This window comes from Flavobacterium adiutor, from assembly GCF_048282555.1.
Lineage (GTDB): Bacteria > Bacteroidota > Bacteroidia > Flavobacteriales > Flavobacteriaceae > Flavobacterium.
Genome location: NZ_CP182487.1, coordinates 4,262,700 through 4,724,072, shown reverse-complemented (window position 1 = coordinate 4,724,072; position 461,373 = coordinate 4,262,700). Strand labels below are relative to the sequence as shown.

392 protein-coding genes, 6 tRNA genes, 3 pseudogenes and 3 riboswitches (1 of these 404 cut by a window edge) are annotated in these 461,373 nt (G+C 34.0%); of the genes and pseudogenes, 221 read left to right on the top strand and 180 right to left on the bottom strand.

The features are described 5' to 3' along the window. Window positions 1–22: 22 nt before the first annotated feature. Complete coding sequence (pckA, locus tag ACNC7R_RS20000; protein WP_417942781.1) at window positions 23–1,627, bottom strand: phosphoenolpyruvate carboxykinase (ATP); 1,605 nt, start codon at window positions 1,625–1,627, stop codon at window positions 23–25. A gap of 191 nt (window positions 1,628–1,818) precedes the next feature. Continuing rightward, window positions 1,819–2,205 carry a DUF423 domain-containing protein gene (locus ACNC7R_RS19995; RefSeq protein ID WP_417942780.1) on the bottom strand — a complete coding sequence of 129 codons (387 nt, stop codon included), beginning with the start codon at window positions 2,203–2,205 and terminating at the stop codon, window positions 1,819–1,821. Window positions 2,206–2,380: 175 nt separating this feature from the next. On the opposite strand from ACNC7R_RS19995, the gene ACNC7R_RS19990 reads away from it, so the two are divergent. After that, on the top strand, window positions 2,381–3,745 hold the full coding sequence (locus ACNC7R_RS19990) for a saccharopine dehydrogenase family protein (RefSeq protein WP_417942779.1): 1,365 nt from the start codon (window positions 2,381–2,383) through the stop codon (window positions 3,743–3,745). 101 nt (window positions 3,746–3,846) lie between these two features. Here the strand turns inward: ACNC7R_RS19990 and ACNC7R_RS19985 are convergent, their stop codons facing one another. From ACNC7R_RS19985 to ACNC7R_RS19970, 4 genes are all read right to left on the bottom strand, one after another. After that, a complete protein-coding gene (locus ACNC7R_RS19985) occupies window positions 3,847–5,262 on the bottom strand; it encodes an N-acetylmuramoyl-L-alanine amidase (RefSeq protein WP_417942778.1) in 1,416 nt (471 codons plus the stop codon). Continuing rightward, window positions 5,259–5,630 carry a BlaI/MecI/CopY family transcriptional regulator gene (locus ACNC7R_RS19980; protein WP_110305859.1) on the bottom strand — a complete coding sequence of 124 codons (372 nt, stop codon included), beginning with the start codon at window positions 5,628–5,630 and terminating at the stop codon, window positions 5,259–5,261. Before ACNC7R_RS19980 ends, ACNC7R_RS19985 begins: the two co-directional genes overlap by 4 nt. A gap of 48 nt (window positions 5,631–5,678) precedes the next feature. Beyond that, entirely contained in the window at window positions 5,679–6,098 is a 420-nt protein-coding gene (locus ACNC7R_RS19975) for a hypothetical protein (RefSeq protein WP_417942777.1), read from the bottom strand. A gap of 313 nt (window positions 6,099–6,411) precedes the next feature. Then, window positions 6,412–7,800 carry a dipeptidase gene (locus tag ACNC7R_RS19970; protein ID WP_417942776.1) on the bottom strand — a complete coding sequence of 463 codons (1,389 nt, stop codon included), beginning with the start codon at window positions 7,798–7,800 and terminating at the stop codon, window positions 6,412–6,414. Between the two features lie 110 nt (window positions 7,801–7,910). Between ACNC7R_RS19970 and ACNC7R_RS19965 the strand changes: the two genes are divergently transcribed. Further along, window positions 7,911–7,992, top strand: a tRNA-Leu gene (locus tag ACNC7R_RS19965). A gap of 99 nt (window positions 7,993–8,091) precedes the next feature. On the opposite strand, the gene ACNC7R_RS19960 is transcribed toward ACNC7R_RS19965, so the two are convergent. Next, on the bottom strand, window positions 8,092–8,865 hold the full coding sequence (locus ACNC7R_RS19960) for an ISL3 family transposase (protein WP_417943202.1): 774 nt from the start codon (window positions 8,863–8,865) through the stop codon (window positions 8,092–8,094). A gap of 190 nt (window positions 8,866–9,055) precedes the next feature. Continuing rightward, entirely contained in the window at window positions 9,056–9,421 is a 366-nt protein-coding gene (locus ACNC7R_RS19955) for a transposase (protein ID WP_417939511.1), read from the bottom strand. A 159-nt stretch (window positions 9,422–9,580) separates the two neighbouring features. Between ACNC7R_RS19955 and ACNC7R_RS19950 the strand changes: the two genes are divergently transcribed. Next, window positions 9,581–10,582: a lysozyme inhibitor LprI family protein gene (locus ACNC7R_RS19950; protein ID WP_417942775.1), complete on the top strand. Its 1,002-nt coding sequence runs from the start codon at window positions 9,581–9,583 to the stop codon at window positions 10,580–10,582. Between the two features lie 161 nt (window positions 10,583–10,743). Here ACNC7R_RS19950 and ACNC7R_RS19945 read toward each other — a convergent pair whose 3' ends face one another. After that, window positions 10,744–10,977, bottom strand: coding sequence for a hypothetical protein (locus tag ACNC7R_RS19945; protein ID WP_417942774.1), 234 nt, complete (start codon window positions 10,975–10,977; stop codon window positions 10,744–10,746). A gap of 82 nt (window positions 10,978–11,059) precedes the next feature. Here ACNC7R_RS19945 and ACNC7R_RS19940 point away from each other — a divergent pair, with 82 nt between their 5' ends. After that, the gene (locus tag ACNC7R_RS19940) at window positions 11,060–11,290 is read left to right on the top strand and encodes a helix-turn-helix domain-containing protein (RefSeq protein ID WP_417942773.1); all 231 of its coding nucleotides are present in this window, start codon (window positions 11,060–11,062) and stop codon (window positions 11,288–11,290) included. Window positions 11,291–11,306: 16 nt separating this feature from the next. Next, on the top strand, window positions 11,307–11,729 hold the full coding sequence (locus ACNC7R_RS19935) for a hypothetical protein (RefSeq protein WP_417942772.1): 423 nt from the start codon (window positions 11,307–11,309) through the stop codon (window positions 11,727–11,729). Between the two features lie 208 nt (window positions 11,730–11,937). On the opposite strand, the gene ACNC7R_RS19930 is transcribed toward ACNC7R_RS19935, so the two are convergent. Continuing rightward, window positions 11,938–12,010, bottom strand: a tRNA-Phe gene (locus ACNC7R_RS19930). A 143-nt stretch (window positions 12,011–12,153) separates the two neighbouring features. On the opposite strand from ACNC7R_RS19930, the gene ACNC7R_RS19925 reads away from it, so the two are divergent. The 6 genes from ACNC7R_RS19925 (at window position 12,154) to ACNC7R_RS19900 (ending at window position 19,097) form a co-directional block, all read left to right on the top strand. Beyond that, a complete protein-coding gene (locus ACNC7R_RS19925) occupies window positions 12,154–12,888 on the top strand; it encodes a type III pantothenate kinase (RefSeq protein WP_417942771.1) in 735 nt (244 codons plus the stop codon). Next, entirely contained in the window at window positions 12,881–14,107 is a 1,227-nt protein-coding gene (locus tag ACNC7R_RS19920; RefSeq protein WP_417942770.1) for a hypothetical protein, read from the top strand. The genes ACNC7R_RS19925 and ACNC7R_RS19920 overlap by 8 nt, the downstream gene beginning before the upstream one ends. Before the next feature lie 51 nt (window positions 14,108–14,158). Further along, window positions 14,159–14,716: an LPS export ABC transporter periplasmic protein LptC gene (lptC, locus tag ACNC7R_RS19915; protein WP_417942769.1), complete on the top strand. Its 558-nt coding sequence runs from the start codon at window positions 14,159–14,161 to the stop codon at window positions 14,714–14,716. Window positions 14,717–14,924: 208 nt separating this feature from the next. Further along, window positions 14,925–16,184 (top strand): hemolysin family protein, encoded by a 1,260-nt coding sequence (locus ACNC7R_RS19910; protein ID WP_417942768.1) that lies wholly within the window; start codon window positions 14,925–14,927, stop codon window positions 16,182–16,184. A gap of 108 nt (window positions 16,185–16,292) precedes the next feature. Further along, the gene (locus ACNC7R_RS19905; RefSeq protein WP_417942767.1) at window positions 16,293–18,392 is read left to right on the top strand and encodes a peptidylprolyl isomerase; all 2,100 of its coding nucleotides are present in this window, start codon (window positions 16,293–16,295) and stop codon (window positions 18,390–18,392) included. 297 nt (window positions 18,393–18,689) lie between these two features. Further along, window positions 18,690–19,097 (top strand): hypothetical protein, encoded by a 408-nt coding sequence (locus ACNC7R_RS19900; protein ID WP_417942766.1) that lies wholly within the window; start codon window positions 18,690–18,692, stop codon window positions 19,095–19,097. A 15-nt stretch (window positions 19,098–19,112) separates the two neighbouring features. Here ACNC7R_RS19900 and ACNC7R_RS19895 read toward each other — a convergent pair whose 3' ends face one another. Beyond that, window positions 19,113–20,027 carry a GYDIA family GHMP kinase gene (locus tag ACNC7R_RS19895; protein WP_417942765.1) on the bottom strand — a complete coding sequence of 305 codons (915 nt, stop codon included), beginning with the start codon at window positions 20,025–20,027 and terminating at the stop codon, window positions 19,113–19,115. Between the two features lie 116 nt (window positions 20,028–20,143). Continuing rightward, entirely contained in the window at window positions 20,144–21,442 is a 1,299-nt protein-coding gene (locus tag ACNC7R_RS19890; RefSeq protein ID WP_417942764.1) for a hydroxymethylglutaryl-CoA reductase, degradative, read from the bottom strand. Window positions 21,443–21,622: 180 nt separating this feature from the next. Here ACNC7R_RS19890 and ACNC7R_RS19885 point away from each other — a divergent pair, with 180 nt between their 5' ends. The 6 genes from ACNC7R_RS19885 to ACNC7R_RS19860 all read left to right on the top strand — a co-directional run bounded on the left by ACNC7R_RS19885 (window position 21,623) and on the right by ACNC7R_RS19860 (window position 28,909). Continuing rightward, window positions 21,623–23,794: a S9 family peptidase gene (locus tag ACNC7R_RS19885; RefSeq protein ID WP_417942763.1), complete on the top strand. Its 2,172-nt coding sequence runs from the start codon at window positions 21,623–21,625 to the stop codon at window positions 23,792–23,794. A 37-nt stretch (window positions 23,795–23,831) separates the two neighbouring features. Next, complete coding sequence (locus ACNC7R_RS19880) at window positions 23,832–25,508, top strand: peptide MFS transporter (protein ID WP_417942762.1); 1,677 nt, start codon at window positions 23,832–23,834, stop codon at window positions 25,506–25,508. A 1-nt stretch (window position 25,509) separates the two neighbouring features. Then, a complete protein-coding gene (locus tag ACNC7R_RS19875; RefSeq protein ID WP_417943201.1) occupies window positions 25,510–26,994 on the top strand; it encodes a peptide MFS transporter in 1,485 nt (494 codons plus the stop codon). Window positions 26,995–27,043: 49 nt separating this feature from the next. After that, a complete protein-coding gene (locus tag ACNC7R_RS19870; RefSeq protein WP_417942761.1) occupies window positions 27,044–27,511 on the top strand; it encodes a thioredoxin family protein in 468 nt (155 codons plus the stop codon). 236 nt (window positions 27,512–27,747) lie between these two features. Next, window positions 27,748–28,197, top strand: a complete 450-nt coding sequence (locus tag ACNC7R_RS19865) for a thioredoxin family protein (protein WP_417942760.1) — start codon at window positions 27,748–27,750, stop codon at window positions 28,195–28,197. A 262-nt stretch (window positions 28,198–28,459) separates the two neighbouring features. Then, entirely contained in the window at window positions 28,460–28,909 is a 450-nt protein-coding gene (locus ACNC7R_RS19860; protein ID WP_417942759.1) for a thioredoxin family protein, read from the top strand. A gap of 9 nt (window positions 28,910–28,918) precedes the next feature. On the opposite strand, the gene ACNC7R_RS19855 is transcribed toward ACNC7R_RS19860, so the two are convergent. From ACNC7R_RS19855 to surE, 5 genes are read right to left on the bottom strand one after another with little or no spacing between them, the layout of a single operon-like run. After that, window positions 28,919–30,952, bottom strand: coding sequence for a ComEC/Rec2 family competence protein (locus ACNC7R_RS19855; RefSeq protein WP_417942758.1), 2,034 nt, complete (start codon window positions 30,950–30,952; stop codon window positions 28,919–28,921). Window positions 30,953–30,994: 42 nt separating this feature from the next. Further along, entirely contained in the window at window positions 30,995–31,480 is a 486-nt protein-coding gene (locus ACNC7R_RS19850; RefSeq protein WP_417942757.1) for a C40 family peptidase, read from the bottom strand. Between the two features lie 11 nt (window positions 31,481–31,491). Next, window positions 31,492–32,610, bottom strand: a complete 1,119-nt coding sequence (gene lpxB / locus ACNC7R_RS19845; protein ID WP_417942756.1) for a lipid-A-disaccharide synthase — start codon at window positions 32,608–32,610, stop codon at window positions 31,492–31,494. Between the two features lie 44 nt (window positions 32,611–32,654). Beyond that, window positions 32,655–32,927, bottom strand: a complete 273-nt coding sequence (locus ACNC7R_RS19840; protein WP_417942755.1) for a hypothetical protein — start codon at window positions 32,925–32,927, stop codon at window positions 32,655–32,657. Further along, entirely contained in the window at window positions 32,920–33,699 is a 780-nt protein-coding gene (surE, locus tag ACNC7R_RS19835; protein WP_417942754.1) for a 5'/3'-nucleotidase SurE, read from the bottom strand. The genes ACNC7R_RS19840 and surE overlap by 8 nt, the downstream gene beginning before the upstream one ends. A gap of 183 nt (window positions 33,700–33,882) precedes the next feature. On the opposite strand from surE, the gene ACNC7R_RS19830 reads away from it, so the two are divergent. Further along, window positions 33,883–36,069: a carboxy terminal-processing peptidase gene (locus ACNC7R_RS19830; protein ID WP_417942753.1), complete on the top strand. Its 2,187-nt coding sequence runs from the start codon at window positions 33,883–33,885 to the stop codon at window positions 36,067–36,069. Window positions 36,070–36,146: 77 nt separating this feature from the next. Then, the gene (locus ACNC7R_RS19825) at window positions 36,147–36,920 is read left to right on the top strand and encodes a DNA/RNA non-specific endonuclease (protein WP_417942752.1); all 774 of its coding nucleotides are present in this window, start codon (window positions 36,147–36,149) and stop codon (window positions 36,918–36,920) included. Here the strand turns inward: ACNC7R_RS19825 and rpe are convergent. From rpe to ACNC7R_RS19790, 7 genes are all read right to left on the bottom strand, one after another. After that, window positions 36,897–37,559 (bottom strand): ribulose-phosphate 3-epimerase, encoded by a 663-nt coding sequence (gene rpe / locus ACNC7R_RS19820; protein WP_417942751.1) that lies wholly within the window; start codon window positions 37,557–37,559, stop codon window positions 36,897–36,899. The genes ACNC7R_RS19825 and rpe overlap by 24 nt on opposite strands. 198 nt (window positions 37,560–37,757) lie before the next feature. After that, window positions 37,758–38,621, bottom strand: a complete 864-nt coding sequence (locus tag ACNC7R_RS19815; protein ID WP_007804760.1) for a sigma-70 family RNA polymerase sigma factor — start codon at window positions 38,619–38,621, stop codon at window positions 37,758–37,760. A gap of 211 nt (window positions 38,622–38,832) precedes the next feature. Further along, window positions 38,833–40,632 (bottom strand): hypothetical protein, encoded by a 1,800-nt coding sequence (locus ACNC7R_RS19810; RefSeq protein ID WP_417942750.1) that lies wholly within the window; start codon window positions 40,630–40,632, stop codon window positions 38,833–38,835. A gap of 13 nt (window positions 40,633–40,645) precedes the next feature. Further along, the gene (locus ACNC7R_RS19805; RefSeq protein ID WP_417942749.1) at window positions 40,646–41,872 is read right to left on the bottom strand and encodes a DUF4249 domain-containing protein; all 1,227 of its coding nucleotides are present in this window, start codon (window positions 41,870–41,872) and stop codon (window positions 40,646–40,648) included. Between the two features lie 3 nt (window positions 41,873–41,875). Next, window positions 41,876–44,659, bottom strand: coding sequence for a TonB-dependent receptor (locus ACNC7R_RS19800; RefSeq protein ID WP_417942748.1), 2,784 nt, complete (start codon window positions 44,657–44,659; stop codon window positions 41,876–41,878). Then, window positions 44,660–45,427 (bottom strand): hypothetical protein, encoded by a 768-nt coding sequence (locus ACNC7R_RS19795; protein WP_417942747.1) that lies wholly within the window; start codon window positions 45,425–45,427, stop codon window positions 44,660–44,662. A gap of 103 nt (window positions 45,428–45,530) precedes the next feature. Beyond that, window positions 45,531–46,493 carry a hypothetical protein gene (locus ACNC7R_RS19790; RefSeq protein ID WP_417942746.1) on the bottom strand — a complete coding sequence of 321 codons (963 nt, stop codon included), beginning with the start codon at window positions 46,491–46,493 and terminating at the stop codon, window positions 45,531–45,533. Window positions 46,494–46,599: 106 nt separating this feature from the next. Between ACNC7R_RS19790 and ACNC7R_RS19785 the strand changes: the two genes are divergently transcribed. Beyond that, on the top strand, window positions 46,600–47,667 hold the full coding sequence (locus ACNC7R_RS19785) for a fatty acid desaturase family protein (RefSeq protein WP_417942745.1): 1,068 nt from the start codon (window positions 46,600–46,602) through the stop codon (window positions 47,665–47,667). A 46-nt stretch (window positions 47,668–47,713) separates the two neighbouring features. Continuing rightward, window positions 47,714–48,553 carry a hypothetical protein gene (locus ACNC7R_RS19780; RefSeq protein WP_417942744.1) on the top strand — a complete coding sequence of 280 codons (840 nt, stop codon included), beginning with the start codon at window positions 47,714–47,716 and terminating at the stop codon, window positions 48,551–48,553. Between the two features lie 85 nt (window positions 48,554–48,638). On the opposite strand, the gene ACNC7R_RS19775 is transcribed toward ACNC7R_RS19780, so the two are convergent. The 5 genes from ACNC7R_RS19775 to ACNC7R_RS19755 form a co-directional block, all read right to left on the bottom strand. Next, on the bottom strand, window positions 48,639–50,774 hold the full coding sequence (locus tag ACNC7R_RS19775) for a polyribonucleotide nucleotidyltransferase (protein ID WP_417942743.1): 2,136 nt from the start codon (window positions 50,772–50,774) through the stop codon (window positions 48,639–48,641). A 175-nt stretch (window positions 50,775–50,949) separates the two neighbouring features. Beyond that, window positions 50,950–51,216 carry a 30S ribosomal protein S15 gene (rpsO, locus tag ACNC7R_RS19770; RefSeq protein ID WP_008466503.1) on the bottom strand — a complete coding sequence of 89 codons (267 nt, stop codon included), beginning with the start codon at window positions 51,214–51,216 and terminating at the stop codon, window positions 50,950–50,952. A gap of 104 nt (window positions 51,217–51,320) precedes the next feature. Then, window positions 51,321–52,292, bottom strand: coding sequence for an energy transducer TonB (locus ACNC7R_RS19765; RefSeq protein ID WP_417942742.1), 972 nt, complete (start codon window positions 52,290–52,292; stop codon window positions 51,321–51,323). Window positions 52,293–52,438: 146 nt separating this feature from the next. Continuing rightward, window positions 52,439–53,140 carry a hypothetical protein gene (locus ACNC7R_RS19760; RefSeq protein ID WP_417942741.1) on the bottom strand — a complete coding sequence of 234 codons (702 nt, stop codon included), beginning with the start codon at window positions 53,138–53,140 and terminating at the stop codon, window positions 52,439–52,441. Window positions 53,141–53,175: 35 nt separating this feature from the next. Continuing rightward, window positions 53,176–53,631 carry a GAF domain-containing protein gene (locus ACNC7R_RS19755; protein ID WP_417943200.1) on the bottom strand — a complete coding sequence of 152 codons (456 nt, stop codon included), beginning with the start codon at window positions 53,629–53,631 and terminating at the stop codon, window positions 53,176–53,178. A gap of 71 nt (window positions 53,632–53,702) precedes the next feature. Here ACNC7R_RS19755 and xrtF point away from each other — a divergent pair, with 71 nt between their 5' ends. The 6 genes from xrtF (at window position 53,703) to ACNC7R_RS19725 (ending at window position 58,434) form a co-directional block, all read left to right on the top strand. After that, a complete protein-coding gene (gene xrtF, locus ACNC7R_RS19750; protein ID WP_417942740.1) occupies window positions 53,703–54,239 on the top strand; it encodes an exosortase family protein XrtF in 537 nt (178 codons plus the stop codon). Beyond that, entirely contained in the window at window positions 54,229–54,675 is a 447-nt protein-coding gene (locus ACNC7R_RS19745; protein WP_417942739.1) for an exosortase F system-associated membrane protein, read from the top strand. The genes xrtF and ACNC7R_RS19745 overlap by 11 nt, the downstream gene beginning before the upstream one ends. A gap of 46 nt (window positions 54,676–54,721) precedes the next feature. Then, window positions 54,722–55,114, top strand: coding sequence for an HYC_CC_PP family protein (locus ACNC7R_RS19740; RefSeq protein WP_417942738.1), 393 nt, complete (start codon window positions 54,722–54,724; stop codon window positions 55,112–55,114). 113 nt (window positions 55,115–55,227) lie between these two features. Next, window positions 55,228–57,234, top strand: coding sequence for a TonB-dependent receptor plug domain-containing protein (locus ACNC7R_RS19735; protein WP_417942737.1), 2,007 nt, complete (start codon window positions 55,228–55,230; stop codon window positions 57,232–57,234). A 46-nt stretch (window positions 57,235–57,280) separates the two neighbouring features. After that, window positions 57,281–57,622 (top strand): heavy-metal-associated domain-containing protein, encoded by a 342-nt coding sequence (locus ACNC7R_RS19730; protein WP_417942736.1) that lies wholly within the window; start codon window positions 57,281–57,283, stop codon window positions 57,620–57,622. Between the two features lie 131 nt (window positions 57,623–57,753). After that, the gene (locus ACNC7R_RS19725) at window positions 57,754–58,434 is read left to right on the top strand and encodes a DedA family protein (protein ID WP_417942735.1); all 681 of its coding nucleotides are present in this window, start codon (window positions 57,754–57,756) and stop codon (window positions 58,432–58,434) included. 19 nt (window positions 58,435–58,453) lie between these two features. Here the strand turns inward: ACNC7R_RS19725 and ACNC7R_RS19720 are convergent, their stop codons facing one another. After that, window positions 58,454–59,041, bottom strand: coding sequence for a hypothetical protein (locus tag ACNC7R_RS19720; protein WP_417942734.1), 588 nt, complete (start codon window positions 59,039–59,041; stop codon window positions 58,454–58,456). Between the two features lie 279 nt (window positions 59,042–59,320). Continuing rightward, window positions 59,321–59,821, bottom strand: coding sequence for a DUF456 domain-containing protein (locus tag ACNC7R_RS19715; RefSeq protein ID WP_417942733.1), 501 nt, complete (start codon window positions 59,819–59,821; stop codon window positions 59,321–59,323). A 170-nt stretch (window positions 59,822–59,991) separates the two neighbouring features. Here ACNC7R_RS19715 and ACNC7R_RS19710 point away from each other — a divergent pair, with 170 nt between their 5' ends. Then, window positions 59,992–60,477, top strand: coding sequence for a hypothetical protein (locus tag ACNC7R_RS19710; RefSeq protein WP_417942732.1), 486 nt, complete (start codon window positions 59,992–59,994; stop codon window positions 60,475–60,477). 133 nt (window positions 60,478–60,610) lie between these two features. Here ACNC7R_RS19710 and ACNC7R_RS19705 read toward each other — a convergent pair whose 3' ends face one another. Next, entirely contained in the window at window positions 60,611–61,714 is a 1,104-nt protein-coding gene (locus tag ACNC7R_RS19705; RefSeq protein WP_417942731.1) for a glycosyltransferase family 2 protein, read from the bottom strand. Continuing rightward, window positions 61,711–62,655, bottom strand: a complete 945-nt coding sequence (locus ACNC7R_RS19700) for a hypothetical protein (protein ID WP_417943199.1) — start codon at window positions 62,653–62,655, stop codon at window positions 61,711–61,713. The genes ACNC7R_RS19705 and ACNC7R_RS19700 overlap by 4 nt, the downstream gene beginning before the upstream one ends. A 121-nt stretch (window positions 62,656–62,776) precedes the next feature. Here ACNC7R_RS19700 and ruvC point away from each other — a divergent pair, with 121 nt between their 5' ends. Continuing rightward, the gene (gene ruvC, locus ACNC7R_RS19695) at window positions 62,777–63,331 is read left to right on the top strand and encodes a crossover junction endodeoxyribonuclease RuvC (protein ID WP_417942730.1); all 555 of its coding nucleotides are present in this window, start codon (window positions 62,777–62,779) and stop codon (window positions 63,329–63,331) included. A gap of 42 nt (window positions 63,332–63,373) precedes the next feature. On the opposite strand, the gene ACNC7R_RS19690 is transcribed toward ruvC, so the two are convergent. Further along, complete coding sequence (locus tag ACNC7R_RS19690; RefSeq protein WP_417942729.1) at window positions 63,374–63,934, bottom strand: hypothetical protein; 561 nt, start codon at window positions 63,932–63,934, stop codon at window positions 63,374–63,376. Between the two features lie 79 nt (window positions 63,935–64,013). On the opposite strand from ACNC7R_RS19690, the gene hemW reads away from it, so the two are divergent. From hemW to ACNC7R_RS19660, 6 genes are all read left to right on the top strand, one after another. Next, window positions 64,014–65,150 carry a radical SAM family heme chaperone HemW gene (hemW, locus tag ACNC7R_RS19685; protein WP_417942728.1) on the top strand — a complete coding sequence of 379 codons (1,137 nt, stop codon included), beginning with the start codon at window positions 64,014–64,016 and terminating at the stop codon, window positions 65,148–65,150. A 38-nt stretch (window positions 65,151–65,188) separates the two neighbouring features. Further along, window positions 65,189–65,944: a cyclase family protein gene (locus ACNC7R_RS19680; protein WP_417942727.1), complete on the top strand. Its 756-nt coding sequence runs from the start codon at window positions 65,189–65,191 to the stop codon at window positions 65,942–65,944. Between the two features lie 174 nt (window positions 65,945–66,118). Next, window positions 66,119–66,517 (top strand): GNAT family N-acetyltransferase, encoded by a 399-nt coding sequence (locus ACNC7R_RS19675; protein WP_417942726.1) that lies wholly within the window; start codon window positions 66,119–66,121, stop codon window positions 66,515–66,517. Beyond that, on the top strand, window positions 66,517–66,882 hold the full coding sequence (locus ACNC7R_RS19670) for a DUF4260 domain-containing protein (RefSeq protein ID WP_417942725.1): 366 nt from the start codon (window positions 66,517–66,519) through the stop codon (window positions 66,880–66,882). The genes ACNC7R_RS19675 and ACNC7R_RS19670 overlap by 1 nt, the downstream gene beginning before the upstream one ends. Before the next feature lie 153 nt (window positions 66,883–67,035). Continuing rightward, entirely contained in the window at window positions 67,036–67,404 is a 369-nt protein-coding gene (locus ACNC7R_RS19665) for an MmcQ/YjbR family DNA-binding protein (protein ID WP_417942724.1), read from the top strand. A 104-nt stretch (window positions 67,405–67,508) separates the two neighbouring features. Then, window positions 67,509–68,207 (top strand): PH domain-containing protein, encoded by a 699-nt coding sequence (locus tag ACNC7R_RS19660; protein ID WP_417942723.1) that lies wholly within the window; start codon window positions 67,509–67,511, stop codon window positions 68,205–68,207. Window positions 68,208–68,260: 53 nt separating this feature from the next. Here the strand turns inward: ACNC7R_RS19660 and rodA are convergent, their stop codons facing one another. The 6 genes from rodA to purH form a co-directional block, all read right to left on the bottom strand. Then, a complete protein-coding gene (gene rodA, locus ACNC7R_RS19655; protein ID WP_417942722.1) occupies window positions 68,261–69,496 on the bottom strand; it encodes a rod shape-determining protein RodA in 1,236 nt (411 codons plus the stop codon). 17 nt (window positions 69,497–69,513) lie between these two features. Further along, window positions 69,514–71,493 (bottom strand): penicillin-binding protein 2, encoded by a 1,980-nt coding sequence (gene mrdA, locus ACNC7R_RS19650; RefSeq protein WP_417942721.1) that lies wholly within the window; start codon window positions 71,491–71,493, stop codon window positions 69,514–69,516. Beyond that, window positions 71,490–71,996: a rod shape-determining protein MreD gene (locus ACNC7R_RS19645; protein WP_417942720.1), complete on the bottom strand. Its 507-nt coding sequence runs from the start codon at window positions 71,994–71,996 to the stop codon at window positions 71,490–71,492. The genes mrdA and ACNC7R_RS19645 overlap by 4 nt, the downstream gene beginning before the upstream one ends. Next, entirely contained in the window at window positions 71,989–72,819 is an 831-nt protein-coding gene (gene mreC, locus ACNC7R_RS19640) for a rod shape-determining protein MreC (protein WP_417942719.1), read from the bottom strand. The genes ACNC7R_RS19645 and mreC overlap by 8 nt, the downstream gene beginning before the upstream one ends. A gap of 91 nt (window positions 72,820–72,910) precedes the next feature. Continuing rightward, the gene (locus ACNC7R_RS19635; protein ID WP_008466528.1) at window positions 72,911–73,939 is read right to left on the bottom strand and encodes a rod shape-determining protein; all 1,029 of its coding nucleotides are present in this window, start codon (window positions 73,937–73,939) and stop codon (window positions 72,911–72,913) included. 56 nt (window positions 73,940–73,995) lie between these two features. Next, window positions 73,996–75,522: a bifunctional phosphoribosylaminoimidazolecarboxamide formyltransferase/IMP cyclohydrolase gene (purH, locus tag ACNC7R_RS19630; protein ID WP_417942718.1), complete on the bottom strand. Its 1,527-nt coding sequence runs from the start codon at window positions 75,520–75,522 to the stop codon at window positions 73,996–73,998. A 165-nt stretch (window positions 75,523–75,687) separates the two neighbouring features. Between purH and ACNC7R_RS19625 the strand changes: the two genes are divergently transcribed. Continuing rightward, window positions 75,688–76,935: an ABC transporter permease gene (locus tag ACNC7R_RS19625; protein WP_417942717.1), complete on the top strand. Its 1,248-nt coding sequence runs from the start codon at window positions 75,688–75,690 to the stop codon at window positions 76,933–76,935. Between the two features lie 281 nt (window positions 76,936–77,216). Here the strand turns inward: ACNC7R_RS19625 and ACNC7R_RS19620 are convergent, their stop codons facing one another. The 4 genes from ACNC7R_RS19620 to ACNC7R_RS19605 form a co-directional block, all read right to left on the bottom strand. Beyond that, the gene (locus tag ACNC7R_RS19620) at window positions 77,217–77,810 is read right to left on the bottom strand and encodes a hypothetical protein (RefSeq protein WP_417942716.1); all 594 of its coding nucleotides are present in this window, start codon (window positions 77,808–77,810) and stop codon (window positions 77,217–77,219) included. A gap of 84 nt (window positions 77,811–77,894) precedes the next feature. Then, complete coding sequence (gene accD, locus ACNC7R_RS19615; protein ID WP_417942715.1) at window positions 77,895–78,752, bottom strand: acetyl-CoA carboxylase, carboxyltransferase subunit beta; 858 nt, start codon at window positions 78,750–78,752, stop codon at window positions 77,895–77,897. An 82-nt stretch (window positions 78,753–78,834) separates the two neighbouring features. Next, a complete protein-coding gene (fbaA, locus tag ACNC7R_RS19610; RefSeq protein ID WP_073412962.1) occupies window positions 78,835–79,902 on the bottom strand; it encodes a class II fructose-bisphosphate aldolase in 1,068 nt (355 codons plus the stop codon). A 59-nt stretch (window positions 79,903–79,961) separates the two neighbouring features. Next, window positions 79,962–82,535 carry a BamA/TamA family outer membrane protein gene (locus ACNC7R_RS19605; RefSeq protein WP_417942714.1) on the bottom strand — a complete coding sequence of 858 codons (2,574 nt, stop codon included), beginning with the start codon at window positions 82,533–82,535 and terminating at the stop codon, window positions 79,962–79,964. A gap of 39 nt (window positions 82,536–82,574) precedes the next feature. Between ACNC7R_RS19605 and ACNC7R_RS19600 the strand changes: the two genes are divergently transcribed. Continuing rightward, on the top strand, window positions 82,575–83,303 hold the full coding sequence (locus tag ACNC7R_RS19600; RefSeq protein WP_417942713.1) for a TrmH family RNA methyltransferase: 729 nt from the start codon (window positions 82,575–82,577) through the stop codon (window positions 83,301–83,303). Window positions 83,304–83,312: 9 nt separating this feature from the next. On the opposite strand, the gene ACNC7R_RS19595 is transcribed toward ACNC7R_RS19600, so the two are convergent. From ACNC7R_RS19595 to ACNC7R_RS19580, 4 genes are all read right to left on the bottom strand, one after another. Then, window positions 83,313–84,020, bottom strand: a complete 708-nt coding sequence (locus tag ACNC7R_RS19595; RefSeq protein ID WP_417942712.1) for a porin family protein — start codon at window positions 84,018–84,020, stop codon at window positions 83,313–83,315. A 1-nt stretch (window position 84,021) separates the two neighbouring features. Continuing rightward, a complete protein-coding gene (gene ubiE, locus ACNC7R_RS19590; protein ID WP_417942711.1) occupies window positions 84,022–84,753 on the bottom strand; it encodes a bifunctional demethylmenaquinone methyltransferase/2-methoxy-6-polyprenyl-1,4-benzoquinol methylase UbiE in 732 nt (243 codons plus the stop codon). Window positions 84,754–85,302: 549 nt separating this feature from the next. Next, complete coding sequence (locus ACNC7R_RS19585; protein ID WP_417942710.1) at window positions 85,303–85,785, bottom strand: dihydrofolate reductase; 483 nt, start codon at window positions 85,783–85,785, stop codon at window positions 85,303–85,305. A 19-nt stretch (window positions 85,786–85,804) separates the two neighbouring features. After that, the gene (locus tag ACNC7R_RS19580) at window positions 85,805–86,143 is read right to left on the bottom strand and encodes a 2TM domain-containing protein (protein ID WP_417942709.1); all 339 of its coding nucleotides are present in this window, start codon (window positions 86,141–86,143) and stop codon (window positions 85,805–85,807) included. A 240-nt stretch (window positions 86,144–86,383) separates the two neighbouring features. On the opposite strand from ACNC7R_RS19580, the gene ACNC7R_RS19575 reads away from it, so the two are divergent. Next, complete coding sequence (locus ACNC7R_RS19575; RefSeq protein ID WP_417942708.1) at window positions 86,384–86,680, top strand: isoamylase early set domain-containing protein; 297 nt, start codon at window positions 86,384–86,386, stop codon at window positions 86,678–86,680. 34 nt (window positions 86,681–86,714) lie between these two features. Here the strand turns inward: ACNC7R_RS19575 and ACNC7R_RS19570 are convergent, their stop codons facing one another. The 4 genes from ACNC7R_RS19570 to ACNC7R_RS19555 all read right to left on the bottom strand — a co-directional run bounded on the left by ACNC7R_RS19570 (window position 86,715) and on the right by ACNC7R_RS19555 (window position 90,190). After that, the gene (locus ACNC7R_RS19570) at window positions 86,715–87,566 is read right to left on the bottom strand and encodes a thymidylate synthase (protein ID WP_417942707.1); all 852 of its coding nucleotides are present in this window, start codon (window positions 87,564–87,566) and stop codon (window positions 86,715–86,717) included. Between the two features lie 55 nt (window positions 87,567–87,621). Continuing rightward, window positions 87,622–88,245, bottom strand: a complete 624-nt coding sequence (locus tag ACNC7R_RS19565; protein WP_417942706.1) for a bifunctional nuclease domain-containing protein — start codon at window positions 88,243–88,245, stop codon at window positions 87,622–87,624. A 163-nt stretch (window positions 88,246–88,408) separates the two neighbouring features. Further along, window positions 88,409–89,377, bottom strand: a complete 969-nt coding sequence (locus tag ACNC7R_RS19560; RefSeq protein WP_417942705.1) for an electron transfer flavoprotein subunit alpha/FixB family protein — start codon at window positions 89,375–89,377, stop codon at window positions 88,409–88,411. 66 nt (window positions 89,378–89,443) lie between these two features. After that, window positions 89,444–90,190 (bottom strand): electron transfer flavoprotein subunit beta/FixA family protein, encoded by a 747-nt coding sequence (locus tag ACNC7R_RS19555; RefSeq protein WP_417942704.1) that lies wholly within the window; start codon window positions 90,188–90,190, stop codon window positions 89,444–89,446. A gap of 482 nt (window positions 90,191–90,672) precedes the next feature. Between ACNC7R_RS19555 and ACNC7R_RS19550 the strand changes: the two genes are divergently transcribed. The 6 genes from ACNC7R_RS19550 (at window position 90,673) to ACNC7R_RS19525 (ending at window position 98,259) form a co-directional block, all read left to right on the top strand. Continuing rightward, window positions 90,673–91,650, top strand: coding sequence for a pyruvate dehydrogenase complex E1 component subunit beta (locus ACNC7R_RS19550; RefSeq protein ID WP_417942703.1), 978 nt, complete (start codon window positions 90,673–90,675; stop codon window positions 91,648–91,650). A gap of 69 nt (window positions 91,651–91,719) precedes the next feature. Then, the gene (locus tag ACNC7R_RS19545) at window positions 91,720–94,221 is read left to right on the top strand and encodes a DUF5686 family protein (RefSeq protein ID WP_417942702.1); all 2,502 of its coding nucleotides are present in this window, start codon (window positions 91,720–91,722) and stop codon (window positions 94,219–94,221) included. Between the two features lie 256 nt (window positions 94,222–94,477). After that, on the top strand, window positions 94,478–94,627 hold the full coding sequence (locus ACNC7R_RS19540) for a hypothetical protein (RefSeq protein WP_417942701.1): 150 nt from the start codon (window positions 94,478–94,480) through the stop codon (window positions 94,625–94,627). A 54-nt stretch (window positions 94,628–94,681) separates the two neighbouring features. After that, the gene (locus tag ACNC7R_RS19535) at window positions 94,682–94,909 is read left to right on the top strand and encodes a hypothetical protein (protein ID WP_417942700.1); all 228 of its coding nucleotides are present in this window, start codon (window positions 94,682–94,684) and stop codon (window positions 94,907–94,909) included. Between the two features lie 210 nt (window positions 94,910–95,119). Next, a complete protein-coding gene (locus ACNC7R_RS19530) occupies window positions 95,120–95,650 on the top strand; it encodes an inorganic diphosphatase (RefSeq protein ID WP_417942699.1) in 531 nt (176 codons plus the stop codon). A 104-nt stretch (window positions 95,651–95,754) separates the two neighbouring features. Beyond that, window positions 95,755–98,259 (top strand): sodium-translocating pyrophosphatase, encoded by a 2,505-nt coding sequence (locus tag ACNC7R_RS19525; protein ID WP_417942698.1) that lies wholly within the window; start codon window positions 95,755–95,757, stop codon window positions 98,257–98,259. A gap of 60 nt (window positions 98,260–98,319) precedes the next feature. Here the strand turns inward: ACNC7R_RS19525 and bglX are convergent, their stop codons facing one another. The 5 genes from bglX to ACNC7R_RS19500 form a co-directional block, all read right to left on the bottom strand. Further along, window positions 98,320–100,548 carry a beta-glucosidase BglX gene (bglX, locus tag ACNC7R_RS19520; protein ID WP_417942697.1) on the bottom strand — a complete coding sequence of 743 codons (2,229 nt, stop codon included), beginning with the start codon at window positions 100,546–100,548 and terminating at the stop codon, window positions 98,320–98,322. Between the two features lie 112 nt (window positions 100,549–100,660). Further along, complete coding sequence (locus ACNC7R_RS19515; protein WP_417942696.1) at window positions 100,661–101,500, bottom strand: endonuclease/exonuclease/phosphatase family protein; 840 nt, start codon at window positions 101,498–101,500, stop codon at window positions 100,661–100,663. A 97-nt stretch (window positions 101,501–101,597) separates the two neighbouring features. Then, complete coding sequence (locus tag ACNC7R_RS19510; protein ID WP_417942695.1) at window positions 101,598–103,064, bottom strand: glycoside hydrolase family 30 protein; 1,467 nt, start codon at window positions 103,062–103,064, stop codon at window positions 101,598–101,600. Window positions 103,065–103,338: 274 nt separating this feature from the next. Further along, window positions 103,339–104,886, bottom strand: a complete 1,548-nt coding sequence (locus ACNC7R_RS19505) for a RagB/SusD family nutrient uptake outer membrane protein (RefSeq protein WP_417942694.1) — start codon at window positions 104,884–104,886, stop codon at window positions 103,339–103,341. Between the two features lie 27 nt (window positions 104,887–104,913). Then, window positions 104,914–108,000 (bottom strand): SusC/RagA family TonB-linked outer membrane protein, encoded by a 3,087-nt coding sequence (locus ACNC7R_RS19500; RefSeq protein WP_417942693.1) that lies wholly within the window; start codon window positions 107,998–108,000, stop codon window positions 104,914–104,916. Between the two features lie 333 nt (window positions 108,001–108,333). Here ACNC7R_RS19500 and ACNC7R_RS19495 point away from each other — a divergent pair, with 333 nt between their 5' ends. Continuing rightward, on the top strand, window positions 108,334–111,207 hold the full coding sequence (locus ACNC7R_RS19495; protein ID WP_417942692.1) for a triple tyrosine motif-containing protein: 2,874 nt from the start codon (window positions 108,334–108,336) through the stop codon (window positions 111,205–111,207). Window positions 111,208–111,290: 83 nt separating this feature from the next. Here the strand turns inward: ACNC7R_RS19495 and ACNC7R_RS19490 are convergent, their stop codons facing one another. Next, a complete protein-coding gene (locus tag ACNC7R_RS19490) occupies window positions 111,291–111,905 on the bottom strand; it encodes a deoxynucleoside kinase (protein ID WP_379680361.1) in 615 nt (204 codons plus the stop codon). Continuing rightward, window positions 111,905–112,714 (bottom strand): hypothetical protein, encoded by an 810-nt coding sequence (locus ACNC7R_RS19485; RefSeq protein ID WP_417942691.1) that lies wholly within the window; start codon window positions 112,712–112,714, stop codon window positions 111,905–111,907. Before ACNC7R_RS19485 ends, ACNC7R_RS19490 begins: the two co-directional genes overlap by 1 nt. Window positions 112,715–112,936: 222 nt before the next feature. Between ACNC7R_RS19485 and ACNC7R_RS19480 the strand changes: the two genes are divergently transcribed. Next, on the top strand, window positions 112,937–113,830 hold the full coding sequence (locus ACNC7R_RS19480) for a GLPGLI family protein (protein WP_417942690.1): 894 nt from the start codon (window positions 112,937–112,939) through the stop codon (window positions 113,828–113,830). Between the two features lie 43 nt (window positions 113,831–113,873). After that, window positions 113,874–116,561 (top strand): carboxypeptidase-like regulatory domain-containing protein, encoded by a 2,688-nt coding sequence (locus ACNC7R_RS19475; protein ID WP_417942689.1) that lies wholly within the window; start codon window positions 113,874–113,876, stop codon window positions 116,559–116,561. A gap of 204 nt (window positions 116,562–116,765) precedes the next feature. On the opposite strand, the gene metK is transcribed toward ACNC7R_RS19475, so the two are convergent. Beyond that, complete coding sequence (gene metK, locus ACNC7R_RS19470) at window positions 116,766–118,016, bottom strand: methionine adenosyltransferase (RefSeq protein ID WP_417942688.1); 1,251 nt, start codon at window positions 118,014–118,016, stop codon at window positions 116,766–116,768. Window positions 118,017–118,686: 670 nt separating this feature from the next. On the opposite strand from metK, the gene ACNC7R_RS19465 reads away from it, so the two are divergent. The 10 genes from ACNC7R_RS19465 to ACNC7R_RS19420 all read left to right on the top strand — a co-directional run bounded on the left by ACNC7R_RS19465 (window position 118,687) and on the right by ACNC7R_RS19420 (window position 128,171). After that, on the top strand, window positions 118,687–118,857 hold the full coding sequence (locus ACNC7R_RS19465; protein ID WP_417942687.1) for a hypothetical protein: 171 nt from the start codon (window positions 118,687–118,689) through the stop codon (window positions 118,855–118,857). A gap of 79 nt (window positions 118,858–118,936) precedes the next feature. Next, entirely contained in the window at window positions 118,937–120,241 is a 1,305-nt protein-coding gene (locus ACNC7R_RS19460; protein WP_417942686.1) for an O-acetylhomoserine aminocarboxypropyltransferase/cysteine synthase family protein, read from the top strand. A 686-nt stretch (window positions 120,242–120,927) separates the two neighbouring features. After that, a complete protein-coding gene (locus ACNC7R_RS19455; RefSeq protein ID WP_417942685.1) occupies window positions 120,928–121,128 on the top strand; it encodes a hypothetical protein in 201 nt (66 codons plus the stop codon). A gap of 187 nt (window positions 121,129–121,315) precedes the next feature. After that, window positions 121,316–121,423, top strand: a riboswitch (SAM riboswitch). 74 nt (window positions 121,424–121,497) lie between these two features. After that, entirely contained in the window at window positions 121,498–122,460 is a 963-nt protein-coding gene (locus ACNC7R_RS19450) for an alpha/beta fold hydrolase (RefSeq protein WP_417942684.1), read from the top strand. A 21-nt stretch (window positions 122,461–122,481) separates the two neighbouring features. Further along, window positions 122,482–124,893, top strand: coding sequence for a bifunctional aspartate kinase/homoserine dehydrogenase I (gene thrA, locus ACNC7R_RS19445; protein ID WP_417942683.1), 2,412 nt, complete (start codon window positions 122,482–122,484; stop codon window positions 124,891–124,893). Between the two features lie 12 nt (window positions 124,894–124,905). After that, on the top strand, window positions 124,906–125,208 hold the full coding sequence (locus tag ACNC7R_RS19440) for a DUF1330 domain-containing protein (RefSeq protein WP_417942682.1): 303 nt from the start codon (window positions 124,906–124,908) through the stop codon (window positions 125,206–125,208). A 17-nt stretch (window positions 125,209–125,225) separates the two neighbouring features. Further along, complete coding sequence (locus ACNC7R_RS19435) at window positions 125,226–125,657, top strand: OsmC family protein (RefSeq protein ID WP_417942681.1); 432 nt, start codon at window positions 125,226–125,228, stop codon at window positions 125,655–125,657. A gap of 139 nt (window positions 125,658–125,796) precedes the next feature. Beyond that, window positions 125,797–126,969 carry a trans-sulfuration enzyme family protein gene (locus tag ACNC7R_RS19430; protein ID WP_417942680.1) on the top strand — a complete coding sequence of 391 codons (1,173 nt, stop codon included), beginning with the start codon at window positions 125,797–125,799 and terminating at the stop codon, window positions 126,967–126,969. A gap of 153 nt (window positions 126,970–127,122) precedes the next feature. Then, on the top strand, window positions 127,123–127,623 hold the full coding sequence (locus tag ACNC7R_RS19425; RefSeq protein WP_417942679.1) for an RDD family protein: 501 nt from the start codon (window positions 127,123–127,125) through the stop codon (window positions 127,621–127,623). A gap of 137 nt (window positions 127,624–127,760) precedes the next feature. Next, complete coding sequence (locus ACNC7R_RS19420; protein ID WP_417942678.1) at window positions 127,761–128,171, top strand: RrF2 family transcriptional regulator; 411 nt, start codon at window positions 127,761–127,763, stop codon at window positions 128,169–128,171. 75 nt (window positions 128,172–128,246) lie between these two features. On the opposite strand, the gene ACNC7R_RS19415 is transcribed toward ACNC7R_RS19420, so the two are convergent. Beyond that, window positions 128,247–129,029 carry a sulfite exporter TauE/SafE family protein gene (locus ACNC7R_RS19415; protein ID WP_417942677.1) on the bottom strand — a complete coding sequence of 261 codons (783 nt, stop codon included), beginning with the start codon at window positions 129,027–129,029 and terminating at the stop codon, window positions 128,247–128,249. Window positions 129,030–129,398: 369 nt separating this feature from the next. Between ACNC7R_RS19415 and ACNC7R_RS19410 the strand changes: the two genes are divergently transcribed. The 20 genes from ACNC7R_RS19410 (at window position 129,399) to ACNC7R_RS19315 (ending at window position 156,135) form a co-directional block, all read left to right on the top strand. Further along, window positions 129,399–130,109 carry a phosphoadenylyl-sulfate reductase gene (locus ACNC7R_RS19410; protein ID WP_417942676.1) on the top strand — a complete coding sequence of 237 codons (711 nt, stop codon included), beginning with the start codon at window positions 129,399–129,401 and terminating at the stop codon, window positions 130,107–130,109. A gap of 246 nt (window positions 130,110–130,355) precedes the next feature. Next, window positions 130,356–131,255 (top strand): sulfate adenylyltransferase subunit CysD, encoded by a 900-nt coding sequence (gene cysD, locus ACNC7R_RS19405; RefSeq protein WP_417942675.1) that lies wholly within the window; start codon window positions 130,356–130,358, stop codon window positions 131,253–131,255. Between the two features lie 143 nt (window positions 131,256–131,398). Further along, window positions 131,399–132,643, top strand: coding sequence for a sulfate adenylyltransferase subunit 1 (locus ACNC7R_RS19400; protein ID WP_417942674.1), 1,245 nt, complete (start codon window positions 131,399–131,401; stop codon window positions 132,641–132,643). Window positions 132,644–132,725: 82 nt separating this feature from the next. After that, entirely contained in the window at window positions 132,726–134,816 is a 2,091-nt protein-coding gene (locus ACNC7R_RS19395) for a HEPN domain-containing protein (RefSeq protein ID WP_417942673.1), read from the top strand. Then, entirely contained in the window at window positions 134,809–135,582 is a 774-nt protein-coding gene (gene cobA, locus ACNC7R_RS19390) for a uroporphyrinogen-III C-methyltransferase (RefSeq protein ID WP_417942672.1), read from the top strand. Before ACNC7R_RS19395 ends, cobA begins: the two co-directional genes overlap by 8 nt. A gap of 147 nt (window positions 135,583–135,729) precedes the next feature. Further along, a complete protein-coding gene (locus ACNC7R_RS19385; protein WP_417942671.1) occupies window positions 135,730–136,311 on the top strand; it encodes a precorrin-2 dehydrogenase/sirohydrochlorin ferrochelatase family protein in 582 nt (193 codons plus the stop codon). Between the two features lie 96 nt (window positions 136,312–136,407). After that, window positions 136,408–137,460 (top strand): NAD(P)/FAD-dependent oxidoreductase, encoded by a 1,053-nt coding sequence (locus ACNC7R_RS19380; protein WP_417942670.1) that lies wholly within the window; start codon window positions 136,408–136,410, stop codon window positions 137,458–137,460. A gap of 229 nt (window positions 137,461–137,689) precedes the next feature. Then, entirely contained in the window at window positions 137,690–137,818 is a 129-nt protein-coding gene (locus tag ACNC7R_RS19375) for a hypothetical protein (RefSeq protein WP_262494090.1), read from the top strand. 205 nt (window positions 137,819–138,023) lie between these two features. After that, window positions 138,024–138,137: riboswitch (SAM riboswitch) on the top strand. Between the two features lie 313 nt (window positions 138,138–138,450). Then, window positions 138,451–139,449, top strand: a complete 999-nt coding sequence (locus ACNC7R_RS19370; RefSeq protein WP_417942669.1) for a homocysteine S-methyltransferase family protein — start codon at window positions 138,451–138,453, stop codon at window positions 139,447–139,449. Window positions 139,450–139,556: 107 nt separating this feature from the next. Further along, window positions 139,557–140,330 (top strand): hypothetical protein, encoded by a 774-nt coding sequence (locus tag ACNC7R_RS19365; RefSeq protein ID WP_417942668.1) that lies wholly within the window; start codon window positions 139,557–139,559, stop codon window positions 140,328–140,330. 186 nt (window positions 140,331–140,516) lie between these two features. Next, window positions 140,517–141,518 carry a PDDEXK nuclease domain-containing protein gene (locus ACNC7R_RS19360; RefSeq protein WP_417942667.1) on the top strand — a complete coding sequence of 334 codons (1,002 nt, stop codon included), beginning with the start codon at window positions 140,517–140,519 and terminating at the stop codon, window positions 141,516–141,518. Window positions 141,519–141,747: 229 nt separating this feature from the next. Further along, complete coding sequence (locus ACNC7R_RS19355) at window positions 141,748–144,849, top strand: vitamin B12 dependent-methionine synthase activation domain-containing protein (RefSeq protein ID WP_417942666.1); 3,102 nt, start codon at window positions 141,748–141,750, stop codon at window positions 144,847–144,849. A 114-nt stretch (window positions 144,850–144,963) separates the two neighbouring features. Beyond that, a complete protein-coding gene (gene metF / locus ACNC7R_RS19350; RefSeq protein WP_417942665.1) occupies window positions 144,964–145,920 on the top strand; it encodes a methylenetetrahydrofolate reductase [NAD(P)H] in 957 nt (318 codons plus the stop codon). Window positions 145,921–146,119: 199 nt separating this feature from the next. Beyond that, window positions 146,120–146,773, top strand: coding sequence for a class I SAM-dependent methyltransferase (locus ACNC7R_RS19345; RefSeq protein WP_417942664.1), 654 nt, complete (start codon window positions 146,120–146,122; stop codon window positions 146,771–146,773). Window positions 146,774–146,971: 198 nt separating this feature from the next. Next, window positions 146,972–150,040, top strand: coding sequence for a T9SS type B sorting domain-containing protein (locus ACNC7R_RS19340; RefSeq protein ID WP_417942663.1), 3,069 nt, complete (start codon window positions 146,972–146,974; stop codon window positions 150,038–150,040). Window positions 150,041–150,117: 77 nt separating this feature from the next. Further along, a complete protein-coding gene (locus tag ACNC7R_RS19335; RefSeq protein WP_417943198.1) occupies window positions 150,118–150,372 on the top strand; it encodes a pyridoxal-dependent decarboxylase in 255 nt (84 codons plus the stop codon). Window positions 150,373–150,585: 213 nt separating this feature from the next. After that, on the top strand, window positions 150,586–150,948 hold the full coding sequence (locus tag ACNC7R_RS19330; protein WP_417942662.1) for a hypothetical protein: 363 nt from the start codon (window positions 150,586–150,588) through the stop codon (window positions 150,946–150,948). 296 nt (window positions 150,949–151,244) lie between these two features. Continuing rightward, the gene (locus ACNC7R_RS19325; protein WP_417942661.1) at window positions 151,245–153,608 is read left to right on the top strand and encodes a TonB-dependent receptor; all 2,364 of its coding nucleotides are present in this window, start codon (window positions 151,245–151,247) and stop codon (window positions 153,606–153,608) included. A gap of 24 nt (window positions 153,609–153,632) precedes the next feature. Beyond that, the gene (locus ACNC7R_RS19320; protein WP_417942660.1) at window positions 153,633–154,859 is read left to right on the top strand and encodes a DUF4374 domain-containing protein; all 1,227 of its coding nucleotides are present in this window, start codon (window positions 153,633–153,635) and stop codon (window positions 154,857–154,859) included. Between the two features lie 169 nt (window positions 154,860–155,028). After that, window positions 155,029–156,135 carry a PepSY-associated TM helix domain-containing protein gene (locus ACNC7R_RS19315; RefSeq protein ID WP_417942659.1) on the top strand — a complete coding sequence of 369 codons (1,107 nt, stop codon included), beginning with the start codon at window positions 155,029–155,031 and terminating at the stop codon, window positions 156,133–156,135. A 159-nt stretch (window positions 156,136–156,294) separates the two neighbouring features. Here ACNC7R_RS19315 and ACNC7R_RS19310 read toward each other — a convergent pair whose 3' ends face one another. After that, a complete protein-coding gene (locus tag ACNC7R_RS19310; RefSeq protein ID WP_417942658.1) occupies window positions 156,295–158,418 on the bottom strand; it encodes a TonB-dependent receptor domain-containing protein in 2,124 nt (707 codons plus the stop codon). A gap of 407 nt (window positions 158,419–158,825) precedes the next feature. On the opposite strand from ACNC7R_RS19310, the gene ACNC7R_RS19305 reads away from it, so the two are divergent. After that, complete coding sequence (locus ACNC7R_RS19305; RefSeq protein WP_417942657.1) at window positions 158,826–159,680, top strand: alpha/beta hydrolase; 855 nt, start codon at window positions 158,826–158,828, stop codon at window positions 159,678–159,680. Between the two features lie 113 nt (window positions 159,681–159,793). On the opposite strand, the gene ACNC7R_RS19300 is transcribed toward ACNC7R_RS19305, so the two are convergent. Both ACNC7R_RS19300 and gldA read right to left on the bottom strand, forming a co-directional pair. Continuing rightward, entirely contained in the window at window positions 159,794–162,238 is a 2,445-nt protein-coding gene (locus ACNC7R_RS19300) for a TonB-dependent siderophore receptor (protein WP_417942656.1), read from the bottom strand. Window positions 162,239–162,494: 256 nt separating this feature from the next. After that, entirely contained in the window at window positions 162,495–163,391 is an 897-nt protein-coding gene (gene gldA / locus ACNC7R_RS19295) for a gliding motility-associated ABC transporter ATP-binding subunit GldA (RefSeq protein WP_417942655.1), read from the bottom strand. Window positions 163,392–164,790: 1,399 nt separating this feature from the next. Here gldA and ACNC7R_RS19290 point away from each other — a divergent pair. The 3 genes from ACNC7R_RS19290 (at window position 164,791) to ACNC7R_RS19280 (ending at window position 173,222) form a co-directional block, all read left to right on the top strand. Next, entirely contained in the window at window positions 164,791–169,173 is a 4,383-nt protein-coding gene (locus ACNC7R_RS19290) for a DUF5977 domain-containing protein (protein ID WP_417942654.1), read from the top strand. Between the two features lie 99 nt (window positions 169,174–169,272). Then, window positions 169,273–172,779 carry a DUF6443 domain-containing protein gene (locus ACNC7R_RS19285; RefSeq protein WP_417942653.1) on the top strand — a complete coding sequence of 1,169 codons (3,507 nt, stop codon included), beginning with the start codon at window positions 169,273–169,275 and terminating at the stop codon, window positions 172,777–172,779. A gap of 8 nt (window positions 172,780–172,787) precedes the next feature. Continuing rightward, window positions 172,788–173,222, top strand: coding sequence for a DUF5958 family protein (locus tag ACNC7R_RS19280; protein ID WP_417942652.1), 435 nt, complete (start codon window positions 172,788–172,790; stop codon window positions 173,220–173,222). Window positions 173,223–173,550: 328 nt separating this feature from the next. On the opposite strand, the gene ACNC7R_RS19275 is transcribed toward ACNC7R_RS19280, so the two are convergent. Together ACNC7R_RS19275 and metE are read right to left on the bottom strand one after the other, a co-directional pair. Further along, complete coding sequence (locus ACNC7R_RS19275; protein WP_417942651.1) at window positions 173,551–173,895, bottom strand: helix-turn-helix domain-containing protein; 345 nt, start codon at window positions 173,893–173,895, stop codon at window positions 173,551–173,553. 110 nt (window positions 173,896–174,005) lie between these two features. Beyond that, entirely contained in the window at window positions 174,006–176,330 is a 2,325-nt protein-coding gene (gene metE / locus ACNC7R_RS19270; protein WP_417942650.1) for a 5-methyltetrahydropteroyltriglutamate--homocysteine S-methyltransferase, read from the bottom strand. Window positions 176,331–176,487: 157 nt separating this feature from the next. Here metE and ACNC7R_RS19265 point away from each other — a divergent pair, with 157 nt between their 5' ends. Further along, window positions 176,488–176,949 carry an Lrp/AsnC family transcriptional regulator gene (locus tag ACNC7R_RS19265; protein WP_417942649.1) on the top strand — a complete coding sequence of 154 codons (462 nt, stop codon included), beginning with the start codon at window positions 176,488–176,490 and terminating at the stop codon, window positions 176,947–176,949. Window positions 176,950–177,028: 79 nt separating this feature from the next. Then, entirely contained in the window at window positions 177,029–178,375 is a 1,347-nt protein-coding gene (locus ACNC7R_RS19260; protein ID WP_417942648.1) for a deoxyguanosinetriphosphate triphosphohydrolase, read from the top strand. A gap of 5 nt (window positions 178,376–178,380) precedes the next feature. Here ACNC7R_RS19260 and ACNC7R_RS19255 read toward each other — a convergent pair whose 3' ends face one another. From ACNC7R_RS19255 to ACNC7R_RS19240, 4 genes are read right to left on the bottom strand one after another with little or no spacing between them, the layout of a single operon-like run. Further along, on the bottom strand, window positions 178,381–179,379 hold the full coding sequence (locus ACNC7R_RS19255; protein WP_417942647.1) for a DUF3078 domain-containing protein: 999 nt from the start codon (window positions 179,377–179,379) through the stop codon (window positions 178,381–178,383). 45 nt (window positions 179,380–179,424) lie between these two features. Next, entirely contained in the window at window positions 179,425–181,206 is a 1,782-nt protein-coding gene (locus tag ACNC7R_RS19250; RefSeq protein WP_417942646.1) for a 1-deoxy-D-xylulose-5-phosphate synthase, read from the bottom strand. 54 nt (window positions 181,207–181,260) lie between these two features. Beyond that, window positions 181,261–181,971, bottom strand: coding sequence for a hypothetical protein (locus ACNC7R_RS19245; RefSeq protein ID WP_417942645.1), 711 nt, complete (start codon window positions 181,969–181,971; stop codon window positions 181,261–181,263). A gap of 2 nt (window positions 181,972–181,973) precedes the next feature. Next, window positions 181,974–182,786 (bottom strand): energy transducer TonB, encoded by an 813-nt coding sequence (locus ACNC7R_RS19240; protein ID WP_417942644.1) that lies wholly within the window; start codon window positions 182,784–182,786, stop codon window positions 181,974–181,976. A 60-nt stretch (window positions 182,787–182,846) separates the two neighbouring features. On the opposite strand from ACNC7R_RS19240, the gene ACNC7R_RS19235 reads away from it, so the two are divergent. The 4 genes from ACNC7R_RS19235 (at window position 182,847) to pbpC (ending at window position 192,495) form a co-directional block, all read left to right on the top strand. After that, a complete protein-coding gene (locus tag ACNC7R_RS19235; RefSeq protein WP_417942643.1) occupies window positions 182,847–183,290 on the top strand; it encodes a nucleoside deaminase in 444 nt (147 codons plus the stop codon). 275 nt (window positions 183,291–183,565) lie between these two features. Then, window positions 183,566–189,247, top strand: coding sequence for an alpha-2-macroglobulin family protein (locus ACNC7R_RS19230; protein WP_417942642.1), 5,682 nt, complete (start codon window positions 183,566–183,568; stop codon window positions 189,245–189,247). A 129-nt stretch (window positions 189,248–189,376) separates the two neighbouring features. Further along, window positions 189,377–189,967, top strand: a complete 591-nt coding sequence (locus tag ACNC7R_RS19225) for a transposase (RefSeq protein ID WP_417942641.1) — start codon at window positions 189,377–189,379, stop codon at window positions 189,965–189,967. Between the two features lie 152 nt (window positions 189,968–190,119). Further along, on the top strand, window positions 190,120–192,495 hold the full coding sequence (pbpC, locus tag ACNC7R_RS19220) for a penicillin-binding protein 1C (protein WP_417942640.1): 2,376 nt from the start codon (window positions 190,120–190,122) through the stop codon (window positions 192,493–192,495). Between the two features lie 207 nt (window positions 192,496–192,702). On the opposite strand, the gene ACNC7R_RS19215 is transcribed toward pbpC, so the two are convergent. Then, a complete protein-coding gene (locus ACNC7R_RS19215; protein ID WP_417942639.1) occupies window positions 192,703–194,247 on the bottom strand; it encodes an Rne/Rng family ribonuclease in 1,545 nt (514 codons plus the stop codon). Between the two features lie 386 nt (window positions 194,248–194,633). Further along, the gene (locus ACNC7R_RS19210) at window positions 194,634–194,942 is read right to left on the bottom strand and encodes an HU family DNA-binding protein (RefSeq protein WP_269237889.1); all 309 of its coding nucleotides are present in this window, start codon (window positions 194,940–194,942) and stop codon (window positions 194,634–194,636) included. A 123-nt stretch (window positions 194,943–195,065) separates the two neighbouring features. Between ACNC7R_RS19210 and mutY the strand changes: the two genes are divergently transcribed. From mutY to gldD, 4 genes are read left to right on the top strand one after another with little or no spacing between them, the layout of a single operon-like run. Further along, window positions 195,066–196,112, top strand: a complete 1,047-nt coding sequence (gene mutY, locus ACNC7R_RS19205; RefSeq protein ID WP_417942638.1) for an A/G-specific adenine glycosylase — start codon at window positions 195,066–195,068, stop codon at window positions 196,110–196,112. Between the two features lie 35 nt (window positions 196,113–196,147). Beyond that, on the top strand, window positions 196,148–196,585 hold the full coding sequence (locus ACNC7R_RS19200) for a single-stranded DNA-binding protein (protein ID WP_025539175.1): 438 nt from the start codon (window positions 196,148–196,150) through the stop codon (window positions 196,583–196,585). A gap of 23 nt (window positions 196,586–196,608) precedes the next feature. Then, window positions 196,609–197,901 (top strand): gliding motility-associated protein GldE, encoded by a 1,293-nt coding sequence (locus ACNC7R_RS19195; protein ID WP_417942637.1) that lies wholly within the window; start codon window positions 196,609–196,611, stop codon window positions 197,899–197,901. 1 nt (window position 197,902) lies between these two features. Further along, window positions 197,903–198,463, top strand: a complete 561-nt coding sequence (gene gldD, locus ACNC7R_RS19190; RefSeq protein ID WP_223679423.1) for a gliding motility lipoprotein GldD — start codon at window positions 197,903–197,905, stop codon at window positions 198,461–198,463. Between the two features lie 461 nt (window positions 198,464–198,924). Here gldD and ACNC7R_RS19185 read toward each other — a convergent pair whose 3' ends face one another. After that, window positions 198,925–199,305, bottom strand: coding sequence for a heavy-metal-associated domain-containing protein (locus ACNC7R_RS19185; RefSeq protein ID WP_417942636.1), 381 nt, complete (start codon window positions 199,303–199,305; stop codon window positions 198,925–198,927). A gap of 101 nt (window positions 199,306–199,406) precedes the next feature. On the opposite strand from ACNC7R_RS19185, the gene ACNC7R_RS19180 reads away from it, so the two are divergent. After that, the gene (locus tag ACNC7R_RS19180; RefSeq protein WP_417942635.1) at window positions 199,407–200,273 is read left to right on the top strand and encodes a DMT family transporter; all 867 of its coding nucleotides are present in this window, start codon (window positions 199,407–199,409) and stop codon (window positions 200,271–200,273) included. 242 nt (window positions 200,274–200,515) lie between these two features. Here the strand turns inward: ACNC7R_RS19180 and ACNC7R_RS19175 are convergent, their stop codons facing one another. Both ACNC7R_RS19175 and ACNC7R_RS19170 read right to left on the bottom strand, forming a co-directional pair. Continuing rightward, a complete protein-coding gene (locus ACNC7R_RS19175; protein ID WP_417942634.1) occupies window positions 200,516–202,564 on the bottom strand; it encodes an insulinase family protein in 2,049 nt (682 codons plus the stop codon). A 9-nt stretch (window positions 202,565–202,573) separates the two neighbouring features. Beyond that, complete coding sequence (locus ACNC7R_RS19170; protein WP_417942633.1) at window positions 202,574–203,896, bottom strand: M16 family metallopeptidase; 1,323 nt, start codon at window positions 203,894–203,896, stop codon at window positions 202,574–202,576. Between the two features lie 276 nt (window positions 203,897–204,172). Here ACNC7R_RS19170 and rplU point away from each other — a divergent pair, with 276 nt between their 5' ends. Beyond that, window positions 204,173–204,616, top strand: coding sequence for a 50S ribosomal protein L21 (rplU, locus tag ACNC7R_RS19165; RefSeq protein WP_417942632.1), 444 nt, complete (start codon window positions 204,173–204,175; stop codon window positions 204,614–204,616). A gap of 24 nt (window positions 204,617–204,640) precedes the next feature. Next, complete coding sequence (gene rpmA, locus ACNC7R_RS19160; RefSeq protein ID WP_025539465.1) at window positions 204,641–204,901, top strand: 50S ribosomal protein L27; 261 nt, start codon at window positions 204,641–204,643, stop codon at window positions 204,899–204,901. Window positions 204,902–205,164: 263 nt separating this feature from the next. On the opposite strand, the gene ACNC7R_RS19155 is transcribed toward rpmA, so the two are convergent. Beyond that, window positions 205,165–207,924 carry an AsmA-like C-terminal region-containing protein gene (locus ACNC7R_RS19155; protein ID WP_417942631.1) on the bottom strand — a complete coding sequence of 920 codons (2,760 nt, stop codon included), beginning with the start codon at window positions 207,922–207,924 and terminating at the stop codon, window positions 205,165–205,167. A gap of 44 nt (window positions 207,925–207,968) precedes the next feature. Further along, window positions 207,969–208,550, bottom strand: a complete 582-nt coding sequence (locus tag ACNC7R_RS19150; RefSeq protein ID WP_417942630.1) for a tRNA-(ms[2]io[6]A)-hydroxylase — start codon at window positions 208,548–208,550, stop codon at window positions 207,969–207,971. 111 nt (window positions 208,551–208,661) lie between these two features. Between ACNC7R_RS19150 and ACNC7R_RS19145 the strand changes: the two genes are divergently transcribed. The 4 genes from ACNC7R_RS19145 (at window position 208,662) to ACNC7R_RS19130 (ending at window position 212,495) form a co-directional block, all read left to right on the top strand. Next, a complete protein-coding gene (locus ACNC7R_RS19145) occupies window positions 208,662–209,909 on the top strand; it encodes a glycosyltransferase (RefSeq protein ID WP_417942629.1) in 1,248 nt (415 codons plus the stop codon). A gap of 164 nt (window positions 209,910–210,073) precedes the next feature. Continuing rightward, window positions 210,074–211,192, top strand: coding sequence for a hypothetical protein (locus ACNC7R_RS19140; RefSeq protein ID WP_417942628.1), 1,119 nt, complete (start codon window positions 210,074–210,076; stop codon window positions 211,190–211,192). Window positions 211,193–211,254: 62 nt separating this feature from the next. Further along, the gene (locus ACNC7R_RS19135) at window positions 211,255–211,824 is read left to right on the top strand and encodes a hypothetical protein (protein ID WP_417942627.1); all 570 of its coding nucleotides are present in this window, start codon (window positions 211,255–211,257) and stop codon (window positions 211,822–211,824) included. Window positions 211,825–211,835: 11 nt separating this feature from the next. Further along, on the top strand, window positions 211,836–212,495 hold the full coding sequence (locus tag ACNC7R_RS19130; RefSeq protein ID WP_417942626.1) for a fibrobacter succinogenes major paralogous domain-containing protein: 660 nt from the start codon (window positions 211,836–211,838) through the stop codon (window positions 212,493–212,495). Window positions 212,496–212,559: 64 nt separating this feature from the next. On the opposite strand, the gene ACNC7R_RS19125 is transcribed toward ACNC7R_RS19130, so the two are convergent. From ACNC7R_RS19125 to porU, 8 genes are all read right to left on the bottom strand, one after another. Beyond that, a complete protein-coding gene (locus ACNC7R_RS19125) occupies window positions 212,560–213,438 on the bottom strand; it encodes a helix-turn-helix domain-containing protein (RefSeq protein ID WP_417942625.1) in 879 nt (292 codons plus the stop codon). 91 nt (window positions 213,439–213,529) lie between these two features. Beyond that, window positions 213,530–214,060, bottom strand: coding sequence for a carboxymuconolactone decarboxylase family protein (locus ACNC7R_RS19120; protein WP_417942624.1), 531 nt, complete (start codon window positions 214,058–214,060; stop codon window positions 213,530–213,532). A 604-nt stretch (window positions 214,061–214,664) separates the two neighbouring features. Further along, entirely contained in the window at window positions 214,665–216,512 is a 1,848-nt protein-coding gene (locus tag ACNC7R_RS19115; RefSeq protein ID WP_417942623.1) for a leukotriene A4 hydrolase C-terminal domain-containing protein, read from the bottom strand. 94 nt (window positions 216,513–216,606) lie between these two features. Next, window positions 216,607–218,247 (bottom strand): 2-oxo acid dehydrogenase subunit E2, encoded by a 1,641-nt coding sequence (locus ACNC7R_RS19110; RefSeq protein ID WP_417942622.1) that lies wholly within the window; start codon window positions 218,245–218,247, stop codon window positions 216,607–216,609. A 6-nt stretch (window positions 218,248–218,253) separates the two neighbouring features. Next, window positions 218,254–219,252 carry a pyruvate dehydrogenase (acetyl-transferring) E1 component subunit alpha gene (pdhA, locus tag ACNC7R_RS19105; RefSeq protein WP_417942621.1) on the bottom strand — a complete coding sequence of 333 codons (999 nt, stop codon included), beginning with the start codon at window positions 219,250–219,252 and terminating at the stop codon, window positions 218,254–218,256. A 159-nt stretch (window positions 219,253–219,411) separates the two neighbouring features. Next, complete coding sequence (gene cdd, locus ACNC7R_RS19100; RefSeq protein ID WP_417942620.1) at window positions 219,412–219,894, bottom strand: cytidine deaminase; 483 nt, start codon at window positions 219,892–219,894, stop codon at window positions 219,412–219,414. Window positions 219,895–219,966: 72 nt separating this feature from the next. Next, window positions 219,967–221,160, bottom strand: coding sequence for a type IX secretion system outer membrane channel protein PorV (porV, locus tag ACNC7R_RS19095; protein ID WP_417942619.1), 1,194 nt, complete (start codon window positions 221,158–221,160; stop codon window positions 219,967–219,969). A 49-nt stretch (window positions 221,161–221,209) separates the two neighbouring features. Continuing rightward, complete coding sequence (porU, locus tag ACNC7R_RS19090) at window positions 221,210–225,046, bottom strand: type IX secretion system sortase PorU (protein ID WP_417942618.1); 3,837 nt, start codon at window positions 225,044–225,046, stop codon at window positions 221,210–221,212. Window positions 225,047–225,259: 213 nt separating this feature from the next. Between porU and gldJ the strand changes: the two genes are divergently transcribed. Then, entirely contained in the window at window positions 225,260–226,948 is a 1,689-nt protein-coding gene (gene gldJ / locus ACNC7R_RS19085; protein WP_417943197.1) for a gliding motility lipoprotein GldJ, read from the top strand. Window positions 226,949–227,047: 99 nt separating this feature from the next. Then, window positions 227,048–228,334 carry a UDP-N-acetylmuramoyl-tripeptide--D-alanyl-D-alanine ligase gene (locus ACNC7R_RS19080; RefSeq protein WP_417942617.1) on the top strand — a complete coding sequence of 429 codons (1,287 nt, stop codon included), beginning with the start codon at window positions 227,048–227,050 and terminating at the stop codon, window positions 228,332–228,334. A gap of 388 nt (window positions 228,335–228,722) precedes the next feature. On the opposite strand, the gene ACNC7R_RS19075 is transcribed toward ACNC7R_RS19080, so the two are convergent. The 7 genes and pseudogenes from ACNC7R_RS19075 to ahcY all read right to left on the bottom strand — a co-directional run bounded on the left by ACNC7R_RS19075 (window position 228,723) and on the right by ahcY (window position 234,897). After that, on the bottom strand, window positions 228,723–229,331 hold the full coding sequence (locus ACNC7R_RS19075) for an alpha-ketoglutarate-dependent dioxygenase AlkB family protein (protein ID WP_417942616.1): 609 nt from the start codon (window positions 229,329–229,331) through the stop codon (window positions 228,723–228,725). Next, window positions 229,318–229,562: pseudogene (locus ACNC7R_RS19070) on the bottom strand (Ada metal-binding domain-containing protein). Before ACNC7R_RS19070 ends, ACNC7R_RS19075 begins: the two are co-directional and overlap by 14 nt. Window positions 229,563–229,779: 217 nt before the next feature. Further along, window positions 229,780–230,624 (bottom strand): annotated as a pseudogene (locus ACNC7R_RS19065) (bifunctional helix-turn-helix domain-containing protein/methylated-DNA--[protein]-cysteine S-methyltransferase). A gap of 111 nt (window positions 230,625–230,735) precedes the next feature. Then, window positions 230,736–231,088, bottom strand: a pseudogene (locus ACNC7R_RS19060) (DMT family transporter). Window positions 231,089–231,130: 42 nt separating this feature from the next. After that, on the bottom strand, window positions 231,131–232,078 hold the full coding sequence (locus tag ACNC7R_RS19055; RefSeq protein WP_417942615.1) for a hypothetical protein: 948 nt from the start codon (window positions 232,076–232,078) through the stop codon (window positions 231,131–231,133). A 145-nt stretch (window positions 232,079–232,223) separates the two neighbouring features. Beyond that, window positions 232,224–233,306: a hypothetical protein gene (locus tag ACNC7R_RS19050; protein WP_417942614.1), complete on the bottom strand. Its 1,083-nt coding sequence runs from the start codon at window positions 233,304–233,306 to the stop codon at window positions 232,224–232,226. A 274-nt stretch (window positions 233,307–233,580) separates the two neighbouring features. Then, the gene (gene ahcY / locus ACNC7R_RS19045; protein ID WP_417942613.1) at window positions 233,581–234,897 is read right to left on the bottom strand and encodes an adenosylhomocysteinase; all 1,317 of its coding nucleotides are present in this window, start codon (window positions 234,895–234,897) and stop codon (window positions 233,581–233,583) included. Between the two features lie 289 nt (window positions 234,898–235,186). Between ahcY and ACNC7R_RS19040 the strand changes: the two genes are divergently transcribed. Next, the gene (locus ACNC7R_RS19040; protein WP_417942612.1) at window positions 235,187–235,837 is read left to right on the top strand and encodes a 4'-phosphopantetheinyl transferase family protein; all 651 of its coding nucleotides are present in this window, start codon (window positions 235,187–235,189) and stop codon (window positions 235,835–235,837) included. A gap of 87 nt (window positions 235,838–235,924) precedes the next feature. Here ACNC7R_RS19040 and ACNC7R_RS19035 read toward each other — a convergent pair whose 3' ends face one another. The 3 genes from ACNC7R_RS19035 to ACNC7R_RS19025 form a co-directional block, all read right to left on the bottom strand. Beyond that, on the bottom strand, window positions 235,925–236,323 hold the full coding sequence (locus ACNC7R_RS19035; RefSeq protein WP_417942611.1) for a group III truncated hemoglobin: 399 nt from the start codon (window positions 236,321–236,323) through the stop codon (window positions 235,925–235,927). After that, entirely contained in the window at window positions 236,320–236,607 is a 288-nt protein-coding gene (locus ACNC7R_RS19030; RefSeq protein ID WP_417942610.1) for a hypothetical protein, read from the bottom strand. Before ACNC7R_RS19030 ends, ACNC7R_RS19035 begins: the two co-directional genes overlap by 4 nt. Window positions 236,608–236,688: 81 nt before the next feature. Continuing rightward, window positions 236,689–237,285 carry a Crp/Fnr family transcriptional regulator gene (locus ACNC7R_RS19025; RefSeq protein ID WP_417943196.1) on the bottom strand — a complete coding sequence of 199 codons (597 nt, stop codon included), beginning with the start codon at window positions 237,283–237,285 and terminating at the stop codon, window positions 236,689–236,691. 94 nt (window positions 237,286–237,379) lie between these two features. Between ACNC7R_RS19025 and ACNC7R_RS19020 the strand changes: the two genes are divergently transcribed. The 5 genes from ACNC7R_RS19020 (at window position 237,380) to ACNC7R_RS19000 (ending at window position 243,806) form a co-directional block, all read left to right on the top strand. Further along, window positions 237,380–238,135, top strand: coding sequence for a geranylgeranylglyceryl/heptaprenylglyceryl phosphate synthase (locus ACNC7R_RS19020; protein WP_417943195.1), 756 nt, complete (start codon window positions 237,380–237,382; stop codon window positions 238,133–238,135). Then, window positions 238,128–238,751 carry a nicotinamide riboside transporter PnuC gene (pnuC, locus tag ACNC7R_RS19015; protein ID WP_417942609.1) on the top strand — a complete coding sequence of 208 codons (624 nt, stop codon included), beginning with the start codon at window positions 238,128–238,130 and terminating at the stop codon, window positions 238,749–238,751. Before ACNC7R_RS19020 ends, pnuC begins: the two co-directional genes overlap by 8 nt. Beyond that, complete coding sequence (locus ACNC7R_RS19010; RefSeq protein WP_417942608.1) at window positions 238,712–240,829, top strand: DUF4301 family protein; 2,118 nt, start codon at window positions 238,712–238,714, stop codon at window positions 240,827–240,829. The genes pnuC and ACNC7R_RS19010 overlap by 40 nt, the downstream gene beginning before the upstream one ends. After that, on the top strand, window positions 240,829–241,233 hold the full coding sequence (gene arfB, locus ACNC7R_RS19005; RefSeq protein WP_417942607.1) for an alternative ribosome rescue aminoacyl-tRNA hydrolase ArfB: 405 nt from the start codon (window positions 240,829–240,831) through the stop codon (window positions 241,231–241,233). Before ACNC7R_RS19010 ends, arfB begins: the two co-directional genes overlap by 1 nt. Before the next feature lie 350 nt (window positions 241,234–241,583). Beyond that, the gene (locus ACNC7R_RS19000) at window positions 241,584–243,806 is read left to right on the top strand and encodes a TonB-dependent receptor (protein WP_417942606.1); all 2,223 of its coding nucleotides are present in this window, start codon (window positions 241,584–241,586) and stop codon (window positions 243,804–243,806) included. Window positions 243,807–243,856: 50 nt separating this feature from the next. Here the strand turns inward: ACNC7R_RS19000 and ACNC7R_RS18995 are convergent, their stop codons facing one another. Beyond that, a complete protein-coding gene (locus ACNC7R_RS18995) occupies window positions 243,857–244,279 on the bottom strand; it encodes a hypothetical protein (RefSeq protein ID WP_417942605.1) in 423 nt (140 codons plus the stop codon). A gap of 156 nt (window positions 244,280–244,435) precedes the next feature. Between ACNC7R_RS18995 and greA the strand changes: the two genes are divergently transcribed. Continuing rightward, on the top strand, window positions 244,436–244,912 hold the full coding sequence (gene greA / locus ACNC7R_RS18990; protein ID WP_132990808.1) for a transcription elongation factor GreA: 477 nt from the start codon (window positions 244,436–244,438) through the stop codon (window positions 244,910–244,912). 10 nt (window positions 244,913–244,922) lie between these two features. After that, window positions 244,923–245,312: an HIT family protein gene (locus ACNC7R_RS18985; protein WP_417942604.1), complete on the top strand. Its 390-nt coding sequence runs from the start codon at window positions 244,923–244,925 to the stop codon at window positions 245,310–245,312. 43 nt (window positions 245,313–245,355) lie between these two features. On the opposite strand, the gene ACNC7R_RS18980 is transcribed toward ACNC7R_RS18985, so the two are convergent. Beyond that, the gene (locus ACNC7R_RS18980; RefSeq protein ID WP_417942603.1) at window positions 245,356–246,507 is read right to left on the bottom strand and encodes a sensor histidine kinase; all 1,152 of its coding nucleotides are present in this window, start codon (window positions 246,505–246,507) and stop codon (window positions 245,356–245,358) included. Between the two features lie 160 nt (window positions 246,508–246,667). On the opposite strand from ACNC7R_RS18980, the gene ACNC7R_RS18975 reads away from it, so the two are divergent. The 4 genes from ACNC7R_RS18975 to ACNC7R_RS18960 all read left to right on the top strand — a co-directional run bounded on the left by ACNC7R_RS18975 (window position 246,668) and on the right by ACNC7R_RS18960 (window position 249,508). Then, window positions 246,668–247,543, top strand: a complete 876-nt coding sequence (locus tag ACNC7R_RS18975) for a flavin reductase family protein (RefSeq protein ID WP_417942602.1) — start codon at window positions 246,668–246,670, stop codon at window positions 247,541–247,543. A 32-nt stretch (window positions 247,544–247,575) separates the two neighbouring features. Then, window positions 247,576–247,947, top strand: coding sequence for a DUF3127 domain-containing protein (locus ACNC7R_RS18970; RefSeq protein ID WP_417942601.1), 372 nt, complete (start codon window positions 247,576–247,578; stop codon window positions 247,945–247,947). 127 nt (window positions 247,948–248,074) lie between these two features. After that, window positions 248,075–248,713 carry a leucyl/phenylalanyl-tRNA--protein transferase gene (aat, locus tag ACNC7R_RS18965; protein WP_417942600.1) on the top strand — a complete coding sequence of 213 codons (639 nt, stop codon included), beginning with the start codon at window positions 248,075–248,077 and terminating at the stop codon, window positions 248,711–248,713. Beyond that, on the top strand, window positions 248,714–249,508 hold the full coding sequence (locus ACNC7R_RS18960; RefSeq protein ID WP_417942599.1) for an MOSC domain-containing protein: 795 nt from the start codon (window positions 248,714–248,716) through the stop codon (window positions 249,506–249,508). It begins immediately after the preceding gene. Here the strand turns inward: ACNC7R_RS18960 and ACNC7R_RS18955 are convergent. The 15 genes from ACNC7R_RS18955 to ACNC7R_RS18885 all read right to left on the bottom strand — a co-directional run bounded on the left by ACNC7R_RS18955 (window position 249,505) and on the right by ACNC7R_RS18885 (window position 264,683). After that, window positions 249,505–250,215, bottom strand: coding sequence for a HesA/MoeB/ThiF family protein (locus tag ACNC7R_RS18955; protein ID WP_417942598.1), 711 nt, complete (start codon window positions 250,213–250,215; stop codon window positions 249,505–249,507). The genes ACNC7R_RS18960 and ACNC7R_RS18955 overlap by 4 nt on opposite strands. Before the next feature lie 60 nt (window positions 250,216–250,275). Continuing rightward, the gene (gene thiH / locus ACNC7R_RS18950; RefSeq protein WP_417942597.1) at window positions 250,276–251,412 is read right to left on the bottom strand and encodes a 2-iminoacetate synthase ThiH; all 1,137 of its coding nucleotides are present in this window, start codon (window positions 251,410–251,412) and stop codon (window positions 250,276–250,278) included. A gap of 78 nt (window positions 251,413–251,490) precedes the next feature. Next, window positions 251,491–251,868 carry a GxxExxY protein gene (locus ACNC7R_RS18945; RefSeq protein ID WP_417942595.1) on the bottom strand — a complete coding sequence of 126 codons (378 nt, stop codon included), beginning with the start codon at window positions 251,866–251,868 and terminating at the stop codon, window positions 251,491–251,493. A gap of 155 nt (window positions 251,869–252,023) precedes the next feature. Continuing rightward, window positions 252,024–252,800 carry a thiazole synthase gene (locus ACNC7R_RS18940; RefSeq protein WP_417942594.1) on the bottom strand — a complete coding sequence of 259 codons (777 nt, stop codon included), beginning with the start codon at window positions 252,798–252,800 and terminating at the stop codon, window positions 252,024–252,026. Beyond that, the gene (locus tag ACNC7R_RS18935) at window positions 252,781–253,419 is read right to left on the bottom strand and encodes a thiamine phosphate synthase (RefSeq protein WP_417942593.1); all 639 of its coding nucleotides are present in this window, start codon (window positions 253,417–253,419) and stop codon (window positions 252,781–252,783) included. Before ACNC7R_RS18935 ends, ACNC7R_RS18940 begins: the two co-directional genes overlap by 20 nt. Further along, window positions 253,412–254,167: a hydroxymethylpyrimidine/phosphomethylpyrimidine kinase gene (locus ACNC7R_RS18930; protein WP_417942592.1), complete on the bottom strand. Its 756-nt coding sequence runs from the start codon at window positions 254,165–254,167 to the stop codon at window positions 253,412–253,414. The genes ACNC7R_RS18935 and ACNC7R_RS18930 overlap by 8 nt, the downstream gene beginning before the upstream one ends. Next, window positions 254,140–254,739, bottom strand: a complete 600-nt coding sequence (locus ACNC7R_RS18925; protein ID WP_417942591.1) for a thiamine phosphate synthase — start codon at window positions 254,737–254,739, stop codon at window positions 254,140–254,142. Before ACNC7R_RS18925 ends, ACNC7R_RS18930 begins: the two co-directional genes overlap by 28 nt. Before the next feature lie 83 nt (window positions 254,740–254,822). Further along, the gene (gene thiC / locus ACNC7R_RS18920; RefSeq protein ID WP_417942590.1) at window positions 254,823–256,646 is read right to left on the bottom strand and encodes a phosphomethylpyrimidine synthase ThiC; all 1,824 of its coding nucleotides are present in this window, start codon (window positions 256,644–256,646) and stop codon (window positions 254,823–254,825) included. A 107-nt stretch (window positions 256,647–256,753) separates the two neighbouring features. Next, a complete protein-coding gene (gene thiS, locus ACNC7R_RS18915) occupies window positions 256,754–256,960 on the bottom strand; it encodes a sulfur carrier protein ThiS (RefSeq protein WP_417942589.1) in 207 nt (68 codons plus the stop codon). Window positions 256,961–257,028: 68 nt separating this feature from the next. Next, a riboswitch (TPP riboswitch) is annotated at window positions 257,029–257,124 on the bottom strand. Window positions 257,125–257,211: 87 nt separating this feature from the next. Beyond that, window positions 257,212–257,775 carry a DNA-3-methyladenine glycosylase I gene (locus ACNC7R_RS18910; RefSeq protein WP_417942588.1) on the bottom strand — a complete coding sequence of 188 codons (564 nt, stop codon included), beginning with the start codon at window positions 257,773–257,775 and terminating at the stop codon, window positions 257,212–257,214. A 2-nt stretch (window positions 257,776–257,777) separates the two neighbouring features. Next, complete coding sequence (locus ACNC7R_RS18905) at window positions 257,778–258,425, bottom strand: queuosine precursor transporter (protein WP_417942587.1); 648 nt, start codon at window positions 258,423–258,425, stop codon at window positions 257,778–257,780. A 130-nt stretch (window positions 258,426–258,555) separates the two neighbouring features. Then, window positions 258,556–259,479: a carbohydrate kinase family protein gene (locus ACNC7R_RS18900; RefSeq protein ID WP_417942586.1), complete on the bottom strand. Its 924-nt coding sequence runs from the start codon at window positions 259,477–259,479 to the stop codon at window positions 258,556–258,558. Window position 259,480: 1 nt separating this feature from the next. Next, window positions 259,481–260,659 (bottom strand): glycoside hydrolase 100 family protein, encoded by a 1,179-nt coding sequence (locus tag ACNC7R_RS18895; RefSeq protein WP_417942585.1) that lies wholly within the window; start codon window positions 260,657–260,659, stop codon window positions 259,481–259,483. 4 nt (window positions 260,660–260,663) lie between these two features. Further along, window positions 260,664–261,965 carry an MFS transporter gene (locus ACNC7R_RS18890; protein WP_417942584.1) on the bottom strand — a complete coding sequence of 434 codons (1,302 nt, stop codon included), beginning with the start codon at window positions 261,963–261,965 and terminating at the stop codon, window positions 260,664–260,666. Window positions 261,966–262,058: 93 nt separating this feature from the next. Next, window positions 262,059–264,683, bottom strand: a complete 2,625-nt coding sequence (locus ACNC7R_RS18885; protein WP_417942583.1) for a TonB-dependent receptor domain-containing protein — start codon at window positions 264,681–264,683, stop codon at window positions 262,059–262,061. A gap of 155 nt (window positions 264,684–264,838) precedes the next feature. On the opposite strand from ACNC7R_RS18885, the gene ACNC7R_RS18880 reads away from it, so the two are divergent. Together ACNC7R_RS18880 and ACNC7R_RS18875 are read left to right on the top strand one after the other, a co-directional pair. After that, window positions 264,839–265,867, top strand: a complete 1,029-nt coding sequence (locus tag ACNC7R_RS18880) for a LacI family DNA-binding transcriptional regulator (RefSeq protein ID WP_417942582.1) — start codon at window positions 264,839–264,841, stop codon at window positions 265,865–265,867. Window positions 265,868–266,050: 183 nt separating this feature from the next. Beyond that, window positions 266,051–268,168: a M3 family metallopeptidase gene (locus tag ACNC7R_RS18875; protein ID WP_417942581.1), complete on the top strand. Its 2,118-nt coding sequence runs from the start codon at window positions 266,051–266,053 to the stop codon at window positions 268,166–268,168. Window positions 268,169–268,237: 69 nt separating this feature from the next. Here ACNC7R_RS18875 and tsf read toward each other — a convergent pair whose 3' ends face one another. The 4 genes from tsf to rplM all read right to left on the bottom strand — a co-directional run bounded on the left by tsf (window position 268,238) and on the right by rplM (window position 271,130). After that, window positions 268,238–269,200, bottom strand: a complete 963-nt coding sequence (tsf, locus tag ACNC7R_RS18870) for a translation elongation factor Ts (RefSeq protein ID WP_417942580.1) — start codon at window positions 269,198–269,200, stop codon at window positions 268,238–268,240. A 141-nt stretch (window positions 269,201–269,341) separates the two neighbouring features. Further along, window positions 269,342–270,112 (bottom strand): 30S ribosomal protein S2, encoded by a 771-nt coding sequence (gene rpsB / locus ACNC7R_RS18865; protein WP_417942579.1) that lies wholly within the window; start codon window positions 270,110–270,112, stop codon window positions 269,342–269,344. A 176-nt stretch (window positions 270,113–270,288) separates the two neighbouring features. After that, window positions 270,289–270,675 (bottom strand): 30S ribosomal protein S9, encoded by a 387-nt coding sequence (rpsI, locus tag ACNC7R_RS18860; protein ID WP_008466792.1) that lies wholly within the window; start codon window positions 270,673–270,675, stop codon window positions 270,289–270,291. Continuing rightward, a complete protein-coding gene (rplM, locus tag ACNC7R_RS18855) occupies window positions 270,675–271,130 on the bottom strand; it encodes a 50S ribosomal protein L13 (RefSeq protein ID WP_132990829.1) in 456 nt (151 codons plus the stop codon). The genes rpsI and rplM overlap by 1 nt, the downstream gene beginning before the upstream one ends. A gap of 308 nt (window positions 271,131–271,438) precedes the next feature. Here rplM and ACNC7R_RS18850 point away from each other — a divergent pair, with 308 nt between their 5' ends. After that, the gene (locus ACNC7R_RS18850; protein ID WP_417942578.1) at window positions 271,439–272,467 is read left to right on the top strand and encodes a LacI family DNA-binding transcriptional regulator; all 1,029 of its coding nucleotides are present in this window, start codon (window positions 271,439–271,441) and stop codon (window positions 272,465–272,467) included. Window positions 272,468–272,519: 52 nt separating this feature from the next. Here the strand turns inward: ACNC7R_RS18850 and ACNC7R_RS18845 are convergent, their stop codons facing one another. After that, window positions 272,520–273,344, bottom strand: coding sequence for a universal stress protein (locus ACNC7R_RS18845; protein WP_417942577.1), 825 nt, complete (start codon window positions 273,342–273,344; stop codon window positions 272,520–272,522). Between the two features lie 174 nt (window positions 273,345–273,518). Here ACNC7R_RS18845 and rimP point away from each other — a divergent pair, with 174 nt between their 5' ends. From rimP to infB, 3 genes are read left to right on the top strand one after another with little or no spacing between them, the layout of a single operon-like run. Then, window positions 273,519–273,983: a ribosome assembly cofactor RimP gene (gene rimP, locus ACNC7R_RS18840; RefSeq protein WP_417942576.1), complete on the top strand. Its 465-nt coding sequence runs from the start codon at window positions 273,519–273,521 to the stop codon at window positions 273,981–273,983. A gap of 14 nt (window positions 273,984–273,997) precedes the next feature. Beyond that, window positions 273,998–275,251, top strand: a complete 1,254-nt coding sequence (gene nusA, locus ACNC7R_RS18835) for a transcription termination factor NusA (protein ID WP_417942575.1) — start codon at window positions 273,998–274,000, stop codon at window positions 275,249–275,251. A 50-nt stretch (window positions 275,252–275,301) separates the two neighbouring features. Next, window positions 275,302–278,160 (top strand): translation initiation factor IF-2, encoded by a 2,859-nt coding sequence (gene infB / locus ACNC7R_RS18830; protein WP_417942574.1) that lies wholly within the window; start codon window positions 275,302–275,304, stop codon window positions 278,158–278,160. Window positions 278,161–278,366: 206 nt separating this feature from the next. Here infB and ACNC7R_RS18825 read toward each other — a convergent pair whose 3' ends face one another. Further along, window positions 278,367–278,756 carry an SPOR domain-containing protein gene (locus ACNC7R_RS18825; RefSeq protein ID WP_417942573.1) on the bottom strand — a complete coding sequence of 130 codons (390 nt, stop codon included), beginning with the start codon at window positions 278,754–278,756 and terminating at the stop codon, window positions 278,367–278,369. 219 nt (window positions 278,757–278,975) lie between these two features. Here ACNC7R_RS18825 and ACNC7R_RS18820 point away from each other — a divergent pair, with 219 nt between their 5' ends. The 10 genes from ACNC7R_RS18820 to ACNC7R_RS18775 all read left to right on the top strand — a co-directional run bounded on the left by ACNC7R_RS18820 (window position 278,976) and on the right by ACNC7R_RS18775 (window position 292,671). Continuing rightward, complete coding sequence (locus tag ACNC7R_RS18820) at window positions 278,976–280,313, top strand: c-type cytochrome (protein ID WP_417942572.1); 1,338 nt, start codon at window positions 278,976–278,978, stop codon at window positions 280,311–280,313. 32 nt (window positions 280,314–280,345) lie between these two features. Beyond that, window positions 280,346–283,396: a TAT-variant-translocated molybdopterin oxidoreductase gene (locus ACNC7R_RS18815; protein WP_417942571.1), complete on the top strand. Its 3,051-nt coding sequence runs from the start codon at window positions 280,346–280,348 to the stop codon at window positions 283,394–283,396. A 34-nt stretch (window positions 283,397–283,430) separates the two neighbouring features. Beyond that, window positions 283,431–284,834 (top strand): NrfD/PsrC family molybdoenzyme membrane anchor subunit, encoded by a 1,404-nt coding sequence (gene nrfD, locus ACNC7R_RS18810; RefSeq protein WP_417942570.1) that lies wholly within the window; start codon window positions 283,431–283,433, stop codon window positions 284,832–284,834. After that, complete coding sequence (locus ACNC7R_RS18805) at window positions 284,827–285,351, top strand: DUF3341 domain-containing protein (RefSeq protein ID WP_417942569.1); 525 nt, start codon at window positions 284,827–284,829, stop codon at window positions 285,349–285,351. Before nrfD ends, ACNC7R_RS18805 begins: the two co-directional genes overlap by 8 nt. Before the next feature lie 8 nt (window positions 285,352–285,359). Beyond that, window positions 285,360–285,905: a cytochrome c gene (locus tag ACNC7R_RS18800; protein ID WP_417942568.1), complete on the top strand. Its 546-nt coding sequence runs from the start codon at window positions 285,360–285,362 to the stop codon at window positions 285,903–285,905. A 27-nt stretch (window positions 285,906–285,932) separates the two neighbouring features. Next, a complete protein-coding gene (locus ACNC7R_RS18795; protein ID WP_417942567.1) occupies window positions 285,933–287,456 on the top strand; it encodes a quinol:cytochrome C oxidoreductase in 1,524 nt (507 codons plus the stop codon). 19 nt (window positions 287,457–287,475) lie between these two features. Then, a complete protein-coding gene (locus ACNC7R_RS18790; RefSeq protein WP_417942566.1) occupies window positions 287,476–288,666 on the top strand; it encodes a cytochrome c oxidase subunit II in 1,191 nt (396 codons plus the stop codon). Window positions 288,667–288,696: 30 nt separating this feature from the next. Next, a complete protein-coding gene (locus ACNC7R_RS18785; RefSeq protein WP_417942565.1) occupies window positions 288,697–290,499 on the top strand; it encodes a cytochrome c oxidase subunit I in 1,803 nt (600 codons plus the stop codon). Between the two features lie 107 nt (window positions 290,500–290,606). Then, window positions 290,607–291,629, top strand: a complete 1,023-nt coding sequence (gene ruvB, locus ACNC7R_RS18780) for a Holliday junction branch migration DNA helicase RuvB (protein WP_417942564.1) — start codon at window positions 290,607–290,609, stop codon at window positions 291,627–291,629. Between the two features lie 10 nt (window positions 291,630–291,639). Further along, window positions 291,640–292,671, top strand: a complete 1,032-nt coding sequence (locus ACNC7R_RS18775) for a cytochrome P450 (protein ID WP_417942563.1) — start codon at window positions 291,640–291,642, stop codon at window positions 292,669–292,671. A gap of 45 nt (window positions 292,672–292,716) precedes the next feature. On the opposite strand, the gene ACNC7R_RS18770 is transcribed toward ACNC7R_RS18775, so the two are convergent. Both ACNC7R_RS18770 and ACNC7R_RS18765 read right to left on the bottom strand, forming a co-directional pair. Further along, entirely contained in the window at window positions 292,717–293,568 is an 852-nt protein-coding gene (locus ACNC7R_RS18770; protein ID WP_417939276.1) for an IS3 family transposase, read from the bottom strand. 14 nt (window positions 293,569–293,582) lie between these two features. Then, a complete protein-coding gene (locus ACNC7R_RS18765; protein WP_417939275.1) occupies window positions 293,583–294,011 on the bottom strand; it encodes a transposase in 429 nt (142 codons plus the stop codon). A gap of 13 nt (window positions 294,012–294,024) precedes the next feature. Here ACNC7R_RS18765 and ACNC7R_RS18760 point away from each other — a divergent pair, with 13 nt between their 5' ends. The 18 genes from ACNC7R_RS18760 (at window position 294,025) to ACNC7R_RS18675 (ending at window position 315,410) form a co-directional block, all read left to right on the top strand. Next, window positions 294,025–294,375, top strand: coding sequence for a cytochrome P450 (locus ACNC7R_RS18760; RefSeq protein WP_417942562.1), 351 nt, complete (start codon window positions 294,025–294,027; stop codon window positions 294,373–294,375). Beyond that, the gene (gene queG / locus ACNC7R_RS18755) at window positions 294,372–295,298 is read left to right on the top strand and encodes a tRNA epoxyqueuosine(34) reductase QueG (RefSeq protein WP_417942561.1); all 927 of its coding nucleotides are present in this window, start codon (window positions 294,372–294,374) and stop codon (window positions 295,296–295,298) included. Before ACNC7R_RS18760 ends, queG begins: the two co-directional genes overlap by 4 nt. A gap of 254 nt (window positions 295,299–295,552) precedes the next feature. Next, the gene (locus ACNC7R_RS18750; RefSeq protein WP_417942560.1) at window positions 295,553–295,978 is read left to right on the top strand and encodes a CBS domain-containing protein; all 426 of its coding nucleotides are present in this window, start codon (window positions 295,553–295,555) and stop codon (window positions 295,976–295,978) included. Between the two features lie 154 nt (window positions 295,979–296,132). Beyond that, the gene (locus tag ACNC7R_RS18745) at window positions 296,133–298,415 is read left to right on the top strand and encodes an NADP-dependent malic enzyme (protein WP_417942559.1); all 2,283 of its coding nucleotides are present in this window, start codon (window positions 296,133–296,135) and stop codon (window positions 298,413–298,415) included. 72 nt (window positions 298,416–298,487) lie between these two features. Next, window positions 298,488–299,069: a Holliday junction branch migration protein RuvA gene (gene ruvA, locus ACNC7R_RS18740; RefSeq protein ID WP_417942558.1), complete on the top strand. Its 582-nt coding sequence runs from the start codon at window positions 298,488–298,490 to the stop codon at window positions 299,067–299,069. Between the two features lie 25 nt (window positions 299,070–299,094). Next, a complete protein-coding gene (sprA, locus tag ACNC7R_RS18735; protein WP_417942557.1) occupies window positions 299,095–306,342 on the top strand; it encodes a cell surface protein SprA in 7,248 nt (2,415 codons plus the stop codon). An 84-nt stretch (window positions 306,343–306,426) separates the two neighbouring features. After that, entirely contained in the window at window positions 306,427–306,807 is a 381-nt protein-coding gene (gene gcvH / locus ACNC7R_RS18730) for a glycine cleavage system protein GcvH (protein WP_223679618.1), read from the top strand. Then, the gene (locus ACNC7R_RS18725) at window positions 306,800–307,183 is read left to right on the top strand and encodes a VanZ family protein (protein ID WP_417942556.1); all 384 of its coding nucleotides are present in this window, start codon (window positions 306,800–306,802) and stop codon (window positions 307,181–307,183) included. The genes gcvH and ACNC7R_RS18725 overlap by 8 nt, the downstream gene beginning before the upstream one ends. A gap of 75 nt (window positions 307,184–307,258) precedes the next feature. Beyond that, the gene (deoC, locus tag ACNC7R_RS18720; protein WP_417942555.1) at window positions 307,259–308,002 is read left to right on the top strand and encodes a deoxyribose-phosphate aldolase; all 744 of its coding nucleotides are present in this window, start codon (window positions 307,259–307,261) and stop codon (window positions 308,000–308,002) included. Then, window positions 308,002–310,143: an energy transducer TonB gene (locus ACNC7R_RS18715; protein ID WP_417942554.1), complete on the top strand. Its 2,142-nt coding sequence runs from the start codon at window positions 308,002–308,004 to the stop codon at window positions 310,141–310,143. The genes deoC and ACNC7R_RS18715 overlap by 1 nt, the downstream gene beginning before the upstream one ends. Window positions 310,144–310,297: 154 nt before the next feature. Then, complete coding sequence (cyoE, locus tag ACNC7R_RS18710) at window positions 310,298–311,200, top strand: heme o synthase (RefSeq protein ID WP_417942553.1); 903 nt, start codon at window positions 310,298–310,300, stop codon at window positions 311,198–311,200. A gap of 2 nt (window positions 311,201–311,202) precedes the next feature. Then, the gene (locus tag ACNC7R_RS18705) at window positions 311,203–311,790 is read left to right on the top strand and encodes a cytochrome c oxidase subunit 3 (protein WP_417942552.1); all 588 of its coding nucleotides are present in this window, start codon (window positions 311,203–311,205) and stop codon (window positions 311,788–311,790) included. Window positions 311,791–311,832: 42 nt separating this feature from the next. After that, window positions 311,833–312,819, top strand: coding sequence for a cytochrome c oxidase subunit 3 (locus ACNC7R_RS18700; RefSeq protein ID WP_417942551.1), 987 nt, complete (start codon window positions 311,833–311,835; stop codon window positions 312,817–312,819). Between the two features lie 18 nt (window positions 312,820–312,837). Next, on the top strand, window positions 312,838–313,188 hold the full coding sequence (locus ACNC7R_RS18695; RefSeq protein WP_417942550.1) for a cytochrome C oxidase subunit IV family protein: 351 nt from the start codon (window positions 312,838–312,840) through the stop codon (window positions 313,186–313,188). Between the two features lie 78 nt (window positions 313,189–313,266). Beyond that, window positions 313,267–313,908 carry a hypothetical protein gene (locus ACNC7R_RS18690; protein ID WP_417942549.1) on the top strand — a complete coding sequence of 214 codons (642 nt, stop codon included), beginning with the start codon at window positions 313,267–313,269 and terminating at the stop codon, window positions 313,906–313,908. Between the two features lie 12 nt (window positions 313,909–313,920). Continuing rightward, a complete protein-coding gene (locus tag ACNC7R_RS18685) occupies window positions 313,921–314,610 on the top strand; it encodes an SCO family protein (protein ID WP_417942548.1) in 690 nt (229 codons plus the stop codon). A gap of 1 nt (window position 314,611) precedes the next feature. Then, window positions 314,612–315,154, top strand: a complete 543-nt coding sequence (locus ACNC7R_RS18680; protein WP_417942547.1) for a DUF420 domain-containing protein — start codon at window positions 314,612–314,614, stop codon at window positions 315,152–315,154. After that, a complete protein-coding gene (locus tag ACNC7R_RS18675; RefSeq protein WP_417942546.1) occupies window positions 315,144–315,410 on the top strand; it encodes a hypothetical protein in 267 nt (88 codons plus the stop codon). The genes ACNC7R_RS18680 and ACNC7R_RS18675 overlap by 11 nt, the downstream gene beginning before the upstream one ends. Window positions 315,411–315,423: 13 nt before the next feature. On the opposite strand, the gene ACNC7R_RS18670 is transcribed toward ACNC7R_RS18675, so the two are convergent. Continuing rightward, the gene (locus ACNC7R_RS18670) at window positions 315,424–316,830 is read right to left on the bottom strand and encodes a DUF4403 family protein (protein ID WP_417942545.1); all 1,407 of its coding nucleotides are present in this window, start codon (window positions 316,828–316,830) and stop codon (window positions 315,424–315,426) included. 174 nt (window positions 316,831–317,004) lie between these two features. On the opposite strand from ACNC7R_RS18670, the gene ACNC7R_RS18665 reads away from it, so the two are divergent. The 7 genes from ACNC7R_RS18665 to tsaB all read left to right on the top strand — a co-directional run bounded on the left by ACNC7R_RS18665 (window position 317,005) and on the right by tsaB (window position 324,830). After that, the gene (locus ACNC7R_RS18665; RefSeq protein WP_417942544.1) at window positions 317,005–317,706 is read left to right on the top strand and encodes an ABC transporter ATP-binding protein; all 702 of its coding nucleotides are present in this window, start codon (window positions 317,005–317,007) and stop codon (window positions 317,704–317,706) included. After that, window positions 317,699–318,943 (top strand): ABC transporter permease, encoded by a 1,245-nt coding sequence (locus tag ACNC7R_RS18660; protein ID WP_417942543.1) that lies wholly within the window; start codon window positions 317,699–317,701, stop codon window positions 318,941–318,943. The genes ACNC7R_RS18665 and ACNC7R_RS18660 overlap by 8 nt, the downstream gene beginning before the upstream one ends. A gap of 2 nt (window positions 318,944–318,945) precedes the next feature. Then, window positions 318,946–320,211: an ABC transporter permease gene (locus tag ACNC7R_RS18655; protein ID WP_417942542.1), complete on the top strand. Its 1,266-nt coding sequence runs from the start codon at window positions 318,946–318,948 to the stop codon at window positions 320,209–320,211. Window positions 320,212–320,250: 39 nt separating this feature from the next. Continuing rightward, window positions 320,251–321,372 (top strand): efflux RND transporter periplasmic adaptor subunit, encoded by a 1,122-nt coding sequence (locus tag ACNC7R_RS18650; protein WP_417942541.1) that lies wholly within the window; start codon window positions 320,251–320,253, stop codon window positions 321,370–321,372. Between the two features lie 78 nt (window positions 321,373–321,450). Next, window positions 321,451–322,830: a TolC family protein gene (locus ACNC7R_RS18645; RefSeq protein WP_417942540.1), complete on the top strand. Its 1,380-nt coding sequence runs from the start codon at window positions 321,451–321,453 to the stop codon at window positions 322,828–322,830. A gap of 5 nt (window positions 322,831–322,835) precedes the next feature. Continuing rightward, window positions 322,836–324,125 carry an efflux RND transporter periplasmic adaptor subunit gene (locus ACNC7R_RS18640; RefSeq protein WP_417942539.1) on the top strand — a complete coding sequence of 430 codons (1,290 nt, stop codon included), beginning with the start codon at window positions 322,836–322,838 and terminating at the stop codon, window positions 324,123–324,125. Window positions 324,126–324,158: 33 nt separating this feature from the next. Next, window positions 324,159–324,830, top strand: a complete 672-nt coding sequence (gene tsaB, locus ACNC7R_RS18635) for a tRNA (adenosine(37)-N6)-threonylcarbamoyltransferase complex dimerization subunit type 1 TsaB (RefSeq protein ID WP_417942538.1) — start codon at window positions 324,159–324,161, stop codon at window positions 324,828–324,830. Between the two features lie 4 nt (window positions 324,831–324,834). Here the strand turns inward: tsaB and ACNC7R_RS18630 are convergent, their stop codons facing one another. After that, the gene (locus ACNC7R_RS18630; protein WP_417942537.1) at window positions 324,835–325,647 is read right to left on the bottom strand and encodes a mechanosensitive ion channel family protein; all 813 of its coding nucleotides are present in this window, start codon (window positions 325,645–325,647) and stop codon (window positions 324,835–324,837) included. A 355-nt stretch (window positions 325,648–326,002) separates the two neighbouring features. Continuing rightward, window positions 326,003–326,902 carry a NifU family protein gene (locus ACNC7R_RS18625; RefSeq protein ID WP_417942535.1) on the bottom strand — a complete coding sequence of 300 codons (900 nt, stop codon included), beginning with the start codon at window positions 326,900–326,902 and terminating at the stop codon, window positions 326,003–326,005. Between the two features lie 122 nt (window positions 326,903–327,024). Between ACNC7R_RS18625 and ACNC7R_RS18620 the strand changes: the two genes are divergently transcribed. Both ACNC7R_RS18620 and ACNC7R_RS18615 read left to right on the top strand, forming a co-directional pair. Then, window positions 327,025–328,026: a type IX secretion system membrane protein PorP/SprF gene (locus ACNC7R_RS18620; protein WP_417942534.1), complete on the top strand. Its 1,002-nt coding sequence runs from the start codon at window positions 327,025–327,027 to the stop codon at window positions 328,024–328,026. A gap of 13 nt (window positions 328,027–328,039) precedes the next feature. Beyond that, entirely contained in the window at window positions 328,040–328,552 is a 513-nt protein-coding gene (locus tag ACNC7R_RS18615) for a gamma carbonic anhydrase family protein (RefSeq protein ID WP_417942533.1), read from the top strand. Window positions 328,553–328,639: 87 nt separating this feature from the next. On the opposite strand, the gene ACNC7R_RS18610 is transcribed toward ACNC7R_RS18615, so the two are convergent. From ACNC7R_RS18610 to ACNC7R_RS18590, 5 genes are all read right to left on the bottom strand, one after another. Further along, window positions 328,640–329,353, bottom strand: coding sequence for a LytR/AlgR family response regulator transcription factor (locus ACNC7R_RS18610; protein WP_417942532.1), 714 nt, complete (start codon window positions 329,351–329,353; stop codon window positions 328,640–328,642). 117 nt (window positions 329,354–329,470) lie between these two features. Further along, window positions 329,471–330,580: a sensor histidine kinase gene (locus tag ACNC7R_RS18605; protein WP_417942531.1), complete on the bottom strand. Its 1,110-nt coding sequence runs from the start codon at window positions 330,578–330,580 to the stop codon at window positions 329,471–329,473. Next, entirely contained in the window at window positions 330,581–330,922 is a 342-nt protein-coding gene (locus ACNC7R_RS18600; protein ID WP_417942530.1) for a DUF4907 domain-containing protein, read from the bottom strand. Continuing rightward, a complete protein-coding gene (locus tag ACNC7R_RS18595; RefSeq protein WP_417942529.1) occupies window positions 330,906–331,913 on the bottom strand; it encodes a Kelch repeat-containing protein in 1,008 nt (335 codons plus the stop codon). The genes ACNC7R_RS18600 and ACNC7R_RS18595 overlap by 17 nt, the downstream gene beginning before the upstream one ends. Window positions 331,914–331,927: 14 nt before the next feature. Next, complete coding sequence (locus tag ACNC7R_RS18590) at window positions 331,928–332,719, bottom strand: DUF6268 family outer membrane beta-barrel protein (RefSeq protein ID WP_417942528.1); 792 nt, start codon at window positions 332,717–332,719, stop codon at window positions 331,928–331,930. Between the two features lie 283 nt (window positions 332,720–333,002). Here ACNC7R_RS18590 and ACNC7R_RS18585 point away from each other — a divergent pair, with 283 nt between their 5' ends. After that, window positions 333,003–334,322, top strand: coding sequence for a DUF4270 family protein (locus tag ACNC7R_RS18585; protein ID WP_417942527.1), 1,320 nt, complete (start codon window positions 333,003–333,005; stop codon window positions 334,320–334,322). Next, the gene (locus ACNC7R_RS18580) at window positions 334,323–335,558 is read left to right on the top strand and encodes an OmpP1/FadL family transporter (RefSeq protein WP_417942526.1); all 1,236 of its coding nucleotides are present in this window, start codon (window positions 334,323–334,325) and stop codon (window positions 335,556–335,558) included. A gap of 4 nt (window positions 335,559–335,562) precedes the next feature. On the opposite strand, the gene murI is transcribed toward ACNC7R_RS18580, so the two are convergent. The 9 genes from murI to ACNC7R_RS18535 all read right to left on the bottom strand — a co-directional run bounded on the left by murI (window position 335,563) and on the right by ACNC7R_RS18535 (window position 345,035). Beyond that, window positions 335,563–336,339 (bottom strand): glutamate racemase, encoded by a 777-nt coding sequence (gene murI, locus ACNC7R_RS18575; RefSeq protein WP_417942525.1) that lies wholly within the window; start codon window positions 336,337–336,339, stop codon window positions 335,563–335,565. A 180-nt stretch (window positions 336,340–336,519) separates the two neighbouring features. Beyond that, window positions 336,520–337,305 (bottom strand): IS982 family transposase, encoded by a 786-nt coding sequence (locus tag ACNC7R_RS18570; protein ID WP_417943144.1) that lies wholly within the window; start codon window positions 337,303–337,305, stop codon window positions 336,520–336,522. Window positions 337,306–337,598: 293 nt separating this feature from the next. After that, window positions 337,599–338,102 (bottom strand): OmpH family outer membrane protein, encoded by a 504-nt coding sequence (locus ACNC7R_RS18565; RefSeq protein ID WP_223683104.1) that lies wholly within the window; start codon window positions 338,100–338,102, stop codon window positions 337,599–337,601. 13 nt (window positions 338,103–338,115) lie between these two features. Continuing rightward, window positions 338,116–339,111: an OmpH family outer membrane protein gene (locus tag ACNC7R_RS18560; RefSeq protein WP_417942524.1), complete on the bottom strand. Its 996-nt coding sequence runs from the start codon at window positions 339,109–339,111 to the stop codon at window positions 338,116–338,118. A gap of 42 nt (window positions 339,112–339,153) precedes the next feature. Continuing rightward, the gene (gene bamA, locus ACNC7R_RS18555; RefSeq protein WP_417942523.1) at window positions 339,154–341,871 is read right to left on the bottom strand and encodes an outer membrane protein assembly factor BamA; all 2,718 of its coding nucleotides are present in this window, start codon (window positions 341,869–341,871) and stop codon (window positions 339,154–339,156) included. Further along, a complete protein-coding gene (locus ACNC7R_RS18550) occupies window positions 341,804–342,544 on the bottom strand; it encodes an isoprenyl transferase (protein WP_417943194.1) in 741 nt (246 codons plus the stop codon). Before ACNC7R_RS18550 ends, bamA begins: the two co-directional genes overlap by 68 nt. A 1-nt stretch (window position 342,545) precedes the next feature. After that, the gene (locus ACNC7R_RS18545; protein ID WP_417942522.1) at window positions 342,546–343,229 is read right to left on the bottom strand and encodes a DUF6089 family protein; all 684 of its coding nucleotides are present in this window, start codon (window positions 343,227–343,229) and stop codon (window positions 342,546–342,548) included. Window positions 343,230–343,401: 172 nt separating this feature from the next. Beyond that, window positions 343,402–344,289, bottom strand: a complete 888-nt coding sequence (locus ACNC7R_RS18540) for an NAD kinase (protein ID WP_417942521.1) — start codon at window positions 344,287–344,289, stop codon at window positions 343,402–343,404. Window positions 344,290–344,375: 86 nt separating this feature from the next. Beyond that, the gene (locus ACNC7R_RS18535; RefSeq protein WP_417942520.1) at window positions 344,376–345,035 is read right to left on the bottom strand and encodes a CBS domain-containing protein; all 660 of its coding nucleotides are present in this window, start codon (window positions 345,033–345,035) and stop codon (window positions 344,376–344,378) included. A 115-nt stretch (window positions 345,036–345,150) separates the two neighbouring features. Here ACNC7R_RS18535 and ACNC7R_RS18530 point away from each other — a divergent pair, with 115 nt between their 5' ends. The 3 genes from ACNC7R_RS18530 to ACNC7R_RS18520 all read left to right on the top strand — a co-directional run bounded on the left by ACNC7R_RS18530 (window position 345,151) and on the right by ACNC7R_RS18520 (window position 349,077). Next, the gene (locus ACNC7R_RS18530; RefSeq protein ID WP_417942519.1) at window positions 345,151–345,864 is read left to right on the top strand and encodes a pyridoxine 5'-phosphate synthase; all 714 of its coding nucleotides are present in this window, start codon (window positions 345,151–345,153) and stop codon (window positions 345,862–345,864) included. Between the two features lie 78 nt (window positions 345,865–345,942). Continuing rightward, window positions 345,943–348,219 (top strand): TonB-dependent receptor plug domain-containing protein, encoded by a 2,277-nt coding sequence (locus ACNC7R_RS18525; RefSeq protein WP_417942518.1) that lies wholly within the window; start codon window positions 345,943–345,945, stop codon window positions 348,217–348,219. A 3-nt stretch (window positions 348,220–348,222) separates the two neighbouring features. Beyond that, on the top strand, window positions 348,223–349,077 hold the full coding sequence (locus tag ACNC7R_RS18520; protein ID WP_417942517.1) for a DUF4249 domain-containing protein: 855 nt from the start codon (window positions 348,223–348,225) through the stop codon (window positions 349,075–349,077). 45 nt (window positions 349,078–349,122) lie between these two features. Here ACNC7R_RS18520 and ACNC7R_RS18515 read toward each other — a convergent pair whose 3' ends face one another. Next, window positions 349,123–350,490: a hypothetical protein gene (locus tag ACNC7R_RS18515; protein ID WP_417942516.1), complete on the bottom strand. Its 1,368-nt coding sequence runs from the start codon at window positions 350,488–350,490 to the stop codon at window positions 349,123–349,125. A gap of 187 nt (window positions 350,491–350,677) precedes the next feature. Here ACNC7R_RS18515 and ACNC7R_RS18510 point away from each other — a divergent pair, with 187 nt between their 5' ends. The 8 genes from ACNC7R_RS18510 (at window position 350,678) to ACNC7R_RS18475 (ending at window position 357,639) form a co-directional block, all read left to right on the top strand. Next, window positions 350,678–351,442: an alpha/beta fold hydrolase gene (locus tag ACNC7R_RS18510; protein WP_417942515.1), complete on the top strand. Its 765-nt coding sequence runs from the start codon at window positions 350,678–350,680 to the stop codon at window positions 351,440–351,442. 29 nt (window positions 351,443–351,471) lie between these two features. After that, window positions 351,472–352,014 (top strand): hypothetical protein, encoded by a 543-nt coding sequence (locus ACNC7R_RS18505; protein ID WP_417942514.1) that lies wholly within the window; start codon window positions 351,472–351,474, stop codon window positions 352,012–352,014. A gap of 63 nt (window positions 352,015–352,077) precedes the next feature. Further along, complete coding sequence (locus tag ACNC7R_RS18500; protein WP_417942513.1) at window positions 352,078–352,425, top strand: phage holin family protein; 348 nt, start codon at window positions 352,078–352,080, stop codon at window positions 352,423–352,425. 110 nt (window positions 352,426–352,535) lie between these two features. Beyond that, window positions 352,536–353,861: a trigger factor gene (locus tag ACNC7R_RS18495; RefSeq protein WP_417942512.1), complete on the top strand. Its 1,326-nt coding sequence runs from the start codon at window positions 352,536–352,538 to the stop codon at window positions 353,859–353,861. 314 nt (window positions 353,862–354,175) lie between these two features. Further along, the gene (clpP, locus tag ACNC7R_RS18490; protein WP_417942511.1) at window positions 354,176–354,850 is read left to right on the top strand and encodes an ATP-dependent Clp endopeptidase proteolytic subunit ClpP; all 675 of its coding nucleotides are present in this window, start codon (window positions 354,176–354,178) and stop codon (window positions 354,848–354,850) included. A gap of 179 nt (window positions 354,851–355,029) precedes the next feature. After that, the gene (gene clpX, locus ACNC7R_RS18485; RefSeq protein ID WP_417942510.1) at window positions 355,030–356,262 is read left to right on the top strand and encodes an ATP-dependent Clp protease ATP-binding subunit ClpX; all 1,233 of its coding nucleotides are present in this window, start codon (window positions 355,030–355,032) and stop codon (window positions 356,260–356,262) included. 134 nt (window positions 356,263–356,396) lie between these two features. Further along, complete coding sequence (locus ACNC7R_RS18480) at window positions 356,397–356,996, top strand: hypothetical protein (RefSeq protein ID WP_417942509.1); 600 nt, start codon at window positions 356,397–356,399, stop codon at window positions 356,994–356,996. Then, window positions 356,947–357,639 carry a murein L,D-transpeptidase catalytic domain-containing protein gene (locus ACNC7R_RS18475; protein WP_417942508.1) on the top strand — a complete coding sequence of 231 codons (693 nt, stop codon included), beginning with the start codon at window positions 356,947–356,949 and terminating at the stop codon, window positions 357,637–357,639. The genes ACNC7R_RS18480 and ACNC7R_RS18475 overlap by 50 nt, the downstream gene beginning before the upstream one ends. Window positions 357,640–357,774: 135 nt before the next feature. Here the strand turns inward: ACNC7R_RS18475 and ACNC7R_RS18470 are convergent, their stop codons facing one another. After that, a complete protein-coding gene (locus ACNC7R_RS18470; RefSeq protein WP_417942507.1) occupies window positions 357,775–358,740 on the bottom strand; it encodes a GlxA family transcriptional regulator in 966 nt (321 codons plus the stop codon). Between the two features lie 159 nt (window positions 358,741–358,899). On the opposite strand from ACNC7R_RS18470, the gene ACNC7R_RS18465 reads away from it, so the two are divergent. The 5 genes from ACNC7R_RS18465 (at window position 358,900) to serB (ending at window position 362,134) form a co-directional block, all read left to right on the top strand. Beyond that, on the top strand, window positions 358,900–359,304 hold the full coding sequence (locus tag ACNC7R_RS18465) for an SRPBCC family protein (protein WP_417942505.1): 405 nt from the start codon (window positions 358,900–358,902) through the stop codon (window positions 359,302–359,304). Between the two features lie 114 nt (window positions 359,305–359,418). Further along, window positions 359,419–359,826: a VOC family protein gene (locus ACNC7R_RS18460; RefSeq protein WP_417942504.1), complete on the top strand. Its 408-nt coding sequence runs from the start codon at window positions 359,419–359,421 to the stop codon at window positions 359,824–359,826. 2 nt (window positions 359,827–359,828) lie between these two features. Continuing rightward, window positions 359,829–360,266, top strand: coding sequence for an SRPBCC domain-containing protein (locus ACNC7R_RS18455; RefSeq protein WP_417942503.1), 438 nt, complete (start codon window positions 359,829–359,831; stop codon window positions 360,264–360,266). A 45-nt stretch (window positions 360,267–360,311) separates the two neighbouring features. Further along, window positions 360,312–360,758, top strand: coding sequence for a VOC family protein (locus ACNC7R_RS18450; protein ID WP_417942502.1), 447 nt, complete (start codon window positions 360,312–360,314; stop codon window positions 360,756–360,758). 146 nt (window positions 360,759–360,904) lie between these two features. Beyond that, a complete protein-coding gene (gene serB, locus ACNC7R_RS18445) occupies window positions 360,905–362,134 on the top strand; it encodes a phosphoserine phosphatase SerB (protein ID WP_417942501.1) in 1,230 nt (409 codons plus the stop codon). A 261-nt stretch (window positions 362,135–362,395) separates the two neighbouring features. Here serB and ACNC7R_RS18440 read toward each other — a convergent pair whose 3' ends face one another. Beyond that, on the bottom strand, window positions 362,396–362,818 hold the full coding sequence (locus tag ACNC7R_RS18440) for a hypothetical protein (protein WP_417942500.1): 423 nt from the start codon (window positions 362,816–362,818) through the stop codon (window positions 362,396–362,398). A gap of 46 nt (window positions 362,819–362,864) precedes the next feature. Then, window positions 362,865–364,373: a GH3 auxin-responsive promoter family protein gene (locus ACNC7R_RS18435; protein WP_417942499.1), complete on the bottom strand. Its 1,509-nt coding sequence runs from the start codon at window positions 364,371–364,373 to the stop codon at window positions 362,865–362,867. Window positions 364,374–364,610: 237 nt separating this feature from the next. Here ACNC7R_RS18435 and ACNC7R_RS18430 point away from each other — a divergent pair, with 237 nt between their 5' ends. Further along, complete coding sequence (locus ACNC7R_RS18430; RefSeq protein ID WP_417942498.1) at window positions 364,611–365,405, top strand: DUF2797 domain-containing protein; 795 nt, start codon at window positions 364,611–364,613, stop codon at window positions 365,403–365,405. A gap of 243 nt (window positions 365,406–365,648) precedes the next feature. Next, on the top strand, window positions 365,649–366,728 hold the full coding sequence (locus tag ACNC7R_RS18425; protein ID WP_417942497.1) for a glycosyltransferase family 9 protein: 1,080 nt from the start codon (window positions 365,649–365,651) through the stop codon (window positions 366,726–366,728). A 49-nt stretch (window positions 366,729–366,777) separates the two neighbouring features. On the opposite strand, the gene ACNC7R_RS18420 is transcribed toward ACNC7R_RS18425, so the two are convergent. The 3 genes from ACNC7R_RS18420 to sppA all read right to left on the bottom strand — a co-directional run bounded on the left by ACNC7R_RS18420 (window position 366,778) and on the right by sppA (window position 372,278). Further along, entirely contained in the window at window positions 366,778–369,405 is a 2,628-nt protein-coding gene (locus ACNC7R_RS18420) for an AsmA-like C-terminal region-containing protein (RefSeq protein WP_417942496.1), read from the bottom strand. Between the two features lie 158 nt (window positions 369,406–369,563). Beyond that, window positions 369,564–370,511 (bottom strand): alpha/beta hydrolase, encoded by a 948-nt coding sequence (locus ACNC7R_RS18415; protein ID WP_417942495.1) that lies wholly within the window; start codon window positions 370,509–370,511, stop codon window positions 369,564–369,566. Between the two features lie 9 nt (window positions 370,512–370,520). Then, window positions 370,521–372,278 (bottom strand): signal peptide peptidase SppA, encoded by a 1,758-nt coding sequence (gene sppA, locus ACNC7R_RS18410; protein WP_417942494.1) that lies wholly within the window; start codon window positions 372,276–372,278, stop codon window positions 370,521–370,523. A 137-nt stretch (window positions 372,279–372,415) separates the two neighbouring features. Between sppA and folK the strand changes: the two genes are divergently transcribed. Beyond that, window positions 372,416–373,549 (top strand): 2-amino-4-hydroxy-6-hydroxymethyldihydropteridine diphosphokinase, encoded by a 1,134-nt coding sequence (gene folK / locus ACNC7R_RS18405; protein WP_417942493.1) that lies wholly within the window; start codon window positions 372,416–372,418, stop codon window positions 373,547–373,549. A 5-nt stretch (window positions 373,550–373,554) separates the two neighbouring features. On the opposite strand, the gene ACNC7R_RS18400 is transcribed toward folK, so the two are convergent. Then, complete coding sequence (locus tag ACNC7R_RS18400) at window positions 373,555–374,091, bottom strand: RNA methyltransferase (protein ID WP_417942492.1); 537 nt, start codon at window positions 374,089–374,091, stop codon at window positions 373,555–373,557. 77 nt (window positions 374,092–374,168) lie between these two features. Then, a complete protein-coding gene (locus ACNC7R_RS18395) occupies window positions 374,169–374,600 on the bottom strand; it encodes a DUF1573 domain-containing protein (protein ID WP_417942491.1) in 432 nt (143 codons plus the stop codon). A 158-nt stretch (window positions 374,601–374,758) separates the two neighbouring features. Here ACNC7R_RS18395 and mutS point away from each other — a divergent pair, with 158 nt between their 5' ends. From mutS to ACNC7R_RS18375, 4 genes are all read left to right on the top strand, one after another. After that, window positions 374,759–377,365 (top strand): DNA mismatch repair protein MutS, encoded by a 2,607-nt coding sequence (gene mutS, locus ACNC7R_RS18390; protein WP_417942490.1) that lies wholly within the window; start codon window positions 374,759–374,761, stop codon window positions 377,363–377,365. A 144-nt stretch (window positions 377,366–377,509) separates the two neighbouring features. Then, a tRNA-Gly gene (locus tag ACNC7R_RS18385) sits at window positions 377,510–377,582 on the top strand. Window positions 377,583–377,661: 79 nt separating this feature from the next. Continuing rightward, window positions 377,662–377,747 (top strand) — tRNA-Leu (locus ACNC7R_RS18380). Window positions 377,748–377,851: 104 nt separating this feature from the next. Next, window positions 377,852–378,244 (top strand): DUF1508 domain-containing protein, encoded by a 393-nt coding sequence (locus tag ACNC7R_RS18375; protein ID WP_417942489.1) that lies wholly within the window; start codon window positions 377,852–377,854, stop codon window positions 378,242–378,244. Between the two features lie 45 nt (window positions 378,245–378,289). Here ACNC7R_RS18375 and ACNC7R_RS18370 read toward each other — a convergent pair whose 3' ends face one another. Together ACNC7R_RS18370 and ACNC7R_RS18365 are read right to left on the bottom strand one after the other, a co-directional pair. Next, a complete protein-coding gene (locus tag ACNC7R_RS18370) occupies window positions 378,290–379,141 on the bottom strand; it encodes an IS3 family transposase (protein WP_417939276.1) in 852 nt (283 codons plus the stop codon). 14 nt (window positions 379,142–379,155) lie between these two features. Next, the gene (locus ACNC7R_RS18365) at window positions 379,156–379,584 is read right to left on the bottom strand and encodes a transposase (protein ID WP_417939275.1); all 429 of its coding nucleotides are present in this window, start codon (window positions 379,582–379,584) and stop codon (window positions 379,156–379,158) included. An 81-nt stretch (window positions 379,585–379,665) separates the two neighbouring features. Between ACNC7R_RS18365 and ACNC7R_RS18360 the strand changes: the two genes are divergently transcribed. Both ACNC7R_RS18360 and ACNC7R_RS18355 read left to right on the top strand, forming a co-directional pair. Beyond that, window positions 379,666–380,031, top strand: coding sequence for a transposase (locus tag ACNC7R_RS18360; protein WP_417939511.1), 366 nt, complete (start codon window positions 379,666–379,668; stop codon window positions 380,029–380,031). Continuing rightward, entirely contained in the window at window positions 380,012–380,995 is a 984-nt protein-coding gene (locus tag ACNC7R_RS18355; RefSeq protein ID WP_417943128.1) for an ISL3 family transposase, read from the top strand. The genes ACNC7R_RS18360 and ACNC7R_RS18355 overlap by 20 nt, the downstream gene beginning before the upstream one ends. 197 nt (window positions 380,996–381,192) lie before the next feature. Here the strand turns inward: ACNC7R_RS18355 and ACNC7R_RS18350 are convergent, their stop codons facing one another. Together ACNC7R_RS18350 and ACNC7R_RS18345 are read right to left on the bottom strand one after the other, a co-directional pair. Further along, entirely contained in the window at window positions 381,193–381,408 is a 216-nt protein-coding gene (locus ACNC7R_RS18350) for a hypothetical protein (RefSeq protein ID WP_417942488.1), read from the bottom strand. Window positions 381,409–381,728: 320 nt separating this feature from the next. Beyond that, window positions 381,729–382,958: a 3-deoxy-D-manno-octulosonic acid transferase gene (locus ACNC7R_RS18345; protein ID WP_417942487.1), complete on the bottom strand. Its 1,230-nt coding sequence runs from the start codon at window positions 382,956–382,958 to the stop codon at window positions 381,729–381,731. Between the two features lie 133 nt (window positions 382,959–383,091). On the opposite strand from ACNC7R_RS18345, the gene ACNC7R_RS18340 reads away from it, so the two are divergent. Continuing rightward, window positions 383,092–384,225 carry a DegT/DnrJ/EryC1/StrS family aminotransferase gene (locus ACNC7R_RS18340; RefSeq protein WP_417942486.1) on the top strand — a complete coding sequence of 378 codons (1,134 nt, stop codon included), beginning with the start codon at window positions 383,092–383,094 and terminating at the stop codon, window positions 384,223–384,225. 68 nt (window positions 384,226–384,293) lie between these two features. On the opposite strand, the gene ACNC7R_RS18335 is transcribed toward ACNC7R_RS18340, so the two are convergent. Next, window positions 384,294–385,064 (bottom strand): META domain-containing protein, encoded by a 771-nt coding sequence (locus ACNC7R_RS18335; RefSeq protein WP_417942485.1) that lies wholly within the window; start codon window positions 385,062–385,064, stop codon window positions 384,294–384,296. A 262-nt stretch (window positions 385,065–385,326) separates the two neighbouring features. Between ACNC7R_RS18335 and nirB the strand changes: the two genes are divergently transcribed. The 7 genes from nirB to ACNC7R_RS18300 all read left to right on the top strand — a co-directional run bounded on the left by nirB (window position 385,327) and on the right by ACNC7R_RS18300 (window position 393,470). Next, window positions 385,327–387,837 (top strand): nitrite reductase large subunit NirB, encoded by a 2,511-nt coding sequence (gene nirB, locus ACNC7R_RS18330; RefSeq protein ID WP_417942484.1) that lies wholly within the window; start codon window positions 385,327–385,329, stop codon window positions 387,835–387,837. A 127-nt stretch (window positions 387,838–387,964) separates the two neighbouring features. Beyond that, window positions 387,965–388,342: a nitrite reductase small subunit NirD gene (nirD, locus tag ACNC7R_RS18325; RefSeq protein ID WP_417942483.1), complete on the top strand. Its 378-nt coding sequence runs from the start codon at window positions 387,965–387,967 to the stop codon at window positions 388,340–388,342. A 35-nt stretch (window positions 388,343–388,377) separates the two neighbouring features. After that, on the top strand, window positions 388,378–388,962 hold the full coding sequence (locus tag ACNC7R_RS18320) for a DUF4202 domain-containing protein (protein WP_417942482.1): 585 nt from the start codon (window positions 388,378–388,380) through the stop codon (window positions 388,960–388,962). Window positions 388,963–389,026: 64 nt separating this feature from the next. Continuing rightward, window positions 389,027–390,847 carry an ATP-binding protein gene (locus tag ACNC7R_RS18315; protein ID WP_417942481.1) on the top strand — a complete coding sequence of 607 codons (1,821 nt, stop codon included), beginning with the start codon at window positions 389,027–389,029 and terminating at the stop codon, window positions 390,845–390,847. A gap of 564 nt (window positions 390,848–391,411) precedes the next feature. After that, the gene (gene purT / locus ACNC7R_RS18310; protein WP_417942480.1) at window positions 391,412–392,572 is read left to right on the top strand and encodes a formate-dependent phosphoribosylglycinamide formyltransferase; all 1,161 of its coding nucleotides are present in this window, start codon (window positions 391,412–391,414) and stop codon (window positions 392,570–392,572) included. Window positions 392,573–392,574: 2 nt separating this feature from the next. Continuing rightward, window positions 392,575–392,895 carry a DUF6370 family protein gene (locus ACNC7R_RS18305; protein WP_417942479.1) on the top strand — a complete coding sequence of 107 codons (321 nt, stop codon included), beginning with the start codon at window positions 392,575–392,577 and terminating at the stop codon, window positions 392,893–392,895. After that, window positions 392,895–393,470, top strand: a complete 576-nt coding sequence (locus ACNC7R_RS18300; protein ID WP_417942477.1) for a Crp/Fnr family transcriptional regulator — start codon at window positions 392,895–392,897, stop codon at window positions 393,468–393,470. Before ACNC7R_RS18305 ends, ACNC7R_RS18300 begins: the two co-directional genes overlap by 1 nt. A 146-nt stretch (window positions 393,471–393,616) precedes the next feature. Here the strand turns inward: ACNC7R_RS18300 and ACNC7R_RS18295 are convergent, their stop codons facing one another. Further along, entirely contained in the window at window positions 393,617–395,758 is a 2,142-nt protein-coding gene (locus ACNC7R_RS18295) for a LamG-like jellyroll fold domain-containing protein (protein WP_417942475.1), read from the bottom strand. Window positions 395,759–395,772: 14 nt separating this feature from the next. Here ACNC7R_RS18295 and ACNC7R_RS18290 point away from each other — a divergent pair, with 14 nt between their 5' ends. The 5 genes from ACNC7R_RS18290 to ACNC7R_RS18270 all read left to right on the top strand — a co-directional run bounded on the left by ACNC7R_RS18290 (window position 395,773) and on the right by ACNC7R_RS18270 (window position 400,681). Next, window positions 395,773–397,896 carry a tetratricopeptide repeat-containing sensor histidine kinase gene (locus ACNC7R_RS18290; RefSeq protein ID WP_417942473.1) on the top strand — a complete coding sequence of 708 codons (2,124 nt, stop codon included), beginning with the start codon at window positions 395,773–395,775 and terminating at the stop codon, window positions 397,894–397,896. Next, window positions 397,893–398,513, top strand: coding sequence for a response regulator (locus ACNC7R_RS18285; protein WP_417942471.1), 621 nt, complete (start codon window positions 397,893–397,895; stop codon window positions 398,511–398,513). The genes ACNC7R_RS18290 and ACNC7R_RS18285 overlap by 4 nt, the downstream gene beginning before the upstream one ends. Window positions 398,514–398,525: 12 nt before the next feature. Then, window positions 398,526–398,885, top strand: coding sequence for a hypothetical protein (locus tag ACNC7R_RS18280; RefSeq protein WP_417942469.1), 360 nt, complete (start codon window positions 398,526–398,528; stop codon window positions 398,883–398,885). Window positions 398,886–399,179: 294 nt separating this feature from the next. After that, the gene (locus ACNC7R_RS18275; RefSeq protein ID WP_417942467.1) at window positions 399,180–399,896 is read left to right on the top strand and encodes a pirin family protein; all 717 of its coding nucleotides are present in this window, start codon (window positions 399,180–399,182) and stop codon (window positions 399,894–399,896) included. A 251-nt stretch (window positions 399,897–400,147) separates the two neighbouring features. Continuing rightward, window positions 400,148–400,681: a YceI family protein gene (locus ACNC7R_RS18270; RefSeq protein WP_417942465.1), complete on the top strand. Its 534-nt coding sequence runs from the start codon at window positions 400,148–400,150 to the stop codon at window positions 400,679–400,681. A gap of 76 nt (window positions 400,682–400,757) precedes the next feature. Here ACNC7R_RS18270 and fabD read toward each other — a convergent pair whose 3' ends face one another. Both fabD and ACNC7R_RS18260 read right to left on the bottom strand, forming a co-directional pair. Then, the gene (fabD, locus tag ACNC7R_RS18265; RefSeq protein ID WP_417942463.1) at window positions 400,758–401,633 is read right to left on the bottom strand and encodes an ACP S-malonyltransferase; all 876 of its coding nucleotides are present in this window, start codon (window positions 401,631–401,633) and stop codon (window positions 400,758–400,760) included. 71 nt (window positions 401,634–401,704) lie between these two features. After that, on the bottom strand, window positions 401,705–402,067 hold the full coding sequence (locus ACNC7R_RS18260) for a DUF983 domain-containing protein (protein WP_417942461.1): 363 nt from the start codon (window positions 402,065–402,067) through the stop codon (window positions 401,705–401,707). Window positions 402,068–402,164: 97 nt separating this feature from the next. Here ACNC7R_RS18260 and ACNC7R_RS18255 point away from each other — a divergent pair, with 97 nt between their 5' ends. Beyond that, window positions 402,165–403,028: an AraC family transcriptional regulator gene (locus ACNC7R_RS18255; RefSeq protein WP_417942459.1), complete on the top strand. Its 864-nt coding sequence runs from the start codon at window positions 402,165–402,167 to the stop codon at window positions 403,026–403,028. Between the two features lie 124 nt (window positions 403,029–403,152). Here the strand turns inward: ACNC7R_RS18255 and ACNC7R_RS18250 are convergent, their stop codons facing one another. Both ACNC7R_RS18250 and ACNC7R_RS18245 read right to left on the bottom strand, forming a co-directional pair. After that, the gene (locus ACNC7R_RS18250) at window positions 403,153–404,586 is read right to left on the bottom strand and encodes a rubredoxin (RefSeq protein ID WP_417942458.1); all 1,434 of its coding nucleotides are present in this window, start codon (window positions 404,584–404,586) and stop codon (window positions 403,153–403,155) included. 92 nt (window positions 404,587–404,678) lie between these two features. After that, the gene (locus ACNC7R_RS18245) at window positions 404,679–408,197 is read right to left on the bottom strand and encodes a molybdopterin-dependent oxidoreductase (protein WP_417942457.1); all 3,519 of its coding nucleotides are present in this window, start codon (window positions 408,195–408,197) and stop codon (window positions 404,679–404,681) included. 341 nt (window positions 408,198–408,538) lie between these two features. Between ACNC7R_RS18245 and ACNC7R_RS18240 the strand changes: the two genes are divergently transcribed. The 5 genes from ACNC7R_RS18240 to ACNC7R_RS18220 all read left to right on the top strand — a co-directional run bounded on the left by ACNC7R_RS18240 (window position 408,539) and on the right by ACNC7R_RS18220 (window position 414,388). Then, complete coding sequence (locus ACNC7R_RS18240) at window positions 408,539–409,246, top strand: Crp/Fnr family transcriptional regulator (RefSeq protein WP_417942456.1); 708 nt, start codon at window positions 408,539–408,541, stop codon at window positions 409,244–409,246. A gap of 378 nt (window positions 409,247–409,624) precedes the next feature. Then, entirely contained in the window at window positions 409,625–411,076 is a 1,452-nt protein-coding gene (locus ACNC7R_RS18235; protein ID WP_417942455.1) for an alginate export family protein, read from the top strand. A gap of 27 nt (window positions 411,077–411,103) precedes the next feature. Next, complete coding sequence (locus ACNC7R_RS18230; protein WP_417942453.1) at window positions 411,104–412,318, top strand: CmpA/NrtA family ABC transporter substrate-binding protein; 1,215 nt, start codon at window positions 411,104–411,106, stop codon at window positions 412,316–412,318. A gap of 144 nt (window positions 412,319–412,462) precedes the next feature. Continuing rightward, on the top strand, window positions 412,463–413,350 hold the full coding sequence (gene ntrB / locus ACNC7R_RS18225; protein ID WP_417942451.1) for a nitrate ABC transporter permease: 888 nt from the start codon (window positions 412,463–412,465) through the stop codon (window positions 413,348–413,350). A 231-nt stretch (window positions 413,351–413,581) separates the two neighbouring features. Beyond that, window positions 413,582–414,388: an ABC transporter ATP-binding protein gene (locus ACNC7R_RS18220; RefSeq protein WP_417942449.1), complete on the top strand. Its 807-nt coding sequence runs from the start codon at window positions 413,582–413,584 to the stop codon at window positions 414,386–414,388. A 68-nt stretch (window positions 414,389–414,456) separates the two neighbouring features. Here ACNC7R_RS18220 and ACNC7R_RS18215 read toward each other — a convergent pair whose 3' ends face one another. From ACNC7R_RS18215 to ACNC7R_RS18180, 8 genes are all read right to left on the bottom strand, one after another. Continuing rightward, the gene (locus ACNC7R_RS18215; RefSeq protein ID WP_417942447.1) at window positions 414,457–415,227 is read right to left on the bottom strand and encodes an alpha/beta hydrolase; all 771 of its coding nucleotides are present in this window, start codon (window positions 415,225–415,227) and stop codon (window positions 414,457–414,459) included. Between the two features lie 544 nt (window positions 415,228–415,771). Next, window positions 415,772–416,827 (bottom strand): hypothetical protein, encoded by a 1,056-nt coding sequence (locus tag ACNC7R_RS18210; RefSeq protein WP_417942446.1) that lies wholly within the window; start codon window positions 416,825–416,827, stop codon window positions 415,772–415,774. A gap of 263 nt (window positions 416,828–417,090) precedes the next feature. Next, complete coding sequence (locus ACNC7R_RS18205) at window positions 417,091–417,456, bottom strand: hypothetical protein (RefSeq protein WP_417942444.1); 366 nt, start codon at window positions 417,454–417,456, stop codon at window positions 417,091–417,093. Between the two features lie 358 nt (window positions 417,457–417,814). Then, window positions 417,815–419,293 (bottom strand): MFS transporter, encoded by a 1,479-nt coding sequence (locus ACNC7R_RS18200; protein ID WP_417943193.1) that lies wholly within the window; start codon window positions 419,291–419,293, stop codon window positions 417,815–417,817. Between the two features lie 99 nt (window positions 419,294–419,392). Next, window positions 419,393–420,052, bottom strand: a complete 660-nt coding sequence (locus tag ACNC7R_RS18195) for a response regulator (protein ID WP_417942443.1) — start codon at window positions 420,050–420,052, stop codon at window positions 419,393–419,395. A 156-nt stretch (window positions 420,053–420,208) separates the two neighbouring features. After that, entirely contained in the window at window positions 420,209–422,077 is a 1,869-nt protein-coding gene (locus ACNC7R_RS18190) for a peptidase U32 family protein (RefSeq protein ID WP_417942442.1), read from the bottom strand. Between the two features lie 128 nt (window positions 422,078–422,205). Next, complete coding sequence (locus tag ACNC7R_RS18185) at window positions 422,206–422,634, bottom strand: hypothetical protein (RefSeq protein WP_417942441.1); 429 nt, start codon at window positions 422,632–422,634, stop codon at window positions 422,206–422,208. Window positions 422,635–422,749: 115 nt separating this feature from the next. Then, entirely contained in the window at window positions 422,750–423,205 is a 456-nt protein-coding gene (locus ACNC7R_RS18180) for a ferritin-like domain-containing protein (protein ID WP_417942440.1), read from the bottom strand. A gap of 200 nt (window positions 423,206–423,405) precedes the next feature. Between ACNC7R_RS18180 and ACNC7R_RS18175 the strand changes: the two genes are divergently transcribed. After that, the gene (locus tag ACNC7R_RS18175; RefSeq protein WP_417942439.1) at window positions 423,406–424,458 is read left to right on the top strand and encodes a serine hydrolase domain-containing protein; all 1,053 of its coding nucleotides are present in this window, start codon (window positions 423,406–423,408) and stop codon (window positions 424,456–424,458) included. 56 nt (window positions 424,459–424,514) lie between these two features. On the opposite strand, the gene ACNC7R_RS18170 is transcribed toward ACNC7R_RS18175, so the two are convergent. Both ACNC7R_RS18170 and ACNC7R_RS18165 read right to left on the bottom strand, forming a co-directional pair. Beyond that, window positions 424,515–425,705 (bottom strand): pyridoxal phosphate-dependent aminotransferase, encoded by a 1,191-nt coding sequence (locus ACNC7R_RS18170; RefSeq protein ID WP_417942438.1) that lies wholly within the window; start codon window positions 425,703–425,705, stop codon window positions 424,515–424,517. A 68-nt stretch (window positions 425,706–425,773) separates the two neighbouring features. Continuing rightward, a complete protein-coding gene (locus ACNC7R_RS18165) occupies window positions 425,774–426,871 on the bottom strand; it encodes a fatty acid desaturase family protein (RefSeq protein WP_417942436.1) in 1,098 nt (365 codons plus the stop codon). A gap of 107 nt (window positions 426,872–426,978) precedes the next feature. Between ACNC7R_RS18165 and rsmG the strand changes: the two genes are divergently transcribed. Then, window positions 426,979–427,608 carry a 16S rRNA (guanine(527)-N(7))-methyltransferase RsmG gene (rsmG, locus tag ACNC7R_RS18160; protein WP_417942435.1) on the top strand — a complete coding sequence of 210 codons (630 nt, stop codon included), beginning with the start codon at window positions 426,979–426,981 and terminating at the stop codon, window positions 427,606–427,608. Between the two features lie 146 nt (window positions 427,609–427,754). Then, on the top strand, window positions 427,755–429,170 hold the full coding sequence (locus ACNC7R_RS18155; RefSeq protein ID WP_417942434.1) for an alkaline phosphatase: 1,416 nt from the start codon (window positions 427,755–427,757) through the stop codon (window positions 429,168–429,170). 114 nt (window positions 429,171–429,284) lie between these two features. Here the strand turns inward: ACNC7R_RS18155 and pruA are convergent, their stop codons facing one another. Continuing rightward, window positions 429,285–430,913 (bottom strand): L-glutamate gamma-semialdehyde dehydrogenase, encoded by a 1,629-nt coding sequence (gene pruA, locus ACNC7R_RS18150; RefSeq protein WP_417942433.1) that lies wholly within the window; start codon window positions 430,911–430,913, stop codon window positions 429,285–429,287. A 177-nt stretch (window positions 430,914–431,090) separates the two neighbouring features. Between pruA and ACNC7R_RS18145 the strand changes: the two genes are divergently transcribed. From ACNC7R_RS18145 to pdeM, 5 genes are all read left to right on the top strand, one after another. Further along, the gene (locus ACNC7R_RS18145) at window positions 431,091–432,155 is read left to right on the top strand and encodes a ligase-associated DNA damage response exonuclease (protein WP_417942431.1); all 1,065 of its coding nucleotides are present in this window, start codon (window positions 431,091–431,093) and stop codon (window positions 432,153–432,155) included. Beyond that, window positions 432,156–433,757 (top strand): ATP-dependent DNA ligase, encoded by a 1,602-nt coding sequence (locus ACNC7R_RS18140; RefSeq protein WP_417942430.1) that lies wholly within the window; start codon window positions 432,156–432,158, stop codon window positions 433,755–433,757. It begins immediately after the preceding gene. 161 nt (window positions 433,758–433,918) lie between these two features. Then, window positions 433,919–436,378: a ligase-associated DNA damage response DEXH box helicase gene (locus ACNC7R_RS18135; RefSeq protein WP_417942429.1), complete on the top strand. Its 2,460-nt coding sequence runs from the start codon at window positions 433,919–433,921 to the stop codon at window positions 436,376–436,378. Window positions 436,379–436,579: 201 nt separating this feature from the next. Further along, a complete protein-coding gene (locus ACNC7R_RS18130) occupies window positions 436,580–437,638 on the top strand; it encodes an alpha/beta hydrolase (protein WP_417942428.1) in 1,059 nt (352 codons plus the stop codon). 80 nt (window positions 437,639–437,718) lie between these two features. Continuing rightward, window positions 437,719–438,354 carry a ligase-associated DNA damage response endonuclease PdeM gene (pdeM, locus tag ACNC7R_RS18125; protein WP_417942426.1) on the top strand — a complete coding sequence of 212 codons (636 nt, stop codon included), beginning with the start codon at window positions 437,719–437,721 and terminating at the stop codon, window positions 438,352–438,354. Here the strand turns inward: pdeM and apaG are convergent. The 7 genes from apaG to map all read right to left on the bottom strand — a co-directional run bounded on the left by apaG (window position 438,351) and on the right by map (window position 446,687). Beyond that, window positions 438,351–438,737, bottom strand: coding sequence for a Co2+/Mg2+ efflux protein ApaG (gene apaG / locus ACNC7R_RS18120; protein ID WP_294922684.1), 387 nt, complete (start codon window positions 438,735–438,737; stop codon window positions 438,351–438,353). The two genes, pdeM and apaG, sit on opposite strands and share 4 nt — an antisense overlap. Before the next feature lie 82 nt (window positions 438,738–438,819). Continuing rightward, window positions 438,820–440,073, bottom strand: coding sequence for a DUF5103 domain-containing protein (locus ACNC7R_RS18115; protein WP_417942425.1), 1,254 nt, complete (start codon window positions 440,071–440,073; stop codon window positions 438,820–438,822). 74 nt (window positions 440,074–440,147) lie between these two features. Further along, window positions 440,148–443,048, bottom strand: coding sequence for a DEAD/DEAH box helicase (locus tag ACNC7R_RS18110; RefSeq protein ID WP_417942424.1), 2,901 nt, complete (start codon window positions 443,046–443,048; stop codon window positions 440,148–440,150). A gap of 122 nt (window positions 443,049–443,170) precedes the next feature. Next, window positions 443,171–443,944, bottom strand: a complete 774-nt coding sequence (locus tag ACNC7R_RS18105) for a class I SAM-dependent methyltransferase (RefSeq protein ID WP_417942423.1) — start codon at window positions 443,942–443,944, stop codon at window positions 443,171–443,173. Further along, window positions 443,944–444,462 carry a hypothetical protein gene (locus ACNC7R_RS18100; protein WP_417942422.1) on the bottom strand — a complete coding sequence of 173 codons (519 nt, stop codon included), beginning with the start codon at window positions 444,460–444,462 and terminating at the stop codon, window positions 443,944–443,946. Before ACNC7R_RS18100 ends, ACNC7R_RS18105 begins: the two co-directional genes overlap by 1 nt. Next, window positions 444,452–445,747: an AAA family ATPase gene (locus ACNC7R_RS18095; protein ID WP_417942421.1), complete on the bottom strand. Its 1,296-nt coding sequence runs from the start codon at window positions 445,745–445,747 to the stop codon at window positions 444,452–444,454. Before ACNC7R_RS18095 ends, ACNC7R_RS18100 begins: the two co-directional genes overlap by 11 nt. A gap of 121 nt (window positions 445,748–445,868) precedes the next feature. Then, window positions 445,869–446,687 (bottom strand): type I methionyl aminopeptidase, encoded by an 819-nt coding sequence (map, locus tag ACNC7R_RS18090; protein ID WP_417942420.1) that lies wholly within the window; start codon window positions 446,685–446,687, stop codon window positions 445,869–445,871. Between the two features lie 188 nt (window positions 446,688–446,875). On the opposite strand from map, the gene ACNC7R_RS18085 reads away from it, so the two are divergent. Further along, window positions 446,876–448,129, top strand: a complete 1,254-nt coding sequence (locus ACNC7R_RS18085; protein WP_417942419.1) for a DUF445 domain-containing protein — start codon at window positions 446,876–446,878, stop codon at window positions 448,127–448,129. A gap of 66 nt (window positions 448,130–448,195) precedes the next feature. Here ACNC7R_RS18085 and gpmI read toward each other — a convergent pair whose 3' ends face one another. Next, on the bottom strand, window positions 448,196–449,713 hold the full coding sequence (gene gpmI, locus ACNC7R_RS18080; RefSeq protein ID WP_417942418.1) for a 2,3-bisphosphoglycerate-independent phosphoglycerate mutase: 1,518 nt from the start codon (window positions 449,711–449,713) through the stop codon (window positions 448,196–448,198). A gap of 451 nt (window positions 449,714–450,164) precedes the next feature. Here gpmI and ACNC7R_RS18075 point away from each other — a divergent pair, with 451 nt between their 5' ends. Next, complete coding sequence (locus tag ACNC7R_RS18075; RefSeq protein WP_417942417.1) at window positions 450,165–450,890, top strand: murein L,D-transpeptidase catalytic domain family protein; 726 nt, start codon at window positions 450,165–450,167, stop codon at window positions 450,888–450,890. Here ACNC7R_RS18075 and ACNC7R_RS18070 read toward each other — a convergent pair. Continuing rightward, a complete protein-coding gene (locus tag ACNC7R_RS18070) occupies window positions 450,879–452,459 on the bottom strand; it encodes a L,D-transpeptidase family protein (protein WP_417942415.1) in 1,581 nt (526 codons plus the stop codon). The two genes, ACNC7R_RS18075 and ACNC7R_RS18070, sit on opposite strands and share 12 nt — an antisense overlap. A 1-nt stretch (window position 452,460) precedes the next feature. Next, a complete protein-coding gene (locus ACNC7R_RS18065; protein WP_417942414.1) occupies window positions 452,461–452,898 on the bottom strand; it encodes a GNAT family N-acetyltransferase in 438 nt (145 codons plus the stop codon). Window positions 452,899–453,034: 136 nt separating this feature from the next. Between ACNC7R_RS18065 and ACNC7R_RS18060 the strand changes: the two genes are divergently transcribed. Beyond that, window positions 453,035–453,107 (top strand) — tRNA-Gly (locus ACNC7R_RS18060). Window positions 453,108–453,200: 93 nt separating this feature from the next. Then, window positions 453,201–453,273, top strand: a tRNA-Gly gene (locus ACNC7R_RS18055). 47 nt (window positions 453,274–453,320) lie between these two features. Here the strand turns inward: ACNC7R_RS18055 and pepE are convergent. Further along, window positions 453,321–454,028 (bottom strand): dipeptidase PepE, encoded by a 708-nt coding sequence (gene pepE, locus ACNC7R_RS18050; protein ID WP_417942413.1) that lies wholly within the window; start codon window positions 454,026–454,028, stop codon window positions 453,321–453,323. Window positions 454,029–454,187: 159 nt separating this feature from the next. On the opposite strand from pepE, the gene ACNC7R_RS18045 reads away from it, so the two are divergent. The 8 genes from ACNC7R_RS18045 to ACNC7R_RS18010 all read left to right on the top strand — a co-directional run bounded on the left by ACNC7R_RS18045 (window position 454,188) and on the right by ACNC7R_RS18010 (window position 460,332). Continuing rightward, a complete protein-coding gene (locus ACNC7R_RS18045; RefSeq protein WP_417942412.1) occupies window positions 454,188–454,955 on the top strand; it encodes a hypothetical protein in 768 nt (255 codons plus the stop codon). Then, window positions 454,942–455,667 carry a carboxypeptidase-like regulatory domain-containing protein gene (locus tag ACNC7R_RS18040; protein WP_417942411.1) on the top strand — a complete coding sequence of 242 codons (726 nt, stop codon included), beginning with the start codon at window positions 454,942–454,944 and terminating at the stop codon, window positions 455,665–455,667. The genes ACNC7R_RS18045 and ACNC7R_RS18040 overlap by 14 nt, the downstream gene beginning before the upstream one ends. Continuing rightward, complete coding sequence (locus tag ACNC7R_RS18035; protein ID WP_417942410.1) at window positions 455,657–456,412, top strand: hypothetical protein; 756 nt, start codon at window positions 455,657–455,659, stop codon at window positions 456,410–456,412. The genes ACNC7R_RS18040 and ACNC7R_RS18035 overlap by 11 nt, the downstream gene beginning before the upstream one ends. Continuing rightward, window positions 456,409–456,918, top strand: coding sequence for a DUF6702 family protein (locus ACNC7R_RS18030; RefSeq protein ID WP_417942409.1), 510 nt, complete (start codon window positions 456,409–456,411; stop codon window positions 456,916–456,918). Before ACNC7R_RS18035 ends, ACNC7R_RS18030 begins: the two co-directional genes overlap by 4 nt. Then, window positions 456,911–457,042, top strand: a complete 132-nt coding sequence (locus tag ACNC7R_RS18025) for a hypothetical protein (protein ID WP_417942408.1) — start codon at window positions 456,911–456,913, stop codon at window positions 457,040–457,042. The genes ACNC7R_RS18030 and ACNC7R_RS18025 overlap by 8 nt, the downstream gene beginning before the upstream one ends. 29 nt (window positions 457,043–457,071) lie before the next feature. After that, window positions 457,072–459,315: a M1 family metallopeptidase gene (locus ACNC7R_RS18020; protein ID WP_417942407.1), complete on the top strand. Its 2,244-nt coding sequence runs from the start codon at window positions 457,072–457,074 to the stop codon at window positions 459,313–459,315. Window positions 459,316–459,419: 104 nt separating this feature from the next. Then, entirely contained in the window at window positions 459,420–459,767 is a 348-nt protein-coding gene (locus ACNC7R_RS18015) for a Sec-independent protein translocase subunit TatA/TatB (protein ID WP_417942406.1), read from the top strand. Window position 459,768: 1 nt separating this feature from the next. Further along, window positions 459,769–460,332: a phosphatase PAP2 family protein gene (locus ACNC7R_RS18010; RefSeq protein ID WP_417942405.1), complete on the top strand. Its 564-nt coding sequence runs from the start codon at window positions 459,769–459,771 to the stop codon at window positions 460,330–460,332. A gap of 104 nt (window positions 460,333–460,436) precedes the next feature. Here the strand turns inward: ACNC7R_RS18010 and ACNC7R_RS18005 are convergent, their stop codons facing one another. Together ACNC7R_RS18005 and ACNC7R_RS18000 are read right to left on the bottom strand one after the other, a co-directional pair. Beyond that, entirely contained in the window at window positions 460,437–461,159 is a 723-nt protein-coding gene (locus tag ACNC7R_RS18005) for a phytanoyl-CoA dioxygenase family protein (RefSeq protein ID WP_417942404.1), read from the bottom strand. Window positions 461,160–461,322: 163 nt separating this feature from the next. Beyond that, window positions 461,323–461,373 carry the 3' portion of an O-methyltransferase gene (locus ACNC7R_RS18000; RefSeq protein WP_417942403.1) on the bottom strand. 591 nt of this gene lie beyond the right edge of the window, so only the last 51 of its 642 coding nucleotides appear in the window; its start codon lies off the right edge, out of view; the stop codon is at window positions 461,323–461,325.

Here is a 461,373-nt window from a genome sequence, read left to right as displayed (position 1 = left end):
TAGTTTGAATCAATAATTCCTTTTATTCTGTAATCGGTGCACCTGCTAAGATTTCAGCATTTGCAAATTCTTCAAATTTGGCAAAATTAGCTTTGAATTTCAGAGCCAATTCTAATGCTTTTTTATCGTATAAATCTTTATCTTCCCAGGTATTTCTAGGGTTTAAAATTTCATTTGGTACATTTGGACAAGACTGTGGTTTTGCAATTCCAAAAACCGAATGATTTTCATAGTCTACATTATCCAGTTCTCCGTTTAATGCAGCCGTAATCATAGCGCGGGTATATTTTAATTTCATGCGACTTCCGGTTCCGTAAGCTCCTCCCGTCCATCCTGTGTTGATTAGCCAGACTTTTACATCAGCATCTTTCATTTTTTTGCTTAGCATTTCAGCATATTTTGTTGGATGCAAAGGCATAAATGGTGCTCCAAAACAAGCAGAAAAGTTTGGCTGAGGTTCTGTTACGCCAGCTTCAGTTCCGGCCACTTTTGCCGTATAACCAGAAATAAAATGATAGGCTGCCTGCCCTGGAGTCAGTTTTGAGATTGGGGGCAAAATTCCGAAAGAATCTGCTGTTAAGAAAAAAATATTTTTAGGATTATGTCCTATAGAACCCGGCTGAATATTGTCGATATGTGTTATCGGATAACTTACACGGGTATTTTGTGTAATGGTAACATCTTCATAATCAACTTCATTGGTGCCTGCTTTAAAAACGACATTTTCTAAAAGCGCCCCTTTTTTGATAGCTCTGAAAATATCCGGTTCATTTTCTTCAGATAAGTTGATTACTTTGGCATAACAGCCCCCTTCAAAATTAAAAACGGTGTTTTCACTTGTCCACCCATGTTCGTCGTCACCGATTAATTTACGTTCTGGATCAGCTGATAAAGTAGTTTTTCCGGTTCCGGATAAGCCGAAGAAAATCGCAGTATCGCCAGCGTCACCCACATTCGCACTGCAGTGCATTGGTAATGTATTTTTGAAAACGGGTAAAATGAAATTCAAGGCAGAGAATATCCCTTTTTTCATTTCTCCGGTATAACCTGTTCCGCCAATTAAGGCTACTTTTTTAGTAAAATCCAAAATAGCAAAATTAGACTGGCGTGTTCCGTCTACAGCCGGATCTGCCATAAAACCTGGAGCACAGATTACCGTCCATTCTGGAGTGAAATTCGCTAATTCACTTTCTTCTGGTCGCAGAAACATATTGTAGCAAAACAAATTCGACCAGGCAGTTTCAGTAACAACGCGGACATTTAATCTGTAATTCACATCAGAACAAACGTATGAATCGCGTACAAAAACTTCTTTATCTGATAAAAATTGTGTTACCTTATTATATAGTTTTTCGAAAGCTTCCGGTGAAAACGGAATATTTACATTTCCCCACCAAACTTTTTCTTCTGTTATACTGTCTTTTACAATAAAACGGTCTTGTGGAGAACGTCCGGTAAATTCACCAGTGTTAATCGCCAATGCTCCTGTAGAACTCTCAATACCTTGTCCGGCCTCAATAGTCAGAGCATGTAACTCTTCCGGAGATAGTTGATAGTGAACATTTGCATTTTTGATTCCTAAATTGTTTAGCGAAATCGATTTCGTGGAAAGTGTATTCGTCTCCATAAATTTTGAATTGTTGTAGTTATATTGTTTATTCTTAAATATCAATTTTAAGATATGAATAACTTAAGTAGGTGTTACATTATTTGTAGTTAACTATTTAAAATACAAAATATTCACACCAATAAAGTTATGTGTTATATATACAACAAAATTAATCATTATAATTCAGATAGAATTTTTTTAATCCAATTTTATGATTTTTTCCTAAAAAAAGTAACTAAAAGAACCAACCAGGCGAAGATTAATAGGAATCCGCCAATTGGAGTTACGAATCCTATAATTTTGAAGTCAATAGTGGTAACGTTTTTTGTAGTCAGTAAAAAAATGGAACCTGAGAATAAAATTACACCTGCCAGAACTAAATTATAGATCACTTTTAGCTTTTTTAAAGGCAATTCTGTACGTGACGCCACAAAAAATAAAAAGAAAGCATGATACATTTGATAACGAACACCGGTTTCAAAACTGGTTAATTGTTCCGGAGTTAATATTGCCTTTAAGGCATGTGCACCAAAAGCACCTAAAATAATGGCTAACATTCCGAAAATAGCACCTGTAATAATTATTTTTCTTTCCATTTTAATGTGTTTTTAATATCACAAAAATACTCTTAATTCAACCAAACAAAAAACATTTCAAATACACTTTTCAAAAAAAACTGGTTTACTTTGTTGTTTATGTATTAAAAATTTAACCTAGTATCAATTGTTATTTTTATAACAATTCAGTATGTTTGTGTTATATATGTAAATTATGAGACATATTCTAATCATCGGAGCCGGAAGATCCGCATCGTCTTTGATACGGTATTTGCTTTCAAAGTCGGAAAGTGAAAATCTACATATTGTGGTAGCCGATTTATCTTTGGCTTTGGCCGAAAAAAAAATCAACAATCATCCGAATGCAACCCCGATTGCCCTGAATATTTTTGATAAAGAAGAAAGAAAAACAGCCATAGAAAAAGCATCTATTGTCATTTCGATGCTTCCTGCCTATTTACATATTGAAATTGCAAAAGACTGCCTGCAATTCAAAAAACATCTCGTTACCGCTTCCTACATCAGCGATGCCATGATGGAACTTGATGAAGAAGCCCGAAAAAACAATTTGATTTTCATGAATGAAATTGGCCTCGATCCCGGAATAGATCATATGAGTGCAATGAAAGTTATTGATGAAATCAGAGCAAAAGGCGGCAAAATGCTGCTTTTTGAATCCTTTTGTGGCGGTTTGGTAGCTCCTGAGTCAGATAACAATTTATGGAATTACAAATTTACCTGGGCACCCAGAAATGTTGTATTGGCAGGTCAGGGTGGTGCAGCAAAATTTATTCAGGAAGGTACTTATAAATACATTCCCTATGGAAGTTTATTTCGCAGAACTGAATTTCTTGAAGTCGAAGGTTACGGAAAATTTGAGGCCTATTCGAACCGTGATTCGCTTAAATATCGCTCTATTTATGGTTTGGATGATATTCTGACGTTATACAGAGGAACGATTAGAAGGGTCGGTTTCTCGAAAGCATGGAATATGTTTGTGCAACTGGGCATGACAGACGACAGTTATATCATGGAAGATTCTGAAAACATGAGTTACCGTCAGTTTACCAATTCTTTTTTACCTTATCATCCAACGGACTCAGTTGAAATAAAAATGCGCCTGATTTTAAAAATAGATCAGGATGATATTATGTGGGACAAGCTTTTGGAGCTGGATTTATTTAATCCTGACAAAAAAGTGAACCTGCCTAATGCAACTCCGGCCCAGATTCTCGAAAAAATACTAATGGACAGCTGGACACTGCAACCAGATGATAAAGATATGATTGTGATGTACCATAAATTTGGCTATGAACTCAACAGTGAGAAAAGACAAATCGACTCAAAAATGGTTTGCATTGGCGAAGATCAGACGTATACTGCAATGGCAAAAACTGTCGGTCTTCCGGTGGCTATTGCGACTTTGTTGATTTTGAATGGAAAAATTACGACCCCGGGAGTACAGCTTCCGATCAGTAAGGAAGTGTATCTGCCTATTTTAGAAGAATTAGAAAGTTATGGTGTTGTTTTTTACGAACAAAATATGCCTTATTTTGGATATAATCCGGACTTATTTTAACGGATTTATTTTTAGTTTTTGAATTTTAAAATCCGCTTCTAAATTTTAAAAGCGGATTTTTTTATGAATTAATATGCTAACAGAATAGTGTTGGCAGACATTTACATTTTTATGAATTCAACTATTTTATTTGCAATTTCATTTTGTCCATTTTCGCTAATCAGATACGTTCTGTTATTCTCATTTGTTAGATAGCCAATTTCTACTAGTAAAGCAGGACATTTTGAATTTTTGAGTACAAAATAATTTGCATCTTTAACCTCTCCTTTAGCAAGTTTTTCATTTGAGATTTTATCAACTAAATCTTTAGCACTTTCTTTCGATTTTTCATAAAAAACATTTTGTTTTGAAACAAAAGCATTTACCCCGTTTTCATTTAAATCTTGTGAACTATTTACATGTAAAGAAATTACTAAATCCGGCTTTATTTTGTTTATTTCAGATACTCTTTCACTTAATTCAATAAAGCTGTCGTCTTTTCTGAGCAAAATAATTTCAATTTCATCTTTGCCATTCAGCAAGCTTATTTTATTCGCAATATTTTCTACAATTTTCTTTTCTTGCTCAGCACCAATTTGCGCTCCAATATCTTTTCCTCCATGGCCGGCATCAATAACTATAGTTTTTTTGTTGCTCAGGGGTAAAGGTTTGAAAGCAAATAATAAAAAGATTGTTAATAGCCCTAAAGCAGCCAAAGACTGTATTATTAATGTCTTTGTTTTCGAAGTGGTTTTTGTCATCATGGTAAGTCGTTTTTTTGTTGATAAAAAGTTTAAATTACTAGTCAAATAGATGGGTTGTGAGATATTTAATTTGTTGAGTAAAAGGTTTTGATATAAATAGATATTATTATGTGCCGATATCACATTTTCATCTGCCAAAAACTCATGATTAAGCTGAATGGCTTTTTTGTAAAAAATAAAAACAGGGTTGAACCAAAATAATGTTTTCAGAATTTCTATAAAAATTACATCAAGCGTATGTTTTTGCTTTACATGGGCGATTTCGTGCGTAAATAATTCTTGTTCTATAAGCCCATTTTCAAAATCATTATGATTTAAATAAATAGAATCCCAAAAAGAATAAGGTAAAGTTTTTTCTGAGAGTAAAACTATCCTTGTGTTTTGATGCACAATGATTTTAGATATTTTAGCCTTTGACGTGATTGTATAAATATTTTGAATAAACCGATAGCTTAGAATTAAAGTAATTCCGATATAAGTTATCCATAAAAGAAAAAGCCAATAATTGATCTGATCTTCTTTGTTTATATTGATATCTTCTGCTTCAATCGGAAAAGTAGCTGCAGCTGTTTTCGGAAATGTAATTTTATTGTACACAATAGGAATATCCTGTTGAATTTCGAAAGATAAAAAAGGTACAACCATTGAAAACACCAGACTGACCAGTAAAAAATACCTGTTGAAGCGGAACATTTTTTCTTTTTCCAGCAATAAGTGGTATGCTAGCAATAGGATGCAAAGACTAATAGTCGATTTAATTAAAAAGGTTGTCATTTTTTCTTTTTTTGAATTTGACTATCGATTATTTTTTTGAGTTCTTCCAGTTCCGAAGCTGACAAATTGGTTTCGGTGGTAAAGAAAGAAGCAAATTGCGAAGCCGAATTATTAAAGAAATTACTAATAAGGCCTTTTACATGTTTGGAGAAATAATCTGTTTTTTTGACTAACGGATAATATTCCCTTGAGTTTCCGAATTCGTTGTAAGCTACAAACTTCTTGTCAATCATACGTTTTAAAAGTGTGGCAACGGTGGTTGTGGCAGGTTTTGGCTCCGGGTAAGCTTCAAGTAAATCTTTCATAAAAGCTTTTTCAAGCTTCCAGAGATGCTCCATTAATTGTTCTTCTGAATTTGATAATTGCATATTTTTTTAGGTTCTAAGTTGCTAAGATTCTGAGTTTCTAAGTTTTTATTATAAGTTTTGTTCTGAAACTAAATTCCCTTTATTGTATTTTCTGATATCGGTTAACTTTCCTTTATCCGAATAGAATTTCCATTTTCCAAAATAAAACCAGTGTGTTTCGACTGAATCAATTTCGACGCTGGTTTTTCCTTTTGATTGCAGTTTTCCGTTTTGATGATAATATTTTACAGTGCAGATTCCGTTTTTGTATTTTTCGGTTTTATAGATTTTTCCGTTGATGTAGGATTTCCATTTTTTTACCGGCTGGTCGTCTTTGTAATATTCGTACGATTTATAATGAGTACTGTCTTCAGAATATTCTTCAATCCATACTCCCTGCTTTTTCTTTTCAATCTTTTGATTAATTAAATGAGGCTTACAGCCAAGAAGTAATGCACCACACAAGAATATTACAAAAAGGTTCTTCATAGCTTTTGTTCTACATTTATAGATTTGTTTCTACAAATGTAGAATAAAATTTTAAATATGAAAGAAAAAAGTTTCAATATTTAAATAAAACTATAATTTTCAATACTTTGGGATTGCGTTAGGGATAGCAGCGGCATCCTTTTTATTTTTCCTTTAAAAATAAAAAGATATAGCGGATAGCCCGGCCGTAGGTAACGCCCGAATCAATAGCAATAGCAAATTTCAATGGCAAATTTCAATAGGAATATCAACTTGAAAACTCAAAAAAAAATCCGCTCATTACTGAACGGATTTTGAATTTTTATAAAAAGAATTATTTCGAAAGCTCTACAAAATATTTGTAAAACAACGGAATAGTCTCAATTCCTTTCAGGTAATTAAAGATTCCGAAATGTTCGTTTGGCGAGTGAATTGCATCACTGTCGAGACCGAAGCCCATTAGAATAGTTTTGCTTTTCAGTTCTTTTTCGAACAATGACACAATTGGAATACTGCCGCCGGAACGAACCGGAATGGCCGGAACTCCAAATGTTTCGGTATAAGCCTTGTTGGCCGCCTGATATCCGATGCTGTCAATTGGCGTAACATATCCCTGACCTCCGTGGTGTGGCGTCACTTTTACGGTAACTCCCGCCGGAGCAATATTGGTGAAATGTTTTGTAAACAGTTCTGTAATCTCATGCCAATCCTGATTCGGAACCAGACGCATCGAGATTTTAGCAAAAGCTTTGCTGGCAATAACCGTTTTGGCGCCTTCACCCTGATAACCGCCCCAGATTCCGTTTACGTCTAATGTCGGGCGGATGGAGTTGCGTTCGTTGGTGACATACCCTTTTTCGCCATAAACATCAGCAATGTTCAACGCGTTTTTATATTTTTCTAAGCTAAAAGGCGCTTTGGCCATTTCGGCTCTTTCTTCTGCAGATAATTCCTGTACTTTGTCGTAGAATCCCGGAATCGTAATATGATTGTCTTCGTCGTGAAGAGAAGCGATCATTTTTGCCAGAATATTAATTGGATTCGCTACAGCCCCGCCGTATAAACCGGAGTGCAGGTCGCGATTTGGTCCTGTAACTTCAACTTCTACATAGCTCAAACCTCGTAAGCCTGTCGTTATAGATGGCTGTTGGTTCGAAATCATTCCGGTGTCTGAAATCAGGATGACATCGTTTTTCAGTTTTTCCTGATTGCGTTCTACAAACCAGGCTAAACTTGCAGAGCCTACTTCTTCTTCGCCTTCGATCATGAATTTTACGTTACAAGGCAGTGTATTGCTCTGTACCATATATTCAAGCGCTTTTACGTGCATGTACATCTGACCTTTGTCGTCGCAGGCACCACGGGCGAAAATAGCGCCTTCGGGATGAATATCGGTTGTTTTGATAACGGGTTCGAAAGGGGGAGAGGTCCATAATTCCATTGGATCCGGTGGCTGAACATCATAATGGCCGTATACTAAAACGGTAGGTAAATTAGGGTCGATTATTTTCTCTCCATAAATAATTGGATAACCGGGAGTGTCGCAAGTTTCGACAAAATCGCAGCCTGCTTTTGATAAACTTACTTTTACAGCTTCGGCCGTGTCAATAACATCTTGAGAGTATGCGGTGTCGGCACTTACCGACGGAATTTTTAATAATTCGATCAATTCATTGATAAACCGATCTTTATGTTGTTGAACGTAGGACTTAATGTTTTCCATTTAAATTATTTTTATAGAAAACCAAATATACAAAAAAGAGAATTAATAATTTTTTTCAAATTTTTCTTTGAATATTCGAAAGTATGCTTATCTTTGCACCCACAAACACCGCGGATATGGTGAAATTGGTAGACATGCCAGACTTAGGATCTGGTGCCGCAAGGCGTGTAGGTTCGAGTCCTATTATCCGCACTAAAAAAAGCTTCTGAAGATATTCAGGAGCTTTTTTGTTTTTACTGAAGTTTCTCTATTTAGATTGGATCAAAGCAAAAACCTGTGGGGATGCAAAAATTAAGCATAAATATTAGTTAGCCTAAAAAGGAAGTATTCTATATTTCTAACACCTCTAAATTTTGATCTAAATGCTTTTATTTTAGCATTGAATGATTCTGCAGAAGCATTAGTACTTCTGTTATCAAAATAATTTAAGATGGTTTGATAATGATTCATAATTGTACGAGAGATTGTACCGAAAGACTTAAATCCAGATTGATCTACTTTTTCATGCCATCTGGCTAATTTTGCAAAACCAATGATTTTATCGGTTGTATTCTCAAAGATGCCACGGAGCTCTTGAGTTAGATTGTATCCTTTTTGAATATCAGGATATAACTCAAATAGTAAGGCAGCACGTTCTATTTGATTTTGAGTCCATTTCGATTTGGATTTATACAAGAAATAGCGACTCCTCGCTAGTAATTGCTTAAGGGTATCCCCATTTGAAAGTGTTTTAGATTCGAAATTTACTTTTGACTTTTTGGCTTTTTCAATAGCATCATTTTCTTGATCAATGGCTTGCCAACGATATTTAATCCTGATTTCCTGCAGGGCTTCTGCAGCTAGCTTTTGAACATGGAATCGGTCTGTAACTCGAGTAGCATTAGCAAAACACTTTTTAGCTATCAATCCCATATTCCCGGCCATATCCTGAGTAATTTCCTTGACTAGATTCCGCTGTTTAAGAGGAATTTTTTCAATAACACCAATAACTGTTTCTGCTTTAGTTCCTGCAATCATAGCCACTATAGTTCCTTTTCTACCTTTACCGGATTTGTTGGTTAAAATAGTATAGAGTTCGCCATTTGAAAGTGAGGTTTCGTCTATTGATAAACGCTTTCCAATATTTTGTGGAAAAAGAAGCCATTTTTTAGCATGTGATATTTGATCCCAAACTTTGAAATCACTTAGAAAATCTTTGTATTGACATTGCAGGTTTCTACCAGAAACTCCATAGAAAGAGGCAATGGTATTACAATCATTTGGACTGGAATCTATTGATCTCTTTTAAAAAAGACGCAAACTCCTGGGTTACACGAGTTCCGTCTGCTACTAAATTCCAATCTCTAAAAACGATCTTTCGAGTATCTTCATTAAGCCATCTTCTGCGAGTGATGTGAAGATATACTTGGTGTCCACGGATAGGAAAATCCTGAACCGTTATCTCTTCGAAGAATCCTTTTGAGCTTAATTTTGATTCCCTGTATTCTTTAGGTATCGAATTAATCTCTTTTAAATACAGATGGAGTGTTTCATCTTTCTTTTTATAAGAAGTAAGTTCGAAGTAGTCTACTATTATCTCAGGTAATAACAACTTAAGGATATCGATAAAAGAATCTTGCATTGGGGGATAGATTGAACATACAAATATCTAGATTTTAATATTTCCCCACAACAATATGTTATGATCCTCCTCTATTTATAAAATTCTTCCATACATTTGATAAACTACAAATTTGCTTACTCTAAAAATTTTAAAAGCAAAACGAAAAATTCAGTCTAAATGAAGCGAAATTTAATAAATGAGATATTAGCAGTAAAATACCGTTCAGAGTTTAATTCAAGACATGATTATAGCAGTCGACTTAATGATATTGAATATGCATTTAATGAAAATTTAAATTATAATGGTGATTTCAATAGAGAACTTTTAAAATATATCCCTATTGCAACAGTCGCCTGCTTTGAAGCTTTTTTTCGTTCAGTTTATAAGGAATTAATAGATTTTGGAAAACCTTTTAGTGAAAATGCAATTAAATTTAACCAATCAAAAAATGTAAAATTTGATTTTGAAATTATTAACGCTATACAAACTAAAATCGTTACAGTTGGAGAATTTATTTCCCACATATTACCATGTAATAATTTTGATGATATTAACGCTAATCTTTCTACTTTAGCAGGAGTTGACTTTCTTGAGCAAATAAAAAAATTTAATCAAGAAAGTATTTATGAAAATATTAATGAGACCTCAAAAGAATTCATTGAAAATAGTAACCAAATTATATTTGACATTAAAAGAACCTTTGAACTTAGACATATTTTTTGCCATGAATTTGCAACTAATTTAAAACTGGATCAAGATGAAATTTTTAGATGTTATAATAGCTGTAAAATTTTTCTTGACCAAATAAATAATTTTATATGGCATTTACTTTATCCAAATGCTCCGCAAACTCAAAGTGAAATGAACAGTCAAGCTATGGACGATTTTGAAAAGTCCGAAAATAATTTGTCAGAATTAATTTCAACGATTAAAAAAGCAAAAACTGATAATTCAGATTTTGACATTAATGTTGTGCTCTTTGATAAAAGCGTAGAACAATGGAAAAATTATAGAAAATCAAAAGCAGATTTAGATTCATCTTTTGTAGAAGGAGGTTCTATGTATCCATTATTATACAATAGCAGTCTAACAGAAACAACAAAGGAAAAAATAGAAAGTTTAAAAAAGGAATTCGAAATTGATTTAAAAAAATATAGTTTGGCACAAAAACTTCAGTAAAGCTTTTTGTCTTTTGGCTTTCGCCGAAAACCAAATAATAAACCCAATATTGTCATTCCGAGGGACGAGGAATCTTCACACGCTGAGTACGCACTGTTGTCGAGTTTCTTGCGGAGATTCCTCGTTCCTCGGAATGACAAACTAGACGAAAACAACTTTCTTCACTCAACATCCAAATAAGGATCTAATGCTTCTGCTAATCTATTCATACAGTAAAAACTTTTTTCAAGATTGCTAATTTCAGCTTGTACGGTTTCTGATTCCCTTAATGCACTTAAAGCCAATATATAATTTATTTGCCGTATTGTTTTTGCCATATCTTTAGGGTTAATGTTGTTTGTGAAAAAATCTATTAGTCTGGTTTCAGTTTCTTTTGAAAGACTTTCTGTAATCATTGTCTTATTTTTTATTCAAATATAAAAATTTTAGACACAAATTTGTGGCTTATTAAAAAATAATTGTTATGACTTTTGAAATATGAATATTTCAGAAGATACTTTTATTGTGAATCTTGGTATTCACGTTAGACAACTGCGTGAAAAAAAAGGTTTATCACAACAAGCTTTAGCTGATGATTGTGATATTCCAAGAAATCAAATTGGAAGAATTGAAAGAGCTGAAATAAATACAGGTATAAAAACTCTTATACGAATAGCAAATGCTTTAGATATTGATCTTAAAGAATTACTTGATTTTCCTTTAAAATAAAACCTATATTAAAAAAATGCTGCTATCTAAAGAAAGGAAAATAGAAATGTTCGTTTTTATATTACTAAGCATAATTCTCTTAAGTACTTTTATAAACTTCAGGAGTCTTCATGCGAAGTTTTACAACAAAACCGGAGAAAACATAGATTCATTGGTAGTAGCAGGTACTTTAATCGGTCACTTGAAAAATAATAGTTCAACCGAATATATTGATTTTAAAGATTTTCTTTTTGATGGCAGTGAACCATACGAACAAATTAGTGGAATTATAAATAATAAAAAAGTAAATCAGCTCAATTGGAGTTGGTGTGGCACAGAAAGCAGTAGACTATCTAAAGGATCATATATTTTTGATTTAAGGAAAAAAATCGATGAGAAAGGCGATACCTGTTTGTACTTAGTAAAACATAATAAAAAAATCTTCTGGGAAGAAAATTAAATCAAAAACCATAAAAACACTTCCAGCTAAAAGCAGTCGCAGCGTCTTTGTTTTAAGAGGATTTAAAAAAAATCAGGCAGATTATTTCTAAAAGTTTTGAGAGGTTGATTTATGCTCAAATTTATCACTCAGCAGGTTTGGGATTAATCCGGAATCAATAGGAAATTAAATAAAAACAAAAAACCCGAATATTGCTATTCGGGTTTTGTGGTACCTCCAGGGATCGAACCAGGGACACATGGATTTTCAGTCCATTGCTCTACCATCTGAGCTAAGGTACCGTGCTTATTAATTCACTTTGTTTCAGTTTTCGTGTGTTTCTGTGAACGTGTTTGCGGGTGCAAAGATAGAATCATTTTTCGTTTATCCAAAACATTTTTTTAAAAAAATCAATTCGTACCTTCGCCGTGGTAAATAAATAAATATGGTTTTAACAGTTGATATTGGCAATACCCGAATTAAAGCTGCTGTCTTTGAGGGGAGTACTGTTTTGGAAAAATTTGTTTTTGAGAAAAATGAACTCGAAAAAAAAATTAAAAAAATTTTAAAAAAATTTCAAAACTGCTCTGATTTAGTCGTTGCATCCGTCGGAAATATCGAAAGGCAATCTTTTTTGGCTTTAGAAAAAGAACTTAACATTCATTTTTTGACCCATGAGGATGTTTTTCCTTTTGTAAATAAATATGCAACCCCAAAAACGTTAGGAATAGACAGGATGGTTTTGGCTGCTGGAGCCACTTTACAATTCCCCAAACAAAACAGATTAGTTATTGATGCCGGAACATGTATTACCTACGATTTTATCGACGAATTTGATCATTATAGGGGAGGGGCTATTTCTCCAGGATTACGATTGCGTTATGAAGCATTGCATAATTATACTGCCAGACTGCCTTTACTGTCTTTAGAAGCTCCGGAATCTTATATAGGTAATACTACTTCACAGGCGATACACTCAGGTGTTGTGAATGGTTTCGTCTATGAGATTGACGGTTTTATCGATGAATATCGGGTTAATTTTCCAAATTTTATAATAATTTTAACGGGAGGTGATACAGAATTTTTGGCTAAACGATTAAAAAATACCATATTTGCCAATTCAAATTTCTTACTTGAGAGTTTGAACCAAACATTTCAATATAAAATCAACAATGATTAAAAAAATTATACTAAGCGCTTGTTTGCTTATTACGTTCGTTTCATTTGCTCAGCAAGGTACCGCTTCACCTTATTCATTTTACGGAATTGGGGATATGAAATTTAAAGGGACTTTAGAAAACAGGTCAATGGGAGGTGTTTCGGTTGAGCAGGACAGTATTCATTTAAACGTTGAAAATCCAGCTAGTTATGCCAGCCTTATACAAACTACTTTTACTGTGGGTGGAACTTACGGGTCTTCTAAATTAAAAACGAACAATGCACTAGCCAGTACTACAAGATCGACTTTTGATTATTTACTTTTAGGGATACCAATGGGGAAATTAGGTGTTGGATTTGGATTGATTCCTGTTTCATCAGTTGGATATAAAATTAGGAATGACCAGTCTGATAACATCAATGGTAAAAGCAGTCAATATGAAGGCAAAGGTGGTTTGAATAAAGTTTTTTTAGCGCTAGCTTATAAAATAAAGCCAAACTGGAGTATAGGTGCCGATATGCAATATAATTTTGGTAAAATTGAAACTACTGGTATTAAGGCTATTACAGGTGTTGAAAGTGCGACAAGAGAAATTAATACTTCAACATTGTCCGGGGCTAATTTCAATATCGGTACGATGTATCAGACTAAGATTTATAAAAAAATGGAGTTATTTACCAGTTTGGCCTATACATTTGGAAGCAATTTAAATTCTGACACCGAAAGAACGATTCAGGTAGATGGAGATGAACCAATAGTAACAGATACGCCTGATAGTGTTTTAAAAATGCCAAATAAAGTAACTATAGGTGCGGGAATTGGAGAAGCAAGAAAATGGTTGATAGGGAGTTCGTTAGCTTTTCAGGGTGCTGGCGATTTTAAAAATTCTTACAATACAACTGATAATATACGTTATGAAAAATATACAAAATATGCCATTGGAGGGTATTATCTTCCAAATTATGCCTCATTTACAAATTATTTTAGCAGGATAACGTACAGAGCAGGTTTTAAATACGAAAAAATGGGTCTTGTAGTTAATGATGAATCCATAAAAGATGTTGGGGTTTCATTAGGTGTAGGTTTTCCTATCACAGGAAGTTTTTCAAGTATTAATTTTGGAGTTGAATATGGAAAAAAAGGAACAGTTTCTGCAAATTTAGTTCAGGAGAACTATATAAATTTCAGCCTTAGTTTCTCTTTCAATGATAAATGGTTCGTGAAAAATAAATTCAACTAATGTTTAAATTTATGTTTTTATAAGCTCGATACAATTTACTACATTTGGCGAATGAATTTACCAAAAAGAGATATTATTATAACCGTTGTCACAGTTTTTACTGTGACACTGTTTTTTGGGTGCGAAAGTAATTTTAAAGAAGTCCAGAAAATTAATTATTCAGAGTTTTTCCCGGCGACGGACGCTGATACAATCAATATAAAATATACAGATTCAGGGCGTATTACAGGTGTTCTCAAAAGCCGTAAGATGCTGGATTATGCAAGCGTTGATTTTCCTTTTACTGAATTTCCTAAAGGAATTGATGTTACATTATATGATAAAAGGCAAAAACGAACTTTTATTTTAGCCAATTATGCTGTTTCATATAAACAGACAGGCATAATTGATTTGCAGGGGAAAGTGAAAATTACTTCTGAGGCCGGACAGGTACTTGAAACTGAGCAATTGTACTTCGATCAGAAAAACGAATGGTTTTATACCGAAAGAAAATTTAAACTGACAGATGCAAAAGGAGTTTCCTATGGTCAGGGAATCGATTTTAGCAAGGATTTTAAAGTCATAAATTCACAGAGGGTAAGCGGGGAAATTGAAGCTAACGAAGAATAAAATATAAATTATGAATTACCTAAAATATACTCAATACGTTTATTTGTTAATTGCAGTTGCTTTTATTTATGACGGCATTACTAAATTTAGTGATCCTGAGGGGACTTACTGGCTTAGTTTTTTAATTGCTGGTGTCAGCGTGTTTATGTTTTTCTTCAGAAGAAAATTTTCTAAGAAATTCGATGATCATTATAAAAGAAAGTAGAAAATGGAAATTAGTATTATAATACTATGTTTAATACTATCAGCCTTTTTTTCGGGAATGGAAATAGCTTTTGTTTCCTCTAATAAGATTTACCTTGAGATAGAAAAAAAACAGGATAATTTTATTTCCCGAATATTAACGAAACTTACCGAAAAGCCATCGAAGTTTATTGCGGCAATGCTTATTGGCAACAATGTAGCGTTGGTTGTTTATGGTTTTTTTACCGCAGATTTGATTCTGAAATGCATTGCAAGTTCAGGATATCAGTTTTCTGATTATACCAATTTGTTTCTTCTTACTTTAATAGCTACGTTTATTATTCTAATTACCGCCGAATTTTTTCCGAAGGTCTTTTTTCAGATTTATGCTAATTCCTTAATCCGGGTTTTTGCTGTACCCGCTTATATTTTTTACCGGTTATTCTATTATGTCTCCACTTTTTTTATCTGGATATCAGATTTAATTCTAAGAAAATTTTTTAAGACAGAAGGCGATCAGGTACAACTGTATTTTAGTAAAACGGAACTTGGTAATTATATAACCGAACAGATGAATGCTGTTGAAGACAATGAAGAAGTAGATTCTGAAATTCAGATTTTTCAAAACGCATTAGAATTTTCAGGTTTAAAGGCACGTGATATAATGACTCCCCGTACAGAAATTGTGGACATTGATTTATTTGACAGTGTTTCTGATCTGAAGGCATTATTTATAGAAACAGGTTATTCGAAGATTATTGTAAGTCAAAATTCTCTTGATGATATTGTAGGTTATGTGCATTCTTTTGATTTGTTTAAGAAACCAAAATCAATAAAATCAGTTTTAATGGCAGTTGAGTTTGTGCCTGGAACAATTTTGATCAAAGATGCCTTAAGTCTGCTTATCAAAAAAAGAAAAAATGTTGCTGTTGTTTTAGATGAATACGGAGGTACTTCAGGTATTATTACCATTGAAGATATTGTAGAGGAACTTTTTGGCGAAATTGAAGACGAACATGATTTAGATGAAGAATTAATAGAAGAGGAATTAGGGGATGGACAATATCTTTTTTCAGCAAGGTTTGATGTCGCTTATCTAAATGAAACATACAAATTAGAAATTCCCGAAAGTGATTCATATGGGACTTTAGGAGGGTTTATTGTAGATTTTACTAAGGATATTCCTGAAAAAGGCGAAAAAATCAGGATAGGGAACTATTTCTTTGTGATAGAAGAATGTTCGAACAAGAAAATCGAATTGGTAAAAATGACTGTAAAAGAATAATTATTTTAAGAATTTTAAAAAAAAGTCGAAAATAAAACACTAGTTGTATTGTTATTAACCAGATAATTGTATTTTCGCAAACTGAATATAAAATTAACGATAATAAAAATGGCAGTTTTAGCAAAAATTAGACAGCGTTCCGCATTATTGATAGGAGTTATTGCACTTGCATTATTTGCATTTATAATACAGGATCTTTTCAATAGCGGTACTTTTAGTCAAAGTTCAAAAGATGTTGGAAGCATCGATGGAAAGGATATTTCATTTGAAGACTTTAGAGTTAAAGTTAGTAATGTTGAAAAAAGCGGACAAGGGATTACTTCTACTGAAGCTGCAAACAGAGTATGGGATCAGGAAGTTTCAATTGCTTTATTGTCAGCTCAATTTGATAAATTAGGATTGCGAGTAGGAGAAAAACACCTTTTGGAAGTTTTAAAATCGGATCCTAATATTGGTAAAAACCCAATGTTCCTTAATGCTGCAGGTATGTTTGATATTACTAAATTCAAAGATTACTTCAAAGCCAATCCTGAAGCTGCTCAGTTCATTACTGAAAAAGAAAAAGATGCTGCCTTAAATGCGAAATTTCAAATCTATAATACGCTTGTAAAAGCAGGTCTTTATACTACTGCAAACGAAGGAAAGCTCAAATATGAAATGGAAGCAAATAAAGTGGATTTTTCATATGCTGCAGTGTTGTATTCTTCTATTAAAGATAGTGAAGTAAAAATTTCTGACTCAGAGATTGTGGATTACATGAAGAAAAACGAGAAAAAATTTAAAGCAGATGCAACTCGTGAAATTCAATATGTATTAGTAGAAGACAAACCTTCTAAAGAAGATGAAGCTGAAATTAAAGCTAAAATTACATCTTTATTAAACGGAAGAATAGAATATAATGCTAAAACTGGTAAAAATGATACATTACCTGGATTTAGAAATGCTAAAAATATTGCTGAATTTGTAAACGCTAATTCAGACGTGCCTTATGATTCTACGTATGTTGCTAAAAACTCTTTACCTGCAGTTGATGCTGATAAATTATTCAGTTTAGCCCCGGGTCAGATTTACGGGCCATATGTTTTTGGAAAATACTATGCTATTTCTAAATCTTTAGGATTTAAACCAGGTGTTAATGCAAAAGCAAGTCATATCTTAATTGGATATGAAGGATCTCAGACTCCAAACCAAAAAGAAAAAAGAACAAAAGAAGAAGCTAAAGCTAAAGCTGAAGATATTTTAAAACAAGTTCAGGCTAATCCTGATAGTTTTATGATGCTTGCTTTTACAAGCTCTGATGATTCATCTGCTCAGCAAGGTGGAGATTTAGGATATTTTGGTCCAAACCAAATGGTAAAACCATTTAATGATTTTGTATTCAGTAACGGAATTGGAAAAGTTGGTTTGGTAGAAACTCCTTTCGGATTTCACGTTATCAAAATTACAGATAAACAAGACGGAATTCGTTTAGCTACAATTGCTCAGAAAATTCAGCCTTCTGAAGCAACATCTGATAAAGTATTTACACTGGCAACTAAATTTGAAATGGATGCTGCCGATAAAGATTTTAATGCTACTGCTAAACAATTAGGGTTAAAAGTTGAAGCTCCTGTAACAGCTAAAGCTATGGATGAATCTTTTGGACCTTTGGGGAATCAGCGTGCTATTATAAGATGGGCATTTGATAAAGAAACAAAAGAAGGTGATATAAAACGTTTTGAAATAGCAAATGTTGGTCACGTAATTGCACAATACAAAAGCGAAAACAAATCAGGTTTAGTATCTGTTACACTGGCAAGACCTTATGTAGAGCCAATTCTTAAAAACAAGAAAAAAGCAGAAATCTTAAAAGCTAAAATGACAGGTTCAACCATTGAAGCTATCGCTAAGGCTGCAGGTGTAAAAGTACAACAAGCAACAAATGTTACGTTAGATAATCCGGTATTGCCTGGAGGTGTTGGGCAGGAACCTAAAGTGGTAGGTAATGCATTTGCATTAACCGCTAATAAAGTATCTGCTCCAATTGAAGGAAATACTGGTGTATATGTTGTGAAAAATATCAAAACAATTAAAGCACCGGCTTTACAAAATCATGCAGAGTATGTATCAAAGTTAAAAGCTCAAAGTGCATCAGACGCAAGCAGAATTTTACCAGCTTTGAAAAATAATGCTAAAATAGAAGACAACAGATTGCAGTTTAATTACTAACAGGACGAGAAGACAATACAATAATAAACCCGAAACGTTTTAATACATTTCGGGTTTTTCTTTGTGTTTTATTTTCTTTGTAAGATTTTATTTCGGTATTTGAAATGTATTTTCTTATATTACATAGGGGTAATAGAAATATGATTTAAAAAATTTGGGATATTCAAATTATTGCATTTAATTTGTCAGAATTTTTGTTTTAACAAAAGTAAATTACGATAAATATGATAGATAATTACATTAATAATCAGCCATTTATTTTTTTGTATGTTTAAGTTTTTTAGAAAAAAAGCTAAAGTGTATTCCAAAATTGAAAATCATATTTTTGGAATCATAACGGAACTTTTAAAAGTTAGCAGTACTGATATAAATGTTGATGAATTAGGAGGTAAATATTACCTGAGCAATGAAGAACAACATTTTAAAGTTACTATTCTAAGTAACGATTATGTTATCAGACTCACCAATACGCGGGATTCTGTAGCTGAAAAATACGACAAAGTTTTTGTAGAAGATGTTTTAAGAGCTGTAAAGGAAGAAAAGCACCGCAGAATGGAGCTGGTATATGACTCTATTACCAACAGCATAGAAAAAATGGCTGAACGTTTACACAACACTCTCATTGAATCTAATGAACAGGAGAGTCAAAAAGTACGCCAGCTTAAAACAAAAATCACTAAAGAAAACAATAAAAAGGCAAATTAGTAATACAAGCTTATATTACAATATCATCTCATCATAAGTAAGGATAGTTTCATAACCTTTATCCTTAAAATAAGTTTTGGGATTTTCTTTAGAAATGACCATCACAAAATCGCCGCCCCAGGCACCAAGACTTTTAACTACTCCATTAAAATCGGGAAAAGTTTTTTCTTTTATAGTCTGTACTTTCAGGATATTACTCAAATGTATTTCGTGATTTTCTAATGCAAGAGCAAATTCTTTTACAGTTTTTGCTTCAATAACTGCATTTGTAATTTTGTTATTGTCGATTATTTTTTTGGCTAAATGATTGTTTTTATTATTGTAGTAAGCATTAATCGCTCTTTTACTGCTTTGTTTTTTATTTAGATAAATAAAATAGATGTTTTGTGCAAAATCAGGATAAAAGTTTATCGGTTCTACAACAGGGGAGTTATTTTCTAAATGGTAAATAATAGGTGTATCATTTTGTGCACAGGCGATATCGTAACCACTGCCTCCAAAACTATTTTTAAGCAAGGTAAAAGCATCAATTTGAGTCCACTGCGCAATATTATTTAATAAAGTAGAAGATGTACCGAGTCCCCAGTTTTTAGGAAATGTAAGTTCTGTAGTCACTTTGTAGCCTTCAGCAGTATCAATGAATGTGGGATTTAAAAGATAAGCTTCGTGTAAAATAGTAATCAGCGTTGTTTTTACGGATTCAGTTTCTGTTTTTACATTGTTAATTATTTCAGCGAAAGAAATAGTGTCTTCAAACCAGATTTTTCCGTCGGCATTGTGGCTTTTCCATTCGATTTTTTTGTCTGAACTATTTTCTATGACCAGATTTTGGCCAAATTTTGTAGGTAATGCCAAAGCTTTAGCCCCGTCAAGAACTAAATACTCTCCTGTAATTAAAAGTTTTCCGTTACTGTAAAAGGTTGTTTTCATTCGTTGTTTTTTAGCCCCGATGGCAACGATATCCTTTTGTGGTGGTGTTCACCACAAAAGATTTAGTGGACAGCGGGAATAGCTTCATCCATTTATTATGCCTCTGGATAACAATATTATTTTCGTAAGTTTTCAATAAATTGAACTACAGCACTATGAGATATGGCCGTTTTTTTAAAATGGGCTTTAATTAAATGCCGCTCTTCTTCACTGGCTTCAAATTGGTTGATGATGTTATTAAGGTGCATTTTCATATGACCTTCCTGAATACCGGTTGTAGTGAGAGAACGTAAAGCTGCAAAATTTTGTGCTAAACCTGCTACGGCAACGATCTCCATTAATTCTTTGGAGGAAGGCTTCTGCAAAATCTCTAAACACAATTTTACTAAAGGATGTAATGAAGTTAATCCACCTACTGTTCCTAAAGCTAAAGGTATTTCGAGCCAGAAAGTAAAAATTCCGTTTTCTATTTTGGCGTGAGATAAACTTGAATATTGTCCATTTTTTGAAGCGTAAGCATGGACAGCAGCTTCAACTGCCCTGAAATCATTTCCTGTTGCCAGTACCACAGCATCGACACCATTCATAATGCCTTTATTATGCGTTACGGCTCTGAACGGTTCTGCTTCGGCGATTTGCACAGCCTGAACAAAACGTTCTGCAAAATCCTGGGGATTCTCGATATGTTTTTCTGTTAAATCTTCTACCGGACAGGAAACCTCTGCTCTCACAATGCAATTTGGAACATAGTTAGACAAAATGCTCATAATAACCTGAACTTCCAGGCCTGCATTTTGAGCTTGTTCTTTTAGAGTTGTGGCAAATTGTTCCAGACAGGAGTTGATAAAATTTGCGCCCATACTGTCTTTTGTTTCAAAAGTGGCGTGTAGCTGAAAATAATTCTCAAGTAAATTTCTTTTGTCTTTTAATTGGATATCCAGAATTCCCCCGCCACGCTGCTGCATATTTTTAGTAATGCTTTGGGTGTCAGAAAAGAATTTTGGCTTTATTTGGTTAAATAAATCTTCTAATTTTTCAGCATCTCCACTGAAAGTGAAATGCACCTGTCCTATTTTTTCAGTATCGATTACTGTTGCTTTAAAACCGCCACGTGTTGCCCAGTATTTAGCAGATTTTGATGCCGCCGCCACAACAGAACTTTCTTCAATTGCCATTGGAATTGTCTTGTATTTGCCGTTAATCAGGAAATTTGGAGCAACTCCAAGCGGAATGTATAAATTAGTAATGGTGTTTTCTATAAATTCATCATGCAGCTGTTGTAGCTTTTCATCTGAATTCCAGTAATTTCTTATTATATTTTGTGCCTCTTCAGGATTTGAAAAAAATTCTTTTGCAATCCAGTTCATTTTTTCTTTTTTGGATAATTTAGAAAATCCGGCAACAGCGTTATTCATTCTCAGTATATTAAGTAGTATATAGTAGCAAAGATACCATTTTAAGACTTTTATTTGAAATGTTTTTTTAAATGTAAAATGACTTCAGGTTTTATTTTTTTAACATTTAACAATTAAAATGTGTATTATGTTCGTTTTTTTTACTAAAATTGGGCTCTTTTTATATTAAAATACTACTAGATGAATTCAGGTAAAATTACTGTAATGCTTTTATTTTTAGTTGCTGCTGCTTTTGGACAACAAAAAATAACTGTAGAAAATATTTATAGTGGAGCTTTTCGGGCCAAGGGAATGGACGAATTACAGTCTTTAAAAAAATCAGATCAATATACGGTTTTAAATGTTGATCAGGCGAGCAGAAGTATGCAGATTGATTTATATGATTTTGCCACTCTTAAAAAAGTATCCAATTTAATAGATACAAAAAATTATACTGAACTTGCAGATGGGATCGATAGCTATACTTTCGATGCTTCTGAAAAAAAGATTTTAATTGCTTGTAATTCTAATCAGATTTTCCGCCATTCTTTTACAGCAGATTATTATTTATATGACATTACCTCTAAATCTTTAACTAAGCTTTTTGATTTTCAGGTTCAGGAACCCACTTTTTCGCCTGATGGAACCAAAATTGCGTATGCCAAAGAAAATAATCTTTATGTGTATGACGTAGCTTCAAAAAAATCGACTGCAATCACAACTGATGGAAAGAAAAATACAATTATAAATGGTATTACGGATTGGGTTTATGAAGAAGAATTTGCTTTTGTCCGGGCATTTGACTGGAGCAAAGACAGCAAAAAAGTAGCTTATATCCGTTTTGATGAGAGCCAGGTTCCGGAATTTTCGATGTCTATGTTTCATAAAGATTTATATCCGACAATCGAAACGTTTAAGTATCCTAAAGCAGGAGAAAAAAATTCTGAAGTTTCCCTCCATATTTTTGATATAGACGGGAATAGCACTAAAAAAGTTGATTTAGCAAAGTATAATGATTTTTACATCGCAAGGCTGCAATGGACAAATGATAACAATGTTTTATCAGCTCAGGTTTTAAACCGACACCAGGATAATCTTGATTTGCTGTTTATTGATGGGGCCACAGCTGTAGCAAAAGTGGTTCTGAATGAAAAAGACAAGGCTTATGTTGATGTTACAGATAATTTGACATTCTTAAAAGATAATAGTTTTATCTGGACCAGCGAAAAAGACGGATTCAATCATATTTATTTATATGATAAAACCGGAAAACTTAAAAATCAGGTTACAAAAGGAAACTGGGAAGTGACTTCATATTACGGTTTCGACGAAAAAACAAAAACGATTTTCTACCAGTCTACAGAAAATGGTTCTATCAACAGAGCCGTTTACCGTATTTCATTAGACGGAAAAAACAAAACACCTTTGGCTGCTAAAGTTGGAACAAGTGCAGCGACTTTTAGTCCAAATTTCCAATACTTCATTACGACTTTCTCTAGTAATTTACAGCCTACAACTTATACTTTAAATGAAGCGAAAACCGGGAAAGAAATTCAGGTAATAGAAGACAATAAGGCTCTTGCTGCCAAATTAGAGGCTTATAATTTGCCAAAAAAAGAATTCTTTGTTTTAAAAACAGCTAAAGGCAATGAGTTAAATGCCTGGATTCTAAAACCAAAAGATTTTGATCCTTCTAAAAAATACCCTGTTTTTATGTACCAATATTCAGGTCCTGGTTCTCAGCAGGTCAATAATGACTGGAATAATACGGATGATTATTGGTTTCTATCTCTTACGCAGCAAGGTTACATAGTGGCTTGTGTTGACGGAAGAGGAACAGGTTTTAAAGGGGCAGATTTTAAAAAAGTAACTCAGTTACAATTAGGTAAATATGAGGTTGAAGATCAAATCGATGCCGCAAAAGTAATTGGTGCTTATCCATATGTAGATGCTTCAAGAATTGGGATTTTCGGATGGAGTTATGGTGGGTTTATGGCTTCAAACTGTATTTTTCAGGGAGCTGATGTTTTTAAGATGGCAATTGCGGTTGCTCCGGTTACCAACTGGCGTTTTTATGACAGCGTTTATACAGAAAGATATATGCAGACCCCGCAGGAAAATGCAAGCGGATATGACAATAATTCTCCAATCAACCACGTAAATAAATTAAAAGGGAAATTTCTTCTGATTCACGGTTCAGGCGATGATAACGTTCATGTGCAGAATTCAATGCAAATGATGGAAGCATTAATTCAGGCTAACAAGCAATTCGACTCTCAGATATATCCGGACAAAAATCACGGGATTTATGGTGGGAAAACCAGAATTCAGCTTTACAATAAAATGACTAATTTTATTAAAGAAAATTTATAATCTAAAATCTAATAACTTAATTTTTATACTGAATAATATGGAAGAAACTAAAGTAAAAACCGGGCATCCAAAAGGGCTATGGGTATTGTTTGGAACGGAGATGTGGGAGCGGTTCAATTTTTATGGAATGCGTGCTTTACTGACTTTATTTCTTGTGAATTCATTGTTGATGAAAGAAGAAGAGGCGTCTTTAATTTATGGAGGCTTCCTTGGACTTTGTTATTTAACTCCAATGCTGGGAGGTTTTGTTGCAGATCGTTATTTAGGAAACAGAAATTGTATTTTATTAGGAGGATTGCTTATGGCAATTGGACAAATGTTATTGTTTACCAGCGGAAGTGTTTTTGCATCAAATTTAGAATTAGCGAAAATCATCATGTACTCTGCTTTAGGCGTTATTGTTTTTGGTAACGGCTTTTTCAAACCAAACATTTCCAGTATGGTTGGCAGTCTTTATCCAAAACAGGAAAAAACAAAACTGGATACGGCTTTTACTATTTTCTACATGGGAATTAACATTGGAGCCTTTTTAGGACAATCTATCTGTCCAATTTTGGGTGATGTAAAAGATGCTGGCGGAGTTAGGGACATTCATGCTTTCAGATGGGGATTCCTGGCCGCTTCTGTTGCAATGTTGCTAGGTACTTTACTTTTTTACTTCTTAAAAAATAAATATGTAGTTTCTCCTGAAGGAAAACCTTTAGGAGGATTACCTTCTAAAAATGATGCTTCTGATTTTGAAGAAGGTGAAGCTCAACAAGCTAATTTCTCTTCTAAGGCTTTATCTATTGCGGGAGTCGCTTTTCTTCTTTTAGGTTTGTTCTTTCATTATGTAGTTGGTCAAAATCTTATTTATACTTTGATTTATTCAAGCGGTTTGTCATTGGCCGGATTAATTGTTTCTGATTCTTCATTGACGAAAATAGAGAGAGACAGAATTATCGTAATTTATATAGTGTCATTTTTTATCATTTTCTTTTGGGCGGCATTCGAGCAGGCTGGATCTTCATTGACATTTATTGCAGATAATCAGACCGATAGAAATTTCTTTGGTTATCATATGCCGGCATCGATGGTGCAAATTTTTAACGGATTATTCGTTGTACTATTAGCAGTTCCGTTTAGTGTATTATGGGATACTTTAAGAGCAAAAGGAAAAGAACCAATTTCTCCGGTTAAATTAGCAATTGGATTAGTAGTGATTTCTGTGAGTTTCCTTATGATTGCAACTCAGGTTTCTTATATCGGAACTTCGGGTTTATTATTGGTTAAATGGTTGATTCTGTTATATTTCTTAAACACATGTGCCGAGTTGTGTTTGTCTCCAATTGGTTTGTCATTAGTAGGCAAATTGTCGCCAAAACGTTTCGCATCCTTACTATATGGTGTGTTTTTCTTGTCTAATGCTTCGGGTTATGCCTTAGGAGGTACTTTAGGTTCTATTTTGCCTGCTACAGGTGATAAATTTGAAAAGGCAAAAGAGCTGGGAATTGATCTTCAAGGAATTTTGGATAAAAAAGTTGTCCCAACTGCTGAGCAATTATCTCTTTTAGAAAAACATCAAATTAGTGCGCATAATCATTTTTTTGCAGGATTCGAAATCCATAATTTATATGAGTTTTTTATGGTATTTGTAGTTCTTACGGGTATTGCGGCGATTGTATTGTTTGCGCTAACTCCTTTATTGAAAAAAATGATGCATGGTGTTAGATAAGATGGAAAGTAAAATCACTTTAGAGGAAATTCAAAATTTTAAAGGCAAGTACCCAAAGCAATTGTGGTACTTGTTTTTTGTTGAAATGTGGGAACGTTTCTGCTTCTACGGAATGCGAGGTGTTCTGACTATTTTCATGGTAGATCAGCTTTTTTTGAAAGAAGATCATGCTAATTTGCAATATGGTGCTATTCAGGCTTTTGTTTATGCTTTTACTTTTATAGGAGGAATTTTTGCCGATAAAATTTTAGGCTTCAAAAAATCATTATTATTTGGAGCGATAGTAATGATTCTTGGAAATCTTTTGATTGCCATAGCGCCACATGATATGTTTTATTACGGAATTGCTTTTTCTATTATAGGAACAGGATTTTTTAAACCAAATGTTTCTTCTATGGTGGGGGAACTGTATAAAGAAGAAGACGGAAGAAGAGATGCCGGTTACGGAATGTTTTATGCAGGGATAAATGTTGGTGGTCTTTTTGGAGGTGCTTTATGTGTTTATCTTGGGAAATATTATTCCTGGGAATTGTGTTTTCTTTCGGCTGCAATTGTAATGTTTTTAGGACTGATTACTTTTTTGGTTACTAAAAAATATCTGGGTCCCATAGGTGATTCTCCTTTGCTGGAAATGGAAGCAGGGAAAAGAAAAATACGTGAATTTTCAGTTTATCTACTTTCACTTTTAAGTATTCCACTTATTTATATAATGGTAAAGAATACAGATTATACCGACTATTTTATGTATACGATTGGAATAGTTGCTCTTTTGTATTTTACCTATGAATTAATAAAACTGGGGGATATAAAGCTTCAGAAAAAGTTATTTGCGGCATTTTTATTTGTCTTTTTTTACCTTTTATTCAACGCCATTTATGAGCAAAGCGGCGGTTCTTTATCACTTTTTGCTAAAGATAATTTAAATAATAAATTGTTGTTTTTTTCCATTGATCCTAATATTGTAAACAATAGTTCCAATACCTTTTTTGTAGTTGTATTAAGTCCGTTGATTGGTCTATTGTGGATATGGATGGGGAGAAGAAAAATTGAACCGAACACATTGATTAAATTTGGAATTGGCTTTTTGTTTTTAGCTGCTTCGTTTTATATTTTTTATCTTACTAAGTTTTTTGCAGATTCTAATGGAATTGCCTCATTGAATGTTTTTACATTTGCTTATTTAGTAACAACTATAGGGGAGCTGTGTTTAGGGCCGATCGGAATGTCAATTATAACTAAATTATCTCCCAAAAGATTATTTGGTATGATGATGGGTTTATGGTTTTTGGCAGCAGCATTTGGACAGTTGTTTGCGGGTAAATTAGGGGCGGAAATATCTAAATCGAATACGGGTGATACTTTGCTTTCTAAGCTGCAATCGTATACTGAGGGATATTATCAACTGGCAATCTATTCGCTAATAGCAGGAGTTGTTCTAATTGCAATTTCACCATTCATAAAAAAATTAATGCAGGAAGTAAAATAGGTATTTAGCAATGCTATTTTGTTTAAATTTGAAAAAAAATTAAAACCAAATGAGAAAAATATTTATACTGGCTTTTTTTATAATAGGTTCTTTTGCTTTACAAGCTCAGGACTTAAATTGGCATACAGATGTGAGGGAAGCAATAGCAATCAGCAATAAAGAGAAAAAACCTTTGATGATGTTTTTTACGGGAAGCGACTGGTGTGGCTGGTGTATTCGTTTGCAAAATGAAGTGCTGAAAACGCCAGAATTTCAAAAATGGGCTAAAGAAAATGTAATTTTGGTTGAATTAGATTATCCTAAAAGAACAGCTCAGACTCCTGAAATTAAGAATCAAAACGCCGAATTACAACAAGCATTTGGAATACAGGGTTTTCCAACTGTTTATTTTACAAATGCAGAAAGCAAAGACGGCAAAGTGAATTTCAAAGGGCTTGGTAATACAGGTTATGTTGCCGGTGGTCCAGCAGCATGGCTTGCAGTTGCTGACGGAATAATTAAATCTCAAAAAATGTAAAAAAACACATTTTTAAAATAGCATGAATCCTCTCACATAAATATGATGTGAGAGGATTTTTTTGTTTGGTAGGAAAATATTTCTGTTTTGTTTGAGCTGTTTTGGGTTCTATTTGATTTTCTTAAAATATTGCACTTAAAAAAACATATTAAATAATTTTAATGCTAAAAAATCTTGTAGAATTAAAATATAATGTTAATTTCGTTTTGCTAACAAACCAAATCTTTTATACTATGATGAAAAAAATACTCCTGCTAATTTTATTTTTAGGATCCCTAACTTTTCAAGCTCAAAATGTAGTTTGGAATACGAGTATGGATGCCGCAATAGCTGCAAGCAATGAAGAAAATAAGCCAATGCTGATCTTTTTCACTTCTTCGAGTGCTCCAAATAATCTTCAGAACGAAGTTTTTAAAACACCTGATTTTGCAGTCTGGTCTAGAGATAATGTAATTTTAGTTAAATTGGATTTATCTGACATGAATGCATCAGATCTTGATAAAGAGCAAAATGTTAAACTTAAAAATGCATTCGGTGTTGAGGATTTGCCAGAAGTTTGTTTTGCAAACGCATCAATTAGAAAAAGTAAGACAACATTTCAGGCGCTTGGCAAAATTGGATATAAGCCCGGAGGTGCAAAAGCATGGATTTCTGAATCGGAGGCAATTTTACATCCGAGTGAATAAGAACCTAAATTAAATTTTTTACTTTATTTATAACCCTTTTTAGCCATTGCTGAAGAGGGTTTTTTATATAAAAAGAAGTTAGAAACGGTTCAATATTTGAAATTTTAAGCATCAAAAATTTAATTTAATTTAAAATTTTACTAATAAATAATTAATTTCATTTTAATACATTTTGTCTGTGATATTTGTTTAAAAATGGGGCTTTTGATGTTTATTTTTATGTTAATTTAGTTCATTAATTACAATCGATAACCAATTTAATATGAGCCGAAAATTACTTATTCCATTATTTTTTTTGATTGGCATTTCAATGAAATCACAGGGATTAGAGTGGAAAACCAACATTACAGATGCTATAATTTTAAGCAATGAAGTAAAAAAACCAATACTTATTTTCTTTACAGCAACAGATGCACCTGAAGATTTACAAAATGAAGTTTTTAAAACTGAAGATTTTGAAAAATGGTCTCGCAAAAATGTTGTTTTACTAAAACTTGACTTTTCTGAAACAGATGAATCAACCGAAGAAAGAGATCAGAATATTAAATTAAAAAAAGCTTTTGGAGTTCAAAATCTTCCCGAAGTTTATCTTGCAAAGGCTTTTGTGAGAAATGATGAAAGAGCTTTTAATATATTAGGCAAACTTCCTTATAATTTCGGTGGAGTAGAAGGTTGGATAAATGATTCCAATTTAGTATTGAATAGGCAATAATTTAATTACTTAGTTTAATTTGTAAAATCCTTTTTCGCTAATAGAGTGAAAAGGGATTTTTTGTTTTAAGCAGGTCGTTTTCCAAATCTTTTGAATGGAATAGGAATTTGATGCATCAGCAATAATTATCCCTGGATGTAAATTTTTTAAAACCCTTTCCAGATTAATTTTGGGAGATTGGATCAATAGCAAGATATCAGGATTTATCATTTTTGGATAGACAGTTGTGCTGTCAATGATGTAAATTTTTTGGTGGTTGAGATATAAAGTGTTTTGAATTTTTGAAGTCTTTTTTAACTGACAAAAATTAGCCGTCAAATACGAGTTTAAAATCATATTTTGTGCTGAATCTTTTAAAGGATTGTACCCAAATATGGTAACCTCTTTTCCGTTTCTTTTGGAAATAATTGTTTTTTTCTTCACGTTGAAAACAATGATTTCCTTTTGACTTTGTATTTCTTTTTTGGTGAAAATAAAAGAAAGTTGCAGGATGATTATCGCATTCAAAACACCTGTAAATTTTAAAAAGCTGGGTCTTTTTATCCAAATGATGCTAAGAATTATACATAAATAAAACGCCAGCAGATAGTGACTGTTAAAGCTTATGTCTCTGATTACAAAGGAATCAAAGGAGGCAACAATATGAATAACTTTATTTAAGAGGTAAATACTTTTTTCTAAAACTTGAATCAGAAATTGTGGAACGGTATTAAGAACGGCTAAAATCATCACCAATATCCCAACAATCATCACGAGAGATAAAATCGGAATAATAACAATATTGGTCACAAAAAACAATCCGGGAAACTGGTGAAAATAGTATAAGCAGAGTGGTAAAGTGCCAATTTGCGCAGCAAAGGAAACGGTCAAAACATTCCAGATGTTCATTGCAATTTTGTTTTTAGGCTTCCATATATTTTTTAGTTCTGGCTGGAGCCAAATAATAAAAAAAAGTGCCAGATAGCTTAATTGGAAGCCTACATCAAATAAAAAATAGGGCTCAAAAAGTAATATTAAAAAAAGGGAAACTAATAAAGTATGATAAGTATTGTTGCCTCTTCGAAGATGATTGCCAATCGCAAGAAATGAAAACATGACTACCGAACGCAGTACAGAAGGCGATAAACCTGAAATTAGTGCAAAGGTAAACAGAGACGTCAGAATGGCAAGTAGTTTTATAAAAGAACCTTTTCGTGTATTTCCAATAGGTTTTAGAACAAAACCAATAATGAGCATAATAAAGCCGACATGGAGTCCTGAAACCGAAAGGATGTGCGTAGCACCAGAAAATTGATAATCCTGAATAATATCAGAAGCTATTTCTTGTCTTTGTCCCAAAATGAGAGCTAAGGCAACATTCATTTCAGTAGGGGCAAAATGTTGTTTGTTAAGGTTGTTTACAATCCTTGAATGTAATTTTGCGGTGTAATACCAAATGTCTTTTTTTATTGTTTTGTTAATTCTTATTTCTGATTTAGTTGCAAAAACCTGCGCATAGATTTGTTTATCTTTTAGATATCTGGCATAGTCAAACTGGTTCGGATTTTTGGGGCTGCTATTTTGCTGTAATGTGGTTTTTAAGCGAATTGTGTTGCCAATTACAAGCAGGTTAGGTAAGCTGTCTTTTTGGATATTTACAATAATTCTTCCCGTGTAATTTTGATTTTCAATTCGGTTAATGATTGCTATGTATCTGTCATTGTAGTCATTGCTTTTTAGTTTCTCACGCAGGCAAAAAGTTATTTGTTGTGGTTCTTCGAAAACCTTTTTACAATTTGTATAATTTGTTTTTTGTAGAGATTCCGTATGAAATAACAAAGTGAGGCAGCCAATGAAAAACGCTACTAAATAGGTATTCAGGCTAAAAAAGAGGATAAGTTTCTTTTTCTTTAGTGATAAAAAGTAAGAAGTTATAAGAGAGAGTAAAGCTAAAAAAACAGTGAAACTTATACAAAGTAAACCAGGCTGCAAATAATAACCGGCTAAAATTCCAGTTATAAAGAAAATCGTGATTTTACTCAAAGGGTAATTTAATACTTTCATAATGTAAAAGTATTAAAAAATGTAAGAATTATCCTTTTTTATTTAAAATTCTTCAAGTATTCTGTTGATCTGAACAAATGAAGTTTTATAATAATTCTCTTTTGTTGACGAAATAATTACTCCTTTGGAAGTAGAGGAATGGACAAATTTTATTTCATCGCGGCTTACTTCTGTTATAAGTCCAACATGATTAATCTGCTTACTTTTGTTGGTTTTAAAGAAAATTAAATCTCCTTTTTTGGCTTCGTCGAATTTTATTACTCTTCCAATTTTCGATTGTTCGTAAGAGCTTCTGGGAAGTTCAATATTTTCTGTTTTGAAAGTAGAAAAGACTAAACCTGAGCAATCAAAACCAGCTTTTGTCGTGCCTGCAGGTTTATAACCTACTCCAATATTATTAGTTGCTGTTTCAATTAATTTGTTTACTACATATTTTGTGTCTTTTTTAGACTCTTTATTTGAAATGGAACCTGTTTTACATGATATCAACAAAATAGGGAACAGTATTAGTAAAAATGCCTTTTTCAAGATGAAATTTTTTATTGTTTTTTTAAATCAGCAACAATAAGACGGGCTGTTTTTTTACTGGCTCCAATTCCTCCAAGTTTTTGTTCTAAAAGATCATATTTTTTTAATACTTTCTGGCGATAATCCGTAACTAATAATTTTTGTAACTCTTCTTTGATTCTTTTTGTATTGCATTCATTTTGAATTAATTCGGTTACGACTTCTTCATTCATAATCAAATTAACCAGGGAAATATATTTTAAAGTAATGATTCTTTTTGCAATTTGATAAGACACCCAACTTCCTTTATAGCAAACTACTTCAGGAACTTTAAAAAGTGCAGTTTCTAAAGTTGCAGTTCCTGAAGTGACTAAAGCCGCTACTGAAGAGCGTAACAAATCATACGTTTTATTCGAAATGAATTTGATGTTTTTATTTGCAATAAATTGCTGGTAGAATTCAAAATCCTGACTGGGAGCTCCGGCAATTACAAATTGATAATCTTTGAAATCATCAACAACGCTTAACATTACGCCGAGCATTTTTGTGATTTCCTGTTTTCGGCTACCAGGTAAGACCGCAATAATTGGCTTATCACTTAATTGATTTTCTTTTCTAAAAATAACTTCATCAAAAAAGGGTTGATTATGAATAGCATCAATTAAAGGATGCCCGACAAATTCTACCGGAAAACCATGTTTGTCTTCGTAAAAGCTTTTCTCGAAAGGTAAAATTACGAACATTTTATCTACATCATTTTTTATTGCTGTAATCCGGCTTTCCTTCCATGCCCAGATTTGAGGTGAAATGTAATAATGTGTTTTATAATGCAGTGCTTTTGCCCATTTGGCAATTCGCATATTAAATCCTGGATAATCAATAAAAATGATAACGTCAGGCTGAAATTCTGAAATATCTCTTTTGCAGAATTTAATATTATTTAATATCGTTTTTAAATTAAAAACGACTTCGACAAAACCCATGAAAGCCAGTTCACGATAGTGTTTTACTAAAGTTCCGCCTGTTTTTTGCATTAAATCCCCTCCCCAAAATCTAATTTCAGCTTTAGGATCTTCTTCATATAAGGCTTTCATTAAATTAGAACCATGTAAATCACCAGATGCTTCGCCTGCAATAATGTAGTATTTCATACTTTTTAGTATTTTTTAAAAGAATGTAATACAAAGATAGTAACTTAAATTAGTAAAGTTAAGAATGTCAAAATAATCACTGCAAAGATGACGCCACCTGCCATAGGTTCTTTATCCTTTTTTAACAAAATGGCAAAAACGACAAGATCTAAAGTGGTACCTAATGTAATTACTTTTCCTAGATAACCATTGTTTTTAATGGTTTTGACTCCATATAGAATATCAAATTCTGTAAAAAAAGTAATGAACAAACAAGTTCCAACTAAAGAAGTGAAAATTCCGATAATAAAGCCAAAGAGTACGTCTTTTTTATTCATTTAAATTCCATGTATTTAGTTGTTGAATCGCATGATGGGCAGTCAAATCAAACTGAACTGGTACTACTGAAACATACCCGTTTTCTAATGCCCATTCATCTGTGTCATCTCCTTTATCCTGATTTATAAATTCGCCTGAAAGCCAGTAATAGTCTTTTCCAAAAGGAGTTTGTCGCTTATCAAATTTTTCCACCCACATTGCTTTTGCCTGTCTGCAGACTTTAATGCCTTTGATTTCTTTTTCTTTCAGTTTTGGGAAATTAACATTTAAAATAACACCTTGTGGCAATTTTTTTTCAAGTGTTTCTATAGCTATTTTTTTTACAAATGTTTTAATTGGTTCAAAATCGGCATCCCAATTATAATCCAGTAAAGAAAAACCTATAGCCGGGATTCCTTCAATTCCTGCTTCAACAGCAGCACTCATGGTTCCGGAATAAATTACATTTATAGAAGAATTTGAACCATGATTGATACCCGATACACATAAGTCAGGTTTCATTTTCAAAATTTCATTTACGGCTAATTTAACGCAATCTACAGGTGTTCCTGAACAGCTATATTCTGTGATTTGATCGTTTTCTTTAGAAATTTTGTTAAGATATAAAGTATTGTTTATAGTAATAGCGTGACCAGTTGCGCTTTGAGGCTTGTCGGGAGCAACAACAATTACCTCTCCAATGGTTTTCATAATTTCTATTAAACTCCTTATGCCTGGAGCGGTAATGCCATCATCGTTGGTCACTAATATTAAAGGCCTTTTAATTTTCATAAATAAAGATTTAAAACAAATGTAGCCACAGATTTTCATAGAATAACAACAAATAAATCAAAATTTGTCAACTAAATTATCAATGTTTTTAGTGATTAAAAGATTTTTATATCTTTAACAAAAAATTATAGAGGGATTGGCTTTATTGGCTTGAATTTTACTATAACTTAGAGAAAAAAATTGATGAATGCTATTATTAAATTTATGAAACGAAATTATAAAATCCTTATAGCCGTATTATGCTTGTCTGCAACTTTGTTTGCATTCAAAGTAAATGCAGATAAAACCATAGATCCGGATCCTAATAAAGACAAAATGCTTTTGGAGTTATTGGCCTTTGTTATAGAAAAAGGGCATTATAATCCGCCTCCAATAGATGATGAATTTTCAAAAGGAATCTTCAAAGATTATATTGATGCGCTGGACCCTTCAAAAAGGTTTTTTCTGCAGTCTGATATCGATGAATTCAGACAATACGAACTTATGCTGGATGATCAGTTCCTTAATAAGGATTTGACATTTTTTAATCTTACTTATGCAAGGTTAATGAAACGTATGGAAGAGAGCAAAAAAAGATATAAAATTCTTTTGGCTCAGCCATTTAATTATAATATTGACGAAACTTTTAACGCAGATTATGAAAAAATTCCATATGCAAAGAATACAGCAGAAATAAATGAAAGATGGAGAAAACAAATTAAATTATCGACACTTTCATCCCTTGTTACAAAGCAAAAATTAGAGGAAGATAAAAAGAAAACAGATCCGGCTTATACCGTAAAATCTTTTGAGGCTTTAGAGAAAGAAACACGTGAAAGTTCTTTAAAATCTTTGGATGAGTCTTTTGGGAACATAAAAGATTTGGACAAAGGCGACTGGTTTTCGGTTTACATCAATTCAATTATGACTCGTTTTGATCCTCATACAAGTTACTTTGCACCAGAAGAGAAAGATCGTTTTGATGTAAATATTAGTGGAAAATTAGAAGGAATCGGAGCTCGACTGACTAAGAAAAACGATTTCACCCAAATTGATGAATTGATTTCCGGAGGTCCGGCCTGGAAAGGCAAGGAGCTGGAAGCCGGTGATTTGATCCTGAAAGTAGGACAAGGAAAGGAAGAACCTGTGGATGTAGTGGGTATGCGTCTTGATGATGTTGTGAAAAAAATCAAAGGGCATAAAGGGACAGAAGTAAGACTTACTGTTAAAAAGGTAGATGGAAGTATTAAAGTCATTTCAATCATCAGGGATGTAGTTGAAATAGAAGAAACATACGCTAAGTCAAGTGTTGTTGAAAAAAATGGTTTGAAATATGGTGTAATTTATTTGCCTAAATTTTATATCGATTTTGAAAACAAAGACGGTCGCGATGCGGGTAAAGATATTGCACTTGAAGTTGAAAGGCTTAAAAAAGAAAATATTAGTGGAATCGTGCTTGATGTGCGTGATGATGGTGGTGGATCACTTTCGACTGTAGTTGATATCGCCGGACTTTTTATCGAAGAAGGGCCAATTGTTCAGGTAAAATCAGCAGGAAAGAAAAAAGAGGTTTTATACGATAAAGATAAAAAAATAGAGTGGGATGGTCCATTGGTGATAATGGTAAACAGTTTTTCTGCCTCAGCATCTGAAATATTGGCGGCAGCAATTCAGGATTATAAACGAGGTGTAATCATTGGTAGCAAACAAACTTATGGTAAAGGTACGGTTCAAACTGTTATCGATTTGAATCAGTTTGTTCGTAATAGTGATTTTGGTGATTTCGGAGCCTTGAAAGCAACTGCTCAGAAGTTTTATAGAATCAATGGAGGTTCAACTCAGCTGGAAGGTGTAAAAAGCGATGTTGTCATGCCGGATCGTTATGCTTATTTGAAAATGGGTGAACGCGATATGGATAATGCAATGCCTTGGGATAAAATAGATCCTGCAAACTATAATATTTGGAATTCAAACGAAAACTTTAATCAGGCGATATCCAATAGCAAACTTAGAATTGCTCAAAATCCTCAGTTTAAATTAATAGAGGATAATGCTAAATGGATTGATGTTAAAAACAAAGAAAACACATACAGCTTAAATATAAAAAACTTCAAAGCCACACAGGAACAAGTCGAAAGCGAGGGCAAAAAATATAAACCAATTGCTGATTATAAAAACAATCTTGTTTTTAAATCATTGCCTTATGAAAATCTTGATATGGCTAAAGATCCTTCTTTAAAAGAAAAAAGAGAGGCATGGCATAAGGCTTTGTCAAAAGACATATATGTTGAGGAGGCGCTAAATGTATTAGACGATCTACAGCCTAAAGACAATGTTAATAAACAAACCAATTCCTCTAAATTAAAAAAAGACAAAGTGGTTAAGTCTTAATAGTAATTAAACTTACATAAAAGTTAAAGCTCCATATTTTTTAATTTATGGAGCTTTTTTTTGAAAACATAACCTACATGAAAAGAATACTCGTTTTATTTTTAATTACGTTTTTTGCAATTTCTTGTAAAAAAGATGAAAATAAAGTATTGATGGCTCAAAATATATTTGTTGATTACAAACAAAATATTTCGCAATCAGCTTATACTGTTGATTATCTTCCAACTTCTACGACAAAACAGATTGTAAAACATGATTATTATACGTTGTCATACAGTGAGAAATTTGAACAGGCAGAATGGGTGGCATATGAATTAAAAAAAGAGTATTTAAGAGATAATGATTTTAAAAGGCCTTATTTTATTGAAGACCCAAAGGTAACTACCAGATCGGCAGACTGGAGAAATTACAAAAAATCAGGATATGACAAAGGGCATTTGTGCCCCGCAGGCGATATGGAGTTTGATAAAAAAGCTTATGATGATACCTTTTATACGTCGAATATTTCACCTCAAAATCATGATTTTAATAGCGGAATCTGGAATCGTTTAGAAAATAAAGTTCGCTATTGGGCCGGAAAATATAATGCTATTTATGTAGTTACTGGAGGTGTTCTTAGGGATTCGGATAAAAAAATAGGAACAGAAAAAGTTTCTGTTCCTAAATATTTTTATAAAATTGTTTTGGCTAAAACAGGAAAGGAACACAAAGCAATTGCTTTTTTGATTCCGAATGAAAAAAGCCAAAAGGGAATTTATGAGTTTGTAGTTCCTGTTGAGACTTTAGAAGAGATGACTGGAATTGATTTCTTTCCTAATCTGAAAAAATTAAAAAGCAGTAAGGATTTTTAAGTCGGCTATAGTTGCTATTGGATTTTCTGCTTTAAAAACAAAACTTCCGGCAACTAAAACATCTGCACCCGCATCTACTAGTTGTTTTGCATTTTTGTTGGTTACGCCTCCATCAATTTCGATAAGTGTTGAAGCGTTTTTGCGTGTAATTAAATCTTTGAGTTTTTTAACCTTATTATAAGTGTTTTCAATAAAAGATTGTCCGCCAAAGCCAGGATTTACGCTCATAATACAAACTAAGTCAATGTCATTTATTACATCTTCTAATAAATCTATATTTGTATGTGGATTAATAGCAACGCCAGCTTTCATTCCTTCGGCTTTGATAGCTTGTAAGGTTCTGTGTAAGTGGTTGCATGCTTCGTAATGTACGGTTAAATTATTGGCTCCCAGATCTGCAAAAGTTTTGATGTAACGGTCAGGATCGACTATCATTAGGTGTACATCGATTGTTTTGCTTGCATGTTTTGTGATTGCTTCTAGAACAGGCATTCCAAAAGAGATATTCGGAACAAAAACTCCATCCATAATATCAATATGAAACCAGTCAGCTTGGCTATTATTAATCATTTCTATATCACGTTGTAAATTTGCAAAATCAGCTGCCAGAACAGAAGGAGCAATAAGAGTTTTTTTCATTTTTGTTAGTTGTGATGTGTTATTTTTTGCAAAGGTAATTATAAAAAATAAAAAACTCCGGTAATCAGCCGGAGTTTCAATCATCAATCAAAAAACGAACAGTCAATCAAACTGTTGTTTGCGTTACAAAGGTTTCATGTTTCATGTTTCAAGTTCTGTAAAGCAACCTGAAACTTTTAAACCTGAAACAAATATTGTTTATCCTAAATAAGTTTTGAGGATTTTACTTCTGGAAGTGTGTTTTAATCTACGGATTGCTTTTTCTTTAATCTGACGAACACGCTCACGTGTTAAGTCGAAAGTTTCTCCAATTTCTTCTAAGGTCATTGGGTGTTGATCGCCAAGACCAAAATACAAACGAACTACATCAGCTTCTCTTGGAGTCAGTGTCTCTAATGAGCGTTCAATTTCTGTACGAAGAGATTCATGAATTAATTCTCTGTCAGGGTTTGGAGATTCTCCTGAGCGTAATACATCATAAAGGTTAGAATCTTCTCCTTCAACAAGAGGTGCATCCATTGATAAGTGACGTCCAGAGTTTTTCATAGACTCTTTTACGTCATTTACAGTCATGTCTAGTTCTTTTGCAATTTCCTCAGCAGAAGGCGGGCGCTCGTTAGATTGCTCTAATAGGGCATACATTTTATTGATTTTATTGATAGAACCAATTTTGTTTAATGGTAAACGAACGATACGTGATTGTTCTGCCAAAGCCTGAAGAATAGATTGACGAATCCACCAAACTGCATAAGAGATAAATTTAAAACCACGGGTCTCATCAAAACGCTGAGCCGCTTTAATCAATCCTAAGTTTCCTTCGTTAATTAAATCAGGAAGTGTTAATCCTTGATTTTGATATTGTTTGGCCACAGATACTACGAAACGCAGGTTGGCTTTTGTAAGTTTTTCTAAAGCTCTTTGATCACCAGCTTTTATTCTTTGTGCTAATTCTACCTCTTCATCAGCGGTAATTAGGTCAACTTTTCCAATTTCTTGTAGATATTTGTCTAACGATGCAGTTTCACGATTGGTTACCTGCTTGGTGATTTTAAGTTGTCTCATGTTGTTGTCTCCCTATTTTTTTAAAGTGTACAAGTTATTATACGTAAGGAGTATCACGAAAGTTACAAAAAAAGACTTAAATTTTTTATTGATTGATTAATTTGAATTGATTTTGATAATTAAAAAAAGTAATTATTTGAATATTTTGCGGTTATCGATTTTTTGGTTACATGAAATACGAACTTTATAGATAGTAGAGTAAACTAAATAGTTATTTGACAGTAATGTTTTTAGAAACATAAACAGGATGTCCACTATCGGTAAAACCTTGCAGAACAATTTCAAAGTTACCTTTCAGATCTGATGTGTAAAAAGAGACGATGTCTTCTTTTTTATCTAAAGAGATATTAGGTTCCCACAATAATTGGTATCTGTAGTCTGGAATTCTTTTTAAGTTGTTTCCGGCTTTATAATCCGGTTTGTAGTATTTCTTTTTAGGATTTGGTCGCTGAATCTCTATTGTCTTCAGGTGTTTTTTAGCATAAGTGATAGCAAAATCACTGTTTTTGGTTTCAAAACTAATCATTCCTCCATATAGATTAGGGCCATAAACATAAGGTTCGTTAATTAGGCTTATCTTGTCCATATTTCCCATGTTGTAATCAAATAAATAGCTCGGATCCTGTATTAACAGTCCGTCAACAAGTACTAATGGAGGGCCATATATTTCTAAATCTTTATGGTCATTTCGAACACGTAATTTATATTTACCGTCTTCCCTGCGATAATAAAGTTCTGTAATAATTTCGACGATATTTTCCTTTAAGGTTGGAAATCGTGTATAATCATCAAGAAGATAGACTTTTTCAATAGTTTTGAAAAACGGATTTATTACATCTTCAGTTACAATACTGTCTTTTTTTATTTGGTAATAAGTATTCTCTATTTGACTCGCAATTGATCTTTGTTCTATATCTTTTTTAAGATCCGATGATAGATTAAGTTTTGCTGTAAATTGTAATCCTGAAGTATCAAATTTCGGAAATGGATCAAAGGCAATGGTATAATCTTCATTTTTATCATCTATAATCTGAACTATCGCATTTGAAAAATTTGGAAATTGATCCAGTAAAAATACAAATTTACCTTCAGCATTTGTTTTAACTATTTTTAAAACAAACTCTTTCCCAGGCAAGGATAGTGAAATGGATTTGTCGTTTACAGGAAGATTATTTTTAGATATAATTGTTCCGGTAATTAATTCTGATCTTAATTCTGGAATGTAATTAAAAGTATTTACCTTATAATTTGTGTAATTGTTAACTGATTTTTGTACAAACTCCTGAGGGGTTGATTGCTTTAAAGTGGGAATCCTGTCAACTTTTCGGATTGAAATAGAATAATTGCCTTTTTGAATTGTTTCTGTTAGCGATTTTATCTTTATAGTAGCTTTATCTCTAGTGTAATAACTTTCTTTGTCAAATTCAAAATCCACTCTTTTTTCATTGTTTAAATTTCCGGATACAGAGTTTTGAAACGTTGTGATAATGCTTTTTGAATTTGTGTCAAAAGTGATGTTTTCATTGGATTCCTGAGCATGAAACGGATTTATGATAAAAATATCTATTTCATTCACTTGTGGTTTAGGATTATTAAGCATCCACTTTGTGTAAGCTATTACCTTATAGTTGCCTGTTTTTAGAGTTGTAGGTATAAAATATTCTCCAGATCCAATTCCTTTTTCAAGATAAACTTTAGTTTGTTGAAGCGAATTTTTACTATTATCGATGAGTTCAATATAGGCTATTTTACTAATTAAGCTTGGTGTGTTATTCAGAGGGTTTAAGCAAAACAATTTGTAATACAATGTTTCTCCTGTTAGGAAAGTAGTCGTATTTGAATTCAGGTAAATAGTTTCCTGCGTTAATGTATTTATATTTTGATTTTTTCCCTGAAAATTATTGTTTTGCGCAGAAACTAATAGATTTCCCAACAGCAAAAGAATTATGATATGAAGATTTTTAATTCTATCCAGGACTAAGGTTTGATTATGTGCGAAAAAAAGTTTCATATTTTTTTAAAGATTAATCTACCCAAAAAGGAGGAACGATATTAGACGAAAAAGTGGTGCAGTCTCCACATGGAGGATTTACCATATAAAAAAGGGACAGATAATTCCATGAAAATAAAACTTTTGATCTTGTACGGATTAAAGAACGTAATATAGCTCCTTTACACGGCGGATCACCATCGCAATTATCAAACTCTTGTATGTCACAATCAGTTTCATAATAAGGAGGAAGAGGGTCATTAGGAAACAAATCGGCATAATTAAAATAAATTCTTTCGGAAGAAACAGAGGAGACTTCAAAAAATCCAATAACTTTTTCAGAAGGATTCTCTACAGATTTTATATTTCCATAAATGAATCCAGGCTGTTTTGGAGTAAGTATATTTCCTGTTGTTGACAAATCATTTAAAGTTCTATAAAAAGTATAGGCTGCCAAATTTTGAACATATTGTTTTACAAAAATGCTGTAGCGATGCGATATGATATAATTTTGGTTGCTTATAAAACGCACCGGATAATGAACACGGTCTTCACTTAGGGTACTGGTTGTATTTAAAATAATTTTATCAGATTTTTTAGTTGAAAAACAAGTTTGGCTTTCATAATTCCTAGGGACTACTACGATTGTTTCTTTAGCCGGAGAACCAGGAAAATCTTCAGCCGGATTAGGAGGAATTGCAGGTGTTGAGACTACAATAGCATTGTTGGGATTCCATTTTGGGGCTATAATTTTATAGGTTTCAACATACTCATATCGGTAATATTTTGATGTGTTAGAAGGGTCATAACTATTTACATTTATTTGGACTCCTTTTTGACCTTCAACAGTTGCGACTGTTGCAGTTAGATTATCAATTTTAGTTTCGGTGGTTAAGATTTGATGGTCGGATATATAATTTTTTCCTTCTTTGGTTCTTATTTTTAATTGATACTTCCTTCCTGGCTCTGCTTTGAATTGAGTTATAGAGGCATAAACCGTATCTTTTTCTTCAAATTGATATTCATTTCCTTGGTCATCAGTAATGTATACATTCGCTCCGTTTTCAAATTTAGGGCCAGTTTCTTCAAGCTGATAAACCTGGGATACTCTTATAGTCTGGTTTTTTAATTCATTCGTAATTGTTCCCTCCACGACAAGAGCACTTTCAAAATCATTATTCTGGAAAACGTATTGTTCTGTACAACTTGTTAAGGCAAATACTAAAAGAAAAAAAGGGAATATTTTTTTTAAATATTTCATAATTTAAAACTTGAAATTATAGGTAATACTAGGAATTGGAATAGCGAATATTGAAGTTTTGTAGGCTTTTATTTGTCCTTTATCTGTTACAAAAAACACAGAATACGGATTATTTCTTCCTAAAACATTATATACCGAAATGTTCCAGAAACTATGTGCTAATTTTTTTATTTTATGATTTCCTTCAATATTAATACCGATATCTAATCTGTAATAATCTGGGATCCTGAATTTATTACGGTCGCTATAAACTGTGTATTGCCCATTTCCGTAATCATAAGTTCCAATAGGGTACGTTATGGGGCGACCTGTCTGATAGATAAAATTGCTTGAAAAGCTATAACGTTTAGTAAACCTGTAGTTTAAAACTGCACTAAAATCATGAGGTTTATCAAAATTTGAAGCAAAATACTTTCCGTCATTCACTTTTTCTTCATTAAACTGACTATTTAATTTTATTAATGACCTTGAATAAGTATATCCTATCCATCCATTGAGCCTTCCTTCCGCTTTTTTTAGTAATATTTCTACGCCGTAAGCTTTACCTTCTCCTTGTAGAAGTTCAGTTTCAATGTTTTCGTTGAGTAGTAAGTCGGCTCCAACTTTATAATCTAAAATGTTTTTAGACTTTTTATAATAGCCTTCTAAGCTAAGTTCTAATTCATCATTTTTTAAATTTTTATAAAAACCTAAAGAAAATTGTTGTGCACTTTCCGGTTTAACATTTAAATCTGAAAGCTTCCAGATATCTGTAGGGGATTGGGTTGTGTTGTTGGATAATAAATGAATGTATTGGTATGTTTTGTCATAACTTGCACGAATAGAGAGATCCTCGGTTAAAAAATATCTTGCTGCAATTCTGGGTTCTAATCCTCCATAACGTTTAATTACTTCATTACTTCCATAGTTTTTTGTTTCAATAACTGTAGCGTCGCTTATAGGAAGATTTTGTTTATAAATTCTTTGAGTAGATTTTCCTAATGCTGCAAATGATGAATAGCGCAAGCCAAAATCAAATAAAATTTTATCACTAATTTTAAAATTATCACCAGCATATAAAGCGGATTCCAGCCCTCTTTCTGTTTCTACATTGACTGGAATTAATGAAGATTGAGAGGTTTTAGGATTTAAATATCCCGGATCAATACTATAAAGTTTACTTGAGATACCGTAACTAAATTTATGTTTTTCATTATAGAAATAAGTCATTTTTGTGGCTAATTGTGTCTCGTTAATTTTGTAGCCAAAATCAAATGAGTTTGTTCCCTGAGGTTGATAATCAATATTAAATTTGTACTCACTGTTAGTTAAAATTAGAGATCCCTTATTTTTTTCATTAAACTTATGATTCCATTTTAATGTTGCCAGTCTATTGCTGTATTTGTATAATGAATCCGATGAAACACTAAATTTGTCTTTACTATAATATAATGTAGATTCAATATCATTATTTATGTTTATTTTATGATTGTATCTAACAATTAAATCGTAAAAAGAGGCTTGGCTTTTTTTTAATTTTTCATCATCCAAACTTTTTAAAATCCAGTTAGAGTAACTACCTCTACCTCCTATAATGAGGCTTGATTTTCCTTTGATTACAGGAGTAGAAATCATTAAATTGCTTGTTGCGGGGCCTATTCCTCCTTCTCCTTCAAACTTGTCAAAATTTCCGGTTTTCGTAGAAACATCAAAAACAGATGACAGCCTGCCTCCAAATTCAGCAGGGATACTTCCTTTGTAAATGTCAACTTTTTTTGTTGTATAAGGATTTAACGCAGTAAAAAATCCAAAAAAATGAGCCGGATTATATAAAACAGCATGATCCAGTAAAAATAAATTCTGATCTTCTTTGCCGCCTCTTACGTTATATCCGGAAGAACCTTCTCCAGCTGTTTTTATTCCCGGTAGCGTTAGGGCAACTTTTAGAATATCTCTTTCTCCCATGACCAAAGGCACGTTTTTAATTCCTTCAGTATCAATTGTTGTAACTCCTGTTATTGCAGCTTTTGCGGTTTTATTTTTATTTGTTTTCACTAAAACTTCATCCAGTTGGTTCACATTGTCCAATAAGTTGAAATTAAGTGAGCCATCATTATAAACCATAATTCTTTTGGAAATTTTATCATATGAAAAAGTTTCTGTCTCAACTATGTTCATTCCGGGAGGAACCTGTAATTTATAATATCCGTTTTTATCTGTTGTAGCTGTAAATTCAGTACCTCGGATTTTAACTAATATGTTAGAAAGTGCTTCTTTATTTTTACCCCCTTTTATATAGCCAGAAAGAGTATAAGTTTTCTTTTTTGGGCTTTTTGCTTCCTTGCCAATGAGTATAATATCTCTACTATTTTTATAAGGATTTTTTGAGTTCTCTCTTTTTAACGAATCAAATTGCTGATAAAAAACAGGGGCAGTTATTTCTCCATTCTCATCTTTTTCTAAAGGTATCCCAAAATAATTATCGGGTAACTCGTCGTAAATTATACTGTTGTTGCTTAATATAATTTTGTTTTCAGAGATGTAAAAGTTAAAACTGGTATTTTGTAAGACTTTTTCAAGAATAGAAGCTATTCGAACTTCTTTAAATTGTACCGTGATGGATATGCTGTCATTTTCCAGCCATTTTTCATCAAAATAAAATTTAAAATAAGAAGTTTGTTCTATGTTTTGGATAACAGCCCGAAGATTAGCATTTTTTAATTCAACAGAAACTTTGTCACTAATGATCTGAGAATATGTAAGGTGTTGAAAGATAAATAGAATTAATAATAGAGTAATTTTTTTCATTTAATTAGAACTTTTTCTTAAAAGACCATTGATTTGTTTTACCAGATTTTCCATAAATTGCTTTTTATCTAAATGTTCTAACTTTCGGTTTGTTTTATAAAAGTCATTTATTTCTTTTTTAATGGAAGGGAAAATGGTCTTTATATCCTTTTGAGATTGAACGTTGTAAAAAAAGTTTTTGTATTTTAGGACAAAATCATTATTGTATATGTACTTATAATAAACTATATCAGCCTGCAATACTTTTATTTTTTCTTTTCGGTGTTTTGTATACAGAGAAACGCTATTCTCTGCAAAATCCTCTTCGTATATTCCTTGAATAATTTTAGGGAATTTGACTGACTCAGATTTTAAATTGACGAATTTTTTATTTTTGATAGTAAAGAAATCAACCTTATCTTTAATAATTGTTATAGGAAAATTATTTGTTTCGCCATTTTGTTTATATATCACCTGATCATCATGTATATCATATTTTATATTAACATGGGTATAAATTTCGCCTTCAAAACTTATATCTCCAAGACTAAATTCATCAATATAATACCTGTTGTTTTTTGGCATTAGACGAAAAGGTTCACTATGTACAATACCATTGTTAATATTGAGGTTGTCTTTGCCAACCGCATTATCGAAATAATCGTACAATGATAAATTCTCGTTATTTTGGCTTTGTGTGTAATAAATATTTAAAAATAGACTGATTAGCAGTAGGTAAATCGTTGTTTTTTGATTTTTTTTCAATGAGATTGTTATTTTTGTTTGCATTAAGTTGGGTTTCAAAAATATGAAAAATTGTTATAAAAAAAACTTAAAGCTGGTAAAATGTAATAAAATTATTTTTAAATTACGTTAAAGTATAGCTTTCTGTTTAAAAAAATAAATCCACCTGAGAGTTTATCTTTTCTATATAATAATCTACCTTTCTGTTTGCACGGTTAAAAAAAATGTTCTGTTCTTTAATTCCAGATTGTCCCAAGGGTTTTGAATTGATAATTTGCTGTTTAAAAAACTGATGCACATTTTTGCAGCTTTCCTCATTATCAGTAATAAAATAACCTAATAATGTATAAGGAACAAACATGGTAAGTTTTTCTTCAGTTTCAATGAGCATATTGTTGTTTAACAAAATAAGCTCATTGTAATAAATTGTAAAATTGTTAGTTGGATTATTGCATTTTTCCTGTATCAGATTTATAATTCTTTTCAAATCTTTGCATAATGCATTTGCACTGTTTAGATTTAACAGACCAGCTTCATGAAAATATAAAATCTGCTGCAAGCTACTGTTTATAGTAGTGTCGTTCCAAATTTCATTGACATAGGTCGTTTCGTAAGCTTTTTTTAATTTCTGCATAAATTCAGAAAAAGATTCTTCTACTACGAAATTTTCAAATGAAACTTTTTTTTGGCTGTTGCTTAAAAGATTAAGCCATACAAAAGCTTTGAACTTTGAAAGAATAGTTCCTTCCATAAAATAAAATAGTGGAATGTCCTTAGCGGAATAAAACAAAGTTGTGCCGGTGTTTTTTGTCAATATTTCGATTTGTTCTGCCGATGATTTGAAATATTCCAGCATGTCTTTCATTGTTGTAATCTCAATTGTTTTTTCGACAATAACCTTCTCTTTTTTTGAGAATAAACTATCTAATGAAATATTAAAATGATTAGCAAGTTTGATGGTTTCATCAATAGAAAATTTACTTTTTTGTGAAATTCTTCTATGCGATGCATCATAGCTGATTTCCAGAATAGCAGCGATTTCGTCTATTAAGGATTCAGACTTAGAAACTTTACTTCTAATTGCTTTTAAAAAAGATTCCTGATGTTTCATAATTTGCGATAATCACAAATATAGAAAATACTTTTATTAGTTTTTGCAAATTCAGATGTGATAATTGCAATAGGTTTGCTGTGTAATTTTAAAATAATCTATAATTATGAAAGCTAAATATTTCAATAAATCGGCAGATGAAAAACTATTTTTTCTTGCTTTAAAAGAAAAAGTTAATGATAAACTCAAAGGTAAAACGGTTTCATATGGAGATGCAAGATTTTGGTTTAAAGGTTTATTTTGGACTCTAATTTGCTACTCGTCTTATTCGTTGTTATTCTTGAATATTGATAAAACTATTTTTTGGCTTTTATATGTGGTTTTTCAATTGTCAGGATTATTGATCGGATTTAGTTTTGGACATGATGCGTCTCACGATACGGCATTCAGAAATAAAAAAGCAAATTCAGTTTTACACTTTTTTAGTTTTCTTACAGTGGGAATTGATCCTTTACTTTGGGGATTAAGACATATTCGGTCACATCATTTGTATGCAAATGTTGAAGGGAGTGATATTGATATAGATAAAAATCCATTTTTGAGGCTCAGTCCAACGCATCCTTGGAAACCAAAGCATAAATATCAGGCATATTATGCGCCATTTGTTTATATGTTTACTTTGCTGCATTCTGTTTTTATGAGTGACTGGATGTATTTGTTTTCAAATGAATACGACTGGATGAAAAGAGGTATTTTTAAGATTGAATTATATTTTAGGTTTCTACTCTATAAAGTTTTTTATTTTTCTCTAGTCTTAGTATTCCCATTGTTATATGCAGACTTTTCGTGGGCTTTTATTGTGCTAACGTATCTTACGGCGAGTGCTTTTACATCTTTGATTTTTATAATTATGCTTGTTGGGACGCATTTTTTTGATGGTGCTGATTATCCCCAGCCTGAAGGAGAGTTTTTAGAACATACTTGGGCTGTTCATCAGCTTCATACAAGCTGTGATTGGGATGCAGATAAAAGCTGGGCAAGGTTTTTAAGCGGTGGTTCAAATTGTCATGCGGCACATCATCTCTTTCCTAATATCTGCCACACGAACTATAGTGAGATAAATAAAATTATTGAAGAAACAACAAAAGAATTCAAACAACCTTATTATCATAAGACTTTATTTGAAATGATGTTTTCACATTTTAAGCATTTACACAAAATGGGCAAGCGTTAATTTTATAATAAGAAAAGGTTTTAACGTTTAATTAAAATAAAAAATCATGAAAATATTAAATAAAAAAGGAGTTTTAAAACCAGGAAGATGTCAATATACCTTAATTATAATAATGTTCAGTGTATTGAGTTTTGGACAGCATAATTTTTTAAAAGTGACAGATAATCCTACACCGGTAAACAATATTGCTGCAGATTCTTCGGTAATATTACATGGAAAAGAAATAAAGCTGGATTATTTCAGATGGAAATCTGATAATAATTTAAGAAATGATAGTATTAAAATTTTCAGCTTGTCGCCAATTTCTAAAAGAGTTAATAAAGTAAATGGTTTTGCTCTGGGGGCTGGTCATTTTGAAAATCAAAATATTACACTCCAGGTAATTAATGGGTTAAATATTGAAGCCAGTCCTGTATCGTTAGCTCTCATTTCTTTTTCTATTAATGTTCCTTTTGAGTCTTTGTTTGTTGGAATCAACGATAACGTTATCAGTAATGTAGCTTTTTTTGATGATAAAATAGAAACCTATATAAAGATGAATGGCTTAAATGTGAGTTCGGGTGGTTTTATGGGAGGGGCAGAATTGAGAGGAGTTAATATTTCGATATTTTCGGGAATGAATGTAATGAATGGATTTTCTGTTGGAGGAATATTAAATGCTAAAAATTTCAACGGGTTAAGTATTTCAGGTTTAGCTAATTTATCTGATTTTGGGAATGGTATTCAGATTGGGATTTCGAATGTTTCACGAAGACATAATGGAATTCAGATTGGCCTGTTTAATAACTCTAAAGAATTGAGAGGAATGCAATTTGGGTTTTGGAATACAAACGGAAAACGCAGGCTTCCTATTTTTAACTGGCAGTTCAGGAAAAGAAGCATTTAGCAATTGATCGAATCGAAAAACCCCAAATTCATTTATCTGAATTTGGGGTTTTCTATAAATAAACCTTTAGTAAACTAAGATCTGATTACTCTTTTTTCTCTTCACGCGGAGGTCTTGGAACAAGTGCTTTTTTAGATACTTTTTCTTTTTTGGTTTTAGGATCAACTCCCAAGTATTTCACTTGGAAAACATCTCCCATTTTAACTACGTCTGCAACGTTTTCTGTACGCTCCCAGGCTAGTTCAGATACGTGAAGCAATACTTCGTTTCCTGGCGCATCAGTGTATTCAACAACAGCCCCAAAATCTAACATTTTAATCACTTTTACTTCATAAGCTTCTCCTATTTGAGGTTTGAAAGTCAAAGCGTCAATTTTAGCCAATACAGTTTTGATTCCTTCCGGATCAGTTCCTAAAATTTCAACAATACCTTGTTCGTCAACTTCATTAATTACGATGGTAGTTCCGGTAGCTTTTTGTAATTCCTGAATAACTTTTCCACCAGGTCCAATTAATGCTCCAATAAAGTTTCCAGGAATAGTTCTGGTAATGATTTTTGGTGCGTGTGCTTTTACTTCAGTTCTTGGTGCAGCAATTGTTTCCGTTATTTTTCCTAAAATATGCAAACGTCCTTCACGAGCCTGAGCTAAAGCTTGCTCCATGATGTCATAACGTAAGCCATCAATTTTGATGTCCATTTGACAGGCTGTAATACCGTCAGCGGTTCCGGTTACTTTAAAGTCCATATCTCCTAAGTGATCTTCGTCTCCTAAAATATCAGACAATACAGCAAATTTCTCGCCGTCAGTAATTAGTCCCATTGCAATTCCGGAAACTGGTTTTGTCATCTGAACTCCGGCATCTAATAATGCCATTGTTCCGGCACAAACTGTTGCCATAGAAGAAGAACCGTTAGATTCTAAAACCTCAGAAACAACACGGATTGTATAAGGACAATCTACAGGAATCATGTTTTTTAATGCTCTTTGAGCTAAGTTACCGTGACCAACTTCTCTTCTTGAAGTTCCTCTTAGTGGTTTTGCTTCACCAGTAGAGAAAGGAGGGAAGTTATAGTGAAGGTAGAATTTCTCTTCACCTTGTTCTGATGGAGAATCAATTTGGTTAGCTTCTCTTGAAGTTCCAAGAGTTACTGTTGCCAAAGCCTGAGTTTCACCACGAGTAAATAAAGCAGATCCGTGAACTCTTGGCAAGTAATCAACTTCACACCAGATTGGTCTGATATCTGTAGTTTTTCTTCCGTCTAAACGAACTCCTAATTCTAAAACTACGTTGCGAACAGCTTCTTTGTTTGTTTTGTAAAAATATTTAGCAACCAAATCACCATCAGCAGCTAATTCTTCTTCAGTAAACAAAGCTTTTACTTCTTCTTTTACTTCAGCAAATGCGGCGCCTCTTTCGTGTTTAGCTGAACCTACTTTTGCAATAGCATAAATTTTATCGTATGCCGCTTCTCTTACTTTTTTGTAAATTTCTTCGTTTTCTTTCTCACCTTCGTAAGTACGGATTTCTTTTTTGCCAAAAGCTTCCTGTAAACGGTATTGAGCCTGAATTTGAACTTTGATAGCTTCGTGAGCAAATTTAATAGCTTCGATCATTTCAGCTTCTGAAATTTCTTTCATCTCACCTTCAACCATGGCAACAGAATCCATAGAAGCTCCGATCATCATGTCGATATCAGATTTCTCTAATTCTTCTCTGCTTGGATTAATTACTAATTTCCCGTCAATGCGCGCAACACGAACTTCAGAAATTAAGTTGTAAAATGGAATATCTGAAACTGCTAACGCTGCAGAAGCAGCTAAACCTGCTAAGGCATCTGGCATAACTTCTTCGTCATGAGACATTAATTGAATCATAACTTGTGTTTCAGCATGGTAATCGTCTGGGAAAAGCGGACGTAAAACACGGTCTACTAGTCTCATGGTTAATACTTCGCTGTCGCTTGGGCGTGCTTCTCTTTTAAAGAAACCTCCTGGAAAACGACCTGCTGCTGCAAATTTTTCGCGGTAATCTACCGTTAATGGTAAAAAATCAACGCCTGGGTTGCTGGTGCGAGCTGAAACTGCTGTTGCAAGTATCATAGTGTCGCCCATTCTAACTACTACAGAACCATCAGCTTGTTTTGCTAAACGTCCTGTCTCGATTGTGATGCTTCTGCCATCACCTAAATCGATCTTTTCTACAAATAATTGTGGAATCATAATTTTTCCTAATTGATTATACAATGGGTTTTAGTTGTGTTGTAGTTGTTGTGTGTAGTTGTTGTTGTCTAAAACCCAATGAAAAACCAAACTTTTTTTCTTATGCAAAGCCCTGTCAGACTTCTTTTTTGTAAAAACAAAAAGAGGCACTCTCGCACCTCTTTCCTTATATTGATTATTTTCTGATATTCAATACTTTAATGATCTCACGATATCTGTTGATATCTTTCTTTTTCAAGTAATCCAACAAAGCTCTTCTTTTACCTACTAATAGTACAAGAGAACGCTCAGTGTTATAATCGTGACGATTTTTTTTCAAGTGTTCAGTTAAGTGTGAAATTCTGTAAGTGAACAATGCAATCTGACCTTCTGCGCTTCCAGTGTTTGTTGCACCACCGTGTTGTGCAAAAATCTCTTCTTTCTTTTCTTTAGTTAAATACATTCCAATATTATTTAATGATTTTTATGTATGTCGTACATCTTTTGTAAGACGGGTGCAAAAATAAATAATAATTATGAATTATGAATTATAAATTATGAATTATTTTAATTTGCAGATTGAATAGTAATGGGCAGTGAGTATAAACATTTCATTTTTTGTCCTCTTTGTTCTCCCGGGTTGAAACCATCATAATTAGTTAAAATTCGTAAAGCTTCCTCCCCAGTGCCGTAACCGATATCTTTAATAATTCTCGGCTCTGTTACTTTTCCCTCTTTGTCAACTACAAATGTAACATAGATTTTTCCTTTAGTACCCTGAGGCATATTGGGTAGTTTATAGTTTTTTCCAACATACTGATAAAAACTTGACATACCGCCTTTTGGTGTCGGTCTGATTTCAGTTTCGGTGTATTTGTAAGACATATTGTATTTGTCCCAGCTTTCGCCAGAAATTAATTTTCCTTCATTATATTTTTCTTTATAAGTAAGTCTCGGACTTGCGGACGAACCTTCCCAATTTCCATCTTTAAATCCGTTTTTTACAGATCCTTTTGAAGATTGATTTTCGTCTGTATCTTCGAAAAATCCGTTTCCATTTGTTACTTTTTGCGCACCATTTTTATCCCAAAATTCATTTATTTTAAAATGTGTTGTGCGTTTTTTGTTATCTTCAATATATTCGCCTTCAAGTTTTTTGTTCCCATTTTCGTACCATTCAGTACTTCTGCCATTGGTTCGCCCTTTCATGTAATTTGTGACTGTTTTTTTTGTCCCATTTTTATAATAATAGGTTACTTCACCTTCTTTCGGGGTTCCGATATAAGTTGTTGAAATTCCTTGCATTCGTAAAGATCCTGAGCGATAATATTCCTGAACAATGTAATTTTCTTTTTTTAATTTAGCATCTTTCACGACTCTGACATACATATAATCTTTTGATTTGGTTTCTGAGCTGGTTGAGTCTAAATAAATAAAACTATCGTCCGGAGAAAGTACTAATTCATTGTTTTGTGGAACTTGCGAAAAAACAATCTTCGGAATAACAAGAAATAACAAAGAAAACAAAATCGATTTCATAAATTTTCGGTTGTTTAAAAAAACGAATGTAATATTTTTAATACAATTCAACAACTTGTTTGCTACATAATTGAGAAAGTTATTTTGATTGATTTTGAAGCTGTTTTTTTACTTTATTCAAAACGATCTTCATAAGACACGAAAAGTTATTTGATTGATTTAGAAGCTGTTTTTTTACTGAATTGCTTTTCAGCTAAAGAGGAATAGGAAAGTTTGATGTTATTTTCATCTACACTTACTCCTGAAATTAAAATTCCTTTATCATAATCTTCAGTAAATGTAATTTTACGTTCGGCATCACTTCCCTGCCAGATGCCTTGCTTTAAACCATTTTTAATAGTTCCTTTTTCTGTTATAAAATTATCTGTATCTTCATACTCACCATTTCCATCTACTACGGTTTGTTCTTTATTTGCATTCCAAAAATTTAGAATTAAAGTTTGAACAGTTTTTGTTTTAAGATTCCAAATATTCTGTTTTTCAGATTTTTTGCTTTGGTTTTCGTACCAGTTTATTTCTTTACCTTCTTTATGGTCTTCTTTGAAATTTATAACAGATTCCTTTGTGCCGCTTTTGTAATAATAGATAAATTCTCCGTCTTTTTTAAGGACATCTCTGTCTAAAGTGGTGCCTGTCATTTTTTTTCTTCCGTTTTTATAGAAATCAGTAACAACATAGCGGACGCTTTTTTGGGAATAGTTTGTAATGACGCGTGTGTAACTATAGTTTTCAGGTGTAGCTTCTCGATATAATGAGTCAAGAAAAATTTTTTTCGAGACCATGTTAATTTGTGCAAATAGAGTAGCTGAAATTAAAAAAAGGGATAATATGAAAAGGCTTTTTTTCATTCAGTTCTATTTTATTTGTAATAAAAATAAGACTTCTAAAATAATCTGGCAACTTCCTGATTTACAAATTCTAAAAATCGTTCGTCAGCTTCTGTAAAAGGGTCTATTACGTGACTGTCAATATCAATTTGTCCAATATTTATCCCGTTTACAAATAAAGGTACAACAATTTCTGATTTTACAGTAAAACTGCAGGCGATATAATTATCCTGAGCCTTAACATCCGGAACAACAAAATTGGCATTACTTTCAGCGACCTGACCACAAATTCCTTTACCGAAAGGAATTACTGTATGATCTGTTTCTGCACCTACATAAGGTCCTAAATGTAACGTTTTGTTGTCGTGATTGGCAAAATAAAAGCCAACCCAATTATAATAGTCTATACTTTCATTTAATAACTGACAGACTGAAAGTAATTTTTCGTCTCTGGTTGTGTTTTCCTGAGCGACAATAGCTGAAATTTTTGGCTGTAATTCCTGAAATAGCATGATGTGATAATTTTCTACAAAAGTATTTAAAGCTGAACTCAAAAAATATATAAATTTGAAAAAAAAATCTTTTGAAAAAATATTTAGTACAATTTAAACCGTTCCTTATTTTCATAGGTACTTTTTTTGCTGCTTATATTTTACTTACCCTAATTTATAAAAGCTATCTGAACGGTTTTGAATCAGATAATATTGACGGAATTACTGCTGTTGTTGGCTCTAATGTCTATTGGTTAATGCATGTTTTTAATTGCGATGTGCTGATTCAGAAAAGTTTATCAGGAGCTTATTTAGAGGTTTGGTACAATAAAGTTTATGTTATTCGAATTGTAGAAGGGTGTAATGCAGTAAGTGTAATGATTTTGTTTGTTTCATTTGTGCTCGCTTTTTCCGGAAAACTTAAAGTGACTGTATTGTTTATCTTGTCAGGAACTCTTTTTATTTATGTTTTGAATGTGATCAGAATTGCGTTATTGGCTGTTTTGTTATTTCGTTATCCTGAAAAAGTGCATCTCTTGCACGGCGTTATTTTTCCGTTGACTATCTATGGATTTGTTTTTGTTTTATGGGTTTTCTGGGTAAACAAATTTTCAAAATATGCTAAATAAACTTTCCGAAAATAAATTCAAAATCATAATTACGATTGTGGTCGTTTTGTGCCTGGGAATTGTCAGGACTTTCGAAAATAAATTGTTCTACGATCCTTTTTTGGTTTATTTTGAGTCTGATTTTAAGGGATTGCCATTTCCTCAGGTTAACAATATTAAGCTTTTTGCAGGACTTTTGCTGCGTTATACATTAAATACTGTTTTGTCATTAGTACTTATTTATACTTTATTCAGGGATATTGAAATCTTCAAGTTTAGTGTGTTTTTATACGTGTTTTTTTTAGTACCTCTTTTGGTAACTTTTTTTATCATACTTGAATTTTTTCCCAATGCAAACTGGCTGCTTTTTTATGTAAGAAGATTTATCATTCAGCCAATTTTTGTACTGTTGTTTGTTCCTGCTTTTTATTATCAGCAGCAAAATCTTAAAAAATAACATTTTATTTAGCTTTTTATCCGGACTTTTTAAATAATTTTGCAACATGAATTTAAAGAAATGCACAGGAGTATTTTTAGCGTTCCTATTGTTGGTTTCCAACATTGGGTTTGCTTTTGATGTGCATTATTGCGGAGGAAAAATTGCTTCGGTTTCATTAAGTACTACAGTTTCTCCAGAAAAAAAATGTTGCGGTTCTAAAGAAAAAAAAACTTCCTGTTGTAAAGACAAGGTGGTTAAATTTGAAAAAAAATCAGATGATGCTACTTTTAAGGTTTTCTTTTTTCAGATTGCTTTTCCGGCAGTAATTCACGAATTTAAACCGCTTGCCTTTTTATCAGTTCCAAATTTTAAAAGCAAAGAGATCATTTCGTATTATGCTGATGCGAATGCTCCGCCTTTATATCAACTCTATCATCAATATATTTTTTACGCCTGATTTTAATGTTTAATGGCAAGCCATATTTGGTTTGTACTATACTGTTTTGCTCTTTCTTTTTGCTATAAGAAAGAGATTTAATACAGTTTCATATTAACATTAAAATCTTTTTTATGCAAAAAAATATCGTGCTTTTTATGATGGTTTTGCTTTCCGTTTCTGTGTTTTCACAGGAAGATTTAGAGGAAGTAAAAGTTACCAAAAAGCAAAAATCACTTAAAAAATCCTATACGGTTACTGCTAATACAACCGTGATTACGAGCAAGGAATTGCTTAAAGCAGCCTGCTGCAACCTGGCAGAAAGTTTTGAAACAAATCCATCAATCGATGTCAATTTTTCTGATGCTTTAACAGGTACAAAACAAATAAAAATGCTGGGTTTAACGAGCCCGTATTTAATGATTACTGAAGAAAATATTCCTTCGGTTCGCGGCGCTTCGCAGGCTTATGGATTGTCTTTTACACCCGGAACCTGGATTGAAAGCGTCCAGATTACTAAAGGTGCCGGAAGTGTAATTAACGGATACGAAAGTATTTCGGGGCAAATCAATACGGAACTTTTAAAACCCTTAAATGACATTCCGTTTTTTCTGAATGCTTATGGCTCTACTGATGCCCGTTTTGAACTGAATACCCATTTCAATAAAAAAATATCTGACAAATGGGCAACAAGTTTATTCCTCCACGGAAATACGCGTGTAGCAAAAAATGACATGAACGATGACGGATTTCTCGATAATCCATTAGGTAAACAAATCAATCTTTTGAACCGTTATCAATATTATGATCCGGAAAGTGGCTTAGTAAGTTTTATCAATTTCAGGTATATGAATGATAAAAAACAAACTGGTGAGATAGATTTTGATAAAGATACCGATCGCGGAACAATGAATCACTGGGGTTCAGAAATCAATACAGAACGTTTTGATGTTTCTACAAAAATTGGTTACGTTTTTAAAGATATGCCTTATCAAAGCATTGGTTTCCAAAATGCTTTTAACAGTCATAAACAAGATTCCTATTTTGGTTTAAATCAATATGATATTAAACAGAATAGTTTTTATTCAAATTTGATTTTCAATTCGATAATCAGCAACACAATGAATAAGTTTACAGCTGGTTTGAATTTTGCCTACGATCAATATCAGGAATTTGTAAATGCAACCGATTATAGCCGAATTGATAATTCAGTTGGTGCTTTTTTTGAATACACTTATGATAATACCGATAATTTTAGTTTGATTTTGGGCGGAAGGGTCGATAATCATAACCGTTTAGGTTTTTTTGTAACGCCTCGTCTGCATGTGCGATACAATCCATGGAAAAATGGAGTACTTCGTTTTTCTGCCGGAAGAGGAAAACGATCTGCTAATATTTTTGCAGAGAATCAGCAGCTTTTTGCAAGTTCCAGAGCCTTTTCAATTTTGGATAATAATGGAAAAATTTATGGTTTAAATCCTGAAATTGCATGGAATTATGGTGTGAGTTTTTCTCAGAAATTCAAGCTTTTCAATAAAAATGCTGAAGTGGGTTTTGATATTTACAGAACCGATTTTCAAAATCAGGCAGTAGTCGATTTGATGCAGAGCCCACAGGAAGTTTTGTTTTATAATTTAAAAGGAAATTCATTCGCAAATAGTGTACAGCTAGAGTTTAATTATGAGTTGATTCATAATCTGAATTTAAGAACGGCCTATAAATACTATGATATTCAAACAGATTATTTAAGAGGAGCTTTCCAGAGACCATTGCAGGCAAAACATCGTTTTCTAGGGAATCTTGAATATGAAACGCAGTTAAATGTTGATAAACAATGGAAATTTGATTACACCTTTAACTGGTCTGGAAAACAACAGTTACCCTACACGGCATCAAATCCTGAAGCTGACCGATTTTCAGAATTTTCACCTTCTTATGCTGTCATGAATGTTCAGGTTACCAGAGTTTTTTCTCCTGTTTTTGAAGTATATGCAGGAGGGGAGAATATTGGTAATTACAAACAGCAAAAGGCAATTTTGGGTGCAGAAGATCCCTTTGGTGCGAACTTTGATGCTTCAATTGCATATGCACCAATTTTTGGGCAGATGTATTATGCAGGCTTACGATTTAAAATAAAATAAATACAATTATCAATTTCAAAAATCAACAACAATAAATATTTATAAAATGAAAAATTTAATTTTAATAGCAATAGTAACTTTTTTAGGGTTTTCGGCTCAGGCACAAACTAAAAAAAATAAAAATTTAAAATACACTACAGAGGTAAATGGCAATTGTGAACAATGTAAAAAACGTATTGAAAAAGCAGCGTTTGGTGTTCCGGGTGTAAAAACAGCTAATTGGGATATTAGTTCACACCAGCTGACAGTAATTTTAAATGAAGAAAAATCATCAACAGCTGATTTAAATAAAGCTGTTGCTAAGGTTGGTCATGATACCAAAGAAGTAAAAGCAACTCAGCAGGATTATGATAATTTGCATAGTTGCTGTAAGTATGAAAGAGAATAATCAGAAGCCCGGGTATTTAAAAAAGCCCGGGCTTTTTTAATAGTTAATTTATCTTTAAAATACCGCATTTTATTGTGGTTAAATTAAATTATTGTTACTTTCACCAACTAATAAATGTAACCAAACCTGATATGAATAATTTCGACTGGACTCAATTAATAAACCCTGAATTTTACATCACATTAAGTATTGGTGGTTTTCAGATTGGTTTATTTATTGTTTTATTTATCGTTTTTGCTGAAACAGGACTTTTTGCTGGCTTTTTTCTGCCAGGAGACAGCTTATTGTTTTTAGGGGGAATCTATAGTCGTGAATTGATAGAGAATATGGTCTATATTTCTAATGATTTTGTAAACGTCTTTTTATTAGCATTTATGGTAGCTATAATGGGAGTTTTAGGAAATATGACTGGATATTGGTTTGGCGCCAAAAGCGGCTATTATTTATTCAAAAAAGAAGATACTTTTTGGTTTAAAAAGAAATACCTCTTACAATCGAAGGACTTCTTCGAAAAGTATGGAGGTAAAGCTATTATTTATGCAAGATTTCTGCCTATTTTCAGAACATTTGCGCCTATTATTGCAGGTATAGTCTCTATGGATAAAAAGAAATTTATGTTTTATAATATCTTAAGTTCTTTTCTATGGTCTTTTATATTGATTTTCGCAGGCCATTACTTATATGGTGTGTTTTTAAAACAAGGAATCGATCTTAAACATCATATCGAATATATCATTATAATCATTGTAATTATTTCTACATTTCCTGTTTTATTGAAACTTTTAAAGAAAAGACCAATTGAGAAAATCTAATTTATAAATGGATTAAAAATTAGATGTTTCCAAAAAAATTAAAAATTGATCTTGCAAAACGCGAATTATTTTTTTCTTCTACTGTTTCGTAACATGAAAAGCCTAAAATAATTTTAATTCCAGGAGGTATGCTGTTTAGGATATCTCTTTTCTGTTCATCCAGAAGCAGTTTTAGACTTGAGGTTACTTCGGTATTATACTGTAAATAAGAAAGTATAAGCAATGTAGAAAAATTTAAAACTTCACGTGCTGTTTCACTTTTGATACCAACTTCATTGGAAATCATTTCGGTAATTCTGGCTTTTTTGCTGCTGAAAATCTTTTCTAAGAAGAAATTTCCTTTTGATTTATAATTTTCATCTACAGACAAAATTCGGGAAGAGGTAAAATCAATTTCTTTATAAAATGTTGAATCTGGTAAAAGCTCAGTCATTTCCACTAAAGCTTTCTCGTCAACATTGTTATAACAGCCCATTAGAACAGTTCCCAATGAAACATCGATTGCCTTAATTAATAAGGCATCATTTTCGAAATAGAATTTGTTCAGTTTTGAGATGACATTAGACGAAATAAAACGACGTAGCTCAATTTGTAGATTTGGGGTCATAATTGTTACGGGATTAGTTAATAATTACTGTCAATAAACCGATTAAATGTGGTATTTTGTCGATTATAGTGATAAAAATATAAAATAAATTAACATATCCAAAAAATAAGTTAAATATTTTGTTTTTACCTTTTGTGTAATTTGATTAACAAATTATGGTATTATCAGCAAATACCATGCTTAGTGCCAAAACCCGGAAGTAATTATTTTTAAAAAAAAAGAGTTTTTGTTTGAATGACTTTTAAAAAATAAGAAAATACTTAAGTGTTGATTGTGTAATTAAAACAATAAACTTCTGTTTTGCCAAACTATAGTAAGAAATAGTCCCAGATAAATCACACACACTAAAAAATTGATAAAACCGGAGGCTAAAAAACCAATTAGTGAGCCAGTTGCAGCCTTAAATGCTCTTTTATGATCTTTAGAATCGTATAGCATTTCCCCTATAAATGCTCCTGCAAATGGACCTATAATTACACCAAACGGAATTGGAGCTAGAATGCCAACAATAAGGCCAATATTGGTTCCCCAGATGCCGTATGAACTGCCACCAAAACGCTTAGTTCCCTTAGCTGGAATGATATAATCTAAAATCGTGATGATAATCATGATGATGAAAGTAATTCCTAAAACCCAGTAATTGTTTTCAACAGCTTTGGTTAAATAGAGCAATAACAAGCCAACCCAACAGCTTGAAAGTCCGGGTAAAACGGGCAAAAAACTTCCCATGATTCCTATAATCATGCAAATAAAACCAAGTAAAACGAATACTAAATCCATACTAAAAACCGTTTTAAATTTTAATTGTAAATTTATGTCATCTATTGAATCATCATTTATAAAGTAATGAAAAAATAGTTCATAATTTCTCTTTGAAGAATATTTACAATACAAAGTTTACCAAAAAATAATCGTATTTTTACAATATTAGTCAAATCAACATCAAAATCTTGAAACGTTTTTTTCTTTTTTTTGTTTTCATGTCTTTAAATTCTTGTCAATATTTTGAGAAGCAGATACCTTCTGAAAAAGAATTGCTTCAAAAAGAATTAAAATCAATCAACTGGAAAGAAGTTGATGAATATCCTTCTATGCCAGACTGCGAGAAAATCAACGATAAAAGTCAGAGACAGAAATGTTTTTTTGAAATCATGTCGCAGCTTATTCAGGAAAAATTAGATATTGACACACTCTCCATTTTGTATCCTGAATTAGATACTATAGAAGTAAAAGTAACTGTCTTTCCTAACGCTACCATGAAGTTTGAGCCACAATTTCCTAAGGATTCGGTGAATTATGATACGATAAAAATCGATAGTATCCTGCGTGCACGATTGATAGATTTTCCAAAAGTAAATCCAGCCATAAAACGAGGAATTCCGGTAAAAACACAATTTATTTTACCTGTCATTCTTAAGGAGAAAGAAAAAAAATAAAATCAGTAGTGTTATTTAGAAGCTGTTCCTGTCCGCTGTATTTCTGCTGACAAAAACTACGGTAAAAAGCCTTGTTTTTCTAAAGCGGGAGATGTCGCTTCCATCAGGCTAGATATTAAGATTCAAACGGAAATTATATTTTAAACCAACGCTCTTTCCATTCATAAGAGCCAAACAAACTGTATAAAGCAACCGCACAGCTAAAAAACGGGTACAATAAACTGCTCAGTAAAAAACTTTTAATATTGGCTTTTGTCAAAAAGCGATTGGTAACAGAAAGCAAAACAAAATCTGTCACAAACTTGACAAAAGCAAACAAAACAAAAACTGGATATGACCAGATTTCCAAAAAGAGGAATAAAAAGCCAATGACAAAACTCAAATTTCCAAAGAAAACAATCAATCCCAATGTCTTCCCAAACAGACTTTGATACGAACTTGTTTTTCCTGCCCAGCGTACTCTTTGATAAAATAAGGTTTTCCAGCTTTCAGTGGGTTTGGTTGTTATAATAGCTTCTTGAGCTTTTAAATAATGAATTTCTTGTGGAAACTTCTGAATTGCTTTTTGCAATAAAAAAACATCATCTCCGCTGGCGATTTTATTGTTTCCTTCAAATCCGTTAAGTTTTTCAAACAATGATTTCCTGTAGGCAAAGTTTGCGCCATTACACATAAAAGCCCAATTGAGTCCAAAACTTCCAATTGTAGCCCCTTGCAGACTAGTTAAGTCTAATTGCTGGAAATGATCTAAAAATGAGTTTTTGCAATCATACGTAACTGCTCCCGCCATCATAGAAACTTTATTTTCCTGAATATAATTGTCGAATCTCAAAAGCCAGTTTTCAGGAACGATACAATCGGCATCAGTTGTAATGACCCAATTGGTTTTTACATGCTGCATTGCGGTTGTGATGGCATCTTTCTTAGGAGATTTTGACATACGAATAGAATCAATTGTAGACATCTTAAACCTGAAGCCTGAAGCCTGAAACTTTTCTTCTGAAGAATCATCAACCAAAATCACTTCAAATAAATCAAGTGGGTAATTTAAATTAGAAACGCTTTCTAAAAGGATCGGTAAATTTTCTGCTTCATTGCGAAACGGAACTATAATAGTAAAACCTGTTTTAGGTTCTAAATCTGATTTTTTACAATTTTTGACTTTGAAAAAACCATAAATCAGCAAGCCGATTGTTAGGACATAAATTTTTAATATGACGAACAATAGCAAACTCATCCAGCAGTTTTTGTTTTAAAATTTAATACATAATAACTTCCCAAAACAATCGGAAGAACTACATTTAAAAACCACATTAAAGTGCTGATGAAAACCACAATCCATTCGTTTACGCCTAGAATACCGAAGAAATAAATCGCAACGCTGCCTTTTACCGCAAAATCCAAAAACTGAAATGTGGGTAATGAAGAAGCCAAAAAATAGACTGAAGTAATGGCTGCCATTAAGGTTAAATAAGGTAGATGAACTTCAAAAGCGAGAAACAAAAAATAATATTGGTGCGAAAAAACCAAATAACGGCAAATGCCTAAAAAGATATTTTTTTGATGAACTGGTTTTGGGATTTCATTGATTTTATGAATCAGTTTTTCAATTGAATATCCTTTTACTTTTATCTTTTTTATTGAAAATAACAGAAGCAGAATCAGTACAAATCCACCAAATAAAATCAATACTGTTTTTGTGGTCATGACAGCGTACAATGCATTGAAGTACAACAAACCAAAAATGCCAAAAATAATCGTCAGAATCATCTGGATTCCGTTACAGATTAAGTTCAGAAAAACTACTTTTTTAGCTTCCGTTTTAGTGTAATACAAAGCTTTTCCTGCGTATTCCCCAACTCCGTTTGGCGTGAAAATCCCGGCGGTTAAAGCGGCGAGAACCTGTTTTGTTGCTTCACCTAAAGATATCGGATAAATCACTTGGGCTAAATTCTGCCATTTTAAAATTTCAAAAAAGCGATTCAGCACGCTCAACAGCAAGATAAATCCAATTCCTAAAACCGACTGGTTTTTTCGGAACAATGTAATGAACTTTTGCCAGTCCAGCTTATCATTGTTCGCCAGCTGATTGTAAATAAAATAAAATGCACCGCCAACAATCAAAAGTTTGGCCAGAAGAACAAGGAATTGTTTAGCTTTGTGAGGAATTGAAATCATGCCGCAAAAGTAGTCAATTTGAGAATGAGATAATGTGGCAATTAGTAAATTAGAAAATGATTTATTCAAGATTCAGGTAACTTGAAACTTGAAATAAAATAAACTTGAAACAAAACTTCTGTTGACAAAAGAACGCATCATATTAGGTATTGACCCCGGAACCACGATTATGGGTTTTGGACTGATTAAGGTAACCAATAAAAAAATGGAATTTCTGCAATTGAATGAATTGCAGCTTTCCAAATACGATAATCATTACCAAAAACTAAAAATAATCTTCGAAAGAACCATCGAATTAATCGAGACCCATCTTCCTGATGAAATTGCAATTGAAGCTCCTTTTTTTGGCAAGAATGTACAGTCGATGTTAAAACTTGGTCGCGCACAGGGTGTTGCCATGGCAGCCGGACTTTCAAGAGGTATTCCGATTACCGAATATGAACCTAAAAAAATAAAAATGGCGATTACCGGAAACGGAAACGCCAGCAAAGAGCAGGTTGCCAAAATGCTGCAACAGCTTTTAGGGTTGAAAGAATTACCGAAAAATCTTGATTCAACAGACGGTTTGGCAGCAGCCGTTTGCCATCATTTCAATTCAGGAAAAGTAGTGGCCGGAAAAAGTTATTCGGGCTGGGATGCTTTTGTGAAACAGAATGAGGATAAGATAAGAAAATAGCCAGATTATTTTAATCAATCTGGCTATGTGTAATTATAAATATTATTTTACATCTTCATACTGATAATCAAATGTACCATCTGTAATAGTATAATTAGTGTCTTTTTGATCAGTGTAAGTTGAGGAAGTCGTGAAATTAAACTTCCCTTTTACAATTTTCTTTTGTGAGTTAACTTCAGTTATAGTAATGGAACCTTCTTTTGTGTACTCGAATTCATCTGTTTCATTGTCTGTTAAGTCAATTGCATGAGTAGTTGGATTGTCTTCATCTGTAGTAACTTTGTAAGTTCCAATTTTAATATCTGTTCTTTTTAACCAAATATTGATTTCCGGGTTGCCTAAAATACCTCCTTGTCTTCCTTGAAGCATCACAAAATCTGCTTTAGGATAATAAGACCAGATGTTTGTTGAAGAATACAAGTTAGTCCCGAAAGGATTGTTTGCTTTAAATGACTTTCCGTTAATTGTAGCAGTCATAGCAAATTGAGGTTGAGTACTAGTATTAGGGTTAGAATTTTGTTCATTATTTTCTGAACTATCATCAGAAGAACAAGAAAACAATAAAAGCGGTAAAATAAGAAGCAAATGGGTAATTTTTTTCATAATATAATTTATAGATTTGACCAAAACTAATAAATATCTGGCACTTTATTAAGAATATTCAGTTTGTTAAATAATTTTTATGTCTGGAGTTTATATTCATATACCATTTTGCAAACAGGCTTGCCACTATTGCGACTTTCATTTTTCAACTTCAATGAAAAAGAAAGACGATATGGTTATGGCATTAGCTAAAGAAATTGCCATGCGAAAAAATGAGTTTGAAGATGAGATTGTAGAAACGATATATTTTGGTGGAGGAACACCTTCAGTTTTAAGTAATGAAGAAATCAACTTTTTGATTTCTGAAGTTTACAAGAATTATAAAGTTGTTGAAAATCCTGAAATCACTCTAGAAGCCAATCCGGATGATTTGTCTTCAGAACGGATTTTAGAATTATCTAAAAGTCCGATAAACCGCTTAAGCATCGGAATTCAGTCTTTTTACGAAGAAGATTTAAAAATGATGAACCGCGCTCATAATTCGGCGGAAGCCAAAAAATGTCTGGAAGAAGCAACAAAATATTTCGATAATATTTCACTCGATTTAATTTACGGAATTCCGGGTATGAGCGACGAAATGTGGAAACAGAATATTCAGACGGCTCTGGATTTTGGCATTCCGCATATCTCGAGTTATGCTTTGACAGTTGAGCCGAAAACAGCTTTGAGTAAATTAATTCAAACCGGGAAGATTGCTGAACCAGAGGATGAAGCCGCTTCAAATCATTTTATGATTTTGGTTGAAATGCTTCAAAAAAACGGTTTCATTCATTACGAATTATCGAATTTTGGGAAAGAAAATTATTTCTCAAAAAATAATTCTGCTTACTGGCTCGGGAAAAAATATATCGGAATCGGACCTTCTGCACATAGTTATGATGGAGAAAAAAGAGGCTGGAATATTGCCAATAATTCGCTTTACCTAAAATCAATTCAGGAAAATAAACTTCCCATAGAAACTGAAATTCTGACTACTTCAGATCGTTATAATGAATATATTATGACAGGATTACGAACGATTTGGGGTGTTTCTCTAGAAAGAATTAAAAATGAGTTTGGATTGGAATATCTAAATTATCTTCAAAAAGAATCTCAAAAGTTCTTAGATGATGATTTACTTTCAATAGAAAATGACATACTGAAACCAACATCAAAAGGAAAATTTCTAACGGATGGAATCGCGAGTGATTTGTTTTATTTAAATTTGGATGAATAAAAATTTAATGCAGATAAAATTCGTATAATAGTTTGTGTATGCTAGCAGTAATTGACAATCAATATCAAATAGACTTATCAAAACCCATTGATATCTCGATTCCATTAACTAATACAGAAGAAAACCCAATTGCCTGGTATATTGAAAAACCTTCAATTGAGCCTGTGGTTTTTGGAGACTGGATCGGCAAAGTTTCGGAAGGAAAATCATCGACTAATTTCAATAATATTTTCTTCAATCCGCATGGACATGGTACACATACTGAATGTTTAGGCCATATTACAAATGATTTTTACAGTATAAACCAGTCTTTAAAAGAGTTTTTCTTTTTTGCCAGACTAATCACCATCAAACCTGAAAAAATTGGGGAAGATTTTGTGATTACAAAAGAGCAGATTTCGGTTTCACTCCATACTACAAAACCAGAAGCAATTATCATTAGGACAGTTCCAAATTCAAAAGACAAAAAATCAAGGAAATATTCGAATACAAATCCGCCCTATTTGTCTGAAGAGGCCGCAATATTTATCCGCGAAAGCGAAATTCAGCATTTGTTGATTGATTTGCCCAGCGTTGACCGCGAGCATGATGAGGGTAAGTTGCTGGCACATAAGGCTTTTTGGAATGTAAAAGACATTGTAAATTTAAATTCTGATGCGAGATTAAACGCAACTATTACAGAAATGATTTATGTTCCAGACGAAATTAAAGATGGGAATTATATTCTAAATCTTCAAATTGCGTCGTTTGAAAATGATGCAAGTCCTTCGAAGCCTATTTTATATCGGATTTAAAAAAGTCAGCCACAAATTTCGTAAATTTTTGCAATTTTTTTGTCTTGCCAATTCCGATAGAGCTATCGGGCTAAAATGATTTTCACAGATTTAATAATTTCTAATTTGTAATACGTAGAATAAAAAATAATTCGTGAAAATTTGTGTAATTTGTGGCTAAAAAAACAAACTCTAATGATTATCGTTTCTACAGATAAAACAAAACTTGACGTTCCATTTATCCAAAACTTTTTGAAAGATATTTACTGGGCAGCCGGCAGGACTATTCAGGAAGTGCAGACTACAATAGATGCTTCGGTTTGTTTTGGGATTTATTTGGATGATAAACAAATTGGTTTTGCAAGAGTAATTACAGATTATGTTGTTTTTGGCTATGTGATGGATGTTTTTATTACGGAAGAACATCGTGGAAAAGGATATTCATCGATTTTAATTCAGCATATGATCAATGAACCATTGCTGAAAGATATTAAAATCTGGCGTCTGGCAACCACAGATGCGCATTTTTTATACGAAAAATTTGGATTTACTAAACTGAGTCATCCTGAAAAAATGATGGAAAAAATACTATGATGAATACAATTATTAAACTCGAAGAAACGGCTTTATTTATTTTCGGAATCTATTTGTTCAGTCTTTTAAGTTTTGAATGGTGGTGGTTTTTGGCTTTAATTTTAGCTCCTGATTTATCGATGCTGGGATATTTATTTGGAAATAAAAGCGGAGCGTTTTTTTATAATGTGTTTCATCATAAAGGAATTGCCGTTTTATTTTATATTTTAGGATCGTATTTTAAAATTGAAGTTCTGCAATTAGCAGGAGTTATTTTGCTGTCACATTCTGCAATGGATCGCATTTTTGGTTATGGCCTTAAATATGGAAAAGGTTTTAAATACACTCATTTGGGTGAAATTGGTAAGAGCCTGTTTAAAATTTAAATATTTAGATTTTTATGAGATTATTTTTCGATAGATGAGGCAAATTTTGAAAGAATAATAGACTTGTTTTTGAGTAAATTTAACGAAATATAACGGAAAATAAGCCGTAAAAAGCAATTAGATAAAATCTAAACAGGCTCTAAATAAATAATGATGAATTTAGAAACATTTTATGAATATTGTCTTTCGAAAAAAGGTGTCACCGAGCATTTCCCTTTTGATGAAGATACTTTAGTATTTAAAGTTGGTGGAAAAATGTTTGCTTTGTCGTCTTTGTCACAATGGGAAAAAAACGAACCTTCAGTAAATTTAAAATGTGATCCGGAGCGTGCTCAGGAGCTTAGGGCAGAATATGATGAAATAAAACCAGGATTTCATATGAGCAAAGTACATTGGAATACGATTGTATTAAACGGAAGTTTACCGGGACATTTTGTTAAGGAACTCATAGATCATTCATATGAATTGGTTTTCAAAAGTTTGACAAAGAAAATTCAGAATGAAATTATCGACCCGAGGTGAAATTTTTACCGAACAGGTGGAGCGATTAGAAAATTAGGCATTACATTTGTAAGGGATGTCAAACATAACACTCAATTAATTTGCAACTTAGTAGTTTATAGCATATGAAAGAACAATTTAAAAAATTTCTGAACGAAGAGCAAGATCCTAAAGCGATTGAAAAAATTACTTCAAAACTCAATGATTTATTGATGAAAGGAGAAGAAGTAGGATATATAGCAGTTCAAAAAAAGCCTGCAATTACTGTTTTTCCGGATAGCATTGTATTAACAAATAAAAGAATTATTATTTGTAAACCTAAAAATCTGGGTCTTTCAATGGATTTTACAGATTACACCTGGGATGATGTTGCGGGAGCTTTTGTAAAAGAAAATATTCTGGGATCAGAATTCTCTTTTAATACTAATACTGATTTGTCAATTTCGATTGATTATATTCCAAAAATCCAGGCCAGAAAAATATATACATATGCAAAAGAACAATTGGATTTGCTTAAAAATCCTGTGACAATATCAGCTCCTGCTTCAGAAACCATTCAGGCGGAAGAGATTGGGGATATAGTTGAAGAGGTAGAAACAGAAGAAGTAACTAATTTTGCAGAAATCTTACCGGCAGCTCCGTCTTATACGGAAACTTTCGAGCCAATTCAACAAACTCAGTCAAGCGGAGAACGTAAATTAAGTGAATTATCTAAAGAAGAACTTTTTGATAAATTACAGAATTATAAAAAACTGCTGGATAATGGCCTAATTCTCCAGGGTGAATATGACTCTTATAAAAAAGAAATTTTAAGTTATATGTAATAAAAAATCCGAAGCTTTAAACTTCGGATTTTTTTATTCTTATAGTTTTTTGATTACCATTCATTGACTTTATTAGCATCCATTTTTAAGAATATAAAAAGTAAAATGGTGAATCCCCATAAACCAGATCCTCCATAAGAAAAGAATGGCAGAGGAACCCCAATCGTTGGAAATATGCCGACTACCATGGCAATGTTCACAAAAAAGTGAATGAATAAAATTCCGGCTACACAATAGCCGTAAACCCTGCTAAATTTTGTTTTTTGTCTTTCGGCTAAATAAATAATTCTTAAAAGCAACCCGGCAAATAATGCAATAACAATAAAGGAACCAAGAAACCCCCATTCTTCACCCACAGTTGTAAATATATAATCCGTATGCTGTTCCGGTACAAAACCACCTTTTGTCTGCGTTCCTTCTAAAAAGCCTTTTCCCATCCAGCCTCCAGATCCGATTGCAATTTCAGATTGGTTAGTATTGTATCCGATACCTTTCATATCGACCGTTTTTCCTAGCAATATATTGAAACGGTCTCTGTGATGTTGTTTAAAAACATGATCGAAAACATAATCAACTGAAAACACAAACGCTGAAATAATGGCCAGAAGTATACTGCTTAAAATGATATTACGGTCAACAGCTCTTCCTTTAAAATGTATAATAGCCAATACTGCGAATGCAATTAAAATAACGACATAAGGCTCTAAAACGAGTGTTAATACAAATAGAAGGATGGTTATAAAACCTGTCCATACGTACCAGGCAGGAAGACCTTCCCGATGTAAAACAATAATGAAGATACTATAAATTAAAGCACTCCCGGGATCAGGTTGCGGTAAAATCAAAATAACAGGCAGGAATATTATGGCAAGTGCCTGAATTTGACGATTCGTTTCCTTAAGGTTAATTTGTGTGTCGCTTAGATATTTGGCTAAGGCCAATGAAGTAGCCGCTTTCGCAAATTCTGATGGCTGAAGTGTAAAGCTTCCGATAGCATACCAGCATCTTTGTCCCGCAATTGTTTTTCCGAAGAGAAACAATCCGGTCAATGATAATAATGCTACTCCAAAGATGATACTGGCATATTTTTCATAGAATTTACCATCAACAAATAGAACAATAAAAATTAGAGGAATAGTACAGCCAATAAATATTAACTGCTTTTCATAAGTTCCTTCTGTAGAAGATAAGGAAGATGAATATATGTTTAACCATCCCAGAATCACCAGAATAGTGTAAATGATAACGCTTATCCAGTCAATATTTTTTTTTACACTTTGATTTTTCATTTTAAATGAAGCCCTTATTAATTTCGTTTGATGGAATCAGCTTTGGTTTTCGGAATTATTCTTTTGCTTTTTGCAATGGAGTCTTTTCGTTTAATTTCTAATTTAGCAACATTTGCAATAGAATCCTTTATGCGCATTTCTTTTTTAACACTTTCCGAAAGTCCGCCTAATTTTGCATATTCGCTTTGAAGACTTTTGTTTAAAACCCTGACTTCTAAATCTGTTCTGGAAATTTTCTTTTTTAAATATTTCTCTATCATTAAACTCGCAATAGGTCCGGCAATCGAAGCTCCAAAACCTCCATTTTCAATCATAATGGCAATCGCAATTTTTGGATTGTCTTTTGGCGCAAATGCAACAAATATAGAGTGGTCTTCAAGCTGAACTCTTTTACCGTCAATCTTCGCAAAATTTTCTGCTGTACCTGTTTTTCCACAGATGTCAATTCCTTCGACTTTTAATCTGCTTGCTGTTCCCATATTATAAACGTCAAATAAGCCGCTTATAATTGGAGGGAAATATTTTTTGTCAATCGATGTTGTGTGCCTTGTTGTAAATTTTGAATCTATGCTTTTGCCTTCAATCTTTTTTATGATGTGAGGAGTGTAATAATAGCCCTGATTCGCAATTGTAGCCATCATATTTGCCAACTGAATTGGTGTCATTACGACTTCTCCCTGACCAATTGCATTTGAAACAATGGCAGTACTTCTCCAGCCCCCATTAGGATACATTCGTTTGTAGGTTTTAGAAGTTGGAATTTTCCCTCTCTTACCAGTTGGTAAATCGTAACCCATAAACTCACCTAACCCAAAAGTTTTAAGGTGATTACTCCATACATCTACAGCAGCAGCAGGTTTTGTATACTTATTGATAGTCCTCATGTAAGCTGTTGCAAAATAACTGTTACAAGATTGGTAAATAGCCCTGTGTAACTGCAATTGTCCTCCACTACAGTGACATCTCATAAAACGCCCTCTCGCATAACTGAAACCATGGTGACAGGAAACAGAAAAGTTTTCGTCAATCACGCCTTCCTGTAATGCTACCAGCCCTGTTAAAATTTTAAAAGGAGAACCTGGGGGGTATTCAGCTAAAAGTGCTCTGTTGTAAAGAGGGTTTGCAATAGAGTCATTATACAGCAGAGTAAAGTTTTTAGAACGCTGTCTTCCAACTAAGATTGCCGGATCATATGAGGGTGCGGTTACAAGTGCTAAAATTTCACCTGAGCTAGGTTCAAGAGCAACTATACCACCTCTTTTATTGATCATCAATTCTTCACCGTATTTTTGAAGTGCAGCATCAATAGTTAAATTAATATCTTCTCCCTGAACAGCGATAGTGTCATATTTTCCGTTTTTATAAGAACCAATTTCTCTATTGTATTTGTCTTTTTGGATATATTTTACCCCTTTTATACCTCTCAGGATTTCCTCATAGCTTTCTTCAACGCCTTGTTTTCCAATTAAATCACCACTATTGTAATAAGGATTTTTTGCAATTTGTCTTTCGTTTACCTGTGTGATAAAACCAAAAATATTAGCGCCACAATCAACTTCATAATCACGAAGAGAACGTTTTTGAAAATAGAAGCCTTCATATTTTCTTATTTTCTCCTGAAAAGCTGCAAATTCTGTCTTGTTAAGCTGTGATAAAAAAACAGAAGGTAATCTTGGGCTATAAACCTTTGCTTTGGCTATTCTTTTCTCGTATTCTTCCTTTGTAATATTTAATAGTTCGCAGAATTCAGTGATATTGAGATCATCTTTAATATCCCTTGGGATCACCATGATATCATAAGAGGACTGATTTGCTACAAGCAGTTTTCCGTATCTGTCATAAATATATCCGCGTTCAGGGTAGTCATATTTTATTTTGATAGCATTATTTTCTGATTTCAATTTGAACGAATCATCAATAATCTGCAAATAAAATATCCTGATTAATAGCAAAGATGCTGCAATAATAATTAAAGTGGGCAGCAGGACTTTTCTCATCGTTTATTTGGCTTAATAAGATAAATGATTATGATAGAAATGAGTATTGTAAAAACGGAACTAAATAAAGTTCGGAGCAAAATATCCCAAATGAATTTAAATTGAAAAGCTTCCAGGATAAATAAAACTATGTGATGCAATAAAACGGAAACCAAAATAAATGAAAAACGCTCGGGGGTTAGGGATTCGTTTAGCTTTATAGTTTGATATTCATAACTTAATCCGAAAGAGAATTTAAAAATATAGGGTCTGTAATAAGCTAAAATGACACAGGCTGCTGCATGAATACCTCCTGAATTACAAAACATATCCATTGTAATACCCAATAAAAAACTCGAAATTATTAAACCGGATCGATTGCTGTTTACAGGATATAAAATAATATATAAAATATACGGGTAAGGACTTATGTACCCTAAGAAATTCATGTTGTTAAAAATAACAATCTGAATTGCAAGTAACATAATAAATCGAAAAATATTGACTAACAGTGCGCTATTCATCTTTTTCCTTGTTTTTGTTTTCTAAATTAATTAGTTCTTCCCTTCCCTTACTTTTAATAATATAAACATGTCCTAAATTAGTCATGTCATTAAATAACTTAACATTGATAGTATAGAAAGTAGTTTTTTTATCGGTGTAAATTTTATCAACTGTTCCGATGTTAATGTTTTCAGGAAAAATAACTGATTGCCCTCCTGTTACTATAGTATCTCCTTTTCTAACTGAAGCAAGCCTTGGAACATCTGTTAACTGAACAAACCCCGTGCTTTTTCCATTCCAGGTAAGTGAGCCAAAGTGATTTGATTTTTTAATTTTGGCATTAATCTGCGATTTCATATTAAGGATACTTATCACGGTAGAATAATTAGGAGAAGTGTTGTCTATGATCCCAATGATTCCTAAGCTATTTATCACACCCATATCTTGTTTAACACCTTCCTTTGATCCTGAATTCAAAGTGAGATAGTTTTCGTGTGTATTATACGAGTTATGAATTACTTTTGAGACAATGATGTCAGCTGGCTTTACACCTTTAATACTGTCGATCATTGGTGCTTTTGTTGTGTCTTCTATGTTGAATAAAAGACTTTTTAATCTTGCGTTTTCAAGTACCAGTTCGTCATTTTCAGCTCTTAAATTCAAATACTCATTTACGCTGTTTATTTTTTCATAAACGCCACCACTAATAAAGTTAGCAGAGCTGATGGTTCTGCTTCTGTGAAATGAGTGAGATTGGATTGTGAGGGCCAACGAAATACCTAAAAGCAGCAAAAACAGCAAACGATTACTGTTTTTTATAATGAAATTAAAAATTTGCTGCATTTCTTGTTTGGTTATTTTGTTTCAGGATATGCTTTGAGTTCAAATTTTTTAGAGTCAAATAATTTAATTTAACTCTAAAAAATATTGATTCTTATTTGATTAAGATGCTTTTAAATTTTGCAATGTTTTTAAGTGCCATTCCTGTTCCGCGTACAACTGCTCTTAACGGATCTTCGGCAATATAAACCGGTAAATCTGTTTTTTGAGATATACGCTTGTCTAGACCTCTTAACATTGATCCTCCACCAGCTAAATAAATACCAGTATTGTAAATATCAGCAGCTAATTCAGGAGGAGTCTGAGATAATGTTTCCATTACAGCATCCTCTATACGCTGAATCGATTTATCTAATGCTTTTGCAATTTCACGGTAAGAAACATCTACTTGTTTTGGTTTACCTGTAAGTAAGTCTCTACCTTGTACTGACATATCTTCCGGTGGTCCGTCAAGATCTTCTATAGCCGCTCCAATCTGTATTTTTATTTTCTCAGCAGTACTTTCTCCAACAAATAAGTTATGCTGTGTACGCATGTAATATACAATATCATTTGTGAAAACGTCACCCGCAATTTTTACAGATTTGTCACAAACAATTCCGCCTAAAGCGATTACAGCGATTTCTGTTGTACCACCTCCAATATCTACAATCATGTTACCTTTTGGCTGCATAATGTCGATGCCAATACCAATTGCTGCTGCCATTGGTTCGTGAATCAAATAAACTTCTTTTCCGTTTACACGCTCACAAGATTCTTTTACAGCACGCATCTCAACCTCAGTAATTCCAGACGGAATACAAACTACCATTCTTAAAGCTGGAGTAAACATTCTCTTTTTTAATGCCGGAATGCTTTTAATGAACATATTGATCATTTTTTCTGAAGCATCGAAATCGGCAATTACACCATCCTTCAAAGGCCTTATGGTCTTGATGTTTTCATGTGTTTTACCTTGCATCATGTTGGCTTCTTTACCAACAGCGATGATTTTGCCGGATACTCTATCACGTGCCACGATAGAGGGGCTGTCAATAACAACTTTATCATTATGAATGATTAAAGTGTTTGCGGTACCAAGGTCTATTGCAATATCCTCAGTCATGAAATCAAAAAATCCCATAAGTTTTTTAGGGGGTTAAAATGTTATAAATTATTTATCGAACAAAGTTAAACAAATTAATGTTTAAAATGACGCGTTCCAGTAAATACCATTGCAAGATTATTTTCGTTGCAATAATTTATGCTTAATTCGTCTTTTATCGAACCTCCTGGCTGAATTACAGCAGTTATTCCTGCTTTTTTAGCTAATTCTACACAGTCCGGAAATGGGAAAAATGCATCACTTGCCATCGAAGCACCATTTAAATCAAATCCAAAAGCTTTTGCTTTTTCAACTGCCTGAATCAAAGCATCAACTCTTGAAGTCTGACCTGTACCAGAAGAAATCAATGTTCCGTTTTTTGCAAAAACAATCGTATTTGATTTTGTGTTTTTACAAATTTTTGATGCAAAAATTAAATCCTCAATTTCCTGAGCAGTAGGTTCTGTAATTGTAACGGTTTTTAAATGCTCTTTAGTATCCGTAATATTATTTCTGTCCTGAATTAACAAACCATTAAGACAAGTTCTCACCTGACGCGATGGTAATTCAACTTCATTTTGAATCAATATGATTCTGTTCTTTTTTTCTTGTAAAATACTGATAGCCTGATCATCATAACTAGGAGCGATTACTACTTCGCAGAATAACTTGTTGATTTCCTGTGCTGTTTCTACGTCAATTTTAGTGTTAGAAATTAACACTCCACCAAAAGCAGAAGTAGGATCACAAGCTAAAGCGGCTAAATAAGCCTCGCTGATTGTTTTTCTTGAAGCTAATCCGCAGGCATTGTTGTGTTTCAAGATTGCAAATGTTGAGCCGTCAGTTTTAAATTCAGCAATTAAATTTACAGCAGCATCAACATCTAATAAGTTGTTGTAAGATAACTCTTTTCCGTGAACTTTTTTGAACATAGCATCAAAATCTCCGAAGAAGAATCCTTTTTGGTGAGGGTTTTCACCATATCTTAAAACTTGACCGTTTGCAATGCTCTCTTTGTAAATAGTTTCGTCTGTGTTGAAATAATTAAAAATAGCTCCATCATAGTGAGATGAAACATGGAAAGCTTTTGAAGCAAATAATCTTCTGTTTTCAAGAGTTGTGCTTCCGTTTTGTTCTGTAATGATGTCTAAAAGTAAGCTGTATTCGTTAACCGAAGCTACGATTACAGTGTCTTTGAAATTTTTTGCACCGGCACGAATTAATGAAATTCCGCCAATATCAATTTTTTCAATAATATCTTGTTCGCTTGCACCAGAAGCAACTGTTTTTTCAAAAGGATACAAATCAACAATTACTAAATCAATTTGAGGAATGTCAAATTCTTTCATTTGCTGCACATCACTTTCATTGTCCTGACGATTCAAGATTCCGCCAAAAATTTTTGGGTGCAACGTTTTTACTCTTCCGCCAAGAATTTCAGGGAAAGAAGTAATGTCTTCAACAGGAACTACCGGAATTCCAAGGTTTTTGATGAAATCTTCTGTTCCTCCAGTCGAATAAAGTGTTACATTTTGTTCATGTAATTTTCGAACAATTGGCTCTAATCCATCTTTAGAAAAAACTGAAATTAATGCTGATTGTATTTTTTTAGTTGTGCTCATCGTGTAGTTATAATTTTCAGACTGCAAAAGTAGTTTTTTTCTATATTATTTTAAAAGATTTTAATGTAACATTCTCTTAAAAAAATCTACTGATGAGTAAGTTACCTTTTATTAGGTTTTTGATTTAAATTTATTGAATTTTACTTTGTCGAAAAAAACGAATATATGCTACTTTATCTTAGGTTGTTAAAAGAAAGTCTAAGCTTTGCTGTTAATGCTTTGCGAAATAATAAATTACGCACCCTGTTGTCATTATTGGGCGTTACTATTGGTATTTTTTCGATTATAGCTGTCTTAGCCGCTGTTGATTCTTTAGATAAAAAAATCTCTAAAGATTTGAGCAGTTTAGATAAAAATACGATTTATTTAATGAAATTTAGCTTTGGACCTTCAGAAATTCCGCAATGGAAGAGAGAGCAGTTTCCGAATGTAAAATATGATGAATATATCGGATTGAAAAACTCCCTCAATAACACCGATCAAATTGGTTACCAGCTTTGGGTAAATAAAGAAACTTTAAAGTATGATTCAAAAACGGTTGCGGATGTAAGAGTTAATCCTTCTTCGTTTGAAATGGGTGATATTGATGGTTTGAGCTTTGATAAAGGAAGGTTTTACAATGAATCAGAATCTAATTCTGGAACTCCGGTTATTGTTTTAGGATATGATGTTGCTGAAGGACTTTTTGGTTCAATGGATCCGATTGGAAAAAATATTCGTCTTTATGGTCAGCGTTTTAATGTTGTTGGTGTTATGACTAAACAAGGAGCGGGATTTTTTGGCGATAGTAATGACACATCAGTTTATCTACCGGCAAATTTTTTAAGAAGAATGTATGGAGATAGTGATGCGATGACTCCTATGATAGTTTTAAAGCCTACAAAAGGTGTCGATATGGATGCTTATAAAGCAGAAGTTGCTCAAAAACTAAGGGCAATTCGCGGAATGAAAGCAGGGGAGATGGATAATTTTTTTATCAACGTGCTTTCTGGATTTACAGATTTTATTGACGGTATTTTAGGTCAGATGAATCTTGTAGGATGGATCATCAGCGGGTTTTCTCTTTTGGTAGGAGGTTTCGGAATTGCCAATATTATGTTTGTATCAGTAAAAGAAAGAACCAATTTAATCGGAATTCAAAAATCGTTGGGTGCGAAAAACCGATTCATATTATTTCAGTTTTTATTCGAGGCCATAATTCTTTCTGTGATCGGTGGGATTATTGGTTTACTGATGGTTTGGGGAATTGCGTTTGTTTTAACAAAAGCACTTGATTTTGAATTTGTCTTAAGCGTTGGAAATATAATTTTAGGAACAACTCTGGCTGCTCTTATCGGATTAATTTCAGGAATTTTGCCTGCAATTTCGGCAGCGAATCTTGATCCAGTTGAAGCTATTAGAACGGGGATGTAGTTTTTTTGAGGTTCTAAGGTTCTGAATTGCTAAGATTCTAAGATTCTAAGATTTTTTCTTGAAGGTTCAGATGAGCAAAGAGGCAGAGGGGTAAAGTTTTTTTAATTTTCAACTGCTAAGGGGCTGAGATGTGCTTTGAAGACTAAATTTCGTGGAATTAAGTTTTGAGCTTACTAATCGTTGAATAAATTCCGTAGGAATTAAATATCGGTAGCAACGGAATTTATTCTGTTGAGAAAATGATTTCCCGCATTCAAAAGTTCCGTAGGAACGACAAATATTTACTTAGGAAGTTTAATTTTTGTGTTATCCCATTTGATTTTGTCTGAAAAGTAAAAATCGTTATTTTTCTTGTATTTCAAAACAGTATCTTCCTCTTGAGTTGTTCTTCTAATTGCGTAAGATTGCAATTTATTTTTATTTATAAAATTGAAAAATGAAGTATTTTTTATAGTGTCATTTTGAGAAGCAACAATTAATATTCGCCTATTTTTCTCTTTATTTAAAATGTTTTCTGATAAAAAATTGCTTAAACTTTTTTGAGGGACTTTTATAACATCTTTTGGTTGTAAATCCAAAAAGTGTGGTAATGTGTCATTTTCACTGCCTGTACCGCAACCAATTTCAATGTATCTATTTTGATAATAATAAAAATCACCTTGTTTATCAATGAGAAGTTGGCTTTCGCCATAAAATCCTTTTGGAGGAATAGCTATTATATTGGTGTGTCTTTTTAATGAATCGAAATATTTGTTGAGTTTTTCATCTTCGTAAGAAATAATATATTGTTTGTTTTTTGGGATAATTTTTTCTTGTTTTCTGGTGCAATTCAAAAGAAGTAAACTAATCGCAAAACAAATAAAAACTTTTCCCATAAACTAAGATTTAAAAATAAAGATATAAAAAAATCCCATTCGCTTTGCTAATGGGATTTTATATGTTTTAGAATAGTCTTAAAACTATTTTCTAATATCATTATTCTGAATCAAATCAATATATAAATTGATCTTATCTTTCAATTCTTTTCTAGGCGTGATAAAGTCTAAGAAACCGTGCTCTAAAAGAAACTCAGCAGTTTGGAAACCTTCAGGTAAATCTTTTCCTGTAGTATCACGAACTACACGCGGACCAGCAAAACCAATCAAAGCGCCTGGCTCAGAGATATTGATGTCTCCTAGCATTGCGTAAGAAGCAGTTGTTCCACCCGTTGTAGGGTCTGTACAAAGAGAAATATAAGGTAATTTAGCTTCTGCTAATTGAGCCAGTTTTACAGATGTTTTTGCTAATTGCATTAACGAATAAGCAGCTTCCATCATACGAGCTCCACCAGATTTAGAAATCATTACAAAAGGCAATTTATTTTTGATCGCATGGTCAATACCTCTTGCGATTTTCTCACCTACAACTGCGCCCATAGATCCACCAATAAAAGCGAAATCCATACAGCAGATTACAAGTTCTTTCCCTTTAGATTTTCCTACTCCGGTACGAACAGCGTCTTTAAGTTGAGTTTTTTCCATAACATCTTTCAAGCGATCTGCATATTTTTTTGTATCTACAAAATGCAGGGGATCCTTAGATGTCATGTTTTTATCTAACTCAACAAATTCGTTGTTGTCGAATAAAATTTCAAAATAGGTTGCGCTTCCAATTCGAACGTGAAAATCATCTTCAGGGCTTACGAATAAGTTTCTCGCTAATTCATCAGCATCAATAATTTTTCCGGTAGGAGATTTGTACCACAATCCTTTCGGAACGTCCATCTTGTCTTCTGTAGCAGTCGTAATCCCTTTTTCCTGTCTTTTAAACCAAGCCATATTGAATGTTTTATTTGTTTGAGGTTTCAGGTTTCAAGTTGCGAAACCTGAAGCCTGAAACTTTAAACTTGAAACTTTTTTATTATAGTGTATTCACGTTGTTTAAATCAGCAAAAGCCTGCTCCAATCTTGCGTTGAATGTAACTTCACTTTCACGAACCCATTTTCTTGGGTCGTAGTATTTTTTGTTTGGAGCATCCGGACCTTCTGGATTACCAATTTGAGTTTTTAAATACTCAATGTTGTTTACCATATAATCACGGATTCCTTCAGTGTATGCAAATTGTAAATCAGTATCGATGTTCATTTTTATAACTCCATAACCGATAGCTTCTCTGATTTCTTCAAGTGTAGATCCTGAACCTCCGTGGAAAACGAAATCTACTGGGTTGTGACCAGTGTTGAATTTGTTTTGTACGAAATCCTGAGAATTTTTTAAGATTTTTGGAGTTAATTTTACGTTTCCTGGTTTGTAAACACCGTGAACGTTTCCAAAAGCAGCAGCAATTGTAAATTTAGGACTTACTTTAGATAATTCTTCATAAGCATAAGCTACTTCTTCTGGCTGAGTATATAATTTTGAACTATCAACGTCAGAGTTATCAACGCCATCTTCTTCACCACCTGTAATACCAAGCTCGATTTCTAATGTCATTCCCATTTTGCTCATTCTGGCCAAATATTCTTTACAGATTTCAATATTCTCTTCGATTGGCTCCTCAGACAAATCGATCATATGAGAACTGAATAATGGTTTTCCTGTTTCTGCAAAATGTTTTTCAGAAGCATCTAATAAGCCATCAATCCAAGGCAATAATTTTTTTGCACAGTGGTCAGTATGTAAAATTACAGTTGCACCGTAAGCTTCTGCTAAAGTATGAATGTGTTTTGCTCCTGCAATACCACCTGCGATTGCCGCTTTTTCACCTGCATTCGATAATCCTTTACCAGCGTTGAATTGCGCCCCTCCATTAGAGAACTGAATGATAACCGGAGCATTTAATTTTGCTGCAGTTTCAAGTACGCCATTAATTGTGCTTGATCCGGTTACGTTTACTGCCGGAAGTGCAAATCCTTTTTCTTTTGCATAATTAAAGATTTCCTGTACCTGATCTCCTGTAGCTACTCCTGGTTTAATATTGTGTGCCATTGTAATTTTTTTTAGTTGTTTTTAGGTTTTTAGGTTGCAAAAATAAGAATTAATTAGCATTAGAACGGATAATTTATCCCAAAATTTAAAACAGAATGTCCAAAATTGTATTCTCTGAACCAACGTTTACCCGGCTCATGCGCCGGATTATAAGTCTTAAAGCCTAAATCTAAACGAATAACAAAAAAGCTCAAATCGTATCGCAAACCAAATCCGGATCCTAAAGCAATTTCTTCGAAATCGTTTAAGCTGGAAAATTTTGCCTTCTCATCAGTTACATTATCCAAGACATTCCAGATATTTCCGGCGTCTGCAAAGATTGCGCCTTTAACATCTCCGAAGATTTTGAATCGAAATTCCCCACTTAGGGCGAGTTTCATATTGGCTTCATTAAAGTCATTTACCGCATTTGTACTTCCAGGACCTAATGCATACGGCTGCCATGCTCGATTGTCATTTGATCCTCCTGAATAATAACTTCTTGAAAAAGGGATATAGTCTGAATTTCCAAATGGAATTGCTATACCAAAAAAGCTTCGGACAGCCAGTACTTTTTCTTTGCCGAAATCCCAGTGTTTGATATAGTCAAATTCAGTTTTTAGATATTCTGAATATTCCAGATTGAAGATTTCATAATTGCCAGTTGAGTTTTTAGGCAGACTGGCAATACTTGAAATAGCCGATAATAAAGTTCCAGCTGATTCTATTTTGGTTTTAAACTGATAAAAAGTATTATCAGCCAGGTCTTTCTTGGTTGTTTTGGTAAAGGTATAACTAGTTGCCAAAATAAAGTCATTCTCAGTCAGACGTACCCTTCTTTCTTCTATACCCTGAACGTCTTTGTATTTTGAATCCGATGCTGTCAATGCTGTTTTGTTATTGATGACATCATTTGTGAAACCAGTTGTTCCTTTAGGTATGATTAGGTTTTTTTGATTTTGTTCTTCTGGTGTATCTCCCCAGTTTTCAGGGGTGATATTGTAATCTCTGGCAATATTATTCAACTCATCATAAGAAGAAGTATAGACCTTAAAATAATTATCAGGGTTTAGGTTACGAACATATTGGGCGTTCAGTAATTCTAATTTTGCAGAGTTGTATCTTTTTGGAGACCAAAGATAGGATAAACCACCAGTGAAATTTTCCTTATCCAGACCGATATTTCTTTGCTTTGAAAAACCAGCTGCTATTGCTGTAGATGGAATCATACTTTTCGGAATAATTTTCTCGGTACCAAAAGGCATTAAAATTCTTGGAAAATTAAGTTTCATGTCGACCCCATATTCTGAAACATTAAAGAAATTATTATTAGGATTGGCCATATCTTTTGATGAACCTATATTTGCACGTGCAGAAATTTCTAATGTTTCTGCTCTGTTAAATACATTTCGAATCGTTTCTGAAATACTGGCACCAATTCCAAAATCCTGGATATTGGAATGGGTTAAATCTAAAGTAGCTCCAAAACTGTATTTTTTTCTGGGCGTTAAATAAACTTTTGCAATTAAGGATTGGGCAGTTGAATCCCGTCTGTCAACTTCATATTGTATCGATGGATAATTAAAAATTTTCAGGTTGTTTAGGTAACGTGACGAAAGAGTGGTTCTGAAATCTGCATAGGTACTTCCCTTTGTGATGAAGATAGCATCTGTAATTGCCCGGGGTTTGTATTTTAATTTGTCATAACTGTACAAATTAAAGTTGTTATAGGTGGTGCTGTCCTTAATTTGGCTTTTTGCACGTGCGGGAGAATAATCAGTATAAATATTGACGTCACTGATTTTATACAATTTAAAATGTTCTGTCCTGCTGGAGTCTTTTTCCTGAATGCTGTTGTCTTTAATGATTAAATTTATGTCCGCCTTGTTTTTTTTACCAATGGTATCAACATCGTAAGTAACATATGTAGGCTGGAAATAATAGGCTCCATGATTTCTAAAATAGGTAGTGATACGATTTTTTTCTTCTTCAAAATCACTGGTTTTGAATTGATTTCCTGATTTTAATATAGAAGGTTCAGGGTTTGTTTTGTATAACGAATCTAAAGCCGGCGTGCTTATATTTTGTCTAATAGAATCCAAAGTATAGGCGGTTCCGGTTGTAATGTTGTAATTGATTTTTGCTCTCTTATAAGCTACGCTGTCAATATCATAATTCATAGCTACATTGAAATAGCCATTGTTGAAATAGTAGGATTTTAAGCGGCCTAAAGTTTTTTTAGTTTTTGAAGTATCAATGATCACAGGAGGCTCACCTGTTCTTTTTAAAAACTCATGAATTCCTTTGTATAAAAAAGACTGTCCAAGACGATCTACCTGTTTAGCAGATAATATTTTAGACTGGCGCTCATATTTTCCGGGATTGTTTTTAAATTTTGCCTGATAACTGGAATCAGGGTTTAATTTTGCAAGATTATATAAATTTAAACGCAGACGAAATCCTAATAAATTACTGTTTGGTTTTTGATACATCTGATTTGAAGCAGTTTCATCATTGGTGGATTTACCATTTACAATAATATTGTTTTTTATAAGTAAATTTTTTCCGTCCGGAACTCGTTTCACTGCATTACAAGCGCAAATAAGTATTGCTATTAGAATAAATGCTGTTATTTTTGTAAAAATCTTTTTCAAGTGTTTTTAAATATTTAATTCAAAAGTACATTATATTTTATGATTAGTAAAAACCAAATAAAACTTATAACAGGTTTACATCAAAAAAAGCAACGTTTTGCTAATCAATTATTTTTTGCTGAAGGAATAAAGGTAATTCAGGAATTAGTACAGTCCAATTTTGAATTAGAGTATTTATTCACAACACAAAATGATTTTGAAACGGTTAGATCGTCAAAACGTATTACTGTTACAGAACAGGAACTTAAAAAAATAAGTGCTTTATCAACTCCTAATACATGTCTGGCTGTGTTCAAAATCCCTGCCGAAAAAAAAATAATCGATTCAGACTTAATTATAGCTCTGGATGATATCCGGGATCCGGGAAATTTAGGAACCATTTTAAGGCTTTGCGATTGGTTTGGAATTCAACAAATTATTTGCTCAAAAGAAACTGTGGATATCTTCAACCCAAAGGTAGTGCAGGCCACAATGGGATCTATTGCCAGAGTAAATGTAAATTATGTCGATTTGAAATCTTTTATAACAAACGCAAAATTACCCGTATTTGGAACTTTTATGAATGGCGAAAATATTTATCAGTCAGTACTGCCTCAAAACGGAATCATTATTATGGGTAATGAAGCCAATGGTATTTCGGCAGAAATTGAAAAAACAGTAACAAGCCGACTCACAATTCCCAGATTTGGTACACTACAGAAAACCGAAAGTTTAAATGTAGCAACCGCCACCGCTATTGTTCTTAGTGAGTTTAAACGAAATAGTTAGGCTTTTGTTTTAATGAAAAGTAAAATTTATTAAAATTGCTCTTGATTTCATCGAATCTATGTTGTCTGTCCATGGACTTGGCTGCCCTGGATTATCGCGAACTAATTCATCTGTTATGCCAAACATACCTCTGATAGAGGGAGAAAAAATAAAATATTCAGAGAATATGTCAATGCCAAAACCAATTTCATAAGCAGAACTCCATGATTTAGTTCTAAATGTACCCTCAAAGTTGTCGTCCTTAGATTTGGAATTGCTTGATAAATTTAGCGTTGTAGATAATCCTCCAGTTAAATAAGGACGGATGTTTCCTGTACGTAAAGCAGAAAATTTTAAAAGTAACGGAAAATGAATGTAAGTACTGTTTACTTCTCTTAAATAATCGTTTTCTGAATCCATTTCAGGATAATACAAATCACGTTTTGTATAGTATAAACCCGGTTCGAAACGTAAATTTATATATTCCTGTAGTCTTAAATCTGCGACAACCCCAACATTAAACCCTGTCGTTTTTTTTACCTGGATATCCTTTGCAACCTCTTTGTAATCAAATTTAAAATCGAAGCTGTTAAAACCTAAATAATACCCAAAATAAAGACGTTGTTTTTGCCAGTTTTCGAGGTTAATAATAGGGTCCTTGCTAAAAATGCTTTTAGCAAATTGTGAATATCCGTGTGTCGATAATACTAATAAAATTAAGACTACTGTTTTTTTCATACTATTTTTTTGAAGCAGAATATATGGTTGCAACTCCAAAAGTCTGAGGCATAGCTACAACATCTATAAACCCAATTTTTCTTAAAATATTGTTCAGTGTTTCTCCATAAGGAAAAGCAGCAGCAGATTCTGATAAATAACCATACGCTGAATTGTCTTTAGAAAATAATTTGCCTATAACTGGAAGTATGTTTTTAGTATAAAAACGATACCCTTGTCTGTAAGGCGTTTTGTCAGGAACTGAAGTTTCTAGAATGACAAATACACCATTTGGTTTTAAAACCCTTAAAATTTCAGCAAATCCTTTTTCTAAATTTTCAAAGTTTCGCACTCCAAAACTCACTGTAATAGCGTCAAAATAATTGTCCTCAAAGGGCATGTTTTCAGAATCACCTAATATTAATTCAATTCTGTTTGAAAGATTTTTTTCTTCTACTTTTTTTCTTCCAACTTCCAGCATTCCCGCAGAAATATCTAAACCAATAATTTTTTCGGCATTACTTTTTGCCATTAAAATTGCCAGGTCCCCGGTTCCTGTAGCAATATCAAGTATAACTTTTGGCTTTGAATCAGAAACTATTTTTAATACTTTTTTACGCCATTTTACATCTATTCCAAATGAAATTACACGATTTAAATTATCGTAGTTTCCTGATATAGTGTCAAACATTTGTGCAACCTGTTCTTTTTTGCCTAATGTTGAGTTTTTGTACGGAGTTATTTTTTCAGACATTTTTTTTGTTTACGCAAATATAACATAAAGTATTTAACTGCAATTGTGTTTCTTAATTAGGTTAAATGTTTTTAGAGGTTAATTGCATTTTGTAAAATCACTAAAAGTGGGTATTGTGGGTAAAGTATTTATTGATGAATTTAGCACCTGTAAAAATGTTAATATTTTTTCAATGATAAATAGAGATACAATGACCCAAATCAAATGGGTGCTCCTTGCGCTTAGCATCTCGTTTGTTCTTGTAAACTGTTTTGAAAATACTGTTTTTGAGAATGGTATTATATTTAAAGTGCAAAATACGTTCTTAGGATTAAATTTGTTTTTGGAAATTTTAATTTTCTTTGCCTTTAGTGCCTTCGTGGTATTTGGTATTAAGGGTTTTTTTGAGATGTACTCTCAAAAAATATCAAATGTTATTATATTCCTCTCGGGAGTATTTTTAATATTTGTAATTTTTATTTTATGTTATCAAATCTTGTTTCTGGAGTAGGTCATTGCTCTTATCATTCGAATTAAATAAAAACATCCTCAAGCAATTGAGGATGTTTTTTATTTTTTGATGTATGTTTCGTACGTATAATCATATAGATGAGTCTCATCTTTAAAGTTAGCTTCAGATTCAACAAGTTGCCATTCCTGTTCGTTGATTTTAGGAAAAAACGCATCAGCTTCAAAAGTGTGGTGAACACGCGTTATTTCAATTATATCAGCATATTGCAATCCTAAAGTGTAAATTTCGCCTCCTCCTATGATGTATGAATCTTCGTTTTCCGGACACATCGCAATCGCTTTTTCAATGCTGTCAACCACTATGCAGCCTCCTGGGTTATAATTTTCTTGTCGGGATATTACAATGTGCGTTCTGTTAGGAAGTGGTTTTGGAAAGCTTTCGAAAGTTTTTCTTCCCATTATAATATAGTGATTTGTAGTAAGAGATTTAAATCTTTTAAAGTCATTTGGGAGATGCCAGACTAATTTATTTTTCTTTCCCAAAGCATTGTTTTCGGCAACAGCCGCTATCATTATTAGCATAGTGTGTTAAAGACTAAATTTAATTTTCAGTATTATCATTGATAGAAGACTCTAATTGATTAATTCTCTTTTGTTGAAGTGCAACCAATCGGTCAATTTGCTCTCTTTCCCATTTTTTGTTCATAAATCGATCCGTAATATAGATTTTTATGAAGTGCAAAATAAAGATAAAAAACCATAAAGTAATGATCCATGTACACCAATTTTGTTCTGTTCCAATACTAAAACCAAAAAAACGATTAGCAACAAATAAAAATAAACTTCCTAACAAAAAAAGAACAAAATGAAAATATAATGCTTTTTTTTGTCTGATTCTTTTGCGGGCGTACTCATATTGTTCATGTACTTCTTTTTCCATAATTTATTCAAAATAAGATCATAAAGTTATAATTTATTTTCAAAAATTGCTATTTTGGGTAAATAATATTTACTCCAAAAACGAGCTTAAAGTTAGAATTTATAAATTAAAAGGCTTAAAATTGGTGATAGTGTAAAAAATATTTCCCTAATTGCTATAATCATAAATCATACAGGTATGTATTGATTAATCAGATGAATTTGCGAACTTTGATGGTATAAAACTAAAAATGAAACAGTTATGTCTTTAAAAAAGCAATTTATAAAAACGAAACCAGTTTGTAAAGTAACATTTGCAATTGAGGCGAAAGATGCTAACTCTGTCGCTGTAGTTGGAGATTTTAATAACTGGAACATAGAAGAGGGAACATTAAGCAAGCTGAAAAACGGGACTTTTAAGGCGACTTATGACTTGGTAAAAGATGCCGTTTATGAGTTTAAGTATGTAGTTGACGGGTTGTATATCAATGATCCGGAAGCAGATTCTTACAGATGGAATGATTTTGCAGGAAGTGAAAATAGCATTTTAATAGTATAAAAATCCGCTTTAATTAAAGAGCGGATTTTTGTTTTTATACAGCAACACTACCTTTTATAGCAGGGTGTGGATCATAGTCAACAAGAGTAAAATCATTATAATCAAAATCAAAAATATTTTTGATCTCTGGATTTAAAATCATTTTTGGAAGTGGTTTAGGGTCACGTGATAATTGCAGTTCCAATTGTTCAAAATGATTGTTATAGATATGTGCATCACCAAATGTGTGAATGAATTCGCCACATTCTAAATCACAAACTTGAGCAATCATCATAGTCAATAATGCATAAGAAGCAATATTGAAAGGGACTCCTAAGAATATATCCGCACTTCGCTGGTATAACTGACACGAAAGTTTTCCTTTTGTTTCTCCTTTTTCTGTATCCGGATTTGAAACATAAAATTGAAAAAAAGCATGGCAGGGAGGTAAAGCGGCTTTATTATTGGCTACATTTTCTTCAAAAGATTTTTTTGTGTCCGGTAAAACTGAAGGATTCCAGGCAGAGACCAGCATTCTGCGACTGTTTGGATTTGTTTTTAACTCGGTAATTAATTCAGAAATCTGATCGATTTCTTCGCTATTCCAATTACGCCATTGGTGACCGTAAACAGGTCCCAGATCGCCATTAGAATCAGCCCATTCGTCCCATATTTTGACTCCGTTTTTCTGAAGATATTGAATGTTGGTATCGCCCTTCAAAAACCAAAGCAGTTCGTAAATTATAGATTTTAAATGTAACTTTTTGGTTGTAACCATTGGAAAACCTTCGCTTAAATCAAAACGCATCTGGTATCCAAAAACACTTTTAGTACCTGTTCCGGTTCGGTCTCCTTTTTGATTACCGTTTTCTAAAACGTGTTTTACTAAATCTAAGTATTGTTTCATTTTGTAAAATCTAAATAATTAATTCTGAAATCTAAAGTCAAAAATCTATGAAATTTTATCTTCTGGAGATTTCGTCTCTAATTTTAGCGGCTTTTTCATAATCTTCCTGAGATACTGCCTGATCCAATAATTCATTCAACTCTTGTAAGCTGTGTTTGGCATAAACATCACCGGACTGGTTGGTTTCTTCTTCATGACCAAACGTTTCAGGATTAGAAAGTACGTCATCAATTTCCTGTGATCCGGGGTCAGTTTCTGCAGTACTGGATTTAAGGTAAATTCCAGCTTTGTCTAAGATGTTTTTATAAGTAAATATTGGAGCACTGAATCTTAACGCCAATGCAATAGCATCAGATGTTCTGGCATCAATAATTTCTTCGATTTTGTCTCTTTCGCAAATTAAGCTTGAATAAAAGACACCGTCAACAAGTTTATGGATAATGACCTGTTTTACCACTATATCAAATCTCTCGGCAAAATTTTTAAATAAATCATGCGTTAATGGGCGGGGAGGTTTAATCTCTTTTTCTAAGGCAATAGCAATCGATTGGGCTTCAAAAGCACCAATAACAATTGGTAATTTTCTTTCGCCATCAACTTCGTTCAAAATTAAAGCATAAGCGCCATTTTGAGTTTGACTGTAGGATATTCCCTTTATTGATAATTTTACTAGACTCATATATGTTTGTAAAAAAGGCACTTAGCGCCTCTATTTAATACTTTTTTTGACTTTAAAATAAAGGTGCAATTTTAATCAAAAAATATGGAACAAAAAAGCCACCTAAACAAAGATACGATTATCTTATTTTTAGGCAGCTATATTTTTATAGAGAATTTTTAAATTAAGAATGTTGTGCATGGAAAGCTTTTAGTTTCTCAATTAATTGTGGTACAATTTCAAAAGCATCTCCTACGACACCATAATCTGCTACTTTAAAAAATGGGGCTTCAGGATCGCTATTAATGACTACTTTTACTTTTGATGAGTTGATGCCGGCAATATGCTGGATAGCTCCTGAGATACCTACAGCAATATATAAATTGGTTGCAACTGGTTTACCTGTTTGTCCAACATGTTCACTGTGAGGTCTCCATCCTAAGTCTGAAACTGGTTTTGAACATGCCGTTGCAGCTCCCAATACAGTAGCTAAATCTTCGATTAGTCCCCAGTTTTCAGGGCCTTTTAATCCGCGTCCTCCGGAAACTACGATATCAGCATCAGCTATTGACACTTTTCCGCTTACTTTTTCTACAGCATCTACTTTCACACCAAAATCATTATCTCCAATAGATGGATTAAAATCTTCTTCAGCTATAGCTCCTGCTTTTTCAAAAATGCCATAAGAGTTTTTAGCAAGACCCAGAACTTTTATATCAGTACTGATTTCAGTAATATTGAAAGCTTTATTTGAAAAAGCATTTCTTTTTACCTGAAATGGCGAAGTGCTAACTGGTAATCCCACTACATTTGAAGCAAATCCAGCTTCTAAAGCCACAGCTACCAATGGCGAAAGGTAAATACTGTCTGTAGTTGAAGAAAGCAAAACTAATTTTGATCCTTCTTTTTCAGCTGCTTGTTTAATAACATCAGCGTAAGCTTTTGCATTAAAACCAGCTAATTTATCATTGTTTACTTTTAAAACCTTGTCAACTCCGTATTTTGCTAATTCGCTGATATCGCTTATGTTTACAGTCAAAGCTGTAACGGTAGTTCCTAATGATTCTGCCACTTTTTTAGCGTAAGAGGCTAATTCGAAAGCGACTTTTTTAAATTTTCCTTCTGCAGATTCTGCATATATTAATATTGACATAATGTTTTTGTTTAAAGTTTAAAGTTTCAGGTTGAAAACTGAATACTAAAATCTGATTACTGGATATTAGATTACCTTCGCTTCGTTGTGTAATAAATTGATTAACTCATCTAAATTATCTGCTGAAACTAATTTTACTGCAGATTTAGGAGCTGGTTTTTCAAATTTCACCGCTTTTGTATTAACAGGAGCATCAACAGGGTCAAGAATGGCAAGTGCTTTTGTTCTTGCCGTCATGATTCCTCTCATGTTTGGAATGCGTAAATCTTTTTCTTCAACAAGACCTTTTTGTCCACCAATGATTAATGGTAAAGTGGTGCTTACAGTCTCTTTTCCGCCGTCGATTTCGCGGACTGCTTTTACATTATTTCCTTCAACAGTTAAGGATGTACAAGAGTTTAAAAAGTTATACCCTAAGATGCCGGCAATCATTCCAGGAACCATTCCGCCATTATAATCCAATGATTCTTTTCCTGCTATTATTAAGTCGTAGCCGCCATTTTTAATTACTTCAGCTAATTGTTTAGCAACAAAAAAACCGTCTGTTGGGTTTGCATTTACACGAATTGCCTCGTTTGCACCAATTGCCAAAGCTTTTCGCAATGTCGGCTCAGTGTCAGGTCCTCCAACGTTTACTACCGTTACATTTGCCCCTTGCTGTTCCTGAAACCATATAGCTCGGGTTAAACCAAATTCATCGTTAGGATTAATTACATATTGCACACCATTGGTATCAAATTCTGAATCACCATTGGAGAAGTTAATTTTTGAAGTAGTATCAGGCACATGGCTGATGCAAACCAATATTTTCATAAGTATATATTTTGAATTTATAATATGCTTTTACAAATTTAGAATTTAATTTGGAATAATTATACTATGCATGCATAATATTTTTAAAAACTATTACGATTTCGGAAATTGCTGATTTTTGGGATACTTCCCCGAAAAAATAAAATCAAACTTCCTTGATAATATAGGTTCTTGTACAACTTTATTTTTTTTTAGTCTATATAAAATACTTAATGATAGCTAATTAATGTTCTTTTTGGAAATAACATTAAAAGAGATTTTTGAATGTTTTAGAATAAATCAGATAAAATAGAGTTTTATGAAATATTTTTTAATGAAGAAAAGTGACTCTATATCTATTTTGTAAATATCACAATAAATTTTAAAAAGTTAAAAGTGAAAGAAGAAAGAGAAGTTACTGTTATTTTAAATTCAATTTATGCTTTTAAGTTATTTAAAATATTTATTTTTGCTCATCAGAAAAAAGAATATAACATACAACTATGAGAACAATACAATTTAGAGAGGCCATTTGCGAAGCGATGAGCGAAGAAATGCGTCGCGATGAATCCATATATTTAATGGGCGAAGAGGTTGCAGAATACAACGGAGCATACAAAGCTTCAAAAGGAATGCTTGCTGAGTTTGGCGAAAAAAGAGTAATCGATACTCCAATTGCTGAGCTTGGGTTTACAGGAATTGCAGTAGGTTCAGCAATGAACGGTAACCGACCAATTGTAGAATATATGACTTTCAACTTCTGTTTAGTTGGTATTGATCAGATTATAAATAACGCTGCTAAAATGCGTCAGATGACAGGTGGACAATTTAATGTGCCTATCGTTTTCCGCGGACCAACTGCTTCTGCAGGTCAATTAGGAGCAACTCACTCTCAGGCTTTAGAAAACTGGTTTGCTAACACTCCGGGACTTAAAGTTATTGTTCCTTCAACACCTTATGATGCTAAAGGACTTTTAAAATCTGCTATTCGTGATAATGATCCTGTAATCTTTATGGAATCAGAGCAAATGTATGGTGATAAAGGAGAAGTGCCGGACGGAGAATATGTAATTCCAATTGGAGTTGCTGATGTGAAGCGTGAAGGTACTGATGTAACCATTGTTTCTTTCGGAAAAATTATTAAAGAGGCTTTTATCGCTGCTGATGAATTAGCTAAAGAAGGAATCTCTTGTGAGATTATTGATTTAAGAACGGTTCGTCCGATGGATAATGAAGCAATCTTAAAATCAGTTAAAAAAACAAACCGTTTGGTAATTTTAGAAGAGGCTTGGCCATTTGCTAGTATTTCATCTGAAATAACTTATATTGTACAAGAGCAGGCTTTCGATTTCCTTGATGCGCCAATTCAGCGTATTACAACTGCTGATGCTCCTGCACCTTATTCACCTGTTTTACTGAAAGAATGGTTGCCAAATGCTGGTGATGTAGTGAAAGCAGTAAAAAAAGTAATGTACAAATAATAATACATACATACTCATAAAAACTTCATCATTCGTTAGTTAATTGATGAAGTTTTTTTTTTCCGGAATATGAAAAGAATAATTTTACTCAGTCTGTTTTTTGTATTTGCTTTAGCAAGCCATGTTTTTGCTCAAACTAAAGTGAGTGGAATTGTTTTGGACAAATCCAATCAGCCTGTTCCCTTTGCTAATGTAGTTTTCAAGGGTTCAAATACAGGGATTGTTTCTAATGAAGACGGTCGTTTTTATTTAGAATCACCAAATACTTATACCGCTTTGTTAGTCACTTCAGCAGGATTTTCAGATAAGGAAGTGCCTTTGGAAAAAGCAGTAAACTATAATTTTAAAATTGTTTTAAGTGAACCTGAAGCACTTAATGAAGTTGTTATTTTTACAGGTAAAACCTCAAAAAAGAACAATCCGGCACTTGATATTTTGAGAAAGATCTGGGAACGAAAACGTAAAAACGGCCTTTACCAATTCAATCAGTATCAAATGCAGAAGTACGAAAAAGTCGAGTTCGATATGAATACGATTGACAGTGCTTTTATGAAAAGTAAACTTTTCAAAGGTATGGAGTTTGTTTTCGATCATGTAGATACTTCTGATGTTACGGGGAAAACCTATTTGCCAATTTTCATCAACGAATCGGTTTATGATGTTTACGGAGACAATAAATTAAAGAAGGTAAAAGAAAACTTAACCGGAAATAAAATGTCTGGTTTTAACGGAAATCAGCAGATTCTATCTTTCGTAAAAGATCTTTATTCAGATTACAACATTTACGATAATCACCTTAAATTTTTCGATAAAAGTTTTACAAGTCCACTTTCAAGAACCGGAATTGACGTTTACAACTATGTGTTGAAAGACAGTGCTTATATTGACAAAAAATGGTGTTATAATATTGTGTTTTATCCAAGACGTAAAAATGAATTAACTTTTAAAGGAGATTTCTGGGTCAACGATTCGACTTTTGCTATCAAGAAAATTAATATGGGTGTTACTAAAAGTGCCAATATTAACTGGGTAAAAGATATTTATATAGAACAGGAATTTGAAGTTGAAAACGATTCGGTTTTTCTTTTGACCCGTGACTATATGATGTCTGATTTTGCTTTAAATAAAAAAGAAAAATCAAAAGGGGTATATGGAAAACGAACTACTTTGTATCGTAATCATAAATTCAACCTTCAGAAACCGGAGAAATTTTATAAAGAAGAAGTTAATTTTATAGATAACGCTGTTTATCAACGACCGGATGAGTTTTGGGAAGAAAATCGTTTTGAAAAATTAAACAAAGACGAACAAGGTATTTATAAAATGCTCGATACACTGCAGACGGTCAAGCGATTTAAGCAGTTGTACAATCTCGTTTCTATTTTAGGAAGCGGTTATGTAGAATTTAAAAACTTTGATTACGGACCCATTTATTCAACTTTTGGTTATAATGAGGTCGAAGGTTTGCGATTGAGAGTTGGAGGAAGAACGTATTTTGGTCCAAACGATCCTTGGCGTATTCAGGCTTATACTGCATACGGATTTGATGACAATAAATTTAAATACGGAGTTTCAGGAAAATGGATGCTGGACAAGAAAAACCGTTTGATTATTTCTGGAGGAAACAGACGTGATATTGAGCAGATAGGTGCTAGTCTAACGACAACGAATGATGTGTTAGGACGAAGTTTTGCTTCTTCGGCTTTGTTTACAACTGGGAGTAACGGAAAATTGACCAATATTAATTTGAGTAATGTTTCTGTTGAAATGGAAGCCAAGAAGAATTTCATAGTTTCTGCAGGATTTTCATATCGCACGTTAGAATCGGCATCTCAAACTTTTAGTTTAGATTATTACAAAACGCTGCCATCAGTTACAAATCCAGCCGGTTTGGTTGAAAGTAAAGTAACACAAACCGAGGCTAATATTCAGTTTGAGTTTATGCCAAACCGTAAAACTATTGGTTATGGGGTAGAGCGGGATCTTGTTGACAGTCCGTTTAGCCACTTTTTTGTTAATTTCACTTATGGTATTAAAGGTGTTTTAAACAGCGATTTCGCTTATGAAAAAGTACAGTTATTTTACAGACAGCCCATTATAATAGGGCCATTAGGAAGAACAAATATTACCCTTGAAACCGGAAAGACTTTTGGTACAATTCCGTTAGGATTAATGAGTGTAATTCCAGGTAACCAGACGTATTTTACGATTGAAAATACTTTTAGTAACCTGAATTTCTACGAATTTGTTACCGATCAATACACTACATTACAATGGAATCATGATTTTGGAGGTAGATTATTTGCCCGTATTCCATTTATGAGAAAACTGAACTGGAGAGAGTTTGTAGGTGTGAGAGCCGTTCACGGAACGATTTCTGATGAAAACAGAGCGATAAATGCTTCAGGACTTCCCTATAATGCTCCAGAGAATATATATTGGGAATACAATGCCGGAATTGGAAATATCTTTAAAGTTTTCAGAATTGATTTTTCATGGCGAGGAAATTATTTAAATATGCCGGATGCTGCTAAATTTGCAGTAAAAGGATCTTTCGGATTCTATTTCTAAAAATTATATTGTCAGCTTGAGCAAAGCTGAAACCTTTTAATAATCTCGCAAAGACGCTAAGTCGTTAAGTTTTTTAAATTCTTTACGTATCTGCGCCTTTGCGAGATTATTTATTTAATTTAAGAGATGTTCCCGCTATTTGTTTCAAACGAAGTTCACTGAACTCCGTTTAAAATAAGATCTAAGTGAAGTAATCTTTAGTGCCAAACTCCAGCACCAAAGGATTTTCACTGGTCGGGGCTAAAAAACTCACGTTATGCAAGGAGCAATCGATTTTCTATTAACCAAAAAATCAATATTTCAGGAGATTGTCGAGAAATATGGATTGCCAATAGTTCCAAAACTTCCTCAGGGTTTTGAAACTTTAGTTTTGTTAATTCTTGAACAACAGGTATCTATAGATTAGGCGAAATACACATTTTTAAAAATTACATCCTACACAAGCTGCAGTCCCTAAACAATGTTAGGTTTATCAGATGAAGAGTTTAAAAATTCAGGAGTAATCCATCAAAAAACAAAATATATCAAGATTCTTGCAGAAGCAGTTTTAACCAAAGAATTATTTAATATTCAGGGCAAAGAGGAAATGGAAATCCATAGTCAACAGTGCAGTCCGAATCGGTCTTATGCGGCCTATTTGCTTCAGCATTATTACTTAAATAAGCGAAATCGCAAGATTACCTATTAACTAACTGTTATATAAATGAAAAGTATATTAATTAATGAATAAACCATGTAGATTAATGCATTTTTTTCATTGTAAAAAAGGATTCTTTAGGTTACTTTTGCAACCGAAACCCACAAAATTAAAAAAAGTATTCCGATGAAATAAAGTGGGTTCCTGAAAACCAAAATCAAATAGTATCGGGAAGAATTATAGATATAATAAAAAAAGAAAATGACCGCAGACAAACTAACAACTTTCGACGTTTTGATCGAAATACCAAGAGGAAGCAGAAATAAATACGAGTACGATTTTGAAATCAAAAGAATGCGTTTCGACAGAATGTTATTCTCTTCAATGATGTACCCGGCAGATTACGGATTTATTCCGGAAACTTTAGCGCTTGACGGTGACCCTCTTGACGTATTGGTTTTGATTAACGAACCAACTTTCCCTGGATGTGTTATTGAAGTAAAACCTATTGGGGTTTTTCACATGGCAGATGACAAAGGACCGGATGAAAAAATTATTTGTGTACCCGTTTCTGATCCGATCTGGAATTCATTAAACGACCTTTCCGATATCAATGCACACTTATTGAAAGAAATAGAGCATTTCTTCCAGGTTTACAAAGATCTTGAAAACAAAAAAGTAGATGTAGAAGGATGGGGAGATGTAAATGAGGCATTCGCAATTATTAAAGAATGTACTGACCGTTTTAATCAAATTGAAAACAAACCAGAAGGATTATTTAGTATTAAATAATTTAAGGTATCATATTTTGTAAAAAAAGCAATACTCCGTCAAGAGTATTGCTTTTTTGTTTAAATTCGTTTAGTTAGTTGATTATTAACCAAAACCAATAAAATATGAATGCATTTATGATTTACCTGCCTATTGCTATGGCAGTTTTAGGATTACTTTTCATGGGAATAAAAAGGAGTTGGGTTTTAAAGCAAGATGCTGGTGACGGCAAGATGGCAGCCATTTCAGATTACATCTACGAAGGCGCCTTAGCCTTCTTAAAAGCAGAATATAAACTATTAACCATTTTTGTAATTATTGCAAGCATCGTTTTAGCAGGTATTACTTTTATTCCGGGTGTAAAAACACATTTATTAATCGTAATTGCATTTATTTTTGGGGCATTATTTTCAGCTTATGCAGGGAATATAGGGATGAAAATAGCAACCAAAACAAACGTTAGAACCACTCAGGCAGCCAGAACCAGTTTGCCACAGGCTTTAAAAGTTTCTTTTGGAGGTGGAACCGTAATGGGACTTGGAGTTGCAGGTTTGGCGGTTTTAGGTTTAACCACCTTTTTCATCATATTCTTTAATTTGTTTTCTGGCGGAGTCTGGAAAGACACAGAAACAATGACCGTAGTTCTTGAAACCTTAGCAGGATTTTCACTTGGTGCAGAATCAATCGCTTTGTTTGCTCGTGTCGGAGGCGGAATTTACACAAAAGCAGCCGATGTTGGTGCTGATTTAGTAGGTAAAGTTGAAGCTGGAATTCCGGAAGATGATCCTCGTAATCCGGCAACAATTGCAGATAACGTAGGAGATAATGTAGGAGACGTTGCAGGTATGGGAGCCGATTTGTTCGGGTCTTATGTAGCAACCGTTTTAGCAGCAATGGTTTTAGGAAATTATGTGATAAAAGATATGGGAGGAAGTATTCAGGATGCTTTTGGCGGAATTGGACCAATTTTACTTCCAATGGCGATTGCCGGTTTTGGAATTCTATTTTCAATCATTGGAACCATGCTGGTTGGTATTTCTGATGACAATGCTAAAGAAGCGCAAGTTCAGAAAGCGTTAAATATAGGAAACTGGATTTCTATTGTTTTAACTGCCGTGGCTTGTTTTTTCTTAGTACAGTATATGCTTCCGGAAACGATGCAAATGACTTTCTTTGGTGAAGGTTCAAAAGATATATCATCAATGCGGGTATTTTATGCTAGTTTAGTCGGCTTAGTGGTTGGAGGAGCCATTTCATCAGTAACTGAATATTATACAGGATTAGGAACAAAACCGGTGTTAGCGATTGTGCAAAAATCATCTACAGGAGCAGGAACAAACGTAATTGCAGGGTTAGCAACCGGAATGATTTCTACTTTTCCAACTGTGATTTTATTTGCTGGTGCCATCTGGATTTCGTATGCCTTGGCTGGATTTTACGGAGTGGCGCTGGCGGCTTCAGCCATGATGGCAACAACTGCTATGCAATTAGCTATTGATGCTTTCGGACCAATTTCTGATAACGCAGGAGGAATAGCCGAAATGAGCGAATTACCCAAAGAAGTTCGTACCAGAACCGATATTTTAGATTCGGTAGGAAATACAACCGCAGCAACAGGTAAAGGATTTGCAATTGCTTCTGCAGCTTTGACTTCATTGGCCTTATTTGCAGCTTACGTAACCTTTACAGGCATTGACGGAATTAATATTTTTAAAGCGCCAGTTTTAGCGATGTTATTTGTGGGCGGCATGATTCCGGTTGTTTTCTCGGCATTAGCGATGAACTCTGTTGGAAAAGCAGCGATGGATATGGTGTACGAAGTGCGTCGCCAGTTTAAGGAGATTCCGGGAATTATGGAAGGAACCAGAAAACCAGAGTATGGAAAATGTGTTGAAATTTCCACAAAAGCCGCTTTACGCGAAATGATGCTCCCAGGAATTTTGACTATTGGTTTTCCGATTGCCATTGTACTTTTAGGAAAATTAGTTTATGCAGACAACAATCAGTTAATTGCTGAAATGTTAGGAGGATATATGGCTGGAGTTACGGTTTCAGGAGTGCTTTGGGCAGTTTTTCAAAACAATGCAGGAGGTGCCTGGGACAATGCGAAAAAATCTTTTGAAGCCGGCGTAATGATCAATGGTGAAATGACTTATAAAGGTTCTGATGCACACAAAGCCGCAGTAACAGGAGACACAGTTGGCGATCCGTTTAAAGATACTTCAGGGCCTTCAATGAATATTTTAATTAAGCTGACTTGTTTGATTGGGTTGGTAATTGCACCAATTTTAGGTGATGGTCATTCACCATCTGATAGTGCTGCAAAAGGTTCTTGCTGTAAAATGGAGATGCATGCAGGCGGAGTATCTAAATGCGGAGATATGTCAGGAATGACCAAAGAAGGGTGCATTAAAATGTGTAAAGAAAAAGGCTGCTCTGCAGAAGAAACTGCAAAATGTCTGGCTCATTTTGATACTACATACGATAAAAAAAGAGTTGAGGTTAATTTGTCAACTGTAAATGGCGTTACGGTAGGGACAGTAACCAAAACCCAAAACGGAAAAACGACTACAGAAGTTTTTGAAGGAACAGAAGAAGAAGTAAAAGCTAAAGTTGACGCTGCGAAATAAATTTTTGTTAGTATCAAAAAATGCCTCTAATTTTTGGAGGCATTTTTTATTGTAGCTGCTTTAATCTACTAACTCAAAATCGGCTTTTAGTTTAATATCTGCTGATGAGGCACCGATCAAGACTTCGAAATCTCCTGGTTCGGCATTCCATTCTAATTTGTCATTGTAGAAAGAAAGCTTTTCTTTGTCAATTGTAAACTCAATAGTTTTAGATTCTCCGGCATTTAGTTTTACTTTTTGAAAATCTTTCAATTCTAAAATGGGCCTGACAACTGAACCAAATTTGTCTTTAATATATAACTGAACCACTTCTTCTCCCGTCACTTTTCCGACATTTGATAATTGAAATGATACTTTTATCTTTTCATTGCTTTTTATTTTTGTGGAGGATAATTTCAAACCTGAATAATCAAATTTTGTATAACTCAACCCGTAACCGAAAGGGAATTTAGGCGAGTTTTTCAGGTCAATGTAAGATGAAACATATCCTTTAGCATCTTCATCTGGAGCTGGTCTTCCTGTACTGAAATGATTATAGTAAATTGGAATTTGTCCCACTTCCCTTGGGAAAGTCATTGGCAGTTTTCCAGACGGATTATAATCTCCAAATAAAACATCAGCAATTGCATTTCCTGCTTCGGTTCCTAACCACCAGGTATATAGAATAGCCGGTGCATTATCAGCAGTATAATTAAAAACAAGAGGTCTTCCTGCATTTACTAAAATTACCACAGGTTTTCCGGTCGCAAGCATTGCTTTTACCAAATCTTCCTGAACTCCCGGTAAATGCAGATCACTTCTGCTTTTTGCTTCTCCGCTCATATCGTGTTTTTCACCAATACTTAAAATTACCACATCAGCTTGTTTTGCAGTTGCCACTGCTTCGGCAAAACCATCTTTATTGTCTCCGGCAACTTCACAGCCTTTTGCATAAAGTAATTTTGTATTCTTACCTATTTTATTTTGTAAGCCATCCCATTGCGACACTACCCATTTATTGTAATCTACGTCTGGTAATTCTACTGCCCAGAATCCCATATTGGCTTTATATTCCTTGACCATTGGACCAATGAAGGCAATAGTTTTTAAGTTTTTAGAAAGGGGTAAAGTTTCGTTTTCATTTTTTAGCAAAACAATACTTTTTTTAGCTATATCCAGTGCTGCTTTTCTGTTTTCAGGATTATTAAGCTCTTTTTGAGCTCTTTTTTCATCTGAATATTTGTATGGATTTTCAAATAATCCTAATTCAAATTTCTTGCGCAAAATGCGTTTTACGGCATCATCAATTACATCAACAGAAACTTTTCCTTCTTTAACTAATTCTGCTAAATTATAGCGATAGGCATTACTTTCCATATCCATATCGCTTCCTGCAGTAATGGCAGAATAGGCAGCCGCTTTAAGATCTTTAGCATAACCGTGAGCGACCATTTCGCCAATGGATCCCCAATCTGAAACTACAAATCCCTGAAAGTTCCATTTTCCTTTTAGGATATCTCTTTGCAGATGTGCATTTCCTGTAGCCGGTATTCCGTTCAAATCATTAAATGAATTCATGAAAGTTGCTGCACCGGCATCTAAAGCGGCTTTAAAAGGAGGTAGGTAGGTTTCCCATAACATCCTTTCGCTCATATCAACAGAATTATAATCTCTTCCACCAATAGCTGCGCCATACGCTGCAAAATGTTTTACACAGGCCATAACCGAATTTAAATCGCCTAACTTATTTCCCTGAAATCCATTTACCCTGGCATACGCAATTTTAGACCCCAGATAAGTATCTTCTCCGGCACCTTCCATTACTCTTCCCCAACGCGGGTCACGGCCAATGTCTACCATTGGCGCAAATGTCCAGTGAATACCACTTGCTGCTGCTTCTGTCGCCGCCACTCTTGCTGCTAATTCAATAGCTGGTAAATCCCAGCTTGCAGCTTCTGCCAGCGGAATTGGAAATGTGGTTTTATATCCATGAATAACATCCTGACCAAATAACAAAGGGATTTTAAGACGCGACTGCATTGCGAGCTCCTGATATTGTCTGGTATATTTAGTCCCGATAATATTTAACATCGAACCAATTAAGCCTTGTTTAATTTCGTTTTGCTTGTTTGGATTAATTGTAATTGGCCCGGTTGCCTGATTATCTCCTGTGTACTGATTAAGCTGACCTATTTTTTCTTCCAGTGTCATTTTTTTCAATAAATCATTTACCTTTTGATCTATTGTCTGTTGTTGAGCCATCGCAAAAAACGAAACCATTAACAGGGTCATTGTTGTTATTTTTTTCATGAAATACATTGTTTTTATTCTTTGTAATGTCTTGTATATAATTGCTTGTTTAAAATTTAAGGTTAATTTTTTGTTTTAAGTTTTATTCTGATGATTAACCAAATAGGAGTTTTTAATTCACTTCAATATAAACAGGCAAATGATCCGAAGGATATTTTAAATCTTTGGAGTCGCTTAAAACGGCATGTTTTTGAATTGTAACTCCGCTGTTTTTAGAAATAAATATGTAATCTATAAGCAACGTAACCGGCTCGTTATGTTTAAAACCATTGAATGTTCCTGAAGGGCCGAAAGGTTTTTCTTTTGAAATCTCTTTGGTATCAACCATTTCTTTTTTTACCTCTGCAATCTGATTTGTATTGGGTTCTGAATTAAAATCGCCCATCAAAAATGCCGGATAATTTTTAGTATTTATCTCTTTCATCTTCGAAAGAATTAGCTGGACTCCTTTCACTCTGGCTTCATTTCCCACATGATCCAGATGGGTATTGAAAACCCAAAATGATTTCTTTGTTTTTAAATCTTTAAAAAGTGCATAGGTACATATCCTGTTGCATGCAGCATCCCAGCCTTTTGACACTACATTTGGTGTTTCTGAAAGCCAAAATGTGTTTATTTGTTCTACTTTAAAGCGTTCTTTTTTATAATAAATTGTACAGGCTTCACCCGTTTCATTCTCTTCTCTCCCTATTCCAAACTTACTATATTCCGACAGAGCCGAAGCAATATCAACAACCTGACCTGGGGTTGCTTCCTGTACTCCTAAGATGTCAGGACTGTAAAACCGTATTTGAGACGTAAAATAATCTTTTCGGTTTGGCCATGCATTTTCTCCGTCTGAAGCAACGTCCAAACGGATATTATAACTCATCATTTTCAAATTCTGAGCATTTAACGAAGAACTTGCAAATAGCAACAATAATAACGAAACAACAATGTTTATCTTTTTCATATTAAAAAAATTTATCTCCAAAGCTACTATTTTAAAGTCCTGTTGAAAAAAAACATCTTTTAAAAAAACGTTAATCATGTATTTTAAAACAAAATAATCAATAAATTAAAGTCTGTATTGCATGTGCAGGAATTTTTACTACTGTTTTTTCAGTTGCTACAATTAAGTTATAAGTAATCTCATTATCAGTATGATTCATAACTACAGTTGTCATTTTCCCATTTTTATTTAAAAACGAAGTGCTGGACAAATAACTTCTGCTTACCGATGTGCTAACCCTAACAGCATTTGGGCGAATGAACTTAGAAAAATGACCAATGTAATAATAAGATGGCGTATAAATTAATTCACCTGTTGTGGTATCAGCATGGATAGGGGCGAAACAAAAATTGCCAACGTGATTTGGCCCGCCAAACTGGTCCAGGAGAATATTCCAGTCTGTCCAGGCAACGGTTCCGTTATTGAAATCATTAATCATAGAAGTCCCATATCTTTCTGCATTTGGCCAAAACTGATATTTTGCAGCATCAAATCTTTCGATGCAGCCTTCAGTAAATATCAATTTTTTATCTGGATAGGCTTCGTGAACCCTAGCTACATTTTCAAACATTGGCTGAGCTCCGGTCCAGGTTTCATACCAGTGGAAACCTATTCCCCAAACATATTTTGAAGCTTCAGGATCTGAAAAAATCACATTCGCTCTTTGTACCATTAAATCGCGGTTATGATCCCAGGCAATAATTTTTACGTTTCCTAAACCTTCTTTTTTTAATGTTGGTCCCAGGAAATTTTTCATGAAATCTCTTTCTTCTTCAGCTGTGTACAAGCAAGATTCCCAGGTTTGGGTTGCCATAGGTTCATTTTGTACAGAGGTAGCCCAGATTGGAATTCCTTCTTTTTCATATGCTTTTATAAATTTCGCATACATATTAGCCCAGGGTTGGTAAAATTCTGGCAATAATTTTCCGCCTTTAAGTACACTTTTATTACTTTTCATAAAAGCATTAGGCGACCATGGTGCTGCATAGGCAGGAATTTTTCCTCCGGCAGCTTTTATGGCTTGTTTGATTAATGGAATTCTAAATTCTTTATCGTGTTCAATAGAAAAAGTCTTTAATTCGGTATCGCCTTCCTGTATATAAGAATAGCTTCCACTGCTAAAATCAGAGCTTTGTATTGTTGTTCTTAGCAATGAATAGCCTATTCCTTTTTGAGTATCGTAATAAGCATTTAAGAATTCAGTTTGTTTTTCTTTTGAAAGTTTTGCAAATATTTCAGCACTTGCATCCGTAATAGCACCTCCAATTCCCATAAACGTCTGAAATCTTTTTGTAGGTTCTACAAAAACTGAAATTTCAGTTTCAACAGGTTGTTTAGAAGGGTAGAATTTTAAATTATCTGTAGGGGTTAACCTTAATTTTGTGTTGTCAGCAGTAGTGTACACTGTGATCGTTTTATTATTTGTAGTAAATTCTTTTGTCTGCTTTGTTTTTTTCTGTTGTGGATGAACAGAAAATGATAAACATAAACATAAACAAGTAATAATAAAGCCATTTTTTTTCATTGTATTATGTTTTAATAATTTAAGAATCAGGCATAAATGTTTTTGGATTCTTCAAAATGATTTAAAAAATAGCCCATATCAATAAAAAATATGGGCTATTCTAACAACCAAACTTAACTTACTTAACTTCAAATGATTCAAGATTCAGTGAATCCATTTTTATTGCAATGTTTTATTCTCACGAATATTATTAATTGCCTTTTTGTTTTTAGAATTTTTAACCGAATAGAAGTAATCAGTGCTTTTTACAGCACTGAAATTTCTTGTTAACCCCTTAGTTGCCCCAACCTGGATTAGGTGTCATTTTGCTATTGTTAAGAATTTCTGCAGAAGGAATTGGATATAAGTTATGTTTTTCAGCAAAATTACCATTCTTCTTAAATCCTTGGTTTTTAAGTACAGTTGCTGCATCACCCCAACGAATTAAATCGAGGAATCTGAATCCTTCAAATGCTAATTCTAATCTTCTTTCTGTTTTAATTGCATCAAGTGTAACAGTTTTAACAGGTAAGTCTACTCTGTCCCGAACTTTAGTAAAATAGCCTTGTGCAGTTGAAACGTTTCCTGCTAAAAGATTTGCTTCTGCTGCCATTAATAAAACATCCGCATATCTGATCAGTCTGACATTTGTTCCATAGTTTAATTCCGCTACACCTGGACTTGCTACGGTTTCAGATTTTAATGTACCGTATTTAAGTCTAAAGTATCCTTCCATACCCCATACAGGATCAGCTGCTGTCCAGTCTTCTGTCCAGTCTCCGCCATATTTCGTTCTAAGATCTGCAACGGATAATATACAGGCATTTTTTCTAACTAGATCGCCTTCTGCATCAAATGCCTGTGCCATTTTAGCTGTTGGATAGTTAAAGCCCCAGCCTGGCAGGAGTCCGGAGGTTCCTGTTACAAAGTAATCTCCTCTAGGTCCCATTAACTGCCAGTTGATGTTGTTTTCCATAGAACGGTTTCCTCCCCATTGAAAGTTACCCCAGTCATAACCTTCTATGTTGTAGCCAACTTCAAATAAAGATTCTATTCCATATTCGGATTCCTTTAAAAATAATTTTGAATAATCAGGAGCAAGATCATATTCATTTGATGTTATTACATCTTCAAAAGCAGCGGCTGATTCAGGATATTTTTTTTGATATAAATACGCTTTACCTTTTAAGGCCTGCGCAGTTCCTTTTGACATTCTAAAACGCATTGCTGCAGGATACTCACTTTTTTTAGGCAGATTTGGAATAGCTTCGTCTAAATCTTTGTGTATCTGAGCATAAATTTGTTCAGGAGTTGATTTTTCAAGTGCAAATTCAGAGGAATTTGGAAGTGCTAATCGTAATGGAACTCCTCCCCACATCGAAACTAATTCAAAATAAAAGAAGGCTCTCAAAGCTTTGGCTTCAGCTATCATTTGAACTTTAGTAGGCGTATCTCCCTCAGCAATATTAATAATTGCATTAGCTCTCATAATACCAAAGTACATGCTTTTAAAAGAATGTTCGATTGGTTTGTTCTCAGCGGTATACGAAAAATCGTCTAATTGCTGATATGACGGCTGATCCCCATCTGAACCACCACCTGCATGGGTTTCATCTGCAGGGAATGATTTTACGGCATACATAGAGTTCCAGTCAGTAGTATAAGCCCATTGCAGAACATCGTAGCATGCAAATACGCCTTCCTGAAGTTCTTCTTCGGTTTTGAAATAATCATCAGCAGCCAGAACCCCATAAACCGGCTTATCTAAGAAATCGTCTGCACAGGAAACCAGTAAAGTTGCCAGACCTGCAAATAATGATATTTTATATATTAGTTTTTTCATCGTTATTTATTTTTATGCGTCGTTGAATTAAAAAGTAACTGATAGTCCTGTCATTATACGGCTGGCATTTGGATACAAACCTCTGTCAATACCTTGTGAGTTATTCGAAAAACTTCCTACTTCAGGATCAATTCCTTTGTATTTTGTAAATGTGAAGTAATCATCAAGTGAGATGTATAATCTCAAGTTTGATATTCCAATTTGTTTGATTAATTCTGGTTTGAAATTGTATCCTAATTGTATCTGTTTGATTTTTACATACGAAGCATCCTGAACCATTAAATCACTTGTGTAAATGATTGGATCACTATAAGATGCCTTTGGAAAGCTGTTTGTGCTTCCTTCTCCTGTCCATCTGTCTGTGTAAAAGAATGAAGGGCGATTAGAAGCAGGGTTGTCAACTCTCGCCAGTGCTAAGAAGTTTTCTCCTCCAAAAGCACCTTGAGCAAAAATTTTAAGATCAAATCCTTTGTATTCAAAATCTAAAGTTGTTGCCATTATCACATCATGGTGAGGATCTCCAATATAGGTTTTATCCTGATCTGTAATATCACCATCACCATTAGAATCAACTACCACAGGATCACCTGGAGTTGGATTCCATGTAGTCACCTTTCCTAAAGCTGTTTTATAAGCATCAACTTGTGCCTGATTTTGGAATATACCATCTGTTTTGTATCCTCTAAAATACCAAACCGGTTTTCCTAATTCGAAAGAAGTCACAGTTCCTAATACTGGCAGATTTGCTCCGTCAACTCTTGTAAGCAATGGGTTTAAATAGGTAACCTCATTTTTAATTGTAGTTAAGTTTAAGTTAATTCCGTAGTTGAATTTACGTCCGTTTTCTCTCCAGCCTGCTTCAATTTCAAATCCTTTGTTTGTTACATCACCGGCATTAGCATAAGGAGCGGCATAACCAGTTGACAAAGGCGGAGATGAAGGCGTTAATAAATCTTTTGTGACTTTTTTATAATAGTCGAAACCAAACGATAATCTGTTGTTTAAAGCTCTTACATCAAATCCTAAATCGGTTTGTTCTGTTGTTTCCCATGTAATGTCTTCGTTAGGTAATGCTTTAAGTTCTCCAACTGTATGATAATTGCCTAATGCATCAGGATATTTTAGACCATCTTTAGTAATGAATGCCTGCCACTGACCTGCTGCAATATTAGATGTAGATCCGTTTTGACCCCATGATGCTCTTAATTTCAAATGATTTACAGCTTCAGCTCCCCAAAATGATTCATTTGTAATGATCCACCCTGCTGATACTGCTGGGAAATATCCTGCACGTTTATCCGGAGCAAAAAGCGAAGAGTTATCATTTCTTAAAGAAGCCTGAAATAAATATTTATTATCATAGGAATACGTAAGACGCCCAAAATAAGAATTCATGGATGAAGGTGTTATATTCCCGGATATAGTTCCTGTTACTGGAGTTTCTCCAACAGGAGCCCATTGATCTCCTTCTTTAATCATACCTGATGTACGTGTATTCAAATAGCGATATTCTGTGTCCTGAGCAGACATACCAATCATAGCAGAGAATTCGTGTTTACCAATTGTTCTGCTATAGGTTGCGAAGTTCTCAAATAACCATGTCTTAAAAATTCCCTGATTATAAGTTTTAGAGTTTGTTGTGTTTTCTTTAGTCGAGTTCCACCATGCTTTTTGAGACCAGTCATCATAATTGTTGAATGCCTGTTCTATACCATAACGTGATGTGAAAACAAATCCCTCAAAAGGTTTAATATTAGCATATACATTACCAATAATTTTGGTTTCCTGGCTTAAGCCATGATCAATTGCAATTTGTCCAATTGGATTTGCTATTTCTCCGTCAATATAATTAGAGATACCGTAATATTCTCCATTTTCATTTTTGATTAATACTTTTCCTGACGCTAATGCATCCTGAACGTGTTGTGGCAAAGCTGTTCCGTTTGGATAAAATACAGGTGTCAAAGGATCCATTAACATGGCATGGTTCATAATACCATTAAAACTGTCATCTTCAGTGAAAGCTTTACGTTTGTTTACTGAAAGAGAGAAATTTTCTCCCAATTCTACATATTTGCTTACTTTATGATTTGAGTTAAATCTTACCGTTGTACGCTTAAAATTAGTTTTGTCTCCTCCAAAAATACCATCTTGTGTGAAAAAGTTACCTGAAAGTAAAAAAGTAGATACTTCATTTCCGCCTGCAAGCTGTAGTGTGTGGTGCTGCATTGGTGCTGCATCTTCTGCTGCTTCATCTATCCAGTTTGTACCTTCTTTGCCTAACCAGTCTGCTACATTTGGCTTGTTGCCCGGAGGTTTTGTTTCATCGATCCATTTAACATACTGATCAGCATTCATCATCTCTAGTTTTGTTCTTAATGACTGAAAGCCAAATTGGTTACTGTAAGAAATTTTCATAGAGCCAGCTTTGCCTTTTTTTGTTGTAATCATTACGACTCCATTTCCACCATCAGCACCATAAATTGCTGCAGAAGCAGCATCTTTTAAAATTTCTATTTTTTCGATGTCGTTAGAGTCAAGAAAGTCGATATTACCAGTCCGCATTCCGTCAACGACATAAATAGGGTCTGAATTACCATTTGATCCTGCTCCACGAATACGAACTTTAGCTCCAGCTCCCGGAGCACCCGATTGTGCCATAACCGTTACGCCGGCTGCTTGTCCTTGTAGTACTTGTGTTGACAGACCAACAGATAAAGTAGCAATTTGTTCTGCTTTTATTGAAGATATTGCACCTGTTACAACACTTTTCTTTTGAGTACCATATCCAACAACAACTACCTCACTTAATGTTTGGGATTCTGGTTTTAATCTAATTTCAATTTTAGTTCTTCCATTTACAGCCTCCTCTATTGTATTATATCCTACAAAAGTTATTATTAATGTCCCATTCGACGGAGCATTAATCTGGAACTTCCCATCAAAATCAGATGCAGTTGCTTTATTGGTACCTTTAATTAAAATTGTTGCTCCAGGGACGGGCATTCCAGTTTCATCATTTACTGTTCCGTTTACCGTAACATCTTGTGCTGTTGCAATAACTGAAAACAATAAAGACGAAAAACAAAAAAGAAGTAATTTTGTTAATTTCATTTTTCTAAAAATTTTGGTTAATTAATTAGTAATTTGTTGCAATGATAAAGTTTAAATTTCAACTTTTTATAATTTCACATTATTACAAAAACACATCAAACTATAAATTTATACTTTACAAAAACACATCATTTTTATTTTAAAGTCTTTATTTTTAGTTGTTTAAAAAAATAATTGGATTGTTATAATAATGTTAATTATCATAAAAAAACACTACATTTATTAAAATTGAAATAAATCACTTTTATATAGTTTTATTTGTGACTGTATATTTTCAATAAATATAAAAATCACAATTAAATATGAAAATCATAAAATCATAGGTCAAAAAATATGAAATCCATAAGTTGTTTTTTATGTACATTTTTATTTCTGCTTGCATTGAACAGTTTCAGTCAGGTAAAAAGCATCGGAGTACCTTATTTTAAAAATTATAAACGAACAGAATATAAAGGAGGAACTCAAAACTGGAGTATTGATCAGGATAAAAAGGGCAATATTTATTTTGCAAACAATAGTGGATTAATTCAGTTTGATGGTTCTACCTGGCGTAAATATTCTTTACCAAACAATACTCCCATCAGAAGCTTAAAGATTGATGAATCTGGAAAAATTTTTGTTGGGGGAAATAATGAATTTGGTTATTTTAAAGCAGGGGATAAAGGAGATTTGAAATATTACTCACTTTCAAAGCTACTTAGTACTAAAGATGGCCGGGACATAAATTTAATCTGGAGAATTCATATTTTTAAAGGAGAAATAATTTTTCAATCTTTTACTAAAGTACTTTTTTACAAAAACAACAACATACGTGTTCTAAATGCACCAAGAAAGTTTCAGTTTTCTTTTGTAGTAAAGAATCGTCTTTACTTTCAGGATAAAGAATTGGGAATTTTAGAATATAAAAATCAAAAATTATATCCTTTAAAAGCTACGAAGTTTCTAAATGATAAAGAAATTTGGGCCATGTTTCCATTGCCTGATAACAAGATTCTTTTGGCAACCCTGGAAAAAGGCCTTTTTGTTTACGATTTTAACAGCATAACTGAATGGAATACTGAAGCAAATAGTTTTATAAAAAAGAATACTTCACTTGGCGGAGCAATTATAAAAAATAAATTTATCGTTCTAAATTCCGTTTTAAATGGTGTAATAATTTCCGATTTAAATGGAAATATAATCCAGCATTTAAATCGTCAAAAAGGATTACAAAACAATACTATACTCGCTTCTTTTGTTGATAATAAAAATAATCTTTGGCTGGGTCTTGATAATGGGATAACATTTGTAAATGAAAACTCACCTTTTACATATTTTGATTATAGTTATAATATAGGTACAGTTTACGCATCCGTATTGTATCAGAATAAATTGTATGTGGCAACCAATCAGGGATTATTTTATCATTCCTGGAATATTCCGTTTACTGATCAACCTTTTAACAGGGTCGAGGGCACAATAGCACAGGCATGGAATATTCAGGTTATAAATAATGTGTTATTATGCTCTGGCAATAATGGCGCTTTAGTTATAGAAAATAATAAGGTCTCAAAAGTACTGGATACCAGAGGATATTTTGGATTGAAACAAATACCCGGACATCCTGAATATGCCATAGGAGAGAATTATAATGGTTTTTCAATTTTTAAAATTGGATCTGACAGTGCTGAGTTCATAAATCAGGTTCAGGGTTTTGATGAAACTACCAGTACTTTCGAGGTTGAGTTGGACAATGATTATGTATGGTTCAGAAAAAGTCCCTACTTATATCAGATGAAACTTTCTGATGATCTGAAAAAATTCGAATCGATAAAAAAACATACTCAGATATCTGTAGTCAATAAAGGAATTGAAAGTCTGCAATTAATTAATGATAAAGTTTATTTTCAGACAAAAAATCATTTTTACAGATTTTCTAAAGATCAGGATGATTTTTTTGAAGACAGAAAAATGAGCAGTCTTTTTAAGAGTATTCCGTCAATCAATACCTTAATTCAGGATTTTAAAGGAAATTTATGGTATTCATTCAATCAGTCTCTTGGGTTTTTAGAAAAATCAGACAATGAAAAATACATCAGAAAAGAAGCGCCATTCTCTAATTTAACGGGGAATCTGGTCAACAGCTATATATCAATAAATAGAATTGACTCCAAAAATATTTTTATTGGACTAACGGATGGATTAACACACTATGACGCTACGATTCCGAATACATTTATAACAAAACCGACTGCTTTTATAGAAAGTTTTTCTTTTCCGGGAGATACAATTATAACAGGGAATCTAAAAACACAAAAACGGTTTGATTTGTCTTACAGTAACAATCGTGTCAAGTTTACATTTTCTTCACCTGTGTTTGAAAATCAGGAAAACGTTACTTATTCCTATAAATTAGAACCTTTTGAAGATACCTGGCGCAGCTGGTCTCCTATTGCGATTAAAGAGTATACGAATCTAAGAGAGGGCAATTATACAATGAAATTAAGAGCCAGAAACAGTTTTGGTATAGTTTCAGAAATAGATCAGGTTAAATTTACTATTTCGCCTCCGTGGTACAGGCATTTTTTAGCTTATCTTTCCTATCTGCTTTTAATTTCTCTTAGTGTATATGTCATTTCAAACAGAATTAAACTAAAAATCAGAAAAAATAAATACTACGAAACCATTGAGCAAAGACGTTTATACCTGGAAAAGGAATCAAAAATAAGGCAGGAACAGCATGAACTCGAAAAAGAAATTGAAAAATTAAAAAGCGACAAACTTCAAATTAAGATTCTGGCAAAAGACAAAGAGCTGGTAAATAACTCTTTACAGGTGGTGAAGAAGAACAAAACTTTGAATACCATAATAAGTAAACTGAAAGACATTGATACAAGCATATTAGATGATGCAACAAAATCTGAATTCAATAAGCTTCATAAAAGCATTGTAAAAGAGGTTAATACCGACAAAAGCTGGAAAGATTTAGAAAAACATATTAAAAATGTCCATTTTGATTTTTTAAAAAGATTAAAAGAAAAATACCCTACAATTTCACCAAGGGAATTGGATTTATCAACTTATTTGCTTATGAATATGTCTACTAAAGAGATTGCTGAGATTATGAATATATCAAATGGTGGAGTTGAACTGGCCAGATACCGTTTAAGAAAAAAACTAGGTTTAAATAAGAAAGAAAATCTGATTGGGTTTTTAATGAGTATATAATGACGAAATGCCTCATCACGAAAAGTATCGAGGGAGACACTATCTTAAAAAGTGTGTAAGTTTTAAAAATAACTGGGGGTTAATTAAAACAATCCATTCAATTCTGCATCAATTCTATTAATGATATTTCCTAAATCTTCCGGATTATCAACAAAATTAATGTTGTCAACATCAATAATCAATAGTTTTCCTTTTGTGTATGTCTGAACCCACGCTTCGTATCTTTCGTTCAGTCGGCTCAGATAATCGATTGAAATAGAGTTCTCATAATCGCGTCCGCGTTTGTGAATTTGTCCAACTAAATTCGGAATTGAACTTCTTAAATAAATCAATAAATCAGGTGGTTTTACCAATAACTCCATTAATTCAAATAAAGAAGTATAGTTTTCAAAATCACGTGTGGTCATTAAACCCATCGAATATAAATTGGGAGCAAAAATATGAGCATCTTCATAGATCGTTCTGTCCTGTACGATTTTTTTTCCACTTTCCCGAATTTGCTGCACCTGGCGAAAACGGCTGTTTAAGAAATAAATCTGCAAATTAAAGGACCAGCGTTCCATCTGATGGTAAAAATCATCCAGATACGGATTGTCAACAACGTCTTCATAGTGAGGTTCCCATTTAAAATGTTTGGCCAGTAATTTAGTCAAAGTTGTTTTTCCTGCCCCTATATTTCCTGCTATTGCTATGTGCATTACGGTATTACGATTTTATAATTGGTAATTTCTTTAGGTGTAAAAATAGATAAAATTTGGTCTTTGTAATAGAATTTATGTAATGATTTTTGTGCTACTTGAATTTCATAAATACTTTCAGATCCATCGTTATGAATATCGTTAAAATACAACAAATTAGCTTGGCTGAAAATGTACTGTTTTGGACTTAAAATTAGTATTTCGTCAAATTCAGAAACTTTTCCTAAAGAGGTTGTTTTGCCAAAAATATCACACAAAAACCAATTGTTTTTTTCATCAATCCAGTAAAAAGTATTAAAATCTGTCTGATAAAATTTAATATTTGCTGTTAATGGTGTTGAAACAGTTTTGTACTCGTTTTTTAAATAATCAAAAAGGCCGATTTGCTGGTTTAGTGTATTGTAGATCCATAACTGATTTTGTGTTGACATGCCAACAGCAGCGGCTACAATAGGGATATTATTTTGAGAAAAATTAATTTCTGTCATTTTATTTAACTGGTTATCAAGTAAAACGACACTGTTGAAATCTTCGTAAAACAATACAATTTTAAGCGGATTAAGAATATCTGCTTTGGTGATTTTTCCCAATGAAATATTCTTGTATTCGAAAAGTTCGTTTCCTTTTATTTTTCTGAAAAGATTATTTTTTATCTGATAAGAATATCCGAATGAATCATAACCTAAAAAATCATCAGCATCTGTAGTAAAATTGGAAACTGGAATTTTCTTTAAATTCTGGCTCATAACAACCGAAGAAGAACAGAAGAAAAAAAGTAAAAATAAAATTTTGCAGGTTTTTTTGTTCATTTGAATTGCATTTCTAAAGAGCCAAATTACAAAAAACTACATCAAAATGCTTTTTTAATTGCATTTGACTTTAAACTTTCAGTTATTCTAATAGTCTAATTAATAAGCTGTTTTGTCTATAGTCAGGCTTAATTGATATATTTAACTTTCACTATTTTAAAATTAATAATACATTTGGTTGTAAGTTTTATCGGATTTACTCAAAAATTTAAATAAGAAACAATGAAAAAAATACCATATTATTTGCTTTTATTACTTGCCTTTAGTCAGTTACAGGCACAGAAAGATTTTCAGGGAATGGCTGTTTATGAATCAAAAACACAGGCGCCTAAATTTGATGGAATGCGGGCAGGTAACCGTGATATTACACCTGAAATGCAAAAAAACATCGAGGAAAGAATGAAGCAAATGTTAGAAAAAACATTTGTACTCAACTTCAATAAATCGGCTTCTATTTACAAAGAAGAAGAAAAATTAGAAACTCCCGGGCAACAAGGAGGTGGAATGAGAATGATGATGAGCTCTATGATGGGCGGTGGAGGTACTTTTTATAAAGATGTAAAAAGTAAAACCTATACGGTCGATAAAGAATTCATGGGTAAAGAATTTTTGGTAAAAGATTCACTGCCAAAGTTAAACTGGAAATTAGAACAGGAAACTAAACAAATTGGGGGGTATAATTGTTACAAAGCAACTGCTGTAAAAGAATCGAGTCAAACTGATTTTAGAAATTTCAGGCCAAAAAATAATGATGATAAAAAAGATGACGCAAAAAAAACATCCGGTGATACAAAAACTAACTTTGAAGACAGTTTTGAGATCCCAAAGGAGATAATTGTAACAGCCTGGTATACACCTGAAATTCCAATTAATCAGGGGCCTGAAAATTATTGGGGATTACCGGGTTTAATTTTGGAAATTAATGATGGTACAACCACTATTTTGTGTTCAAAAATTGTTTTAAACGCCAAAGAAAAAGCAGAGATCAAGGCACCCGCCAAAGGAAAAGAAATTTCGCAGAAAGAGTATGACGAAACAGTTGTAAAAAAGATGAAAGAATTTAGAGAAATGAATCGTGGCCGTGCAGGAGGTCCTCCACCAATGATGGGAAGATAAAAATTCCGCATTCTAAATTTATTTATCATAATCATCTTTATTAATGAACAAAACACTCTGTTTCTTCGTTTTTTTATTTACTTCTTTAGGCTTTTCTCAAAGTGTCCGTTTCGATGGATTTATTCAGGATGACCAGAAAAATCCCCTGGAAATGGCCAATATCATGGCTATAAATAATGCTACAAAAGCAATGGATTCGTACGGAATTACCAATGATAAAGGAAAATTTCAACTTACCTTAAAACCAAATACGGCTTATACTATAAAAGTAAGCTATTTAGGAATGAAATCTAAAGAAATTGCCATTGCAACCAAATCTGAAAATATATCTCAAAGCATTGTTCTCGATGGCGTCGGAATCGAATTAGAAGGTGTCGAGATTGTCCGTGAAATGCCGGTTTCTATAAAAGGGGATACCATCGTTTATAATGCCGATTCTTTTAAATCCGGGACCGAAAGAAAACTCGAAGACGTTCTTAAAAAATTACCCGGTGTCGAGGTAAATGCCGACGGAGAAATAGAAGTAGAAGGGAAAAAGGTCAGCAAATTAATGGTGGAAGGTAAAGACTTTTTTGACGGAGATACCAAATTGGGAGTCAAAAATATTCCGGCTGATGCTATTGATAAAATCCAGGTTCTTAGAAACTATAATGAAGTAAGTGCCTTAAAAGGTCTTGAAAACGATCAGGATAATGTTGCAATGAATATTAAGCTGAAAGAAGGTAAAAAGAACTTCTGGTTTGGAGATATTACAGCAGGAACAGGAGTTGCAGAACTGGATAGCCGTTATATTATCAATCCTAAATTATTTTATTACAGTCCAAAATACAGTATAAATTTAATTACAAACTTTAATAACATTGGAGAGTTGCCAATGACAGCTCAGGATTATTTCAAATTCACAGGTGGATTTAAAAATATGATGAAAAAAGGCGGAAGCAATTTTAATGTTTCTTCGAATGACGTAGGAATTTCGCTTTTAAGAAATAATCGTGCGAAAGAAATCGAAACGAAGTTTGGCGCAACAAATTTCGCTTATTCGGTTAATAAAGCATGGAATATAAGCGGTTTCGGAATTCTCTCAACTTCAAAAACAGATTTAGAAACCAAATCTCAGACCACCTATTTAGGTTCTGGAGATGAGCAGAGAAGAGAGGAAGAGACGCATCAAAAAAATAATCTGGGACTTTTTAAATTGAGCTCGACTTATAAACCAAATGATAAATTTCAATTCGATTATGATATTTTAACCAAGCTGACCAAACAGGAAGAAAATACCGATTTACTTCGTCAGCAGGTCGTGAATAACATCACAGGGTCAGAAAATATTTTTACGGCTAAAAAACAAGATCCGACTTCTATAAACCAAAATCTGAGTTTGTATTATACGCAAAGTGACAAAAATATTTTTGCTTTTGAAATGCAGCATTTATATCAGGACGAAAATCCTTTTTATAATGCTAATCTGCGTACACAGCCTTTTAACTTATTAGGGTATACTCCAGATCAGCAAAGAAATGATCTAAATCAGGATCGTTTTGTAAAAACTAATAAAGTGGATGCAAAACTGGATTACTATTATATGGTAACGCCAAAAAGCAACATCAATATTACTTTAGGAAATACGTATTCGTACCAGAATTTTAACTCTCATATTTTTCAGATTCTGGATAACGGAGATAAGAATGATTTAAATGATCCGTCAAATAATAATGACGTAAATTATAATTTTAATGATGCCTTTTTAGGATTTCATTACAAAATTTTGGCCGGAAAATTTACGTTGACACCTGGGGTTAGCCTGCATTCGTATACGATGACAAACACACAATCAGGAACAGATTATTCGCAGAATTTCACAAAAGTGTTACCGGATTTTTTTGCTCTCTATCAAATCAAAAAATCAGAAACCCTGACGTATAATTTCTCTTTGACCAATGATTTTACCGATATCAACCAATTGGCTGAAGGTTATGTTCTGTCCGATTACAGCAGTTTGTTTCGTGGAGATCGTTCCCTTGAAAATGCGACATCACAAGTACATACTTTGCGTTATTTTAAGTATAATATGTTCAATTTCGAGAACATTTTTGCAAATGCAACCTATACGAGAAAAGTTGATGCTGTTAAAACTGCGGCCGATTTTACAGGAATTAATCAATCGTCAACTCCTTATAACTCAAATCTGGCCGATGAAACTTTTAGCGGAATGGGAAGTTATGGTCGTTCATTTCTAAAAAATTATAAAGCTTCTGCAAGCGCAAGTATCAATTGGTCTAAATTTAATAATATTCAAAACGATAATCCGGCTACAACTGAAAGTTTTACCCAAAGTTATACGGTAAAGGCTTCTACAAACTATAAAAACCTGCCTAATGTTGAGTTCGGTTACAATCTTATAGTTAATCAATATAGTGGGTCTACTTTTTATACAGATAAGCCTTTTGCCAGATTAGATTATTATTTTCTGAATAGTTTTTCATTCGTTTCTGAGTATGAATTCTATCATTATTACAACTCAAACAAATCAGTTGATAACGAATATGATTTTTTAAGCGCCAGTTTAATTTATCAGAAGAAAAACAGTAAATGGGAGTATAAAATTGCAGTCACTAACTTGTTAAACACGAAGTATCTTAATGATGACAACTTCTCGCAGTTTTCAACAAGAGTTTCTCAATACACAGTTCAGCCTAGATATATTATCTTTTCAATGAAATATAATTTATAGTTGTATTAGAAGCAAATTCCTGCTGTCCACTATATCTTTCTCTCGCTAAAGAAGCGAGAGAAAGGATGCCGTTTCCATCAGGGCTAAAAACGGGTCGATAGAAATTGCGGATTTAAATTAGTATAAAAATACAAAACCCCGAAATCTAAAATTAGAAATCGGGGTTTTATTATTTTTAAGACTAAGTAGTCTAAGAATCTGATTTTACAATCCAAAAGCAGCTTTTACTTTATCTACAAAGTCAAGTTTTTCCCAGGTAAATAATTCAACAGTAACTGTTTTTTCGTTTCCACCTGGAGCAGAGAAAGTTTTAGTAACCGTTTCGGGTTTACGTCCCATGTGTCCGTAAGCAGCAGTTTCGCTGTAAATAGGATTTCTTAATTTCAAACGTTGTTCGATAAAGTAAGGACGCATATCGAATAGCTCTTCTACTTTTTTAGCAATTTCGCCATTCGTTAAATTGACTTTTGATGTGCCGTAAGTTTCAATGAAAATTCCCATTGGTTCCGCTACTCCAATTGCATACGAAACCTGAACTAAGATTTCGTCAGCAACTCCTGCAGCAACTAAGTTTTTAGCGATATGACGCGTTGCATAAGCTGCACTTCTGTCTACTTTACTTGGATCTTTTCCAGAGAATGCACCACCACCGTGAGCACCTTTTCCACCGTAAGTATCCACAATGATTTTTCTTCCAGTTAAACCAGTATCACCATGAGGGCCTCCAATAACGAATTTTCCTGTAGGGTTGATATGGTAGTTGATTTTATCATTGAATAGATGAGCATGCTTTGGGTTTTTAGCAATAATTCTCGGAATCAAAATTTCAATAATATCTTTTTTGATTTTTGCTAACATGGCAGCTTCCTCATCAAAATCATCATGCTGAGTTGAGATCACGATCGCATCAATACGAGTTGGTTTGTTATCGTCGCTGTATTCTAGAGTTACCTGGGATTTAGCATCAGGGCGTAAATAGGTGATTTCTTTGTTTTCACGTCTTAAGATTGCTAATTCCTGTAATAATTTATGAGATAAATCCAGAGCTAACGGCATGAAATTTTCAGTTTCGTTTGTAGCGTAACCAAACATCATTCCCTGATCTCCTGCACCTTGCTCTTCTGGCTTAGCTCTGTCCACTCCCTGATTAATGTCTGCAGACTGCTCATGAATTGCAGAAAGAATTCCACAAGAATTCGCCTCAAACATATATTCACTTTTGGTATATCCAATTTTACGGATTACTTCACGGGCAATTTGTTGCACATCAAGATAGGTATTCGATTTTACTTCTCCGGCCAGAATTACCTGTCCAGTTGTAACTAAAGTTTCACATGCAACTTTTGAGTCAGCATCAAATGCTAAGAAGTTATCAATTAATGCATCCGAAATTTGATCTGCAACTTTGTCTGGATGCCCTTCACTAACAGATTCTGACGTAAATAAATAAGCCATAATAATGTATTAAATTAAATTAAGCGAGGAAAATAATTGCTGAAAATGGCTAAAGGAGAGTTCCTGCTTTAGCATTTTTTACTACCGAAATTTGTTTTTCAGTATTCATAACGAACCATTTCATTATGAAGAGGTTGCAATCAGTTCAAATTTTTCCTCTGTATTTGCGTGCAAAAGTACAAAACCATTTTGATTTGCAAATTAAAGTTCAACTTTTTTTATTTTTTCAAAGATAAATTTAACATTAGTATATTAAATTGATGGGGTAATTGAAATTAATTTGCTTTTTGTTTGGTGGTTTGAAAAAAAGTTCTCAAATTTGCAGAAGAAATAATCAGAGAAATGAATTTAATTACTAAAAATATGTGTTGTATGATGTCGGAATTTTCCGCAGAGTGCAGTATTGTTTAGGATTAAAAACTAAAAATAACAATAAGACCTCTGCAATTTGTAGAGGTTTTTTTTTGACTTAATTTGAAAATAAATAAAAAATAATAAATGGGTAATTCAGTAGCAAATAAAATGATGATATGTTGTATGATGCCGATGTGTATCCCACGCTGCTGTTGCTGAAAGTAAAGATGAATCTTTGTTATAGTTCCTAACTATAGCCCTTTCGGCAGCCATCCGAAAGGGCTTTTTTTATTCCATTATTTAAAAATTAAAAATCATGAAAATCATATATAAAATCTTAAAATCAATTAACCCGAAAAGTGTTTTTGGATTAATTCAAAATCAAAAATCAAACTTCAGTTCACAAAAAGGCAAGTTCTATTCAAGCGAAGCAAATTCACTTCTTGCACATATGTATTCCGCAGAAAATGAAAATCTTTTTATTTAATAGTTCAATCCTAAAAATCAATTACAATAAAATAATAATACTAAAAAATAAGAATAATAATCTAAAAAACTAAGAAATCATGAGTACACAAAAATTTGCTACAAATGCACTTCACGCAGGACACGACGTAACTAAAAATGCTGGAACAAGAGCGGTACCAATTTACCAGTCATCATCATATGTTTTTAATAATTCGGATCATGCTGCCAATTTATTTAGTTTGGCTGAGGCTGGTTTCATTTATACAAGGTTAAATAATCCTACTAATGACGTTTTAGAACAAAGACTGGCTTCGCTCGAAGGCGGAATCGGAGCTGTCGTAACTGCTTCAGGGGCAGCGGCTATTTCTACAACGTTATTAACTTTATTAAAATCGGGGGATCATATTGTAGCGTCAAATAGTTTGTACGGAGGTACCTATAATCTTTTAAAAGTCACTTTGCCGCGTTTAGGAATTACAACCACTTTTGTAGATCCTTCAAAAGCAGAAAACTTTACCAAAGCGTCAAAAGAAAATACAAGGGCATTTTTTGTTGAATCACTTGGAAATCCAAAATTAGATGTATTGGACCTAAAAGCAATTTCTGCAGAAGCCAAAAACTTCAAAGTCCCTTTTATTGTAGATAATACAGTTGCTACTCCTTATTTGTTGAATCCAATTAAATATGGTGCTGACATAGTTATTCATTCATTGACAAAATATCTTTCAGGTAACGGAACTTCTTTAGGAGGTGTTATTATTGACGCCGGGACTTTTGACTGGTCTAACGGGAAATTTCCTGAATTTACAGAACCATCCCTTGGTTATCACGGACTGGTTTATCACGAAGCGCTGGGAAATGCAGCTTTTATTGCAAAAGTAAGAATTGAAGGACTGCGGGACTTTGGATCAGCTTTGAGTCCGTTTAATGCTTTTCAGATTCTTCAGGGGCTGGAAACTTTGCCAATCCGAATTAAAAAACACAGTGAAAATGCGCTGGCTTTAGCGAAATGGTTGGAGAAACAAGATCAGGTGCTCTGGGTAAATTATCCGGGCTTGAAATCGAACAAATATTATGATTTAGCTCAGGAATATTTACCGGAAGGTCAAAGCGGGATTATTACTTTTGGTCTGCAGGGAGGTTATGAAGCAGCCAAACAAGTTGTTGATGAAACAAAGTTATTCTCACTTTTGGCCAATATTGGGGATACCAAATCGCTTATTATTCATCCTGCCAGTACTACCCATCAACAATTAACAGATGAAGAACAGTTGCAAACAGGAGTTTCAAAAGATTTAATCCGCCTTTCAGTAGGTATTGAAGATATAGAAGATTTAATTGCAGATTTGAAAACCGTTTTTGCAAGTGTTGCCAAATCGAATACAGTCTTTAATAAAAATTAAAGTTTTTTTGTTTTTTGTTTGAAAAATTACCTCTGGTATTCATTTACCAAAGGTGATTTTTTTTGAATTACATTTTTAAGCATAATTAGAATTGTATTTATGTAAGAAGCGTTCTTTGAAAGTCTGATTTATGGAGAAAGCTAATGAGCGAATGAAGTTATTTGTAAGTTTTAACGTGAATTTCAAACGATGTAGTTTTTGTAAGATGTTTTTAACGTTAAAAAAATGTTTTTTTACTGAATTTGTGCGTAAATATTTGGTAAATAAAAAAAAGTTTCGCATATTTGTTAAACCCAAAAACTACTGAAGATATGTTTAATTCCTATAAAATGTTTTGCGCCATTTCGAAAGAAACCTTTGGGGTGTCTATTGCTTAAAAATTGTAAGAACAATATCAAATATAGCAAAGCCTCCCAAAATATTTTGAGAGGCTTTTTTAATTATACGACAAAATGCTAGAATTTTTTAAAATAACAAATAAATCACAGATGAATAAGTCCCTTCAGATGAACAAGATGTTCAATGTCGCAGCTATTCGCGTATGCGTCTGTTGATTCCAAAAGTATTGTAAGTTAAAATAACTTGACCCTTTTGGCATCTGAAACCAAAAGGGTTTTTTGTTTTAAAAGACTTAATCAAAGAAGAATAAAATAATTCAATATAAAATAAACTAAACACTAAATATCATGAGCACTTTGAACTACTTGACAAAAGCATTTTCTACTTTAAAAAGAATAAGGACTAAAAAAAACAGCCTGCCGCCAAAAAATGAATTAATACATCCAAGATTTGGAGTTACTGAAACCAATACTAAAACAGAAAAGAAAAATCCGGATTCTTTATTGTTTTTAATGTATTCAAAAGAAAATGAAACCCTTTTTATCTAGGTCAAAAGGCATTTCAAATAGGTAAGTACCTGCTTAATTTTACTGGGCATTTTCGTTCGGTAATTTTTTGCGTACAATAGTTTTTGTTTGTGATATACTGAAATAAACGAAGAATCTGTTGAGATAAATTTGTTTGTTTAAGAAATTAGTAGTTAATTTGCATCGTTAAGTTCAGAAACGTATTGAAATGTTATAAAGAAAGGACGAGGGATTAGACCCGATGAATCCTTAGCAACCCTTCGGTAAAGCGAAGAAGGTGCTGCATTCTACCACGCCCAACGTGGAAAGATAACAAAAAAAGTTTTATAGTCGTTCCAGACTTTCTTTCTAATATTTCCATATACAAATCAAAAAATAAAAGATTTGAAATTGGAAAGTATACCAAACCCTATCATATTACAAAATTTCACTACCGAAAGTGGTGCTTTGTATAATTCATTACCTTTAAGTTTTGCACTTTTTGGATTGCCATTGCACACTGCTCCTGTTGTTTTAGTAAATCACGCCTTAACAGGAAATGCACAGGTTACCGGAGAAAATGGCTGGTGGTCAGATTTAATTGGTGAGGGAAAAACAATCGACACTACTAAATATTCTGTTTTGGCATTTAATGTTCCGGGTAACGGGAGCGATTCTTTCAGTATTGAAAATTATCAGGATTTTACAGCAAGGGATGTTGCCCGAATTTTTTTGAAGGGAATAGAAACTTTGCAAATTGAGGAGTTGTATGCAATTATCGGAGGTTCGGTAGGAGGAGGGATTGCCTGGGAAATGCTGGCATTGGCTCCAAACATCACTAAACATTTAATTCCGATTGCAACGGACTGGAAATCCACCGACTGGATGATTGCCAACTGTTTTTTACAGGAACAAATCCTGAACAATTCATCAAAACCAATCGAAGATGCCAGGATTCATGCCATGTTATGTTATCGTTCTCCAGAATCATTCAAAGAAAAATTTCAGCGCACGATTAATCAGGATCTTTTGATTTTTAATATAGAAAGCTGGCTGGCACATCATGGTAAAAAGTTGCAGCAACGCTATCAGCTGTCATCTTATAAACTGATGAACCAGTTGCTAAAAACCATAGATATTACAAGAAATAGTGAAGATTTCGAAACGTTGCTTTCTAAAACAACAGCAGCGATTCACATTATTGCGATCGATTCAGATTTGTTTTTTACACCAAAAGAGAATCTGGAAACTTATAATGAATTAAAAAAGGTTAAAGACAATGTCTTTTACAGCGAAATAAATTCGGTTCACGGACATGACGCTTTTTTAATTGAGTACAAACAATTAGATAATTTACTTGCTGCTATTTTTTAGCATAAATAATAAAAAAATACAATGAAAATATTAAAATTTGGAGGTAAATCATTATCAAACGGAGAAGGACTTAATAAAGTAGTCTCTATTATTGCTGAGAAAGTTAATCTGGGCGAAAAAATCGCTGTAGTAGTTTCTGCAAGAGGAAATGCTACAGATGAATTAGAATATATTTTAAAAATTGCTGCTAAAAACGGCGATTACAAACGATTATTGGAGAATTTCAAAACCTATCAGGTTTCGGATTATCCTCAGGTTGATTTGTCTGAAGAGTTTACCATTCTGGATAAACTTTACGAAGGAGTAAGCCTGATTGGCGATTATAGCAATAAAATCAAAGATCAGATTTTGTCTAAAGGAGAATTGCTTTCGGCAAAATTATTAACGGCTATTTTGATCGAAAAAGGAATTCCTGCCAATTTTACAGATTCAAGGGAATTGTTGAAAACAGATTCTAAATTTGGAGATGCACAGCCTTTGGAACAGCTTTCCAAAAAAAATGTAGTCAATTATTTTAAAGAACACAATGAAACGGTGAATGTTATAACTGGTTTTATAGGTTCAAATAACAACAACGATACCACAACTTTAGGAAGAAACGGCAGTAATTATACTGCTTCTTTAATTGCCAATTATTTGAATGCAGAAGAATTACAAAATTTCACGCATGTTGACGGAATTTATACCGCAAATCCGGATTTAGTTGAAGATGCTAAAAAAATCGAATTTTTATCATTCAATGAAGCGAATGAATTAGCCAATTTCGGGGCTACAATTCTACATGCGAAAACAATTATTCCTTTGTTGGAAAAAAATATTCCGCTTCGAATCCTAAACACATTCAATCATGAAAACCGCGGGACTTTAATCACTTCTGATTCGACTAAAGAAGGAATCAAAACACTTTCGGTTCTTGAAAATGTTTCTCTTTTAAATCTGGAAGGACGCGGATTACTTGGAAAAGCAGGCGTTGATGCACGAATTTTCAAAGTAATGGGTGATAACGATATTAGTGTAAGTATTATTTCGCAGGGTTCTTCAGAAAGAGGAATTGGTTTGGTTGTGGCGACTGATAAAGCAACAACGGCAATGGTGGAATTGGAGAAAGAATTCGAAAATGATTTTTATTCGAAAGATGTAAATCAGATTACGGTAACAGATAATGTTTCGGTTATTTCGATTATTGGTCAGGATTTGAGTACTTTCCATAAACCATACACAGCATTAATCAAAAATAAAATTGTTCCGATATTATTTAATAACACCGTTACGGGTAAAAACGTGAGTTTGGTAGTTAAAAAATCCGAACTCAATAAAGCCCTAAACGTAATTCACGGAGAGATTTTCGGAGTTTCCAAGAAAATCAATATTGCGATTTTTGGACATGGATTGGTTGGCGGAACGCTGATCAATCAAATTTTAGAATCAGCGGATGCTATCGAAAAGCGCAAGGATATCAAGCTGAATGTTTTTGCAATTGCGAATTCTAAAAAATTGATTTTAAATAAAAACGGTGTAGCTTCTGACTGGAAAAATGAAATTGAAAAAAAAGGACTTGATTACACCATTCAGGATATTATCGATTACGCAGATAAATACCATTTAGAAAACTTAATTGCGATTGATAATACGGCAAGTGCCTCATTTGTAGAAAATTATATCAAGCTTGCAGAAAGCAGTTTCGATTTAATTTCTTCTAACAAAGTGGCTAATACATTGAGTTACGGTTTTTATAAAGAATTGCGAAAAGTATTGGCTGAAAACCAAAAGAATTATTTATACGAAACCAATGTGGGTGCGGGATTACCATTAATTGATACCATTAAATTATTACATCTATCTGGAGAGAATATCACTAAAATTAAAGGAGTGTTTTCTGGAACATTGAGTTATTTGTTTAATAATTTCTCTGCAAAAGAGGCTCCGTTTAGTGATATTTTGAAAGAAGCTATTGATAATGGATATACGGAACCAGATCCACGTGAAGATTTATGTGGAAATGATGTAGGTAGAAAATTATTGATTTTAGCTAGAGAGTTGGATTTGCAAAATGAATTTGAAGAAATTTCAATTCAAAACTTAATTCCAGAGCATTTAAGGGAAGGTAGTGCGGCTGATTTCTTAACGAAGTTAAAAGAATTTGATCCAATTTATAGTAAAATAAAAGAAGAACAAGAGCCAAATCATGTATTGCGTTATATTGGAGAGTTGTCAGGTGATTTGCAAAATGACAAAGGAAATCTGGAAGTGAAATTAGTTTCTGTACCTTCAGATACTGCTTTGGGTGGATTGAAAGGTTCTGATTCTTTCTTTGAAATTTATACAGAATCTTACGGAGATCGACCAATCGTAATTCAGGGAGCAGGGGCAGGCTCAGCAGTAACAGCCAGAGGTGTTTTTGGAGATATTTTGAGGCTTTCTGAAAAAGGATAAAATTTCCAGCAAATGATATTTATAACGCAATTCATATATGTAATCGAAGGACAGGAAGAAGTTTTTCATCAGTTTGAAAATATTGCTATTCCAACGATTTTGAAATACAACGGACGATTATTGCTTCGGGTACGACCGGAGGAAAAAAGTTATATTGAGAATAATATAGAAAAACCGTATGAAATTCATTTGGTAGAATTTGCATCAGAAGAAGATTTTGAGAATTTCAAACACGATGAGGAACGAAAAAAGTTTCTTCATTTGAGAGAGCAATCTATAAAATCGACTTTATTTATAAAAGGAACTAAACTTTGATTTAAAGCATAAATAAAATGAAAATAACATTAGACAGAGTAAACGAAAACTTTCACTTCCAATTAAAAAACGAACGTGGACATATAGTAAATGTTGATGCGCGTCCTGATTTTGGAGGTAACGATATGGGACCAAGCCCGATGGAACTAGTTTTGATGGGAGTAGCAGGCTGCAGCGGAATTGATATGATTTCGATTCTAAAAAAACAGCGCCAGGAAATTACTTCTTTCAAAGCTGAGGTTGAAGGTGAGCGCGTACAGGTAGGAGAAGCAAAGCCATTTAAAGATATTTATGTAGTTTTTTCTTTGGAAGGAAATATAAAAGAAGACAAAGCTGCAAAAGCGGCACAACTATCTTTCGAAAAATATTGCTCAGTTTCTAAAACAGTAGAACCAACTGCCACGATACACTACAAGGTAATTTTGAACGGTGTAGAATTAGAAAAATAAATAATTAGAAAATTAGAGAATGAGATAATTCAAAATAAACATTGAATATCAACTCTAAACAGTTTGAGTTTTAAGTGCTGGTTATTGCCGATTGCAAAAAACTTGAAACTTAAAACTTGAAACAAGAAAAACAAATAAAATGAGCGAACAAGAATTTGGTTTTGAAACACAAGCCATCAGGACACATTTAGAGAAAACACAATTTCAGGAACATTCAAGTCCATTATATTTATCATCAAGTTTCGTATTTGAAGATGCAGAGGACATGAGAGCGTCTTTTACAGAAGAAAAAATACGTAATATTTATTCCCGTTTTAGTAATCCAAACACAACAGAATTTGTAGATAAGGTTTGTGCAATGGAAGGAGCTGAGGCAGGATATGCTTTTGCAACCGGAATGGCAGCAATTTATTCCACTTTTGCTGCTTTATTGGAATCTGGCGATCATATTGTTTCTGCGGGTAGCGTTTTTGGATCCACACATGCGTTGTTTATGACTTATTTTCCAAAATGGAATATTGAAACGACTTATTTTGATATCAACAAACCCGAAACTATTGAAGGTTTTATTAAGCCAAACACTAAAATTTTATACGCAGAAACCCCTACGAATCCGGGTGTAGATGTAATTGATTTGGAGTTGTTAGGGCAAATTGCCAAAAAATACAATTTGATTTTAATAATTGATAATTGTTTTGCAACACCATACATTCAGCAGCCAATTAAATACGGTGCGCATATAGTAGTACATTCTGCTACAAAATTAATGGATGGTCAGGGGCGCGTTTTAGGGGGTATTGCGGTTGGGGATGCTGAGTTAATTCGTAAAATATACTTGTTTTCAAGAAATACAGGACCGGCAATGTCGCCATTTAATGCATGGGTCTTGTCAAAAAGTTTAGAAACTTTAGCGGTTAGGGTAGACAGACATTGCGAAAATGCTTTGAAAGTTGCCGAGTTTTTAGAAAGCCATCCAAATGTGAACAGTGTGAAATATCCTTTCTTAAAATCACATCCAAAGTATGAAATCGCTAAAAAGCAAATGCTTTTAGGAGGGAATATTATTGCTTTTGAAATTAAAGGCGGAATAGAAGCTGGACGTAAATTTCTGGATAAAATTAAATTGTGCTCACTTTCAGCTAATATCGGTGATGTAAAAACAATTGTTACACATCCGGCGTCAACTACACATAGTAAGTTGTCTGTGGAAGAAAAATTGGCAGTTGGTATTACTGAAGGTTTAGTACGTGTTTCTGTAGGTTTGGAAACAGTAAAAGATGTAATCGCTGATTTAGAGCAGGCGCTTTCTTAATTTTTATTTTCTGTTTTAGGTATTATTTTTCAATTACATAAATGACGTTTTTAATGGTAACTTTTACTATTAAAAACGTCATTTGTTTTTATTGTTGTTTCTTTAAAAAGTATATTTTTGTTTCATACTAACAAATTAATAAATAGTCTGACTATGAATAACACTACTTATGTTCTTGATGATAAATTATTAGCTTCTACTGGAAGCCGTTTTCTAAATTATATTTTAGATATTGTTGCTATCATTGCTCTAATCTTTGCTTTGTCTTTTGTCGCTGCTATACTGGCAAGTCTTTTTGATTTAAATGAATTCTTATACTGGATGGGTAATGTGAGTGATTTAGAAGGACAATTGATTTTTGTGGTAATTTCTATTTTTTATTATTCATTTACCGAAAGTCTTTTTGGAAGATCTTTGGGTAAATTAATTACGGGAACTGTTGTGGTAGATGAAAATGGAGAAAAACCTTCTTTCGGAATTATTCTTAAAAGAACATTATGTCGGTTAATTCCTTTTGACGGCTTTTCCTTTTTAGGAAGCAGAGGCTGGCATGACTCTATTTCTAATACCTATGTTGTAAACAAAAAAGATTTAGAAAAAGAAGTAAAGTTATTTCATGAATTTAATTTAATTGGAAATAATGAAGTAATTTGATAGGTATAGTAGAATTTAACAAATGGCTTATATTTTTTTCATTTAAAAAACCTTATTTTTGCAGTATAAAACAGTAAACTTGTTTTTAGTTATCCAAATAATAACTTTAAAACGGTTTTCCATACTAAAATATAAAAATGCTTTCAAAGAAAACAAAATACGGAATTAAAGCTTTGACATATTTGGCCAGACGTGAAAATAATGATCCTGTACAAATTGCTGAAATTGCTAAAAACGAACATATTTCGATCAAATTTCTGGAAAGTATTTTATTACTATTGAGAAACTCCGGTTTTTTGGGTGCCAAAAAAGGAAAAGGCGGAGGTTATTATCTGATAAAAGAACCAAAAGATATTAGTATGGCCAAAGTATATCGTATTCTTGAAGGCCCAATAGCCTTATTGCCCTGTGCGAGTCATAACTTTTATGAAAAATGTGATGACTGTGATGACGAATCAACCTGTGCAGCAAGGCGCTTGATGACCGAAGTTCGGGATAATACGCTTAAAATACTGGAAAGTAATTCTTTGGCGGATATAGCTTTTTGATTTAAAGTCTATTTCTTAATGAATAAAAAAAATGACCATTTCAAATTACAAAATGGTCATTTTTTAAAGTTTGTATTAAAAAATTAATTTATATCCCGCTAAAAAAAGCATCACTGCAATTGCATTTCTAAGAAACTGATCGGGAACTTTTCCGCTTAGCATACTTCCTATAAAAATTCCCGGCAGAGATCCTAATAGTAATTGTCCTAGCAATATTAAATCCAGATTTCCCATTGAAGCATGTCCAACACCTGCAACTAATGTTAGTGGGACAGCGTGCGCAATTTCAGTCCCCACTAAACGGGGTGTTGGTAGTAAAGGATACAGAAAGAATAACGTAACTGTTCCTAATGCGCCAGCTCCAATTGAAGTCAGTGTTACTGTTGCACCCAATAAAACTCCAATTCCTACAGTGAGCATATTTTGAGTGGTGCTTTCGCTATGAAATTTATCCCCTGCGTGTTTCTGGGAAAACTTTAATATTTTTTGTTTGAATATAATAGCCACAGAAGTAAAGAGTAATGCCCATCCTAAACTTGTTTTAACAATTTCATTTACAGTTTCAATATCTGTTTTGATGCTGTTTAAAATCCATAGTGTTAATAAAGCAGCGGGTACGCTTCCTAAGGTTAGCCAGCCAGTAATTTTCCAGTTGATGTTTCCTTTTTTGTTATGTACAAATATACCTCCGGCTTTGGTAAAAGCAGCATAAAGTAAATCAGTCCCAACGGCTTTTGTTGGTGGAATGCCAAAATACAACAAAATAGGCGTCATTAAAGAGCCTCCACCCACACCAGTTAACCCAACAATAAATCCAACAACCAAACCTGCAATTACAAGACCAATCTGAAAATCCATAAAAAATAATTTGCCGCTAAAGTAATAACATTTTTATAATTATCCTATAGGTTTTATAGAGATTAAAAATTTATTTAAAAAAAATATTTTTAACACATTGTCTTGTTTGATTATAGTAGGATGGAATGTTATTTGTGAAATTATTTCAAATTTCTCTTTAGGTTTAATTTAGAGGGAGTTACTCCTTAAAAAAAATGATGATAATGTTTTGATATTTAGAAATAAGTAGTATTTTTGCAAAATAATCTACTAAGCCGATAGGGTAATAGTTTTTTAAAAAAGAAGAAATTCTTTTGATTTGGTTATAAAACTGATTTTTTAATATTATCTAGATTATCGAAAGAGATAAATGTAGAAAAGAAAAGATTTATGAGTGCGAGTATTGTACAGGAATTATTAGAGCAAACTAAAGACCTTTCGCTTGACGAAACCTTAGTTTACTTAGCAAAAGAATTTCCGGGAAAAGTAATTTTTTCGACTTCTTTTGGTCAGGAAGATCAGGTAATTACCGATTTCATTGCAAAAAGTAACACAGACATTAAGGTGTTTACTTTAGATACAGGAAGATTGTTTCAGGAAACGTATGATGTTTTTCATAAAACATTAAAAAAATACAAAAGACCCATTGAGGTTTATTTTCCAGAAGCGGCTTCAGTAGAAAATTTGCTTCAGACAAAAGGACCAAACAGTTTTTACGATTCAGTTGAAAACAGAAAAGAGTGCTGTTTTATCCGAAAAGTAGTTCCGTTAAGAAAAGCTTTAGCAGGAAATACTGTCTGGATTACTGGTTTAAGAGCCGAACAATCAGAAAACAGACAAGATTTAAGCTTGTTTGAATACGATGGGAACTTCGAAATTATCAAGTTCAATCCGTTACTAAAATGGACTTTAGAAGAAGTTGAAACGTATTTATCAGAAAACAATGTTCCTCAAAATGCTTTACATAAACAAGGTTTCGTAAGTATCGGATGTGCGCCTTGTACAAGAGCAATTTTCCCAGGAGAAGACATCAGAGCCGGAAGATGGTGGTGGGAATCAAGTCATAAAGAGTGTGGTTTGCATAGTGCTAAGAAAGAGTAAGCAGAAGCAAGAGACAAGATTTAATTCTAGAGAATAGAATAAAGAATATAGGTTTAAAGTTTCGAAGGAACTATTTATATTTTAGTGCTGGATTTTAATCCGGGGCAGATTAGGAAAGGAATTTATATTTTATGGGTTTAACCCGATGAAGAATAAAGAATAGAATAAATAGCGGAAAGTTTTAGAGTAACTCACAACTTAAAACCTGAAACTTGAAACTAAAAAATATCAAACAAAAAAACAAAAATGAGTTCAGTATTAAAAACAAATGCTTTAGAAAGTGAAGCGATATACATCTTTAGAGAAGTAGTTTCTCAGTTTGACAAACCGGTTTTACTTTTCTCAGGAGGAAAAGATTCTATTACATTAGTACGTTTGGCGCAAAAAGCTTTTTTCCCTGCTAAAATTCCGTTTCCTCTATTGCACGTTGATACGGGGCACAATTTTCCTGAAACAATTGCTTTCAGAGATAAATTGGTACAAGAATTAGGTTTAGAGCTAATCGTTCGGAATGTTCAGGATGCTATTGATGAAGGAAAAGTAGTGGAAGAAACCGGAAAATATTCAAGCCGTAACAGCTTGCAGACGACAACACTTTTAGATGCCATTGAAGAGTTTAAATTTGATGCCTGTATTGGCGGTGCACGTCGTGATGAAGAGAAAGCAAGAGCTAAAGAACGTATTTTCTCTGTTCGTGATGATTTCGGACAGTGGGACGAAAAAAATCAAAGACCTGAGTTGTTTGATATTTTGAATGGTAAAATCGAAAATGGACAAAACGTTCGTGTTTTCCCAATTTCAAACTGGACAGAGTTAGATGTTTGGAGTTATATTGAAAAAGAAAATATAGAAATTCCATCTATCTATTTTTCACATAAAAGAAAAGTTTTTTTAAGAGACGGTTTGATCTGGTCGCATTCTCCTTTTGTATATCAGGAAGAAGACGAGCAAATCGAAGAGCGAATTGTTCGTTTCAGAACCGTTGGAGATATGAGCTGTACCGCTGCTGTTGAATCCTATGCAGCAACAATTGCAGAGGTCGTTGGGGAAATCAGATCTTCTACTATTTCTGAAAGAGGAGCCAGAATTGATGATAAACGTTCTGAAGCTGCAATGGAGAAAAGAAAACAACAAGGATATTTTTAATTGTAAATTATTAATTGTCAATTGTAAATTAAAAAGTAGAATCAAAAAACAAAAACATACAGATTTAAATTTTTGTTCAAAGGCAATCAACGTGAAGCTTGAAACCTGAAACAAAAAAATCAAACCTGAAACAAAATATTAGAATGGACGTTTTAAAAATAGCAACAGCAGGAAGTGTAGATGACGGAAAAAGTACTTTGATCGGAAGATTATTGTACGATACAAAATCATTGACAACTGATAAAATAGAAGCAATCGAAAAAAGCAGTAAACAAAAAGGATACGATTACCTTGATTTTTCGTTAGCAACAGATGGTTTGGTAGCAGAAAGAGAGCAGGGAATTACAATTGACGTTGCTCATATTTATTTTTCGACTGCAAAGAAAAGTTACATTATTGCGGATACTCCGGGTCACGTAGAATATACCAGAAACATGGTTACAGGAGCGTCTACTTCTCAGGTTTCTATCATTTTGATTGATGCCAGAAAAGGAGTTATCGAGCAGACGTATCGCCACTTTTTCATCAACAACCTATTGAGAGTAAAAGAAGTAATCGTTGCCATCAACAAAATGGATTTGGTTGATTACTCCGAAGAAGTTTTCAATAAAATCAAAGCTGATTTTCAGGCATTGAACGCAAAAAGTACTTTCAAAGAACAAAACGTAAGCTATATTCCGTTAAGTGCTTTGACTGGAGATAATGTTGTAAATAAATTAGATGGAATGCCTTGGTATCAGGGACAGACTATTTTAGAACATTTGGAAGGATTACATTCTTCGGATGTTTTTGAAAGCGGAAAAGCGCGTTTCCCGGTTCAGACGGTTATTCGACCTAAAACAGAAGAATATCATGATTTCAGGGGGTACGCCGGAAAATTATACGGAAACTCTATTAAAGTTGGTGATGCTGTTACAGTTTTACCTTCTTTAACAGAATCTAAAGTGACAAATATTCACTTTTTTGATAAACAATTTGATGAGGCTGCTGCAGGTTCTTCAATTACAATCGAACTAGAAAATGATATCAATGTGACAAGAGGGGACATGATTGTAAAATCTTCTGAGATTCCAAAAATTCAAAAAGATATTGAAACCACTATTTGCTGGATGGACAGTAAAAAATTGGTTCCCGGAACTAAATATTTTGTACAGCATAATACAAACAGGGTTTTAGCAAAAATTGAGAGTATTAAAAATACAATTGCAACTGATTATTCAGGAACTACTCCGGCTTCACAATTAGCAATTAATGAAATAGGAGAAGTAAATATCAAACTAAGCAAGCCTTTGTATTTTGATTCTTATAATGAAAATAAATCAAACGGAGCTTTTATTTTGATTGATTCTGTAACCAATACAACAGCAGGAGTAGGATTCATAAAATAGTTGATGGTTTTTAGTTGATAGTTGATGGTGCTGATGCCAACAACCAACAACCAACAACCGACAACCAAAAACTAAAAATAAAATGGAAAGTTTTAGAACAGAAATAGAAAACCCGATAGTTCAGAAAGAGATTATCGAATTAGAAAAAAAGATTCACTTATTCCGTGGAGGAAAAATTGATGATGAACGTTTTCGCAGTCTTCGTTTAGCGAGAGGTATTTATGGTCAGCGTCAGGAGGGTGTACAGATGATTCGTATCAAGTTGCCTTATGGTAAAGTAACCAGCGAGCAGTTGAAAAGAATTACCGAAGTATCCGATAAATATTCTACAGGACGTCTGCATATTACAACACGTCAGGATATTCAGATTCACTACGTGAGTCTGGACAGAACACCTGAACTTTGGTCAGAATTGGCTAAAGACGATATCACATTGCGTGAAGCGTGTGGTAACACAGTTAGAAATATTACAGGTAGTGAATTAGCAGGTGTAGATGTAAACGAGCCGTTTGATGTGACACCTTATGCACACGGAATGTTTCAATACTTATTAAGAAACCCGATCTGTCAGGAAATGGGGCGTAAATTCAAAATTTCGTTCTCTTCTTCAGACGAAGATACCGCATTAAGTTATTTGCACGATTTAGGATTTATTCCAAAAATTAAAGATGGACAAAAAGGGTTCAAAGTGGTTTTTGGAGGAGGTTTAGGGTCTCAGCCAGCGCATGCAGAATTGCTTTCTGAGTTTATTCCGGTTAACCAAATCATTCCAACGGCTGAAGGAATCATCAGGATTTTCGACAGATACGGTGAACGTGCCAAAAGAATGAAAGCCCGTATGAAATTCTTAATCAAAGAAATGGGGAAAGATGTTTTCCTTGATTTGGTTGAAAAAGAAAAAAAAGCAATTGCTTTTGAAACGTACGAAATTGAGACTACTGCTTTTGAAGGGCCAATTCAAGAGCCTTTGTTAGAAGTGCCACAGGTAATAATTGATGATGTAGCAGCTTATGAAGCATGGAAGGCATCAAATGTAATTGCTCAAAAACAAGAAGGATATTTCGCTATCGGAATCAAAGTTTTATTAGGCGATTTTTATACTGATAAAGCCAGATTATTAGCTGACTTAATTAAAAATTACGGTGCCAATGAATTGCGCTTTTCATTAAGGCAAAATATTGTTATCCGTAATATTAAGGAAGAAAATTTACCATTCTTCTACCAGGAATTGGCCAAATTAGATATGGTGGCTTTAGGGTACAATACTATTGGTGATATCACTGCGTGTCCGGGTACTGATACTTGTAATTTGGGTATTGCAAGCAGTACCGGAATTGCAGAAGAATTAGAAAAAGTGATCAAAGCAGAATATCCGCAATACAGCAACAACAGCGAAATTGAAATCAAAATTAGTGGTTGTATGAATGCCTGCGGACAGCATAACATGTCTGCAATTGGATTTCAGGGAATGTCTATCAACTCAGGAAAATTAGTAGCTCCGGCTTTACAGGTTTTATTAGGTGGAGGACGTTTAGGAAACGGGGAAGGACGTTTTGCTGATAAAGTAATTAAAATTCCAAGCCGTAGAGGACCGGATGCATTACGTACTATCTTAAATGATTTTGAGGCTAATGGAAACGGAGATAAATTCCTTAATTATTATGATGCTAAAGGAGAGAAATATTTCTATGAAATCTTAAAGCCTTTTGCAGACGTAACCAATTTAACAGAAGCTGATTTTGTGGATTGGGGTAATGCAGATAACTATGTAAAAGCAGTAGGAGTGGGAGAATGTGCCGGTGTGGTGATCGATTTAGTAGCGACTTTATTGTTCGAAGCTAAAGAGAAATTGATTTTGGCTCAGGAATCTTTCGAAAACCAAAAATGGTCAGATGCAATTTATCATGCTTATGCAGGATTTGTAAATGGAGCTAAAGCGTTACTATTGGCAGAAAATCAAAAAACAAATCACCACGCAGGAATCATTGATTTGTTTGACACTGTGTTTATCGAAAGTAATAAAATTGAGTTGAATTCGACTTTTAAAGAACTGGTTTACCAAATCAATAAAAATGAACCATCTGAAGCTTTCGCTAAAGATTACATAGCGCAAGCAACTGTTTTCTTTGATAAAATTGAAACATTCAGATCTCAGGAATTAGCAGATGCTTAATATAAAACCAAAAATAACTTTAGTCGGTGCTGGTCCGGGCGATCCCGATTTACTTACGCTAAAAGCTGTAAAAGCACTAGCTGAAGCCAATGTAGTTTTATACGATGCGTTATCCAACGATCAAATTCTGGATTATGCACCCAAAAGAGCCATCAGGATTTTTGTAGGCAAAAGAATAGGAAATCATGCTTACACGCAAGAACAGATCAATCAATTGATTGTAGATAATGCTTTGACGTATGGAAATGTCGTTCGTTTAAAAGGCGGAGATTCATTTGTTTTTGGAAGAGGAAGTGAAGAAATAGAATTTGCAGAAAGTTTTGGAATTGAAACGATTGTTGTTCCAGGAATTTCATCAGTAGTGGCAGTACCCGCAAGTCAGGGAATATCCATTACAAAGAGAGGAGTTTCAGAAAGTTTTTGGGCAATTACAGGCACAACATCAGACAGAAAATTATCTTCAGATGTCGCTTTGGCAGCGCAATCTTCTGCAACAGTTGTAATCTTGATGGGAATGCATAAACTGCCTCAGATTATCGATTTGTTTCAAAAAGAAAACAAAGGAAATTTGCCAGTTGCTATCATCCAAAACGGAACCACAGTAGAGGAAAAAACAGGAGTAGGAACAGTCGATTCGATTTTGGAAATTGTAAAAGAGAAAGAATTAGGATCTCCTGCCATTATCGTTATAGGCGAAGTTGTACGCGAAAGCAACAAATTAAAAGGATTTTACGAAGAATTTCTGTTAAAAGAAATCGCTCAATAAAGTTCCGTAGGAACGAAACATGTTGTAGCGTAGGGTTTTAACCCGATGAAATAACGAACAAAATTAAGGAGATTGAATTTTATCCAATTGATAAAATAAAAATTGTAACGTCAGATTTTAGTATTTTCGGCGAAACAAAAGATTAAAATGGAACAAAACGAATTATATCCAATATTTTTAAAGTTGCACAATTTAAATGTGCTAATTGTAGGCGGAGGAAACGTAGGTCTGGAAAAGCTTTCATTCTTGCTCAAGTCTAGTCCGAATGCAAATGTTGAAGTAGTATCGAAAGAATTTCATTTAGAGATAAAAATTCTGGCAGAGCAGCATCCTTCGGTAAAATTGACAAAATCGAAGTTCAAAAAGAAAATGCTTAAAAAACGCCACATGGTTATAGCTTGTACAGATAATCTTGAAGTCAATAAAAGAGTGTACGACTTAGCCAGAAAAAGGTATTTGATTTGCAATATTGCCGATACGCCAAATTTGTGTGATTATTATCTGGGCGGAATCGTGACCAAAGGAAATGTAAAAATCGCTATTTCTACCAACGGAAAATCACCTACAACAGCCAAGAGGCTAAGGGAGTTTTTTGAAGAAGTAATTCCCGAGGATATCAATAAAATGGTTGAGAACCTCAATGAATACAGGAAAACTTTGAAAGGCGATTTTGAAGATAAGGTGAAAAGAATGAATGAAATTACCGCTTCATTAAAAAATAAAGAGTAAAAAATTTCACAAAGAAATGAATGATAAAAATCATTGAAATTAGAATAAATTATTTGTTTCTTTGTATTATTAAGAATGATTATAAACAACACCATAATGATTAAAACAGATATACTTATAATTGGAGCAGGGCCAACAGGTTTATTTGCCGTGTTCGAGGCAGGATTGTTAAAATTAAAATGCCATATTTTAGATGCTTTGCCTCAGCCTGGAGGACAGCTTTCAGAATTGTATCCAAAAAAACCTATTTACGATATTCCTGGTTTTCCAGAAGTTTTGGCTGGAGATTTAGTAGACGGTTTAATGGAGCAAATCAAGCAGTTTGAGCCAGGGTTTACTTTAGGTGAGCGTGCAGAAACTATCGAAAAACAAGAAGACGGAAGTTTTATCGTAACATCAAGTAAAGGAAAAAAATTCCATGCACCGGTTATCGCTATTGCGGGTGGTTTAGGAAGTTTCGAACCAAGGAAACCTCTTATTGAAGATATCGAGTTTTATGAAGATAAAGGAGTAAAATACTTCATCAAAAATCCTGAGAAATTCAGAGATAAAAGAGTAGTAATTGCAGGAGGAGGAGATTCAGCTTTGGACTGGAGTATTTTCCTTGCCAACGTAGCTTCAGAAGTAACTTTGATTCACCGTAGAAACGAATTTAGAGGTGCTTTAGATTCTGTAGAAAAAGTACAGGAATTAAAATCGGCAGGAAAAATTAAATTAATTACCCCTGCAGAGGTAGTTGGAATTCACGGTGCTGAGCATGTAGAAGCTTTGGATATCGAAGAAAACGGGGCACACCGTAAAATCGAAACCGATTATTTCATTCCACTTTTCGGATTGACTCCAAAATTAGGTCCAATCGCTGACTGGGGATTAGAAATCGAAAAAAATGCAATTAAAGTAAACAACGCATTAGATTACCAGACCAATATTCCCGGAATCTTCGCTATCGGAGACGTTAATACATATCCAGGAAAATTAAAATTAATCCTTTGCGGTTTCCACGAAGCGACTTTAATGTGTCAGGCAGCTTACCAGATCGTTAATCCGGGTAAAAAATACGTTTTAAAATACACTACAGTTTCAGGTGTAGACGGGTTTGACGGAACTCGTAAAGAAGCGCCAAAAGCAGTTGTAAAAGCAATAGTTTAATCAATGATGCTGAAGTTCTAATGAAACTTTGGCACTAAGATTTTAATATCAAAAGCTCAAACTTTTTTAGTTTGGGCTTTTTTGTTGATGTTAATTTAAACTTAGCAGGTAAGAAGTGGCGTAAATTTGCAGTATTAATTTTTTTCAGAGAGAGAAATTTTGATTTTATCATTTTGAATTACCAATATAAAATACTAACTTTAAGAAAGTATAAAACAAATTATCTATTATGAACAATGACGAACAACTACTAGAAGAAAATTCCAAAGTCGGCAGTGAAATGAAAATGACAGATAATGAATTAACAGATCATCAGGAAGTCATGGATACATTTCTAAAATGGGACAGAAGTTTTTAAACGAATTCCATTTTGATTTACCAAACAAGTCGTTCTTTAGGCTTATTAGAGAAGGATAAAAAAGCTCAGACAACTATAGTTTGAGCTTTTTTATTCCGAAAAAAATAAGCATAGAACCTCAGAACTTTAGCCTTTTAGAATCATAAAAAAAACTTGCAAGTCGAAAGGCTATTTTGTAACTTTGCGCTGTTCCTAATTTTATTGAAAGTTATCACGAAAGGCGGAGGGAAAGACCCAATGAAACCTTAGCAACCCTTTGCCATAAAGAAGGTGCTACATTCTACTTAATACAACAAAATGTATTCAAGATAGATAACGCAAAATACACTACGTATTTCTCAAAAACTTTTCTGACAACTTACAATATTCTGAAACAGATTCAGTATTTCGAGTGAATTATTGGCGCATTTTTGCAGTCAAACTAACTGCTGTTATATGCTATGTCTTTCATTCTGAACCCCAGAATAAAAGAATGGGCAACCATCGGCACTAATGAGCCGGCAATAGTGAACTTTTGGAATTAAACGAAACGAGCATATCCTAAAAGGTTTTTAAAACCTGTTAGGTATAACGTTCAAGATAATAAATTAAAAAAAAGCTTTGTGCCTTAGTGCCTTAGCGGCAAAAGAGAAATGTCTATACAAGAAGCAATCAAAAAAAAGATCCTAATCCTTGACGGAGCAATGGGAACCATGTTACAGCGCTACAACTTCTCAGAAGAAGATTTTCGTGGTGAGCGTTTCAAAGATTTTCCGCATCCATTAAAAGGAAACAACGATTTACTATCGCTGACACAACCACAAGCGATCCGCGATGTACATGCCGCTTATTTTGAAGCAGGTGCTGACATAGTTGAAACAAATACCTTCTCAGGAACGACAATCGGTATGGCCGATTATCACATGGAAGATTTGGTTTACGAGTTAAACTACGAATCGGCAAAACTCGCAAGACAAGTAGCCGATGAGTTTACCGCAAAAAATCCGGAAAAACCACGTTTTGTAGCAGGTTCAATCGGACCAACAAACCGTACAGCAAGTATGTCGCCAGATGTAAACGATCCGGGTTACAGAGCCGTAACGTTCGACGATTTACGAATTGCATACAAAGAACAAGTAGAAGCTTTAATGGACGGAGGCTGCGATTTACTTTTAGTAGAAACCATTTTCGATACATTAAATGCAAAAGCAGCGCTTTTTGCTATCGAAGAAGTAAAAGAAGAACGCAATCTGGATATTCCAATTATGGTTTCAGGAACGATTACCGATGCTTCAGGAAGAACACTTTCTGGACAAACGGTTGAAGCGTTTTTGATTTCCGTTTCACATATTCCGTTATTGAGTGTAGGATTCAATTGCGCTCTTGGAGCCGATTTGCTAAAACCGTATTTAAAAACATTAGCGCATAACACAAGCTTTAATGTTTCGGCGCATCCAAACGCAGGTTTACCAAATGCTTTCGGACAATATGATGAAACACCAGAACAAACTCAGGCTTTCATCAAAGAATATTTAGAGGATAATTTGATTAATATCATTGGTGGCTGTTGCGGAACAACTCCAGATCATATTCGACTAATGGCTGAGGTTGCAAAGGATTATAAGCCGAGAGTTGCGCCTGTTTTAGAATAACGTCTCCTGCAAGGTTTTCAAAACCTTGTAGGTATAATTTGTTGATGTAAAATGTAGAAACCTACAAGGTTTTAATAATATTTGAATGAGATATTTAGCTACGAATTATGAAAAAGTTGATTTTATTAAGTGTTTTAGTCTCTATTTTATCCTGTAAAAAAGCAGAGGATAAATTAATAGAAAGTAAAATTTTAAAAGAAGTGCCGAAAGAAGCTGAAGTTAAAACATATGAAAAGGAAGTTGAATTACCTGAATATTCTTTAATTAAAAAGGAGAATATTAGTATAAAAACATCAATGGATGCTGATGCTGTTATAAATAAAAGGGTTGCATTTAAATATTTAGTTTCTAATAAAATTACTAGAGAACAAATAGAACCGCTGTTAACCAAATTAATTGAAAAGATTATAACTGAAGATTATGATATTGATGATTTAACAGTATGGCTGTACAGTGATAAGAATTTAATTAGTGGTTCATACGATGTGGCTATGGCAACTTACAGTCCATCAAAAGGTGAAGTAACTAAAGAAATAGCAGTAAGTAATGATAAAACATCATATGTAGCAAATTTTATAATCGCTGATAATTTTGAGGAACGTTTAAAAAATGAATCTGAAAAAAAGGTTAGTTCGGGATTGAGCTATGATTTAAGAAAAAAAATATATCAAGAATTAGCTAATACAGAAACTAGAGCAAGAGAAAAATTAGATGAGATTTATCCTTACACGACTAATTTTGATACTGATAATTATGCAAAAAAATTAGATGAATTGTCAAAAAAATATGAAAAGGAAATTTCGAAGAAATATAAAATTGATGATGAAGTGGTAAAAAGTATTTATCAAGAAGGAGATAAAAATGGATGGTTTAATTACTAAATATACTTCGGAAACATAAAAACGTCTTATAAAACCAGGTTTGCGTGAGGGATAGAAGTGAAAAGCCCACAGCCTGACGAAGGAAGAGCGAGGACTTGTAACGGATAGCTAGGCCATTGGGACACGCTCAAATAGAATTGTAAAAGTTAAAAAAATAAAACTTTGTAAAACACAGTATAGCAAAATATGAACTTAGAAACGCAACCTTATAGCGAACTTATCGGTAAAATTGGTAGCTTGTTGCAACATGGCAGACAGCAGGCGGCGCAATCGGTAAATACTATTTTGGTGCAAACGTATTGGTACATTGGGCAGCATATTGTAGAGTTCGAACAAAAAGGAAGTGAAAAGGCAGAGTATGGAAGTCAATTGTTGGATAATCTTTCTAAAGATTTGTCTCAAAGTTATGGTAAAGGGTTTAGCCGTTCTAATTTGTTTCAGATACGTCAGTTTTATATCAAGTTTCAAAATATCCAGACACTGTCTGGACAATTGGCATGGAGTCATTATATAGAGATTTTAAAATCAAGTAATGATTTAGAATTGGGTTTTTATGCTAAACAATGTCAGCATGAGCGCTGGAGTGTTCGGGAGCTAAAACGCCAAATGAAGAGTTCTTTGTTTGAAAGATTAGCTTTGAGCAAAGACAAAGAAGGTGTTTTGAGATTGGCTAAAGAGGGGCATATTGTAGAAAATGCTGAGGATTTAATTAAAGATCCTTTTGTATTGGATTTTTTGAATATTCCGGAGCGATATCAGTATTTAGAAAATGAACTGGAAGAGAAAATTATTTCCAATTTACAACAGTTCATTATGGAGATGGGAAAAGGGTTTGCTTTTATAGGAAGACAATACCGAATGAATATTGGGGGAAAACATTTTTATCTGGATTTGCTTTTTTATCATAGGATACTAAAATGTTTTGTTTTGGTTGATTTGAAAAGAGGAGAAATTGATCATCAGGATATTGGTCAGATGAATTTGTATCTGAATTATTTCAAAAAAGAAGAAGCAACAGAAGGCGATAACGAACCAATTGGAATTGTTTTAGGGGCTCATAAAAATCATATTTTGGTTGAATATGCGACTGATAGTATTACAAATAAAGTTTTGTTGAGTAAATATCAATTGTATTTGCCGGATAAAAAAACGCTTCAAAATCAATTGGATAAATTGCTGGAAGAATAAAATAATTAAAACTCGGAAAACATAAACGTCTTATGAAACGGAGTTCGCGTGAGGGATAGAAGTTAAAAGCCCACAGCCTGACGAAGGAAGAGCGAGGACTTGTAACGGATAGCCCGGCCCTTGGGACACGCCCGAAATATTAAAAAGATTATAGGTTTAGAAACCTAAAAATATAGAATAAAAAACTCAGAATCTAAGCATCTTAGAATCTCAGTAACTTTAAAAAGAAATGACAGAAAAAAGAAGAGACCTTGTATTATCAGGATTAGAACCGTTGATTATTACACCGGAAAGTGTTTTCGTGAATGTTGGTGAGCGTACAAACGTAACAGGTTCAAGAAAATTCTTGAGATTAATCAAGGAAGAGAAATATGACGAGGCGCTTGATATTGCAAGACAGCAGGTAGAAGGAGGAGCACAGATCATCGATATTAATATGGATGAAGGAATGCTTGACGGAGTTACTGCAATGACTAAATTTTTGAATTTAATTGCTGCAGAACCAGATATTTCGAGAGTGCCGATTATGATCGACAGTTCGAAATGGGAGATCATCGAAGCGGGTCTAAAAGTAGTACAAGGAAAAAGCGTTGTCAACTCGATTTCGTTAAAAGAAGGCGAAGAAGCCTTTATTCACCACGCCAAATTAATCAAACGTTACGGAGCAGCTGCTATTGTTATGGCTTTTGACGAAGTGGGTCAGGCCGATAATTACGATCGTCGTGTGGAGATTTGCCAGCGTTCTTATGATATTTTGGTGAACAAAGTAGGTTTCCCGCCGCAGGATATTATTTTCGATTTGAACATTTTCCCGGTAGCAACAGGAATGGAAGAACATCGCTTAAACGCTTTGGACTTCTTTAGGGGAACAAAATGGGTTCGCGAAAACCTTCCGCACGCACATATCAGTGGTGGTGTGAGTAACGTTTCGTTCTCTTTTAGAGGAAATGATACCGTTCGTGAAGCAATGCACTCCGTGTTTTTATACCACGCGATTAAAAACGGAATGACGATGGGAATCGTTAATCCGGAGATGTTGACGATTTATGATGATATTCCGAAAGACTTATTAGAATACGTTGAAGACGTAATTTTAGATAGACGCGATGATGCGACAGAACGACTTTTAGATTTTGCTGAAAGTGTAAAAGGTGAAGCAAAAAGCGACGAAAAAACCGTTCAGGAATGGCGTTTAGGATCGGTTCAGGATCGTATTACGCATTCGTTAGTAAAAGGAATTGATGCTTTTATTGAAGAAGATGTTGAAGAAGCACGTTTGGCCGCTACAAAGCCAATCGAAGTAATCGAAATCAATTTGATGGCCGGAATGAATGTGGTTGGAGATTTATTCGGAAGCGGGAAAATGTTCTTGCCACAGGTTGTAAAATCAGCACGTGTAATGAAAAAAGCGGTGGCTTATCTACTGCCTTTTATCGAAGCAAGCAAACAAGCCGGAGACAAACAAGGAAATGGAAAAATCCTGATGGCGACTGTAAAAGGTGACGTTCACGATATTGGAAAAAATATCGTTTCGGTTGTTTTGGCTTGTAATAATTATGAGATTGTAGATCTTGGTGTTATGGTGCCTCCAGAAAAAATTATTGCAGCTGCCATTGAGCATAATGTAGATATCATTGGATTGAGCGGACTGATTACGCCTTCGCTTGACGAAATGGTGTATCTGGCCAAAGAATTAGACAAACAAAACATTAAAATTCCGATTATGATTGGCGGGGCAACGACATCGCGTGCGCATACAGCCGTGAAAATTGCACCTCAGTATAGAGAAACTGTCATTCACGTAAACGATGCGTCGAGAGCCGTTACGGTTGCAGGAAACCTGTTAGATCATAACCGAAAAATATATGCAGCGGATATTCGTGCAGAATACGATGCTTTTAGAGAAACATTCTTAAATCGTTCCCGAGATAAAAACTTCCTGACGATTGAAGAAGCCCGTAAAAATAAATTACAATTGGACTGGAGCGAATATACTCCGGTTAAACCAAAAGTAATCGGCGCACAAACCATCGAAGTAGAATTGGATGTTTTGGTTCCGTATATCGACTGGACGCCATTTTTTCAAACGTGGGAGTTGTACGGGAAATATCCTGCAATTCTAACTGATGAGGTTGTGGGTAAAGAAGCGACATCTGTTTTTAATGATGCTCAGGCAATGCTGAAAGTGATTTTAGAGGAGAAAAAACTAAAAGCAAAAGGTATTTACGGAATTTTTCCTTGCAATCAGGTTGACGATGATGATATCGAATTGTATGAAAGCCCCCCAACCCCCGAAGGGGGAGTTACCCAGATTGAAGAAAAGCAAACTTGGGAAACTGCAAATCCTGCTTTGTACGGAATATTAAAAGAGCATGCCAAAGAAATGAGAAATAAACCAACTGAAGCAGAAAAAATGCTTTGGAATATTTTGTCTAACAAAGGAATGGAGGGATTCAAGTTTAGAAGACAACATATTATTGGAGAATATATAGCTGATTTTGTATGCTTAGAAAAAAGATTAGTGATAGAAATAGATGGATCTATTCATGACGGTCTTGAACAAATAGGAAAAGATAAAGAACGAACAATCTGGCTAGAATCAAAAGGATTTAAAGTTGTTCGATATACAAATCATCAGGTTTTAACTGATTTAGATCAAATTATTCAAAATATTACGAACGAGTTAAAGGCAACGGTTGAAATTCCCCCTTCGGGGGTTAGGGGGCGCTTCTTAACGCTTCGTCAGCAGTCACAAAAAACAAAAGGTGCTCCAAATATTGCTTTGGCTGATTTTATTCTGCCAAAAGATAGCGGCGTAAACGATTATATGGGCGCTTTCTGCGTCACGACAGGTTTTGGTGTTGACGAATGGGCTGCAGAATATGAAAAGAATTTAGACGATTATAATTCGATCATGGTGAAAGCGCTTGCTGATCGTTTTGCTGAAGCTTTCGCCGAATATCTTCACGAGCGAGTGCGTAAAGATTTCTGGGGTTACGACAGCGAAGAATCTTTAACGAACGAAGAGTTGATTAAAGAAAATTATAAAGGAATTCGTCCTGCTCCGGGTTATCCTGCTTGTCCAGATCATTTGGAGAAACCAACAATCTGGAAGCTTTTAGATGTTGAAAAACAAATAGGAGTGAAACTAACAGAAAGTATGGCGATGTGGCCAGCTTCATCAGTTTCCGGGTATTATTTCGGAAACCCGAAAAGCCGCTATTTCGGACTTGGAAAAATAAAAGAAGATCAGGTTACAGATTATGCCAAACGCCGAAATGTACCGCTTGATTACGCAATGAAATGGTTAAACCCTAATATAGCAGATTAACGAAAAAGTTATTTTGGTTTCAGGTTTCAAGTTACAGTAGAGAACTTGAAACATGGAACTTGACACGAGGCTTTAGCCGAATCGGCGAAGCAAACTTGAAACAAAAAATAAATAATGAAAGTAACAGAACATATAGAAAACGCCAAAGGAAAAACATTATTCTCATTTGAAATTATTCCGCCTCAAAAGGGGAAAAGTATTCAGGAATTATACGATAATATTGATCCGTTAATGGAATTTAATCCGCCGTTTATTGATGTAACGACTTCACGAGAAGAATACATTTATATCGAACGCAATAATGGACTTTTGGATAAAAAACTGACTCGTATGCGTCCCGGAACGCTGGGAATTTGCGCTTCTATAAAACATAAATACAATGTCGATACGGTGCCGCATTTGCTTTGCGGTGGTTTTACAAAAGAAGAAACCGAATATATGCTCGTTGACTGTCATTATTTAGGAATCAATAACGTAATGGCGCTTCGAGGCGATGCTATGAAACATGAACAGTCTTTTACACCAAAAGACGGCGGGAATCATTATGCGGTTGATTTAGTAAAACAAATTAAAGATTTAAACTGCGGACAATATCTGCATGAAGTAATCGACGCTGATAACAAAGCCGATTTCTGTATTGGAGTTGCGGGTTATCCCGAAAAACATTTAGAGGCACCTTCTTTGCAGTCTGATTTGCGACGATTAAAAGAAAAGGTTGATGCAGGGGCTGATTATGTAGTTACTCAAATGTTTTTTGACAATTCAAAATACTTTGCTTTTGTCGAAAAAGCAAGAGAAATGGGGATTACAGTACCTATTATACCTGGAATAAAACCAATTGCGGTTCAAAAACACATGCAGATTCTGCCTCAGATTTTCCGTATCGATTTACCAGAAGATTTAATTCACGCTGTTGATAAATGTAAAAATAATGCCGAAATCAAACAGGTGGGAATTGAGTGGTCGATTCAGCAGTCAAAAGAATTAAAAGCAGCAGGAGTTCCGTTTTTACACTATTATTCAATGGGTAAATCGGAGAACATCCGCCAGATTGCAAGTCAGGTTTTTTAGTTTTCCGCCTGATATAAGATTCATTTTGTCATTTCGACGTAAGGAGAAATCACACCTGTATATCAACAAAGATTGGACAACATACTTTGTATAGTTTCTAGTGTGATTCCTCGTTCCTCGGAATGACAAGGTAACTTGGAATTTGGATCAGAGCGTTAGTGAATTGGCGAAGCTCTTTTTTAATTGAAATTTAAAGATTATGAAACAAGAAGAACTACAAACCATAGCTTCTCAATTAAAACATCCAACAGGAGAAAAAGGAATTGAGATGGGTAATATGATGAACGAAACGAACATCAATATGACCAAAAATTCCATTCAAAATCTAAATATTTCAAGTGAAAACAGAATTCTCGAACTGGGTCACGGAAACGCAGGTCACGTAGCATTTTTGTTTGAACAAGCCGAAAAACTAAAATATTACGGATTGGAAATGTCGGAACTGATGTTTCAGGAAGCACGCCAGATTAACCGAAATTTTGTTTCTCAAAAACAAGCTTTCTTTTCACTTTATGACGGAAATACCATTCCGTTTGAAGATGGATTATTCGATAAAATTTTCACTGTAAATACAATTTATTTTTGGCAAAAGCCTGAAGGATTACTTTCAGAAATCTACAGAGTATTGAAATCAAATGGAACTTTCTGTGTGACATTTGCCGAAGAAGATTTTATGAAAACACTGCCTTTTACGCAATTCGAATTTGAATTGTATAGTACACAAAAGGTAAAGGATTTGATCAAAAAATCAGATTTTAAGATTGTTTATACCGAAACACAAACAGAACAAGTAAAAAGCAAAACGGGTGAATTAGTCGACAGAGCTTTTACTACGATTGTTCTGGAGAAATAGAAGAAAAAGAGTATTAGTTTTAGTACTCTTTTTTTATTTAATTTTCTGAAAAAACAAAATGGCAGTAGAAATAAATTCATTAATAAAGAGTTGGTAGATAGGAGTTTCGGTTATATCGACCTTATTTGTGGATTTGTCTAAAAGTTTAATGATTCATTTTATTATGAAGTAGATTTACTGTAATAAAAAGAATCTGTTTTGAAAAGGAAAGAAATTTATTTAATAGCAAGTTTACTTTTTTTTGTATCTAAAATACATGGCCAGTTGTGTACAGGAAGTTTAGGAGATCCTGTTGTTCAAATTGATTTTGGTTCAGGCACCTCTACACACGGAACCGCTTTAGGAACCGGTATCACAAGTTATACCTGGACAACAGCTGATTTTCCAAGTGACGGTTCCTATACCATTGAAAGCAGAACCAATACAGCCGGAACCTGGTGGACAACTACAGATCATACAGGAGGTGGTTATATGATGGTAGTAAATGCCAGTTTTTCTACTACTGATTATTTTTATAAAAATACTGTTTCAGGCTTATGTGCCGGTACCACATACGAATTTGCAGCGTGGATTATGAATTTATTGCGTTCTCAGGATAATAGTCCGCCAAATATTACTTTTACAATCGAAGATACAAGTGGTACTATTTTAGGGACATACAATACGGGCGATATAGGGTTATCGAGCAGTGCTGTCTGGAAACAATATGGTTTTTACTTTACAACCCCATCAGGAGTTTCAACTGTTGTGATTCGGATGCGAAATAATAAAGCCGGAGCAGCACCCGGGAATGACATTGCTCTTGACGATATTACTTTTAGAGCTTGCGGCCCTACTGTTACTTCTCAAATTGTAAACGAATCGGTTACGAATTTAGAGTTATGTGAAGGCGAATCTAAGTCAATTACATTAAGTGGTAGTGTTTCTTCTTCGGCCTATACTTCTGTTGGATATCAATGGCAGACCAGTACCGATGACGGGGTAACATGGACCGATATTTCTGGAGCAAATGCAGCTACATATAATTTTGTATCAGGGACTACAGGTACATATAAATATAGACTGGCGACAGCCGATAGTTCCAATATTAACTCTTTAAATTGTAGAGTTTTTTCTAACGAAATAACGATTAATGTTAAATCGGGACCAATTCAGCCTACTATAGAGATTACTCAGCCTAACTGCGATGTTCCTTCCGGAACGATTACGGTTACAGGACCTTCTGGTCTTTTATACAGTATAGATGGGGTTAATTATCAATCATCAATGGTATTTTCGGGTTTGGCAGGAGGAGATTATAAAGTTACATCTAAAAGTTCCAGTTGTGTTTCATCGCCAGTAACTGCACATATTAATTTAGTAGCAGTTTCAGATGAGACACCCACGGTTGATATTGTTCAGCCTGTGATTTGTACTAATCCATACGGTACAATAACCATTACAAGTATTGATGCAGAATATAGTTTTGATAATGGAGTAACCTGGCAAACCAGTAATGTTAAAACCGGTTTTACTTCTGGAGATTATTGGGTTAAAACAAGAAACAGCAGTTTATGTGAAACCACTCCTATAAAAGTAACTATTATTATTCCTCCGGGATATCCGCCAACTCCGACAGTTACTATAACTCAACCCGATTGTTTGACCGCAACAGGAACGATAAAGGTTTTAGACACCGAAGCATTTTATAGTTTTGATAATGGAGCCAACTGGGTAGTTTCTGATACGAAAAGCAATCTTGTTCCAGGAGTTTATCAAATATTATTAAAAAATACACTCGGATGTATTTCTATAGTGGCAAATAATGCAGAAGTGAAAGCTTATGTAAATTCTGAGCCACTTCCTGCTGCAGCTACAGATCAGATGTTTTGTATTCAGGATAATGCAACCCTAAGTGATGTTGAAATTAATGGATCTAATATAAAATGGTATGATGCATCAGAAAACGGGAATCTTTTATCCGGATCAACAATTTTGCAGAATCAGACCTATTATGCATCGCAAACTATAGACGTTTGTGAAAGTCTAAGAATCCCAATAAAAATAGCAATTCAGAAAACAGAAGCACCTACAGGAGATGCTCAGCAAGAATTCTGTACAACTCAAAAAGCGACAATTGCTGGTTTATCGGCTTACGGGACAAACATTGTCTGGTACGATGCATCTGCAAACGGTAATGTTTTATCTGCTGAAACGCCTCTTGTAAACGGAACAACGTATTATGCAACCCAGACTTTAAATAACTGTGAAAGTATTGACAGATTGCCTGTGTTCGTATCTATTGTTTCACCAAGTGTTCCTGTAAATGACGTTGCAGATGTGATTTGTGATACAGATAATGATACAAAAGAATCGGTAGATTTAACTCTTTATAATACCAAAATAACGGCTTGCAATAGTTGTATTTTGTCTTGGTTTAAGACTTTATCCGGAGCAGAGAATCAAATAGTCAATGAACAGATAACAGCACCTGCTGCTTATGTTTTGACAGTAGATAATGGGGTAATTTATGTTAGAATTGATTCAAATGATAAGTGTTATCAGGTTGTTCCGTTAAAATTAACCTTAGTCAATGTGCCCGTAATAGCTATTTCAGACACGGTTCCATTATGTCAGAACAAATATGTTTCGATAGATGCGGGTTCTGGTTTTGATAGTTATTTATGGTCAACAGGAGCGACTTCAGAAACAATAACAGTAACCGAAGCAGGTTCGTATTGGGTTACTGTAACTCAAAATCATGGAAGCACGATTTGTTCTTCTACTAAAGATTTTGAGGTAAAATTATCTAATGCAGCAACCATCTTAAAAGTAGATACAACAGACTGGACAGACGAAGAAAATGTTCTTGTAGTGGAATTAGCAGACAGCAGTTTAGGAGACTATGAATACGCTGTAGATGGAATAAATTATCAGAACAGTAATACTTTTTCAGGATTAGAATCGGGTGATTATTTAGTTTATGTTCGGGATAAAAACGGTTGTGGAGTTGTAAATCAGCAAGTATTTTTATTAAATTATCCTAAGTTTTTTACACCTAACGGGGATGGTTATAATGACACATGGAAAATTAAGTTCTCTGAATCTGAACCAACGATGAATACTAAAATTTTTGACCGCTATGGTAAATTTATTAAAGAACTAAATGCAACTTCTTCCTGGGACGGAACTTTTAATTCTCATGAGTTACCTGCAACAGATTATTGGTTCGTAGTAACACGTGCTAATGGAAAAGTTTATAGAGGGCATTTTGCGATGAAAAGATAAATAGTCTTTGCCTTTTTAGAAATATGGTCGTAACTCTTTAAATTCGATTAAAATCATTATAAATGGAGAAGTAATGAATTCAATATTACAAAGCGATCGGATCAATTGTAAAAACAATTGAAGGAAAACGAGAAGCGATTGATATTTATAATCTGGAAGAAAAAATAAAAGCACTAAACGAAAAACCTTTTATATTAATTTCTACTACCGGAACTGTAAATACTTCAGATTTTGATGATTTTGTAGCAATTTCAAAGTTGAAAGAAAAATATAATTTCTGGTGGCATATTGATGCTGCTTTTGGAGGATTTGCAGCTGTTTCTGATAAATAGAAACATTTTGTAAAAGGTTGGGAAAACTCAGATAGTATTACGATTGATTGTCATAAATCGCTGAATGTACCTTATGAAATTGCTTTTTATTTAATTAAAAAAGAACATTTTAATCTTCAGATTGAAACATTCCAGAATTCTAATGCACTTTATTTGGGAAATCCGTCAGAGAATTTTAATTATTTAAACGTCCTTCCAGAAAATTAGCGTCGTTTGAGAGCTTTGCCAGTTTGGTTTTATCTGAAACCTTATAGTAAAGAAGGTTTTTGTGATATAGTTGAAAATAGCATTCTATTGGCACTTCATTTTGGGAATGCGCTTATTGAAGAAGGGGAATTTGAACTTCTGACACCAATTCGTTTCAACAATCTGTGTTTTACATTAAAAGGCGACTATAATCAGGAGAACTTTACTCAGTTTTTGACTAAATTTAATAATCCCGGAAAAGTGTTTATGATACCAACTGTATATCAAAATAAGAAAGGAATTAGAGCATCATTTGTTAATTGTAGAACAACAGAAAATGATGTTAAAATTGTAATACAAGAAATGCGAGAAGTAGTCTCAGAGTTCTAATAGAGCGGTTTGCATATTTATAGACGAGGCCCTGCTTTCGAGAAAATCGGGACTTTTTTTTATTTTTTTTGTAAGTTTTTTAATAAAAGTTTTTTTCTTATTTAGAATCTTTAAAATTAATTTTAAGTAAAATATAATCTAATATTAATTTAATCTTAATAAATATTTGTTTTTTTGAAGATATTAAATTTTTATCGTTAATAATAATATTTATTTAGAATAATTAAAAACAACTTGCGTAAAGATGTTTTAGAATTTACTTTTGGGGCAATTAAATTCCAAACTTATTTTTTAAAATGCAAATTAAAAGAGTTGTAATCTTGATGTTGATTCTCCTTTCTTCAATTCAAGGTTTTTCGCAAAAAGGTAAGGTAGTTTTAAACGGAGTAATTTTCGCAGATAACGGCCAGCCAGCAGAAGGTGTTTCTGTAGTATTAAAAGGAACAAACTACGCAGCATTGACTAATCCAAACGGAGAATATGAAATTACTGCCGAGCCAGGGAATTATACTTTAGTGGTTAATTTTGTAGGCTACAAATCGAAACAAACAAAAATCAATTTACAATCTAACCAAACTGCACCAAGGATTACGATTGAGGAAGATATTGCAGCTTTGGACGAAGTTCAGGTTGTTGGAAAATCAAAAGTAGAACGCGTTCGCGAGCAGCCTTTTAATATTGCGGCAATTGATCTAAAGAAAACGTATAACCAATCTACAGATTTAAATCAGGTTTTAGCAACAACAACAGGAGTTCGTGTTAGAGAAACAGGAGGAATGGGATCTGATTTTAAATTCTCTTTAAATGGATTTTCTGGAAATCAAGTGAAGTTCTTTATGGACGGAATTCCAATTGACAGCTACGGATCTTCATTTACACTGAATAATATTCCGGTAAACATGGCAGAACGTATCGAAGTATACAAAGGTGTTGTGCCTGTTGAGTTAGGAAGCGATGCTTTAGGCGGAGCGGTAAATATTATTACAAATCAGTCTGTTAAAAGATATATTGATGCATCTTACAGCTTTGGTTCATTTAATACACATAGAGTTGCTGTAAATACAAGATTTACAAGTAAAAATGGTTTTGTGTCTAATATTAATGCTTTTGGTAATTATACTGATAATAGCTATAAAGTTAGTGCCACTACCTCTAATCCAGATGGGACTTTTAATCCTGAACGCAAATACAAACATTTTCATGATGGTTACAAATCTGGTGCTATTATAGCTGAGTTTGGTGTAAAAGGGAAAAAATATGCAGATTACTTATTAATAGGTATGATGGCCTCTGCAAATAAAAAAGAGATACAATCTGGGACTACAATGCAGAGAGTAGTTGGAGAGGCTTTTAATGATAGCAAAGCCCTTGTTCCTTCTTTGAAATTTAAAAAAGACAGTTTATTTACTAAAAATCTATCTGTAAACTTTATAACATCTTATAATATTGTTCAAAGCCGTTCTGTAGATACATCTTCTTACAGGTATCAATGGGATGGAAGCCGTACTCCAAGCGTGGTAAGTAAAAGCGGAGGAGAGCTAAATGACGAGAAAACAATTTATGTATATGATGACAATTCTTTTCAAGCAAATACGAATTTTAAGTATGACTTGAATGAAAGACAATATTTTGCTTTCAATTATTCAGTTAATACTTTAAAAAGAAAAGAAGATGATGAAGTTAGAACTATTACCAAGCCTGGTTCTCCTATTATTAATAAAAACATTTTAGGACTTTCGTATAATCTTGCAGCGTTTGACAGAAAATTATCTGTTATAGCATTCGGAAAGAAATACTTTTTGAATACAGAAATGAACGTTTTAGAATATATTAATGGTAGCAATGTATATAGACCTTTAAAAGGCTCTTTTGACGATATTGGTTATGGAACAGCCTTAGCTTATTTTGTTACAAGCGATATACAGTTAAAAACTTCTTTTGAACATGCATATCGTTTGCCTACTGGAGACGAGATGCTGGGTGATGGTTTAAATCTAAAACCAGCTCCAACTTTGAAGCCTGAATCAAGTGATAACTTTAATGCAGGTCTTGCTTATAAAAAAGGTTTCGAAAATCATTCTTTTTGTGTTCAAGGAAATTTCATTTACAGAGATGCAAAAGATTTTATTAGAATAGATGCAACTGGTATTCAAGCCATTTATCAAAATGAATACAATGTAAGAGTTACAGGTTTTGACGCTTCTTTGTATTACGGATATAAAAATTGGCTAACAGTTGAAGTAAACGCAACACATCAAAAAACAATTGACACCAATAAATTTGATCCTCCAGGATCTAATGTTCCAAACTACGATAACGGTTCTCAATTGGCAAATGTTCCTGTTTTTTATGCAAATGCAAGTGTTGCTTTTAATTTCAGAAAAATAAGAACCACAGACGATAACCTGATGATTAACTTATTTACAAACTATGTAGACGAGTATTATTTAGTATCAACAAGAAACGGAACTCCAAGCAGTAGAAATGTAATTCCAGAACAATTGACACAAAATATTGCTGCGTCTTATGCTTTTCAAAATGGGAAATATAATATAGGATTAGAGTGTAATAACGTTGCAGATACTAAAGTCTACGATTATTTTAAAGTACAAAAACCAGGAAGATCATTTATAGTTAAACTGAGATATTTTTTAAACTAATTATATAATTTTAAATTGAATACAATGATAACAAGAATTAAAAGCCTTTTAGCTTTAACAGTATTATCAGCTATGTTTTTTTCATGTAGCAGCGATAATGATAATTCAGAGGTAAGAAATCCAGCCGATGAAACTTATGTACTTTCATACCAAACAACTGATTGGGATGTTTATGTTTGGCAATTTGAATCTGTAGATGAATTGATGACAGGAACCATCAATATGGTTGGAAAAGGAATTGAACAAGCAGGAGCTCTTGTACCTGTAGCTAATACATTTTTTGCTTTGACAGGAAACTCAGAGGGATCTGTTGGGTATTACCTAAATACTGATGGTAATTTAACAAAAACTGCTAATTTGTTTACAGGAGATAGCTATGCTTATGGAACTACTGATGATAATAAATTGGTTATGATCAATTCTCCTTGGGATGCAAGTTCTACTCAAAATGAAATTTTGATATACGATCCATCGACAGTTACTATTTCTAAACGTGTTTATGATGATTTTGCAATCTCTAATGGACACTTTTTATGGCCAACTAGCGTGAATGTATCTGGAAACAGACTTTTTGTATCTACGTTTGAACGCGACAAAGATTGGAAACTTTACCAAGAAAAAGCAGTTGTAAAAGTTTACGAATATCCTTCATTAACTTACATCAAAACTCTTGAAGATTCTCGTACAACAGCTATTGGTCAATATTACACTAATACTGGAATGGTTCAAACAGAATCTGGAGATATTTACACTTTTTCTTCAAATTCAGTTTTATGTGGTTACACACCAACTGCTTCTCACTCAGGAATTCTTAGAATTAATAAAGGAGAATCAGAATTTGATGCTAACTACTTCTTAGATATTGAAACAAGTTCTCTTAGAGGGAAAGTTCTATCTGCTTACCCAGCAGGAGGAGAAAAAGTTTTAGTAAACTATATTCCTGTAGATGTCGATGCTGATCAACCAAACTGGGGATTCTTAAACTATAAATCATTTAGCTTAAAATCTGCTATTATCGATCTTAGCACAAAAGCAATTACGCCAGTTACAGGATTACCTGATCACGCTGGAGATAACTATTTCGGTTTTGGAAGTGCTTTAGTTGAAAGCGGTAAAATCTACAAAAGCTTCGTAACGAATACTGAAGGACGTGTTTACCAAATTGATATTGCAACTGGTGTAGCAACAGCAGGAGCTTTAATTACAGGTGGAGTTGATTTGCCAGCAATGACAAGATTGACAAAGAAATAATAAGTAGTTAAAATTTAATTTTTACATAATTAAGGCCATATAATCATTGCTGTAAAGCTCTGATTATATGGTCTTATTGCGTCATCAAAATAGGAATAATAATGAATGTTATCAAAAAAAATCATCCAAAATAAAAGAAAAATCTCGTTTCAGTAAAATAAATGCTTGGTTGCATTTATGGCTCGGACTTGCTTCTGGAATTGTAGTTTTTATAATGGCAATCACTGGTTGTATTTTGGTCTTTGAACACGAAATAAAAGAACTGACTTCACCCTGGCTAAATGTCGAAGCGCAAAGTGCAGAAAAGATTTTACCGCCTTCAAAAATATATGCTTCTGTAAAAAAGGCTTTACCCAAAAAAGACATTCATGGTGTATGGTATAACGGTTTAGATAAAACAATAAAAGTTGATATAGAATCAGATTCTTTGATTTATGTAAATCCTTATAATGGAAAAATAACCGGAATGGTCGATCATGAAGATTTTTTCCATGAAATTGACCAAGGGCATCGTTATGTATGGCTTGGCAAAAAAATTGGGACCATAGTAACATCCTGGGGAACTTTAATTTTCTTTTTTCTGTTAGTAAGTGGTATAATTTTGTGGTTTCCAAAAAAATGGAATAAGTCAACGATTAATAGCAGTTTCAAGGTTAAGTGGAATGCCCGTTTTAAACGACTTAATTATGATTTGCATAATGTTTTAGGTTTCTACTCCCTTTTATTAGCTTTCTTAATTGCTTTGACGGGATTGATTATGAGTTTTCATTGGGTGCGGGAGAGTACTTATTGGATTACAGGAGGTTTTACTAATGAAAAAGAAAAGAAAGAAGCTATAGCAGAAGTGAAGCTAGATACACTTTCAAAACCTAAGTATGATATGCTGACTTCTGCAGATATTATTTTTAATAAAGTAAGAAATGAAATTGCCAGAAAAAATAAAGAAGCTGTAATTATACATTTTCCAGATGAACCAAAAGATAATTTTTATGCCTGTACCGATATGCATAACGGAAATTGGAGAGATCTGTATTTTGATCAGAAAACATTAGAATTGCTTCCAAATTCAAAGAAATATATCGGAGATGAAAAATTCCATGACTGGATAAGCCGTTCAAATTACAGCCTTCATGTTGGTGCAATTGGCGGATTAACGACTAAAATTATTTATTTTACAGCTAGTTTAATTTGTGCAAGTTTACCTCTTACAGGGTTTTATATTTGGTGGGGAAGAAAGAAAAAATCTAAGACCAGTAAGTCATTATTTTCTGCTTAATGAGAAAGTCTTTTAAAGAATATGAGGTTCTTTAAAAGACTTTTTCTATTAATTAAGCTATCATTGAAGAAGCAATATTGTTTTAAAAAGAAAGGACCTGCTTTCAAAACAGACCCTTCCAATCCAAAAAAACAAAACAAAAAATGAAGAAACTATGATTTAGATCCTGTAAGTAAAAGCCAGGGTAGCAATACGGTTGTCGAGCTCATATTTTTTATCAATGCTTGTCTGCGCTACAGCCGAATTGATTTTGAAATTATTGGTATTAAAAATATCAGTCAGATTAAATTTAATATTGCCTTTGTTTGAAAGGACTTGTTTAGAAATTCCAATACTGAAATCAAAGAAAGAAGCTCTTTCGTAAATTCCAAGATTTGATTTCGACTGATATTGTGCATTTGCTTCCGCTTTTAAACTCTCGGTTATCGTAAATGAATTTTGTATACTCAGGTTTAATGTTGTAATTGGATCAATTGAAGTAGAGTTTAATACGTCTCCCATAAATTTGTTTTCAAAAACATTAAACAGTGTATTTACAGACCAGAATTTATAAAGTTCAGCTGTATGTGTGATGTTCGCACCATAATTATACGATTTTGATACATTTATTTGAGAATTTATAGTGGTATTGTTGTCAGGGTTGTAAACATATACTTCTGTAAAAACATCTTTTGTGGTGTTAAAATAGACGGATGCCATAAAAGCACTTTTCCAGGCGTAGCCAATTTCAGCAGCATGCGTAATTTCAGGAATAAGGTTTGGATTTCCCTGCGAATAATTGAACGAATCATCATAAAAACGGAACGGATTCAAATCAAACTGGCTCGGTCTGTTGATTCTTTTGCTGTAAGAAGCATGAAGCGAATGACTGCTTGTAAATCCGTATTTTAATGAAAGACTCGGAAACCATTTTAAATAATCATCCTGATGTTCTTCATTCAGTGTTTTTTGCAGAATATCAATAGCAGTATATTCTGTACGAAGACCGCCCTGAATATTTAAATCTCCAATCTGCTGTTTGTAATTGGCATAGGCAGCATAAATTTCTTCTTTATACTCAAAATGATTGGTAGAATTTGCGTCAATTATCCATTCATTGTTTTCGAAATATTCATAAACAGACGGATTATCATTATTCTTTACGCTGGCTTTGAATCCCCATTCAATGGACTGTTTTTCTTTTAAAGGATTTGTAAAATCAACTTTTCCGGTAAAAACTTTTAATTGAGAAGGAATATATCCTCTACGATCATTGATCACTGTAGAACTTGAGGGATCTGCGTTTTCAGCACTCTGAAACTGATTAGATCTGAATTTTGAAGTTTCGTATTCAAAATCAAAAGACATGTTTCTGCCTTCAGTGTTAAACTTATGAACTCCCGAAAAAGCATAAGTATAATCAAACCACTTTTCCTTGCTGTCATTGTAAGTTATAGCATCAAACAGTAATTGTTTTGATATGTTTAATAATGTATTGCGACCATCAGCCAGATTTTCATATCGTCCGATTTTCGCATCAGCATAAGCCTCAATATTTGTTTTTCGAGAAATCTCAAATGTGCTTCCAATTTTGAAATTGTTTGAAGTCAATGGTTCATCTGTAATTGAAGTCTGATGATTTGTGGTCGAAATCTGTTTCCTGCTTTGATCGGTATATTGAACTTGATTAAACTCTTTTCGTTCTTCTTCACCCCTAAAAGTATAGCTGTAATTGCCATAAATTCCGAATTTATTTTTATTATAGTTTAGATTGAACCCTGAGTTAGTTCTGTTTTTTCTTCCTTTTGAATAACTGGTAAAGGCAGTTCCTTTTAATCCTGAATTGCTTTGTTTTTTAAGGACTATATTGATAATTCCTGCTTTCCCTGCTGCGTCATATTTAGATGAAGGATTGGTAATAACCTCTATTTGTTTGATATTGGATGAGGTAGTTGATTTTAAATAATTCGCCAGTTCTTTTTGAGAAAGCTGCGTTAATTTGCCATTGATCATTACGGCGACTCCCTGCTGACCACGAATGGATAAATCGCCGTGCTGAGACACCACAACACCCGGGGCTCTTGATAAAACATCTAATGCTGTGCCGCCTTCGGACACGATACTGTTTTCAACATTAAAAACAAGACGATCGGACTTTTGGGTATATAAAATTTTCTTTTTTGTAATTACGATTTCATCCAAAACATTTATGGATGTTTCAATAATACTGTCTTTTTCCTGTTCGTTCTGTGAATAGGAGTATACTGAAAAAGCCAGCATGACAGAGGTAATAATATGCTTCATGAAATTTAATGATTTTGTAGAATGAGTGAGATTTTGCAAATCTGGGTTTGCAGATTAAAGACTATAAGAGTCCTTGTTCATCCCGTAAATGTTTTTATTTTCAACAAAAGAATCACAAAGAATGTTAAGTGACAGAATACTGTTTTTGGCTGATATGTGGTGCATTGACATCTTAATCGTATTTGATGTTTTCATGTTTCAAATATATAACTATTTATAACAAGTCTAAATAAAAATAAACACAAATTATTTCAAAATTTTTTAATGAGCTGATAATTAGGGAATCAATTTTGAAATAAAAATTAAGATTGTAAGAAATATTGAATTTTAAAATCCGTATAGGACATTTTATTGAACACATTACGATGATTATCTTATATTTAGTGTTGATTTAAATCAGGTTAATAATGATACTAAAAGCAAGAATGTACATACGCTTATATGTTCTGATATTTTCGAACATAATGTTTGCTCAGCCTGAGGGGCTTAAAATTCCGCTTTGGGAAAATGGCGCTCCAGGTTTTGAAAATCTTAAAAATGAGCCGGAACAGGCTCAGGACTGGTGGGTGAGAAATATCCATAATCCATCCATAACAGCCTATTTTCCTGAGAGGCCAAATGGATTGGCAGTGCTAATTTGTCCCGGCGGAGGGCATGAAAACCTTGTTTTTAATTCGGAAGGAAAAGATGCAGCTGTGTTTTTAAACAGTATAGGAATAACTGCTTTTGTTTTGAAATATCGTTTAGCCAGAACAAAAGATTCTCCATACAAATTAGAAACTCACATTAAACAGGATGCCGAAAGAGCGATGAGACTAATAAGAAGCAAAGCAGCTGAATTTAAAATTGATGTTAACCGAATTGGTGCCATGGGATTTTCGGCAGGCGGAGAAGTTGTTGCCCTGATTGCTTATAACTCTAATAATGTTTTGAAAAATACGTCTGATGCAATAGATAAATTAGACGCACAGCCCAATTTTCAAATAGTAGTGTATCCCGGGCCTCTATTCATTCCAAAAGAGATTAAGGCAGATGCACCTCCGGCTTTTTTAGTAGCAGCAAATGATGATTTATGTTGCTCCGCACCGATAGTTGAACTGCTTAATGGATATCGAAAAGCAAATGTTTCGGTAGAAATGCATTTGTATGCTAAAGGCGGACATGCTTTTAATATGGGGAAAAGAGCTAAAACAAATTCGCTGAAAACCTGGTCACAGCGATTGACCGACTGGTTTGAGGACACTAATTATTTTTTGAAATAAGGATTTTGAATTTGATTTGTAAGGTATAGTTCAGTCATCATTAGGTAGACAATAAAACAATTAGCCCGGATGTTACTCCGGACTAATTGTTTCGATACATTATATATTAAAATTTAAAATGAATAGCCAAGTGTTAAGAGCCAATTTGATGGCGCTCCGGGAAACAATCGAATGTAGTCATACCCGCCAACCCAATAGGTCTTATTGGTTATATTATTGGCATTCAACTGAATTTTAAACTTATTGATACTATAATACAAAGCAGCATTAAATAAGGTATAGCCTGGAATTGTCTGTGTTATGGTTTGACTTAAATTACGGGTTGTTACAAAATTAGATCCCATTGCGATTCCAAAATCTTTAAGTGCACCATCTGTAAAATTGTAACGCGTCCAGATATTGCCCTGTTGAAGGGGGGTGTTAGGCTTTTGCCGTCCAACTTCTGTAGTTACCGGACTTTCTGTTATATAAGCTTCATTATAAGAATAGGCCGCCGAAATACTCCAGTTTCTTGTAATACTTCCGTTTATATCGATCTCAATACCTTTAGATTCTTCTTCTCCAATAGCGCGCATTAATTCCGGATTTGTAGTGTCATTCGCCGGATACAAAGTGTTTTTCTGCTGAATTTTAAATAAGGCTACCGTTACGAAAAGTCTTTCTTTGAACCAGGAAGATTTTCCACCAAATTCAATCATATTACTTTCTAACGGGTCAAAAGGGCCTCCTGCATTTGGATTTGATAAAGAAGAAGCCAATTGGGGATTATATCCTTTTACATAAGTTCCGTAAAGATTAATGTTTGGATTAAGCGTGTAGGTTAAACCAAAACGCGGTAAAAAAGAATGTTGCTTGACTTTTTTCTCCGTATCTTTTTTATAATTCTCTTTATCGGTATATTCATCATAACGAATCCCAAGTAATGCCTGAAAAGCTCCAAATTTTACATGATCCTGAAAATATACTCCGTATAATGAGTAATAGGAGGGATCATACGCACGAACGGTATAAAAATATTTACTCATATCTTTTAATTGCTGAGATCCTGATGGATTTGTCAAGTCAAAATGCGCTACGTTTGGTACTGGATTCCCTTTAGAATCTAATAAATAAGCACTTTTTTTATTAGGATCATATGCTGCTATAAATCCTGTGTTGGCAGCATTTCGGTATCCGGATGCCTGCAATTGAGAACCGCCCGGAGGAACATTCTCCTGTGCATAATCGTAACCGGCAATCAGGTTATGATCGAAAATTCCGGTTTTAGCCTGATATTTTAAAAAAGCAGAAAGGTTATCGATATAACGTTTACGCTTACGTTGAAAAACCTGCATTTCAATTGCCGTAGAAATTGTGCTTCCATCACCTGCAGAGGCATATTTATTAGCACCGCGATGTTCGAGCAAATCTTCGCTGTAACCTGTTCGTATATAGGAAGCTGAAAAAGATAAACGATCCGTAAACTGGTGATTTAATGAAGTTGTTACGATGTAGGTTTCCTCGTTTAAATAATCGTTAGTAGAATTTAAAGAGTTGGAAATCTTTGTCGAATACAAATTATCTTCATAGGTAGACTGTCCGCGGTCGAGAATACTTTTTGATGAGGTATAAATCAAATCAAAATTGACGCTTGTTTTATCATTGGGAAGAAAAGACAAAGATGGGGCCAGCACGATATTTTTATCAAATTGTAAATCTCTAAAGGAGTTGGCGTTCTCATACCCCAGATTCAAGCGGTATAAAAGAGATTTGTCTTCAGTAAGCGGACCAGTAAAATCGGCCAGAGCTCTTAGTGTATTAAAACTGCCTGTAGAAAAACTAACGCTGTTGGCCGCCTGATCTAGAGGTTTTTTGGTAACACGATTTAAAACTCCTCCTGGAGATGCATTTCCAAACAAAGCCGAAGATGGACCTTTTAAAACTTCAACACGTTCTAAATAATTGGCAAGGGGCTGTTTCCAAAACCCTGTAGAGGTTCGCATTCCGTTTAATAACTGAGTATTACTTCCTCCATTGATACGAAATCCTCTAATCGAGATATCATCATAAAAAGTAAACTGGCTTACCCCGCTGAAGTTTTTTACAACTTCGCCTACGCGAATGGCACCCTGATCTGCGATTAACTCTTTTGTAGCATAAGAAACTGCCTGAGGTAAATCTTTTAAGGCAATTTCTGTTTTGGCTCCAATAAAAGATTTGGTATTTTTGTAGGATTTCTCTTTTCGTCCTGTAATTTCCACTGCCTGGAGTGTATTAATGTTTTTCTGTAATATTATAGAAACTTCTGCATTTTCATTTTCATGCAGCTCGATTGTTTTTTCGAAAGAAGAAAATCCCATTGCCGAAAAAGAAACAGTATAAGATCCTGGTACAAGATTCGTGATTTCAAAATTTCCGTTATCATCAGAAATGGTATTTTTTTTTAAACTTTTAATTGAAACAGAAGCATACGAAACAGCTTCATCATTTTCGGAAATTATCTTTCCCGTAATTTTAGCATTTTGTGCCTGACCTATATTGAAAAAGGCGAACAGCATTATTAAATAAGAAAACTTCATTGTGGCTATTTAAATTTTAGACCACAAAAATACAATAATTTAGACTAAATAAAAATAAATAACTATGTTTTTAATTAAATCGATACTTATTAGAGCCGTATCAGTATTAGCTTTTACACTATAATGGCATTAATAAAATGCGCTTTTGGATTGACTTTTTATATTGCCATGGTTATTTACGATTTATCTCAAATAAACAAAGAAACTCGCTTTAAATATTTAAAACGAGTTTCTTTGTTATCTAAAATAGAAAATATTATTTAGTGATTTCTCTAAATACAGCTTCCAGATTTTTATTTTTCTGATTAAGCTGTAATGTTTTTAATCCGTTATCGTGTGCAAAATCAAAAACTGCTGGTCTCATGTCTTTATCTGACAGGAAAGTTAATTCCCAAAGACAATCGTGTATGTTTTTGAATGATTTTAAATGCGGAATTGCAGCAATTGCCTGTTCTTCAATTTTATAATCAAATTCAACTTCAATTACTTGTTCTTTGTCTGCCGAAATTAAATGATCTAATTTTTTATCCGCAACAATTTTTCCTTTGTCAATAATGATGACACGGTCACAAATAGCCTCGACTTCCTGCATGATGTGAGTTGACAAAAATACGGTTTTATCTTTGCCCACATTTTTGATTACATTTCGAATTTCAATCAATTGATTCGGATCTAAACCTGTAGTAGGTTCATCCAGAATCAAAACATCAGGATTGTGTAATAGGGCATTGGCAAGACCTACACGCTGGCGGTATCCTTTTGATAACTGACTGATTTTTTTATGGCTTTCCGGTGATAATCCGGTGAGTTGAATTACCTCTTCAATTCTGGATTTATTTACTTTATATACATCGGCATTAAAAGCGAGATATTCACGAACATATAAATCTAAATATAAAGGATTGTGTTCTGGTAAATAGCCAATAGATAGCTGAACTTCTTTGGCATTTGTCAAGACATCATGACCATTTACAATAGCTGAGCCACTATCGGCAAGCAAATAAGTAGTCAAAATTTTCATTAAAGTTGATTTTCCGGCACCGTTTGGTCCCAAAAATCCCACAATCTCTCCTTTTTGTATTGTAAAGGAAATTTCATCTAAAGCTTTTTGCTCTCCGTAACTTTTTGAAATGCTGTTTACTTCTATCGACATGACTTTTTATTTATTGCAAAAGTAAACAGAAAATTTCTTAATACTACTTTTTGTTTTATTAAAGAAAATAGTTATAAATGGTTTATGACATAATTGTGAGGTATCTTTTATCGTTAAAGTTAGGTTAAAAATTATAAAAATCTATTTATTATTTTCTTTAACCCAAATTCCGCATTAGAAAACAATTATTAAATTGAACCTTAAAATCTTAATACTACACATTAGAAAATCAGTACCATGGAATTTGATAATTTTACCTTAGATATTAATTCTTCTGTAATGACAAGCTATGTCAAACAGGAAGGAGCAAAAAAGGGTACAATCCGGTCAAAAGAGGAGGAGTTTCTAATCATGCCTTGATTGCTTATTGACTATGTAAAATTGGTTGCCAATATATGGCTTCGATGCGGCGATACTTCTTATTCAAATAATTTTTTATCTTTTCTAAAAGATACTTTGTCTAAATTGAAAAACAAAACAGTAGGTTTGATAAGGCTTGACAGCAGGTTTGACTTTTGCAATGATTACCTATAAACTTTATGTCACTTTTTAGAACTTTTATCCTCTAGGAGAAAACACAAAAAACATTAGCAACATTGAGATACAGAACTTTTGCCATTGGAGCCTATTTTGAAAAACAAAACGACAAATTGGTATTAAAAATTGCTCTCAACAAAAACGAATGCCATGGTTTAGCGGTCTTTGGAATTATTCGAAAATTTTAAATTATCCTTTTGAAATCTTTGATTGCGTAATTTGGGTTAAAACTTGATGTCAAAATAAAAAAGGATGGTGATTAACAAAAAATAATAAATATTTACAAGATTTATCTCATATATTTGCTGCGAAAATTAATTATATATACAGGAAACTTATTATGATGAAAAATTACTCATCGCTTCTTACTTTACAGATTTTATCTGCTTTAAGCTGTATTATTGCAAAAAATCAAACTACTCAAAATCAAATATGTTTTCAAAAATATAATGTAACTACTAGTAATATAGTGACATGAAATTTCTTGAATTAATTGAACACTGTAATAGTAGCTACTCTAGTGTTTGCAATTAGTCACATCTATCAAAATAGGAATATTGTTTTGCCTAATAATTCTTGTTTTTTAATGTTGACAAAACGAAATAAGGAAGTTAGAAAAAGTATTCAAAATATTCTTAGACTTAAATACTACAAACAAGTGTTTATTATCAGTTTCGAAAAAATATCTTCCAAGTACAAGAAGGATCTATTGGTAATAAAACATATTTTGAGCATAGTAGCCTGATATGATTATCTATACGGAACAATAAACTATTGCAAATTCGATTTTATTAAAAGAATCGGTCAAATTCATAAAAGAAACAATACATAAATATTAATTTTAATTTAATGTACCTAATTTATGCAAAATAAATTAATAAAACTATTTGTGCTGATAATCTTATTTATATCAGTAAAAACACAAGCGCAAACTGAAAGTGGTTTTCAAACTCCAAATTTTGCTCCAAAATCTCCTGAAGCAGCTGCTTTTTTAAAGTATGGAGAATATCCTGTTGACTTATCAACGGGAGTTCCGGGTATATCAATACCCTTATATAGTGTTGATATCAAGGATTTTAAGTTGCCTATATCTTTAGACTACCATGCCTCGGGCATCAAGGTTGCCCAGGAAGCTACATGGGTGGGATTGGGCTGGAATTTAAATGCAGGAGCACAGGTAGTTTTAAGCCCAAGGGATGGCATTGATGAAAACAATCCTTACATTGATCAAATCCCTGATGATGATGAAATTATTGCTTATTTTAGGCTTCATCCTTATAAACATGAGGCGATAGCAGCTTTTCTTCCTGAACTTGATAAGTCAAGGATCAAAGATATCTATGTTTTTTCATCCCCTACGGTAAACGGTAGCTTTTATATTAAAAACTTTAAGCAAAATGTAGTGGTTACAATTCCACCAGATGCCTTTAAGGTCGAGCTTTTAGGGACAAGCAGAGAAAATATGGGATTTAAAATAACTGATATTCAGGGGAACATATACAGCCTTAATACCACAGAAGTTTCTGAAAAATCTATGACCCATGGAGACAGGTATATCAGTGCCTGGTATGTAGATGAGATTACAACTCCGGCAAACAGAAAAATCAATTTTACCTATCAGGATGATGGGACTTTAACGGATATACCTTTTTCTCAAAAAGTCGATATAAAAAGAAGGATTGAGAGCGAAGGATGTGCAGCAAGTACATCTCAAAATCAAATAGGTGCCGTTATTGATGAAAGTGAGAGTACAGTAACAACTTTAAAAAAAATAAAAGAAATTATTTTTAATGATGGTAATTCTAAGGTCTTATTTACAAAAAAAATAGGAAGGCAGGACTTATTAAATGGCATTAAAAATGGATATCTTAGTAAAATTGAGATTCAACAATTGGAATATAATGAATTCAAAAATATAAAAGGTTACACTTTTGAATACTCTTATTTTAATCAATCCAAGAGTTCATATACTGATAAAAGATTAAAGTTAGATAAAATTGTGAACATAAATGGGAGGGACGAAGAACAGTTTGTTTATTCTAATATCCTTTTGCCAAATAAAAGATCGAAAGGGCAGGATTATTTTGGTTATAATAACGGAGCTGAAAACAATGTGAACATGATTCCAAAACATTATATAGCTTATCCCTACACTGTAGAAGTAGGCGATGGAGACCGTTCTGTTAGCCCTTCATCAATACAGGCCGGAATTTTAAGAGAGATACATTATCCTACAAAGGGGTGGACAAAATTTACTTTTGAAAACAATCAGTTTTATGGCATTGATGTCTTCGCCAATTATAATCCTATTATTGTAAATAGTCCTGTTATACAAGGTACAGGAGGGAGTGTACCAGTAAAAGAGGGACCTGGTATAGATGACGGCACAGTCTGCCTGAACCCAGATCCCAATGATTGTGTCAATTATGTTTCCATCCCTTTTACAGCAAATGCTGGTACTGGTTATCTTACTTATCAATTTAGCAAACCAGAAGGGGATGATCCAACACTGTTCAAATATCATTTTGCAAAGGTTAGGGTTATTTCTGCAGGACAGCAAGTTTATTATTCAGGGATTTTAGTGGATCATAAAAATGTACAAAATATTCCATTATCAAACCTGCAATCTGGGACAATAGAGGTCGCAGTATATGGGAAGTATTACAGTATAAGAAACTTACAATTAAAATATGTAAACAATGGCTCTGTTCCTAAAAATAATTTGGGTGCCGGACTTAGGATTAAAAGCATAGAAAATTATAATCATGACAATTCACTGCTTTTAAAAAAAGAATATGATTATTCTGAAATTACTGATAACACTCGTACAAGCGGAAGGTTGATCAATGAAATGAGTACAACTTTTTCTACAAAAAATTTCACCAATTATCAATATGTGACCTGTACGACGGGAGATTATAATCTGATAGCATGTCTTGCGGGAGTTAGCTCTGAGTCTGTTTATAGTATAACTTCAAATTCAAGATTTGGCATTGAAGGTAATTCAGTTGCCTACAGATATGTAAAAGAAAAACAGATTGATATTAAAAATCAAACTAATAATGGTTATAATCAATATGAGTTTACAATGGCGAATGATGAAATTCCTTTTGGAAACCCCACCGTTCAAATTCAAACAACATGGAAAAGAGGGAAGCTACTTGGAAAGAAAATATTCAAAACTATAGGCTTAACTAATTACATTGTTGAAGAAGAAAAAAACATTTATTTTGAAGATCCAGCAAGGACTTCTTTTTATAATGGATTTAAAATGTTTAGAAACTCTATAACAAATATTCGCGAAAATCCTGACAATCCTTTTGTCCTTATGTGCCCATATTATGCTGATGGCGGAATAGAAGTTCTTCAAAGTATTGAACCTATTACCTTAAATCTTCCAATTGTTTGGTATTATCAAAAGACATCAGAAAAGACGAATTATTTTTATGATGCATCAAATAATTTGACTGGTACATTAGTGAGCACCACAAATTTTAATTACAGCAATCCTTCCCATCTGCAATTAACATCCCGGACTACAACAAATTCCACTGGACAAACACTTCAAACCAGGTATTTTTATGCAGACGAAATGCCCGGCAGACCATTTGTAAATGATTTAAAAGAAGCCCATATGATTGGAATTCCATTAGGCACCCAAACATTTAATAACGGAGAAAAATTATCAGAACAATTTACTGCTTATGAAAAAAGCAATGCTACTAATAATTTATTACTGCCAAAATCAATTTACACTAATAAAGGTGAAAGTGGCATTGATTTGAATCTTGACAGAAAAATCACCTACGATCAATATGATGATAAAGGGAATGTTTTGCAGTACACGCCTGAAAGCGGGATTCCGGTTTCTGTTATTTGGGGTTATAATAAAACGCAGCCAATTGCCAAGATCGATAATATTGCCTATAACTCAATACCGGCAGCAACCATAACAAACTTGCAGACGCTGTCAAATATTGATAGTGATAATTGCTTGGCGGAGAACTGTACTGAGCAATTATTAAGGAATGCATTAAATATTTTTAGAAATTCACTTCCTGATGATACGTTTATTTCTACCTACACCTATAATCCGCTTGTTGGTTTAACAAGTGTTACTGATCCAAAAGGAAACACCACGTATTATGAATACGATACTAATGGCAGGTTAAAATTTGTGAAAGATAAAGACCTGAATGTACTCCAAAAATATTGCTACAACTACAAAGGGGAAAGTGTCGATTGTAACGATAATAGCTCAACGACCATTGTTTTATACAGAAGTATAGCTAGAAGCGGTTCTTTTACCAAAAACAATTGCGCTTCAGGAGGAGTTCCTTCAACTATAAGCTATAGCCAGTCAGTTGGAGCAGCTACCTCAATTATTTCACAAGCAGATGCAGATGCGAAAGGATTAGCGAAATTTAATACTGACGGACAGGCCAATGCGAATGCAAATGGGGTCTGTACATATTACAATATTGCACAAAACGGGATCTTTACGAAAAACGACTGCTCTTCAGGTGGGATCGGTTCGAGTGTTGCTTATAGTCAGGCTGCAGGAGTAGTAACATCAATAATTTCTCAAGAAGACGCCAATGCTTTGGGCATCGCTAAACTAAATGCAGATGGCCAGGCATATGCCAACACAAACGGAATCTGTACACTGCCACTGCCTGCAGCACCAACAGGATTAACTCTTACCAGTAAAACGACTACATCCCTAAATTTTTCATGGACAGCAGTTGCAGGAGCTACTAGTTATAAAATATATAAAAATGGGCAAGATATCGGCATAACAACCTCTGTCAGCACAGGTTCATTATCAGGATTAACGCCTGACACAGCCTATAATATTCAGGTATTGGCTGTCAATGCTGCAGGTGATGGAGCTTTAAGTACTGCTGTATCAATGCGTACTGATCCAACAATAGCGACAAATGCTTGTGTTTTGGAATTTCAGGGAACAATTGGGAGCTGCAAAGTATATAAAAACGGAACCGCTTATATATCAAGAACAACTACGGGCATCTCTAGTGGTACATTGACAACAGGCGATACATTTCATGTAACAGTCACTGCATCAAATATCTACTATAAGGGTATAACCATTATAAGTTCCGTTCGGGGAATACTATATAACTATGCTCCTAATAAAACCGGTGCCAGTGCGACTTCCCCAACATTCACTAAGGAGGGTTCAGAAGAGATAGAAATATATTGCTATATTGATAGATTGCTTTAGTCAAGGATTAATAAATGATATAAAATAAATATTGATTATTAGAGAGGGGTACATTAAAAAAATGATTAATGACTCCATTAATATTAATAACAACACGACATGAAAAAACACATACTATTATTCATTTTTTTGTCCTTAACAGCAATGGGCGTAGATGCCCAGACCTTAAGCAATGACAATTTTATCTACACTGTTGCTCCCAAAAAAGCAGTAAAGACAAATGAAATGGGTACCCTTACCAAAGATGAGGTTACACAGAATGTGACCTATTTTGATGGATTAGGTCGTCCGATTCAGACAATAGCCATTAATAAGGGAGTAAACGGCCAGGACATCATCACACCTATTGAGTACGACCCGTTCGGTCGTCAGGCAAAGGAGAATCTGCCTTATTCTGTGTTAAGAAGTAATAACGATCTTACCAAAATAGATCCGTTAACAGCTGTATCTTCCTTGCAGACTTTTTACAATACGCCCAAGTACGAGAACACGACAAATCCCTATTCAGAAAAAGAGTTTGAAGCTTCGCCATTAAACCGGGTTTTAAAACAGGCTGCACCGGGTAATGATTGGTCCTTATCAGGCACCCATACTATTAAAATGGATTACCAGAGTAACACCGCCAATGAAGTAAAATTATTCAGTGTAACTACCACCTTGGACACCAATCTAGGGCTATACGATATCGTACTGTTAAATAATACCGGAACTGTTTTTTATAATGCCAATGAACTCTATAAAACCATCTCTTACGATGAAAATACAGCTGCCAGTCCGGTAGAGAGTTCCGGTTCCACAGTAGAATTTAAAAACAAAGAAGGTCAGGTCGTATTAAAGAGAACCTATCAGGCAGGAGTAAAGCATGATACATATTACGTATATGATATTTACGGTAACCTGACCTATGTTCTTCCTCCTAAGGCAGATGGAGCGATTACCACAACGGTATTAAACGATCTATGCTACCAATACAAATATGATCAGAGAAACCGATTGGTAGAGAAAAAGCTTCCGGGCAAAGACTGGGAATATATTATATATGACAAATTAGACAGACCGGTTTTAACCCAGGATGCCAATTTGAGAGTACAGAATAAATGGCTGTTTACCAAATACGATGCCTTTAGCCGTCCTGTATATACCGGAGTGTACAGCGAGAGCCGTAGCCGTGCGTTGGTTCAGCAAACAGTAGATGCTCAGACCACTTTGTTTGAAACCAAACAGGGAGCAAACACCATTAATAACACAACCGTTTATTACAGTAACAATGTTTTTCCTCAAACCGGAATTGATTTATTTACCATCAACTATTACGACAATTACAGTTTTGATGTAAACGGAGGAGTGTCAGAGAATTCAGGATCAGTAACACCCAGCACTGCAACTAAATCTTTAGCTACCGGAAGCAAGATCCGTGTTTTAGGCACATCGAGCTGGATCACCAATGTTATTTATTATGATGATAAAGGCCGTCCAATTTACAACTATTCTAAAAATGACTTTTTAGCGGTAACTCAAAAAGTTAAAAATGAACTTGATTTTGTAGGCAAGCCAGTTAAAACAACCACAACCCATACCAAAAACGGAACAACCACTACTCTGGTTGATACTTTTACATACGACCATGCCGATAGACTCAAAAAACAAACCCAGTCTATAAACGGAGCAACTCCGGAAGTCATTGCCGAGAATACCTATGATGAATTAGGACAATTGATTTCTAAAGGGGTAGGTAACAAAGAAGGAAATGCCCGTTTGCAAACCGTAGATTACAGCTACAACATTCGTGGATGGCTTAAAGGAATCAACGACAGTAGTCCCGCAAATAATGCTATTACGTTAGCAGGAGGTGATTTATTCGGATTTAAAATCAATTACAACAATCCTTCCACAGGGACAGCTTTGTATAACGGAAACATCTCTCAGACCTATTGGAAAGCACAAGGACAGGATACAGCCCTGAAAAACTATACTTACAGCTACGATGCCTTAAACCGTTTGTCATCGGCAGTCTCACAAGATAGTGGTCGTTACAATGAGAGTTTAACCTACGATAAAAACGGAAACATTCTTAGTCTGCTTCGTAACGGTTATACAAACTCAGGAGCGACTAATCTGGGAATAATGGATAATCTGTCTTATACTTATGATGGAGGAAACAAATTATTCAAAGTAAAAGACACCTCGGGAAGTACAGAAGGCTTTAATGATGGCGCAGACAGCAGTCAGGAGTATGGCTACGATGCCAACGGAAATATGATAAGTGACAGCAACAAAGCAATCACTGCCATAAGCTACAACCACCTAAACTTACCCGTAGATATAACCATAGCCGGCAGTACTATCCATTATGACTATGATGCTACGGGTGCAAAACAGCGAAAAACAGTCAGTGGCATTACAACCGATTATGCCGCAGGATTTCAGTATGCAAACAATGTTTTACAGTTTTTCCCGCAACCGGAGGGATATGTTAATTATACCAACGGAAATTTTGAGTACATTTACCAGTACAAAGATCATCTGGGTAATAACAGGTTATCGTATAAAAACATAGGTACAGCTGGCTCACCAGCTACACAAATTGTAGAAGAAAACAATTACTACCCTTTTGGATTACAACAAAAGGTATCTGGCGGAGTAGTTAACAATACCAATTATAAGTATAAATACAATGGTCAGGAGTTGCAAGACGAGTTAGGGCTTAACATGACAGCGATGGACTATCGCCAATATGATAATGCATTGGGCAGATTTAATTCTATTGATGCATTATCAGAAATGAATTATTCTGTATCTCCCTTTGCTTTTTCTTATAATAATCCAATATTTTGGTCTGACCCAACTGGACTGCTTTCTCAAGCATTCGTAAATTCACTATGGGAAAATAGTGGTGAAAATACTGCGACCAAATGGGTAAATGATGGTGGAGGTACATTTTCAAAACAAGACGGAACTGGAATGATAGACCAAGAAACAGGGGAGTTTACAGGTTTTGACGCTTTAAGAGCAGTAACCGTTACAGGAAGAAAAACCTCTGGTGGTGGCTCACATCTTGAAGGTAATATAGGGGGACTTGCACAAAGTAAAGCTTATAGCTATGGACAATTTTATGATGGATGGAGAAGTGATTTTAGAACAAAACAAGCAGACGGTGTTCAGGAATGGTTTGATGTACTAGGAACCGCTGACCCTACAGGAATTGTAGATGGTATTAATTCTTTAGGATATTTAGCCAGAGGACAAACTGGAAATGCGGCAATTGCGGCAATTGCAATAATTCCTTACGTCGGAGATGCGGCTAAAGGAGCTAAATATTCAAAAGGTGTTCTTAGTGCGTCTGAATTATTAAGAATTGAAAATGCGGCAACAAGAATAGGAAAACCTATTACTGTCGTTGGTAGTAGGGCTAGTGGTACTGCTAAAGCATTTTCAGATTGGGATTATGTAATTGAAGGAGGATTGAACAGTAAAAATTGGAGTAAGATTAAAAACTCGTTGCCTGGTGCGAAATCTACTATTGATAATATGGGTAGAAATATTGATATTTTCACAGGTGCAGTTAGAACGGAATTGCCACACATAACAGTATTACCTCGTAAATAAATATAGAAATGGAATTATTAAATGAGATTCAAGTAAATAAATTTGGACAAGGCTTAATTCAAATAAATGATTTGTCGAATATATTTAGCTTACTAACTTTAAATGAGAAAAAAGAATTTTTAAACGATATTCTTTTTCTAATAATGCAATCAAAACCTAAAGAGGAAGATATTGAAAATGCAATTGAAGAAAGTAATTTGAAAAAAACTTACACACCATGTATTTTAATTAAAAAAGGTGTGGCAAATCATAATTTAAAGAAGCTATTAGAATTGCCAGAAAATGAGATTAATAAATCTTTTATTCTGCTTTTACATTTGTTTAAAATATCTTATAATAGAAGATTTGAAATTGAAAAGGACGATGTAAACAAATGGTGGTACTGGGATTTATCTGATGATAAAAAAGTAAAAACTATAATTGAAAATCGTGGAAATTTATAGATTAATTAGAACAGAAGCCATTCCATAGGGAGTGGCTTTTTATATAAACAAATCTTGTATATGCTAATAAAAAATTGAGACAAAGTTAACGGGTTATTTTTGCCCTGCTAGTCCGAGCATTAGGTAGCATTGGGCTAGTGCGAGTGTCACACTCGTACCCACAAAGAAACTCGACAAAGCATACAAAACCTTCCCACTGGCGCTCGTTTGTCTACAACTCTGGCGCTTGCTTATAGCGAGTGCCTACTTAAATTAAAAGATAAATCGTAGCGTTTGTAACGCGGTTAAAACAACAAAGCCACTTCCATAACGGAGTGGCTTTAGTTTTTTATAGAATGCTTTGAATTTTTCTTTTGGCAATAAAGGCATCAATGACAGAAAAAATATGATTGCGGTCTTCGGGTTCAAATTTAGATACTTCTAAAATGCGGGAACTGGTATTTTTATCAATGTGTACATCTTCTTTACCAGTGAGATAATCTAAAGATACATCAAGGATATCGGCAATTTTACGAACAATAGCAATAGAGGGAAAAACTTCGTTTCTCTCATATCTTCCTAATACATTTTTATGAATACCTAACTGACTGGCTAAGTCGGTTTGGGATATTCCTCCGCTTCCGTATGAATCCTTTCGTGTGGTGCAAAGACATATAGTATAAAAATGTAACATTATGCTTCAAGAAAAAATTGCCAACAAAGTGAAGCCGAAACGAATCATAACTACAAGAATCCGACTTCACCCGTTGACAATAAAAAAACAAGAAATTATCTAAAAAGGGATTATAAACTTACAGGATATTCAACTGCTACCCTCATTTTCTGAGCGGCTGCAACCATTTCAATTAACGCTTTTTTGGTTTCATCCCAGTGACGTGTTTTAAGACCGCAATCCGGATTTACCCATAACTGATCTACAGGAATTACCGCTGAAGCTTTCTCTAATAATTTCACCATTTCTTCCCTTGAAGGAACTCGTGGCGAGTGAATATCATAAACTCCAGGACCAATTTCGTTAGGATATTTAAAGTCTGCAAAAGCATCCAGAAGTTCCATTTGGGAACGCGAACATTCGATTGTAATCACATCGGCATCCATATCTGCAATGTTTTGAATGATGTCGTTGAATTCGCTGTAACACATGTGGGTGTGAATTTGCGTATCATCATTTACACCGGAAGCAGAAATTCTAAATGCTTTTACAGCCCAGTCTAAATATTTCGCCCATTCTTCTTTTCTCAATGGTAAACCTTCGCGAATGGCAGGTTCGTCGATTTGAATGATTTTGATTCCGGCTTTTTCTAAATCGACCACTTCATCACGAATGGCCAAAGCAATCTGTGTGCAGGTTTCAGAACGAGGCTGATCGTTACGCACAAATGACCATTGGAGGATGGTTACCGGCCCGGTCAACATTCCTTTTACCCATTTTGGAGTCAGAGATTGTGCGTATTGTGACCATTTTACCGTCATTGGATTTGGTCTTGAGACGTCTCCGTAAATAACGGGAGGTTTTACACAGCGGCTTCCGTAACTTTGTACCCAGCCGTTTTGGGTAAACGTAAATCCGGCTAATTGCTCTCCGAAATATTCCACCATGTCGTTGCGTTCAAACTCACCGTGAACTAAAACATCAATACCGGTTTCTTCCTGAAAGCGAATGGTAGCTTCAGTTTCTTTTTCGATTAAATCATGGTATTGTTCGGTAGTCAATTCTCCTTTTTTGAATTTTGCTCTCCAGCTTCTCACCTCAGCGGTCTGAGGGAAAGAACCAATGGTTGTGGTTGGGAATAAAGGCAGGTTTAGAGCTTCAATCTGACTTTTTCTTCTTGTTTCAAAAGTACTTTTACGTTTGTCATCACAGGCTGTGATTCCGGCAACACGGGCTTTTACTTCAGGATTATGAATTAATTTTGAAGTTTTACGGTTTTCGTTTGCCACAACATTTCTTTCGTAATCAGCGGAAAACTTAACATCTGTTTCTTTTGAAGCGAATTGTTTCAATAATACAATTTCGTTTATCTTTTGTTTTGCAAAAGCCAGCCATTGTTTGATCTCGGGCGTTAATGTCTGATTGTTTGTCTCTAAGTCCAAATCGCAAGGACTGTGAATTAAGGAGCAGGACGGAGCAACTAAAATCCTGTTTTCTCCCAATACAGCCGTTGCTTTTTGGATTAATTCTAACGATTTTACAAAATCATTTTTCCAGATATTTCTTCCGTCCACAACTCCTAAAGAAAGATTTACATTTGAAGCCAGTTTTCCGGATTCTAAAATATCATCTAACTGAGAAGGGCAGCGTACCAGATCTAAGTGGAAAGTATCTACCGGCAAAGCCAAAGCCGTTTCAAGATTCTCTCCGAAACAATCAAAATAATTCGCTAAAACAATTTTAAGTTTTGGAAAATGGGTGTGAATTTGGTTATACACTTTTGTGAAAGCGGCTCTCTCTTTATCTGTTAAATTTAAAGCTAAAAAAGGCTCGTCAAACTGAATATATTCGGCATCTTCGGTTTGTAATTTCTCCAGTATTTCAAAATAAACTGGAAGTAAATTATCCAGAAGGTCAATTCGGTTAAAATCTTCTTCTTTTTCTTTTCCTAAAAGTAAGTAGGAAACAGGCCCGATTAAAACAGGTTTTGTTTTGATACCTAAATCTTTCGCTTCTTTAAATTCATTGCTTATTTTTTCTGAAAACAATTGGAATTTTTGGTTTTTTGTAAATTCAGGAACGATGTAATGGTAATTGGTATCGAACCATTTTGTCATTTCCATTGCCACAACATCCTGTCCTTCTTTTTGCGCTCCTCTCGCCATTGCAAAATACAAATCAAGGGATGAATTTGATTTGGCGAATTCATAGTAACGTTCCGGAATGGCGCCAACAGTCAGAGTTAAATCCAAGACCTGATCGTAAAAAGAAAAATCATTAGACGGAATCAGATCAACTCCTGCCTCAGCTTGTAATTTCCAGTTTTTAAGACGGATTTCTTTTCCGGCATCTATCAATTCATCAGCTGAAATTTTCCCTGCCCAGTACAATTCAGAGGCTTTTTTTAATTCTCTGTTGCTGCCAATTCTTGGGTAACCTAAATTATTTGTCTTCATTTTTATTTCAGTATTTTTTACTGAACAAATTTACATTGTTGGTTTTTAAAACTTATATTTGATTATTATTTAAGTAAATTGAGCTTTAAAAATGCTTTTTTAAAGATTATATTTCTGACAAAATATTCAAAACCGATTTTTAGCCGTAAAAAAACCTATGGAACATTTAGATAAAACCGATTTACTGATCCTGAAATACCTTCAGGAAGACTGTAATATCAATACAAAAGACCTTGCTAGTAAATTATTTCTGACGGTAACACCTGTTTACGAGCGTATCAAAAGACTGGAAAGAGAGGGTTATATAACAAAATATGTAGCACTTTTGAATAAGAAAAAAATGAACCGTAGCATGACTGTTTTCTGTAATGTACGTTTAAAAGAACATGCAAAAAATGTAGGTAGCAATTTTGTAAAAGATATTGTGGCACTACCGGAAATTATTGAATGTTATAATATTGCAGGCGATTATGATTTTATGCTGAAAATATTAGTAAAGGATATGGCTAGTTATCAGGATTTTGTGATGAATAAATTGTCAACTATTGAAAACATTGGAAATACGAATAGTATTTTTGTAATGGGCGAAATTAAACATAGTACGGCACTGGAGTTTTAATCCTTATAAAATCGTAAAATAAAATGTATTTTTGATTCTGCTAAATCATAAAATCTAAAATCGTTAATCTAATATCATAATGAACTGGGAACAACTTTTATCACTAAAACGCCAAGGCGATACTACCAAAAGATTACGTGTAGAACAAGATGACACGCGATTAGGTTTTGAAGTTGATTATGACCGAATCATATTTTCGGCTGCGTTTCGTTCTTTGCAGGATAAGACTCAGGTGATTCCGCTTTCTAAAACAGATTTTGTACATACCAGATTAACCCATAGCCTTGAGGTTTCTGTGGTTGGAAGATCATTAGGACGTTTGGTTGGGAAAAAAATCATTGAAAAATACCCGTATTTAAAAGAAGTTCATGGTTACCATATGAATGATTTTGGAGCCATTGTGGCTGCCGCTTCGTTGGCTCATGATATAGGAAATCCTCCTTTTGGACATTCTGGTGAAAAAGCAATTGGAGAGTATTTCTCAAGCGGAAAAGGATTAAAATACAAAGATAAACTTACTGCAAAGCAGTGGCAGGATCTGATTGATTTTGAAGGAAATGCCAATGGTTTTTCGGTGCTAACCGGAAGCCGTCCTGGAATAGAAGGCGGACTTAGAATTTCGTACGCAACTCTTGGCGCTTTTATGAAATATCCAAAAGAAAGTCTGCCTAAAAAACCAACTAATAATATTGCCGATAAAAAATACGGTTTTTTTCAGGCAGATAAAGTTTTTTTTCAGGAAGTTGCTGAAGATATGGGCTTGATTTCGAACAAAGAAGAGGGGGATATTGGCTTTGAAAGACATCCTCTCGCTTATCTGGTTGAAGCTGCAGATGATATCTGTTATACGATAATCGATTTTGAAGACGGCATTAATTTAGGTCTCGTTGCTGAAGATTATGCTTTAGAATATCTCATCAAACTGGTAAAAGATAATATTGGCGTTGATAAATACAATTTGTTAGAAACCAAAGAAGACCGAATCAGTTATCTTCGTGCTTTGGCGATTGGGGCGCTAATCAATGACGCTGTAGATGTTTTCATTGAAAACGAAGAAGCAATTCTGACAGGAAATTTCCCTTTTGCCTTAACAGATAAAAGCAAATACAAAGCACAGATGAATGATATTATCAAACTGAGTGTCGATAAAATCTACCAAAGCCGTGAAGTAATTGAGAAAGAAATTGTAGGCTATCAGATCATTCAGACGTTACTGGATAAATTTATAACCGCTTTTAATAACAAATATGAAGGAATCGCTTCAAACTACGATAAATTAATCCTGAAGATGCTTCCTGAAAAACATCATTTGGAAAAAGGTAATTTGTATGAGCGCCTGCTTCATATTTGTCATTACGTTTCTCTTTTAACGGATGGAAATGCGTTAGAATTATATGAAATGATTAATGGCAGAAAAAAAAGCTAATCCCATTAAAAAGCATATACAAGACCAACACCCAAAACTTGTCGTAACTGAACTTTTGGTCCGTCATCTACCTGTGATGTTGAACCTGAAACAGCATCAACGACTTCTTTCTTGGATTTAATATCATCGTCGTAAATGAGATGAAGTCCGATGTTTGCTTTTACGTATGCATTGACAACGAGATCCAGGCGGGTATCGTAATCAACATCAACATTTCCAAAGCGATTTAAATAATCAGTGTATAAAGTCAGTCTGTTTTCGTAAAAAATGTTTTTGTAAATTTCGCTTTTCATGTATCCTGTAAAAAGGATACCAAATTCAGCTTTTACTTTCTGACCTTCTTCAATTAAAATTTTATTATCCGGATTAAGAGGATCAGTGCCATAAATAGCTTCTTTAACCCCAAAAGCTCCCTGATTTGCCAAATCCTGATCTAATACCAAAGTAGTTTTTAATGTGATGGGCGAGAAATAAAAAGTTCTGTTCTTTTTCTTGTCTGAATTCTCAGCTCCGGCTCCCAGAAAGATATAAGCGGGAGCAAAAGGTTTAGAGATTGCTACATCCTTGTTTGGATATCGATAACCGTTAGTAAACTGAGTGTTAAAATTGAATTTTGCAGAATAAAACCAATTAGAAAGAGTGTCTTTTCTAAAACCATAAGTGGAGTTAAACTGGAGAGCATCATCTGTTTTTCTTAGTTCTGTACCATCTTGTTTATTCATTCCGTACTTCACAATAAGTTCATTAAACCATTTGTGATTGTCTTTCATGTATGTTCGGGTAAATTCGCCTTTAAATAATCCTGAAATAGAACTCGTTCCCCCTGCACTCCAGTTAACAAATGCAATTTCTGAAATATCAAAACCAAGTTTGTTTTTTTTAGCCCAGTTAGAAGGAGGTGGAGGTGTTTGCCCAGGATCTAATGTCGTTCTGATAATCTGAGAAAAACTATTTGTTGTAAATAAAATAAGGAATAAAAAAAGGGTTGAGCGTAATAATTTCATTAGGTTTAACTTTTGATTTCTTTTCGGCTGTGCAAAATACTTATTTTATAATCTTTTAAAAAGATTTACAAGACTTTTAACGTCAATTTTGCAAAAATTTTGTTGCTCAATTACTGTGCCATGTTCAATAAAAACATCCGGAATACCCAAAATTTCTATTTTTTTTACAAAATTATTTGCTGTTGCATACTCTAAAACCCCACTTCCGAAACCGCCAATTTTTGTTCCGTCCTCAATAGTAATGATATGGTCAAAAGAAGCTAATATTTTGTCTAACAAATCATTATCTAAAGGTTTTATAAAAGGAAAATCGTAATGGGCAATGGTTTCTGGATTTTCTAATTCTTTTAAGGCATCAATTACATTATTTCCAATCGCACCGGCAGATAAAACAGCTGTTTTTGTTCCGTGTTTTAAACAATTTGCTTTTCCAATCGAAACCGTGTTGTAATGTCCAAAATTTTCTGTTTTCCAATTTGGTAAAACACCACGTCCACGAGGATATCGAATGGCTATTGGATGATCTAATCCTAACTGGGCAGTATACAAAATATTTTGGAGAGCAATTTCATTAATTGGCGCATAAATAATCATATTTGGGATCGCTCTCAAATAAGCAATATCAAAAACGCCATGATGCGTTGCACCATCTTCGCCAACCAGACCGGCTCTGTCTAAACAAAAAATAACCGGTAAATTTTGTAATGCAACGTCATGAATCACCTGATCGTAAGCGCGTTGTAAAAAAGTAGAATAGATATTGCAATATACAATCATGCCCTGTGTTGCCATTCCGGCAGCAAGTGTTACAGCGTGCTGTTCGGCAATTCCCACGTCAAAAGCCCGCTGCGGAATTTCATCCATCATAAATTTTAAAGAACTTCCGGATGGCATTGCAGGAGTGATTCCTATAATTTTTTCATTCTTTTTGGCTAAGTCTAAAATAGTCAATCCAAAAACATCCTGATACTTTGGAGGTAGATTTTCTTCAGATTTTGAATGGATTTCTCCGGTTGAGGCATCAAATTTTCCCGGGGCATGATATTTTACCTGATTTTCTTCAGCCTGCTGCAGGCCTTTTCCTTTTGTAGTAACAATATGAAGGAACTTTGGGCCTTTTATCTTTTTTAAACGATTTAATTCTTTAATTAATGACGGAAGATCATGCCCGTCAATTGGTCCGGAATAATCAAAATTTAAAGATTTGATGATGTTATTCTGCTTCGGATTTTTCCCGTTTTTAACCGCAGTCAGGTATTTTTTTAAAGCTCCCACACTTGGATCGATTCCGATAGCATTATCGTTTAATATGACCAGAATATTAGCGTCAGTCACTCCGGCATGATTTAAGCCTTCAAATGCCATTCCGCTTGCAATTGAAGCATCTCCAATTACGGCAATGTGTTCTTTGTCAAAATCTCCTTTTAATTTAGAGGCAATCGCCATTCCGAGCACTGCAGAAATTGATGTTGAAGAGTGTCCAACGCCAAAAGGATCATAAATACTTTCTTCTCTTTTTGGAAATCCCGAAACACCGCCAAGCTGTCTGTTGGTGTGAAAATTTTCTCTTCTTTCGGTCAGAATTTTATGCCCGTATGCCTGATGGCCAACATCCCAAACTAATAAGTCTTTGGGGGTATTAAAAACATAATGTAGTGCAATTGTCAGTTCAACCACGCCTAAACTGGCGCCCAAATGCCCTTCTTTTACAGAAACTACTTCAATAATAAACTGACGTAATTCCTGAGCAACTTGTACAAGCTGCTCTTCTTGTAAGAGGCGTAAATCGGCGGGATTATAGATACCTGAAAGTAAATTGCTTTTCATTGTAAGGATAAAAAGCAAATTTACGGTTTTAAATTTAATTTTTTTGTATGAGTCTTATTTCAAAAAAAGAGGAACAGAATACTGCATTTTGATTTTTTTTCCGTTGAATTCTCCCGGTTTCCATTTAGGGCATAAGCTGAGAACTCTGATCATTTCTTTTTCAACAGATTCTTCCACAGCCGGCGAACATTCAAGAAATGAAACTGTGCCGTTTTTTTCTACAGCAAAAGCGAGATTAATATTGATTTTCCAATAACTTGCGTCTTCCGGTTTTTTATATTCTTTCATAAAAAAATTATGAAACTGTTCTATTCCACCCGGGAATTCAGCATTAGTTTGAGATGGGATTTCTGCGGCAGAAGTAGCTTTAGTGATCACCTTTGGAGAGCTGTTTTTTATATTGTTTATTTTCTCAGACTGCAGGGTTTTATTTTCTTTAGATGTTACAGATTTTACAAGATTTTCCCTTCCTGGTGATGAAAGGGAATGATTAGGATTGTTTTTGAGAGAAGTTGTTTTAGATGGAATAACTTCTTCGTTATTAATTTCCACATTTTTTTCAGGAAGTTTCAGGCTATCTTCTTTTGATAGCTGAGAGATATTTGGAATCGGTTTGGATTTGTTAATATTGTTCGTTTCTGTATCAACAACTTCAATTTCGTTATTTTCTGTCTTATTTTCATTTTTATCCGCACAGCTAAACAGCGTTTTTCCTGTGATAAAAAATGAAGCTAATAAAAACATTTTAGAGTAATATTTCTGCATATTTAAAGTGAGATTGATAATGTATAAGATGATCGGACAATGTGATTTTTTCGTTTTCCGGGAATCCATTTGGGTCCTATTTTTAAGATTCTGATAGCTTCTTCTGCTGCTTCTTTCGGAGTGTTATTGACTATGTTAAAGTTACTCAGACTGCCATCCTCTTCTACCACAAATAAGACAGCAATTTTATCTTTAGTTGATGCAGTATAATTTTTATTGAAAAATTTATAGAATTTTTTCATCCCATTTTCAGGAACAGGTAAAACATCCAGATCAGTTTGATTATAGATAATATGATACTTAAAATTTCCGGTCTGACTAACATTAGGAGGAATTATTGCTCCCATCGTGATAGCGTTGTCGTGTTTTATTTTTTTAGGCTTTTTAGATTCTATCTCATGTCCATAACATTTTGAAACAACTTCTTCATCCTGATTTTGTTCAGTATTGTCAACAACTTCAATCTTATCAATTTTCTTTTTGTTTCCATTTTTATCGGCACAGCTAAACAAGGTTGTTCCCATCGCAATAAACAATGCCAGTAAAAATATTTTATGATAATGCGTTTGAGAATATAAAACACGATCCGGAATTTGTATGGTAATAGAATCTAATTGCGATTTTTTAAATCTGCCGCAAATACTTCCATTTTGATTTTGAATGAAAAAATGCTGAATTTCATCTGGAAGCATGGTAGTAAAATCAACTACCGTTTTGGAACAGCTCATACAGAAACGACCATTATCTTTTGGCGTCATCTTATCCCAGTTTTCCTGGCAGGGTTTCGGTATGGTGATTTTGTAATTTCTTTCCATGCTTGAATTTGAGGATTTAAAAGTAATAAAAATAAAGTGTAAAGTTATATTTTTGCAATTATGATAAATCCCTTTACCGACGAATATTTTATGAAAAAAGCTTTGCAGGAAGCTGAAATAGCTTTTAATAAAGGCGAGATTCCTGTTGGAGCTGTAATTGTTGTGGCTGATAAAGTGATTGCAAGCAGTCATAATTTAACGGAATTATTGAACGATGTTACAGCACATGCCGAAATGCAGTCGATAACCGCAGCAGCAAATTTTCTGGGAGGGAAATATTTAAAAGACTGCACGCTTTATGTTACTTTAGAACCTTGTCAGATGTGTGCCGGTGCGTTGTACTGGAGCCAGATTTCGAAAATTGTTTTTGGTGCCCGTGATGAACAACGCGGATTTATGAATATGGGAACAAAACTGCATCCCAAAACTACTGTCGTTTCAGGAGTTATGGCCAATGAAGCTGCCGATTTAATGAAACGTTTTTTTCTGGAAAGAAGGAAATAATCTTTTTGAAAACCTAAAGCCCTAGCCCAGATGGAAACGGCATCCTTTTTATTCGCTTTTTTGCGAATAAAAAGATATAGTGTACAGCTGGAAATAGCTCCGGATTATTTATATAGCAACTTATAAACTTCAACAAAAGTAAAATAATTGTCGTAAGGAAATTTCTTCTAAAAATATTTTACTTTTAACATAATTTAAATTACTTTTTACTGTTATGCAATTAATAGTAAATTCTGTTAATTTTATATTTTTCTAACTCATTAACTCTAAATCAAGTGAAAAAAGGATTATTTCTCGTGCTCTCTGTGTTTTTTATTTTTCAATCCTGCGGAAGAAAATCAGCTGCAGATTTTAATTCCGATTTTTCACTATTTAAAGACTATATAGTCAGCTTTACCGGCGGAATTGTTTCTTCCGATTCTGATATTCGTGTGGTTTTGGCTTTTGATAAAAACGACTGGAAACCGAATCAGGAACTGGATGACGATTTGTTTGATATTTCTCCAAGTGTAAGCGGAAAGGTGGTAGCGCTTTCGACTAATACCTTAGCTTTTATCCCGGAGAAGAAACTAAAACCAGGAACAGAATATCAGGTAACTCTACACTTAGATAAGCTGACTGCAATTCCAAAAGAGAAAGAAGAGGAACTTTCAAAATTCAACTTTACAGTTAAGACTGTTAAACAGGATTTTACTATAAATACAGCAGATATCCAGTCGTACAGCAAAGAATATCAATATTTAAACTGTGTTTTAAAAACGGCAGATAATATTGATTTGGAAACAGCAAAAAAATTAGTTGAAGCCAGGCAAAAAGGAAATGATCTTAAAATTAAGTTTGACAGAAATACCGCTTCAGGCAAAGAGTTTCATTTTATAATTGACAGTATTCAGCGTTATTCTGAAGCCACAAATCTTGAAATTATTTATGATGGAGATGATTTTGATATCGATCAGAAAGGACAAATCGATTTTCCGATTACGAGTATCAACGAGTTTAAAGTTATAAAAGTTGAGGTTCCTGATGGGAATAATCAGTCGGTGGTAATCAATTTTTCTGAACCTTTGGAAAAAGGGCAGGATTTTGCAGGATTAGTTTCAATTCAGAATACTAATAATTTGAAATTTTCTACTCAGGGGAATTTACTAAAAGTTTATTTTACGAATCAAAACGCTCCTAAAAAGGAAGAGCCGGTAGTGGTAGCTGTAGAAGAACCAGTTGCTGCTGTGGATTCTGCTGCTGCTGTTGTAGATTCGGCGTCTGTTGCAGTTGATTCAGCTGCCGCTGTTGTAGAAGAAGTTGTTGAATATGTGCCGGATGAAGAACCGGAACAGGTTATTACAGGAGAATTATTGTTAGAAGTTTTTCAGGGAATTGAAAGCCAGTACGGCAAAAAGCTGGAAGCAAATTATACAGAAAAAATCTCTTTTGACCAGATAAAACCAAATGTCCGCTTTATTAAAAACGGAACGATTCTGCCAAGTTCAAATAATTTAAAACTGAATTTTGAAGCTGTAAATCTAAGCGCAGTAGATGTAAAAGTGTATAAAATTTACAAAAATAATATTCTGCAGTTCCTTCAGTACAATGAATTAAACGGAGCGCAGAATCTCAAGAAGGTGGCACAGCCAATTGCCAAAACAACACTCAACTTAAAAGAAAGTACGCTTGTAAATTTAACCAAATGGAATACATACGCCCTGGATTTGTCTAAAATTATAAAGCCAGAACCAGGAGCCATTTACAGAGTGGAGTTTGTATATAAAAAGAAATATTCGCTTTATAAATGCGAAGTATCAGACGATAGTGATGATGAAGCAGAGGAAGAAGAAATTGATGAAAATGATGTAAACTACAGCGAAAATTCGTATGACGATTACTCATACTACGATGATTATGACTGGCGAGAAAGCGAAGATCCTTGCTCAGGGTCATATTATTATAATGCTAAAATCGCAACCAATATTCTGGCGACAGATTTAGGTGTAATTGCAAAGCGAGGCGAAAATAAATCGTATTTATTTGCAGTAAATAATATTGTAACAACAGAACCTGTTTCGAATGCGAAAGTAGATTTATATAATTTTCAACAGCAGAAAATTACTACTGGGAACACTGATAGTGATGGGATTGCATCTTTTCAACTGGATAGATTCGCTTATTTTGCCATTGTGACTTTAGGTGATCAGTCAACGTATGTGAAGCTGGATGACGGACTTTCGTTATCGGTTAGTAACTTTGATGTTGCGGGTGAGACTTTGCAAAAAGGTCTGAAAGGATTTATTTACGGAGAAAGAGGCGTTTGGCGTCCGGGGGATAATTTGTATTTGTCCTTTATTTTGAATGACGCAGCGAATAAATTGCCAAAGTCACATCCAATCAAATTCAGATTAAACGATCCGAATGGAAAAACGGTTTACCAAACTGTTCAAAAAACAAATGAATTAAATCATTATGCTTTTATAGTTCCGACAAACCAAGATGCACCAACAGGAAACTGGGAAGCAATGGTAAGCGTTGGAGGAGCAAAATTCTATAAGAGCATCAAGATTGAAACGATCAAACCAAATCGTTTGAAAATTAAAAATACGTTTAGCAGAAAAACACTTTCTTCATCGTATCCAAATACAGATAATCTGGAAGTAACATGGCTTCATGGGGCAATTGCGAAGAATTTGAATGTAGAAATGCAGGCTAAATTCTCTCAGCAAGCCACAACTTTCAAAGGATACGAAAAATATACTTTTGATGATTTAGCACGTCAGTTCAGCACAGAAGAAATCAATGTTTTCTCAGGGAAATTAAATGAAAGCGGAAAAGCTTCGGTAAACATTCAGCCGAGATTACAAGGTCAGGCGCCGGGAATGCTTCGTGCTTCATTCATTACAAAAGTGTATGAAGAAGGAGGAGATTTTAGTACTGATGTAATGTCAACAACTTATTCGCCGTATAAAACGTATGTCGGAATTAAATCGCCGGAACCTAATAAATATGGCATGCTGGAAACCAGAACCAACAACCGTTTTGAAGTTGTTACCGTTGATGAAAACGGAAGACCAAAATCGGTTCGTAATCTCGAAGTGAGAATTTACAAAGTAGAATGGAGATGGTGGTGGGATTCATCAAGCGATAATTTATCAAATTACAATTCATCGAATGCTACAACATCCTATAAGTCCACTATAATAAATACCGATTCCAGTGGAAGAGGAAGTTTTCAGTTTGCTTTGACGGATGAAGAATGGGGACGTTATTTAATTCGTGTGGAAGATCAGGAAGACGGTCATGCGGCTTCTCTAACTGTAAATATAGACTGGCCAATCTGGTCGGGGAAAACAAGAAACAGAGACGCTTCAACAGCCAATATGCTGGTTTTTTCTACAGATAAAAAGAACTATGCAGTGGGAGAAAAAGCACAAATTTCTTTCCCTTCAAGTGAAGGTGGACGTGCTTTAATTTCAATCGAAAACGGATCAAGGGTAGTGCAGACTATCTGGGCAGAAACTAACAAAGGGGAAACCAAAGTTGAAGTTCCAATTACAGGAGCAATGGCACCAAATGTGTATTTCAATATTACGTTGTTGCAGCCGCATGCTTCAACTAAAAACGATTCGCCAATTCGTATGTACGGAATTGTTCCGATTGAAGTAGTAGATAAAAACACTATTTTGGCACCAACACTTTCAATGCCTGATGTTCTGAAACCCGAACAAGATTTTACGGTTAAAGTAGGCGAAAAATCAGGTAAAGAAATGACCTATACCATTGCCGTTGTCGATGAAGGACTTTTAGATTTAACCCGTTTTAAAACACCAAATGCCTGGGATAGTTTTTACGTTCGGGAAGCTTTAGGAGTAAAAACCTGGGATATTTATGATGATGTAATCGGAGCTTATGGTGGAAAAATAAATCAGATTTTTAGTATTGGTGGAGATCAGGATTTAGGCGGTGGAAAAGCTAAAAAAGCCAATCGTTTTAAACCAGTTGTATTGTACTACGGACCATTTAAATTAGGAAAAGGAGAAACGAAATCGCATCAATTAAAATTGCCTAAATATATTGGTTCAGTCCGGACAATGGTTGTGGCGGGAGATGCGAATACAAGCGCTTACGGAAGTGTTGAAAAAGCAACGCCTGTTAAGAGTCCGGTGATGGTGTTGGCTTCACTGCCAAGAAAAATTTCGCCATCAGAAAAAGTAACGCTTCCGGTAACGGTTTTTGCAACTGAAAACAAAATTAAAAATGTTTCCGTTCAGGTTAAAACAAGTAACGGGTTGAAAGTAGTAGGAAGTGCAGTTCAGAGGCTGAACTTTAAACAGCCGGATGAAAAAATGGCTTATTTTAATTTGGTTGTAGGTTCTGCAACTGGAATAGCAAAAGTTCAGGTAATCGCAACATCTGGAAGTGAGAAATCCGTTTATGATGTTGAAATCGATATGACCAATCCAAATCCGGTTACAAGTACTTTTACCGATGTTGTTTTAACGCCAAATAGTACCAAAACAATTTCATGGAAAACCTTTGGAATTGCTGGAAGTAATAAAGCAAGATTGGAAGTTTCGTCAATGCCATCGATGAATCTGAACGGAAGATTGCAATTCTTGATTCAATATCCACACGGTTGTGTAGAGCAAACGACTTCCTCTGTTTTTCCTCAATTGTATTTAGGAGATGTAGCCGATATTGATACAAAACGCAAAGATCTGATTCAGAAAAATATTGCGGCTGGAATTGCTAGGCTGGGTAATTTCCAATTATCAAATGGAGGATTGCCTTATTGGCAAGGAAATGCAATTGCAGACGACTGGGGAACTTCTTATGCTGGACATTTCTTGATTGAAGCGGAGAAAAAAGGATATGTATTGCCAATTAATTTCAAATCAAAATGGCTTTCGTATCAACAGCGCGAAGCAAAACAATGGCGTTTTGAACCAAAATACGGAAATGATTTAGCGCAGGCGTATCGTTTATACACTTTGGCTTTAGCCGGAAATGCCGATTTATCTTCAATGAACAGATTAAGAGAAACCAAGGGGATTTCAAACGAAAGTAATTTGCGTTTAGCTGCAGCTTATGTTTTGGCAGGACAAAAATCGGCTGGACAAAGCCTGTTTTTACGTACCAGTATTGATGGAAGTTCAGATGGCTACAGTTATTACTATTATGGATCAAATGAGAGAAACAGAGCGATGGCTTTAGAAACGATGCTTCTTCTGGGGCAAAAGCAAAAAGCTTTTACAACAGCTGTAAAACTGGCGAAAGAAATGTCGGCGAATCAATGGATGAGTACGCAGACAACTGCTTATTGTTTATACGCAATGTCAAAATTTGCAGTGAGCAACGGTCCAAAAGGGATTAATATCCAGTTTAGTAAAAACGGAAAGGGAGAAACCATAAACACAGGAAAATCTGTTGCAGACCGAAGTTTATCTGTTGCTTCTGGTACAAACAGTATTACGCTTAAAAATAACAAAGCCAATACGGTTTATGTTCGTGTTTTGAACACCGGAATTCTGCCAATCGGTCAGGAAAATGCAGTTCAAAGCGATGTTACAGCTTCTATTGTTTTCAAAAACAGAAAAGGAAGTGTAATCAATGTTTCGAAAATCAATCAGGGAACTGAATTTGTTGCCGAGGTTACAATTAAAAACCAAAGGGGAGAAAGCATTCAAAACGTAGCTTTGTCGCAGATTCTGCCTTCAGGATTTGAAATTGTAAATACTCGTTTTACCGATTATGGAGATGCCGTAAATAACACTGCAGATTATATTGATATCCGCGATGACAGAACAAATTTCTATTTCGGAATGAAAGCCAGAGAAACTAAAGTTTTCCGTATTCTGCTAAATGCATCATATTTAGGGAATTATTATCTGCCAGGTTTACAATGTGAAGCAATGTACGATAATACATTCTTAGCAAGAACAAAAGGATTCTGGGTTGAGGTGGTGAAGTAAAATTTATTAGCAACACGTATCCTAACAGGTTTCCAAAACCTGTTAGTTATCATAATTACGTTTTAGGAAAGAAAATAACATACCTAACAGGTTTTGAAAACCTGTTAGGATTTAAAAAAGAGTAATAGTTTGGAGAAAGATGTTTTTGAGGCTGGGCAATATTATCATGTGTATAATCGAGGAAATAATGGGGAGAATATTTTTGTTGAAGAGAAAAACTACAACTATTTTTTAGAAAAGCTTAAAAAATATATTTTGCCAATTGCTGATGTTTATGCTTATTGTTTGCTCAAAAATCATTTTCATATTGTTCTAAGAATAAAAGATAAAATTACTCTACCTGAAAAGTTTAAAGAAAAAATTCATCTTCCATTTTCAAATTTATTTAACTCTTATTCTAAAAGCATAAACAAGGCTTATGATAGAACAGGGAGTTTGTTTCAGGAACATTTACAAAGAAACAGAATCGAAAACGAAAATTATTTGAAACAGCTGATAGTTTATGTTCACTTGAATCCTGTAAAACATAAATTTTCTAAAGATTTTCAATCTTACAAACATTCATCTTGGCGTTCATATTTGTCAAGTAAACCAAGTAATATTGATCGTCAATTTATTCTTGAAATGTTTGATGATTTAGAAAATTTCATATTTTCTCATGATGAAAGAAGATTGATTTATGAAGGAATAATTAATGAGATTAACTTACAAGATGAATAGAAAATTATATTTGTTGATTATCCTAACAGGTTTCCAAAACCTGTTAGGTATTTATAAGATGTAAAGTTTAGATGAGTTTTTTCTTTTAGGAATAGATAGAGAATAACTAACAGGTTTCAAAACCTATTAGGATATGAAATAACAATATAATTTTGAAAAATAAAGTAAAAGCGTTTCTTCAGCGCATTATAAACTGGATAAAAAGAAATAAAATAAAATCAGCAATTGCATTTGTGCTCTTGCTGATTTACTATTTTTCGATACCCCGAACTTTATTTAAAGAACCCTATTCAACCGTAATAGAAAGCAAAGAAGGAGAACTTCTCGCAGCTAAAATTGCCAGAGACGGACAATGGCGTTTTCCGGCTCAGGACAGTGTTCCGGATAAGTTCAAAAAATGTATTGTTTATTTTGAAGACGAATACTTCTATAGACATCCCGGTTTTAATCCCGGTGCAATGATCAATGCTTTTAAACAAAATAGAAAAGCAGGAAAAGTAGTCAGAGGTGGAAGTACGCTAACACAGCAAGTTGTAAGATTATCCCGAAAAGGAAAAAATAGAACCTATTTCGAAAAAATAATAGAAATTATTCTTGCCACCAGATTAGAATTAGGGTATTCTAAAAATGAAATTCTTGAAATGTACGCAGCACACGCACCATTTGGAGGAAATGTTGTTGGACTGGAAATGGCTTCATGGCGTTATTTTGGCGTTCAGTCGAATCAGCTTTCATGGGCAGAAAATGCTGTTTTAGCCGTTTTGCCAAATGCACCAAGTCTGATTTATCCGGGAAAAAATCAAATTAAACTTTTAAATAAACGAAACCGGCTTTTATTAAAATTGCATCAGGAAGGGATAATCGACAGGCAGACATACGAACTTTCGATAGAAGAACCATTGCCTCAAAAGCCATATGACTTGCCTCAAATTGCGCCACATTTGCTTCAAAGAGTGGCTAAAAATGAAGAAGGAACAAGAGTCAAAACCACAATTGACTACGCTTTACAAAACAGAGTCAATCAAATAGTGCGATATTATTACAATCAATACAAACAGAATGAAGTTCACAATCTGGCTATTTTAGTAATTGATGTTCAGAGTAGAAATGTGATGAGTTATGTTGGAAACTCTCCAGCAGATGCCGATCATCAAAAAGATGTTGACATTATCGATGCGCCAAGAAGTACAGGAAGTATCTTGAAACCACTTTTATATGGCGCTATGCTAGATGATGGTGAATTACTGCCGAATACTTTAATTGCCGATATTCCAACGCAGATTTCAGGTTATACACCGCAAAACTTTAATCTGACTTTTGACGGAGCTGTTCCGGCACATCGCGCATTGTCACGTTCATTGAATATTCCGGCAGTTTTAATGCTTCAGGATTTTGGTGTAAATAAGTTTTACGAAGAACTGCAGAAATTCAAATTAAAGAATATCAATAAAACGCCAGATCATTACGGATTGTCACTGATTTTAGGAGGCGCAGAAAGTAATTTATGGGATTTATGCCGAACCTATGCCAATCTTTCTTCTACAGTCAATTATTACTCAAAAAATAAAGGGCAATACAGAACCAACGAATTTACCGAACTGAATTATAAAAATGATTTTAAGCCCGACTTTGGTTCAAAAACGAATCAAAAGAATATTTTAGGAGCAGGATCAATTTGGCTGACTTATAATGCAATGGAAGAAGTTAACAGACCTGAAGGAGATGAAGCCTGGAAGTTTTATGACAGTTCGCTCAAAATTGCCTGGAAAACCGGAACCAGTTTTGGAAATCGGGATGCCTGGGCTATTGGTACCAATTCCAGATATGTGGTTGGAGTTTGGGTTGGAAATGCAACAGGAGAAGGGCGTCCGACTTTAACAGGAGTAACAAGCGCAGCCCCTATTTTGTTTGACGTTTTCAATTTATTACCAAGACAAAGATGGTTTGATACTCCGTACAATGATTTGGCAGAAGTTGAGGTTTGTCGCTTAAGTGGTTATCTGGCAAAAGATAACTGTCCTAAAATAAAACAGTGGGTTTCTAAAAAAGGAAAATCGACTAAAGCCTGTCCCTATCATAAAACCATTCATTTAGATAAAACGGAGCAGTTTCAGGTCAACAGCAGCTGTGAAAGCGTGGATAATATTGTGACTAAAAACTGGTTTGTACTGCCTCCGGTCATGGCTTGGTATTACAAAAGCCAGCATATAGAATATCTGCCCCTGCCTCCGTTTAAAGAAGGATGCGAAGGAACACAAACCGCAACAATGGATTTTATTTATCCAAAAGCAAATAGTAAAATCTACTTGACAAAAGATTTTAACAGCAACGTACAGCCTGTAATTTTAAAAGTCGCTTATTCTGAAAGAGATAAAGAGTTGTTTTGGTATGTGGATGATGTGTACAAAGCCACAACCAAAACTTTTCATGAATTACAAATTACGCCAGCAACAGGAACTCATTACATAACAGTTGTTGATGCGTTTGGAAATGAAATTAGAAGGAGAATTGAAATTATTAGAGAATAAAAAGGAATTCTAATTTCCATAAAAAATCATTGATTGTCAGTCTGAGCGGGAGTCGAAACCTTTCTGTCTGTAAAGTCCTTCGGCAGCGCTCAGGAGGATATTGAAGATTTGTTTAGTTTTTTTTACTACTATAAAATTAATTCGTGAATTCGTGGCGAAAAAAAAGCTATAAAAAAACCGCCAGTCTTTCGAAAGGCGGTGTTTGTTTTATTCTGAAATAACATTTCCTTTTTTATCGTAGAAATGATATTCTAAATACGTGTAAGCGTCACGAGGTATGATTTTCACCCATTTCTTATGTTCAAAAAACCATTTTGAACGTAAGGATGGAAAACCTTTACTGAGGTATGCAGCCACAAAGGGATGTGTATTAAGAACAACATTTTTGTGGGTTTTAAGAAGCCGGTCTAAATCAGATGAAATTTTATCGATAATTAAGATAGGTGCTTCAATTTCACCATTTACTTTATTAGGATCTTCTTCTCTGGTTTTAATGTTGACTTCGGGTCTTACTCTTTGCCTTGTAATCTGGACTAAGCCAAATTTACTTGGAGGCAATATTTTGTGTTTTGCTTTATCGTCGCTCATTTCTTCTCGCAAGAAGTCGAACAGGATCTTCCTGTTTTCTGGATTAGACATATCGATAAAATCAACAACTATGATTCCGCCCATATCCCGCAGACGAAGCTGTCTGGCGATTTCTGCTGCTGCAATCATATTAACTTCCATGGCGGTATCTTCCTGATTCGTTGCTTTATTCGAACGGTTACCGCTGTTTACGTCTATAACGTGCAGAGCTTCAGTGTGTTCTATAATTAGATAAGCACCTTTGCTCATCGAAACCGTTCTTCCGAAAGAAGTTTTGATTTGTCTCTCTATATTGTATTTCTCAAAAATCGGAGTATCGTTTGATTGATAAAACTTGACAATTGATTGTTTTGAAGGTGCAATTTCCTGCAGATAATCCTTCGTTTGATGATACAACTCTTCATCATCTATCTGAATGCCACTAAAGGTATCATTAAATACATCCCTCAATATTGAAGAAGCCCTGTTAAGCTCTCCTAATACTTTGGATGGATGATGAGCAGTTGGTAATTTTTTACACATTGCAGTCCATCTGCCAAGCAGGTTCTGCAAATCTTTTTCTAATTCGGCTGTATTTTTGCCTTCGGCTACTGTACGAACAATAACACCAAATCCTTTAGGTTTGATCGATAGAACAAGTTTTTTTAAGCGGTCCTTTTCTTTTTTGTCTTCTATTTTTTGCGAAATAGAAACACGATCAGAAAACGGAACCAGAACAATAAATCTTCCTGCCAGAGAAAGCTCAGCGCTTATTCTTGGGCCTTTGGTCGATATAGGTTCTTTTACAACTTGAACTAAGACAGATTGATTGGCACTTAAAATATCAGTAATGATGCCATCTTTGTCAATCTCTTTTTCAAACTGAAAGGTTTTTAGGGAGAAATCTTTTAATTTACCTGCGCTTACAAGTTTTATGAATTTCAGCTGGGAAGCTAAGTTTGGACCTAAATCGTGATAATGTAAAAAAGCATCTTTTTCGAAGCCAACATTTACAAAAGCAGCATTAAGTCCGGCAACTGGTTTTCGTATTTTGGCAATAAAAATATCACCAACCTGAAAGTTGCTTGTCTCTTGTTCCTTGTGTAATTCAATTAGTTTTCCATCTTTTAATAAGGCAAAATCTACGGCTTCAGAACTAGATCTAATGATCAATTCTTTATTCACTCTGTAAATTTTTATCCAGACTTTTAGTTTCAGGTTTTAGGTTTCAAGTTTCAGGTTTTACAACTCATAACTCATAACTTATTAACTCATAACTGAATTGTAAGGATGGATTAAACAATATTTTTAACAGGTATTAACCCGGCGAAAACTAGTTGGCAGTTTGCAGTTGTAAGTGTTCAGCTGACTGAATGCTTGATGCTGCTGACTGAATACTAATTTTCAATTTCAATGAACGTTTAAAAAGAAAAAAGTAGTTTTAAAACTACTTTTTCTTTTTGTGACGGTTAGCTCTCGCTCTTTTTTTTCTTTTGTGAGTAGCTACCTTATGTCTCTTTCTTTTTTTACCACTTGGCATATCGTATCGATTTTATGATTAATTAATAGTGTTATTTTGCTTCGTTGTTTGTTTTTACTCCTTCTACAAAAACTTTTGCAGGTTTAAAAGCAGGAATATTGTGTGCAGGAATTTTGATTGTGGTATTTTTAGAGATGTTTCTTCCTGTTTTCTCAGCTCTGGTCTTTACGATGAAACTTCCGAAACCTCTTAGGTAAACGTTGTCACCAGTTTCTAATGAAGTCTTAACTTCTTCCATAAAAGTTTCAACTGTTGCCTGAACGTCTCCTTTTTCAAGACCTAGTTTCTCTGAAATCTTCGCTACGATATCTGCTTTCGTCATTTTCTTTCCTGTTTTTATTTTATAAATGATGTACTATTTTTTTGAGGATGCAAATATAGGAATTAAAAAAATAATTAATCAAGCTAATTCGTTAAATTTTAATTACATAAAGATTTACTTTTGTTTTCTAAGTATTTTAAAATGAATTTTCATAACACACTGATAAATTGGTATTTACAAAATAAACGTGATTTGCCTTGGCGTAATACGGTAAATCCGTATCATATTTGGCTCTCAGAAATTATGCTCCAGCAGACAAGAGTGGTGCAGGGAATGCCATATTTTTTTTCATTTACAAATGAATTTCCTACTGTTTTTGATTTAGCTAATGCTGATGAAGAAAAAGTTCTAAAACTCTGGCAGGGATTAGGATATTATTCACGGGCAAGAAATCTGCACGAAACTGCCCAATATATAGCCAATGATCTAAAAGGAATTTTTCCAACTACTTATAATGATTTACTAAAGTTAAAAGGAGTAGGTGAATATACAGCTGCCGCAATTGCTTCCTTTTCTTATAATGAAGCTGTACCGGTTGTTGATGGAAATGTGTTTAGGGTTCTTTCCCGCTATTTTGATATTGAATCCGATATCGCTTTGCCGGCAACCAAGAAAGAATTTACAGCCCTTGCGTATGAATTAATGCCAAAAGAAAATCCAGCCATTTTTAATCAGGCGATAATGGAATTTGGTGCTTTGCAATGTGTGCCTAAAAGTCCAGATTGTTCTGTATGTGTTTTTAATGACAGTTGTCTGGCTCTGAAAAAGAAAAAGGTTGACACTCTGCCTGTAAAATCTAAAAAACTAAAAATCACAAATCGTTTCTTTAATTATCTGGTGTTAGAAGATGATTTAGGTAATACTTTAATTCAAAAACGGACTTCCAAAGGGATCTGGCATAATTTATATGAGTTTCCTTTACTGGAAACAGATAAAATTGTTGATTTTGATTTTGTTTCAAGAATAATTAGAGAAGAGATTTTATCTTCTTATACAATTACCGGGGTAGAAGAATGTTCACATGCGACAGTAATTCATAAACTTTCACATCAGCATCTGCATATTCAGTTCTGGAAAGTAAAAATCAGTGATATTTTATCTAATGGTTTGAATTGTAATGAATTAAAAGAGTTTCCTTTTCCGATTGTGATTTATAATTTTATTGAAAAGGAAGAAATTTGTCGTTGAAAAAAAGTATCTTTGATTTATACAAATGCTATACCATGAACGGAACATTAAACAAGGTAATGTTGATAGGCTATTTAGGCGACGATGTTAAAATGCATTATTTTGACGGAGGTAATTGCATCGGGCGCTTTCAGCTGGCAACAAACGAAGTGTATATCAATAAAACTACCAATGAAAAAATTACCTCGACAGAGTGGCATAACTTAGTTGTACGCAATAAAGCTGCTGAAATCTGTGAAAAATATTTGTCCAAAGGAGACAAGATATATGTTGAAGGCCGTATAAAATCAAGGCAATGGCAGGCTGAAGACGGAACTACAAAATATACCAATGAAATTCAGGTAACTGAATTTACCTTTTTGACAACTAAAAAAGAAACAGAGCACAAACACCATCAGGCTTCTGAATCGCCAAAAAACACTAACTTTGAAAATCCTAATGAAGGCTTGCCGGTCAACGATTTGCCTTTTTGATTGTTTAACTAATCTTTTTTAATTTGGACCCGGAGCCCAGTTTATTTTTTGTATTCACTGACACCAATCTGATTGTTGGTTTTGTCGGAATATTTATTTTACTTTTTTTATCAGCCATTGTTTCTGGTGCTGAAGTTGCCTTTTTTTCCTTGTCTCAAAAAGAAATCGAAGATGTACTGCAGGAAAATAACCCGAAGGGAAAAATAATTTTCAATCTTTTGGATAGACCCAAAAAACTCTTGGCTACATTGTTGGTTGCAAATAATTTTTTGAATATTGGGGTGGTTATCCTTTTCTCTTTTATTGGCAGAAATATTTTTAAGGATGTCGTTTCTGATTCATTAAAATTTCTTTTGGAGGTTTTTTTGGTTACTTTCCTGATTTTGTTATTTGGAGAGGTTCTGCCAAAGGTTTATGCAAGCCGTAATAGTATAAAATTTGCCAAACGTGTAGTTTACCCAATTGCTTTTTTAGATAAATTACTTTCTCCTGTAAGTTTGCCAATGCGTGCCGTTACCCTATATTTGCACAATAAATTAGGAAAACAGAAAACAAATTTTTCAGTCGATCAGCTTTCGCAGGCATTAGAACTTACCGATTCTGAGGGAACTTCGAGTGAAGAACAGAAAATACTGGAAGGAATTGTTTCTTTTGGAAACACAGATACCAAACAGGTAATGAGTCCTAGGATTGATATTTTTGCACTGGAAATATCTGAAACGTTTGCGGAAATTTATCCCAAAATAATTGAAACTGGTTTTTCAAGAATTCCGGTTTATCGTGACAATATTGATCAGATTGAAGGTGTTTTGTTTGTTAAGGATTTACTGCCTTATATTGATGAAACCGAATTTGACTGGACCACCTTAATCAGAGAAGCCTTTTTTGTTCCTGAGAATAAAAAATTAGATAATCTGCTCAAAGATTTTCAGAGCCTGAAAAGTCATCTGGCAATTGTGGTTGATGAATACGGAGGAACATCAGGATTAGTTTCGTTAGAAGATGTAATTGAGGAAATAGTTGGGGATATCAGTGATGAATTTGATGATGAACATTTAAACTTCTCCCAAATTGATGAAAATAATTTTCTTTTTGAAGGAAAGATTAATCTAAAGGATTTTTACAGAATTATTAATGTTGATGAAAACCTATTTGAATCACGCAAAGGAGAAGCAGAAACATTAGCAGGATTTATTCTTGAAATACTGGGCAATTTTCCTAAAAAGAATCAAAAAATTGCGTTTGAAAACTATGTATTTACTATAGAGACTGTTGATAATAAACGTATAAAACAAATAAAAGTAACAATAGAATAAGATGTTAAAAAAAACAATTTGGATAGCAGTAATTTTACTGAGCCTCACTGTTATAAGCTGTAAAGATGATGTTTTGCCAAAGCCGGCTGCTTTTTTGCGCCTGGATTATCCGATGGCTAAATATGTAAACTTTGAAAATACATGTCCCTTTTCGTTTCAAATGAATGAAGATGCTGTAATTAAGGGGGAAAAAGAGTGTGGATTTGCGATTACATATCCAAAAATGAAAGCGACTATTTATCTGACCTATAAACCAGTAAATAACAATATCGATAAACTGCTTAGAGATGCTCAGAAACTTACCTACGAACATGTTATCAAAGCAGATGATATATTAGAACAGCCTTATTTAAATCCTGAGAAAAAGGTGTACGGAATGTTTTATCAGGTAAATGGAAATGCGGCAACTAACTCACAATTTTATGTGACGGATAGTACTAAGCATTTCATCACGGGGTCTGTTTATTTTTATACCAAACCCAATTTCGATTCGGTTATGCCGGCAGCAAGTTATATCAAAAATGATATGCAGCGGCTTATGGAGACTTTGAAATGGAAATAAGGAAAAAAGGGAACGATTTTAATTTGGATTCTTTTTTGATTTTAGTTTTTTAAAATGTAATTATCTGATCTTTTAAACTATATGATTCTTCATTTTTTATGGTGTAAAAATCAGCATAACAACGATAATCCCTATAAATATAATTGTTCCTATCATGTGATTTCTTTCACTATTGCCATTCTTTTTATTGATATTTCCTTTTGGTGACCAAATTTCTGAAAATGAGATAAAAATCGTTTTCATTTAGCAGGACTATCATATTTGCATATACGTATCTGGCACTTGCTCCTAAAAGCTCTAACAAATATCTTCCCGAAACTATTTCTATAAGATCCATTTAAAACTAAATAAAACAATATTTTCTGAATAAGACTTTAAAAATATAATTTTATACTATAAAAGCTTAAATTTTTACTTAATAAAAAAGCGCTCAAATTGAGCGCTACTTAAATTATAAATTTTTAAGACTTCATATTCGAAACCTTATATGTTTTTCCGTCTCCTGTTTCCTGAACGACTTTTGTCAATGATTCAGGATTTTGAACTGTTTTGTCAAAAGTTACGGTTGCTGTTTTTTTGTCGAAATCAACAGCTGCTTTTTCAACTCCTTCAAGATTAGCTAACTCTTCTTCAATAGTTTTGGCGCATCCAACAGCGCAGGTCATTCCGTCAATTGTAAAACTGGCAGTCTGTACATTTTCTGCAGCGATTGGTTTGTGTTCTTTTGGAGTTTCAGTTTTTTCACCTTTTACAACGGCTAAACTTTTATCTTCTTCTTTTTTACAGCTTACCAGTACCAAACCTGCAATGGTTAACAATGCTATTATTTTTTTAAGTTTCATTTATATATAATTTTAGTTGTCAATATGTTTGCTGCAAAATTAATAAAAAAGGAAAGGTCATTTCCTAAAAATTATTACAAATTTGCATTAAAATACGATTTATGGATGCAAAACAATTAAAGTGGTTTTATTTATTGCTGCTTTCGCTAATTTGGGGAAGTTCATTTATTCTAATAAAAAGGGGGTTAGTAGGATTAACGGCAATTCAGGTAGGTTCGCTCCGAATCATTTTTGCCGGCTTGTTTCTGCTTATAGTCGGTTTTTTGAGTTTGAAGAAAATTTCGCTGCGTCAATGGAAATTTGTGGCTCTGACTTCATTCTTCGGGACATTTATTCCGGCTTTCTTTTTTGCCATTGCAGAGACTCAGGTTGACAGTTCCATTGTAGCTATTTTGAATTCGCTGACACCTTTAAATACTTTGGTTTTAGGAATTATATTTTTTGGAATTCAGTTTCATAAACGACAGGGCATAGGAGTTTTTATTGGGCTGATTGGATGTTTGTTATTGGTTTTGAATGGAACTTCAGGTCATACAGGACAAAACTATTATTATTTGATTTTAGTAGTAATTGCAACACTCTGTTATGCAATCAACGTTAATCTAATAAAGAAATATTTATCTGATTTGAATTCCCTGAGCATTACAACAGGTAATTTTGCGATTTTGTTTTTACCGGCTTTGATTATTTTAAGCACTACAGATTTTACACAAAAAATGCAGCTGGAAACAACGCAATATTCTGTTTTGTTTGTCATGATTTTGGGTGTTTTAGGAACCGGAATTGCAAATGTATTATTCTTTAAATTAATTCAAATGTCTTCGCCGGTATTTGCAACTTCTGTAACGTATTTGATTCCGATAGTGGCTTTTTTCTGGGGATTGCTGGATAACGAAATGCTAACTCCAATTCAGTTTTTTGGAGCCTTTGTTATTTTGATAGGGGTTTATTTGTCTGCGAAAAAGTAAAAGTTGGAAAGGTTTCAATATCAGTTTGTCATTTCGACGAAGGAGACCCAAGCGATAGCGAACAGGCGAAGCAAATCACAATAGAAATTCCGCAATCAAAATCGCAAATATTTGTCGAATCCCGAGTGTGATTTCTCCCAAAAGGGCGAAATGACAGAAGCTAAAAGCAGAAAGGCTGCCAATTACGACAGCCTTTCTGCTTTAAAAATCTTAGAATCTCAGCATCTTAGTAACTCAGATACTTAAAGAAAATCCTTCTCAGTAACTCCTTCATTGATTTTAATATCAGACATTTTTATATCCAATTCAAAACCTGCATTTTGTATCAGGTTAAAAGGAACTTTTACGCCTTTTACTTCTTTATAATCATTAAAATAGGTTGTTTGTGTAGTCGATTGTCCGCTTTGTTCTTTTATTTTAGTTTCGGCAACTTTTAAACCTGATTTTACATCGTAAAAATAAATTGTTTTACCTTCTTTTATGGAGTAAGCATCATTACCGTTTATTTGCTCAATTCCGCTTACGGTTAAATCTGTTCTTTTACTCAATTGTAGCTCTTCAAAAGGAGTTGCATTGGCTTTCATTTCGGCTAAATCGGCACCTTCTAAATTTTTGCGTTGTCCTTGCTGCTCCACATAAGCGCCTTTTTCGTTTACAACCTGTTTCATTAAGGCCATGCTTCCCATAGAAAGAGAAACCATCATTTTTCCTTTAGAATCTAATTTTGAAACAAAAGTCAAAGGAGCAGGGGCCTGCGGAATTGTAGTAGTTCCGTTCATGAATAATGTTTTTACTGCAGAAACGGCTTTTTCTCCACCAATTGCTTTGATGTAATTGTCAAAAACACTTTTAGCAGTAATTCCTGCCGGCGCTTCTTTTTTGGTAACAGGCTTTTCAACAGGATTTCCGTATTTATCAAAATATGAAATCGGAATCTGAAGTTTTTCTAAACCAGGAAGTACTTCAGATCCTTTTCCGACAATTACAATTCTCATATTATCGATTTGAAAATATTTATTCGATACCCGATTAATATCATCAATTGTAACATTGTTGATGGTTTGGATGTATTTTTCGTAGAAATCAGCCGGAAGTTTTTCGGTTTCAATATTTAAAGCATAACGGGCAACAGTCTGAGGTTTTTCAACCTGCATCACAAACCTTCCGATGTAACCTGCTTTTACATTTTTTAATACATCTTCAGAAACTTTCTCGGTTCGGATTCTTTTAATTTCTTTTATAAATTGTACAACAGCACTATCGGTAACGGCATTTCGAACAGCAGACGAAGCTTTGAATTTCGATACATATTTCCCGCTCCCAATATTTGAACTCGCTCCGTATGTCCAGGCGTGCTGTTCGCGTAAATTCATATTCAGGTAACTATTGAAATCACCTCCTAAAATTTGATTTGCAATTACAGCAGGAAAAAAATCAGGATCACTCATTTTTAGATTTACAGTATTTACTAATGAAATCTCTGACTGTACCGCATTTGGAACATCTACAAAATCAATTTCAAGTTTAGATACATTTTCAGGATTTGGATAAGTATTTTTTGGCGCAGTTTGTTTTTTCCATCCTCCAAAAAGTTTCTCTACGGCAGCTTTTGTTTCTTTAAATTTAATGTCACCAACTATAACTAAATAGGCGTTTTCAGGGACGAAATAGGTATTGTAATTAGCTTTAACGTCATCAAGAGTGACATTTTTAAGTGTTTCTTCTGAAACGAATTCTCCCGAAGGGTGGTTTTTTCCAAAAGTTAAAACATCTACAATACGGTTGGCTATGGCAGGAACACTTTTTTCATCGGCTTTAAGACCTTCCAGCATTTTTGCTTTTTCTTTATCAAATTCTGTTTGAGTGAAATTAGGCTGTAAAGCACCTTCCGACAGTAATTCTAAAATACGTCCTGAATATTTTGAAAGAGCGCTTGCGGAAGCACCTGATGAAGTGAAGTTTATATTGGCTCCGTAAAAGTCAATTTCTTCATTAAAAGCTTCTTTTGCGGTTTTTTGGGTTCCGTTTCCAATTAAACTGCTGGTTAATTCATCAACGCCTTTTTTGTTCCCTTCAGTAAAAGGAGCGTTATCCAGTGTAAGATTAAAACTTACTCTTGGTAGTTTATGATTTTCAACTACCAAAACTTTCATGCCGTTTGCCAAAACAAAAGTTTGCGGTTTTTTGATGTTAACTGCTGGTGGATTTCCTGGTTTGGGTTGTGGACGATCTTGTGCTTGCATAATTCCGGTAAGGAATAAAAGGATTAAAACTGTATGTATTTTTTTCATGATTCGAGCTTAGTTTTGAACTTTTTTTGAAGGAACATAATCTAAAATTAAACGCTGATTAGGGTTTAAATACTTTTTAGCGATTTCCCTGATTTCTTCTCTGGTAATAGAGTGGTAGATATCGATTTCAGTATTAATAAGGTTCACATCGCCATAAAGCAAATAATAAGAAGCTAAGTTTTCTGCAATTCCTTCAACGCTTGCATTGGCATTGACAAAATTGTTGTCGAATTTATTTTGTAATTTTTGATAGTCTTTCTCAGAAATCAAATCGGTTTGGATTTTTACAATTTCTTCGTCCATTTCTTTTAAGATATCAGTTGTAGTATAAGTTCCCATCGGTAATCCGTACAAAATATACATTCCGTAATCTTCCTGGCTAAAACCAACAGCGCCAATCTGCAGTGCCATTTTTTTGTCATCCACTATTTTTTTGTACAGTTTAGAGCTTTTTCCATCACTTAAATAAGAAGAAATTAAATCTAAAACTCTGGCATCTCTGGTTTTCATTGATGGTGTTCTGTATGAGGCAACTACCATCGGAATCTGGATGTTTGGATCTTCATAAGAGGCTTTTATGGTTTGTGTAATTGGCTCTTCAGTATAAGTTTGCTTTTTCAACACTTCTCCTTTCGGGATTGGTCCAAAATATTTCTGAATCCATTCTTTGGTTTTAGTTTTGTCGAAATCTCCGGCAACCACCAAAACAGCATTGTTTGGAGTATAGAATTTTTTGTTGAAAGCCTGAAATTCTTCAAGAGTTGCAGCGTCAAGATCTTGCATAGAACCAATAGTCGTCCATCGGTATGGGTGATTTTTGAACATGTGTTTTTTAACCTCTGGCAAAATATTTCCGTAAGGCTGATTGTCGTAACGCATTCTTTTTTCTTCTTTAACCACTTCATTTTGAGTATCAACACCAATTTTATTAATAATTGGGTGCATCAAACGTTCTGATTCCATCCATAGCCCTAATTCTAAGCTGTTTGATGGGAAAACTTCATAATAATAAGTCCTGTCATCAGAAGTGTTAGCATTGTTTACACCTCCATTTGCGGTAACGATTTTCATCCATTCACCGCGTTTTATGTTTTGGGTTCCTTCAAATAATAAATGTTCAAAGAAATGTGCAAAACCCGTTCGGTCAGGGCGTTCGTCTTTTGAGCCTACATGGTACATTACAGAGGTAACAACCACAGGGGCAGAGGGATCATTGTGCAAAATAACATGCATGCCATTGTCTAAATTGTATTCTTCGAAAGCTACTTTTTGGGCATGAGCTACTCCGCCTAGCATTATTGCAGCACTTAACATCATTATTGAGTTTTTCATAAAGATTAATAATTTATATACCTGTTTAATTAAGTGTAGGTGTTCAAGAGTTGATTTATGTTACACCAAAAATAAGTTTTTTTAGTCATCATTTAAGAATAGGTGTTTATTTTGGTGTATTTTAACAATCTTTTACTTTTCAATCCATTGAAAGATACAGTGTAAAGTCTTGAAAAGCAGATCAGAAAACCTGTAAAATATTTTTGAAATAAGGGATTGCACAGTAAATTATTAATTGTATATTTGCAACCTTAAAAATCAATAAATCAATTTGGTATGTATGCAATCGTAGAGATAGCAGGGCAACAATTTAAAGTAAGCAAAGACTTAAAGGTTTATGTTCACCGTTTGGCTAATGAAGAAGGTTCAAAAGTTTCTTTTGATAAAGTTCTTTTATTAGATGATAACGGAAGCGTAACTTTAGGCGCCCCAGCTATAGAAGGTGCTTCAGTAGAAGCTAAAGTGTTACAACACTTAAAAGGTGATAAAGTTATCGTTTTCAAAAAGAAAAGAAGAAAAGGATACAAAAAGAGAAATGGTCACAGACAATATCTTACACAAATTGTAATTGAAGGTATTACTGTAGCAGGCGGAACTAAAAAAGCAGCAGCTAAGAAAGCAGTTGTAGCAGAAGAAGCTCCGGCTACTGAAGTTGAGGCAGCTCCAAAAGCAAAAAAAGCAGCGGCTCCAAAAGCAAAAAAAGAAGCTAAAGAAGAATAATAACAATATTTAAACTCATACGTCATGGCTCACAAGAAAGGTGTCGGTAGTTCGAAGAATGGTAGAGAATCAGAATCAAAACGTTTAGGCGTTAAGATTTTTGGTGGACAGGCTGCTATTGCTGGGAACATCATCGTTAGACAAAGAGGTTCAAAACATAATCCAGGTGAAAACGTTTACATCAGTAAAGATCATACTTTACATGCAAAAGTTGATGGAGTTGTTAAGTTCCAAAAGAAAAGAGATAACAAATCTTATGTATCTATCCTTCCATTCGAAGCATAATCATTAGATAAATTATTATAGAAAACCCGATTTCAAAAAGATCGGGTTTTTTGTTTGGTACAATAGCAAAGTTTTTTTTAACCATATGTGATATAAGTTCATTTAAATAAGAAGTGCCCGTTTTCTTCGATATTTGTCATTTATGGCAAAAGAGTATACGTATCGAAAGGATCAGGCTTTGTAAAAGAAAAAACCTTTGTCTGAGTTTTGAACTTTGACAAAGGCTTTTTGATGATTGGAATTACCAAAATTCAATTTTGATATTACTCAGTATCTTGTGTTTCTTTCAGGTCTTCAGTTTGTCGGCCAACTTTTACTTTTGGGTTATTCTGTGTTCCGGTAACAGTTAGTGGGATTCCAAATATTCCTAACGGAGGCAGTCCTAAACGCATTTTTAAATTCAGTTTTCCGTCCAGGCTTGTTGTGCCTTCGATTCTTGGTCTGAATCCGGCAAATTTAAATTTAAAACGCTCAACAGTCATGATGTTGTTTTTGATTGTACTTTTAATATCAACTCTGGAAACATCAGGATTTTTTATGGCTTCAGAGCTTGTTTTTTTGCTTACCGCATTAAACATTTTCAATCCTCTTATTTTTACATCTTTTACAGAAAGTGTTCCGCCGCCTGCTAAAGACGAATAAACAGGTTCCATATTTCCGTTTAAGCGACCTTTTAATTTATAATCCAAAGAAACAATACCTTGTGCTTTTTCAGCAGCACTGGCCATCTTTCTAAACACTTCAATTTCATTATATGCTTTTTTAATATCAAAGTCTGATGCTTTAATGGCGTAATCAAAATTTGCTTTTTGAGGAGAGACAGACTCATAACTACCATTCATACTGACATTACAGCCAATTAAATTAAATCCTGTATTTCGCATGGTCAGTTTGCCATTCTTCATGCTTAAGTTTCCTTTTGCATTTTGAAGGTTAAGTTTGTCAAAATATACTTTTTGTACATTTGTCATCAACTGCAGGTTTAGATTCGACGGAATTATGATAACTCCGGTCTGGTGCGTTGTCTCTGGTTTTGTTTCCGTTTGGGGAGCAGGGTTTTTTGCTGCAGCTGTGTTGGTTTTTGTAGTTGTCATGAATTCATCTACGTTAATATATCGTGCAGAAACGGTAAAAGAACCTTTTAGAATTCCGGTTTTTGTAATGGCATAATTAAGAACATTTTGCAGGTAGCCATTCATTTTAAAGTCAGATTGTCCGTAAGCAGCCAAAAAGTTATTGAAAGACATTTTGTCCTGATTGATTTTAAATATTCCTTCTTTGATGATGAATTTTTTAGGCAGATATTCTGATGCGATTCCGATGTTTCGTAATTCAAGTGTTCCTTTATTGTTAAGTTTACTGTAATTTCCTTTTGAGGCATCACTTTGTTTTCCTTTTAAAGCCAGGTCAGCTTTTATAAAACCATCTAAATCAAGACCTTTTGTAGAAAAGACTTTGTATATTTTATTAACATCAAGCTCTCCTTTAGCTCTTATATCATAATGTAAATCATCAAAATTGTTCAGGTCTGCTGATACAAAAACAGGTTTTCCTTCAAAAGTTAACTGAGCAGGTTTTAGTTTCACTTTCAAATCATCAAAAGTGCCTTTTTGATTGTTAATTACAGTTTTTACAACAATATTTGTAATTGGATTTGGGTAATATTTGGTTTTGAGATATCCATTATTTAAATCAATAAAACCTTTTGTAATCGGAAAAAGTCTGTTTTTTTGATCAAATTTCCCATTGGTTTTAATGTCTCCGGTTAACGATCCTTTTATAGTAATATCAGGAATTCCTAAAGCCTTGCTTAATTTACCCAGGTCAATCTTTGCTTTAAAATCACCATTTATATCAGGAGTATTTGCTCCTTTTATATAAAATTTTAATTTTAGGTAATCTTTGTTGATGTTTAAAGACAAATTTTTAGCATCAACAATTAAAAGATCCGGATTTAAAGAAGGGACTTTCGTTTTAATTTCCAAATTTAAGTCTGAAACCGGAAAAGCACTTTTGTCATAATTGACAAATCCGTTATCAACTTTTACATCTAGATTTAAATCAGGAGCAATGTTTTCAGAGGCGATATAATTTCCTTTTAGAGTAAAAAGTAAATTAGTTTTTCCTTTTAATTCGGTTTTAGAAAGCCAGGTAATATACTTTGGAGGAAAAGCTGTAAAAACATCATACAAATCGTTGTTATCTGATTTAATCACAAAATCCATATTGTATCCATCTTTCAAAAAGTCAAACCTACCTTTGAAATCAACCAAAAGCTGATTGATTTTTAAATTATTTTGCTGGAAATAAAAAGACAAAGAGTTTACATTTACTTTCGTAATCAAATCAGCATCTATTTTTTTGTTCATCAGATAGGGTTCATCTTCATAAACAATATTGAGTTTTTCGATTTTGGCTTTTGAATATAAATCGAAAACAGCCTTGTTTAAATCCCCTTTTCCCAGATAATTAAATCCCAAAGCATCAAAATGTACTTTGGTTGACTGGTCATCATAAATTATTTTGCTGTTTAAAATTTCAATTCTCTCCAGTTTTAAGGCAGTATCTGTGGTGTCTTTGGAATTTTCTTTATGTGAAGAAGATTTATAAATGTTGTAATTTGCCTCTCCTTTTGGATTTACTTTTACATTAATAAATGAATCAGATAAATAGATCTGATCGATTTTTACGGTCTTGCTAAATATAAGACTCGCAACATTGATTCCAAAAGAGACTTCTTTGGCTGTTATAAATTTTTCGTTTTTATAAGGGGCAGAACCATTTAGGTGTAAATCATTTAAAGTCAGCGTTAGTGAAGGGAAATGATGAAAAAAAGAAAGAGAAACATCAGAATAATTTAGTTCTGCGCTCAGTTTTTCATTCGCAGTCTTTTTAATCTGTTCTTTGATTTTATCGGCAAAAACAACAGGTGTCAAAAAAAGCAATCCCAAAACAACGACTAACGTTATTCCTGAATATTTGGCAATTTTTAATAGGATAGATTTAGTTTTATTTTTTGACATAAATAATGTTGAGAAGTTGTTTATACAATGATTAAAAGCGATGATTATCCGTGAACAGTTTCACTTTTTCCGTAATTGGTAATAATCGAACCTTCATATTCGATCCATGCTGCCCATCGTTTATCTACATCTACATTGTCAGCATATTTTCTGGCAAATCCTAAAAAGGTGGTGTAATGTCCTGCCTCCGAAATCATCAGATCGCGATAGAATTTAGCTAATTCCTGATCTTTTATATTTTCAGAAAGGACTTTAAAGCGTTCGCAACTTCTGGCTTCTATCATGGCTGAAAATAATAAGCGGTCGCAAAGGGCATCTTTACGGCTGCCGTCTTTTTTCATAAATTTAAAAAGCTCATTTACATAATGATCTTTTCTTTCGCGCCCAAGAGTCAGGCCTCTTTTCTTGATTAAATTGTGAACCATCTGTAAATGTTCCAGTTCTTCTCTGGCAATAACAAGCATTTCAGTTACTAGTTCCTCTAATTCAGAGTTATATGTAACTAAGCTTATCGCATTTGAAGCTGCTTTTTGCTCACACCAAGCATGATCTGTTAAAATTTCTTCGATATTGGATTCAACAATGTTTACCCAACGAGGATCTGTGGCTAATTTTAATCCTAACATAATTACGGTAGATTTATATTTTGCAAAATTAGTTCTTTTTATCAGCTTAAATCAGTAAATATCGTGTAAATGCGCATAAAAAAGCATTATTTTGTAGTTCAAAGAATTAAAATGAATCCAACAAAAAAACTTTTAATTATTGGCTTTGTGTGGCCTGAACCAAATTCTTCTGCAGCCGGCGGGAGAATGATGCAGCTGATTTCGATTTTTCGTAAAAATGGATTCGAAATTACTTTTGCCAGCGCTGCACAGGACAGTGATTTTATGGTTGATTTATCTGAATTTGATGTTGAAAGAAAGTCGATTGAGCTGAATAATTCGAGTTTTGATGATTTCATAATTGAACTTAATCCGGATGTTGTTTTATTTGATCGTTTCATGATTGAAGAACAATTTGGCTGGCGTGTTGCAGAAAAATGCCCAAAAGCTATTCGGTTATTAGATACAGAAGATTTACATTGCTTAAGAGCAGCAAGGCAAAAAGCTTTTAAAGGAAACAGAACTTTTGAATTATTTGATTTGTTATCTGAAGAAGTAGCAAAACGCGAAATTGCCAGTATTTTGAGGTGTGATTTATCTTATATTATTTCTGAATTCGAAATGAAGGTTTTAAAGGATGTTTTTAAAATTGATTCAGCTTTATTACAATATCTGCCCTTTTTAGTAGAAGAAATAGCAGAGGAAGATTTTTTGACATTACCTTCTTTTGAAGACCGGCAGCATTTTGTTTTTATCGGAAATTTTCTTCATGAACCTAATTGGAATACGGTTCAATATTTAAAAGAAGCCATTTGGCCTTTAATTAAAAAAGATTTTCCAGAAGCTGTCCTGGAAATTTACGGAGCATATCCTTCTCAAAAAGTGTCGCAATTGCATCAGCCTAAAAGCGGTTTTTTTATAATGGGAAGAGCAGAAGATGCGAATGAAATTGTAAAAAAATCGAGAGTTGTTCTGGCACCAATTCGTTTTGGAGCAGGTTTAAAAGGAAAATTGTTAGAAGCGATGCAATGCGGAACGCCAAGTGTAACGTCAACAATAGGTTCTGAAGCTATGCATGAAAATTTGCCGTGGAATGGTTTCATTGAAGATAATCCAGATGAGTTTGCTAAAAAAGCGATCTCACTTTATCAGGATCAAAATCTTTGGGAACAATCACAAAAAAATGGAATTGGAATTATAAACGAATGTTACTCAAAAGATAAATATTCGGAAAAGTTAATAAGCAAAGTCAATTCATTATTGAATAATTCTGAAACTCATCGTCTTCATAATTTTATGGGAAGCCTGCTGCAGTACCATACTTTAAAAAGTACAAAATATATGGCAAAATGGATAGAAGCAAAGAATAAGAATCTTTAATTTTTTTTCCTGTTTCGAATTGGTTCAGTTTAGATATTTCGATTAAGGTTTAATTAGTTCGTTTTTAATTATTTGTGTTTTTTATAAAGAAGGATTGTACAGGATAGTTTATGAGATAAATAGTAATAATTTACTTGCTTATTAACTATCAAACCAAAAAAAATATGAAAAAACAAATTTTTAAGGGACTATTTATAGTCTCAATGTTATTCGCTGGTCTAAACTTATTTATAGGCTGTGAAAGTGAAAATTTAGAAAGTAGCAATGAAGCTGTAGTAGAAAATGAGAATCAAATCACTAAACCTTCGACAGCAAAAGGCGGAAATCTTTCAGGTGAAGTAACCGGCTCAGCAGGGGCTTATGTTGCTAAAGTAAATGGTGTAACCAAATACACAGGTTCTGATTATGTAGCTGCTATACAGGCTGCAATTAACAATCTTACTTCCGGGAGAGATATAAAGGAGTGGGTAACTGTTCGGGTTTCAGGTGCTTCTGGTTCAACTGGCGGATCTCTTAAATATGTAAATATGGCCAGTTATACCGGTTTAGATTTTGCAAACAATACTTTTAATGCGAATAGCGGCGATGCTTTGGTTATTCCGGTTTGGGCCGATAGAAAAACGAATATAGAAGTAAAAAATCTCAAGGTTTCGGGAAAACCGCGCTATGGTATTTGGTTCAAAGGATGTACAGTTATGAATATTAGCAATATCACCATGAATATAGGAGTGCCTCAGGCTGATTTAGGATTAGGAATCAGGGTTGATAACAGTACAGCTGCAACAAGCAATTTGACTATCAGCGGTACTATTAATATTACTGGCGGAGATAATTCTATTGAAACTTATGGTGTTGACGGGTTTTCTATTGGCAACGTAACTTCCAGCAATAATGCGGCTTGCGGAGTATTGCTCAATCAATCCAAAAATGGTACAGTGGGTACGGTTACAGGAACGAATAACAGCACAACAGGTTCAGTTACAGGTTATGCTACTTTTCGTTGTGCCAATAATAACGGACCCAATGTAGTTTGTTCTAAGGTATATTCCCGAGGCAGTGGGCGGGGATTCTTTAGCGTTACGGGCAGCAACGGCTGTACAGTAAATACGGTAGATATTGCTAATACAGCCATTCAGGGTATTTTATTGCAAAATTCCAGTAATACAAAAGTGCTGGGAGGCACAGTAAGTAACGGCCATCCTAATGTCCAGCATCAAAATGCAACGAATTGCAGTACCAAGGTAAATGGCCAGACTTATACGGCAGTGAACGGTACGTGGTAATATTATAGTTAAAAAAAACAAAGCGATGTGATTTTTTTACATCGCTTTATAAATTTCTTTCTATGAATGAATCAATAAGCCGGTTTGTTTTTTTTATTTCTCTATTATGTTTTTATGGATGTAAAGATGCTTCCAAAGAACGTAGTATGGATTTTGAAAGGTCTGTTTCGCAGCAAAATAATCTTTTTACAATTCCTCAAAAGATAAAAAATGATTTTTTACAAAAATTCCCAAAACTCGAAATCATAAAAAAAGAACATTATTCTAATCTGTTTTGGGATTTTTATGATCGAAATATGATTCCAAATGAATGTTATACGGATATTAATAATGACCAGATACTTGATTATGCTCTGTTGGTAGAGGAAGGCAATCAATTAAAATTAGGCATTATTTTATCCTCACATAAGGATTATTCATATTGGATTTCTCCCTTTTCAATGCAAAATGTAAATTCTGAAGGAGTGCATTTTTGTGTGTCCGTAAAACCTGCGGGAAGAACAGATGTTGTCAAAAAAGTACCGGAATCGCTTGTAATAAAGAAAAATGGATTTCTTATAAAGAATTTGGAACAGGATTGTTTTATATTTTATGAAATCAATAAAGAAATAAAGATGTTTAAAATGCTTTAGAATAATGGATAATGACACAAATTAAAGATATTTACAAAATAGCTGTTCTTCTTTTTTTCTTTTCTTGTAAAAATACTGAAACGGTAGAAGATTTAGACGGCAATATATACCATACAACAAAGATTGGAAAGCAGACCTGGATGGTAGAAAACCTTAAAGTCACCCGGTTTAATAATGGAGATTCGATTAAAAAAATCACAGCTAATAAAGATTGGAAAAAGGCAGAACAAGCAGGTTATTCTTTCTATAATAATAATGTTGCTTTTGTAAAAGAGTATGGATTTTTATACAATTACAATTGCCTGAAAGATATCCGAGGGATTGCACCAAAAGGCTGGAGGATTCCGACAGAAGAAGATGTAAAGGAACTAGAGTCTTTTATTAATTCCAATTCAATAGGGATTTTTTTGAAAGAAAAAGGAAATTCACATTGGTTGCCGTCTAATGCGGTTGGTAATAATGCAACTGGTTTTAATGCATTGCCGGGCGGATATCGGGACGAGGAGGGAGCTTTTTATATGCTGAAATCGAACGGATATTACTGGGCTGCTAATGGAAGTTTTGAATTGTACAATTGGAGTGACAGAATGTTTCAGGCTTTTGCAGATGTAAGGAGAGACAATGTTTTTAAAAAATATGGCTTTTCTATTAAATGTATTAAAGAAGAATAGTGTAGCATCATACTTTAAAAAAGTAAAGAATATACGGTGAAATGGATAGAGGTTAAAATAAAAATTATGCCTGCATTTTTCCAAACCCAACGGTTTCACGATAAATTTGTGGTGAAACATCTGCATTGGTTTTAAAGAAACGGCTGAAATAATGTTCGTCCTCATAGCCCAGTTCATAAGCGATTTCTTTGACGGTTTTACTGGTCAGGTATAATTCTCTTTTGGCTTCGATAATAATTCTTTCCGAAATTAAATCGGTTAAAGTTTTGTTGAAATAACTTTTAGATAATTTAGCCAGGGCTTTGGGAGAAATATTCAGCAAGTCGGCATAATTTCCTGCAGAATGTTTGGTTTTAAAATTGAGTTCAATCGCATCTTTTAAGTTTTGCAGAATCAAAGGTTCTTTCGCATTAGGAATGACATTCATTTCTTCCAATTGCTCTGTTTTTAATCTTGAAGCAGTAATTAAGAAGATTTTCAAATACGAAATCAGTAATTCGTATTGCGCCAATTCAGCATTTTGAATTTCGGCTTCCATTTGGTCGATAACCATATTAAAAGTCAATTCAGCTTGCTCCGTAACTTTTACATAAGGTGGCTGATAAATATTGTTGAATAAAACGCCATTGCATGAAACTTCTTTTTGATGCATATGAATACAATAAAAATCAGAATGAAAATGAATTGCAATTCCTTCAATTGGCTCGCTTACACAAAGCATAAAAGGCTGATAGGGCGAAAAGGAGAGAAGTGAATTTTCTTTAAAATGATGTTCTGCAAAATCGGCTTTGACTTTTCCATTTCCTTTCGTCACCCAAATTAAAGAGTAGTAATTATTACGCTGTACATGATCAAAATGACTGTTATTATCAAAAGCAAGAATTTTAAAAGCCAGGTTGCCGTTTTGTGGATTGATTAAAGTGTAAACATTTTGAGAACTCATATAAAGTGCGGTTTAATAATATAAAGATAGTTATGAAAAGAATTCACAGCTATCTTTATAAATTGATTTTTGTTATTATATTATTCTGAAATTAAATTACCGGAAAGTCAATTTCAGTATTAGCGACGTTGTTAAAATAATTTGTCAGGACGTTTAAAGCAACGTGAGCAATAGTTTCAGCGATTTCAGCATCAGCAACTCCTGCATTTTTAGCTTTATTTACATCTTCATCATTTACTAAACCATTTTTGCTAATTAATGTTTTAGCCAATTGTAAAATCGCTTCTGTTTTTACATCTGTAGAATTTCCGAATCTTGCTGCTTTTAAAACTTCAGGATCTGCTTTAATTAATTTTTCTCCAATAAAAGTGTGAGCTGCTAAACAGTAATCACAAGAGTTGCTTTCTGAAACTGCCAAAGCAATCAATTCACCTGTTTTCGCGCTTAATTTTCCGTGGCTTAAAGCGCCGCTTAAGTTTAAATATCCTTCTAAAACTGCTGGAGAATTTCCCATTGTTCTCATCATGTTTGGGACAACTCCTAGTTTTGCCTGTACAGCGTTGAATAAATCTTTAGTTTTTCCTGTTACTTCTTCCGGGTTTAATGCTGTTAATCGTGTCATTTTATTTAATTTTAATTATTATTATTTGTTGTTGTCTTTTGACATTACAAAGTTGCGACGATTACAGATTTTAGAACATGGAGAATGCACGCTATGTGATGGACAATTTTCCCTAGCTTTATTTTGGAGTAAAACAGTATGATTTTTTTCAGGAGCTAATCCCGCTATCCGTTACAATCTTTTGTGCCGAACCCCGGCACAAAAGGATTTTCACTACTATCGGGGCTAGGGAACTCGTTTTCATAAGAATGCTTTCGTTCAGTTTGTCATTTCGACTAAAAGGAGAAATCACACGAGAAACTCTACAAAAATTGGGTATATATAACTAGTTTCCGTCCAGTTTGTTATTTCGAGGAACGAGAAATCTTCGCAAGTAGCTCTACAAAGATTGTCGATTCTGATTGCTGAGTTTCTCGCAAAGAAAATCACACGCAGAATTCTATAAAGATTATCGACAATTGCTGCGGAATTTCTAATGTGATTTGCTTCGCCTGTTCGCTATCGCTTGGGTCATCTTCGTCGAAATGACAAATAAAACGTAAAAAAAAAGCAGGTTGTTCCCTTTTGGAGCAACCTGCTTTTAAAATTATATTCATAAAAAAGTTTATTTCAAAACACCTTCAGCATCCTGAATTGTCGTTGCATGATAACCCGATTTAGCTTTATCAAATACTTGCTTAGCCCAAATTTTTCCATCTGGAGTTTTAATCATTTCTTTATAAAGCATCATGATAGAGCCAGTTCTGCTGCTTCCAATTAGAAATTGTTCAATTGCAGGATTTGCAGCTTTATATTGATGGCGAATTGCCTCAACGAACCATTGACGTTTAATGATAAAATTTCCTCCTTTTGTAAAGTTGAATTCTTTATCGATCGCTTCCATTTCTTTGGTTGTAATATCAGCCGGAAGATGATCTATAAAATGCTGTTTTTCTGCAGTTGTTGTAATTTTTTTACTCAAACCCGCAACACCCGTTTCTCTCCAGCTTTTCTGGATTTTATCGATTGCGTCAAAATCGGCAGAACTAACAGGAAGTATGTTTGAAGGAATTCCTGGTTTGTAAATCCAGTCTTCCAGTTTAATTTTATCTGCTAAAGTTTTATCGCCTTTAATGAGATTTTCATTTAAATACTTTACAAAATCTTCTGTTGTAATAGATTTGAAAGCGTGAGAATCAAAGTAATTTTTAATAAACGGATCGAATTTTTCTCTTCCAACAGCATTCTCAATAACTCTTAAAAAAGCATATCCTTTTACATACGGAATCATACTTATTCCGTCATCAGGATTTCTTCCCGTCAAACTCACTTTTAGTCTTGTGTCGGGACTTGTATCGCCATATTCTGCAACATTATCAGTCAATTCTTTGTTGGTAATAACGTTTTGCATGTCAAATTCTTTCTTTCCAAAAATGGCTTCGCCAATTCTGTGTTCCACATAAGTAGTAAAGCCTTCGTTTAGCCAAATATCATCCCAGGTTGCATTTGTAACTAAGTTTCCGCTCCAGCTGTGTCCTAATTCGTGCGCCAGTAAACTTGTTAACGAACGATCTCCTGCAATTACACCTGGAGTTAAAAAAGTAAGGTTTGGGTTCTCCATTCCGCCGTAAGGAAAACTTGGAGGTAAAACCAAAACGTCATAACGTCCCCAACGGTATGGTCCGTATAATTTTTCTGCAGCATTTACCATTTTTCCTAGTTCGGCAAATTCATAAGCAGCGCTTTTTAGAACAGATGGCTCTGCGTAAACGCCAGTTCTATTATCAATGGCTTGAAATTCGATATCTCCAACCGCAATGGCCATTAAATAAGATGGAATTGCTTTGTCTTGTTTGAAAGTATAAACACCAGTATCATTTTTCTTCTGCGGATTTACGGCGCTCATTACGGCTAGTAAATCTTTAGGAACCGTAACTTTTGCATTATACGTAAAACGAATTCCAGGAGAATCCTGACACGGAATCCAGGTACGAGACCAAACACTTTCTCCCTGAGAGAATAAAAAAGGTTTCTTTTTGTCTGCAGTTTGTTCTGGTTTTAACCATTGTAATGCTATAGCATCTTTAGTTGTGCTGTAATAAATATTTACTTTGGTTGTATTCGGTTCAATGGTAATATGAAGTGGTTTTCCGTGAAATTCAGTTTCTTTTCCAAGTTCGAATTTCGTTTCTTTTTCTTCGTCCCCTAAAGTTACTTTGGTAATATTTAAAGTGTTTTCGTCAAAGATGATTTCGTTTCCTTTGCTAATATTGTCAATTAGCCAGGAAGCTTTTCCTAAAATCGTCTGCGTATCAAAATCAACTTTAATGTCTAAATCAAGATGTTTGACAACTGCAAGTCCTGGTTTAGAATAGCTGTGTTCATCGGTAACAACGGCTTGTTTTTCGGTTTGCTCTTTTTTCTGGCAGGCAATTACTGTTAGAAATAAAGTTAAAAGGATTAGCTTTTTCATATTATGAAGAATTGAATTTTGAGGATGAAAATTAAATAAAAAATCCCGTCCCGAAAAACTTCGGGACGGGATTTAAATATAAAATTAACAACGATTACGCCAGCATAGTAACCGGGCTTTCGATGTATTGTTTTAATGTTTGTAAAAATTGAGCTCCTGTAGCACCGTCAATTGTTCTGTGGTCACAAGCTAATGATAGCATCATGGTGTTTCCAACTACGATTTGACCGTTTTTAACTACTGGTTTCTCAACAATCGCACCTACAGAAAGGATAGCAGAGTTTGGCTGGTTGATAATTGAATTAAATTCAGTAATGCCAAACATTCCCAGATTTGAAACTGTAAAAGTGCTTCCTTCCATTTCCTGAGGCCCCAATTTTTTGTTTTTAGCTCTTCCAGCAAGATCTCTCACGCTTCCACCAATTTGAGACAAACTCATAGCGTCTGTAAATTTTAATACAGGAACTACTAATCCGTCTTCAACAGCTACAGCAACACCAATGTTTACGTGATGGTTGATGATGATAGCATCTTCTTTCCAGGTAGAGTTGATTTTTGGGTGTTTTTTCAAGGCTAATGCACAGGCTTTGATTACCATATCGTTGAAAGATACTTTTGTATCAGGAACGCTATTGATAGCAGCTCTTGCCTGCATAGCTTCGTCCATGGATACTTCAATCACTAAGTTGTAATGAGGAGCTGTGAATAACGACTCAGATAAACGTTTTGCAATGATTTTACGCATCTGAGAATTTTTGATCTCTTCTGTGTAAACTTCTCCGGCAGGAACAAATACTTTTGGTGCAGCAGGAGCAGATGCTTCTTGTTTAGCAGCTGGTGCTGAGGCAGTATTTTGAGCCTGAGTAGATGGAGTAAAGTTCTCGATATCGCTTTTTACGATACGTCCGTTTTCTCCTGAACCTTTAACCTGAGATAACTGGATTCCTTTTTCAGAAGCAATTTTTTTAGCTAATGGTGAAGCTAAAACTCTTCCGTTTGAATTGTCTGCAACAGCTTCCGGTGCTTTTTCAGCAACAGGGGCAGTTTTAGTTTCTTCAGCAGCGGGAGTACTTGTAGATGCAGTGCCTCCTGTAGAATAGTTTTCAGCAATTCCGGAAATATCAGTTCCTGCAGGCCCTATGATAGCTAATAAACTGTCAACTGGTGCAGTACTTCCTTCCTGGATTCCAATGTATAATAATGTTCCAGCATTGAAAGATTCAAACTCCATAGTTGCTTTGTCTGTTTCAATTTCTGCCAAAATATCTCCTTCAGCTACAGTGTCGCCTACTTTTTTCAACCAGGTTGCTACTGTACCTTCGGTCATAGTGTCGCTCAAACGAGGCATAGTTACCACTACAACACCTTTTGGTAATTCAGCTGCCGCTTTAGCAGGAGCAGCAGTTTCAGTTTTTGCTTCTGGAGCAGGAGCATCCGCTTTTGGAGCATCCACAGCAGGAGCATCCCCACCTGCCAAAAGAGCAGAAATATCTTCTCCTTCGTTACCAATGATGGCTAATAATGAATCAACCGGAGCTGTTTCTCCAGCTTGGATTCCGATATGTAAAAGAGTTCCTTCGTTAAAAGATTCGAACTCCATTGTTGCTTTATCTGTTTCAATTTCAGCAAGGATATCTCCTTCGCTAACTTTGTCGCCTACTTTTTTTAACCAAGTCGCTACCGTTCCTTCCGTCATAGTATCGCTCAAACGAGGCATTGTTACTTTAATTGCCATAATGATTTATAGTTTATGAGGTGTAAATGGATAGTCTTCCTGTGCGTATACTACATCGTATAATTGTTGTAAGTCTGGGTATGGAGATTCTTCAGCAAATTTCTGACACTCTTCAACCAAGTCTTTAACTCTTTGATCAATTACATCGATTTCTTCTTGTGTAGCATATTTCTGATCCATAATTACATCAAGAACCTGAGTAATTGGGTCAATTTTTTTGTATTCTTCAACTTCTTCTTTTGAACGGTATAATTGAGCATCAGACATTGAATGTCCTCTGTAACGGTACGTTTTCATTTCAAGGAAAGTTGGGCCGTCTCCACGACGCGCTCTTTCGATCGCTTCGTGCATTGCTTCAGCAACTTTTACAGGGTTCATTCCATCAACAGGTCCGCAAGGCATTTCATAACCTAAACCTAATTTCCAGATGTCAGTGTGGTTTGCGGTTCTTTCTACAGAAGTTCCCATTGCGTAACCGTTATTTTCCACGATAAATACAACTGGTAATTTCCATAACATCGCCATGTTGAAAGCTTCGTGTAAAGAACCTTGTCTTGCAGCTCCGTCACCAAAATAAGTCATAGTTACACCTCCGGTTTCAAAGTATTTATCAGCGAAAGCTAAACCAGCTCCTACCGGAATTTGTCCGCCAACGATTCCGTGACCTCCGTAAAAACGATGCTCTTTTGAGAAAATGTGCATAGAACCTCCCATACCTTTAGATGTTCCTGTTGCTTTTCCTAAAAGCTCGGCCATAACACGTCTTGGGTCAACTCCCATACCAATTGGCTGAACGTGATTTCTGTATGCCGTAATCATTTTGTCTTTAGTCAGATCCATAGCATGTAAAGCTCCTGCTAATACCGCTTCCTGACCATTGTAGAGGTGAAGAAATCCTCTGACTTTTTGTTGGATGTATAATGCTGCAAGTTTGTCTTCAAACTTTCTCCAAAGCAGCATATCTTCATACCACTTTAAGTAAACCTCTTTTGTAACTTCTTTCATCTGAATTCTTTCTTTTGCTAAAGTTGTTTTTTTGTGTTATCAATATCACCTATAACGCAAAAATAGTTTCCTCCCACAAATTTGCGCCCGAAGGGTCGGGATGCAAAAATAAGACATTACATTTAAGAACTAAAATTTAAAAGCTGTTTTTTGGCTTTTTTACAAGAACTTTTTATCAAACATTAAAGGGAGCAGGTTTTTAAGCGATGCAGATTGATAAATTGCGCCTGTTTCTCCCATAAAATAGATTTCTATGGGGGTGTCTTGTTTAATTTCGTATTCTGCGATCGATTGACGGCATGAACCACAGGGCGGGATAGGAGCCTGAGTCTGATTCAGGTCTGAGGCTGCTGTAATTGCCATTTTTAAAATTTTGGCTTCGGGATGAACACTTCCTGCTTGAAATATTGCTACCCGTTCTGCACATAATCCGGAAGGATAGGCTGCATTTTCCTGATTGGATCCTAAAATAATTTTTCCGTTATCTAATAATAATGCTGTACCAACTCTGAACTTAGAATAGGGTGCATAGGCCTTTTTGCGGATCTCAACAGCCTGCACCATTAAATCCTGGATGTCATTTGGTAATTCTTCTAAGCTATCGAAAGCCAAAAATGAGGTTGTTATATTTATTTCTTTCATTTATTTTAAGGGAAAAAAAATCCAAATTCCTTTCTAGAATTTGGATTTGCTATTTTTTTATTTGTTGTCTTATTAATACTCTTCGTATTTTTCTCCAAAATTAAAAGTTAATGAGAAACGAAGTGTGTTTTCTAACGGATTTTTAACTTTTGATGCTGAGAATAAGTAGGAAACATCTACTTTAACAATGTTGTATTTGAAGCCTGCTCCTAATGAGAAAAATTTTAGTGCACCTTTATCAGGGCTTTGATGGAAGTATCCCGCACGCATCGAAAAAGAATCCTGATAAGTGTACTCTCCTGAAAGACTGTAAGTAATTTCTTTTAGCTCTTCACTAAAGCCGTCTGGTGCATCACTGAATGATTTGAAAATTCCGGGTACCCAGCCAATGGCGTTGTATTTGTTGTTGGCTTCCTGGATGCCATCAGTTTCGCCAGCATCTGTAGTATCGCCATCATTATTTAAATCAACTGGTACAGGGATTTGTGTTGTTGGAACAAGTAGTTTCGTAAATTCAAGCCCTACGGCTACTTTATTATAATCATCTAATATAAAATCAAAACCTCCTCCTAATCTTAAATTTGCAGGAAGAAAGTTTGAGCCATTATCAGAATCACTTAAATCATAATTAATTTTTGGTCCCAGATTCTGAAAATTAAAACCGGCTCTCCATCTTCCGTTGAAATCTCTATAGGCAACTTCTTCAGACTGATAAAATCCGGCAACATCAAATGCAAATGATCTTGCGGCAGATAAGCTTTGTCCTTCGGTTGTGATGCCTAAGTTTGAATTAATAAATCTTGCTCCTACCGCCATAGAAAACATCTCACTTAATTTTAAGGAGTAAGACCCGTCAATTGCAAATTCTGATGGTTTAACAATATTGGGCTGACTTTGAGAGTCTTCTCTTAATTCAATATCTCCAATACTAAAATAGCGTACACTACCGGCAAAAGCACTTCGTTCATTGATTTTGTTATAATAGGTTACCTGGCTTAGTGAAATGTCATTAACCAAATCAGTTAAATAAGGTGTGTAGCTTACAGAGAAACCTTGTTTGTCAATAGAAAATGCATATTTTGCAGGATTCCATTGCTGGGAAAATACATCTGCAGATGTAGCAACTCCCTGATCGCCAAGTCCGGCTGCTCTTGCATCAGCTGCAACTTGTAAAAAAGGAACTCCGGTTGTAATTGGTCTTTCTTGTGCTTTGGCAAGTGATATGGTAATAAAATAAAATAATAATAAAGAGGATATTTTTTTCATTTATTTTAAATAAGGTGTTAGTTTATGTTGTTGGTTTTGCAAATATATATTATAGGATAACAAGTTTTTCATACTTTTCGGCTTTTTTGTTTGTTAAACTAGATTTGACAGTAAGTTTGTAAATGTAAACTCCTTTGCCTATTCTGTCTCCAAAATCATCTTTGCCGTCCCATGTAATTTCTCTTGATAAAAAACCTTCAGTGGTAATGATCTGATTTTTTGTCCAGACTACCTTTCCTGTTATTGTCATTACCTGTACCTGTACATCTAATGGCTCGTAAGGTTTGTTATGGGAAAACCAAAACTGTGTGTAGGTAGAAAACGGATTAGGGTAATTAAGAACGTGGCTCAATGTAAGCGATTCATCTCCAACAACAATAAATTGTACTTCACTTGTTACCGGGTTGTTATAAACATCCCAGGCAGTAAAACTTATAGTATGCATTCCTGCGCTTAAATTACGTAATGGGAAACGTAAATTTCCATTAGTATAATCATCTAATTTTGTTTGATAATAGTCATTTAAAATATAAGGATTGCTTACATCTCCATCTAAAACTGCTACTATATCATGACCGATTCCGCTTGCTGTATTAATTCCGTTTTCGTCCTCAAGAAACGCTAAAAGAAAAGGAGATTCATTTGTGATTCCTCCTGAGACAAAAGTTTCATCGTTCATATATAACTTCACTTTTGGACTAATATTGTCCTGAGGTGCGTTTTCGTTAATTCCTCCAATTTTTATGAGGTCGTTATAGCCGGATTGGTTTTCTAAAACTTCATTCTTTTTTGAATAAAAACTGATTCTTCCATTATTAACAGGTATTCGAATGTCTCTTGGAACTACAAAACTAAATTCAAACTGACCATTAGTTACAGAAGCATTTCCTCTAAAAATAGTTTCGCCTAATGTTTTAAATTGTATTGACGGACTATAACCGTCATTATTTAGTGTGGTATTGGTAATTAGTTTATCGAAAATAGCAGTTGAAAGCTGTCCGTTATAATTGCTCAAGAGGTTGTTGTTTTCATCGGTAATTTCTCCTGATATTTTAATTTTAGCTAAAGATTTAAAGTCTTCAATTGTTCCCGAAACAGGGATGTCATTTACTTTTGTTAAGTTAATTCGGGGTTTAGGGATTGCAAGCATTATTGCGGGATCGCCTAAATAAAAGATAACATTGCTGGATGAACTCGGGTTCTCATTTTTTGAAACCCGAAGCGCTTCTGCAATAGTTGTATATTGATTAGATCCGAAAGACAGCAGGTTTTTAGTTAGGATATCATTAAAATTTTCAGCATTATATTGCCCAATCGAACGTATAGTAGTTAGCATTGCTATGGCTCCTCCTTTAGGGTTCCAAAAAGTATATTCGCCGGCTGTAGGGTGAGTTGGGTCGTCAAAACGGGAAAACTCGCAGGTTATAGTTATAAATAGTGGATATTTATATTGATTGTTTAAGTTTTGACCATCTGATTTTTCCCAAAGTCTCTCACTGGATAAACCATCTTCTCCTCCATGTCCTAAGTAATTAAAAATTAAAGCACCTTTTTCGAAAGCATCAAAAAGATCTGTTTTTGCTTTTGGATATCTTGATCCTCCTGCCGATGCCTCTTGGGTGTAAGAATCCATAAGAATTTTTTCAATATTTAAGAATGGTTTTTCAGTAGCAATTTTGTCGGCTAAAGTGTTTTGACGCGATTGAAGCGTAGTATCAGAGGCTTTGTCGGAATCATCACTGATTAAAACGACATTGTTTCGCCAGTTTCCGTAAGATTTAATGTTGTGGTATTCTATAACTTTATTAACCATTTCTTCTGCCTGTGCATTGTCTTCAGCTAACATCCTGCCAGTTGCAATATCAATTCCTCCATAAAAAGAAGTTATGTTTCCTTCGTTATCATCCATTAATCCGTAAAAATCATCAGACGCGAAACAAGATTCTCCAATTGTGTTGCTATTTAAAGAATGATATATGGGTACAATATTGGTATTGTTAGAGATACGATTTTTATAATCAAATGAAGCATCGCCAAACAGGTTTACGTATTTTACTTTTTTATCAGACGAAGAGGCGTTTTGGTAAACATATCTGATACAATTTCTGATTGCTGCTATATCTTGTTTTCCTGAAGAGAATTCCTGGTAGATGTTTTCAAGGGTAACAACTTTTACGTTTAAACCGGAATAGCTCCTATGAAAGTTTGCTAGTTTTTCAGCTGGAGAAAGTAAAAAATTTGGGGTGATAATCAAATAATCAATATCCTGGAAATTATTTTGTGCATTTTTAAAAAGCGTTCCCTTTAAGTTTTGATTCGCAATTTTAGACTGGGTTTCTTTTAAAGGACTATAATAATCTGATGGATCAATTGCTATATATTTTCGAATTTCGCCTAGAGTAGCCTTGAAGCTTAAATTATCTAAATTGCTGTTTTCGATTTTTGATACATTATATAGGTCTGTGATATCCCAAATTTGTGAAATTCCCAAAGCATTGGTGATAATGTAATTTGCTATTCCGGTGGTTGAGCCCGCAAGATCATACTGAAATAGGAATTGTTTTCCTGTTCCTTTTAGCTTTCTTTTTGCAGTTAAATTAATGTGATCCAGGTATCCTTTTGAGCCTGGTACTCCGTTATTGTCGTAAGTGAGTTTTATTTTTACGTTTTCTGATCCTGAAAAAGTAGTGTTAGCAGGCAGGTTTCCTGTGTAGAATTTTGCATCAGAACTGTTGCTGATTTGACTAAAAAAGATGTTTCCAATGTTTTGTCCATTAGCAGAGACAGTAAACGAAGTATTGGTAAATGCCGCCGCCGCTGCGACAGTTTCTATTTTTATTGATGAACCGGACTCAAAATTCGGAAAATTAAATTCAAATTCCTGTTCATTTTTGATTTCAAAAGATTCTCCAAACCATTGACGCCCCGTGTGTGCAATATTAATTAAGTCTGCTTCATGAAACTGATGATCGTCGAAAGTAGTTAATTCTAAAGTGCTGTTTCCGGAAGGCTGTATCATATTAGGAATCCTTTTTCCGTTACCTCCCTGGCTGGTTACATAATAATAAGATTTGGTAGCATATAAATTGATGTTGGTTTTGCTTTCAGTACTCCAATTGTTGATTCCTTCTGCATAAAAAAGAATGTAATCCTCATTATTAAAGACGCCATCGTTTTCACCTATAACCTGAATTGCGTTTTCTGTTAAATCTTCAGGATAATAACTGTTGTTAGATAATGGAAGCATTCTTCCTCCATTTCCGTAGATTTTTATTTTTCGCGGATCACTTTTGCTTGCATCAAAGCCAAGACTTTGTAAAAATGACCTTGAAATTTTATATACACCTGATTTTTCTACATAAAAACGATACCAGTCTCCGGAGGATAAAACCGAATTTGAAATACCATTTGATTTCAAAGTCGAAGCAGCGCTATTGTTTTTTGATGAATTGCTGTTTATTGAATAAGAAAAAGATCTGATTCTTTTAAAACTACTTCCTTCATATACAATTGGAGACAAGGAAATAAAACCTTGCTTTTGATCTCTTGTAATGGCTATTTGAAGCGCTTCATTAGGTTGTTTGGGTATGTTTGCTAATGATAGATCTCCTAAGTCATCAACTGAAATAGTTTCGTAAATAACATTCGTAATCTGAACTTCATTGTTGTTTGAATAATCTAAATATTTTGGGCTAAATAATAATGTTATGGTTTTTTTTGTAATGTCAAACCGGAAATTATTACCGGTGAAGTAAGGGATATTGACTTTCAGTTCACCAAAACTCATTTCTTTTTTATTTTGCCAATCTATCGTGAGACTCCCGTTTTTCTGGGGAAAAAGAAAAAAAGGAATGAGAAAAAGATATAAAAGAATGGCTTGTTTCATAGTGAAAGAAAACGAAATTAATTTAAAAATATTTTAATAAGTAAAAATATAGTATTTAATGTAATAGTAATAATAAAAAGTATATTTTTGCGTTTCGAAACTATAGGTTATTTTCTGGTAAAAAACAGCTAAATAAAATTATTAGAACAGATGTTGCCAATTAAATGTTAATTATTATATTGCAGCACCTAAATTTATCACCTAAGAATGAGTATGAAAGTAAACAAAATTGTAGCCTTGCAAGTAATGATGTCAATAGTATTGATGTTGGGCACGGCTAGTTGTAGCAAAAAATCAAGTTCTAGCCGTGGCTCAAGAGCAACAGGTTGGGATGTTGATAGTCAGAACGGAACAGCTGCTAGAAATGCAGGAAAAAAACAGCAGGCAGGTCCTGGATTAGTTTTCGTTGAAGGAGGTACATTTACTATGGGTAAAGTACAGGATGATGTTATGCATGATTGGAATAACACTCCGACTCAACAACACGTTCAGTCGTTTTACATGGATGAAACAGAAGTTACGAATGGTATGTATTTAGAATACCTTGAGTGGCTTAAAAAAGTTTTCCCACCTACAGAAGAAAGTTATAAAAACATCTACGCCGGTGCATCGCCTGATACCTTGGTATGGAGAAATCGTTTAGGATACAATGAAACGATGACAAATAATTATTTAAGACATCCAGCCTATGCTGACTATCCTGTAGTTGGTGTTAATTGGATTCAGGCTGTTGAATTTAGCAAATGGAGAACAGATCGTGTTAATGAAGCTGTTTTAGAAAAAGAAAGATATATCAAAAAAGGTGCTAAAACACAGGATGTTAGTGCTGAAAGCTTATTTAATACGGAAGCATATATTGCCTCTCCATCTACTTCTTATGGAGGAAATGAAGAGATTGTTCTTAAGAAAAGTCCTAATGGCAGAAGACCTAAAAAAAATAAAGATGGTACAGTAGAAGAGCAGAAAAATGTTTACGCACAGCGTTCTTCAGGTATTATTTTGCCTGAATACAGACTTCCAACGGAAGCTGAATGGGAATATGCTGCTGCAGCTGATGTGGGACAGAGAGAATACAATATCTATAAAGGTCAAAAGAAATATCCTTGGTCGGGAGATTACACTCGTTCTGCAAAACGTAAAAACAGAGGTGATCAATTGGCTAACTTTAAGCAGGGTAATGGTGATTATGGTGGAATTGCTGGTTGGTCAGATGATGGTGCAGATATTACAAATAAGATAAAAAGCTATCCTGCTAATGATTTCGGATTATACGATATGGCAGGAAACGTAGCAGAGTGGGTTGCTGACGTATACAGACCAATAATCGATAACGAGGCAAATGATTTTAACTATTACAGAGGAAATCAATATGCTAAAAATAAAATTGGTAAGGATGGTAAATTAGAAATTATCACAAAAGATAATATTAAATATACCACTTTAAGTAATGGTAAAGTAGTGGCTACGAATTTACCTGGAGAAATAGCTCAGGTTCCGGTTGATGAAAATGAAACCTATTTGAGACAAAATTTTAGTAAAAGTGATAACATAAATTATAGAGATGGAGATAAACAATCTTCAAGATACTATGATTTTGGAGATTCTGAATCTGCAGATGATGCTAAAAAAGAAACAATGTATAATTCTCCAGTACACAATGTTACGACAGATAGTTTAGGTAACATGGTGAGAAAATATGATAACTCAAGTAAAAGAACAACTTTAATAAACGATAATGCAAGAGTTTATAAAGGGGGATCTTGGAGAGACAGAGCTTACTGGTTAGATCCTGCACAAAGAAGATATTTCCCTCAGGATATGGCTACTGACTACATCGGTTTTAGATGTGCGATGTCAAGAGTAGGTTCTAAAACTGAAAGAAGAAAATCACCAAGGAATTAAGTTTTACAAATTCCAATAAAAAAATCCAAATTCCAACACTGAGTTCAGTAAGGGATTTGGATTTTTTTTAATTTTATAATCTAAATAAATGCTTATAAAATGAATATTAAAGAAATTCATGACCTGTTTTTGAAATGTAAATCTCTTTCAATTGATACGCGCAAAATTGAAAAAGAATCTATTTTTTTTGCTATCAAAGGAGAAAATTTTGATGCTAATACTTTTGCTAAGGAAGCTTTGGAACGTGGGGCTTTATTTGTGATAATTGATAATGCTTCTTATTTAATTGATGAAAGAACAATTCTGGTAGAAGATAGCTTAAAAACTTTACAGGAATTAGCAAAATTTCACAGACAATATTTGAAAATTCCGATTGTTGCATTGACAGGGAGCAATGGTAAAACAACAACAAAAGAACTAATAAATGTTGTTTTGGCGCAAAAATATAGGACTAAGGCAACTGTCGGGAACTTAAATAACCATATTGGTGTTCCGTTGACATTATTGTCTTTTACCAGTGAAACTGAAATTGGAATTGTAGAAATGGGTGCTAATCATAAAAAAGAAATTGAATTTTTATGTTCCATTGCCCAGCCTGATTATGGTTATATTACAAATTTTGGGAAAGCGCATTTAGAAGGTTTTGGTGGGGTTGAAGGGGTAATTGAAGGGAAGAGTGAGATGTATAAATACTTGCTTGAAAACGATAGATTGGCTTTTATTAATTTAGATGACCCTATTCAGATTGAAAAGTCTAAAAAAATTAAAACTTTTACATTTGGATCAACTAGTAGTCATGCAGATATTACTATTCGCTCAGTAGAAGCAAATCCGTTTGTTTTGATTCATTATGATGATTTTTTTGTAAAATCTAATTTGATCGGACTTTATAATGCCAACAATATCAATGCTGCTGTTACTATGGGGAAGCATTTTAAAGTTGAAAACAATGATATTAAATCTGCAATTGAAGCTTATACTCCTGCAAATAATAGATCTCAGTTATTAAAAAAGGAGTCATTTGAAATTATTCTGGATGCCTATAATGCTAACCCAAGCAGTATGGCTGTAGCAATAGCTAATTTTTTGCAATTAGATGATCCAGATAAGGTAATGATTTTGGGTGATATGTTTGAGCTAGGAAGTGAAAGTGAGCAAGAGCATAAAATTATTGTAGATTCTTTAGTAAAGCAGGAGAAATCTATTTGTTATTTGATTGGGAAATCATTTTATGAAAATCGTATTTCTAAAGAGAATATTCATTTTTTCAAAACCTTTGATAATTTTTCCGAATATTTAAAAATTAATAAGTTCAAAGAAAAAAGTACCATACTAATTAAAGGATCACGTGGTATGGCATTAGAAAGAACTTTAGATTTTCTCTAATATCTGGTCTTTAAATGATTTGATTAAGACCTTTTAATCTGATTTAACATTAGAATTATATGGTCTTAATCGGAACATTTAGAAAATTAGCTTTGTCTCTTCATAATGTTGTAGAAGATACTCATTTCGAAAAAATATCTTTTGTGTAAACAAAAAAATATTTGCAAGTTTTGATGAAAAGAATAATAAGGCTGTCTTAAAATTAAATGAAATTCATCAATCCGTTTTTTGTGCATCGAGTGAAATGATTTTTTATCCAGTTCCGAATAAATGGGGAAAACAAGGCTGCACCATGGTCGAACTTTCAAATGTAAGACCTGAAATATTTAAAGATGCTTTAATGTGTTCATATGAAAATGTTACAGCAAAAAAGAAATAATATTTATACTTAAGCAACAATCGTTCGAAAAGTCAGATTTACCCTTGGCTTTGAAGTAGTTTTTGTTGGAGGCAGGCGATGCAGCCAATGCGTTTGTGTTTCATCTTTCATAACCAGCAGACTGCCATGTTCGAGAATCAAAGAAACCGTCTCCTTGTTTTTTTTATGTTTAAAAGCAAATTTGCGTTCTGCACCAAAACTAACCGAACCAATGGCACCGTTCTTTTTTAGATCTTTCTCACCATCGCTGTGCCAGGCCATTCCTTCTTCGCCTGAATGGTATAAATTTAACAGACAGGAATTAAAGCTTTCTCCTGTTTTTTCTTCAATTATCTTCTTTAGCTCTAAAAGTTCGGGGGTCCAAGACAATGCTTTTTTGGTTGTATTCGAATACGTATATTCAAATTCCTGGTCGCCGTACCAGGCCACTTTTCGTTTTGTCAAAATGAGTTTGCCAAAAATAATCGCTTCGTCATTTTTCCATTCAATTGTATTTAGTAAAATATCACGATAGAAATCGGCCTTATCTCTAGAGAATAATTTCCCATAATAATTCACAGTTCCATCTTTTGGAAGTAAGTTTGTTGATTCGTCTATTTGAGGATTAAATAAGTCCATTTTTCCATTTTTGATATTCCAATTTCATACAATGTCCGCAAGGTCTGAAGCCATTTTCTCTAGCTTCATTTTCACACAAAAAGAAAACCCGGTTTTTCTTTTCATTCTTTTTCCCGAAGAACATTTTAGCGTTCCGTAGATTTTTAATTTTTGGTTGCCGCCAAAACAAATTTCGCCATTTTTAATTTTATTTCGGAGGTCTGAATCTAAAATTTCAATATGTTCAATCATATTCGTTTTGTGAAAAAAATATTCAAGAAAGAGCAGCATGAAAAATAATTCCTAGCGTAAAACGCTCGCCCAAATGAAATTCGCTTGTCTCGCCCTAAAATAAGTTTACATATTTATACTTAATCCTAACATAGGTTTACAATTCAAATTTAGAAATGGAAATTCAATGACAATTAATCATTGGAATTTGGTATTTAAAAGTTTGAAATTTGTCTCTTTAAAGATTTATTTGAGCACTTTCCCAGCCAATTATGGCTGTTTTTCGGGTGTTTCCCCACATGTATCCGCCAAAAGTCCCAGAAGATTGAATAACGCGGTGACAAGGAATTAAAAACGCAACAGGATTACTTCCTATAGCAGTTCCGACCGCTCGTGATGCATTAGGCTTTTGAATTTGATTGGCAATAGAACCATAAGTAGAGAGCTGTCCCATTGGAATTTTCAATAGTGCTTCCCAAACTTTCAATTGAAAATCGGTGCCTTTTAAATGCAGTTTAATTTCAGGTAATTTACTCCAGTCATTTTGGAAAATAAAAAGTGCATTTTGTTGTGCTAAATCCAGTTTTCGTGTAAAAGTGGCATTCGGAAATTTATTGCTTAAATCATGAAATCCGATTGCTTCATCTTCGGCGAAAGCCATAAAACAAACGCCTTTTTGAGTAGAAGCAACAATGATATTCCCAAACGGACTTTCGGCAAAACTGTAATTTATAGCCAGGTTTTTTCCTCCGTTTTTGTATTCTGCTGGCGTCATTCCTTCGATATTTACAAATAAATCATGTAATCGGCTTGTGCCCGAAAGACCTGTTTCAAAAGCTGTTTCAGCAATAGTTATCTGATTTTCTTTCAGTAATTTTTTAGCATATTCCAGGCTGGTATACTGCAAGAATTTTTTCGGACTTGTTCCTGCCCAATCACTAAAAAGCCTTTGAAAGTGAATTACGGACTCAAATGTACTTTTTCGGCCACTTCGTCAAGATTAGGCTGGTCTTTAAAGTTTGCTTTGATATAATCGATAGCTTCAGCGATACGATTGTAATTGATTGTTTCTTGTTTGTTCATCTTCAGTCAATTTTATGAGACAAAGATCGATAGGTTTCTGCGGGTATAAAATCCGAAACTTGCGGAAATAAAAATTTTGTTGGTTTTGTTTCAAGTTTCAGGTTTCATGGTTCAACTAACTTGAAACAAAAAAAATCTAATGCGTTGTAGTTTTTGAAAAACATTAATTACAACGACACCAATTATACTCAAAGACAAATCAATAATGGCTGGTAAATCTGGAATTTCTTTAAATAAAACAGTGCCAATAATTGTTATTAAAACAATTCCAACTCCAGACCAAATGGCTTAGGCGAATCCAACTGGAATAGTTCTTATTACAAAGCTTAGAAAATATAAAGCACACAGTAACAAATAATCGTAATAATAGGAAGCAGTTTGGTAAATTCTTCAGACTTTTTTAATGCTGTAGTTGCAATGATTTCGAAGATTATAGCGATGAATATGAATAAAAAATCCCTCATGGCTTACTTTTTTACAAAGGTAAAATTTAAAGCTTAAAAGAATTATTTCAGTTTCTTCTTGTTGGGAGATAATTTAAAAACAAAATCTAAAGAGATTACATTTTCAGGCTTAGATTCAGAAGACTTTTCTATGTTTATGAAACTTTGGTTGTAATTTAAACCTACATAAAAAAATGAGCTAATCTGGTAATAACCATTTAATGTTACTCCTAATGTTTTATTGGCTTTCGTTATACCTGTTTTGTCTCCAGGTTCTACAAAAAATTCTTCATAATGTTTGTACCAAACGTTTCTGGAATAGTTTAAACCATAGCCGACAGAAAATCTTTTAATTTTATGATTGTGAGTAAAACCAAAACTTAAAGAGTTTAATCTTTCATATTCACCATATTGATCCAAAGGAGCCGGAAAAGGAAGATCAAAACTCGTGGCAGCTCTAAAATTAACCGAAAAATACCTTTTATTAGTATAAAAATATTCGATTCCGGCTGAGAAACCGAGAAATCCTGTTTTGTTACTATAATTTTCGTTTGATGGTTCAAAATGAAAAGTATTGACATAGGGTAGCGCTAGAACAAAATTTATCTGACCTTTTTTTGTTGGATATTCTTTTGTAAAATGATGTTTGAATCCTGAAAAAGCTCTTGACATATTTGTTTTAATGATACCAACAGAATCCTGAACATCAAGAAAAACGTTGTCTTTGTAGTAAAATCTTTTCTGATTTGTTAAATCTGTAATGTAAGCTACCGGAGATAATTGAAAGAATAATAAGTTTCCAAAGGCAAATTTTTTGTTTACTGAAGGCGAGAGAGTGTATTTTTTAATCAAACTATCGGAAACCAATTCGATTGGCAGTTCTTTCTTGGATCTTTTAACAATTACTTTTGCAGGTAATTTATAAATGCTGTCATTGATTTTTGCTGTTGCATGGAGCGAACTTGTAGAAACTGAAATAGTTTGAGTTTTTTGTTGAAAATAGTCGCACAAGAACTTAAAGAAAAAATTAGAAGGATTAGTAAGGTATTTTTCGTCATATTTTATGCAGAATGAAAAGAATTAGGACTATTTTGCACTACTAAAATATAGATTTTAAAGTTATTAAGAATTGAATTATGTTAAAAATATTACCTAATTACTTCAAATCATTTTTTGCATCTGAAACACTAATTAGTTTGTAACCATTTTCAGTTCTTAGAAACTCAAAATGATCTTGTTTGAAATCGGCTTTGTTTTTTGGATTGATTACGATATTTTTAACGGGATATTGCCAGTCTTTAGATTCATGACAATTATTAAAATAAACATCATACTCTTCTGTTTCAAAAATAAACTGATTTAAGCCGTCAGAAGAAATAAAATAATCTGTTTTTGGATTTTTGAGTTCACGAAGTTTCAATTTTAAATAAGTGTAATTCTTATCAATAAATTTAGTTTTAGATTCACTCATCCATCCATTTGGTTCTTTCCAATAGGTGATTTTATCAAAAGAATGTTTTTCTAAATTGGCTTTAGACAAATCAGTGAGTAAAGTGTTTTTTAACCAATGTACGAACTCTTTTTCATAATTGATAAATGAATAATACATTCCATCTACTCCAATAAAACTATCTCTGATGCTATCTTTGTTTGGTTCTTTTGTTTTTTCTAATGAATACAAATTAAGATTTCTGTTGTCTTTGAAATTTTCAATTAAAATTTTATTGTTAATATCTATTACCAATTCTTTTCCACCAGTCCAGAAAAAATGTTCGTCACCCGGCTCACTTTCTCTTTTTGCGTCTTTAAGTACTGTTATTATTCCATTATGGACTTTTGAAAGCACACTATAATCAGCAGGAATTACAATTTTTCCTTCGCTATCGAATATCCCCATTTTGTCGGTTTTGGTGTCTCTAAAACGGATAAAACCTTCATTTTCGCAATCAGGACTATTGTCAAAAACATATAAACTGTCGCGACCAACTGTTTTCCCGGTTTTGGTTAAATAATAGCTTTTCCAGCCGTTGTTAAATTCCTCGGTAACAGCAATTATGTTTTCAAATTTACGGGCTGTTGTAAAACCTGAAAATTTTGGTTCTATTTTGATTACTTCATTTTTGTCTTTAAATCCAATTAACGTAGTGTCTTTGTTAGGAAATGAAGTCCAGATGTCATTGTTTTGAGCAAATGAAGAATTTAGAAATAGAAAAATGCATATAAAAAGAAGACGATTCATAGAAGAATATTTTACTTTAAATATACACAACGTTTTTGAAAGCGAAATAGTTTATAAATTCAAAAATTTCTTGTTTTACGTATGCGTGAGGGATGGGAGCAAGCTACCGAAGTAGCGCGGATAGCCCGACAGCATGCTGACAAAAAGGGGTATAAGCGCAAAGATTGTAACCCTTTTTGTCAGGATGTTGGCACGCCCCAATAAAAAACCCTCACATTTCTGCAAGGGTTTGTATTATAACTAGTAACTAAGGACTAATTACTAAGCACTATAATTAGTATCTGTAATATTCTGGTTTGAAAGGCCCCTGAACATCAACGCCAATGTAAGCAGCCTGATCTTCACGTAAAGTTTCCAATTCAACACCTAATTTGGCTAAGTGTAAAGCCGCCACTTTTTCATCTAAATGTTTTGGTAACATGTAAACTTCGTTTTTGTAAGCTGCGCTGTTGTTCCATAATTCGATTTGAGCCAAAGTCTGGTTGGTGAATGAGTTACTCATTACGAAACTTGGGTGACCTGTAGCACAACCAAGGTTAACTAAACGACCTTCGGCCAAAATGATGATATCTTTACCGTCGATTGTATATTTGTCAACCTGAGGCTTTATTTCGATTTTAGAAGCTCCGTGGTTTTTGTTTAACCAGGCCATGTCGATTTCGTTGTCAAAGTGTCCGATGTTACAAACAACAGTTTTGTCCTTCATTTTTTCGAAGTGGCTTCCCACAACGATATCTTTATTTCCTGTAGTTGTAATGATGATATCAGCATTCGCAATTACAGTATCTAATTTCTTCACTTCGTAACCGTCCATTGCAGCCTGTAAAGCACAAATTGGATCGATTTCAGTAACTGTTACAATAGAACCAGCACCTCTAAAAGAAGCAGCAGTTCCTTTTCCAACGTCACCGTATCCACAAACAACTACTCTTTTTCCGGCTAACATTAAGTCAGTTGCACGACGAATAGCATCTACAGCAGACTCTTTACATCCGTATTTATTATCAAATTTAGATTTAGTAACAGAGTCGTTAATGTTGATAGCCGGCATTGGTAAAGTTCCCGCTTTTACTCTTTCGTAAAGTCTGTGAACACCCGTTGTAGTTTCTTCAGAAAGACCTTTAATTCCTGGAACTAATTCCGGGTAACGATCAATAACCATGTTTGTTAAATCTCCACCGTCATCAAGAATCATGTTCAATGGTTTTCTGTCTTCTCCAAAGAATAAAGTCTGCTCAATACACCAGTCAAATTCTTCTTCATTTAAGCCTTTCCATGCATATACAGAAATTCCGGCAGCAGCAATGGCAGCAGCAGCCTGATCCTGAGTGGAGAAAATGTTGCAAGATGACCAGGTAACTTCTGCGCCAAGGGCAATTAAAGTTTCGATCAAAACAGCAGTCTGAATTGTCATATGCAAACATCCGGCAATACGAGCACCTTTAAGCGGCTGCTCATCTTTGTATTCAGCACGAAGTGCCATTAAACCTGGCATTTCAGCTTCAGCTAGCTCAATTTCTTTTCTTCCCCAGGCTGCCAGAGAAATGTCTTTTACTTTATAAGCCACATAAGGCGTAGTCGTTGTACTCATTTATAGTATATTTGTAATGTAAATTTTTTTGCAAATTTAAGGAATAGCTTTTTATTTTTACTACTTTATGCAACATTTGTGAAATCTTTAATTTGTTAATTTTTAGAATGTTAGTTATAAAGGTTTTTAGAAGCTAATCCTGCTGTCTGCTGTATCTTTTATGGTGAACGCCACCATAAAAGGATGTCGCTCCCATCAGGGCTAGAAACATGAGACAGTCAAATATGAAATTTTTATTCGCAAAGAAAATCATTTATAATTCATCATTTATAATTCATAATTAAAAAGAATGCCTTTATTTCAGACCATACAATGCAATGAAAACACCCGAATTTTAATCTGGGAAATAACCGAATCTTTTGATGAATTGTACAGCAGCGTAACTTTAAAAGAAAAAACGCAAAAGAGACTGGACGGAATGAAGTCTGAAATGCATCAGCGTGCTTTTTTAAGTGTTCGGATGCTGATTCAGGAAATGGGTTTTACAGATAAAGATCTGCATTATGATGCATTCGGAAAACCTTATTTTGATTGTGATAATCACATTTCAATTACACATTCATATCATTTTGCGGCTATAATTATAAGTAAAGAAAAGGTTGGAATCGATATGGAGTTACAGCGCGAAAAAATTCAGAGAATTGCCGATAAATTTACGGATTATGAATGTGGTTATTTAAATCCTGATCTTACAGGAGAATATGTAAAGAAATTAACGGTAATCTGGGGAGCAAAAGAAGCTATTTTTAAAATCAGAAACGAGAAAGGCATCAGTTTTAAAGATCATATTTTAGTTGAGGATTTTTCTTTAGACGAACTTCAAACCAGTGCAAGTCTTCACTTTGATGAGTTAGTAAAAGATTTTGATGTGCATTACAAGGAAATTCAATCTCATAATTTTGAAGGGAATTTTACTTTAGTTTATGCTTTTGAGAAGTAAATACAAAACTTCGTCATTGGGAGGGATGAAGTAGTCACAATTTCTAAATAAGTCATAGTGAAAATGCTGCGTTCCTCGCAATGACGTTTAAACATCACTTTCTTTTTCTCTGTTTTCAAACATACTCATATACAAAAAAGTACTCATTTTTCTGGCACGTCTTTTCAAAGTGTCGGCATTTTCGCCTTCAAAGTGTTCATCAATGGTCTGAAACCAGTGATTGAGCCAGATTCCGAATTCATTTGAAGTAATTTTGCCATTAAAATGAGCATCAACTTCATTATGAACCGTGAGCGGATTCCCATCGTATTTTTTTACGCCCAATAAATTCATCTCCCAAAAATCAGTCAGTCTTTCAAGATGGGCATCCCAGTTTTTTATTATATCATTAAAATAAAAGCCGATTTCGTGATCGGCTCTTATTTTAGCATAGAACTCATGTATTAACAGAGCAATGTCAGTTCTGTTTTCTATTTGCTTTTTCACAGAAAAATGGTGTTTGCAAGTATAAATAGTACACTTAAAACTGAACTTAAAATTAAAAGGTTGAAAACCACTTTGTGTTTCATTTGAGCTAAAATTGAGGTGTTTACAAAGATACAGGCTAAAACAATAATACCCAGTTGAATCATTTGAAAAATTGAAGTTCCGTTAGCCAAAACATACATCGCTGCAGCACCTCCTAAACAGCTTTGCCCAATTACAGCCATTGCAGCTGATCCCATGTAATTTTTATTGAAAATGTCGAATGTTGTTTGATATAGTGTCATGATATTCAGATTTTTATAAGACAAAGATACGCCCACTATACCGCTGTGTTTTATGATTTTAATCATAAAACAGCAATTATTTTATCTGTATACTTTTCGGTTTATAATCTTCAGTTCGCCTTTTTTTTCCAGCATTTTTATGGCTCTGATTACAGTTTCTACACGTAAACCGGTCAAATCTCCAATTTGCTGTCGGGTAAAATTAATAAGAAAACCATTTTTGTCTTTTTTAAAATTAAAATAGGTAATGCCGTGATCAATTAATTTTAAAACTCTGTGTTCTGGTTCCTGAGTTGAGATTTCGGCAGCCATAACCGATTTGTAATAAAGGCGTTGTGCGAGGTTTTCGATTATTTTAATACTGATTTTTGGGTTTTCTTCCAGAAGTTTCATGAAGTTTGCTTTTGGAAGAAGAATAATTTTACTGTCTTCAACTGCAATAGCATTAGCAGGATATTTTTGATTCAGGAATAGCGGCGGTTCTCCAAAAGATTGTTTCTTGTAAAATATTCCCTGAATAAACTCTCGACCGTCGTCATTATAGTTGCTCATTTTCACTTCTCCTGAAAGAATCTGAAAATAGTTTGAAGGAAAAATCCCTTCTTTGAAAATAATCTCATTTTTATCGAAAGATTTCTTTAAAGCACCATATTTTTCTAATAATTCAGAGGAAATCATAAGGTTTATTTCTTTAGTTTTTGAGATCAGTTTTACAAATATAATGTATTCAAAGTAGTTCTTATACATGAAAACTTATACTTTTACAGCCGTTATGCAGCAAAAAATAGTAAATATATACCAGCAAATTTTAGATGCTAAAAGCAAAGGTCAGAAACTGCTTGCCATACTTTTGGATCCGGATAAAATTTTTTTAGAAAATGTGGATAGACTAATTTTAAAGATCAATCAGTCTCCTGCAACCCATATTTTTGTGGGAGGAAGTATTGTTCAGGCAACTATTTTAGAAGAATTAATTACGCAGCTAAAACAAAAAACAAACTTACCCGTTGTTATATTTCCAGGTGATCCTTCACAGATTTCACCTCAGGCAGATGCTATTTTGTTTCTTTCATTATTATCTGGACGAAATCCGGATTATTTGATTGAATATCAGGTTCAGGCAGCACCAATTCTTAAAAAAACAAATCTGGAAGTGATTTCGACAGGCTATATTCTAATTGAAAGTGGTAACGAAACAGCTGTTGCTCGTGTCAGCAAAACAAAGCCGCTTAACCGCGAAAATTTTGATTTGGTTCTGGCTACTGCTCAGGCAGGAGAAATGCTGGGAAACAAATTAATGTATTTAGAAGCCGGAAGTGGTGCTAAAAATCCAGTACCTCTAAAAATGATTGAGCTGATTGCGCAGAATATTGAAATCCCGATAATTGTTGGAGGCGGAATTACAGATTTACAGGGAATTAAAAAAGCCTATGAAGCCGGGGCGGATTTAGTAGTAATTGGAACTGCTTTTGAGAATGACAGTCATTTTTTTGAACCAAAACAAATCAAAGAACAACACAATGATTGATTTCTTTTTAGACAGTTATAAAAATACTCCACTTTGGCATATCGCTTTAGAGTTTTTAGTATTTGTGTGTGGAATACTAAGTGTCTGGTTTGCAAAAAAAGAAAATATCTGGGTGTATCCAACAGGTTTAGTCGCAACTGTAATATCAGTATATCTTTTGTATGTTGCAGGTTATATAGGAGATATGATTATCAATGGGTATTTTTCGGTGATGAGTATCTACGGCTGGTATGTTTGGGCAAAAGGAGGGACAGATGAAGATAATTTACCTATTACAAGAACAAATCTGAATGAAAAAATAACAGGAATTTTATTGTTTATTGTTACCTTTTTTGTAGTTTTAGGTATTTATAATTTTTTTGATTATACCATCAACCTGGATAATTATATTGACATGATTTCATCAGGGATATTTTTTGCAGGAATGTGGTACATGGCAAGAAAAAAAATCGAAAACTGGACACTCTGGATTATAGGTGATATTATTGTTGTACCGCTTTATGCGTATCGCGGTTTAGGAATGTTGTCACTTCAGTATTTAATTTTTACAATTTTGGCAATTTCAGCTTATATAGAATGGAGAAAAATCTTAGACAGCAAAAAACAAACATTATAAAAATTGCCTTATTCGGACCTGAAAGTACAGGTAAGACAACATTGGCAAAACAGCTTGCAGAATATTACGAAACCGAGTGGGTTCCGGAGTTTGCAAGGGATTATCTGCAGCAAAAATGGGAAGAAGATAAGCAGGTATGTACTATGGCAGACATGATGCCGATTGCTTATGGGCAAGTTGCATTAGAAAATGAAAAACTGGATGACGCTAAACAATACTTGTTTTGCGATACTAATTTAATGGTGACCAAAGTTTTTTCTGAAGTATATTATGGTTTTTGTAACCCCAATTTAAATGAGGCAGCTTTAGCCCATGAATATGATTTATTCTTTCTAACTGATATTGATGTTCCCTGGGAAAAAGATGATATTCGAGATAATCCAAATAAAAGAGAAACTGTTTTTTCTGTTTTTAAACAAGCTTTAATAGATAGCAATAAGCCATTTATTACAATTTCAGGAGATAAAGAAAGCCGTTTGGAAAAAGCTACTGCTATTGTTGATAACCTTACTAATGCTAAAAAGGAAGGATTTTCCTCAGCAGATTTTGTGGAAATCTACAATCATGGGATTCCTTTTGAGAATATAATTAAACAGCTTAAAATTTTTAAAAAAGGAATTTCAAAATGTAACTTAATAAGTCCGGCAACAGTCAATAACGGAATTTTAAGTCTGACAACTCATGATTTCGAAGAAAAGGCTGCCTTTTTTGATGCCAATAAAGAATGTTTTAAAATATGTAAATTTATTCCCGCTTCTGGCGCAGCAACCAGAATGTTTAAATTTTTAATTGCTTTTTTAAATAATTACGATATTGATAAAGAGACAATTAATTCTTATATTAACAGGAATAAAGATAATGATTTATCTATTTTTATTGTAGGGATGGATAAATTCCCTTTTTTTAAAGCAGTATATAAAAAACTAAAAGAAATATATCCTGAATTTGATAGTTTAGAAAGAGATTATAAAAATTATTACTTTATAAAAATATTACTATCTCCGGACTACTTTGATTTTGCTAATAAACCCAAAGCTGTTTTGCCTTTTCATAAATATAAAACACATATTGCAACTCCAATAGAGGAACATCTGAACGAATGTGTGCAGTATGCTGAAACAAATAAAACCTCGAATTTGCATTTCACAGTTTCAGAAGTGCATCAGCAATTGTTTGAAAAAACAATTGAGGAAGTCAAAGGGAAAGTTGAATCTGAAACAGGGACACAAATCAATATTAGTTTCTCTTATCAAAATAAACAAACAGATTCTATTGCAGTTGATATTAAAGATAATGTATTCAGGAGCCAGAAAGGATCTTTTATTTTCAGGCCTGGTGGACACGGAGCATTGATTGAAAATTTGAATAAAATTGATGCCGACATTATTTTTATAAAGAATATTGATAATGTAATTCAAAATAATATTAAGAAGTCTACTTTATATAAAAAAGCGTTAGCAGGGATTTTAATAGAAGCACAGCAAAAAGTCTTCAGTTATTTAAATGCTATTGAAAAGGGAGAAATTAAAGAACAGGATGTTGAGGAAATAGTAAAGTTTTTAACGCAAAAGCTTAGTATAGAAATGACGAACGATTTCAATAAGTTTACTTTTGAAAATAAAGTCAATAAAATAAAAGAATTGCTCGACAGACCAATCCGTGTTTGTGGGATGGTTAAAAATGAAGGTGAAGCAGGCGGGGGACCTTTTTGGATTAGTAACGATAAAGGCGAAATTTCACTGCAGATTGTGGAAAGCTCACAAGTCGATTTAACCAATATAAAACAAAAGTCAATTTTAGAAAGTTCAACACATTTTAATCCAGTTGATTTGGTTTGCGGGACTAAAAACTATAAAGGAGAACCGTTTAATCTGGAAGAATTTGTGGATCATAATACAGGATTCATTGTTGAGAAAAGCGCTGAAGGTAAAATTGTTAAAAATTATGAGTTACCGGGATTATGGAATGGTGGTATGTCAAACTGGTTGACCATTTTTGTTGCAGTGCCATTAATAACATTTAATCCGGTGAAAACGGTAAACGATTTATTAAAGCCGGCACATCAGCCCAACAAATAATGGATACTGAAAAAATTATAGCAGAGTTAAGTTTTAAAGCAGTAAGAAGCAGTGCAGCAGGAGGGCAAAACGTAAATAAAGTATCTTCAAAAGTGGTGCTGACTTTCGATTTGAATACTTCTCAGGCTTTATCCGGGGAAGAGAAAGTACTCTTAAAAGAAAATATACCGGCGAGATTTACTTCTGAAAATGTTCTAATTTTAAATTGCGATGAAGACAGAAGTCAGCTTAAAAATAAGGATATTGTTATAAAGCGGTTTCTGGAAATTATTAAAAAAGGATTATATGTGCCGAAGGTTCGCAAAGCTACAAAAGTTCCTAAATCGGTAATAAAGAAAAGAATTAAGTATAAGAAAAGTATTTCTGAATTAAAACAATCCCGTAGAAAGCCAAACTTAGAATAATTTTCAATTTTTTAAATTCCATATTCCAAATCAGGCTTATTGCGATCGATTTGGAATTTGGAATTTCTTTTTAGAAATATATACCAGACGTTTTTAGGGTTTAGAATTTCACAAATTGCAATTTTAAAAAGAATTTCTTTTTTGGAGTTTTAAATATTTTAACATTACCTTTGCACTGTCTCAAAGGGGTGCTCTAAATAACGAGCTGAGATCATACCCAAAGAACCTGAGCGAGTAATGTTGCTAAGGGAAAAACGACACTATCGAGCGTGCACACTTTATTTTGTCGTGAAACACATTTATTAATTTAACAAAGAATAATTCCCCCTTTTATTCGTAATTTTTTACGGATGAAAACCTATTTAAGTCTAAAAGTTGCAAAGTCTAAAAGTTGCAAAGTTTTCAAAAGCCAAAAGTTGGCAAATTACAATTCGTTTTTCTTTACTCTATTTTCTTTATTCTATTCTCTATTCTCTATTTCTCAAGAAAGGGATTCGACCAAAGTAAATCAGTTAGATAATGTATTGGTTTCTGCAGTTCGTGTTACTTCCAAAACACCGGTGAGTTTTAGTAATCTGGATAAAAAAGAAATCAAATACAGAAATTTAGGTCAGGATATTCCAGTATTAATGAATTATCTGCCATCAGTTGTCACTACTTCTGATGCCGGAAACGGAATGGGGTACACTGGAATCCGTGTGCGAGGAAGTGATGCGACAAGGGTCAATGTAACTATAAACGGAATTCCCTATAACGATGCTGAAAGTCAGGGAACATTCTGGGTAAATATGCCCGATTTTGCTTCTTCAGTAGAAAGTCTGCAATTGCAGCGGGGTGTTGGAACATCAACGAATGGTTCGGGAGCATTCGGCGCGAGTTTAAATATGCTGACTGATAATTATGCAGCAAAAGCAAATGGAGAAATCTCAAATTCCTTTGGTAGTTTCAATTCGCATAAACATACCGTAAAATTTAGTACAGGTTTATTAAATAATCATTTTGAATTGGCAGGGCGTTTGTCCAACATGAAGTCTGATGGTTATGTAGATCGCGCAAGTTCAGATTTAAAATCGTATTTTTTACAGGGAACGTATGTCGGAAAAACAACTTTAATTAAAGCCTTGGTTTTTGGCGGGACTCAAAAAACATATCAGTCCTGGAATGGAATTGATGCTGAAACTTTACATAAAAACCGAAGATATAATTCTGCAGGAGCATACACAGATGAAGCCGGAAATGATCGTTTTTATGATAATGAAACAGATAATTACAACCAGGATCATTATCAACTGCACTGGAGCGAATCGTTTACAGATAAGTGGAGTACCAATTTAGCGTTTCATTATACGAAAGGAAAAGGCTACTACGAAAATTATAAAGAAGATGCGACTATGGTCGATTATGGTTTAACACCAGTCGGAACCGTAACAACTACAGATTTAGTACGTCAAAAATGGCTCGACAATGATTTCTACGGAGCAACATTTTCATTAAAATATAAAGATGAAAAACTGGATGTTATTTTAGGAGAAGGCTGGAATAAATATGAAGGGAGTCATTTCGGAAAAGTAATCTGGGCCAGATATGCATCACAATCAGAGTTGGGAGATCACTATTACGATGATTTTTCGACAAAAGTTGACGGGAATATTTTTTTAAAAGTCAATTATCAATTATTTGAAAAGTTGAGTTTATACGTTGATTTTCAGTATAGAACAGTTCAGTATAAAGCAAATAGCTGGGAGACAGGTCTGGTAGATGATAGTTTTAACTTCCTCAATCCAAAAGCCGGTTTAAATTTTGAAATCAATCAAAAAAATACGCTGTATTTCTCCTATGCCAGAGCCAATCGTGAGCCCAACAGAACCGATTATGAAGGAGGAAATGTAAAACCTGAAAAATTAAATGATTTTGAGTTGGGATGGAGATTTAATTTAGAAAATTTTCAGCTTAATACCAATTTCTATTTTATGGGGTATAAAGACCAGTTGGTACTGACGGGAGAATTAAATGATGTTGGTTCGCCAATACGTGCTAACAGTGGAGATAGTTATAGAGCAGGTATTGAAGTAGATGCAACGATCAAACTTTCAGATAAATGGTTTTTACAGCCCAATATTACTTTGAGCCAAAATAAAAACAAAGATTTCTATTTTACAAGGGATGGTGTTTTAGAAAACCTGGGTGAAACGAATATTGCTTTTTCTCCTGACATTATAGCAGCTAATCGTTTGACATTTATGCCGGTTAAAAATTTGCAGCTGTCTTTGCTTTCAAAATATGTAGGTGAACAATATATGGGAAACATTGATTCAGATCTTTCAAAACTGGATAGTTATTTTGTAAATGATTTTAATGCATCGTTTGAGTTCAAAACCAATAAAGTTTTCAAATCGATAATGATTTCGGCTTTAGTCAATAATATTTTTAATTTAAAGTACGAAAGTAATGGATTTTTCTACACTTTTGACGATGATTATTCTAACCCACCAGCTATTAAGACTGTTGAAGGTGTGGGTTATTATCCTCAGGCAGGAACTAATTTCTTAGCCGGGCTGACATTGAAATTCTAAGACTAAATCAAGAAAGACAAAAGCCTGAAAGTTTTTTCAGGCTTTGTTTTTTAGTTATAAACGTGAATCATATTTCCGTTTGCTTCAACACGGTATTGCTTCATTGGGTATTCTTCTTTTGCATATCCAAGTCCGGTAAATAAACTATAAGAGCTTTTATCACAAGAGCATACTGCATTAATACCATCAATTTTCATTGCAGTACAGGAATTTAACGTCTGGTTTGGGCAGGCAGCGTCAAAAGCAATATATGTTCCAGGACCTGTCATCATTACTATTACTCCTTTTGCACCTTGACTTGCTTCATAAATCGGATTACTTGGATATAGTAGCTTGTTATAGGCTGGAAGATTCGTATTTAAAAACAAATCGACTGGATAATCAGGTATATTAGGATTTTTATTGCTAATACTGTTATCACTGCAAGAAAAAAATATAGAAATAACGACTATTAAAAAATAGATATTTTTCATTGTTTTAAAAGGGAATTAGTGAAACAAAAATAATTTATTTGCTTTTGAATTTTATATGATTAACATATAATTATGTACTATTAAAAATAATAGTATATTTGTAATACAAAATCCCGTCCCGATGGGATTTTTTCTATTTATATAAACGATGAAGTTATGAGTAAAGTATCTTATTATACCGCAGACGGGTTAAAAAAATTAAAAGATGAATTAGAGCATTTAAAAAGTGTAATGCGTCCTAAGGCTTCTCAGGATATAGCAGACGCAAGAGACAAAGGTGATTTATCTGAAAATGCTGAATATGATGCTGCAAAAGAAGCGCAGGGTTTATTAGAAATGAGAATTGCTAAACTTGAAGAAGTTTACGCAAACGCAAGATTAATTGACGAATCTCAACTGGATGTTTCTAAAGTTTTGGTGCTTTCAAATGTGAAAATCAAAAACCAAAGCAACGGAATGGAAATGAAATATACCCTTGTTGCTGAAAGTGAAGCAGATTTAAAAACCGGAAAAATTTCGGTAACTTCTCCTATTGGAAAAGGACTGTTAGGTAAATCAGTTGGCGAAGTAGCTGAAATTACCGTGCCAAACGGTGTTTTGAAATTTGAAATTCTGGAAATTTCAAGAGACTAATATTTGAAAGATGAGTTCAATATTTACCAAAATAGTAAACGGAGAAATTCCGGCATACAAAATCGCAGAAGACGATAATTTTTTAGCGTTTTTAGATGTAAATCCAAATGCTAAAGGACACACACTTTGTATTCCGAAGCAGGAAATTGATAAGATTTTTGATATAGACGATGCGTTGTATTCAGGTCTTATGAAATTTTCTAAGAAGATTGCAGTTGCTTTAGAAAAAGCCGTACCCTGCAAAAGAGTGGGTATGGCAGTAGTAGGTTTAGAAGTTCCTCATGCTCACGTACATCTGATTCCGTTAAATGAAATGGATGAAATGCGTTTTATCAACAAAGTATCACTTTCTAAAGATGAATTTGAGGCTTTAGCAAAAAGTATTCAGGCAAATCTCTAATACAGAAAGTAATAAAAAAATTAGAGAAGTGCAGTAAAATCAGTTACTGCACTTTTTTATTTAATGAAATTTGAAATGTAGTTCCTTTACCAATTTCAGAGTGCAAAACCTTTATTTTTCCACTATGATATTCTTCAACAATTCTTTTGGTTAGAGAAAGGCCAAGTCCCCAGCCGCGTTTTTTGGTCGTAAAGCCAGGTTCAAAAATAGTTTTGAATTGGTTTTTCGGAATTCCGGTTCCGGAATCTTTTATGTTTATCTTTACATGATGGTTGTCCTGTTCAATTTGGAGTTCTAAAGTGCCTTTTCCTTTCATGGCGTCAATAGCATTTTTAACCAGGTTTTCAATAGTCCAGCTATGGAGTGTTGGGTTAATTAAAGAAAAAACAGTTTCCTGAGATCCTTTATACGAAAAAGAAACTTGTTTGGAAAAACGTGATTGCAGGTATTCATAAGTATGTAATGTTTCAGTTACAATATCGTGAACTTCCAAAACCGGAACTGAGCCAATTTTTGAGAAACGATCCGTAATGGTCTGAAGTCGTTCAATGTCTTTCTGAATTTCTTCTGTAATGGATCGGTCAATTTCTTCTGTTTTTAAAATTTCAACCCAGCCTATTAATGAAGATAAAGGTGTACCAATCTGGTGCGCAGTTTCCTTAGCCATTCCTGCCCAAAGTTTATTCTGGGTAGCAATTTTGGTGCTTTTATAGAAATTATAAATAAGAGCGACACATAAAAATACAATTAAAAGCAAAGCAATAGGATAATATTTTAGTTTATTGAGCAATGCTGAATTACCGTAGTATAAAGTTTGGTATTTTCCTGATGCGTATTCAAAAGTTATGGGCTCATTTTCACTTTTCAATGTTTTTAAAAGAGCATCTCTTTTTTTCTTGTCATTGAGGATTTCATCGGGGACATTTTTCGAACTGACCACTTTATCATATAAAATTACCACAGCCGGAATCGAAGTGTTGTTGTTTATAATCTGAAGAGGTAATTCTACATCTGTATTTTCGTCTGCATTTACTATTGTGATTTGAGCGTTTACAAAAAGATTCATTTTCAAGCGCTCCTCATTTTTAAAGATTTGGAAAAAAGTATAAGTATTCCAGAGAATAAGTGAAATGATTAAAAAGCAGAGTGAAATAATTATCCAGCGTACCGTATTTGTTCTTTCAGAAAAAGACATATATATTGTTTTGAGGTATAAATATAACGAAATAAACACATTTTATATTTTGTGCATCTTCAAAGATTTTTGTTTTTAAGCCGGAAACTATTTCTTTGACTTAAACCATTTCAATACTTTTGTATTAACTGAAAAGAAATTTGGTTAAAAGAGAAAAAATATGATTAGCATTAACCCAAAAGATATAGCAACAACGAAATTACAAAGCTATCTGCAAAGCGCTGTCGGACCACGGCCAATTGCCTTTGCAAGTACAATCAGTGCAAAAGGTGTTCCTAATTTGTCACCTTTTAGTTTCTTTAATATTTTTAGTGCTAATCCGCCAATTTTAGTTTTTTCTCCTTCAAGGCGGGTACGTGATAATACGGTAAAACATACTTTGCTTAATGCAGAAGCAACACGTGAAGTTGTGATTAATGTGGTTAATTATGATTTGGTTCAGCAAACTTCTTTGTCAAGTACTGAATATGCAGAGGGTGTGAACGAATTTATAAAAGCCGGACTAACACAGCTCCCTTCGGATGTAGTAAAACCTTATCGTGTTAAAGAATCTCCTGTGCAATTTGAGTGTAAAGTTACTCAGATTATTCCGTTGGGAACAGAAGGCGGAGCAGGAAACCTGATTCTTTGCGAAGTGGTAAAAATTCATATCCACGAATCTGTTTTAGATGAAAACGGAGCAATTGACCAGTATAAAATTGATTTGGTTTCAAGATTAGGAAATAACTGGTATTCGAGATCAAATCAGGGACTTTTTGAAGTCGAAAAGCCACTTACAACTTTAGGTGTTGGAGTAGATGCAATTCCAAATTTCATTAAAGAAAGTCCTGTTTTTAATGGGAATGACTTAGGGAAATTAGGAAACATTGAAGCCTTGCCCACAATAGAAGAAGTTAGTATATTTGTGAAAGAAAATTTTTCGGTAAAAGGGGTTTTGAGTTCTGATGACCAGCAAAAAATACATTTAGAAGCCAAAAAATACCTGGATAGAGGTGATGTTTTATCAGCATGGAAACTGCTTTTGGCAAAGAAATAAAGAAAAGATACAATAATTAATATAGACAGAAGATGGAAGTTACAGGAAAAGTAAAAGTGGTTAATCCGGAGCAGCAAGTTAGTGCCTCATTCAAAAAAAGAGAATTAGTTGTTACTACTGATGAGCAGTATCCGCAACATATTTTAATTGAATTTACACAAGATAAATGCGATTTATTAAGTAGCTACAAACAAGGTGAGGCTGTGAAAGTTTCTATCAATTTAAGAGGAAGAGAATGGGTTAATCCACAAGGAGAAACCAGATATTTCAATAGTATTCAGGGATGGAGAATCGAAAGATTAGCTCCTGAAGGTCCGGTGCAAACACCACCTATGCCTGCTGCGCAAACTTTTGCTCCTGCAACTAATTTAAACGAAGACGAACCGGACGATTTGCCATTCTAAAAGGTTAGATGACCAAAAATTAGAAATTCCAAATTCCAAATCATGAATGTGTATTTGGGGTTTGGAATTTTATTTTTGAAAGTGTATTAGTAGGATTGGAATTTCATTAATGTCTTGAATTTAAAAAATGTATTTCTTATTTGATAATTTGTATTTTCCGCCTGTTTCAGAAGCTGATGAAGAAGGGATTTTGGCTGTTGGAGGCGATCTAAGTTCTGAACGGCTGAAACTGGCTTATAAAAGAGGGATTTTTCCGTGGTTTAATGAAGGGGAATCTATTCTTTGGTGGGCACCAAATCCACGCATGGTTTTATTTCTGGATGAACTGGTTGTTTCTAAAAGTATGCGTAACATTTTGAATCGTAATGTGTTTACCGTTACGTTTAATACCCGTTTTAAAGATGTAATTTTGAACTGCCAGCAAGTGTTACGTAATGGTCAGGATGGAACCTGGATTTCAGACGAAATAATCGAATCGTACTGTGAGCTGCATAATCAGGGAATTGCAAAATCGGTAGAGGTTTGGCAGGATGAAGTTTTGGTAGGTGGCTTGTACGGAGTAGATTTAGGTCATGTTTTTTGTGGAGAAAGTATGTTTTCTAAAGTTTCAAATGCTTCAAAAGTGGCTTTTATATCTTTGGTACGACATTTAAAACAAGAAAATTATAAATTACTGGATTGTCAGGTTTATAACCCGCATTTAGAGAGTTTGGGCTGCCGCGAAATTGACCGTGATGATTTTATGTCTATTTTAAAAAGTGAATAAATGAGCACTCCTTACATTGTAAAAGAAATTTATATTTATCCAATAAAAAGCCTTGCCGGAATTAGTTGTCAACATGCTTTTGCTGAAGAAATGGGTTTTGAAAATGACCGACGATGGATGTTGCTCGATTCAGATAACCAGCACATCACACAGCGTGAATATCCAATAATGAGTCAGTTTTACCCGCAAATTTCTGACGGAAAAATTTCGGTTACTTTTCAGGATCAAAAACATCAATTTTTAATCAGTGAGCACTTAAATGATCCGATTTATACCAAAGTGTGGGATGATAAAAGTTTTGTTTTCGAAGTAAATAAAGCAACTTCAAAATGGTTTAGCGATTGTTTAGGATTTGAATGTAAATTAGTGAAAATAATCAAAACCGGTGATCGCAAGCACGAAAGCTCAAGATCCAAAGAAACATATAATGTTAGTTTTGCCGATGCCTATCCTTATTTACTAACCGGAACAAAAAGCTTAGATTTTCTGAATGATAAATTAGAAGAAAAAATTACCATAAAAAGATTTCGTCCCAATATTGTTATCAATAGTAAGAATCCTCATGAAGAAGATGATTTTGAGTATTTTAAAATTGGCGAAGTTCAGTTTAAAAATGTAAAACCCTGCGGAAGATGTATTATGGTTAACAATGATCCGCAGAATGGAATTGTGAAAAAAGAGCCTCTGAAAACGTTGAGTAAATACAGGAATTTCAACAATTCTGTTTTATTTGGAATCAACTTAGTTAGTTTAAATTCTGGAATAATTAAGGTAGGTGACGCTGTTTTGTTCTAAAAATTCAGTTTTGTAAAGTTCCATTCCAAAGTATTAAAAAGCACCAGTTCATTTTTTAAAGAAGGTAATTCCAAAATTAATTTAAGCGTTTCGTGTGCCATCATCGTACCGATAATTCCGGGTAAAGTACCTAGCACGCCGTTTAAATTGCAGTTAGGAACATTCTTTGGGTCGGGCATTTCGGGAAATAAATCGCGGAGATTTTTACTTCCGTTATGATTAAAAACGGCTACCTGACCTTCGAATTTTAAAATACTGCCATACACCAGAGGTTTGTTTAATTTAACGCAAGTATCGTTTACCAGATAACGGGCGGTAAAATTATCTGAACCATCCACTATAAGATCATATTGCTTAATTATCTGTGCTGCATTTTCAATCGTTAATTTTTCCGCAATGGCTTCAGCTTGAATTAAAGGATTTAATTCCGAAACTTTTTTTTGTGCTACAATAGCTTTCTGCTGGCCAATTTCGCTTTCAGTATATAAAATCTGTCTGTGAAGATTGTGAATTTCAATCGTATCAAAATCTACAATCCCGATGGTTCCCACACCAGCTGTAGCAATGTATTGTAAAATGGGGCATCCTAAACCACCGGCACCAATGACCAATACCTTGGCTTTTTTAATTTTTGCCTGTCCTTCTTCGCCTATCTCAGCTAAGATAACTTGTCTGTTGTATCGTAAAAAATCTTGTATTACGCTCATTTGATTTTAGATTTTAGATTCTTGAATAGTGATTTTAGATTTAGAGAAATCAATCTTAAATCAGAAATCGTTAATCAACAATCTGCTATTGTAGTTTCTGTCCCAATCCTTCCAAACAGGCTCGTATCCTCTTTCGGAAATGATTCTGGCAATTTCAGCAACAGGGCGTTCATCGCTAATTTCGAATTGTTCCAAGGATTGCGGATCCACTACATAACCACCCGGATTGGTTTTAGAACCTGCACTCATACTCGTTGTACCAATTGGGATGATGTTGTTTCGGAATTTTTCATTTTCTCGGGTTGAAATTGAAATTTCCAAATCTTCATTCCACAAGCGATAGGCGCAAATTAATTGTGTTAAATCCTTGTCGTCCATGATAAAATTAGGTTCGATAATGCCTTCTGCAGGTCGTAATCTTGGAAAAGAAACTGAATATTTGGTTTGCCAATAGGTTTTTTGCAAATAATCCAAATGCAAGGCATTGAAAAAACTATCGGTGCGCCAATCTTCCAAACCTAATAAAACGCCTAAACCAATTTTGTGAATTCCCGCTTTTCCAATTCGGTCAGGGGTTTCAAGACGGTAATTAAAATTGGATTTTTTCCCTTTGGGATGGTATTTTTTATACACTTCCTGATGGTAGGTTTCCTGATAAACCAATACCGAATACACGCCAGCCTTGTGCAAACGTTCATAATCATCTTGTGAAAGCGGTTGGACTTCTACTGAAATAAGAGAAAATTGTGCTTTTATTTGTTCTATTGCGTTAAGGAAATAATTGATATTTACCGTATAATTGGCTTCCCCAGTAACTAACAGAACATGATCAAAACCCAAATGCTTCAAGGCTTGAGCTTCTATTTTGATTTCAGAATCGCTTAGTGTTTTTCGTTTGATTTTATTATCTAAACTAAATCCACAATAGGTACAAATATTTTGGCATTCATTGCTTAGATACAAAGGCGCATACATTTGGATGGTTTTTCCAAAACGTTTCTTAGTCAGTTCGTGACTTTTTTGTGCCATCAATTCTAAGTAAGCTTGGGCAGCAGGAGAAATCAATACCAAGAAATCATCCAGATTTCTTTTGATTTTAGTTAAAGAACGTTCCACCTCTGAGGCAGAAGTGCTGTATATTTTAGTCTTAATGGTTTCCCAGTCGTATTGATCAAAAACCGATTTAAATGTTGTCATTGGATTGTGTTTTTACCGCAAAAGAATATGTTGATTTTTTGCACGCAGATTCTGCGGATTTTCGCAGATTTACAGCTATTATATTTTATTTGCAATTCGTTTTATGTCTTCTAAAATGTTGATAGTATTGAAATTTACAAGTAGCCCTAACTTTTTATTAGTAAGTTTTAAATAGTTTGTAATTTGTTTATAATGGATAGGTGCTAATTCTTCAACAGATTTTAACTCTATGATTACTTTGTCTTCTACTAATAGATCAATTTTAAAAGCAACATCTAATATGATTTCATCGTAAGGAATAGTAATTTCAATTTGTCTTTCAACTTTTAAATTTATTTTTGTTAATTCGTGATGCAAAGCGCTTCCATATACAGATTCAAATAAACCTGGACCGAGTACATTGTAGACTTTGAAAATTGCTCCCCTTATTGCATATGAAATTTCATTTTCTGTCATTTTTTTAAAATTTTAAATTAGTACTAATAAAAAATAAATGTATTTATTTTAATACGATTTTAAATTTTATCAGATGCAGATTTTAATGTTTTTTTGTATTTTTTAAATTTTTTATCTGCGTAAATCTGCAGAATCTGCGTACTATTTAAAACATTTTATTCATATAAAAAAGCAGTCAACGGACTGGAAGCAACTGCCTGATTGAATTGCTGTGCTAATTGGGCTTCGTAAGCTTTTCGGCCAGCGATAACCGCTTCTTTGAAAGCTTCCGCCATTAATTTGGGGTTTCCGGCAACTGCAATTGCGGTATTCACTAGAACAGCATCTGCTCCCATTTCCATAGCTTTCGCAGCGTCTGAAGGAGATCCGATACCGGCGTCGATAATTACAGGAACCATAGACTGTTCGATAATGATTTCCAGAAAATCAATGGTTTTTAATCCTTTGTTGCTGCCAATTGGCGATCCTAAAGGCATAACTGCTGCTGTTCCTACATCTTCTAAACGTTTGCACAAAACAGGATCGGCATGGATGTAAGGTAAAACGATAAAACCCAGTTTAGCCAATTCCTCTGTTGCTTTTAAGGTTTCAATGGGATCCGGTAAAAGGTATCTTGGATCAGGATGAATTTCGAGTTTTAGCCAATTGGTTTCCAAAGCCTCTCGGGCTAATTGTGCTGCAAAAACAGCTTCCTTGGCATTTCTAGCACCTGATGTATTTGGTAATAAATTGATTCTGGGATGTTTTAAATGCGATAAAATAGCATCGGTATCGGTTTCTAAATCGACGCGTTTTAAGGCTACCGTTACTAATTCGCTCTCAGAAGCCAGAATTGCTTCTTCCATTTGAACATTCGAACCAAATTTTCCTGTTCCTAAAAACAATCGTGAATTTAGTTCTTTATCACCAATTTTAAATGTTGATTGGTTCATATAATGTTTCATTAAGTTTTGTTATTAATTCGGTTTTGTTGTCGCTTTCGGTAATTAATCCCGAAACAGCAATGCCATGAATTCCTGTTTGGATTATTGCAGGAACATCTTCTAATTGAATACCACCAATCGCATAAATTGGAGTTGAAATTCCCAGAAGTCTTAATTCTGTTACCATATTTTGGTAGCCATCCAGACCTAAAATCGGACTTAGATTGTCTTTCGTTTTAGTAAAACGGAATGGTCCCAAACCAATATAATCAGCACCTTCTTTGATTTGTTTTTGAACGTCTTCCAAGGTGTTGGCTGTTCCGCCAATAATTTTATTTGGTCCTAAAATTTCTCTGGCATTCGAGATTTTCATGTCTTTTAGACCTAAATGAACGCCATCAGCATTTATTTTTTGAGCTAAGGGAACATTGTCGTTGATGATAAAAGTGGCTGCAAATTCAGTGCACAATTTTTTTACGGCTTCCGCCAAAGTTTCCATGTCTTCAGAAGTGGCTTTTTTAAAACGAAGCTGAATCCATTTGCAGCCATTTTCTAAAGCTTGACGAATGTTGTTTAATTGCTCGTCGATAGTGTTTCCTTGCGAGATATATTGTAAGCGATTATACATTATGATTTCCTAGTAATTTTGGGGTTGATAATAAAAAGGTTTCGGTATATGCTTTGGCATTTTTACAGGCTCGTAACAGTTCTTGTTCTAAGGCAATATTGGCAGTAATTGCTGCAGATAAAACACAGCCTGAACCGTGTTTTTCGTATATCTGAGTAGTATTTGGCGAAAGCCTGAAAAAGTGTTGCTGACTATGTAAAAAATCAGTGCCAATTTCGTTAGGATTATGACCTCCTTTTAATAAAACAGCGCAGTTTTTAGATAGTTTTTTGATACTAAATTCAACAGATTTTTCAGTGGAATCTAATTTCAATATTTCATTGTAATTGGGAGTGATAAGTTCGATTTCTTTCAAAATGCTAATCAATTCATTGCGGTTTTCAATAGTTAGAAAATCAAATTCGGTAGTTGATTTCAGCACGGTGTCCCAAACTATTTTGGTCTTTGGCGAAAGCTTTTTTATCAAAAAAACAATTTCTTTTAAATAAGGCAGAGAGGGAACAATTCCAATTTTGACTGCTTTGATGTTGTAAGAGCCAAATAATGTTTCAATAGATTGTAAAACGAATTCTAGTGCTGTCCATTGGATGTTCACAAATTCATTTTCAGTTTGTATGGTATTAGCAGTACAAACAGCCAAGCCATACACCTGATGTTGTTCAAAGGTTTTAATATCGGCCAAAACTCCTGCGCCCGCCGAAGGATCAAAACCGGCAATGCTTAAAACGAAAGCGCGATTTGTTGACATAATTTAAAATTTTGAATTGGATTTTGACTGTTCCAAATAGTTCCTAATAGGGCTACATCATCAAAACCTGCTTTTAAAGTGGTTTCAATATTCGAAGCCTGAATTCCGCCTAAAGCAATCATTTTTGTTTGAAAATTGGTTCGGTTATTTATAGTTGTCAAAAGATTCGTTTTTGAAGCATAATTTGGTTTCGAAATACTCTCAAAAACCGGACTTACAAAAGCATAGTCAAATTCGGCAGCCAAAGCATTAAATTCTTCAACGGAATGAGTAGAGGTTGATTTTAAGAACCTACAAGGTTTTGATAACCTTGCAGGAGAGTTAAAAGTTTCTGTTCTCATTTTTTCTGTGAAATGAATTCTATTCATTCCTAATTCTTCCGCTAATTGATGATGACTGTGTAAAACCAGTTTATTTCGAAACTCCGATCTAATGGCATTTACAAATTTTTTCATTTCTTCAGCTGAATATTCAGGTTTTCTAACATGCAATAATTCCAGTCCTTCCTCAAAAAGAGAATGGATAATTGGGATTTCTTTTGCGATTGCAGTTGGATTGGAAATGACTATCATTTTATTAGTGATGAGTAATTAGTGAATAGTGATAAGAAAATATAATGTGCTAATTACTATTCACTAATCACTATTTACTTTTATTAGCTATAAATTTCGCTTCCTTGCTCAACAAACTCCTCTGATTTCTCTTGCATTCCTTTTTTTGCTTCTTCCACATCACGAATTTCCTGTGATATTTTCATGGAGCAGAATTTAGGTCCGCACATCGAGCAGAAATGCGCCACTTTAGCACCATCGGCAGGCAAGGTTTCATCGTGGAATTCACGAGCCGTGTCTGGGTCTAATGATAAGTTGAATTGGTCTTCCCAACGGAATTCAAAACGAGCTTTACTCAAGGCATTGTCACGGTATTGCGCACCCGGATGCCCTTTGGCTAAATTGGCAGCGTGAGCCGCAATTTTATAGGTGATTACTCCGTCTTTCACGTCTTTTTTGTTAGGTAAACCAAGATGTTCTTTTGGAGTTACATAACACAACATAGCACAGCCGTACCAACCAATCATGGCAGCACCAATAGCCGAAGTAATGTGGTCATAACCCGGAGCAATATCAGTTGTTAATGGTCCTAATGTATAAAACGGAGCTTCAGAACAATGTTCTAATTGCTTGTCCATGTTTTCTTTAATCATGTGCATCGGTACGTGTCCCGGTCCTTCGATAAATACCTGAACATCGTGTTTCCAGGCGATTTTTGTCAATTCTCCCAGTGTTTCTAATTCGGCAAATTGAGCGGCATCATTTGCATCGGCAATAGAACCCGGACGCAAACCGTCTCCCAAAGAGAAAGCCACATCGTATTGTTTCATGATTTCGCAGATTTCTTCAAAATGCGTGTACAGGAAGTTTTCTTTGTGGTGAAACAAACACCATTTGGCCATAATCGAACCACCACGAGAAACAATTCCCGTTACACGATTAGCTGTCAAATGAATGTATCTTAACAATACTCCGGCGTGAATCGTGAAATACGAAACGCCTTGTTCTGCCTGTTCAATCAAAGTATCTCTGAAAATTTCCCAAGTCAGGTTTTCGGCAATTCCGTTTACTTTTTCCAAAGCTTGATAAATAGGCACTGTTCCAATTGGCACTGGTGAATTTCGAATAATCCATTCTCTGGTTTCATGAATGTTTTTTCCGGTAGATAAATCCATAATGGTATCGGCTCCCCAGCGGCAAGCCCAAACTGCTTTTTCTACTTCTTCTTCGATGGAGGAAGTTACCGCACTGTTTCCGATATTAGCATTGATTTTTACCAAGAAATTACGACCTACAATCATCGGCTCGCTTTCTGGATGGTTGATGTTATTTGGAATAATAGCGCGACCAGCTGCTACCTCAGAACGAACAAATTCTGGAGTGATTTTGTTTTTTGGTGTATTCGCACCAAAACTATGTCCTGCATGTTGGCATTTCATTGCCGGAGTTGCATTTTCTAATTGTTCTATGCGTTGGTTTTCACGAATAGCTATGTATTCCATTTCAGGCGTAATAATTCCCTGTTTGGCATAATACAATTGGGTCACATTCGCTCCTTTTTTGGCACGCATCGGTTTGTGTAAATATTCGAAACGCAAATGATTTAATTTTTCATCGGCTAAGCGTTCTTTTCCGTAATTTGAGGTGATTTCAGTTAATTCTTCCACATCGCCACGGTCTAAAATCCATTGTTCACGAAGGCGTGGTAATCCTTTGCGAATATCAATTTCGATGTTTGGGTCGGTGTAAGGACCTGAAGTATCGTAAACCGTTACTGGCGGGTTTTTTTCTACACCACCTTTGGCTAGTTTCGTATCCGATAATTGGATTTCGCGCATGGCTACTTTTATCGGGTGAATTTCTCCATCGATATAGACTTTAGTCGAATTAGGGAATGGGATTCGGGATATTTTTTCTTCGTTATTCATTTGTTTGAAGTTATGAGTTGTGAGTTTTTGTATAACGGTATTTTTTATAGATAAGAATTATTGTTTCGAGTGACAGCAAACTGAAATCTGAAATCTGCAAACTGATTCTATCCGCCTTGTGTAGCAGAAATAATCAAAATATCGTCAGTTTCGGATAGGAGGTGACTGTTCCAATTGGATTTTGGAATCACATTGTTATTTATGGCTACAGCGATGCCGTTTTGTTTTTGCGGAATTTCAATATCGAGCAAGGCTTGAATGCTCAATGCTTCTACTTGAAATTGTTTGGTTTGATTGTTGATTTTTAGTTCCATTCTCGTATTTTTTTAAATGAAAAAATACTTTAGGAATGGCTACAAGGTGACCCAAAAAATGGGACTACGGAAGTCATCTTACTTTTCCCTACGCTAGTATGAACTAGATCAGGTTCAGAGGGTAAAATCTCAGCCTGCTAATGCAGACACCCCTAAAGTGTGCAACAAATGTAATTAAAAAGTTAGAAGTTAGAAGTTAAATGATAGAAGTTTAACAATTTTGTACTGAATACTTCAAAACCGAACACTGCTTACTGGTTTCTTGTCCAACAATTTTCAACGTGGTCGTTTACCATTCCAGTGGCTTGCATGTGGGCATAAACTACGGTAGATCCAACGAATTTGAATCCGCGTTTTTTTAAATCTTTGCTAATGGCGTCCGATAGTTGAGTAGTGGCAGGAACGTCTTTAAGGGTTTTGGGTTTATTATCGATAGGCTTTCCATCAGTAAATCCCCAGATGTATTTAGAAAAACTGCCAAATTCCTCCTGAACTTTCATAAAGGCAACAGCATTAGAAACAGCAGCCCGAATTTTTAACTGATTGCGAATAATGCTAGGATTGGCCATTAATTCCTGAATTTTATCTTCCGGATATTGGGCTATTTTTTGGTAATCAAATTGGTCAAAAGCTTCGCGAAAGCTGTCTCTTTTTGCCAAAACGGTGTACCAACTTAAGCCAGCCTGAAAGGTTTCCAGAATTAAAAATTCAAATAATGTAGGATCATCATAAACGGGAGTTCCCCATTCTTCATCGTGGTATTTGCGGTATAAATCGTCTTTTTCGCACCAGGCACAACGTAGTTTTGCTTCCATTTTTATTTATTTTGAATGTAATTTTTAATTACCGAATGGCCTAAATAAATTACTGGAGTTAATAAAATAGCGATTATCAGTTTTACAAAATAACCGGTAAATGCTGAAGCAATATAATCAGTTGTGGAAATTTTTCCTGTCATCCAAAAGGCAATTCCCAATACGATAAAACTGTCGAAAAGTTGCGAAATAACAGTGGAACCCGTACTTCTTAGCCAAATCATTTTGTTGCCTGTTTTTCTTTTGAAAAAGTGAAAAATGGTAACGTCGATTAATTGGGAAACTAGGAATGCTGTGATGCTTCCTACAATAATCCACATACTTTGTCCAAATACGGCATAAAACTGTTCATCGGTCACTAATCCATCGCCTTTGACTGCGGGTATTTTTAAGGCAACATACAATAGCACAAAGCAGTATGCAATTAAACAAGCGGTGATCAGGGAAAGTTTTTTTACCCCTTTTTCTCCGAAATATTCATTAATTAAATCGGTTGTGACAAATACGACAGGCCAGGGCAGAATTCCAACACTCATTAAATAAGGGCCTACGTAAATGAGTTTTCCTCCTATTAATTCGGCGACTACTGCATTGGTAATAAATATTCCAGCAAGAATGATATAAACAATGTCTTTTTTGGATTGAAACATATTGTATGATTTGATTCAACCAAATTTAGTTTTTTATTTTTAGAAATAGTATTTAATAAAAAAGTTCCACTTTAAAAATTAAAATGGAACTTAATCGGATTTGTTTTAGGGTAAAGTTTTTATACTTGTTTTATGACTCTTCGATTTGAACATTATCTGGAAGTTGTCCAAGATGTTGCAATTTGATACGGGCTAATTTTTGTGCAGTTTTGATACACTCTAGCGGTTCTTTTTGCTGTAATTTGCCATATAAAAAACCTGTCCAGAAAGCATCTCCTGCCCCTGTAGTGTCTTTGATATTTTCAACTAAAGGCGCATTTTTATGGACTGTTCCTATTGAAGAATCCCAAAGGACTACTCCGTTTTTTCCTTTTGTTAAGCAGATGCTTTTTGCACCTAATTGGCTGAAATAATTAATTATAAAATCGTCGCTTTTAGTTTCATTAAATAATCGAAAACAATCGTCATCACTTAATTTTACTAGAGGATTAGTTGCAAGATATTTTCTGATAGTTTCAAAAGCTTCGGCTCGGTCAGGCCATATTTTTTCAGAATAATTTAAGTCAATACTGGTTTGTAATCCCATTTGGGATGCTCTTTCGGCTTTATTTAAAATAGTTTCGCGAGCTGGGTTTTTGCTTAAAGCGAAACAGGTGGTATGATAAATTTTGGATTTTTCCAATAAAACATCTGGTATTTGTGTTTCATGGATATGGTAATCTGCTTCTCTATAAGGAATAAATTCAGGAGTATCGCTTGATTTTGTTACAAAAATTACCGAGGATGGATAGTGTTCATGCTCTTTTACATGAGCCGTGTTCACATGACTTTCATTGAGTTTTTTTAGCATAAAATGACCAAGTCCATCCTTTCCACAACTGGCTACCAAAGCGGTTTTTAGTCCTATTTTCGAACTGTATATGGCGACGTTAGTTGGGGATCCTCCTAAAAAACGGCTGTAATTTTCTATTTCGGCAATTGGAGTGTTAATTTCATGACCAATGAAATCTATGAGTATTTCCCCAATACAGATAATGTCGATTGTTTTTTCCATTTTAAATCAATAATTTAAAATTAGTTGTGATTCCTTGGGTCAATAGTACTGTTGCGGCTGCACTCCATGTACAAAACGGGACTCCATTCACTGCTGTTGTTTCGGTATTGAAGTTCTCATAGAAACTAAAGTCTTCTTTTGCATTAGCATTGTTAATTGCGCTTAGAAGTGTTTTAGCCACTTTAACTTGTTTTTTGTTCAATAAGGCTAATCCATAAAATCCATTTACCATGGGCCAGCTCCCTCCGTTATGAAACTCGTTTGGATAATTTCTAAATTCGTATTTGAAATTGTTTTTTAATAAATTCCAGTCGGCATCTGTTTCTGTGATAGGAGGCCAAAAGGCAGGAAGAATTCCTAATTTAGTTTCGGTTCTGGTTTTTTCTGCATGTTGAATTATGGCTTCCTGAAAATCTTGTGCCCCAATGTTTAATAGTAAAGCTAAGGAATGAGCAAAAGCATCAAAGGGTGTTTTGTATCCCGCAGGGGAGAAGGAACAAGGCATGAAATTAACTAGTTTTAAATCATTGTATGTTCGTTCATGGTATTTTTCGCCTGTTGTATTTGGAATAAAATTAGATTCGATTTGATCTTTTATTTGCTCAATTTTAGTACTGATATTGACATCATTTGCAAAATGATTATAACTTTTTAACGCCCATATTCGTAACAATTGATCGTATAAAACATAACCATCTGTAATGTATTCGTCTGCCCAGTTTCCTGATAAAGGAACGTACATTAAGTGTTTGTTGTTAAATTCCCATGCTTCCATCAATCCCAAACATTTTACAATGTTAGATTGGTATTTTTCTACAAATGAGGCGTCTTTTTTATAGTAGGCATATTGACAAATTCCGATAATGAACCAGGTTACGGCATCCACTCTGCCAGCTAAACCGCCATAACTTACCTCGCTATTGTTTCCATCTGTCATTACATTCGATGGGATTGTTCCGTTTGAATGTTGATTGTTAGCAAGAGTTTCCAGCGTTTTTTTAAAGGTGGCAATCAAATTGTCATCGCCTGAGGCAAGGGCAGCTAATCCACAAATAACACCATCTCTAGCCCAAACTCTTTTGTAGTTAGAAATGTTTTGTGCACTGGCTAAAAAACCTTCCGTTGAAGAAGCTTTTTCAAGTAATTCGACGGCCTTTTTATAGGTAATATCGGTATTCATTATATTAATTTGTTGTTTTATTCGCTTTAATTAACAAAGTACTCATAGCTCCCAGAAGTAATAACACTCCGGCAAAAGTGATGGCTTGGCGTGGATCGTTGTTTAAAAAATGTTTTAGGATAAATCCAAAGGAAACATTTTGAAAAATCATGGGAACTACAATCATCATGTTGATGATGCCCATGTATACGCCGTAGCGTTCTTTAGGGATGTTGTTTACTACCATCAGGTACGGAATTCCCATCATACTTGCCCAGGCAATTCCATAACCAATAATTACTGCAAAAAATAAAAATTGATTTTGGATCAAAGGGAAAAAAAGAAAGGAGGTTGCGCCAAAAAGTAAACAAACAAAATGCACCATCTTGGGACTGTGTTTTTTAGCTAGTTTTGCCAGATAAAAGGCAACCGAAAAAGTGATTATAAATCCAAATGCACCTATCAAACCCATCCATTCTACTGCTTTTTCGTAGCCTTCTTTATTGGCTGGAGTGACATCCCAAACCGACAAAGCAATACTTTTAGAGTTGTTTTGCCAAAAACACATTAAAGCGTACCATTGGAATAAATACACTAAAAAAAGTTGCCACATTACCTTAGGCATCTCTAAAATAGCATGATAGATATCAATAAATGGTGAGAAAATATTTAAGGGCTCGGATTTCATTTTTTCAATTTCCTCTTCTGTAGGTGGAATTTCTGGTGTTTTTTTCATACTCCACCAAATCGAAGTTACCGAAAGGACAGCACCTAAAAAGAAGGAAGCGTAAATCCAGTTAGGTAATTCTCCTGTATAGCCTACAAATACTATTGGGAAAAGGAACAATGAAATGTATGACAAGAATTGACCAAATCCAGTAAAGAAACTTTGCGCTTGAAAACCTGTTGGTTGTTGGTCTTCATTAAGAGTGTCAGCAATAAAAGCACGATAGGGTTCCATCGCAGTGTTATTTCCCACATCCAGAATCCAAAGCAAACCTGCGGCCATCCATAATGAACTACTAAAAGGGAATAGGAACAAGGCTATACTACATATTATAGCACCTATGAAAAAATAGGGTTTTCTTCGTCCCCATCTTGGATGCCAGGTTTTATCACTCATAGCACCTATTATGGGTTGGATTAATAATCCGGTTAAAGGTCCAGCTAAGTTCAAAATTGGAATTTGATCTGGGCTGGCATGCAGAAAATCATATATAGGATTTACAGCACTTTGTTGTAAACCAAAACTATATTGAATTCCAAAAAATCCAACATTCATGTTTATAATTTGCCAAAAGCTAAGTTTAGGTTTTAAGAGCGCCATAATTGTGTTTTTTTAAAGTTTAAAATCAATTCCTGTACTTTTGAAAATACAGGAATTGGTAATCAACTAACATTTATGAAAAATAATCTAATTTTAGAATTTATAAGCCAATGCCATAGAAATTGATCTTCCTGTCATTGATCTTGCTCTTACAAAGTTTACGGTGTTTTCAGTAATACTTCCTTCTTCTGCCTCTGTGATAGCAAGGGTATTGAATAAATTGTTTCCTGAAATATTTAATGATAATCCTTTTGCGATGCCTACTTCTACAAATCCATTAACAATTACAAATCCATCCATTACTAATTGATTTGAATCTTGTGCATAAGCTTTAGATTGACCAACGAAACTTAAACCTAAAGTGTTTTTGTTATTCATGAACTTGTAAGTTGGAATAAAGCTATACATCAATTTTGGTTGTCTTCTTGGTTGGTTTCCATTGTTGTCACCAGAAGTGATTTCTGCTTTTGTATAGGTTAATGATCCTCTTAGGTTTAAATTGTCATTTAAGTCATATGCTGATTCTAACTCTAATCCTAATGATTTATAGTCGTTTTTGATAATGCTGTTAGATGTAGCTTCATATCCACCTTGTTCGTCAGTTTTAGAATGGAAAGCTGTAGCGTAGAAATACCCTTTGCTGAATTTTTGTTTGTATCCAATTTCAGTTTGTTTTAAGAAATCTAAAGCATTGATTTTGTCTCCATTTAAATAATCAAGACCACTAAATAAAATTCTATCCGCTTTTGCAGAAGCACCTCTACTGAATCTTCCAAAAACAGATTGTCTGTTATTGATTAAGAAGTTTGCTCCTACTGTATAAGAATAATAATCATAGTCGTAATTTACAGCAGTTGCATTAGCATTGTCTATGGCAAATACATTTTGCTCAGGTACAGATATGTTTCCATCATTATTAATGTCATAGGTAGTTGCAACTCCTCCTGCAAATGAGCCTGTTACTTTTCCTTTGTCGTAGCGTAATCCACCTTCAAATGATAATTTGTCAGAGGCATCAACTGAAATATTTACGTAAGGTGCTGATACGTTGTATTGTGTGTCGTAGTTTCTAGCCAGATTCCCCCAGAATGGTGTTCCATAAGCATATAATCCATTTTCAGATAATAAAGAGCCTCCGGCATTTTTAACATCAATTAAGCGAGGATTATTATCTGAAACTTCTTGTAAGTAAGAATTCCATAACCAAGACATCGAGATATTTTGCATTGATTTGAATAATCCAGCTGTAACGCCAACACCATCAAATTTTTTAGTCAATCGCAAATCGTTCATGAAATTACCCATGTTGTTTAATTGGGTGTCAAACATGTGAATTCTTGCTACCAATCCGTTTGGATTATTAAATGCAGCGCCATTATCAGCATATACTAAACTAGAACCTGTTCCGAAAGAATTTGCAATAGTTGCAGCAGTAGCTAATTGTGCAGGGAATGGAGAAATAAATCCACCTGAATTTGATGTAAAGCGAATGTTGTCAGTAATTTTCCATCCACCATCTAAGTCGAATGAAGCATTAGCACCAATAGATTTTGACACAGGGTGCATTCCATTCGCTACAGCCTCTCTGCGTACATTTCCGTCAGGTCCCAATCCAACACTATGAGTCAAGTAAATAGATTGTAAAGCACCGGTTGTAGCATCATAACCATCTACACTTTTCCAATTTGGATTAGCATTTGTTCCAGATACAGCAACTGGCATTGGCATATAAGCTGCAGCTCTGTCATTTAAGAATTTAGCATATACTGTTACAGAGCCGTTTTCAAACTCTTTTGTGATGTTGAATTTAAATTGGCCACCATTATTGCTGTTAAAACCTGTTTTTCTTACGCCTTCACCGGATCTATAAAAACCGCCAACATGAAAATATAGACCATCTCCAATTTTTCCACCATAATCTAAATCAGTACGGAAATTTCCATAATCTAATCCAAATGTTGTACTCATGTTTCCACCTTCTGTTTTTCCGGTTTTACTAATAAAGTTGATGATACCCCCAGGAGAGTTAGAAGACAAAGTTGATGCCGAACCTCCACGGATAGCCTCTACTTTTGCAATGTTTCCGTCAAATCTTGTGAATATATCTGCTGTAGCAAATGCTATATCACCAAATAATAATACGGGTAATCCATCTTCTTGCAATTGTAAATATTTGGATCCACCAGATGAAATTGGTACACCACGTACTGAAATATTAGAGTTACCTTCTCCTCCAGAGGATTCTGAACGAATTCCAGGAATTGTTCTAAATATTTCCGCAGTAGATCTTGGAGCTGATTGCGTAATTTGCTCTGTACCCAATGTTGTGATCGAAACACTGGATTTGATTTTAGCTTTAGGATTTACAACTCCGGTTACTACCACATCTTCTAATACATTGGTGTCTTCTGCTAATGTAATGTTTTGAATAGTATTGTCTTTAATCACTACATTTAACTCTACTGATTTAAAACCAATATAGGTAGCTATAAGACTTACCGTTTCGTTTCTTAGGCTAGAAAATGAATATTTTCCGTCGATATCCGTTGCAACGGCTTTATCAGTATTTTTTATGACAATATTAACTCCAGGTAATGGGTTTCCTGAAGCATCAGAAACGGTTCCACTTAATGTAGCATTTTGTGAAAATGAAATATTAAATAGCATCAACGCTACTACAATTCCCATTTTTTGTAAGAATGATTGTTTTGTTTTCATGGTTATTAGTTGTTTTGTTAATAATTTAACAGGTTATTTTTTACCAAATATATATTTATTAAACAAAATAAATGCATTATTTTTAACCGAAAACGTTTTCGATTTAACCGAAAACGTTTTCGATTTTATAAGTTTTTTTTTCGATATTTGTTTTTATGAAAGAGACTACTTTAAAAGAAATTGCAGATATCTTAGGAATATCGATTACAACAGTGTCAAAAGCACTGAAGAATTACCCTGATGTAAGCGAGAAAACCAAAAAAGCAGTTCTTACATTGGCTAAGGATTTACATTATACGCCTAATAGTTTTGCTGTAAACTTGAGGACTAAAGAGTCTAAGACAATTGGGCTTATCATTCCTGAAGTTGTACATCATTTTTTTTCGGGAGTTGTTAATGGAATCATTGATCAGGCAGAAAAGAATGGTTATTTGGTTATTATTTTACAGTCTAATGAGTCTTTGGAATTAGAAAAGAAGCAGGTAGCACTTTTATTGAGTAAGAGAGTCGATGGAATTATTATGTCACTTTCTAATGAGTCTAATAATGATCCTCATATTACTGAAATTATTGATAAGGAAATACCATTTGTTCAATTTGATAAAATAGCTAAATTGATTCCAAGTTCAAAAGTAATTATCAATGACAGAAAAGCTGCTCAGGAGGCGGTTCAGCATCTGATAGATATAGGATGTAAAAAGATTGCTCATATTCGCGGACTTGAAAACCCACAAAATTCAATTGATCGTTTTATGGGTTATAAAATGGCTTTGGAAAAAAACGGGATTCCTTTTGATCCCGGATTGGTATACGCTTGTAAAAGTATCACTTTTGAACAAGGGGTCGAATTTGCTAAGCAAATTTTAGAAGAAGATAAAGAGATTGATGGCATTTTTGTAATTACGGATTTAGTAGCGATAGGTGTTTTGGCACATTTTAATCAAGAAGGAATTAAAGTTCCTGAAGATATTGCTGTAATAGGTTTTAGTAATTGGTTGGTCTCGCAGGTAATTACACCCAAGTTGAGTACAGTTAATCAGCCAAGTTATGATATGGGGGTAGCAGCATTTACTTTATTATTGGAAGAAATTCTTTCCCGTAAAGAAGGAAAGGTGTTTAAGCCTAAAATAGTTGAATTAGAAACAGAGGTGATTGTTCGCGAATCTACCTTGAAAAAAAGCTGATAAAAGAGATTTTAAAAAAGCTTTTTTGCTACACATATTCAAGAACTAAATCAACATATAAGATTTATAAAATTTTATTATTCTAAATTTCATTATTAAAGCTTGGGTCTTAAATTTTCATTATGATTAGTGATTTTTTGGCTATTTTTGAAAGAGTGAATTTTTTTAAATAACAAATTGATAATGAAAAAAATAATCACAATTTTTCTCATGGGTACAACTTTCTTTACGTCAAATGCACAAACGAATACAGAGAATTCATTACTGAAGGAGTGGACAGGTCCTTATGGAGGTGTTCCTGCTTTTGATACATATGAAGTTTCAGATTTTAAACCGGCAATTCAGTTTGCAATTCAGGAAAAACTGAATGAAATTGATGTAATTGCCAACAATCCCGAAGCACCAACTTTTGAAAATACGATTGTTGCTTTGGAACGTTCTGGTAAAACGATATCCAGGATTTTTACAGTTTACGGAATTTACAGATCAAATTTGAGCAGTACTGAGTTTAATGCTGTTGATAGCGAAATGTCTCCTGAATTTTCAGAACTTAAAGATAAAATCAATCAAAATGAAAAGTTATTTGCAAGAATAGAAGCACTTTATAACTCAAAAGAAAGTAAAAAACTAACGAGTGAACAACAACGACTCATTTGGTTGTACTATACTAATTTTGTACGTGAGGGTGCCAAACTGAAAGATCAGGACAAAGAAAAGGTTGCAAAAATAAATAAAGAATTAGCAGGTCTCTTTACAAAATTTAGCCAAAATTTATTGGCAGAGGAGCATAATCAGTATCTCGCTTTAACCACAGAAAGTGATTTTGACGGTTTACCGGAAGAAGTTAAAAAAGCTGCTATGGCTGATGCGAAAGAACGAAAACTAAATGTTTTAGGAACTATCGCAAATACACGTTCTTCAATCGAACCCTTTTTGACGTTTTCAACTCGCAGGGATCTGAGGGAAAAAGCATTTGATATTTTTGTAAAACGAGGTGATAACGGAAATGAAAATGATAATAATGCCATATTGGTTTCAATTTTAGAGTTAAGAACAAAAAAGGCAAAATTACTTGGTTATCCAACTTTTGCTCATTGGAGTTTATCTAACAAAATGGCTAAAGACCCAAAGAAAACTTTAGATTTAATGTTTTCAGTATGGGAACCAGCCGTTAAAAAAGTAAATCAAGATGTAGCAGAAATGCAAAAAATCGTAGATACAGAAGGAGGTAAATTTAAAATTCAGCCTTGGGATTATCGTTTTTATGCTGAAAAAGTTAGAAAAGCAAAATATGACATAGATCAAAATGAAGTAAAGCCGTATCTTCAGTTAGAAAACCTGCGTGAAGGAATGTTCTGGGTTGCCGGGGAGCTATTCAATTTAAGTTTTAGACAAATTACAAACGTGCCGGTTTATCATCCGGATGTGCGTGTTTGGGAGGTGAGTAATACAGTAACTGGTAAAGTTGTTGGTTTGTGGTATTTTGATCCGTACGCCCGTGCAGGAAAACGTTCAGGAGCGTGGATGAATGCTTATCGGGATCAGCAAAAATTAGATGGAGACGTACTTACTATTGTTTCTAACAATTGTAATTTTATAAAAGGAGCAGATAATGAGCCAATTTTAATTTCGTGGGATGATGCTTCGACTTTATTTCATGAGTTTGGACATGCACTTCATGGTTTATGTTCGAATGTTACTTACCCAAGTTTAGCAGGAACAGCAGTTGCAAGGGATTATGTTGAATTTCCTTCGCAATTGTTAGAGCACTGGCTGGCAACTCCTGAAGTGTTGAATAAATTTGCTTTGCATTATAAAACAAATCAGCCATTACCTCAGATTTTAGTTGATAAGATTGAAAAAGCAGTAAATTTTGGAGAGGGTTTCGCTACTGTAGAAACAATTTCAAGCTCTTTAGTAGATATGAAACTACATTTGGAGACAGCAACTATTGATCCTCATAAATTTGAAAAAGAAACTTTGGATGCACTGCATATGCCGTCAGAAATTGTAATGCGCCATCGTATTCCGCAGTTTGGACATATTTTTTCAAGTGATGGGTATGCGGCTGGATATTACAGTTATTTATGGGCAGATGTTATCAATGCGGATGCCTGGGAAGCTTTTGTAGAAGCAAAAGGGGCTTATGATAAAACAGTAGCTAAAAGACTGTATGATACAGTTTTTAGTGTTGGAAATACTATTGATAATGAAAAGGGTTATGAGAATTTCCGGGGAAGAGCTCCGAAATCAGACGCACTGATGCGTGCTAGAAATTTTCCGATCGAAAAGAAAAAGTAATAGGTATAGCAACAAAAAAAGCCTGAATAATTTAATATTCGGGCTTTTTTGTATTGAAAAAATAATATATTAACCTAAAGTAACTCTTTTGAAACCAGTGATTTCAACGTTGAATCCTTTAACATAATCACCAACTTTTTTACTATCATCTTTGATGAAGTTTTGATCAAGTAGAGCTTTCTCCTGATCTAAAGTAGTGTTGTCAGAAATGAAACGTTGTACTTTTCCTGGAAGAATTTTGTCCCAGATTTGCTCTGGTTTTCCTTCAGCTTTTAATTCTGCTTTAGCATCTTCTTCAGCCTGTTTGATAACTTCGGGAGTTAATTGAGAGAAAGAGATATATTTAGGAACGTTTTTCAAAGTTTTTCCTAAACGTTTAGCTTCTTCATTGTCTTTTTCAATTACAGCAATACGAGCAGCAAGTTCAGATTCAACGAAAGCAGGATCAAAATCTTTGTAAGATAATGTGTCAGCTCCCATAGAAGCAACTTGCATAGAGATGTCTTTAGTTAAGGCTTCTGCGTTAGCAACTGGAGTGGAAATCGCAGTTAAAGCAGCAATTTTATTAACGTGAACATAAGATCCAACGTAAGCACCTTCTAAAATTTCAAAACCACTGATTTCGATTTTTTCACCGATAACACCAGTTTGCTCGATTAATTTCTCAGCAACAGTGATTCCGTTGAAATCAGAAGCTAATAATTCTTCTTTAGAAGAGAAGTTGATAGCTCTTTCAACTAAATCTTTAGCTAAAGCAACAAAAGCTTCATTTTTACCTACGAAGTCAGTCTCACAGTTTAAAGTAATAATAGCTCCTTTTGTATGGTCTGCATTGATAAAAGAAACAGCAGCTCCTTCAGAAGACTCACGGTCAGAACGGTTAGCAGCAACTTTTTGTCCTTTTTCTCTAAGGATTTGTATCGCTTTGTCGAAATCTCCTTCAGCTTCAACTAAAGCTTTTTTACAGTCCATCATTCCGGCACCTGTAGATTGTCTTAATTTATTTACGTCTGCAGCAGTAATTGTTGCCATAATATTTTAAGTTTTAATGTGTTTAAAAGTAAAAAATTCCAGCTTTTAAATCCCAAACTCCAATTTTAATAAATTATCAACATAACGTTTTTAATTTTGTCTTGGATTTTGGAATTTAAAATTTGGAATTTAAAATTTGATTTATTCTTCAGTTTCAGTTGCAGGAGTAGCTTCAGCCTCAACAGCAGGAGCTTCTTCAGTAGCTTCAACTTCTTTTTCAGCACCTCTGTCAGATAGACCTTCGATTACTGCAGTAGTTACTAAAGATAAAATTTTGTCAATTGATTTAGAAGCGTCATCATTTGCAGGAATCACGTAATCAACCTCTCTTGGGTCAGAATTCGTATCAACCATTGCGAAAACTGGAATGTTTAATTTTTGAGCTTCTTTTATTGCGATGTGTTCAGCTTTGATATCAACTACGAACAATGCTGCAGGTAGTCTGGACATATCAGCAATTGAACCTAAGTTTTTCTCTAATTTAGCACGTAGACGATCAACTTGCAAACGCTCTTTTTTAGATAAAGTGTTGAATGTTCCATCTTTCTTCATTTTATCAATAGAAGACATTTTTTTAACTGCCTTTCTGATAGTTACGAAGTTTGTTAGCATTCCGCCTGGCCATCTTTCAGTGATGTAAGGCATGTTTGCAGCTTTTGCTTTATCAGCAACGATGTCTTTTGCTTGTTTTTTGGTAGCTACGAATAAAATTTTTCTACCTGATGCAGCGATTTTTTTCAAAGCTTCGTTAGCTTCTTCAATTTTAGCTGCAGTTTTATATAGATTGATAATGTGAATACCATTACGCTCCATATAAATGTAAGGAGCCATGTTTGGATCCCATTTTCTAGTCATGTGTCCAAAGTGAACACCTGCTTCTAGTAATTCTTTTACTTCTATTTTGTTTGCCATTTTTGTACTAGTTTACGTTCTGTTGATTAGCAATGTATAAATGGCGATTTCTCAGGCTTTATACATTTAGATGCTAAACTATATCCTACCTCAATAGGAGAGCAACAATAACTGTGTTTTTTAATTTCAATAAATAATTGATAATGTCTTGTCCTATCTGAACAAGACAGGTAATATTAACGTTTAGAGAACTGGAATCTCTTACGAGCTTTCTTCTGACCGAATTTCTTACGTTCAACCATTCTTGGGTCTCTTGTTAATAAACCTTCTGGCTTAAGGATAGCTCTGTTTTCAGCGTTAACTTCACACATTACGCGTGCTAATGCCATTCTTACAGCTTCTGCCTGACCAGTTGTACCACCTCCGTAAACGTTTACTTTTACGTCAAAGTTACTAGCGTTTTCTGTCATAGAAAGCGGTTGTAATACTTTGTATTGTAAAGTTGCAGTTGGAAAGTAAGTTGCGAATTCTTTTTTGTTTACAGTGATGTTTCCAGTTCCTTCAGAAACGTAAACACGTGCAACAGCGGTTTTTCTTCTACCGATTTTGTGAATAACTCCCATTACTTAAGATCATTTAGGTTAACAGTTCTAGGTTTTTGAGCTCCGTGTTTGTGCTCAGATCCTACAACAACATTTAGATTTCTAAAAAGTTCAGCACCTAATTTGTTTTTAGGTAACATACCTTTTACCGCTTTTTCTACTAATAATGCAGGGTTTTTAGCTTGCAATACTTTAGCAGTTAAAGTTCTTTGTCCTCCTGGGTAACCTGTATGACGCATGTAAATTTTGTCATTCATTTTTGTACCTGTAAGGTTAATTTTTTCTGAGTTGATAACAATTACGTTATCCCCACAGTCAACGTGCGGCGTATAACTTGGTTTGTACTTACCTCTTAAGATCATCGCAACCTTTGAAGCAAGACGTCCTAAGTTATGACCCTCAGCGTCAACAACAATCCACTCTTTAGTTACAGTGGCTTTGTTTGCTGAAACTGTTTTGTAGCTTAATGCGTCCATAATATTATTTTAATTAAACATTCCATCCCCAATAAAGGGGATGCAAAAGTACAATTAATTATTTTAAAACCAAATACCTGAAAAGAATATTTTAAATACTGAAAATCAGGCTGTCAGTTTAGGAATTAAATCTCTTAAAATTTAGTTTACGTTATTATGAAGGGAAAACTAAAAATATTTTATAAAAATTTAAGGTTGTATATTTTGTTTTGAAATGAATCAGGGAGTTTAAATACTGGCAGGTGTTTTTTGTTTTGTTTTAGGTAATTCTGCTATATTTGTATTAATTACATAAAAAATTCAATTGGATGAAAGCTAAAGCAACTCTAAAACAAATTGCGAAAGAACTTGGTGTGTCTGTTTCTACTGTGTCTAAGGCATTGAACGATAGTCCTGAAATTAGTGAACAAACCAAGGTGAAGATTAAAGAGTATGCAAAACTCAAAAATTATAAGCCAAATGTTATTGGTCTGAATTTAAAAAATAGAAAAACCAAAACAATTGGTGTAATTATACCTAATATATTAAATTCTTTTTTCGCAAAAGTTTTTAGCGGTATCGAAAAAGTGGCCGATAAAAAAGGATATAATGTAATTACTTGTATTTCGAATGAATCTTTACAGAAAGAAATTCATACTCTCGAAATGTTGAGTAACGGAACTATAGATGGTTTCATTCTTTCGGTTTCTCAAGAGGCTCAAAAATTGGAAGATTATGCTCATTTTACAGAAATTATAAATGACGGAACTCCAATTGTGATGTTTGACAGAATTGCTTATGGAGTTGAATGTGATAAAGTGGTGGTTGATGATTTTGATTCGGCTTTAAATTCGACGCAGCATTTGATTAATTTGGGATGTAAAAATATTGCCTTAATTTCCTCAGTAGATAATTTAAGTGTTGGAAAACTAAGAGCTGATGGATATTTGAAAGCTTTAAAGGATAATAATATTCCGATAAATGAAAAGATAATTCTTCGTACTAATTCAGAAGATGAGATGAAAAGTAAAATAGAGGCACTTTTCGATCACAAAATTGATGGCATTTTTGCTTTAGATGAAAATGACTCCGTAGCTGCTTTAAGAGTAAGTCTTAAAAAGGGATATAAAGTCCCTGAAGATATTTCGATTATTGGTTTTGCAGATGGAATTTTAGCATCAAGACGTTTATCGCCAAGTCTGACTACTGTCAGTCAGCACGGAATCGAAATTGGTGAAGTTGCAGCCAAACGATTGATTTCAAGATTGGAAGAAAAGGAGGGGGAGACTTCTGATTACGAAACAATTATAATTAAGACAAAGCTAAAAGAACGGGAGTCAACGAGAAAATCTAAATAAAAAAAGAAATCCATTTTAATATAAGGTGGATTTCTTTTTTTAGTATTTTTTTTCAAATTTTAAATGTTATAACGGGTCTGGAAGCATGATTTACCAATCCTTCACTGATACTGCCATTAAAAAAATGAGCAAAACCAGTTCTCCCATGAGTACACATTCCAATAATATCAGCGTTTATACTGTTTGAGAAATTAATAATTCCTTTTTCTATATTGGTGTCGTTGTAAATGTGTGTCGAATAATTTGTCAGGCTAAATTGATTTACAAAATCTTTCATTGCTTTTTCAACAATATGAGTTGGTTTAAAACTGTTTGGTGTGCAAATTGTAACCAAATGTATTTTTGAATCAAAGAATTGTGTGAAGTTTAATAGTTTTTCAAAGGGTTTTTTAGATTCTTCTGTAAAATCAGAAGCAAAAACTATAGTAGATGCGTTAAAATTTAAAATGTCTTTTTTGATAACCAAAACTGGAATATCTGAATTTCTAACAACTTTTTCGGTATTAGATCCAATTAATAACTCTTCAACACCAGAGGAACCATGAGACCCCATTATAATTAAGTCAATATTGTTTTCTTTGCTGACCTGCGAAATTCCGTGGATTATTTTGTCTATTTTTAAAATTTCAGTCACGGAGATGTCTTGTAGATACGGTTTTTCGGTAGCTTTGTCGAGCATTTCATTGGCTTTTTTCATAAATAGCATGGTTTCCGGGATACTCGCACCACCTGTAATGGCATCATTCATTTGGCTGGGTAATTCCAGCATGTGAAGCAGGATGATCTCTGAATTGTGTTTACGGGCTATTTGTGCTGCTACTTTTAAAGCGTCTTCAGCGTGTTCTGAGAAGTCAGTAGGGACTAAAATTCGTTTCATAATTTTTTGAGGTTAAATTATTGAATAAGGCATTATTTTAATGCTCTCATAAAGATAAGAAATATTATAGAGCAATCTAATGATTTGATTTATAAAAAAAACACTATATTTGCACCGTTATTTATTAAAATCTAAATAATGAGGGGACTAATTGTCCCCTCTTTTTATAAAATTATGACATTTAAAGAGAAAGTAAACACATTAATTACAGAAGCGCTTTTAGAAAGGCCTTCAATCTTTTTGATTGATTTGAGTATTTCTGATTCTTTTAAAATTAGCGTGGGTTTAGATGGGGATAATGGAGTGGCGCTTCAGGATTGTATTGATATTAGTCGTGCAATTGAGAATAATCTGGATCGTGAAGAACAGGATTTCTCTCTTGAAGTTGCATCTGTTGGGGTAGGTTCACCACTTAAATTTACAAGACAATACAAAAAAAATATTGGTAGAACATTGATTGTTACTACAAATAGTGAAAAAATTGAAGCAGAATTGGTAGAAGCTAATGATGTTTTTATAATTTTGTCTTGGGAAGCAAGAGAACCGAAGAAAATAGGAAAAGGAAAGGAAACAGTTCAAAAAAGGCAACAAATACCTTATACAGAAATTAAAGAGGCAATTGTTACAGTAATATTTTAATTTAAAGAATTCGCATGGAAAATTTAGCATTAATCGATTCATTTTCAGAGTTTAAAGATAATAAACTTATTGATCGTGTAACGCTTATGGCAATTTTAGAGGACGTGTTTAGAAATGCATTGAAAAAAAAATACGGTTCAGATGATAACTTCGACATTATTATAAATCCTGATAAAGGAGATATGGAGATATGGAGAAGAAGAGTGATTGTTGCTGATGAGGATCTTGATTTTGAAAATGAGGAAATTACGCTTACTGAAGCAAGAAAAATTGAAGCGGATTTTGAAATTGGGGAAGAAGTTTCTGAAGAAGTAAAATTAATTGATTTAGGAAGAAGGGCTATTTTGGCGTTACGTCAAAATTTAATATCTAAAATTCACGAACACGATAATACAAATCTTTATAAACAATTTAAAGATATTATTGGGGATATTTATACTGCTGAGGTGCACCATGTAAGACCAAGAGTTGTAATTTTGGTAGATGATGAAGGAAATGAGATTGTGCTTCCGAAAGAGAAACAAATTCCATCTGACTTTTTCCGAAAAGGAGATAATGTTAGAGGGATTATTGAAAGCGTTGAATTGAAGGGAAATAAGCCTCAGATTATTATGTCTAGAACTTCTGAGAAGTTTTTAGAGAAATTATTTGAACAGGAAATCCCTGAAGTATTCGATGGTTTAATCACGGTTAAAAATGTAGTGCGTATTCCTGGCGAAAAAGCAAAAGTTGCTGTAGATTCTTATGATGACAGAATAGATCCTGTTGGAGCTTGTGTTGGTATGAAAGGGTCTCGTATTCACGGAATTGTTCGTGAGTTAGGAAATGAAAATATCGACGTAATCAATTATACAAATAATATTCAATTGTTTATTACAAGAGCCTTAAGTCCTGCTAAAGTTTCGTCAGTTAAAATTGATGAGGAAAATAAAAGAGCTGAAGTTTTTTTGAAATTAGAAGAAGTTTCTAAAGCAATTGGTAGAGGAGGTCATAATATTAAATTAGCTGGGCAGTTAACGGGTTATGAGTTGGATGTAATTCGGGAAGGCGATATTGCTGGTGCAATTGCAGATGAAGATGATGTTGAATTAACAGAGTTTTCAGATGAAATTGAAGATTGGGTAATTGAAGAGTTTGCCAAAATAGGTCTGGATACTGCAAAAAGTATCCTGAGTCAGGAAGTAGAAGATTTAGTAAGAAGAACTGATTTAGAAGAGGAAACAATTCTGGATGTTATGAAAATACTAAAAGAAGAGTTTGATAACTAGTTTTATCTACTCTAACAACACAACGAAAAAGGTAATAATAAAAAGGTTATATGTCTGAAGAGAGAGTAATAAGAATAAACAAGGTTTTAAGGGAATTAAATATTTCGTTAGAAAGAGCTGTTGATTATCTAAAAGATAAGGGAATTGCTATTGATGCAAATCCGAACGCTAAAATTTCTGATACTGAATTTAATATCCTTCAAAGACAATTTGCGGGCGATAAGGGGAATAAGGAAGCTTCCAAAGAAGTAGGGGAAGAAAAAAGAAAGGAAAAAGAGGCATTGCGTGTTGAGCGTGAAAAGGAAATTGAAGACAAACGCAGACAGGATGAGGAACGTCAAAAACAACAGGAAATTATAAAAGCTAAGGCTGTTGTGACCGGACCTGTTCAGGTAGGTAAGATTGATTTAAATCCTAAAAAGACGGTTGTTTCTACTATTTCAAAAGAACCGGTTAAAGCTGAGGAACCAAAAGTTGTTGCTCAGAAAGAAGTTGAAAAACCAATTGAAAAAGAAGATGGTAAAACTGATTCTCTTGCAACTCCAGACAAAGTAGAGCCTATTATTACTGAGAAAAAAGAAATAAAAGCTGAAACTTCTAAAACAGCAAAAGATCTGGTTGTTTCAACTAATCCTGAAACTGCAGAAGAAATTATCACTACACAATATCAAAAATTATCTGGAACGACTCTTACAGGTCAGACAATTGATTTATCTCAATTTGATAAGCCTAAGAAAAAGAAAGAAGATCCAAAGATAACACCAAATAAGCAGGGGACTACTGGGGCTAATAATAATGCTAACAAAAATAAGCGTAAAAGAATTGCTCCAAAGCCTGGTGCAGCGGGGACTACAAAAACATCGACAGGTAGTAATGCTCAAGGATCAACAAATCCTAATAAAATTACACCAAACACAGGTAATGCTGGCTTTAATGCTAATAGAAGTGCAAAACCTGGTTTTGTTAAAGGAAATCGTCCGGCTATAGTAGCTAAGGTAGAGCCTACCGAGGAGGAAGTGAAAAACCAAATTAGAGAGACTCTTGAAAAGCTGCAAGGTAAAGGCGGAAAATCAAAAGCGGCTAAATACAGAAGAGACAAAAGAGATACGCATCGTCAGAAATCTGATGAGGAGCAAAGAGCGCTTGATGAAGGAAGTAAGACTATTAAAGTGACTGAATTTGTTACTGTTGGTGAAATTGCTATCATGATGGATGTGCCAATTACTAAAGTTATCGGAACTTGTATGTCTCTTGGTATAATGGTTACCATGAACCAGCGTTTAGATGCGGAAACTTTAACTATAGTAGCTGACGAGTTTGGTTATGAAGTTGAGTTTATTACAGTAGATATCGAAGAAGCTATTGAGGTAGTTGAAGATAAAGAAGAAGATTTAGTGGTTAGAGCACCTATTGTTACTGTAATGGGTCACGTAGATCACGGTAAAACATCTTTGCTGGATTATATTCGTAAAGAAAATGTTATTGCAGGGGAGTCCGGAGGTATTACGCAGCACATTGGGGCTTACGGAGTAACTTTAGATAATGGTCAAAAAATAGCATTCTTGGATACTCCTGGTCACGAGGCATTTACTGCAATGCGTGCACGTGGAGCTCAGGTTACAGATATCGCAATTATTGTAGTAGCTGCCGATGATGATATCATGCCGCAAACAAAAGAAGCAATCTCTCACGCACAAGCTGCAGGGGTTCCAATTATATTCGCTATCAACAAAATTGATAAACCAAATGCTAATGTTGAGAAAATCAAAGAGCGTCTGGCATCTATGAATTTGCTTGTTGAAGATTGGGGTGGAAAAATCCAATCACATGATATTTCTGCTAAAGTAGGAACAGGAGTAAAGGAATTGCTGGAAAAAGTATTGTTGGAAGCTGAGATTCTTGATTTAAAAGCTAATCCAAATAAGGCTGCTCAGGGAACTGTTGTAGAAGCTTTTCTGGATAAAGGAAAAGGATATGTTTCTACAATATTAGTGCAGCAAGGGACTCTTAAAATTGGAGATTATATGTTGGCTGGTAAGCATCATGGTAAAATTAAAGCCATGCATGATGAACGCGGACATAATGTGAAAGAGGCTGGTCCATCGACTCCGGTATCTGTTTTAGGTCTTGATGGAGCTGCTACAGCTGGAGATAAATTCAATGTGTTTGAAGACGAAAAAGAAGCAAAACAAATTGCATCTAAGCGTTCTCAGTTAATGAGAGAGCAGTCAGTACGTACACAAAGACATATTACGCTTGATGAAATCGGACGTCGTATTGCGCTTGGTCAGTTTAAAGAATTAAATGTTATTCTTAAAGGAGACGTTGACGGATCTGTTGAGGCTTTGTCTGACTCCTTCTCTAAACTTTCTACAGAAGAAGTTCAGATTAATATTATACACAAGGGAGTTGGTGCGATTACAGAAACTGACGTGAATCTGGCTTCTGCTTCGGATGCTATTATTATCGGATTTAATGTTCGCCCAGCTGGAAATGCCAGACAGCTTGCAGATAAAGAAGAAATTGATATTCGTTATTACTCTATTATCTATGCTGCTATCGATGACCTGAAAGATGCTATGGAAGGAATGTTGGCTCCTGAAATGAAAGAAGAAATTCTTGGTACAGCAGAAATTCGTGAGATTTTCAAAATTTCTAAAGTAGGTTCTATTGCTGGTTGTATGGTAACTGATGGCAAAATTTTAAGGGCTTCAAAAATTAGAGTTATCAGAGAAGGTGTTGTGGTTCATACAGGAGAACTTGTAGCATTGAAACGTTTTAAAGATGATGTTAAGGAAGTGACAAAAGGATATGATTGCGGTATTCAGATTAAAGGTTTTAATGATATCGAAGAAAGAGATGTTATTGAAGCATATCATGAGGTTGCAATTAAAAAGAAATTGAAATAATATGTAAAATAAAAAAGTCCTGATTTAATCAGGACTTTTTATTTTACATGATTGTAATGTAAAAAGATAGATGTTGTGTATATTATTATGTTTGGTGCTTAAAAGCTCCTTAAAATTGATAATACAACAGTTTTTTATGTTAGGAGTAACTTTTTGTTTTTAGGATAAGACAAAATAAGTGGCTTAGTGTTCGTTTTGTGTAAACTTTATTTGCTTGGCTTAATAAGGAATACACTTTTGTATCTCTTTCTAATTTCTTCTAAATTTCGTTCTGCTTCAATTCTTGTTTTGAAATTCCCGACTACTACTTTATAGTTTGGAGTATTAAAAATTATAGTTCCATCAATGTTGTTGAACTCCCTTTTGAAAGCAGATAAAGTCTTTTTTGCTTCATCACTTTTGCCGCTGAAAATTTGAATTTTGTAAGTCTCATTTGTATTAATTGACGTGTTAATTTTACGTTTATCATTTAGTAATTGTTCAAATTTAGGATCTTGATTCAAACTAATGTTTTGGTCCTGAGCATTAATATTGTAGGTTAAAGTAAGCATGGGTAATAGTAATAAAATCTTTTTTGAAGGGCTTAAAATTCTCATAATGTGATGGTTTTTATGCAAAAATAAGGTTTAAAGTTTATATGTGGAGTGTTTGAGTTATTTAGAATTAATATAAATTGATATTTAAGACTATTTTAAGGTTTTGAGAATAGTACTTAAATTGTATTTTTGTGCAGGTTTTAAAAAAGCGGTATTAGATTTAACTGATTAATTACAGAAAAAATCATACCAAAAAATTAGTAGATAATTTTATACTATATGAAAAAGGTGGGTAACCATAATTCGATCTCAAGAAAATTGATGCTTAGCTTGTCGCTATCGCTGATTTTCTCCCTAACTTCATTTGCTCAAGATCCTGCTGCAGCTCCTGCGGCGACTGAAGCTGCTGCTGCTCCGGCTGCCGCATCTGGTGGTGATCCGGTAAAAGGGAAAGAACTTTTTAATGCAAATTGCGCTGCATGTCACAAATTAGATGCTAAATCAACTGGTCCTGCCTTAAGAGGGGTTGCTGATAAGCATGATAAAGCTTGGATTTACAAGTGGGTGCATAACAGTTCTGACATGATTAAGTCAGGTGATCCTGTTGCTGTTAAACTTTTTGAGGAAAATAACAAAGCTGTTATGACTTCGTTTCCTCAATTGTCTGAAGGAGATATTGATAATATTTTAGCTTATACTTCTCAGCCTAAAGCAGAACCGGCTCCAGTTGCTGGAGGTTCTGCTACACCACCCGGTACTAACGTCGAAAGCGGTGCTATTTCAAATAATATCATTTTAGGTGCTCTTGCTCTTGTGATGGCTATTTTAGTTGTGATGTTGTTTATGGTAAACAAAGTATTAACTAAAGTGGCAAACAAAAACGGTATTGAGGTTGCTCCTAAAGAAGCGAGACTTCCAATCTGGAAAGCTTTCGCTAAAAACCAATTCTTGGTTTTAGTAACTGCAATTTTCTTGCTTTTGGCTAGTGGTTATTTTGTTTATGGGTACTTAATGCAGGTGGGTGTAGATCAGAATTATGAACCAATTCAGCCGATTCATTACTCTCATAAAATTCACGCTGGTGATAACGAGATTAATTGTAAATATTGCCACTCTGCTGCTCGTGTAAGTAAAAATGCTGGTATTCCTTCGTTAAATGTTTGTATGAACTGTCATAAAAACATCTCAGAGGTTGCTGAAACTACAGCTACTGCTGAATACAGCAAAGCATTCTACGATGCACAGATTCAAAAATTATATGATGCTGTTGGATGGGATAAGACTAAACAAGCTTATACTGGAAAAACACAGCCTGTAAAATGGGTTCGTATCCATAACTTGCCTGATTTTGTTTACTTTAATCACTCTCAACACGTGTCTGTTGCAGGTGTTGAATGTCAAACATGTCACGGACCAGTGCAAGAGTTTGAAATCATGAAGCAGTACTCTAAATTAACAATGGGATGGTGTGTTGATTGCCATAGAAAAACTGATGTTAAGATGGAAGGTAATGCTTACTATGACAAAATTCATGCTGAACTTTCTAAAAAATACGGTGTAGAGAAATTAACTGCAGCGCAAATGGGAGGTTTAGAGTGTGGTAAATGCCACTATTAGTCGATTTATTAAGATTTTAATATATATATACAATGTCATCAAACAAAAAATACTGGAAAAGTGTTGAAGAGCTAGAAAACAGCTCTATTGTTGAGGCGCTTAGAAATAACGAATTTGTTGAAGAAATTCCTACTGATGAGTTTTTGGGTAATGCTGAGGCTTTATCTACATCTGGGACTTCACGTCGTGACTTTTTAAAGTACGTAGGGTTTAGTACAGCGGCTGTAACATTAGCTGCTTGCGAAGGTCCTGTTCACAAGTCCATCCCTTATGTATTACAACCAGAGCAAATCATTCCTGGTGTTGCAGATTATTATGCAACGACAGTTTTTGATGGTTTTGATTTTGCAAATCTTTTGGTGAAAACTCGTGAGGGTCGTCCAATTAAAATTGAAAACAATACAATTGCTGGTGCTAAATTTGCAGCGAACGCAAGAATTCATGCTTCTATTTTAGGATTATATGATAGTACGCGTTTGAAAGAGCCTAAAGTGGATGGTAAAGATTCTACTTGGTCAGCAGTTGATTTAAAAATTAAATCAAGTTTAGCAGATGCTAAAGTAAAAGGTGGACAAGTAGTATTGTTAACAAATACTTTAGCAAGTCCTTCTACAGAGAAATTAATTGCTGAGTTTATTGCAAAAAATCCAAACGCTAAGCACGTTGTATATGATGCGGTTTCATCATCAGAAGCTTTAGATGCTTTTGAAGCTGTTTATGGACAGAGAGCTTTAGTTGATTACGATTTTTCTAAATCTAATTTAATTGTATCTGTTGGAGCTGATTTCTTAGGAGACTGGCAAGGTGGAGGATATGATACTGGATATGCACAAGGACGTATTCCTCAGAACGGAAAAATGTCTCGTCACTTCCAATTCGAATCAAATATGACATTGTCTGGAGCAGCTGCTGATAAGCGTGTTCCAATGACTGTAGCTGTTCAAAAGCAAGCTTTAGTTCAAATTTACAATATTATTACAGGTGCGTCTGTTCCTGTAGCTTTAGATGAAAAAGTTAAAGTTGAAGTGGTTAAGGCTGCTCAGCAACTTAAAGCTGCTGGTTCAAAAGGAGTTTTAGTAACTGGAATTGAGGATAAAAATGCTCAATTATTAGTCTTAGCTATCAACCAAGTGTTGGCTAGTGAAGCTTTTACTACTGCTGGAGCCAGACAGATTAGAAAAGGTTCTAATGCTGCGGTTGCACAGTTGGTTAAAGATTTGAACGCAGGAAGTATTCATACTTTAATTATGAGTGGTGTTAATCCTGTTTATACTTTAGCTGATTCAGCTTCTTTCGTATCTGGATTGAAAAAGGTTAAAACTTCTGTTGCTTTTTCATTAAAAGAAGATGAAACTGCTTCCATTGTCTCAATAGCTGCTCCAGCTCCTCACTACTTAGAATCTTGGGGAGATCTTGAGTTGACAAGTGGAACTTATAGTTTAACCCAACCAACAATCCGTCCTATTTTTAATACAAAACAATTTCAGGATGTTTTATTGTCAGTAAATGGTACAGCAGGCACTTTTTATGACTATTTAAAAGCTAATTCTGCAGCTTATACAGCAGGTGCTTCTTGGAATAAAGTATTACATGATGGTGTAGCTGTTCTTGGGGCTTCAGCTTTATCCGGAGCAGCTACTGACGCTGCTACTGCTGCAAATGCTGTTGCAAGATCTAAATCTGCTGGTGATTTTGAATTAGTTTTATACACTAAAACAGGATTAGGAGATGGACAACACGCTAATAACCCATGGTTACAAGAGTTTCCAGATCCAATTACAAGAGTTTCTTGGGATAACTATGTTACAGTATCTAATGCAGATGCCAAAAAACTTGGTTTATCAAATGAAATTGTTGCAAACGGAGGTTTAAACGGAAGTTACGCTACAATTACTGTTGATGGAGTTAAATTAGAAAACGTTCCAGTTATCGTTCAGCCAGGACAAGCAGTTGGAACTGTAGGTCTTGCTCTTGGATACGGACGTAAAGCAGCACTAAAAGAAGAAATGCAAGTAGGTGTAAATGCTTACTCTTTATATAAAGGTTTTAATAATGTTCAATCTGTTTCTATCGCTAAGGCAGATGGAGTTCATGAGTTTGCTTGTGTTCAAGGTCAGAAAACTTTAATGGGTAGAGGAGATATTATTAAAGAAACTACTTTAGAAATATTTAATACTAAAGATGCTGAACATTGGAATGAAAAACCAATGGTATCTTTAGATCATCAGGAAGTTGAGGCTACAACTGTAGATCTTTGGGAATCATTTGATCGTACAACTGGTCATCATTTCAATCTTTCAATTGACTTGAATGCTTGTACTGGATGTGGAGCTTGCGTTATTGCTTGTCATGCTGAAAACAACGTTCCTGTTGTAGGTAAAGCAGAGGTAAGAAGAAGCCGTGATATGCACTGGTTACGTATTGATAGATACTATTCTTCTGAAAGTACTTTTGAAGGAGATAATGAAAGAAAAGAAGGAATTGCTGGTTTATCTAGTTCATTATCTACATTTAATGAAATGGAGAAAGCTGGAGATAATCCTCAAGTTGCTTTCCAACCCGTAATGTGTCAGCACTGTAATCACGCACCTTGTGAAACAGTTTGTCCTGTTGCTGCAACTTCTCACGGTCGTGAAGGCCAAAATCATATGGCTTACAACAGATGTGTTGGGACTCGTTACTGTGCTAACAACTGTCCATATAAAGTACGTCGTTTTAACTGGTTCTTGTACAACAAAAATAGCGAGTTCGATTATCATATGAACAATGATTTAGGGCGTATGGTATTAAATCCTGATGTTAACGTACGTTCTCGTGGTGTTATGGAAAAATGTTCTATGTGTATCCAAATGACACAAGCTACTAAATTAAAAGCTAAAAACGAAGGACGTTCAGTTAGAGATGGAGAATTCCAAACAGCTTGTTCTAGTGCTTGTTCTTCAGGAGCGATGATATTTGGTGATGTAAATGATAAAGAAAGTAAAGTTGCTAAACTAGTAGCTGACGAAAGATCATATCACTTATTAGAACATGTAGGTACAAAACCTAATGTGGTTTACCATGTTAAAGTTAGAAATACTTAGAAAAATTATTAATTAAGAAACAATATAAAGGATTATGTCGTCTCACTACGAAGCACCCATTAGAAAACCTTTAGTTATAGGTGATAAATCATATCACGATGTAACTGTAGATGTAGCCGCACCTGTTGAGGGGCCTGCAAACAAGCAATGGTGGATTGTATTTTCAATCGCATTAATAGCCTTCCTTTGGGGGTTAGGTTGTATAATTTACACCGTATCTACCGGTATCGGAACATGGGGATTAAATAAAACAGTTGGCTGGGCTTGGGATATTACTAACTTCGTTTGGTGGGTTGGTATTGGTCATGCCGGAACATTAATTTCTGCGGTATTATTACTTTTCCGTCAGCGTTGGAGAATGGCTATTAACCGTTCTGCGGAAGCAATGACTATCTTTTCAGTAGTTCAGGCAGGTTTATTTCCAATTATTCACATGGGACGTCCATGGTTAGCATACTGGGTATTACCTATACCAAATCAATTTGGATCTTTATGGGTAAACTTTAACTCACCATTGCTTTGGGATGTATTCGCAATTTCAACTTATCTTTCGGTATCATTAGTTTTCTGGTGGACTGGTTTATTACCTGACTTTGCAATGCTTCGTGACAGAGCTATAACTCCATTTAACAAAAGAGTTTATTCTATCTTAAGTTTTGGATGGAGTGGTAGAGCAAAAGACTGGCAGCGATTCGAAGAAGTATCTTTAGTATTAGCTGGTTTAGCTACTCCACTTGTACTTTCTGTGCATACGATTGTATCTATGGACTTTGCTACTTCTGTAATTCCAGGATGGCATACAACAATTTTCCCTCCATACTTCGTTGCTGGAGCGGTTTTCTCTGGATTTGCGATGGTAAATACATTGTTGATCGTTATGAGAAAAGTTTCTAATCTTGAAGCATACATCACATTACAGCATATTGAATTAATGAATATCATTATCATGATTACTGGATCTATTGTTGGTGTGGCTTATATCACTGAGTTATTTGTAGCTTGGTATTCAGGTGTAGAATATGAACAATATGCATTCTTAAACAGGGCTACCGGACCTTACTGGTGGGCATATTGGGCGATGATGACTTGTAATGTTTTTTCTCCTCAGTTTATGTGGTTCAAAAAGCTAAGAACAAGTATCATGTTTTCATTTGTTATTTCGATTGTAGTAAATATCGGGATGTGGTTTGAAAGATTTGTAATTATTGTTACTTCTTTGCATAGAGATTATCTTCCATCTTCTTGGACAATGTTTTCACCAACATTTGTAGATATTGGAATTTTTATTGGAACAATTGGTTTCTTCTTTGTATTGTTTTTATTATACTCTAGAACATTCCCTGTAATTGCTCAGGCAGAGGTTAAGACAATTTTAAAAGGAACAGGAGATAATTACGTAAGAGAAAGAGCAAATAGTAAAGATTCACATCATGAGTAATAAAGTAATATACGCCATTTATAATGACGATGACGTTTTGATGGATGCAGTAAAGAAAACTAGAGCTGCACATCATCATATTGAAGAGGTTTTTACTCCATTCCCAGTTCACGGATTGGATAAAGCAATGGGATTAGCGCCAACTAGATTAGCAATATGTGCTTTCTTATACGGATGTGTTGGTATTTCAGTTGCTACAACAATGATGAGTTATATCATGATTCATGATTGGCCTCAAGATATTGGAGGTAAGCCAAGTTTCAGTTTTATTCAAAATATGCCATCTTTTGTGCCAATTATGTTCGAGATGACAGTATTTTTTGCTGCTCACTTAATGGTTATTACTTTTTACATGAGAAGTAGATTATGGCCATTTAAAGAAGCTGAAAATCCAGATGTAAGAACAACAGATGACCATTTCTTAATGGAAGTTGCTGTAAATAATAACGAGGCAGAACTTGTTTCTTTTTTTGAAGGTACAGGAGCTGTTGAAGTTAAAGTAATTGAAAAGAATTAATTGTAGCTATGAAAAGGATATATAAAATAACACTTTTAGTTGGTATAACTATTTTAGTTTCATCTTGCCACAATAATTCGGCACCAAACTATCAGTATTTCCCCAATATGTATGAGTCTGTGGCATATGAGACCTATGCAGAGTCAAAAGTATTTAAAGGAGGAAAAGAAGGACAACTTCCTGTAGAAGGGACTATTAACAGAGGTTTTGAACCTTATGAGTATGAAAATTCAACGGCAGGATATGAATTGGCTAAAGCTAATTTAAGATCACCTTTAACTGAAGAAGAAAAAAACTCTGGAAAAGGAAAAGAACTTTTCGAAATTTACTGTATCAGTTGCCATGGTGCTACTGGAAATGGTAAAGGTAAATTGGTTGAAAGAGAAAAATTTCTTGGGGTACCTAGCTATAAAGACAGAGAAATCACTGAAGGAAGTATTTTTCACGTTGAAACTTATGGTTTAAATGCAATGGGTTCACATGCAAATCAATTAAGTGCCCACGAACGTTGGTTAGTTGCTGACTATGTTCTAAAACTAAAAAGCCAATTATAATTGTTGAACAAACTGATCGTAATAGATATGTACACATTTTCAAGTAAATTAAAAACTTTTTCTATCATTCTAATGGCCGTTGGTATATTAGGGATTGGATATGGTTTTTTAAACGCTCCTAAAAATATTGAAGAGGTAGAAACTCTTCTTAAAAAAGAAGCATCAGAGCACGGTGGAGGACATCATGAAGCTACTGCAGTAAATCATGATGAAAAAGCTGAAGCTACTCATGAAGAAAAAACAGAAGAAGTTGCTCACCATGAAGTAGCTCAAGAAACACATGCACAGGTTGCGGTAAATACAGACTCAGCTGTTGCAAATGCAGATACTGTTCACGAAGTAAAAACTGAAGTGGCTCATGAAACTGCAGTTGTTAATCATGAAGTAAAAGCAGAAAAGCACGAAGAAGTTTCTCATGAACAAGATCATAAAGCTCATGCTGAACACGTTTTCCACCAATTGCAAAACAAACCTTGGTCAGCTTTATATGTTGCTTGTATTTTCTTCTTATTGCTTTCTATGGGAGTTTTAGCATTTTATGCTATTCAACAAGTAGCTCAGGCTGGTTGGTCTCCTGTATTGTTTAGAGTTATGCAGGGAATCACAGCTTATTTACCGGCTGGATCGATAATATTCTTTATTATTTTGGTTCTTTGTGGTTTTCACTTTAATCATATATTTGTTTGGCTAGGCGAAGGTGTTACCGATCCTCAAAGTCCAAATTATGACGCTATCATTGCTGGAAAATCTGGATATTTAAATTTTCCTTTTTGGATTGCAAGAGCTTTTATCTTTTTATTAGGGTGGAATTTATACCGTATTTATTCTAGAAAAAACTGTTTGGCTCAGGATGAAGCTAATGATGATTTATTTTACAAAAAGAATTTTAAGTTATCTGCCGGTTTCTTAGTATTCTTTATTGTTTCTGAGTCTATCATGGCTTGGGACTGGATTATGTCTTTCGATCCGCACTGGTTTAGTACATTGTTTGGATGGTATGTGTTTGCCTCTTTCTTTGTAAGTGGTATTACAACAATTGCATTGGTTACTGTTTATTTAAAATCTAAGGGATATTTAGAGTATGTAAATACAAGCCATATTCATGACTTAGCTAAATTTATGTTTGGTATAAGTGTATTTTGGACTTATTTATGGTTCTCTCAATTTATGCTGATTTGGTACGCAAATATTCCTGAAGAGGTAACTTATTTCGTAACAAGAATTCAATTATATAATCTGCCTTTCTTTGGAGCTGTTGTTATGAACTTTGTTTTCCCATTATTAATATTAATCAATACAGATTTCAAACGTCTCAACTGGGTAATTGTAATGGCCGGAGTAGTGATCTTATTAGGACATTACGTTGACTTCTTTAATATGATTATGCCAGGTACAGTTGGTGACAGATGGTTTATTGGAGTTTCTGAAATTGCATCTATTCTTTTCTTCTTAGGTTTATTTATTTTCGTAGTGTTTACTGCATTGAGTAAATCTCCTCTGTTAGCAAAAAGAAATCCTTTCATAGAAGAAAGTAAACATTTTCATTATTAATATTTAAAGAAGTAAACAGATGACAAGTTTGTTGGTAATTATAGTTTTAGTTTTATTAGCAGTTGCATTATGGCAATTGACCAGGATTTTCGATCTTACTCAGGTTGGAGCTTCTTCGGACGATTCTCAGGTAGCGTCTGATAATGATAATAATATTCAGGGATATATCATGTTTGGCTTCTTGGCTTTCATCTATATCTTCACGATTTACGGTTTACTAAAATGGGGTAATTTAGCACTTCATACCCCTGCTTCTGAGCATGGTCTTTTAGTAGATAATTTAATGAATATTACCTGGGTGTTAATTTTTACTGTCCAAGTTATTACTCAGGGTTTATTATATTGGTTTTCTTTTAAATATAAAGGGAATAAAGATAAAAAAGCTTTGTTTTTTGCTGATAGTAACAAATTAGAAGCAATTTGGAGTATCATTCCTTCTGTTGTTTTAGCAATCTTGATCCTTTACGGATTGTATGCATGGAATAACATTATGTTTGTTGACAAAGATGAAGATGTTGTCGAAATTGAATTATATGCTCAACAATTTAAATGGACAGCTAGATATGCAGGCAAGGATAATGTTTTAGGTAAAGCAAATGTTCGTTTAATTGAAGGTGTTAATACTTTAGGGGTTGATATGTCTGATCCTAATGCTCAGGATGATATTGTAGTAACTGAATTGCATATTCCAAAAGGGAAAAAGGTTCATTTTAAAATGCGTTCTCAGGATGTTTTACATTCTGCTTATTTTCCTCACTTTAGAGCACAAATGAACTGTGTTCCAGGAATGGTTACTGAATTTGCTTTTATTCCAACTTATACTACTGCAGAATATAGAGAGTTGCCTTTTATGGTTGAAAAAGTAGCTCGTATCAATAAAATCAGAAATGAAAAAAGTACTGAATTAGTAGCAAAAGGAGGTACTGCTTTAGATCCATATACATTCGATTACTTATTGTTATGTAATAAAATTTGTGGAGCTTCACACTACAATATGCAAATGAAAGTTGTGGTGGATTCTCCTGAAGATTATAAAAAGTGGTTAAGTGAAAAAACAACTTTAGCTCAGGATATTAAAGCTGCAGCAGCTGCTGAGAAACCAGCTGAAGGAGCTGAATCAACTATAGATACTACTTCAAAAGTAAAAGATACTGTAAAAGCGGTTATTGATACTGTTAAAGCAGCTGTAGCAAAGGTTGCGGTTAAATAATATTATTAAGAAAATTTAAAGTACACAAATATGTCAGCAGAAGCGCACGCTCACGATCACGGACACGATCACGAGCACGAACATCATCATAAAGACACGTTCATTACTAAATATATTTTTAGTATTGATCACAAAATGATCGCTAAGCAATACTTGATTACAGGTATTATTATGGGGATTATTGGAATTGTAATGTCTTTACTTTTCAGAATGCAATTAGCTTGGCCTGAAGAGTCTTTTAAAATATTTAATGTTTTATTGGGAGATAAATTTGCACCTGATGGTGTTATGGCTAATGATATTTATTTGGCCTTAGTTACAATTCATGGTACGATCATGGTATTCTTCGTATTGACGGCTGGTTTGAGTGGGACATTTAGTAATTTACTTATTCCGCTTCAAATTGGTGCAAGAGATATGGCTTCAGGATTTATGAATATGATTTCATATTGGCTGTTTTTCTTATCTGCTGTAGTAATGTTATGCTCTTTATTTGTTGAGGCAGGTCCAGCTTCTGCAGGTTGGACTATTTATCCTCCATTAAGTGCTTTACCTCAAGCCATTCCAGGATCTGGGGCAGGTATGACTTTATGGCTCGTTTCAATGGCTATATTTATCGCATCTTCATTAATGGGATCTTTAAATTACATTGTAACTGTAATCAATTTAAGAACTAAAGGAATGTCCATGACAAGACTTCCTCTTACTATCTGGACTTTTTTCGTAACTGCTATTATTGGAGTTATTTCGTTTCCGGTATTATTATCAGCAGCTTTACTATTGATTTTTGATAGAAGTTTTGGTACTTCATTCTTCTTGTCAGATATTTATATTGCCGGAGAGGTTTTACACTACCAAGGTGGTTCTCCAGTATTGTTTGAGCATTTGTTTTGGTTTTTAGGTCACCCTGAGGTTTATATCGTAATTTTGCCAGCAATGGGTCTTGTTTCTGAAATTATGGCTACGAACTCTCGTAAACCAATCTTCGGATACAGAGCGATGATTATGTCTGTTCTTGCAATTGCATTTTTATCAACTATTGTTTGGGGGCATCATATGTTCCTTTCAGGTATGAATCCTTTCTTAGGTTCTGTATTTACATTTACAACATTATTGATTGCAATTCCATCTGCAGTAAAAGCATTTAACTGGATTACAACTTTGTGGAAAGGGAACTTACAATTTAATCCTGCAATGTTGTTCTCAATTGGAATGGTTTCTACTTTCATCACTGGAGGTTTAACTGGAATAATTTTAGGAGATAGTACTTTGGATATCAACGTTCACGATACATATTTCGTAATTGCTCACTTTCACTTAGTAATGGGTATTTCTGCACTTTACGGAATGTTTGCTGGTATTTACCACTGGTTTCCTAAAATGTACGGAAGAATGTTGAATAAAAACTTAGGTTATATTCACTTTTGGGTAACAGCAGTTTGTGCTTACGGAGTATTTTTCCCAATGCACTTTATTGGATTAGCTGGTTTACCAAGACGTTACTATACAAACACGAACTTCCCTTTATTTGATGATTTACAAAATGTGAATGTTTTGATCACAACATTTGCTCTTGTAGGGGGGGCGTTCCAATTAGTATTCTTATATAACTTCTTTAGTAGTATTTTCTACGGTAAGAAAGCAGTTCAGAATCCATGGAAATCTACAACATTAGAGTGGACAACTCCAGTTGAACATATTCACGGTAACTGGCCAGGAGAAATCCCTCACGTATATCGTTGGCCGTATGACTACAGTAACCCTAATCATGATGTAGATTTTGTTCCTCAAAATGTACCAATGAAAGAAGGTGAAGAAGTTTTACACCATTAGAAATAAATCAAAGGCTGTCAGAAATGATAGCCTTTTTAGTTTAGTTAAAGTTTTAATCGTTCAGTTTAACTATTTTACAAACTGATTAGTTTATATATCTTTGTGGGATGAATGAAAATCTAGATCCTACCACAAAAGGATACAACCCAGAAGAGTTAGATCTTGAAAAAAGATTGCGTCCCCTGTCATTTGATGATTTTGCCGGGCAAGACCAGGTTTTAGAAAATTTAAAAGTTTTTGTCGCTGCTGCTAATCAGCGCGGTGAAGCACTTGACCATGCACTTTTTCATGGACCTCCCGGACTAGGAAAAACTACTTTGGCTAATATTTTGGCAAATGAACTTAAGGTTGGAATCAAAATTACTTCTGGTCCGGTTTTGGATAAGCCGGGTGATTTAGCAGGTTTGTTGACAAATCTCGATGAAAGAGATGTATTATTCATTGATGAAATTCATCGGTTGAGTCCTATTGTAGAAGAATACCTGTATTCTGCTATGGAGGATTTTAAGATTGATATTATGATTGAGTCTGGACCTAATGCCAGGACGGTTCAAATTAATTTAAATCCTTTTACTTTAATTGGTGCAACTACACGTTCAGGTTTATTGACAGCACCAATGCGTGCTCGTTTCGGAATATCTTCCCGTTTACAATATTACACCACTGAACTTTTAACCACTATTGTTGAAAGAAGTGCTTCTATTTTAAAAATGCCTATTGATCTTGAAGCAGCAATAGAAATTGCAGGACGCAGCCGCGGTACACCCCGTATAGCAAATGCATTATTACGCCGTGTACGAGATTTTGCCCAGATAAAAGGGAATGGTACTATTGATCTGGAAATATCAAGGTATGCACTCAAAGCACTAAATGTTGATGCGAATGGGCTTGATGAAATGGATAATAAAATATTATTGACTATTATCAATAAATTTAAAGGAGGGCCTGTCGGTCTTTCTACTCTTGCTACAGCAGTCTCTGAAAGCAGTGAGACGATTGAAGAAGTTTACGAACCATTTTTGATTCAGGAAGGGTTCATTATGCGCACTCCCCGTGGTCGTGAAGTTACAGACAAAGCTTATAAACATTTGGGTAAGATTAATACGAATATCCAAGGAGGATTGTTTTAATTGCTATCTAATGTCTGAAGGCAAAACATATAATTATCCCAAGAAACTTTCAATTGTAAGATTTTTGTTAGATGCAGAAGGGATACGTAAAAATCCTATTCCGTTTCATAATAGGTACTTTGATGTTTTGGGAGATTCATTTTCTATTAGAATTGGAAAATCAAAATATATCATTTTATCCAGAGACAATGATGTTGCGGAATATATATTAAAGAAAAATCAAAAGAACTATCATAAATCAAAGTTTCAGTCCGTATATCTTTCGAAATATCTAGGTAAAGGACTTTTAACAGTTGATGGTGAATTTTGGTTAAAACAAAGAAGACTTATTCAGCCGGCTTTTCATAAACAAAAAATGAATGAGCTGGTTGAAAACATGGAAAAGATAATAATTTCTCAGCTTAATGATTTAGTAGAGGAAAAAGCAATTGATCTTTTTTCTGTAATGAGCGAATTGGCTTTCAATGTTGTGGCTAAATCATTATTTCAGCTTTCTACTTCTGATAAAAAATTAAATCGTATAAAATTTATTATCGAAGAGGTTCAGAATTTCTTAATCAAAGAAATCAGGTTGCCTCATAAAGCATGGTGGTTTTCAATTAGTGGTCAGGTAAAAAAACATCTTGAATTAGCATTTGAGAATAACAAAATCATTCAGGAAATTGTAGAGGAAAGGATTGCATCAAAAAATGAAGTTAATGATTTGCTCAATATGCTTCTTGAAACACGGTATGAGGATAGTGGTGAAGGAATGTCTGTAGAACAATTAATTGATGAAATAAAAATTCTTTTTGTTGCCGGACATGAAACAACAGCTAATGCTCTAACTTTTACCTTGCATCTTTTGGGTAATAATCCTAATGTGCAGGAGAGAATATTTGACGAAATTATCAAAATTGAATCTGAGACTGATAATGTAGTGGAGCAGTTACAAAGAATGACTTATATCAATGCAGTCTTAAATGAATCCATGCGATTGTATCCGCCCGCCTGGATTACAGACAGGGAGAATGTAGAAGATGATACTTTGGGTGATGTCTAGTCCTGAAAAAGTGATACAGGATTAATAAAAAATAAAAGTACAATTTTAGACAGTAGCAAGCTCAGGTTTGCTACTGTTTTTTGTTTTATAGGTTCTCATTTTAATTTTGTTTTGGTTATGCATCTGATTTGGAGTAAGCATGTAATTAGAATAATGAGGTCTGATTTCATTATAGATATCAATAGCTTCTTTTACAATTTTTTGCATGATTTCTGCTTTTTGGTTGTATTTGTCAACCCTAAATTCCTGTTTTAAAATACCATTAATCCTTTCTGCCACTGCATTTTCATAAGGGTCAGAGTTTTGTGTCATACTACATAGAATTTTATTTTTATTAAGCTGCTTTTGATAGTCATTAGCACAATATTGAATCCCTCTGTCTGAGTGATGTATCAATGGTAAGTTTTTGTTGTTTCTGTGTTTAAGAGCCATTTTAAAAGCCTTCAAACTGCTTTCTGTGTTCATGTTATCGGCGACATAATATCCCATAATCTTTTTAGAATAAGCATCTGTGACTAAGCTTAAATAGCAAGGATTATCTCTTTTTCCTATATAGGTTATATCAGAGACCCAAACTTGCTCTGGTCTGTTAATTTCTAAATCTAGAATTCGATTTTGATGTTTATTAAATCGATGATGTGAGTTAGTCGTTACATGATAACTTCGTTTAGAATGTATCAATAAATGATTGGCTCTGAGTATATCAAAGAACTTATCTCTTCCAATTTTCATTAATTGAAGTTTATCCAACAAAAGATAATATAGTTTTCGAGCACCTATTCTAGGCATTGTCTTCCTGATATTATTCACCATCAAAATCACTTCTTTGGCTTTGTTTTGTTTGGATGCTATTCTTCTAGTCTTTCGATAATAAACCTGTCTGTCTATCCCGAACAAATAACAGGTAAACGCTACTGTTTTTTGTTCTTTTGCTTTAAAGCGGGCGATTGTTCGGGTGCAGAGTTTTTTCGGATATCGATATGATATTCTTTCTCAGCTAAATCAATCATCATGTCAAACAAGATTGCTTTTTTATCTGCAACGTAAGCTTGTCGTTCTAAAAAAGCCTTTTGTTTTTCTAATAGCTTGACTTGGGCTTCAAGTTCCATAATTTTTTGTTCGGGTGACTTTGCCATATTCAAAGGGGATTGGTTTTCCCAATCAAAGTTACCAAATTTTCGTAACCAGCCCAGAACTGTAGCATGGCTTTGAATACCATATTGTTTTCTAATTTGGGTAATTGATGAACTACCTTGCTCAACTTCTCTAACGATTTGAAGTTTTAAGGACATGCTGTAATCTCGCTGGGTGCGCTTTACATAATTGCTGTATTCTTCCATAACGATTGTTTTTGTGTATCGCTATTTCAGGACGGGACATGAGTTTAATATTAAAAAAGGGACTCTGATTGGAGTTTCTTTTTATGAATTGCATCGTAATCCTAAATATTGGGAAAATCCCAATGAATTTATTCCGGAACGTTTTCTTGGAGAGCAAAAAAAGAAATCGATGCAATATTTTTATCCCTTTGGTGCAGGACCAAGAATGTGTATTGGAGCTGGATTTGCTATTTATGAAATGTGTCTGACACTTTCTTATATTGTAAAAAGATACATGATTAAATCTACTGAAAATGAAGTGCGGTTTAATCCTTTAATCACTCTAAAACCAGTTGGAGCTGAAGTGAAATTCTCTAAAAGATGACCATTAATTCCAAAGAGACATATTCGAAATTTATTAAATCTGAAGCAAAACGACTTGGCTTCATTTCTTGTGGGATATCCAAAGCAGGATTTCTCGAAGAGGAAGCTCCCCGTTTGGAAAAATGGTTAAGAAATAATTATAATGGTCAAATGACCTATATGGAAAACCATTTTGATAAGCGTTTAGATCCGACATTATTGGTTGATGATGCTAAAAGTGTGGTTTCACTTTTACTAAATTATTACCCTGCCGAAATTCAGAATAATGAAAGTTTCAAAATTTCAAAATATGCTTATGGTCAGGATTATCACTTTGTTATTAAAGAAAAACTAAAAGAATTTCTTCATTCAATTCAGGAAAATATAGGAGATGTTTCGGGACGTGCTTTTGTAGATTCGGCTCCTGTTTTAGATAGGGCTTGGGCTGCAAAAAGCGGTTTGGGCTGGATTGGCAAAAGCAGTAATTTATTAACTCAAAAAGTAGGCTCGTTTTATTTTATTGCGGAACTTATTTTGGACTTAGATTTAGAATATGATCATGCAGTAACAGATCATTGCGGTACATGTACAGCCTGTATTGATGCTTGTCCAACTCAGGCGATAGTTGCTCCTTATGTAGTAGACGGCAGTAAATGCATCTCTTATTATACAATTGAGCTCAAAGAAAATATTCCATCTGAAATGAAAGGCAAATTTGATGACTGGATGTTTGGTTGTGATACCTGTCAGGATGTTTGTCCCTGGAATCGTTTTTCTAAACCACATTCAGAGCCCTTGTTTAATCCAAATCCTGAATTGATTTCTTTTTCTAAAAAAGACTGGATTGAAATAACTGAGGAAACTTTTCGGCTTGTTTTTAAAAATTCGCCCGTTAAGAGAACTAAGTTTGATGGTTTGAGAAGAAACATTAAGTTTTTAGAATAATTATATAAGTGTTTATATTCAAATATTTTGAAGGTCTTTTTAGTTTTAAAAAGACCTTTTTTACTTAAATATAAAACATTGTTTTTTTCATAAAAAAATGGGGATGAATTATTCTTTTCTTTTAAAGAATAATTCGAAATAGTTAAATAAGTTTTAAATATTTAAAAGTGAGCTTTTTAGGTGCGGAAAAGATCTTCAGTCTTAGCTTTTATGTCTAATTTTTTTTAACTTTATAATCCTAAAATTTTTCAGATATGACTGTAAATCAAATACTAAACGCAAAAGGGAAAAATGTTTATTCCGTACGTTCAACAACAACTGTTTATGAAGCATTGAAAGTAATGGGCGAAAAAAATATAGGCGCTATTCTGATTATTGATGGTTCTGAGTTAAAAGGAATATTGTCTGAAAGGGATTATGCAAGGAAAATTGTTTTAAAAGACAAATCGTCAAAAGAAACGTTAGTTGATGAAATCATGGAAAGCACTGTTTTTACAGTAAAACTTTCAGATAATTTAGAAAATTGTATGGAACTTATGAGTACAAAAAGAATACGACACCTGCCGGTTTTAGAAGACGAAATTGTTGTAGGTATTATTTCGATCAGTGATGTTGTAAAAGCGATCATTGAATTGCAAAAGGATACAATAAATCATCTTAACTCTTATATTTCACAATAAGAATTCCAATAATAAAAATTTAGAAATAGTCCGAAATGTATCGGACTATTTTTTTATCCGGAAATTTAAACATTTTAGTAAAAGTATGCTCAAAAGCAAGCAGTTTTATTACAAGTCTTATATCTTTGTAAGAACATAATTAAAGTGAAAACGAATGAATAAAGAGACAAAAAGAAGAGAAGCGTTATTGTACCATTCAGAACCAACTCCAGGGAAAATTCAGGTAGTTCCAACTAAAAAATATGCAACCCAAAGAGACTTGTCTCTAGCTTATTCGCCAGGAGTTGCAGAACCATGTTTAGAAATCGCAGCAAATCCTGAAGATGTTTATAAATACACGGCAAAGGGAAATTTAGTAGCTGTAATTTCAAATGGTACAGCTGTCTTGGGTTTAGGAAATATAGGTCCTGAAGCAGGAAAGCCAGTAATGGAAGGAAAAGGTTTGCTTTTTAAAATTTTCTCTGATATTGATGTTTTTGATATTGAAATCGGGACAAAAGATGTTGAAGAATTTATTCAGACGGTAAAAAATATTGCTCCCACTTTTGGAGGGATTAATCTTGAAGATATTAAAGCCCCTGAATCTTTTGAAATAGAAAGAAGACTGATCGAGGAGTTAGATATTCCGGTAATGCACGACGATCAGCATGGAACTGCTATCATTTCTTCGGCTGCCTTAATTAATGCACTTGAACTGGCAGGAAAAAAAGCTGAAAATGTAAAAGTTGTTGTTTCTGGAGCCGGATCTGCCGCTATAGCCTGCACGGATCTATATGTTTCTTTGGGTGTTAAAGTAGAAAATGTTTTGATGTTCAACAGTAAAGGGCTCTTAACAAAAGATAATCCTTCGCTCTCAGAATTGCAGTTAAAATATGCTGTAGAGGGTGCTAAAATTGATTTGGCAGAAGCTGTAAAAGATGCCGATGTTTTTATAGGGCTATCTTCAGGAAATATTCTGTCGCCTGAAATGCTGTTGTCAATGGCTGAAAGTCCTATTGTTTTTGCAATGGCAAATCCAAATCCTGAAATCGATTATAATTTAGCTGTAGAAACCCGAAAGGATGTTATTATGGCTACAGGTCGTTCAGATTTTCCTAATCAGGTCAATAATGTTTTAGGTTTTCCTTATATTTTCAGAGGAGCTTTGGACGTAAGAGCAACAAAGATCAATGAAGCGATGAAAATGGCAGCTGTAAAAGCACTGGCGTCATTAGCGAAACAATCTGTTCCAGAACAGGTTAATGTGGCTTACGGTGCTACAAAATTAGGTTTTGGCCGCGAATATATTATTCCAAAACCATTTGATCCAAGACTTATTGCTGTTGTAGCACCTGCAGTTGCAAAAGCAGCTATAGAATCGGGTGTTGCTAAAAATCCGATTACAGACTGGGCTGCTTACGAAGAAAAGCTTTTGGAACGTTTGGGCAATGATAATAAAATGGTTCGTTTGATTACGAACCGTGCAAAAATAAATCCTAAACGAGTGGTTTTTGCTGAGGCAGAACATTTGAATGTTTTAAAAGCCGCTCAGATTGTTTACGAAGAAGGTATTGGTTTTCCAATTCTATTGGGGAATAAAGAAATTATTTTAGAACTTAAAAAGGAATTAGGATTTGATGCTGATGTTGAGATAATCGATCCTAAGACAAATGAAGAAGAAGCAAGGCGCAACAGATTTGCAAATTCATATTGGGAGACAAGAGAAAGAAGAGGAATTTCTTTGTTAGATGCTCAGCGATTTATGCGAGAAAGAAATTATTTTGCAGCAATGTTGGTTAACGAAGGCGAAGCAGATGGATTGGTTACCGGATATTCAAGAAGTTATCCAAGTGTTGTAAAACCAATGATGCAGTTAATTGAAAAAGCACAAGGTGCATCTCTTGTTGCCACTACAAATATGATGCTTACGGCACGTGGGCCAATGTTTTTGGCTGATACAGCAATAAACATTAATCCATCTGCTGACGATTTAGTCAATATTGCGATTATGACTGCTAAAACGGCTAAGATGTTTGGCATTGAACCAGTTATTGCAATGGTTTCCTATTCGAATTTTGGGTCATCAATACACCAAAATGCTTCAAAAGTAAGAGAAGCTGTTGCATATTTGCATAAAAATCATCCAGATATGATTGTTGATGGCGAAATCCAGGCAGACTTTGCTTTAAATCCAGAAATGCTTCAGGAGAAATTTCCTTTCTCTAAATTAGCAGGAAAAAAAGTCAATACATTGGTTTTTCCTAATCTTGAATCAGCAAACATTACATACAAATTGCTAAAAGAATTGTATAAGGTAAATTCTATTGGGCCAATTATGATGGGAATGGACAAACCAGTTCATATTTTTCAATTAGGAGCTAGGGTTGAAGAGATGGTAAATATGGCAGCAATCGCCGTTATTGATGCTCAGGCAAAAGAATTGAAGAAAAACAAATAGGACAAATAAGAGGGTTTATACGGTTGTTAATGTTGTCTTAAATTTAGTATATTTGACCCCACAAATAATATTATGATAGCACATTTGCAGGGTAAACTGGTGGAGAAAAATCCAACAGAGGTAATTATTGATTGTGCAGGGGTTGGATATCAAGTTAATATCTCACTGCATACTTTTTCATTAATTCCAAATACTGATTTTATAAAATTATATACGCATCTTCTAATTAAAGAAGATGCGCATACTTTATATGGTTTTGTAGAAAAATCTGAAAGAGAAATATTCAGAATGCTTATATCTGTTTCCGGAATTGGGGCTAATATTGCCAGAACAATGCTTTCATCTATAGATCCGAAGCAAATTATCAATGCTATTGCTTCCGGAGATGTAGGTGTTATCCAGTCTATTAAGGGTATTGGTAATAAAACTGCTCAAAGAGTGATATTGGATTTGAAAGAAAAAGTCTTAAAATTATATGATTTGGATGAAGTTTCTGTTGTTCAAAACAATACAAACCGAGATGAAGCGTTATCTGCTTTAGAAGTTTTAGGTTTTGTTAGAAAGGCATCTGAAAAAGTTGTCGAGAAAATTGTAAAAGAAGATCCGGAAGCTACTGTAGAAACCATTATCAAAAAAGCTTTAAAGGCTTTATAAATTAGTATTAAGACACTTGAATTGTATGCGTAAAATTTTACTTTTTTTACTGGTTTTATTTTGTAGTAAAGCTTTGCATGCACAGATAAATCCAACAATTCAGGATACTACTAAAACAGGGTTTTCTGTTGGAAAATTAGAATTGGAAAATCCCCCAAGCGTACTCTCTGGGTACAAATACGATCCTATCACAGACCGTTATATTTATACGAGTTCGGTTGATGGTTTTTCTATTGATTATCCTCTGGTTTTGACCCCAAAACAATATGAAGATTTGCTGCTTAAGGAATCCAGAAGAAATTATTTTAGGCAAAAAATGATCGCTGTTGATGGTAAAAAAGCAGGAAGTGAAGAGGCAAAGAAAGATTTGTTGCCAAGATATTATATCAATTCAAGTCTTTTTGAATCTATTTTTGGAAGTAATACAATTGATGTAAAACCTACTGGGTCAGTTGAAATGGATTTGGGATTGCTATATAGCAAGCAGGATAATCCTTCATTTTCTCCAAGAAACAGATCAAGTCTTACCTTCGATTTTGACCAAAGAATAAGTATGAGCTTAATGGGGAAGATAGGTACCAGATTAGAGGTGAATGCCAATTATGATACCCAATCTACATTTGCTTTTCAAAATCTTTTCAAACTTGCCTATACTCCAACAGAGGATGATATTGTTCAGAAAGTAGAAGTAGGGAATGTGAGTATGCCTCTAAACAGTACTTTGATTCGCGGCGCACAGAGTTTGTTTGGTGTTAAGACACAGCTTCAATTTGGAAAGACAACTTTTACCGGAGTTTTCTCTGAACAGAAATCACAAACAAAAAGTATAGTAGCTGAAGGTGGCGGAACAATTCAAAATTTTGATTTATACGCACTGGATTACGACAATGACAGGCATTTCTTCTTATCACAGTATTTTAGAAACAGGTACGATGCTTCGTTAAGAAACTATCCTTTGATTGATAGCCGAGTACAAATTACCAGATTAGAAGTTTGGGTAACAAACAAACAAAACCGCGTTAGTACTACAAGTAATAATTTGCGAAATATTATTGCGCTACAGGATTTGGGTGAAGCGCAACTTACAGGAATGTCAGATTCAGAAGTTGTAATTGTTAATCCTTCAACAGGTTTTTTTAACAAGCCAGCTGATTCGCCTACAGATAACAGTAACAATCAATACGATATTGATTTGATTGATAAGGGAGGGGCTCTAAATTCTAACATAAGGGAGATAGTTACTGCTAAGTCAGGATTTGTAAACGGAAATGTAAGTGAAGGAAGCGATTATTCAATACTTGAAAATGCTAGAAAATTAACTACTACTGAATATACTTTTAATCCTCAGTTAGGTTATATTTCATTGCAACAACGCTTAGCAAATGATGAGATTTTAGCAGTAGCCTATGAATATACTGTTGGAGGAGTTGTGTATCAGGTAGGGGAGTTTGGTAGTGATGGAGTTGATGGTACAGTAGTGACAGGAAACGCTCAAAATAATAACCAGGCCGTTATCACACAAAGTCTGATTTTGAAAATGCTGAAAAGCAGTTTAACGAATGTTAATAACCCTGTCTGGAACCTGATGATGAAAAACATCTACCAGATACCGGGCGCTTATCAGATAAAACAAGACGATTTTAGATTTAATATCCTTTATACAGATCCATCACCAATCAATTATATTTCACCGGTTGATACTGCAAATCCTTTTCCTACTAATCCAACCGCAGGTAATGAAGTAAAAGATACACCATTATTGAAAGTTTTCAATCTGGATAGATTAAATTATAATAATGATCCACAAGCAGGGGGAGATGGTTTCTTTGATTATCTACAAGGCATTACTTTTGATGCGCAAAACGGACGAATTATATTTACTACTAAAGAGCCATTTGGAAAGTTATTATTTGATAAATTAAACACAGGTGCAGCTGGAGAAAATTATAATGATCCTTCTACTTATAACCCGAACCAGAGAAAATATGTGTTTAGAAGTATGTATAAGACTACACAGTCAGGGGCTCTACAGGACAGTGATAAAAATAAATTTTTATTGAGAGGAAAATATAAATCATCTGGAAGTGATGGAATTCCGATTGGTGCTTTTAATGTTCCGCAAGGTTCTGTTGTTGTGACTGCCGGAGGAAGGGTTTTGGTTGAAGGTATTGATTATAGTGTTGATTACCAGCTTGGTAGAGTGCAAATTCTGGATGCATCTTTGCAGGCTTCAAATACACCAATAGAAGTTTCCTTAGAGAATAATTCTGTTTTTGGTCAACAGACCAGAAGGTTTATGGGATTCAATGTTGAACATAAAATTTCTGATAAATTTCTTATTGGGGGAACCTATTTAAAGATGACCGAAAGGCCGTTTACTCAAAAATCGAGTTATGGTCAGGAATCTGTAAATAATACCATTTTCGGATTTAATGGAAATTATTCTACAGAAATTCCATTTTTCACCAGATTAGTAAATAAGCTGCCAAACATTGATACAGATGTGCCTTCTAATCTTTCGATACGGGGAGAGGTTGCTTTTTTAAAACCAGACGCACCAAAAGCTAGTGATTTTGAAGGAGAAGCCACTATATATGTAGATGATTTTGAAGGTTCTCAATCAACTATAGATATGCGTTCTGCTTATGCCTGGAGTCTTGCTTCTACACCATTCATTAATTCTGCTACTGATAATACTTTCGGGGCGGCATCCAGTTCTTTAGATTATGGTTATAAAAGAGCTAAACTTGCATGGTATTCTATAGATCCAATTTTTTATACTCAAAAACCATCCGGAATATCAAATGACGATTTGTCTTTAAATACTACAAGGAGAATTTACAGCAAAGAATTATATCCAAATACAGATATTGCACAAGGTCAATTGCAGGTAATCAATACGCTCGATTTGACCTATTTTCCTTCAGAGAGAGGACCGTATAACAATAACCCTGATTTTGCTACAAATCCTGCGAATTCCAATTTTGGAGGAATTATGCGCTCATTAAATTCGACTAATTTTGAACAAAGCAATGTGGAGTATATCCAATTTTGGATGCTCGATCCTTATGTAGGAAATGCATCAGCACAACCTTCTAACGTCGGAAAAATATATTTTAATTTAGGAGAAGTTTCAGAAGATATTTTAAAAGACGGAAGAAAACAATATGAAAACGGATTAGGGCCTGATCAGGTAATGGTAACACCTCAGCCAATTTGGGGAGATGTCCCTGCTTCACAATCTTTAATTTACGCTTTTGATAATAATGCAGGGAACAGGACTAATCAGGATGTTGGTTTAGATGGATTGTCAAATTCAAGAGAAGCTTCGGTTTATACCAATTATGCTGGAGAGTCAGATCCTGCAGCTGATGATTATACCTATTTCCTAAATACTGATGGAGACGTTCTGAATCGTTATAAAAAATATAATGGTGTTGAAGGGAATTCCGCTGTTGATATAAATGATGCCAATAGAGGATCAACAACTTTGCCTGATGTTGAAGATATTAATCGCGACAATACGATGAATACAATCAATGCCTATTATGAATATAGTATTGATTTGAAACCTGAAATGGTTATTGGGCAAAATTATATTACCGATATCAAAGTAGTAAATAATGTTGAGTTGCCAAACGGAGGAACTACTACAGCCCGATGGATTCAGTTTAAGATACCAGTTGCACAGCCTCAAAACACTATTGGAAATATCTCTGATTTCAGGTCTATACGGTTTATGAGAATGTTTATGACAGGTTTTAATGATCAGGTTACAGTACGTTTTGGAGCATTGGATTTAGTAAGAGGAGAGTGGAGGAGATATGATGGTACTTTGGATAAAGCGGATGTTGATCCAACTAATGATGGAACTGATTTTGATGTTCAGGCTGTAAATATTCAGGAAAACAGTACAAAATGCCCCGTAAATTATGTTATGCCTCCTAATGTTCAAAGAGAACAATTATACAATAATAATACGGTAATCAATCAAAATGAACAGTCATTAGCATTACGGGTTTCAGGAAACGGACTGGAGAAACAGGATTCTAGAGCAGCATTTAAAAATGTCAGTATTGATATGCGTCAGTACAAAAAACTGAAAATGTTTCTTCATGCTGAGTCTCTTGAGAATGAAGCCACTGTTGCTGACAATGAGATGGTAGCCTTTATTCGATTTGGAAATGATTTTACAGAAAATTTCTATCAGGTAGAAATTCCATTAAAAATGACTGTAACAGGAGGAGGATGTAGCATAAATCCTGACTTGGTTTGGCCGGAAGCAAATGAAATGAACCTGGAACTTGATCTATTGACCAGGATGAAAATTAAAGGGATGAGTGTAGATATTAATTCTTCTAAACGAGATATTAATGGAATTTACTATCCTGATAATGATCCCGATGTTTCGGAAGGTGATGGTGATAGTAAATTAGTATTGGGTATTAAGGGTAATCCTAATTTCGGGTTGGTCCGAAATTTAATGGTAGGTATTAAAAATGCTAATACCGTTGACAAAAGAATAAAAGGAGAAGTGTGGTTCAACGAGCTCCGTTTGTCTGATATGGAGAACAAAGGAGGTATGGCTGCCATATTAAACATTGATACCAATATGGCTGATTTTGCTACAGTTTCAGCAACCGGACGTAAAAGTACAATTGGTTTTGGATCTATTGAAGAAGGAGCAAATGAAAGAGACCGTGAAGATATTCAGCAATATAATATTGTTACGAATTTAAATTTAGGAAAATTATTGCCACCTAAATGGGGGATTAATTTACCGTTTAATTATGCTATTGGCGAAGAAATAATTACGCCTGAGTACGATCCTTTTAACCAGGATATTAAACTCAAGCAATTGCTGGATGAAACTACAGATCAGGCTCAAAAAGACAACATTAGAAACAGGGCTATAGATTATACCAAACGCAAAAGTATCAATTTTATAGGCGTTAGAAAAGACAGGGCGCCTGAGCAAAAGCCACATGTTTACGATATTGAGAATTTTACTTTCTCTCAATCTTACAATCAGGTTGAACGTCATGATTATGAAATTGAGGATTATGAAGATGAATCATCAAATTCGTCTGTAAATTATGCTTACACCTTTCAGCCAAAAGAAATAACTCCTTTCAAGCAGACCAAATTCATGAAAAAAAGTGAATACTGGAAACTGCTAAGCGATTTCAATTTTAATTATTTGCCATCCAATATTTCTTTCAATAGTAATATTATCAGACAAAGTAATCGCCAGCAATTCAGACAGGTTGAAGATGTTCAGGGAATTGGTCTTGATGCTCTTTACAGAAGAAATTTTGCGCATAATTATCAATATGGATTCGGTTTTAATCTGACTAAATCTTTAAAATTAAATTATACAGCATCTTCAAATAACATCGTTAAAAACTTTCTGAATGATGACAACACTCCGAAAGAAGATTTTAGCATTTGGGATGATTATTTTGATCTTGGAACGCCAAATCAGCATACACAGCAGCTGGTTTTAAATTATGATATTCCAATTAACAAAGTGCCTGTTCTTAGTTTTATAAAAGCCAATTATTCTTATACTGCAGATTATAACTGGCAGCGTTCTTCAACTGCGTTGTCACAATACGAAGAAGAAAATCCAGATGGGTCTTTTACAACATATGATTTAGGGAATACGATTCAGAATGCAAATTCAAATACTTTAAGTACGACTTTAAATATGGCTACTTTATATAAATATTTAGGTTTGATACCAGGATCTAAAAAAGCAGCAAAACCAAAACCCGCCGGACCACCAAAACCAGGAGAAAAAATAGTAAACACGAATAAACCACAAACGACCAGAAGTCCGTTTTTTGATGGTTTAATTGGGGTTTTGACCAGTGTGAAAAATATTCAGATAAATTATACAGAGAACAGCGGAACAGTCTTACCGGGTTATACTCCAGGGATAGGATTTTTAGGTACCTCTAAGCCAACTTTAGGTTTTATTTTTGGAAGTCAGGATGATATACGATATGAATCAGCTAAAAATGGCTGGCTGACCACTTATGATAATTTCAATCAAAATTATACTCAGGTTAATAATAAGCTTTTGAAGGCAACAGCAAATGTTGATTTGTTTCCGGATTTTAAAATAGACTTAACCATGGACAGGTCTTATTCTGAAAATTCTTCAGAGCAGTATAGTGTTGTCAATGGAGAATATACACCGCTTTCTCCTTACACCTACGGAATGTTTTCTATTTCTACCGTATTAATTAAAACAGCATTTTCTACAAGTAACGAAAATGTATCAGCTGCTTTTGATGATTTTCGAGAAAACCGTCTTATAATAGCTAATCGTTTGGCTGAAGATAGATATGGGACTGTAATTCCTCGATATAATGCCGCAACCCTTCCTGCAGAAGACTCTAATCAGCCTTTAGATAATCTTGCAAATCCAAATAACCCTGATAGAAAGATGATTCAGTCAAATGATGGTTATCCTGTGGGTTATGGAAAAAGTAATCAGGCCGTTTTGCTTCCGGCATTTTTAGCTGCTTATTCAGGAAGTGATGCATCAAGCTCTTCGACAGGTATTTTTAGAAATTTCCCTATTCCGAACTGGAGTATAAAATATAATGGACTGATGCGATATAAATATTTTAAAGACAGATTCAAACGTTTTTCTTTACAGCACAACTACAGGGCTTCTTATACAATTAATCAGTTTAGATCCAATTTTGATTATAACGAAGATCCTAATGGTACAGATGTAAATGGTAATTTCTTCAATAAAACGATTATGTCAAATGTAAACTTGGTAGAACAGTTTAGTCCGTTAATTCGTGTTGATTTCGAGTTGAAAGGATCGTTGAGGGTGCTTACAGAGGTTAAAAAAGACAGGGCTTTATCTATGAGTTTTGATAATAATTTATTGACCGAAGTTAAAGGTCTTGAATATGTGGTAGGTTTAGGGTACCGTTTTAAGGATGTAATTTTTTCATCAACTCTGGCCGACAATCCAACAGGAATTATAAAAAGCGATATTAATATCAAAGCAGATTTCTCCTATAGAAACAACCAGACTCTTGTTCGTTATTTAGATTATAATAATAATCAATTGGCAGCAGGACAAAATATCTGGTCGTTAAAACTTACTGCAGATTATGCTTTCAGCAAGAACCTTACGGCTATTTTTTATTACGATCATTCGTTTTCGAAAGCAGTTATTTCTACATCATTCCCACTAACAAACATTCGCTCAGGATTTACACTTCGATATAATTTTGGGAATTAATTTTGTTATTATAAACTAATTTTAATTAGAAGATTGTTACATTTGTTGCTTTAAAATCAAAATATCAATTTCAAACATAATATTATGAGCATACCGGCAAATTTAAAGTACACAAAAGATCACGAATGGGTTAGCATCGATGGAGATGTTGCAACAGTAGGAATTACTCATTTTGCTCAAAAAGAGTTAGGAGATATCGTGTATGTTGAAGTAGAAACTCTAGATCAGACACTTGAAAAAGACGAAGTTTTTGGAACGGTAGAAGCTGTAAAAACGGTGTCAGATTTATTCTTGCCTCTATCGGGAGAAATCATTGCTTTTAATGAAGATTTAGAGAGTACTCCTGAGGCAGTAAACTCGGATCCTTATGGAGCAGGATGGATGATTAAAGTGAAAATTGCTAACGCTTCAGAAATAGATTCATTATTATCTGATGAGGCATATAAACAGCTTATAGGTGCCTAAACAACTGCTTTTATTATGGGCAATAATATGCACAGGGGTAATTACCTATCTTTGCCTGACGGACTCAAGTAATATTCCGTCAGTCCGTTTTTCCAGCATTGATAAAATAGTACATTTCTGTTTTCATTTTGGCTTTACAATCTCATGGATTTTGTTTTTCAAAAAAGAATTAAAGGGTAAGACTACGGATGATTTTAAAGCCTATTTAATTTCGTTTATATTTTCAGTTTTTTTTGGAATAACTATTGAAATATTACAAGGTGTGTTAACCAAAACCAGAGCAGCAGATGTTGCTGATATTTTAGGTAATGCCATTGGAGCTACAGCTGCAGTTTTTGTGGCAATAGCTTTTAAAAAGCAAATCGACAAAATATAATAATTCCCACTTCGGTGGGTTTTTTATTTTCTGAATTTTAAATGTATTTTTGCGCTATCTCAGAATCTTAATGATATGAATATCAGGGAATATTTAGACTCCACTTACTTAAAGACTGCTTCGCAGGCCGGTATTTCAGAAATAGAAAACGATATTGTGGTTAAACATGCCATCACTGAGGCTATTAATGAGGGATTTAAAGTGATTATGATTCGGCCGGAATATGTAGCTTTGGCCAAAGAAATGATTTTACAGGCTAATTCAAATTTGAGTATAGGCATTGTTATTGATTTTCCGGAGGGTAAATCAGATTTGGAAACAAAGATCAAAGAAGGGAATCAGGCAATAGCAAATGGTGTAGATGATCTTGATTTTGTTTGTAATTATGAAGCCTTTAAAAATGGGGATAAAGAATTAGTAAAACAAGAGGTTTTAATAGCAACACAAATAGGACTGGCAAACAATAAAACTGTAAAATGGATTATTGAAACAGCTGCTTTGAGCGAAAAAGAAATCATTCAGTTTTCATCCCTGATAAAAAACGTTATTATTTCGAATTTTGATGAAGAAGATTATGAATCAGTTTTTGTCAAATCATCAACCGGATTTTATGAAACCCAGGACGGTTCCTCAAACGGTGCAACTATCCCTGCAATTATTATGATGTTAGAAAATGCATCGCCATTGCCGGTAAAAGCTTCGGGAGGTGTTAAGACTTATAAAGAGGCAATGGAAATGATTGAATTAGGTGTTAAACGAATCGGAACTTCGTCTGCAAAAGCAATTGTAAACGGAGAAAATACCCCAAATGAATACTAATGAAAATTAAAAATATTTTGAGTAAAAGTTTTTTAACGTTCTGCCTGACATTATTATGCATGTCTGTTTTTTCTCAGGAAACAAGCAAATCTTCTGTTAAGCAGGGTTTTTCTGCTGAACGCTTTCCTGTTTTTTTTAATTGTGAAAATTTAGAGTCTAAAAATTTGGAAAACTGCTTTTATAAAGAAGTTCATGATTTTGTATATAATAATTTTGAAGTTCCGGAAAATTTGAAACAGTCAAATTATAAAGGTGAAGTTAAGGTGCTGTTTGAAGTGGATGCAAACGGAGAGTTTAAAGTAATTTATGTCAATGCGACAAATGATGATCTGGTTAAAGAGGCCAAACGTGTTTTTAATAAATTTCCAAATATAAAGCCATCTACTTATAATGGTACTGCAACTTATTCTAGATATACCATTTCAATTGATGTGCCGCTAAAAAGCTCAGAGCAGATTGCTGCCGAGAATCTTGCTGCAGCCGAAATTTTAAAACCAATAGAAAAGCCAATGACAGAACTGGATAGTATTGTGTATAAAAAATACAATAATCCTGAATTCGAAAGTCATTTAAATATTCCTTTTTCACACAGTTATTATGCGCAGTTTGACGCAGCTATGAATCAGGTGGGGAGTAATAATCATACGGCATCCAAGCCTTACACTTATGCGGAGGTTTCAAAATATTATAATTTAAAAGCCGTAAATGAATCGCTTCAAAAAAAGGCTTCTACTTGGTTAGGAAGAAAATGGTGGAATGAAAATATGGTTCAGATTCAGGGAGAAGATTACTGGCTGTCTTTAAATCCAATTGTTGATCTGCAAATGGGTAAAGCCTCTGATCTTGATGCGTCGTATACTTATGTAAATACACGGGCAATCAATTTCAGAGGAGGTTTAGGAAAGCAAATCAACTTCACTACCACAATTTTTGAAAGTCAGGGGAGATTTGCTGGATATTTTAATGATTATGCCAATTCCTTAAAACCTTCAGGAGGAAATCCTGCGATCATTCCGGGTATGGGAATTGCAAAACAATTTAAAACCGATTCGTATGATTTTCCTTTAGCGGAAGCAAATATTTCGTATTCACCGAGTAAATTTTTCGATTTTCATTTAGGTTACGGAAGAAATTTTATCGGAGACGGATATCGTTCATTATTGGAAAGCGATGGAGCAAGTCCTTATCCCTATTTTAAAATTAATACCACATTCTGGAAAATAAAATATACTAATACGTATATGTGGCTCAAGGATGTTCGTCAGGATGCAACTGTTGATAAAACCTATGCTTCAAAATACATGGCGAATCATTATCTGAGCTGGAATGTTTCAAATAAATTAAATATAGGTTTCTTTGAATCGGTAGTCTGGACAGACACCAATAACAGAGGTTTTGATGTAAATTTTGTTAATCCGATTATATTTTATCGTTCTGTTGAGTTTGCATCATCTTCTAAAAGCGGTAATGCACTTTTGGGAATTACATTTAAATACAAATGGAATAATAATGTCAATTTGTATGGGCAGTTATTGATTGATGAGTTTTCATTTGGAGATATAAAAGCGGCAGATAACAGCTGGAAGAATAAGATTGGATACCAATTTGGCGCTAAATATTTTAACGCCTTTAAAATTAAGGATCTGCTTCTTCAGTTAGAATATAATCACGTTCGTCCTTATGTGTATTCTCACAGCGCTGTAATTACTAATTATGCACATAATAATCAAAGTCTTGGTCATCAATGGGGTGGTAATTTTGAAGAACTTGTTGCGATTGGGCGTTATCATAAAGGACGTCTTTTTGCTGATGCGAAATTTACTGTGGGGAAAAGAGGTTTTGATTTTGATACCGCAGAAGATTCTTTTAATTACGGAGGAAATATCTATAAAAGTTATGACGAGAAACGGCCTTATGACAATGGTGTAAAGATAGGTCAGGGCAATAAAACCAATATTTTCATTGCCGATATTCAGGGAGGATATCTGATAAATCCAATGACGAATCTGAAGCTATTTGGAAGTTTTATCTATAGAAATTTCGACCCAATGCAGAATACGGCAACTACTTTTAAACAAAGTACGACTTGGTTTACAATAGGATTACGTTCTGATCTTTTCAACTGGTATTTTGATTATTAATATTTAATAAGACTTTTCGATACAATTGTGTTAAAGATTGACAAGTCCTTATTTTGTAAAGGTTTTATTTGAAAAATCTAATTTTATAGTTCAGAATTCTATAATCTAATTTGTACATTTGCACCACTAAAAAAACAGACAAATAATTACAGGGTTGAACGCTACTAAACATACAATTTCACTTAAATCAATATTTCTGGATTTCAAAGAGATTACGAAAGCTGGTTTAGCTATCAGTGTTTTATTTTCTTCAATTGCAGGGTATTTATTAGGTGTGAATAGTGAACATCCTTTTCAATGGAATGTTTTAGCTGTTTTAATGGTTGGAGGCTACTGTATGGTTGGTGCTTCTAATGCTTTTAATCAGGTAATCGAAAAAGATATTGATTCTTTAATGGATCGTACCAAAAACCGCCCGGTTCCTTCAGGACGGATGTCTCCAAAAGTAGCTTTGCTGTTAGCAGGTTTACTAACCATTACAGGAATTGTTTTGTTATATACGATCAATGCAAAGTCTGCAATGTTTGCTGCAGTCTCAATATTTTTATATACGAGTGTTTATACGCCTTTAAAAACGGTAACTTCTTTATCTGTTTTTGTTGGGGCTTTTCCTGGGGCAATTCCGTTTATGTTAGGATGGGTTGCGGCAACAGGTGAATTTGGAATAGAAGCAGGTACTTTGTTCTTGATTCAGTTTTTCTGGCAATTCCCTCATTTTTGGGCTATTGGATGGTTTTTATATGAAGATTATGAAAAGGCAGGTATTTTTATGCTTCCAACAGGAAAAAAAGATAAAGGAACAGCTTTGCAAGTTATTTTATATACAATTTGGCTGATAATTGCATCGCTATTACCGATGTTAGGATATACAGGACAATTGTTTCTTACGCCAATTGCAGCAATCGGGGTTTTTGTATTAGGAATCTGGATGTTGTTTTATGCAGTGCGTTTGTATCAGTTGCAAACTGCAAAAGCAGCCAGAACCTTAATGCTGGTGAGTGTTTCGTATATTTCATTACTGCAAATAGTGTTTATAGTTGATAAATTTTTAAGATAGTTATGGAAATGACAATGAAAATAAGTGAAGAACAAGTAAGAAAATCAAAATCGGCAAAACTGATTTTGTTGTTTGCAATGGTAAGCATGACGATGATGTTTGCCGGACTTACGAGTGCATTTGTAGTAAGTAAATCAAGAGCAGACTGGTTGAAGGATTTTCAGTTGCCATCTGCGTTTTATTATAGTACTGCCGTAATTATTGGCTGTAGTATTGCTTTTCATTTGGCAAAAAAAGCCATTCAAAAAGATAATAGAAGCGCTACCACAGGGTTTCTGCTTGCTACATTAATATTGGGTATTTTATTTGTGGTTTTGCAGTTTGAAGGTTTTGGTCAGATTGTAAAAAGTGGATATTATTTTACCGGTAAAGGGAGTTCTATAACGACCACTTTTCTTTATGTGGTAACTGTTACGCATTTATTGCACCTTGCAGGGGGATTAATTTCTCTTTTAATTGTAATTTATAATCATTTTAAACAAAAATACAATTCAACTCAAACTCTTGGTATAGAACTAGGTGCGATGTATTGGCACTTTCTGGACTTGTTGTGGGTTTATTTATTTTTATTTTTATATTTCTTTAAATAAGAAAAAAACGTAAATTTGGGAACTTTTTAACGAATATCTTTTATGGAAGCGACAGTTAGTACTGCAAACAACAATGAAAAAACTTGGGGAGGCGGAGATGATATCCAGCCATTAGGAGCAAGTTACGGAAAAATGATGATGTGGTTTTTTATCGTATCAGATGCCTTAACATTCTCTGGATTCCTTGCGGCTTATGGTTTTTCAAGATTTAAATTTATAGAAACCTGGCCTTTGGCTGATGAAGTGTTTACTCACTTTCCATTTATGCATGGTGTTTCGGCTCCGATGTACTATGTGGCATTAATGACTTTTATTTTGATTTTCTCATCTGTAACAATGGTTTTGGCTGTTGACGCAGGTCATCAGTTGAAAAAAACTAAAGTTGCAATATACATGTTCTTAACTATTATTGGTGGTTTGATCTTCGTAGGTTCTCAGGCCTGGGAGTGGAAAAACTTCATTAAAGGAGAATATGGTGCAGTAGAAACAGCAGGGGGTAGTTTGTTGCAGTTTGTTGATAAAGAAGGTAATAGAGTTGCTCTTGCGGATTTTGCAGTAAAATTGCCAGAACAAAGACAAGCATTGACAAGAAGCCAGTCAACCTGGTTCATGGAAGATGCTGAAACGCAACCTACTTTTACAGTTGCAGAAGTGCAGGCTGGTTTTAAAGCGCATCCTGAATTATTGATAAGAACAGAACAGCTTACGGATAAAAAGAAAAAAACTGTTTTGTCAAGAACAGAATCTGAATCTCGCTTAAGTTCAGCGAAATATGTAGTTGAAGGAGCAAACTTAACTAGAAACGAATACGGAAGTAAATTGTTTGCTGATTTCTTTTTCTTTATCACTGGATTTCACGGATTCCACGTATTCTCAGGAGTTATTATCAATATCATTATTTTCTTTAATGTATTATTAGGAACTTATGAAAAAAGAAGAAGCTACGAAATGGTAGAGAAAGTTGGTTTATACTGGCACTTTGTAGATTTAGTTTGGGTATTTGTATTTACAGTTTTCTACTTAGTTTAATTTTAGATTTTAATTATTATGTCACACGAACACGCATCAAATACAAAAAGAATCTGGACTGTTTTTATATATTTATCGGCAATAACTATAGTAGAGGTTATTTTGGGTATTTATAAACCAGCATCATTAGAGTTTAATCATTTTATTGGTTTGAATTTGTTGAACTGGATTTTCTATATCCTGACGATGGTCAAAGCATATTTTATAGTATGGGCATTTATGCACATGGAAGGTGAAAAAAGCAGTCTTAGATGGTCTGTCGTTTCACCTGTTATCTTCCTGGTTTTATATTTATTGTTCATTCTTTTAACTGAGGGACATTATATTTATGGGGTTTTTAAAGATTCTACTATTAAATGGAATTTTTAACATGATATTAATTCGAAAAGAGGCTCCGTTTAACGGAGCTTTTTTTATTTTTGTAGCTCAATAATTTCCGCACTTACAATGAAAAAAAATATAGTTCTCTTTGTGCTTTTTGTTTTGCCAATTGTCGCCTATTTGTTTTTTGCCTCCGGAGTAAATAGCTTTACAACACTTCCTGTAATTACGTCAAAAATAAGTGACTTTGGAAACTGGAAATCCTTAAATGGCAAGAAAATTTCACTTGATAAAAAGATAACGATTTTAGGTTTTGCAGGTTCAGATATTTTGAGCAATCGTGGTAATTATTTTAACTTAAACGAAAAAATTTATAAACGTTACAACGGTTTTGAGGATCTACAGTTTGTGGTTTTATGTCCGCTTGGAACTGAAAAACAAGCTCAGAAAATTGTAGATGCTTTATCTCCTTTTACTAATGTAAAAAATTGGAATTTTGTTTTTGCATCAAACGAAGATATAAAGAGATTTTATAATCAGTTACATTTAAAAGGGAAACTAGACGCAAATCTTGGGACTTCTAATGTTTTTATTGTTGATAAAGAAAGAAATTTGAGGGGTAGAAAAGATGATAAAGAGTATAAAGAGGGCTATAACACCTTTCACCCTTCTGAATTAAGCAACGAGATGCTGGATGACTTTAAGATTATTTTGTACGAATATCGTGCTGCTCTTAAAAAGAATCATAATGCTACTAAACAACTCTAAATTGAATTCATAATGTTTAAAAATAAATCATATATAGGTATTTCGTTTATTATTTTAATTTTCGGAATCTATGCAGTGCCAAAAATCGTAGACAGAATAAAAAATGGAGATGTTGTAAAAAACGATCGGCTCGATAATGCAGATTTGAAAAATTCAAAATCGGATACAAAGTTGTTGACCATTGGTTCGGTACCAAAATTTGAATTAACCAATCAGGACAATCTGAAAATTTCTAATGAAAGCTATAAAGGAAAAGTATATGTATTAGAATTTTTCTTTACTACTTGTCCGTCTATCTGCCCAAAAATGAATTTAAGCATGTTAGAGATTGAAAAAACTTTTTTCGGGAATCCTAACTTTGGTATTGTTTCCATAACGATTGATCCAACTCATGATACTCCCCAGGTTTTAAAAGATCACAGAAAATTGTTAGGCGTTAAATCATCAAACTGGAATTTTTTAACCGGAGATAAAGCAACTATTATGGATTTGTCAAACAAGGGTTTTAATTTGTACGCAGGAGAAAATGCGAAAGTAAATGGTGGTTTTGAACATTCGGGATTATTTGCCTTAATTGATAAAGAAGGGAATATTCGTTGCCGTAAGGACGATTTCGGAAATCCAATTTTATATTATGACGGCTTGGACAAAAAAGGCGTTAGAGACATTCAGCAGGATATTAAAATATTATTAAAAGAATAAAATGGAAGATCATTCAATAGAAAAAAAATACAACAAGTTTATCATTGCCGTCTCAATTGTAATTCCGGTTGTAGTGGCCATTTTATTTGGAGTCAAACTTAAAGATTTCGGTTACGATGTAGAGTCGCTTTCGTTTTTACCTCCAATATATGCAACTATAAATGGTATTACTGCGGTAGTTTTGATTTTGGCAGTAATTGCTATTAAAAAAGGGAATCAGAAAATACATGAAAGGTTAATGACAACTGCCATTGTATTATCTGTTGCTTTTTTGGTAATGTATGTAGCGTATCATATGACGGCTGACTCAACTAAGTTTGGAGGAGAAGGAGTGATTAAGTTAATCTATTTCTTTATTTTGATTACTCATATTTTATTGTCAATTGCTATTATTCCTTTGGTTTTGATCACTTATGTGAGAGCTTTAGCAAAACGATTTGACAGGCATAGAAAGATTGCTAAAATTACGTTTCCACTTTGGTTGTATGTTGCTGTGACTGGTGTTGTTGTTTATTTAATGATTTCTCCTTATTATGTGCATTAAAAATAAAAATATTCAATTTCTAAATTCCAAATTACAAACTTTTGTTTTTGGAGTTTTGTTTTTCTTTATTGGAATTTCTTCAAACGCTCAGTGTGCGATGTGTCGTGCTGCTCTTTCTGGAGAATCAAACATTAAAAAAGCTGAGGCAGTAAATGATGGAATCGTTTACTTAATGGTCATTCCGTATCTGCTGGTTGCAATCATTGGAGTTTTAATTTATAGAATGTATCAATCAAAAAGCAAAAAGACCGAATGAATCCGGTCTTTTTTTATTTTAATCCATTAACAGAAACATTTACTGTTCCGTTTATTTTGATAAATGCTATGATAGCTTGATTAGTTAATTGTATTTTCTCAAACTTGATGTCTTCCATTCTTCCATTAATAAATACACCTGGCATTGGGGAGTAATTTTTAAGATATGCGGCCATGGTTTTTTTGCCTTCTTCTAAATTAGGCTGTATGGAATATCGGCAGCTTTCTTCCATTTTTTTTAGGATATAACCCTGAGCAAGCCAGTTTGCAGTTCGCATTAATTTGCTTTTCGTATCTAAAACATAGTCCAGTTTGTCAAAATAGATTTCTTTAGTTTGTGCATTGTATTGAGGGAATCCGTTTAAATAAATAGTTCCGTTGACAGATCCTAAAACATCGAGTGCGATTACCATTTTTGCATCCTTATGCCAAATTTCAACATTTTTCACGGTTACTTTTTTACTTCCTGACCCAAATTCCTGTCCTGCAAAATTTTTAGTCATGATTTTTGAAGCATCGACATAACTTGATATAGCTGCAATATTGGTCGTAATTTGGTTTGGAATTTTCGCGACTGATTTTAAAACAATTTTTGAAGCATTAAACTTAGATTCGGGTTGTTTGCCAATAACAGTTTCCATATTGCATTTTATTCCCATATCCAGTAAAAATGAATCGTCTTTAAGTTTTGCGTTGGTAGAATATATTTCTACCGGTGCAATTCTTAGCCAGCTCTCATAAGTTTCATTCATTTGAAAGGGAGTGCATATTTTTTCTAATGCAGATAAAACATTTGGTTTAAAATCCATTGATTTTTCAATTGCACCATCTATGCTTTTTTCAATTTTGGATTTGAACATTGAGATTGCCGGATTTGCTAAATAAGTAATAGGGATATTTTTTCCAAAAACGGTCATGGTTGGGCTTTCATTCCATTCCAAAGACTTGAACTCTGTTTTTGTATTGAGTTTCCAGTTGGTTAAAGTGACTTCGCTTGATAAACTAATGATACCGTTTAAATTGAATTCACGTGTGTCGTAAAGTTCAACTCCCATTTTTTTAGTACCAATTCTGTATTTGATATTTACTTTTAATGGTAAAACGGTTTTTATCCTTTTATCTGCATTTGCAGGATCATTTTGAATTTTGATTGGAGCCTGTTTCCAGATTTTCATTTCGATATCATCCTCCTCAATATTATTATCTTCGTAAATTAATCCATTTAAAAGAGCGTTGGTTTGATTTTCAATATCTTTTAGTTTTACTGTGATTGGTAAATTAATAAAAGAAGGATTGCTATCGTAAATCAATGGACTTGCATCATCAGGTTCAGGTTTTAATGTGGCTAGCTTTTGAGAAGTCGAACAGCTGATGAATAATGTTAAGATTATGAAAAGAACTGAAGAAAAAAGAAATTTCATTTGAAGATTTTTTAGTAAAGCAAAATTAAGAAAACAATTATATTCTTTGAAAAAAGTGTAACAATTAGTCGATAATGTAGTCTTATTCTAAAAGTCATACGAAATTTATTAACTTTTTCTTACCATAAAATACGTGATTAAAATGTTATTATTGTCTTAAAATTCAGCGGTATTATGATTGAAATCAAAGATTTGCACAAGTCCTATAAAATGGGGAGTTCAGAATTGCACGTACTAAAAGGAATAAATTTTAATATAGAAGAAGGCGAGCTGGTTGCCATAATGGGATCTTCTGGTTCCGGAAAATCAACCCTTCTGAATATTTTAGGGATTCTGGATGAAGCAGATTCTGGCAGCTATATCCTGGATAAAACTCCTATAAAAAAACTTAACGAAACAATTGCTTCCAGATATCGAAACAAATTTTTAGGATTTGTTTTTCAGTCTTTCAATTTAATTAATTACAAAACAGCTCTGGATAATGTTGCAATGCCCTTGTATTATCAGGGTATTAAGAGGAAAGAACGTTATGATATTGCGATGAAATATCTGGAGAAAGTTGGTCTGGGGTCGCATTCACATCATTTGCCGAATGAACTTTCAGGAGGACAAAAACAACGTGTTGCAATTGCAAGAGCTTTGGCGTCAAACCCGAAAGTTTTGCTGGCAGATGAGCCAACAGGCGCTTTAGATACAAAAACCTCTTATGAAGTTATGGAACTTATTCAGGGAATTAATGATGAAGGAAAAACAATTTTGATTGTTACACACGAACCTGATATTGCTGCAATGTGCAAAAGAAATGTAGTTCTGAAAGATGGATTAATCATTGATGACAAAAAAGTAGAACAAGTTAGAGCTTCAGCGTATGTTTAATATTGAGCGATGGCAGGAAATATTCGAAGCAATCTCCAAAAACAAGTTAAGAACTTTTTTGACAGGAGTTTCTGTTGCTTCGGGAATTTTTATTTTGGTGATTTTACTCGGTGCTGGAAAAGGTCTTCAGAACGGAATTGAAAAGCAGTTTGAAAATGATGCCGAAGGAATAATTGAAGTTTGGTCTAATACCACAACTAAGGAATACAAAGGATTAAACCCAGGAAGGCAAATTCAGTTAAGAAATAGCGATTTTGAACTTCCTGTAAAAAAGTATAACGACGAAATCAGTAAAAAATCATCTACAAGAAATACCTGGGGCGGAACCATTACTTACGGTAAAGAATCTGGTAATTATCAGTTTAGGGGTGTCAATCCTGATTATTTAGACATTGAAAACGGAACTATAATTCAGGGACGCTTTTTGAATGATAATGATTTAAAGAATAATGAAAAAGTTGTTGCTATTGGTTTAAAAGTAAAACAGGATTTATTTAAAGATGTTGATCCAATTGGCAAACAGATTCTGGTAAATGATGTAAATTTTAAGGTAATAGGGGTTTTTACAGATCCTTCGGGAGAAAGGGAAGAATCAAGGGTTTATATGCCTATGACAACTAATCAGCGTGCTTATGGTGCTGGAGATAAAATTAGCGGAATGATGTTCGTTTTAAATAAAAAAACGAATTATGATGAAGCTTTGGCACAGTCCAAAAAATTCACAGACGGAATAAAAGAACTGTTGAAAAGTAAAAATATTATCGCACCAAATGATGATAGTGCCATTGGAGTTTATAATTCCGTTGAAGAAGCTAAACAATTTTATGACTTAAATCTTTTTATCAGGTTGTTTTTTTGGTGGGTAGGGATTTGTACCATCATCGCCGGAGTTGTAGGGGTAAGTAATATTATGCTTATTGTGGTAAAGGAAAGAACAAAAGAAATTGGAATTAGAAAAGCGCTGGGGGCATCACCATTTTCTATTATTTCCATGATTCTTCATGAGTCTATTTTTATAACTACTATAGCAGGTTTTACAGGTTTATTGGCGAGTCTTTTATTATTAGAATTTGTTGGGCCAATGGTTCAGAGTGAATATTTCAGAAATCCCGAAGTAGATTTTGGTGTTGCTTTAACAACACTTGTTTTACTTGTATTTGCAGGAGCAATGGCTGGTTTTTTTCCAGCATACAGAGCCGCTAAAATAAAACCTATTGTAGCACTTAGAGACGAATAAATATGTTTAGTAAAGATAATTGGGATGAGATTTTACAGGCTTTAACGGCCAATGTTTTCAGAACAGTCCTGACAGCATTCGGGGTATTTTGGGGCATATTTATTTTAGTAATATTACTTGCGGCAGGAAACGGACTCGAAAACGGTGTAAAAAAAGGGTTTGACGGAATAGCTACAAACACCATGTTTATGTGGAGTCAGACAACATCAAAAGCTTATAAAGGCTTGCCCAAGGTGCGTCGTTATGATTTTAGAAACAGTGATGTTGCTTCTTTAAGAGAGGCTTTTCCAGATTTATTGTATGTGTCCCCACGAAATCAATTAGGTGATTTTAACGGAACAAATAATGTGGTTAGGGGAACAAAAACTTCGGCATTTACCATTTATGGGGATTATCCCGAACTGATTAAGCAACAGCCGATGGATATCATAAAAGGACGTTTTGTCAATCAGCAGGATATTCTTGAAAGAAGAAAAATAGCTGTGATTGGAAAAGGGGTTATTGCTGAGCTTTATGGAAAAGAGGAAGAAGCTGTTGGGACTTATTTGAAAATCAACGGAATAAATTTTATGGTCGTTGGAGTTTATAAATCGAAACAACAGGGAGGAAATGCAGAGCAGGAACAAAAAAATATTTTCATCCCTTTTACTACTTTTCAGCAGGCTTTTAATTATGGAGATAAAGTAGGCTGGATGGCACTTACTGCAAAAGATGAAACCTCCATTACAGATTTAAAGCCAAAGATTTTAGAGAAAATAAAAGCACTTCATTCTGTCAATCCAAAAGATGATCGTGCCGTAGGAAACTTCGATTTGTACGAACAGTTTAACAAGGTGCAAAGTCTTTTTACTATTTTAAAAATCATTGCCTATTTTGTAGGAACTTTGGTTTTGATTTCCGGAGTAATTGGGATATCCAATATTATGCTTATTGTGGTTAAAGAAAGAACTAAAGAAATTGGAATTAGAAGGGCGTTAGGAGCAACGCCTGCAGCGATAAGAGGACAAATTTTGTCTGAATCAATATTTTTAACCATCATTTCAGGTATGCTAGGAATTGCTGTTGCAACAGGGCTTATTGCACTTTTGAATATGTTTTTAGATTCAATGCCTCCAAACAGCAATACCATGTTTGCAAATCCAAGTGTAGATTTGCGGGTTGTATTTGTAGCTTTATTAATCCTTATTGGTTCAGGATTACTGGCCGGATTTATACCTGCGCAGACCGCTATAAATGTAAAACCGGTGGATGCTTTACGAACAGAATAAATTATCAATCAAAATATAATCGAAATAACAACCAACAAAATGAAAAAAGGAGTAACCGTAACCATTTTAATTTTTATTGCTATAATTTTCTTTGGCGCACTTTATTATTTGTATGCCAAAAATCAGGAGTCGCCAGTTGTTTTTAAAACTGAAAAAGCAGAAATTAAAACCATTGTGAAAAATACGATCGCAACAGGTAATATTCAGCCGAATGAAGAGGTTTTGATTAAACCTAACATTTCAGGTATTATTGAATCTATTTATATTAAAGCCGGAGAGAAAATCAAGGCAGGAGATATGATTGCCAAAATCAGGGTTGTTGCTAATGTTTCTAATGTGAGCAGTACTCAAAATCAGGTTCAGACAGCTAAAATTGCTTTAGACAATCAGGAGAAAATCTATCAGAGACAAAAAACATTATTTGAAAAAGATGTAATTTCTGCAAATGATTTTGATGCAGCCCAACTAGCTTATAGACAGGCAAAACAAAATTATCTGTCAGCAAAACAAAGTCTGGATATCGTAAAAACAGGAACAACATCTTCATTGGGAAGCTATGCAAACACACTGATTCGTTCAACGGTTAACGGAATGGTTTTAGATGTGCCTGTAAAAGTTGGAAATCAGGTTATTGAAAGTAATAATTTTAATGAAGGAACAACAATAGCAAGTGTTGCAGATGTTGGGAAAATGATTTTCGTCGGAAAAATTGACGAATCTGAGGTAGGTAAAATAAAAGAAAAAATGCCTATTGAAATTACAATTGGAGCAATTGAAAACAAAAAATTCACAGCTGTTTTAACCTATATAGCTCCAAAGGGAGTAGTTGAAAACGGAGCTATTCAATTTGAGATCAAAGCTTCTTTAGAAAATAATGAGGCCACTTTTATCAGAGCCGGCTTAAGTGCGAATGCTTCTATTATTTTAGAGAAAGCAGATAAAGTTTTGGCTATTAAAGAATCATTGGTTCAGTTTGACAAAAAAACTCAAAAACCGTACGTTGAAATCGAAACTGCACCTCAAAAGTTCCAAAGAAAAGATGTCGTTCTGGGAGTAAGTGACGGGATTTATGTTCAGGTTAAAAGCGGGATTAAGGCATCTGATAAAATTAAAATCTGGAATCAGGGACTTATCAATGAGGGAGAAGGCGAAAAAAAATAATTTGATTATTTAAAGAGATTTTTAGACTTATAAAACGTTAAATTTGCATAGTATCTGCTGTGCTTCATTTCAAAATATATGAAAATAAATAAATGTAATAGTTTTGTTTTTGCTCTCCTGTTTGGATTAGCATTATCTGCACAGGCACAAACAAAACAATGGACACTGGAAGAATGTGTACGTTATGCACTGGATAATAATATCACCATAAAATTATCAGAGCTAGATGTAAAAAATGCTAATATTGACAAAAAAGGAGCATTAGGAAGTTATCTTCCATCAGTAAACGGGAGCGCGTCACATTCCTGGAATATTGGTTTAAATCAGGATGTTACAACAGGACTTTTACGTAATCAGACTACTCAGTACTCTTCCGTTGGATTAAATGCTGGTGTTGATATCTACAAAGGACTACAAAATCAAAATGCTTACAGAAAAGCAAAACTATCCATTGTTGCGTCTCAGTATCAGTTGTTAAAAATGCAGGAGGATATTTCGCTGAATGTTGCGAATGCATTTTTAGAAATTCTCGCTTTTAAAGAAAATGTAAAAGTTAGGAAAGAGCAGCTTTTAATAGATGAGAAAAGATTAGCTCGTTCTGAGGAGATGGTAAAAGCAGGTACGATTCCTCGTGGGGATTTGTTCGATTTAAAGGCCACAGTCGCAACCGATCAGCAGGCTATTGTTGTTGCTGAGAATAATTTATTGATTTCTAAATTAAGTTTAGCTCAGCTTTTGCAATTGAAAGAGTTTGCGGATTTTGATATTGTTGATGATACTAATGTAAAGGATGAAAATAATATTATGGCTCAAAGTCCAACCGATATTTATAACAAAGCAAAAGAAACAAGAACAGAATTGAAGCTCGCACAGACTAATCTTGAAATTGCAGAGAAAAACGTAACAATAGCAAAAGGTGCGTTTCAGCCAACATTAACTGGTTTTTATTCTTTCAATACAAGAGCAAGTTACAGTGATCAGCTAAAAGAAATTAACGGAGTTCCAACAGTAGTTGGTCCAGATCCGGTTTTTGAACAGTTCAGTAATAATAAAGGGCATAATTTTGGATTACAATTGAATGTTCCAATTTTTAACGGGTTTTCTGTTAAAAATAATGTTGAACGAAATAAAGTCAGTTTAGAGAAATCTAAAATTGATCTGGAGCAAAAAAGTTTAGATTTACAACGAAATGTTTATACTGCTTTTACAGATGCTAAAGGAGCATTAAATGCTTATGAATCGGCAACGATCACTTTAGAAGCAAGACAGCAGTCTTATAACTATGCCAAAGAAAAGTATGATGTTGGTTTGATGAACTCCTTCGATTTTACTCAGGCGCAAACTTTGTTAACGAACGCACAATCAGATGTAATCAGAGCAAAATACGATTACATGTTTAAAATAAAGATACTGGAATTCTACTTTGGAATTCCAATTGTCCCAATTATCAAAAACTAATTATCATGTCAAAAAAAACAATCTATTTCTTAATTGGCTCCGCAGTAATTATAATTGCAGCTTTAATAGGGCTTTCGAAATCAGGAGTGATAGGAAATAAAGATGAAGGTAAAGAAGTAGAGATATCAAAAGTAATAGCTTCCACGATTGTTGAAACCGTTTCGGCTACAGGTAAAATTCAACCTGAAATAGAAGTCAAAATTTCCCCGGAGGTTTCGGGCGAAATTATTTTATTGAATGTAAAAGAAGGTCAGGTGGTCAAAAAAGGTGATTTATTAGTGAAAATAAATCCGGATTTATATACTTCAAGTTACAATCGCTCAGTTTCAAATTTATCAGGAACAAAAGCCGGCTTGACACAATCGGAGGCTAGTTTTAAAGAAGCAAAAGCGAATTATGAACGTAATAAAACGTTGTATGAGAAAGGAGTTATTTCAAAGTCTGACTGGGACAAAGCAATTGCTTCTTTTGAAGTTGCAAAAGCTACAAGACAAAATTCTTACTATAATGTTCAGAGTGCTTCTGCATCGGTAAATGAAGCAAAAGATAATTTAGGCCGTACTACCATATATTCTCCTGCAGACGGAACCATTTCTGTGTTAAATGTAGAATTGGGAGAACGTGTTTTAGGAACACAGCAGATGGCAGGAACTGAACTTTTAAGAGTGGCCAACCTTAATAACATGGAAGTTGAAGTGGATGTGAACGAAAATGATATTGTAAAAATAAAAATTGGAGACCAAGCGAATGTTGAAGTGGATGCTTATCTGAAAAAGAAATTTAAAGGGGTTGTAACCAGTATTTCTAATTCAGCAAGTACTACCCTGACATCTGATCAGGTAACAAATTTTAAGGTTAAAGTTAGAATTTTAAAAGAATCTTATCAAGATTTGCTTGAAGGTAAACCAGCTTCATATTCTCCATTTAGACCCGGTATGACTGCAACTGTTGATATCATCACTACAACTAAAACCAATGTTTTGGCAGTACCTATTAGCTCTGTTGTGGTAAAATCGGACACAACTGCTGTGAAAGATTTTAAAGTTGAGGATCCGAATGAGAAAAAAACAGCGCCAAAAAACGATAAAAAATTTGAATGTGTTTTTGTAAAAGTGGGTGATAAAGCAAAAATCAGAATTATCAAAACAGGTATTCAGGACGATACTAATATTGAAGTAATGTCTGGATTAAAACCTGGAGATGTTGTTATTACGGGGCCTTATACTACTGTCTCTAAAGAGTTAAATTCTGGAGATAAAGTAAAGCTTAAAAAGAGTGAAACCCCGAAGAAATAAATTCATATAATTAACTTTTAAATAAAAAAAAAATTGTATTTTATTCTCAATATAGAAACCGCCACCAAAAATTGTTCTGTAGCAATTGCTAAAAATGGTGAAACCGTTATATGCAAAGAAATTGCAGAGGAAGGCTATTCACATGCTGAAAAATTACATGTTTTTATTGAAGAAATAATAGCTGAATCAGGGATTTCTTTTCATGATTTAGCTGCTGTTGCCGTAAGTCAGGGGCCGGGTTCTTACACAGGACTACGGATTGGGGTTTCAGCAGCAAAGGGGCTTTGTTTTGCTCTAAATATCCCCTTGATTGCAGTAGATACTTTACAAACTTTAGCTTCTCAGGTAAAAGTCTCTGAAGGAAAAATTATTCCAATGCTGGATGCCAGAAGAATGGAGGTTTATAGTGCAATTTTTAGTGCTGACTTAAAAACTGAAAGAGGAATCCTTGCAGAAGTCATCGATGAAAATTCATTCAAAAATTTTACAGAAACACTCTATTTTGTTGGTGACTGTACAGAAAAATGCAAGACAGTATTAACTAAAGAGAATTTTGTGTTTTTAGAAGATATCAAATATCCTTCAGCTGCCGCAATGAGTAAAATTAGTTACGATAAATATCAAAAAAGCGACACTGTAGATGTCGCTTACTTTGAACCTTATTATTTAAAAGATTTTATGGTTACTGCACCAAAAAAGCAATAATGTTTTATTTCTGTAATGTATATGGCTGAATAGCAATGCCTGCTTCATCTAATGCTGCTTTGCAATTTTCTAAAGTTTCAGAAAAAACAGCTCCGTAATTTTCATTTTTTGCCCATGGACGCACAGCAAAATCAATAGAAATTGCCGATAAATTTTTCACAAATACTTCAGGTGCAGGGGTTTTGAGGACTTTAGGATTCTTAATTAGAACATCTAGTAATATGTCTTTAGTTTTTTTGATGTCTGAATCATAAGAAACAGAAAAGGTCAGATCAGCTTTTCGTTCTCCCTGCATTGAATAATTAATTATATTTCCATTAGATAAAGCTCCATTAGGTACAAAAACTGTTTGGTTATTACCTGTGACTAATTTTGTAACGAAAATTTGAATTTCGACTACGGTGGCAATTACACCTTGCGCTTCTATGGTGTCGCCTACTTTAAAAGGTTTGAAAAGAATAATCAGCATTCCGCCGGCAAAATTAGAAAGTGATCCTTGCAATGATAAGCCAACCGCTAAACCCATTGCCCCTAAAATAGCAACAAATGATGAAGTGGGTACTCCAAGATTTGAAATTACCGTTATAAATAATAGAATTCGTAAAGCCCAGAGCAGTATATCAGCCAGAAACTTAGTTAGCGTAGGGTCTAAATTTCTTTTTACCATTACATTTCTAATGATTCTGTTAGTCAATCTGATGGCATATAAGCCTATAAATAATATTAGGAAGGCCGAGATTAATTTTGGAGAATAATCAATTAATACTTCAATAAATTTTGCAGCGTAATTAGAGAGCTGATTCGGGTTGACATTCATACTTTTAGATAAAAAAACCTTCTCATATGAGAAGGTATATTAATGGTGCAAATATAAAAAATTGCCGTTAAAAAAAGCTTTAATCATTACTAAGATAAAACGGGTATCGTTCAGGTTCTGTTATTGGTTTTTCGCTACTATCTACAACAGTATCATAAAAAATAGGCTGTTTATCATTATTTTCTATACTTTCTTTTACAGCATCAACGATACTACAAAGTTGATTAAGTTACAATATAATATTAAGTGTTTTGAATTTAGTATTATATTGTAGTATAATCTTGAAAGAATCTGTAGAAAAGGGAATAAAAAAAACGCCTGATAAGACGTTTTATGGGTAATTGGGATTTGTTTTTTAAGCGTTTAGCGCTTCAACAGTAATTTGTTGATCATTTAGCATGCTTTTGAGCATATTTTCTATACCGCTTTTTAATGTAAATGTGGAAGACGGACAACCGCTACAAGCTCCTTGCAGAATAACTTTCACCACTTTTTTGTCTTCATTATAAGAATCAAAAGCAATGTTTCCTCCATCTGCAGCAACAGCTGGTTTTACATATTCCTCCAGAATGTTTATGATTTGTTGAGAAGTAACATCTAATTTGTCAAAAGCCTCATCTTTGGTTACATCGTTTTTAGTAGCGGTTTCAATTAAACTTTCGTCTAAAACTGTTCCTCCGTTTTCAATAAATTGTTTGATAAAAGTTCTTAATTCAAGCGTAATTTCATCCCAGTTATTGATTTCGTATTTCGTTACCGAAATGTAGTTTTCATCAATAAAAACTTCTTTTACATAAGGAAATTTGAATAATTCCTGAGCTAACGGGGAAGAAGCTGTCTGGTCAATGTTTTTATATTCTACAGCATTTCTGGTCAGCATTCTGTTTACCACAAATTTTAATGCAGCAGGATTTGGAGTTGTTTCCCCATACACTGTAATGGGTTGTTTTTTAGGTTTGTTTTCATCTATATTTACAATAGTACCGCCTTTATTTACAAAAGCTTCGATCTGCTCGGCTACTGCATCCTGCACATCTTCCCATTCTACTATACTGAATCTTTCTACCGCAATAAAATTCCCTGAAATATAAACTGTTTTTACGAATGGAAGATAAAATAATTGTTGAGCTAAAGGCGATGATTTTGCTTCATCGATATTTTTGAATTCAAAATTTTGATTCTGAGTTATAAAATCTTCAAATTCGAATTTTATTATCGTCGGATTTTGAGTTTCTTTTATAGTGATTTTTACCATGTCTGTATATTTTTTGTAAATTTAATAAAGTTATTTTCTACTAATGGCTATATTTGGTTTTTTAATAAAATAATTAAGATTCTTTTTGTAATCAATCTTGTTAAATTTAAAAAGCATCTAATATGTTTACTTGTAATAAATTGAGAGTCAGAATCTTATTTTTTTTTGTGATCGTTTCTCTTTATTCCTATTCTCAAGAAGGAATCCCTGTATATTCTGACTACTTATCAGATAATTATTATTTGATTCATCCTTCTATGGCCGGTGCTGCAAATTGTGCAAAAATAAGACTCACGACCAGAAAACAGTGGTTTGGTCAGGATGACGCACCTGCTTTGCAAACGTTAAGTTTTAATGGAAGAATTGGAGAAAGATCCGGCGCAGGGATTATTGTTTTTAACGATAAAAATGGATATCACTCACAAAAAGGAGTGAAGCTTACTTATGCACATCATATAATGTTTTCAAGGAGTGAACTTGATTTGAATCAGCTTTCTTTTGGTATCAGCGGAGGCTTGATTCAGAGTCAGCTGGATGAAACTTCATTTGGAGGAACTTTTGATCCGATTGTTTTTGGATCAATACAAAATGATTCTTATTTTAATGTTGATGTAGGGGCATCTTATAATTTTTTGGATTTTTATGCTCATTTGACTGTTCAGGGACTTATAGAAACCAGAAGGAAATTATATACGGATTATGAAAGTGATAATTTGAGAAAGGTTCTTTTAAGTGCTGGATATGTTTTTGGAAAAAGCGAGAATATTACTTGGGAGCCTTCAATTTTATTTCAGTATTTTGATCAGACTAAAGAAAAATCTATGGATCTGAATTTGAAAGCGTATAAAAATATGGATTTTGGAAGTATATGGGCAGCGTTGTCTTACAGAAGAAGTTTTGACGGAACAAGATATAGTGGCGGAAGCGGAACGAGTGACCAAAAATTGCAATATATAACTCCAATTATAGGCGTCAATTATAAAAAATTCATGTTTGCTTATACCTATTCAAATGTAACTGGCGATGTGCAATTTGATACAGGAGGATATCATCAGATTACTCTTGGAGTTAATTTATTTTGTACCAGAGAGCGCTACGATTGTAAATGTCCAGCGGTTAATTAAAATTTAGAATATTATGTTAATAAAAACTGTAAACGGAAAATCTCCTTTAATTCCGGATGATTGTTATGTTGCTGAAAATGCTACTATTGTTGGCGATGTAACTTTTGGTGGTTCATGCAGTGTTTGGTTTAATGCTGTAATTCGGGGAGATGTAAATTTTATTAAAATTGGGAACAAAGTAAATATTCAGGATGGGGCAATTATACATTGTACGTATGAAAAACATCCAACAATTATTGGCAGTAATATATCTATAGGTCATAATGCTATTGTACATGGTTGTACTATTCATGACAATGTTTTAGTTGGAATGGGTGCTATCGTAATGGATAATTGTGTGATAGAAAGTAATTCAATAATTGCAGCAGGAGCGGTTTTGACACAAAATACAATTGTAGCTTCAGGAAGTATTTATGCCGGTGTTCCAGCCAAAAAAGTAAAAGATATTGATCAGTCCGATTTTGCGGGTGAAATTGAACGTATCTCAAATAACTACGTGATGTATTCGGGCTGGTTTAAAGAATAATTCGAATATAAAAAGGCAATATTTTTAATTCAATTTCTATATACTTCGAACAGTATTGGAATTTTTTATTTTCAAATTTGAATAAAACTATAAATTGATTCTTTCAAAAAAAGCATTTTTGTAGCTTTCGCTAATAGGAATTCTTTTATCACTAATCAGAACCTTATTTTTTTGTATCGATTTTACATGTTTGATGTTAATGATGTAAGATCTGTGAATTCTCGAAAATCCTTTGTTTGAGAGTAGATTTTCTAATTTTATCAGACTAATCAAAGTGAGTGTGAATTTATTGTCTGTTGTATAAATTTTCACATAATCTTTTAAGCCTTCGATAAATAAAATATCAGCGAAATTCATTTTTACATTTTCATATTCAGCCCTTACAAACATAAAGTCTTGTTCTAATTCAGGAATTATAGTGTTTTCTGAAATAGCCTGAACGGTTGGAGGATTTAAAATTTGCTGTGCCCTGACTACAGCTTTCAGAAATCGGTGAAAAGGAATTGGTTTTACTAAATAATCTACTGCACCAAGATTAAAACCTTCAACAGCATAATCAGAATAGGCTGTTGTGAAAATAATTAAAGGTTTTTTTTCGATAGTATTTAGAAATTCAATCCCCGAAAAATGAGGCATCTGAATATCAAGGAAAATTAAATCTACATTGTTTTGATTAATAAAAGATACGGCATCAATAGCGTTATTAAAAGTGCATATTAACTCTAATGAATCTACTTTACTGACAAAATCTCTTAGTAAGTCTACTGCTAAAGGTTCATCATCAATAATTACACATTTCATCTTTTTAGATTTTAATTATAATAAATTACTTGGGTCAAAAGTAGCTTTAAACGAACGACTTACATTTTAAAATTTAGTTAAATATTGAGTCATCTAATTTCGTTTGTCGTTGATTTATTAGATTTCAGTTTGTATTTTATCTAATTTCAAGTTCAGGTGTACACGATAGTACTGGTTATCTTGTTTTATAGTCAATTCATGTGCATTCGGGTATAATAAATCCAGCCTATTTTGAATGTTTGCTAAACCAATACCAGAATTTTCAGGATCTTTTACATAATTCTCAATTGTGTTTTCTGTCCAGAAATCTAGGTTGTTTTCAATAATGATAATCTTAATTTTTACATGTGCCGCTCCTTTATAATCAGTACCGTATTTAAAGGCGTTTTCAATAAATGAAATTAATAGTAAAGGTTCGATGAATTTATTTTTTGGATCTCCGTGAACATTAATCACTATATCTTCGATATTGTTGAGCCTCAATTTTTGTAATTCAATATAATTCTGAATATAATTGATCTCTTTTTCTAAAGCCACCGTTTTATTATCCGTTTCATACAGCATATACCGCATTAATTCTGATAATGTTACGATGGCATCAGGGACCAAATCAGATTTTTTATGAGCCAAAGAATAGATGCTGTTGAGGGAATTAAACAAAAAATGAGGATTAGTCTGTTTTCGTAAGTAATTCAATTCAGTATTAGTTCTGTGTGTTTCAGCTATTAATTTGTTTTGCTGATTTTGATAAAACTCGGTTAAAGTTCTTATAATAGTGCTAATAGCTATAATTAAAAGATAAAAAAAAGACGGGCCTATTTTAAAAAAAAGAGGCTGTCTGGGTCTTATTAATTTTATGTTTTGACCTTCTTTAATAAAATCAGCATGTGGAGGCAACATTTTAGGCGGCATCATGTTGTGTGCCCGCAAATGATTAAATTCAGGAAAAAAATAATTAATTCGGATAATCATAAAAAGTAAAATCAGTGCCAGGATAAAAATAAAATACAGCCAATATTTTTTTTCCAGGAGCAATACGGGTACCAGATAAAAATAGTTGAGGTAAAATAAAATAATTCCGGTAGTCCATTGTACATAGAAATCATTGTTGATTCTAAATGGGCTTTCATAAAACTGAATCAAAGATGTCAATATAAAGAAGGTCCATATAGTGACATGGAATAAAACTTTATTGGAATTTGTATTTTTAAGGGCACCGATATTCATTTACATTTTTATTTTTAATAAAATTAAATCATTTTTGGTAACCGATGGTGATTTGTTTTGGTGAAGTTTTTTTACAACTAATCCGGCAACTTTTAAGGCATCATCTTCTGAGCTAAAACTTTTGACCTCGCTAATAACAGGAATTATGGTTTGCTTGATTAGAATTTTATCTTTATAAGAAATTGTATATCCCCAGCCAGAGGCGGTCTTTACAGATTCAGCATGTAGTATTTCCTTTTGTGTACAAGCTGTCAACTGCAGAGAAAGTACAATAAAAAGTAAATTCTTCCAGAATAATCTCCGGAAGAATTTTAATTTTTTGGGACTAGTTATCGTCGTCATTTTGTTCTTCAAGTGGTTTAAATTCCCAGGCGTCATCGAAATATGTTGTACCGATTCGTCCTAACATTAAAAAACCTCTGTTGTTGATTGCAAAACCTACTGCATCAGTTCTGGATGCTCCTTCAAGGGCAGTTCTTTCGACCCATGTATCGGTAGAAGGATTATATTCCCATACCGTTTTGATACCTTCACCACCAACAATATAACCTAATCCATTTAGACTAAAACTGGATGCGTTTGAACGGGTTATTGCATAGTCATCGTTCCAGCTGTAATCATCATCATCATCCTGATCAATGTCTCTAAGTCTTGTCCAAACTTCAGTTGTGGGATTAAATTCCCAAAAATCTACCTGATTGACACTATTATTAACACCAGTTCCTAAATAGGCTTTATCATTTATAATAAATACTGTAGCGTTTCGTCTTTTGTTACCGCTAAATCCACTAACAAGTTTCCATGTATTGTCAGTGTCGTTATACTGATAGAAATCTTTTAGATAATTCCCGTCATAGCCAGTTCCGAAATAAGCTTTTCCTCCTACCTGAAAGCCCACAGCTCCATAACGGGCAGTTCCTCCAAAATCGGCTTTTGCTGTCCAACTATTGTTTTCTGGATCGTACTGATAAAAGTCTTTCAGCTTATTAGTTCCATCATAGCCAAGGCCAATATAACCTTTATTATTTAGTTCAAAGGCAGATGCAGAACTTCTTCCTGTTCCGGCAAAATCAGCTTTTTGCTCCCAGTAGTCACCATTTGAGTTATAAGCCCATAAATCTTTTAAATATTCGTCTCCTGTGTAACCTGTTGCAACATACGCATAATCCCCAATAACAAAACTGGCAGCACTAGATCTGGCAGGTCCGTCAAATGCAGATTTTTTAATCCAGTTACCTATTAATTCGTCATCATCATCATCGTTACTGCAGCCTGTAAAAAAAAGGCCTGATAGCAGAGTAGCGAATAATATCCCTTTTTTAAAATTATTCATAGTTTGAAATTTATTTATTGTTTGTATTTGATCCCAATGCTTAAAATGTAACCGTTGCCACTATTAAAATCATATAGTTTATGATTGTTTTCGTCCAGTAAATGATATTGTTTGTTAAAATTGTAACCTGCTTTAAAGTTTACAAACCAGTTTTTATCCATATTCCGTTCATAATCCAAGGCTGTTGTGATTTGAGAAGTGCTTATTTTGGCTGCATTACTGTATTGTTCCGGAGACTCATCCAAATTGTAAAAATTCCCATTAAAAGTATTGCTAATACTAAATTTGTTTCGCTCATTGTTGGAGTAAGATATTGCTGTATCCGGAAAACCTATTAAAATATTAGTTTGATCGTTTATTTTGCCTGAAATTGACAGTGTTGGTATAAATTTAGGAGTACCGAAAATTGTTGATCTTTCGACTCCGATATTTAATCCTGTTTTTGAATTCAGCTGCTGCTTCAATTGAAAACTCCCTAAAAGGGTTACATCTGAAATGTTTAAATTTTGTTGAAAATTGATTGTTGGCCTAACTGAAAAATTTAATGTTGTGGCCTCAGAAACTTTATGTGATATTCCGAATTTGTTTTGAATCTGATTAAACTGATTCAGATTCTCAAAATCATAATAAGTTCTTGCGTCGTATTTTATTTTCAGATTTGTGTATTCTGTTTTGTTTGTAATTTCATTTTTATCATTTATTTTTTTATAAACAGCTATACTGGCATTTGTTTCATTAAAATTTATTTCTTGTGTTGGTTCTGTCTTTAAATTAAAATCAACAGCAAGTTTTTCTTGTGCTTTCATATTAAGGAAGCTAATCCAAAACAGCACCCAGACTAAAACCTTTCTTTTCATTATTTGTTTAATTGGCTCAAAAGTAGGAGGGAGTCTCTTTTAAAAAAAAGAATATATATGTATGCCTTGTTTTGATAGACCAAATGGCGTTTTTTTGAGCTTAAAGAGTTGTTTGTCTGATATTGTATTTTATAGATGTTTTTAGGCTTTCTATAGTATAAAAATGGAGGTTTGTATATGTTATGGTGTTGCCCAGTAATGTGCCTTTTATATTTGTTCAAAAATTCGGATTATGTATAAGTTTATATTGATGTTGTTACTTGGATTTGCAATGGTTTCATGTGGCACAGATACAGATGCTGGCGAATTTGTTGTCGGCTCTGATTATTTATCAGTAAACAACAAAGTGATTTTAATTGATACGGTTACAGTTGAAATGTCAACCATCAATTTCGATTCCCTGATTACTTCTAGTAAGAGTAGAATTTTGATAGGGAATTATGACGATCCTCTATTTGGTAAAGTAAAATCAAGCAGTTATTTTCAACTGGCATCAGATTCCTATTCTCTAATTAGTACCAGTGATACAGAATCAGCAAATTATGTTTTTGATTCTATTTCGATGATTTTAAAATATGATAATTATTATTATGGCGATACAACTAGGGTTCAGACCTTCAATATTCATAGGCTGACTCAGAAGGTTAAGCCTAATACTGATGATGATTCATTCTATAATAATTCAGCTTTAAATTATAGTTCAGAAATTTTGGGTACAATTTCGTATAAACCCAGGCCGTTAGAAAAAGATTCCATAAATGTAAAAATGGATGCTGCATTTGGAGAAGCACTTTTTTTAAAACTTAAGAAGAGAGAAATTACGGATTTCGATAGTTTTGCTGAATATCTAAAAGGACTTGTAATTGTGCCTGAAACTACTAATTCTTCAAGTGTCATAGGTTTTAATCTGACAAGTAAAGTACGGTTGTATTATTCAAAATATCTTGGTGATGACATAGATTCTTATGTAAAAGATTTTACTATTGTGGATGGTGCCAAACAGTTTAATGCTATTTCTGTAGATAAGACAGGGACTTTGATTCAGAATTTGCCTCCTTCAAATAGCAGATTGTCAAGTTTATTAACCAATAATCAGGGATATATTCAGTCTGGAACGGGACTTGCCTGCAGAGTCGATTTTCCGAATATAAAACAGTTGAAGTATATTGCTGATAAAGGTGCAATTGTTGATGCAGCATTGATTTTAAAACCTGTTAATAACACATATTCTAAAGAATTTCCCTTATCTGATTCCCTGCAGGTATATGTAGCAGATAAATTAAACAGGATTGGTGGTGTATTAAGCGATGCATCCGGCGGGGCATTATATGCTAAACTAAACAAACAAAGTGATGAGTTTAATGAAAATGTTGGTTATTCATTGTCAGTTGGTAATTTTCTTCAAAAAGAAATGCTAAAGCAGTCAGACTCTAAATCTTCATTAGTTTTTACTCTGCCCAACATTAACAAAGCTGTTAACAGGATTGTTTTAGGTGACCAGAAACATAAGAATAATAAAATTCAATTGAAAATTTACTACCTCTCTTATTAAATGAAAAATAGAATAATCTTTTTAAGTTGTTTCATTTTAATGTATACAGCTTCGTTTTCGCAGAGTATTTCGAGTTCTCCTTATTCATTGTATGGTTTAGGAAGTTTATATGATGCAGATTATGGAGCAATTCCTGCTATTGGCTCATCAGGAATTGCATTGCCATCAGATGTTTTTATCAATAATCTGAATCCGGCTTCATTAGGTTATTTACCTCTTAATCATTTTATGTTTGAAGTAGGGGGAAAGGCCATTAATACAACTTTTCAAAGTAGTTCTAAAACTGAAAAACGTAATAATTTTCAGTTTTCACATATTGCATTTGCATTTCCTGTGACTAAAAAATCTGCTTTTAGTATTGCACTCCGGCCATACTCAAGTGCGTCGTTCAAAATTTCAGATTTAAGATTACCTATTCAGAATACTTCAGAATATTATACTTTAAATGCTGAAGGATCAGGCGGACTAAATAATTTTGATTTTTCATATGGATACCGTCTAAGCAAAAAATTATCAATGGGAGTGTCGGGTAGCGTATTGTTTGGTAATACTACTGACGAAAGAAGTTATCTGATTGCAAATTCACTAACCACTATCAGTAAAAAATCAGATTATAGCGGTTTTCGTGGGACATTGGGAGTTCAGTATAAAGTTGATTCAACTTTTACTATCGCTTCAACTTTTAAATTGCCAGCCAGAATTAAGGCTTCTAAAGTTCAGTCTGTAGAAAGTGTAAGTAGTACTAACGAAAGTGTTATAGAATCAGATGCTGTTTCCGATATAGATGATTATTATATGCCTTTAGAGATAGGTTTTGGTGTTAGCAAACGTTTTACAAACAATTTGATGCTAACCGTTGATTATGAAAAAAGCTTATGGAACGATACAAAACAATCAGAATTATATGGCGATTTTGTGAATCAGGATCGTTTTGCTTTAGGATTTAGTTTTAGAAAAAATAAAGATATCAGAAGTTATTGGGATCGGGTGCAGTACGGAGCAGGAATGAATTTTGATACCGGCTATCTGGAAGTGGATGGGAAAAGGGTTCACAATGCGGCAATTTCTGTTGGGATTTCTTTGCCAGTTGATAACACTTTTTCGGTACTTAACATCTCTTATTCTTATGGACAAAAAGGGAAAATTGGGGATGGCTTAATAAAAGAAAATTATCATAAATTATCACTTAATTTATCATTGGACGGCATCTGGTTTGTAAAGCGAAAAATTGAATAATTGGTTAAAAATCTTTTTGTATAACCTCGTATTTATTATTTAAAATTGATTTTAAAACTGCAGGATTTGAATTGACATAAAATATAGGTTGGCTCTCTCCAGCATCTGAAAGCCCTGCTTTTTCAAGCAAGATGTTTTTAGTTTGTCTGGCTACAGCTTCTCCTGAATCTATAATTTTAATATGTTCTGGAAGTATTTTTTTTATCTGTGGAATCAAGTATGGATAATGGCTGCAGCCTAAAACCAAATAGTCAATATTGGCCTCAATCATAGGCTTTAAATAAGATTCTAACAACATAGTCATTTCCGGCGAATTAAGATTGCCTTCTTCAATAAGCTGAACTAGTCCATGACCTACTTGCTCGATGATTTTTGTGTCATGAAACATTTCTGCGGTCTTATTAAATAACTCACTATTCAGGGTTCCTTGAGTAGCTAAGATGCCTATTATTTGTGTTTTTGAATTATGTGCTGCTGGTTTTATTGCCGGTTCAATTCCAATAAACGGAACGTCATAATCTGCACGAAGTTCCTGTATTGCATTTGTAGTAGCAGTATTACAGGCAACTACAATTAATTTACAGTTGTTTTCAATTAAGAAATCGACGTTTTTTTTACTTAAAGCAACAATTTCTTCTTTAGTTTTTTGACCATAAGGAGCATTTTTACTATCTGCTAAATAAATTGTTTTTTCATTTGGGAGTAGTTCGTGAATGGCACTCCATATGGAAGTTCCTCCAATGCCGGAATCAAAAACACCTATAGGATTGTTGTTTGTCATAAAACAGAATATATTTTTTCTGAATCTAAATTCGTATTTTTTATTGAAATATTAGCTAAATAAATTAGAAATTTATTCCAAAATTTAGTGTCTTTTTGCAAAGCGAAAGTTGAAATAATTCTTCCATAACTGAGTAATGATTGATCTTTTTTTTAGATAAAATTAACCCGTTGGGTGAAATTAAATTAGTTGATTTTTAATATTGTTGATAGGTCTGTCAAATATGAATTTATTAATGTATTGAATTAATGTCATGGCCGTTATTTTTGCTAAAATTCTTGTTTTAAAACCATTAAAAGATTTAGCATAATTTCTTCGAATTAAAAACTGGTCGCATAGTTGTGAAAACAAAGTTTCAATTCTTTTTCTGGATTTTCTAAAAATATATGGCTGTGGTTTATAGTCTTTCTGATTGATTCTTTTTGGGGTTTCTAATTTGATTTTAACTGTTTGAAATAGGTCTAATTGAACACTCTGGGAAAGATAACCTCTATCTCCAAGAATAACACAATCAGACATTTGGTTTTTGATGTTATTTAAAAAATGAACATCATGAACTTCTGCTTTTGTAATGTCTAAAGAATGAAAAACTCCAGATACAGAACAAACCCCATGAAGCTTATAACCATAAAACCAGCTGTTTTGTGAAGCACAAAAACCTTTAGAAGGAGCTGTTTCAAATTCATCTTTACAGATCTTAATTCTGCTGTGACGAGAAAATTTACAGATTTCCAACGGCATACTGTCAACAATAAAATAGTTTTCGAACTCCAAGAATCGGTTGGCTAATTTGGTTCTGATTTCTTCAGAAAACAAAAACAGTTTTCTTCTTCTTTTATTGAATTGACTACGTTCAATTAAATTAGGAATCATACCGGAACTAATCTGTTTAAAAAGTGAATTCTCACTATCAATAGACATGAATTCAGCTGTTAGACTAAGTGCTATTACCTCTAAATCAGACATCTTGCTACTTCTTCCAACTCTTGATTTAGATACTGAATCATAATTCAAAGAACTTATAACTTCTAAAACCTTAAAATAATTTTTAACTATATTTGACATGGATATTGGTTGTTTAGCGACTTCAAGATACTGCTTTGCAGTGTCTTGACCAATATCTAATCGTTTTTAATTTAACTCAAATAATTTCACCCAACGGGTTAAAATTAGTAAAAACCATACGTCAAAAAAACAATTATTGAAAACAAAAATGGCCCAACTTAGTTGAGCCATTTTTGTAGTAAGAAATTTGTTTCTTAGAATCCTAAATCTTTTTTAACATCAGCAGTAATGTTTGGACCATCAGCTAATAAAAGAGTTGAACCGTCTAGTACGTATTGGAAACCTTTAGCTTTTCCAATTTTTTGGATAGAAGCTTTTACTTTTTCCATTAAAGGCTTTACTAAATCAGTTTCTTTTTGTTGTAATTCTTTTTGAGCATTGTCTCTGTAATCTCCAATTCTCTTTTGCATATCCTGTACTTCTTTGGCACGCTCAGTATTTACTGCTTCGGTTGCTGTTGTAGATTCAGCATCATACTTCTTGATTTTTGTTTGATATTCCTCAATCATTTTTTTGTATTCTGCATCATATGTTCCGCTTAATTTTTGTAATTGAGTTTGAGCATCAAGCATAGCAGGCATCTTCGACATAATCTCGCTAACATCAACATGAGCTGTTTTGGCCTGCGCATTCATTGTATTGTTTGCAGTCAAAATAAGCACTGCAGCAATTACTAAAGTTTTGATTTGTTTCATCATTTTAAAATATTAATTAATTATTGGTCGTATTTGATTTTTCTGTTTCGGCTTCTTTAGCTTTTTTAGCCGCTTCTCTTTCTTCTAAAATTTTCTTTTTTTTCTCTTCTAATTCTTTTTTGCGTTGTTCATAAAGTTTCTGTCTTTCTTCTGCTTTATTTACTACAGGTTCAGTGGTTGTTGGAGTAGCCACAGATGGCGTTGCGGTCTCAGTTTTTGTAGTCTCTGCTGGTTTTGCAGTTTCAGAAACCGTGCCATTTTTTTTGGCTGCTTTTTCAGCGGCTATAGCATTCCTTTTATCTTCGTATTCTTTTCGTTTAGCTTCCTGAGCTAATTTTCTGTCAGCAACTAATTTTTCTCTTGCCGCTTTTCTTGCATCCAATGCTTTTTGCCTCTCTGCCATTGCCGGATTTTCGTCAATTTCATTTTCAAGGTTTTCTTTGGCTTCTTGTTCTTTTAATTGTTTTTTATTGAGTTGCTGTCTCTTTTCTGTTCTGTTTAGGATACGAATAACCTGATCACTTATGTCAAATCTTTTAGCCGAAAAAAGCATGGTCAAATCAGATGATTTATCGAAAATAAAATCATAATTTTTAGCTTCTGCTATATCTTGAACAGCAGTAAAAACCTGATCTTGTATCGGTTTTGCCAAAGCTGCTTTCTGATGCATCAAATTTCCATCAACTCCAAATTGTTTCTGCTGATATTCCAGCATCTCATTCTCAAGAAACTTAATTTCTGTTTCTCTTTCGTCAATAAGTTCCTTTGTAAGCAGAGCTTTTTCGGTTTTCAGATTTTCCTTTAATTTGTTTATCTCTAACTTTTTGGTTTCGATTTCCTGCTTCCATTTAGTAGCTTTTAAATCTAACTGAGATTTGGCCTCTTTGTAATCAGAAACATTTTCTAAAATATATTCCATGTCGATGTAGCCAATTCTGGTCGACCTTGTTTGTGCCTCATTTGTATTTGCTACAATCAAGGCTAAAAATATAAATAAAAAATGTTTTCCCATACAAGTACTTTATCTCAAAATTTTTAACCAAATATCATCTTTTTAAAATTGTTGTCCAATAATAAAATGAATTTCCTGACCGTGTGCTTTTGTTTCACCTGTCTGAGCATCAAATCCGTAACCAAAATCAATACCCAGTAATCCAAAGGCAGGCATGAAAACACGTAAACCAAAACCAGCAGAGCGATAGAGATCGAAAGGGTTATAGTTTTTAAATCCGTTATAAGATGCACCCGCTTCTAAAAACGTAAGTGCATAAATAGATGCCGATGGTTTAAGGGTAATTGGATAACGCAATTCCATTGAGAATTTGTTATAAATGGTTGCTCCAACCTGTTGTCCTACACTATTTATAGGAGTTAAAGAGTTATTCTCATACCCTCTTAATCCAATTGTTTCTCTTCCGTCCATAGAGTAGTTCGCCATACCATCTCCCCCTAAATAAAAACGTTCAAATGGAACAATCCCTCTGTCCTGGTTGTAAGCACCCATGAAACCAAATTCGGTTAATGTTCTTAAAACTAATTTTCCATATATTTTATTATACCAGTCTGCTCTAAATTTAATTTTATAATATTCAAGCCAGTTATATTTCTCCTGATCTACTTTAGCAGGATCTGCTGCTGCTTCCTGATAAGTACTTACTTTATTTTGATTACTATCTATATAATCGCCAGGATTTACAATAATTTTATTACTGTCCTCATAAGTCGTAGTTGATTTTGCTTTATTTTCTTCTTTATCTCCTAGTTTTGAATAATCAATCCCATTAAACAATGAATATGGTGGAGTTACTTTAGCAGAAACACTGAATTCAGACCCGAAAGTTGGGAATATTGGGTTAATTCCTTTGTTGCTTCTGGTTAATCCAATAGTGTAAGCAAGGTTTCTGGATGCTCCGTTTCCAAAGGTAAATAATCCTGTGAAGTAATTATTTAAATCATAGTGCTGGTAACTTACCGACTGAGATAGTACGAAATAATCATCCGGAACAGTTAATCTTTTAGCAAGTCCAACTTGTATGGTAAAAATATTAAAACTTTGGCTTTTGTCTACATTTCGTCCATAACTATAATTGAATTGCTTGCTATAAGAAATAGAGGAACTAAATTGTACCGGTTTTTTACCTCCAAACCAAGGTTCAGAGAACGACACGCTATACGTTTGGAAATAAGTACTTCCTTGTAAACGCAGAGATACTTTTTGACCATCTCCCATAGGCAATGGTTTGTAGGCCTCTTTTTTAAACATATTCCTTGCCGAAAAATTATTGAAAGATAATCCTAAAGTTCCTATGAAGCCTCCGCCGCCATATCCACCTTGTAATTCTACCTGACTGGAACCTTTTTCAACTAAATTGTATTCGATATCTACTGTTCCGGCTGCAGCATCTACATTTTTGAATTTTGGATCAATCGCTTCAGGGTCGAAAAAACCTAATTGTCCAATCTCACGAATAGTTCTTACTAATAATTCTTTACTGTATTTTTCGCCTGGTTTAGTTCTTAATTCGCGGTAGATAACATGATCATTGGTTTTGTCGTTTCCTACTACCGATATTTTGTTAAAATAAGCAATTGGACCTTCAGTTATTCTAATTTCAAAGTCGATAGTATCATTTACTGTTCTCGTTTCTACGGCATTAATGTTAGAAAATAAATAGCCATTATTCTGGTAAAGGTTGGTAATATCTTCCCCGTCAGGTTTCGTTTTGTCTGCAATACGTTTTTCTAGCAAGACACCATTGTAAGTTTCCCCCTTTTTTATTCCTAAATAACGACTAAGCTGTTGATCTGAATAGACCGTATTTCCTAAAAATTTAATATTCCCGAAGTAATATTTATTTCCTTCTTCCAGATTAATTTTAATAGCAAGCATGTTTTTTTCCTTATTATAAGTGACAGAATCATATATAATACGGGCATCACGGTATCCTTTTTCTTTATAAGCGGCAATAACTTTTTCTAGGTCGGTTTTATATTTCTCAGGAATAAATTTCGAAGCTTTCAGAACACGAAATACGTTTTTTTGTTTGGTGTCTTTCATGGCCCTTCTCAATTGATTATCCGTTAGTTGTTTATTCCCGGTAAAGTCAATGCTACTTATTTTTACTTTGTCTCCTTTGTCCACACGAACAAGCATGTTTACATTGTTTCCTGCAGTAGTGTCAGGAGTGGTTGTAATAGTGACTTTGGTGTTGTAAAAACCTTCTTTTTTGTATTTATTTTCTATATAGTTTTTTGTAGTAGTTATTAAGTTTTCATTTACTATCTTGCTTTTTGTCAGGCTATTGTCTTTTATTAGTCCTTCAACTTTACTTTTTTTAACGCCAACAAATTTTACTTCGTTTAATTTGGGAAGTTCTACTATATTTAAGTCTAGATAAATACTGTCATTTTCAACTTTATTTACGTAAAAAGCAATTTCATCGAAAAGTCCAAGCTTCCCCAGTTTCTTAATTGCGCCACTAATTTCTTCGCCCGGAACAGTAATTTCCTGACCCTTTTGTAAGCCCGAAAAGGTTACAACAGTTTGTTCATTGAAGCTTATTTTACCAACTACAGAAACTTTTGCAAGAATGTATTTTTTTCCTTGGTCAAAAGGAATTCTTTCTTGGGCTTTGATTTGAGAAAAACTACCCAAAAGGAGTAGGGTAAGTACTATTTGTATTCTATTTTGCAACACTAAAAAATTATTTAATTTGTTCACTGGTTTTTCCAAATCTACGTTCTCTTTTTTGATAACTAATGATAGCCTCATACAAATTTTGTTCTTTAAAGTCAGGCCAGAGTACATCAGTAAAATATAATTCCGAATAGGCTATTTGCCAAAGCAGGAAATTACTTATTCTGTGTTCTCCACTTGTTCGTATTAATAAATCTACGTCAGGTAAATTTTGCGTGTAAAGATGCTCATTTATAATTGAATCGTCAATACTGTCTAATGAAATTATATTATTTTTAACTTTATCGCTTATGATCCTGACAGCGTTCACTAATTCCTCTCTGGATCCGTAACTTAAGGCCAGTGTAAGGGTCAGACGAGTGTTTTTTTTTGTCTTTTCAATAACATCTATTAACTCTTTTTGAGCAGATTTTGGTAGTTTTTCAAGATTTCCAATAGCATTAAGTCTGATGTTGTTTTCTTGTAAAGTAGTAAGTTCTTTTCTTAATGAATTGATTAGTAATTTCATTAAAGTATTTACTTCTAATTTAGGCCGATTCCAGTTTTCGGTAGAAAAAGCGTATAAAGTTAAAAATTCAACACCAAGTTTAGCGCATGTTTTAATAGTTTCCTTAACTGATTTTGCACCATTTTCATGTCCAAACGTACGGAGAAAGCCCTGTTGTTTTGCCCAACGCCCATTACCGTCCATAATAATGGCAAGATGTTTAGGTAAATTTGTCTTATCTATAGATTCTAATAAACTCATTTTATTCTGCGCAATAGCAAGGTTTTTGTCCAAAGGTATATGTTAAGGTTACTCCGGTAAAAACATACCAATCGTTATTATTTAAATTCCCAAAACGATTATTCGCAAACGAATCATCTTTAGGGTTGCTTCCATCTATATTATCTGTGAAGGCATATCTTGCCCCAATTTCAGCAGCTAAGACAAAATCACGACTAATATTTGATTTTATTCCTAATATCATAGGTATGGCGAGTGAATTTTCTCCTTTGTCTTTTTTTGTCACTCCGTTTATTGTATGTAATTCATCATATCGAAAATAACTTAAACCAGAAAAGACATAGGGAGTTATTTTTAGATCTTCATCATGCAAATTAAAATCAAAGAAGTTAAATTCTAAACCGGCAGAAAGTTCTTTTACGTTATTTTTAAAACTAAAGCCTCTTTTGTATCTTGAGGGTTCTTCAGATTGTCGGTCATTTCCTGTAATTCTGGATTGTGTGTATGAAAACCTATAGGAATGGCGCGGGCTTTTGTTCCATTTGTATAAGATACCAGTAGCAGGTTTTTCAGGAGCAATATAAGTAGTGCTCCCAACGTCTCCTATAAAGTTACTTCCGCCAAGAAAAACACCAATCTCGTTTATTTGAGCATTAAGTGTGATAAAGGGAAAAAAACATAACAATAAATTAAAAATTTTCTTCATTTAATTCAAAATTGCGTGCAAATATAATAATTATCAATACGAATCAACGTTCCTTTAGATAAATGTGTCTTTTTTTAAATTAACAGTATTATTTTGGGATGTTTAATGAATATTCGGTATATGTAAAACGAGAAAGAGTATTAATATTGTATAGTTTAGTCTATAAAAAAAATTAATTTCTTTTATCTTCTCCCCAGAGCAATTTTTTTCTAAGAGTTTTTAAGAAAGTTTCGCCGGGAATTTCAACCATTTTAATTTTAAAATCTGTTTTTTTTATGGTTAAGACCGATTCATTTCTAATAGAAGCAATTCGCGAATCAAGAGATACTAAATATTGGTCTTCTCTTCCGGAGACACGAAGTTTTATTTCAGTATCATCAGGTATAACCAATGGTCTGGCGTTTAAGTTATGAGGAGCAATAGGTGTAACTACTAAGCTTTTTACATCAGGAGTTAATATTGGTCCGCCACAACTTAATGAATATCCTGTAGAGCCTGTTGGTGTCGAAAGAATAAGTCCGTCAGCCCAATATGAGTTTAGGTATTCATTATTTAAATAAGTTTCAACAGTAATCATAGAAGTTGTATCTTTTCTGCTAACTGTAACTTCGTTCATTGCAAAATTTAAATCGTCTTCAATAGCGTCATTTTTTGGCTCGCAGGTCAGACTTAGTAATGTTCTTTCAGAAATGGTATAGTTTTTATCAATTACAAACTGTAAAAATCCATCAATACTTTCTTTTGGAACAGTTGCAAGAAATCCTAGTCTTCCGGCATTGATTCCTAAAATAGGGACACCTGAATTACGAACTAAACTAGCAGCTCTTAAAATAGTTCCGTCGCCTCCAATACTAAGTAACATTTCAAAACTATTGTCAAGTTTTGTTTTTCCTGAGAAGGTTTTATATTCTTTTTTAATTAATTGTTTCTCATAAAGCATTTTCAGGAAGTTTTCTTCGATGACCATTTCGACATTATTGTTGTTGAAAAACACAAAAATATCTTTGATAATGGGTTCGGTACTGTTTTGGTAATACTGTCCGTAAATAGCTACTTTCATTTTGTTGAGTTAGATAATGAGAAAATTTGATAATGTGCCAATGTGAAATCATCTTACTGACTCATTTTCTAATTGCCCTATTATATTTATATATTAAGGTACTTGTCTAAATAATCAGAACGTTCTTTTAGGCTGTTAATATAAGTATCTTCCTGATGTTCTGATATAATTTCGTAATTGTATCTTCTGAAGGTCTGGATGATTTCGTTCATTGGTCCAACCCCAATTTTTACTGTAATGTGAACATTTTCTAAATCGGCTTCAGATACAAAACAGCCCAGAATTTTACCATTATTACTCTCTACAATTTGCGCTATCTGTGCCATAGAGTAATCTAAAAGTCCTTTTTGTACGATAATAATACCGCCTTGTTCTTTTAAAAATGGAGTTTCCTGAAAAAATTTCATTATATCTTCCATTTCATAATATCCAATATAGAAATTGTTTTCGTCAAGAACGGGAATTATATTCGTATGGTTTTTGGCGAAAATTTCCAAAACGTCGAGCCAAATCATTGATTTTCTCGCAAAAAAACGTTCTAATGTGTATTTGTAATCAATTATTTTCTTATTCGTATCAAATGTTTCAATATCATCTGAAGCAATGCTCCCAATGAAAATTTCGTTTTCCACAACAGGAAAATGAGAAAAACTTAAATCAGCAAAAAAGTCCTGAACAGATGCTATCGTTTCCTGACTATCGATTGCTCTAAAATCGTTGGTGATATAGTTGGTGATTTCTGTCATAAGTAGTTTGAAGATATTTGATGCAAAATAATCAAAAAATAGCAAAAAATGCTAGATTTTACTTTGTATTTTTGCTCTTACAAATATAATGCTACAGAATTAATAATCTATTTTTATGACGAAATTAAGTGTAAATATCAATAAAATAGCAACTTTACGTAATGCCCGTGGAGGAAATGTTCCTGATTTATTGAAAGTAGCTGCCGATATTGAAAGATTTGGAGGTCAGGGGATCACAATTCATCCACGGCCGGATGAACGCCATATTCGTTATCAGGATGCACGCGATTTAAAATCGATTGTTACTACAGAATATAATATTGAGGGAAATCCTCAGCATAATTTTATTGATTTAGTTTTAGAATGCAAACCGGATCAGGTAACACTTGTTCCTGATGCAATTGGTGCCATTACTTCTTCTGCCGGCTGGGATACCATAAATAATCAGACTTATTTAACGGAAGTTATTCAGGAATTTCAACGTAACGGAATTAGGACTTCGATTTTTGTTGATCCGGTATTGGAAATCATTGAAGGTGCTAAAAAAACAGGAACTAACAGAATTGAATTATACACAGAGTCTTTTGCACTTCAATACAATTTAGGAAATAAAAGCGGAATCGATCCTTATGTAAAAGCTGCAGAATTGGCAAATGAATTAGATTTGGGAATCAACGCAGGACACGATTTAAGTCTGGATAATATTCAGTTTTTTAAACAAAACATTCCGGGACTATTAGAGGTTTCTATTGGTCATGCTTTAATTTCAGAAGCGCTTTATCTGGGTTTGGATAATGTCGTGAATATGTATTTGAATAAGTTGAAATAAGTTTAAAATTAAAATAATTATAACCTGATGTATTTGGGTTATAATTGTTTACTTTCGCACTTTTCTTATTAAAATCAAGTGTCTAAATCTACTATTCTCATTTTTTTATTCTGTTTTTTCAAAGTTTTTGCGCAGTCAAATGCCAGAATAACTGGAAATATAAAGTCATCTAAAAACGAAAACGTAATTAACGTACGTGTTTCTTTCGAAACCAATAATAAACATTATAGTGTTTTTACAGATAGTTTAGGAAACTTTTCAAAAAACATTCCTTTAGGAGATTTAATTATTAATATCAAACATTTAGATTTTACTTCGAAAACAATTCATTTTAATCTTATAAAAGATACTGTTATTTCAGTTGTTTTAGAAAAGTATATTTCGGAGTTGAAGGAAGTAATTATAGCGAATGATAAAAAAAATGGCATATCATCTTTATCGGGAGGGAAATTATCTTTCAATTTAAAAGCATTGTCTTCGCTTCCAACTATTTTAGGAGCAACTGATGTTATTAAAATTTTGCAATTAACTCCAGGGGTTCAAAATTCAGGAGATGCTAATGGCTATTTATATGTAAGAGGGGGAGATCCGGGGCACAATGCAATATTGTATAATGGTACAATAGTTTATGGAATGTCACATTTATTAGGTGTCTTTCCTTTTTATAATACGGGCCATATTATGGAAGTTGAGTTTGACAAATCGAGCTCAAACTCAAAATATGGAGGTCGCTTAAGTTCGACAACATCATTGCTTTCAAATAAGAAAATACCTTCAATTTTTTCTGTTAAGGGAAATATAGGGGTTTTGGCTTCCCAATTAAATTTGACTTTACCAATTACAGAAAAAACCGGGATATATATATCTGGTAGAAAGACTTATATAGATGAGATTGTTAGACCACTAGTAAATTCATTTTCGAAAAACAATGATGTTGAAGATATGAATTATGGATTTTCAGACGGGAATATCACTTTTGTATCTCAGATTTCTAAAAAGAATGTGTTTGCTATTGATGCTTTTGTTTCTGGTGATATATTAAAAATTAAGGATGATAATCTATCTTTGAAAACCAGTTTAAAATGGAGTAATTTGACGTTTTCTCCTTCCTTAACATCGACACTTTCCTCTAAAATAAGCATGTCAAATGCTGTTTTTTTTACTCAATACTCAAATGATTTGGGTATGGAACAGGCAACAATTCAATTTGGTGTTTCTTCTTATGTAAAAGATTTTGGTTTTAATAATTCCTTTCGTTATTGTATAAAAGACATTCCTGTTGAATCTGGTTTGCAATACATTTATCATAGACTTCAGCCTCAAAAAATTGATATTGAGAATTTTTCCAATTCAAATATAGTTCAAAATAACGTTATCAAGGCGAATGAAACAGCTATTTTTACAACTTTTAAACCAAAGTTTACAGATAAATTAAATACAGAATTAGGTCTCAGAATAAATTATTACAGCTCTGGATCACAAAGTTCTTATTTGCATTTTCAGCCAAGTTTTTTATTAAATTATATGATGAACGAAAGGTTTTCTTTTTATGGGTCTTATAATAAAAAACACCAATATTTAAGTTTGATTACGACTTCAAGTGTTGGGATTCCAACAGACTTTTGGATTGCCAGTTCAGATGGGATCAAACCGCAATCATCAGATGAATTTGCAATTGGTTCAAATCAAAATATTTCTAAAGACATCTTTTCTTCTTTTGGGGGGTTTTATCGTTCAATGACGAACTTACTTGAATATCCTTATGGTATAACTCAGTTTAATGAAATCACGACTTTTAAGAACGATTTGTTTGTTGGTAAAGGAACAGCATACGGTCTTGAATTTATGGTTAGAAAAAATAACGGAAAATTTACAGGATGGTTAAGTTATACTTTGAGCTGGTCTGACAGAAATTTTGATCAGCTTAATAACGGGAAAACGTATTTTGCCAAATACGACAGACGTCATAATTTCTCAATTGTAGGAATGTACGATCTGAATACAAAGTGGAATTTTGGATTGACCCAGATATTTAGTTCAGGAAACCGATTTACAATGCCAACTTCGTGGTATTTTATAAATAATAATCCGGTCAAAGAATATTCAGAATACAACAATACGCAAATGCCAAATTATATCCGTACCGATCTTTCGGTAAATTATTTTTTCTTTAAAACCAATAAAAAAGAAAGTGCCTTAAACTTTTCAATTTATAATACTTTTAATATTGATAATCCTATTTATGTGGTTTTAGATATTCAAGTTGATGAAGATAAAAATAGCGTTGTTGTAAAGCAAGATAAAAAAGTTTTGTATCGCATATTGCCTTCTATAAGCTGGAGGTTTAAATTTTAAAAGATGAAAAAATATTTATTATTTCTTTTTGTTTTAGTAATGACAAGTTGTTCCAGAGATGATTTTAGTGAGCAGGCAATTATAGAATCTAAAATTGTAGTCGAAGGTTGGATAGAAGAGGGAGATTATGCGCAGGTTTTGCTTTCGAGCAGTATTCCAGTTACAGATGTAATTGATTCCACCAATGTTTTGAATCATGTTATTCGATCGGCAAAAATCACGATTTCTGATGGAGAATATTCTGAGGTTTTAAAAGTTAAAAATGATAAAAACAGAGTTCCTCCATTTGTTTATTATGGAACAATCTTGAAGGGAGAAGAAGGAAAACAATATACATTAAAAATTGAATATTTAAATCGTATAATAGAAGCTGCAACAACAATCCCTAAAAGTGTTGATCTTAAGGGGGCTGATTATATTAAAAAGAATTCTACAGATACTACAGGATATATTTTTGTGAGATTTGATGATCCTGTTGATGAAAAAAATTATTATCAAATAGCCACTCAGATAGATGGTGAGGAACCCATTTTTGTGCCATCATTTTATGGAAATCTTGATGATAGAAACTTTATGACATCATCAATGGCTGTACAGGTAAATAGAGGAGTTGTATTATTTCCTAAAACAAAATTTACACCTTATTTTTCTGATGGAGATTTAATTTATGTAAAATTAAGAACTCAAAATAAAGATGCATTAGACTTTTGGAACAGTTGGCAGAATGAAATAGTAAATAGTAAAAACCCAATTTATCCTTCTAATACAAGTTTAAAATCTAATGTAAAAGGCGGAATTGGAATTTGGGCAGGCTACGGAAGGAGTGTCCTAATTGTTAGGACACCTTCAAAAAAATAAAGCCGATTTGAATTCAAATCGGCTTTATTAAATTGTTAAAGACTTTTATTTTTCAAAGGATTTTATAAAATCTTCAAATTTTGCTTCAAAATTTTCAAATCCAGATGAGAAATATACGCTCATTTCAACTTCGGTTTTATCACTGAATTTTAAATAAGATACTTCATTGTAATATTGTTGAGTAAAATCTTCTCCTTTTTCACTCCACCATTCCCAAAATTTGTATTGAGTATTCCATATAGGTAATTTTGTTTGATGAGATTCTACTTCAGAACGTTGAATGATATCCGCTATCTTAGTACCATCTTTTTTAGATACTAATATTAATTTCATATTTTTATTGAAATTTGCAGTCTTTCCTTCGCTTTCTTTTTTATTATATGTATTTACAGCTGTAAAATAAGCTTTAAAGTTTGCGTTTGCACTTTCATAATTTGGTTCTGTCGGATAAATATTGCTTGCTTCCAAAGCAGCTTCATCTGATGCGGCAGTAGCTAAATCCATATCAGCAACAATAATAAAATTATCTAAGATTTGAACCAATCCATTAGCTTTCCCTCTATATTGAGTTAATTGATCATCGTTTAGTAAATCATCAATGCTTGCTGTGCTTCCTGCATTGAATGAAAGTAAATTTTTTCCATTATATGTTAGGTTAGCTTTTGAAGTGTTGTTAGTTGCTTTAACACCACTCATTTCCCAGCTATACCCTTCACTTAATGCCATTTTATATGCAAATTCATTAGGTATTTCCTTTCCGTTAGAATATTTTGCAGTTTGTGTAAATGTAGCTGCTGGAGTATTGTCAATTGTTAAAACGGCATCAACTGATGCAGGTAAAAAAATTTGATCATTTACATCGTCTGTAATTTCATATTCTCCGGTTTCATCGTTATAAAAATAATTTCCGTAAGTATCTGTAATATTTACTTTTATGTCAGAAGATGTACTTTTTGCAGATAAAGTTGCATTATTTACAGTTAGTGATTCTTTAGCAGGAAAAATAAATTTTAATTCAGTAGATGAAGTTGTTTTTATCCATATTTTTTGAGTATTATTCCAAGTGTAAATACCATATACACCTGAAACATTCAAAATATCTTCTACTTCATTACCGTTTTTCCCCCCGAAAATATCAACAGAATTAACGCTTAACAATCTGCTTAAATTTTCAATAGCATCAATTGCACTTAGTTTTTTGGTTTTGTCTAACTGAACAAGCATTTCGTTAGCTTCAGCTTCTAATTTAACTTTTTGCTCTGTAGGAGTTAATTTAGAGTAAGGCTGTTTAACAATGTTAGCAATTTGTTCCTCTAAGGTTTGCTCCGATGAAGTTTCATTGTTGTCATCACTAGAACATGAGATTGTAAGTTGAGAAACAATTACTGATAATAAAAATAATTTTTTAATCATGAGTTGGGTTTAAATTAAACGAATAAATTCAAAATTTTAGAGTGCGAATATACAATTTTCAAGTGTTTGATGGACATGAAAAACTGTAAAATTGTAAACTTTTTTTTATCAATTTTTTTATGGAAATTATGCCAGCTATATTGATAAAGAAGTTTTTTTATCTTTGCATAAGTAATAAATCATAAAAATGTTATACTCAAAAATAGAAGGCGAAGGAAAACCATTTGTAATTATGCATGGTTTTCTTGGGATGTCTGATAACTGGAAAACACTTGCCGGACAATATGCAGAAGCTGGATTTCAGGTTCATCTTTTAGACTTAAGAAATCATGGGCGTAGTTTTCATTCAGATGAATGGAGCTATGAAGCCATGGTTCAGGATGTCTTTGAATACTGTCAGGCAAATAATTTAGACAAAATTGATTTGCTCGGGCATTCGATGGGAGGAAAAGTAGCCATGCTTTTTGCAGCAACACATCCTCAAATTGTAGATAAATTAATTGTAGCAGATATTGGCCCGAAATTTTATAAACAGCATCATCAGGATATTTTAGCTGGTTTGAATGCGGTTGATTTTTCGGCAAAACCAAGCCGCGCAGATGTTGAAGAAATAGTCTCTCAATATGTTCCTGATTTTGGAACACGCCAGTTTTTGCTCAAAAATTTATACTGGGAAGAACCAGGGCAATTAGCTTTCCGTTTTAATCTTGAGGTTTTTAATAACAATCTCGATGCAATAGGAAAACCGTTAGCTGATGGTTTGGTTTTCGATAAACCTACATTGTTTATCCGTGGCGGAAATTCAAATTATATTTTGGATTCGGATGTCGATGCAATAAAACAGCATTTTCCGAATTTGAAATTAGAAACTATTCCAAATGCAGGACATTGGCTTCATGCTGAAAATCCGAAACTGTTTTTTGACCTCACTATTGCTTTTTTGGAAGTATAAAGCCTTTTTGAGTCCTATTAAATTAATTAATGAGCGATCATAGTATAACAATAGTACCAAGAAAATCGTCTTATGAAAATAATATAGCCAAGGCTCAGGAGATTGTAAATTGGTTAATTTCTAAAGATATTGTAAAATCAGTACTTTCAGATTGTATATTGTCTGAAAGTACTGGTTATGCTGTTTCTGAAGGAGCTAAAAAGGTTACTGATTTTCCGGAATCGCTTCCTTTTCATCTAACGGTAAACGGACTCGAAATTATTACCAATAGAGAAGTATTTCATACAGGTGAAACGGGAATGCTAAATTGTATTTGTCCAGACTGTGGCAATGACATAGCTCAGGAAGAGTGGATGTTTATAGAATATTGGTTTTGTCACGAAACCGATTTGTCGCCTTGCCCGTTTTGCGATGCTGATATTGCGATTCATGAAATGAAAATTCAGCCGCCTTGGGGATTTAGTAATCTTGGGTTTAAATTTTGGAATTGGCCTGATTTTAAACGTGAATTTATTGATGAGTTTCAGAACGTATTAAATTGTGAGATAGTTGTTGTGAACCAGCATATTTGATATAAAAGTGTTTCACTTGCTAAAGTTTTAGTACTTTTATAGGGAATTTAAATTAGAAAAAATATGAAAATACTACTTAGACTTTTGGTAACAGCAGCTTTGGTTTTGTTGTTGTCCAACTTATTGTCTGGCGTTCATGTTGCCAGTTTTGGCACAGCAGTAATTGTTGCAATAGTTTTAGGATTATTAAACCTGTTTATTAAACCTATTTTGGTAGTGCTGACATTGCCAGTTACAGTTATTACACTGGGATTGTTTTTACTTATTATAAATGCTATTATTATTATGTTGTGTACCAAAATTGTCGGTGGCTTTGCAGTTGATTCGTTTTTGACTGCATTAATTTTTAGTGTTATTTTATCTATCCTGCAATCTATCACTTATAAAATAGTAGGTGACGATAAAAAATAAAATCGAAATTGTTTTAAAACGCTTCAAATACAATAGATTAAAAACTTGGCTGGGTTGCAAAAAATTTATAATTTTGCAACCCAATTTTATTATGTAAATTAAAGAAGAAGATGGATATTAAAAGAGTAGCAATAGACGCTGTAAACGAGATCATTGTGATGAATGTTGTTCACATGGATTATAAAGGTCAGGTAGCAAAAAGAATCAACGAAAAAATGCCTTTGGCTCAAGTAAAAGGATTTAGAAAAGGTCAGGTGCCTAAAGATCTTGTTGAAAAACAATACGGAAAAGCTATTAAGCAGGAGGAGATTAAAAAAGTAGTTGATTTAGCTTTAGAGCGTTATATTCAATCTGAAAGATTAAACCTTTTAGGAACTCCGCTTCCAAAAGTAAATGAAGATTTTAGCTGGGATGCAGAAGAACTTACATTCGAATATGAAATTGGTTTAGTGCCAAACTTCGAAATTGACCTTGAAGCTAAAAATGATATCGTAAAATATGTTGTAACTGCGGATGATAAGTTAATCGACGGGCAGGTAGAGCGTATCCAAAAACAATTCGGAAAAGCAAATCCAGTTGAAAAAGTGACTGCTGATGCTGATGTAACAGGAACTTTCGCAAACGCCGAAAACGGAATCGAAAACAAAACAACGCTTTCATTGTCAGTTTTCAAAGATAAGAAAACAGCTGATTTGTTTATTGGTAAAGAAGTGGGTGATGTAGTTACTGTAAACACAAAAGGTTTATTCGAAGACGATCACCAATTAATGGATTACTTAAAAGTACCTCACGATAATGTACATGATTTAGCAGTTGATGTAGCTTTTACAATTGAAGCAATCAATGTTTCTGAACCGGCTGAATTAAACCAGGAATTATTTGATAAACTTTTTGGAGAAGGAAAAGTAGCTTCTCTTGAAGATTTGAAAGCTAAAATTAAGGAAGATGCTGAAGCGCAATTTGCACAGCAGGCTGACCAAAAATTATTATTAGATGTTCAGGATTTCTTAATAGAAAATACAAAATTCGATTTACCGGCTGAATTCCTTAAAAAATGGTTGCAGACAGTTGGAGAGAAAAAACTTTCTGCAGAAGAAGCTGAAGTTGAATACGCAAGATCTGAAAAAGGGTTGCGTTTTCAGTTGATCGAAGGAAAAGCAATGGCTCAAAGCAATATTCAGATCACATTCGAAGATTTGAAAGCTTTCACATCAAACGCAATCAGACAGCAAATGGCTCAGTTTGGGCAAACTAACCCAACTGAAGAAGAAGTTCAGGGAATTGTTGCCAGAGTTTTATCTAATCAGGATGAAGTAAAAAGACTATCTGAGCAGGTTGTTGCTGCTAAATTGTTAGATTTGTTTAAAGAAAAAGCAAACCCAACAACAAAAGAAGTAACTTATGATGAGTTTATTGCTGCGTCTTACGGAGAATAAATTTAGTCGAAAGTCAAAAGTTGTAAAAGTCAAAAGTTGTGAAGTAGAAATTTATTAGTTTATTTCTAACTTTAAGATTTTATTACAGATATTGAAAGATAAAAAATAGTTATATTTGAGCGTCAAAAGATGATTTTTGACGCTCTTTTTTTAAGTTTTAAGCTTATGTTTTAATTTTTTATTTCATAAATTTCAAAACTTATTAAATATAAAAAGAAGACAAATTGACATCATTTATAAAAAGGTATGAACTTTGTTTAATTCGTTTAAAGTCACTTTAAGACTTTAGACTTTCAAACTTTTAAACTAAAAATATGAACTACGGTAAAGAATTCAAAAAATTTGCTACAAAGCATCAGGGAGTAAACGCGATGTACTACGACAAAATCGTAGCTGCGATGACTCCAACCAACATGACGCCATATATTATTGAAGAACGTCAATTGAATATTTCTCAATTAGATGTGTTTTCAAGATTAATGATGGACAGAATTATCTTTTTAGGGACAGGTATTGATGATCAGATCGCTAATATCGTTCAGGCGCAATTATTATTTTTAGAAAGTGCAGACGCTTCAAAAGATATTCAGATTTATTTAAACTCTCCTGGAGGAAGTGTTTACGCAGGTCTTGGAATTTACGATACAATGCAATACATCAAACCAGATGTGGCTACAATTTGTACAGGGATGGCAGCTTCAATGGGAGCGGTTTTATTATGTGCAGGAGCAGCAGGAAAACGTTCAGCCCTGCCACATTCAAGAGTAATGATACATCAGCCATCAGGAGGAGCACAGGGTGTTGCAACAGATATGGAGATTAACTTGCGCGAAATGCTTAAATTAAAAGAAGAATTATATAACATTATTTCGCAGCATTCCGGTCAGTCTTTCGAGAGAGTACATAAAGACAGTGAACGTGATTACTGGATGAAAGCAGACGAAGCAAAAGAATACGGAATGATTGATGAAGTATTAAGAAGAGGATAATTTTAAAGTTAAATTTTAGTTTTAGGTTTCAGGTTTAAAGTTGCAGCTGTTAACTTGAAACCTGAAACTTTAAACTTTAAAAGAAGAATAAAGGTTAATAGGTTGCTAAGTTTTTGAGGTTTAAATATTAAAATCTCATAAACTTAGTATCTTTGCAGCTGAGTAACTTAAAATAAAGAATGGCAAAAGTAGTATTAGAATGTTCGTTTTGTGGAAGAAAAAAGCCAGAAACTAATTTATTAATAGCTGGGATCAATGCGCATATCTGCGATAAGTGTATTGAACAGGCACACGGAATTGTTTTAGAAGAATTAAAATCCAGCAGTACCTCTAAGTTGATTGGGGACTTAATCCTAAAAAAACCTAAAGAGATCAGAGCTTTTTTAGATCAATATGTTATTGGTCAGGATCAGACAAAAAAAGTAATGTCGGTTGCAGTTTACAATCATTATAAACGTTTAATGCAGCAGCAATTAGACGACGAAGTTGAGATTGAAAAAAGTAACATTATTATGGTGGGGCAGACCGGAACAGGAAAAACACTGGTAGCTAAAACTATTGCAAAAATGCTGGATGTTCCTTTGGCTATTGTAGACGCCACTGTACTTACAGAGGCGGGATATGTTGGTGAGGATGTAGAAAGCATTCTGACTCGTTTGTTACAAGCTGCCGACTATGACGTAACCAAAGCCGAAAGAGGAATTGTATTTATTGACGAAATCGATAAAATCGCCCGCAAAAGTGATAATCCATCCATAACACGTGATGTTTCCGGAGAAGGCGTTCAGCAGGCTTTGCTTAAATTATTAGAAGGAACGGTTGTAAACGTGCCGCCAAAAGGAGGTCGCAAACACCCGGATCAAAAATTTGTTGAGGTAAATACTCAAAACATTCTTTTCATTGCCGGAGGAGCTTTTGATGGCGTTGAACGTATCATTTCTAAACGTTTAAACCGTCAGGCAGTTGGATATTCAACTTCTAAGAATGCTGACAATATAGACAAAGACAATTTACTGCAGTATATTATTCCAAAAGATATTAAAGACTTTGGTTTGATTCCGGAAATTATTGGTCGTTTACCGGTTTTGACGCACATGGATCCTTTAGACAGAGAAACATTGAGAGCCATTTTAACGCAGCCTAAAAACGCATTGGTAAAACAATATCAGAAACTGTTTTTGATGGATGAAGTTGAATTTACTGTTACAGATGAAGCTCTGGATTTTATTGTTGACAAAGCATTAGAATACAAATTAGGCGCACGAGGACTGCGTTCACTATGCGAAGCAATTTTAACAGACGCCATGTACGAACTGCCAAGTTCTGATGATAAAGTACTTTCAATTGATAAAAATTACGCAGAGCATACATTGAGTAAAAATTTATTGAAGCGCATGGAAATTGCTTCTTAAATTTAAACTAATATTTTTCTAAAACCTGTTCATTTAGTTGAGCAGGTTTTTTTATGATTAAATATTTTAAGTAATATTTTTCTTTCTTGTTCTTAAAAAGATATATTTGATGCTTAATTTTTCTATGATTGATCATGATAACTGAAGTTTTAAAAAATTTGGCGTACTTATATTATCCTAAAAATGTTTGTCCTTGGACTCAAAAAGAGTTATATTTAGAAACAGTCGAATATAAAAGATTAGAAGCTCTAATGGAATATTTTGATTCAGATGAAAATCAGAAAATTCGAAATAATATTGCGGCAGAGTTTGCTAAAGATCATGTTCTAAAAGATTTTCAGGATTTTTCAAGATTGGACGGGCAAGATCGATGTTATACATTTTTTTTAAGTGTAATTGAAGAAGATGAATTGTGCTCAATTACTTTATATTTAAGTATTTTGATTCCATATTATGTAGTTGATATTATAATTCATAAAAACCAAATGATTATTCCAAGATCTAGGATCGAAGAATTAGCAAAGGAAAATTTAGATTCGAGAAGAATTAAAGATTTGGTTTTAGAAGTAGAAAATATAGTTGAAAAGAAATTATTGTATTCAAAATTCCCTAAAGAAATACTGAATGATAAATTTGAGGATATTAGTTTTCAGGATTCTTATTTAGGTGAATTTAAAATGTTTAATGCCTTTTTTAATAATCAATTTTTTCATCGAGATGGACATGGTAATTAAGAACTTTTTAATTCTATTTTTCATTTTAGGATTTTCTTGCAATAAAGAAAACAAAGCAACAGCTATTTCTGAAAATATACATCAAAGCGAAATAGTTTCTGCAAAAAGACATCGAGTTGAAATTGATTATAGCGATTATTATAAAGAAGCAAAACAATATTGTAAAACAAATAAGTTAAATCAGAATCAGTTTATGTTGATAGATTTAGGATTGCATTCTGGATATAAAAGATTTTTTGTTTATGATTTTAAAAAGCAAAAAGTTACAAAATCTTATATGGTAAGTCATGGCTGTGGCGACAATCAATGGGGAAGAAGTTCTTCTAAAGAAAATCCGCAAATTAGTAATGAGTTCGATTCACATGCTTCTTCGCTTGGAAAATATGTGGTTTTAGATCGTGGCATAAGTCAGTGGGGAATTAAAGTCAATTATATTTTGCAAGGAAAAGACAAAACGAATTCAAATGCGAGAAGTCGTGCAATTGTTCTCCATTCTTGGGACGCAATTCCTGATAATGAAGTTTTTCCAGATGGAACACCTGAAGGCTGGGGCTGTCCGGCAGTTTCAAACGAAAGTATGAAAGAAATTGATGAATTTTTGAAAATCAATAAAAAAGTACTTATGTGGATTATTAAGTCATAATCATGTTATGAAAACAAAACTTCTGTTTTAGCCCTGATCGAAATGGCATCCTGTTGTTGCGGGGTTCGCAACAACAGATAGAGTGGAGAGCAGGACAAGAGGTTCTTATTAAATAGATAATTACTGCTCCTGAAATTACTGAACCCTGAATTTCTCCCGATATTCAATTGGTTTCATACCCACCATTTTATAAAATACTTTTCTAAATGCTTTTGGGTCATTATAACCTGTTTTCTCGATAATCTCTGAAATCGAAAGCTGGGTTTGTTCCAGGTATTTTTTTGAACTCTCCACTCTTATATTTTGCAGGTATTCGATGGGCGGAATTCCGAGGACCTGTTTAAAACGGCGTGTCATGTTACGCGTGCTGGTTGGAATATCTTTGGTGATTTCTTCGAGTGTTTCGATACTGTGATACTGACTTTCAATTTTTTGCTGCAACATGGCGACCAAAGCGTCATTGTGCAGGTGATTGGGTCTGAAAGTGCTGAAGTAACTTTGTTTGTACCGGTTTAAATCGATCGAGAAAATCTTGGCAATCTGAACAGCTATTTCGTTTCCGCAATATTTCTGTACCAAAAGAATCAATAAATGAAACGTTGAGGTTGAGCCTCCACTGGTATATAAACTTCCGTCTGCGGTAAGGGTTTCTTCTGATTTTAGTTTGACTAAAGGAAATGCTTTTGTAAACGCACTGCAGGCATCGACATGTGTGGTAGCGAGTTTTTCGTTGAGCAAACCTGATGCTGCAAACAAAAATGCACCGGTGCAAAAACTAGCAAGTTCGGCTCCTGACTGATGCTGTTTTTGCAGCCACGGAATAAATTTTTGGTTTTTTGCAATCATTTCGCTCATGTTATCTGTGGTAAAAGCAGGTATCAAAATGAGATTCAGGGCAATATCTGAATCCTGAATTGTATTCACTTTATAACCAAAAGAATGTTCGTGAGCGATTTGCTCTTCAGATTGAAAGAGGAAAATTTCAAATGCTTTTTCGGTTTTAGAAGTAAGTTTGTTTGCCGTTTCGAACACTTCTAAAATTGCGGCAACACTCAGTAATTTATAGTCGTGAGGTATGATTAATCCTAGTTTTCTGCTCATGATTTTAGTTTTTATAGCTTTACGAAGATATAAATTTTGTCTTAAATGACCCTAAATTTGGCTTTTATTGTATTTTAAAGCTTGTTTGAATATTTTAACTTTGTGTTAAATAATTTGTATTTTTATAAAAAAGAAACTTTAATTTTAAATAAATAACTAATGATAATGGTAAAAAATACGATTAATGCATCTTTGGATAAGGTTTGGAATTTTTGGAATTCTCCTGAACACATTACCAAATGGAGTTTCGCATCTCCGGACTGGCATACACTTTATGCCGAATCCGATTTAAGAGAAGGAGGGAAATTTAAATCGACCATGGCTGCAAAAGACGGCAGTATGAGTTTTGATTTTGAAGGCGAATTTACTTTGGTGAGTCCAAATGAAGCACTTGAATATGTAATGGCTGACGGCAGAAAGGTTGAAATTACTTTTACAGAAACACCAAACGGAGTAGAAATAATTGAAAGTTTTGATCCTGAGACACAAAATTCCGAAGAAATGCAGCGTGGAGGCAGGCAGGCAATCCTGGATAATTTTAAAAATTATGTTGAGAATAATTAATTTTTAGCTCCAAGCTTTCAAAGTCAAAAAGGTTCAGAGTTTTTAGATATAGGTTTATTTTATATCACTTTACATAGTTCAAAAAATAATTGTCTAACAAATAAAATATCAAAAATGACAAAACAAATATGGTTGAATCTTCCTGTAAAGGATGTAGCAAAAGCGAAAGATTTCTTCTGGAAAATAGGTTTTTCGTTTAATGAGCAACATGACACGCCAACTTCGACTTGCATGCTAGTAGGCGAAGGACATTTTGTAGTGATGCTTTTTGAAGAGTCGGTCTTTGCAGGTTTTTCACAAAACGGGATTACAGATACTAATTCGGGTTCAGAAATTTTGATTTCGATTGATGCAGAGAACAGGGAAGAAGTAGATGAATTAGCAGAAAAAGTCAAAGCAGCAGGCGGAACCGTTTTTGCCCCTCCGTCAGAAAGTCAGGGCTGGATGTACGGTTGCGGTTTTACAGATTTAGACGGTCATCGTTGGAATGTCTTATTTATGGATTTTAGTAAATTATCGTAATTATGGAAACATTAGAGTTTAAAATCAGAATCAAAGCTGCGCCGGAAAAAATCTGGTCTGTTTTATGGGAGGATGGAACGTATAAAAAATGGACCAGTGCATTTTGTGAAGGTTCTTATGCAGTAAGTGACTGGAATGAAGGGGATAAAATACATTTTATGTCTCCCGGTGGAGAAGGAATGAACAGTATTATCGAAAAGAAAATTCCAAATGAATATATGGCGTTTAAGCATATTGGAGAAATAAAAGACTTTAAAGAACTGCCTCTGAATAAAGAAACCGAAAAATGGAGCGGTTACATGGAAACTTACCGTTTAATTCCTGATGATGAATTTACAAATTTGATCTCTCAGGTTGATGTAATCGAAAAGCATATCGATTATTTTAAAGAAGCTTTTCCAAAAGCATTAGAATCAGTTAAGGAGCTTTCGGAGAAATAAATTTCAATTGCAAATAACAACAGATAATAATTAAAATTTTGAATCATGGCTAAAGCAGTAAATACCTATTTAATATTTAACGGAAATTGCGAAGAAGCATTTCGGTTTTATAAATCCGTTTTTGGAGGCGAATTCCAATATGTGGGAAAATATAAGGATGCTCCTCCGGAAGATGGCGGGGAAGTAGTTTCAGAAGAAGATTCAAACCGGATTATGCATGTTTCGCTTCCAATTGGCAGTTCAGTTTTAATGGGAAGTGACAGTCATTCAAAATTTGGAGATGTAGGTTTTGGGGATAATTTTTCAATTTCTATCAGTGCAGAAAGTACTGAAGAGGCAGATAAAATATTTGGCGGACTTACAGCTGAAGGAAGAGTGGATATGCCAATGCAGAAAACTTTTTGGAGCCCTTATTTCGGAATGCTAAAAGATAAATTTGGAGTAAACTGGATGATAGATCTTGCTAATTGTGATGAAGACAATGAAAGTTAGGTTATTTTAATACCTGAACATTATTGTTAAATAATCTGAAAAAGCACATTGATTTGTGCTTTTTCGTTATAAAAAAACAAACAATATACTTTTATATCAACAATAGATTGCCGATTTTTGTCGCTTCTTAAATCAACAAGGATAAAATGGCAAAAGACGATAAGGAAATTATTCTATTAAAAGTTTCAGGACATGACAAACCAGGTGTTACAGCTGGTTTAACAACAGTATTGGCAGCTTATGATGCTGTTATTTTAGATATAGGTCAGGCCGATATTCACGATACATTATCTTTAGGAATTTTATTCGAAATCGAAGCAGGTTCCAGTTCAGGGCCTGTTTTAAAAGATCTTTTGTTTAAAGCTTACGAACTAGAAGTAAAGGTTAAATTCATTCCGATCTCTATTGAAGATTATGAAACCTGGGTAAAATCGCAATCCAATCAGCGTTACATCATTAACATTTTAGGAGAGAAATTAACGGCTGTACAATTGGCTGCCGTGACCAAAATAATGACAGACCAAAACCTGAACATCAATTCTATTATCAGATTGACAGGAAGGACTTCTGTTGTTGAGAAAGAAGAATACCCACGTTCCTGCATACAATTATCCGTTACCGGAGACATTGTGAATAAGATTCAAATGACCGCTAATTTTATGGAAATTTCCAGGACTTTAGATGTTGATATTTCATTTCAGGAAGACAATATTTACAGACGAAACAGACGATTGGTTTGCTTCGACATGGATTCAACATTAATTCAGACAGAAGTAATAGATGAACTGGCGGAACTAAACGGAGTGGGAGATCAGGTAAGAGCGATTACAGAATCTGCTATGAACGGTGAAATTGATTTCAACGAAAGTTTCAAAAAGCGTATGGCTTTATTGGAAGGTCTTAGTGAAGACGTTTTGCAAAAAGTGGCCGAAAATTTACCGATTACAAAAGGAGCACATCGTTTGATGAAGGCCTTAAAATATTACGGATATAAAACGGCTATTTTATCTGGAGGATTCACCTATTTTGGAGAATACCTGCAAAAAGAATTGGGTATTGATTACGTCCATGCCAATCAGTTGGAAATTAAAGACGGGAAACTAACCGGTAAATACATAGGTGATATCGTAGATGGCTTAAAGAAAGCCGAATACCTCACAGCCATTGCCGAAAAAGAAGGAATTCATATCAACCAAACCATTGCAGTAGGTGACGGAGCAAACGATTTGCCAATGATTAATCTGGCTGGTCTCGGAATCGCTTTTCACGCTAAACCAAAAGTAAAAGAAAGTGCCTCAAATTCTATATCAAGCCTAGGTCTTGATGGCGTTTTATATTTACTAGGCTATCATGACAGATATATCGATATGATGTAAAGAATCGAATAACACAATGTTTGTCATTCTGAGGAACGAAGAATCTCCGCAAGTAACTCGACAATCAAAATAAAAAAAACCTTAGTTCATCATTGGACTAAGGTTTTTTTTATGGACATGTCCCGCAGAAAAAGCGGGTCGGGCTATCCGTTACAATCTTTTGTGCCGAACCCCGGCACAAAAGGATTTCCACTTCTATCCCTCATGCGGGATTTAGTGGAATATTTATGCACAAATCGGATAATTATTTACAGCTAAAATCTAATTTTTATTTTTTAATTGATCAACGAAATTTTTTGCTTTTTGCATTAAAATCTCTTCCAATTGCTCTTTGTTTTTTAGTTTCTCTAGATATTCTTTACAATCCCAGCAGCCACCTTCTTTATAAGCAATATTCCAATAACGCTTCGCTGCTTTCATCTCATTTGTGCGATACATGTATGCCCCAAGGAGATAATAAAAATCCCCACTTTTAAATCCGTGTTCTTGAGATTGATCTACATAATATTTTGATTTTTCGAGATTTCCTTCGGCGTAAGCGATATATGCTTGATTTATGTAGTTTTTTGCCAAATCCATTTTACTTTGTGTGGTTGCTGAATTCTGAGGTACACCGAAAATATTCTGTTGAGCACTTAAAGAAAACGTCATTAACAATAGTATTAAATGAAATATTTTTACCATAATTCTAGTTTTTTGAAAATCTTAAATCATTGATTTATTTACTTAGTTACATCCCCTTCAACTGCTCCAAATAATCCCTCTGATTCGAAAGCCTTGGTATCTTATGCTGTCCGCCTAATTTGTCTCTTTCCTTTAACCAATCATAAAATAAATTGTCTCGGGCAACATTAATCACCAAAGGATTTAACGTCATATTGTTGTAGCGTTTGGCTTCGTAATCAGAGTTTAAAGTTTGTAATGTTTCGTCCAGCACTTTTTGGAAGAGACCAACATCAGTAGGTTTTTGTTTGAATTCAATCATCCATTCATGAGCGCCTTTTTCTTTGTCCTGCATAAAAATAGGGGCAACGGTATAATCAATAACCTCGGTTTTGGTGATTTCGCAGGCTTTGGCAATCGCCTGATCGGTATTTTCAACCATTAATTCTTCGCCAAAAACATTAATGTGATGTTTGGTTCTTCCTGTAATCCTGATTCGGTATGGGTTTAATGAGGTAAACCGAACGGTATCACCAATCAAATAACGCCATAATCCGGAATTGGTCGTAATAACGATAGCGTAGTTTTTATTCAGCTCCACATCAGCCAAACGGATTACTTTTTGGTTTAGGGTTCCGTAAGTATCCATCGGAATAAATTCGTAGAAGATACCATAATCCAGCATCAGTAATAAATCACTCGAATTGTTTAAGTCCTGAATGGCGAAAAAACCTTCAGACGCGTTGTATATTTCGTAATATTTGAAATCCTTGCTAGGAAGGATTTTCTTGTATTGTTCTTTGTAAGGAGAAAAACTCACCCCACCATGAAAATACACTTCAAGATTTGGCCAAAGTTCCAATAAGTTCCCTTTTCCGGTTTCTTCCAAAACTCTGTTCATCAAAACCAGCATCCACGATGGTACTCCGGCAAAACTGGTTACATTTTCATTTTTGGTTTCATTGATGATAGCTGTAATTTTACTTTCCCATTCTGTCATCAGCGAAGTCTTGCTGCTCGGCGTACTGCTGAATTCGGCCCAAATAGGCATATTTTCAATCAGGATCGCTGATAAATCACCAAAAAAAGTATTGTTGTTTTCGTAAATCTGAGAACTTCCTCCCAGGCGAAGACTCTTTCCAACGAATAATTGCGAATCTTCGTTATTGTTTAAGTACATGCAAAGCAAATCCTTACTTCCTTTGTAATGACAGTCTTCGAGTGCTTCGTTGCTTACGGGTATAAATTTACTTTTAGCATTGGTAGTTCCGCTGGATTTTGCAAACCATTTTATAGGGCTTTCCCAAAAGACACCCTGTTCTCCCTGACGCGTACGTTCAATTAGAGGCTGTAATTCTTCGTAACCTGAAACCGGAACTCTTTCAGCAAAAGTTTTATAAGAGCTGATTGAAGCAAAATCATATTGTTTTCCAATAATCGTATTTTCTGAAGCCTTCAATAAATTATGCAGCAGCTCTTCCTGAACTTCATTTGGATATTTTAAAAAGAGTTCAATTTGATGTATTCTTTGTTTGAGAACCCAGGATGCAAAAGAATTTATTATAGATAGAGGCATGAAGAATGTTTTTTAGATTTTAAGTTAAGAATATTTACTATAAATACAACTGCCAGGAATTTAAAATTTGAATATCAGTAGACAAAATGTAACTTTGTTGCTATTCAAAAATAGTATTTTTTATTAAAAAACAATTTATTTAGAACAAAGATTCGACATAAAAAGGCAATGAAATTTTAGTGTCAAATTATTTATTTTGAAAAGCAATTAATCTCTAAAATCAGCAATAACAATCTTATGACATACGAAGGAGTACTTACAAAAATGCAGACCGAAATCGGTGCCCCAATTCAATATTATCTGGTTTTTGAAGATAGTTTTCTAAACATGAATCAGTTATTGGATAAAGAAATCGAAATCAATTTTGCAGGGTATCAATGTTTGAACTGCTGTAAAAAGAAAAAAATATTCCGTCAGGGATTTTGTTATGATTGTTTTTATTCAAGTCCGGCTGTTGGTGACTGGATTATGAGGCCAGAACTCAGTACAGCACATTTAGGAATCGCAGACCGTGATCTGGAATATGAGCAAAAAGTTCAGTTACAGCCTCATGTGGTTTATCTGGCTGTAGCAAGCGAAATAAAAGTAGGGGTTACCCGTAAAACACAAGTGCCAACGAGATGGATAGATCAGGGGGCAAGTCAGGCAATTGCTGTGGTTGAGGTTCCAAACCGATATCTGGCCGGTATTACCGAGGTTGCCTTAAAAAATCATTATACTGATAAAACCAATTGGAGGAAAATGCTTCAAAGTTCAATTGAGACTTTCGACTTAATTGCTGAGAAAGTTAAAGTTCAAAATCTGATTCCGGATGAAGCTAAGGAATACTTTTACAGCCAAAAAGAGGATGTATATGATTTACATTATCCGGTTTTACATTACCCGGCAAAAGTGGCAAGTTTAAATCTGGACAAAACACCTTCGTTTCAGGGAAAACTGGTTGGAATTAAAGGGCAGTATTTGATTTTTGAAAACGGTACTGTTTTTAATATCCGTGGTTCCGAAGGGTATGTCGTTACAATAAACGTCTAACATACTGCCTTATTCGTCTATTCTTATTAACACCCTGTATAATAATTAATTTCAAAACTAATCAGGGTTGTATTTTTGTCTTTAAGAGAATAGGTCATGTGAATTTTAATAAATTTTGTTACAATTTTATAATAATTTGATATTGATCGATTTATATTTTTAAGAGCTTTGATGGATTAATTTTGTCAAGATCAGATGAAAGCTTTTTTAGGATAATGCAAATCAAAATAAATTAGTTATAAAATGAGAATTTCAGGTAAAGTAAATGTTTTGAGACGTGCATTAATGCGAACTCTGACAAAGAATATTGGAAAATCAAATGTAGCACAAGACATTACTCTTGTCAACAAAAACGACATCAAAAGAATTTTAATTTGCAGGCCAAATGCAAGATTAGGTAATCTTTTATTGATTACTCCTTTTGTTCAGGAATTAGAGGAAATGTTTCCAAATTGTAAAATTGATTTATTTGTAAAAGGTTTTTTGGCTCCGGTCATTTTTGAGAATTATAATTGTGTAGACAGGATAATAGAATTGCCTAAAAAGCCTTTCAGCAATCTTTTCCAATATTTTAAAGTCTGGGTTTCTTTAAAAAAGTATCAATACGATATTGCTATAAATGTAGATCAGGGTTCTTCTTCTGGTCGTCTTGGAGTAAAATTTTCCAATTCTAAATTTAAGTTTTTTGGTGATTTGCCTTTTTCAGCTAATTTATATTATGCAGATTACGCCCATATTGCTAAATATCCTATTTATCATTTCCGGGATTATTTAACCAAATTAGGTTTTGAGAAAAAAGAAAATGCTATTGCGCCTTTAAACCTTAAATTAACGCCTCTTGAAATTACGGAAGGAAAGAAAAAACTAGATACTCTGGTAAAGAATTATAAAAAAACGATCTGTATATTTACTTATGCCACAGGCTCAAAATGTTTATCAGAAGCCTGGTGGGAAAATTTTTACACCAGTTTGAAATCCGAGTATGAAAATTATAATATTATCGAAATTCTTCCAATAGAAAATGTTTCTCAAATTGGTTTTAAAGCGCCAACATTTTACAGCAGAGATATTCGCGAAATTGGATCTGTAATTGCTAATGCTGATTTGTTCATAGGGGCTGACAGCGGCATCATGCATCTTTCCAGTGCTGTTCACACTCCAACAGCAGGACTCTTTTCAGTCTCAGACTTAAAAAAATATGAACCTTACAACAATAAGAGTATTGGAATAGATGTAAATAGTTTTTCTGAAAAAGAATATTTTAAAATTTTCAGCACTATTTTAGATAATGGAAAATCAGGAATCTATTATAATGCAATCTAAGAGGTAAAAGAAAGGTCAATCTAATCCGATTGACCTTTTTATTTTTAATTTATTTTTTCTTTTTAAACAAACCATTCAATAAATCGCTGGCTTTAGCTTTAACTTCTTCATTCGTCTTTGCCTTATTTTCAGCATCGGTTTTTGTGGTATCTTTTGACTTACTGTTCTTATTGAGTAAATCGTTAAGTGCAGCAGCACCTTTTTGTGTTAATTTTTCCTTTTGTTGGCTTACAACCTGACTGGTAAGATTATTAACGGCTGTTTTAGTATCAATAGCCACTTTTGGATTTGAAAAATTACCGGTTATCAAACCAGAAATTGGAATATTTTCCAGTTTGGCAGCATCAGCCGCAGATAATTTAGAAAGAAAAGCATTTGCCTCCTTGCCTAAATATTTGGCAGGAACATCTAATTTTAAATTATAATTCATGTTTTGGTCAAAACCGTGAGTTCCGTCAACAGTAACTTTAATATCCTGGTATTTAATATCAAATGGTTTTATTTTTACCTTCCCGTCTTCAAAAGATAAAGCCATTTTCAGGTCATTCAGGTTCAGTTTATTAACATCAATAAAATTTACTTTCGAACTCAAAGAATTCAATAAAGTCGAATTTTTGGCATTTACAGTTGTTGAAAGCAATTGTCCTAATAAATCTCCTGATATTGAGGCTAAGTTTGGAGTGAGTTCTTTCGCATCTAAATTTCCGTTTAATTTAATGGTCGAATTCAGTTTACCATTAATAATTCCTGCAATTGGCGCAATTTTTTTCATCATATCCAGCTGTGTGAAAGTCTGTGCAATATCAACCTGATTGAAACCTAAATTCATGTCAAAAGTAGGAACTTTTGTTTTCGTGGAAACTGTTCCGGTCAAACCGATAGATCCACCAAAAATAGAAGTTTTGAAGTTTTCTAAAGTGGCTTTTTCGTCCTTGATGATTAATTTTCCTGAAACCGCAGTTAGTTTTAGATTATCATATAAAACAGTATTTGCTTTTGCATTTAAAGTACAATTTAAAAATGCAGGAATCTTCATTGCTTCTGATGGTTTTACAGCCGTTTTTGTTTCAGCTTTTGCTTCACCACCTGCAGTTGTAGTTTTTGCAGGTTCGCCCGATGTCATAAAATCATCAACAGCTAATTGGTTTGAACTCATATTGAAGTTTCCTTTAAGCTCTTGTTTTTTAAACATAAAACCATAAAAATTCTCCAAAATTCCATTAATAGCAATATCACTTCTTCCCGTAGTAGCATTAAACTGTTTTAAGTTAATTTTACTTGGATTGAATTCAACCATGGCAGTGCTTATGTTCATCGATTTGTTATTCTCATCGGTGTATTTAAATCCGGATAAGCTCATTGTTCCAGCATTTTTGATGTTTTGGTACTGGCTTTTTTCTACAGAAGCCATATCAAAGTTTGTAGTTACATCTGCTTTTAAGATACCTGCCAAAGGTTTGTCTAGTTTAATTGGATACGCTTTTGAAAGATTGCCCAGATTGATGGTTCCTTTTAAAGCCGCATCAACAATAGGATTTACGGTTACGTTTTTTACATTTGCTTTAGCGCTGAAAACATCCTGGTCAATTCTAAATGAAAGTTTGTCCAGATTTACATAAGTATCGTTCAAAATACCGGTTTCATTGATAATTTTAGTATCAATTACAATGTTCTGAACTGATTTTGGCAAGTTCGGATATTGAAACGAAGCGTTATTAGATGCAATTTCAATATTGAATTTCGGAACCGTTGTATCTGTTAATTCTCCTTTTGCAAAACCAACTATGGTAAAATCCCCGGTTGTTTTTACGCCATCAAGACTTGCAGCATACGCAGAAGGAATTAATCCAAGGAAGTTGGTAAAGGATGAGGTTGGGGTTTTGAATTTCAAATCATAAATCTGTGCTTTTTCAGCCATTTGAATGAATCCGTCAAACTCTAAGGGCAGCTGATTGATTAAAGCTTTATTTTCTTTAAATGTATATTTACTCTGCTCCAAATCAATCCCTAAAACAGCATCCAGCGTCAGTTTTACATTTTTAAGATAGTTCATTTTATCCATGTCCAAAGAAACGTTGGCTGTAGATTTTGTAGTCAGATCAAGTTTAGAGTTAGTGAAATCTCCTGTCCCTTCATGATTCAGGCTGTCAATTACCATTTTTATTTTAGAGCCCTGATCAATGTATCTGAAAGTGAAATTTTCGATTTTATAATTTTGTATTTTTAAAGAAAGAGGATCGCTTTTGCCATCTGATTTGGTTTCTTTTTCGTCTTTCAGGGCAATATCAAAGTTTCCAACTCCGTCTTTGTTGAATATAATATTAATCAAACCATTTTGAGAACTGATTCCCTCAATGTTTAACGGTTCTTCTTTTCCTTTGAAAAGTTCTTTAATGCTCATTTTTAAATCCAGTTCACCTAACGAAACCAAAGTATCTCCTTCAAAAGGGGCTTTGTTGATGATTAACAGCTTTTCAATCGAAACGTTGGCGTTTGGAAAGTTTTTAAACAAACTTAAATCCGCGTCAGCAAAACTTACTTTTGCATCGACGCTTTTGTTGATGGCTTCAGCAATTTTAGCTTTGATCTGGTCTTTAAAAAGATAAGGAACAGCAAATAATGCAGCAACCAGAACTACGAGTACAATTCCTGTGATTTTTAAAATTTTCTTTAACATAACTATTTAATATTTGGGGTTTGAATAGACAAAAACGATAAATGATTATAGCAAAAATAGCTTTTTATACCGGAGCTTTTTTGTAATTTTTTGATAAACTCAATAAAAAAATCCGTTTGAGTGTATTATTTCAAACGGATTTAATTTAATTTTTATTGTCATTTCTGAATAAATGAAACTATTTTGGAAGTCAGAGTTTCAGAAATCGGGAGTGTTTCATTATTATAACTTTCAAAATTGGCCTGCGGGTCGCCTTCAATAACTTTCAGGATATGATTCATTTTGTCAATGATAAGCAATTCAGAATTTGGATTGGCTTTGGCTAAATTTTCAGCATCCTGTACGGTTACCTGCAGATCTTTATTTCCCTGCAGAATTAAAACCGGAATAGAAAGTTTCTTTATTTCTGTCTGCGGATTGTATTTGAACCACGAAATTAAGTAAGGCTGGATAGCAGGTCTAAAAAGCGAATTAAGCATAGGGTCGACATTTTTTACTGTTTTGCCGTTCTTCAGGCTGTCGATAATAGGGAAAGTCATATCTTCAATCTGCTTCATTCCTTTGGAAGAAATTTGTGTCTTTAAAATTTTATCGGCAGCATCTCCGGCTCCGGCAATTGAAATAAATTTGTCTGCTTTTGCTCCGGCAATCATTCCGATTAAAGATCCTTCGCTGTGACCAATTACAATTACTTTAGAAAAGCGTTTGTCTTGTTTTAATAAATTGATCCAGCTTTTTGCATCTTCGGTATAATTTTCAAAAACCAAGCTTGCTTCTGAAGGAGCAGCAGCTTTGCTTTCGGCAATTCCTCTTTTATCAAAACGTAATGATGCAATTCCGTTCTTCGCTAAAACTTCGGCTAGCATTTTTAACGAATTATTTTTCATCATCGGATTGTTTCCGTTTCTGTCTGTTGGTCCGGAACCCGCAATGATTAATACAACCGGGCATTTTTTGGATAGATCCGGAACAGTCAGGGTACCGTACAACTGATCGACATTTATTTTTAAGACAATCGGAGATTCCTTAAATGTGATTTCTTTTTTATCCTGAGCGCTAACAAAACTTAGAATAAAAACGGTTAGAAGAAGAATTATTTTATTCATTTATCGAAATTATTTAATGTTGATGCTGTAAGGCATAATGGCCTGAGCGCCTTTTAATTTTTGAAGTCTTTTGATGTGTTCAATAAGTAAATAATTTTCTTCGCCAATTTCTTCTTTTATAAAAGTTTCTTTTGACTGAGCGAATGGAAGACCTGATAGAACATCACTTAAATTCTTTTCGTATTCAGGATAATTTCGTGTACTGTATGATTTTATTTTGGCAATTTTTGCAGCTTCGTTAATAGCATCATTCAGACCGCCAATTTTGTCCACTAACCCAATTTTTAAAGCTTCAGATCCTGACCACACCCTTCCCTGGGCAATTGCATCTACTTGGTTAAAAGTCATTTTACGACCTTCAGCAACGTGTGTTACGAAAGTATTGTAAATGTTCTCAACACTTTCTAATGTAAAGGCTTTGAACTTTTCGTCAACAGGTACAAATGGGCTATAATTAGCCGAATTTTCATGCGTTTTTACCTGTTCTGTATTGATTCCTAATTTATTTGCCAACGGACTGAAATTTGGCAAAACGCCAAAAACGCCAATTGAACCGGTGATAGTATTGTTTTCAGCAAAAATTTTATTGGCATTGCAGGCAATGTAATACCCCCCCGATGCAGCATAGTTACCCATAGAAACCACGACAGGTTTTACTTTCTTAGTAATCTCAATTTCTCTCCAGATCAAATCAGATGTCAGCGCACTTCCGCCCGGGCTGTCAATTCTTAAAACAATGGCTTTTACATCTTCATTTTCTCTGGCTTCTTTTAATGAACGTCGCATAGAGCCTTCACCAATTTGGTTAACGTCGCCTTCACCGCTTCCAATTTCGCCCTGAGCGTAGATAATGGCAATCTCATTGGTTGCAGTATTGGTTAAAGCTGTAGTGATGTAATTTTGTGTGTAATCTGAAATGGATATTTTGTTATAATCCTCATCGCCGGTCACTTTTAAAGCTTTTTTAATGGCATTGTGATACACATCTTCATAAGCTACGATATCAACCAGATGTTGATTTTTTGCCATTTCGGGAGTTCGTGCTAATAGCCCGTTTGCGATTTTGTTTAATTTGGAAACAGAAATATTACGGCTTTTTGAAATATCAGTTACGACAGTGGACCAAATCGAATTTAAAAGAGCGGTAATCTGCTCTCTGTTGGCATCGCTCATTTTGTTTTCAAGGAAAGGCTCAACAGCGCTTTTGTATTTTCCATGACGAATGACTTCCATATGAATACCTGTTTTTTCCTGAAAATCCTTAAAAAACATTACTTCAGAAGAAAGTCCTTTAAAGTCCAGATCACCAACAGGATTCAAATAAATGGTATTGGCCACTGAGTTCAGGTAGTATTCTTTTTGAGAATAAGTGTTAGCATAAGCCCAGACAAATTTTCCTGATTTTTTGAAGCTTTCCAGCGCATTTCTCAAAGCTTTATATTGCGCCAGTCCTAAAGAAGACTCATCGTTTAGTATCGAGATTCCTTTAATTTTGTCATCGGTTTTTGCTGCTTCAATAGCATTGATTACATCTGTTAAACCAATTTTCCCATCTTTTGAGAATTCCGTTACCCAGGGGTCTGTAAATTTCCCTGCGTAGTCATTATTGATTTCTTTTAAATCTAATTCAATAACCGAATCAGCTTTTACTGTTACGCTGTCGTCGCCTCCAAAAATAGTTCCGATAAGTATTACTCCAAAAAAGAATAACATGATAAAAACAAAAATACCAATTACAGTGGCAACTACATTTCCTAAGAATTTCATAAATATATTTTTTTAATAAGTAGCTAAAACAAACGTTTCGTTACAAATTTTTTGACAAACAAATCGAATTCATTTTTGAACCCGTTACACAAATATATTGCTAATTCTAAAATAGTTTTAGTTAATTTGCAATAATTATGAAATCACAGCATCAGGTCGTTTTATCTATTGGCAGTAATCAGGGCAACCGATTGGAGAATATCCAAAGTTGTATTAATTTGATACATCAGGAGGTTGGGACTGTAATTCAGGTTTCAAGATTATATGAGACACCTTCATGGGGATTTGAAAGTGATGCTTTTTATAATTGTGCCTTGCTTTTGCATAATAATTCTTCAGCACAAAAGATACTCGGTCAGGTGCTGAAAGTAGAAAAAAAGTTAGGCCGGATACGTACTGGTCAGCAGGGATACCAATCCCGGATTATTGATATTGATCTGATTGTTTTTGATGACCAGGTAATTGAGTCAGAAAAGTTGCTGATTCCGCATCCGTTAATGCAAAATCGAAAGTTTGTCTTACTGCCCATGCAGGATTTGAAACTAAACTGGAAACATCCGGTTCTTCATAAAACAGTTTCTGAATTAATTGCCATAACACCAGATGATAGTGTTTGTAGTGTGGTTCAGGACTTAAAAAAACCATTGGAAGAAATTCCGTTGGAACAATTTAACTATATCGCTTTTGAGGGAAATATTGGTGCAGGAAAAACCACTCTGGTACAAAAAATCGCTGAAGATTTTAATGCAAAAACCGTTTTAGAACGATTTGCAGATAATCCGTTTTTGCCAAAATTTTATAAAGACCAGAACCGATATGCCTTTCCGCTAGAGATGTCTTTTCTTGCAGATCGTTATCAGCAATTGTCTGATGATTTGGCGCAGTTTGATTTATTTAAAGATTTTGTAATTGCCGATTATCATATTTTTAAGTCGCTGATTTTTGCTAAAATCACGCTTGCAGAAGATGAGTATCGCCTGTACCGAAACTTGTTTGATATTATTTATAAAGAAATGCCAAAGCCTGATTTGTATGTTTATTTGTATCAAAATACGGACAGACTTCTTCAGAACATTAAAAAACGCGGACGAAATTATGAACAAAATATCTCAGCTGAATATTTAGATAAAATCAATAACGGCTACTTGGAATATATTAAATCCCAAACTGATTTGAATGTTTTGATCATTGATGTTTCGGATCGTGACTTTGTAAAGAAACACGAAGATTATCTTTTTGTATTGAATGAGATTCGAAAAAAGATTCAATAATGAATTTAATAAGCCCAATTTATTTTTTTAAACAAATCCCAAACTACTATTCCGGTACTTACCGCTATATTTAAAGAATGTTTTGTGCCTAATTGCGGTATTTCAATACATCCGTCACAAATTGCTACCGCTTCCTGTGCAACTCCATGAACTTCATTCCCGAAAACTAAAGCGTATTTTTGATTTTTTTCAACTTTAAAATCCTGAAGAAAAATAGCGCTTTCAACCTGCTCAATAGCGAGGGTTAATACATTTTCTTTTTTAAGGTTTTCAATCACTTCCAAAACATTTTCATGATGTTCCCAGGCAACAGTTTCAGTAGCGCCAAGGGCTGTTTTGTGAATCTCTTTATTTGGAGGCGTCGCTGTTATACCGCACAAAATTATTTTCTCTACCAGAAAGGCATCAGCAGTTCTAAATACTGATCCTATATTGTGTAAACTCCTAATATCATCTAACACTAAAATCAGCGGTGTTTTCTCTGATTTTTTAAAATCATCAATCGATTTTCTGTCCAGCTCACTATTTTCAAGTTTTCTCATTGAATTCAATTATGGTCATAAAAAAAGCTTCCAAAGATAAGGAAGCTTTTCGATATTATTTATATTGTTTTTTCAGATTAGCTTTTTGCAGGATCTGGTAAAACGGTACCTTTAATTGTTAAAGTTTTTGTTGGTTGTCCTTCTGCATTAGAAGTAACAGTAACTGTTTTTGTAAAAGCACCAACTCTGTCAGTTGCATATTTTACACCAATAACACCTTTAGCTCCTGGAGCAATTGGCTCTTTTGGGGTTGTTGGAACTGTACAGCCACAAGATCCCTGAGTATTAGTAATAATTAATGGTTTTGTTCCGTTGTTTACAAAAACAAATTGACGGTTACCATCAGAATTATGAGCGATAGTTCCGTAATCAATTGTTTCGTTTTCAAAAACCATTCCTGCTCCCTGTACTTTAGCGGCTTTAGTGGTAGCTGCCTTTTTACTAGTTTGAGCATTAGAAGTTGTGATACCAGCTACAGCTAACATAGCGAATAAAATTATTTTTTTCATCTTTCTAAGAGTCTTTGTTTAATGATGAACAAAGCTATATAAAATTCTTAAATGTTAGCTTAAAAATTACTTAAAATATTTTAATTTTTGAAGCTCTTCGGTATTCCTTCAAAAAATCATAAATTCGCTTCCTAATTTTCATTTAAAAACATATTAATTTGGCAGCGAAAGAGAAAGTGGTGAAAGAAACACCTTTGATGAAACAGTACAATGAAATCAAGAGGAAATATCCAGATGCATGTTTGCTTTTCAGAGTAGGGGATTTTTACGAAACCTTTGGAGAAGACGCTATCAGGGCATCTAAAATCCTGGGCATAACATTAACCAAAAGAGGTGCTGGTTCTGATACCGAAACTGCTCTGGCTGGTTTTCCGCATCATTCCATTAATACCTACCTGCCTAAATTAGTAAAAGCCGGACTTCGGGTTGCGATCTGTGATCAGCTTGAAGATCCTAAAATGACTAAAACAATCGTTAAACGTGGGGTTACAGAATTGGTAACGCCTGGGGTTTCTCTAAACGATGAGGTTTTGCAGTCTAAAACAAATAATTTTCTGGCATCTGTTTATTTTGCTAATAAAAATATAGGGGTTTCATTTTTGGATGTCTCAACCGGTGAATTTTTAACGGCTCAGGGGAATGCCGAATATATTGATAAATTACTGCAGAATTTTAATCCAAGTGAAGTCCTTGTTCCTAAAACCTGTAAAATCGAATTTAAAGATGCTTTTGGGGATGATTTTCACAGTTTTTATCTGGAAGACTGGATTTATAAGGAAGATTATGCTTTAGAAACTCTGACAAAGCATTTTCAGACTGTTTCTTTAAAAGGTTTTGGTGTCGAAGAATTAAAAGAAGGAATTATTGCTTCAGGTGCTATATTGTATTATTTGTCCGAAACGCAGCATAATCGCGTACAGCATATCACGGCGATTCAGCGTATTGCTGAGGATGCTTACGTATGGATGGATCGATTTACAATCAGAAATTTAGAATTGTATCACAGTTATAATCCAAATGCGGTAACACTTTTAGATGTAATTGATCGCACGCTTTCGCCAATGGGAGGACGCTTGTTAAAACGATGGCTTGCTTTGCCTCTGAAAGACAGCAATAAAATAAAAGGCCGGCACGATGTAGTTTCGTATTTGAAGTCTAATCCTGAAATTCTTCATAACATACAATATCAGATTAAACAAATTTCAGATCTGGAACGTTTGATTTCTAAAATCGCTGCCGGAAAAGTTTCTCCTCGTGAAATTGTATATTTAAGAGAATCCCTTGATGCTATTATTCCAATTAAAACTTTAGCACTCGAAAGTCCTCAGGAAGCTGTAAAGGTTATTGGGGATAGTTTGCATGCCTGTGATTTATTAAGAGAGAAAATCAAAGTCACTTTAAATCAGGACGCTCCTGTTGCAATTGCGAAAGGGAATGCAATTGCAACAGGAATTAGTGAAGAATTAGATGAGTTGCGTGCTATTTCAACTTCAGGAAAAGAATTTTTGGAGGGTATTGAAAGGAGGGAGTCTGAAAGAACCGGAATCTCCTCTTTGAAAATTTCTTTTAATAATGTTTTTGGCTATTATATTGAAGTTCGAAATACGCATAAAGATAAAGTGCCTGAAGAATGGATTCGTAAACAGACTTTGGTAAATGCCGAGCGTTATATTACAGAAGAATTAAAGGAGTACGAAACAAAAATTTTAGGTGCTGAAGAAAGAATTCATAAAATTGAAACTGACCTTTTTGAACAATTGGTAGCCTGGATTGCAACTTATATCAAACCAGTTCAAATGAATGCCTTTCTTGTGGCGCAGTTGGATTGCTTATGTTCTTTTACTCAGCTGGCTATAGAAAATCAGTATGTATGCCCCGAAATTGATGATACGTTTGAATTGGATATTAAAAACGGAAGACATCCTGTTATTGAGAAACAATTACCAGTTGGTACTCCTTATATAGCAAATGATGTTTATCTGGATAGAGAGGTACAGCAGGTTATTATGATTACAGGGCCTAATATGTCCGGTAAATCGGCTATATTGAGGCAAACGGCATTAATTGTACTTCTGGCACAAATGGGGAGTTTTGTTCCGGCTGATAGCGTGAGAATGGGAATTGTAGATAAAATTTTTACCAGAGTTGGGGCTTCGGATAATATTTCAATGGGAGAATCTACTTTTATGGTGGAGATGAATGAAACGGCTTCGATCCTGAATAATATCTCAGACAGAAGTTTGGTTTTATTAGATGAGATTGGAAGAGGGACAAGTACCTATGACGGAATCTCGATTGCCTGGGCAATTGCGGAATTCTTGCATGAGCATCCTGGAAGAGCAAAAACATTGTTTGCTACGCATTATCATGAATTGAATGAAATGACAGAATCGCTGCCAAGAATCCAGAATTATAATGTTGCGGTAAAAGAATTGAAAGATACGGTTCTCTTTATCCGTAAACTTGTAAAAGGAGGCAGTGCGCATAGTTTTGGTATTCATGTAGCAAAAATGGCAGGAATGCCGCAGCTGGTTATTTTGAAGGCTCAAAAACTTTTGAAAAAACTAGAGAAGAATCATTCTAGTGATGCTTTAAACGGAATCAAATCTGCAAATGATGAAATGCAGATGAGTTTCTTTAATCTTGACGATCCTTTACTGGAAGAGATAAAAGAAGATATTATGAATCTTGATATAAATGCGATTACTCCGGTTGAAGCCTTAATGAAGCTGAATGAGATCAAGAGAATGCTGGTTAAGAAATAATTTCAGATTTAAAGTTTAGGTTATCAGAAAGTTATAAAATAAGTGTAATTTTTTTTAAAAAAAGGCTTGTTTAATTGAATAAATGTCCTAAATTTGCACTCGCAATACAGAACAAGTGTTGCTGTTCTTAATAAAATTTGAAACGCGAAAATAGCTCAGTTGGTAGAGCGCGACCTTGCCAAGGTCGAGGTCGCGGGTTCGAGCCCCGTTTTTCGCTCAAAACCATACAGTGCTTGAATGGTATTTTTTTAATTATTTTTTTTCAAAAATTAGTTAAAAACATTAAAAAGCGTATTGCTCGGATGGTGAAATTGGTAGACACGCTGGACTTAAAATCCAGTGAACAGCAATGTTCGTGCGGGTTCAAGTCCCGCTCTGAGTACTAAAGCCTCTTCTTTTGAAGAGGCTTTTTTTATTGTGTAAACTTGCAGGAAATAAATTTACGAGGATCTTAAAAATCAGAAATCAATAAATTAAATTTTATAAATGGGGGCTTTTGTAATTAGCAGGCGATATAATGATGAGTATAAATTTGTTTTTACTTCCAGAAAAGGGAAAGTGATATTTACAAGTTTGAGTTATGAACTAAAGTTTGAATGCGAGGAGGATATTGAAAAATTCAAAGTAAATATTGAACAGGCTAAGTTTTTGAAATTTAAAGGTTCTGGAGGGAAGTATTTCTTTAAATTGATGTTAGGGGATGTTCATTTTGCAACAAGCCGAAAATACACAACAGAATTGCTTTTGCAGAAAGGGATAAAGGAGATTGTTTTGTATGCTTCGAAAGCTGAGATTTTGGATTTTTCTTCAAATGATTTGATTTTCGAAGAAGAAGAAGAGGTTATTGAGGAAGAAGAGATAAAAGTGGGTTTTGTCTAGTCCTGAAAAAGTGATACAGGATTAATAAAAAATAAAAGTACAATTTTAGACAGTAGCAAGCTCAGGTTTGCTACTGTTTTTTGTTTTATAGGTTCTCATTTTAATTTTGTTTTGGTTATGCATCTGATTTGGAGTAAGCATGTAATTAGAATAATGAGGTCTGATTTCATTATAGATATCAATAGCTTCTTTTACAATTTTTTGCATGATTTCTGCTTTTTGGTTGTATTTGTCAACCCTAAATTCCTGTTTTAAAATACCATTAATCCTTTCTGCCACTGCATTTTCATAAGGGTCAGAGTTTTGTGTCATACTACATAGAATTTTATTTTTATTAAGCTGCTTTTGATAGTCATTAGCACAATATTGAATCCCTCTGTCTGAGTGATGTATCAATGGTAAGTTTTTGTTGTTTCTGTGTTTAAGAGCCATTTTAAAAGCCTTCAAACTGCTTTCTGTGTTCATGTTATCGGCGACATAATATCCCATAATCTTTTTAGAATAAGCATCTGTGACTAAGCTTAAATAGCAAGGATTATCTCTTTTTCCTATATAGGTTATATCAGAGACCCAAACTTGCTCTGGTCTGTTAATTTCTAAATCTAGAATTCGATTTTGATGTTTATTAAATCGATGATGTGAGTTAGTCGTTACATGATAACTTCGTTTAGAATGTATCAATAAATGATTGGCTCTGAGTATATCAAAGAACTTATCTCTTCCAATTTTCATTAATTGAAGTTTATCCAACAAAAGATAATATAGTTTTCGAGCACCTATTCTAGGCATTGTCTTCCTGATATTATTCACCATCAAAATCACTTCTTTGGCTTTGTTTTGTTTGGATGCTATTCTTCTAGTCTTTCGATAATAAACCTGTCTGTCTATCCCGAACAAATAACAGGTAAACGCTACTGTTTTTTGTTCTTTTGCTTTAAAGCGGGCGATTGTTCGGGTGCAGAGTTTTTTCGGATATCGATATGATATTCTTTCTCAGCTAAATCAATCATCATGTCAAACAAGATTGCTTTTTTATCTGCAACGTAAGCTTGTCGTTCTAAAAAAGCCTTTTGTTTTTCTAATAGCTTGACTTGGGCTTCAAGTTCCATAATTTTTTGTTCGGGTGACTTTGCCATATTCAAAGGGGATTGGTTTTCCCAATCAAAGTTACCAAATTTTCGTAACCAGCCCAGAACTGTAGCATGGCTTTGAATACCATATTGTTTTCTAATTTGGGTAATTGATGAACTACCTTGCTCAACTTCTCTAACGATTTGAAGTTTTAAGGACATGCTGTAATCTCGCTGGGTGCGCTTTACATAATTGCTGTATTCTTCCATAACGATTGTTTTTGGGATCATAACATATTGTTGTGGGGAAATATTAAAATCTAGATATTTGTATGTTTAATCTATCCCCCAATGCAAGATTCTTTTATCGATATCCTTAAGTTGTTATTACCTGAGATAATAGTAGACTACTTCGAACTTACTTCTTATAAAAAGAAAGATGAAACACTCCATCTGTATTTAAAAGAGATTAATTCGATACCTAAAGAATACAGAGAATCAAAATTAAGCTCAAAAGGATTCTTCGAAGAGATAACGGTTCAGGATTTTCCTATCCGTGGACACCAAGTATACCTTCACATCACTCGCAGAAGATGGCTTAATGAAGATACTCGAAAAATCGTTTTTAGAGATTGGAATTTAGTAGCAGACGGAACTCGTGTAACCCAGGAGTTTGCGTCTTTTTTAAAAGAGATCAATAGATTCCAGTCCAAATGATTGCAATACCATTGCCTCTTTCTATGGAGTTTCTGGTAGAAACCTGCAATGTCAATACAAAGATTTTCTAAGTGATTTCAAAGTTTGGGATCAAATATCACATGCTAAAAAATGGCTTCTTTTTCCACAAAATATTGGAAAGCGTTTATCAATAGACGAAACCTCACTTTCAAATGGCGAACTCTATACTATTTTAACCAACAAATCCGGTAAAGGTAGAAAAGGAACTATAGTAGCTATGATTGCAGGAACTAAAGCAGAAACAGTTATTGGCGTTATTGAAAAAATTCCTCTTAAACAGCGGAATCTAGTCAAGGAAATTACTCAGGATATGGCCGGGAATATGGGATTGATAGCTAAAAAGTGTTTTGCTAATGCCACTCGAGTTACAGACCGATTCCATGTTCAAAAGCTAGCTGCAGAAGCCCTGCAGGAAATCAGGATTAAATATCGTTGGCAAGCCATTGATCAAGAAAATGATGCTATTGAAAAAGCCAAAAAGTCAAAAGTAAATTTCGAATCTAAAACACTTTCAAATGGGGATACCCTTAAGCAATTACTAGCGAGGAGTCGCTATTTCTTGTATAAATCCAAATCGAAATGGACTCAAAATCAAATAGAACGTGCTGCCTTACTATTTGAGTTATATCCTGATATTCAAAAAGGATACAATCTAACTCAAGAGCTCCGTGGCATCTTTGAGAATACAACTGATAAAATCATTGGTTTTGCAAAATTAGCCAGATGGCATGAAAAAGTAGATCAATCTGGATTTAAGTCTTTCGGTACAATCTCTCGTACAATTATGAATCATTATCAAACCATCTTAAATTATTTTGATAACAGAAGTACTAATGCTTCTGCAGAATCATTCAATGCTAAAATAAAAGCATTTAGATCAAAATTTAGAGGTGTTAGAAATATAGAATACTTCCTTTTTAGGCTAACTAATATTTATGCTTAATTTTTGCATCCCCACAGGTTTTTGCTTTGATCCTGTTTTTGTGTATCGCTATTTCAGGACGGGACATTTATAAAAAATAAAAAAAGCGTTTGCAAGAGCAACGCTTTTTTTATTTTATGATTTGATGTAAAAAATAAGCATAAAAAAAACCATCTCGCCTAGCGGATGGTTTTAAAATCTTTAGAGCTGTGTTCTAATTATTTTTTTACTTCTGTTTTAGCAGCAGTAGAATCTACAGCAGCTGCAGTAGAATCAACAGGAGCAGCAGTAGAATCAACAGGTGCAACAGTAGAATCAACAGCTTCAGTAGCAGTAGAATCTACAGCTCCTTCAGTAGCTGCAGCGTCAGCTTTTTTACAAGATACAACAGTTAAAACAGCAACAACAGCTAAACTTAAAAATACTTTTTTCATCTTACTTTATTATAAAAGGTTAATTATTAATTCGAGGCAAAGATATAAATTTTTTAATATGTAAAATATTTTTTTATTTTTTTTTTAAAATATTTTCCTTCGTCACTCGATGTTTTTATTTATCAAATAGTATGCCATAAATAGGTCTTTTGGGTTTATTGTTGATTTTTCTGTAAAATTTATTTTTTATTGAAAATTCAGAAGTTATTTTATTGCTTTGGATCTTAATAACTGTAAATTGCCTGATTTTTGTTGTTATTTTTTTATTTCATAAAAATATTAGGAGGTGTTTTTTAAACAGAATAATCCAACCATGATTGTTATGAGATGGTGTTTATAATTGCATTCGTAGCTCCTTTATTATTCTCTATATATGATCTGCAAATTTCTGCTTTCTTGTTGTATAGGTTTTTATCTGAAAGCAAACGATCAAAGATTTGTTTTAATTCTTCTTTATCTGAAATGACTATGCATCCGCCAAGATTCACCAATTCAATTGCTTCAGCAAATTTTGAATAATTGGGCCCAATAACAATTGGAATTCCAAATGTTGCTGGTTCTAAAATATTGTGAATACCAGGATTTCCAAAACCGCCACCAACATAAGCGATGGTTCCGTAACTGTAAATTTTAGTCAGTAAGCCAATGGTATCTATGATAAAAACACTATAATCAGCTAAATTTTTGTTTTCTTTTTGCGAAAATAAAATTGTTTTTTTTGAAATTTTACTTTTCAGATTTTCAATTTGTTCTGCTTTTATATTGTGAGGAGCTATGATGAATTTTACATCTTCAGATGCCTGATTGATATATTCGGTTACGATTGTCTCGTCTTTTGGCCAGGAACTTCCAATAATTATTGTAGGCTGATTGTTTTTGAATGCTTCGATAAATTCAAGTGAATTATCCCTTTCTAAAATAGCATTTACCCTGTCAAATCGGGTGTCGCCTGAAACAATTACGTTGTGAAGTCCAATTGATTCAATGTTTACTTTAGAATTTTTATTCTGAACGAAAAAATAAGTAAAATTTTTCAGTGCTTTTCTGTAAAAACCGCCATACCATTTAAAGAAAATTTGATTGTCTCTAAAGATTCCTGAAATCAGATAAGTAGGTGTTTTTAATTTTTTGAGTTCGTTTAAGTAATTAAGCCAGAATTCATACTTTATAAAGAATACTAATTCTGGATGAACTAATTTTAAAAACTTTTTGGCATTGCTTTTAGTGTCCAGAGGAAGATAGATAGTAATATCTGCTACATTATTGTTTTTGCGAACCTCATAACCAGAAGGCGAAAAAAAGGTGACAATGATTTTATGTGCCGGATATTTTTCTTTAATTTTTTCAATAACAGGAAGTCCTTGCTCGTATTCACCTAATGAAGCCGAATGAAACCATATGGTTTTGTCCTCGGCGCTTATTTTTTCTTTTAAAAGTGTAAAAACATTTTTTCGGCCATCAATGAACAGTTTCATTTTAGGGCTGAAAAGTGCTGCTATTTTAAGGAAAAAACCAGTAATTATAAGGAGTAAGTTGTATAGAAAAAGCATGTGTTTATTTTTGGTGCTAAAATACGTTTCTTTCAACTATTTTCATTGTTTGAAGGTATAAATAACTATTTTTGCTGTTCGTTTTAAAGATTCTGGTGTAAATCCGAATCTTCAGATTTAAATAAGAAGATAAATGAAAAAAATTCAAATGGTTGACTTAAAGAGTCAATACGAGAAAATAAAAACTACGGTTGATGCTTCTATTCAGGAAGTTTTAGATACGAATACTTATATAAATGGACCTTTAGTTCATCAGTTTCAGAAAAACCTTGAAGATTATTTAGGGGTAAAACATGTTATTCCTTGTGCAAATGGAACGGATGCTCTGCAAATTGCTATGATGGGGCTGGATTTAAAACCGGGTGATGAAGTGATTACTGCTGATTTTACATTTGCAGCAACTGTTGAAGTTATTGCTTTGTTACAGCTGACGCCTGTTTTAGTAGATGTTGATTTACATAATATGAATATCGATATTGGTGCTGTTAAAAAAGCCATTACATCAAAAACAAAAGCAATTGTTCCTGTTCATTTATTCGGACGTGCTGCCAATATGGATGCTATTATGGAAATTGCGGCAGAACACAATTTGTATGTAATTGAAGATAATGCACAGGCTATAGGTGCTGATTATGTTTCTAAATCAGGTGCAAAAAGCAAAGTAGGGACTATTGGTCATGTTGCAGCAACATCATTTTTTCCGTCTAAAAACTTAGGCTGCTATGGAGACGGAGGAGCAATTTTTACAAACGACGATAAATTAGCACATGTTATTCGTGGAATTGTAAATCACGGAATGTATGAGCGTTACCATCATGATGTTGTGGGGGTTAATTCGCGTTTAGATAGTATTCAGGCAGGGGTTTTAAATGCAAAACTGCCTCTTTTGGATGAATATAATGTGGCACGACGCTTAGCAGCAAGTAAATATAATGCAGCATTTGCAGGAAATGAAAAGATTGTTACACCTCAATTTGATGCAAACGAAAATAATCACGTTTTTCATCAATATGTGTTAAGAATTTTAAATGCAGACCGAAATGCACTGATGCAGTTTTTATTGGATAAAGGGATTCCATGTGCGATTTATTATCCAATTCCGTTGCACTCTCAGAAAGCTTATGTTGATACTCGTTATAAAGAAGAGCAATTTCCGGTAACAAATCAATTAGTAAAAGAAGTAATCGCATTGCCAATGCATACAGAACTTGATGATGAGCAAATTAAATTTATTACGGATTCTGTTTTAGAATTTCTGGCTAAATAATTTAAATTTTGAAATAAATAAGTAAAACCCAAATTATTAAAACGATAATTTGGGTTTTTTGTTTGAAATTAATCTACTTTCTTAAAAACTAACAGTTTTCCTGACTCATTGGAAAGAGTTAATCGGTTGTCTTTGATGGAATACCTAGTGGCATTTTGAAGCACTTTTATAAATTTGTCTTCTTTGTTACTTTCGGCGCAAGCCATAAAAGTAGATGTTATATTGTTGAATCGAAGCAAATCGTTTTCGAAAAATAAACTTCCGCTGATTGAATTACAACCTCCAAATCCCATAAATCTGTTTTCTTTGGCATGAATTTCGATTCGGGGTAGTTCTTTTTGAAAATCTGAAATAAAGATTTTGTATCCGTCTAATTCTTCTAAAACCCAAATATCGTGTAAACGGTAATCGGTAATATATTGCCCGCATCCTTCTATCTTTTGATAGTTGGTTTCTGTTTTATTCTTTATTTGAATAGAAACTTTGTAAGGAGAAATTATTCCAGACATAGAATTCTGACATTCAATTTGCTGAATAGAAATTATAATACTTGACTCTGCGTTGCGGGCTTTATATGTTTTAATAGTAGCGCCCATTGCTCTGATAGGCTTAACGGATGAAAAATTTAGTTTTTCTTTTCCTTGTAGCAATGATGTAAATACCATTTTTTCTCTGCCAATTTTTAATTCCCAAAAAGGTTCGTTTCCTGTTGCTTTAAAATAAGTAGTAGTATTCTCTTCTGATATATTTCCGGAAACAGCATTCGAATCTGTTGGATTAATTGATTTGCAACTGTATAAAAAAGAAAATGTGATAAATATAATCAAGTACTTTTTCATAACAAACAGTTTGTATTATAGATATAGCCCAAATAAAAGCCAAAAAGCGATAAATGGTAATGCCTTATCTCTCAAATTTAATAAAAATGGCACAGATAAAATAATTTATAAATCCATGTAAGCTGAAAAATTCGCTTACTCATATGAGATACGGGAAACTACGTATTTAGAAAAATTCTATTTAACAAAAAAATAAGTAAATAAGTATTTTAAATAAGTATTTATACTTATATTTGCGTAGTAATACTTAATTAAAGAAGTCATGATTAAAGTAATAGTAGTTGGAAACGGAATGGTGGGTTATAAATTCTGTGAAAAATTTATAGCAAAATCCGGACAGGAGAATTATCAGATTACCGTATTTGGGGAAGAACCCAGACGTGCTTACGATCGTGTTCACTTAAGTGAATACTTTGGAGGTAAGACGGCTGATGATTTGTCATTGTCAACAAGTGAATGGTATGCAGAAAATAATATTACTTTAAATACTTCTGAATTAGTTACTGATATTAACAGAGAAGAAAAAACAATTCATACGCATTTAGAAAAAACGCATAAGTATGATTACTTAGTTTTGGCGACAGGTTCTTCTGCTTTCGTACCTCCAATTGACGGAGTAGAAAAAGAAGGTGTTTTTGTTTACAGAACCATTGAGGATTTGGATGCAATTATGGCGTATGCCAAAAAAATAAAACAAGTAGGAGCTACTGAAGCTGCTGTTTTGGGTGGAGGTTTGTTAGGTCTTGAAGCTGCAAAAGCCGTTCGCGATTTGGGACTTAATCCGCATGTTGTAGAATTTGCGCCTCGTTTGATGCCCAGACAATTGGATAAAGGTGCTAGTGATATGCTACAGTCAAAAATTGAAGAATTGAATATTGGAATTCATCTTAACAAAGCAACACAATATATTGATGGAAAAGAATGTATAACGGGAATGATGTTTGCTGATGATGAATTGTTAAAAGTTGACATGTTGGTTATATCTGCCGGGATCAAACCGCGTGATGAGCTGGCCAGAGTTTCGGGACTTGAAGTTGGTTTGCGAGGCGGGGTTGTGGTAAACAATAAAATGCAAACATCAGATCCTTCTATTTATGCTATTGGTGAAGTAGCTTTATACAATCAAATGGTTTACGGACTAGTTGCTCCGGGTTATGAAATGGCCGATGTTGCTGCAGAGCAAATCTTAAATGGTTCTAAAACCATGAGAGAAACCATCGATATGTCGACACAATTGAAATTAATTGGTGTTGAAGTAGCGAGTTTTGGTGATCCTTTTATTGAAAATGACGAAGTAACTGCTATTATTTACGAAAATAAATTATCCGGAATTTATAAAAGAATCAATGTAACTAAAGATTCTAAAACTTTATTGGGCGGAATTTTAGTAGGGGATTCAAGTGATTATAATTCGCTTTTCCAGATTTATAACAATGGAATGGCCTTGCCTAAAAATCCGGAAGATTTGATTTTAGGATCAAGAGACGGTTCAGAAAGTTCAGCTGTGGGAGCAATGGATTTGCCTGATACTGCTGTAATTTGTTCTTGTGAAAATGTAACTAAAGGTGCCATCTGTTGCTCTATTTTAGATGAAACCTGCTCTAATCTTTCAGATGTGGTGAAATTGACCAAAGCAACTTCGGGTTGTGGAGGGTGTAAGCCAATGGTTTCTGATTTGGTAAAAGCAGTGCAGAAATCTATGGGTAAAGAAGTAAAAGATGTGATCTGCGAGCACTTTAGTTATACACGTCAGGAGTTGTTTGATTTGGTTAAAATCAATAAATACAATAATTTTTATGAGGTAATCGATCATCACGGAAAAGGTGATGGCTGTGAGGTTTGTAAGCCTGTAATTGCTTCTATTTTCTCCAGTATTTACAATGATACGGCTAATAAACATGTTACTACTCAGGATACGAATGACAGATTTTTGGCTAACATTCAAAGAAACGGTACTTATTCTGTAGTGCCAAGGGTTGCGGGTGGAGAAATTACTGCTGAGAAATTAATCGTAATTGGAGAAGTTGCCAAACAATTTGATTTATATACCAAAATAACCGGAGCCCAGCGTGTTGATTTGTTTGGTGCACATTTAGATGATCTTCCAAAAATCTGGAAAGTATTAATCGACAATGGATTTGAAAGCGGTCATGCTTATGGAAAATCGCTCAGAGCTGTAAAAAGCTGCGTAGGAAACGCATGGTGCCGTTACGGAATGGATGATAGTGCCGGATTTGCAATCGAATTGGAAAACAGATACAAGGGGATTCGTTCTCCGCATAAACTAAAAGGCGGTGTTTCAGCCTGTATCCGCGAATGTGCCGAGGCTCGAGGAAAAGATTTTGGTTTAATCGCAGTAGAAGGAGGCTGGAATTTATACATCTGCGGAAACGGTGGAGCTAATCCGAAACACGCTGTTTTACTGGCTGAACAAATTGACAAAGAAACAGTCATTAAATACATGGACCGCTTTTTAATGTACTATATCCGTACTGCCGGTCCGTTAATCAGAACATCAACCTGGCTTGAAAAACTGGACGGAGGTTTGGATTACTTAAAAGAAGTAATTATCGAAGACAGTTTAGGTATCTGCGAAACCTTAGAAGCTGAAATGCAGACTTTGGTGAATACATTCGAGTGTGAATGGAAACAGGCTATTGAGAATCCAAGATTGCTGAAACGTTTCAGTCATTTTGTGAACTCGCATGAAAAGGATGATAACATTGCTTTTGTACCGTTAAGGGATCAAAAAATGCCAAAAGCCTGGTCATAAATCAAGCCCTGATTTTAGAATAAGATATTAACGTTTGCTGTCCTCTTACCCTCTTTTTTACTGCGCCATCAAACTCTCTTGATTGTAAAAAGAGGGATAAGAATACAGATTATAAATACAGCCAAAAATGGAAGAAATTTTAAACCAATACGAAACAGTGCATCCAGGCGATGCCAAAATATGGTTCAAAGCGGGTAATGTAAGTGATTTTCCAACCAATCGTGGCGGTTGCATCAAATACAAAAACAAACAAATTGCCGTTTTTAATTTTGCGCGCCGTAATGAATGGTATGCGTGCCAAAATGCCTGTCCGCATAAAATGGAAATGGTGTTGTCAAGAGGAATAACAGGTTCTACGGAAGACATCCCTAAAATTGCCTGCCCCATGCACAAAAAAACGTTTTCATTGATTGATGGTTCCAACCTGAATGGGGACGATTTGAAAATTGCAACCTATCCCGTTAAAATTGTTGAAGACGAAGTGTTTGTTGGCTTTTTAGATTAATTATGTATATTTGAAAATATATTTTCAACAAAAAAATGAGTACACCTTTTCAGAAAGCAAGTCAGTGGATTGATGCCGAAAATGCTCAGGATCCAAACATAGAAACAGATCAGAATATTGAATATCCAAAAGAGCTTTTATACTCCAACAGGATGTATAAAAAACTGATGGAGTTTTGTCCTGAAGCTTCAGAAGAGGTTCAGATTGCTTCAAAAGCACAGCACATCTGCCGTTGGAAAGTGGCTCGTGAATCGTACCCAATGGATCGTGTAGGGTATCTGAGATGGAGAGAAGATCTGAAAAAGTTTCATGCCAAAACCACTGCTGAAATTCTCGAAAGAGCCGGATATGAACAAACTTTTATCGATCGTGTTTCTTTTTTGATCGAAAAGAAATTACTTAAAAAAGATGCCGAAACCCAATTACTCGAAGACGTAATTTGTCTGGTGTTTTTAGATTATTACTTAGAACCTTTTGTTGAAAAGCACGATGATGAAAAACTAAAAAATATCATCAAAAAAACCTGGGATAAAATGTCTGAAAAAGGACATCAGGAAGCTTTGAAAATCAACTACTCCGAAGAAAACTTAAATTTGATAAAAGCATCTTTGGGATTATAAGCTGGTTGTTATGAAATGAGCGAAAGTAAATTCCATTTTCCGCTATAAAATATAGTATCTTCAAATGAAAAAGGGCAATCAGGAAGGGGCAGAGAAAATTACATTCAAAAATTTACGTCGTTTGTATTTTTTTGCACTCTGGACTATTGCTATAACCATTATTTTAAGTCAGCTTTTAATTCAGTACAACTTAAAACAGCAGCTTAGCGATTCTAAAATCATCAATATTTCGGGAAAGCAAAGAATGCTGAGTCAAAGGATTACCAAAGAAATTTTAATTTTAAACTTTGTTTCTGATACTTCTCCCAATAAAGAAATTGCACATGTACGAAATGTTTTGTCCCTTTGGAAAAACAATCAGGCGGCATTAGAAAATGGCAGTGACAGCCTCGCTTTTCCGAAAGAAAAAAGTGAAGCATTATCAAAGTTATACGCCGAAATAAAACCGAGCTTCAGTATTATAGTTGAATCGGTTAATTTGTTTCTTTTAAATTTGGAACAAAAAAAGAACACTGCCGATAATCAAAAGCTGGTGCAGAAAATTCTAAAAAACGAAGGGATCTTTCTTTCGAAAATGAATGAAATTGTCACCCAATACGATAAAGAAGCACATGAAAAAGTAACGGAGCAGCGTACCACCGAATATTGGATTTTCGGATTTACGCTGCTTGTTTTGCTTTTAGAATTTTTATTCATCTTTAAACCTACAAACAAAAAAGTTGAAAAACTTATAGCTAAACTTTTATCTTCTGAAAAGAAGGCCTTAAAGCTGGCTTATGACACCGAAATCATCAGTGAAATAAAAGAAAATTCGGTAAAAGAGCTGAAATCGCTGAATTATGCGATGGAAAACACCCTTCTTTATTGCCGTATTGCACCCGACGGCTCGATCATTCACGTAGGTGAAAAATTTGCCAAACTTTTAAATTATACCAAATTTTCTTCGAATAAAACTTTTTCACAGATTTTAACGACTGATGAAAAAGAACAGCGCAATATAGACCGTATTATTTTTGAAAAACAAAGAAGCGGCTGGCAGGGCGAAATCAAAATTCACAATAGAGAAGATCAGACGATCTGGCTTGATTTATCTATGGTTCCGGTAATGATTAAAAAGGATGAGCTGGAACTTTTGATTGTGTGTTTCAATATTACCGAACGTAAAAAAGCACAACGCGAAGTAGAGCGTCTGAATATTGAAAACAGTACCGAAAAAATCAATCAGCAAAAGATTATTTCGAGCAAAATTGTCGAAAATCAGGAGAACGAACAAAATCGTATTGCCAAAGAAATTCATGACGGAATAGGGCAGATGCTGACCGGATTGAAATTTAGCCTGGAGAGTATTAACCTGGATGATAAAGAGAAATCTGCCCAGAAAATTGAATACCTGAAGAAACTTTCACTAGATATTATAAAAGGTGTCCGAACGGCAACTTTTAATTTGATGCCACCCGAATTAAGTGACCACGGAATCGTTTCTTCAATCGCAAAACTGACTCAGGAACTTTCAAAGTTGACAGGAAAAGAAATTCTTTTTTACAATAAAACCGATTTTGACCAGCGCTTAGATTCTTTGATTGAAATAAATATTTATCGTCTGACTCAGGAAGCAATTAATAATGCGATAAAATATGCAGAATCAACTCATATTATTGTGCAGCTTTCTCATAGCGAAACCCTGTTGAGTATTATAGTCGATGACAATGGTAAAGGTTTTGATATGGCGAGCGTAGACAAAAAACGAAACAGTGAATCCGGAATGGGACTTTTATTCATGAAAGAGAGAATTCAATACATCAATGGTCGTGTTTTCTTCAATTCTATTCCTGGCGAAGGAACAAGAGTTACTTTTAATATTCCGATTTCTAAATTAGAAAATTAGATAATTTTGAAATGTGTCAATTATAAAAATTAATTTTTTATTTTGGCGTGACCACAAGGGTCGGGCTATCCGTTGCAAGTCCTCGCACTTCCTTCGTCAGGCTGTGGGCTTTCCACTTCAAATAAATTCACTGAACTCCGATTAAAATAAAATTTAGTGAAGTAATCCCTCACGCAAACGGGTTAACGGGAATTTTTCGTTATTAACAACCATTATTCTCAATACAATTACTCGCAATCTTGTCATTTCGACCGAAGGGAGAAATCGCACGCGGAATTCCGTAAAGTAAATTCCAATCTTTGTCGAGTTTCTAGTGTGATTTCTCGTTCCTCGAAATGACAAACTTTGTGGTTACTTAACTAAAAATTCAATTTAAATCGACAAATCCGTCGAATCTGCAACTCGAGCGAAAGCGAACAAACGAAGTAAATCTGCGAGAAAACTCTTTAAGCTCCTTTTTAAATTAAAAACAAAACTTTGCATGCTTCGCGTAAATCTTAGCGAACTTTGCGGTTAAAAACATTTTTCCCTACTTTTACTTCTCCAACATTACAACACTCCAAAATGAAGATATTACTCCTCGGTTCAGGTGAATTAGGCAAAGAGTTTACCATTGCAGCACAACGAATCGGACAAAACATAATCGCTGTTGACAGTTACGAGAATGCACCGGCAATGCAGGTTGCCCATGGTTTTGAAGTTATCAATATGCTCGACGGCGAAGCCTTGGACCGAATCGTAGCCAAACACCAGCCGGACTTTATTGTACCCGAAATAGAAGCCATTCGCACCGAACGTTTTTACGATTACGAAAAACAAGGCATTACCGTTGTCCCTTCAGCGAAAGCGGCCAACTTTACCATGAACCGTAAAGCAATCCGTGATTTGGCAGCAAAAGAACTCGGATTGAAAACAGCCAAATACCAATACGCAACATCGGCAGCCGAACTTCAAAAGGCGGTTCACGAAGTTGGAATTCCGTGTGTGGTTAAGCCTTTGATGTCATCTTCCGGAAAAGGGCAATCGACAATCAAATCTGAAGGAGATATTTTAAAAGCCTGGGAATATGCCGTTGCTGGTTCACGCGGTGATGTCATTGAAGTGATTGTAGAAGCTTTTGTTGATTTCCATTCGGAGATTACACTTTTAACGATTACCCAAAATAATAATCCAACTTTATTTTGTGCGCCAATTGGACACAGACAAGAGAGAGGCGATTATCAGGAAAGCTGGCAGCCTGCTCTGGTTGCAGAAAAAGATTTGTACGAAGCTCAGGATATGGCAGAAAAAATTACCGAAGCGCTTGGCGGAGCCGGGCTTTTTGGTGTTGAATTTTTCCTGACGAACGAAGGTGTTTATTTCTCTGAGCTTTCTCCGCGTCCGCACGATACCGGAATGGTGACTTTAGCCGGAACGCAGAATTTCAACGAATTCGAATTGCATTTACGAGCGATTTTAAGTCTGCCAATTTTCGAAATTACTTTAGACAAAGCGGGGGCAAGCGCTGTAATTTTAGCCTCAGAAGATTCTGTAAATCCAACTTTTAGCGGAATCGAAAAAGTAGCCGCTTTACCTAAAACTGATTTCAGGATTTTTGGGAAACCAAGTTCAAGACCTTACCGCAGAATGGGAGTCGTTTTAAGTCATGATTCGCTTTCGACTCCAATCAATGAAGTAACAGAACGCGCCAAAGAAACGGCGAAATTAATAACTGTAAATTCTTAATTATGAAAAATATTTTATTAGCAACTTTCCTTTTCATTGGAATTGCTGTTCAGGCTCAGAGCAAAAAGAAATTTGATAAACCAACCATCTTCGAAGCTTCCTGCGGTGAATGTCAATTCGGGATGAAAGGTAAAAGCTGTGATTTAGCCGTTCGCATTAACGGAAAAACCTACTTTGTGGACGGAACAACGATTCACGATCACGGAGATGCCCATGCCGAAAAAGGTTTTTGCAATGCCATCAGTAAAGCTACTGTTACCGGAGAAATAGTGGGTGACAGGTTTAAAGCCACGTCTTTTAAACTAATAGAAGAAAAAAAATAATGGCATTGATTCTTGAAAATATTGCCAAACATGTTTCACTGACTCAGGAAGAACAGGAACTTTTTTTATCTAAATTAGAAACAAACACTTACAAAGCCAAAACGATTTTACTGAACGCCGGCGAGATCTGCAAACATTCGTATTTTGTAAATTCCGGTATTTTAAGAAGTTTCAATATCAACGATAATATTGTAGAACACGTACTTTCTTTTGCTTGTGAGGGCTGGTGGATGAGTGATATGTACAGTTATTTTTCGCAAAAACCGGGACAGCTTTTTATCGAAGTTCTGGAAGAAGCAGAAGTTGTTTCGTTATCCAAGGAAAATCAGGAACAGTTGTATCGTGAAATTCCGAAATTGGAGCGCTTTTTCAGGATTTTGATTGAGAATTCATTAGTTGCGAACCAACAGCGATTAATGGATAATTTGAGTTTACCTGCCGAAGAACGTTTTGAGAAATTCTGCGCCAAATACGGAACACTCGTTCATAAAGTGCCACAAAAACAAATCGCTTCTTTTATTGGTGTGACACCGGAATTTTTCAGTAAAATGAAAGCCAGGCTTTTGAAGAAGTAAGCTTTATATCATTGAATAAAATTGATTTCAGGGATTTTAAATTTCAATGTGGTCAAAAATAATTCATCCAACCGTTATTTATTGATTTTTATAAACAAAAAAGACTTCTTAAATGAAGAAGCCTCTTTTGTTTAACACTTTTCATGTTATTTTTTTATTAATTTTATGGTTTCAACTTGATTGTTATCATGAGTTATTTTCAATAAATAAATACCATTAGGAGAGCTATTCAAATTAAAATTGGTATTTCCTGTATTAATATTTTCCGATTTAATGATTTTTCCATTCAAATCATATACTACAATAGCGGCACGTGCGTCAGTATTTAAAGAGAATATGCCATTTGACGGGTTAGGATAGACCGCTGTTTTTGATGAAAATTCAAAATGATCGTTATTTAAATTAGTCGAACAGGTATTTCCTGTTGTCACAATACTGGTTGCAGTCCAGTTAGAGGTATTTCCTGTAAGTGTAAAACCATCTAATATTCCCGCGTTCGCATTGCTGCTGGCATCTGCGACTGTGGTTACTGTTGAATTGTTTCTATTATCAAGACCTTGGTTAAATTGGTAATACGCTAATAAATTAGTTTTTCCTGGCCCTAGTTCGCAATTCTTATTATTTTGAATTTCAGTTTGAGTCAAAGCTTTGTTCCAAACACGAACCTCATCCATTTGTCCCTTAAAAATTTCTCCATAGCCATTATATCCTAATATCATTGGTGCCACGCTTGTTGGCAAAGTATAATCGGATGGGGTTGGTGTGGTACCAACATTTACTCCATCAACATACAATGTTACAGAGTTCCCATCAAACACCATCGCTACATGTTGCCATGTGTTTGGTATAACTGTTCCTCCTGTAACTACGTAACTACCAAAACCAATGAAGCAATTAAATTCACCATTAACGGTACGTAAATCGAATTGAGTTGAAGATCCATTACCGTGATTGGAAACAATAGTTTCTACATTTGAATCTCTGGTTGTTTTGATCCATGCCTCAACGGTTAATTTATTGGTATCACTCAATGTTGTAGAAATAGTGGTGTCGCAGTTTACTTTGTCATCTATTCCATCAAAATCCAATGCCGATGCATTCAGGTTTACCTGAACAGCCGATCTTGAGCTTTCGCAACCTGAAACCGTCTGAGAAACATAATAAGTGCCGCCCGTTATTGGAGTTGAATTTGCCAAAGGTGTTCCTCCTGTAGGATCTGCATACCATTTCAAGTCGGTTCCTGTTGCTGTAAGATTGGCAACCGTAGCATCTCTATTAAAAGCTTGTGTACTAGTGGCTGTAGGTGCCGGAATTGTGTTTATCGTCACAACAACCGCTCTTCTTGGACTTTCGCAGCTACCAATAGTTTGCGAAACATAATAAGTTGTTCCTGCTGTCAATGCAGTTGTGGCAATCAATTCGTTTACTGATAGCAATGAAGAATACCATTTTATATTGATTCCTGTAGCCTTTAAATCAGCAACTTTAGCTGCCGTACAAAAAACTTGCGGACTTGTAACCGACAATTGTTCCGGACTCATTGTTCCTGTAACAAAACCCCCTGGCGAAACCCAGTTTGAATTAGACCCGCTTAAGGTAAATCCGTTTAATGTACCGGTATTATTATTTCCACTAGCATCTGTCAGGTTAGTAATTGCGGTATTATCTGCAGAGTCAATACCTTGGTTGCATTTGTAATAAGCTACTAATCCTACTTGGTCTGCAGAAAGTTCGCTGTTCATATTGTTTTGAATTTCACATTCAGGTAAAACTCTGTTCCAGATACGTACTTCGTCTAATTTACCTCCAAGTAAATTTGCAGTATCAAATGTACCAAGTCGTACAGCGCTTCCGCCAGTAAAAGGAGCTACAGAGGTATTGCTTGCTACTAAAACACCATTTTTATACATTTTCATTGTGGTGGTTGCAGCATCATAAGTCAAAGCAACGTGATACCATGTATTGGCTGCAATTGGAGTTGGGTCCTGCACTGCATTCCAGATTCCATTGTGTCCCGCCGACAATCTGTTTCCATAATTTGCAGAGGGATATAGTGCGTGTTGCCCATCTGAGCCACCCGAAATAAGATTGTTTTGGAGACCTAAATTTGACACATAAAACCAGGCTTCTTTTGTATATGTTGCAGGCATTATATCCCCCAGTTCCACATAATCATCGAAACCATCAAAAGACAATGCACTTGCTGAAACCTGCCCTCTCGAAAAACTTGTGGTCAGCACAATGGCAAAAAAAAGTATTTGATTTCTTAATAGAGTAATTTTTCTCATAGTTTTTCTTTAAAATGTTAGATTACAAAATTCCGGCAAATCCAAACGAATTCACGCAAGGGGAAACCCCTGAATTATTTATTTATAATTCAAATACTGATTCAAATAGATACATTTGTAAAAAAAACAATAAGGTTATGTCTAAAACCAATTATTTATTTCGTGCTTTTCTTATTGCATTTTTTTTGCTTGTTTTTTCTTGTCAGAAGAATGAAACGAATGAAGTTTTATTTCAAAAAGAAGTACCAGTAAAAGAAGATGCCACAAAAGCCTGGTTGCATAAAGTAGAGCATTACAAGAAGGACAAAAATTATTTATCGGTTTTTCACAACTATTACAACGACAAAATAAAAGAAAAAAAATATTTAGAAGCAGCCGAAGTTTTAGATTTCGCCTGTGTATATCTTGCAGATTCTTATGATTTTAATGATCAGTTTATGACTAAAGTCAGAGAATTTGACGCCAGATACAGACACAAAGTCCCTGAATTAAAAACCACTTTTGTGGATGCTTATCTGGCCAATTATTATTTCGACAAGTATAATTTAAAAAAGGCATGTGAGTACTTTAAAAAGATTACTACATTAGAACCTGACGACTATAATAGCTGTTACAATATTGCCAGAGCTTACTACGATTTGTCTTATATTTATTACATTATGGGCAAGCAAAATTTAAGTTTGCTTGCCAATCAGAAATCTTTTGAATATTTCAGCAAAATAGATAATCCAAAAGGTTTGGCTTTTGTCTATTCCAATTATGCTAATATATATACTGCTATTGGTGATAAAAAAAGAGCTATTCAAAATGCGGACAAAGCGATACAAGCTTATAAAAAAATAGATAATACTTATAATGTCTATATCGGTTTGATTAATAAAATTTCGATATATGAGTACTTAAAAGATAAACGCCAAAGACCCTTGATTGACTCTGTTTATCAGGCTTTTATTAGCAGCAAAGATGAAAGTAAAATATTAAAAATAAAAATATTTGACTTTAAGGCAGAAAATCTAATCTATGCCAACAAGTTGCCAGAAGCCAAAAAAATACTTACTGATTTAAAGCCTGTTGTTGAAGAAATAGATTCTGATGATTTAACTCAGGAATACAAATTAACATCTGCATTGTATGAGATAAAAAAGAATCCAAATTATTCCAATTTTGCAGATATAAAAAAAACATTACCCACTTTAATAAGCAATCAGCAATATGAAAAAGTCAATATGCTTTATGGAGTATTACAAAACAGTGCGATTCAAAATAAAGATTATAAAACTGCTTTAGCCTATGAAGCACAAAAGAAAATTATTGCAGATAGTATAGGAAGCATAATTACCAGGGTAAAAACAGTAGAACTTGAAAAAAAATATCAAACTGAAAAAAAAGCACAGGAATTAAAAATAAAAGAACAGACCATAACAAACAAAAATACAACAATTGCACTTTTATGTGCCAGCTTGATAGGGATATTGCTTATAAACTTTGCATTTAACCTGAAACAAAAACAAAAAAAATTAAAACTCGAAAAAGAAAATACGCAGTTATACACCAAACAACTCCTCGAAAAAACAGAAGAAGAGCGCAAACGTATTGCAAGCGACCTGCATGACAGTGTAAGTCACGAACTGCTGAGTTTAAAAAACTCCTTCGAAGAAAAAACAGAAATTACCAGTCAGAAAATTGATGCTATTATTAATGATATCCGAAGTATCAGCAGGAATTTACACCCTATCATGTTTGATAAAATAGGATTAAAAGAAAGCATCAATCAAATGGTAGAACGGGCAGAATCTGTTAATAATTTCATGGTTACAGCCGAGATTGATTATGACAGTGTTTTGTCTTCTTCCGATGAATTACAAATTTACCGTATTGTGCAGGAAGCACTTTCCAATATCATAAAATATGCTGATGCAATTGCTGCTAAAATTTCTATAACTGAAAACGAAAACAGTATTATCATTGAAATTAAAGACAATGGAAAAGGATTTAATGTAGAAGAAACTTTAAACAGTAAATCTTCATTTGGCCTGCATAATATTATAGAACGAAGCAGGGCTATTGGCGGACAAGCTAATATTATATCAAATACTAACGGCACAATAATTACCATCGATATAAAGAAAGCTCAATGAGAATATTAATTGCAGATGACCATCCTTTTACCCTCTTGGGTACAAAAAGCTTTGTGGAATCTTATGGTTACAGAGTAGAAGATACCTGCTCTAACGGAATTTCGGCATTAAATTTAATTAAGTTACACTTGCCGGATATTGCTATTCTTGATATCAACATGCCGGGGTTGGATGGCCTTGATGTGGCCAAAGCAATACAGGAAAGTAAACTGAGAACCAAAATCATTTTACTGACCATGCATAAAGAGATGACTATATATAAAAAGGCGAAAGAATACGGAATTTATGGTTATATTCTAAAAGAACATGCTCAAACCGAATTAGAAAAATGTCTTCAGGAAGTAAAAAAAGGACATGAATATATCAGTGCTTTTTTGAAAGATGATTTAATAACAGATACTCCCAATGATAACAATGAACTGGCACATCTGACATTATCTGAAAGGAAAATTATTGAACTGATTACGCAGCAAAAAACTACAAAACAAATTGCCGACTTATTATTTTTATCCGAAAAAACAGTTGAAGGCCACCGAAGTAAAATAATCGATAAATTAGGCTTGCCTAAAGAAAAAAATGCATTACTGATTTGGGCCATGCAAAATAGTAAAAAGTAGACGTCTAAAATCATGAAATCTTCCATTTTAATAATTACTTTCTTTTTTATCAATTTTGGCAATCAGGAAAACAATAAACTTAGAGGCAGTTATTATTGCATTGTAGAAAAGGAATATTATCACATTAAGAAGAAAAAAATTACTTTCAACGACAGTACTTACGCTTTCGATAACAAGTTTATACCTAAAGGTGAAATATCTTACAAAAGCATAATTGTACTAGATAGCTTTATCAATCCTGATTTAATCGTAAGTATTTTTAAAAATCAAATAACAAAAGATACTATTCAATTTTCCATTCATAATAGGAAAGATGGAGGCAACTATCTTGACATAGCTTCGGCACGAGGAAAATTTATAAAAATAAAATGATGCTGTTTTAATCTTATAAGATCTGGAAATTATCTCTTTTTGAAGGTTCCTAATACTTCTGAAAATAAAGATTTCTAATGCAGCCCTGATAGCAGCGGCATCCTGTTGTTGCGGTCCCGATAGCTATCGGGAGCAGTAATAGATATGAGCAGGAATAAAGATGTTTTGAAAACTAAAATTATTGCTCCTAAAACCCCATAATTTAACCTTAAAACCGTTCTTAATCTACATTAAGTGCTTTTCATCCATGACGGTCGTATCTTTGTACTATAAAAATAACAAATACACAAAATCATGGAAAATATAGTATTGCACAAAGCAGAAACAAGAGGAAATGCAAATCACGGATGGTTGAACGCTTACCACAGCTTTAGTTTTGCAAGCTGGTACAATCCGGACAGAATTCAGTTTGGAGCACTTCGTGTTTTGAACGATGACACGATTGCAGGCGGAATGGGATTTGGAACACATCCACATGATAATATGGAAATCATCACTATTCCGCTAGAAGGAGATTTGGCTCACAAAGACAGTATGGGAAATACCGAAGTAATCAAAAATGGTGATATCCAGGTCATGAGTGCCGGAACCGGAATCCAGCATAGTGAGTTTAACCCAAATGCTGATCAGCAGACTAAATTGTTGCAAATCTGGTTGTTTCCAAACAAAAGAAATGTTACGCCGCGTTACCAGCAAATTACGTTGAATGTTGCAGACAGGCACAATAAACTGGCTCAGGTTTTGTCTCCAAATGCAGAGGATGAAGGAGTTTGGATTCATCAGGATGCTTGGTTCAACATGGGGAATTTTGACTCAGGAATTGAAACAGAATACAAAATTAAAAAAGAAGGAAACGGAGTGTATGCTTTTATCTTAAAAGGAAACGTAACCATAAACGGTCAGGAATTAAATACCCGTGATGCGGTTGGGATTTCAGGAACCGATACTTTAAGCATTAAGGCCAACACAGATGCTGAATTTTTATTGATGGACATTCCGATGAACTATTAATACAGTAACAAAAAAATAATGCCTGTACGCTGAAACGATAATTAATCTGTACATCAGATTGTTATCGTTTTTTTTGTTCGCTTTCTTGAAAAACTAAAAAAGAAAGGTTAACTTTATGAATAGGCTTAGTTATGGTTGGTACAATCAAATAAGATTATATTTTCGTTCTTAATCTAGGTTAAGTGCTTTAGACTTACTGTCACCGTACCTTTGTCTTATCAAAATGAAATTAATATTTAAAAAATAAAATTATGGCAACTACAAAATGGTCAATTGACCCAACTCACTCAGAAATTGGTTTTAAGGTTAAACATATGATGTTTACGAATGTTTCAGGAAAATTTTTAACTTACGATGCCACCATCACTACAGAAGGAGATGATTTCGAAAATGCAGCTATCGAATTTTCTGCTGATATTGCTTCCATTGATACTGCAAATACAGACAGAGACAATCACTTAAAGAGCGGAGACTTTTTTGATGCTGAAAATCATCCGAAACTGACTTTCAAAGCTTCATCATTCAAAAAAATCAATGAGGAGAAATATGAAATTACAGGGGATTTAAACATCAGAGGGGTTGCAAAAACAGTAAGTTTTCCGGTTGAATACAGCGGTATCCTGACTGATCCATGGGGAAATACAAAAGTGGCTTTAAGTATCGAAGGAAAAATAAACCGTAAAGACTGGGGTCTAAACTGGAACTCTGCTCTTGAAACCGGAGGTGTTTTGGTTGGTGAAGAAGTGAAACTGAATATTGAATTGCAGTTTGCTAAACAGGCTTAATTACAATCTAAATAAAAAGAGAAACCCTTCATGTAATTCATGGAGGGTTTCTCTTTTTTAATATTTTAAAAGCTAATTAAGCATTCGCCGTAGCAGCTTCTTTGTCAATTTTATTGATTAAACCTGCCAAAACTTTTCCAGGTCCAACTTCTGTAAACAAAGTAGCGCCGTCAGCGATCATTTGCTGTACAGACTGTGTCCACTTAACAGGAGCTGTCAACTGAATAATTAAGTTCTTTTTAATTTCGACTGCATCAGAAACCGCATTTGCAGTTACGTTTTGGTATACCGGACAAATAGGAGTAGAGAATGATGTTGCTTCAATAGCTGCTGCTAGTTCTTCTCTTGCAGGTTCCATCATCGGGGAGTGAAATGCACCTCCAACAGGTAAAATCAAAGCACGTTTTGCTCCGGTAGCTTTCATCGCTTCGCACGCTTTTTCAACTGCTGAAGTTTCTCCTGAAATTACTAATTGCCCCGGGCAGTTATAATTTGCCGCAACCACAACTCCGTCAATAGAAGCACAAACTTCTTCTACAATATTATCGGCAAGTCCTAAAACTGCTGCCATTGTAGATGGTGTTATTTCGCAGGCTTTTTGCATCGCCAAAGCACGTTGTGAAACTAATTTCAATCCGTCTTCAAAAGATAAAGTTCCATTAGCAACCAAAGCTGAAAATTCTCCTAAAGAATGTCCTGCCACCATTTCAGGTTTGAAATCATCTCCTAAAGTTTTGGCTAAAATAACCGAATGTAAAAATACAGCCGGCTGTGTTACTTTTGTTTCTTTTAGTTCTTCGGCAGTGCCTTCAAACATAATATCTGTAATTCTGAAACCTAAAATTTCATTGGCTTTTTCGAACAATTCTTTTGCTAATGGTGATGTTTCATATAAGTCTTTGCCCATTCCTGTAAATTGTGCGCCCTGACCCGGAAATACGTATGCTTTCATTTGTCTAATTTATTTTTGTTTTTTTTTGAAATTGAAATTAGTTTCAATTGAAAGGCAAAAATAGCATTTTTTTAGCTCGTATAATCCTTAAAAATATAAATCCACGCTAATCTTGAGAATCGGAGATTGAAAGAAGTCAACAGGATGATGACAACAGCAATTATCGGAATAATTCTTAAATCGAATGTGTTTTCAAAGAAAAACTGCGCTATACAATATGTTGCAATTCCCTGAGCTACTGTCAGACCATAATTTACATACATGGCACCAAAGAAAAACCCGGGTTCTTTTTGAAATTTATAGTTACAGTGACTGCAGCTTTCATTCATTTTCGGGAAGCCAAAATTCAGGAAAATATTTTTGTCCTTAAAAACTTTTCCTTTATGACAATGTGGACATTCGTTGCTTAAAATATGAGTTAATGCACTAGACATGATATTGTTGTTTTATATTTATACAAAGGTAAATCAGATTCTTTCAAAACCTTTTTTATATCTTCGCTACTTATAGCACAATAAAGACATTTTTACAGTGAAAAAATATCCGGTTTATAGTGTAGAAAATTTTAGCTGCAACGATATTCATCGTGAATTTTATGTGAATACCTTTAGAGAGCATTTTAAAAGCCACAGTTTTGTTGAAGAACCGCATCGGCATGATTCGTATCTGATGGTTTTTTTTACAGATGGTTCGGGGATACATGAAATCGATTTTGACCGTTTTGAAATTAAGAAAGGCAGTTTATTTGTGCTGCAGCCAGGACAAATGCACCATTGGAGCCTGTCTGAAGATATTGAAGGCTTTGTGATTATATTTTCCCAGGAACTTTACAATTTATATTTCGGAAAGAAAAACATCAACGATTACAACTTTTATCATTCGATTCACAATCGTCCGGAAATACTTTTTGAAGCATCTGAAATTTCTAAAATTTTGCCTTATTTCAATCTTTTAATTGAAGAAAACAGTCTGCATAATAATTTCCAACTGGATAAAATGCTGAATTTACTAGATTGCATTCATATTGAAATTTCACGGAAGTATAGTGAAACTTATTCACATCAGGCACATTCCTACAACATAAAAATAAGCGCATTTGAAAAGCTTTTGGAACAGCATTTTAAAGAAGAAAAATCACCTTCTTTTTATGCGGATAAATTAAATATTACCCTGAAACACCTTAGCCGGATTTGTAATGAAATTTTACAAAAGACAGCTACCGAAGTGATTATGGATCGTGTAATTCTGGAAATCAAAAGAATGCTGACCGATAAACAACTGGCTGTCAACGAAGTTGCATCGGCTATTGGCTATGATGATTACTCTTATTTTTCAAGGGTTTTTAAAAAACATACAGGAGTTTCTCCAACGGCTTTTCGGGATTTAAAAATTTAAACCATATAAGTGATATAAGTTTATTTAAGTTTGGTTTATAATCTGTTTTTACGAGCATTTCGACTTCGCTCAATGTAAAAAAGAGCTTAAATTTTTTTATATCACTTATATGGTTCAAAAAAAATTAAATGGTTACAGCTTCCAAAATCCTGAAATTGCTTTTTGGTGCTTCACATAAGGAGCAGCAATAGGTTTCGGCTAAATCCGTAAATAAAATGCCTTTTGGAATGTTTTGACTTTCATCTCCGTACTCCGGATTGTAAAGTGAAAGGCATTCCTGGCATTGGTAGATATCCAATTGTGGTTTTTCTTTTTTCTGATTCTTTTCGGTTGTTTCCGGAGTTGAATTCCCTAGTTCTTCAAAGTATTTTCGGCTTAGTTCAATCAAAATGGTCGGCAGTTCCAGCTTGTCAATATCCTGAGAGTGCACAATGTATTCTCTTGTATTTGGGTCGAAATTCTTTGCAAATAAAACATTGTAAGTATCACGTATTTTAATCGACTCCAGATCTTTAGGTAATTCATTTTTTTCGATTACAATCGAAGTGAAATAATGACCATCACGGTTGTATTCAGATATTCCGAAGTTTAATCCGTAGGTACTGATATCAAACTGATCCAGTGTTCGGACCAAAAAGGTTTTAAGGTTCAGTGCCCATTCCATTGCTACCGGCAAATGCCAGTTGAGTTCTAAAAGTGAATGACGGACATTGATTCCTTTTTTTCCTAAAAACTTTTCCCATTCCAGTTTTCGTTCTTTTGGAATTCCTTTTATGATAAAGGATTTCCATGGCGTGATACATATTTTACCGATTTTGCAGTCAAAACACAAATCGCACATTTCTTTCAGGAAATCCAAATCGTAAAGATTGTTTCTCCAGTACAAACCAAGCCAGTACTGATCGATGCCCATTCGGTTCATGCCTTCGTAATACGGAAAAGGGTAAAAAGGAACATTCAACGGTTTGTCAATTGTTCTGTTATTGGTGTCCAAAGCTTCGGTAACCAGACTAAAAATTAAGTCGATTCCGCAGGATTCTTCGGTAGTAACAATACGTTCAATTTCGTAGTAAAATGTTGCAATATCCCAGCTGTAAATTAACACCGGATATACTTCCATTCGATTCCATTTCGGCAAACGGATATATAAAAACCAGTAATCTTCATGCTCTGAAGCAATAAAATTAAGGTGGCCGGTAAACAACGGAACCAGCTGTTGCTTAGGGTCGTTGATGTTTACTTTAAGCTTGGGCTGGTCTTTAAACTGCTCTAAAATATATAAAAACTTATTACCTGTAAGCCAGTTGGTATTTCTGAAAATATCTGTAGAAACATAAGATGAAACGATGTTATTTCCGCTTTTTTCATCGGGAAAAACAAAATGATGTTTCCCCATTTTTTCTTTTTCCAAAGCTTTAAAACCTTTTGGAAAAATAATATCCTGTCTTGAGCCAAATGAAATCGAATCTAAACCCTGATCTGCAGCCATATTGACCACTTCTCTAAGTTCTCCCGGCGAAATAACGCCTCCTTTTACTATTAATCTCGTTAATTCCATATCTTTAATTTTGTTTCAAGTTTCAAGTTTTTTTAGTTTCAGGTTTTATTTCGTTCCAACAACCTGAAACGTGAAACCTGAAACAAAAGAAACTAAACCTTACATTTTGCTAAAATCTCTTTAACTTCTGTTTTACAGCTTCCGCATCCTAATCCGGCTCCGGTATTTTTACATAAATCCGTAAAATTATTTACGCCTCCCTTAATTGTTTCTTCGATGTTTCCGGCTCCCACCTGACTGCAGGAGCAAACTAATTTTCCGAGGACAGGTTTGGCATTTGAACTTCCTCTAAGCAATAAATTTCGTTTCTCAGACAATTCGGTTTTGCTTTCAATCATGGTTTTGAATTCGGCAAACTCGTTTTTGTCGCCCATTAAAATCGCACCTACCAATAAGTCATTTTTGACGATACACTTTTTGTAATAACGCTGTTTCAGATCTGAGAAAACAATTTCTTCATACGAATCATCGTTTTCCGGAATTTCAACCTGACCAATGCTGCACAAATTAATATCTTCCAGTTTCAGAATATTCATTAGTACAGAACCTTTGTAGTAACTACTAATGTCTCCCGCCAGAAAGTTAGCCAGAATATCGGCCTGCTCTTCAGCTGCAGATGTGATTCCGAATAACTGATTGTTGAATTCGGCTATTTCTCCAATCGCATAAATATCCGGATTTGATGATTGTAAATACTGATTTACTTTTACACCGCGACCACATGAAAGTCCCGTTTCTCTTGCAATTTCGATATTCGGAATGGTTCCAATCGTATATACAATAGCATTTGCAGTAAGGATACGTCCACTTTTCAGTGCTATTTCAAGTTCGTTATCGTTATCCGTTTCAAAAACAGTACTCACTTCATTATCAAAATAAATCTGGATATCACGAAGTTGGACTTCCTCTGCTAATAGTTTGCTTGAAACACGATCCAGCTGACGTTCCATCAAACGTGAAGCCCTTTGAATTATGGTGATTTTTACTTTTTTATGTTTTAATGCAGCAGCTAATTCTAGTCCTAACAAACCACCGCCAACAATCACTACATGTTGTTCCTCAGGAGGCAGATTTGTATCGTCAAGGTGTTTTTTTAAACGATCGGCATCTTCTTTTCGCCTCACGGTAAAACGTCCCGGCAAATGTAATTGCGCATTTTCTGGTATAAAAGGACGGCTTCCGGTAGCCAGAATTAATGAATCATAAAAATGTCTGTTTCCATTACTATCGATTATGTTTTTTTCGGCAGCATTAATTTTACCAACTGCTACACCGGCGTTCATGGTAATTTTCAGTTTATTTAATGCTTCACCGTCTTTCACCTTTAATAATTGCTCCCAGCTGAATTCTCCGGTCATATATTCCGGAAGCAATACACGATTGTAAAACGGATTGAGTTCATTAGAAAAAACAATGATTTCATCTGTAGAATTGAATTCGCGATAATTTTGTATGAAACGGAAAGCCGCGGCACCCGCTCCCACAATGGCAATTTTCTGAAAAGGTTTTACATATTTGGTAATGGCAACCGTAGTGAATTTAAAATCAGGTTCTTTCGAAACCGGGTCAATTAATGTATTGGTTAGGTTATTCGTTCTGTTCAGATCATTTTCAAGCTGTTTCCCCCAGTGCATCGGGAGGAAAACGACTTTTTCTTTAATTGAATCTGTCACTTTTGCTTTTACACGAACTTCTCCGTTTTTACTGGTTACTGTTACGATATCGCCGTCTTTAATGTCTGATTTAAAAGCATCAATTGGGTTTATTTCAAGCACAGGACTTGGTGTATGCGTCATCAAACGTGATACTTTTCCCGTTTTTGTCATGGTATGCCATTGGTCGCGAACCCTTCCTGTAGTAAGGATAAAAGGGAATTGAGGTGTTGGCAGTTCTGACGTATTTTCAATAGAAGCGGGTAAATTAAAAATCGCTTTTTGAGACGGCGTGTAGAATTTTTTATCCGTAAAAAGGCGGGGTGTTCCAGGGTGTCCGTAATCCGGAACCGGCCATTGAAAAGTACCTTCAGTTTTTAACCGGTTATAATTTAAGAATGAAATATCAATGTTGGTGTTTTTGGTCAGTGCGCAATGCTCTTTATAGACTTCTTCAGCATTATTAAAATTGAAGCCATTAAAGTTCATCTTTTTAGCAAAACGAATTAAAATTTCAATATCAGGAAGTGCCTCACCCGGAGCATTTATTCCTTTTGGTAAATAGGAAATACGGCGTTCAGAGTTGGTCATTGTGCCGTCTTTTTCCAGCCAGCCAGCTGCGGGTAATAACAAATCGGCATACTTTGCCGTATCTGCATTATGCGAAATATCCTGAACGACAACAAATTTCGCATTTTGCAGTGCTTTTTCAACGCGACGGGAGTCAGGCAAACTTACTAACGGATTGGTGCAGATGATCCAAACGGCTTTCATTTTGCCTGATTCCAGTGCTTCAAACATTTCTGTTGCAGTTAAGCCGGGTTTATCAGATATCGAGTCAACACCCCAAAAATCAGCCACTTCTTTTCTGTGTTCCGGATTTGCAATGTCTTTGTGGGCTGCGAGTAAAGTCGCCATTCCGCCGACTTCTCTTCCGCCCATTGCATTCGGTTGTCCTGTTAGTGAAAAAGGTCCTGAACCCGGTTTACCAACCTGACCCGTTAAAAGAGATAAATTCAGTAAAGCCGTATTTTTATCAACCCCAACAACACTTTGATTTAATCCCATTGCCCATAACGAAATAAACCCTTTTGCTTTTCCGATGGTATCAGCAGCCAGCTTAATATCGTTAACTGAAATCCCGCATAGTTTTGAGGCTTTTTCCAATGAAGTTCCTAAAACTAAATCTTTATATTGTTTAAAATTTTCAGCATGATTCTTAACAAAATCGTGATCAACGTATCCTTTTTCGATGATGCGTTTTGCCATCGCATGATATAAAATAATATCGGAACCCGGAAGAATCTGCAAATGCAAATCGGCAAAAGCGGCAGTATCCGTCCTTCTTGGATCTACTACAATGATTTTTACTTTTGGATTATTTTCTTTGTGTTTTTCCAGTCTTCTAAACAAAATAGGATGACACCATGCAGGATTTGCCCCTGTAATTAAAAAGGTATCGGCCAGTTCAATATCGTCGTAAGCAATGGGCACAGAATCCTCACCAAATGTTTTTTTATACCCAACGACGGCGGAACTCATACAAAGCCTGGAATTGGTATCGATATTATTAGTCTTTAAAAAACCTTTTACTAATTTATTTACTAAATAATATTCTTCGGTTAAACACTGTCCTGAAATATAGAAACCAACACTATCAGGTCCGTGTTTTTTTATGATAGAAGAAAAAACAGCTGCAGCACGATCAATAGCAGTATCCCAGCTTACACGCTCTAAAGGATACGATTTGTTTCCTCGCATTTGAGGATATAAAATCCTGTCTGAAGTATCATTAACTACATAATGTAGGTTTCTTCCTTTCGAGCAAAGCATACCTTTGTTTACAGGATGGTCTTTGTCTCCTTCAACCATTACACCATTTTTCGGATCGTTTGTAACGATAATTCCGCAGCCAACGCCACAATAGGAACAAGTAGTTTTGATTTTTGTGTTTTGCATCCGGTTATTTTTAAATACTACAATTATGATCTCTTAATAAGATTTAGTGTAAAGCACTTATTTAAAGTGATACAAAAATAAGTATTTTTACGTATTAATACTTATTTTGTCAATTTATTTTTCTATTTTTGAATCAAGTACTAATAATGATGAGTAATTAGTTAACTAGTGATGTACTAAAGGCCTTTAGTCTGAGATTAAAGAATGAAACTGAATAAATTGAAGTTGATGGCAAAGAACCTTACCTGATGTTTAATTGAGATCAATAAAGATTGTTTTTCACTAATCACGAAGGACTAATTACTAAGTACTAATCACTAAGGACTAAAAAAAACTATCCCATGAAAGAAGAATTCGCCATTTGTGATACCTGTGCAAACGAGAACTGTTTTATAAAAAAACACCTGCATTTGGAGCAGATGAAGGAGTATGTTTCAAAAAAGCACAGTTTTGTCTGTAAAAAATCGCATCAGTTTATTATTGAAGGTGCTCCTCTTCAGGGACTTTATTTTATTTGTAAAGGTAAAGTAAAAACAGTAAAAACGGGTATAAACGGACGTGAACAGATTGTTCGCTTGACTAAAAACGGAGATACTATCGGATTTCGTGGCTTTGGAACCAGTAAGCGTTATCTGATTGGTGCTTATGCTCTGGAAGATACAGTTTTGTGTAATTTCAGTAATGAAACGATGTTGGACATCCTTAAAAATGTTCCTGAGTTTACGTACGCCCTGATGTTGTTTTATGCCGATGAATTAAATAAAAGTGAAAATAACATTCGAAAAATTGCCCATATGAATGTACGTGAACGCGTAATTGATTTGCTGCTGTATATTCATAAAAAATTTGGTCAGAATAATAATGGCCTGATCGAAATTGAATTATCCCGAAAAGAAATCGCAGACTTTGCCGGAACCACTGAGGAACAGGCTATACGCATACTTTCAAGCCTTAAAAAAGAAGCCCTTATCAAAACAGTCGGTAAAAGAATCGGCATATTATCTCCTTCTAAGCTCCACTCTGAAATCATGGAACACAAATATTTCTAAGGCTCAAATCTTCCAAAAGCTTCTTGTTTAGTAATAATACGTATTTTCTAGTATTACCAACAAAATACTACCACATATTCTAAGTATATTTTTGAATTACTTTAGCTTTTAGAGGCTAAAAGACTTAAAATTAGTATTACTTTTTAGTTACTTTATAGCCCGGCTTTGCTTTTAATATGATTGTAATCTTGAAAATAAGTATGGTTAAAAGCCTTATTTCATTAGCGGTAATTTAAAATTTCTGCGATAACGCAGTAAATAAATTGATAACAAGACGTTATTTTCAGCTAAAAAAAGAGGTTTTTATATGGGAAAAGCATAATACTTAAGTATTAATACGTATGTAAGTTTGTTTCATACTAATCAAAACAACTTATTATGTTTCAATTAACCAACTTTAAAACAACCACGCAAATATTAAAGAAAGAACACTTTTTTAATACAAAACTTTCGAAATCAATTTTATTAGGATTTGCGATTATAGGTTTTTCTCAATACGATGCCCAAGCACAATTGACACTTACAGGTCAGATAAGAAATCGTGTAGAAGTTCGTGCAGGACAAGCAACTTTACAACAAGACGGCGACAAAGCAGCAATTTTTACCAGCCAGAGAACACGATTATCAGCAGGATATTCAGGATATCGTTTTAAACTTTTCACGACATTACAAGATGTTCGTGTTTGGGGACAGGATGCTTCATCCATTAACAGAACGACTACCGAGGCTAATAACGGAATTTTACTTCACGAAGCCTGGGCTGAAATTTCTTTGGTAGATACACTAAGTACGATTCAGAATTTATCTGTAAAAGCAGGACGTCAGGAGATTTCTTATGATGACCAAAAAGTTTTAGGAGCTTTAGACTGGTTACAGCAGGCGAGACGCCATGATGCGATTATCCTTAAATACGCCAACAAAGGCTGGATTGCAGATATTGGGGCAGCCTTTAACCAAAATAAAGAGCTGAATACAGGAACAATTTATAACGGTACAAACCCGGCATATGGTGCAGGAACAAACGGAATCGGAACTATGTATAAATCGTTTCAGTATGCTTACATAGGTAAAAAATTCTTCTTTGGTGATTTGTCTTTTCTATTCTTTAAAGATGATTTTAATAAATATACCAACGTAACAGCCGGAACACCTCCCGTAACTACAAAAGTAAATGGAGAAGGTGTTTGGAGCAGAAATACTACCGGAATCTATTACAATGTAAATGCAACCCGAAAATTAAATTTTATGGGGAGCTACTACTATCAGGGAGGTCACGATAAAGACGGAAGATCTTTAAATGCTAATTTATTCTCTATTACCTCAACGTATCAAATTGGAAGAAAATTATTTGTAGGTCCTGGAGTTGACTACTTATCAGGTGATGACGGGACAAAAACTGTAACTGCAGATTCTAAAAACAACCGTTTCGACCCATTGTACGGTACACCGCATAAATTCTGGGGGAGCATGGATTATTTTTATACAGCAAACGGATTTGGAAAGCAGGGGTTACTGAATTATTTCTTTAAAATAAAATACAATGCCAAAGACAATCTGACTTTCGCTCTGGATGTACACGGATTTGAAGCGGCGAATACATTATCTAATGGTGCAGGCGGTGAATTAAGTTCTTATCTGGGTACCGAATTAGATTTAACTGTAAAATATAATCTAACCAAAATGATCAATATCGAAGGAGGGTATTCTATTATGAAAGCCACTAATTCAATGGCATCTGCAGCAGTAAAAAATGTGGCTAACGCCGATTTAACGCCACAATTTGCTTACATCATGCTAAATATCAAACCAAATTTCCTTGCGAAAAAATAATTAGAATAACTTTTAAATCTGTTCAAAATGAAAAAAATAAACACATATACCAAAACGGTACTGACTTTGTTGGTAGTATTTATAACTTCCTTTACGGAAATGACGGCACAGAACGATCCTGTGAAACTTGGATTTATACCACTAACAGACTGCTCGCCAATTGTTATGGCAAAAGAATTGGGATTATTCAAAAAATACGGTGTAGAAGTCGTAGTAACGAAAGAATCTTCATGGGCAAATGTTCGTGACAAAATTTTAACCGGAGAATTAGACGGAGCGCACTGTCTTTATTCAATGCCTTTTTCGGTTTACACTGGGGTAGGAGGAAAAGCAGGTTCTGAAATGAAGATTGCCATGATGCTGAACGTAAATGGTCAGGCAATTTCACTTTCTAAAGATTTTTGCGGAAAGGTAGGCTTTAAACAAATGAATAAGGTAGCGCCGGTTGTAGCAGCAAAGTTGAAGGCCGAAAAAGAAGTAACCTTTGCCATGACTTTTCCGGGAGGAACACACGATTTGTGGCTGCGTAACTGGATGGCAATTGCAGGAGTCAATCAGAAAACTTCAAAAATTATTACAATCCCGCCTCCACAGATGGTAGCCAATATGAAAGTTGGTAATATGGACGGATTTTGTGTTGGAGAGCCTTGGGGAGGAGTTGCGGTAAAACAGGGAATTGGTTTCACACAAGTGGCCTCTCAGGATATTTGGAAAGACCATCCTGAAAAAGCTTTGGTTGTAAACAAAGAATTTAGTGAAAAACGCAGAACAGATCTTGTAAAAGTAATGAAAGCAGTTTTAGAAGCCTGTATCTGGTTAGACAATCCTGCCAACCGTAAAAAAGCAGCCGGAATAATAGGAAGAGCACCTTATGTAAACGCCCCTGCCGATGTTATCGAAAACCGATTGATGGGTAATTATGATTTAGGATGTAATCAGGGAACTCAGGTGTATGCTAAAGATTATATGCTGTTTCACAAAGGCGGAGCTGTAAATTACCCTCGTAAATCACACGCAATCTGGGCAATGGCACAATTTGTACGTTTCGGAATGCTAAAAGAAGCACCTAATTATAAAGCGATTGCAGACAAATTAATATTACAGGATTTATACGAAGAAGTAGCCAAAAGCATGAAAGTAAAAGTGCCTAATGATGATATGAAGCCTTTTTCTTTAACTATGGATAAAACGGTTTTTGACCCTTCAAATCCAGCAGGATATTTAAAAGTAGTAAAAAAATAAAGTCCTTACTAAGCTTATCTAAACCACAGATTTAATGATAGAAAAGATTGTTTATTCAAACCAGTCTGAAGCTCTTGAGGATCATTCTAATCTGTGGTAAAATTAACTTTCTAGAAAACAATTTCAACCTTAGATTACAACGCCATGTCAGATAAAGATACATTAATACTAAGTGATATTAGCGGTCAGGCCGAAGTTCTAACTTCTAATGTTATGCCTGATGCTGTAAAAAATGATAAATTTAAATTGCTGATCAGTCAGCTTGCTGAAAAATTTAAATCAACTGGATTAGCCGGAATCGGAGTCTTGGTTTTTATAGGCTTCTGGACTTTGCTCAGCATTTATACCCAAGATGCTCTTCCTGGGCCTTTGGCTACTTTTACTGTTTTGAAAGAAATGCTGAGTGATCCATTTTATGATTACGGACCAAATGATAAAGGAATCGGATTGCAGTTATTCAACTCCATAAAAACCGTTTTGTCCGGATTTTTATTAGGATCTTTAATAGCAATTCCAATTGGAATTTTAATGGGAGCAAGCAACATCTGCAAACAAATTTTCTATCCAATTGTACAGCTTTTAAAACCGGTTTCGCCTTTAGCCTGGTTTCCAATTGGCCTGGTGGTTTTTAAAGATACCGGAATGGCAACCATTTTTATCGTTTTCATCACATCATTGTGGTCCACTTTAATCAATACGTCTTTCGGGATAGCTTCAATTCCGCAGGATCACAAAAATGTGGCAAAAGCTTTCGGATTCTCAAAAATGCGTTATTTAACCAAAATTTTGATTCCGTATAGTCTGCCTCATATTATTACCGGATTGCGTTTAAGTATCAGTGTGGCCTGGCTGGTTATAGTTGCAGGAGAGATGCTTTCGGGCGGAGCTGGAATCGGATTTTTTGTGTGGGACAGCTGGAATGCCCTGAGTTTGGAAAAAGTAATTTCGGCCATTATTATTATCGGAATTGTGGGACTTCTTTTCGATAAATTATTCACTTTCATTGAAAGTAAAGTGGCTTATAAAGCTTAAAAAAGTTTCTAAGATGCTGAGGTGCTAAGGTTCTGAGTTTTTGGAAACCCTCAGCAAATTACAAACTAAAAAAACTAATGCTGATCATTAGCCCCGATAGCAGTGGAAATCCTTGTTTGCAGGGGTTCTGCAAATAAGATTGCAACGGATAGCGGGACGAATTGTCTTAAAAACCATAATGTTTCTGCTTCCAAAAAAAACTTAGATTCTCAGAAACTTAAAACTTAAAATATGAGCTACTTAGAAATAAAAAATTTAGAAATATCATTCCCAACTCCAAAAGGGAAATATATAGCCGTTCGGGATATTAATTTATCAATTCAAAAAGGAGAAATTATCTCCATTATCGGGCATTCGGGCTGTGGGAAATCAACGATTATGAATGCTATTGGCGGCATGCTCACTCCAACCGGAGGATCTGTTGAATTAGCTAATCAAAAAATAAAAGGTCCTGGACCGGATCGCGGCATCGTTTTTCAAAACTACTCCCTTTTGCCATGGCTGACTGTTGAAGAAAATATTTTTCAGGCTGTTGATTCTGTAATGCGTATTTCTAAAAAGGAGAAACACGAAATTGTGATTCAGAACCTGAAAATGGTGAATCTATATCAGCACAAAGACAAATTACCTGGACAGCTTTCGGGCGGAATGAAACAACGTGTTGCCATTGCAAGGGCATTCGCCATTAATCCCGGCGTATTGCTCCTGGACGAACCATTCGGTGCTTTGGATGCTCTTACGAAAGGATCTATGCAACTGGAAGTTTTAAAATTATGGAATCTGAATAACCGCGAAAAAACGATTGTGATGATCACGCATGATATCGAAGAGGCACTGTTTTTATCCGATAGAATTGTGGTTCTGAATAATGGTCCGGCTTCTACCATTCGCGAAATTGTTGAAGTAAATCTGCCAAGACCAAGGAACAAAATTGAAATTGTAAAAATGCCGGAATATATCGCCTTAAGAGATAAATTACTTCATTTATTAACGGATAAATTCTCTATTGAAGATATGGGGATGAAATATCAGAATTAATTTTTAAGTTTAGTTAATTTGTATGGTAGAGACGCACTGGTTTGCGTCTCTATTTTGTTTAGATATTACTATAAATTAGAATACCAGTTTAAAATATAATCTGCCACTTCTTCCCAGCCTTTTTCGCCACAGATAAAATGGCTTTTTTCATCAAAAATCTTTACATCTACTATACTGTCAGGATCTTTGTATTTACCAGCAGTCTTTTTAGTCAAATCAGGAGGAAATATATTGTCTTTTCCTCCTCCGATAAACAAAATCGGCTGATGAGGTTTTTTAAAATCTACATTTGCAAAAGACTTCAGGAGTGTTTCTCTTCCAATTTTTCTGCTTTCCGGTACAGCTATTAAATCATATGCTTTATTTTGTTCAGATTTTTGAAGCGTATTGAAAAATGCACGATTATACCAGTCTCTGGTTCCTAGATAATACTTTCTTCTGGAAAAGAAATTTACTGCAGGCCATACGATTTTTATAGTTGAAAACGGGGGAAGAACATTTTTGGGAGGTGCACCATTAATACTTACCGCAGCATCTACTTTGCCCAGGTCAAGCAGTTTTTGCACTGCCATACCCGCCATCGAATGCCCGATAACAAGTGGCTTTTCAGGTAATCTATCCATAAATCTTGCCATTTTGTTTACGACATCAACAAAACCTGTTTCAACAAGTTCAGGATGAAGAGTTTTTCGAAGTCTGTAGGGATCTCCCTCATGACCTGAGATGGGCGGTGCATAAACATTGAAACCTTTTTCATGAAAATAAGTTTCCCATTCAGACCAGATGTTATTATTCACGAACATACCGTGTAGTAATACGATCGTTTTTGATTTTGCCATTATATAATTTGTTTAAGTTTGATACTCTTTAATTCAAAATATGGTTAATGCAAAATGAGAAACATCCTCTAAATCTTCAGGCTGTTGGTGGTAGATAGTATTTATTGACTAAAATATGAATTAAAAAATTATGATTTAGATTTGAAATCATTGTTTTTTAACAAATTAATATTTTTTATTAACATTTTAAAAGCATCACTAACTGAAATATTAGAAAGTACATTCCTGCCAAATTCAATTCATTTTTTAAAAATTATTTTTTGCCTATAATTTGAATCACGGAGCCTCTTGCGTTATAGAACCTTGATTAATTGGATTTATTTTTCCTTCATTTCAATGATTTCATAACCAGTAAAGTCAGTTAATTTCTTCAGTTGAAAATAGAGATTCTATATTTTGAACCGCTTGCGTTATCATTGTTAGAGATATATCCAATGTGCTTTTTGCTGAAAGCCTCAAAAAATATAATTCTGCTTTTGTGCTATGCTAAAAATTGTAAAACCTAAAAAAAGTAAGAGTAGATATTTTTTCATATGCTATTTTTTCAATTCTTTTTCAATTCTTTTTCAATTGCTGCTAATCTTTCAGCTAATGATTTATATTGTTCGTTTTCTGCTCTTAAACGCTTCAGTTCTTTTTGCTGTTCAATAGTATAAAGTGTTAATTCTTCTATTTTTTGAAGTAAAATAGTAGATATTTCTGCTAAAGAAATTCCTTTTTCCTGCATTTCTCTTGCAGAAGGCACACCAGGCAAGTGATTGTTGTTTTTAGTAAAATCTTCAATTTCGGAAAGTGTTGGAAATACATAATCTGATTTTAATTCAGATCTGCCTGTATAATATTTTTGAAAAACATAATCAGGTGCGATACTAGTATCTACAATGACTTCTTTAGAGTGAATAGTTCCATTTACGGTTAGTTTTTGGTCTGGATTTGTAGTCCCAATCCCAACGTTGCCTACATCTGAAATACGAATCCTTTCCTGACCATTTGTAGAGAAACCCAAAAAACCTCCAGAAATACTTCCTCCTCTATAAAATGAAATAAAACCATTGGTTTCTGTATAGTCATATTTCAATCCTAACCTGAAAGATTCGGCAAATGGCTGTGTAGTTAGTGATTTTGCATACAAAGAAAAAGGAGATTCAGTAGCATTTGCAAGAATAGTTCCATAAGAATCATCTCCATTATTGATATGTAATTTTGCTGTAGGGTTACTTGTCCCAATACCTACACTACCATTTGAATTAATCCTAACTCTTTCAGCCTCATTAACTAAAAATTTCAATGCACGTGGATTACCTCCAAAATAAGCATTATGCTCAAGTAAAATTGAGGCGGCCTCTCCGTAATAATCATAAAATTTATAGCCACTTGAATACTTTTCTGTTGTTGAAGTTCTTCTATCTTGAACTGCAAAATTCCCTCCCATTTCTCCTATTGTGAGTTTCTCTACTGGTATAATATTTCCAACTCCATTATAACCTGTTCCAATTCCTACATTTGATGTAGTTGAGATAGGATTTGTACCATTCCATTGAGCATTAATGTTCAAGCCTGAACTAAGGACAATCAAACTTATTAAAATCTGTTTTTTCATTATAATTTATTTTTGCGCTTAAATCAATTAACAATATTACTTTTCTTAATTATTTCTGTGCGAAAATATATAAAAAACAAGATTATTCCTGCGCTCAAATCAGTTTTTTTTCCACTAAAAACTAATCACTTCTCTTTTTTAGATCCTTAACAACAAATCCCAAACATACTATCTTTTCAAGAGACATATTTAAAATAAAAAGAGCTTCTGAAATCAATCAAAAGCTCTTTGGGTTATGTATTATTTAGTTATGGTTTATAATCTTAACCAATAAATTTGGTTGTGCCGTTATGTATGTCAATTTCTGCAAAGTTGTGTTTTCCCATAACGATAAGCAGTTTATCCGCATTATAGCCAATATAGCGTATTTCCGGATTTCCATTTTTTGGTTTTCCGCAAACAGAAATTACATTTGTCTGCCATTTAAGCTTGCTTCTTTTGTAAGCAGATATTGTTTGCAGATCATTTTCAACATAATAAACAATGTTGTTTTTTTTAATTCCTCTTTTTTGTGTTCTGGAAAAATTAATTTCTGAATTTTTTGAAATTAAATCATCATTGAATTTTTCGGCAATACCAGTTTGAGTTACAAAAAAGGTTAACATGGATAATTTTAAAAATGGTATCATTTGGATAGAATTTGGGGTTCATAATCATCTCAAATATAACTAATTATGGTATATAATGATGTGTTGTGAACGAAAAAAAAACATCATCTTTAGAAATTAGGAAAACGATAAAAATATGTAAGTTAATTTCGAAGAAATGTTTATTTTATTAGGAAAAAATATCATATTCTATATTTTTGTTTTTCACAAGTAAAGAATAAGAGGCTGTAAATGTTTTTAGATTCAATATTGTTTTGTAAATCAACATCATTCATTACCAAATATTATACAAAAAAGAGTTTCTGAAAGTTAATCAGACACTCTTTTTAAACTTTGTTTTTAAAGAAAAAATAGAACAATTTAGCCAAATAATTAAAAATTATTTTCGGTCTATTACTTTTGACAAAACGGGCTGTTTTTCGTTCATGATTTTAGTAATGGTATAATGCATCCAGACCAGGCAAACAATAGAAAAAACCAGAATAAAAATCCATGAACTTGACCAGATTCCGGTTGCTGTTAATAAATATCCAAAAATGATTGGTCCAAAGAAACCGCCTAAACCGCCAATCATCCCTACCATTCCGCCAACTACACCAACTTCTGTAGGGAAATATTCCGGAATATGTTTGTAAACAGCTGCTTTTCCTATCCCCCATGAAATTCCAATTAAAATTACCAGGACTAAGAAAACCCACATATTGGCATCAAATTTAATAACTGTAATTCCTTTGGCAAGCAATTCTTTTTTCTTTACGGGCTGATTTTGTTCTACTACAACCTGCTGCCATGATATACTGGTTGGAAAAATAGCATTTTCAGCAGTGTTTTCTTTTCTTTGTGCGATGGGAAAATTAGTATCTCCAATTTTAACATTCTGGTCTGTAACAGAAGTAATTGTTCCTTTTCTGGTAGCCAGAACTCCAGGTCCTGTTGTCGTAATTTCCATTTTCGGAACCATTAATAAAGCACTTAAAACGACTGAAGAGCTCAATACCCAGTATATTACTTTTCTGGCACCGTATTTATCTGATAAATAACCTCCAAAAGCTCTGATTACACCTGACGGCAAACTAAACATTGTGGCAAACAGTCCTCCCATAACCAGACTAGTCTGATAGACGTTCATGAAATTTGGCAGCAGCCATTGTGAGTAAGCTACAAAACAACCGAAGACTAAAAAGTAATAGGCTCCGAAACGCCAGACACGGCCAGATTTCAAAGATCCGAGCATTTGAGAAACTGATTTGGTATTGTTTTCTACTTTTTTATTTTTTGTAAATAATAAAAATGCGATTCCTATAACGACTAATGCAACGGCATAAATTACCGGAAGAATTTTCCAGCCGTTTTGAGGATCATCTGTCGAAAAATGATTTAATAGGGAAGGAGCTAAAAAGGTAGTTATAGCAGCACCGGCATTTCCCATTCCGAAGATTCCTAATGCACGACCCTGCCATTCTTTTGGATACCATATAGAAGTAAATCCTATCCCAACAGCAAAACTAGTCCCTACGAGTCCGAAAAAGAAACTTAATACGGCAAACATGGTAAAACTATCTGCTAAAGGCAATAAAAATAGCGGCACAGAACAAAGTAATAGCAGTAATGAAAACACATATTTACCACCATATTTATCCGTTAGGATTCCTATTGGTAAACGCATCACAGAGCCCGTAAGAATGGGAATTCCAAGTAGCCATCCAACCTGAACAACGCTCCAGTTAAAGATACCATTATCTACCAAAAAGGTTACTAAAACGCCATTTAAGGTCCAGCATGCAAAACACACGGTAAATGCCAAAGTATTTAAAAATAAAATCTTATGCGATTGGGATAGTGAATTTGTATTTGTTATAGTACTTATATTTTTTTTGTAAAAATAAGTACTTTAACGTATTTGAAAACTGCGAAAACGCAGTTTTATCTATAATAATTACGTATTTATACGTAATTGTTATAGTAAAGAATATTCAGCTGCTTTATTGGATAATTCCATTAAGTTTTTAACCTTTAATTTTTTCATTAGGTTAAAACGGTGTACTTCTGCGGTACGTTTACTAATATCTAATGCTTCCGCAATTTCTTTATTGCCTTTTCCTGATAATAAAAGTGTTAAGATTTCTTTCTCTCTTTTGGTAATCATCATTTCTTCGCCCAGATTTTGTTTTGGTTCTGTTGAAAGAGAAGTATTGGTCAACTGGCTAATTAAAATAGAAGAGATATCTCCGCTGAAATATTTTCCGCCATTGGCTACTGTATGCAATGCTTTCATGAATTCATCTTTACTGGAACCTTTCAATAAATAGCCGTCTGCGCCAGCTTTTATAGATTTTAAGACATATTCCTCCGATTCATGCATCGAAAGCATAATGATTTTTACAGCATTATGATCATTTCTAAGTTTTTCTACTACTTCGATACCAGTTAAATTAGGCATACGAATATCTACTATAAGTAAATCGGGTTTGGTAGCAGTAACGACTTCAAGAGCATCGGCACCATCTATTGCCTCTCCTACAACTTCTATGTTTGCTTCATTTTCAAGTAAAGATTTGATTCCGTCTCTTACAAAAACATGATCGTCTGCTAATACAACCCGAATAATATCCCCCATATTCTACTTAATTTTGATTCTGATTTTTTACGTATATTCATCTAAAATGAATCGCTAAGATACGTAATTTTTAAATTAAGAAACTAGTTAATTTCAAAATGTGGAACATGATATAGATAAAAAAAACCGATACTTAAAAAGTGTCGGTTTTATATTTTAATGAAAATGATCCTCTTCAATCTCAAATTCAGCATCTTTTTCCCAGATTTCCATTTCGCAGGGCTTGCAGTTGAATTTTAATTTGTATTCTAGTTCGCCTTGTTTCAATACTAATGGCTCCTTTACCTTGACACCTACAATGTCTTTTTGGTGTATTGGACATTTTTTTAATTCGTATTTGATGCAATATTTAGTTGTCATTACACGTGATTTTCCTGGATCCCATTGTAATTCGAATGCTTTTTCGATTTCGGTAACACCGTGACGTTCGTAAAATTTACGAGCTGTTTTGTTTGAAACGTTATACATAAAATCCAGTTTGGTTTCCGGATAAGGATGTGACGTTTTTACCAATTGGTGTTCTTCACGTTTATAATTCGCCAGACGAATTTCTGATAATTGTTCTAAAACATTTCTTCGCATTTCGTTGATTTTTGAAATAGGAAGGAACCAGTTTTGAGAGAACATTATATTGATTTCATCGGCGCTGTAAGGTGTGAAACCTGTTTTTGCCAATTGAACTTTAATGTTTTCTTCAATTGATTCGCCGGTTTTAGTCGGCTCTTTTGCATGCTCTAATTTTACAGTGCTCACGTTTCCGTCTTCGTCGGTTGCGATTAACTCAAAACCATTTTCGTTTTCGGTAAGCAATAAAGTTGTTCCGATTTTACGGATTGCACTGTCTTCTCTTTCAACGATTTTTATGAAAGCAGTATCGTTGTTACGGTAAATAAAAGTTCCGTCTTTGATTTCTTTCAGAACGTTTGGATATACTTTTCCGTTTTCGGCTTTGTTTACATAAATTCCATCCGCTTCGTTATTTTCGTTGATGAAACAAAGTCCGTCACCATTGTTTAGCAATTCGCCGTTTTCGATTTCGTAAGCGTCTCCAATAGTCCGGATTAATTTACCGATATATTGCCCTTTTGATTTTGGACTTTCCCAGGAACCAATGCTGTTATGTCTGTCATTAACAAAATAATCCGTATAACCACGGTTGAACGTTCTGCTTAAAGTAGAATCGAAAGTATAGGTGCATTTTCCAGAAGACGCTTTGGTGTATTTGTCACTTCCTTCTAAATAAAGGTCTAATTTTTGGCGTAAATAGGAAACGTTGTTTTTAACGTAAGCCACATCTTTAAGACGGCCTTCGATTTTGAAAGAAACAATTCCGGCTTCAATCAGATTCGGAATCTGATCTGAAACGTCTAAATCTTTAATCGAAAGCAGGTGACTGTTTTTGATTAAAGTTTCTCCGTTTCCGTCGATCAAGTTATACGGTAAACGGCAGTTTTGGGCGCACGAACCACGGTTGGCGCTACGTTCTCCGTTGGCTACGCTCATGTAGCAGTTTCCGCTAAAGGACACACATAAGGCGCCAGTCACGAAAAATTCCAGTTCAACATCTGCATGATCGTAGATTTCTTTAATTTGATGCAGGTTCAGTTCACGTGCTAAAACCACACGTTTGATTCCGGCATCTTTAAGGAATTTTATTTTGTCTTTGTCACGATTATTGGCTTGTGTACTGGCGTGAAGTACGATAGGAGGCAGATCCATTTCCATAATCGCCATATCCTGAATAATTAGGGCATCAACACCAATATCGTATAATTCCCAAATCATGGCACGACACGTTTCTAATTCATTGTCGTACAAAATGGTATTTATTACCACAAAAACCTGAGCGTTAAATAAGTGTGCGTATTTTACCAATGCCGCAACATCTTCAATTGAGTTATTCGCATTAGATCGGGCTCCGAATTGCGGCGCTCCAATATATACTGCATCTGCACCGCTGTTAATAGCTGCCATTCCGCCAATTAAATCTCTGGCTGGAGCTAATATTTCTATTTTCTTCTTCATTTCTAAAACTTTAGCTTTTGTGGTATTCACGAAAAAAAGTGTGCAAAGGTCTTATAAAATATTTGAGATTACTAACGTTGGAGCAGTTTTTTTGAAATTGTTAACTTAATATAGTAAGAGTTGATATTTTATTCTGCCTTGTTTTTAAATTTATTTACTAAGTTTTCAAATTGTATTTGTTTATAGGATACATTTCTGATTTCGTATTTAAATCTTTTTGGGATTAATACTGCTGATATATCCATTGGATCTGTTTTAATCCAATAGTAAAGAAATAAAGTGTCATTAATTACTTTTGCATTTCCATAATATTTTAGGCCTCCTGTTTCATATTTTTCAACTATGATTTCAATTCCCTTTTTTGTTTTTTTAGATGTAATTAATTCTGCAGTTTTACTTTCATTTCTTTTTAAATAGCCGGAATCAAAAGCTTCTTTTGATGAGAATTTAATATTAATATTTTTTAATTCCTTTTTTACACAGTTGGTTAATAAAAGAAAAATTATTAAAGTAAAAAAATATATCTCATGTATGATTGATTTTTTGATTGAAGTCAAAAGTATAAAAATATATACCTATTTTCAATTTGAGGATGGTCTTAAAAATAAACAAAAAAACCACCCAATCCGAAGACGAGGCAGTTTCAAAAAAAAGCATGAATCGATCGATTGATTAATTCGCTTTCATTTTAATTAATGACAAAGTATTTTGAATACTGTTTAATTGTTTTGAAACAATGTTAACCTGATTGTAGTCAAGATGGTTTTCTTCCAGTGCTTTTTTGTATTTTTCGATGGCAGCCTCTTCTCCGGTAACACATGCGTTGATTATTGCTTCTGTATCTCCGCCTGTAAAAGAGGATTTAATGTCAATCCATGTTCGGTGAAGCGCTCCTAATGGTCCGCCGCCTGATGTGTCTGTAGATTTTCCGAGTTTGTTGATTTCGTCTTGTAATTCTACAATAAATAAGGCTCTTTCACGTGCGAATTCAAGAAACTCGGTTTTCATTGCAGGATTTTCTACATGTTCAGCTGCATTGGTATAGCCCAGTTTCCCGTCTTCAAGAATTGAAATTAATCCTTCTAAAGTTTTAACTGCTTCTTTTGTGGTTTCATCTGTATGTATCATGACGTGTGATTTTTAAAATTTATATATTACAAATATCAAAACTTATAAGATGTTTATTCTTACAGGATTGTATTCTGATTTTATAATATTTACAAATGGGAATTTTGAAAGTTTAAAGAAAATTTCATTCAAGACTCAAGTTGTAACCAGAATAAGGATTGTGTCGTCAAAGTTCTAATCAATCATTAATCACACACGACATGAAAACAATTTTCAATTTTTTGATTCTTCTTTCAATTTTTCAGACTGGATTTGCTCAAAGTTTAGAAACGAAAATAGACAGTTTAATTCCTGCCTCGTTTAAATCTGAAAACCCTGGCGCAGTGTTTCTTGCTGTTAAAAAAGGAAAAGTTGTTTATAAAAAAGCTTTTGGAATGGCAGATTTAGAGATGAATGTAAAGATGGAACCCGAATTTGTTTTTGAAATAGGATCGATGACCAAACAGTTTACAGCAGTTTCTATTTTAATATTAGCAGAACAGGGAAAGCTTAAGCTTGATGATCAAATCACGAAATTTATTCCAGATTATCCAACGCAGGGAAATGTGATTACGATACATCATCTGCTTACGCATACTTCGGGAATTAAAGATTTTACTAGTATGAAATCTATTAAGAATATTGCCAGAGAAGATTTATCTCCAAAAGAACTGGTAGATTTTTTTAAGAACGAACCCATGGATTTTAAGCCTGGAGAACACTATAAATATTGCAATTCTGGTTATGTGCTTTTGGGATATATTATTGAAAAAGTTTCAGGCCAGTCTTATGAAGAATTTATTTCCCAGCATATTTTTCAAAAAGCCGGCATGCACAATACATTTTATGCCAGTCATGATAAAATCGTTAAGAATAGAGTTTCAGGATATCGAGGGAAAGGTAATTATGTAAATGCCAATTATATTAGTTTTTCTATTCCGTATGCTTCGGGCTCGATAATGTCTAATGTTGACGATATGCTGAAATGGCAGGATGCCATAAATAATCATAAATTGCTAAGCGCTTCTTTTACTGAAAAAGCTTTCATTAATTATTCTTTAAATAATGGGCAGCAAATAAATTACGGTTATGGATGGCATATTGAAAAAATTAAAAATAGAGTGGTGCATGATCACGGTGGGAGTATTTTTGGTTTTAAGTCGATGGGAGTTTACGAACCTTCTCAGCAGATTTATGTAATTGGATTAAGTAATTGCGATTGCAACTCCCCAACATCGATAGCTAAAGCCATTGCGGCTCTTTTAATAGATTAAATAAAAAGGGTGCTTTCGAAAGAAAACACCCTTTTGCAATTTTATTTATAATATGTTTATACAGTCAAAGCTTCTTTGATTCTGCGTAATGCTTCTGTTAAAATATCGTTGCTTGTTGCATAAGAGAAACGAATGCAGTTTGGATTTCCGAAAGCATCTCCGGTTACTGTTGCCACGTTTGCTTCTGCTAAAAGATACATTGAAACATCGTTTGCATCTTTAATTTCGTGTCCTTTTAATGTTTTTCCAAAGAAAGAAGAAACATCAGGGAAAACGTAAAATGCACCTTCCGGAACATTGATTTTTACTCCTGGAATCTCTTTTAATAATCCAACTACTAAATCTCTGCGTCCGTGAAAAGCCTGAACCATTTCGTTTAATACACTAGGGTCAGCATCTACTGCAGTAATGGTAGCTCTTTGTGCTACAGAGTTTGCTCCAGACGTTACTTGTCCCTGAATTTTTGTACACGCTTTTGCGATAAATTCCGGAGCACCAATATATCCAATTCTGTATCCTGTCATGGCAAATGCTTTTGCAACACCGTTTACAGTAATTGTTTTTTCTAACATTCCCGGAATTGAACCGATACTACAGAACGTTCCTGAGAAATTGATGTGCTCATAAATTTCATCGGCAACTACGTAAATATTTGGGTGTTTTTCTAAAACTTTTGCAAGCGCTGTTAATTCTTCTCTGCTGTAAACAGATCCTGAAGGATTACAAGGAGAAGAGAACCACATCATTTTTGTTTTTGGTGTGATTGCAGCTTCTAATTGTTCTGGTGTAATTTTGAAATCTGTTTCTACAGAAGTTGGCACTTCAACAGGAACTCCGCCAGAAAGTTTTACGATTTCGAAATAAGAAACCCAGTATGGTGCAGGCAGGATTACCTCGTCACCATCGTTTAACATTACCTGAGCAATGTTGTATAATGATTGTTTTGCTCCGGTTGAAACTACAATTTGAGATGGTTTGTACTCTAGACCATTGTCTCTTTTGAATTTTCTGCAGATAGCTTCTTTTAAGTCCTGATATCCGTCAACAGGAGAATATGTACTGTAATTATCGTCGATTGCTTTTTTTGCAGCTTCTTTAATAAAATCAGGCGTATTGAAATCAGGCTCACCTAAACTTAAACTGATAATGTCTTTTCCTTGTGCTTTTAGCTCACGGGCTAATGCAGCCATCGCTAAAGTCTGCGAAGTAGCTAAATTGTTGATTCTGTCTGAAAGAATATGGTTCATTATAAAAAATTTAATTGCTCTTAATTTGCTGTTTTTTTAAGAGAGGTTATTATTAATAGATTTTAGTTTTATACTGAAAATTCAGGCTTCATTCCTAAGTCGCGTAAATGTTTAAAGTGGGCAATAACAGCACTTCTCATGGTTTTGTATTCGTAATATGGTAAATTACATTCTTTTGCTGTCTCTTTTACTATTTTTGCAATTTTACCATAATGGATGTGGCTGATATGTGGAAAAATATGATGTTCGATCTGGTGGTTTAATCCGCCGGTGTACCAGTTTACAAGTGCATTTTTTGGTGCAAAATTAGTAGTGGTATATAATTGGTGAATGGCCCAGGTATTGTCCATTTCACCTAATTCATTCGGTTCCGGATTCGTTGTATGTTCAACAACATGTGCGAGTTGAAACACAATGCTCAGGATTAATCCTGTTGTATAATGCATTACAAAAAATCCAAGAACAACTTTCCACCATGTAATTCCAATTACGATTGGCAATACAATCCAGATTGATACATAAATGATTTTTGTTATGATTAATGTGGTCCAGAGAATTTTAGGGCTTTTGGGTTCACCATAGGATAATTTTCTTTTCAGATAATTGCGCATTTGCTTAAAATCAGTAGTAATAGCCCAGTTGAAAGTCAGTAAACCGTATAAGAAAACAGAATAATAATGCTGAAAACGGTGAAAACTATGCCATTCAGCGTGTTTTGTAAAACGAATGATTCTTCCTGCATCCAGATCTTCATCATGTCCGGGAATATTGGTATAAGTATGGTGTAAAACGTTGTGCTGAACCTGCCAGTTATACACATTTCCTGCCAAAACATAAATGGTACCGCCCATTAGTTTGTTGATCCAGCCTTTATCAGAGTAAGAACCGTGATTCCCATCGTGCATGACGTTCATTCCAACACCAGCCATTCCGATACCCATTACTATTGATAAAAGAAGCATGAGCCAAAAAGGCATTTCAAGCGTAAGAATTAAAAAGTAGGGAGTTAAAAAAACAGCGAATAGAATAACAGCTTTTAAATGCAGCTTCCAGTTTCCTGTTTTTTGGATATTATTTTCTTTGAAATAATTGTTTACCCGAGAGTTAAGCGTTCTGAAAAACTTCAGATTGTCTTGTCTTGCAAAAGTTGGAGCGGTATTATTCATATTAATTTTAAATAGTTGTCAAAGGTAATTATTATAAATTTTCAATTTGCAAAATTGAGTTAAATATTTCAATCGTAAAGTAGTACTTTTGTTAAAAAATTAGAGCAATGGATGAGATATTGAAATATTTTCCGGATTTGACCGACATTCAAATCGAACAGTTTCGAAAATTAGACTTTTTATATCACGACTGGAATGAAAAAATTAATGTTATTTCAAGAAAAGATATTGATTCGTTATATACAAAACATATTTTACATTCTCTTGGAATTGCGAAAATCATGAAATTTGAACCCGGAGCAACTGTTTTAGATGTTGGAACAGGAGGTGGTTTTCCGGGAATTCCGCTGGCGATTCTTTTTCCTGAAACCCGTTTTTATTTAATTGATGTAATTGCAAAAAAAATAAAGGTGGTTCAGGGAGTGGTAGATGCTTTGGAATTAAAAAATGTAAAAGCAGAGCAAAAACGTGCCGAATTGGTAAAGGGGGATTTCGATTTTATAGTAAGCCGTGCCGTAACCAATATGCCGGATTTCGTTTCATGGATCCATGATAAAATCAAAAAACAGCACAAGCATACTTTAAAAAATGGAATCTTGTATTTAAAAGGAGGAGATTTGACCGAGGAATTAAAAGACTTTCCAAAAGCTACTTTATATGATTTAGCTACAATTTTTGAAGATGAGTTTTTTGAAACCAAAAAGGTAGTGCATTTGCCATTGAAATTTAAACCTTAATTTATTTCTGTAAGAATATAAAGCCGATAACATTTTTTAGTAAAATTGTTGTCGGTTTTTTTATACCTCTAAAGTAATCATAACGCAATGATAATTTGTAACTGAATCAATTTCCCTACCTTTGAAAACGCTTAAATAAAGTTATAATGAATAGAAGGAAGTTCTTTAGAAATGGCTCATTGTTTACGATAGGAGCCGCAATTCTCAATCCGTTTGAGGGTTCTGCAAATGTTTTAGATTTAGACGCTGCAAATAAAAATAAAAAGGCAAAAAATATCATTTTGCTGGTTAGTGACGGTATGAGTACCGGTACACTTAATATGACCGATTTGTTTCTGAACAGAAAAAATGGCAAAGGTTCTAACTGGATACAATTATATAAAGACAACAAGGTTTCAAGAGCTTTGATGGACACCGCTTCTGCGAGTTCCATAGTAACTGATTCTTCTGCTGCAAGTTCTTCTTGGGGAGGCGGTTTTCGTGTCAATAATGGCGTTTTGAACGTGAGTCCACAAGGAGAACCGCATTTACCAATCTGGCAAAAATTTAAAAAAGCCGGGAAAATGGCGGGTTGTGTGACTACAGTTCCTATTACACATGCAACTCCGGCAGGTTTTTGTGTCAACAGTAAAAGCAGAAACGCTCAGGAAGATATTGCTGAACAGTATCTGGAATTAGGTTTTGATATCATGATGGGAGGCGGAGCCAATTATTTCAGTCCAGAATTAAGAAAGGACAAAAAAGATATGTACGCCGCTTATACAGCAAAAGGATATCAGGTTGTAAAAACAAAAGCGGAAATGGAGGCTGCATCAAATTCAAAACCTGTTCTGGGTGTATTTGCAGATGACGGACTTCCGTATTATGTGGACAGAAACAGTGATGAAAAATTAAAAACCACTGTTCCGAGTCTTGCCGAAATGTCCCAAAAAGCAATCGACAGAATGAAAGGGCATAAAAATGGTTTTGTTTTGCAAATTGAAAGTGGAAAGGTTGACTGGGCAGCACATGGTAATGATATTGCAGGTCTGATTAACGATCAGATTGAATTTGATGAAGCGGTAAAAGTTGCCATAGAATTTGCTGAAAAAGACAAAGAAACATTAGTAATTATTACCACAGATCACGGAAATGCTAACCCTGGAATCATTTACGGAAAAAATGCCAATGACAATTTCGACAGTATTCAGAAATATACGCAGACTAACGAATGGATTCTGAATCAGATCAAACCGCAGTCTTCCGTTGCGCAGGTAAAAGAAATTATTGAAAAAGCAAATGGGCACTCAGTTTCAGATGAAGATGCCAAATATGTATTAGGCTACTATGACGGATTACACAAAGAAGATGGATTGTACAATTATAAAAAGCTGCCCTATAAAGCTTTCTCAGAAATGCAGGGAAAAATAAATTCCGTAGGCTGGATCAGTATGGATCACTCTGGAGATTATGTTGAACTGGCTATGTTTGGTCCGGGAAGTGAACTCTTAAAACCTTTCGTAAAAAATACCGACTTACATTATCTAATGTTACAAGCTGCAGAAGTGGAGAATAAATTTTAAGCGTTGGTAATATTTAAAATTCACACAACAAAAAAGTAAGCCGAATCTTGATGAAAAGATTCGGCTTTTTTATATTTAAAAGTCTTTTGAGACTTTTAAACTTCGACTTTAAGACTATTCTCCTAAAAACGGATATCTGTAATCTTCAGGAGTTACAAAAGTTTCTTTGATAGTTCTCGGAGAAACCCAACGTAATAGGTTCAATGCAGAACCTGCTTTGTCGTTCGTTCCTGAAGCTCTTGCACCACCAAAAGGCTGCATTCCAACAACAGCTCCCGTTGGTTTGTCGTTGATGTAGAAGTTACCGGCAGAATTTTGCAATTTTGCAGTAGCTGTTTCAATAGCATAACGATCCTGACTGAAGACAGCTCCGGTTAAAGCGTACTCAGAAGTTGTATCAACCAATTCTAAAGTTTCTTCCCATTTGGCATCTTCATAAATATATAATGTCACAACCGGTCCGAATAATTCGGTTTCCATCGTAGTGTATTTTGGATTTGTAGTTACAATAACCGTTGGCTCTACAAAGTAACCAACAGATTTATCATAATTTCCTCCGATGATAATTTCAGCATCAGCATCTTTTTTGGCCTGATCGATGTAACTCGCTAATTTATCAAAAGAACCCTCATGAATAACCGCAGTAATAAAGTTTCCGAAATCTTCAGGAGACCCCATTTTCATTGATTTCACATCGGTGATTAATTGTTCTTTTACAGCTGGCCATAAACTTTGCGGAATATAAACTCTTGAAGCAGCAGAACATTTTTGCCCCTGGAATTCAAAAGCACCACGAGTAATTCCTGTAACAACTTGTTTTACGTTAGCGCTTGGGTGTGCAATAATAAAATCTTTACCTCCCGTTTCACCAACGATTCTTGGGTAGGTTTTATAATTATGGATGTTTGCTCCAATTTTAGACCAGATATCTTTAAATACATGAGTAGATCCTGTGAAGTGAATCCCTGCAAAATCAAGGCTTGCCAGAACAGTATCCGTAATCATTAAAGCATCACCAAAAACAACGTTGATAACGCCGTCCGGAACTCCCGCTTCTTTGAAAACATCCAAAATGATTTTGGTTGAAAACACCTGACTGTCGCTTGGTTTCCAAACCACAACGTTACCCATCATCGCAGCACTTGCAGGAAGATTGGCAGCAATTGCTGTAAAGTTAAATGGAGTGATAGCATAAACAAAACCTTCAAGAGGTCTGTACTCTAAACGGTTCCAGGTTGTTGAGTCTGATTTTGGCTGATCTGTGTAAATCTGAGTCATGAATTCTACGTTGTAACGTAAAAAGTCAATCAATTCACAAGAAGCATCAATTTCTGCCTGATGGATATTTTTAGACTGCCCAATCATAGTGGCAGCGTTGATACGTGCTCTGTATGGACCTGCAATTAATTCAGCTGCTTTTAAGAAAATAGCTGCACGTTGTTCCCATGCCATATTCGCCCAGGCGCTTCTTGATTCAAGTGCATTGGCGATTGCTTTTTCTATATGTTGTTTTTCAGCCAGATGATATTTTCCAACCACGTGTTGGTGATCATGAGGAGCAGTAATATTTCTAGTGTTTCCGGTTCTGATTTCTTCGCTTCCAATATATAATGGAACGTCAATTTGAGAATTCCACATGGTAGCATATGCTGCCTGTACAGCGGCTCTTTCCGGTGAGTTTGGTGCGTATCCTTTTACCGGCTCGTTTACCGCTTTAGGGACATTAAAAAATCCTTTTAACATGGGATAAGATATTTTAAAATTACGAATTGTTTAATTTTAGGCAAAAGTACAAAGGTTATTTTGATTATATCACAATACAATATTAAAATGTTGTAATTTAATAAACTAATTACGTCAAGCTATAAAACGAATGTTTGTATAAAAGTTTAAATTTGAGTGACTTCAATTTACAGGACTATGAAAATTCCACTTCTGGCTTTTAACGATAAAGGAATTTACTGCCAACAGGCAGATGTCTATCTTGATCCATGGCGTCCGGTAAAGAATGCTATTATCACACACGGTCACGCAGATCACGCCCGGTGGGGACATCAAAATTATATTACACATCATACTAATGTGCCCATCATTCGTCATCGTTTGGGTGAAATAAAGGTTACCGGAAAAGAGTGGGGAGAAACTTTCGTAATCAACAATGTGAAATTCTCCTTGCATCCTGCCGGACATATTATTGGAAGTTCCCAAATTCGGGTAGAACACAAAGGCGAAGTCTGGGTTTTTACAGGTGATTATAAAACCGAAGACGACGGAATTTCAGTTCCGTATGAAGTGGTAAAATGCCACACTTTTATCACCGAATGTACTTTTGGATTACCAGCATTCAACTGGACACCACAGGCAGAAGTAATTACCGATATCAACAATTGGTGGTCAGAAAATAAGGCCGAAGGAAAAACATCCATCCTTTTTGGATATTCTTTAGGGAAAGCACAAAGGATTCTAAAATATTTAGATACCGATATTGGAAAAATATACACACACGGAGCTATTGAAAATATGACCAATGTGCTGCGTACTATGGCTGATTTTCCGCCTACCGAATTAATAACAAGAGAAACTAAAAAAGAAGACCTTTTGGGTAATATTATCCTTGCCCCGCCAAGTGCTCATGGAAGTATCTGGATTAGAAAAATGACTCCTTTTGTAACAGGGGCAGCAAGTGGCTGGATGGCTTTTCGCGGAGCAAGACGACGACGTGCGATTGACAAAGGTTTTGTTCTAAGTGATCATTGCGATTGGTATTCGCTTTTGGATAGCATCAAAGCCACCGGAGCAGAAAAAATAATCTGTACACATGGTTACACCGATATTTTCTCTAAATATTTAAGGGAATTGGGTTACGATGCCAGAACCGAAAAAACACAATACGAAGGTGAATCCGCAGAAATGGAAAAGGATGAAAAGGAAGTGGTTTTTGAACAAAATGAAACTTCGGGGATTTCTGAAAATAAGGAATTGTAGATGAAAAATTTCGCCCAACTTATAAAAACGCTCGACAGTTCGAATAAAACGAACATAAAAGTTGATGCAATGACGACCTATTTTAAAAATGCGTCGCCGGAAGATAAGGTATGGACAATTGCGATTTTGTCACATCGTCGTCCGCCAAGACCTGTCAATACTACTTTATTAAGGATTTGGGCAAATGAACTAGCGAATATTCCGCTATGGCTTTTTGAGGAAAGTTATCATATTGTGGGTGATTTGGCCGAAACCATCGCTTTGATTATTCCGACAACCAAAGGACATTCCGACAAAAGTTTAACCGAATATCTTCAGGAGATTATTGCCTTAAAAAACAAATCAGATTCGGAAAAAAAAGAATATTTACAAGAGAACTGGCTCGCGCTGAATTATTATGAACGCTTTGTTTTTACCAAATTAATTACCGGAAGTTTGCGAATCGGCGTCAGCCAGAAATTAATGACTAGAGCGTTGTCGAAAGCAGAAGATGTTGATGAAGATGCTCTGGCTTATAAACTGATGGGAAATTGGGATCCGAATACCATTACGTTTCAGGAATTGATTTTAGATGAAAAAAGCTCAGATTATTTATCAAAACCCTATCCTTTTTATCTGGCTTATCCAATTGAAGGAGAAGTCGATAGTCTTGGAAATCCTGAAGACTGGTCAATTGAACACAAATGGGACGGAATCCGCTCACAAACAATTATTAGGGACAATGAGCTTTATATCTGGTCAAGAGGCGAGGAGCTGGTTACCAATAAATATCCGGAGTTACAGTCATTTCTTGGTTTTATTCCAGATGGGACAGTCATTGATGCAGAAATTCTGGTTTTTACAAATGGTGAAATTGGAACCTTTAATGATCTGCAAACGCGAATCGGAAGGAAAACTATATCAGCAAGCTTGCTTGAAAAAGTGCCTGTAATTTTAAAAGCGTATGATATTTTAGAATGGGAAGGTCAGGATATTCGAAATTTACCTTATTCAGAACGAAGATTATTATTAGAGCAATTATACAATTCTATTAAAGATAAAACGCCTCATTTTCAATTGTCAGAAAGAGTATTGTTCCATTCCTGGGAAGAGGTAACAACAGAAAGAATGCGTGCCCGCGAAATGAAAAGCGAAGGTTTAATGATAAAACGAAATGACTCACCGTATCAGGTTGGAAGAAAAAAAGGCGATTGGTGGAAATGGAAAATAGAACCTTTGGTAATCGATGCTGTTTTAACCTATGCGATGAGAGGCCACGGAAGAAGGTCTAATTTATTTACAGATTATACGTTTGCGCTTTGGCAAACTAACGATAATGGCGAAAAAGAATTAGTAACCTTTGCTAAAGCCTATTCCGGCTTAACCGATGCCGAGTTTAGAAAGGTGGATGATTTTATAAAGAAAAACACTTTGGAGCGTTTTGGTCCCGTACGAAGTGTGACGCCGCAATTGGTTTTCGAAATTGGCTTTGAAGGAATCGCATTATCCAAAAGACACAAAAGCGGAGTAGCAACAAGGTTTCCAAGAATTTTGAGATGGAGACAGGATAAGAAAATAGAAGATGCCAATTCAATTGAAGATCTTAAAAGTATGATTTCATAAGTTTCAATACGTAGAAACATAGCTTGAAATGTGTATAAAACAAAGAATATAAAAGAAACCAGTTTCATACATAGCTAATGTTTTTTGATGCAAGTGAAACACCTTTATACGTTTCAAAAGCTATGTTTCTATGTGTTAGAATTAAGTCAAAACGATTATAAATGAATAGAGACGAACTATACGCAATTGCAGACAACTGGTTTCACGCTCAGAGCTGGAAAGCTTTTCCTTTTCAGACCCAGACCTGGACTGCTTTTCTGCAAGGCAAAAACGGATTATTGAACGCTCCAACCGGAAGCGGAAAAACCTATGCCTTATGGTTTCCAATAGTTCTCGATTACATGAAGAAAAATCCGGATTATAAAACGAAACATAAGCCCGGATTAAAGGCCATTTGGATTACCCCTTTGCGGGCGCTTTCTGTTGAAATTAAGCAGTCTGCGGATAGAATTGTTGAAGATTTAGATTTACCAATAACAGTTGGAATCCGTTCAGGGGATACAACGCAAAGTGAGAGAAATAAGCAAAGTAAAAAAATGCCTGATTTGCTGGTTACAACTCCTGAAAGTCTGCAATTACTATTGGCTTCAAAAGAGTTTTCAAAAACTTTCGCTAATTGTTCAGCAATTGTAGTGGATGAATGGCACGAATTATTAGGAACAAAACGAGGCGTTCAAATGGAACTGGCTTTGTCCCGATTAAAAACGGTTGCTCCTAAAATGCGTATTTGGGGAATATCGGCGACAATAGGAAATCTGGAACTGGCACAACAGGTATTGTTAGGTGTAAATTCAGAAGCTTATCAAAATTCGGTTTTGATTAAAGCACACATCAATAAAAAAATAAAAGTACTCTCGATATTGCCCGATAAAATGGACAGTTATCCATGGCGTGGTCACATGGGATTACATTTAATCGATGAGGTAGCGAAAATAGTCCGGAAAAGCAAAACCACTTTAATTTTCACAAACGTTCGTTCCGCCTGCGAAATGTGGTTTCAGGCCATACTCGAAAAATACCCTGAATTCGCCGGAGATATGGCAATGCATCACGGAAGCATCAGCAGGGAAACACGGTTATGGGTTGAAAATGCAATCAGAAATGAAGAATTAAAAGTAGTAGTTTGTACGTCAAGTCTCGATTTAGGAGTCGATTTTGCTCCGGTTGAAACCATTATTCAGGTGGGAGGTCCAAAAGGTGTTGCTCGATTTTTACAACGAGCAGGACGAAGTGGTCACCAACCCGGAAAAGAAAGTGTCATCTACTTCCTTGCTACACACGCCATCGAACTGATTGAAGCTTCAGCTCTTAAAAAAGCGGTTGACAAAACTATTGTCGAAGACCGAATTCCCTACTTGAATAGTTGGGATGTTTTGGTGCAATACCTGAATACGTTGGCCGTTTCAGATGGATTTTTTCCCGACCAAATTTTGGAAGAAGTCCGGAAAACCTTCTGTTATCAAAATATAACGAAAGAAAACTGGACCTGGATTTTGAATTTCATTACAAACGGAAGCCAGAGTTTACAAGCCTATGATGAATTCAAAAAAGTAGAAATTGAAGAAGACGGCCGTTATAAAATCAACAGCCGACTGATTGCCATGCACCACAGAATCCAGATAGGAACTATTGTTGGAGATGCGTCATTAAATGTCAAGTTTTTAAGTGGCGGTTATATTGGGAGTATTGAAGAATGGTTTGCCTCAAAACTACAGCCGGGAGATGTTTTTACCTTTGCGGGAAAACGTTTGGAATTATTTCGTGTAAAAAATATGCAGGTTTTGGTTCGAAAGGCTGATCCCAAAAAAGAGTCACGAATTGTAAGCTGGATGGGAGGGCGTATGGCATTATCTGTCCAGATGAGCGAATTGCTTCGGGAAGAATTATACGCTGCCAATAGCGAGAATCTGACCCCTGAATTAAAAGCTCTGCAGCCTATCTTTGCAAGACAGCGAAAGGAAAGTATTGTGCCAGGTGATGATGAATTCTTAATTGAAACCTTTAAAACCAGAGAAGGGTATCATGCTGTTTTTTATCTTTTCGAAGGTCGTTTTGTGCATGAAGCTTTAGCCAGTATTTTATCCTATCGCATTAGTTTATTGTCTCCAATTACTTTTTCTTTGGCTTATAATGATTATGGGTTTGAATTACTCTCCGATCAGGAAATTGATATACAGTCGGTTTTTGATAATAATTTTTTTTCAACCGAATATGTTCACCATGATTTGCAGAAGAGCCTTAATTTAACAGAAATGGCTCGCAGAAAATTCAGGGATATTGCCGTAATTGCAGGACTTGTTTTTACCGGAATGCCCGGAAGACCTGTTAAAACAAAACATTTGCAAAGTGGATCACAATTACTTTTTGAAGTGTTCAGGGATTATGAACCCGATAATTTATTACTTCAGCAGGCTTATACTGAGACTTTTGAACATCAGTTGGAAGAAGGACGTTTAATTCAGGCTTTGGAAAGAGTGAATAAGCAAACCATTGTCTGGAAACAATGCAAAAAGCCAACACCATTTAGTTTTCCAATCATTACAGACCGATTGAGGGAAAAATTATCAAGCGAAACATTAGAAGAAAGAATCAAAAAAATGACAGCCAGTTACATGAAATAATTTTGAGAAAATATCAAAGGTTATTATTTATATCATCCTGTTGAAAGTATACTGACGATATTTTTGCAGGTAAAATTTGATAATTGTAAAGTTTAAATGGAATATGTTGTTTTTGACTGAAGAAATGTTGATAAAAAAGCAAAATCAATTAAACTGTTTCATATATTCTCAGTCTAACCTTAATAATCTTAAAATATAAATATGAAACCACATTTACTATTTATTCTTATGTCTCTTTTTTTAATTAGTTCCTGCTCAAAAAATGATGATTCAGATGAATCAGGTCAGGATTCTGGTTATGTTAATGATGATTTGGCAGGGCCAATCTCAAGACCAAAAACAGGATATGGTTCGGATGGAAATTATAGTGTTGCGAAAATTACTTTTCCAAGCCCTTTGTATAATGGAAAAAATGTTGAAATATTTTATCCAAAGGGAATAACTTCTGCAAAACCAACTATATTTTACTCACATCCGTTTGGAGGAGAAGAGAGCGCCTACAATATAGGTTTGTACGAATTTATAGCAAAAAAGGGATATGTCGTTGTTTTTGCCCCTTACCCAACCTCTGGTGTTACTGTTGATGAAAGATACAATACATTATGGCAAAGTTTTAAAAAGGCTGTTACAGATTATCCAAATATAATTGACACAAAAAAAGTTGGCTTCATGGGCCATTCTTTTGGAGGGGGAGCTTCATTTGCTTTGGCTTATAAAGGATTTATAGATGAAGGCTGGGGACAAAACGGTCGTTTTATTTTTACAATGGCTCAATGGTATTCCTATCAAATTTCGCAAGATGAACTCCAAAATTTTCCTGCAAATACTAAATTAATTAGTGAGGTTTATGATGATGATATTGTCAACGATCACAGGTTAGCAATTGATATGTTTAAAAATATCAATATTTCAAATTCTGAAAAGGATTTCATTTTAATTAAGAAATCGGTTTTGCCAACTTTTACCTATACAGCTGAGCACAATCTTCCGAATACTCAAACTTCATACGATGCTTATGACTATTATGGAATTTACAGATTACTTGACGCAATGATAGACTATAGTTTTAACGGAAACGCTGTAGCTAAAAATATTGCACTTGGAAATGGCTCAAAAGAACAAATAACAATGCCGGAGTTTAATGGACAAGCCTTATCACCATTAATAGTAACAGATAGTCCTTCACCATTATATCCTCAAAGTAAATATTCTTTTCAATGCGGATCAATTAATAATCCAAGAATTGCTAATTGTAATTAGTATTTTTACATTAAATAGCCTCCGATTCTCATGAATTGGGGGTTTTATTATTTTCTTTTTATTTCTATCGGAGAAAAACAATGAATATTATAATAAACAACCTGAATTTTATTTTGCATCAGTCGGGTGCTGTTTTTTGGGAAGAAAAAAAGATGCTTCTGATTTCTGATGTTCATTTGGGAAAAGTGACTCATTTTAGGAAACACGGAATCGGAATTCCGAAAGATGCGATTTTTGAAAACTTTAATCGTTTAAAAACAGTTTTAGAGCTATTTGACTCTGTAACTATTGTTTTTTTAGGAGATTTATTTCACAGTAAAATCAATAACGAATGGGAGCTTTTTACAGAATGGATAAAAGAACATTCGCAGAAAGTAATTTTAGTGGAAGGCAATCATGATATCATTTCAAAAAGGAATTATGAAGAAGTTAATATTGAAATTTATAATGAATTAATTATTGATGATTTTTTACTGACACATCATCCAACTGAAAAAGAAGGGCTTTTAAATTTTTGCGGACACATTCATCCTGCGATACAACTAAGAGGATTAGGGCGACAATCTTTAAATTTACCTTGTTTTTTTCTGAAACCAAATCAATTGATTTTTCCGGCTTTTGGGGAATTTACAGGAAATTCTTTTTTAATTCCGACAGAAAACGACAAAGTTTATGCTATTACAAAAGAAAAAGTAATAGAAGTTGCCCTAAATTAATTCAAAGCGAAAGGAGCACACATTCTGAATGTAGGAACTATTACTTTAAATATTTTGGTTGTAGTAAAATTAATCATATTAAAATGACCTTTCATCGCGCCATAAGGAGATGATAATAAGCAGCCTGAACTATAAGTATGATTTTCACCTGGCTTCAAAACGGGTTTTTTTCCTATAACACCTTCTCCGTCAACAACTTCAAGGTTGTTAAGGGAGTCGAAAATTTCCCAGTGTCGGGATGTTAGCTGTACTGAATCTTTACTGTGGTTTTCGATGGTAACAACATAGCTAAAGGCAAAATGGATCTTGTAGTTCTTGAAGTAAGTACCTTCAAAACTAGTCAAAACAGATATTTTTATGCCTCTTGTTATTTGAGAAACCATAACTAACGTAGTATATATGTGTGTGTTATATGTGCAAACTTACAAAAAAAAATGATTGGATTGAAATCCTTTTTTAGAATGTTTAGTTAATAATATTCAATGAATTAGCATTTCCCTTGCCGATAACTCTTTCATAGCGGTCCGTACTTTCACGGTAATAAACCCAAATAGTGTATTCGTTTTCAGTCTGGTAAAAATTTCCGTCAACAGCATTCTCAAAATCAATTACGCCTTTTTTGTCAGCAACCCTGTACTGAAAATTGGTAAAACCCTGCTTGATCATTACTGCTTTTTCATATATCCCTTTGTCAGGATTATAATCCATTTTGTATTCTGGAGATAAGCTATAATTATTAAACATACCTGTAATATAAATGTCTTTATTTAATCGGAATGTTGGAGCTGACAGCGAAAAATATACCCAGGCATAATCGGCTTCAATTTCCTGATTAGAACCATTTATGTTTTTGACGACAAAATTTCCGTTTATATCCTGATAAACTGTATAAATTTGATTGGCTCTTGCGGGGCTTGTATATAAAAAAGAACTGTAAATGTCGCTGGTTGAACTCACTTTTGCAACATTATTATTGGCCACTCTTACATCTTTATTTTCAAAATATAAAAATTCATTTCCGCCCCAGAACTGTGTTTCGGCGTCGTATTTATAAACCAATTGATTGCCAATTGTATATTGCGGGCGGACATTTTTAATACTGGTGTTAAAATCTCCGTTTTGCAGTAAAAGTACTTTTACGTTTTGTAAAGGTGTCTGAAAAACAATATCATTTGAAGAAATCGAAAAATCAAGATTCTGTTTTTGATTGATATTGGTTAAGTTTCGGCTACGTTTTACCTGAGCAGATACAGTACACAGATTTTCATATAAAATAAATTTTCTGGAGAAAATAACGTCTCTTTCTTCGTTGAGTATTTTCAGCATATAATTTCCTGAGATTTTCAATTGTGTAGTGAATTGATTAGGAAAATTAAGGCGGTAATGTGAATAAATCTGAAGGGTATTGAAAGAGTTCGTGTAATCCATAATTCTTTGATTATCAAAACCAAGAATGTAATCTGTTTTCGGGATCTCAGAAGGTTTCCAGTTGTAATCGCAATGTACAATTTCAAAATAATAATTGGCTTCGTTGCCAAATAAATCATCAAACTGCAATTGAAATGTGGAGCCTAATTCGAATATCGGAATCACATTACTGCCGTTTTGTACAAAAGAAACAGTTTTAATATTGTAAGGGGGATCAATTTCCTTTTCCTGAGCTTTCGCTAAAGTGAAAATAAAAAGAAAAGCAAAGCTTATATATAACAATTTGGGCATCTTATATAAATTGTAAGATTGTAAATATAACAATTTTATATAATGAAAAAGATACTGTTATATCATATTAATGATTAAGAACCTAAAATATAGCCTAAGTTGCCTTCAAGTTCGTCATTAATATAGCTTTCTTCTAAAAGCGAATCAGATAACAGTTTTTTATTTTCCTGGAGCTTAATGATTTTTTCTTCGACTGTGTTTTTCGAAATAAAACGAATCACATTGACTTTATTTAGCTGACCAATTCGGTGTGCTCGTGCAACTCCTTGTTTTTCTGCGAAAGGATTCCACCATGGATCTAAAAACAAAACATAAGAAGCTTTGGTAATGTTCAATCCGACACCTCCGGCTTTTAGCGAAATAAAGAACAATAATCGATTTTCGTTTTCCTGGAATAATTTAACTTGCTGCTCTCTTTTGCCGGCTGGGGTTTCTCCCGTAATTTCACAAAATTCTATTTTATTTTGTTTGCACCACTCGGTGTAGAAATTAAGGTTCGTAACAAACGAACTGAAAATAATTGCTTTTTGTTTTGCTTTGACTAGATTTTCCAGATAATTGGTTACAGCAATAAATTTTCCGGAGTCAATTTCTGAATCGGCATCAATCATTTTAGGATGGTTACTCAATTGTCTCAACTTCATCAAAGTATTAATAATGCTGATTTTATCCGGACTTGAACCGTCAGTTTTAAGCAGGAAATTACGAGCTTTGGATTTTTCTTTTTCGTATAATTTTTCCTGTTCGGGATCCATATCACAATAATAAACCTGCTCTGTTAATTCTGGCAGATCTTTTAAAACCTGTTCTTTGGTTCGTCGCAAAATGTAAGGCTGGATGAGGTTTTTTAATTCTGTTAAAACTTCATCGTTCTGCTTTTTCTCAATCGGAGCTTTAAAATTTTCTGCGAAAAAATTATAAGTTCCCAGAATATCGGGATTTATGAACTGCATCTGCGACCATAAATCGTCAAGCGAATTTTCGATGGGCGTACCACTCAGTGCTATTTTATGACTCGTACTGATTTTATTGATGGCTTTAAAAATCTTAGAATTTTTGTTTTTGATGTATTGACTTTCGTCTAAAATCAGATAATGAAAATTGTGTTTTTCTAAAATTGAAATATCCCGGTGAATAACGCTATAGCTTGTAAAAATCAAATCGGTAGAATCTAATCTGCTTACTAAAGATTTTCGGTCATTCCCAATATATTGCATTTTAGAAAAGTGTGGTGTAAACTTTACAGCCTCATTAAACCAGTTAAAAACTAAAGAAGAAGGAAGTACTATTAATGCTTTAAGTGGTGTCCTTTCGACAGTAGTTTCATTCGCAAACAAATCAAAATTGGTAGTTTTGGTTGAAAAGCCCAGTTGTTCCTGTACAGAAACCAAAACAGCTAAAGTCTGTAATGTTTTTCCAAGTCCCATGTCATCTGCGAGACAAGCTCCAAGATTTGAATTATAATGACCCAAAAGCCATTTTACACCATCAATCTGATAGGGCCTTAAAGTTGCTTTTAATAAATCTGAAGCCGTAAACTCAGCCTGATGAATCTGGTCTAAATCATTGTTGATTTCTGAAATTCCGTCTAAAGCAGTAAAATTACTCTTACGTAAAAGCAAAGCTCCGTTTTCTGTTTTAGCCAGTTTTGCTAAAGAACTATATTTGCTGAACCATTCCAGCGGAATCAAAAAATAATTGCCGTCAGGCAATTGAAAAAGCCTTTCCTTGCTTTTGATATTCGGAATTATTTCATTGAAATTAATCTTATAATTGCCAATTGTAATCATGATTTTAATATCAAACCAATCGGCTTTCGTTTCTTTTTTAACCGAAATTGTATTGCTTTCTGTAATGATTTCTTTGCTTTCCAGTTTGAGGTTTTGGATTGTAAAGCCTAAGCTTTCCAGCTTTTCTTTATTGTCAATTATTAATTGAATATTGATATAAGGATCATTCGCTTCTGTATCCAGCCCAAACAATTCGTTTTTGACTTTTACTAAACCAATTTCAAGTAATTTTTTTGTGTATAAAATTTCGACGGCACTCCTTTTAAACTGAATTATTTTGGGTTCATTGGCAATACTGAAATCAACAAAAGAGTGTATTTTTTTAGTTTTGCCTGCATCAAAAACATAGCCATTGTAATCAAAATACAGATTGAGGTAATAACAGTTTTTAAAGAAATCATAAACAGGCTGGATCGTACTCGAAATGATCTGGTCGCGAACCTCCATTTCAAAACCAGTTGCTTCAATATCAATTTTTTTGGCTATTTGGGGTATAAAACCTTTAAAATAATCATCCACCAATTTAGATGGAATTTCAATAGATTTTTTCTTTAAAAACGGAGTCAGTTTTTTTGCATTTAATTCTTTTAATTGTCCTAATTTCTTATCAATAATTAACCAGCCAGGCTCATCTAAAAGGATATCGATACTACTATTCATAGGTGAAAAAGTAGTTTTGTTTTCTTTTAAAGAAAGGGTATAGGTAATGCCTTCGGAATGTTTATCAAATTGAATCTGAGGTTCAAAATAAAGAGGTTCGATAGCAACTCTTGAACGATAAAAGTCTTTTTCAGGCCCCAAATTCAAAGATAGTGGAAATTGTTCCTTCACAATCAAATCGTAAAAGGAACTTAAATTGAAATTTAAATACTGGCGAATGGCAAAATCAATTTTAGAATCTTTTTGCAAATCAGCAATGGTTTTAGCTGATTTGATTTTGGTACTGAACTTTTTGAAAATGAATTCAGGTTTTAAAGATTCACAGGCTGTCAGGATTTTTTTTGTATTTGAATCTAAATTTTCAAAATCAATTCCAAAACTTTCAATGATATCTTTAGTTGCCTTTTTGTCTAAGTATTTAATATCGCTTGTGTTCCCGACAATATAGGACGTTGGAATATAAGCATTCAGATTTTTTTCAAAACTGATGTCAAAACAAAACTGAAATGATTTAGTAGGTTCCAAGGTTTACAGATTTGGTTTAGGCTTGTAATTGGTGAATTAGGATAAAAAAGCGTTTTCAAATTATTGCTATTTTGAAAACGCTTTTTTTAAACGAGCTTATATCATTTATATGGTGAAAAAAATTAGTTTTCCTGTTTAAAGCAAAGCGGAATAATTTCACCTTTTGCCAGACAATATTTTTCAACTAATTCTGGAGCAATTTTATTGGTGTAATCTTCTTCGATAACAATAAAACCAATGCTTCTCAATTTATCAAAATAATCGCGACCATATACACGAACATGATCGTATTGTCCAAATATTTTTGCCCGTTCTTTTTGATCGGTGATAGAATCATCTGCAAACGTAACATCGCGGGATAAATCCTGTGGAATTTGCAAAACAGCCATTCCGCCCGGTTTTAAAACACGGAATAATTCCTGCATCGCTTTGGTATCGTCCGGAATATGTTCTAAAACGTGATTACACAAAATAACGTCATACTCATTGTCTTTGAAAGGCAAATTACAAATGTCTGCTTTTACATCTGCCAAAGGCGAAAGCAGGTCGGTTGTGGTGTAATCCAGATTTTTCTGCTTGCGGAATCTTTTGTAAAATGCCTGTTCCGGAGCAAAATGCAATACTTTTTTCGGTGCTGTAAAAAAATCGGTCTGATCGTTTAAATACAGCCAAAGTAAACGGTGTCTCTCTAAGGAAAGTGTGCTTGGAGAAAGTACATTGTTACGTTGTTTTCCGTATCCGTAAGGCAAAAACGACTTAAAGCTTTTCCCGTCAATAGGATCGGTAAATTTGCTTCCTCTTAATGATAAAGCTAAAATTGGGCGCACCACATAACTCAAACGGATTAATAATGGACGAGGGATTGTATTAAGTACTAATTTGAATAGTTTTTTCATTAGATTCTAAATATTCTTTGAAATCGATCGTTGTCAATCACTTTTAGTTTTGAAAATAAGTGTTTGTATTCAGATGTTAATTCTCTCTCTACTGCTGAAAAAGTAGATTTAGCTGCTGGACTAGAATTTGTGTTGTAAACAAAATATATTTGAAAAATACTATTAGGGAAACACATGTTTTCAGTAAAACCCTTGTTGTAGATATAATTGTAAAATGATATTATACTTTCTGTTGCTTTTAGTCTAAAATCAATTTTCTTGATACCACCACTTTTAAATTCAACAAAAATTACTTTTTCGTCTTTAAAATAAACAGTATCTGACGTTTTTATCGTTTTATTAATTTCATCAAAATCAAAACTAAGTTTTGTTGAGTTTATAAGAGATTTAGTGATTGTAATTTCTTCTTCTATATTGTTTATTATGGTTTTTTCTTTTATTTCGTACCATGAGATTTCTTTTAATGTTTTCTTAGGGACATTGTTCTCAAAATGTTCTTGAATATCATTAAACCTCATCGTTTATGTCTTGGATTTTATAAAATGCTTCAGAAATTGAGCTTAAAATTGGCGTTATATCTTCTGTTACATCAATAATTTTAGAAGATAATCCATCTTCATTTTTCTCAGCAAAGTAAAAATTTGTTGACTTTTCATATTGATATTTTTTAGTGTAAGCATCTAAAGCTTCAATAAAATATGGACTGTGTGAAGTCAATAAGATCGGAATGGCTAATTCTTTAGATAATAAAACTAAAATCTCAGCAAATTTAACTTGCCAGGTTGGATGTAAATGAACTTCAGGTTCATCAATAATTAATAAAGTGTTTGAATTTAATTTCCCTTTTTGTAAAAGTAATTGTAATATTCCAAAACTTTTTATTCCAGTAGCAATATTTCCAAATTCGAATTCTGTCGCATTTTTTGTAAAAACTATTTCATCTAAAGGATCGATACTAAAATTTCCATTTATGACTTTTGAAATTAAAGATAAGAGGTTATTATTTTTTTTGCTATCATCAGAGAAAATATTTAATTCATTTTCTCTTAAAAATATTAATTTATTTAAATGATCATTCTTATCTATAATTTCATTAAAACGAACAAAGTAAGTTTGCATTAGTCTTAATGGGGATTCAATGAAAATAACTTCATCATAATAAAAAGAAGAACTATTTTCAAGTCCTACGAATTCAATTTTGTCTTTGAAATAAATACTTTTTTCTTCAATTCCTCCAATTTTAATAAAAGATTCACTTTTGTTAAATGAATTTGATATTTGATTTCCAAATTCATTTTTGAAAAAAGATTCTAATCTGTAGTACAATGCTTCTGTAGAATCAAAAGAAATTGAAGTTCTACGACCAAAATCAACTATAAATTCAGAAAGTTTTTCTTTAATCTGTGGATTGGAATAATTATCGTAAAGGATAAGTACAGATTCTAATTCATTATTTATAGAATTAATAATGTCAGTATCTTTTTTTGAATGTAATGAAGAAGGTCTTATTTCTAATTTTTCTAGAAATTCTGAAATAAATTTATTTTGAATATTTTGGTCGCTTTCATTAGTTGCTGTAGTTCTTGATAAAAGATTTCGAATATCCCTTGTCTTTTCGTAAACAAATCGAATTTTATTTGCATTGTGAGAAATTTCATCGCCATTTACTCCCCTAATTAATGCATACAAAACTTTTCCAACAGTACTTTTTCCAGAATCATTTTGACCAGCAATTAGAGTAATTCCCTCAATATTAATGTCAGCTTCTTCTATAATTCCAATATTTTGGAGTTTAATTTTCATTAGATACTATTTTTTATAAAAGTAGTTATTTTTAAATTTAATAAATTAAAAAATATTATTCTCTACTAAAATATTAGTATTATATATTAGTAAATGGTCTTTGCAAATCCCGGCGTAATAACTACAATACTAAAGGCACTTTTCTAAATTCATCTTCTTCATTGCTTTCGATTCCTAACGCTTTATAGATATAATAGAAAGTAGATAAAATTTCTGGTTTTCCGTCAATTAAAGCAACGTCGTGTTCGAAATGCGCACTTGGTTTTCCGTCAGCAGTCAGGATTGTCCAGCCATCTTTGAGCTGTTTGATGTTTTTGGTTCCCATATTGATCATGGGTTCAATGGCAACCACCATTCCTTCAAGGAAAAGTTTTCCTCTTCCTTTTTTACCATAATTAGGCATTTCCGGAGCTTCGTGCATTTTTTGACCTAATCCGTGTCCAACCAATTCACGTACAACTCCGTATCCGTGAGACTCCGTATATTTTTGAATGGCATTTCCAACATCTTCAACACGGTTTCCGGCTTTAAATTCCCTGATTCCAACGTAAAGAGATTCTTTGGTTACCTGTAAAAGTTTTTTCGTTTCAGGAGCAACCTCACCAATCTCAAAACTGTAGGCATGATCTCCATGAAACCCGTTTTTGAAAGCGCCGCAATCTACAGAAATAACATCACCATTCTGTAAAGGCGTATTATTTGGTATTCCGTGTACCACCTGAGCATTCGGACTCATGCAAAGTGAATTCGGAAATCCGTATAATCCTAAAAAGCTCGGAACAGCACCGTGATCACGTATGAATTCTTCGGCTAATTTGTCAAGATATAATGTCGTTACTCCTTCTTTAATTTCAGAAGCAATCATTCCTAATGTTTTCGATACGATCAAGGCACTTTCGCGCATTAATTCTATTTCCTCACGAGTTTTTTGGATAATCATATTTTTCAGATTTTCAGTTCGCAAAAGTACAATTTTAATCTTATTTTTTTTAAGTTGATTTTGAAATTAATTGGTACTAAAATTTTTGATTACTTATTTGAAAATCAAACCATCTATTGAATTCTAACATTTTTTTAAAAGTACATTTCAGAAAAAAGGCATAAATTAGTTATAAAACCTTGTTCGTCATGAAAACTATCACAGATAAGGATATCGATAAAGTAAGCGCTCTTAGGAAAATGAAGCGAAATGCTTTAGCACTTTTAGGTGTAGCTGTTCTATTATTTATAACCGCCATTTATTTTAAAATCCCGATACTACAGGCTTTCAGTGAAGCAGCCATGGTGGGCGGAATTGCCGACTGGTTTGCAGTTGTGGCTTTATTTCGTCATCCGATGGGAATTCCGATCTGGCATACAGCCATTATTCCAACCAAAAAGAATGAAATAGGTGAAAATCTCGGTAATTTCGTTTCTGAAGAATTTCTGGATCGGGAAAAACTAGAAATTAAATTAGATGAATTCAATTTTGCCACTAAAGCTTCTGAGTGGCTTTCGCAGGAAGAAAATGCGAATAAAGTTGCAGATGCTATAGCGTTAAATCTTATTCCGGGTGTTTTGAAAACAATAAAAGATGAAGATATAAAACGATTCATTCAGGTTCAGTTTAAAGAAAAATTAGAAGCGATAAATTTTGGGGACTGGGTGGCATTAGCATTGGAACCGCTGCAAAAGGGCAATGTAAAAGACCAATTATTGACCAATCTTCTTGAAGTGATGAGTGGTGAACTAAGTGATAATAAAGACTTAATTAGAAAGAAGGTTAAACAATCTACGCCTTTTTTGAGTTTTGGCCTGGCCGATAAAAGTATTACAGAAGGCATTTTTAATGGTTTGCAGGAGTTTCTTGATGAAGCCAAAAATTCGGAGAGCGCAGTTAGAATTAAAATAGATGAATACATTTCTCATTTCCTTCATAAAGTCAAAAACTCGGAAGAAATGCGAATCAAAATTAACAATCTGATTGTTGGTTTTGCCGGAAAGAAAGAAGTACAGGATTACATCAATGGCATCTGGGATGAAATAAAAATGTCAATTACAAGCGATCTGGAGAGAGGAGAGGATTCTTCAATCCGAAAAAATATTACTGGGTTGATTCAGAAGTTTGGAAACGGACTCAAAGAAGATTCAATAATGGTGGACAAAATCAATAATTTTATTAAAAACGATTTACTTTCTGTACTTCTTAATAATAAAAAGGTAATAGGGGATTTAATTTCCTCTACAGTAAAAAGCTGGGACGGAAAAGAAGTTTCGGAGAAATTAGAACTTGAAATCGGAAAAGACCTTCAGTACATTCGAATCAACGGAACCCTGGTAGGCGGATTTATCGGTCTTATAATTTATGGTTTGGAATGTATTTACCATTATTTTGTAATGTAAATAAAAGAGAAGAGAGACAAATCCTAAAACTTGTCTCTCTTCTATTAAAATAAAATAAGTGGTTTTCTATAATAATGAATGACAAGTCATTGCTTCAGGCTGAGGAACACCCATTAATTCTAAAATAGTAGGTGCAATATCGCCTAAAACGCCATTTTGAATATTTTTTAATTCTTTGTCAACCAGAATAATCGGCACTGGGTTTGTTGTGTGTGCTGTATTTGGGCTTCCATCAGGGTTAATCATCGTCTCACAGTTACCGTGATCGGCAATTACAATGGTAGTATAGTTGTTTGCAAGAGCAGTTTCAATAACTTGTTTTGCACAGGCATCAACAGCTTCACAAGCTTTAATCGCGGCTTCCATGATTCCGGTATGGCCAACCATGTCACCGTTAGCAAAATTTAAACACACAAAATCTACTTCACCTTTGTTTAATTCCGGAACAAGGGCATCAGCTAATTCATAAGCACTCATTTCAGGCTTTAAATCGTAAGTGGCTACTTTTGGAGAATTTCTTAGAATACGTGATTCTCCTTCAAAAGGCACTTCTCTTCCTCCTGAAAAGAAAAAGGTTACATGAGGATATTTCTCGGTTTCGGCGATACGAATTTGTTTCTTGCCGGCTTTTTCTAAAACTTCACCAAGGGTTTCCGTGATATTATCTTTATTGTAAACCACTTTTACGTTTAAGTACGTTTCATCGTAGTTGGTAAGCGTTACATAATATAGGTTTAACTTGTGCATATTTTGCTCATGGAAGTCCTGCTGCGAAAGTGCTTCAGTAAGTTCACGACCTCTGTCGGTTCTGAAATTGAAGAATATTACGACATCTCCTTCTGTAATTGTAGCTAATGGTTTTTCGTTTTCATCAACCATTACGATTGGTTCAATGAACTCATCAGTGATATCTTTTGAATAGCTTTCAAGAATACTTGCAACAGCGTTTTTTGAATGAGTTCCTATGGCATTTACCACTAAATCATAAGCCAGTTTTACACGCTCCCAGCGTTTGTCACGATCCATTGCATAATAACGCCCTACAATTGAGGCGATTTTTACCGGAGTATCTTTAATATGGTTTTCTAAATCCTGAATATATTTAGCTCCTGATTTTGGATCAACATCACGTCCGTCTGTAAAGGCGTGAACAAATACATTTTCCAGGCCATATTCCTGAGAAGCATCGATAAGTCCGCGTAAATGTGAAGTATGAGAGTGGACACCTCCATCGGAAACTAATCCTAAAAAGTGTACTTTTTTATTGTTTTCTTTAGCATAAGTAAAAGCATCGACCAATACTTGTTCTTTGGCAAGTGTCTGATGCGCTACTGCTAAATTTATTTTGGCTAAATCCTGATAAACAATCCTTCCGGCACCAAGATTCATGTGGCCTACTTCACTGTTTCCCATTTGCCCCTCTGGTAAACCTACGTTTAAACCGTCAGTACGAAGCTGAGCGCTCGGGTAATGTTGGTAGAGGCTGTTTATGAAAGGTACATTTGCATTGTCTATTGCAGATACTTTAGGGTCAGGAGATTTCCCCCAACCATCTAAAATCATAAGGATTACTTTTTTGTTCATTGGTTTTTAGTTTTTGGCAAAGATAAACCATTTATAAAACACGCAAGTAGTGATTGCTACAATTATGCTTTATAAAATGAACATGATAAAAAAATAATAATTTAATTGAAGAAGCCTTTATTTTTTAAAATTAATGCATAACCCAATTTGGTTTTAAACTATATTAATGGACAAATAATATTATATCAAAGTTGTTTTAAACCTCTTCATTGATTAAAACTGCGTTTGAAAACCTTTTTGTGAAGATTAATATTGATATAATTGAAGATATTTTAAATCAAGGTAAATTCCTGCAAAAAACAATCAAATGTTTAAGTTTTCTTAACTTCTATTGCGATTAATTGTTAAAGTTTGAGTAAATATCACCTAATTTAGTGATGTAAAGTTACATAATTGCAAATAATTTTTACATTTGCCATACCTCAAATTATGTATAACCTAAACGAAATCAATGATTTATAAGATTTATCCCGCAATTTTATTTTTATTTTTGTCATTTGGTACAGATTCTAAAAATACCGCTGAAACTAAAAATGTAGCAGCAATGAGTATCGCAAAAATTGAAAAACGTTCTGTTATTGATACTAAAATTGAGAACATTTATAATACATTAAATACAAATAGTTTTGTTCTTCCTGAACTAAAAACGTTTACCGAAGCCTTAAAAGGGTTTTACTTATTGAAAGAAAAAGGAGTAATAGAAAAAGATATTTTAACTTTAATTGATTTTAGTCTTTCATCAAATCTAAAACGCCTTTGGGTAATCGATTTGACATCTAATACAATTTTGTTCCAGTCTCTTGTGGCTCACGGCAGGAATACCGGTGAAGAGTTTGCCTCTGCATTTTCAAATGTAAATTCTTCATTTAAAAGTAGTCTGGGTTTTTATGCAACAGGGGAGATTTATAAGGGTAAACACGGGATTTCACTTCGTTTGGACGGTTTAGAGAGAGGTACAAATGATAATGCCCGCGAAAGAGGTGTTGTTATGCATGGTGCTGATTATGTTTCTGAATCATTTATAAAAGCTCACAAAAGATTAGGCAGAAGTCAGGGGTGCCCTGCTATTCCTGTTGAATTGACAGATGATATTATTCAGACCATAAAGGGTAAATCGTGTCTGTATATCTATCATCCGTCAAGAAGTTTTGTGATGGAGCAGAGGTTAATTTCTTAATTTAGAATATAAGTCTTCATCAAGATCATAGACGTCATATCTAAAGATTAGCGTGTTGTTTTCGCTCCAGGCTGTCCAGTACCATTGATATAATTTATATTTCTTGGTAATTCGGATACTGGTCGTTTTTTTTCGGGCGATAATGGTATCTATTTTATCTTTTGACCAGTTTTTAGAATCATCTAAAATGTGCTGTGCCAATTCCAATGGATTTTCAACACGGACACAGCCGGAACTTAAAGAGCGATTGCTTCTTTCAAAATAGTTTCGGTGATTAGTGTCGTGCAAATACACGCTATAATTATTGGGAAACATAATTTTTATTAATCCAAGAGAATTATAATAACCCGGTTTTTGGATATACCGATAGCTTCTGGGTTTATTGATGTTCCAGTTTGCCGGGTCGACTTCGTGTCCGGCTTTGTCATAAATCGTGATATTTTTATTTTTCAAATAATTCCGATTACGTTTCATTGCAGGAACAACATCTTCTTTTAAAATGGTAGGGGGTACAGTCCAGGTAGGGTTAAAAACAATGCTTTTAAGGGTAGAGGTTAGAACCGGTGTTCTTCTTTTACTGGTTCCAACAACAACATTTCTCACAGCTGTCGTATCATTATTTTCTACAACATGTAATTTAAAATCAGGGATATTTACTATAAAGTAATTTTCGGCTAATTCATTCGGATACCATCTCCAGCGTTCTAAGTTTGCAATAATTTGACGTCTTCTTTTTTCTTTAGAAAAGTTTAAAGCATGAATGGTACTTGCTCCAATAACGCCATCGGGAACTAATCCGTGGCGGGCCTGGAATTTTTTTACAGCTTCAAATGTTTTGTTGTCATAGATTCTTGTTAAACTGTCTTTTCCTGACATGTCATTCCAGTAAAGAAGTCTTTTTTTAATGTTTATTAAAGCAATATTAGTGTCATTTGGTTTTATTTTTTCAGCAAATTCAATTGTTTTGATGTTGTCTTCAGGAAAACTATTGATGAGTTTTAGTGCTTTCAGTAATTGTTTGTAAGTTTTAGTTTTGGGCTGAATATTCTCAACCAAACTATCTAAAGTGTTACGGTTGAAACATTTTACTAACACAGTATTAATGTCTAGATCCTTGTCTTCAAGTGCCCAGTTGTGATATAAATACTTAGGATTTAGTTTTCCTTCGTATAAATGGGTCACATATTTTTCAAAATTATGGGTAAGCAGCAGGTCATATTCAGCGAGCTGTTTATTATTTAGTTTATCAATTTGTTTTTCATAAACATCCATCTTTTTTACCCGATAATCATTTGGATTCAGGCCTAATTCATCTGATTTTTTCAGCTGCGACAAGATATAGGTTCTTTTTTTAAGATTTCCCCAAATCGTTTTGTTGTCAGATGAAAGATAAAATTGTTTTAATGTTTTACTCTTATATGAATTTATAAGTGCAGTATCTATATCAACTGTTCTTGCATCAGTGATTACAATGGCAGGTAAGGCTTTTTTTATTTTAGGAGTATTCTTTTGTTCTTTTTTACAGCTTATAAAAACCAACAATAGTAATAGAAGGTAAAGTTTATTCATTTTATATTTTTTTGTACATTAGATAATGTTCTCCAATATCCGGGATCTCAAAAGAATTTCCTCTCACTTTATATCCCATTTTTTTATAGAAACCAATAGCGGCTGTTCTGGCATTAAACCATATTAAATGAAATCCATTTGAAATGCAGTACATTTCACAATGTTTAACCAGTGATTCTCCATGGCCTTTTTTCTGATGTGTCTCTGCAATAGCCATGCCGCGAATTTGTGCTTGTGAATTTTCTGCAAATATAGGATTGGTTTTCAGGAATAACGAAATTATTCCTATTAAATCTGAATTATCAAATAATCCAAAATGATGTGTTGTTTCTAAATCATCACCTTCAAAAATGCAGGTTTCGATTTTTTTTCCTTTTCTAAGGACAGGATGTCGTAAAATAAAAGTTTCCTGAGCGGATATTTTTTTAATTATTGTCATGTATTGAATAAAAAAAACAAAGCTATAACATTTTAATTTTAAATAGATTACTAAAAATAGTGATTTTTAATTTATTTTTTTTCAAAAAAAGCTTGTTTTAAAGCTTACTTATTTTTTATATTTGCACCACAGTAATGCGAAAGTAGCTCAGTTGGTAGAGCTCCAGCCTTCCAAGCTGGTTGTCGCGAGTTCGAGCCTCGTCTTTCGCTCTAATCAAAACTTAGGTTTAGATTTTAAATTTAAATAATTTAGTTTTTTATTTTTTTAAACAATTTAATTATTTATATTTGCACCCTGTTAATGCGAAAGTAGCTCAGTTGGTAGAGCTCCAGCCTTCCAAGCTGGTTGTCGCGAGTTCGAGCCTCGTCTTTCGCTCTTCAAAAACCTCAAGTAATTTACTTGAGGTTTTTTTGTTTTATATCCTATTTTAAATCGCTCAAATCACTTTCCGGATCTAATTCTGCCGGAAGCTGATTTTGTCGAAATAATCTGGCTGATAGATTTCCTTTCAGAGTAATTTTTTCTCCTTTTACTTCAAGCCAGCTGCCTTCTCTTAGTCCTAAAACCGGAATCGCATTAAATACGTGAAATTCTTTTATACGCTGCTCGCGGGTTTCTCCCATGTGAGTAGAATTCTCTTCAGGATCTAAATAATGCGGATTCAGATTAAAAGAAATCAAACCTAAAGTTTGAAAACTTGGAGGGTAAACAATAGGCATATCATTGGTTGTCTGCATCGAAAGTCCGCAAATATTACTTCCAGCACTCGTTCCCAGATATGGCGTTCCGTTTTTTACTGTTTCAGAAAGAAGCTGCATGATATTGTTTCTGTATAATTGCGCAACCAATAAAAACGTGTTTCCTCCGCCAGTAAATATTCCTTCGGCATTTTTAATAGCTGTTTCCGGGTTTTCGAATTCATGAATCCCTTTTACTGAAATAGTAATCTTTTGAAATACTGTAGCCACTTTTTGCGTGTATTCTTCATGAGAAATTCCGCCAGGACGGGCATAGGGAATAAATAAAAGGTTTCTGCAGTTTTTAAAATGCAATTGCAGGGTGGGTAATAAGTATTCTAAATAACTGCTTCCGTGTAAAGTAGAAGTGCTGGCAATAATAACATTTTTCATAAAATTCTAAATGGTTTTAGGTTTAAAGATATTAAAAATGAAAGTTGTCGCCGTTAAAAAGCTTATTTTAATTAACATATTTTTATAAAGCCGTTAATAGTAATTTGGTACATATTAGGATATTTTTACATTTTTAAGAATAATTCTAATTTTTTTATTTTGACAGGCAAGATTTTTTGTTTTTTAGTGTTGTTTTTGTTTCAGACTGGCTGGTCTCAGACTGCTGAGCGTGCTATTTTAAAAGGAAGAATTATTTCAAACACAAATGATTTGGAAGGTGTTTATGTTATTAATGCGCAAACTGAGGTAATGGCCAATACGACTGCTGATGGGGGGTTTTCTATAATGGCTAAAATAGGGGATACGCTTGTTTTTTCATCGATTCAGTTTAAGGAAAACAGGGTTTTATTAAAACCGGAAAATTTTTCAGATCTTGATTTTACAGTGAAATTAAATCTTCTGATGCATCAGTTGCAGGAAGTGATTATTAAACGATACGATAATATTAATGCTGTGGCATTAGGGATTGTTCCTTCAGGCCAGAAAAGCTATACGCCGGCCGAGAGAAAATTACAAACCGCTACAGCTTTAAATCCTACGGCTAATGCGGGAACAATGGCTGGCGGATCTATTTCTGCAGATCCTTTATTCAATTTTTTTTCAGGACGTACGGCAATGTTGAAAAAAGAAGTGGCTGTTGAGAAAAAAGAGTTTTTTATGCGACTCCTGGAGAATATGTTTACACTGGATCATTTTGTTGACAGGTTAAAAATACCTCTTGAGTATGTTAAAGGGTTTGAATATTATGCTGTAGAAAACGAAAGTTTTACTAAAATTTTGGATTCAAAAAATAAAACCTCAACTGAATTTTTGTTAGGCGAGCTGGCTGTTAAATACAAAGAAATAATTGCAAGTGAAGCTAAATAATACTTTATATATAATCTTATTTTTTATTGTTCAGATTTCTTTTGGACAAACACCTGTTAATAAGGAAATTCAGGGTCAGATTTTTGAGCAGTCTACTCCTGTTGATGGCGTAAACATTATTAATAATAATACACAGGTTACGGCGGTTTCAGATGTAAACGGAATGTTTTCTATTATGGTAAAAGAAGGCGATGTTTTGGTTTTTTCTTCAGTAAATTTAGAGCCTTTAAAACGTCGGATTAGTAATGAGGATTTAGAAGCAAATTCACTTCGTATAAAAATCTCGGCAAAAGAAATTGAGTTAAAGGAAGTAGTTGTAAATGAGAATGCTCATATTACTGCAGAAAACCTCGGAATAATTCCGCATGGTCAAAAAAAATATACGCCCGCAGAAAGAAAGATGTATACAGCAACATCAACTTCAGTGGATAAAATACTAAACGCTATTTCAGGAAGAACTGCCATGCTGAAAAAGGAGGTTAAAATTGAGAAAAAAGAAGCTCTTTTTAGGAAATTAGAATATCTCTTCGAGGAAAACTATTATACAGATCGTCTTAAAATTCCGTTAGAATATATCAAAGGATTTCAGCTTTATTGTGTGGATAGTCCTGAATTTGCTGTATCTTTGGATACTAAGAACAAAACAATGAGTATGTTTTTAATAACGGGTCTTGCTCAGGAATATCTAAAAATCATAGAACATGAAAAATAAATTAGGAATATTTGTAGTCTGTTTATTTTGTCAATTTATAATTGGGCAGACGAATTCGAGAAAGCCTTTACATGGTCAGGTAATTAATAGTTCTATCCCCATCGAGACCGGCAATGTAATGAATATAAATGCCAATACAAGAACATTTATAGGTACAAAAGGTTTGTTTGATATTATGGCAAGACCTAAAGATACGTTGTTGTTTACAGGGATGTCTTTTCAGTCTAAAAAAATAGTATTAACAGAAAAAGACTGTGCAGAAGTGCTTTTTTTTGTGCCTTTGGATTTAGTAAATGTTGAATTAAAAGAAGTTTTGGTTCATAAAGAATTAAAAGTAAAATCCCTGCAGGGTGGTTCTCAGGGTATTGTCGATATGCAGTTTGAAGATGATAACCAGTCTACTCCTGAAAATAAAGTAATGTATTCTGATCAGACAATTAAATACGGAACTGATTTTGTCCGAATTTTTAAAGACTTTAAAAAGTTGCTCAGTAAAGAAAAAGAGGTTGAAGAGGAAGTTGTGAGCGATATAGCTTTTGTGGAATATGCGAAAGATAATTTTACTAAGGATTTTTACACCAAAACATTAGGTCTGAAAGAAGATGAAATAGACTTGTTTTTAATGTACTGCTCTAATGACTCTGAATCTAAAAGACATTTAAAAGCAGATCAGAAATTTGAATTAATGGATTTTATGATCAATAAAAATAAGAACTTCAAAAAAGCGGAGGTAAATCAGAAATGAAAAAGAATGCTTTTTATTTCTTGATCGGAATGTTGTTTTTATCGCTCTCTTCTTTTATGTTTCATAAATTCTATATGGGTATTTTTCAGGTGAATTATGCGGCTGAAAAAAAAATGATCCAGATTACTTCCAGGATCTTTGTGGATGACCTGAATAATGGAATCGAAAAAAAGTACCATAAAAAAATATTTATCGGAACGGAAAAAGAAACCCAGGCCGATCTTGATTTGCTGAAAAGATACCTTTCAGAAAATTTCAGCATTAAAATAAATGGTCAGCCAAAAACCATTGTTTTTTTATCCAAAGAATTGGAAGCGGACGATGTTTTAGTTTGCTACTCGAAAATTACTGGAGTCGAAAAATTTAAAACATTAGAAATTACAAACAGTATTTTGACAGACTGGAATAGTGAGCAGCAAAACATTACACATATTTCAGCATTTGGGACTAAAAGAAGTGTTCTTTTTACAGAATCTTCAAGGAAAGAAGTGTTAAAGTATGAATGAACTTCGTAAGGTTGTTGTTTTAATTGCTATTTTCACGGCTTCAAAAAAATCCAAAAATAGTTATGAAATGAGCATCATTCAGAAAAGGGTTTCAATTACCAATCATGATATGCGAATTACATAATGATCAATAAAAAATAATAAATTCTGTATATGAAAAGACTTTCATTACTATTGCTTTTTCCTGCTATGCTGTTTGCTCAGGAAAAAAATACGACTGTTGCTCCAAAACAACAGGGAAAGTATGATACAAACAAGTTTAGCCAAATGTATGATTTGATGGCTACACCCAATATGTTCCGCACAGCATCGGGAGCACCAGGCCCTGCTTATTATCAGCAACAGGCAGATTATAAGATAGATATTGAATTAGACGATAAAAATTCAAAATTAAACGGATCTGAAACGATTACGTATTCTAATAATTCACCAGACAAACTGGAATATTTATGGATCCAGCTGGATCAGAATCAGGCTAAAGCGAATACACAGTCAACTTTGGCAGAAGGAGAAAAAATTAACCAGGTATTTCCATTAGGAAGTTTTTCTGATAAGTATCTGAAGAAAAACCTGGAGCGTGGTTTTAATATTGAGCATGTGAAAGATTCGAAAGGAAATCCGATGTCATATACAATCAACGAAACCATGATGCGCATCAACCTGGATAAACCTTTAAAACCAGGAGAAAAGATTTCATTTTCTATAAAATGGTGGTACAACATAAATAATTATCAAAAAGAAGGAGGACGTTCCGGTTACGAATTCTTTGAGAAAGACGGGAATAAACTATATGTAATCGCTCAGTTTTATCCAAGAATGGCAGTTTATAATGATGTTGAAGGATGGCAGAACATGCAATTCTGGGGAAGCGGAGAGTTTGCTCTTCCTTTTGGGAATTTTGATGTAAATATTACTGTTCCTGCAGATCACGTAATTAATGCTACTGGAGAACTTACGAACAGGGCAGAGGTCTTTACACCAGAACAGGTAAAACGTTACGAACAGTCACAAAAGTCATTTGATAAACCGGTTGTTATTGTTACGCAGGCCGAAGCTGAAGCAGCTGAGAAAGGATTTTCTGAAAAGAAAAAAACATGGAAATTCAGTGCTAAAAACGTAAGGGATTTTGGAATTGCTTCTTCAAGAAAATTCATTTACGATGCAATGGCAGTAAAAATTGGAAACAGAACTGTAATGGCAGAATCGGTTTATCCAAAAGAGGCAAATCCGCTTTGGGGAGAAACTTCAACTATGACTGTAGCACACACTTTAAAAAGCTATTCTTCACACACATTTGACTATCCATATCCAAAAGCAGTTTCGGTTTCAGCTGAAGATCAGGGTATGGAATACCCAATGATTTGCTGGAATTACGGGCGTCCTGACGAAAATGGCAAAACTAGCAGAGAAGTTAAAAACGGAATGATTGGTGTGATAATTCACGAAGTAGGACACACTTTTTTTCCAATGATTGTAAACTCAGATGAGCGTCAATGGACCTGGATGGATGAAGGTTTGAACTCATTTTTACAATATTTGGCAGAACAGGAACTGGATCCAAAATTCCCTTCAAGACGCGGACCTGCAAAAAATATTGTTCCGTACATGAGCGGAGATCAGAAGTTTTTAGAGCCTATTATGTCAAATTCTGAAACCATTCATCAATTTGGAAATAATGCATACGGAAAACCGGCTACAGGACTTAATATCCTGAGAGAAGTGGTGATGGGGAGAGAATTGTTTGATTATGCTTTTAAAACCTATGCCAACAGATGGAAATTCAAACATCCAACACCTGAAGATTTCTTCAGAACGATGGAGGATGCATCTGCAGTAGATTTAGACTGGTTTTGGAGAGGATGGTTTTATTCAACAGATTTTGTAGATATTGGAATCAAAGATGTAAAACAATATTATGTGTCGGAAACTCCAACTAAAGATATAAAAGAGGTCAAAGTTAGAAAAGGACGTTTCGGGTACGAAAAAGGCCCTTTTGTTTATTTGGTTTCTGGTGATAATGCAGAAGTAGATGACTCAAAGAAAAAAGCTCTGAAAGTAGAAGATTTTAAGTCTTTAGCCGATTATGTAAGTGAAACTTTTACAGCAGAGGAAAAAGCAAATATCAAATCACCTAAATATTTTTACGAAGTAGAATTTAATAAACCGGGCGGAATGATTATGTCGATTTTGGTTGAAATTACTTATGAAGACGGAACAAAAGATAATTATCAGTATCCGGCACAAATCTGGCGAAAAGGAAATGAGTCAGCCAAAAAAGTGTATGCAACTGAAAAACGAATTAAGAGCATTCAGATTGATCCAAAATTATTAACTGCAGACATTGATGTAAGTAATAATTCATGGCCAAAAGTAGAGGAAAAATCGAAGTTTGACTAAAAATAAAATTAAGAAGGCTCTGTAAGAGTCTTTTTTTTTAAGTAAATTTTAAAACACGTGCCTGCAAAATTTAATATCTTTGTGACACAAAAAAAACAAAAGTTATGTTTGGTATAGGAGGAGGAGAATTAGTTTTTATAATGTTTATAGTACTAATGCTTTTTGGTTCTGATAAGGTGCCTGAAATTGCCCGTACAATGGGTAAAGCCATGGCGCAGTTAAAAAATGCAACGAATGATATTAAAAACGAGATTCAAAAAGGAGCAGAGGAAAATGGTCTTGATACAAAATCTCTTACAGGAATAACAGGTGATATCAACGCTCACATTAATGATGCTAAAGCAAATTTGCTGGGTGATTCCGGAAGCTTTTTAGGAAATACCGCAACAGAAATTGACAAAGTAAAAGAAGATATTGATTCTATCTCAGGACCTATAAAACGCCAAATGTAATATGCTGGAAAAAATACAGGAAATAGATACCAGGTTATTTGTGTATCTTAACAGTTTAGGTTCTGAAACATTCGACCCGCTTTGGCTGATTATTACCAAACAAGTATATTGGACGCCTTTTTTTCTCTTTTTATTTTTTCTTATTTATAAAAAAATAGGCATTAAGCAAACTTTGTATGTCTTGCTTTTTATAGCTGTTTTAATTGCTTTTACAGATCAGACAACCAATCTTTTCAAAAATACTTTTCAACGTTTACGACCTTGTAATAATTCAGATATCAACACGATAATAAGGGTAGTACAATCCCGTAGCTCATACAGTTTTTTCTCTGGACATGCTGCTAATACCATGGCAGTGGCTACATTTTTATTTTGTGTTTTAAAACGCCATTTCAAATATCTTGGTTTTCTGTTTTTATGGCCCTTAATCTTTGCTTACAGTCGTATTTATTTAGGGTTGCATTATCCGGGCGATATTCTTACTGGATATTTCTTTGGAGCTCTTTTCGGATTTTTGATGTTCAAAATATATCAAAATTTAAAACCAAAATATTTTCCGGGATAATTTTCAGGAGCTGTTTCCGGCTGTACGCTATATCTTTTGCGCCGAACCCCGGCACAAAAGGATGTCGCTTCCATCCGGGCTAGTGCAGTTGTTTTCAAAAGACGTTAATTCTGTAAAACCATTTTCTCACTCCATTCTAATCCTTCAGGAAGTTCCTGTTTACTGAATTCGATATGAATAACCCTTCTTCGTTCGTTGTTGGTAGTTTTGTTTGAAGCATGAAATAATAAAGGTTTCATGATCATAATACCGCCTTTTTGAACTTCGCAGATAGTTTCTTTTTCTTTTCCGAAATCAAGTTTCTCAATTCTTAGAATTCCTTTAGAATGTGAATTATTAATCACTTTCAAAGCGCCATTATCTTTCGTGGTTTTATCAATATGAATTCTGATGGTGAAATTGTTTTCCAGAATTGCAGCAGAAGGCTGAACCGCAAATTGGTTTTGTTTTACAGTCCAGTTTTCAAAATTCTCAACCTCAATTTTTTTATTGACAGAAATAGTCAGATCCTGATGATACGCCACAAACCAATTCGACTTTTCTGGTTTGTCAAAATAAATAGATTTGGTTATAAAATAGCCTTCTCCAAAAGTATCTTTTATAATATCCCGTAATTTATGGTTGAATATAAAAGGTAAAGTTTCGGGAATTTCGTTATGAAATTGTCTTATCGCAAACAAATCCTCAGATTTTCTGAAAGTACTGTTTTCGGGATTGTTTTGAGTTGTGTCATCAATTAAAGAAATGAGTGTATTAATTTCATTTTCGCTATAAACATTATTAATAATTGCAAAGCCTTGAGAATCTATTTGGTTCTTCTGTGTCATTTTTTATTTGTTTTGAATTGCCTCCTGTTTTAGCTGTAGGTAACCAGAATTAGAGAAGCAAAATGCTTTCGCTTAAAATGCTAATTAAATTAGTTTAAAATAGAAACAAGTTAGGTGAGAAAAACTTAGAAACTTAGGATCTCAGAAACTTAGGGGCTTAAATTTATAAAACCCTGCTCACTGTTAAACCATCACGAATTGGCAATAAAACCGT

Bases quoted from the DNA above. Each gene is read 5' to 3' on its own strand.
- pckA (WP_417942781.1), bottom strand. From the start codon at position 1,627: ATGGAGACGAATACACTTTCCACGAAATCGATTTCGCTAAACAATTTA.
- ACNC7R_RS19995 (WP_417942780.1), bottom strand. From the start codon at position 2,205: ATGGAAAGAAAAATAATTATTACAGGTGCTATTTTCGGAATGTTAGCC.
- ACNC7R_RS19990 (WP_417942779.1), top strand. From the start codon at position 2,381: ATGAGACATATTCTAATCATCGGAGCCGGAAGATCCGCATCGTCTTTG.
- ACNC7R_RS19985 (WP_417942778.1), bottom strand. From the start codon at position 5,262: ATGACAACCTTTTTAATTAAATCGACTATTAGTCTTTGCATCCTATTG.
- ACNC7R_RS19980 (WP_110305859.1), bottom strand. From the start codon at position 5,630: ATGCAATTATCAAATTCAGAAGAACAATTAATGGAGCATCTCTGGAAG.
- ACNC7R_RS19975 (WP_417942777.1), bottom strand. From the start codon at position 6,098: ATGAAGAACCTTTTTGTAATATTCTTGTGTGGTGCATTACTTCTTGGC.
- ACNC7R_RS19970 (WP_417942776.1), bottom strand. From the start codon at position 7,800: ATGGAAAACATTAAGTCCTACGTTCAACAACATAAAGATCGGTTTATC.
- ACNC7R_RS19955 (WP_417939511.1), bottom strand. From the start codon at position 9,421: ATGCAAGATTCTTTTATCGATATCCTTAAGTTGTTATTACCTGAGATA.
- ACNC7R_RS19950 (WP_417942775.1), top strand. From the start codon at position 9,581: ATGAAGCGAAATTTAATAAATGAGATATTAGCAGTAAAATACCGTTCA.
- ACNC7R_RS19945 (WP_417942774.1), bottom strand. From the start codon at position 10,977: ATGATTACAGAAAGTCTTTCAAAAGAAACTGAAACCAGACTAATAGAT.
- ACNC7R_RS19940 (WP_417942773.1), top strand. From the start codon at position 11,060: ATGAATATTTCAGAAGATACTTTTATTGTGAATCTTGGTATTCACGTT.
- ACNC7R_RS19935 (WP_417942772.1), top strand. From the start codon at position 11,307: ATGCTGCTATCTAAAGAAAGGAAAATAGAAATGTTCGTTTTTATATTA.
- ACNC7R_RS19925 (WP_417942771.1), top strand. From the start codon at position 12,154: ATGGTTTTAACAGTTGATATTGGCAATACCCGAATTAAAGCTGCTGTC.
- ACNC7R_RS19920 (WP_417942770.1), top strand. From the start codon at position 12,881: ATGATTAAAAAAATTATACTAAGCGCTTGTTTGCTTATTACGTTCGTT.
- lptC (WP_417942769.1), top strand. From the start codon at position 14,159: ATGAATTTACCAAAAAGAGATATTATTATAACCGTTGTCACAGTTTTT.
- ACNC7R_RS19910 (WP_417942768.1), top strand. From the start codon at position 14,925: ATGGAAATTAGTATTATAATACTATGTTTAATACTATCAGCCTTTTTT.
- ACNC7R_RS19905 (WP_417942767.1), top strand. From the start codon at position 16,293: ATGGCAGTTTTAGCAAAAATTAGACAGCGTTCCGCATTATTGATAGGA.
- ACNC7R_RS19895 (WP_417942765.1), bottom strand. From the start codon at position 20,027: ATGAAAACAACCTTTTACAGTAACGGAAAACTTTTAATTACAGGAGAG.
- ACNC7R_RS19890 (WP_417942764.1), bottom strand. From the start codon at position 21,442: ATGAATAACGCTGTTGCCGGATTTTCTAAATTATCCAAAAAAGAAAAA.
- ACNC7R_RS19885 (WP_417942763.1), top strand. From the start codon at position 21,623: ATGAATTCAGGTAAAATTACTGTAATGCTTTTATTTTTAGTTGCTGCT.
- ACNC7R_RS19880 (WP_417942762.1), top strand. From the start codon at position 23,832: ATGGAAGAAACTAAAGTAAAAACCGGGCATCCAAAAGGGCTATGGGTA.
- ACNC7R_RS19875 (WP_417943201.1), top strand. From the start codon at position 25,510: ATGGAAAGTAAAATCACTTTAGAGGAAATTCAAAATTTTAAAGGCAAG.
- ACNC7R_RS19870 (WP_417942761.1), top strand. From the start codon at position 27,044: ATGAGAAAAATATTTATACTGGCTTTTTTTATAATAGGTTCTTTTGCT.
- ACNC7R_RS19865 (WP_417942760.1), top strand. From the start codon at position 27,748: ATGAAAAAAATACTCCTGCTAATTTTATTTTTAGGATCCCTAACTTTT.
- ACNC7R_RS19860 (WP_417942759.1), top strand. From the start codon at position 28,460: ATGAGCCGAAAATTACTTATTCCATTATTTTTTTTGATTGGCATTTCA.
- ACNC7R_RS19855 (WP_417942758.1), bottom strand. From the start codon at position 30,952: ATGAAAGTATTAAATTACCCTTTGAGTAAAATCACGATTTTCTTTATA.
- lpxB (WP_417942756.1), bottom strand. From the start codon at position 32,610: ATGAAATACTACATTATTGCAGGCGAAGCATCTGGTGATTTACATGGT.
- ACNC7R_RS19840 (WP_417942755.1), bottom strand. From the start codon at position 32,927: ATGAATAAAAAAGACGTACTCTTTGGCTTTATTATCGGAATTTTCACT.
- surE (WP_417942754.1), bottom strand. From the start codon at position 33,699: ATGAAAATTAAAAGGCCTTTAATATTAGTGACCAACGATGATGGCATT.
- ACNC7R_RS19830 (WP_417942753.1), top strand. From the start codon at position 33,883: ATGAATGCTATTATTAAATTTATGAAACGAAATTATAAAATCCTTATA.
- ACNC7R_RS19825 (WP_417942752.1), top strand. From the start codon at position 36,147: ATGAAAAGAATACTCGTTTTATTTTTAATTACGTTTTTTGCAATTTCT.
- rpe (WP_417942751.1), bottom strand. From the start codon at position 37,559: ATGAAAAAAACTCTTATTGCTCCTTCTGTTCTGGCAGCTGATTTTGCA.
- ACNC7R_RS19815 (WP_007804760.1), bottom strand. From the start codon at position 38,621: ATGAGACAACTTAAAATCACCAAGCAGGTAACCAATCGTGAAACTGCA.
- ACNC7R_RS19810 (WP_417942750.1), bottom strand. From the start codon at position 40,632: ATGAAACTTTTTTTCGCACATAATCAAACCTTAGTCCTGGATAGAATT.
- ACNC7R_RS19805 (WP_417942749.1), bottom strand. From the start codon at position 41,872: ATGAAATATTTAAAAAAAATATTCCCTTTTTTTCTTTTAGTATTTGCC.
- ACNC7R_RS19800 (WP_417942748.1), bottom strand. From the start codon at position 44,659: ATGAAAAAAATTACTCTATTATTAATTCTATTTATCTTTCAACACCTT.
- ACNC7R_RS19795 (WP_417942747.1), bottom strand. From the start codon at position 45,427: ATGCAAACAAAAATAACAATCTCATTGAAAAAAAATCAAAAAACAACG.
- ACNC7R_RS19790 (WP_417942746.1), bottom strand. From the start codon at position 46,493: ATGAAACATCAGGAATCTTTTTTAAAAGCAATTAGAAGTAAAGTTTCT.
- ACNC7R_RS19785 (WP_417942745.1), top strand. From the start codon at position 46,600: ATGAAAGCTAAATATTTCAATAAATCGGCAGATGAAAAACTATTTTTT.
- ACNC7R_RS19780 (WP_417942744.1), top strand. From the start codon at position 47,714: ATGAAAATATTAAATAAAAAAGGAGTTTTAAAACCAGGAAGATGTCAA.
- ACNC7R_RS19775 (WP_417942743.1), bottom strand. From the start codon at position 50,774: ATGATTCCACAATTATTTGTAGAAAAGATCGATTTAGGTGATGGCAGA.
- rpsO (WP_008466503.1), bottom strand. From the start codon at position 51,216: ATGTATTTAACTAAAGAAAAGAAAGAAGAGATTTTTGCACAACACGGT.
- ACNC7R_RS19765 (WP_417942742.1), bottom strand. From the start codon at position 52,292: ATGAAATCGATTTTGTTTTCTTTGTTATTTCTTGTTATTCCGAAGATT.
- ACNC7R_RS19760 (WP_417942741.1), bottom strand. From the start codon at position 53,140: ATGAAAAAAAGCCTTTTCATATTATCCCTTTTTTTAATTTCAGCTACT.
- ACNC7R_RS19755 (WP_417943200.1), bottom strand. From the start codon at position 53,631: ATGCTATTTCAGGAATTACAGCCAAAAATTTCAGCTATTGTCGCTCAG.
- ACNC7R_RS19745 (WP_417942739.1), top strand. From the start codon at position 54,229: ATGCTAAATAAACTTTCCGAAAATAAATTCAAAATCATAATTACGATT.
- ACNC7R_RS19740 (WP_417942738.1), top strand. From the start codon at position 54,722: ATGAATTTAAAGAAATGCACAGGAGTATTTTTAGCGTTCCTATTGTTG.
- ACNC7R_RS19735 (WP_417942737.1), top strand. From the start codon at position 55,228: ATGCAAAAAAATATCGTGCTTTTTATGATGGTTTTGCTTTCCGTTTCT.
- ACNC7R_RS19730 (WP_417942736.1), top strand. From the start codon at position 57,281: ATGAAAAATTTAATTTTAATAGCAATAGTAACTTTTTTAGGGTTTTCG.
- ACNC7R_RS19725 (WP_417942735.1), top strand. From the start codon at position 57,754: ATGAATAATTTCGACTGGACTCAATTAATAAACCCTGAATTTTACATC.
- ACNC7R_RS19720 (WP_417942734.1), bottom strand. From the start codon at position 59,041: ATGACCCCAAATCTACAAATTGAGCTACGTCGTTTTATTTCGTCTAAT.
- ACNC7R_RS19715 (WP_417942733.1), bottom strand. From the start codon at position 59,821: ATGGATTTAGTATTCGTTTTACTTGGTTTTATTTGCATGATTATAGGA.
- ACNC7R_RS19705 (WP_417942731.1), bottom strand. From the start codon at position 61,714: ATGAGTTTGCTATTGTTCGTCATATTAAAAATTTATGTCCTAACAATC.
- ACNC7R_RS19700 (WP_417943199.1), bottom strand. From the start codon at position 62,655: ATGATTTCAATTCCTCACAAAGCTAAACAATTCCTTGTTCTTCTGGCC.
- ACNC7R_RS19690 (WP_417942729.1), bottom strand. From the start codon at position 63,934: ATGAAAAAAATTACCCATTTGCTTCTTATTTTACCGCTTTTATTGTTT.
- hemW (WP_417942728.1), top strand. From the start codon at position 64,014: ATGTCTGGAGTTTATATTCATATACCATTTTGCAAACAGGCTTGCCAC.
- ACNC7R_RS19680 (WP_417942727.1), top strand. From the start codon at position 65,189: ATGCTAGCAGTAATTGACAATCAATATCAAATAGACTTATCAAAACCC.
- ACNC7R_RS19675 (WP_417942726.1), top strand. From the start codon at position 66,119: ATGATTATCGTTTCTACAGATAAAACAAAACTTGACGTTCCATTTATC.
- ACNC7R_RS19670 (WP_417942725.1), top strand. From the start codon at position 66,517: ATGAATACAATTATTAAACTCGAAGAAACGGCTTTATTTATTTTCGGA.
- ACNC7R_RS19665 (WP_417942724.1), top strand. From the start codon at position 67,036: ATGAATTTAGAAACATTTTATGAATATTGTCTTTCGAAAAAAGGTGTC.
- ACNC7R_RS19660 (WP_417942723.1), top strand. From the start codon at position 67,509: ATGAAAGAACAATTTAAAAAATTTCTGAACGAAGAGCAAGATCCTAAA.
- rodA (WP_417942722.1), bottom strand. From the start codon at position 69,496: ATGAAAAATCAAAGTGTAAAAAAAAATATTGACTGGATAAGCGTTATC.
- mrdA (WP_417942721.1), bottom strand. From the start codon at position 71,493: ATGAGAAAAGTCCTGCTGCCCACTTTAATTATTATTGCAGCATCTTTG.
- ACNC7R_RS19645 (WP_417942720.1), bottom strand. From the start codon at position 71,996: ATGAATAGCGCACTGTTAGTCAATATTTTTCGATTTATTATGTTACTT.
- mreC (WP_417942719.1), bottom strand. From the start codon at position 72,819: ATGCAGCAAATTTTTAATTTCATTATAAAAAACAGTAATCGTTTGCTG.
- ACNC7R_RS19635 (WP_008466528.1), bottom strand. From the start codon at position 73,939: ATGGGATTTTTTGATTTCATGACTGAGGATATTGCAATAGACCTTGGT.
- purH (WP_417942718.1), bottom strand. From the start codon at position 75,522: ATGAGCACAACTAAAAAAATACAATCAGCATTAATTTCAGTTTTTTCT.
- ACNC7R_RS19625 (WP_417942717.1), top strand. From the start codon at position 75,688: ATGCTACTTTATCTTAGGTTGTTAAAAGAAAGTCTAAGCTTTGCTGTT.
- ACNC7R_RS19620 (WP_417942716.1), bottom strand. From the start codon at position 77,810: ATGGGAAAAGTTTTTATTTGTTTTGCGATTAGTTTACTTCTTTTGAAT.
- accD (WP_417942715.1), bottom strand. From the start codon at position 78,752: ATGGCTTGGTTTAAAAGACAGGAAAAAGGGATTACGACTGCTACAGAA.
- fbaA (WP_073412962.1), bottom strand. From the start codon at position 79,902: ATGGCACACAATATTAAACCAGGAGTAGCTACAGGAGATCAGGTACAG.
- ACNC7R_RS19600 (WP_417942713.1), top strand. From the start codon at position 82,575: ATGATTAGTAAAAACCAAATAAAACTTATAACAGGTTTACATCAAAAA.
- ACNC7R_RS19595 (WP_417942712.1), bottom strand. From the start codon at position 84,020: ATGAAAAAAACAGTAGTCTTAATTTTATTAGTATTATCGACACACGGA.
- ubiE (WP_417942711.1), bottom strand. From the start codon at position 84,753: ATGTCTGAAAAAATAACTCCGTACAAAAACTCAACATTAGGCAAAAAA.
- ACNC7R_RS19585 (WP_417942710.1), bottom strand. From the start codon at position 85,785: ATGCTAATAATGATAGCGGCTGTTGCCGAAAACAATGCTTTGGGAAAG.
- ACNC7R_RS19580 (WP_417942709.1), bottom strand. From the start codon at position 86,143: ATGGAAAAAGAAGTACATGAACAATATGAGTACGCCCGCAAAAGAATC.
- ACNC7R_RS19575 (WP_417942708.1), top strand. From the start codon at position 86,384: ATGTCTTTAAAAAAGCAATTTATAAAAACGAAACCAGTTTGTAAAGTA.
- ACNC7R_RS19570 (WP_417942707.1), bottom strand. From the start codon at position 87,566: ATGAAACAATACTTAGATTTAGTAAAACACGTTTTAGAAAACGGTAAT.
- ACNC7R_RS19565 (WP_417942706.1), bottom strand. From the start codon at position 88,245: ATGAGTCTAGTAAAATTATCAATAAAGGGAATATCCTACAGTCAAACT.
- ACNC7R_RS19560 (WP_417942705.1), bottom strand. From the start codon at position 89,377: ATGTCAATATTAATATATGCAGAATCTGCAGAAGGAAAATTTAAAAAA.
- ACNC7R_RS19555 (WP_417942704.1), bottom strand. From the start codon at position 90,190: ATGAAAATATTGGTTTGCATCAGCCATGTGCCTGATACTACTTCAAAA.
- ACNC7R_RS19550 (WP_417942703.1), top strand. From the start codon at position 90,673: ATGAGAACAATACAATTTAGAGAGGCCATTTGCGAAGCGATGAGCGAA.
- ACNC7R_RS19545 (WP_417942702.1), top strand. From the start codon at position 91,720: ATGAAAAGAATAATTTTACTCAGTCTGTTTTTTGTATTTGCTTTAGCA.
- ACNC7R_RS19540 (WP_417942701.1), top strand. From the start codon at position 94,478: ATGCAAGGAGCAATCGATTTTCTATTAACCAAAAAATCAATATTTCAG.
- ACNC7R_RS19535 (WP_417942700.1), top strand. From the start codon at position 94,682: ATGTTAGGTTTATCAGATGAAGAGTTTAAAAATTCAGGAGTAATCCAT.
- ACNC7R_RS19530 (WP_417942699.1), top strand. From the start codon at position 95,120: ATGACCGCAGACAAACTAACAACTTTCGACGTTTTGATCGAAATACCA.
- ACNC7R_RS19525 (WP_417942698.1), top strand. From the start codon at position 95,755: ATGAATGCATTTATGATTTACCTGCCTATTGCTATGGCAGTTTTAGGA.
- bglX (WP_417942697.1), bottom strand. From the start codon at position 100,548: ATGAAAAAAATAACAACAATGACCCTGTTAATGGTTTCGTTTTTTGCG.
- ACNC7R_RS19515 (WP_417942696.1), bottom strand. From the start codon at position 101,500: ATGAAAAAGATAAACATTGTTGTTTCGTTATTATTGTTGCTATTTGCA.
- ACNC7R_RS19510 (WP_417942695.1), bottom strand. From the start codon at position 103,064: ATGAAAAAAAATGGCTTTATTATTACTTGTTTATGTTTATGTTTATCA.
- ACNC7R_RS19505 (WP_417942694.1), bottom strand. From the start codon at position 104,886: ATGAAAAAACTAATATATAAAATATCATTATTTGCAGGTCTGGCAACT.
- ACNC7R_RS19500 (WP_417942693.1), bottom strand. From the start codon at position 108,000: ATGAAATTAACAAAATTACTTCTTTTTTGTTTTTCGTCTTTATTGTTT.
- ACNC7R_RS19495 (WP_417942692.1), top strand. From the start codon at position 108,334: ATGAAATCCATAAGTTGTTTTTTATGTACATTTTTATTTCTGCTTGCA.
- ACNC7R_RS19490 (WP_379680361.1), bottom strand. From the start codon at position 111,905: ATGCACATAGCAATAGCAGGAAATATAGGGGCAGGAAAAACAACTTTG.
- ACNC7R_RS19485 (WP_417942691.1), bottom strand. From the start codon at position 112,714: ATGAACAAAAAAACCTGCAAAATTTTATTTTTACTTTTTTTCTTCTGT.
- ACNC7R_RS19480 (WP_417942690.1), top strand. From the start codon at position 112,937: ATGAAAAAAATACCATATTATTTGCTTTTATTACTTGCCTTTAGTCAG.
- ACNC7R_RS19475 (WP_417942689.1), top strand. From the start codon at position 113,874: ATGAACAAAACACTCTGTTTCTTCGTTTTTTTATTTACTTCTTTAGGC.
- metK (WP_417942688.1), bottom strand. From the start codon at position 118,016: ATGGCTTATTTATTTACGTCAGAATCTGTTAGTGAAGGGCATCCAGAC.
- ACNC7R_RS19465 (WP_417942687.1), top strand. From the start codon at position 118,687: ATGAAAATCATATATAAAATCTTAAAATCAATTAACCCGAAAAGTGTT.
- ACNC7R_RS19460 (WP_417942686.1), top strand. From the start codon at position 118,937: ATGAGTACACAAAAATTTGCTACAAATGCACTTCACGCAGGACACGAC.
- ACNC7R_RS19455 (WP_417942685.1), top strand. From the start codon at position 120,928: ATGAGCACTTTGAACTACTTGACAAAAGCATTTTCTACTTTAAAAAGA.
- thrA (WP_417942683.1), top strand. From the start codon at position 122,482: ATGAAAATATTAAAATTTGGAGGTAAATCATTATCAAACGGAGAAGGA.
- ACNC7R_RS19440 (WP_417942682.1), top strand. From the start codon at position 124,906: ATGATATTTATAACGCAATTCATATATGTAATCGAAGGACAGGAAGAA.
- ACNC7R_RS19435 (WP_417942681.1), top strand. From the start codon at position 125,226: ATGAAAATAACATTAGACAGAGTAAACGAAAACTTTCACTTCCAATTA.
- ACNC7R_RS19430 (WP_417942680.1), top strand. From the start codon at position 125,797: ATGAGCGAACAAGAATTTGGTTTTGAAACACAAGCCATCAGGACACAT.
- ACNC7R_RS19425 (WP_417942679.1), top strand. From the start codon at position 127,123: ATGAATAACACTACTTATGTTCTTGATGATAAATTATTAGCTTCTACT.
- ACNC7R_RS19420 (WP_417942678.1), top strand. From the start codon at position 127,761: ATGCTTTCAAAGAAAACAAAATACGGAATTAAAGCTTTGACATATTTG.
- ACNC7R_RS19415 (WP_417942677.1), bottom strand. From the start codon at position 129,029: ATGGATTTTCAGATTGGTCTTGTAATTGCAGGTTTGGTTGTTGGATTT.
- ACNC7R_RS19410 (WP_417942676.1), top strand. From the start codon at position 129,399: ATGAGTGCGAGTATTGTACAGGAATTATTAGAGCAAACTAAAGACCTT.
- cysD (WP_417942675.1), top strand. From the start codon at position 130,356: ATGAGTTCAGTATTAAAAACAAATGCTTTAGAAAGTGAAGCGATATAC.
- ACNC7R_RS19400 (WP_417942674.1), top strand. From the start codon at position 131,399: ATGGACGTTTTAAAAATAGCAACAGCAGGAAGTGTAGATGACGGAAAA.
- ACNC7R_RS19395 (WP_417942673.1), top strand. From the start codon at position 132,726: ATGGAAAGTTTTAGAACAGAAATAGAAAACCCGATAGTTCAGAAAGAG.
- cobA (WP_417942672.1), top strand. From the start codon at position 134,809: ATGCTTAATATAAAACCAAAAATAACTTTAGTCGGTGCTGGTCCGGGC.
- ACNC7R_RS19385 (WP_417942671.1), top strand. From the start codon at position 135,730: ATGGAACAAAACGAATTATATCCAATATTTTTAAAGTTGCACAATTTA.
- ACNC7R_RS19380 (WP_417942670.1), top strand. From the start codon at position 136,408: ATGATTAAAACAGATATACTTATAATTGGAGCAGGGCCAACAGGTTTA.
- ACNC7R_RS19375 (WP_262494090.1), top strand. From the start codon at position 137,690: ATGAACAATGACGAACAACTACTAGAAGAAAATTCCAAAGTCGGCAGT.
- ACNC7R_RS19370 (WP_417942669.1), top strand. From the start codon at position 138,451: ATGTCTATACAAGAAGCAATCAAAAAAAAGATCCTAATCCTTGACGGA.
- ACNC7R_RS19365 (WP_417942668.1), top strand. From the start codon at position 139,557: ATGAAAAAGTTGATTTTATTAAGTGTTTTAGTCTCTATTTTATCCTGT.
- ACNC7R_RS19360 (WP_417942667.1), top strand. From the start codon at position 140,517: ATGAACTTAGAAACGCAACCTTATAGCGAACTTATCGGTAAAATTGGT.
- ACNC7R_RS19355 (WP_417942666.1), top strand. From the start codon at position 141,748: ATGACAGAAAAAAGAAGAGACCTTGTATTATCAGGATTAGAACCGTTG.
- metF (WP_417942665.1), top strand. From the start codon at position 144,964: ATGAAAGTAACAGAACATATAGAAAACGCCAAAGGAAAAACATTATTC.
- ACNC7R_RS19345 (WP_417942664.1), top strand. From the start codon at position 146,120: ATGAAACAAGAAGAACTACAAACCATAGCTTCTCAATTAAAACATCCA.
- ACNC7R_RS19325 (WP_417942661.1), top strand. From the start codon at position 151,245: ATGCAAATTAAAAGAGTTGTAATCTTGATGTTGATTCTCCTTTCTTCA.
- ACNC7R_RS19320 (WP_417942660.1), top strand. From the start codon at position 153,633: ATGATAACAAGAATTAAAAGCCTTTTAGCTTTAACAGTATTATCAGCT.
- ACNC7R_RS19310 (WP_417942658.1), bottom strand. From the start codon at position 158,418: ATGAAGCATATTATTACCTCTGTCATGCTGGCTTTTTCAGTATACTCC.
- ACNC7R_RS19305 (WP_417942657.1), top strand. From the start codon at position 158,826: ATGATACTAAAAGCAAGAATGTACATACGCTTATATGTTCTGATATTT.
- ACNC7R_RS19300 (WP_417942656.1), bottom strand. From the start codon at position 162,238: ATGAAGTTTTCTTATTTAATAATGCTGTTCGCCTTTTTCAATATAGGT.
- gldA (WP_417942655.1), bottom strand. From the start codon at position 163,391: ATGTCGATAGAAGTAAACAGCATTTCAAAAAGTTACGGAGAGCAAAAA.
- ACNC7R_RS19290 (WP_417942654.1), top strand. From the start codon at position 164,791: ATGCAAAATAAATTAATAAAACTATTTGTGCTGATAATCTTATTTATA.
- ACNC7R_RS19285 (WP_417942653.1), top strand. From the start codon at position 169,273: ATGAAAAAACACATACTATTATTCATTTTTTTGTCCTTAACAGCAATG.
- ACNC7R_RS19280 (WP_417942652.1), top strand. From the start codon at position 172,788: ATGGAATTATTAAATGAGATTCAAGTAAATAAATTTGGACAAGGCTTA.
- ACNC7R_RS19275 (WP_417942651.1), bottom strand. From the start codon at position 173,895: ATGTTACATTTTTATACTATATGTCTTTGCACCACACGAAAGGATTCA.
- metE (WP_417942650.1), bottom strand. From the start codon at position 176,330: ATGAAGACAAATAATTTAGGTTACCCAAGAATTGGCAGCAACAGAGAA.
- ACNC7R_RS19265 (WP_417942649.1), top strand. From the start codon at position 176,488: ATGGAACATTTAGATAAAACCGATTTACTGATCCTGAAATACCTTCAG.
- ACNC7R_RS19260 (WP_417942648.1), top strand. From the start codon at position 177,029: ATGAACTGGGAACAACTTTTATCACTAAAACGCCAAGGCGATACTACC.
- ACNC7R_RS19255 (WP_417942647.1), bottom strand. From the start codon at position 179,379: ATGAAATTATTACGCTCAACCCTTTTTTTATTCCTTATTTTATTTACA.
- ACNC7R_RS19250 (WP_417942646.1), bottom strand. From the start codon at position 181,206: ATGAAAAGCAATTTACTTTCAGGTATCTATAATCCCGCCGATTTACGC.
- ACNC7R_RS19245 (WP_417942645.1), bottom strand. From the start codon at position 181,971: ATGCAGAAATATTACTCTAAAATGTTTTTATTAGCTTCATTTTTTATC.
- ACNC7R_RS19240 (WP_417942644.1), bottom strand. From the start codon at position 182,786: ATGGAAAGAAATTACAAAATCACCATACCGAAACCCTGCCAGGAAAAC.
- ACNC7R_RS19235 (WP_417942643.1), top strand. From the start codon at position 182,847: ATGATAAATCCCTTTACCGACGAATATTTTATGAAAAAAGCTTTGCAG.
- mutY (WP_417942638.1), top strand. From the start codon at position 195,066: ATGAATTTTCATAACACACTGATAAATTGGTATTTACAAAATAAACGT.
- ACNC7R_RS19200 (WP_025539175.1), top strand. From the start codon at position 196,148: ATGAACGGAACATTAAACAAGGTAATGTTGATAGGCTATTTAGGCGAC.
- gldD (WP_223679423.1), top strand. From the start codon at position 197,903: ATGTTAAAAAAAACAATTTGGATAGCAGTAATTTTACTGAGCCTCACT.
- ACNC7R_RS19185 (WP_417942636.1), bottom strand. From the start codon at position 199,305: ATGAAACTTAAAAAAATAATAGCATTGTTAACCATTGCAGGTTTGGTA.
- ACNC7R_RS19180 (WP_417942635.1), top strand. From the start codon at position 199,407: ATGGATGCAAAACAATTAAAGTGGTTTTATTTATTGCTGCTTTCGCTA.
- ACNC7R_RS19175 (WP_417942634.1), bottom strand. From the start codon at position 202,564: ATGAAAAAAATACATACAGTTTTAATCCTTTTATTCCTTACCGGAATT.
- ACNC7R_RS19170 (WP_417942633.1), bottom strand. From the start codon at position 203,896: ATGAAAAACTCAATAATGATGTTAAGTGCTGCAATAATGCTAGGCGGA.
- rplU (WP_417942632.1), top strand. From the start codon at position 204,173: ATGTATGCAATCGTAGAGATAGCAGGGCAACAATTTAAAGTAAGCAAA.
- rpmA (WP_025539465.1), top strand. From the start codon at position 204,641: ATGGCTCACAAGAAAGGTGTCGGTAGTTCGAAGAATGGTAGAGAATCA.
- ACNC7R_RS19155 (WP_417942631.1), bottom strand. From the start codon at position 207,924: ATGTCAAAAAATAAAACTAAATCTATCCTATTAAAAATTGCCAAATAT.
- ACNC7R_RS19150 (WP_417942630.1), bottom strand. From the start codon at position 208,550: ATGTTAGGATTAAAATTAGCCACAGATCCTCGTTGGGTAAACATTGTT.
- ACNC7R_RS19145 (WP_417942629.1), top strand. From the start codon at position 208,662: ATGAATCCAACAAAAAAACTTTTAATTATTGGCTTTGTGTGGCCTGAA.
- ACNC7R_RS19140 (WP_417942628.1), top strand. From the start codon at position 210,074: ATGAAAAAACAAATTTTTAAGGGACTATTTATAGTCTCAATGTTATTC.
- ACNC7R_RS19135 (WP_417942627.1), top strand. From the start codon at position 211,255: ATGAATGAATCAATAAGCCGGTTTGTTTTTTTTATTTCTCTATTATGT.
- ACNC7R_RS19130 (WP_417942626.1), top strand. From the start codon at position 211,836: ATGACACAAATTAAAGATATTTACAAAATAGCTGTTCTTCTTTTTTTC.
- ACNC7R_RS19125 (WP_417942625.1), bottom strand. From the start codon at position 213,438: ATGAGTTCTCAAAATGTTTACACTTTAATCAATCCACAAAACGGCAAC.
- ACNC7R_RS19120 (WP_417942624.1), bottom strand. From the start codon at position 214,060: ATGACACGATTAACAGCATTAAACCCGGAAGAAGTAACAGGAAAAACT.
- ACNC7R_RS19115 (WP_417942623.1), bottom strand. From the start codon at position 216,512: ATGAAAAAGCTAATCCTTTTAACTTTATTTCTAACAGTAATTGCCTGC.
- ACNC7R_RS19110 (WP_417942622.1), bottom strand. From the start codon at position 218,247: ATGGCAATTAAAGTAACAATGCCTCGTTTGAGCGATACTATGACGGAA.
- pdhA (WP_417942621.1), bottom strand. From the start codon at position 219,252: ATGAAAGAAGTTACAAAAGAGGTTTACTTAAAGTGGTATGAAGATATG.
- cdd (WP_417942620.1), bottom strand. From the start codon at position 219,894: ATGAAAGAAATAAATATAACAACCTCATTTTTGGCTTTCGATAGCTTA.
- porV (WP_417942619.1), bottom strand. From the start codon at position 221,160: ATGAAAAAAATATCCTCTTTATTATTATTTTATTTTATTACCATATCA.
- porU (WP_417942618.1), bottom strand. From the start codon at position 225,046: ATGAAACAAGCCATTCTTTTATATCTTTTTCTCATTCCTTTTTTTCTT.
- gldJ (WP_417943197.1), top strand. From the start codon at position 225,260: ATGAAAGTAAACAAAATTGTAGCCTTGCAAGTAATGATGTCAATAGTA.
- ACNC7R_RS19080 (WP_417942617.1), top strand. From the start codon at position 227,048: ATGAATATTAAAGAAATTCATGACCTGTTTTTGAAATGTAAATCTCTT.
- ACNC7R_RS19075 (WP_417942616.1), bottom strand. From the start codon at position 229,331: ATGGACTTATTTAATCCTCAAATAGACGAATCAACAAACTTACTTCCA.
- ACNC7R_RS19050 (WP_417942614.1), bottom strand. From the start codon at position 233,306: ATGAATCGTCTTCTTTTTATATGCATTTTTCTATTTCTAAATTCTTCA.
- ahcY (WP_417942613.1), bottom strand. From the start codon at position 234,897: ATGAGTACAACGACTACGCCTTATGTGGCTTATAAAGTAAAAGACATT.
- ACNC7R_RS19040 (WP_417942612.1), top strand. From the start codon at position 235,187: ATGCCTTTATTTCAGACCATACAATGCAATGAAAACACCCGAATTTTA.
- ACNC7R_RS19030 (WP_417942610.1), bottom strand. From the start codon at position 236,607: ATGACACTATATCAAACAACATTCGACATTTTCAATAAAAATTACATG.
- ACNC7R_RS19025 (WP_417943196.1), bottom strand. From the start codon at position 237,285: ATGATTTCCTCTGAATTATTAGAAAAATATGGTGCTTTAAAGAAATCT.
- ACNC7R_RS19020 (WP_417943195.1), top strand. From the start codon at position 237,380: ATGCAGCAAAAAATAGTAAATATATACCAGCAAATTTTAGATGCTAAA.
- pnuC (WP_417942609.1), top strand. From the start codon at position 238,128: ATGATTGATTTCTTTTTAGACAGTTATAAAAATACTCCACTTTGGCAT.
- ACNC7R_RS19010 (WP_417942608.1), top strand. From the start codon at position 238,712: ATGGAGAAAAATCTTAGACAGCAAAAAACAAACATTATAAAAATTGCC.
- arfB (WP_417942607.1), top strand. From the start codon at position 240,829: ATGGATACTGAAAAAATTATAGCAGAGTTAAGTTTTAAAGCAGTAAGA.
- ACNC7R_RS19000 (WP_417942606.1), top strand. From the start codon at position 241,584: ATGAAAACCTATTTAAGTCTAAAAGTTGCAAAGTCTAAAAGTTGCAAA.
- ACNC7R_RS18995 (WP_417942605.1), bottom strand. From the start codon at position 244,279: ATGAAAAATATCTATTTTTTAATAGTCGTTATTTCTATATTTTTTTCT.
- greA (WP_132990808.1), top strand. From the start codon at position 244,436: ATGAGTAAAGTATCTTATTATACCGCAGACGGGTTAAAAAAATTAAAA.
- ACNC7R_RS18985 (WP_417942604.1), top strand. From the start codon at position 244,923: ATGAGTTCAATATTTACCAAAATAGTAAACGGAGAAATTCCGGCATAC.
- ACNC7R_RS18980 (WP_417942603.1), bottom strand. From the start codon at position 246,507: ATGTCTTTTTCTGAAAGAACAAATACGGTACGCTGGATAATTATTTCA.
- ACNC7R_RS18975 (WP_417942602.1), top strand. From the start codon at position 246,668: ATGATTAGCATTAACCCAAAAGATATAGCAACAACGAAATTACAAAGC.
- ACNC7R_RS18970 (WP_417942601.1), top strand. From the start codon at position 247,576: ATGGAAGTTACAGGAAAAGTAAAAGTGGTTAATCCGGAGCAGCAAGTT.
- aat (WP_417942600.1), top strand. From the start codon at position 248,075: ATGTATTTCTTATTTGATAATTTGTATTTTCCGCCTGTTTCAGAAGCT.
- ACNC7R_RS18960 (WP_417942599.1), top strand. From the start codon at position 248,714: ATGAGCACTCCTTACATTGTAAAAGAAATTTATATTTATCCAATAAAA.
- ACNC7R_RS18955 (WP_417942598.1), bottom strand. From the start codon at position 250,215: ATGAGCGTAATACAAGATTTTTTACGATACAACAGACAAGTTATCTTA.
- thiH (WP_417942597.1), bottom strand. From the start codon at position 251,412: ATGACAACATTTAAATCGGTTTTTGATCAATACGACTGGGAAACCATT.
- ACNC7R_RS18945 (WP_417942595.1), bottom strand. From the start codon at position 251,868: ATGACAGAAAATGAAATTTCATATGCAATAAGGGGAGCAATTTTCAAA.
- ACNC7R_RS18940 (WP_417942594.1), bottom strand. From the start codon at position 252,800: ATGAACCAATCAACATTTAAAATTGGTGATAAAGAACTAAATTCACGA.
- ACNC7R_RS18935 (WP_417942593.1), bottom strand. From the start codon at position 253,419: ATGTATAATCGCTTACAATATATCTCGCAAGGAAACACTATCGACGAG.
- ACNC7R_RS18930 (WP_417942592.1), bottom strand. From the start codon at position 254,167: ATGTCAACAAATCGCGCTTTCGTTTTAAGCATTGCCGGTTTTGATCCT.
- ACNC7R_RS18925 (WP_417942591.1), bottom strand. From the start codon at position 254,739: ATGATAGTCATTTCCAATCCAACTGCAATCGCAAAAGAAATCCCAATT.
- thiC (WP_417942590.1), bottom strand. From the start codon at position 256,646: ATGAATAACGAAGAAAAAATATCCCGAATCCCATTCCCTAATTCGACT.
- thiS (WP_417942589.1), bottom strand. From the start codon at position 256,960: ATGGAACTAAAAATCAACAATCAAACCAAACAATTTCAAGTAGAAGCA.
- ACNC7R_RS18910 (WP_417942588.1), bottom strand. From the start codon at position 257,775: ATGGAAGCAAAACTACGTTGTGCCTGGTGCGAAAAAGACGATTTATAC.
- ACNC7R_RS18905 (WP_417942587.1), bottom strand. From the start codon at position 258,425: ATGTTTCAATCCAAAAAAGACATTGTTTATATCATTCTTGCTGGAATA.
- ACNC7R_RS18900 (WP_417942586.1), bottom strand. From the start codon at position 259,479: ATGGAAAAAACAATCGACATTATCTGTATTGGGGAAATACTCATAGAT.
- ACNC7R_RS18895 (WP_417942585.1), bottom strand. From the start codon at position 260,659: ATGAATACCGATATTACCTATAAAAAGGCCGTCGAATTACTTGAAAAA.
- ACNC7R_RS18890 (WP_417942584.1), bottom strand. From the start codon at position 261,965: ATGGCGCTCTTAAAACCTAAACTTAGCTTTTGGCAAATTATAAACATG.
- ACNC7R_RS18885 (WP_417942583.1), bottom strand. From the start codon at position 264,683: ATGAAAACAAAACAATCATTCTTACAAAAAATGGGAATTGTAGTAGCG.
- ACNC7R_RS18880 (WP_417942582.1), top strand. From the start codon at position 264,839: ATGAAAGAGACTACTTTAAAAGAAATTGCAGATATCTTAGGAATATCG.
- ACNC7R_RS18875 (WP_417942581.1), top strand. From the start codon at position 266,051: ATGAAAAAAATAATCACAATTTTTCTCATGGGTACAACTTTCTTTACG.
- tsf (WP_417942580.1), bottom strand. From the start codon at position 269,200: ATGGCAACAATTACTGCTGCAGACGTAAATAAATTAAGACAATCTACA.
- rpsB (WP_417942579.1), bottom strand. From the start codon at position 270,112: ATGGCAAACAAAATAGAAGTAAAAGAATTACTAGAAGCAGGTGTTCAC.
- rpsI (WP_008466792.1), bottom strand. From the start codon at position 270,675: ATGGGAGTTATTCACAAAATCGGTAGAAGAAAAACCGCTGTTGCACGT.
- rplM (WP_132990829.1), bottom strand. From the start codon at position 271,130: ATGGACGCATTAAGCTACAAAACAGTTTCAGCAAACAAAGCCACTGTA.
- ACNC7R_RS18850 (WP_417942578.1), top strand. From the start codon at position 271,439: ATGAAAGCTAAAGCAACTCTAAAACAAATTGCGAAAGAACTTGGTGTG.
- ACNC7R_RS18845 (WP_417942577.1), bottom strand. From the start codon at position 273,344: ATGAAACGAATTTTAGTCCCTACTGACTTCTCAGAACACGCTGAAGAC.
- rimP (WP_417942576.1), top strand. From the start codon at position 273,519: ATGACATTTAAAGAGAAAGTAAACACATTAATTACAGAAGCGCTTTTA.
- nusA (WP_417942575.1), top strand. From the start codon at position 273,998: ATGGAAAATTTAGCATTAATCGATTCATTTTCAGAGTTTAAAGATAAT.
- infB (WP_417942574.1), top strand. From the start codon at position 275,302: ATGTCTGAAGAGAGAGTAATAAGAATAAACAAGGTTTTAAGGGAATTA.
- ACNC7R_RS18825 (WP_417942573.1), bottom strand. From the start codon at position 278,756: ATGAGAATTTTAAGCCCTTCAAAAAAGATTTTATTACTATTACCCATG.
- ACNC7R_RS18820 (WP_417942572.1), top strand. From the start codon at position 278,976: ATGAAAAAGGTGGGTAACCATAATTCGATCTCAAGAAAATTGATGCTT.
- ACNC7R_RS18815 (WP_417942571.1), top strand. From the start codon at position 280,346: ATGTCATCAAACAAAAAATACTGGAAAAGTGTTGAAGAGCTAGAAAAC.
- nrfD (WP_417942570.1), top strand. From the start codon at position 283,431: ATGTCGTCTCACTACGAAGCACCCATTAGAAAACCTTTAGTTATAGGT.
- ACNC7R_RS18805 (WP_417942569.1), top strand. From the start codon at position 284,827: ATGAGTAATAAAGTAATATACGCCATTTATAATGACGATGACGTTTTG.
- ACNC7R_RS18800 (WP_417942568.1), top strand. From the start codon at position 285,360: ATGAAAAGGATATATAAAATAACACTTTTAGTTGGTATAACTATTTTA.
- ACNC7R_RS18795 (WP_417942567.1), top strand. From the start codon at position 285,933: ATGTACACATTTTCAAGTAAATTAAAAACTTTTTCTATCATTCTAATG.
- ACNC7R_RS18790 (WP_417942566.1), top strand. From the start codon at position 287,476: ATGACAAGTTTGTTGGTAATTATAGTTTTAGTTTTATTAGCAGTTGCA.
- ACNC7R_RS18785 (WP_417942565.1), top strand. From the start codon at position 288,697: ATGTCAGCAGAAGCGCACGCTCACGATCACGGACACGATCACGAGCAC.
- ruvB (WP_417942564.1), top strand. From the start codon at position 290,607: ATGAATGAAAATCTAGATCCTACCACAAAAGGATACAACCCAGAAGAG.
- ACNC7R_RS18775 (WP_417942563.1), top strand. From the start codon at position 291,640: ATGTCTGAAGGCAAAACATATAATTATCCCAAGAAACTTTCAATTGTA.
- ACNC7R_RS18765 (WP_417939275.1), bottom strand. From the start codon at position 294,011: ATGGAAGAATACAGCAATTATGTAAAGCGCACCCAGCGAGATTACAGC.
- queG (WP_417942561.1), top strand. From the start codon at position 294,372: ATGACCATTAATTCCAAAGAGACATATTCGAAATTTATTAAATCTGAA.
- ACNC7R_RS18750 (WP_417942560.1), top strand. From the start codon at position 295,553: ATGACTGTAAATCAAATACTAAACGCAAAAGGGAAAAATGTTTATTCC.
- ACNC7R_RS18745 (WP_417942559.1), top strand. From the start codon at position 296,133: ATGAATAAAGAGACAAAAAGAAGAGAAGCGTTATTGTACCATTCAGAA.
- ruvA (WP_417942558.1), top strand. From the start codon at position 298,488: ATGATAGCACATTTGCAGGGTAAACTGGTGGAGAAAAATCCAACAGAG.
- sprA (WP_417942557.1), top strand. From the start codon at position 299,095: ATGCGTAAAATTTTACTTTTTTTACTGGTTTTATTTTGTAGTAAAGCT.
- gcvH (WP_223679618.1), top strand. From the start codon at position 306,427: ATGAGCATACCGGCAAATTTAAAGTACACAAAAGATCACGAATGGGTT.
- deoC (WP_417942555.1), top strand. From the start codon at position 307,259: ATGAATATCAGGGAATATTTAGACTCCACTTACTTAAAGACTGCTTCG.
- ACNC7R_RS18715 (WP_417942554.1), top strand. From the start codon at position 308,002: ATGAAAATTAAAAATATTTTGAGTAAAAGTTTTTTAACGTTCTGCCTG.
- ACNC7R_RS18705 (WP_417942552.1), top strand. From the start codon at position 311,203: ATGGAAATGACAATGAAAATAAGTGAAGAACAAGTAAGAAAATCAAAA.
- ACNC7R_RS18700 (WP_417942551.1), top strand. From the start codon at position 311,833: ATGGAAGCGACAGTTAGTACTGCAAACAACAATGAAAAAACTTGGGGA.
- ACNC7R_RS18695 (WP_417942550.1), top strand. From the start codon at position 312,838: ATGTCACACGAACACGCATCAAATACAAAAAGAATCTGGACTGTTTTT.
- ACNC7R_RS18690 (WP_417942549.1), top strand. From the start codon at position 313,267: ATGAAAAAAAATATAGTTCTCTTTGTGCTTTTTGTTTTGCCAATTGTC.
- ACNC7R_RS18685 (WP_417942548.1), top strand. From the start codon at position 313,921: ATGTTTAAAAATAAATCATATATAGGTATTTCGTTTATTATTTTAATT.
- ACNC7R_RS18680 (WP_417942547.1), top strand. From the start codon at position 314,612: ATGGAAGATCATTCAATAGAAAAAAAATACAACAAGTTTATCATTGCC.
- ACNC7R_RS18675 (WP_417942546.1), top strand. From the start codon at position 315,144: ATGTGCATTAAAAATAAAAATATTCAATTTCTAAATTCCAAATTACAA.
- ACNC7R_RS18670 (WP_417942545.1), bottom strand. From the start codon at position 316,830: ATGAAATTTCTTTTTTCTTCAGTTCTTTTCATAATCTTAACATTATTC.
- ACNC7R_RS18665 (WP_417942544.1), top strand. From the start codon at position 317,005: ATGATTGAAATCAAAGATTTGCACAAGTCCTATAAAATGGGGAGTTCA.
- ACNC7R_RS18660 (WP_417942543.1), top strand. From the start codon at position 317,699: ATGTTTAATATTGAGCGATGGCAGGAAATATTCGAAGCAATCTCCAAA.
- ACNC7R_RS18655 (WP_417942542.1), top strand. From the start codon at position 318,946: ATGTTTAGTAAAGATAATTGGGATGAGATTTTACAGGCTTTAACGGCC.
- ACNC7R_RS18650 (WP_417942541.1), top strand. From the start codon at position 320,251: ATGAAAAAAGGAGTAACCGTAACCATTTTAATTTTTATTGCTATAATT.
- ACNC7R_RS18645 (WP_417942540.1), top strand. From the start codon at position 321,451: ATGAAAATAAATAAATGTAATAGTTTTGTTTTTGCTCTCCTGTTTGGA.
- ACNC7R_RS18640 (WP_417942539.1), top strand. From the start codon at position 322,836: ATGTCAAAAAAAACAATCTATTTCTTAATTGGCTCCGCAGTAATTATA.
- ACNC7R_RS18630 (WP_417942537.1), bottom strand. From the start codon at position 325,647: ATGAATGTCAACCCGAATCAGCTCTCTAATTACGCTGCAAAATTTATT.
- ACNC7R_RS18625 (WP_417942535.1), bottom strand. From the start codon at position 326,902: ATGGTAAAAATCACTATAAAAGAAACTCAAAATCCGACGATAATAAAA.
- ACNC7R_RS18620 (WP_417942534.1), top strand. From the start codon at position 327,025: ATGTTTACTTGTAATAAATTGAGAGTCAGAATCTTATTTTTTTTTGTG.
- ACNC7R_RS18615 (WP_417942533.1), top strand. From the start codon at position 328,040: ATGTTAATAAAAACTGTAAACGGAAAATCTCCTTTAATTCCGGATGAT.
- ACNC7R_RS18610 (WP_417942532.1), bottom strand. From the start codon at position 329,353: ATGAAATGTGTAATTATTGATGATGAACCTTTAGCAGTAGACTTACTA.
- ACNC7R_RS18605 (WP_417942531.1), bottom strand. From the start codon at position 330,580: ATGAATATCGGTGCCCTTAAAAATACAAATTCCAATAAAGTTTTATTC.
- ACNC7R_RS18600 (WP_417942530.1), bottom strand. From the start codon at position 330,922: ATGACGACGATAACTAGTCCCAAAAAATTAAAATTCTTCCGGAGATTA.
- ACNC7R_RS18595 (WP_417942529.1), bottom strand. From the start codon at position 331,913: ATGAATAATTTTAAAAAAGGGATATTATTCGCTACTCTGCTATCAGGC.
- ACNC7R_RS18590 (WP_417942528.1), bottom strand. From the start codon at position 332,719: ATGAAAGCACAAGAAAAACTTGCTGTTGATTTTAATTTAAAGACAGAA.
- ACNC7R_RS18585 (WP_417942527.1), top strand. From the start codon at position 333,003: ATGTATAAGTTTATATTGATGTTGTTACTTGGATTTGCAATGGTTTCA.
- ACNC7R_RS18580 (WP_417942526.1), top strand. From the start codon at position 334,323: ATGAAAAATAGAATAATCTTTTTAAGTTGTTTCATTTTAATGTATACA.
- murI (WP_417942525.1), bottom strand. From the start codon at position 336,339: ATGACAAACAACAATCCTATAGGTGTTTTTGATTCCGGCATTGGAGGA.
- ACNC7R_RS18570 (WP_417943144.1), bottom strand. From the start codon at position 337,305: ATGTCTGATTTAGAGGTAATAGCACTTAGTCTAACAGCTGAATTCATG.
- ACNC7R_RS18565 (WP_223683104.1), bottom strand. From the start codon at position 338,102: ATGATGAAACAAATCAAAACTTTAGTAATTGCTGCAGTGCTTATTTTG.
- ACNC7R_RS18560 (WP_417942524.1), bottom strand. From the start codon at position 339,111: ATGGGAAAACATTTTTTATTTATATTTTTAGCCTTGATTGTAGCAAAT.
- bamA (WP_417942523.1), bottom strand. From the start codon at position 341,871: ATGAGGCTATCATTAGTTATCAAAAAAGAGAACGTAGATTTGGAAAAA.
- ACNC7R_RS18550 (WP_417943194.1), bottom strand. From the start codon at position 342,544: ATGAGTTTATTAGAATCTATAGATAAGACAAATTTACCTAAACATCTT.
- ACNC7R_RS18545 (WP_417942522.1), bottom strand. From the start codon at position 343,229: ATGAAGAAAATTTTTAATTTATTGTTATGTTTTTTTCCCTTTATCACA.
- ACNC7R_RS18540 (WP_417942521.1), bottom strand. From the start codon at position 344,289: ATGAAAGTAGCTATTTACGGACAGTATTACCAAAACAGTACCGAACCC.
- ACNC7R_RS18535 (WP_417942520.1), bottom strand. From the start codon at position 345,035: ATGACAGAAATCACCAACTATATCACCAACGATTTTAGAGCAATCGAT.
- ACNC7R_RS18530 (WP_417942519.1), top strand. From the start codon at position 345,151: ATGACGAAATTAAGTGTAAATATCAATAAAATAGCAACTTTACGTAAT.
- ACNC7R_RS18520 (WP_417942517.1), top strand. From the start codon at position 348,223: ATGAAAAAATATTTATTATTTCTTTTTGTTTTAGTAATGACAAGTTGT.
- ACNC7R_RS18515 (WP_417942516.1), bottom strand. From the start codon at position 350,490: ATGATTAAAAAATTATTTTTATTATCAGTAATTGTTTCTCAACTTACA.
- ACNC7R_RS18510 (WP_417942515.1), top strand. From the start codon at position 350,678: ATGTTATACTCAAAAATAGAAGGCGAAGGAAAACCATTTGTAATTATG.
- ACNC7R_RS18505 (WP_417942514.1), top strand. From the start codon at position 351,472: ATGAGCGATCATAGTATAACAATAGTACCAAGAAAATCGTCTTATGAA.
- ACNC7R_RS18500 (WP_417942513.1), top strand. From the start codon at position 352,078: ATGAAAATACTACTTAGACTTTTGGTAACAGCAGCTTTGGTTTTGTTG.
- ACNC7R_RS18495 (WP_417942512.1), top strand. From the start codon at position 352,536: ATGGATATTAAAAGAGTAGCAATAGACGCTGTAAACGAGATCATTGTG.
- clpP (WP_417942511.1), top strand. From the start codon at position 354,176: ATGAACTACGGTAAAGAATTCAAAAAATTTGCTACAAAGCATCAGGGA.
- clpX (WP_417942510.1), top strand. From the start codon at position 355,030: ATGGCAAAAGTAGTATTAGAATGTTCGTTTTGTGGAAGAAAAAAGCCA.
- ACNC7R_RS18480 (WP_417942509.1), top strand. From the start codon at position 356,397: ATGATAACTGAAGTTTTAAAAAATTTGGCGTACTTATATTATCCTAAA.
- ACNC7R_RS18475 (WP_417942508.1), top strand. From the start codon at position 356,947: ATGCCTTTTTTAATAATCAATTTTTTCATCGAGATGGACATGGTAATT.
- ACNC7R_RS18470 (WP_417942507.1), bottom strand. From the start codon at position 358,740: ATGAGCAGAAAACTAGGATTAATCATACCTCACGACTATAAATTACTG.
- ACNC7R_RS18465 (WP_417942505.1), top strand. From the start codon at position 358,900: ATGATAATGGTAAAAAATACGATTAATGCATCTTTGGATAAGGTTTGG.
- ACNC7R_RS18460 (WP_417942504.1), top strand. From the start codon at position 359,419: ATGACAAAACAAATATGGTTGAATCTTCCTGTAAAGGATGTAGCAAAA.
- ACNC7R_RS18455 (WP_417942503.1), top strand. From the start codon at position 359,829: ATGGAAACATTAGAGTTTAAAATCAGAATCAAAGCTGCGCCGGAAAAA.
- ACNC7R_RS18450 (WP_417942502.1), top strand. From the start codon at position 360,312: ATGGCTAAAGCAGTAAATACCTATTTAATATTTAACGGAAATTGCGAA.
- serB (WP_417942501.1), top strand. From the start codon at position 360,905: ATGGCAAAAGACGATAAGGAAATTATTCTATTAAAAGTTTCAGGACAT.
- ACNC7R_RS18440 (WP_417942500.1), bottom strand. From the start codon at position 362,818: ATGGTAAAAATATTTCATTTAATACTATTGTTAATGACGTTTTCTTTA.
- ACNC7R_RS18435 (WP_417942499.1), bottom strand. From the start codon at position 364,373: ATGCCTCTATCTATAATAAATTCTTTTGCATCCTGGGTTCTCAAACAA.
- ACNC7R_RS18430 (WP_417942498.1), top strand. From the start codon at position 364,611: ATGACATACGAAGGAGTACTTACAAAAATGCAGACCGAAATCGGTGCC.
- ACNC7R_RS18425 (WP_417942497.1), top strand. From the start codon at position 365,649: ATGAGAATTTCAGGTAAAGTAAATGTTTTGAGACGTGCATTAATGCGA.
- ACNC7R_RS18420 (WP_417942496.1), bottom strand. From the start codon at position 369,405: ATGTTAAAGAAAATTTTAAAAATCACAGGAATTGTACTCGTAGTTCTG.
- ACNC7R_RS18415 (WP_417942495.1), bottom strand. From the start codon at position 370,511: ATGAATAAAATAATTCTTCTTCTAACCGTTTTTATTCTAAGTTTTGTT.
- sppA (WP_417942494.1), bottom strand. From the start codon at position 372,278: ATGAAATTCTTAGGAAATGTAGTTGCCACTGTAATTGGTATTTTTGTT.
- folK (WP_417942493.1), top strand. From the start codon at position 372,416: ATGAAATCACAGCATCAGGTCGTTTTATCTATTGGCAGTAATCAGGGC.
- ACNC7R_RS18400 (WP_417942492.1), bottom strand. From the start codon at position 374,091: ATGAGAAAACTTGAAAATAGTGAGCTGGACAGAAAATCGATTGATGAT.
- ACNC7R_RS18395 (WP_417942491.1), bottom strand. From the start codon at position 374,600: ATGAAAAAAATAATTTTATTCGCTATGTTAGCTGTAGCTGGTATCACA.
- ACNC7R_RS18375 (WP_417942489.1), top strand. From the start codon at position 377,852: ATGGGGGCTTTTGTAATTAGCAGGCGATATAATGATGAGTATAAATTT.
- ACNC7R_RS18365 (WP_417939275.1), bottom strand. From the start codon at position 379,584: ATGGAAGAATACAGCAATTATGTAAAGCGCACCCAGCGAGATTACAGC.
- ACNC7R_RS18360 (WP_417939511.1), top strand. From the start codon at position 379,666: ATGCAAGATTCTTTTATCGATATCCTTAAGTTGTTATTACCTGAGATA.
- ACNC7R_RS18350 (WP_417942488.1), bottom strand. From the start codon at position 381,408: ATGAAAAAAGTATTTTTAAGTTTAGCTGTTGTTGCTGTTTTAACTGTT.
- ACNC7R_RS18345 (WP_417942487.1), bottom strand. From the start codon at position 382,958: ATGCTTTTTCTATACAACTTACTCCTTATAATTACTGGTTTTTTCCTT.
- ACNC7R_RS18340 (WP_417942486.1), top strand. From the start codon at position 383,092: ATGAAAAAAATTCAAATGGTTGACTTAAAGAGTCAATACGAGAAAATA.
- ACNC7R_RS18335 (WP_417942485.1), bottom strand. From the start codon at position 385,064: ATGAAAAAGTACTTGATTATATTTATCACATTTTCTTTTTTATACAGT.
- nirB (WP_417942484.1), top strand. From the start codon at position 385,327: ATGATTAAAGTAATAGTAGTTGGAAACGGAATGGTGGGTTATAAATTC.
- nirD (WP_417942483.1), top strand. From the start codon at position 387,965: ATGGAAGAAATTTTAAACCAATACGAAACAGTGCATCCAGGCGATGCC.
- ACNC7R_RS18320 (WP_417942482.1), top strand. From the start codon at position 388,378: ATGAGTACACCTTTTCAGAAAGCAAGTCAGTGGATTGATGCCGAAAAT.
- ACNC7R_RS18315 (WP_417942481.1), top strand. From the start codon at position 389,027: ATGAAAAAGGGCAATCAGGAAGGGGCAGAGAAAATTACATTCAAAAAT.
- purT (WP_417942480.1), top strand. From the start codon at position 391,412: ATGAAGATATTACTCCTCGGTTCAGGTGAATTAGGCAAAGAGTTTACC.
- ACNC7R_RS18305 (WP_417942479.1), top strand. From the start codon at position 392,575: ATGAAAAATATTTTATTAGCAACTTTCCTTTTCATTGGAATTGCTGTT.
- ACNC7R_RS18300 (WP_417942477.1), top strand. From the start codon at position 392,895: ATGGCATTGATTCTTGAAAATATTGCCAAACATGTTTCACTGACTCAG.
- ACNC7R_RS18295 (WP_417942475.1), bottom strand. From the start codon at position 395,758: ATGAGAAAAATTACTCTATTAAGAAATCAAATACTTTTTTTTGCCATT.
- ACNC7R_RS18290 (WP_417942473.1), top strand. From the start codon at position 395,773: ATGTTAGATTACAAAATTCCGGCAAATCCAAACGAATTCACGCAAGGG.
- ACNC7R_RS18285 (WP_417942471.1), top strand. From the start codon at position 397,893: ATGAGAATATTAATTGCAGATGACCATCCTTTTACCCTCTTGGGTACA.
- ACNC7R_RS18280 (WP_417942469.1), top strand. From the start codon at position 398,526: ATGAAATCTTCCATTTTAATAATTACTTTCTTTTTTATCAATTTTGGC.
- ACNC7R_RS18275 (WP_417942467.1), top strand. From the start codon at position 399,180: ATGGAAAATATAGTATTGCACAAAGCAGAAACAAGAGGAAATGCAAAT.
- ACNC7R_RS18270 (WP_417942465.1), top strand. From the start codon at position 400,148: ATGGCAACTACAAAATGGTCAATTGACCCAACTCACTCAGAAATTGGT.
- fabD (WP_417942463.1), bottom strand. From the start codon at position 401,633: ATGAAAGCATACGTATTTCCGGGTCAGGGCGCACAATTTACAGGAATG.
- ACNC7R_RS18260 (WP_417942461.1), bottom strand. From the start codon at position 402,067: ATGTCTAGTGCATTAACTCATATTTTAAGCAACGAATGTCCACATTGT.
- ACNC7R_RS18250 (WP_417942458.1), bottom strand. From the start codon at position 404,586: ATGGAATTAACGAGATTAATAGTAAAAGGAGGCGTTATTTCGCCGGGA.
- ACNC7R_RS18245 (WP_417942457.1), bottom strand. From the start codon at position 408,197: ATGCAAAACACAAAAATCAAAACTACTTGTTCCTATTGTGGCGTTGGC.
- ACNC7R_RS18240 (WP_417942456.1), top strand. From the start codon at position 408,539: ATGAAAGAAGAATTCGCCATTTGTGATACCTGTGCAAACGAGAACTGT.
- ACNC7R_RS18235 (WP_417942455.1), top strand. From the start codon at position 409,625: ATGTTTCAATTAACCAACTTTAAAACAACCACGCAAATATTAAAGAAA.
- ACNC7R_RS18230 (WP_417942453.1), top strand. From the start codon at position 411,104: ATGAAAAAAATAAACACATATACCAAAACGGTACTGACTTTGTTGGTA.
- ntrB (WP_417942451.1), top strand. From the start codon at position 412,463: ATGTCAGATAAAGATACATTAATACTAAGTGATATTAGCGGTCAGGCC.
- ACNC7R_RS18220 (WP_417942449.1), top strand. From the start codon at position 413,582: ATGAGCTACTTAGAAATAAAAAATTTAGAAATATCATTCCCAACTCCA.
- ACNC7R_RS18215 (WP_417942447.1), bottom strand. From the start codon at position 415,227: ATGGCAAAATCAAAAACGATCGTATTACTACACGGTATGTTCGTGAAT.
- ACNC7R_RS18210 (WP_417942446.1), bottom strand. From the start codon at position 416,827: ATGAAAAAACAGATTTTAATAAGTTTGATTGTCCTTAGTTCAGGCTTG.
- ACNC7R_RS18205 (WP_417942444.1), bottom strand. From the start codon at position 417,456: ATGATACCATTTTTAAAATTATCCATGTTAACCTTTTTTGTAACTCAA.
- ACNC7R_RS18195 (WP_417942443.1), bottom strand. From the start codon at position 420,052: ATGGGGGATATTATTCGGGTTGTATTAGCAGACGATCATGTTTTTGTA.
- ACNC7R_RS18190 (WP_417942442.1), bottom strand. From the start codon at position 422,077: ATGAAGAAGAAAATAGAAATATTAGCTCCAGCCAGAGATTTAATTGGC.
- ACNC7R_RS18180 (WP_417942440.1), bottom strand. From the start codon at position 423,205: ATGATACATACAGATGAAACCACAAAAGAAGCAGTTAAAACTTTAGAA.
- ACNC7R_RS18175 (WP_417942439.1), top strand. From the start codon at position 423,406: ATGAAAACAATTTTCAATTTTTTGATTCTTCTTTCAATTTTTCAGACT.
- ACNC7R_RS18170 (WP_417942438.1), bottom strand. From the start codon at position 425,705: ATGAACCATATTCTTTCAGACAGAATCAACAATTTAGCTACTTCGCAG.
- ACNC7R_RS18165 (WP_417942436.1), bottom strand. From the start codon at position 426,871: ATGAATAATACCGCTCCAACTTTTGCAAGACAAGACAATCTGAAGTTT.
- rsmG (WP_417942435.1), top strand. From the start codon at position 426,979: ATGGATGAGATATTGAAATATTTTCCGGATTTGACCGACATTCAAATC.
- ACNC7R_RS18155 (WP_417942434.1), top strand. From the start codon at position 427,755: ATGAATAGAAGGAAGTTCTTTAGAAATGGCTCATTGTTTACGATAGGA.
- pruA (WP_417942433.1), bottom strand. From the start codon at position 430,913: ATGTTAAAAGGATTTTTTAATGTCCCTAAAGCGGTAAACGAGCCGGTA.
- ACNC7R_RS18145 (WP_417942431.1), top strand. From the start codon at position 431,091: ATGAAAATTCCACTTCTGGCTTTTAACGATAAAGGAATTTACTGCCAA.
- ACNC7R_RS18140 (WP_417942430.1), top strand. From the start codon at position 432,156: ATGAAAAATTTCGCCCAACTTATAAAAACGCTCGACAGTTCGAATAAA.
- ACNC7R_RS18135 (WP_417942429.1), top strand. From the start codon at position 433,919: ATGAATAGAGACGAACTATACGCAATTGCAGACAACTGGTTTCACGCT.
- ACNC7R_RS18130 (WP_417942428.1), top strand. From the start codon at position 436,580: ATGAAACCACATTTACTATTTATTCTTATGTCTCTTTTTTTAATTAGT.
- pdeM (WP_417942426.1), top strand. From the start codon at position 437,719: ATGAATATTATAATAAACAACCTGAATTTTATTTTGCATCAGTCGGGT.
- apaG (WP_294922684.1), bottom strand. From the start codon at position 438,737: ATGGTTTCTCAAATAACAAGAGGCATAAAAATATCTGTTTTGACTAGT.
- ACNC7R_RS18115 (WP_417942425.1), bottom strand. From the start codon at position 440,073: ATGCCCAAATTGTTATATATAAGCTTTGCTTTTCTTTTTATTTTCACT.
- ACNC7R_RS18105 (WP_417942423.1), bottom strand. From the start codon at position 443,944: ATGAAAAAACTATTCAAATTAGTACTTAATACAATCCCTCGTCCATTA.
- ACNC7R_RS18100 (WP_417942422.1), bottom strand. From the start codon at position 444,462: ATGAGGTTTAATGATATTCAAGAACATTTTGAGAACAATGTCCCTAAG.
- ACNC7R_RS18095 (WP_417942421.1), bottom strand. From the start codon at position 445,747: ATGAAAATTAAACTCCAAAATATTGGAATTATAGAAGAAGCTGACATT.
- map (WP_417942420.1), bottom strand. From the start codon at position 446,687: ATGATTATCCAAAAAACTCGTGAGGAAATAGAATTAATGCGCGAAAGT.
- ACNC7R_RS18085 (WP_417942419.1), top strand. From the start codon at position 446,876: ATGAAAACTATCACAGATAAGGATATCGATAAAGTAAGCGCTCTTAGG.
- gpmI (WP_417942418.1), bottom strand. From the start codon at position 449,713: ATGAACAAAAAAGTAATCCTTATGATTTTAGATGGTTGGGGGAAATCT.
- ACNC7R_RS18075 (WP_417942417.1), top strand. From the start codon at position 450,165: ATGATTTATAAGATTTATCCCGCAATTTTATTTTTATTTTTGTCATTT.
- ACNC7R_RS18070 (WP_417942415.1), bottom strand. From the start codon at position 452,459: ATGAATAAACTTTACCTTCTATTACTATTGTTGGTTTTTATAAGCTGT.
- ACNC7R_RS18065 (WP_417942414.1), bottom strand. From the start codon at position 452,898: ATGACAATAATTAAAAAAATATCCGCTCAGGAAACTTTTATTTTACGA.
- pepE (WP_417942413.1), bottom strand. From the start codon at position 454,028: ATGAAAAATGTTATTATTGCCAGCACTTCTACTTTACACGGAAGCAGT.
- ACNC7R_RS18035 (WP_417942410.1), top strand. From the start codon at position 455,657: ATGAAAAATAAATTAGGAATATTTGTAGTCTGTTTATTTTGTCAATTT.
- ACNC7R_RS18030 (WP_417942409.1), top strand. From the start codon at position 456,409: ATGAAAAAGAATGCTTTTTATTTCTTGATCGGAATGTTGTTTTTATCG.
- ACNC7R_RS18025 (WP_417942408.1), top strand. From the start codon at position 456,911: ATGAATGAACTTCGTAAGGTTGTTGTTTTAATTGCTATTTTCACGGCT.
- ACNC7R_RS18020 (WP_417942407.1), top strand. From the start codon at position 457,072: ATGAAAAGACTTTCATTACTATTGCTTTTTCCTGCTATGCTGTTTGCT.
- ACNC7R_RS18015 (WP_417942406.1), top strand. From the start codon at position 459,420: ATGTTTGGTATAGGAGGAGGAGAATTAGTTTTTATAATGTTTATAGTA.
- ACNC7R_RS18010 (WP_417942405.1), top strand. From the start codon at position 459,769: ATGCTGGAAAAAATACAGGAAATAGATACCAGGTTATTTGTGTATCTT.
- ACNC7R_RS18005 (WP_417942404.1), bottom strand. From the start codon at position 461,159: ATGACACAGAAGAACCAAATAGATTCTCAAGGCTTTGCAATTATTAAT.